The 419,760-nt window shown below is 55.3% G+C and carries 438 protein-coding genes, 5 tRNA genes, 9 pseudogenes, 1 riboswitch and 1 other annotated feature; of the genes and pseudogenes, 260 read left to right on the top strand and 192 right to left on the bottom strand.

The genetic code is table 11. The features are described from left to right. Positions 1-97: 97 nt before the first annotated feature. Entirely contained in the window at positions 98-1,189 is a 1,092-nt protein-coding gene (locus tag ABLV30_RS02260) for a tartrate dehydrogenase (protein ID WP_014838053.1), read from the bottom strand. Between the two features lie 82 nt (positions 1,190-1,271). On the opposite strand from ABLV30_RS02260, the gene ABLV30_RS02255 reads away from it, so the two are divergent. Continuing rightward, positions 1,272-2,219, top strand: coding sequence for a LysR substrate-binding domain-containing protein (locus ABLV30_RS02255; protein ID WP_162097164.1), 948 nt, complete (start codon positions 1,272-1,274; stop codon positions 2,217-2,219). Between the two features lie 29 nt (positions 2,220-2,248). Here ABLV30_RS02255 and ABLV30_RS02250 read toward each other — a convergent pair whose 3' ends face one another. From ABLV30_RS02250 to puuD, 4 genes are all read right to left on the bottom strand, one after another. Further along, positions 2,249-3,529 (bottom strand): FAD-binding oxidoreductase, encoded by a 1,281-nt coding sequence (locus tag ABLV30_RS02250; protein ID WP_014228788.1) that lies wholly within the window; start codon positions 3,527-3,529, stop codon positions 2,249-2,251. A 2-nt stretch (positions 3,530-3,531) separates the two neighbouring features. After that, positions 3,532-5,019, bottom strand: a complete 1,488-nt coding sequence (gene puuC / locus ABLV30_RS02245; RefSeq protein ID WP_032719712.1) for an aldehyde dehydrogenase PuuC — start codon at positions 5,017-5,019, stop codon at positions 3,532-3,534. Positions 5,020-5,262: 243 nt separating this feature from the next. Beyond that, entirely contained in the window at positions 5,263-5,820 is a 558-nt protein-coding gene (gene puuR / locus ABLV30_RS02240) for an HTH-type transcriptional regulator PuuR (RefSeq protein ID WP_265802120.1), read from the bottom strand. Between the two features lie 108 nt (positions 5,821-5,928). After that, positions 5,929-6,723: a gamma-glutamyl-gamma-aminobutyrate hydrolase gene (gene puuD / locus ABLV30_RS02235; protein ID WP_265802118.1), complete on the bottom strand. Its 795-nt coding sequence runs from the start codon at positions 6,721-6,723 to the stop codon at positions 5,929-5,931. A gap of 224 nt (positions 6,724-6,947) precedes the next feature. Between puuD and puuA the strand changes: the two genes are divergently transcribed. Both puuA and ABLV30_RS02225 read left to right on the top strand, forming a co-directional pair. Further along, positions 6,948-8,366, top strand: coding sequence for a glutamate-putrescine ligase (puuA, locus tag ABLV30_RS02230; RefSeq protein WP_004849770.1), 1,419 nt, complete (start codon positions 6,948-6,950; stop codon positions 8,364-8,366). A gap of 352 nt (positions 8,367-8,718) precedes the next feature. After that, positions 8,719-10,110 carry an APC family permease gene (locus ABLV30_RS02225; protein WP_014228791.1) on the top strand — a complete coding sequence of 464 codons (1,392 nt, stop codon included), beginning with the start codon at positions 8,719-8,721 and terminating at the stop codon, positions 10,108-10,110. Positions 10,111-10,231: 121 nt separating this feature from the next. Here the strand turns inward: ABLV30_RS02225 and ABLV30_RS02220 are convergent, their stop codons facing one another. Then, a complete protein-coding gene (locus ABLV30_RS02220; protein WP_004849777.1) occupies positions 10,232-10,354 on the bottom strand; it encodes a small membrane protein in 123 nt (40 codons plus the stop codon). Between the two features lie 271 nt (positions 10,355-10,625). Between ABLV30_RS02220 and ABLV30_RS02215 the strand changes: the two genes are divergently transcribed. Then, positions 10,626-10,850: a hypothetical protein gene (locus ABLV30_RS02215; RefSeq protein WP_009653459.1), complete on the top strand. Its 225-nt coding sequence runs from the start codon at positions 10,626-10,628 to the stop codon at positions 10,848-10,850. Between the two features lie 139 nt (positions 10,851-10,989). Next, positions 10,990-12,237 (top strand): bifunctional glucose-1-phosphatase/inositol phosphatase, encoded by a 1,248-nt coding sequence (gene agp, locus ABLV30_RS02210; RefSeq protein WP_046876531.1) that lies wholly within the window; start codon positions 10,990-10,992, stop codon positions 12,235-12,237. A 129-nt stretch (positions 12,238-12,366) separates the two neighbouring features. Here the strand turns inward: agp and ABLV30_RS02205 are convergent, their stop codons facing one another. Together ABLV30_RS02205 and wrbA are read right to left on the bottom strand one after the other, a co-directional pair. After that, complete coding sequence (locus tag ABLV30_RS02205) at positions 12,367-12,594, bottom strand: YccJ family protein (protein WP_004849783.1); 228 nt, start codon at positions 12,592-12,594, stop codon at positions 12,367-12,369. A gap of 20 nt (positions 12,595-12,614) precedes the next feature. Continuing rightward, a complete protein-coding gene (gene wrbA / locus ABLV30_RS02200) occupies positions 12,615-13,211 on the bottom strand; it encodes an NAD(P)H:quinone oxidoreductase (RefSeq protein WP_004100968.1) in 597 nt (198 codons plus the stop codon). A 374-nt stretch (positions 13,212-13,585) separates the two neighbouring features. Between wrbA and ABLV30_RS02195 the strand changes: the two genes are divergently transcribed. Further along, positions 13,586-13,759 (top strand): general stress protein, encoded by a 174-nt coding sequence (locus ABLV30_RS02195; RefSeq protein ID WP_004131287.1) that lies wholly within the window; start codon positions 13,586-13,588, stop codon positions 13,757-13,759. A 235-nt stretch (positions 13,760-13,994) separates the two neighbouring features. Here ABLV30_RS02195 and rutG read toward each other — a convergent pair whose 3' ends face one another. From rutG to rutA, 7 genes are read right to left on the bottom strand one after another with little or no spacing between them, the layout of a single operon-like run. Continuing rightward, positions 13,995-15,317, bottom strand: a complete 1,323-nt coding sequence (rutG, locus tag ABLV30_RS02190) for a pyrimidine utilization transport protein G (RefSeq protein WP_046876530.1) — start codon at positions 15,315-15,317, stop codon at positions 13,995-13,997. 21 nt (positions 15,318-15,338) lie between these two features. Beyond that, complete coding sequence (gene rutF / locus ABLV30_RS02185; RefSeq protein ID WP_004849801.1) at positions 15,339-15,833, bottom strand: NADH-dependent FMN reductase RutF; 495 nt, start codon at positions 15,831-15,833, stop codon at positions 15,339-15,341. 9 nt (positions 15,834-15,842) lie between these two features. Next, positions 15,843-16,433 carry a malonic semialdehyde reductase gene (locus ABLV30_RS02180; RefSeq protein WP_196545511.1) on the bottom strand — a complete coding sequence of 197 codons (591 nt, stop codon included), beginning with the start codon at positions 16,431-16,433 and terminating at the stop codon, positions 15,843-15,845. Continuing rightward, positions 16,430-17,233 carry a pyrimidine utilization protein D gene (gene rutD / locus ABLV30_RS02175; protein WP_025106249.1) on the bottom strand — a complete coding sequence of 268 codons (804 nt, stop codon included), beginning with the start codon at positions 17,231-17,233 and terminating at the stop codon, positions 16,430-16,432. The genes ABLV30_RS02180 and rutD overlap by 4 nt, the downstream gene beginning before the upstream one ends. After that, positions 17,230-17,622, bottom strand: a complete 393-nt coding sequence (gene rutC, locus ABLV30_RS02170; protein ID WP_004131297.1) for a pyrimidine utilization protein C — start codon at positions 17,620-17,622, stop codon at positions 17,230-17,232. The genes rutD and rutC overlap by 4 nt, the downstream gene beginning before the upstream one ends. Beyond that, a complete protein-coding gene (gene rutB / locus ABLV30_RS02165; protein ID WP_004849808.1) occupies positions 17,615-18,325 on the bottom strand; it encodes a pyrimidine utilization protein B in 711 nt (236 codons plus the stop codon). The genes rutC and rutB overlap by 8 nt, the downstream gene beginning before the upstream one ends. After that, a complete protein-coding gene (gene rutA, locus ABLV30_RS02160; protein WP_032749627.1) occupies positions 18,325-19,416 on the bottom strand; it encodes a pyrimidine utilization protein A in 1,092 nt (363 codons plus the stop codon). Before rutA ends, rutB begins: the two co-directional genes overlap by 1 nt. Positions 19,417-19,700: 284 nt before the next feature. On the opposite strand from rutA, the gene rutR reads away from it, so the two are divergent. After that, positions 19,701-20,339, top strand: a complete 639-nt coding sequence (rutR, locus tag ABLV30_RS02155) for an HTH-type transcriptional regulator RutR (protein WP_004849813.1) — start codon at positions 19,701-19,703, stop codon at positions 20,337-20,339. Here rutR and ABLV30_RS02150 read toward each other — a convergent pair. Together ABLV30_RS02150 and putA are read right to left on the bottom strand one after the other, a co-directional pair. Further along, positions 20,336-20,731, bottom strand: a complete 396-nt coding sequence (locus tag ABLV30_RS02150; RefSeq protein WP_014228800.1) for a lysozyme inhibitor LprI family protein — start codon at positions 20,729-20,731, stop codon at positions 20,336-20,338. The genes rutR and ABLV30_RS02150 overlap by 4 nt on opposite strands. 192 nt (positions 20,732-20,923) lie before the next feature. After that, positions 20,924-24,886 carry a trifunctional transcriptional regulator/proline dehydrogenase/L-glutamate gamma-semialdehyde dehydrogenase gene (gene putA, locus ABLV30_RS02145; RefSeq protein WP_348865509.1) on the bottom strand — a complete coding sequence of 1,321 codons (3,963 nt, stop codon included), beginning with the start codon at positions 24,884-24,886 and terminating at the stop codon, positions 20,924-20,926. A gap of 427 nt (positions 24,887-25,313) precedes the next feature. Between putA and putP the strand changes: the two genes are divergently transcribed. Beyond that, positions 25,314-26,822 (top strand): sodium/proline symporter PutP, encoded by a 1,509-nt coding sequence (gene putP, locus ABLV30_RS02140; RefSeq protein ID WP_047724109.1) that lies wholly within the window; start codon positions 25,314-25,316, stop codon positions 26,820-26,822. 112 nt (positions 26,823-26,934) lie between these two features. Beyond that, the gene (locus tag ABLV30_RS02135) at positions 26,935-27,369 is read left to right on the top strand and encodes a DUF3574 domain-containing protein (protein ID WP_025106253.1); all 435 of its coding nucleotides are present in this window, start codon (positions 26,935-26,937) and stop codon (positions 27,367-27,369) included. A gap of 101 nt (positions 27,370-27,470) precedes the next feature. Here the strand turns inward: ABLV30_RS02135 and ABLV30_RS02130 are convergent, their stop codons facing one another. Continuing rightward, positions 27,471-28,655: a nucleoside transporter C-terminal domain-containing protein gene (locus ABLV30_RS02130; RefSeq protein WP_232553390.1), complete on the bottom strand. Its 1,185-nt coding sequence runs from the start codon at positions 28,653-28,655 to the stop codon at positions 27,471-27,473. A gap of 272 nt (positions 28,656-28,927) precedes the next feature. Here ABLV30_RS02130 and efeU point away from each other — a divergent pair, with 272 nt between their 5' ends. From efeU to phoH, 4 genes are all read left to right on the top strand, one after another. Further along, the gene (efeU, locus tag ABLV30_RS02125; RefSeq protein ID WP_009653546.1) at positions 28,928-29,758 is read left to right on the top strand and encodes an iron uptake transporter permease EfeU; all 831 of its coding nucleotides are present in this window, start codon (positions 28,928-28,930) and stop codon (positions 29,756-29,758) included. A 52-nt stretch (positions 29,759-29,810) separates the two neighbouring features. Next, positions 29,811-30,938: an iron uptake system protein EfeO gene (efeO, locus tag ABLV30_RS02120; protein ID WP_025106254.1), complete on the top strand. Its 1,128-nt coding sequence runs from the start codon at positions 29,811-29,813 to the stop codon at positions 30,936-30,938. A gap of 4 nt (positions 30,939-30,942) precedes the next feature. Then, positions 30,943-32,223 (top strand): iron uptake transporter deferrochelatase/peroxidase subunit, encoded by a 1,281-nt coding sequence (gene efeB / locus ABLV30_RS02115; RefSeq protein WP_265802109.1) that lies wholly within the window; start codon positions 30,943-30,945, stop codon positions 32,221-32,223. A gap of 509 nt (positions 32,224-32,732) precedes the next feature. Beyond that, positions 32,733-33,521 (top strand): phosphate starvation-inducible protein PhoH, encoded by a 789-nt coding sequence (gene phoH / locus ABLV30_RS02110; RefSeq protein WP_014228807.1) that lies wholly within the window; start codon positions 32,733-32,735, stop codon positions 33,519-33,521. Positions 33,522-33,571: 50 nt separating this feature from the next. Here phoH and ABLV30_RS02105 read toward each other — a convergent pair whose 3' ends face one another. Then, positions 33,572-33,865: a YciI family protein gene (locus tag ABLV30_RS02105; protein ID WP_014838068.1), complete on the bottom strand. Its 294-nt coding sequence runs from the start codon at positions 33,863-33,865 to the stop codon at positions 33,572-33,574. A 115-nt stretch (positions 33,866-33,980) separates the two neighbouring features. After that, positions 33,981-34,769 carry a MipA/OmpV family protein gene (locus ABLV30_RS02100; RefSeq protein WP_049079878.1) on the bottom strand — a complete coding sequence of 263 codons (789 nt, stop codon included), beginning with the start codon at positions 34,767-34,769 and terminating at the stop codon, positions 33,981-33,983. Positions 34,770-34,891: 122 nt separating this feature from the next. Here ABLV30_RS02100 and ABLV30_RS02095 point away from each other — a divergent pair, with 122 nt between their 5' ends. The 4 genes from ABLV30_RS02095 (at position 34,892) to ABLV30_RS02080 (ending at position 41,079) form a co-directional block, all read left to right on the top strand. After that, positions 34,892-35,587: a response regulator gene (locus ABLV30_RS02095; protein WP_025106257.1), complete on the top strand. Its 696-nt coding sequence runs from the start codon at positions 34,892-34,894 to the stop codon at positions 35,585-35,587. Beyond that, the gene (locus ABLV30_RS02090; RefSeq protein ID WP_265802106.1) at positions 35,584-36,780 is read left to right on the top strand and encodes a HAMP domain-containing sensor histidine kinase; all 1,197 of its coding nucleotides are present in this window, start codon (positions 35,584-35,586) and stop codon (positions 36,778-36,780) included. The genes ABLV30_RS02095 and ABLV30_RS02090 overlap by 4 nt, the downstream gene beginning before the upstream one ends. Positions 36,781-36,859: 79 nt before the next feature. Then, complete coding sequence (locus ABLV30_RS02085) at positions 36,860-38,008, top strand: efflux RND transporter periplasmic adaptor subunit (RefSeq protein ID WP_049104150.1); 1,149 nt, start codon at positions 36,860-36,862, stop codon at positions 38,006-38,008. After that, the gene (locus tag ABLV30_RS02080) at positions 38,005-41,079 is read left to right on the top strand and encodes an efflux RND transporter permease subunit (RefSeq protein ID WP_348865508.1); all 3,075 of its coding nucleotides are present in this window, start codon (positions 38,005-38,007) and stop codon (positions 41,077-41,079) included. Before ABLV30_RS02085 ends, ABLV30_RS02080 begins: the two co-directional genes overlap by 4 nt. Positions 41,080-41,425: 346 nt before the next feature. Here the strand turns inward: ABLV30_RS02080 and ABLV30_RS02075 are convergent. The 3 genes from ABLV30_RS02075 to ABLV30_RS02065 all read right to left on the bottom strand — a co-directional run bounded on the left by ABLV30_RS02075 (position 41,426) and on the right by ABLV30_RS02065 (position 43,217). Next, positions 41,426-41,513 (bottom strand) — tRNA-Ser (locus tag ABLV30_RS02075). 145 nt (positions 41,514-41,658) lie between these two features. Continuing rightward, complete coding sequence (locus ABLV30_RS02070; protein ID WP_046876518.1) at positions 41,659-42,336, bottom strand: isochorismatase family protein; 678 nt, start codon at positions 42,334-42,336, stop codon at positions 41,659-41,661. A gap of 20 nt (positions 42,337-42,356) precedes the next feature. Continuing rightward, on the bottom strand, positions 42,357-43,217 hold the full coding sequence (locus ABLV30_RS02065; RefSeq protein ID WP_046876517.1) for a pirin family protein: 861 nt from the start codon (positions 43,215-43,217) through the stop codon (positions 42,357-42,359). Between the two features lie 114 nt (positions 43,218-43,331). On the opposite strand from ABLV30_RS02065, the gene ABLV30_RS02060 reads away from it, so the two are divergent. Next, positions 43,332-44,237, top strand: coding sequence for a LysR family transcriptional regulator (locus ABLV30_RS02060; protein ID WP_014228816.1), 906 nt, complete (start codon positions 43,332-43,334; stop codon positions 44,235-44,237). Between the two features lie 348 nt (positions 44,238-44,585). On the opposite strand, the gene ABLV30_RS02055 is transcribed toward ABLV30_RS02060, so the two are convergent. After that, positions 44,586-44,673 (bottom strand) — tRNA-Ser (locus ABLV30_RS02055). Positions 44,674-44,941: 268 nt separating this feature from the next. Between ABLV30_RS02055 and ghrA the strand changes: the two genes are divergently transcribed. From ghrA to ABLV30_RS02020, 7 genes are all read left to right on the top strand, one after another. Next, the gene (gene ghrA, locus ABLV30_RS02050) at positions 44,942-45,880 is read left to right on the top strand and encodes a glyoxylate/hydroxypyruvate reductase GhrA (RefSeq protein ID WP_014838073.1); all 939 of its coding nucleotides are present in this window, start codon (positions 44,942-44,944) and stop codon (positions 45,878-45,880) included. An 85-nt stretch (positions 45,881-45,965) separates the two neighbouring features. Continuing rightward, a complete protein-coding gene (locus ABLV30_RS02045) occupies positions 45,966-46,703 on the top strand; it encodes a phosphatase (protein WP_025106900.1) in 738 nt (245 codons plus the stop codon). A 22-nt stretch (positions 46,704-46,725) separates the two neighbouring features. Next, complete coding sequence (locus ABLV30_RS02040; protein WP_025106901.1) at positions 46,726-47,280, top strand: molecular chaperone; 555 nt, start codon at positions 46,726-46,728, stop codon at positions 47,278-47,280. 103 nt (positions 47,281-47,383) lie between these two features. Continuing rightward, the gene (locus ABLV30_RS02035; protein ID WP_014228820.1) at positions 47,384-47,875 is read left to right on the top strand and encodes a DUF1097 domain-containing protein; all 492 of its coding nucleotides are present in this window, start codon (positions 47,384-47,386) and stop codon (positions 47,873-47,875) included. Positions 47,876-48,164: 289 nt separating this feature from the next. After that, positions 48,165-48,470, top strand: coding sequence for a type 1 fimbrial protein (locus ABLV30_RS02030; RefSeq protein ID WP_014228821.1), 306 nt, complete (start codon positions 48,165-48,167; stop codon positions 48,468-48,470). 89 nt (positions 48,471-48,559) lie between these two features. After that, the gene (gene ymdB, locus ABLV30_RS02025; protein ID WP_014228822.1) at positions 48,560-49,114 is read left to right on the top strand and encodes an O-acetyl-ADP-ribose deacetylase; all 555 of its coding nucleotides are present in this window, start codon (positions 48,560-48,562) and stop codon (positions 49,112-49,114) included. 46 nt (positions 49,115-49,160) lie between these two features. Next, the gene (locus ABLV30_RS02020) at positions 49,161-49,751 is read left to right on the top strand and encodes a TetR/AcrR family transcriptional regulator (protein ID WP_004849849.1); all 591 of its coding nucleotides are present in this window, start codon (positions 49,161-49,163) and stop codon (positions 49,749-49,751) included. A 36-nt stretch (positions 49,752-49,787) separates the two neighbouring features. Here the strand turns inward: ABLV30_RS02020 and mdoC are convergent, their stop codons facing one another. Continuing rightward, positions 49,788-50,948 carry a glucans biosynthesis protein MdoC gene (mdoC, locus tag ABLV30_RS02015; RefSeq protein WP_186006651.1) on the bottom strand — a complete coding sequence of 387 codons (1,161 nt, stop codon included), beginning with the start codon at positions 50,946-50,948 and terminating at the stop codon, positions 49,788-49,790. Positions 50,949-51,199: 251 nt separating this feature from the next. On the opposite strand from mdoC, the gene mdoG reads away from it, so the two are divergent. The 3 genes from mdoG (at position 51,200) to ABLV30_RS02000 (ending at position 55,568) form a co-directional block, all read left to right on the top strand. After that, positions 51,200-52,753, top strand: coding sequence for a glucans biosynthesis protein MdoG (gene mdoG / locus ABLV30_RS02010; protein WP_348865507.1), 1,554 nt, complete (start codon positions 51,200-51,202; stop codon positions 52,751-52,753). Further along, complete coding sequence (mdoH, locus tag ABLV30_RS02005) at positions 52,746-55,274, top strand: glucans biosynthesis glucosyltransferase MdoH (protein ID WP_265802100.1); 2,529 nt, start codon at positions 52,746-52,748, stop codon at positions 55,272-55,274. The genes mdoG and mdoH overlap by 8 nt, the downstream gene beginning before the upstream one ends. A 66-nt stretch (positions 55,275-55,340) precedes the next feature. Then, entirely contained in the window at positions 55,341-55,568 is a 228-nt protein-coding gene (locus ABLV30_RS02000) for a YceK/YidQ family lipoprotein (protein ID WP_004849859.1), read from the top strand. On the opposite strand, the gene ABLV30_RS01995 is transcribed toward ABLV30_RS02000, so the two are convergent. From ABLV30_RS01995 to ABLV30_RS01985, 3 genes are all read right to left on the bottom strand, one after another. After that, a complete protein-coding gene (locus ABLV30_RS01995; RefSeq protein ID WP_004137236.1) occupies positions 55,569-55,955 on the bottom strand; it encodes a MysB family protein in 387 nt (128 codons plus the stop codon). 91 nt (positions 55,956-56,046) lie between these two features. After that, positions 56,047-57,297 (bottom strand): multidrug efflux MFS transporter MdtG, encoded by a 1,251-nt coding sequence (gene mdtG, locus ABLV30_RS01990; RefSeq protein ID WP_014228827.1) that lies wholly within the window; start codon positions 57,295-57,297, stop codon positions 56,047-56,049. 186 nt (positions 57,298-57,483) lie between these two features. Next, positions 57,484-58,404 (bottom strand): Kdo(2)-lipid IV(A) acyltransferase, encoded by a 921-nt coding sequence (locus ABLV30_RS01985; protein ID WP_047724098.1) that lies wholly within the window; start codon positions 58,402-58,404, stop codon positions 57,484-57,486. Between the two features lie 209 nt (positions 58,405-58,613). Between ABLV30_RS01985 and ABLV30_RS01980 the strand changes: the two genes are divergently transcribed. Then, positions 58,614-59,678: a rhodanese-related sulfurtransferase gene (locus tag ABLV30_RS01980; RefSeq protein ID WP_004849866.1), complete on the top strand. Its 1,065-nt coding sequence runs from the start codon at positions 58,614-58,616 to the stop codon at positions 59,676-59,678. On the opposite strand, the gene ABLV30_RS01975 is transcribed toward ABLV30_RS01980, so the two are convergent. The 8 genes from ABLV30_RS01975 to mdtH form a co-directional block, all read right to left on the bottom strand. Beyond that, a complete protein-coding gene (locus ABLV30_RS01975; protein WP_004101037.1) occupies positions 59,664-59,777 on the bottom strand; it encodes a YceO family protein in 114 nt (37 codons plus the stop codon). The genes ABLV30_RS01980 and ABLV30_RS01975 overlap by 15 nt on opposite strands. Positions 59,778-59,850: 73 nt before the next feature. Further along, positions 59,851-60,969, bottom strand: coding sequence for an N-methyl-L-tryptophan oxidase (solA, locus tag ABLV30_RS01970; protein ID WP_025106904.1), 1,119 nt, complete (start codon positions 60,967-60,969; stop codon positions 59,851-59,853). 124 nt (positions 60,970-61,093) lie between these two features. Next, positions 61,094-61,348, bottom strand: coding sequence for a biofilm formation regulator BssS (gene bssS, locus ABLV30_RS01965; RefSeq protein WP_004101039.1), 255 nt, complete (start codon positions 61,346-61,348; stop codon positions 61,094-61,096). Between the two features lie 286 nt (positions 61,349-61,634). Beyond that, positions 61,635-61,880, bottom strand: coding sequence for a DNA damage-inducible protein I (dinI, locus tag ABLV30_RS01960; RefSeq protein ID WP_004101040.1), 246 nt, complete (start codon positions 61,878-61,880; stop codon positions 61,635-61,637). Between the two features lie 72 nt (positions 61,881-61,952). Continuing rightward, positions 61,953-62,999: a dihydroorotase gene (gene pyrC, locus ABLV30_RS01955; RefSeq protein ID WP_102802836.1), complete on the bottom strand. Its 1,047-nt coding sequence runs from the start codon at positions 62,997-62,999 to the stop codon at positions 61,953-61,955. A 122-nt stretch (positions 63,000-63,121) separates the two neighbouring features. Beyond that, positions 63,122-63,682: a lipoprotein gene (locus ABLV30_RS01950; RefSeq protein ID WP_004849873.1), complete on the bottom strand. Its 561-nt coding sequence runs from the start codon at positions 63,680-63,682 to the stop codon at positions 63,122-63,124. A gap of 135 nt (positions 63,683-63,817) precedes the next feature. Further along, positions 63,818-64,465 (bottom strand): glutaredoxin 2, encoded by a 648-nt coding sequence (grxB, locus tag ABLV30_RS01945; protein WP_004849875.1) that lies wholly within the window; start codon positions 64,463-64,465, stop codon positions 63,818-63,820. Positions 64,466-64,530: 65 nt separating this feature from the next. Then, positions 64,531-65,739 (bottom strand): multidrug efflux MFS transporter MdtH, encoded by a 1,209-nt coding sequence (mdtH, locus tag ABLV30_RS01940; RefSeq protein ID WP_004849878.1) that lies wholly within the window; start codon positions 65,737-65,739, stop codon positions 64,531-64,533. Positions 65,740-65,968: 229 nt separating this feature from the next. Here mdtH and rimJ point away from each other — a divergent pair, with 229 nt between their 5' ends. From rimJ to murJ, 4 genes are all read left to right on the top strand, one after another. Continuing rightward, complete coding sequence (rimJ, locus tag ABLV30_RS01935; RefSeq protein WP_004131378.1) at positions 65,969-66,553, top strand: ribosomal protein S5-alanine N-acetyltransferase; 585 nt, start codon at positions 65,969-65,971, stop codon at positions 66,551-66,553. A 9-nt stretch (positions 66,554-66,562) separates the two neighbouring features. Continuing rightward, the gene (locus tag ABLV30_RS01930; protein WP_014228831.1) at positions 66,563-67,210 is read left to right on the top strand and encodes a YceH family protein; all 648 of its coding nucleotides are present in this window, start codon (positions 66,563-66,565) and stop codon (positions 67,208-67,210) included. Between the two features lie 2 nt (positions 67,211-67,212). Then, entirely contained in the window at positions 67,213-68,136 is a 924-nt protein-coding gene (locus ABLV30_RS01925; RefSeq protein ID WP_025106906.1) for a Gfo/Idh/MocA family oxidoreductase, read from the top strand. A 112-nt stretch (positions 68,137-68,248) separates the two neighbouring features. Beyond that, complete coding sequence (gene murJ, locus ABLV30_RS01920; RefSeq protein ID WP_004849883.1) at positions 68,249-69,784, top strand: murein biosynthesis integral membrane protein MurJ; 1,536 nt, start codon at positions 68,249-68,251, stop codon at positions 69,782-69,784. 71 nt (positions 69,785-69,855) lie between these two features. Here the strand turns inward: murJ and ABLV30_RS01915 are convergent, their stop codons facing one another. Next, positions 69,856-71,070 carry an MFS transporter gene (locus ABLV30_RS01915; RefSeq protein ID WP_014228834.1) on the bottom strand — a complete coding sequence of 405 codons (1,215 nt, stop codon included), beginning with the start codon at positions 71,068-71,070 and terminating at the stop codon, positions 69,856-69,858. A 109-nt stretch (positions 71,071-71,179) separates the two neighbouring features. On the opposite strand from ABLV30_RS01915, the gene ABLV30_RS01910 reads away from it, so the two are divergent. After that, positions 71,180-72,115: a LysR family transcriptional regulator gene (locus ABLV30_RS01910; RefSeq protein ID WP_004849886.1), complete on the top strand. Its 936-nt coding sequence runs from the start codon at positions 71,180-71,182 to the stop codon at positions 72,113-72,115. A gap of 40 nt (positions 72,116-72,155) precedes the next feature. Here the strand turns inward: ABLV30_RS01910 and rne are convergent, their stop codons facing one another. Then, positions 72,156-75,410, bottom strand: a complete 3,255-nt coding sequence (gene rne / locus ABLV30_RS01905) for a ribonuclease E (RefSeq protein WP_049103761.1) — start codon at positions 75,408-75,410, stop codon at positions 72,156-72,158. Between the two features lie 697 nt (positions 75,411-76,107). On the opposite strand from rne, the gene rluC reads away from it, so the two are divergent. Then, positions 76,108-77,061: a 23S rRNA pseudouridine(955/2504/2580) synthase RluC gene (gene rluC / locus ABLV30_RS01900; RefSeq protein ID WP_014228836.1), complete on the top strand. Its 954-nt coding sequence runs from the start codon at positions 76,108-76,110 to the stop codon at positions 77,059-77,061. A 12-nt stretch (positions 77,062-77,073) separates the two neighbouring features. On the opposite strand, the gene ABLV30_RS01895 is transcribed toward rluC, so the two are convergent. Beyond that, a complete protein-coding gene (locus tag ABLV30_RS01895) occupies positions 77,074-78,219 on the bottom strand; it encodes an alpha/beta fold hydrolase (RefSeq protein WP_048261578.1) in 1,146 nt (381 codons plus the stop codon). Between the two features lie 199 nt (positions 78,220-78,418). Beyond that, a complete protein-coding gene (locus ABLV30_RS01890; RefSeq protein ID WP_004849894.1) occupies positions 78,419-79,003 on the bottom strand; it encodes a nucleoside triphosphate pyrophosphatase in 585 nt (194 codons plus the stop codon). Between the two features lie 141 nt (positions 79,004-79,144). On the opposite strand from ABLV30_RS01890, the gene yceD reads away from it, so the two are divergent. From yceD to ptsG, 14 genes are all read left to right on the top strand, one after another. Further along, on the top strand, positions 79,145-79,666 hold the full coding sequence (gene yceD, locus ABLV30_RS01885) for a 23S rRNA accumulation protein YceD (RefSeq protein WP_004849895.1): 522 nt from the start codon (positions 79,145-79,147) through the stop codon (positions 79,664-79,666). A gap of 16 nt (positions 79,667-79,682) precedes the next feature. Further along, complete coding sequence (rpmF, locus tag ABLV30_RS01880; RefSeq protein WP_004101077.1) at positions 79,683-79,856, top strand: 50S ribosomal protein L32; 174 nt, start codon at positions 79,683-79,685, stop codon at positions 79,854-79,856. 202 nt (positions 79,857-80,058) lie between these two features. Continuing rightward, the gene (gene plsX / locus ABLV30_RS01875; RefSeq protein WP_348865506.1) at positions 80,059-81,156 is read left to right on the top strand and encodes a phosphate acyltransferase PlsX; all 1,098 of its coding nucleotides are present in this window, start codon (positions 80,059-80,061) and stop codon (positions 81,154-81,156) included. A gap of 53 nt (positions 81,157-81,209) precedes the next feature. Continuing rightward, entirely contained in the window at positions 81,210-82,163 is a 954-nt protein-coding gene (locus tag ABLV30_RS01870; protein WP_182158202.1) for a beta-ketoacyl-ACP synthase III, read from the top strand. A gap of 15 nt (positions 82,164-82,178) precedes the next feature. Beyond that, entirely contained in the window at positions 82,179-83,108 is a 930-nt protein-coding gene (gene fabD / locus ABLV30_RS01865; protein ID WP_025106909.1) for an ACP S-malonyltransferase, read from the top strand. Positions 83,109-83,120: 12 nt separating this feature from the next. Continuing rightward, positions 83,121-83,855, top strand: coding sequence for a 3-oxoacyl-ACP reductase FabG (gene fabG, locus ABLV30_RS01860; RefSeq protein WP_004131399.1), 735 nt, complete (start codon positions 83,121-83,123; stop codon positions 83,853-83,855). Between the two features lie 210 nt (positions 83,856-84,065). Then, positions 84,066-84,302, top strand: a complete 237-nt coding sequence (gene acpP, locus ABLV30_RS01855) for an acyl carrier protein (protein ID WP_000103754.1) — start codon at positions 84,066-84,068, stop codon at positions 84,300-84,302. Between the two features lie 89 nt (positions 84,303-84,391). Then, on the top strand, positions 84,392-85,633 hold the full coding sequence (gene fabF / locus ABLV30_RS01850; RefSeq protein WP_004849908.1) for a beta-ketoacyl-ACP synthase II: 1,242 nt from the start codon (positions 84,392-84,394) through the stop codon (positions 85,631-85,633). A gap of 145 nt (positions 85,634-85,778) precedes the next feature. After that, entirely contained in the window at positions 85,779-86,588 is an 810-nt protein-coding gene (gene pabC / locus ABLV30_RS01845; protein ID WP_025106910.1) for an aminodeoxychorismate lyase, read from the top strand. 2 nt (positions 86,589-86,590) lie between these two features. After that, a complete protein-coding gene (gene yceG / locus ABLV30_RS01840) occupies positions 86,591-87,613 on the top strand; it encodes a cell division protein YceG (protein WP_004849912.1) in 1,023 nt (340 codons plus the stop codon). Next, a complete protein-coding gene (tmk, locus tag ABLV30_RS01835) occupies positions 87,603-88,244 on the top strand; it encodes a dTMP kinase (protein WP_004849914.1) in 642 nt (213 codons plus the stop codon). The genes yceG and tmk overlap by 11 nt, the downstream gene beginning before the upstream one ends. Further along, on the top strand, positions 88,241-89,245 hold the full coding sequence (gene holB / locus ABLV30_RS01830; protein WP_049082389.1) for a DNA polymerase III subunit delta': 1,005 nt from the start codon (positions 88,241-88,243) through the stop codon (positions 89,243-89,245). Before tmk ends, holB begins: the two co-directional genes overlap by 4 nt. Before the next feature lie 10 nt (positions 89,246-89,255). Continuing rightward, a complete protein-coding gene (locus ABLV30_RS01825) occupies positions 89,256-90,050 on the top strand; it encodes a metal-dependent hydrolase (protein WP_004849918.1) in 795 nt (264 codons plus the stop codon). Positions 90,051-90,347: 297 nt separating this feature from the next. Continuing rightward, positions 90,348-91,781, top strand: a complete 1,434-nt coding sequence (gene ptsG / locus ABLV30_RS01820) for a PTS glucose transporter subunit IIBC (RefSeq protein WP_014228844.1) — start codon at positions 90,348-90,350, stop codon at positions 91,779-91,781. Positions 91,782-91,880: 99 nt separating this feature from the next. Here the strand turns inward: ptsG and fhuE are convergent, their stop codons facing one another. Beyond that, on the bottom strand, positions 91,881-94,064 hold the full coding sequence (fhuE, locus tag ABLV30_RS01815; RefSeq protein WP_348865511.1) for a ferric-rhodotorulic acid/ferric-coprogen receptor FhuE: 2,184 nt from the start codon (positions 94,062-94,064) through the stop codon (positions 91,881-91,883). A 353-nt stretch (positions 94,065-94,417) separates the two neighbouring features. Here fhuE and hinT point away from each other — a divergent pair, with 353 nt between their 5' ends. The 8 genes from hinT (at position 94,418) to ABLV30_RS01775 (ending at position 100,526) form a co-directional block, all read left to right on the top strand. Then, on the top strand, positions 94,418-94,774 hold the full coding sequence (gene hinT / locus ABLV30_RS01810) for a purine nucleoside phosphoramidase (protein ID WP_004849924.1): 357 nt from the start codon (positions 94,418-94,420) through the stop codon (positions 94,772-94,774). Between the two features lie 5 nt (positions 94,775-94,779). After that, positions 94,780-95,154: a YcfL family protein gene (locus ABLV30_RS01805; RefSeq protein ID WP_014228846.1), complete on the top strand. Its 375-nt coding sequence runs from the start codon at positions 94,780-94,782 to the stop codon at positions 95,152-95,154. 12 nt (positions 95,155-95,166) lie between these two features. After that, positions 95,167-95,802 carry a penicillin-binding protein activator LpoB gene (lpoB, locus tag ABLV30_RS01800; protein ID WP_014228847.1) on the top strand — a complete coding sequence of 212 codons (636 nt, stop codon included), beginning with the start codon at positions 95,167-95,169 and terminating at the stop codon, positions 95,800-95,802. Then, positions 95,783-96,601: a thiamine kinase gene (gene thiK / locus ABLV30_RS01795; RefSeq protein ID WP_348865505.1), complete on the top strand. Its 819-nt coding sequence runs from the start codon at positions 95,783-95,785 to the stop codon at positions 96,599-96,601. Before lpoB ends, thiK begins: the two co-directional genes overlap by 20 nt. A gap of 31 nt (positions 96,602-96,632) precedes the next feature. Continuing rightward, positions 96,633-97,643 carry a beta-N-acetylhexosaminidase gene (gene nagZ, locus ABLV30_RS01790; protein WP_029946910.1) on the top strand — a complete coding sequence of 337 codons (1,011 nt, stop codon included), beginning with the start codon at positions 96,633-96,635 and terminating at the stop codon, positions 97,641-97,643. A 36-nt stretch (positions 97,644-97,679) separates the two neighbouring features. Then, complete coding sequence (ycfP, locus tag ABLV30_RS01785) at positions 97,680-98,222, top strand: alpha/beta hydrolase YcfP (RefSeq protein ID WP_004849931.1); 543 nt, start codon at positions 97,680-97,682, stop codon at positions 98,220-98,222. A 234-nt stretch (positions 98,223-98,456) separates the two neighbouring features. Continuing rightward, positions 98,457-99,761, top strand: coding sequence for an NAD(P)/FAD-dependent oxidoreductase (locus tag ABLV30_RS01780; protein WP_004849932.1), 1,305 nt, complete (start codon positions 98,457-98,459; stop codon positions 99,759-99,761). Positions 99,762-99,986: 225 nt separating this feature from the next. Continuing rightward, positions 99,987-100,526 carry a glycine zipper 2TM domain-containing protein gene (locus tag ABLV30_RS01775; protein ID WP_004131424.1) on the top strand — a complete coding sequence of 180 codons (540 nt, stop codon included), beginning with the start codon at positions 99,987-99,989 and terminating at the stop codon, positions 100,524-100,526. 56 nt (positions 100,527-100,582) lie between these two features. On the opposite strand, the gene ABLV30_RS01770 is transcribed toward ABLV30_RS01775, so the two are convergent. Together ABLV30_RS01770 and ABLV30_RS01765 are read right to left on the bottom strand one after the other, a co-directional pair. Then, positions 100,583-102,760: a TonB-dependent siderophore receptor gene (locus ABLV30_RS01770; RefSeq protein WP_265800896.1), complete on the bottom strand. Its 2,178-nt coding sequence runs from the start codon at positions 102,758-102,760 to the stop codon at positions 100,583-100,585. Between the two features lie 370 nt (positions 102,761-103,130). Beyond that, positions 103,131-103,766, bottom strand: coding sequence for a TetR/AcrR family transcriptional regulator (locus ABLV30_RS01765; protein ID WP_004849937.1), 636 nt, complete (start codon positions 103,764-103,766; stop codon positions 103,131-103,133). Between the two features lie 249 nt (positions 103,767-104,015). Between ABLV30_RS01765 and bhsA the strand changes: the two genes are divergently transcribed. After that, on the top strand, positions 104,016-104,273 hold the full coding sequence (gene bhsA / locus ABLV30_RS01760; RefSeq protein ID WP_004131427.1) for a multiple stress resistance protein BhsA: 258 nt from the start codon (positions 104,016-104,018) through the stop codon (positions 104,271-104,273). Between the two features lie 220 nt (positions 104,274-104,493). Here bhsA and ABLV30_RS01755 read toward each other — a convergent pair whose 3' ends face one another. Both ABLV30_RS01755 and mfd read right to left on the bottom strand, forming a co-directional pair. Then, the gene (locus ABLV30_RS01755) at positions 104,494-105,453 is read right to left on the bottom strand and encodes a L,D-transpeptidase family protein (protein ID WP_029946911.1); all 960 of its coding nucleotides are present in this window, start codon (positions 105,451-105,453) and stop codon (positions 104,494-104,496) included. Positions 105,454-105,619: 166 nt separating this feature from the next. After that, positions 105,620-109,066, bottom strand: coding sequence for a transcription-repair coupling factor (mfd, locus tag ABLV30_RS01750; protein ID WP_014228854.1), 3,447 nt, complete (start codon positions 109,064-109,066; stop codon positions 105,620-105,622). A gap of 305 nt (positions 109,067-109,371) precedes the next feature. Between mfd and lolC the strand changes: the two genes are divergently transcribed. Genes lolC through cobB form a run of 5 tightly spaced genes read left to right on the top strand, consistent with a single transcriptional unit; the run spans position 109,372 to position 114,308 of the window. Beyond that, positions 109,372-110,571 (top strand): lipoprotein-releasing ABC transporter permease subunit LolC, encoded by a 1,200-nt coding sequence (gene lolC / locus ABLV30_RS01745; RefSeq protein ID WP_004849945.1) that lies wholly within the window; start codon positions 109,372-109,374, stop codon positions 110,569-110,571. Then, complete coding sequence (lolD, locus tag ABLV30_RS01740) at positions 110,564-111,265, top strand: lipoprotein-releasing ABC transporter ATP-binding protein LolD (RefSeq protein WP_014228855.1); 702 nt, start codon at positions 110,564-110,566, stop codon at positions 111,263-111,265. Before lolC ends, lolD begins: the two co-directional genes overlap by 8 nt. Further along, positions 111,265-112,509 (top strand): lipoprotein-releasing ABC transporter permease subunit LolE, encoded by a 1,245-nt coding sequence (gene lolE / locus ABLV30_RS01735; RefSeq protein ID WP_032721372.1) that lies wholly within the window; start codon positions 111,265-111,267, stop codon positions 112,507-112,509. Before lolD ends, lolE begins: the two co-directional genes overlap by 1 nt. Positions 112,510-112,557: 48 nt before the next feature. Beyond that, positions 112,558-113,469 carry an N-acetylglucosamine kinase gene (nagK, locus tag ABLV30_RS01730; protein ID WP_032693895.1) on the top strand — a complete coding sequence of 304 codons (912 nt, stop codon included), beginning with the start codon at positions 112,558-112,560 and terminating at the stop codon, positions 113,467-113,469. A 14-nt stretch (positions 113,470-113,483) separates the two neighbouring features. After that, the gene (gene cobB, locus ABLV30_RS01725; protein ID WP_047724090.1) at positions 113,484-114,308 is read left to right on the top strand and encodes a Sir2 family NAD+-dependent deacetylase; all 825 of its coding nucleotides are present in this window, start codon (positions 113,484-113,486) and stop codon (positions 114,306-114,308) included. Positions 114,309-114,312: 4 nt separating this feature from the next. On the opposite strand, the gene ABLV30_RS01720 is transcribed toward cobB, so the two are convergent. Then, entirely contained in the window at positions 114,313-115,371 is a 1,059-nt protein-coding gene (locus ABLV30_RS01720) for a LacI family DNA-binding transcriptional regulator (RefSeq protein WP_265800900.1), read from the bottom strand. A gap of 231 nt (positions 115,372-115,602) precedes the next feature. Here ABLV30_RS01720 and ABLV30_RS01715 point away from each other — a divergent pair, with 231 nt between their 5' ends. From ABLV30_RS01715 to ABLV30_RS01695, 5 genes and pseudogenes are all read left to right on the top strand, one after another. Further along, complete coding sequence (locus ABLV30_RS01715; RefSeq protein ID WP_025106923.1) at positions 115,603-116,043, top strand: PTS sugar transporter subunit IIA; 441 nt, start codon at positions 115,603-115,605, stop codon at positions 116,041-116,043. Positions 116,044-116,054: 11 nt separating this feature from the next. Then, on the top strand, positions 116,055-116,321 hold the full coding sequence (locus tag ABLV30_RS01710) for a PTS sugar transporter subunit IIB (RefSeq protein ID WP_025106924.1): 267 nt from the start codon (positions 116,055-116,057) through the stop codon (positions 116,319-116,321). A 31-nt stretch (positions 116,322-116,352) separates the two neighbouring features. After that, positions 116,353-117,615, top strand: coding sequence for a PTS ascorbate transporter subunit IIC (locus ABLV30_RS01705; RefSeq protein ID WP_265800904.1), 1,263 nt, complete (start codon positions 116,353-116,355; stop codon positions 117,613-117,615). A gap of 303 nt (positions 117,616-117,918) precedes the next feature. Next, positions 117,919-118,077: pseudogene (locus ABLV30_RS01700) on the top strand (hypothetical protein); the annotation flags it as partial. Between the two features lie 233 nt (positions 118,078-118,310). Further along, positions 118,311-118,592 (top strand): hypothetical protein, encoded by a 282-nt coding sequence (locus tag ABLV30_RS01695; protein ID WP_004131449.1) that lies wholly within the window; start codon positions 118,311-118,313, stop codon positions 118,590-118,592. A gap of 56 nt (positions 118,593-118,648) precedes the next feature. On the opposite strand, the gene potD is transcribed toward ABLV30_RS01695, so the two are convergent. Genes potD through potA form a run of 4 tightly spaced genes read right to left on the bottom strand, consistent with a single transcriptional unit; the run spans position 118,649 to position 122,451 of the window. Next, positions 118,649-119,695, bottom strand: coding sequence for a spermidine/putrescine ABC transporter substrate-binding protein PotD (potD, locus tag ABLV30_RS01690; protein ID WP_004849958.1), 1,047 nt, complete (start codon positions 119,693-119,695; stop codon positions 118,649-118,651). Beyond that, positions 119,692-120,477, bottom strand: coding sequence for a spermidine/putrescine ABC transporter permease PotC (potC, locus tag ABLV30_RS01685; protein ID WP_004849960.1), 786 nt, complete (start codon positions 120,475-120,477; stop codon positions 119,692-119,694). Before potC ends, potD begins: the two co-directional genes overlap by 4 nt. Beyond that, positions 120,474-121,331 (bottom strand): spermidine/putrescine ABC transporter permease PotB, encoded by an 858-nt coding sequence (gene potB, locus ABLV30_RS01680; RefSeq protein WP_004849963.1) that lies wholly within the window; start codon positions 121,329-121,331, stop codon positions 120,474-120,476. The genes potC and potB overlap by 4 nt, the downstream gene beginning before the upstream one ends. Beyond that, the gene (gene potA, locus ABLV30_RS01675; RefSeq protein WP_014228869.1) at positions 121,315-122,451 is read right to left on the bottom strand and encodes a spermidine/putrescine ABC transporter ATP-binding protein PotA; all 1,137 of its coding nucleotides are present in this window, start codon (positions 122,449-122,451) and stop codon (positions 121,315-121,317) included. The genes potB and potA overlap by 17 nt, the downstream gene beginning before the upstream one ends. A 257-nt stretch (positions 122,452-122,708) precedes the next feature. On the opposite strand from potA, the gene pepT reads away from it, so the two are divergent. Further along, positions 122,709-123,938 carry a peptidase T gene (gene pepT, locus ABLV30_RS01670; protein ID WP_224266647.1) on the top strand — a complete coding sequence of 410 codons (1,230 nt, stop codon included), beginning with the start codon at positions 122,709-122,711 and terminating at the stop codon, positions 123,936-123,938. A 55-nt stretch (positions 123,939-123,993) separates the two neighbouring features. On the opposite strand, the gene ABLV30_RS01665 is transcribed toward pepT, so the two are convergent. The 4 genes from ABLV30_RS01665 to ABLV30_RS01650 form a co-directional block, all read right to left on the bottom strand. Next, positions 123,994-125,115 carry a cupin domain-containing protein gene (locus tag ABLV30_RS01665; RefSeq protein WP_032749569.1) on the bottom strand — a complete coding sequence of 374 codons (1,122 nt, stop codon included), beginning with the start codon at positions 125,113-125,115 and terminating at the stop codon, positions 123,994-123,996. Positions 125,116-125,201: 86 nt separating this feature from the next. Next, positions 125,202-126,668 carry a two-component system sensor histidine kinase PhoQ gene (gene phoQ, locus ABLV30_RS01660; RefSeq protein WP_004849971.1) on the bottom strand — a complete coding sequence of 489 codons (1,467 nt, stop codon included), beginning with the start codon at positions 126,666-126,668 and terminating at the stop codon, positions 125,202-125,204. Next, a complete protein-coding gene (gene phoP, locus ABLV30_RS01655) occupies positions 126,665-127,339 on the bottom strand; it encodes a two-component system response regulator PhoP (protein WP_004101181.1) in 675 nt (224 codons plus the stop codon). The genes phoQ and phoP overlap by 4 nt, the downstream gene beginning before the upstream one ends. A gap of 85 nt (positions 127,340-127,424) precedes the next feature. Beyond that, positions 127,425-127,871 carry a helix-turn-helix domain-containing protein gene (locus ABLV30_RS01650; RefSeq protein WP_014228871.1) on the bottom strand — a complete coding sequence of 149 codons (447 nt, stop codon included), beginning with the start codon at positions 127,869-127,871 and terminating at the stop codon, positions 127,425-127,427. Between the two features lie 99 nt (positions 127,872-127,970). Here ABLV30_RS01650 and ABLV30_RS01645 point away from each other — a divergent pair, with 99 nt between their 5' ends. Next, positions 127,971-129,185: an MFS transporter gene (locus ABLV30_RS01645; protein ID WP_265800909.1), complete on the top strand. Its 1,215-nt coding sequence runs from the start codon at positions 127,971-127,973 to the stop codon at positions 129,183-129,185. 49 nt (positions 129,186-129,234) lie between these two features. On the opposite strand, the gene purB is transcribed toward ABLV30_RS01645, so the two are convergent. The 5 genes from purB to rluE are packed head-to-tail and all read right to left on the bottom strand — an operon-like array spanning position 129,235 to position 133,602. Continuing rightward, entirely contained in the window at positions 129,235-130,605 is a 1,371-nt protein-coding gene (purB, locus tag ABLV30_RS01640; RefSeq protein WP_004131470.1) for an adenylosuccinate lyase, read from the bottom strand. 3 nt (positions 130,606-130,608) lie between these two features. Beyond that, the gene (hflD, locus tag ABLV30_RS01635) at positions 130,609-131,250 is read right to left on the bottom strand and encodes a high frequency lysogenization protein HflD (RefSeq protein ID WP_004131471.1); all 642 of its coding nucleotides are present in this window, start codon (positions 131,248-131,250) and stop codon (positions 130,609-130,611) included. 59 nt (positions 131,251-131,309) lie between these two features. Then, a complete protein-coding gene (mnmA, locus tag ABLV30_RS01630) occupies positions 131,310-132,416 on the bottom strand; it encodes a tRNA 2-thiouridine(34) synthase MnmA (protein ID WP_004849976.1) in 1,107 nt (368 codons plus the stop codon). A gap of 38 nt (positions 132,417-132,454) precedes the next feature. Continuing rightward, complete coding sequence (locus tag ABLV30_RS01625) at positions 132,455-132,931, bottom strand: NUDIX hydrolase (protein ID WP_025106932.1); 477 nt, start codon at positions 132,929-132,931, stop codon at positions 132,455-132,457. Between the two features lie 20 nt (positions 132,932-132,951). Continuing rightward, positions 132,952-133,602: a 23S rRNA pseudouridine(2457) synthase RluE gene (gene rluE, locus ABLV30_RS01620; RefSeq protein WP_265800910.1), complete on the bottom strand. Its 651-nt coding sequence runs from the start codon at positions 133,600-133,602 to the stop codon at positions 132,952-132,954. Between the two features lie 236 nt (positions 133,603-133,838). Here rluE and icd point away from each other — a divergent pair, with 236 nt between their 5' ends. Further along, a complete protein-coding gene (gene icd, locus ABLV30_RS01615) occupies positions 133,839-135,089 on the top strand; it encodes an NADP-dependent isocitrate dehydrogenase (protein WP_004131480.1) in 1,251 nt (416 codons plus the stop codon). A 113-nt stretch (positions 135,090-135,202) separates the two neighbouring features. Here icd and ABLV30_RS01610 read toward each other — a convergent pair whose 3' ends face one another. From ABLV30_RS01610 to ABLV30_RS01525, 18 genes and pseudogenes are all read right to left on the bottom strand, one after another. Then, a complete protein-coding gene (locus ABLV30_RS01610; RefSeq protein WP_112150001.1) occupies positions 135,203-136,345 on the bottom strand; it encodes a site-specific integrase in 1,143 nt (380 codons plus the stop codon). After that, entirely contained in the window at positions 136,335-136,571 is a 237-nt protein-coding gene (locus ABLV30_RS01605) for an excisionase (RefSeq protein ID WP_064367892.1), read from the bottom strand. Before ABLV30_RS01605 ends, ABLV30_RS01610 begins: the two co-directional genes overlap by 11 nt. Positions 136,572-136,611: 40 nt before the next feature. Then, positions 136,612-137,184 (bottom strand): 3'-5' exonuclease, encoded by a 573-nt coding sequence (locus tag ABLV30_RS01600; RefSeq protein ID WP_112150000.1) that lies wholly within the window; start codon positions 137,182-137,184, stop codon positions 136,612-136,614. Between the two features lie 78 nt (positions 137,185-137,262). Further along, positions 137,263-137,475, bottom strand: coding sequence for a hypothetical protein (locus tag ABLV30_RS01595; RefSeq protein ID WP_112149999.1), 213 nt, complete (start codon positions 137,473-137,475; stop codon positions 137,263-137,265). After that, positions 137,468-138,298: a DUF550 domain-containing protein gene (locus ABLV30_RS01590; RefSeq protein ID WP_348865510.1), complete on the bottom strand. Its 831-nt coding sequence runs from the start codon at positions 138,296-138,298 to the stop codon at positions 137,468-137,470. The genes ABLV30_RS01595 and ABLV30_RS01590 overlap by 8 nt, the downstream gene beginning before the upstream one ends. Before the next feature lie 290 nt (positions 138,299-138,588). Continuing rightward, positions 138,589-138,957 carry a hypothetical protein gene (locus ABLV30_RS01585; RefSeq protein ID WP_348865504.1) on the bottom strand — a complete coding sequence of 123 codons (369 nt, stop codon included), beginning with the start codon at positions 138,955-138,957 and terminating at the stop codon, positions 138,589-138,591. Positions 138,958-139,013: 56 nt separating this feature from the next. Further along, entirely contained in the window at positions 139,014-139,574 is a 561-nt protein-coding gene (locus tag ABLV30_RS01580) for an ead/Ea22-like family protein (RefSeq protein ID WP_112149997.1), read from the bottom strand. Continuing rightward, on the bottom strand, positions 139,567-139,875 hold the full coding sequence (locus ABLV30_RS01575) for a hypothetical protein (RefSeq protein ID WP_112149996.1): 309 nt from the start codon (positions 139,873-139,875) through the stop codon (positions 139,567-139,569). The genes ABLV30_RS01580 and ABLV30_RS01575 overlap by 8 nt, the downstream gene beginning before the upstream one ends. After that, complete coding sequence (locus ABLV30_RS01570; protein WP_112149995.1) at positions 139,872-140,207, bottom strand: hypothetical protein; 336 nt, start codon at positions 140,205-140,207, stop codon at positions 139,872-139,874. The genes ABLV30_RS01575 and ABLV30_RS01570 overlap by 4 nt, the downstream gene beginning before the upstream one ends. After that, positions 140,204-140,647, bottom strand: coding sequence for a hypothetical protein (locus ABLV30_RS01565; RefSeq protein ID WP_112149994.1), 444 nt, complete (start codon positions 140,645-140,647; stop codon positions 140,204-140,206). Before ABLV30_RS01565 ends, ABLV30_RS01570 begins: the two co-directional genes overlap by 4 nt. Beyond that, entirely contained in the window at positions 140,644-140,778 is a 135-nt protein-coding gene (locus ABLV30_RS01560; RefSeq protein ID WP_265102581.1) for a hypothetical protein, read from the bottom strand. Before ABLV30_RS01560 ends, ABLV30_RS01565 begins: the two co-directional genes overlap by 4 nt. Then, the gene (locus ABLV30_RS01555; RefSeq protein WP_112149993.1) at positions 140,775-141,560 is read right to left on the bottom strand and encodes a ParB/RepB/Spo0J family partition protein; all 786 of its coding nucleotides are present in this window, start codon (positions 141,558-141,560) and stop codon (positions 140,775-140,777) included. The genes ABLV30_RS01560 and ABLV30_RS01555 overlap by 4 nt, the downstream gene beginning before the upstream one ends. A gap of 1 nt (position 141,561) precedes the next feature. Continuing rightward, the gene (locus tag ABLV30_RS01550) at positions 141,562-141,753 is read right to left on the bottom strand and encodes a hypothetical protein (protein WP_064155637.1); all 192 of its coding nucleotides are present in this window, start codon (positions 141,751-141,753) and stop codon (positions 141,562-141,564) included. Beyond that, complete coding sequence (locus ABLV30_RS01545) at positions 141,753-142,280, bottom strand: HD family hydrolase (RefSeq protein ID WP_112150676.1); 528 nt, start codon at positions 142,278-142,280, stop codon at positions 141,753-141,755. The genes ABLV30_RS01550 and ABLV30_RS01545 overlap by 1 nt, the downstream gene beginning before the upstream one ends. Positions 142,281-142,423: 143 nt before the next feature. After that, a complete protein-coding gene (locus ABLV30_RS01540) occupies positions 142,424-143,251 on the bottom strand; it encodes a DUF2303 family protein (protein WP_112149992.1) in 828 nt (275 codons plus the stop codon). 46 nt (positions 143,252-143,297) lie between these two features. Further along, on the bottom strand, positions 143,298-143,669 hold the full coding sequence (locus ABLV30_RS01535; RefSeq protein ID WP_041937773.1) for a hypothetical protein: 372 nt from the start codon (positions 143,667-143,669) through the stop codon (positions 143,298-143,300). A gap of 94 nt (positions 143,670-143,763) precedes the next feature. Continuing rightward, positions 143,764-143,866 (bottom strand): annotated as a pseudogene (locus ABLV30_RS01530) (hypothetical protein); the annotation flags it as partial. A gap of 260 nt (positions 143,867-144,126) precedes the next feature. Continuing rightward, positions 144,127-144,252, bottom strand: a tRNA-OTHER gene (locus ABLV30_RS01525). 446 nt (positions 144,253-144,698) lie between these two features. Here ABLV30_RS01525 and ABLV30_RS01520 point away from each other — a divergent pair. Next, positions 144,699-145,214 (top strand): hypothetical protein, encoded by a 516-nt coding sequence (locus ABLV30_RS01520; protein ID WP_094963474.1) that lies wholly within the window; start codon positions 144,699-144,701, stop codon positions 145,212-145,214. Between the two features lie 234 nt (positions 145,215-145,448). Here the strand turns inward: ABLV30_RS01520 and ABLV30_RS01515 are convergent, their stop codons facing one another. Beyond that, a complete protein-coding gene (locus tag ABLV30_RS01515) occupies positions 145,449-146,105 on the bottom strand; it encodes a S24 family peptidase (protein ID WP_094963475.1) in 657 nt (218 codons plus the stop codon). 99 nt (positions 146,106-146,204) lie between these two features. On the opposite strand from ABLV30_RS01515, the gene ABLV30_RS01510 reads away from it, so the two are divergent. The 24 genes from ABLV30_RS01510 to ABLV30_RS01395 all read left to right on the top strand — a co-directional run bounded on the left by ABLV30_RS01510 (position 146,205) and on the right by ABLV30_RS01395 (position 161,707). After that, positions 146,205-146,408 (top strand): Cro/CI family transcriptional regulator, encoded by a 204-nt coding sequence (locus tag ABLV30_RS01510; protein ID WP_094963476.1) that lies wholly within the window; start codon positions 146,205-146,207, stop codon positions 146,406-146,408. A 22-nt stretch (positions 146,409-146,430) separates the two neighbouring features. After that, on the top strand, positions 146,431-146,982 hold the full coding sequence (locus tag ABLV30_RS01505) for a YmfL family putative regulatory protein (RefSeq protein ID WP_094963477.1): 552 nt from the start codon (positions 146,431-146,433) through the stop codon (positions 146,980-146,982). 172 nt (positions 146,983-147,154) lie between these two features. After that, positions 147,155-147,334, top strand: coding sequence for a DUF4222 domain-containing protein (locus ABLV30_RS01500; protein WP_064155632.1), 180 nt, complete (start codon positions 147,155-147,157; stop codon positions 147,332-147,334). Further along, positions 147,324-148,235, top strand: a complete 912-nt coding sequence (locus ABLV30_RS01495; RefSeq protein ID WP_112149988.1) for a conserved phage C-terminal domain-containing protein — start codon at positions 147,324-147,326, stop codon at positions 148,233-148,235. The genes ABLV30_RS01500 and ABLV30_RS01495 overlap by 11 nt, the downstream gene beginning before the upstream one ends. Before the next feature lie 187 nt (positions 148,236-148,422). Next, a complete protein-coding gene (locus ABLV30_RS01490) occupies positions 148,423-149,790 on the top strand; it encodes a phage N-6-adenine-methyltransferase (RefSeq protein ID WP_112149986.1) in 1,368 nt (455 codons plus the stop codon). Continuing rightward, positions 149,783-151,765: a DNA cytosine methyltransferase gene (locus ABLV30_RS01485; RefSeq protein WP_112149985.1), complete on the top strand. Its 1,983-nt coding sequence runs from the start codon at positions 149,783-149,785 to the stop codon at positions 151,763-151,765. Before ABLV30_RS01490 ends, ABLV30_RS01485 begins: the two co-directional genes overlap by 8 nt. Then, positions 151,762-152,235: an SOS-response repressor and protease LexA gene (locus ABLV30_RS01480; protein WP_348865503.1), complete on the top strand. Its 474-nt coding sequence runs from the start codon at positions 151,762-151,764 to the stop codon at positions 152,233-152,235. Before ABLV30_RS01485 ends, ABLV30_RS01480 begins: the two co-directional genes overlap by 4 nt. After that, a complete protein-coding gene (locus ABLV30_RS01475; RefSeq protein ID WP_223412570.1) occupies positions 152,235-152,633 on the top strand; it encodes a RusA family crossover junction endodeoxyribonuclease in 399 nt (132 codons plus the stop codon). The genes ABLV30_RS01480 and ABLV30_RS01475 overlap by 1 nt, the downstream gene beginning before the upstream one ends. Positions 152,634-152,722: 89 nt before the next feature. Continuing rightward, positions 152,723-153,592, top strand: a complete 870-nt coding sequence (locus ABLV30_RS01470) for an antA/AntB antirepressor family protein (RefSeq protein WP_348865502.1) — start codon at positions 152,723-152,725, stop codon at positions 153,590-153,592. Next, positions 153,589-154,653 carry a DUF968 domain-containing protein gene (locus ABLV30_RS01465; RefSeq protein WP_348865501.1) on the top strand — a complete coding sequence of 355 codons (1,065 nt, stop codon included), beginning with the start codon at positions 153,589-153,591 and terminating at the stop codon, positions 154,651-154,653. Before ABLV30_RS01470 ends, ABLV30_RS01465 begins: the two co-directional genes overlap by 4 nt. 18 nt (positions 154,654-154,671) lie before the next feature. Continuing rightward, entirely contained in the window at positions 154,672-155,502 is an 831-nt protein-coding gene (locus ABLV30_RS01460; RefSeq protein ID WP_348865500.1) for an antitermination protein, read from the top strand. A 209-nt stretch (positions 155,503-155,711) separates the two neighbouring features. Then, a complete protein-coding gene (locus tag ABLV30_RS01455) occupies positions 155,712-155,903 on the top strand; it encodes a TrmB family transcriptional regulator (protein ID WP_110230578.1) in 192 nt (63 codons plus the stop codon). 148 nt (positions 155,904-156,051) lie between these two features. Beyond that, a complete protein-coding gene (locus ABLV30_RS01450; RefSeq protein WP_348865499.1) occupies positions 156,052-157,101 on the top strand; it encodes a site-specific DNA-methyltransferase in 1,050 nt (349 codons plus the stop codon). After that, positions 157,092-157,167: transfer RNA gene (locus ABLV30_RS01445), tRNA-Thr, on the top strand. The genes ABLV30_RS01450 and ABLV30_RS01445 overlap by 10 nt, the downstream gene beginning before the upstream one ends. A 310-nt stretch (positions 157,168-157,477) precedes the next feature. Beyond that, entirely contained in the window at positions 157,478-157,903 is a 426-nt protein-coding gene (locus tag ABLV30_RS01440; protein WP_335268039.1) for a tellurite/colicin resistance protein, read from the top strand. Continuing rightward, the gene (locus tag ABLV30_RS01435) at positions 157,900-158,055 is read left to right on the top strand and encodes a DUF3927 family protein (RefSeq protein ID WP_271098169.1); all 156 of its coding nucleotides are present in this window, start codon (positions 157,900-157,902) and stop codon (positions 158,053-158,055) included. Before ABLV30_RS01440 ends, ABLV30_RS01435 begins: the two co-directional genes overlap by 4 nt. Positions 158,056-158,367: 312 nt before the next feature. After that, positions 158,368-158,757, top strand: coding sequence for a phage holin family protein (locus ABLV30_RS01430; protein WP_064155618.1), 390 nt, complete (start codon positions 158,368-158,370; stop codon positions 158,755-158,757). Then, on the top strand, positions 158,747-159,025 hold the full coding sequence (locus ABLV30_RS01425) for a phage holin family protein (RefSeq protein ID WP_048323743.1): 279 nt from the start codon (positions 158,747-158,749) through the stop codon (positions 159,023-159,025). Before ABLV30_RS01430 ends, ABLV30_RS01425 begins: the two co-directional genes overlap by 11 nt. Continuing rightward, positions 159,025-159,654, top strand: a complete 630-nt coding sequence (locus ABLV30_RS01420) for a glycoside hydrolase family 19 protein (protein WP_168434788.1) — start codon at positions 159,025-159,027, stop codon at positions 159,652-159,654. Before ABLV30_RS01425 ends, ABLV30_RS01420 begins: the two co-directional genes overlap by 1 nt. A 1-nt stretch (position 159,655) precedes the next feature. After that, the gene (locus tag ABLV30_RS01415; protein WP_168434789.1) at positions 159,656-159,892 is read left to right on the top strand and encodes a hypothetical protein; all 237 of its coding nucleotides are present in this window, start codon (positions 159,656-159,658) and stop codon (positions 159,890-159,892) included. Next, positions 159,889-160,161 (top strand): hypothetical protein, encoded by a 273-nt coding sequence (locus ABLV30_RS01410; RefSeq protein ID WP_168434790.1) that lies wholly within the window; start codon positions 159,889-159,891, stop codon positions 160,159-160,161. The genes ABLV30_RS01415 and ABLV30_RS01410 overlap by 4 nt, the downstream gene beginning before the upstream one ends. After that, positions 160,118-160,315: a hypothetical protein gene (locus ABLV30_RS01405; protein WP_223367108.1), complete on the top strand. Its 198-nt coding sequence runs from the start codon at positions 160,118-160,120 to the stop codon at positions 160,313-160,315. The genes ABLV30_RS01410 and ABLV30_RS01405 overlap by 44 nt, the downstream gene beginning before the upstream one ends. Before the next feature lie 462 nt (positions 160,316-160,777). Further along, positions 160,778-161,332: a hypothetical protein gene (locus tag ABLV30_RS01400; RefSeq protein ID WP_348865498.1), complete on the top strand. Its 555-nt coding sequence runs from the start codon at positions 160,778-160,780 to the stop codon at positions 161,330-161,332. Positions 161,333-161,461: 129 nt separating this feature from the next. Further along, positions 161,462-161,707, top strand: coding sequence for a DUF2560 family protein (locus tag ABLV30_RS01395; RefSeq protein WP_048268042.1), 246 nt, complete (start codon positions 161,462-161,464; stop codon positions 161,705-161,707). Between the two features lie 74 nt (positions 161,708-161,781). On the opposite strand, the gene ABLV30_RS01390 is transcribed toward ABLV30_RS01395, so the two are convergent. Next, positions 161,782-162,243: a hypothetical protein gene (locus tag ABLV30_RS01390; protein WP_348865497.1), complete on the bottom strand. Its 462-nt coding sequence runs from the start codon at positions 162,241-162,243 to the stop codon at positions 161,782-161,784. Between the two features lie 198 nt (positions 162,244-162,441). Between ABLV30_RS01390 and ABLV30_RS01385 the strand changes: the two genes are divergently transcribed. From ABLV30_RS01385 to ABLV30_RS01265, 25 genes are all read left to right on the top strand, one after another. Continuing rightward, positions 162,442-162,798 (top strand): HNH endonuclease signature motif containing protein, encoded by a 357-nt coding sequence (locus ABLV30_RS01385; protein WP_135720353.1) that lies wholly within the window; start codon positions 162,442-162,444, stop codon positions 162,796-162,798. A 182-nt stretch (positions 162,799-162,980) separates the two neighbouring features. Further along, on the top strand, positions 162,981-163,445 hold the full coding sequence (locus ABLV30_RS01380; protein ID WP_014838137.1) for a phage terminase small subunit P27 family: 465 nt from the start codon (positions 162,981-162,983) through the stop codon (positions 163,443-163,445). Then, positions 163,399-165,135 carry a terminase TerL endonuclease subunit gene (locus ABLV30_RS01375; RefSeq protein WP_348865496.1) on the top strand — a complete coding sequence of 579 codons (1,737 nt, stop codon included), beginning with the start codon at positions 163,399-163,401 and terminating at the stop codon, positions 165,133-165,135. The genes ABLV30_RS01380 and ABLV30_RS01375 overlap by 47 nt, the downstream gene beginning before the upstream one ends. A gap of 6 nt (positions 165,136-165,141) precedes the next feature. Further along, the gene (locus tag ABLV30_RS01370; RefSeq protein WP_049131802.1) at positions 165,142-166,461 is read left to right on the top strand and encodes a phage portal protein; all 1,320 of its coding nucleotides are present in this window, start codon (positions 165,142-165,144) and stop codon (positions 166,459-166,461) included. Next, a complete protein-coding gene (locus tag ABLV30_RS01365; protein WP_014838140.1) occupies positions 166,437-167,144 on the top strand; it encodes an HK97 family phage prohead protease in 708 nt (235 codons plus the stop codon). The genes ABLV30_RS01370 and ABLV30_RS01365 overlap by 25 nt, the downstream gene beginning before the upstream one ends. 9 nt (positions 167,145-167,153) lie before the next feature. Then, positions 167,154-168,374, top strand: a complete 1,221-nt coding sequence (locus tag ABLV30_RS01360) for a phage major capsid protein (RefSeq protein WP_169542700.1) — start codon at positions 167,154-167,156, stop codon at positions 168,372-168,374. Between the two features lie 45 nt (positions 168,375-168,419). After that, a complete protein-coding gene (locus tag ABLV30_RS01355) occupies positions 168,420-168,674 on the top strand; it encodes a hypothetical protein (protein WP_169542699.1) in 255 nt (84 codons plus the stop codon). 5 nt (positions 168,675-168,679) lie between these two features. Further along, the gene (locus ABLV30_RS01350; RefSeq protein WP_032734570.1) at positions 168,680-169,012 is read left to right on the top strand and encodes a head-tail connector protein; all 333 of its coding nucleotides are present in this window, start codon (positions 168,680-168,682) and stop codon (positions 169,010-169,012) included. Positions 169,013-169,024: 12 nt separating this feature from the next. Beyond that, the gene (locus ABLV30_RS01345; RefSeq protein WP_169542717.1) at positions 169,025-169,363 is read left to right on the top strand and encodes a phage head closure protein; all 339 of its coding nucleotides are present in this window, start codon (positions 169,025-169,027) and stop codon (positions 169,361-169,363) included. Then, positions 169,360-169,809, top strand: a complete 450-nt coding sequence (locus tag ABLV30_RS01340; RefSeq protein ID WP_169542698.1) for an HK97-gp10 family putative phage morphogenesis protein — start codon at positions 169,360-169,362, stop codon at positions 169,807-169,809. Before ABLV30_RS01345 ends, ABLV30_RS01340 begins: the two co-directional genes overlap by 4 nt. Next, the gene (locus ABLV30_RS01335) at positions 169,806-170,153 is read left to right on the top strand and encodes a DUF3168 domain-containing protein (RefSeq protein ID WP_154926492.1); all 348 of its coding nucleotides are present in this window, start codon (positions 169,806-169,808) and stop codon (positions 170,151-170,153) included. Before ABLV30_RS01340 ends, ABLV30_RS01335 begins: the two co-directional genes overlap by 4 nt. 56 nt (positions 170,154-170,209) lie before the next feature. Further along, the gene (locus ABLV30_RS01330; protein ID WP_169542697.1) at positions 170,210-170,920 is read left to right on the top strand and encodes a phage tail protein; all 711 of its coding nucleotides are present in this window, start codon (positions 170,210-170,212) and stop codon (positions 170,918-170,920) included. Between the two features lie 30 nt (positions 170,921-170,950). Beyond that, the gene (locus ABLV30_RS01325; RefSeq protein WP_169542696.1) at positions 170,951-171,355 is read left to right on the top strand and encodes a phage tail assembly chaperone; all 405 of its coding nucleotides are present in this window, start codon (positions 170,951-170,953) and stop codon (positions 171,353-171,355) included. A 2-nt stretch (positions 171,356-171,357) separates the two neighbouring features. Continuing rightward, on the top strand, positions 171,358-171,663 hold the full coding sequence (locus ABLV30_RS01320) for a DUF4035 domain-containing protein (RefSeq protein ID WP_169542695.1): 306 nt from the start codon (positions 171,358-171,360) through the stop codon (positions 171,661-171,663). Between the two features lie 186 nt (positions 171,664-171,849). After that, positions 171,850-172,605, top strand: a complete 756-nt coding sequence (locus tag ABLV30_RS01315; RefSeq protein ID WP_148850108.1) for a KilA-N domain-containing protein — start codon at positions 171,850-171,852, stop codon at positions 172,603-172,605. 2 nt (positions 172,606-172,607) lie between these two features. Beyond that, positions 172,608-172,865 (top strand): hypothetical protein, encoded by a 258-nt coding sequence (locus ABLV30_RS01310; protein ID WP_048258037.1) that lies wholly within the window; start codon positions 172,608-172,610, stop codon positions 172,863-172,865. A 33-nt stretch (positions 172,866-172,898) separates the two neighbouring features. Continuing rightward, positions 172,899-173,207, top strand: a complete 309-nt coding sequence (locus ABLV30_RS01305) for a hypothetical protein (protein WP_348865495.1) — start codon at positions 172,899-172,901, stop codon at positions 173,205-173,207. Between the two features lie 84 nt (positions 173,208-173,291). After that, entirely contained in the window at positions 173,292-173,633 is a 342-nt protein-coding gene (locus tag ABLV30_RS01300) for a hypothetical protein (RefSeq protein WP_032409974.1), read from the top strand. Between the two features lie 59 nt (positions 173,634-173,692). Continuing rightward, positions 173,693-177,298: a phage tail tape measure protein gene (locus tag ABLV30_RS01295; protein ID WP_169542694.1), complete on the top strand. Its 3,606-nt coding sequence runs from the start codon at positions 173,693-173,695 to the stop codon at positions 177,296-177,298. A 20-nt stretch (positions 177,299-177,318) separates the two neighbouring features. Beyond that, a complete protein-coding gene (locus ABLV30_RS01290; protein WP_042934071.1) occupies positions 177,319-177,792 on the top strand; it encodes a hypothetical protein in 474 nt (157 codons plus the stop codon). After that, entirely contained in the window at positions 177,779-178,264 is a 486-nt protein-coding gene (locus ABLV30_RS01285; RefSeq protein WP_014838151.1) for a DUF1833 family protein, read from the top strand. The genes ABLV30_RS01290 and ABLV30_RS01285 overlap by 14 nt, the downstream gene beginning before the upstream one ends. Before the next feature lie 9 nt (positions 178,265-178,273). Next, positions 178,274-178,654 carry a hypothetical protein gene (locus ABLV30_RS01280; protein ID WP_032750767.1) on the top strand — a complete coding sequence of 127 codons (381 nt, stop codon included), beginning with the start codon at positions 178,274-178,276 and terminating at the stop codon, positions 178,652-178,654. Then, positions 178,651-181,734, top strand: coding sequence for a host specificity factor TipJ family phage tail protein (locus tag ABLV30_RS01275; protein WP_169542693.1), 3,084 nt, complete (start codon positions 178,651-178,653; stop codon positions 181,732-181,734). Before ABLV30_RS01280 ends, ABLV30_RS01275 begins: the two co-directional genes overlap by 4 nt. Positions 181,735-181,798: 64 nt before the next feature. Next, entirely contained in the window at positions 181,799-184,018 is a 2,220-nt protein-coding gene (locus tag ABLV30_RS01270; RefSeq protein ID WP_348865494.1) for a hypothetical protein, read from the top strand. Between the two features lie 9 nt (positions 184,019-184,027). Then, positions 184,028-184,285 (top strand): hypothetical protein, encoded by a 258-nt coding sequence (locus ABLV30_RS01265; RefSeq protein ID WP_122118002.1) that lies wholly within the window; start codon positions 184,028-184,030, stop codon positions 184,283-184,285. A gap of 27 nt (positions 184,286-184,312) precedes the next feature. On the opposite strand, the gene ABLV30_RS01260 is transcribed toward ABLV30_RS01265, so the two are convergent. Then, on the bottom strand, positions 184,313-184,576 hold the full coding sequence (locus tag ABLV30_RS01260) for a hypothetical protein (RefSeq protein ID WP_122118001.1): 264 nt from the start codon (positions 184,574-184,576) through the stop codon (positions 184,313-184,315). Between the two features lie 9 nt (positions 184,577-184,585). Further along, positions 184,586-186,253, bottom strand: coding sequence for a hypothetical protein (locus tag ABLV30_RS01255; protein ID WP_348865493.1), 1,668 nt, complete (start codon positions 186,251-186,253; stop codon positions 184,586-184,588). A gap of 90 nt (positions 186,254-186,343) precedes the next feature. Here ABLV30_RS01255 and ABLV30_RS01250 point away from each other — a divergent pair, with 90 nt between their 5' ends. The 3 genes from ABLV30_RS01250 (at position 186,344) to ABLV30_RS01240 (ending at position 189,069) form a co-directional block, all read left to right on the top strand. Continuing rightward, a complete protein-coding gene (locus ABLV30_RS01250; protein WP_004119105.1) occupies positions 186,344-186,895 on the top strand; it encodes a recombinase family protein in 552 nt (183 codons plus the stop codon). Between the two features lie 487 nt (positions 186,896-187,382). After that, positions 187,383-187,802 (top strand): translesion error-prone DNA polymerase V autoproteolytic subunit, encoded by a 420-nt coding sequence (locus tag ABLV30_RS01245; protein ID WP_049130654.1) that lies wholly within the window; start codon positions 187,383-187,385, stop codon positions 187,800-187,802. A gap of 1 nt (position 187,803) precedes the next feature. After that, entirely contained in the window at positions 187,804-189,069 is a 1,266-nt protein-coding gene (locus tag ABLV30_RS01240; protein ID WP_064343006.1) for a Y-family DNA polymerase, read from the top strand. Here the strand turns inward: ABLV30_RS01240 and ABLV30_RS01235 are convergent. Next, positions 189,030-189,512, bottom strand: coding sequence for a hypothetical protein (locus ABLV30_RS01235; protein ID WP_316548907.1), 483 nt, complete (start codon positions 189,510-189,512; stop codon positions 189,030-189,032). The two genes, ABLV30_RS01240 and ABLV30_RS01235, sit on opposite strands and share 40 nt — an antisense overlap. Before the next feature lie 13 nt (positions 189,513-189,525). Continuing rightward, positions 189,526-190,203 (bottom strand): SOS response-associated peptidase, encoded by a 678-nt coding sequence (locus tag ABLV30_RS01230; RefSeq protein ID WP_122117952.1) that lies wholly within the window; start codon positions 190,201-190,203, stop codon positions 189,526-189,528. A gap of 305 nt (positions 190,204-190,508) precedes the next feature. Here ABLV30_RS01230 and ABLV30_RS01225 point away from each other — a divergent pair, with 305 nt between their 5' ends. Then, positions 190,509-191,306: a hypothetical protein gene (locus ABLV30_RS01225; RefSeq protein WP_348865492.1), complete on the top strand. Its 798-nt coding sequence runs from the start codon at positions 190,509-190,511 to the stop codon at positions 191,304-191,306. A 149-nt stretch (positions 191,307-191,455) separates the two neighbouring features. Further along, positions 191,456-191,623 (top strand): annotated as a pseudogene (locus tag ABLV30_RS01220) (NADP-dependent isocitrate dehydrogenase); the annotation flags it as partial. An 85-nt stretch (positions 191,624-191,708) separates the two neighbouring features. Here ABLV30_RS01220 and ABLV30_RS01215 read toward each other — a convergent pair. The 3 genes from ABLV30_RS01215 to ABLV30_RS01205 form a co-directional block, all read right to left on the bottom strand. Next, a complete protein-coding gene (locus ABLV30_RS01215) occupies positions 191,709-191,939 on the bottom strand; it encodes a hypothetical protein (protein WP_224227263.1) in 231 nt (76 codons plus the stop codon). 305 nt (positions 191,940-192,244) lie between these two features. Further along, entirely contained in the window at positions 192,245-194,029 is a 1,785-nt protein-coding gene (locus ABLV30_RS01210; RefSeq protein WP_025106933.1) for a sensor domain-containing diguanylate cyclase, read from the bottom strand. 76 nt (positions 194,030-194,105) lie between these two features. Next, positions 194,106-195,296, bottom strand: a complete 1,191-nt coding sequence (locus ABLV30_RS01205; RefSeq protein WP_014228927.1) for an HD domain-containing phosphohydrolase — start codon at positions 195,294-195,296, stop codon at positions 194,106-194,108. A 279-nt stretch (positions 195,297-195,575) separates the two neighbouring features. On the opposite strand from ABLV30_RS01205, the gene fraE reads away from it, so the two are divergent. Next, positions 195,576-196,619: a fructose-asparagine asparaginase gene (gene fraE / locus ABLV30_RS01200; protein ID WP_265801021.1), complete on the top strand. Its 1,044-nt coding sequence runs from the start codon at positions 195,576-195,578 to the stop codon at positions 196,617-196,619. A gap of 36 nt (positions 196,620-196,655) precedes the next feature. Here the strand turns inward: fraE and fecE are convergent, their stop codons facing one another. The 7 genes from fecE to fecI form a co-directional block, all read right to left on the bottom strand. Continuing rightward, positions 196,656-197,423, bottom strand: coding sequence for a Fe(3+) dicitrate ABC transporter ATP-binding protein FecE (gene fecE, locus ABLV30_RS01195; protein WP_102802822.1), 768 nt, complete (start codon positions 197,421-197,423; stop codon positions 196,656-196,658). Continuing rightward, positions 197,424-198,377 carry a Fe(3+) dicitrate ABC transporter permease subunit FecD gene (gene fecD, locus ABLV30_RS01190; protein WP_025106936.1) on the bottom strand — a complete coding sequence of 318 codons (954 nt, stop codon included), beginning with the start codon at positions 198,375-198,377 and terminating at the stop codon, positions 197,424-197,426. After that, a complete protein-coding gene (fecC, locus tag ABLV30_RS01185; RefSeq protein WP_014228931.1) occupies positions 198,374-199,372 on the bottom strand; it encodes an iron-dicitrate ABC transporter permease FecC in 999 nt (332 codons plus the stop codon). Before fecC ends, fecD begins: the two co-directional genes overlap by 4 nt. Then, positions 199,369-200,271 (bottom strand): Fe(3+) dicitrate ABC transporter substrate-binding protein FecB, encoded by a 903-nt coding sequence (locus ABLV30_RS01180; RefSeq protein ID WP_014838166.1) that lies wholly within the window; start codon positions 200,269-200,271, stop codon positions 199,369-199,371. Before ABLV30_RS01180 ends, fecC begins: the two co-directional genes overlap by 4 nt. Positions 200,272-200,329: 58 nt before the next feature. Beyond that, positions 200,330-202,666, bottom strand: a complete 2,337-nt coding sequence (gene fecA, locus ABLV30_RS01175; protein WP_102802821.1) for a TonB-dependent Fe(3+) dicitrate receptor FecA — start codon at positions 202,664-202,666, stop codon at positions 200,330-200,332. 97 nt (positions 202,667-202,763) lie between these two features. Next, positions 202,764-203,711 carry a ferric citrate uptake sigma factor regulator FecR gene (gene fecR / locus ABLV30_RS01170; RefSeq protein ID WP_049082201.1) on the bottom strand — a complete coding sequence of 316 codons (948 nt, stop codon included), beginning with the start codon at positions 203,709-203,711 and terminating at the stop codon, positions 202,764-202,766. After that, positions 203,708-204,229, bottom strand: coding sequence for a ferric citrate uptake sigma factor FecI (fecI, locus tag ABLV30_RS01165; protein ID WP_014838169.1), 522 nt, complete (start codon positions 204,227-204,229; stop codon positions 203,708-203,710). The genes fecR and fecI overlap by 4 nt, the downstream gene beginning before the upstream one ends. A gap of 259 nt (positions 204,230-204,488) precedes the next feature. Here fecI and ABLV30_RS01160 point away from each other — a divergent pair, with 259 nt between their 5' ends. The 4 genes from ABLV30_RS01160 (at position 204,489) to ABLV30_RS01145 (ending at position 207,857) form a co-directional block, all read left to right on the top strand. Then, entirely contained in the window at positions 204,489-205,277 is a 789-nt protein-coding gene (locus ABLV30_RS01160) for a class I SAM-dependent methyltransferase (protein WP_348865491.1), read from the top strand. Positions 205,278-205,820: 543 nt separating this feature from the next. Beyond that, on the top strand, positions 205,821-206,735 hold the full coding sequence (lpxP, locus tag ABLV30_RS01155) for a kdo(2)-lipid IV(A) palmitoleoyltransferase (RefSeq protein WP_004138325.1): 915 nt from the start codon (positions 205,821-205,823) through the stop codon (positions 206,733-206,735). Positions 206,736-206,825: 90 nt separating this feature from the next. After that, the gene (leuE, locus tag ABLV30_RS01150) at positions 206,826-207,464 is read left to right on the top strand and encodes a leucine efflux protein LeuE (RefSeq protein ID WP_025106941.1); all 639 of its coding nucleotides are present in this window, start codon (positions 206,826-206,828) and stop codon (positions 207,462-207,464) included. Between the two features lie 129 nt (positions 207,465-207,593). Continuing rightward, a complete protein-coding gene (locus tag ABLV30_RS01145; RefSeq protein ID WP_004131510.1) occupies positions 207,594-207,857 on the top strand; it encodes a DUF2534 family protein in 264 nt (87 codons plus the stop codon). A gap of 48 nt (positions 207,858-207,905) precedes the next feature. On the opposite strand, the gene ABLV30_RS01140 is transcribed toward ABLV30_RS01145, so the two are convergent. The 3 genes from ABLV30_RS01140 to ABLV30_RS01130 form a co-directional block, all read right to left on the bottom strand. Continuing rightward, positions 207,906-208,031, bottom strand: a complete 126-nt coding sequence (locus ABLV30_RS01140) for a hypothetical protein (protein ID WP_106510570.1) — start codon at positions 208,029-208,031, stop codon at positions 207,906-207,908. A 214-nt stretch (positions 208,032-208,245) separates the two neighbouring features. Beyond that, entirely contained in the window at positions 208,246-208,347 is a 102-nt protein-coding gene (locus tag ABLV30_RS01135) for a YoaK family small membrane protein (protein WP_004101234.1), read from the bottom strand. 57 nt (positions 208,348-208,404) lie between these two features. Next, positions 208,405-209,418 (bottom strand): sensor domain-containing diguanylate cyclase, encoded by a 1,014-nt coding sequence (locus tag ABLV30_RS01130; protein ID WP_025106942.1) that lies wholly within the window; start codon positions 209,416-209,418, stop codon positions 208,405-208,407. A 296-nt stretch (positions 209,419-209,714) separates the two neighbouring features. Between ABLV30_RS01130 and ABLV30_RS01125 the strand changes: the two genes are divergently transcribed. Further along, on the top strand, positions 209,715-209,954 hold the full coding sequence (locus tag ABLV30_RS01125) for a DUF333 domain-containing protein (protein ID WP_048261679.1): 240 nt from the start codon (positions 209,715-209,717) through the stop codon (positions 209,952-209,954). Here the strand turns inward: ABLV30_RS01125 and ABLV30_RS01120 are convergent. Both ABLV30_RS01120 and ABLV30_RS01115 read right to left on the bottom strand, forming a co-directional pair. Continuing rightward, the gene (locus tag ABLV30_RS01120) at positions 209,949-210,293 is read right to left on the bottom strand and encodes a DUF488 domain-containing protein (RefSeq protein WP_014228940.1); all 345 of its coding nucleotides are present in this window, start codon (positions 210,291-210,293) and stop codon (positions 209,949-209,951) included. The genes ABLV30_RS01125 and ABLV30_RS01120 overlap by 6 nt on opposite strands. Beyond that, on the bottom strand, positions 210,280-210,789 hold the full coding sequence (locus ABLV30_RS01115; protein ID WP_048261682.1) for a DUF523 domain-containing protein: 510 nt from the start codon (positions 210,787-210,789) through the stop codon (positions 210,280-210,282). The genes ABLV30_RS01120 and ABLV30_RS01115 overlap by 14 nt, the downstream gene beginning before the upstream one ends. Positions 210,790-210,951: 162 nt before the next feature. Between ABLV30_RS01115 and ABLV30_RS01110 the strand changes: the two genes are divergently transcribed. Further along, the gene (locus ABLV30_RS01110) at positions 210,952-211,644 is read left to right on the top strand and encodes a CTP synthase (protein ID WP_025106945.1); all 693 of its coding nucleotides are present in this window, start codon (positions 210,952-210,954) and stop codon (positions 211,642-211,644) included. A 37-nt stretch (positions 211,645-211,681) separates the two neighbouring features. Here the strand turns inward: ABLV30_RS01110 and ABLV30_RS01105 are convergent, their stop codons facing one another. Further along, positions 211,682-212,866, bottom strand: a complete 1,185-nt coding sequence (locus ABLV30_RS01105) for a CynX/NimT family MFS transporter (protein ID WP_025106946.1) — start codon at positions 212,864-212,866, stop codon at positions 211,682-211,684. Positions 212,867-212,963: 97 nt separating this feature from the next. On the opposite strand from ABLV30_RS01105, the gene ABLV30_RS01100 reads away from it, so the two are divergent. Beyond that, positions 212,964-213,758, top strand: coding sequence for a helix-turn-helix transcriptional regulator (locus ABLV30_RS01100; RefSeq protein ID WP_162557342.1), 795 nt, complete (start codon positions 212,964-212,966; stop codon positions 213,756-213,758). On the opposite strand, the gene ABLV30_RS01095 is transcribed toward ABLV30_RS01100, so the two are convergent. The 3 genes from ABLV30_RS01095 to dgcJ form a co-directional block, all read right to left on the bottom strand. Beyond that, positions 213,742-214,188, bottom strand: a complete 447-nt coding sequence (locus ABLV30_RS01095) for a DUF441 domain-containing protein (protein WP_004138309.1) — start codon at positions 214,186-214,188, stop codon at positions 213,742-213,744. The genes ABLV30_RS01100 and ABLV30_RS01095 overlap by 17 nt on opposite strands. Before the next feature lie 163 nt (positions 214,189-214,351). Then, entirely contained in the window at positions 214,352-214,852 is a 501-nt protein-coding gene (locus tag ABLV30_RS01090) for a YbaK/prolyl-tRNA synthetase associated domain-containing protein (RefSeq protein WP_004850011.1), read from the bottom strand. Positions 214,853-214,885: 33 nt separating this feature from the next. After that, entirely contained in the window at positions 214,886-216,382 is a 1,497-nt protein-coding gene (gene dgcJ, locus ABLV30_RS01085; RefSeq protein ID WP_025106948.1) for a diguanylate cyclase DgcJ, read from the bottom strand. Between the two features lie 361 nt (positions 216,383-216,743). Between dgcJ and ABLV30_RS01080 the strand changes: the two genes are divergently transcribed. Beyond that, positions 216,744-217,901 carry a glycosyltransferase family 9 protein gene (locus tag ABLV30_RS01080; protein WP_004850015.1) on the top strand — a complete coding sequence of 386 codons (1,158 nt, stop codon included), beginning with the start codon at positions 216,744-216,746 and terminating at the stop codon, positions 217,899-217,901. Between the two features lie 48 nt (positions 217,902-217,949). Here the strand turns inward: ABLV30_RS01080 and ABLV30_RS01075 are convergent, their stop codons facing one another. Continuing rightward, the gene (locus ABLV30_RS01075; RefSeq protein ID WP_004138302.1) at positions 217,950-219,233 is read right to left on the bottom strand and encodes a YeaH/YhbH family protein; all 1,284 of its coding nucleotides are present in this window, start codon (positions 219,231-219,233) and stop codon (positions 217,950-217,952) included. 130 nt (positions 219,234-219,363) lie between these two features. Further along, positions 219,364-221,298 carry a protein kinase YeaG gene (gene yeaG / locus ABLV30_RS01070; protein WP_004121478.1) on the bottom strand — a complete coding sequence of 645 codons (1,935 nt, stop codon included), beginning with the start codon at positions 221,296-221,298 and terminating at the stop codon, positions 219,364-219,366. 427 nt (positions 221,299-221,725) lie between these two features. Here yeaG and ABLV30_RS01065 point away from each other — a divergent pair, with 427 nt between their 5' ends. After that, positions 221,726-222,472 (top strand): MipA/OmpV family protein, encoded by a 747-nt coding sequence (locus ABLV30_RS01065; protein WP_004850021.1) that lies wholly within the window; start codon positions 221,726-221,728, stop codon positions 222,470-222,472. 92 nt (positions 222,473-222,564) lie between these two features. Further along, positions 222,565-223,419 (top strand): aldo/keto reductase, encoded by an 855-nt coding sequence (locus ABLV30_RS01060; RefSeq protein WP_025106950.1) that lies wholly within the window; start codon positions 222,565-222,567, stop codon positions 223,417-223,419. 98 nt (positions 223,420-223,517) lie between these two features. Here the strand turns inward: ABLV30_RS01060 and ABLV30_RS01055 are convergent, their stop codons facing one another. Then, complete coding sequence (locus tag ABLV30_RS01055; RefSeq protein WP_014838178.1) at positions 223,518-224,402, bottom strand: D-hexose-6-phosphate mutarotase; 885 nt, start codon at positions 224,400-224,402, stop codon at positions 223,518-223,520. Positions 224,403-224,476: 74 nt separating this feature from the next. Then, a complete protein-coding gene (gapA, locus tag ABLV30_RS01050; RefSeq protein WP_004138295.1) occupies positions 224,477-225,472 on the bottom strand; it encodes a glyceraldehyde-3-phosphate dehydrogenase in 996 nt (331 codons plus the stop codon). Between the two features lie 338 nt (positions 225,473-225,810). Between gapA and msrB the strand changes: the two genes are divergently transcribed. Both msrB and ABLV30_RS01040 read left to right on the top strand, forming a co-directional pair. Then, complete coding sequence (gene msrB / locus ABLV30_RS01045) at positions 225,811-226,224, top strand: peptide-methionine (R)-S-oxide reductase MsrB (protein WP_004121465.1); 414 nt, start codon at positions 225,811-225,813, stop codon at positions 226,222-226,224. Between the two features lie 42 nt (positions 226,225-226,266). Then, positions 226,267-226,542, top strand: coding sequence for a YeaC family protein (locus tag ABLV30_RS01040; RefSeq protein WP_004850031.1), 276 nt, complete (start codon positions 226,267-226,269; stop codon positions 226,540-226,542). Positions 226,543-226,602: 60 nt separating this feature from the next. On the opposite strand, the gene yajD is transcribed toward ABLV30_RS01040, so the two are convergent. Together yajD and ABLV30_RS01030 are read right to left on the bottom strand one after the other, a co-directional pair. Continuing rightward, positions 226,603-226,947, bottom strand: a complete 345-nt coding sequence (gene yajD / locus ABLV30_RS01035; protein WP_004138290.1) for an HNH nuclease YajD — start codon at positions 226,945-226,947, stop codon at positions 226,603-226,605. A 100-nt stretch (positions 226,948-227,047) separates the two neighbouring features. Further along, entirely contained in the window at positions 227,048-228,301 is a 1,254-nt protein-coding gene (locus tag ABLV30_RS01030) for a glycoside hydrolase family 18 protein (RefSeq protein ID WP_009653439.1), read from the bottom strand. Positions 228,302-228,527: 226 nt separating this feature from the next. On the opposite strand from ABLV30_RS01030, the pseudogene ABLV30_RS01025 reads away from it, so the two are divergent. Continuing rightward, positions 228,528-228,631, top strand: a pseudogene (locus tag ABLV30_RS01025) (hypothetical protein); the annotation flags it as partial. Between the two features lie 37 nt (positions 228,632-228,668). Here ABLV30_RS01025 and pncA read toward each other — a convergent pair. From pncA to sppA, 3 genes are all read right to left on the bottom strand, one after another. Continuing rightward, positions 228,669-229,310: a bifunctional nicotinamidase/pyrazinamidase gene (gene pncA, locus ABLV30_RS01020; RefSeq protein WP_032749510.1), complete on the bottom strand. Its 642-nt coding sequence runs from the start codon at positions 229,308-229,310 to the stop codon at positions 228,669-228,671. A 10-nt stretch (positions 229,311-229,320) separates the two neighbouring features. Continuing rightward, positions 229,321-230,337, bottom strand: coding sequence for an asparaginase (ansA, locus tag ABLV30_RS01015; RefSeq protein WP_265800924.1), 1,017 nt, complete (start codon positions 230,335-230,337; stop codon positions 229,321-229,323). Between the two features lie 94 nt (positions 230,338-230,431). Continuing rightward, positions 230,432-232,285 carry a signal peptide peptidase SppA gene (gene sppA, locus ABLV30_RS01010; RefSeq protein WP_265800926.1) on the bottom strand — a complete coding sequence of 618 codons (1,854 nt, stop codon included), beginning with the start codon at positions 232,283-232,285 and terminating at the stop codon, positions 230,432-230,434. A gap of 166 nt (positions 232,286-232,451) precedes the next feature. Here sppA and ABLV30_RS01005 point away from each other — a divergent pair, with 166 nt between their 5' ends. Continuing rightward, entirely contained in the window at positions 232,452-233,003 is a 552-nt protein-coding gene (locus ABLV30_RS01005) for an NAD(P)H nitroreductase (RefSeq protein ID WP_265800928.1), read from the top strand. 231 nt (positions 233,004-233,234) lie between these two features. Here ABLV30_RS01005 and phoC read toward each other — a convergent pair whose 3' ends face one another. Beyond that, positions 233,235-233,981 carry an acid phosphatase PhoC gene (gene phoC, locus ABLV30_RS01000; RefSeq protein ID WP_032749502.1) on the bottom strand — a complete coding sequence of 249 codons (747 nt, stop codon included), beginning with the start codon at positions 233,979-233,981 and terminating at the stop codon, positions 233,235-233,237. Between the two features lie 227 nt (positions 233,982-234,208). On the opposite strand from phoC, the gene selD reads away from it, so the two are divergent. Together selD and ABLV30_RS00990 are read left to right on the top strand one after the other, a co-directional pair. Next, positions 234,209-235,252: a selenide, water dikinase SelD gene (gene selD / locus ABLV30_RS00995; protein ID WP_014228965.1), complete on the top strand. Its 1,044-nt coding sequence runs from the start codon at positions 234,209-234,211 to the stop codon at positions 235,250-235,252. A gap of 4 nt (positions 235,253-235,256) precedes the next feature. Next, positions 235,257-237,212, top strand: coding sequence for a DNA topoisomerase III (locus ABLV30_RS00990; protein ID WP_014228966.1), 1,956 nt, complete (start codon positions 235,257-235,259; stop codon positions 237,210-237,212). A gap of 72 nt (positions 237,213-237,284) precedes the next feature. On the opposite strand, the gene gdhA is transcribed toward ABLV30_RS00990, so the two are convergent. Continuing rightward, positions 237,285-238,628, bottom strand: coding sequence for an NADP-specific glutamate dehydrogenase (gene gdhA / locus ABLV30_RS00985; protein WP_014838187.1), 1,344 nt, complete (start codon positions 238,626-238,628; stop codon positions 237,285-237,287). A gap of 182 nt (positions 238,629-238,810) precedes the next feature. Beyond that, positions 238,811-239,221, bottom strand: a complete 411-nt coding sequence (locus ABLV30_RS00980; protein WP_009653472.1) for a pyrimidine (deoxy)nucleoside triphosphate diphosphatase — start codon at positions 239,219-239,221, stop codon at positions 238,811-238,813. 86 nt (positions 239,222-239,307) lie between these two features. On the opposite strand from ABLV30_RS00980, the gene ABLV30_RS00975 reads away from it, so the two are divergent. Beyond that, positions 239,308-239,925, top strand: coding sequence for a CDP-alcohol phosphatidyltransferase family protein (locus ABLV30_RS00975; protein ID WP_014228968.1), 618 nt, complete (start codon positions 239,308-239,310; stop codon positions 239,923-239,925). Positions 239,926-240,065: 140 nt separating this feature from the next. Here the strand turns inward: ABLV30_RS00975 and ABLV30_RS00970 are convergent, their stop codons facing one another. From ABLV30_RS00970 to xthA, 8 genes are all read right to left on the bottom strand, one after another. After that, positions 240,066-241,373 (bottom strand): rhodanese-like domain-containing protein, encoded by a 1,308-nt coding sequence (locus ABLV30_RS00970; protein ID WP_224293003.1) that lies wholly within the window; start codon positions 241,371-241,373, stop codon positions 240,066-240,068. A 78-nt stretch (positions 241,374-241,451) separates the two neighbouring features. After that, the gene (locus tag ABLV30_RS00965; protein ID WP_014228970.1) at positions 241,452-242,084 is read right to left on the bottom strand and encodes an ATP-binding cassette domain-containing protein; all 633 of its coding nucleotides are present in this window, start codon (positions 242,082-242,084) and stop codon (positions 241,452-241,454) included. After that, entirely contained in the window at positions 242,084-243,619 is a 1,536-nt protein-coding gene (locus ABLV30_RS00960; RefSeq protein ID WP_064358729.1) for an ABC transporter permease subunit, read from the bottom strand. The genes ABLV30_RS00965 and ABLV30_RS00960 overlap by 1 nt, the downstream gene beginning before the upstream one ends. Then, complete coding sequence (locus ABLV30_RS00955; RefSeq protein ID WP_265800933.1) at positions 243,592-244,752, bottom strand: ABC transporter substrate-binding protein; 1,161 nt, start codon at positions 244,750-244,752, stop codon at positions 243,592-243,594. The genes ABLV30_RS00960 and ABLV30_RS00955 overlap by 28 nt, the downstream gene beginning before the upstream one ends. Before the next feature lie 9 nt (positions 244,753-244,761). Continuing rightward, positions 244,762-245,313, bottom strand: coding sequence for a carboxymuconolactone decarboxylase family protein (locus ABLV30_RS00950; protein WP_042944930.1), 552 nt, complete (start codon positions 245,311-245,313; stop codon positions 244,762-244,764). Continuing rightward, entirely contained in the window at positions 245,310-246,008 is a 699-nt protein-coding gene (locus ABLV30_RS00945) for a TVP38/TMEM64 family protein (RefSeq protein WP_064358731.1), read from the bottom strand. The genes ABLV30_RS00950 and ABLV30_RS00945 overlap by 4 nt, the downstream gene beginning before the upstream one ends. Continuing rightward, entirely contained in the window at positions 245,998-246,660 is a 663-nt protein-coding gene (locus ABLV30_RS00940) for a TVP38/TMEM64 family protein (protein WP_064358732.1), read from the bottom strand. The genes ABLV30_RS00945 and ABLV30_RS00940 overlap by 11 nt, the downstream gene beginning before the upstream one ends. 183 nt (positions 246,661-246,843) lie before the next feature. Continuing rightward, the gene (gene xthA, locus ABLV30_RS00935) at positions 246,844-247,650 is read right to left on the bottom strand and encodes an exodeoxyribonuclease III (RefSeq protein WP_014228976.1); all 807 of its coding nucleotides are present in this window, start codon (positions 247,648-247,650) and stop codon (positions 246,844-246,846) included. Positions 247,651-248,094: 444 nt separating this feature from the next. On the opposite strand from xthA, the gene ABLV30_RS00930 reads away from it, so the two are divergent. From ABLV30_RS00930 to ABLV30_RS00895, 8 genes are all read left to right on the top strand, one after another. Continuing rightward, on the top strand, positions 248,095-249,315 hold the full coding sequence (locus tag ABLV30_RS00930; protein ID WP_064358733.1) for an aspartate aminotransferase family protein: 1,221 nt from the start codon (positions 248,095-248,097) through the stop codon (positions 249,313-249,315). Beyond that, a complete protein-coding gene (gene astA, locus ABLV30_RS00925; RefSeq protein WP_014228978.1) occupies positions 249,312-250,346 on the top strand; it encodes an arginine N-succinyltransferase in 1,035 nt (344 codons plus the stop codon). The genes ABLV30_RS00930 and astA overlap by 4 nt, the downstream gene beginning before the upstream one ends. Beyond that, positions 250,343-251,821 (top strand): succinylglutamate-semialdehyde dehydrogenase, encoded by a 1,479-nt coding sequence (astD, locus tag ABLV30_RS00920; RefSeq protein ID WP_047724036.1) that lies wholly within the window; start codon positions 250,343-250,345, stop codon positions 251,819-251,821. The genes astA and astD overlap by 4 nt, the downstream gene beginning before the upstream one ends. Further along, positions 251,818-253,143 carry an N-succinylarginine dihydrolase gene (gene astB / locus ABLV30_RS00915; protein ID WP_009653522.1) on the top strand — a complete coding sequence of 442 codons (1,326 nt, stop codon included), beginning with the start codon at positions 251,818-251,820 and terminating at the stop codon, positions 253,141-253,143. The genes astD and astB overlap by 4 nt, the downstream gene beginning before the upstream one ends. A 9-nt stretch (positions 253,144-253,152) precedes the next feature. Then, positions 253,153-254,118, top strand: a complete 966-nt coding sequence (gene astE, locus ABLV30_RS00910; RefSeq protein ID WP_047724034.1) for a succinylglutamate desuccinylase — start codon at positions 253,153-253,155, stop codon at positions 254,116-254,118. Positions 254,119-254,467: 349 nt separating this feature from the next. Further along, the gene (gene spy / locus ABLV30_RS00905; protein WP_014228981.1) at positions 254,468-254,950 is read left to right on the top strand and encodes an ATP-independent periplasmic protein-refolding chaperone Spy; all 483 of its coding nucleotides are present in this window, start codon (positions 254,468-254,470) and stop codon (positions 254,948-254,950) included. A gap of 191 nt (positions 254,951-255,141) precedes the next feature. Further along, positions 255,142-255,684, top strand: a complete 543-nt coding sequence (locus tag ABLV30_RS00900; protein ID WP_014228982.1) for a LemA family protein — start codon at positions 255,142-255,144, stop codon at positions 255,682-255,684. A 4-nt stretch (positions 255,685-255,688) separates the two neighbouring features. Beyond that, complete coding sequence (locus ABLV30_RS00895) at positions 255,689-257,731, top strand: DUF2207 domain-containing protein (protein WP_348865490.1); 2,043 nt, start codon at positions 255,689-255,691, stop codon at positions 257,729-257,731. 34 nt (positions 257,732-257,765) lie between these two features. Here ABLV30_RS00895 and cho read toward each other — a convergent pair whose 3' ends face one another. Continuing rightward, entirely contained in the window at positions 257,766-258,626 is an 861-nt protein-coding gene (gene cho, locus ABLV30_RS00890) for an excinuclease Cho (protein ID WP_032749480.1), read from the bottom strand. Between the two features lie 106 nt (positions 258,627-258,732). Next, positions 258,733-259,560, bottom strand: a complete 828-nt coding sequence (gene nadE, locus ABLV30_RS00885; protein WP_004850083.1) for an ammonia-dependent NAD(+) synthetase — start codon at positions 259,558-259,560, stop codon at positions 258,733-258,735. A 230-nt stretch (positions 259,561-259,790) separates the two neighbouring features. Here nadE and osmE point away from each other — a divergent pair, with 230 nt between their 5' ends. The 7 genes from osmE to chbG all read left to right on the top strand — a co-directional run bounded on the left by osmE (position 259,791) and on the right by chbG (position 265,733). Then, positions 259,791-260,129: an osmotically-inducible lipoprotein OsmE gene (gene osmE / locus ABLV30_RS00880; RefSeq protein ID WP_004850085.1), complete on the top strand. Its 339-nt coding sequence runs from the start codon at positions 259,791-259,793 to the stop codon at positions 260,127-260,129. 284 nt (positions 260,130-260,413) lie between these two features. Further along, complete coding sequence (chbB, locus tag ABLV30_RS00875) at positions 260,414-260,734, top strand: PTS N,N'-diacetylchitobiose transporter subunit IIB (protein ID WP_004101340.1); 321 nt, start codon at positions 260,414-260,416, stop codon at positions 260,732-260,734. A gap of 167 nt (positions 260,735-260,901) precedes the next feature. After that, positions 260,902-262,260, top strand: coding sequence for a PTS N,N'-diacetylchitobiose transporter subunit IIC (chbC, locus tag ABLV30_RS00870; RefSeq protein ID WP_004850089.1), 1,359 nt, complete (start codon positions 260,902-260,904; stop codon positions 262,258-262,260). A gap of 53 nt (positions 262,261-262,313) precedes the next feature. Then, on the top strand, positions 262,314-262,661 hold the full coding sequence (gene chbA, locus ABLV30_RS00865; protein ID WP_219558219.1) for a PTS N,N'-diacetylchitobiose transporter subunit IIA: 348 nt from the start codon (positions 262,314-262,316) through the stop codon (positions 262,659-262,661). Positions 262,662-262,673: 12 nt separating this feature from the next. After that, the gene (gene chbR, locus ABLV30_RS00860; protein WP_071532282.1) at positions 262,674-263,513 is read left to right on the top strand and encodes a transcriptional regulator ChbR; all 840 of its coding nucleotides are present in this window, start codon (positions 262,674-262,676) and stop codon (positions 263,511-263,513) included. 102 nt (positions 263,514-263,615) lie between these two features. Beyond that, positions 263,616-264,962, top strand: coding sequence for a 6-phospho-beta-glucosidase (locus ABLV30_RS00855; protein ID WP_009653470.1), 1,347 nt, complete (start codon positions 263,616-263,618; stop codon positions 264,960-264,962). 12 nt (positions 264,963-264,974) lie between these two features. Further along, on the top strand, positions 264,975-265,733 hold the full coding sequence (gene chbG, locus ABLV30_RS00850) for a chitin disaccharide deacetylase (RefSeq protein WP_014228984.1): 759 nt from the start codon (positions 264,975-264,977) through the stop codon (positions 265,731-265,733). 42 nt (positions 265,734-265,775) lie between these two features. Here chbG and katE read toward each other — a convergent pair whose 3' ends face one another. Beyond that, entirely contained in the window at positions 265,776-268,034 is a 2,259-nt protein-coding gene (gene katE / locus ABLV30_RS00845; RefSeq protein WP_064375385.1) for a catalase HPII, read from the bottom strand. Positions 268,035-268,215: 181 nt separating this feature from the next. Here katE and cedA point away from each other — a divergent pair, with 181 nt between their 5' ends. Further along, positions 268,216-268,470: a cell division activator CedA gene (cedA, locus tag ABLV30_RS00840; protein ID WP_224381791.1), complete on the top strand. Its 255-nt coding sequence runs from the start codon at positions 268,216-268,218 to the stop codon at positions 268,468-268,470. A gap of 75 nt (positions 268,471-268,545) precedes the next feature. Here the strand turns inward: cedA and ABLV30_RS00835 are convergent, their stop codons facing one another. The 4 genes from ABLV30_RS00835 to hxpB all read right to left on the bottom strand — a co-directional run bounded on the left by ABLV30_RS00835 (position 268,546) and on the right by hxpB (position 272,332). Further along, complete coding sequence (locus ABLV30_RS00835) at positions 268,546-269,937, bottom strand: L-cystine transporter (RefSeq protein ID WP_014228987.1); 1,392 nt, start codon at positions 269,935-269,937, stop codon at positions 268,546-268,548. Positions 269,938-270,071: 134 nt separating this feature from the next. Then, positions 270,072-270,662: a metal-dependent hydrolase gene (locus tag ABLV30_RS00830; RefSeq protein ID WP_004850102.1), complete on the bottom strand. Its 591-nt coding sequence runs from the start codon at positions 270,660-270,662 to the stop codon at positions 270,072-270,074. A gap of 91 nt (positions 270,663-270,753) precedes the next feature. Then, complete coding sequence (gene kduD, locus ABLV30_RS00825; RefSeq protein WP_014228989.1) at positions 270,754-271,515, bottom strand: 2-dehydro-3-deoxy-D-gluconate 5-dehydrogenase KduD; 762 nt, start codon at positions 271,513-271,515, stop codon at positions 270,754-270,756. Between the two features lie 148 nt (positions 271,516-271,663). After that, positions 271,664-272,332: a hexitol phosphatase HxpB gene (gene hxpB, locus ABLV30_RS00820; RefSeq protein ID WP_049082229.1), complete on the bottom strand. Its 669-nt coding sequence runs from the start codon at positions 272,330-272,332 to the stop codon at positions 271,664-271,666. A gap of 129 nt (positions 272,333-272,461) precedes the next feature. On the opposite strand from hxpB, the gene ABLV30_RS00815 reads away from it, so the two are divergent. Then, positions 272,462-272,998, top strand: coding sequence for a YniB family protein (locus tag ABLV30_RS00815; protein WP_049082228.1), 537 nt, complete (start codon positions 272,462-272,464; stop codon positions 272,996-272,998). 32 nt (positions 272,999-273,030) lie between these two features. Here the strand turns inward: ABLV30_RS00815 and yciA are convergent, their stop codons facing one another. The 5 genes from yciA to ABLV30_RS00790 all read right to left on the bottom strand — a co-directional run bounded on the left by yciA (position 273,031) and on the right by ABLV30_RS00790 (position 278,783). After that, a complete protein-coding gene (gene yciA, locus ABLV30_RS00810) occupies positions 273,031-273,429 on the bottom strand; it encodes an acyl-CoA thioester hydrolase YciA (protein WP_232553371.1) in 399 nt (132 codons plus the stop codon). Between the two features lie 98 nt (positions 273,430-273,527). Further along, positions 273,528-275,708 carry a TonB-dependent siderophore receptor gene (locus ABLV30_RS00805; RefSeq protein ID WP_348865489.1) on the bottom strand — a complete coding sequence of 727 codons (2,181 nt, stop codon included), beginning with the start codon at positions 275,706-275,708 and terminating at the stop codon, positions 273,528-273,530. Between the two features lie 182 nt (positions 275,709-275,890). Beyond that, entirely contained in the window at positions 275,891-277,207 is a 1,317-nt protein-coding gene (locus tag ABLV30_RS00800; RefSeq protein WP_032749470.1) for a voltage-gated chloride channel family protein, read from the bottom strand. A 79-nt stretch (positions 277,208-277,286) separates the two neighbouring features. Then, positions 277,287-277,348, bottom strand: a riboswitch (Fluoride riboswitch). Positions 277,349-277,447: 99 nt separating this feature from the next. After that, the gene (locus tag ABLV30_RS00795) at positions 277,448-277,987 is read right to left on the bottom strand and encodes a septation protein A (RefSeq protein ID WP_004101360.1); all 540 of its coding nucleotides are present in this window, start codon (positions 277,985-277,987) and stop codon (positions 277,448-277,450) included. 52 nt (positions 277,988-278,039) lie between these two features. After that, on the bottom strand, positions 278,040-278,783 hold the full coding sequence (locus ABLV30_RS00790; RefSeq protein ID WP_004850117.1) for a YciC family protein: 744 nt from the start codon (positions 278,781-278,783) through the stop codon (positions 278,040-278,042). Between the two features lie 313 nt (positions 278,784-279,096). On the opposite strand from ABLV30_RS00790, the gene ompW reads away from it, so the two are divergent. Beyond that, the gene (gene ompW / locus ABLV30_RS00785) at positions 279,097-279,735 is read left to right on the top strand and encodes an outer membrane protein OmpW (RefSeq protein ID WP_004121296.1); all 639 of its coding nucleotides are present in this window, start codon (positions 279,097-279,099) and stop codon (positions 279,733-279,735) included. A gap of 121 nt (positions 279,736-279,856) precedes the next feature. On the opposite strand, the gene ABLV30_RS00780 is transcribed toward ompW, so the two are convergent. Beyond that, a complete protein-coding gene (locus ABLV30_RS00780) occupies positions 279,857-280,102 on the bottom strand; it encodes a YmjA family protein (RefSeq protein ID WP_032692737.1) in 246 nt (81 codons plus the stop codon). A gap of 214 nt (positions 280,103-280,316) precedes the next feature. Next, a complete protein-coding gene (locus ABLV30_RS00775) occupies positions 280,317-281,021 on the bottom strand; it encodes an SDR family NAD(P)-dependent oxidoreductase (RefSeq protein ID WP_049082255.1) in 705 nt (234 codons plus the stop codon). A 121-nt stretch (positions 281,022-281,142) separates the two neighbouring features. Between ABLV30_RS00775 and ABLV30_RS00770 the strand changes: the two genes are divergently transcribed. Further along, positions 281,143-282,042 carry a LysR family transcriptional regulator gene (locus ABLV30_RS00770; RefSeq protein ID WP_049082254.1) on the top strand — a complete coding sequence of 300 codons (900 nt, stop codon included), beginning with the start codon at positions 281,143-281,145 and terminating at the stop codon, positions 282,040-282,042. 154 nt (positions 282,043-282,196) lie between these two features. Here the strand turns inward: ABLV30_RS00770 and ABLV30_RS00765 are convergent, their stop codons facing one another. Further along, on the bottom strand, positions 282,197-283,144 hold the full coding sequence (locus ABLV30_RS00765; protein WP_049082253.1) for a zinc-binding alcohol dehydrogenase family protein: 948 nt from the start codon (positions 283,142-283,144) through the stop codon (positions 282,197-282,199). A 77-nt stretch (positions 283,145-283,221) separates the two neighbouring features. On the opposite strand from ABLV30_RS00765, the gene ABLV30_RS00760 reads away from it, so the two are divergent. Beyond that, positions 283,222-283,677 carry a MarR family winged helix-turn-helix transcriptional regulator gene (locus tag ABLV30_RS00760; protein WP_014838208.1) on the top strand — a complete coding sequence of 152 codons (456 nt, stop codon included), beginning with the start codon at positions 283,222-283,224 and terminating at the stop codon, positions 283,675-283,677. 31 nt (positions 283,678-283,708) lie between these two features. On the opposite strand, the gene trpA is transcribed toward ABLV30_RS00760, so the two are convergent. From trpA to ABLV30_RS00735, 5 genes are read right to left on the bottom strand one after another with little or no spacing between them, the layout of a single operon-like run. Continuing rightward, the gene (gene trpA / locus ABLV30_RS00755) at positions 283,709-284,518 is read right to left on the bottom strand and encodes a tryptophan synthase subunit alpha (protein WP_032749463.1); all 810 of its coding nucleotides are present in this window, start codon (positions 284,516-284,518) and stop codon (positions 283,709-283,711) included. Then, on the bottom strand, positions 284,518-285,711 hold the full coding sequence (gene trpB / locus ABLV30_RS00750; protein WP_032749462.1) for a tryptophan synthase subunit beta: 1,194 nt from the start codon (positions 285,709-285,711) through the stop codon (positions 284,518-284,520). The genes trpA and trpB overlap by 1 nt, the downstream gene beginning before the upstream one ends. A gap of 9 nt (positions 285,712-285,720) precedes the next feature. After that, positions 285,721-287,079, bottom strand: a complete 1,359-nt coding sequence (trpCF, locus tag ABLV30_RS00745) for a bifunctional indole-3-glycerol-phosphate synthase TrpC/phosphoribosylanthranilate isomerase TrpF (RefSeq protein ID WP_025106981.1) — start codon at positions 287,077-287,079, stop codon at positions 285,721-285,723. A 3-nt stretch (positions 287,080-287,082) separates the two neighbouring features. Next, positions 287,083-288,678 (bottom strand): bifunctional anthranilate synthase glutamate amidotransferase component TrpG/anthranilate phosphoribosyltransferase TrpD, encoded by a 1,596-nt coding sequence (trpD, locus tag ABLV30_RS00740; protein WP_064375388.1) that lies wholly within the window; start codon positions 288,676-288,678, stop codon positions 287,083-287,085. Continuing rightward, on the bottom strand, positions 288,678-290,240 hold the full coding sequence (locus tag ABLV30_RS00735) for an anthranilate synthase component 1 (RefSeq protein ID WP_064375389.1): 1,563 nt from the start codon (positions 290,238-290,240) through the stop codon (positions 288,678-288,680). The genes trpD and ABLV30_RS00735 overlap by 1 nt, the downstream gene beginning before the upstream one ends. A 35-nt stretch (positions 290,241-290,275) precedes the next feature. Beyond that, positions 290,276-290,371, bottom strand: a sequence feature (Trp leader region). A 227-nt stretch (positions 290,372-290,598) separates the two neighbouring features. Between ABLV30_RS00735 and rnm the strand changes: the two genes are divergently transcribed. The 6 genes from rnm to ABLV30_RS00705 all read left to right on the top strand — a co-directional run bounded on the left by rnm (position 290,599) and on the right by ABLV30_RS00705 (position 298,293). Then, positions 290,599-291,468 (top strand): RNase AM, encoded by an 870-nt coding sequence (gene rnm, locus ABLV30_RS00730; protein ID WP_032749459.1) that lies wholly within the window; start codon positions 290,599-290,601, stop codon positions 291,466-291,468. Between the two features lie 9 nt (positions 291,469-291,477). Beyond that, entirely contained in the window at positions 291,478-292,098 is a 621-nt protein-coding gene (locus ABLV30_RS00725) for an L-threonylcarbamoyladenylate synthase (protein WP_004850139.1), read from the top strand. Between the two features lie 410 nt (positions 292,099-292,508). Then, entirely contained in the window at positions 292,509-293,396 is an 888-nt protein-coding gene (rluB, locus tag ABLV30_RS00720; RefSeq protein WP_004121268.1) for a 23S rRNA pseudouridine(2605) synthase RluB, read from the top strand. A 165-nt stretch (positions 293,397-293,561) separates the two neighbouring features. Beyond that, positions 293,562-294,926, top strand: a complete 1,365-nt coding sequence (locus ABLV30_RS00715; RefSeq protein ID WP_014229008.1) for a glycoside-pentoside-hexuronide (GPH):cation symporter — start codon at positions 293,562-293,564, stop codon at positions 294,924-294,926. An 18-nt stretch (positions 294,927-294,944) separates the two neighbouring features. Further along, positions 294,945-297,305: a glycoside hydrolase family 3 C-terminal domain-containing protein gene (locus ABLV30_RS00710; protein ID WP_154919799.1), complete on the top strand. Its 2,361-nt coding sequence runs from the start codon at positions 294,945-294,947 to the stop codon at positions 297,303-297,305. A gap of 13 nt (positions 297,306-297,318) precedes the next feature. After that, the gene (locus ABLV30_RS00705) at positions 297,319-298,293 is read left to right on the top strand and encodes an AraC family transcriptional regulator (RefSeq protein WP_154919801.1); all 975 of its coding nucleotides are present in this window, start codon (positions 297,319-297,321) and stop codon (positions 298,291-298,293) included. Here ABLV30_RS00705 and cobO read toward each other — a convergent pair. After that, positions 298,265-298,855, bottom strand: coding sequence for a cob(I)yrinic acid a,c-diamide adenosyltransferase (gene cobO / locus ABLV30_RS00700; RefSeq protein ID WP_004850148.1), 591 nt, complete (start codon positions 298,853-298,855; stop codon positions 298,265-298,267). The two genes, ABLV30_RS00705 and cobO, sit on opposite strands and share 29 nt — an antisense overlap. Further along, positions 298,852-299,613 (bottom strand): YciK family oxidoreductase, encoded by a 762-nt coding sequence (locus ABLV30_RS00695; protein WP_014229011.1) that lies wholly within the window; start codon positions 299,611-299,613, stop codon positions 298,852-298,854. Before ABLV30_RS00695 ends, cobO begins: the two co-directional genes overlap by 4 nt. Positions 299,614-299,867: 254 nt before the next feature. Between ABLV30_RS00695 and sohB the strand changes: the two genes are divergently transcribed. Further along, positions 299,868-300,914: a protease SohB gene (gene sohB / locus ABLV30_RS00690; RefSeq protein WP_004850151.1), complete on the top strand. Its 1,047-nt coding sequence runs from the start codon at positions 299,868-299,870 to the stop codon at positions 300,912-300,914. Between the two features lie 55 nt (positions 300,915-300,969). Here the strand turns inward: sohB and ABLV30_RS00685 are convergent, their stop codons facing one another. Beyond that, entirely contained in the window at positions 300,970-301,221 is a 252-nt protein-coding gene (locus ABLV30_RS00685) for a YciN family protein (protein WP_004101388.1), read from the bottom strand. A 410-nt stretch (positions 301,222-301,631) separates the two neighbouring features. On the opposite strand from ABLV30_RS00685, the gene topA reads away from it, so the two are divergent. The 4 genes from topA (at position 301,632) to acnA (ending at position 309,016) form a co-directional block, all read left to right on the top strand. Further along, a complete protein-coding gene (gene topA, locus ABLV30_RS00680) occupies positions 301,632-304,229 on the top strand; it encodes a type I DNA topoisomerase (RefSeq protein ID WP_014229012.1) in 2,598 nt (865 codons plus the stop codon). A gap of 331 nt (positions 304,230-304,560) precedes the next feature. Then, entirely contained in the window at positions 304,561-305,535 is a 975-nt protein-coding gene (gene cysB / locus ABLV30_RS00675; RefSeq protein WP_004121248.1) for an HTH-type transcriptional regulator CysB, read from the top strand. Between the two features lie 245 nt (positions 305,536-305,780). Beyond that, a complete protein-coding gene (locus ABLV30_RS00670) occupies positions 305,781-305,948 on the top strand; it encodes a YmiA family putative membrane protein (protein WP_004121247.1) in 168 nt (55 codons plus the stop codon). Between the two features lie 395 nt (positions 305,949-306,343). Continuing rightward, positions 306,344-309,016, top strand: a complete 2,673-nt coding sequence (gene acnA / locus ABLV30_RS00665) for an aconitate hydratase AcnA (RefSeq protein ID WP_148851397.1) — start codon at positions 306,344-306,346, stop codon at positions 309,014-309,016. A gap of 57 nt (positions 309,017-309,073) precedes the next feature. On the opposite strand, the gene ribA is transcribed toward acnA, so the two are convergent. Further along, entirely contained in the window at positions 309,074-309,664 is a 591-nt protein-coding gene (ribA, locus tag ABLV30_RS00660; protein WP_004121245.1) for a GTP cyclohydrolase II, read from the bottom strand. A gap of 162 nt (positions 309,665-309,826) precedes the next feature. Here ribA and pgpB point away from each other — a divergent pair, with 162 nt between their 5' ends. The 5 genes from pgpB to yciH all read left to right on the top strand — a co-directional run bounded on the left by pgpB (position 309,827) and on the right by yciH (position 313,470). Further along, positions 309,827-310,594, top strand: coding sequence for a phosphatidylglycerophosphatase B (pgpB, locus tag ABLV30_RS00655; RefSeq protein ID WP_004850159.1), 768 nt, complete (start codon positions 309,827-309,829; stop codon positions 310,592-310,594). A gap of 135 nt (positions 310,595-310,729) precedes the next feature. Then, positions 310,730-311,038, top strand: a complete 309-nt coding sequence (locus ABLV30_RS00650) for a LapA family protein (protein WP_014229014.1) — start codon at positions 310,730-310,732, stop codon at positions 311,036-311,038. Positions 311,039-311,044: 6 nt separating this feature from the next. After that, a complete protein-coding gene (lapB, locus tag ABLV30_RS00645) occupies positions 311,045-312,214 on the top strand; it encodes a lipopolysaccharide assembly protein LapB (protein ID WP_004850164.1) in 1,170 nt (389 codons plus the stop codon). 192 nt (positions 312,215-312,406) lie between these two features. Next, positions 312,407-313,144: an orotidine-5'-phosphate decarboxylase gene (pyrF, locus tag ABLV30_RS00640; protein WP_048261843.1), complete on the top strand. Its 738-nt coding sequence runs from the start codon at positions 312,407-312,409 to the stop codon at positions 313,142-313,144. After that, positions 313,144-313,470, top strand: coding sequence for a stress response translation initiation inhibitor YciH (gene yciH / locus ABLV30_RS00635; protein WP_048261845.1), 327 nt, complete (start codon positions 313,144-313,146; stop codon positions 313,468-313,470). The genes pyrF and yciH overlap by 1 nt, the downstream gene beginning before the upstream one ends. A 97-nt stretch (positions 313,471-313,567) precedes the next feature. Here the strand turns inward: yciH and osmB are convergent, their stop codons facing one another. From osmB to ABLV30_RS00570, 13 genes are all read right to left on the bottom strand, one after another. Further along, positions 313,568-313,786 carry an osmotically-inducible lipoprotein OsmB gene (gene osmB, locus ABLV30_RS00630; RefSeq protein WP_004139496.1) on the bottom strand — a complete coding sequence of 73 codons (219 nt, stop codon included), beginning with the start codon at positions 313,784-313,786 and terminating at the stop codon, positions 313,568-313,570. Positions 313,787-314,062: 276 nt separating this feature from the next. After that, positions 314,063-314,812, bottom strand: a complete 750-nt coding sequence (locus tag ABLV30_RS00625; protein WP_049079624.1) for a DNA-binding transcriptional regulator YciT — start codon at positions 314,810-314,812, stop codon at positions 314,063-314,065. 70 nt (positions 314,813-314,882) lie between these two features. After that, entirely contained in the window at positions 314,883-315,065 is a 183-nt protein-coding gene (locus ABLV30_RS00620) for a hypothetical protein (protein WP_004121231.1), read from the bottom strand. A gap of 176 nt (positions 315,066-315,241) precedes the next feature. Beyond that, a complete protein-coding gene (locus ABLV30_RS00615; protein WP_032749434.1) occupies positions 315,242-317,176 on the bottom strand; it encodes an exoribonuclease II in 1,935 nt (644 codons plus the stop codon). Positions 317,177-317,257: 81 nt separating this feature from the next. Further along, a complete protein-coding gene (locus tag ABLV30_RS00610) occupies positions 317,258-318,415 on the bottom strand; it encodes a carboxymuconolactone decarboxylase family protein (protein ID WP_182095154.1) in 1,158 nt (385 codons plus the stop codon). Between the two features lie 182 nt (positions 318,416-318,597). Continuing rightward, positions 318,598-319,386, bottom strand: a complete 789-nt coding sequence (fabI, locus tag ABLV30_RS00605; protein WP_004121225.1) for an enoyl-ACP reductase FabI — start codon at positions 319,384-319,386, stop codon at positions 318,598-318,600. Positions 319,387-319,623: 237 nt separating this feature from the next. Then, the gene (gene sapF, locus ABLV30_RS00600) at positions 319,624-320,433 is read right to left on the bottom strand and encodes a putrescine export ABC transporter ATP-binding protein SapF (protein WP_004850180.1); all 810 of its coding nucleotides are present in this window, start codon (positions 320,431-320,433) and stop codon (positions 319,624-319,626) included. 1 nt (position 320,434) lies between these two features. After that, on the bottom strand, positions 320,435-321,427 hold the full coding sequence (gene sapD, locus ABLV30_RS00595; protein ID WP_004850183.1) for a putrescine export ABC transporter ATP-binding protein SapD: 993 nt from the start codon (positions 321,425-321,427) through the stop codon (positions 320,435-320,437). Then, on the bottom strand, positions 321,427-322,317 hold the full coding sequence (gene sapC, locus ABLV30_RS00590; RefSeq protein WP_004139490.1) for a putrescine export ABC transporter permease SapC: 891 nt from the start codon (positions 322,315-322,317) through the stop codon (positions 321,427-321,429). The genes sapD and sapC overlap by 1 nt, the downstream gene beginning before the upstream one ends. Further along, positions 322,304-323,269 (bottom strand): putrescine export ABC transporter permease SapB, encoded by a 966-nt coding sequence (sapB, locus tag ABLV30_RS00585; RefSeq protein WP_004850191.1) that lies wholly within the window; start codon positions 323,267-323,269, stop codon positions 322,304-322,306. Before sapB ends, sapC begins: the two co-directional genes overlap by 14 nt. Then, positions 323,266-324,909 (bottom strand): ABC transporter substrate-binding protein SapA, encoded by a 1,644-nt coding sequence (gene sapA, locus ABLV30_RS00580; protein WP_048261852.1) that lies wholly within the window; start codon positions 324,907-324,909, stop codon positions 323,266-323,268. The genes sapB and sapA overlap by 4 nt, the downstream gene beginning before the upstream one ends. A 363-nt stretch (positions 324,910-325,272) precedes the next feature. Then, complete coding sequence (locus ABLV30_RS00575) at positions 325,273-325,557, bottom strand: hypothetical protein (RefSeq protein WP_004850195.1); 285 nt, start codon at positions 325,555-325,557, stop codon at positions 325,273-325,275. Positions 325,558-325,727: 170 nt separating this feature from the next. Then, a complete protein-coding gene (locus ABLV30_RS00570) occupies positions 325,728-328,034 on the bottom strand; it encodes a helix-turn-helix domain-containing protein (RefSeq protein ID WP_348865488.1) in 2,307 nt (768 codons plus the stop codon). 169 nt (positions 328,035-328,203) lie between these two features. Between ABLV30_RS00570 and ABLV30_RS00565 the strand changes: the two genes are divergently transcribed. After that, positions 328,204-329,373, top strand: coding sequence for a M20 aminoacylase family protein (locus ABLV30_RS00565; protein ID WP_032719778.1), 1,170 nt, complete (start codon positions 328,204-328,206; stop codon positions 329,371-329,373). A gap of 25 nt (positions 329,374-329,398) precedes the next feature. Beyond that, positions 329,399-330,790, top strand: coding sequence for an MFS transporter (locus ABLV30_RS00560; RefSeq protein ID WP_265800964.1), 1,392 nt, complete (start codon positions 329,399-329,401; stop codon positions 330,788-330,790). Here the strand turns inward: ABLV30_RS00560 and pspF are convergent. Beyond that, positions 330,781-331,770 (bottom strand): phage shock protein operon transcriptional activator, encoded by a 990-nt coding sequence (gene pspF, locus ABLV30_RS00555; RefSeq protein WP_265800966.1) that lies wholly within the window; start codon positions 331,768-331,770, stop codon positions 330,781-330,783. The two genes, ABLV30_RS00560 and pspF, sit on opposite strands and share 10 nt — an antisense overlap. Positions 331,771-331,922: 152 nt before the next feature. Here pspF and pspA point away from each other — a divergent pair, with 152 nt between their 5' ends. From pspA to ABLV30_RS00510, 9 genes are all read left to right on the top strand, one after another. Continuing rightward, the gene (gene pspA, locus ABLV30_RS00550) at positions 331,923-332,591 is read left to right on the top strand and encodes a phage shock protein PspA (protein ID WP_004121203.1); all 669 of its coding nucleotides are present in this window, start codon (positions 331,923-331,925) and stop codon (positions 332,589-332,591) included. A 50-nt stretch (positions 332,592-332,641) separates the two neighbouring features. Then, complete coding sequence (gene pspB, locus ABLV30_RS00545) at positions 332,642-332,866, top strand: envelope stress response membrane protein PspB (protein ID WP_004101459.1); 225 nt, start codon at positions 332,642-332,644, stop codon at positions 332,864-332,866. After that, positions 332,866-333,225 carry an envelope stress response membrane protein PspC gene (gene pspC / locus ABLV30_RS00540; protein WP_025106993.1) on the top strand — a complete coding sequence of 120 codons (360 nt, stop codon included), beginning with the start codon at positions 332,866-332,868 and terminating at the stop codon, positions 333,223-333,225. The genes pspB and pspC overlap by 1 nt, the downstream gene beginning before the upstream one ends. A 19-nt stretch (positions 333,226-333,244) precedes the next feature. Continuing rightward, positions 333,245-333,475, top strand: a complete 231-nt coding sequence (gene pspD / locus ABLV30_RS00535) for a phage shock protein PspD (RefSeq protein ID WP_265800969.1) — start codon at positions 333,245-333,247, stop codon at positions 333,473-333,475. A gap of 33 nt (positions 333,476-333,508) precedes the next feature. Further along, on the top strand, positions 333,509-333,823 hold the full coding sequence (pspE, locus tag ABLV30_RS00530; RefSeq protein WP_265800971.1) for a thiosulfate sulfurtransferase PspE: 315 nt from the start codon (positions 333,509-333,511) through the stop codon (positions 333,821-333,823). A gap of 88 nt (positions 333,824-333,911) precedes the next feature. Continuing rightward, entirely contained in the window at positions 333,912-335,309 is a 1,398-nt protein-coding gene (locus ABLV30_RS00525; RefSeq protein ID WP_014229029.1) for a YcjX family protein, read from the top strand. Continuing rightward, positions 335,306-336,367 (top strand): YcjF family protein, encoded by a 1,062-nt coding sequence (locus ABLV30_RS00520; RefSeq protein WP_038424365.1) that lies wholly within the window; start codon positions 335,306-335,308, stop codon positions 336,365-336,367. The genes ABLV30_RS00525 and ABLV30_RS00520 overlap by 4 nt, the downstream gene beginning before the upstream one ends. 285 nt (positions 336,368-336,652) lie before the next feature. After that, on the top strand, positions 336,653-338,194 hold the full coding sequence (tyrR, locus tag ABLV30_RS00515; protein WP_004850219.1) for a transcriptional regulator TyrR: 1,542 nt from the start codon (positions 336,653-336,655) through the stop codon (positions 338,192-338,194). 116 nt (positions 338,195-338,310) lie between these two features. After that, positions 338,311-339,366, top strand: a complete 1,056-nt coding sequence (locus tag ABLV30_RS00510) for an AbrB family transcriptional regulator (protein ID WP_265800973.1) — start codon at positions 338,311-338,313, stop codon at positions 339,364-339,366. 43 nt (positions 339,367-339,409) lie between these two features. Here the strand turns inward: ABLV30_RS00510 and tpx are convergent, their stop codons facing one another. After that, positions 339,410-339,916, bottom strand: coding sequence for a thiol peroxidase (gene tpx, locus ABLV30_RS00505; RefSeq protein WP_265800975.1), 507 nt, complete (start codon positions 339,914-339,916; stop codon positions 339,410-339,412). Between the two features lie 101 nt (positions 339,917-340,017). Here tpx and ycjG point away from each other — a divergent pair, with 101 nt between their 5' ends. Beyond that, positions 340,018-340,983, top strand: a complete 966-nt coding sequence (gene ycjG / locus ABLV30_RS00500; protein ID WP_004850227.1) for an L-Ala-D/L-Glu epimerase — start codon at positions 340,018-340,020, stop codon at positions 340,981-340,983. Here ycjG and mpaA read toward each other — a convergent pair. Beyond that, on the bottom strand, positions 340,974-341,687 hold the full coding sequence (mpaA, locus tag ABLV30_RS00495; RefSeq protein ID WP_004850230.1) for a murein tripeptide amidase MpaA: 714 nt from the start codon (positions 341,685-341,687) through the stop codon (positions 340,974-340,976). The genes ycjG and mpaA overlap by 10 nt on opposite strands. A 189-nt stretch (positions 341,688-341,876) precedes the next feature. On the opposite strand from mpaA, the gene ABLV30_RS00490 reads away from it, so the two are divergent. The 8 genes and pseudogenes from ABLV30_RS00490 (at position 341,877) to ABLV30_RS00455 (ending at position 351,109) form a co-directional block, all read left to right on the top strand. Continuing rightward, positions 341,877-343,493, top strand: coding sequence for a peptide ABC transporter substrate-binding protein (locus ABLV30_RS00490; protein WP_009653393.1), 1,617 nt, complete (start codon positions 341,877-341,879; stop codon positions 343,491-343,493). Between the two features lie 484 nt (positions 343,494-343,977). Continuing rightward, positions 343,978-344,139: pseudogene (locus ABLV30_RS00485) on the top strand (FAD-dependent oxidoreductase); the annotation flags it as partial. 146 nt (positions 344,140-344,285) lie between these two features. Continuing rightward, on the top strand, positions 344,286-345,692 hold the full coding sequence (locus ABLV30_RS00480; protein WP_143440442.1) for an LLM class flavin-dependent oxidoreductase: 1,407 nt from the start codon (positions 344,286-344,288) through the stop codon (positions 345,690-345,692). After that, complete coding sequence (locus tag ABLV30_RS00475; protein WP_265800979.1) at positions 345,689-346,708, top strand: methionine ABC transporter ATP-binding protein; 1,020 nt, start codon at positions 345,689-345,691, stop codon at positions 346,706-346,708. Before ABLV30_RS00480 ends, ABLV30_RS00475 begins: the two co-directional genes overlap by 4 nt. After that, the gene (locus ABLV30_RS00470) at positions 346,705-347,403 is read left to right on the top strand and encodes a methionine ABC transporter permease (RefSeq protein ID WP_049079945.1); all 699 of its coding nucleotides are present in this window, start codon (positions 346,705-346,707) and stop codon (positions 347,401-347,403) included. The genes ABLV30_RS00475 and ABLV30_RS00470 overlap by 4 nt, the downstream gene beginning before the upstream one ends. Next, complete coding sequence (locus tag ABLV30_RS00465) at positions 347,400-348,278, top strand: MetQ/NlpA family ABC transporter substrate-binding protein (protein ID WP_014229036.1); 879 nt, start codon at positions 347,400-347,402, stop codon at positions 348,276-348,278. The genes ABLV30_RS00470 and ABLV30_RS00465 overlap by 4 nt, the downstream gene beginning before the upstream one ends. Positions 348,279-348,453: 175 nt before the next feature. Next, on the top strand, positions 348,454-349,875 hold the full coding sequence (locus ABLV30_RS00460) for an MFS transporter (protein WP_047724003.1): 1,422 nt from the start codon (positions 348,454-348,456) through the stop codon (positions 349,873-349,875). Positions 349,876-349,885: 10 nt separating this feature from the next. Next, positions 349,886-351,109 (top strand): acyl-CoA dehydrogenase family protein, encoded by a 1,224-nt coding sequence (locus ABLV30_RS00455; protein ID WP_064406548.1) that lies wholly within the window; start codon positions 349,886-349,888, stop codon positions 351,107-351,109. A 329-nt stretch (positions 351,110-351,438) separates the two neighbouring features. On the opposite strand, the gene ABLV30_RS00450 is transcribed toward ABLV30_RS00455, so the two are convergent. Genes ABLV30_RS00450 through ABLV30_RS00435 form a run of 4 tightly spaced genes read right to left on the bottom strand, consistent with a single transcriptional unit; the run spans position 351,439 to position 356,369 of the window. After that, positions 351,439-353,802: a hypothetical protein gene (locus tag ABLV30_RS00450; protein WP_185219418.1), complete on the bottom strand. Its 2,364-nt coding sequence runs from the start codon at positions 353,800-353,802 to the stop codon at positions 351,439-351,441. 13 nt (positions 353,803-353,815) lie between these two features. Next, on the bottom strand, positions 353,816-354,562 hold the full coding sequence (locus ABLV30_RS00445) for an ABC transporter permease (protein WP_265800985.1): 747 nt from the start codon (positions 354,560-354,562) through the stop codon (positions 353,816-353,818). After that, positions 354,559-355,554, bottom strand: coding sequence for an ABC transporter substrate-binding protein (locus ABLV30_RS00440; protein ID WP_046877371.1), 996 nt, complete (start codon positions 355,552-355,554; stop codon positions 354,559-354,561). Before ABLV30_RS00440 ends, ABLV30_RS00445 begins: the two co-directional genes overlap by 4 nt. Before the next feature lie 20 nt (positions 355,555-355,574). Further along, complete coding sequence (locus tag ABLV30_RS00435; RefSeq protein WP_122117175.1) at positions 355,575-356,369, bottom strand: ABC transporter ATP-binding protein; 795 nt, start codon at positions 356,367-356,369, stop codon at positions 355,575-355,577. Between the two features lie 118 nt (positions 356,370-356,487). Between ABLV30_RS00435 and ABLV30_RS00430 the strand changes: the two genes are divergently transcribed. Then, positions 356,488-357,204 (top strand): GntR family transcriptional regulator, encoded by a 717-nt coding sequence (locus ABLV30_RS00430; protein WP_265800988.1) that lies wholly within the window; start codon positions 356,488-356,490, stop codon positions 357,202-357,204. 616 nt (positions 357,205-357,820) lie between these two features. On the opposite strand, the gene ABLV30_RS00425 is transcribed toward ABLV30_RS00430, so the two are convergent. From ABLV30_RS00425 to ABLV30_RS00405, 5 genes are all read right to left on the bottom strand, one after another. After that, entirely contained in the window at positions 357,821-358,366 is a 546-nt protein-coding gene (locus ABLV30_RS00425; protein WP_102962110.1) for a chorismate mutase, read from the bottom strand. 163 nt (positions 358,367-358,529) lie between these two features. Further along, the gene (locus ABLV30_RS00420; RefSeq protein WP_348865487.1) at positions 358,530-359,300 is read right to left on the bottom strand and encodes an amino acid ABC transporter substrate-binding protein; all 771 of its coding nucleotides are present in this window, start codon (positions 359,298-359,300) and stop codon (positions 358,530-358,532) included. A gap of 39 nt (positions 359,301-359,339) precedes the next feature. Further along, entirely contained in the window at positions 359,340-360,092 is a 753-nt protein-coding gene (locus ABLV30_RS00415; RefSeq protein WP_064358848.1) for an amino acid ABC transporter ATP-binding protein, read from the bottom strand. Further along, positions 360,070-360,765 carry an amino acid ABC transporter permease gene (locus ABLV30_RS00410; protein WP_014229048.1) on the bottom strand — a complete coding sequence of 232 codons (696 nt, stop codon included), beginning with the start codon at positions 360,763-360,765 and terminating at the stop codon, positions 360,070-360,072. Before ABLV30_RS00410 ends, ABLV30_RS00415 begins: the two co-directional genes overlap by 23 nt. A gap of 551 nt (positions 360,766-361,316) precedes the next feature. After that, complete coding sequence (locus tag ABLV30_RS00405) at positions 361,317-362,102, bottom strand: HAD-IIB family hydrolase (RefSeq protein WP_265800991.1); 786 nt, start codon at positions 362,100-362,102, stop codon at positions 361,317-361,319. Positions 362,103-362,480: 378 nt separating this feature from the next. Here ABLV30_RS00405 and epsC point away from each other — a divergent pair, with 378 nt between their 5' ends. The 7 genes from epsC to ABLV30_RS00370 all read left to right on the top strand — a co-directional run bounded on the left by epsC (position 362,481) and on the right by ABLV30_RS00370 (position 368,800). Then, positions 362,481-363,437 (top strand): serine O-acetyltransferase EpsC, encoded by a 957-nt coding sequence (epsC, locus tag ABLV30_RS00400; RefSeq protein WP_014229051.1) that lies wholly within the window; start codon positions 362,481-362,483, stop codon positions 363,435-363,437. A 67-nt stretch (positions 363,438-363,504) separates the two neighbouring features. Beyond that, on the top strand, positions 363,505-364,410 hold the full coding sequence (locus ABLV30_RS00395; RefSeq protein WP_014229052.1) for a PLP-dependent cysteine synthase family protein: 906 nt from the start codon (positions 363,505-363,507) through the stop codon (positions 364,408-364,410). After that, positions 364,403-364,831, top strand: a complete 429-nt coding sequence (locus ABLV30_RS00390; protein WP_025107022.1) for a M67 family metallopeptidase — start codon at positions 364,403-364,405, stop codon at positions 364,829-364,831. Before ABLV30_RS00395 ends, ABLV30_RS00390 begins: the two co-directional genes overlap by 8 nt. A gap of 59 nt (positions 364,832-364,890) precedes the next feature. Beyond that, positions 364,891-365,181: a MoaD/ThiS family protein gene (locus ABLV30_RS00385; protein WP_014229054.1), complete on the top strand. Its 291-nt coding sequence runs from the start codon at positions 364,891-364,893 to the stop codon at positions 365,179-365,181. Next, complete coding sequence (moeB, locus tag ABLV30_RS00380; RefSeq protein ID WP_025107023.1) at positions 365,178-366,353, top strand: molybdopterin-synthase adenylyltransferase MoeB; 1,176 nt, start codon at positions 365,178-365,180, stop codon at positions 366,351-366,353. The genes ABLV30_RS00385 and moeB overlap by 4 nt, the downstream gene beginning before the upstream one ends. A 37-nt stretch (positions 366,354-366,390) precedes the next feature. After that, positions 366,391-367,335, top strand: a complete 945-nt coding sequence (locus ABLV30_RS00375) for a family 2A encapsulin nanocompartment shell protein (protein ID WP_014229056.1) — start codon at positions 366,391-366,393, stop codon at positions 367,333-367,335. Then, a complete protein-coding gene (locus ABLV30_RS00370) occupies positions 367,322-368,800 on the top strand; it encodes a cysteine desulfurase (protein WP_348865486.1) in 1,479 nt (492 codons plus the stop codon). The genes ABLV30_RS00375 and ABLV30_RS00370 overlap by 14 nt, the downstream gene beginning before the upstream one ends. 191 nt (positions 368,801-368,991) lie before the next feature. Here ABLV30_RS00370 and ABLV30_RS00365 read toward each other — a convergent pair whose 3' ends face one another. From ABLV30_RS00365 to ABLV30_RS00355, 3 genes are read right to left on the bottom strand one after another with little or no spacing between them, the layout of a single operon-like run. After that, complete coding sequence (locus ABLV30_RS00365; RefSeq protein ID WP_014229058.1) at positions 368,992-369,858, bottom strand: ABC transporter permease; 867 nt, start codon at positions 369,856-369,858, stop codon at positions 368,992-368,994. Next, the gene (locus tag ABLV30_RS00360) at positions 369,830-370,672 is read right to left on the bottom strand and encodes an ABC transporter ATP-binding protein (RefSeq protein ID WP_048261885.1); all 843 of its coding nucleotides are present in this window, start codon (positions 370,670-370,672) and stop codon (positions 369,830-369,832) included. The genes ABLV30_RS00365 and ABLV30_RS00360 overlap by 29 nt, the downstream gene beginning before the upstream one ends. Positions 370,673-370,693: 21 nt before the next feature. Beyond that, positions 370,694-371,701, bottom strand: a complete 1,008-nt coding sequence (locus tag ABLV30_RS00355; RefSeq protein ID WP_014229060.1) for an ABC transporter substrate-binding protein — start codon at positions 371,699-371,701, stop codon at positions 370,694-370,696. 242 nt (positions 371,702-371,943) lie between these two features. Here ABLV30_RS00355 and ABLV30_RS00350 point away from each other — a divergent pair, with 242 nt between their 5' ends. The 6 genes from ABLV30_RS00350 to ABLV30_RS00325 all read left to right on the top strand — a co-directional run bounded on the left by ABLV30_RS00350 (position 371,944) and on the right by ABLV30_RS00325 (position 377,528). Further along, on the top strand, positions 371,944-372,966 hold the full coding sequence (locus ABLV30_RS00350; RefSeq protein WP_224225982.1) for a malate/lactate/ureidoglycolate dehydrogenase: 1,023 nt from the start codon (positions 371,944-371,946) through the stop codon (positions 372,964-372,966). Between the two features lie 253 nt (positions 372,967-373,219). After that, a complete protein-coding gene (locus tag ABLV30_RS00345; RefSeq protein ID WP_265800994.1) occupies positions 373,220-374,233 on the top strand; it encodes a D-cysteine desulfhydrase in 1,014 nt (337 codons plus the stop codon). Then, positions 374,230-374,949, top strand: a complete 720-nt coding sequence (locus ABLV30_RS00340; protein ID WP_224225981.1) for an aspartate/glutamate racemase family protein — start codon at positions 374,230-374,232, stop codon at positions 374,947-374,949. Before ABLV30_RS00345 ends, ABLV30_RS00340 begins: the two co-directional genes overlap by 4 nt. Positions 374,950-374,977: 28 nt before the next feature. Beyond that, the gene (locus ABLV30_RS00335; protein WP_014229064.1) at positions 374,978-375,985 is read left to right on the top strand and encodes a glycine betaine ABC transporter substrate-binding protein; all 1,008 of its coding nucleotides are present in this window, start codon (positions 374,978-374,980) and stop codon (positions 375,983-375,985) included. Beyond that, positions 375,982-376,752 (top strand): ABC transporter permease, encoded by a 771-nt coding sequence (locus tag ABLV30_RS00330; protein WP_014229065.1) that lies wholly within the window; start codon positions 375,982-375,984, stop codon positions 376,750-376,752. The genes ABLV30_RS00335 and ABLV30_RS00330 overlap by 4 nt, the downstream gene beginning before the upstream one ends. Continuing rightward, the gene (locus ABLV30_RS00325; protein ID WP_038424380.1) at positions 376,752-377,528 is read left to right on the top strand and encodes an ABC transporter ATP-binding protein; all 777 of its coding nucleotides are present in this window, start codon (positions 376,752-376,754) and stop codon (positions 377,526-377,528) included. The genes ABLV30_RS00330 and ABLV30_RS00325 overlap by 1 nt, the downstream gene beginning before the upstream one ends. Positions 377,529-377,805: 277 nt before the next feature. On the opposite strand, the gene ABLV30_RS00320 is transcribed toward ABLV30_RS00325, so the two are convergent. After that, entirely contained in the window at positions 377,806-378,360 is a 555-nt protein-coding gene (locus ABLV30_RS00320; protein ID WP_265801026.1) for a DJ-1/PfpI family protein, read from the bottom strand. A gap of 187 nt (positions 378,361-378,547) precedes the next feature. Here ABLV30_RS00320 and ABLV30_RS00315 point away from each other — a divergent pair, with 187 nt between their 5' ends. After that, positions 378,548-379,729 (top strand): site-specific integrase, encoded by a 1,182-nt coding sequence (locus ABLV30_RS00315; protein ID WP_032692707.1) that lies wholly within the window; start codon positions 378,548-378,550, stop codon positions 379,727-379,729. On the opposite strand, the gene ABLV30_RS00310 is transcribed toward ABLV30_RS00315, so the two are convergent. The 13 genes from ABLV30_RS00310 to ABLV30_RS00250 form a co-directional block, all read right to left on the bottom strand. Then, positions 379,710-379,901 (bottom strand): hypothetical protein, encoded by a 192-nt coding sequence (locus ABLV30_RS00310; protein WP_009309074.1) that lies wholly within the window; start codon positions 379,899-379,901, stop codon positions 379,710-379,712. The genes ABLV30_RS00315 and ABLV30_RS00310 overlap by 20 nt on opposite strands. Before the next feature lie 10 nt (positions 379,902-379,911). Then, positions 379,912-380,058, bottom strand: coding sequence for a hypothetical protein (locus tag ABLV30_RS00305; protein ID WP_032419897.1), 147 nt, complete (start codon positions 380,056-380,058; stop codon positions 379,912-379,914). After that, positions 380,055-380,279 (bottom strand): hypothetical protein, encoded by a 225-nt coding sequence (locus tag ABLV30_RS00300; RefSeq protein WP_032692705.1) that lies wholly within the window; start codon positions 380,277-380,279, stop codon positions 380,055-380,057. The genes ABLV30_RS00305 and ABLV30_RS00300 overlap by 4 nt, the downstream gene beginning before the upstream one ends. Next, complete coding sequence (locus ABLV30_RS00295) at positions 380,263-380,697, bottom strand: hypothetical protein (protein WP_032419898.1); 435 nt, start codon at positions 380,695-380,697, stop codon at positions 380,263-380,265. Before ABLV30_RS00295 ends, ABLV30_RS00300 begins: the two co-directional genes overlap by 17 nt. Next, positions 380,690-381,397, bottom strand: a complete 708-nt coding sequence (locus ABLV30_RS00290; protein ID WP_032419899.1) for a Rha family transcriptional regulator — start codon at positions 381,395-381,397, stop codon at positions 380,690-380,692. The genes ABLV30_RS00295 and ABLV30_RS00290 overlap by 8 nt, the downstream gene beginning before the upstream one ends. Positions 381,398-381,402: 5 nt before the next feature. Beyond that, positions 381,403-381,921 carry a hypothetical protein gene (locus ABLV30_RS00285; RefSeq protein WP_032420387.1) on the bottom strand — a complete coding sequence of 173 codons (519 nt, stop codon included), beginning with the start codon at positions 381,919-381,921 and terminating at the stop codon, positions 381,403-381,405. Positions 381,922-381,964: 43 nt separating this feature from the next. Continuing rightward, positions 381,965-382,396, bottom strand: a complete 432-nt coding sequence (locus ABLV30_RS00280; protein WP_032692703.1) for a hypothetical protein — start codon at positions 382,394-382,396, stop codon at positions 381,965-381,967. Further along, positions 382,393-382,611: a hypothetical protein gene (locus ABLV30_RS00275; RefSeq protein ID WP_064757943.1), complete on the bottom strand. Its 219-nt coding sequence runs from the start codon at positions 382,609-382,611 to the stop codon at positions 382,393-382,395. The genes ABLV30_RS00280 and ABLV30_RS00275 overlap by 4 nt, the downstream gene beginning before the upstream one ends. Further along, on the bottom strand, positions 382,583-382,798 hold the full coding sequence (locus ABLV30_RS00270) for a hypothetical protein (RefSeq protein ID WP_242530217.1): 216 nt from the start codon (positions 382,796-382,798) through the stop codon (positions 382,583-382,585). The genes ABLV30_RS00275 and ABLV30_RS00270 overlap by 29 nt, the downstream gene beginning before the upstream one ends. After that, on the bottom strand, positions 382,791-383,138 hold the full coding sequence (locus tag ABLV30_RS00265) for a hypothetical protein (RefSeq protein ID WP_227508434.1): 348 nt from the start codon (positions 383,136-383,138) through the stop codon (positions 382,791-382,793). Before ABLV30_RS00265 ends, ABLV30_RS00270 begins: the two co-directional genes overlap by 8 nt. Continuing rightward, positions 383,119-383,328 carry a hypothetical protein gene (locus ABLV30_RS00260; RefSeq protein WP_071993356.1) on the bottom strand — a complete coding sequence of 70 codons (210 nt, stop codon included), beginning with the start codon at positions 383,326-383,328 and terminating at the stop codon, positions 383,119-383,121. Before ABLV30_RS00260 ends, ABLV30_RS00265 begins: the two co-directional genes overlap by 20 nt. 179 nt (positions 383,329-383,507) lie before the next feature. Next, the gene (locus ABLV30_RS00255; protein WP_032692699.1) at positions 383,508-383,921 is read right to left on the bottom strand and encodes a hypothetical protein; all 414 of its coding nucleotides are present in this window, start codon (positions 383,919-383,921) and stop codon (positions 383,508-383,510) included. A 162-nt stretch (positions 383,922-384,083) separates the two neighbouring features. Next, on the bottom strand, positions 384,084-384,758 hold the full coding sequence (locus ABLV30_RS00250) for a LexA family transcriptional regulator (RefSeq protein ID WP_077253337.1): 675 nt from the start codon (positions 384,756-384,758) through the stop codon (positions 384,084-384,086). A gap of 145 nt (positions 384,759-384,903) precedes the next feature. Between ABLV30_RS00250 and ABLV30_RS00245 the strand changes: the two genes are divergently transcribed. The 42 genes and pseudogenes from ABLV30_RS00245 to ABLV30_RS00040 all read left to right on the top strand — a co-directional run bounded on the left by ABLV30_RS00245 (position 384,904) and on the right by ABLV30_RS00040 (position 415,215). Then, complete coding sequence (locus tag ABLV30_RS00245; RefSeq protein ID WP_071889436.1) at positions 384,904-385,137, top strand: YdaS family helix-turn-helix protein; 234 nt, start codon at positions 384,904-384,906, stop codon at positions 385,135-385,137. A gap of 1 nt (position 385,138) precedes the next feature. Continuing rightward, entirely contained in the window at positions 385,139-385,336 is a 198-nt protein-coding gene (locus tag ABLV30_RS00240; protein WP_032692765.1) for a DUF4222 domain-containing protein, read from the top strand. Then, positions 385,333-386,250 (top strand): helix-turn-helix domain-containing protein, encoded by a 918-nt coding sequence (locus tag ABLV30_RS00235; RefSeq protein ID WP_032692697.1) that lies wholly within the window; start codon positions 385,333-385,335, stop codon positions 386,248-386,250. Before ABLV30_RS00240 ends, ABLV30_RS00235 begins: the two co-directional genes overlap by 4 nt. 103 nt (positions 386,251-386,353) lie before the next feature. Beyond that, on the top strand, positions 386,354-388,225 hold the full coding sequence (locus tag ABLV30_RS00230; RefSeq protein ID WP_032692695.1) for a toprim domain-containing protein: 1,872 nt from the start codon (positions 386,354-386,356) through the stop codon (positions 388,223-388,225). Positions 388,226-388,227: 2 nt separating this feature from the next. After that, positions 388,228-388,545, top strand: a complete 318-nt coding sequence (locus tag ABLV30_RS00225; RefSeq protein WP_032692693.1) for a hypothetical protein — start codon at positions 388,228-388,230, stop codon at positions 388,543-388,545. After that, entirely contained in the window at positions 388,542-389,324 is a 783-nt protein-coding gene (locus ABLV30_RS00220) for an antitermination protein (RefSeq protein ID WP_032692692.1), read from the top strand. The genes ABLV30_RS00225 and ABLV30_RS00220 overlap by 4 nt, the downstream gene beginning before the upstream one ends. A gap of 144 nt (positions 389,325-389,468) precedes the next feature. Continuing rightward, positions 389,469-389,554: transfer RNA gene (locus ABLV30_RS00215), tRNA-Ser, on the top strand. A gap of 22 nt (positions 389,555-389,576) precedes the next feature. Continuing rightward, positions 389,577-390,212: a hypothetical protein gene (locus tag ABLV30_RS00210; RefSeq protein WP_313886335.1), complete on the top strand. Its 636-nt coding sequence runs from the start codon at positions 389,577-389,579 to the stop codon at positions 390,210-390,212. A gap of 399 nt (positions 390,213-390,611) precedes the next feature. Then, a complete protein-coding gene (locus ABLV30_RS00205) occupies positions 390,612-391,457 on the top strand; it encodes a TAXI family TRAP transporter solute-binding subunit (protein WP_181875750.1) in 846 nt (281 codons plus the stop codon). 2 nt (positions 391,458-391,459) lie between these two features. After that, positions 391,460-391,609, top strand: coding sequence for a hypothetical protein (locus ABLV30_RS00200; protein ID WP_032692691.1), 150 nt, complete (start codon positions 391,460-391,462; stop codon positions 391,607-391,609). Positions 391,610-392,476: 867 nt separating this feature from the next. Then, positions 392,477-392,746 carry an HP1 family phage holin gene (locus tag ABLV30_RS00195; protein WP_012542609.1) on the top strand — a complete coding sequence of 90 codons (270 nt, stop codon included), beginning with the start codon at positions 392,477-392,479 and terminating at the stop codon, positions 392,744-392,746. Then, entirely contained in the window at positions 392,724-393,221 is a 498-nt protein-coding gene (locus ABLV30_RS00190) for a lysozyme (protein WP_032692762.1), read from the top strand. Before ABLV30_RS00195 ends, ABLV30_RS00190 begins: the two co-directional genes overlap by 23 nt. Continuing rightward, positions 393,218-393,607 carry a DUF2570 domain-containing protein gene (locus tag ABLV30_RS00185; RefSeq protein ID WP_032692688.1) on the top strand — a complete coding sequence of 130 codons (390 nt, stop codon included), beginning with the start codon at positions 393,218-393,220 and terminating at the stop codon, positions 393,605-393,607. The genes ABLV30_RS00190 and ABLV30_RS00185 overlap by 4 nt, the downstream gene beginning before the upstream one ends. Continuing rightward, positions 393,492-393,743, top strand: coding sequence for an Rz1 lytic protein (locus tag ABLV30_RS00180; protein WP_134910894.1), 252 nt, complete (start codon positions 393,492-393,494; stop codon positions 393,741-393,743). The genes ABLV30_RS00185 and ABLV30_RS00180 overlap by 116 nt, the downstream gene beginning before the upstream one ends. 357 nt (positions 393,744-394,100) lie before the next feature. Further along, positions 394,101-394,589: a hypothetical protein gene (locus ABLV30_RS00175; protein WP_021441335.1), complete on the top strand. Its 489-nt coding sequence runs from the start codon at positions 394,101-394,103 to the stop codon at positions 394,587-394,589. Beyond that, positions 394,540-395,940 (top strand): PBSX family phage terminase large subunit, encoded by a 1,401-nt coding sequence (locus ABLV30_RS00170; RefSeq protein WP_032692684.1) that lies wholly within the window; start codon positions 394,540-394,542, stop codon positions 395,938-395,940. Before ABLV30_RS00175 ends, ABLV30_RS00170 begins: the two co-directional genes overlap by 50 nt. Positions 395,941-396,177: 237 nt before the next feature. Further along, positions 396,178-397,629 (top strand): DUF1073 domain-containing protein, encoded by a 1,452-nt coding sequence (locus ABLV30_RS00165; RefSeq protein ID WP_032692682.1) that lies wholly within the window; start codon positions 396,178-396,180, stop codon positions 397,627-397,629. A gap of 55 nt (positions 397,630-397,684) precedes the next feature. Beyond that, positions 397,685-398,233 carry a phage minor head protein gene (locus ABLV30_RS00160; protein ID WP_032692680.1) on the top strand — a complete coding sequence of 183 codons (549 nt, stop codon included), beginning with the start codon at positions 397,685-397,687 and terminating at the stop codon, positions 398,231-398,233. Between the two features lie 51 nt (positions 398,234-398,284). Beyond that, the gene (locus ABLV30_RS00155) at positions 398,285-399,487 is read left to right on the top strand and encodes a DUF2213 domain-containing protein (RefSeq protein ID WP_032692677.1); all 1,203 of its coding nucleotides are present in this window, start codon (positions 398,285-398,287) and stop codon (positions 399,485-399,487) included. Between the two features lie 3 nt (positions 399,488-399,490). Further along, positions 399,491-399,985, top strand: a complete 495-nt coding sequence (locus ABLV30_RS00150; RefSeq protein WP_049182550.1) for a bacteriophage protein — start codon at positions 399,491-399,493, stop codon at positions 399,983-399,985. A gap of 11 nt (positions 399,986-399,996) precedes the next feature. After that, on the top strand, positions 399,997-400,938 hold the full coding sequence (locus ABLV30_RS00145) for a DUF2184 domain-containing protein (RefSeq protein ID WP_049182551.1): 942 nt from the start codon (positions 399,997-399,999) through the stop codon (positions 400,936-400,938). 39 nt (positions 400,939-400,977) lie between these two features. Beyond that, positions 400,978-401,259 carry a hypothetical protein gene (locus ABLV30_RS00140; RefSeq protein ID WP_032692673.1) on the top strand — a complete coding sequence of 94 codons (282 nt, stop codon included), beginning with the start codon at positions 400,978-400,980 and terminating at the stop codon, positions 401,257-401,259. Continuing rightward, positions 401,228-401,647, top strand: coding sequence for a DUF4054 domain-containing protein (locus ABLV30_RS00135; RefSeq protein ID WP_032692671.1), 420 nt, complete (start codon positions 401,228-401,230; stop codon positions 401,645-401,647). The genes ABLV30_RS00140 and ABLV30_RS00135 overlap by 32 nt, the downstream gene beginning before the upstream one ends. Further along, positions 401,644-402,150: a hypothetical protein gene (locus ABLV30_RS00130; RefSeq protein ID WP_032692670.1), complete on the top strand. Its 507-nt coding sequence runs from the start codon at positions 401,644-401,646 to the stop codon at positions 402,148-402,150. Before ABLV30_RS00135 ends, ABLV30_RS00130 begins: the two co-directional genes overlap by 4 nt. Beyond that, positions 402,150-402,554, top strand: coding sequence for a hypothetical protein (locus ABLV30_RS00125; RefSeq protein ID WP_032692668.1), 405 nt, complete (start codon positions 402,150-402,152; stop codon positions 402,552-402,554). Before ABLV30_RS00130 ends, ABLV30_RS00125 begins: the two co-directional genes overlap by 1 nt. After that, positions 402,547-403,098 carry a hypothetical protein gene (locus tag ABLV30_RS00120; protein WP_032692666.1) on the top strand — a complete coding sequence of 184 codons (552 nt, stop codon included), beginning with the start codon at positions 402,547-402,549 and terminating at the stop codon, positions 403,096-403,098. The genes ABLV30_RS00125 and ABLV30_RS00120 overlap by 8 nt, the downstream gene beginning before the upstream one ends. Position 403,099: 1 nt before the next feature. After that, positions 403,100-404,251 carry a DUF3383 family protein gene (locus tag ABLV30_RS00115; RefSeq protein ID WP_025269950.1) on the top strand — a complete coding sequence of 384 codons (1,152 nt, stop codon included), beginning with the start codon at positions 403,100-403,102 and terminating at the stop codon, positions 404,249-404,251. 10 nt (positions 404,252-404,261) lie between these two features. Then, positions 404,262-404,702, top strand: coding sequence for a DUF3277 family protein (locus tag ABLV30_RS00110; RefSeq protein WP_032692661.1), 441 nt, complete (start codon positions 404,262-404,264; stop codon positions 404,700-404,702). Between the two features lie 3 nt (positions 404,703-404,705). Continuing rightward, positions 404,706-405,155 carry a phage tail assembly chaperone gene (locus ABLV30_RS00105; RefSeq protein WP_000393949.1) on the top strand — a complete coding sequence of 150 codons (450 nt, stop codon included), beginning with the start codon at positions 404,706-404,708 and terminating at the stop codon, positions 405,153-405,155. A gap of 41 nt (positions 405,156-405,196) precedes the next feature. After that, complete coding sequence (locus ABLV30_RS00100) at positions 405,197-405,349, top strand: hypothetical protein (RefSeq protein ID WP_032692658.1); 153 nt, start codon at positions 405,197-405,199, stop codon at positions 405,347-405,349. Further along, positions 405,339-407,261, top strand: coding sequence for a bacteriophage protein (locus tag ABLV30_RS00095; RefSeq protein ID WP_049182556.1), 1,923 nt, complete (start codon positions 405,339-405,341; stop codon positions 407,259-407,261). The genes ABLV30_RS00100 and ABLV30_RS00095 overlap by 11 nt, the downstream gene beginning before the upstream one ends. Further along, the gene (locus ABLV30_RS00090) at positions 407,261-407,836 is read left to right on the top strand and encodes a phage baseplate protein (protein ID WP_032419937.1); all 576 of its coding nucleotides are present in this window, start codon (positions 407,261-407,263) and stop codon (positions 407,834-407,836) included. Before ABLV30_RS00095 ends, ABLV30_RS00090 begins: the two co-directional genes overlap by 1 nt. 75 nt (positions 407,837-407,911) lie before the next feature. Then, positions 407,912-408,139, top strand: a complete 228-nt coding sequence (locus tag ABLV30_RS00085; RefSeq protein WP_075212099.1) for a hypothetical protein — start codon at positions 407,912-407,914, stop codon at positions 408,137-408,139. Positions 408,140-408,141: 2 nt separating this feature from the next. Further along, positions 408,142-409,206, top strand: a complete 1,065-nt coding sequence (locus ABLV30_RS00080) for a hypothetical protein (RefSeq protein WP_032692654.1) — start codon at positions 408,142-408,144, stop codon at positions 409,204-409,206. Next, positions 409,206-409,537: pseudogene (locus tag ABLV30_RS00075) on the top strand (hypothetical protein). The gene ABLV30_RS00080 and the pseudogene ABLV30_RS00075 overlap by 1 nt, the downstream one beginning before the upstream one ends. 87 nt (positions 409,538-409,624) lie before the next feature. Then, positions 409,625-410,854, top strand: a complete 1,230-nt coding sequence (locus ABLV30_RS00070) for a GIY-YIG nuclease family protein (RefSeq protein WP_032419941.1) — start codon at positions 409,625-409,627, stop codon at positions 410,852-410,854. 62 nt (positions 410,855-410,916) lie between these two features. Continuing rightward, positions 410,917-411,570, top strand: coding sequence for a Gp138 family membrane-puncturing spike protein (locus ABLV30_RS00065; protein ID WP_032419942.1), 654 nt, complete (start codon positions 410,917-410,919; stop codon positions 411,568-411,570). Between the two features lies 1 nt (position 411,571). Beyond that, positions 411,572-411,925, top strand: a complete 354-nt coding sequence (locus ABLV30_RS00060) for a hypothetical protein (RefSeq protein ID WP_004152573.1) — start codon at positions 411,572-411,574, stop codon at positions 411,923-411,925. Next, on the top strand, positions 411,925-413,124 hold the full coding sequence (locus ABLV30_RS00055) for a baseplate J/gp47 family protein (protein ID WP_032419943.1): 1,200 nt from the start codon (positions 411,925-411,927) through the stop codon (positions 413,122-413,124). The genes ABLV30_RS00060 and ABLV30_RS00055 overlap by 1 nt, the downstream gene beginning before the upstream one ends. Next, positions 413,121-413,897, top strand: a complete 777-nt coding sequence (locus ABLV30_RS00050) for a DUF2612 domain-containing protein (protein ID WP_032419944.1) — start codon at positions 413,121-413,123, stop codon at positions 413,895-413,897. The genes ABLV30_RS00055 and ABLV30_RS00050 overlap by 4 nt, the downstream gene beginning before the upstream one ends. Continuing rightward, positions 413,897-414,814 (top strand): hypothetical protein, encoded by a 918-nt coding sequence (locus ABLV30_RS00045; RefSeq protein WP_130944435.1) that lies wholly within the window; start codon positions 413,897-413,899, stop codon positions 414,812-414,814. Before ABLV30_RS00050 ends, ABLV30_RS00045 begins: the two co-directional genes overlap by 1 nt. Then, positions 414,814-415,215: a tail fiber assembly protein gene (locus ABLV30_RS00040; protein ID WP_032419945.1), complete on the top strand. Its 402-nt coding sequence runs from the start codon at positions 414,814-414,816 to the stop codon at positions 415,213-415,215. The genes ABLV30_RS00045 and ABLV30_RS00040 overlap by 1 nt, the downstream gene beginning before the upstream one ends. A gap of 29 nt (positions 415,216-415,244) precedes the next feature. Here ABLV30_RS00040 and ABLV30_RS00035 read toward each other — a convergent pair whose 3' ends face one another. Genes ABLV30_RS00035 through ABLV30_RS00025 form a run of 3 tightly spaced genes read right to left on the bottom strand, consistent with a single transcriptional unit; the run spans position 415,245 to position 417,998 of the window. Next, positions 415,245-416,717 (bottom strand): glucosyltransferase domain-containing protein, encoded by a 1,473-nt coding sequence (locus ABLV30_RS00035; protein WP_032419946.1) that lies wholly within the window; start codon positions 416,715-416,717, stop codon positions 415,245-415,247. Positions 416,718-416,724: 7 nt separating this feature from the next. Continuing rightward, entirely contained in the window at positions 416,725-417,642 is a 918-nt protein-coding gene (locus ABLV30_RS00030) for a glycosyltransferase family 2 protein (RefSeq protein ID WP_032419947.1), read from the bottom strand. Continuing rightward, on the bottom strand, positions 417,639-417,998 hold the full coding sequence (locus ABLV30_RS00025) for a GtrA family protein (RefSeq protein WP_077253336.1): 360 nt from the start codon (positions 417,996-417,998) through the stop codon (positions 417,639-417,641). The genes ABLV30_RS00030 and ABLV30_RS00025 overlap by 4 nt, the downstream gene beginning before the upstream one ends. Positions 417,999-418,335: 337 nt before the next feature. On the opposite strand from ABLV30_RS00025, the pseudogene ABLV30_RS00020 reads away from it, so the two are divergent. After that, a pseudogene (locus ABLV30_RS00020) lies at positions 418,336-418,470 on the top strand (ISL3 family transposase); the annotation flags it as partial. Next, positions 418,461-418,662: pseudogene (locus ABLV30_RS00015) on the top strand (hypothetical protein); the annotation flags it as partial. The pseudogenes ABLV30_RS00020 and ABLV30_RS00015, both read left to right, overlap by 10 nt. 323 nt (positions 418,663-418,985) lie before the next feature. Here the strand turns inward: ABLV30_RS00015 and ABLV30_RS00010 are convergent. Further along, positions 418,986-419,234 (bottom strand): DinI-like family protein, encoded by a 249-nt coding sequence (locus ABLV30_RS00010; RefSeq protein WP_019705237.1) that lies wholly within the window; start codon positions 419,232-419,234, stop codon positions 418,986-418,988. A 271-nt stretch (positions 419,235-419,505) separates the two neighbouring features. Here ABLV30_RS00010 and ABLV30_RS00005 point away from each other — a divergent pair. After that, a pseudogene (locus ABLV30_RS00005) lies at positions 419,506-419,661 on the top strand (NmrA/HSCARG family protein); the annotation flags it as partial. Positions 419,662-419,760: the final 99 nt, after the last annotated feature.

Here is a 419,760-nt window from a genome sequence, read left to right as displayed (position 1 = left end):
CCCGTTCACCTACCACGGTGAGACATTTTCTGCGGGATAATAGTGAACGGAACCCTTGCACACTTTCCCGGAGGCGGCGCTTACGCGCCTGTCCGGGCTACTTTTGTTCAACAATCGCCCGACAAATCGCTTCGCCCACCTGCTGGGTGGAGGCGCTGCCTTGCATATCCGGCGTCTTCGGTCCGCTGGCGATGGTCTGCTCAATCGCCGCCAGAATGCCGTCGTGGGCGGCCTGGTAGCGCGCGTCCCCGTTGCCGAGGAAGTCGAGCATCATCGCGCCGGCCCAGATGGTGGCAATCGGGTTGGCGATATTTTTGCCGTAAATATCCGGCGCCGAACCGTGTACCGCTTCAAACAGCGACGGAAAGGTGCGATCCGGATTGAGGTTTGCCGACGGGGCAATGCCGATGGTGCCGGTACAGGCCGGGCCGAGATCGGAGAGGATATCGCCGAACAAATTGGAGCCGACCACCACGTCAAAACGTTCCGGCTGCAGCACGAAGCGGGCGCACAGAATATCAATGTGCTGCTTATCCCATTTCACCTCCGGGTAGTGCTGCGCCATCGCTTCGACGCGCTGGTCCCAGAAGGGCATGCTGATGGCCAGACCGTTGGATTTGGTCGCCGAGGTCAGGGTTTTGCGCGGTCGGCTCTGCGCCAGCTCGAAGGCGTAGCGCAGGATCCGGTCAACGCCGCGACGGGTAAATACCGACTCCTGAATCACCACTTCATGTTCAGTCCCCGGATTCACATGGCCGCCGAGGGCGGAATATTCCCCTTCGGTGTTTTCACGCACCACGTAGAAATCGATATCGCCGGGCTGTTTACCCGCCAGCGGGCAGGGGACGCCGGGGAACAGGCGCACCGGACGCAGGTTGACGTACTGGTCGAACTCGCGGCGGAACTTCAGCAGCGAGCCCCACAGTGAAATGTGGTCCGGCACGATATCCGGCCAGCCGACCGCGCCGAAGTAGATCGCATCAAACGTTTGCAGCTGCGCGCGCCAGTCGTCGGGCATCATGGCGCCGTGCTGCGCGTAATAGTCGCAGCTGGCCCACTCAAAGTGCTCGAAGCTTAACGCCAGCCCCCAGCGTTCGGCGGCGGCCTGCAGTACGCGGACGCCTTCCGGCAGCACTTCTTTACCGATGCCATCGCCGGGGATGGCGGCAATACGTAAGGTTTTATTCATCGTTATTCTCAGTTTGAGGTAAGGAAAATTGACTTCACCGCTATCCTATAATTGACTGATTCATAATTAATCCCGTTAACTGGTGAAACATAAAACACGAATCATGAATAATCTGCCGCTGCTGAACGATTTACGCGTCTTTATGCTGGTTGCCCGCCGCGCCGGTTTTGCCGCCGCCGCGGAAGAGCTCGGCGTCTCGCCGGCTTTCGTCAGCAAGCGCGTGTCGCTGCTGGAGCAAACGCTCAACGTCCAGCTGCTGCACCGTACCACCCGGCGCGTGGCTATCACCGAAGAGGGCGAGCGCATCTACGAATGGGGACTACGCATTTTGCAGGATGTCGACCAGATGATGGATGAGCTCTCCGATGTGCGGCAGGTGCCGCAGGGGACGCTGCGGATTATCAGCAGCTTTGGCTTTGGCCGGCGGGTAGTCGCGCCGGCGCTCTCCGAGCTGGCCCGTCGCTACCCGCAGCTGGAGATCCGTTTTGACGTCGCCGACCGGCTGGTGGATTTGGCCAATGAAGGGGTCGATCTGGATATTCGCGTCGGCGACGATATCGCGCCCAATCTGATAGCCCGCCAGCTTGCCAGCAATCACCGCATCCTCTGCGCCTCGCCGGCGTTTGTCGCCCGCTATCCCCGGCCGAAACAGCTCAGCGATCTCGCCGCGCTGCCCTGTCTGGTGATCAAAGAGCGCGACCGGCCCTTTGGCGTCTGGCAGCTGCGCGATGATAAAGAGGGGGAGCACGCCATCAAGGTGACCGGACCGCTGTCGTCTAACCACGGTGAAATCGTCCATCAGTGGTGCCTGGAGGGGCAGGGGATTGCGCTGCGCTCGTGGTGGGACGTCAGGGAAAATATCGCCAGCGGCAATCTGGTGCAGCTGCTGCCGGAGTACTATCAGCCCGCCAATATCTGGGCGGTATACGTGTCGCGGCTGGCGACCTCGGCCAAAATTCGTACCACCGTGGAGTTTTTGCGCCACTACTTCCAGCAGCGATTTCCGCCGCGCAACGGCGAGAAAAAATAGCCGACGGCCGGCGCCGTCGGCCGAGGGGATTACACGCCGAGCCGATCGCGCAGGCTGTAGTAAGCCGCGCCCATGGCGGTAAACGGAATACGCAGGCTGCGCCCGCCGGGGAACGGATAGTGCGGCAGCCTGGCGAAGGCGTCGAAACGTTCGGCGTCCCCGCGCAGCAGCTCCGAAATCAGCCGTCCGGCGAGGTGGGTACAGGTGACCCCGTGGCCGCTGTAGCCCTGCATATAATAGATATTGTTATCGAGGCGGCCAAACTGCGGCATTCGCGAGAGGGTCAGCAGGAAGTTGCCGGTCCAGCGGTAGTCGATTTTCACCCCCTGTAGCTGCGGGAAGGTTTTCAGCAGCTTCGGCATAATCAGCCGCTCAACGTCGTCCGGATCCCGCGCGCCGTACACCACGCCACCGCCGTACAGCAGACGGTTGTCGGCGGTCAGGCGGTAGTAATCCAGCAGATAGTTACAATCTTCTACGCAGTAGTTTTTCGGGATCAGCGAGCGCGCCAGATCCTCAGACAGCGGCGCGGTGGTGACCACCTGGGTGCCGCACGGCATACTGCGTTTCGCCAGCTCCGGCTCGAGCTTATCACCGAGATAGGCGTTACCGGCGACGATCACGTAGCGGGCGGTGACCTGTCCGCGCGCGGTGGTCACCACCGCCGGGCTGCTGTGCTGAATGCCGGTGACCGGTGATTGTTCGTAAACCCGGCCGCCGTTGAGCCGAATGGCGTCCGCTTCGCCAATCGCCAGATTGAGCGGATGGATATGACCGCCGCTGTGGTCCAGCAGCGCGCCGGCGTAGCGATCGCTGTCCACTTCGCGACGAATGGCGCTGGCATCCAGCAGCTCCAGCTGGGTATTGCCGTAGCGCTCCCAGTTCGCTTTCTGCTCTTCCAGGGTCTCCAGCTGTTTATGATTCAGCGCGACAAACAGCCCGCCGGGGCGATAGTCGCAGGCAATCTGATAGCGCTGGATACGTTCGCGAATAATGTCGCCGCCTTCAAACATCATGCTGCCGAGCATTTTCGCGGCATCCGGGCCGTAGGTTTTTTCGATAACGTCGATATCGCGGCTATAGGAGTTGACTAGCTGGCCGCCGTTGCGTCCGCTGGCGCCGAAGCCGATGCGCGCGCCTTCCAGCAGCACCACATCGTAGCCCATTTCGGCCAGATGCAGCGCCGAAGAGAGGCCGGTATAGCCGCCGCCGACGACGCAGACGTCGCAGCCGATCGATTCGTCCAGCGTCGGGAACGGCTCATAGCGGTTGGCGCTGGCGGCGTAATAGCTGGTGGTATGTTCGCTCATGATTAAGACTCCAGGGCAATCCAGATAGTTTTCAGTTCAGTGAATTTTTCCAGCGCGTGCAGGGACTTATCGCGTCCGTTGCCGCTCTGCTTATAGCCGCCGAAGGGCACGGTCATATCGCCATCGTTGTAGTTGTTCACAAAGACGGAGCCGGCTTTCAGACGGCGGCTGACGCGGTGAGCGCGCGAGAGATCTCGGGTCCAGACCGCCGCGCCGAGGCCGTAGCGGCTGTCGTTGGCAAGCGCCAGCGCCTGCTCTTCGGTTTTAAAGCGGGTCACCACCAGCACCGGGCCGAAGATCTCCTCCTGGCTGAGGGCGGAGGCGGGGTCGACGTCGACGAAGATGGTCGGGCCGACCGCTGCGGGCCACGGATTTTTACGTCCATCCAGCAGCAGCGTGCTGTGCGCTTCGCCGGCGCGAATAAAGCTGTGGACGCTATCGGCGTGGCTGTTGTCGATCAGCATGCCCATGGTGGTATTCGGGTCGAGCGGATTGCCAGGCTGCCAGCCCTTTGCCTGCTCTTTTAGCAGGTCGAGAAAGCGGTCGGCGATGCTCTCCTCAAGCAGCAGACGGGTACCGGCGATACAGACCTGGCCCTGATTGTAGAAAATACCGCCGGCGGTGGCGTTAACCGCTTTTTGCAGGTCCGGGCAGTCGGCAAAGACGATATTGGCGCTTTTACCGCCCGCCTCCAGCCAGACGCGCTTCATATTGCTGTCGCCCGCGTCTTTCAGCAGCTGTTTACCGGTGCGGGTGGAGCCGGTAAAGGTGATGACTTCAACGTCATGATGCTGCGCCAGCGCCTGACCTGCTTCATGGCCGAAACCGCTCACCACGTTGAATACGCCGTCCGGCAGCCCGGCCTGTTTCGCCAGGCCCGCCAGGCGCAGAGCGGTAAGCGGGGATTTTTCCGACGGCTTAAGCACCACGCTGTTGCCGGACGCCAGCGCCGGGCCAAGCTTCCAGCAGGCCAGCAGCAGCGGAAAATTCCACGGCACCACCGCCGCAATCACGCCAATCGGTTCGCGGACGATCATAGCCAGTTCGTTGCCGCCGGTGGGGGCGACTTCGCCGTACACTTTATCGATGGCTTCGGCGTACCAGCGGATCGCGCGGGCGGCGCCGGGGACATCGTCGCGCAGGCTGTGGCGAATCGGTTTACCGGTGTCGAGGGTTTCCAGCAGCGCCAGCTCTTCGCGATGGGCTTCCATCAGGTCGGCGAATTTATGCAGCACCGCTTTGCGCTGGGCAGGGGAGGCCTGCGACCAGTCGCCGCGATCGAAGACGCCGCGGGCGGCCTGGACCGCGCGATCGACGTCGGCCTTTTTGCCGCGCGCGACCTCGGCAAGCGTCTGCTGGGCGGTAGGGTCGACGGTGGCGAACACGCTATTATCGGCGGCGGCGCTGTATTCGCCGTTAATAAATAGCCGCGTTTCAATCGCGATATTTTTTGCTTTTTCTTGCCAGTAAGCCAGGTTGTGAAAATCCATCATGACTCCTTAATGACATAATCGGAAAAATAAAAAAGTGGTGATTTCAGACCCTCAGGGCGCAGGGCGTCCCCGGGGTTGAGTACCGTTTAAATTGCCCATTAACAGGCGTTAATTATCCGGGGCCAGCGGAATAAGTCTTTCCGCATTGCGTAAGGTGAACTGCGTTATCTTCGCGCCGCCGGAGTTAGCCTCCGGCGGCGCAGGCCTGAAGAAAGCCTGAGAAAACCTCAGGCTAAAAAATCAGAATGTGGTGGGGGTATGGGCGCTGATAATTCGGCAGATACCCGCCGAGGTGTTGCTGAAGCTATGCGGTATGCCGGTGTTAATGGCATAGCTTTGCCCAGCCACCAGATGATACGCCTGACCGTTAATGGTCAGCACGACTTCACCTTCCAGTATGGTGCCTATCTCCTCACCCTGATGCTTGATCCTCTCCCCGGTTGTGGTTCCAGGCTGGTACGTTTCAAAAATCATCGCCAGCGTGCGGTTCGGATTACCATTATGAACCAGCTTCATCGACACCCCCTGACTGCCGATGTCAATCAGATCGTCCTGATTGATAACCACCTGCGGTTCAGCCGGTTTTTCTGGTTCAGAAAAGAATTCCGAGAGCGACAGCCCGTAGACTTTCAGCAGCTTTTGCAGCGTACTGATCGCAGGACTGACTTTGTCCTGCTCTATGGTGCTGATGGCACTATGTGTTAACCCAGACAGTTCGGCGGCACGACGCTGTGAGAGACCCAGCTGTTGGCGGATCTCTGACAGACGTTTCCCTGGCGCCAGTCCGTCATCGCTCATATTTGCATTTCCTTAACGGTAGTGGTCAGAGTCGCTGTTTTTCAGCAACATATACCCGTCATACTTCAAGTTGCTTGTGCGTTGGCTTTGCTCGCTCACCCCAGTCACTTACTCCAGTAAGCTCCTGGGGATTCCCTCACTTGCCGCCTTCCTGCAACTCGAATTATTTAGGCTATAGCTCTGACAGGCGGTGATAAAACCTTCAAACAACATTCGCGACAGGGCGTATTCGCTACTGTTCCATTCAGGATGCCACTGCACGCCGAGGGCGAAAGGGTGGTCGTTAACGCTGACCGCTTCCACCAGCCCGTCCGGAGAACGCGCCTCCACGCGCAGCCGTGGACCCGTCGTTTTTGCTCCCTGCCCGTGTAACGAGTTTACCCAAAACGTGTTGCAGCCCGGTATTAACTGAGAAAGTAATCCTCCTTGCTGAACCTGAACTTCATGCGAGGGCGCATATTGCTGCTCGACGGGAAGTTCGGGGTCTTCGCGGTGTTCAAGAAGCTCAGGCTGCTCGAACAGACGACGATACAGAGTCCCGCCGGTGGCGACAACCAGTTCCTGTAGTCCACGGCAGATGGCGAAAATGGGGATGCGCCTTTCGAGCGCGGCGTCGATCAGCGCCATGCTCAGAAGATCACGCCCGGGATCGGCGTCAGGCTCATCGCCGTTTTCACCATAGAGGTGCGGCTGTACGTTGCTCGGGCTGCCGGGCAGATAAATGCCGTCCAGTTTCGGCAGTAGCGCAGAAAGCAGTTCCGGCTCGGCCAGCGCGTGCGGCAGGGCAATCGGCACGCCGCCGGCGTTCACAATCGCGTTCAGGTACTTCTCTTGCAGAGTCTGGGTCTGGTGACCCTTAAGCCTGTTTCGACACATCACTACGCCAATAACTGGCTTGTACATTATATTTTCCATGATCGCCCTCACAAAGTGGACTAAATTATGACCGGGTTAGCGGGTAAAACGGCCATTTCGTTCAATATTTTCTCAATCTAGCAGTGGATATAGCCCTTTGCAAACTTAATTTAACATTTGACAAACAATTTGTTTGCATACACATTCGAAAGGTGGACATTATATTTAACAGTGCCATTCAGGGTCCGAAACTAAAACAACGGCGGTGAATCATGGAAACCAATATCGTAGAAGTTGAGAATTTTGTTCAGCAGTCGGAAGAGAGACGGGTCAGCGCATTCACCTGGGAAGTGAAGCGCTACCTCGAGCGTTACCCCAATACGCAATACGTTGATGTGCTGCTAACCGACCTGAACGGCTGCTTCCGCGGTAAGCGGATCCCGGTGTCCAGCCTGAGCAAGCTGGAGAAGGGGTGCTATTTCCCGGCTTCGGTGTTTGCGATGGATATTCTCGGCAACGTGGTGGAAGAGGCGGGGCTCGGCCAGGAGATGGGCGAACCGGACCGCACCTGCGTGCCGGTGCTGGGAACCTTAACCCCGTCGGCGGCGGACCCGGAATACATTGGTCAGGTTCTGCTGACCATGGTTGATGAAGATGGCGCTCCCTTTGACGTTGAGCCGCGGAACGTGCTGAACCGGCTCTGGCAGCAGCTGCGCCAGCGCGGGCTGTTCCCCGTGGTAGCGGTAGAGCTGGAGTTCTATTTACTTGACCGCAAGCGCGACGCGGAAGGTTACCTGCAGCCGCCGTGCGCGCCGGGAACCGGCGATCGCAATACCCAAAGCCAGGTTTACTCCGTCGACAACCTCAACCACTTTGCCGACGTACTTAACGAAATCGATGAGATCGCCCAGCTCCAGCTGATCCCCGCCGACGGCGCGGTGGCGGAAGCCTCTCCCGGCCAGTTTGAAATCAACCTCCACCATACCGATAACGTGCTCGACGCCTGCGATGATGCGCTGGCGTTAAAACGTCTCGTGCGTTTGATGGCGGAGAAGCATAAGATGCACGCCACTTTTATGGCGAAACCCTATGAAGAGCACGCCGGTAGCGGGATGCATATCCATATCAGCATGCAGAACAACAAAGGCGAGAACGTACTGGCGGACGCGGACGGCGAAGATTCCGCGATGTTAAAACGCGCGCTCGCCGGGATGATTGATCTGATGCCGGCGTCGATGGCGCTGCTGGCGCCAAACGTGAACTCGTATCGTCGTTTCCAGCCGGGAATGTACGTGCCGACCCAGGCGTCATGGGGACACAACAACCGGACGGTGGCGCTGCGCATTCCGTGCGGCGATCGGCACAATCACCGCGTCGAGTATCGCGTGGCCGGGGCGGACGCCAACCCGTATCTGGTGATGGCGGCGATTTTTGCCGGCATCCTCCACGGTCTGGATAATCCGCTGCCGTTACAGGAAGAGGTGGAGGGCAACGGCCTTGAGCAGGAGGGGCTGCCGTTCCCGATTCGCCAGAGCGATGCGCTGTGGGAGTTTATGCAAAACGATCATCTGCGCGAGCGGCTTGGCGAACGCTTCTGCCACGTTTATCACGCCTGTAAAAATGACGAATTACTGCAGTTTGAGCGTCTGATCACAGAAACTGAAATCGAGTGGATGTTGAAAAACGCCTGATTTTCGCCCCGCGAGGGGCGCTTTAGCATTATCACGAGTAGCATCATGCGGCCTGAGCGGAGCCTGGTCGGACGTTTTTGCTGGGAGCCCAGCCATTCCCGGATGTCGCGTTAAGGAGCGCAGGCGGCAACGGGGCTTCAGTTAACGACACAGTGTGTAACGAGGTAGGAAATGATGCAGATGTTTAAATATCCGCAGGGAGAAGGGGGCCGTCATGGCCGCATGGAATGCGTCGCCACCGCCGCTCGTCGGTTCTTTTTACCTTTTGATTTGCCATTAACCCCGTTGCGAAGCAGGTTGGTTTCCCGGTCTCTACGACCGCAAACCCAGGTGTGCAGCGGGGGAAATGGCTATGTCTATTAATCCCTCTCTCGATAACGCCTCCGGGGCGGAAAAACCGCGCCTTCGCAAGTCTCTCAAGCTGTGGCAGGTGGTGATGATGGGCCTCGCCTATCTGACGCCGATGACGGTTTTCGATACTTTCGGCATCGTCTCCGGCATCAGCAACGGCCACGTCCCGGCGTCCTATCTGCTGGCGCTGGCCGGGGTGCTGTTTACCGCCATCAGCTACGGCAAGCTGGTGCGCCAGTTTCCGCAGGCGGGCTCGGCCTATACCTATGCGCAGAAGTCGATCAGCCCGCACGTCGGTTTTATGGTGGGCTGGTCATCGCTGCTGGATTATCTATTCCTGCCGATGATCAACGTGCTGCTGGCGAAGATTTATCTTTCCGCGCTGTTTCCGGACGTGCCGCCCTGGGTGTGGGTGGTGACGTTTGTGGCTATTCTCACCGCGGCGAACCTGAAAAGCGTCAACCTGGTGGCGAACTTCAACACCCTGTTCGTGCTGGTGCAGATCTCGATTATGGTGGTCTTTATCGTGCTGGTGGTGCAGGGGTTGCATAAAGGAGAAGGGGTGGGCACCGTCTGGTCGCTCCAGCCGTTTATTAGCCAGAATGCGCACCTGATCCCGATCATTACCGGGGCGACGATAGTCTGCTTTTCGTTCCTCGGTTTTGATGCGGTGACCACGCTTTCCGAAGAGACGCCGGACGCCGCGCGGGTGATCCCGAAGGCCATTTTCCTTACTGCGGTCTACGGTGGGGTGATTTTTATCGCCGCCTCGTTCTTTATGCAGCTCTTTTTCCCCGATATTAGCCGTTTTAAAGACCCGGACGCGGCGCTGCCGGAGATCGCCCTCTACGTTGGCGGCAAGCTGTTCCAGTCGATTTTCCTGTGCACGACGTTTGTGAATACCCTGGCCTCAGGCCTGGCTTCGCACGCCAGCGTGTCACGACTGCTGTACGTTATGGGCCGCGATAACGTTTTCCCGGAGCGCATTTTCGGCTACGTCCATCCGAAATGGCGTACCCCGGCGCTGAACGTGATCATGGTGGGGATTGTCGCGCTGTCGGCGCTGTTCTTTGACCTGGTCACCGCCACGGCGCTGATTAACTTTGGCGCGCTGGTGGCGTTTACCTTCGTTAACCTGTCGGTATTTAACCACTTCTGGCGGCGTAAAGGTTTTAATAAAACCTGGAAAGATCGCTTTCACTATCTGCTTCTGCCGATGGTGGGCGCGCTAACGGTGGGCGTACTGTGGATTAACCTGGAGGCGACCTCGCTGACGCTGGGTCTGATATGGGCGGGCCTCGGGCTGCTGTATCTGACGTATCTGACCCGCCGCTTCCGCAAGCCGCCGCCGCAGTTTGACGGCGCCAAAGCGGAACAGGCCTGGGAATCGTAACGATTTTTTACGCAGACACAAAGGCAGGCGATTGAGCCTGCCTTCTTTTTTGTCATTCTCGTTTGAAATCAGGCGCTCGGGAGAGATAGCAGGGGCAGAAGGTAAGAATAGTGAGGACGTATTATTTCTTTTTCTTATGAGTTGGCAGCTGTGCAGAGCGCCGATCCTTCACATAGGAGACCAGGCTGAAGATGGCTACTCCCAGCAAAACCACCGCGACGATAAAGAGCAGGATACCTGACATAGATTAACCTAATGTTATGTTTAACATGAAGAAAAAATACCGTGATATCGAGATAATAGCATCGGGATATTTCTTAAAGATGACCCGATGAATCAGACGAGAATAGACTGCCAGCAATACACTGAAATTATTATTTACATGAATAAATGTGAAGAGTAAAGCAAAGGTGTGGTGAAAAAATGAACGGGTTACACTCGTTTAAGCGAATTTACAGACGAGAGCCCCCCAGGCTGCTACCCTTGGCCCGCTTAAATAGGGTTGAGAGTAATAAATGTTTAACAAGCATATCATCGGTCTTATTGGGCCGTTGTTGATTCTGACTTCATTCCATAGCCTGGCTGACGCCGGGCACCCGTCAATTCGTGAACGTATTGTCGAGCAGGTGTTAAAACCCTGCGAAGGAAAAAAAGCCGGCGATAAAGTGCTGATTGTCGACCATCGCGGCGGCAAGCATGCGGCTATCTGCACGCTGGCGGCGGTACCGCTACCGGAGTAACGCCCTCCCTCTCATTTCAGCCTCCCTTCGCTCTGGCGGAAAACGTATTTCTTTCCGCACTTTGCGAGCCATTGCCCGGAAAAATGTCATAAATTTGTCACAATTAAGGCGATGATAATCACTGACTGAGGATTAAGGGATGAGAAAAAGTCTACTCGCTGCCGCCGTGACCGGCGTTATTTTACTCTCCGCCGGCGTCCAGGCGCAGGAACAGGCGGCACCGGAAGGGTACCAGCTTCAGCAGGTGCTGATCATGAGCCGCCATAACCTGCGCGCGCCGCTGGCGAACAACGGCAGCGTGCTGGAGCAATCAACGCCGAAGTCCTGGCCTGAGTGGGATGTCCCCGGCGGCCAACTGACCACCAAGGGCGGGGTGCTGGAAGTGTATATGGGGCACTATATGCGCGAATGGCTGGCGCAGCAGGGGCTGGTGACCAGCGGCGAATGCCCGCCGGAGAACGCGGTCTACGCCTATGCCAATAGCCTGCAGCGCACCGTCGCCACCGCGCAGTTCTTTATCACCGGCGCGTTTCCCGGCTGCGGCGTGACCGTGCACCATCAGGAAAAAATGGGCACCATGGACCCGACGTTTAATCCGGTGATCACTGACGATTCCGCCGCGTTTAGCGAAAAGGCGGTGCAGGCGATGGAGAAAGAGCGGCAGGGGATGCAGCTGAGCGAAAGCTATAAGCTGCTGGAGGAGATGACCGACTACCGTAACTCCCCGTCCTGCAAAGAGAAGCAGCAGTGCTCGCTGAGCGACGCGAAAGATACCTTTAGCGCCAAATATCAGCAGGAGCCGGGCGTTTCCGGGCCGCTTAAAGTCGGCAACTCGCTGGTTGACGCCTTTACGCTGCAATATTACGAAGGTTTCCCGAAAGACCAGGTGGCGTGGGGCGAAATCAAAACCGATAAGCAGTGGCAGGTGCTGTCGAAGCTGAAAAACGGCTATCAGGATAGCCTGTTTACTTCCCCTGAAGTGGCGCGCAACGTGGCTAAGCCGCTGGTGAAATATATTGATAACGCGCTGGTGGGCGATGCGGCGAAGGCGGCGAAAGTCACGCTGCTGGTGGGGCACGATTCCAATATCGCCTCGCTGCTGACGGCGCTGGATTTTAAACCTTATCAGCTGCACAACCAGTACGAACGTACGCCCATCGGCGGCAAGCTGGTGTTCCAGCGCTGGCATGATAAGAGCGGCAATCGCGATTTGATGAAGATTGAGTACGTGTATCAAAGTACCGAACAGCTGCGCAATGCCGATGCGCTGACCCTGCAATCGCCGCCGCAGCGGGTGACGCTGGCGCTGAACGGTTGTCCGGTCGATGACAACGGCTTCTGCCCGATGGACACCTTTAAAAAGGCGATGGCCGAGGCCACGAAGTAGCAGAGTATAAAAAACCCGGAGCAATCCGGGTCTTGCTGCCGATGTTTAGCCTGGTCTTGTAGCCCGAACAGGCGCCTCCGGGAAGCTCATGTAAGAACTCCCGGAGGCGGTACTGCGTACCTGTCCTGGCTACACGTTCTTGCGTTCGATAGTTTGTTCGCCCCAGAACAGGGAGTCTTTGTCGGTTTTGGCGAAGGCGAGGGGCAGGACTTCATCGCTGCCTTCTTCCCAGATTTTCTCCGCCAGCTTTTCATCGTAATTGGCTAATTCAAAAATCGCCTCGGCAATTTCGGGAGACGTATTGCGCAGACTGGCCCATTCACCCACGCGGTGGGCCTTTGCTTCTTGATTCGGCATGCTTGTCCTCCTGCTGAAGATTAACCGTGTAATTTCACTGCCAGACCCGCAACGTGTTGCCCCTGATAGCGGGCAATGGCTAATTCTTCTTCACTTGGCTGGCGTGAGCCGTCGCCGCCGGCAATGGTGGTGGCGCCGTAAGGCGTGCCGCCGCGAACCTGCGAAACATCAAACAGCTCCTGGGCGCCGTAGCCAATCGGTACAATAATCATCCCGTGGTGGGCAAGCGTGGTCCAGGTCGAGGTGATGGTTTGCTCCTGACCGCCGCCGGTACCGGTTGAGCTGAATACGCTGGCCAGTTTGCCGTACAGCGCTCCGGACGCCCACAGGCCGCCGGTCTGATCGAGAAAGGTGCGCATCTGTCCGGACATATTGCCGAAACGGGTTGGGGTACCAAAGATGATGGCGTCGTACTCAGCCAGCTCCTGCGGCGTGGCGACGGGCGCGTTTTGCGTTTTCCCGCCTGCTTTGGCAAAAACCTCTGCCTGCATGGTTTCCGGCACGCGCTTCACGACCACTTCAACGCCATCTACCTTGTTTGCTCCTTCGGCGACGGCATGCGCCATGGTCTCAATGTGTCCGTACATGGAATAATAAAGCACCAGAATCTTAGCCATTTGCATCACTCCTCGGTTGCGTTATGAGCCAGCCAGTCGACTGGCTACCTTTAAAGATAAGACCTCTGGCGAAGAGTGCAAATGCAACAATCATTTATTTGATTTATAACAATATTGCTAACATTCAGGGCTGTTGCAAAAAGATACATCTTCAGCGGCGCTATTTTAGGCTGTCATAAGAGTCGCTTAGCGCGCGTCCGGCGCAATAGCGGCAGTTCTTATACAAAATCTATTTCAGAATGTGACGATATCCACCCGGCACGGCTTTCCTTCGCTAACCTTAAAAGCACGTGATACGCAACCCGTATCGCGGAGGCCAGAGCCTCGTGTTTCACCTAATGCAGCATGATGTCTAACCTAAATGGAGGTCAGTAATGGCAAACCATCGTGGCGGTGCCGGCAACTTTGCCGAAGACCGTGAAAGAGCATCAGAAGCAGGTCGTAAAGGTGGCCAGCATAGCGGGGGGAACTTTAAAAACGATCCTCAACGCGCTTCCGAAGCGGGCAAGAAAGGGGGCAAAAACAGTCATGGTAGCCGCGAAAGCTAGCGCGCCGGATTGTTGCTGATGGGGGTTAATCTCCCGGGCCCGACCCCATCACCCTCGCCGCCGACGTCACGTCGGCGGTTTTTTTTCCACTTTGCAGGTTCCGCTGAGCGGGAGGAACGCCCGGCTCGCGGCGTAAACGCCTTAACCGGGCTACGGGTTGACGCTGTTTTGTAGCCCCGGTAAGCGCAGCGCGACCGGGGATTTCCCGGTACGGGTCTTCTGGCGTCGCACGCTTTCATACCGGGGTGACGTTGGTTTGCCCGGCCTCACGCGGACGGCGGTTAAGCAGAGCGTGGAGCAGGATCGCGCCGAAGGTGGCCGTCCCGATGCCGCCGAGGGTAAAGCCGCCGAGCGAAAGCGCGAAGTCGCCCGCCCCCAGCACCAGCGTCACCGCCACCATAATCAGATTTGCGTTCTGGCTCAAATCCACGCGGTTCTGCACCCAAATTCGCGCGCCCGCGACGGCAATCAGGCCAAACACCACAATCGATGCGCCGCCGATCACCGGTCCCGGAATGGTATGGATCAGCGCGCCGAATTTCGGTGAAAACCCAAGCAGCATCGCAATCAGCGCCGCCGCGACGAACACCAGCGTCGAGTACACTTTGGTGACCGCCATCACGCCGATATTCTCCGCGTAGGTGGTCACTCCGCTGCCGCCAACCGAACCGGAGAGCATCGTTGCCAGTCCGTCGCCGACGAACGCGCGGCCCATATACGGGTCCATATTGCGCCCGGTCATCCCGGCAACCGCCTTCAGGTGGCCGAGGTTTTCCGCCACCAGAATCACCGCCACGGGAGCGATCAGCATCATTGCCTGGCCGTTAAAGGTCGGGGCGGTCACCTGCGGCAAACCGAACCACGCCGCCTGCTCAAGCAGGCTAAAATCCAGCGGCTTGCCCAGCCCGAGGCCGTTGGCCAACAGCGCGTACAGCGCGCAGGCGATAATCAGCCCGACGAGGATCAGCAGCCGCTGCAGCATCCCGCGGGTAAACACCGCGACCAGGCCGATGCACAGCACCGTCAGCACCGCCATCCAGCCGTCGAACGGCGTTGCTGATACGCTGCGTACCGCGATTGGCGCGAGGTTAAGGCCTATCGCCATGACCACCGCGCCGGTGACTACCGGCGGCATCAGCCGCTCAATCCAGCGGGTACCGATTTTCATCACCACCAGGCCAATCAGGGTATAAACCAGCCCGCAGAGGATAATGCCGCCCAGCGCGACGCTAAGGTGCGGGTTAAGCCCCTGGCCGTTGAAGCCGGTAACGGCGATGACCACGCCGACAAAGGCGGCGCTGGAGCCAAGGTAGCTCGGCACGCGCCCGCCGGTAACCAAAAAGAACAGCAGGGTGCCGATGCCGGACATCAGGATCGACAGATTGGGATCCAGCCCCATCAGGATTGGCATCAGGACGGTCGCGCCAAACATCGCCACCGCGTGCTGAACGCCCATCACCACGGTTTGCCCGACCGACAGCCGTTCATCGGGGGCCACGACGCCGGACGCGGCGGAGGGGGAGGTTAACTGCCAGCGAGGAAAATCGAAGAGAGCCATGATGAGATCCTGGGTTTAGGGTTAACAGGCTGGACGCATCAGCGTGTGGTAGCCGCGGTCGAACCACATCAGTCCGCGCGGTTCCGGATGGCGTACAATCGCCGCCACTTCGCAAAACAGGATGTCGTGAGTTCCGACGCTGACGATCTGGCTGATGCGGCAGTCGAAGCTGACCAGCGCCGCTTCCAGACGCGGACAGCCGGTCGCGCCGGTTTGCCAGTCGGCGGCGGCGAAGCGCTCCGCCATCGGCGTTTTACCGCCGAAAACGTTCGAGAGCTCTTCCTGGCCGGCCGCCAGGGTGTTGACGCACAGCGCCTGGTGCTGGCTGAAGATCGGCCACACCGAGGCGGAGCGATTCAGGCACACCAGCAGCGTGGGCGGCGCGTCGGTAACGCTGCAGACGGCGCTGGCGGTAAAGCCGGCGCGGCCTGCGGGACCATCGGTGGTGATGATGTTGACCGCCGCCCCGACGTGGGCCATGGCGTCGCGAAAGCTTTGTTTATCGGCAGTAGACATGCGGGCTCCTTATGCCAGCTGGCAGGCATCATCAAAAGGCAGACGCGGCAGGCGAGCGTACAGCTTGCCGGGATCGCCGTAGCCGATATTAATCAGCAGGTTGCTTTTCCAGGCGCCGTCGGCAAAAAACGCCGCATCGACTTTTTCGCGGTCAAAGCCCGACATGGGGCCGGTGTCGAGGCCCAGCGCGCGGCAGGCGAAAATCAGGTACGCCGCCTGCAATGAACCGTTGCGAAATGCGGTCTCTTCCACCATCTGCGGGCTGGAGGTAAACCAGCTGCGGGCGTCGCCGTGAGGGAACAGCTCCTGCAGCCGGTCATAGAACGCGCTGTCCCAGGCGACGATAGCGGTGACCGGCGCCTGCAGGGTCTTCGCAACGTTGCCGCTCGACAGAGCCGGGCGCAGCTTCTCTTTGCCTTCCGGTGTGCGGATGAAAACGAAGCGCGCCGGGGAACAGTTAGCGGAGGTCGGTCCCATTTTCAGCAAGGCGTAGATTTCACGCAGCTGCTCGTCGCTGACCGGCCTGTCCAGCCAGCCGTTGTGGGTTCGGGCCTCGGTAAACAGCGCGGCGCAGGCGGCCGGGCTAATGGCTTCGCTCATAGATTCTCCTGGGGGACAGGCAGCATCGCGGCCAGCCCGTCGCATAAAATAGGGTTAAAGGTGGCGGTATCGGTGACGTTGCAGGCGTGGCCGCCCCAGGCCATTTCCGCCAGCTGGCTGCCGGGGATTGCCGCCTGCAGCACGCGGGAGCAGGAGGCCGGGACCAGCAGATCGTCAGCGGCGCTGATAATCAGCGTCGGGCAGGTTATCGCTGCCGCCCGCCGCGAAAAGTCGGCCTGCTTGAGGGCGTTCAGCCTTTTCAGTAAATTCTCTTTGCCCTGGAAATGGCTGATGGCGAGCGCGTCTTCGGCCTCCAGCCGCGGCAGGCGAGAAGCCATCCACTCCGCCGGATAGAGGAACAGCGGCTGCGCTTCTACCCACGCCTGCGCGCCGCCCGCGTGCAGCAGGCGTTCGCGCACCAGAAAGCAGCGGCGGGTATGCGGGGAGAGCGTCAGCCAGCCGTTCACCAGCACCAGGGCGCTTATCGCTTCGGGATGGTCCAGCGCCAGCTGCAGACCGATCAGCGCGCCCAGGGCGTGACCGACCAGCGCAAAACGCACAATCCCCGCCGCCTGCAGCGCTGCGTTAAGCTCCTGCGCCATGGCCGCCATGCTGTAGCCGACGGGCAGCGGGCCGCCGTTTTCACCGGTGCCGTTATGGTCATAGCTCACCAGCTGATAGTGCGGTTCGAGCGCCGCCCGCTGCGGTAGCCAGTAGCCGCCCGCGCCGCCGAGCCCGGCGCTCAGAACCACCACCGGCGCGCCCGGATAAGGCGCCGGGGAGACGTTTAGCTTCATCATGCCGGCTTCCCAATATGCGCGACGGTGGCTATTTCCACCAGCGCATCGGGCTTCACCAGCCCGCACTGAATGCAGAAACGCGCCGGTTTGTCGCCGGGGAAGAACTCCGCGTAGACCTCATTAATCGCGGCGTAGTTTTTCCAGTCGGTGATAAAGATGCTGTTGAAGGTCACATCCGCCATACTGCCCCCCGCCGTCTCGATAACGCTCTTGATGGTTTCCAGCACGTGGCGGGTTTGCGCCTTTGGGTCGCCGATATAAACCACGTTGTTTTGCTTATCGAACGGCAGGGTGCCGGAGACGTAAACCACGCCGTCGGCCAGCGTGCCCGGGACAAACGGGGCGATAGGCGTAGTGGTGCCTGGCGGAATAATCACCTGTTTAGGCATAACGTTTCTCCTCGGAAAAGGCGCGCGGCGCGGCGGGCTCAAGGGCGGTACAGAAGCTGGCGACATCGCTGACCCAGCCAAAGAAGGTTTCGATATTGAACAGCGCCGCCTGCTGGGCGAACGCCGGACCGGCCTGATGGGTGGCGTCTTCCAGCACGATACCGAAATACTCGAGGAAGAAGCCGTCGCGCAGGGTCGATTCCACGCAGACGTTGGTGGCAATACCGGTAAAGATCAGATGGCGGATTCCGCGGCTGCGCAGAATGCTGTCGAGCGCGGTGTTAAAGAAGCCGCTGTAGCGCGGTTTCGGCAGCACGATATCGCCGGGCTGCGGCTTAAGCTGATCGACCAGCTGATAGTCCCAGCCGCCTTTCGCCAGCAGCTTGCCCTGCAGCTCCGGGTTCTTTCGCATGGTTTTCAGCGCGTTGGATTTATGAAAATTCGGCGAACCGGGGCCGCCGGCCTCCACGTACTGGTCGTCCCAGCCGTTCTGGAACCAGATAATCAGCATCCCGGCGGCGCGCGCGGCGGCCACGGCGACGTTGATATTGTCGATAACCGGGCGGGTGGCGGAAACGTCAAATCCGGCGAGGTCGAGATAGCCGCCCTGGCTGGCGTAGGCGTTCTGCATATCGACAACGATCAGCGCGCTCTGCTGCGGCGCAAAGGTCAGGGATTCCGGGCGAGCGGGCAGGGTAATCATCAGGCAACCTCTTGAGTCATGGTGGCGATATGGTCGCGGCAGCGCATCAGCGGCTGAATGCGCTGACCAAAGGCTTCGATACCGATAAGGAAATCATCAAACGTCAGCAGCACGCCGTCGGTGCCGGGGACCGCCGCCACTTCGTCGAGCATGCGGGCGACGCTGGCGTAAGAGCCGACAAGGGTGCCCATATTGATGTTGACCGCCGAGGTGGGATCGGCCATCTGGCGCACGTTGGTGTCGCTGCCGGAACGGGTGTCTTTCTGGCTCTGTTCGGTAAGCCACGCCAGCGCCTCGTCATCGGCGCCGGCTTTGTAATGTTCCCATTTGGCGCGGGCCGCCTCGTCGGTCTCGTCGGCGATCACCATAAACAGGACGTAGGAGCCGACGTCGCGGCCGGTTTTTTCCGCCGCCTGCATCATGCGCGCGGCGGTGGGGGCAAAGGCGGCAGGGGTGTTCACGCCTTTACCGAAGCAGAAGTTGTAGTCAGCGTGTTGGGCGGAGAACGCCATACCGGCGTCGCTTTGCCCGGCGCAGATCACTTTCATCGGCTGCGACGGCTGTGGGCTAACGCGGCAGTCGTTCATCGTGAAGTAGTCGCCTTTAAAGTCGCTGCGCCCGGTTCCCCACAGGTCGCGCAGGACCTGGACATATTCGGTGAGATAGTCGTAGCGGCTGGCGAAGTAGTCGTCGCCCGGCCAGATGCCCATCTGCTCGTATTCCGGCTTTTGCCAGCCGGTGACCAGATTGACGCCAAAGCGGCCGCCGGATATAGAGTCGATAGTCGAGGCCATGCGCGCGACGATCGCCGGGGGCAGCGTCAGCGTGGCGGCGGTGGCGTAGATCTGAATGCGCGAAGTGACGGCCGCCAGTCCGGCCATCAGGGTGAAGGACTCCAGATTATGATCCCAGAATTCGGTCTTGCCGCCGAAGCCGCGCAGTTTAATCATCGATAGCGCGAAATCGAAGCCGTAGTGTTCGGCTTTTTGCACGATGGCCTTATTGAGCTCAAACGTCGGCATGTACTGGGGAGCATGGGTGGAAATCAGCCAGCCGTTATTACCAATCGGAACGAAGACACCAATTTTCATACCTACCTCTCTGCATGTCGTTGAACAAGAAGGCGCGGCGCTGCATCCTGCATCTCCCTCAATCACCTCGCCTGAAAGATAAAGCAAAGGCGATGCCAGTTTTGCAAAGGCTAATGTTATTAAGGTGTTGCTGGATGGTTGCCGAAAATAGCAGCAATAAAAGTGGACTGAATGGTCAAAATCGGTGCACGAAAAAACCGCAGTCGTGCGCAATCAGGGTGCAGAGAGTCGTGTCGGCGCTGGGCTTTTGCTATGCTGATGGCGTGAAAAGAAGGAGATAACGAATGGCACAGGGCGGCGTGAAAAAGATCGGCAAACGCTCACAGGCGGTGAGCGCGAAAAAAGAGGCTATCCTGGCCGCCGCGCTGGACGCGTTCTCGCAGTTTGGTATCCACGGTACGCGGCTTGAGCAGGTCGCCGAACTGGCCGGGGTATCGAAAACGAACCTGCTCTACTACTACCCGTCGAAAGAGGCGCTGTATATTGCCGTTCTGCAGCAGATTCTGGCTATCTGGCTGGCGCCGCTAAAGGCCTTTCGCGAAGATATCAGCCCGCTGGTGGCCATCGGCGAATATATCCGCCTTAAGCTGGAGGTTTCCCGCGATCACCCGCAGGCGTCAAGGTTGTTCTGCCTGGAGATGCTGCAGGGCGCGCCGCTGCTGATGGGCGAGCTGACCGGCGATCTGAAAGCGCTGGTGGATGAAAAGTCGGCGATTATTTCCGGCTGGGTCGAGAGCGGCAGGCTGGCGCCGGTTGACCCGCAGCATCTGATCTTTATGATCTGGGCGACCACACAGCATTACGCCGATTTCGCCACTCAGGTTGAGGCGGTAACCGGCGCGACGCTGCGCGATGAGGCGTTTTTTCAGCAAACCGTCGATAACGTCCAGCGGATGATTATCGAAGGGATTCGCGTACGTTAATTGGCGGGCGGCAGCGGGCAGCTCTGATCGCCATCCTCGCACTGCAGCAGCGAGGCGAGGAACGATTCGCGCTCGACGGTTTTATCGGACATGCACTGGTTGATCAGCATCGGCTGTACGCTGCCGCCTTCAGCGCCGGAGGCGAGGAATTGACAGTCGGCGTCGCGCAGGGCAATCCACGACAGCTGCGCTTTTTTCAGCAACTCCTGCTGCTTGCCGGAGGCGCGCTTCAGCGCTTCCTGGTACGTTTCATTTAGTTTTTTGTCGTCAGCCTGGTACCGCTCGGCGGTGCACTGGTTCATTTCCGTTTGATTGCTGGCGTTGCTGCATTCGTCCGCCAGCGCATGGGTGCTTGCCAGCAGCGCGGCAAAAGCGAGTAAAGTGCGTTTCATTGGTCAACTCCCATAAAAAAAGCTCCCGTCCGGGAGCCTTAATTAACCACAGCCTGCGTCTGGTGTCATTAGCTGACGTTGTGCCGTCTGCTTTCCCGGGGGCGGCGCAAAGCGCCTTGCCCGGGCTACTGATAGTGCGGGCTGTGGTTGGGTAGCCCGGGTAAGGCATCAGCCGCAACCCGGGAAGCGGGCTTAGCCAATCGTCATCAGGCTGGCGTTGCCGCCGGCCGCGGCGGTATTGACGCTGAGCGAACGTTCAATATAGAGGCGCTCCAGCAGCAGATTGCTCTCGCCGCGGGCGAAGCCCTGCACCGACACGATCGCGCCATCGCGCGCCGCCACCTGTTCGCACAGCTCCCGCAGCTGATCGGAATCGCCGTGGTAGATAACCGCATCGAAAGGCTCGGTCGTCAGGGTTTCCGCTTTGGCGAAGTGGATCCGCGCGCTGACCTCACGCGGCAGCTTTTTCGCCAGCTCGCGCTGCAGAGGGGCGTCCGGCCACAGCACTTCGCAGCCAACGGCGGTCGCGCCCGCCAGCTGGGTGAGCGCATCCTGCTCATTATCGGCCACGCACAGCACGCAGTCGCGCGGCATAAAGGTCAGGGTGTTGCGCTCGCCGGTTGGCCCCGGCAGCAGACGCTGGGTTCCGGCCTGCGCCTGCTCGCTGAACTGCTGGCACAAAGCCTGCAGCTCCGGGCGATCCGCCGCCCACTGCTGTAAAGCGACCAGCGGTTTTTCCAGCAGCGTCTTCAGCTGCGCGTCCAGCGGATACTCCGCGTCCTGGCGGGCGAGGGTAATCCCGACGGCGTTCTGCGGGCGGCTGGAGAGCAGTCGATACAGATACAGCGGGCCGCCGGCTTTTGGACCCGTACCCGACAGGCCCTCGCCGCCGAACGGCTGCACGCCGACCACGGCGCCGACCATATTACGGTTGACGTACAGGTTGCCGACGTTGGCGCTGCCGGTGACCTGAGCGATGGTTTCGTCAATACGGGTATGCACGCCGAGGGTCAGACCGTAGCCGGAGGCGTTGATCTGTTTGACCAGCCCGTCCAGCTCGTTGCGGTTATAGCGCACAACGTGCAGCACCGGGCCGAAGACCTCTTTTTTCAGCTCATCGAAGCTGTCGAGCTCAATCAGCGTCGGCGGAACGAAAGTACCGCTGGTCCACTCGCGGGAATCTTCGCCGGTTTCGCGCACCGCCTGGAAGACTTTGCGCCCTTTGGCGCGCAGCGTCTGGATGTGGCGCTCAATATTCTCTTTGGCTTCGGCGTCAATCACCGGCCCGATATCGGTGGTCAGACGGCCCGGATTGCCCATCCGGCACTCGGCCATCGCGCCGCGCAGCATGGTCAGCGTATGATCGGCGATATCATCCTGCAGGCAGAGTACGCGCAGGGCGGAGCAGCGCTGCCCCGCGCTGTCGAACGCCGAGGCGAGCACATCGATCACCACCTGCTCGGTTAATGCTGAAGAGTCGACGATCATCGCGTTCATGCCGCCGGTTTCGGCGATCAGCGGCGTCGGACGACCCTGAGCATCCAGCCGGCTGGCGATATTGCGCTGCAGCAGGGTGGCGACTTCGGTTGAGCCGGTAAACATCACGCCGCGTACGCGTTCGTCGGAAGTCAGCGCGGCGCCGACGGTTTCCCCGCGGCCCGGCAGCAGCTGAATAACGCCCGGCGGTACGCCCGCTTCCAGCAGGATCGCCACGCCCTGAGCGGCGATGAGCGGCGTCTGCTCGGCCGGTTTTGCCAGCACGGTATTGCCTGCCGCCAGCGCGGCGGCAATTTGTCCGCTAAAGATCGCCAGCGGGAAGTTCCACGGGCTGATACAGACGACCGGGCCCAGCGGGCGATGGGTTTCGTTGTCAAAATCGTTGCGCACCTGACCGGCGTAGTAGTGGAGGAAGTCCACCGCTTCGCGCACTTCGGCAATCGCGTTGCTGAAGGTTTTCCCCGCTTCGCGCACCAGGATGCCCATCAGGGTCGGCATCTGGCCTTCCATCAGCACCGCGGCGCGTTCGAGGATCGCCGCGCGCTCCTGCGGCGGGGTGGCGAACCAGATTGGCGCGTTGTTAACCGCGCTGGTCAGCGCCTGCTGAACTTCGTCCTCGCTGGCTTCGCGCACGTAGCCGACGATATCTTTTGGCTCTGCCGGGTTCACGACCGGCTGCATTTCGCCTTCGGCCACCGGGTGCTCCAGCATCGGCAGCGCCTGCCATTTATGCAGCGCGCTGTTTAATAACGAGGAGGAGAGGGAGGCCAGACGATGCTCGTTGGCGAGATCCAGACCGGCTGAATTGCTGCGGTCTTTGCCGTAAAGGTCGCGCGGCAGCGGGATTTTCGGGTGCGGAAGACCCACCTGGCCCTCCTGCTGGGCCAGTTTTTCCACCGCGGCGACCGGGTCGGCAACCAGCTCATCCAGCGGCAGGGTGCTGTCGGCGATCCGGTTCACGAACGAGGTGTTGGCGCCGTTTTCCAGCAGACGACGCACAAGGTAGGCCAGCAGCGTTTCGTGGGTGCCGACCGGCGCGTAAATACGGCACGGGCGGTTGAGTTTGCCATCGGCGACTTTACCGGTCACCTGCTCGTACAGCGGCTCGCCCATGCCGTGCAGGCACTGGAATTCGTACTGTCCCGGGTAGTAGTTCTGCCCGGCCAGCTGATAAATTGCCGCCAGGGTGTGAGCGTTATGGGTCGCGAACTGCGGATAGATCAGGCTCGGCACCGCCAGCAGCTTTTTCGCACAGGCCAGATAGGAGACGTCGGTGTAGACCTTGCGGGTATAGACCGGATAGCCTTCGAGACCGTCCATCTGCGCGCGTTTGATTTCGCTGTCCCAGTAGGCGCCTTTGACCAGACGAATCATCAGGCGGCGACGGCTGCGGGTCGCGAGGTCGATCAGGTAGTCAATCACGAACGGGCAGCGTTTTTGATAGGCCTGGATCACAAAGCCAATCCCGTTCCAGCCCGCCAGCTCCGGTTCAAAGCAGAGTTTTTCCAGCAGATCGAGAGAGATCTCCAGGCGATCGGCCTCTTCGGCGTCAATGTTGATACCGATATCGTACTGGCGCGCCAGCAGGGTCAGCGATTTCAGGCGCGGGTATAGCTCTTCCATCGCGCGATCGTACTGGGCGCGGCTGTAGCGCGGGTGCAGCGCGGAGAGCTTAATCGAAATGCCCGGTCCTTCATAAATGCCCCGTCCGTTGGAGGCTTTGCCGATGGCGTGGATCGCCTGCTGGTAGGAGACCATATAAGCCTGGGCATCGTCGGCGGTCAGCGCCGCTTCGCCCAGCATATCGTAGGAGTAGCGGAAGCCTTTGTCTTCCAGCTTGCGGGCGTTGGCCAGCGCTTCGGCGATGGTTTCGCCGGTGACGAACTGCTCGCCCATCAGGCGCATCGCCATATCGACGCCTTTACGAATCAGCGGTTCGCCGCTTTTGCCGATAATACGGTTCAGCGAGCGCGACAGGCTGGTTTCGTTGTGGGTCGAGACCAGCTTGCCGGTAAACAGCAGCCCCCAGGTGGCGGCGTTGACGAACAGCGACGGGCTGCGGCCGATATGCGACTGCCAGTTGCCGTTGCTGATTTTGTCGCGGATCAGGGCATCGCGGGTGGCTTTGTCGGGAATGCGCAGCAGCGCTTCCGCCAGGCACATCAGGGCCACGCCTTCCTGCGAGGAGAGCGAGAACTCCTGCAGCAGGCTCTGCACCATTCCGGCGCGGCCGCTGGCGGTTTTCTGATTGCGCAGCTTCTCCGCCAGCTGATAGGCGAGCTTGTGCGCCTGTTCGCCGAGAGTCTGCGGCAGGCGAGCCTGCTCCAGCAGCATCGGCACGGCGTCGGTTTCGGCCCAGCGCCAGGCGGCGGTGATCGACGCGCGGGAAACGGACTGCGGCAGGATCTGCTCGGCGAAATCGAGGAAGGGCTGATAAGGTTCGTCAGCCGGATGACCGGCCTCATCGCTTTCGTTCGCCGCGCCGGACAGCAGCGCCGGCAGCTCCGGCAGCGTCTCGTCGTTTTCCAGCTTTTCCAGATAGTTGAAAATGGCCTGTTTAATCAGCCAGTGCGGCGTGCGGTCAATACGGCTCGCCGCGGATTTAATGCGTTCACGCGTCGCGTCGTCAAGTTTTACACCCATGGTGGTGGTGCCCATGTCAGGAACTCCTGTAATAGAACGTCTTCGTGCCAAGATGAGGTTGCGTAGAAATATCTACCATGTTGCAACTTTGTGCAACCTTGTTAATTGAGAATTGTGTGGCAGGTAGAAAAACGCCGGGAATGTTAAAAATGATGATGAAAATAGCAGGTATTTATCCCCTGTCTAATAAGGTATTTCTATGCGTCACTTAACACTTTTGCGTGGTGCAACCGCTAAAAACGTGAGAGAGTGCAACCTATAACAAAATGAAGTTTGGTCCCGGAAGCATTTCGTGTAAATGCTGTGTTAAATCGTTTGTGAAAAAACAAAGCTTCCGTCAGGATACGGTCGCCCAATACAACCAATAGGCCATTGCCCCGTTCCGGTAGTGGATAAAACGACAAATTTGGACGCTGTCGACAAAAATTCTGGAGATTTTTACATGGCTATTAGCACACCCATGTTGGTGACTTTTATTGTTTATATTTTTGGCATGGTACTCATCGGCTTTATTGCCTGGCGCTCGACAAAGAACTTTGATGATTATATTCTCGGCGGCCGCAGCCTTGGCCCATTCGTCACCGCGCTCTCCGCCGGAGCCTCCGATATGAGCGGCTGGCTGCTGATGGGGCTACCGGGGGCGATATTTATTTCCGGTATTTCCGAAAGCTGGATTGCCATTGGCCTGACGTTAGGCGCATGGATTAACTGGAAGCTGGTGGCGGGGCGTTTGCGGGTGCATACCGAGGCGAATAATAACGCCCTGACGCTGCCGGATTATTTCACCGGCCGTTTTGAAGATAAAAGCCGCGTGCTGCGAATTATCTCGGCGCTGGTCATTTTGTTATTTTTCACCATCTATTGCGCTTCCGGTATTGTGGCCGGCGCGCGTCTGTTTGAAAGCACCTTTGGCATGAGCTACGAAACCGCGCTGTGGGCCGGGGCGGCGGCAACCATTATTTATACCTTTGTCGGCGGCTTCCTCGCGGTAAGCTGGACCGATACCGTTCAGGCCAGCCTGATGATATTCGCCCTGATCCTGACGCCGGTGATGGTGGTGATTTCCGTCGGCGGGTTTGGCGATTCCCTGGAAGTGATTAAGCAAAAGAGCATTGAGAACGTTGATATGCTCAAGGGCCTGAACTTCGTGGCGATTATTTCGTTGATGGGCTGGGGCCTGGGCTATTTTGGTCAGCCGCATATTCTGGCGCGCTTTATGGCGGCGGATTCGCATCACAGCATCGTTCACGCCCGTCGCATTAGCATGACCTGGATGATCCTCTGCCTGGCGGGCGCCGTGGCCGTCGGCTTCTTCGGAATTGCCTACTTCAATAACAACCCGGCCGTTGCCGGTGCGGTTAATCAGAACGCCGAACGCGTCTTTATCGAACTGGCGCAGATTCTGTTCAACCCGTGGATTGCCGGGATCCTGCTGTCGGCGATTCTGGCGGCGGTGATGTCCACCCTGAGCTGCCAGCTGCTGGTGTGCTCAAGCGCGATTACTGAAGATCTGTATAAAGCGTTTTTACGTAAAAATGCCGGGCAGAAAGAGCTGGTATGGGTAGGACGCTTTATGGTGCTGCTCGTCGCGTTAATTGCGATCGCCCTGGCGGCCAACCCGGAAAACCGCGTGCTGGGTCTGGTGAGCTACGCATGGGCTGGCTTTGGCGCGGCGTTTGGCCCGGTGGTGCTGTTCTCGGTGATGTGGTCACGAATGACCCGTAACGGTGCACTGGCCGGGATGATCATCGGCGCCTTAACGGTCATTATCTGGAAGCAGTTCGGCTGGCTGGGCCTGTATGAAATCATCCCAGGCTTTATCTTTGGTAGCCTGGGGATTGTGGTCTTCAGCCTGCTGGGTAAAGCGCCCTCCGCCGAGATGCAGCGACGCTTCGCCGAAGCGGACGCCCATTATCACTCCGCACCGCCGGTGCGCGCGACCGCCGAGTAAGCCTCTGCAACCCCATCAAGCCCGCGTAATGCGGGCTTTGTTATTTATGTCTCTTGCTAATGGCTTGAAAATACGCTGATATCTCAGCACAAATAACGATGAGGGTAGCAAAATGAGTTTCAAACAGGGTGCAGTGGCGCTGGTACTGGCAGGGATATTAAGCGGCTGCGTAGCGCCCGCCGCGAAGAGGGCTCCGGCGGCGGACGCTAACGCCTGCCCGGCGGATAACGCCATGGTGCAAACCACGCTTTATTTCGGCTTAAGCCGTCCGGCCGGGAAGGATATTACCGCGCAGGAGTGGCAGCAGTTCGTTGACCGCGACGTGACGCCGCGCTTTCGCGATGGCCTGACGGTCTTTGACGCGCGCGGGCAGTGGCTGGGCAATGACGGTACCGTGGCGCGCGAGCAGAGCAAAGCGCTGATGCTGATTCACGGCAAAGATGAGAAGAGCGAAGAGGGGATTGAGGCGCTGCGCACGACCTATAAATCACGCTTTGCTCAGGAGTCGGTGATGCGCGTTGACCAGCCGGTCTGCGTACATTTTTAATTTGAATCAGGTGATATTCCCGGGTTGCGGCTAACGCCTTACCCGGGCTACATAGCTACGCGGGCCTGTTACCCCGGGGTAACAGGCCAAACGCGCTTCGGTTACAGTACCAGCCCCGCAAAGCTGGCGGAGAGCAGGCTGACCAGCGTTGCGCCATACACCAGGCGCAGGCCAAAGCGGGAAACGATATTCCCCTGCTGCTCGTTCAGGCCTTTAATCGCCCCGGCGATAATGCCGATAGAGGCAAAGTTGGCGAAGGAAACCAGGAACACGGATAAAATTCCCAGCCCGCGCGGCGTCATGCTGGCGGCTATTTTTTGCAGCTCAATCATGGCGACAAATTCATTGGCCACCAGTTTCGTCGCCATAATACTCCCGGCGTTCAGCGCATCGCTAAGCGGAATGCCAATCAGCCACGCCAGGGGATAAAAGACGTAGCCGAGGATCTGCTGGAAGCTCAGGCCAAATATCGTGGCGAACAGGGCATTTATGGCGCTAATTAAGGCGATAAAACCAATCAGCATCGCCAGAATAATCATCGCGACTTTAAAACCGGCCAGAATATATTCACCGAGCATTTCAAAGAAGCTCTGGGATTCATGCAGTTTTTCAAGCTTGATCTCCTCCTCGCTGCCCGGACGCGTCGGGTTAATGATCGACAGCACAATAAAGGTGCTGAACATATTCAGGATCAGCGCGGCGACGACGTATTTCGCGTCGAGCATACTCATATAAGCGCCGACGATGGAGAGCGACACCGTCGACATCGCGGTGGCCGACATGGTGAACAGGCGGCGGGAAGAGAGATCGCCGAGCACGCCTTTATAGGCAATAAAGTTCTCTGATTGACCGAGAATCAGCGAACTGACCGCGTTGAAGGACTCCAGCTTACCCATACCGTTAACCTTTGACAGCAGAGTGCCAATCAGGCGAATAAAAATTGGCAGAATACGCCAGTGCTGAAGAATACCGATGAGCGCGGAGATAAAGACAATGGGGCACAGCACGCCAAGGAAAATAAACGCCAGCCCTTTTTCACTCATGCCGCCAAATACAAAGTTGGTGCCTTCGGCGGCAAAGCCGAGCAGTGATTCAAAAAAGGATGCGATATTTTTCACTAGCCACAGGCCGCTTTCGGCGTGGAGAAAAAAGAAAGCCAGGGCAACTTCAATAATAATTAACTGGATAATATAGCGAATGCGGATTTTTTTACGGTCGTAGCTGGCAAGCAAGGCAAGGGCGAGGATAACCACCAGCGCCAGCAGGAAGTGCAAGAATTGAGTCATGTCGTTTATTTCGCAGGTCAATAAGGCCGCCATTTAGCCACAGCTGGGCAGCCGGGTAAATATCTGGCGCAAAAAATCCCGTCCTGCTGCCCGAGGGGCCTGGGCTGCGAGATAATCGCGCAAGTCATTATTTGTTCGCGACTGATTTACAAATCGTCATCATTCACTCCATATTTCACTTGTGTTTCTGATTATTGTAATGATAATCACTATCATAAATATTTACCTATCTTTGCATCAGTTGACTGCGGTTCACATTTAAGGGTGTTGGCATGTTTGTCCCATTTCTCATCATGTTACGTGAAGGCCTGGAAGCTGCGCTGATTGTCAGCCTGATTGCCAGCTATCTGAAACGCACCCAGCGCGGTAGCTGGATTGGCGTCATGTGGATTGGGGTGCTGCTTGCGGCGGCGCTGTGCCTGGGCCTCGGAATTTTTATCAACGAAACCACCGGCGAGTTTCCGCAGCGCGAGCAGGAGCTGTTCGAAGGCATCGTGGCGGTGGTGGCGGTGTGCATTCTGACCTGGATGGTGTTCTGGATGCGTAAGGTGTCGCGCAACGTCAAACAGCAGCTTGAGCAGGCGGTTGATAATGCCCTCCAGCGCGGAAATAACCACGGCTGGGCGCTGGTGATGATGGTCTTTTTCGCCGTCGCGCGTGAAGGCCTGGAATCGGTCTTTTTCCTGCTCGCCGCTTTCCAGCAGGATGTCGGAATCTGGCCGCCCATCGGCGCGATGCTCGGCCTCGCGACGGCCATCGTTTTAGGGTTCCTGATCTACTGGGGCGGCATCCGCATGAATCTCGCCGTCTTTTTCAAATGGACCAGCCTGTTTATTTTACTGGTGGCCGCAGGTCTCGCCGCGGGGGCTATCCGCGCCTTCCATGAGGCCGGACTGTGGAACCATTTCCAGGCGGTCGCCTTCGACCTGAGCAACGTCATTTCGACGCACACCCTATTCGGCACGCTGCTGGAAGGGATCTTCGGCTATCAGGAAACGCCGACCGTCAGCGAAGTGGCGGTCTACTTTATCTATTTGATCCCGGCGCTGGTGCTGTACGTCTCGCCGCCGGGTAAAAAAACCACCGCATCCCGGGCAGCGTAGTCGGGCATCGCGGATTGCAATAGTGACAACATACTTATCGAAAGGGATGGTCATGATGAATCATTTTCGTCGTAATGCGCTGCAGCTTACGCTTGCTGCGCTGTTCAGCTCGGCTTTTTACGCCCAGGCGGCCGATATTCCGCAGGTCAAAGTGACCGTCACCGACAAACAGTGCGAGCCGATGAACGTCACCGTGAAGGCGGGTAAAACCCAGTTCATCATTCAGAACCACAGCCAGAAAGCGCTGGAGTGGGAGATTCTGAAAGGGGTGATGGTGGTGGAAGAGCGGGAGAATATCGCCCCCGGCTTTACGCAAAAGCTGACGGCCAATTTGCAGCCGGGTGAATATGATATGACCTGCGGCCTGCTGACTAACCCGAAAGGCAAACTGACGGTGACCGGCGAGGCGACCAAAGATGCCGCCAAAGCCGATGCGCTGCTCAGCCTGGGTGAAGCTATTACCGCCTATAAAGCCTGGGTTAGCGCCGAGACCGCGGAGCTGGTTAGCGGCACGAAAGCCTTTACCGATGCGGTGAAAGCGGGCGATATCGAGAAGGCGAAAGCGCTGTACGCGCCGACGCGCCAGCACTATGAACGTATTGAACCGATCGCCGAACTGTTCTCCGATCTCGATGGCAGCATTGACGCCCGCGAGGATGACTACGAGAAAAAAGCCGAAGATCCGAAATTCACCGGCTTCCACCGGCTGGAAAAAGCGCTGTTTGGCGATAACAGCGTCAAGGGAATGGATAACTATGCCGATCAATTGAACGCTGACGTTCTCGAGCTGCAAAAACGCATTAGCGAACTGGCGTTTCCGCCGTCAAAAGTGGTCGGCGGCGCGGCCGGTCTGATTGAAGAAGTGGCCGCCAGCAAAATCAGCGGAGAAGAAGATCGCTACAGCCATACCGACCTGTGGGATTTCCAGGCCAACATTGACGGCGCGCAGAAAATCGTCGACCTGCTGCGTCCGCAGCTGCAAAAAGAGAACAGCGCGCTGCTGGCGAAGGTGGATGCCAACTTCAAAAAGGTGGACGCCATTCTCAGCAAATACCGCACCAAAGATGGCTTTGAGACCTATGACAAGCTGACGGATGCCGATCGTAACGCGCTGAAAGGCCCGATCACCACGCTGGCGGAAGATTTGGCCCAGCTGCGCGGGATCCTGGGTCTGGACTAAGGCGATGGCTGAGCAAAAATATGATGTTAATCAACCGTCCCGGCGGCGGTTGTTAAAAGGGATCGGCGCGCTTGGCGGCGCGCTGGCGATATCCGGCGGCTGCCCGGTGGTGCACGCGGCAAAAGACAATAGCTCTCCGGGCACGGTGTCGCCGGATGCGCGTCAGGAAGCGCAGCCGTTTTATGGTCCACATCAGGCAGGAGTGCTGACTCCGCAGCAGGCGTCGATGATGATTGTCGCCTTTGATGTGCTGGCCAGCGATAAAGCGGACCTTGAGCGGCTGTTTCGCCTGCTGACCCGGCGTATCGCCTTTCTGACCAAAGGCGGTCCCGCGCCGGAGACGCCGAACCCGCGGCTGCCGCCGATGGACTCAGGCATTCTCGGGCCGTGGATCGCCCCGGATAATTTGACGATCACCGTCTCGGTGGGGCATTCGCTGTTTGACGAGCGTTTCGGCCTGGCTAATCATGCGCCGAAGAGGCTGCAAAAGATGACGCGTTTTCCGAACGATTCGCTGGATGCGGCGCTGTGCCACGGCGATCTGCTGCTGCAAATTTGCGCCAACACCCAGGATACGGTGATTCACGCCCTGCGGGATGTGATTAAGCACACCCCGGATTTGCTCAGCGTGCGCTGGAAGCGGGAAGGGTTTATCTCCGACAGCGCCGCGCGCAGCAAGGGTAAAGAGACGCCGGTGAATCTGCTGGGCTTCAAAGACGGCACCGCGAATCCGGTGAGCACCGATAAGGCGCTAATGGATAAAGTGGTGTGGGTCACCGCCGACCAGGGAGAGCCTGCGTGGGCGACGGGCGGCAGCTATCAGGCGGCGAGGATTATTCAGTTCCACGTTGAGTTCTGGGATCGCACGCCGCTGAAAGAGCAGCAGACTATTTTTGGCCGCGATAAACTGAGCGGCGCGCCGCTTGGGATGCAGCACGAGCACGATGTCCCGGATTACAGCAAAGACCCTGACGGCGATACCATTGCGCTCGATAGCCATATCCGTCTGGCGAACCCGCGTACCCCGGAAACCGAATCCAGCCTGATGATGCGCCGGGGCTATAGCTATTCGCTGGGGGTGACCAATTCCGGTCAGCTGGACATGGGGCTGCTGTTTGTTTGCTACCAGCACGATCTGCAAAAAGGCTTCCTGACGGTGCAAAAGCGCCTGAATGGAGAAGCGCTGGAGGAGTACGTGAAGCCCATTGGCGGCGGCTATTTCTTTGTTCTGCCGGGGGTTATCGACGATCGGCATTATCTCGGGCAATCGCTGCTCGAAGCCTGACGTACCTGCCCGCAAGGGCAGGGCGTTTTCTGCTGTTTTTCCATTCATTTTTTGTATTTCCTGCCTTGTTTCATTTTTCTGTAATCTTATAGTCGGAAACTCTCCTCAGCTGCGATGAGAATTATTTGTTGTCTGTGTGTGAAAAATAAGTTGCGCTTAGAATTATTTCTGATGTACTTATTACAGGCGCGGTAGTTCTCGGCAGTAGTCTCGTTTCATTATGGAGATCGCGAATGCCCGATTGCTGTAACGGAAAACGTCAAACCCCAGACCGTACTTATCAGCACGGGAGCCCAACTTCCGGCCGCGATTTTCACACCGCAAAATCCTCCTCCTCTATCAAAGAAAACCAGAACCCAGGCAAGGTTACCGGTGCGCGTAGCCGTGACCCTCTGCCAATTCGTCAGGCAAGCAATGGCTTACAAGGAAGCCAAACCTCAATCGTTAGTGCGCATAATCGCGTCGATCGTGGCGCGTGTGATGTAAACCAACAACGCAAGGTGCTATCCATGGGAAGACAAAAAGCAGTGACCAGAGCTCGTCGTGAGGCCAAACGTGTGCTGAGACAGGATTCGCGAAGCCATAAGCAGCGCGAAGAAGAATCGGTCACATCGCTTGTGCAAATGAGTGGCGTAGAAGCCATTGGCATGGCGCGGGATAGCCGCGACGCATCGCCAATCGAAGCGCGCAATGACGCTCAGGCGCATTATTTGAATGCCATCGACAATAAACAGCTGATCTTCGCCACGGGCGAGGCCGGGTGCGGTAAGACCTGGATTAGCGCGGCAAAAGCAGCTGAAGCCCTGATCCATAAGGATGTGGACAGAATTATTGTTACCCGTCCCGTTCTGCAGGCCGACGAAGATCTCGGCTTCTTACCGGGAGATATCGCCGAGAAGTTTGCTCCCTATTTCCGACCGGTCTATGACGTGCTGGTGAGAAGGCTAGGGGCTTCCTTTATGCAGTACTGCCTGCGTCCGGAAATCGGCAAGGTGGAAATCGCGCCGTTCGCCTATATGCGCGGACGTACATTTGAAAATGCGGTGGTGATTCTGGACGAGGCCCAGAACGTGACCGCTGCGCAAATGAAGATGTTTTTGACCCGCCTCGGGGAGAACGTGACGGTTATCGTCAACGGCGACATTACCCAGTGCGATTTACCTTCAGGCGTACGGTCGGGTCTGACCGATGCGCTGGCGCGTTTTGAAGAGGATGAGATGGTGGGTATTGTGCGCTTTACAACCGATGATTGCGTGCGCTCAACGCTTTGCCAGCGCGCGCTGAAAGCCTACTACTGAGTTATTCTGCGTCTGCAAAGCCCGGGTGACCGGGCTTTGTTTTTGCTGCACTACAGAAGAGCCTGCAGTGAAGGAGCGGCCATCGTGGCTTCAAAAGGAACGATCTCGACTTTCGCTACGCCCGATTGCTGAAATGGATCCTGGCTCAGCCAGTTTTGCAGCCCATCCATATCATCGCCTTTAGCCAGAATCACGCCGCCGGACCTGGGGATTTTACGCCCCGAAGCGAGAAATATTCCGTCAGCATAGCCTTGCTTAAGCCATTCCACGTGCGCAGCAAGCTGGGCGTCTACCTGATCAAGCGGTTTAACGTAAGTCAGAACAACAACGGCAATGGTGCTCATTTTCCTTCCTTAACATTTAAATGTAACGCTGCAGAAGCTTATCATTCACGTGAACAGCGCTTCAGGCTTTTTTAATCAACTGACGCGGTGGGTGTCTGGACGAGCGCGGGATCGATTAAAATGTCCAGGTGATTGCCGCAGTTACGGAACCTTCATTGCGCCGTGAGACTATCGGGCTGTCAGCGGCGTGTTCTCCGAGCCAGGTATAGCCGGCGCTGAGCGTGGAACCCCAATGCTCGTCATATTGATGGCTCCAGGTCAGCGCGTTGTCGATGCCGTAAAATCCGCCGGGTGCGCGATAGGGGCGATAGCCGGAACGGGCGCTCTGCCGTTGGTCGACCCCGTAAAACGTATTGGCGTACCGGCCGTCGCCAAACAGCGCGGCGGACTGTAAGGCAACGGTGTCCTGCGAGTTCTGGAGCAGCAGCAGGGTTGCGGAGGTCTGATAATGCACGCCCTGGGCGTCGGTAAGCGGAAGCGTAGCCTTACCTTCAACGGTGAGCCACGGCGTGACCGACCAGCCGACGGCGAAGGCGGTATTCATGGTGGCTTTAATATTACCCATCCCCTTCAGCGTATTCGCCCCATCGCGCCAGCCTGAGTTTTTTTCCGCTCGCCCGAGGTCATAACCGAGCGTGTGCTCGAAGTAGAGACCGCTGTCGCCAGCCAGGTCATAGCCTATGCCTTTTTGGCTATCAATAAAGAAAGCGCCTTTCCGCCCCTGTAGTACGGGAACCACCTGCCAACTCTGCTTGTCAGAGCCGCTGTAACGAGGCGCGTATTTTCCGCCCACCCCGATAGTCAGCCCATCGGAAGGCGCGGCGGCTTCATCGGCACGCGCGCCGGGTGTTATCGCCATTAAAAACGGCACGACCATATACGGCGAAATTTTTCTGGCTATCATACTGTTCTCCACGTGGACGCGGGCGCCGTCGATAAGGACGCGCCGCAGAATGCCGGTGCAGTATGGTTTTGCTGAATCAATGAACGGTCGGGATAGTGTTAAGAAACGGTCAAGGTGAACAGATGTTGTCCAGAAGAGTGTTGATAATTGAAGATGACGCCGATGCGGCCGGGGTGCTTGAGGCCTATTTACGCCGGGAAAACTATGATGTGGCGGTCACCGTGGATGGCCTCGCCGGACTGGATATGGCGCAGCGCTGGAAACCCGATCTGATTCTGCTGGACGTGATGCTGCCCGGACTGAACGGGACCGAGGTGCTGGCCAGCCTGCGGCGGAAAAGCGATGTGCCGGTGATTATGGTTACCGCGATGGGGGATATGCCCGATCGTATTGGCGCGCTGCGCTATGGCGCCGACGATTATGTGGTGAAACCCTATCATCCCGGTGAAGTGGTGGCGCGAGTTCAGGCCGTGCTCCGGCGGAGCCGCAAAGCGGAGACGCAGGAAGACATTCTGCGCTGGCAGGGGCTGGAGGTGGACGTCGCTGCCATCGTCGCGACCGTCAGCAATCCGGGGGAACCTGCCCATGTTCTCGATCTTACCCCGACCGAGTTTTCGCTTCTGGCTACGCTGATGCGCGCCCCCGTCCGTCCCTTTTCGCGACAGTATCTGCTGGAGCGCTGCCTTCCTGAGAGCGAAGCGCTTGAGCGCGTGGTGGATACGCATATTTATAACCTGCGTAAAAAACTGGAGGGGGCGGGGGTATCCGGGGTGCTAGTCAACGTTCGCGGCGTGGGCTACAGGTTCAGACAGCCATGATGAAGACCCGTCACTCCTCTCTCTGGCGCTGGATTTGCGGGCGCATTCTGGCACTGGCCATCGGCAGCGTGATGGTTATCGCCACCTGTATGTGGCTGCGTTTCGCCGTGCAGAACTATTGGATCATGCACAAAATGCCGCCCGCTTTGCGGGAGGAATTCATTGCGCTCAGCCGCAATCCGGAGGCCAACCCGGCGCGTTTTCATCAGATTGTCGATACCTGGTGGGGATTGAGCTATTCCACGCCCTCTATCGCCTCGGCGGACTGGGTGACCGTGGCGGTGCTGGTGCTGGTCATGATCCCCTTCATTGTCGTTATGGGGCTCCGCTACGCCCGTCCACTCTCGCTGCAGTTCAGCCGTCTTCGTGATGCGGCGAAGGACGTCACCGGGGGGCAATTTGGCCGCCAGGCGGAGCTGATTGAGGACGCGCCAGCGGAAATGATCCGCTTTGCTGCCGACTTTAACAAAATGACCGGCCAGCTGGCCCGCTATGATAAAGAACTCCGCGCCTCGCATGTTGCGATGGCGCATGAGCTTCGCTCCCCGCTGACGGCGGCGATTGGCCGTCTGCAGGGCATGCTGGATGGCGTTTTTGATACCCAGCCGCAGCAGCTGGAGATGGTGATGAAACAACTCCAGCATCTGAATCGATTGACCGATGAGCTGCATCTGCTTTCCCTGGCGGATGCCGGCAATCTGGTGCTCGATGAGCGGCCATTTTGTCTGGATGAGCTCCTTCAGGAGCGAGCCGCATGGTTAACGCCGCAGGCGGACGCGCAGAGCGTGACGATCGCCATTCAGCCATCGCCGTCCTGTCCCTTCCGCGGCGATGCTTTTCGCATGGGCCAGGTATTTAGCGTACTGATGGAAAATGCCGTACGCTACGGGCGCAGGGGGGGACATCTGGCAATTACGTTGCGCCGCGGCGAGGGCGCTTACGCCATTGATTTTGTCGATGACGGGCCCGGCGTGGCGAGGCATTTTTTACCGGATATGTTTGAACGTTTTACCCGCGAGGAGGCGTCCCGCGCCAGACACTCCGGCGGCAGCGGCCTCGGATTATCCATTGCGCGCGCTATCTGCGTGGCGCACGGGGGGCGCATCAGCGCGTCGCTACCGGCGAGCGGCGGTCTGCAGATTCGCGTTGTTCTGCCGTACGCTCCCGCCACAGAAGAAAACAGCCTGCCTTGATAATCCCTTGACACAACATCGAGCCATTCTCGATGAATGTGTCATGTAATGGCGCCATTTCCCGAACGGAGTGGCGTTTATGTTATATGAGTTAGTTCTTTCCCTTCGTCAGTGCGTGTCCGCTTTGCTCGGCGCAGAACGGACGCTATCCTGGTTTGCGCTGTTGCCGCCGATCGTACTGGTCCTGATGATCGTACCGCTTGTGGGCTGCGGCGATAAAAGCGCCGAAAAGCCCGCGCCGGCCCGCCCGGTGCGCTACGTGGTGGTGGGTTCCCCGGCGACGCTTCCCGCTCTGGAAAGAACGGGCGAAATCCACGCGCATGATGAGACGGCCCTGAGCTTTCGTACGGCGGGCAGGATGCTGACGCGCGCGGTGGATGTCGGCGATCGGGTCAACTACGGGCAGCTGCTGGCGACGCTTGAAGAGACCAGCGCGCGAAATCAGCTGGACAGCGCGACGGCTGACGATGAGAGCGCCCGAGCGACCGCCCGGGTCGCCGCGCTGAACGTTAACCGCATGCAGAAGCTCATCGCCACGGGCGCAATCGCCCGCTCTCAGCTGGACAGCGCGCAGGCGGACTGGCTGGTCGCCAGCGCCCGGGTGAAGAGCAGCGAGGCCGCCTTGCGCAACGCCAGGGAAAGCCTGGGCTGGACGCGTCTTACTTCGCCGGGTGAGGGGGTTATCACGGCGGTCAGCGCCTCTCCCGGTCAGGTGGTCAGCGCCGGAGAGACGGTGGTGACGCTGGCGGCGGGTCAGGCGCGCGATGTGGTGTTTGATATCCCGGATCCCGCTAAGGTTGAGGCGCAAAGGGCGGAAGAATTTCAGGTTGCTTTGCTCAGCGATGCCGGGGTGAAGGCCTATGCTGTTTTGCGTGATATTAGCCCACAGGCCGATCCCCAGACCCGGACATGGCGCGTCAGGGCAACGCTCAAGAAACCGCCCGCCGCGATGGCGCTGGGCGCCAGCGTCACGGTAAGGCTGCCGTCATCAGGCTCGACGGGGTACGCCATACCGGCTTCTGCGCTGAGCCGCTGCGGAGATAAACCGGCCGTCTTTGTGATTACCCCGCAGATGCAGGCGCAGCTGCGCGTTGTCGTTCTCGCCAGCTACACGGCTTCTTCCGCGATCATCGCCTCCGGCCTTGTGCCCGGCGATCGGGTTATTACCGCCGGCGTTAGCAAACTGCGCCCGGGCGAAAAAGTCGTCGCCGGAGAGAGGCTGCCGTGAAAATAGCGCCGTCAAAAAATCGCTTTAACCTTTCTGCATGGGCGCTGGAAAACCCGCAAATGGTCAGTTTCTTTATGCTGCTGATTATGGTTATCGGTTCGCTCAGCTATACGCTGCTGCCGCGAAATGAAGATCCGGCTTTCACTATCAAAACGGCGGTAGTCTCGGCGCAGTGGCCGGGCGCGTCGGTAACGGATACCACGCATCTGGTGACGGATGTCCTGGAGAAAAAATTACAGGAAATGCCCTGGCTCGATTATATCGAAAGTGAAACCCGAGCCGGGCAAACGGTTATCTATATTAATCTCCGCGATGACACCCCGGCGCACAACGTCCCGGCGATCTGGTACCAGATCCGCAAAAAAATGCAGGATATTGCGCCATCGCTGCCGGAAGGCGCGCAGGGACCGAGCGTGAACGATGAGTTTGACGACACGTACGGCACCATTTACGGATTTATCCCTGACGGATATAGCCTTGAAGAGGTGCGACAGCGGGTGGAGACGATCCGCCGTGAACTGATGTCCGTGCCGGATATCGGCAAAACGGTCCTCCTTGGCGAGCCGCAGGAGCAGATAGTCATCGCTTTTTCGCCCGCCCGGCTGGCCGGTATGGGGCTTACCATTCAGCAGGTTGCGGACGCTCTGAAGGCCCAGAATGCCGTGGCGCCGGCAGGAACCCTGCGCACCGGGCAGGAGAATATCACGCTAAACGTCAGCGGGGCCCTCAGGAGCGAAGCGAGCCTGCGCGCCGTCATCCTGCACATCAACGATCGCTATCTTCCCGTGACCGATATTGCCACGATTGAAAGAAGCGCGGCCGAACCGCCTTCAGCGGCGTTTCGCGTTAACGGACGTCCTGCCGTTGGGCTGGCGATTTCCATGGCGCCGACGGGCAATATGCTGCGCTTTGGCGAGACGCTGAATAACAGAATGCGCGCCATCGGCGCCGGGCTACCGCACGGCATCGAGATAGTTAAAGTGGCTGACCAGTCGGCGGTGGTCAGCGGCGCCGTAAGCGGATTTGTCCGGGTACTGGTGGAAGCCGTGCTGATTGTGCTGGCGGTTTCTTTTGTCTCGCTGGGATTAAGGGCCGGGCTGGTGGTGGCCGCGGCGATCCCGCTGGTGCTGGCGATGACCTTTACCGGGATGATGCTGGCAGGCATTGGTCTACAGCGCATCTCTCTCGGGGCCCTGATCGTTGCGCTAGGGCTGCTGGTGGATGATGCCATGATCGCCGTGGAAACCATGGTATCCCGGCTTGAGGCCGGCGATACGCGACGGCAGGCGGCGACGTACGCTTTCCAAACCACGGCATTTCCGATGTTGACCGGTACGCTGGTCATGATTGCCGGATTTATTCCCGTCGGTTTTGCCTCATCCAGCGCGGGCGAATACTGCTTTTCGCTGTTTGCCGTGGTGCTGATGGCGCTTCTGAATTCATGGGTCGTGGCGATTCTGTTCTCCCCTTTGACCGGAACGTGGCTGCTGCCGGAAAAGCTGAAACATCGTGCCGCAGGCCCGGGCCGCATGGCGCGGGGATATGGACGACTTCTGCGTACGGTGCTGCGCCACCGGCTTGCCACCCTGGGGATTGCGCTGGCCGCGCTGGGGCTGTCGGTGTACGGGACCACGTTTATGCAGGGGGAGTTTTTCCCTTCATCTGATCGCCCGGAGCTGCTGGTCAGCCTGACGCTTCCGGCCAATGCTTCGCAGACGGAAACGGAGAAACAAACGGAGAGGCTGGAAAGGGCGCTCGCCGGGAATCGCAACATTGACCATTATTCGACCTATATTGGGGCGGGCGCCATCCGCTTTTATCTGCCGATGGATGTTCTGCTGGATAATGAAAATACGGCGCAGCTGGTGGTGGTGGCGAAAGACCTGGCCGCCCGCGACCGCCTGCGGGAACAGTTAAACACGCTGCTGACCACGCAATTCAGCGATCTGACTTCGCGCGTTTCTCCTCTGGAGCTAGGGCCTCCGGTGGGCTGGCCGATCAAATACCGGGTCAGCGGGCCGGATTATCTCAAGGTCAGAGAGTATGCCGGGCGTCTGGCCGAGGCGATAGGGCGCTCGCCGTTAACCCGGGAGGTAAACCAGACCGCCGGCGAGCCGGAGAGAACCATCGTCCTGCAGGTGAACCAGACTGCCGCGCGGGCGGCGGGCGTGTCATCGCAGAGCCTGGCGCAGACGCTTAATACCGTCTGGTCAGGCACGACGGTCACATCGCTGAGAGACAATGACCGGCTGGTTGATGTGGTGCTGCGGGCGAACGACAGCGAGCGATTGAATCTTGCCACCCTGTCATCGCTGACGGTTGAAGGGCCCGGTGGAGAAAAAGTTCCCCTCAGCGCGGTGGCCACGCCGACCTGGGGAGTGGACGATCCGGTGCTCTGGCGTCGGCAACGATTGCCGTTTATCACCGTACAAACCGACCTCGCGCCGGGAATGCGGGCAGAAGGCGTATCGAACGGTCTGCGCCCGACGGTGGATCAACTGCGCGCGGGTTTACCCACCGGTTACAGCATTGTCGAAGGCGGAGTGGTCGCGGAGTCCGAAAAAGGCAACAGCTCGGTATTGAATATTTTACCCGTCACCCTCGGCATTATGCTGTTATTGCTGATGCTTCAGCTGCGGCGCTATTCCCGTATGCTGCTGGCTCTGTTCATGGCCCCGTTCGGCTTGCCGGGGATTGTTATGGCTATGCTGCCGGGGGACACGCCAATGGGATTTGTGGCTCTGCTCGGCGTCATCGCGCTGGCGGGGATGATTATCCGCAATGCCGTGATACTTATCACTGAAGTCGACGGCAATCTGGCCCAGGGCATGGAAAGCGATGCCGCTATTATTGCCGCCGCAGAGCACCGGGCCAGGCCGATATTTCTGACCGCCTGCGCCGCGATACTGGGTATGGTCCCCATCTCTCATCAGGTATTCTGGGGACCGATGGCGTATGCCATCATTGGCGGGCTGATTGTCGCGACGCTCGTCACGTTAACCGTGCTGCCGGCGTCCTTTAGCCTGCTGCTGGAGAGGGGAGGATACCGGGAAAAACGTCCCGCCGCTTAATAACACTGGATGGCCGGGGGCGACCCCGGTCGGGGTGCAACAGGCGAAAAAAAAAGCCCGTACTTGCGTACGAGCTCTTCTTAAAATATGGCGGTGAGGGGGGGATTGACTCGCTGCGCTCGCCGTTACTCGGCCCGTCCCTGGGCCTCGCCCCTGCGGGGCCAGCGCAGGCGCTGTTCAAAATTGCTCCCGGCAATTTTGTCGGGGCAGATTCCTCGCAGGCTCGTCATCTGTCCAACTGGCTGGCGCCAGTTGTCGAACCCCGGTCGGGGCTTCTCATCCCCCCCGGCGGGGTGCTATATGCGAAAAAAAAGCCCGTACTTGCGTACGAGCTCTTCTTAAAATATGGCGGTGAGGGGGGGATTCGAACCCCCGATACGTTGCCGTATACACACTTTCCAGGCGTGCTCCTTCAGCCACTCGGACACCTCACCATATTGTTTTGTCGCTCACCTTGGGTGGGCAACGGGGCGCTACTATAGGGAGTTGCGCTAAAACGGTCAAGCAGTATTTATGCTTTCGCTATCGTTCGGTTAAGCAATGAACACTGCCCCGCCGTAGCACGGCGGGGCAGTCATTTTAACGCTGTGAATCAAGCTGTTCGTTATTCTTCACCACGTCCTGAGCTTTGGAGTAGCTCTCAATCAGCAGCTGGTATGCCGGGAAGACCTTGGTATACACCTCGGCCCACTCAGCGGCATCCGGGCGATTCCAGGTGCGCTGCAGTTCAGAAGCAACCGCTGCGGTATCCATCGGTACGACGCCAGCCTGGACGACGCGGGCGAGGGTGATTTCCTGCGCCATCTTGCTATAGGTACCGGAAGCATCAATGACGGCAAAAACCTTATAGCCATCGGCGACGGCGGCAATGGACGGGAACGCCATGCAGACGCTGGTAATGGTACCGGCGATAATCAGCGTTTTACGCCCGGTTGCTTTTACTGCGGCAACAAATTCCGGGTTATCCCACGCGTTAATCTCTCCTTTACGCGCAATATATTGCGCATGGGGCGCGTTCGCATGAATCTCAGGGATCAGCGGGCCGTTTGGTCCCTGCGGCACTGACGCCGTGGTGATCACCGGGATCCCGGCTAATGAAGCCATCTTCGCCAGCGCGGCGGCGCGCGCCCGCAGCTCCGGCATCGGCATATCACCCACGGTCTGGAACAGACCGCTCTGGTGGTCAATCAGCAGCATGGCGGTATCATTGACATCAATAACCGGACGAGAACCATTAAAGTTAGCTGGGGTAGACATATTATTCACCTCATTCAATATCAGATTTGGCCGAAGTGGCCGCTATTAAAATCACGAACCGCTTCCGCGATTTGTGCTTTGGTATTCATCACAAAGGGGCCGTAGCCCACGATCGGCTCCTGCAGCGGTTCACCGGCCATCAGCAGTACTTTTGCGTTGCTACTGGCCGAGAGGTGGAGCGCTTCTCCTTTCTGGCTGAGCACCACCAGCTGACCCTCGCGGGCGCTACCCTCGCCGTTCACCACCACTTCACCTTCCAGAACGACCAGCGCCGTACTCCAGCCGGCAGGCTGATGCAGCGTGATTTCCTGGCTCTGGTTAAGCTGCAGGTCCCAGACGTTAAGCGGAGAAAACGTGTGCGCAGGGCCGACAATATCTCCGTAGCGCCCGGCAATAACCCGCATATGGCCCGCATTATTCGGCAGCTCAACGTCAGGAATCACATCAGCAGTGATGCTCTGGTATCCCGGCTGCGTCATTTTGTCTTTCGCCGGGAGGTTGACCCAGAGCTGAATCATCTTCAGCTCGCCGCCGGTACGGGTAAATTCCGCCGAGTGGAACTCTTCATGCAGGATCCCGGCGCCTGCGGTCATCCACTGCACATCGCCCGGTCCAATGACGCCGCCTCTGCCGGTAGAGTCACGATGTTCAACTTCGCCGGAATAGACCACGGTGACGGTTTCAAATCCGCGATGCGGATGTTCGCCGACGCCGCGTTTGCCTGTCCCCGCCGGGAAGTGATGGGGGCCTGCGTAGTCGAGCAGCAGGAAGGGGCTTAGCTGTTCGCCATGCGTCTGGTAAGAGAACATTGAGCGAACCGGGAAACCATCGCCTACCCAGTGCTGTGAAGGTGCGGTGTAGATACCTGTAATTTGTTTCATGGCAGTCTCCTGAATAGCTGTTTCTGATGTGAATAAGCATATATTCGCCACTAATAGTCCGCTAGATAGCAAAAATGACCTATACTGTTCTAAAAATGGAACGATGGGGGAAGGATGCAGGATCTCAATGACTTAGCCTGGTTCGTACAGGTGATCGATCACGGTGGTTTTGCCGCGGCGGGCAGGGCGCTCGATCAACCCAAATCCAAGTTGAGCCGTCGTATCGCCCAGCTAGAAGAACGCCTCGGCGTCCGTTTGATTCAACGTACAACCCGGCAGTTTGCGGTAACGGAAGTTGGCCTGACCTTTTATCAGCACTGCAAAGCGATGCTGATCGAGGCGGAAGCGGCAGAACAGGCGGTGGAAACCCTGCGTTCCGAGCCGCGCGGGAGCGTAAAGCTGACCTGCCCGGTAACGCTATTGCATGCGCATATCGGGCCGATGCTGGCACGGTTTATGGTGCGCTATCCGGGCGTGAATCTGCAGCTGGAAGCGACTAACCGACGCGTTGATGTTGTTGGAGAGGGCGTCGACGTCGCGATTCGCGTACGTCCAAGGCCGATAGAAGATAGCGATCTGGTGATGCGTGTTCTGGCCGATCGCGGGCACCGTCTGGTCGCCAGCCCACGGTTGGTGGAGCGGCAGGGGCAGCCTCAGGTTCCTTCAGCGCTAAGCGATTGGCCGGGGTTAAGCCTGGGGGCGGGCAAGCATCAGCATAAGTGGCAGTTGACCGGCCCGGAGGGGGCAAGGGCGGAAATCTACTTTACTCCCCGGCTGGTCACCACGGATATGCTGGCGCTCCGTGAAGCGGCCATTGCCGGCGTTGGGGTGGTACAGCTTCCTTTATTAATGGTGCGCGATCAGTTGGCCGCCGGAGAGCTGGTGGTTGTCCTCGATGAGTGGCAACCGCGCAGGGAGGTGATCCATGCGGTGTTTGCCTCTCGTCGCGGATTACTCCCCTCGGTCAGGGCGCTGGTGGATTTTCTCAGCGAAGAGTATCAGCGGATGGAAGAGGATTAGCATTTGCCACAATCCCGGCGGCGGCGCGATGCGCCTGTCCGGGCTCGGATTACCGGCAATCTGCGGCCCGGTAGCCCGGCTAAGCGCAGCGCAAGCCGGGAAGAAGCCACAGCAATACCGCGTCACGGCATATTCCCCGGGTTGCGGCGTAAACGCCTTACCCGGGCTACGGGCTATCGGCAATCTGCGGTACTGTAGCCCGGGCACGCGCATCGCGCAGCCCCCGGGAGAAGAGCATGGAGTAGCAGAATTTCCCGGAGGCGATGCTGCGCATCTGTCCGGGCTACCGGACGGGGTGCTATATGCGAAAAAAAAGCCCGTACTTGCGTACGAGCTCTTCTTAAAATATGGCGGTGAGGGGGGGATTCGAACCCCCGATACGTTGCCGTATACACACTTTCCAGGCGTGCTCCTTCAGCCACTCGGACACCTCACCATATTGTCTTTCCCGTTGTTGCCGGGAACGGGCGCTAATTTAGGGAAATACGTATCTCCCGTCAATCAACTTTTTTAAAAAATCGCGCGTTTAGCCAAACTTCAAGCAACTTGCTCCCTAAATGGGCGAAAATCGATTTTTTTATCGCCATTCCCTTTTTCGCACGCTCGGCGAATGAAATTTGCTATGCTGGCAATCCAATAGAAAACAACGAGTAAAACGCGACGCTAACCTAACCTGCCAGCAGCGTCGGCTATCAGGAGCCTTTATGGATATCATCTTTTACCACCCCACGTTCGACACCCCTTTCTGGATTACGGAACTGGAAAAACAGCTGCCCGGCTCGCGCGTCCGCGAGTGGAAACCCGGAGATAATCAACCCGCTGACTATGCGCTGGTCTGGCATCCGCCGGTAGAAATGCTCCAGGGCCGCCAGCTTAAAGCCGTCTTTGCCCTTGGCGCCGGCGTCGATTCAATCCTCAGCAAACTGCGGGAACACCCGGAAATGCTGCCGCTGTCAACTCCGCTGTTCCGTCTGGAAGACACCGGCATGGGGCTGCAGATGCAAGAATACGCGGTGAGCCAGGTGTTGCACTGGTTCCGTCGTTTTGATGACTATCAGGCATTAAAACAAGAGGCGCGGTGGCAGCCGCTGGAGGAGTATCAGCGTGAAGATTTCACCATCGGCATTATGGGCGCGGGCGTGCTTGGCGCGAAAGTGGCCGAAGCCCTGCAAAGCTGGGGTTTTCCGTTACGCATCTGGAGCCGCAGCCGCAAATCCTGGCCGCAGGTCACCAGCTTTGCTGGAGAAGAGGAGCTGAATGCGTTCCTCAACGGAACACGAGTGCTGATAAACCTGCTGCCCAACACGGCGGAAACCGTTGGAATTATTAATAGCGCGCGCCTGGCGCAGCTGCCGGATAACAGCTACGTGCTGAATCTGGCTCGCGGTGTTCATGTGGTGGAAGACGATCTGCTGGACGCGCTGAATAGCGGCAAGTTGAAAGGCGCGATGCTGGATGTGTACAGCCGCGAACCGCTGCCTGAAGCGAGCCCGCTTTGGCGGCATCCGCGAGTGGCGATGACGCCGCATGTTGCCGCCGTCACCCGGCCTCTGGAAGCCATGGCTTATATCGCCAAAACCATCGGTCAGTTAGAACGAGGTGAAACGGTCAGCGGGCAGGTCGATCGCCAGCTGGGATACTAAGCGACAGCCCCGCGTGAGCGGGGTTTTTGCTGATCACAGGCGCAGATTCCTGCTATTCTTGCCACAAACAGAGAAGGAGATTGTGATGTATCCTGTTGACCTGCACATGCATACCGTCGCCAGCACCCACGCCTACAGTACCCTGCACGATTATATTGCAGAAGCAAAGCGCAAGGGGATCAAACTCTTTGCCATTACCGACCACGGGCCCGATATGGCCGATGCGCCTCACTACTGGCATTTTATTAATATGCGTATCTGGCCGCGGCTGGTGGAGGGCGTTGGTATTCTGCGCGGTATCGAAGCCAATATCAAAAATACCCAGGGCGAAATTGACTGTACCGGCCCGATGCTCAACTCGCTGGACCTGATCATTGCCGGTTTTCACGAGCCGGTGTTCCCTCCAAAGGATAAAGCAACGCATACCGAAGCGATGATCGCCACGATAGCGAGCGGCGCGGTGCATATCATTAGCCATCCGGGTAATCCTAAGTTTCCCGTTGATATCCCGGCCATTGCCGCGGCAGCGGCGAAGCACCACGTGGCGCTGGAAATCAATAACTCATCCTTTGTTTCGTCGCGCATTGGCAGCGAAGATAACTGCCGTGCCGTTGCCGCGGCCGTACGCGATGCCGGCGGCTGGGTTGCGCTGGGTTCGGATTCCCATACGGCATTCACGCTTGGTGAATTTAGCGAATGTCGCAAAATCCTCGATGCTGTTGATTTTCCGGAAGAGCGAATTCTTAACGTGACGCCGCGGCGTCTGCTTAATTTTCTTGAATCGCGTGGGATGCCTGCGATTCCTGAGTTTGCTGAACTTTAATTTGAATAACTGGAATAAATGAATGAACGAGTTTTCAATCCTCTGCCGCGTGCTGGGCTCTCTCTATTATCGTCAGCCGCAGGACCCGCTGCTGGTGCCGCTGTTTACCCTTATTCGCGAAGGGAAGCTGGCAGCGAGCTGGCCGCTGGAGCAGGATGAACTGCTGGAGCGTCTGCAAAAAAGCTGCGATATGCCGTCTCTGGCCGCCGAATACAACGCGCTGTTTGTCGGTGAAGAGTGCCGCGTGGCGCCTTACCGTAGCGCATGGGTAGAAGGCGCTACGGAAGCTGACGTTCGTACTTTCCTCAGCGCGCATGGTGTCCCCACGGGGGAGGGCGCGGCGGATCATTTAGGCTCCTTGCTGCTGGCCGCTTCGTGGCTGGAAGATCACGCGCCGGAAGATGAAAGCGACGTTCTGGAAACCCTTTTCGCTGAGTATATTCTGCCGTGGTGCGGCGAGTTCCTGGGCAAAGTTGAAGCCCATGCAACCACGCCGTTCTGGCGCGCCATGGCCCCGCTGACTCGTGAAGCCCTCTCCGCCATGTGGGATGAGCTGCAGGAAGAAAATGAGCAATAAATTGTGATTAAAGTCACAATTTAGTTGCAACAAAACATTCTGAATTTCATTTAGTGTGTTCTGTGTCGCATTTGACGGGCGCGTTTCTGCTATGATACGCGCCATGAACATACTCTTCGCAATCGCATTAACGACGGGCATTCTCTCCGGTATCTGGGGATGGGTGGCGGTCGCATTGGGTCTGCTGAGCTGGGCAGGTTTCCTCGGCTGTACGGCTTACTTTGCCTGTCCGCAAGGTGGGTTAAAAGGGCTGCTTATTTCGACCTGTACGGTCATGAGCGGCGTGGTGTGGGCGCTGGTGATTATTCACGGTAGCGCGCTGGCGCCGCAGCTGGAAGTGGTTAGCTATATCATGACCGGCGTCGTGGCGTTTTTGATGTGTATCCAGGCGCGTCAGCTGATTCTCTCTTTTGTGCCGGGTACTTTTATCGGCGCGTGTGCGACGTTTGCCGCCGGCGGCGACTGGCGTTTAGTTGTGCCTTCACTCGCGCTGGGCCTGGTATTTGGCTATGCCATGAAAAATAGCGGCCTGTGGCTGGCGACCCGGGCGGAGAAAAATAAATCTCTGGCTAATCAAAGTCGCGAATCTTTTTAACTTATCCCACTTTTCATCACCAAAGAGCCCGTCGGGCTCTTTGGCTGTTTTTGCTGCCAAGTATTACCTCATCATAAATCTTCCCGCCATTTTGTTTTTCCTTATATATCCGCAACTTTAACTGTACCGGGAGTTAGTGAATCGATTTTGTTAGCACATTTAAACAAATGATATTTTTTGTTTTTAAATTGTTAATATAATTAAATTGAAGTAAAAAAAATTAACTCGTCGCACTCATGGATGGCTGGTGCTCTTCAGTAGCTATACCGATATGCAGAGGAGTTTTATAATGAAAACAATTAGATATGCTTCGCTTGCAGCCCTGTTTATATTACCCTCGTTTATTAGCCCTGCGATCGCCGAACAGACCGTGGCTGGCGTCGTCCATTTTTACGGACGGGTGGTGGAAGCACCCTGCCAGCTCGATGCAATCAATAATCAGGTTATTATGGATTGCCCGCGGGCGGAGACGATTAAAATTTCCGCTCAGCAGCTTGAGAAAGGGAATATCCGCAACGAAAATATCCGTTCTGCGCAATTACGCTATATTAATCCGCAACGGACCCTCGCCATTCTGGATGTTGATTATCGGTAACCCTCTGCCCCCGGGCTTTCGCCCCGGGAGCTATCGTGCCATATTATCCTCCTGTATTCCTTTCAAGACGTATGCCGACAGGAGGAGAAATGGCTGTTCAACCTGAAGTGGTTCTCGGCGATATTACCAGGCTTGAGGTCGATGTTATCGTCAACGCGGCTAATCCGTCGCTGCTTGGCGGCGGCGGGGTGGACGGGGCGATTCACCGCGCGGCAGGGCCGGAACTGCTGGCTGCCTGTAAAGTTGTGCGGCAACAGCAGGGAGAGTGTCCGCCGGGCCATGCGGTGATTACGGCGGCAGGAAATCTGCCCGCCAGCGCGGTGATTCACGCCGTAGGGCCGGTCTGGCACGGCGGTGACAGGCAGGAGGCGGAATTACTGGCTGACGTTTACAAAAATAGCCTGCTGCTGGCCTCGGCAAATAATTACCGATCCATCGCATTTCCTGCTATCAGCACCGGCGTATATGGTTACCCTAAACAGGCCGCCGCGGAGATAGCCGTGCGGACGGTAACTGCCTTTCTCACTCGCTACAATCCGCTGGAGCGCGTTTATTTCGTTTGTTTTGATAGCGAAACCGCCGGCATCTATACCCAATTACTCGAGGCGAGTCGCGCGCAACTCGGCCATCAGAATAAGATATGATAGTTTCCTGCGAAGACGGGAAACTATCATAACGGGAGAGTCATCGGTGACTGAAGGGAAGGTTCTACAAAAACAACGGCTTCGCCGGATGGAAATTGTTGCCGCGGCACAAAAATGTTTCGCGGAAAAGGGCCTGCATGGCGCCTCCGTAGCGGATATTGCGCGTCAGGCTGGCCTTAGCGTAGGCCAGCTATATCGCGTTTTCGCCAGCAAAGAAGAGATCATCGAAGTTATCGTCAGCGAGATCGTGAATGCCAGAGTGGGCGAAATGGTTGCCGGGAATCATGATTTAGCCCGCATGGCTTCAGTTTTAGCCGGCGTGCTCCCCGCGACCGAGTCTACGAAAAACGATAATTATCTGCTGATGGAAATTAACGCCGAGGCGTCCCGAAATCCGCGCCTGCGTGAAATTATGATCCAGGCCGATCGTCGCCTGAAAGAGGAGGGCGGACGGCTTACCCGCCACTACCATCCTGAGATGACCGCGGAGCAAATTAGCGTCGCCTGCGAATTTATCGCGATATTAACGGAAGGGGCGGCATACCGTTGCGACCTGGCGACGGCTCCGACGGTAGATAAAGCGGCGATGGAGAGCCTGTACCGCGATGTCTTTCAGCTGTTGTTTGCGCAAAAATAGCGCTGCTATGTGCGTTCCACACAGCAGCTCCCTGTTTTAACTGGCGGAAATTTGCGGCTTAGCCGTCTTTTGCTGGAATTTTCCGGAAAAAAGAAAGCGCAACAGCGGTATCCGCAGATGAATTTCATACAGCACCAGTGCAATCCCGACAACAAAAACCAGCCCGGTGATAAATCCAAGGGTATTTGATTGAATGACCGGGGTTATCCATGCCCCGTAGAGCAGGGTCAGAGGGTGGTGCACCAGGTAGATAAATAGCGATGCGTTGACGAAGTAGGTCACCCGCGCGGACTGGAAATTCAACAAACGGTGGCCAAGCGAAAAGACCACGTTGACCATCCATAGCCCCAGCACCATCGTAATCACGTACTCCGTTTCGTACATCCAGCCATCGCCCGAGCCGTACTGCTGATTCAGTCGGTAGGCGATAAATCCCAGTAAAGCCGCCACAAAGCACCACGGCGAGGGGGTCGTGAACATCGTCTTCAGCCGCGCGTTAATAAACGTCTGGGCGCCCAGGATAAAGAAAGGCAGGTAGAACAGCGTCTGCATCACGATAAAGTTGAACAGACCGTTGCTGAGAATGGGCGGATAGAGGATAAAAATAGTGCGGCGGATGACCGCATACAGCACGCCCAGCGCGAGAAAAATCATCGACAGCTGGCCTAATGTGACGGTGTCACCAAAGGTGGGCGCAGCGGCAGAACGCGGTCGCGTCAGCCATTTGAACATCACCACGCCCAGCGACGTCAGGACCACCAGCACCAACAAAAACCACAGATGAGAGATCAGCTCCCAGGCGAGGGTGTTGAACTTGTCATAGCCTGACAGCGTATGCCAGTTATCCGCTTTACCGTTGATGTACTGCAGCATAATAAACTGCGGCAGGGTCAGGAGCGGGATCGCCGTTAACATGGGAATGCCGACGCGCTCAACGCGTACTTTCCACCATTTTTTCAGCGGATAGCGCAGAAAAAGCATGTAGGAAAAATAGCCGGAAATCACAAAGAAGACCTGCATGCGAAAGGCATGGATGAAGTCGTTAAATAACGTCAGCCACCACGAGGGCTCGGCGCTGTTAACATGCCAGCTGTGGCTGGAGTAAATGAGCGAAATGTGAAAAGGGATGCCCAATAGCATCAGCCAGGCGCGGATGCTATCGAAAAAATATTCACGCTGTACCGGAGTATTATTCATACAATATCACTACATTCTCAGACAATTCGTCTTATCACTCAACGTGATAACGTTTAAATTCTCTGCAACCCTACATGAACTCTGGTTAACTGTCTCCAGGATAAGCACGCAAAGTGCAAACGGGGCAGTAACTGTGTATTCCCTGTGCCGCGATGCCGAACAATGCAGGGATTATGTTGTCGGAATGCCTGAGTTTCCATTAAAATAGATCGGATCGATTTAAGCACACAAAGGGGGAAGTGCTTACTTATATGAAACATAAACCACAGATGATGAAAATGCGTTGGTTAAGCGCAGCCGTAATGTTGTCCCTGTGTACTTCATCTGCATGGGCATTCAGCATTGATGACGTCGCAAAAGAGGCACAAACGTTAGCCGGCAAAGGCTTTGAAGCGCCTAAAAGTAACCTGCCCTCTGCCTTCCGCGACATGAAGTATGCGGACTATCAGCAAATTCAGTTTAATCACGACAAAGCCTATTGGAATAATCTGAAAAGCCCGTTCAAGCTCGAGTTTTATCACCAGGGAATGTATTTCGATACGCCGGTCACCATTAATGAAGTGACGGCAACCAGCGTACGTAAAATTAAATATAGCCCGGACTATTTTAATTTTGGCAACGTTCAGCACGATAAAGACACGGTTAAAGACCTCGGTTTTGCGGGCTTTAAGGTTCTGTATCCGATCAACAGCAAAGACAAGAACGATGAGATCGTCAGCATGCTCGGAGCCAGCTATTTCCGCGTGCTCGGTCAGGGCCAGGTATATGGGCTTTCTGCCCGCGGACTGGCTATCGATACCGCGCTGCCGTCCGGAGAAGAGTTCCCGCGCTTCCGTGAGTTCTGGATTGAGCGCCCTAAAGCCACCGATAAACGCCTGACGATTTATGCGCTGCTTGATTCCCCGCGCGCAACCGGCGCCTATCGCTTTGTGATCATGCCCGGTCGCGATACCGTGGTGGACGTGCAGTCTAAGGTCTATCTGCGTGACAAAGTCGGTAAACTGGGCGTGGCGCCGTTAACCAGCATGTTCCTGTTCGGGCCGCATCAGCCGTCTCCGACCACCAACTACCGCCCGGCGCTGCACGACTCCAACGGGCTGTCCATTCTTGCCGGTAACGGTGAGTGGATCTGGCGTCCGCTCAATAACCCGAAACACCTGGCCGTCAGCAGCTACGCAATGGAAAACCCGCAGGGGTTTGGCCTGCTGCAGCGCGGCCGTCAGTTCTCGCGTTTTGAAGACCTCGACGACCGCTACGAGCTGCGCCCAAGCGCGTGGATTACGCCGAAAGGTGATTGGGGCAAAGGGAAAATCGAACTGGTCGAGATCCCAACCAACGATGAAACCAACGATAACATCGTCACCTACTGGACGCCGGATCAGCTGCCGGAACCCGGCAAAGAGATGAACTTCAAATACACCATCACTTTCAGCCGTGACGAAGACAAACTGCATGCGCCGGATAACGCTTACGTTATGCAGACCCGCCGTTCTACCGGCGACGTCAAGCAATCGAATCTGATCCGCCAGCCTGATGGCACCATTGCCTTTATTGTCGATTTCACCGGCGCCGAGATGAAAAAGCTGCCCGCAGATACGCCAGTAACTGCCCAGGCCAGCATCGGCGATAACGCTGAAATCGTCGAAAATACCGTGCGCTACAACCCAGTAACGAAAGGCTGGCGTATGATCCTGCGCGTCAAAGTGAAAGATCCTAAGAAAACCACGGATATGCGCGCAGCCCTGGTCAATACCGACCAGACGCTGAGCGAAACCTGGAGCTATCAGCTGCCTGCCAATGAATAAGATAACGAAGTACATCGACGCATTGCCGCTGTCGGATGCAGAAAAACGCGCGTTACCTGACGCAAGTCTGCAGGCCGTACATAAAGCACTGGACGCTGAACATCACGTTTACCACCGTGAAGACGACTCCCCGCTGGGGTCGGTAAAATCGCGGCTGGAGCACAGCTGGCCAGATTCACTGGCCGGTAACCAGCTGGTTAACGATGACGAAGGGCGCACTCAGCTCAACGCCATGCCGAAAGCAAAACGCTCCTCCATGTTTCCGGACCCCTGGCGGACTAACCCGGTCGGGCGCTTCTGGGATCGGCTGCGCGGACGCGACGTGACGCCGCGCTATCTTTCTCGCCTCAGCCAGGAAGAGCAGGAGAGCGAGCAGAAATGGCGTACCGTCGGCTCTATCCGCCGCTACATTCTTCTGCTGCTGACGCTGGCGCAGACCGTGGTGGCGACGTGGTATATGAAAACCATTTTGCCCTACCAGGGCTGGGCGCTGATTAACCCGGCGGATATGGTGGGGCAGAACCTGTGGATCTCCTTTATGCAGCTGCTGCCCTATGTGCTGCAGTCGGGGATCCTGATCCTGTTCGCCGTGCTTTTTTGCTGGGTCTCAGCGGGATTCTGGACCGCGCTGATGGGCTTCCTGCAGCTGCTCATCGGGCGTGATAAGTACAGTATCTCAGCCTCGACCGTCGGGAATGAGCCGTTGAACCCGGAGCATCGCACGGCGCTGATCATGCCGATCTGCAACGAAGACGTTGACCGCGTATTCGCCGGCCTGCGTGCGACCTGGGAGTCGGTAAAGGCCAGCGGCAACGCCGAGCACTTTGATGTCTATATCCTGAGCGATAGCTACAACCCGGATATCTGCGTGGCAGAGCAAAAGGCGTGGATGGAGCTCATTGCCGAAGTGCAGGGCGAAGGGCAGATCTTCTATCGCCGCCGCCGCCGCCGCGTGAAGCGCAAAAGCGGTAACATTGATGATTTCTGCCGCCGTTGGGGTAGCCAGTATAGTTACATGGTGGTGCTGGATGCCGACTCCGTCATGAGCGGTGAGTGCCTGAGCGGCCTGGTGCGCCTGATGGAAGCGAACCCGAATGCCGGTATCATCCAGTCATCGCCTCGCGCGTCGGGCATGGATACGCTGTATGCTCGCTGTCAGCAATTTGCCACCCGCGTCTACGGCCCGCTGTTTACCGCCGGGCTGCACTTCTGGCAGCTGGGTGAGTCGCACTACTGGGGACACAACGCCATTATCCGGGTGAAACCGTTTATTGAGCACTGTGCCCTCGCGCCGCTGCCGGGTGAGGGTAACTTCGCGGGTTCCATTCTGTCGCACGACTTCGTCGAAGCCGCATTGATGCGTCGCGCCGGATGGGGGGTCTGGATTGCTTACGATCTCCCCGGATCTTATGAAGAGCTGCCGCCGAACCTGCTGGACGAGCTGAAACGCGATCGCCGCTGGTGTCAGGGGAACCTGATGAACTTCCGCCTGTTCCTGGTTAAAGGGATGCACCCGGTTCACCGTGCGGTGTTCCTGACCGGCGTGATGTCATACCTGTCGGCGCCGCTGTGGTTTATGTTCCTTGCGCTCTCAACTGCCCTGCAGGTGGTGCATGCGTTGACCGAACCGCAGTACTTTCTGCAGCCGCGGCAGCTGTTCCCGGTCTGGCCGCAGTGGCGTCCGGAGCTGGCCATTGCCCTGTTTGCTTCCACCATGGTGCTGCTGTTTCTGCCGAAGCTGCTGAGTATTATCCTGGTGTGGTGTAAAGGGCCAAAAGAGTACGGCGGATTTATCCGCGTGACCCTTTCTCTGCTGCTGGAGGTGCTCTTTTCGGTGCTGCTGGCGCCGGTGCGTATGCTGTTCCATACCGTGTTTGTGGTCAGCGCGTTCCTCGGCTGGGAAGTGGTGTGGAACTCGCCGCAGCGTGATGACGACTCTACCCCGTGGGGCGAAGCCTTTATGCGTCACGGCTCGCAGATGCTGTTGGGTCTGGTCTGGGCGGTGGGCATGGCATGGCTGGATCTGCGCTTCCTGTTCTGGCTGGCGCCGATTGTGGTGTCGCTGATTCTGTCGCCGTTCGTGTCGGCTATTTCCAGCCGCGCCACCATCGGCCTGCGCACTAAACGCTGGAAGCTGTTCCTGATCCCGGAAGAGTACTCCCCGCCGCAGGTGCTTAAAGATACTGACGCTTACCTGACGCTTAACCGTCAGCGTTCGCTGGACGACGGCTTTATGCATGCGGTATTTAACCCGTCGTTTAACGCGCTGGCAACGGCGATGGCCACCGCGCGCCACCGTCACGGGCATATTCTGGATATCGCCCGCGAACGTCACGTTGAGCAGGCGCTGAACGAGACGCCGGATAAACTAAACCGCGATCGTCGTCTGGTATTGCTGAGCGACCCGGTCACGATGTCACGCTTGCACTATCGCGTGTGGGCCGCGCCGGAGAAATACTCTTCGTGGGTAGGCGCCTATCAGCAGCTGACGTTGAATCCGCTGGCGTTAAAAACGAAGTAAGCCGTACGTTAAGGAAAATACCGGCAATGGTGCCGGTATTTTTTTACCTGAAAATCGAGGTTGTTGATGAGAGTTTTACTGGTTATCGCAATGACGCTGTTTCTCAGCGGCTGCGGGAGTATTATCAGCCGCACAGTGCCTGGCCAGGGCCATGGAAACCAGTACTATCCCGGCGTTCAGTGGGATGTTCGTGATTCAGCATGGCGCTATATCACTATTCTCGATCTGCCCTTTTCGCTGGTGTTTGATACGCTACTGCTGCCGCTTGACGCCAGCCACGGCCCCTATAACTAATTAGCGTTCATCCCATTCATCGGCGGCAGCCTGGCCCTCCTCGGTATCGAGAGAGGGTTCAAGCTGAAACTCGCCTTCATCCCATTCATGCAGCGTGTTTTCTTCCAGCCACTCCTGGCGAAGCTCAATCTCATCATAATCGCCGTCAAAGACGCTCTGCGCAGCCTGACCGCTGAGGACCGGCAGACATTCGCCCTGTTCATCCTCGTCGGCGAAAAATTCGGCCTGCCAGGCAATATCACCGTCCTGGAGTACGTACTTCTGGATATTTAGCTGCTCAATGCTGGCGCTCTCTTCGTCGCTATCGGGATTATTAGCCAGAAACTCCTCGCGGGCTGCATCGATTGCTTCTTCAAGCGTGGCATAGAACATCGAATCCTTTGGCATGGCTAACCTCCTAAGATGAATAGAAATGAACACGATTCAATCTATAGAAGGCGGTTGGCAATGCGTCAAGGAGGTGAACGCCACACGGACATTAATTTACCGAATGCGTGCCGGAACCCGGATTGTCCGTTGCCCGGGGGCGGCGGGAGCGACCGAGGGTCAGGGTCGAGTAGACCGCATTGAACAGCACCACACCGGCGGTGACTAAAAAGACTGCCCGGAAGCCGTAGTTGGCGGAAACCGATGCGCCGATGAGCGGGCCCGTGACGTTGCCGATATCGCGGAACGACTGGTTATAGCTGAATATTCTGCCCGAGATTTGGCTGGTGGAGTTGTACACCAGCAGCGTTTGCACTGCCGGCAACAGCGCGCCGTCGGCGGCGCCTAACAGGAAGCGCAGGATCCCCAGCTGCAGCGGCGTCTGGACAAACGACATGGGAATCAGGAGCAGGACAGAAATCACCAGCGCAACGATCAGGATCTTTTCCGGACCGATACGGTCGCCGAGTTTACCGAGGCGAGGGGCGCTAAGCAGGGCGGCAATACCGGGGACTGAAGCTATCATGCCGCTGATAAACGCAATATTACTGACGTTGCCGGCGAGATCGCGCACGTAAAGCGTCAAAATCGGCGCGATAGAACCGGTAGCCACCTGGATAATCAGCGATGTCACAAACAGACTCAGCACCAGCTTCGGATTTTTAAGCGACGTGAAAACGTCTTTCGCGCTGAGCATCTCTTTTTTACTGACGGCGACAAAATTTTCGCGGATGAGAAAAAGGGTAAATAAGAAACAAATAAACAGCACGCCTGCCGTCATAAAGAAGACGGTACGCAATCCCCAGTGATCGGCCAGGAAACCGCCGGCCAGCGGCCCCAGCAGCGCGCCGCTGACCGCCCCGGTAGAGAGAGTCCCCAGCGCCCAGCCGCTCTTATGACGGGGAATTTGCGTCGCTATCAGCGCATTGGCGTTAGGAATAAATCCGCCGAGCAGACCTAACAGCGCGCGCAGGATCAGAAACTGCCAGATATTCTGCGCCAGGCCCATCAGCAGCATAACGATTGCCATACCGAGGGCCGAGCGCAGCAGCATAATTTTGCGCCCTTTGCGGTCCGCGAGACCGCCCCAGAAGGGGGAGGCCACGGCGGAAAATAAAAAGGTAATGCTGAAAACCAGCCCTGACCACATATTGAGGGCGCTATGGCCGGTTACGCCGAGTTGTTCGACGTAGAGCGGGAGGAACGGCATCACCAGGCTAAAGGCGGCGCCGGTTAAAAAGCAGCCGAGCCAGGTGACGGTGAGATTACGTTTCCAGTTAATGGGGGTATCAGCAGAGGGCATAGGATTCCACTGGCCTGCCGCGCAGGTCAAATAATTGAAAATATGAGCCTGCTAATTATGCGCCTGAGAAATGGTTGCCGCAATGGAGGAGAGCTTTTAAAGCTAAAGGAGGGCTCTGAACGGTGGGGCTTACTCCGCATCCGGATTCAGATGCGGAGCCATTGCGCGAGCGCGCGCCGGGAGGCGCTAGTAACGAGAAGGAATGCCTTCAGGACGCGTTTTAAAGCGGCGATGCATCCACATATACTGTTCCGGCGCCATCAATATGCACTTCTCTACCACTTTGTTCATCCAGACGGCGGTAGTCTCCGCATCGTCCAGCGGCGGATCGCACTCCGGCGGCAGGATAATCAGCTCATAGCCTTTACCGTCCGGTTTACGGCGCGGCACGAACGGCACAACGCAGGCTTTAGACATCTTTGCCAGCATCCAGGTGCCCGAAGTGGTCGCGGCCTGGTCAACGGCGAAAAACGGCACAAATACGCTGGCGGCCGGGCCATAGTCGTGATCCGGCGCATACCAGATCACTTCACCCTTTTTCAGCGCGCGGATCATGCCTTTCAGATCCTTACGATCGATCATGTCTTTGTTGGAGCGCAGGCGTCCCCATGTCTGCAGCCAGTCGATAACCGGGTTATCGTTTGGACGATAAACGCCAATGCCCGGCTCGTTGATACCGAACATGCGCGCGCCCATCTCCAGCGTGAGGAAATGAATGCCAATCAGCAAAATGCCGCGCTTTTGCGCCTGAACATCACGGATATGCTCGACGCCGATGGAGTCAGTCCAGCGCGCAATACGCTTCGTCGGCCAGAACCAGGCCATGCCGGTTTCCATTAACCCCATGCCAACGGATTCAAAGTTTGCCACGACCATGCGGTGACGCTCTTGTTCGCTCTTATCGGGAAAACAGAGCTCCAGATTCCGGTTGGCTATTTTGGCCCGGCGCTTCATTAGCCGCATGGCGAGGCGGCCAAGACCGGTTCCGAGGCGATAAATCAGCGGATAAGGCAGCTGAACAACCAACCAGAGCAGGCCGATCCCGAGCCAAAGCAACCAGTAACGCGGGTGCAGCAACGCTGCGGAAAATTTAGGTAAATGGGTCATCTCATACCTGTTTAATTAAGCAACGTGTTCTATTATCGCATTTTTTTATGCCTCAGCCAAAATACCGGCCGCAGATGGCATTTAATGTTAACGCAAGCAAATATGGGTGAGAAAAATGTAGCGCAAAATGTGGGGATGTAAATTAAGCGTGTTTGCTATATGATGCCCGCCGTTTATTTTACTCATTGACTATGCCGAGCAGGTACACCATGCCAGTGTTACATAACCGCATTTCAAATGAGACGTTAAAGGCGCAAATGTTGGCTGAGACCGAGCCGCGCACGACGATCTCGTTTTATAAATATTTCACTATTATCGACCCAAAAGCCACGCGCGATGCGCTGTGGATTGCGTTGACTAAGCTGAACGTTTTTGGCCGAATTTATCTGGCTCACGAAGGTATTAACGCGCAAATTAGCGTTCCGCAAAGCCGGGTCGATGCGCTGCGCGAATTCTTATACGCTTTTGATCCCGCCCTGAATGGCCTGCGCCTGAATATCGCCCTCGATGATGACGGTAAATCCTTCTGGGTTCTGCGTCTCAAGGTACGCGATCGGATCGTCGCGGATGGGATTGACGATCCGACGTTTGATGCATCGGACGTGGGCGATTATTTAAAGGCTGCGGAAGTCAACGCGATGCTGGACGACCCGGATGCGGTCTTTATTGATATGCGTAACCATTACGAATATGAGGTCGGCCATTTCGAGAACGCGCTGGAGATCCCGGCGGATACGTTTCGCGACCAGCTGCCGAAGGCCGTTGAGATGATGCAGGAACATAAAGATAAAAATATCGTGATGTACTGCACCGGCGGTATCCGCTGCGAAAAAGCCAGCGCGTGGATGAAGCACAATGGGTTCACTAAGGTCTCGCATATTGAGGGCGGGATTATCGAATACGCGCGACGCGCGCGCGAACAGGGGCTGCCGGTTCGCTTTGTCGGTAAGAACTTTGTATTCGATGAGCGGATGGGAGAGCGTATCTCAGATGATGTTATCGCCCATTGCCATCAGTGCGGCGCTCCCTGCGACAGCCATACCAACTGCCTGAACGATGGTTGCCACCTGCTGTTTATTCAGTGTCCTGCCTGCGCGGAGAAATTCGCCGGCTGCTGTAGCGAAGCCTGCATGGAAGAGCATAAGCTGCCGGAAGAGGAGCAGCGAAAACTGCGCGCTGGCCGCGAGAATGGCAATAAGATCTTTAATAAATCTCGCGGTCGGTTGAATACGAAGCTGGGGATCCCGGATCCTGAGCCTTCAGAAAAACCATAGCCAGATAAGATCGATAAACGCCAGCAGAAGCCACAGCGCCAGATAAATCATAAAATGTTCGCGGACGTTGTTAACCAGTAATTCGAACAGGCGACGCATCATCTCTCTCATCATTCACGGCCTCAAGCGAGGCCGTTTCTTTAGCGTGGTTGTCAGGTTGTACGGCGGGCGATTATTTCTTAAACCGCGCCAGTGAAAACGGGGATAGATCAAACCCAAAGGGTTCTTCAAGCGCGAAACGTGTGGCCAGTTCACCGAGTACCGGTGCGAACTTAAAGCCGTGTCCGCTCAGGCCGGTAATCAATAGCGTATCCGGCTGGCCGGGCAGCGTATCAATGATAAAGTCCTCGTCGGCGGTGTTGTCATAGGTACAGGATGCGCCATGCAGGCAGCCGCCGATACCGGGCAACACATTACGCAAGAAGCTAAAAGCTTCAGAGCCGTCCGTTGCAACGGCACCAAACGGCTTACGTTCTTCCGGCGTGGAAATAGGCTGCCCGCCGTTATGCTTGCCGATTTTCAATTCGTTATCTTCTGCCGGGAAACCGTAAAACTGATCGCCATTCGCTAACTCACCGGTAAACGCCGGGAAATTATTTTTGCTGCTGTAGCGGCCATCCGCCTGAAACCAGGCGAAAATTTTACGTACCGGCTGGACAGGGAGTTCTGGCATCAGCCGGGTAACCCAGGTACCGGCGCTAACCAGCAGTTTTTTGCCGCTGTACTCACCATCAAGCGTATCGACGGTTACGCCGTTCGGCGTGTGGTGAATGGCCGACACCGGGCAGTTGAAGAGCTGTGCGGCGCCCGCTTCGCGTGCCAGACGGATCCAGCTTTCAACGGCCAGTTCGCTGCGCAGTATGCCGGATGCGGGTTCAAATATCGCCCGATAATCATCAGGAATACGAATTTCCGGCCAGCGAGTCATCACCGTCTGCGCATCCATTTCTTCGATATTGAGCTGGAACTCGCGCGCGCTGCTGGCAACATTGCGCAGAAAGTCGGAACCGGCAGGCCCGAGGTTAATCACTCCTGTACGTTCAAAGACGGCTTCACCGCTGGCGGCGGCAAACTCATCCCATAGCTGTTGCGCGCGCAGTACCAGGGGGACATATCTTTCGCCTTCGCCGTAGGCGTGACGAATGAGGCGGGTGCTGCCGTGATGGCTGCCTTCCTGATGCGGCGGCTGATGGGCATCAATCATCAGTACATTGAGCCCTGCCTGCCGCGCATAATAGCCTGCGGCAGCGCCGACCGAGCCGCTACCGATAATGATAAGATCGTATTGCATGGTGAGTTCCAGGTTATTGCTTTATTAGCAGGGTAATTAACAACCTGCTGTTATACAAGCCCGAAAATAATTCAGGCACCCGAGGGTGCCTGTTAAGTGAATATTCTGACATTAGCGCTAAATTTTAATGCCTTCGATACTCATTTTCCTGGTATTCGCCAGATTCAATCTTCGCAATACCTGCTTCCAGAATCGAAATAAACTGACGTGCGACGTCCGTCGTTAGCCATAGCGTCTGGCCAATCTCTGCGTCTCTACTGCTTTCTTGAGCGGGGTTTTGGTAGTGCAGGCGCAACATCAGCGCATCGTAACTATCAACGGTGCTGATGTCCCATCCGACGAGGGGATGGGTCTGGATGACTTCATTATTCTTTTCCATCATAACCCCTTATTCATATGTTAAAAGACAACAGTTCTCGAGGTTTAATGCGTGTTTTTTGAAGCAAGTTAATTATATCAGTAGTCAAGAATAAACTCGAGAAATTAAATGAAATAGAGATACATACGCGCCCATTTGCTGATTTTTTAGGCAAATCAGGGAGGGTTAATTGTTATTTATGAAGGTGCTAAGGAAAAGCAATAGGGGAGAGTCTGACTATGAAAAAAATAAAAAAGCCGGGGCGACCCGGCAAAAAATTGCACAATGAGGGAGCAAATTTAATTGACTAGTCGCGGACAAACCAGTCGTCAGCGCTTTCCCAGGTTTCTTGCAGGATTTCGCTAATCCGGTCTTTGTCTTCTTTCAGGCCGCCGATAACCGACAGATTGTTATTAGCCGCGTACCGAACCGTTACCTGACTTGAGGTAGAGGGAAACTGCTGTTCGATACGACGCGAGAGTTCATTGTTCAGCGCATCTAAGGCGCCGTTGGGTAAGGCTGTTGATTTGGCGATAGAGACTTCAATACGCATAATTGCCCCCTGGATAATGTACTGTTTATTTATACAGTACACTCTGAAGATTTACAACAGGGGGCAGGCTATTTATTTTTTCATCGTCCAGCGCACGGTTTCCCCGGCAAGGAACGGCACCAGCGCGTCGCCTGGCAGGGCGATACTCTCGACCACCTGGCTCTCTTCGCGCACCAGCTCCACGTAGCCCTCATTGACCGGCAGGCCATAGAAGCGGGGGCCGTTAAGCGAACAGAAGGCTTCAAAGTGTTGCAGGGCGTTCATCTCCTCAAATACCGTGGCGTAGCTGCCCAGCGCGGTCGGCGCGTTAAAACAGCCTGCGCATCCGCAGCTGGCTTCCTTACGATGGCGGGCATGGGGAGCGGAATCCGTGCCGAGGAAAGCGCGGTCAAAACCGCTGGCAACCAGTTCGCGCAGCGCTTGCTGGTGAATATTGCGTTTCAGGATCGGCAGGCAATAAAGGTGGGGACGCACGCCGCCAACCAGCATATGGTTACGGTTGAACATCAGGTGCTGCGGGGTGATGGTGGCCGCCAGCAGCTCGTTACCGTCGCGTACGTATTCAGCGGCATCTTTGGTCGTGATGTGTTCGAAGACCACCTTCAGGCCGGGCAGGCGCTGACGCAGCGGCTCCATGACCGTTTCAATAAAGCGCGCTTCCCGGTCAAAAATATCGATATCAGCATGGGTGACCTCACCGTGAACCAGCAGAGGCATCCCCAGCTTTTCCATGCGTTCCAGCACCGGCATAATGGCATCCGTACTGGTGACGCCGTGGCTGGAGTTGGTGGTGGCGTTGGCCGGATAGAGCTTGGCGGCAGTGAATACGCCTTCGTTAAATCCGCGCTCCAGCTCAGCCCGGTCGAGCGTATCCGTCAGATAGCAGGTCATCAGCGGCGTAAAATCATGGCCCGCAGGGATCGCATCAACGATACGCTGGCGATAGGCGAGGGCGGCTTCGACGGTAGTGACAGGCGGTACCAGGTTTGGCATCACGATTGCCCGGCCATAAAATTCACTGGTATAAGGCACGACGGTTTTTAACATATCGTCATCGCGCAGATGGATATGCCAGTCATCAGGGCGGCGGATTTTCAATACCTGGGATTGTGCTGTCATGGAAGGCTCCGGCTAATAGGTTCAGTCATCAGGGCTGTTTTTGCCGGGCACTAAGGATAAGCGTAAACGTTTTCCTTTGCATCAACTTCCGTAAAAAATCGGGCGCTTCAGCGCCCGAGCCATCAGTTGGTGAACGGGATAATAATCTCGCCGGGCTTCACTTCAATCCCTTTAGCATACTTTTTCGCCAGCGCTTCACCGGTGCTGGCATCCTCGCGCAGGACGTAGGCAGGCTGCTGATTGAAGTAGCTACGCAGGGACTGATTCAGGTAAGGGATCAGCGTCTGTACGACAGACTGGAGCTTTTCCGGCTGAACTTTAGCATCGACGACTTCCATCTCCTGCAGGAAAATGGCCCCCTTTTCTTTATTGAAAGCCGGCAGCGCTTTGAGCTTCAGATCGATGGTCGCTTTCTGGTTCCCGAAAAGTGAATTCAGATCTAAATTGGCCACGCCGCTTAACGTGACTTTGTTTGGTTCTTCACGGCCAATAGCGCTGGTAAGATTTTGCAGTTCAATATGGGCATCCGCTACGCCTGGCAGGCCAATATCCTTAGCGAAGTGGTTACGTTTCTGCAGCGCCTGATTGATTTCCTGCTCGCTCACGGAATATTGCGTGAGCTGATTACAGGCGCTAAGCAGGCCGCTAACGATAAGCGCGGCCGCGATAAACATCTTTTTCATTGGATTCCTTAATGTCATGCCATGGGTTCATCCTGACACAAAGCAGCATGGCCCGCCAGCGCAGGAGGTGCTAGCGGAAAAGACTGAAAAAGAGGCGTTCGGCAGCGAAGGGCCAAACCATCCGCTGCCTTGAGGTTAAATAGCCATTGAAGAAAGCAGGTTGATCTGCGTCTGTTTGGCCATGTTGTCACGATAGGCGGCCACCCGACTCGGCCAGTTCACGCCGGCAACCAGCGTCAGATTCCTCAGCAGAGGAAAGAGCTGAATATCATCTTCAGAGAGTTCTCCGTTGACGGCGTTTGGCTGGACAATCAGTTTATCCAGCGCCCGCAGATCGTCGCTGATGTTCTTCACCAGACCGGGGGAATGGGCGAGATGGTCGGCAAAGCTGCCGATAGCCGCCTCTTTCTTTTTCACAAAATAGGCGCGCGCCTCTGGCGTGGCGAATTCATCAAACGCGGATTTGGCAAAGCGGGGGATCAGCAGGCGGTTCGCGTAGCCGTTGACCTTCCGCAGCCAGGTTTCCACCGCCGGATTACGCGGGCCGGTAAGCAGCGGTTTGCCGTCCAGCTTATCGACATAGTGCACGATATCCATGCTTTCCGGCATATAGCGGCTATCGTCTTTTTGCAGGATTGGCGCCATTTTCTGGCCGATCATTCGGGTGGGGGTTAATTCATCATCGTTCAGGAGCACAATCAGTTCGACGGGGATATTTTTCAGGCCGAAAATCATGCGGGCTTTAAGGCAGAACGGGCAGTGATCGTAGATATATAACTTCACGTTTCTCCTCCATTGTTGCTGAACATCCTCAATTCAGTATGGAGGAGAAACGAAGGCCCGGCAAATCAGGTTCGCGGCTCCAGCATTCCGGAGGCCGAACGTTTTGGACTGAACTGCCACCACAGCGCAATAAACGTCGCGAGGCCGATAATGCCCAGCATCAGCCACGGCAGCTCAGGCTGACCGACGGCCTTACCGGCATCGAACAGCCAGCCGCCGCCTGCGTAGCCGAAAGCGCCGCCGAAGGCCAGGCCTAACCGGCTAAAGCCCATATAGCTGCCGCGCGCTCTCGCATCCGCCAGCGACGCCCCCAGCGTTTCACGCGCGGGTTCAGCGATGATTGACCCCATATAAAATACGCAGATCAGCGTAAACAGCTGCTGCAAATTGCTGCTCAGGCCAATTGGCATCATCGCGAGCGTCATGATCAGCAGGCCGGCCATCAGGCGCTGCTCCAGGCGAAAACGCTTTTCGCTCCAGCGGGCAATCGGATACAGCAGCGTTAGCGAAATGGTGGCTTCAATGGCGTACATCCATTTGACCGCCGCCGGAGAACCCGCAATATCATTAACCATAATCGGCAGCATCAGCATCACCTGCACCGCCAGCATATAATACCCGGTCAGCGTCAGCACATAGGTGACAAAGCGTTTGTCGCGCAACACGCGCCCCAGTCCTTCACGAACCGGCGTTTTGACCGTCGACAGCTTCCAGGCGGGAAGATACCAGGCGTTGAATGCCGCGCAGGCGATAAACAGCGCCGCTCCGGCGCTGCACACCAGGCGAAAATCATATTGCAGCAGCCAGCTGCCCAGCAGCGCGCCGATCACCGCTCCTGCGCTGTCCTGCATCATCAGGATAGAGAAGAAACGTCCGCGCTGGTGCGGGCGTACCAGCTTGACCACCAGCGCCGCCCGCGGGGGATCGAATAGCGTGCCGCCGAGGCCAGAAAGAATACAGGAGAGCCACAGCACCCAGGGTTCATGGGCAACGGCCATCGCCGCGAAGCCGGCCGCGCGCATCAGCATACCGGTAACGATCATCGGTTTGGCGCCAAAACGGTCGGCAATGGCGCCGCCAAATATTCCTAAGCCTTGCTGCACCAGCTGACGCAGGCCGAGCGCAATCCCGACCATCAGCGCAGCCCATCCCATCTGGTCGACAAAGCGAATGGAGATAAGCGGAAACACAACGAAAAAGCCGAGTACGACCAGCATGTTATCGACTAACAGGAAATATTTACCCAGGCTCCTTGCCTGCGATACGCGGGACATTTCCCCTCCAGGGAAAAATAAGAATAAGCTCTGACATTTTGCGGGGTTAATGGCTATTTTCCCAGCGCGCTCGCGACAATATTTTTTTATCAAAATGCAAGAACGATAGAGGCTATTCATCGAAAAGCAGAGATGGTGCAGAAAATGGTATGTTGCTGTTTTCACACCGCCGTGCAGGACAGGTATAGTAAAGTCAGCAAGTATTGCGTCAGGGGAACAGGAGAGGGGAATGTTTGGCTATCGCAGTAACGTACCGAAGGTGCGTTTGACGACGGACCGGCTGGTGGTTCGGCTGGTGCACGATCGTGACGCCTGGCGTCTGGCCGATTATTACGCGGAAAATAAAGGGTTCTTAAAACCCTGGGAACCGGTGCGCGATGACAGCCACTGTTATCCTTCCGGCTGGCAGGCGCGTTTATCGATGATTTCTGAGTTTCATAAGCAGGGCTCGGCGTTCTATTTTGCTCTGCTTGACCCGGAAGAAAAAGAGATCATCGGCGTGGCGAATTTTTCGAACGTGGTGCGCGGATCGTTTCATGCCTGCTATCTCGGCTACTCCATCGGGGAGAAATGGCAAGGGCAGGGGCTGATGTATGAAGCGCTGACGTCGGCCATTCGCTATATGCAGCGCACGCAACATATCCATCGCATAATGGCAAACTATATGCCGCATAATCAGCGCAGCGGCGATTTGCTGGCGCGTCTGGGCTTTGAAAAAGAGGGTTACGCCAAAGATTACCTGCTCATTGATGGGCAGTGGCGCGATCACGTACTGACGGCGTTGACGACACCGGACTGGACCCCGGGTCGCTAAGGAGACATCATGAAATATCAGTTAACCGCGCATGAGGCGCGGGTCATTGGCTGCCTGCTGGAAAAGCAGGTCACCACGCCGGAGCAGTACCCCCTGTCGGTCAACGCGGTGGTCACCGCCTGTAACCAGAAAACAAACCGTGAACCGGTAATGTCGCTCAGCGAAAGTGAAGTTCAGGATCTGCTCGATACGCTAGTCAAACGCCATTATTTGCGTACGGTCAGCGGTTTCGGCAATCGGGTGACCAAGTATGAACAACGCTTCTGCAACTCTGAATTCGGCGATCTGAAATTCACGCCGGCGGAAGTCGCTATCGTGACCACACTGCTGCTGCGCGGGGCGCAGACGCCTGGCGAACTCCGCGGTCGCGCGCAGCGAATGCATGAATTCAGCGATATGGCCGAGGTTGAAAGCGTCCTCGAAAACCTGGCTTCGCGAGAAGATGGCCCCTATGTTGCGCGTCTGCCGCGGGAGCCTGGCAAGCGTGAAAGCCGCTATATGCATCTGTTCTGCGATGATATGGATTCACTGATTACCGTCGTGGAGGCCGTGTCGCCGCCCGGCGACGATCTTCAGATGCGCGTTGAGGCGCTGGAGGCGGAAGTTGCCGAGCTAAAAGCGCGTCTCGATTCACTGCTGGCTCACCTGGGAGATTAAGCATGTCGGCGAAACTACGTATAGGAGTGGTTGGCCTGGGCGGTATCGCGCAAAAGGCGTGGTTACCGGTGCTGGGGGCCGCAGATGACTGGACGCTGCAGGCGGCATGGTCGCCCGGGAAAGAGAAAGCGCTGCGTATCTGTGAAACCTGGCGTATTCCCTATGCGGATTCTCTGGAACAGCTGGCGGCGCAGTGTGATGCCGTATTCGTGCATACTTCAACGGCTTCACATTATGAAGTGGTTTCCCGCCTGCTCAATGCCGGAGTGCATGTCTGCGTTGATAAACCGCTGGCGGATAAACTCAGCGATGCGGAGGCGCTGGTTGAGCTGGCCGCTCGCCGTCATCTCACGCTAATGGTCGGGTTTAACCGCCGTTTTGCCCCCCTCTATCGCGAGCTGAAGGCCCAGCTCGGGAGCGCTGCGTCGCTGCGGATGGATAAGCACCGTAGCGACAGCGTGGGCCACGATCTGCGCTTCACGCTGTTGGATGACTATCTGCACGTCGTCGATACCGCGCTATGGCTGGCGGGCGATAAAGCGCGTTTAAGCGGCGGTGCGCTGCACACCACCGCTCAAGGGGAGATGCTGTATGCCGAACACCATTTCAGTTGCGGAATGATGCAGATAACCACCAGTATGCACCGGCGCGCCGGAAGCCAGCGGGAGTGGGTACAGGCGGTAACCGACGGCGGATTATATGAAGTCCGGGATATGCGGGAGTGGCAGGAGGAGCGGGGGCGCGGCGTGATCCAGCGCCCGATCCCTGGCTGGCAGACCACCCTTGAGCAGCGTGGATTTACCGGCTGCGCGCGGCATTTTATCGAATGCGTGCAAAATCAGACGGTTCCTGAAACGTCCGGCGAGCAGGCGCTGCTTGCTCAGCGCGTTATAGAGAAACTCTGGCGCGAAGCGATGAGCGAATAATCCGTTGTAACAACTGACAGTAGTAATTCATTATGAACCCGGTAGACTATCGCCACTTTCCAGCGCCCGCATTTGCGGGCGTTTTACTCCAGGGTTGTGGAATAACACGTTAATGAATCTTTTAAAATCACTGGCGGCCGTCAGTTCGATGACCATGTTCTCGCGCGTGCTGGGCTTTGCGCGCGATGCGATTGTGGCGCGTATTTTTGGCGCGGGGATGGCCACCGACGCCTTCTTCGTTGCTTTTAAACTCCCGAACCTTTTACGGCGTATTTTTGCTGAAGGCGCTTTCTCACAGGCTTTTGTGCCGATTCTGGCGGAGTATAAAAGCAAGCAGGGTGAAGATGCGACCCGGGTTTTCGTCGCCTATGTTTCGGGGCTGCTGACGCTGGTTCTGGCGCTGGTCACCGTCGCCGGTATGCTGGCGGCACCGTGGGTGATTACTATCACCGCGCCGGGATTTGCCAATACGCCCGAAAAGTTCGCCCTGACCACGCAGCTCTTGCGCATCACTTTTCCCTATATTCTGTTGATCTCCCTGGCTTCACTCGTGGGCGCCATCCTGAATACCTGGAACCGCTTTTCGGTGCCTGCTTTTGCCCCGACCTTCCTGAACGTCAGCATGATTGGTTTTGCGCTGTTTGCCGCGCCCTATTTTAATCCGCCGATGCTGGCAATGGCGTGGGCGGTAACGGTTGGCGGTATTTTGCAGCTCGCCTGGCAACTGCCGCATCTGAAAAAAATCGGCATGCTGGTGCTGCCGCGGGTCAACCTTAAAGATGCTGGCGCGGTGCGGGTGGTGAAACAGATGGGCCCGGCGATCCTCGGCGTCTCCGTCAGCCAAATCTCGCTGATCATTAACACGATTTTTGCCTCATTCCTCGTTTCCGGCTCCGTATCGTGGATGTACTACGCCGATCGTCTGATGGAGTTTCCGTCCGGCGTACTGGGCGTGGCGCTGGGGACCATTTTGCTGCCTTCGCTGTCTAAAAGCTTCGCCAGCGGCAATCACGATGAATATTGCCGTTTGATGGACTGGGGATTACGCCTGTGCTTCCTGCTCGCGCTACCGAGCGCGGTGGCGTTAGGGATCCTGGCCAAGCCGCTGACGGTCGCGTTATTCCAGTACGGGAAATTTACCGCTTTTGATGCCGCGATGACCCAGCGCGCGCTGGTGGCATATTCTGTCGGGCTTATGGGGCTCATCGTCGTGAAGGTGCTGGCTCCCGGATTCTATTCGCGGCAGGACATTAAAACGCCGGTGAAAATTGCCATCGTCACGCTGATCATGACGCAGGTGATGAACCTCGCCTTTATTGGCCCCCTGAAGCACGCTGGTCTGTCGTTGTCGATTGGTCTGGCGGCCTGCCTGAACGCCGCGCTGCTCTACTGGCAGCTGCGGAAACAGAAAATTTTTACGCCTCAGCCGGGCTGGTTCCTGTTCCTGCTGCGCCTGGTCATCGCGGTGATTATTATGTCAGCGGCGCTGCTGGGTGTGATGTACCTGATGCCGGAGTGGTCGCAGGGGACGATGCCGTTCCGCCTGCTGCGCTTGATGGTGGTCGTGGTGGCCGGCGTTGTCGCCTATTTCGCGACGCTGCTGCTGCTGGGCTTTCGCGTGAAAGAGTTTGCTCGCCGCACGGTTTGAGTTGTTCTGATGAAAGAAAAGCCGCTCTGCAGGAATTGCACAGCGGCTTTTTTTACCTGACGGTTCGCTCTTTATCTGGCGGTTCGCTGCGCCGATACGACCCTGGCGCTTTCCAGCAGGCGGATCCCAAGGGCAATCGCACCGGTTACGACGGCGAGGGTCACCACGCCGCTCCAGCCTGCGAGCACATACAGTTTGCTTCCCAGTACTGAACCCAGCGACATCCCAATAAACACGCCGGTGAACAGCAGCGCGTTGAGGCGTCCGCGCGCCTGCGGCTCCAGGCCATACACCAGGTTCTGGTGCGCTACGAGGCTGGATTGCAGCCCCAGGTCAAAACCGACGGCCGAGATGGCAATCAGGATTAGCTGACCATGCGGCGGTAGCGCAGGCAGCAAAAACATCAGGGCAAACGAAACCGTCACCAGCGCCGCGCCCATTTGCGTGACTTTTTCTGCGCCGAACTTGTCGGCCAGGCCGCCTGCCAGCGGGGCGGCAAGCGCCCCGGCAGCCCCTGCAATACCGAAGCCACCGGCTACCGCGCTGCCCATCTGATAGTGCGCCAACAGCATGACCGCAAGCGTAGACCAGAAGGCGCTAAAGGCGATAGAGAGGAATCCCTGGGCGAATGCGGCGCGACGGAGTGCCGGATAGCGTTTCCACAGATGCGCCATCGATTTCATCAGCTGCGGGTAGCTGAGGGTTGAGTGAATTTCGAAGCGCGGCAGCACGCGCCACATCACCACACCAATCATCGCGATGCTGACCGCAGCCGCCTGATACATTACCCGCCAGCCGAATAGCGCCCCCACCAGACCACTAACGGTTCGCGACAGCAGGATCCCCAGCAGCAGGCCGGTCATCACCGTACCCACCATTTTCCCCTGCTTGCCCGCGGGAGCCAGAATCGCGGCTGCCGGTACGATATCCTGTGCCATGGTCGCGGCCATACCGATAAGCAGGCTGACAATCAGCAGAGAGCTTAGCTGACCGGTAAGGCTGCAGAGCAGCAACAGGACGGCCAGCGCGGCGCTTTTCATCAGGATCAGCTTTCTGCGGTCGTGGCGGTCGCCAAGCGGGAGAAGGAAAAGTATGCCCAGCGCGTAGCCGGCCTGGGTCAGGGTCGGAACCAGACCCATACCCTCAACGCTCAAATGGAGGTTAGCCCCCATCAGCGGCAGCAGCGGTTGCGCGTAATAGATTGAGGCGACGCTGAAGCCTGCGCCCAGCGCAAGGATGAAAATGACCCACCCGGCGGCGCGGGAGGTGAGTGGAGTTGGTGTCATGGTGGATTCCTCTTAGAAGCGATGGCGCTATTTTTCCCGTAATCCGGCTGGCGCGGTAGATAGCCCGGTGGTAAAACGGTTATACGCTAAACGTATAGGCAAAATATAAATGAAGAAGCAAGAGCGTATAGATCGTATCGAACTGATGCGTACGTTCATTCGTATCGTGGAGGCCGGGTCTCTCTCCGCCGCCGCGGTACAGATGAATACGACCCAGGCGACGGTAAGTCGACGGCTTCAGTCTCTGGAGGGGCTGCTTGGCGCAAAGCTGATTCTGCGCACGACTCACGCGATGAAGCTGACCGATGACGGTGAGCGCTGTTATCAGCATGCCCGCCAGGTCGTCGATGCCTGGCTGGCGCTGGAGGACGACCTGCGGATCACCGATGACCGGCCGGTGGGGATTTTAAGGGTGCGGGCCCCGCATGCGTTTGGTCAGCAACAGCTGCTGGGACCGCTGGTGGATTTTTTGCAGCGCTATCCCCAGCTGGCGGTTGAATGGATGCTGAACGATAAGACGGTCGATTTTCTGAGCGATGGTATCGACTGCGCGATTCGCGTGGGGGCTGAGGTGGATCCGGCTACGGTATCGGTACTGCTGGCCGAGGTTCCCCGCAGCGTGGTGGCATCCCCATCGCTGCTGGCAAACTTGCCGCCGTTAAGCGCGCCGCAGGAGATGTCGTTGCTGCCGTGGATAGCCATCAGCACGTTCTATCAGCATGAGGTGAGGCTGCAGTCGCAGGTGGATGAGCAGCTTATTACCTTTGCCATCGCGCCGTGTCTGAGTACCGATAGCGTGCATGTGGCGCGTAATACCGCGCTGGCGGGGCTGGGCGCGGCGATTGTGTCGAGCTGGGCGGTAGCGGACGATATTGCCGCCGGGCGGCTGGTGGAGCTGTTCCCGCAGTGGCGAGCCTCACCGCTGCCGGTACACCTGGTGTATCCCTGGGCGCGCTACTATCCGACGCGGTTGCGTAAGTTTCTCGATCTGATGCGTGAGGTCATGCCGCAGATTGCGGGGATGCAGCGTCCGGAAGGGGAATAAAAAAAGACCGGCCGCGGGGGCCGGTCTTTTCGAGGTGACGTTACTCTACGGGCTGCGGACGGGTAGGTCCGGCAGCGGCTTTGTGCGTGGCGCTATGACCGCCAGCAGAACCTTTACCGTCAAAATCAAAGTTCGGGCGAACCCACTCGCTTTGACGAGGCGCTTCAGGTACGTAGTCTGGCGCTGGGGCGCGGGTCATCGGCGCCGTGGCGTGACGATTGGCGACCTTAACGACCGGCGCAGCCGTGACAACAGGTTGAGTCGCAACGACCGGCTCCGCCGCTGGTGCAGGTTCAACCACCGGTTCGGAAACAACAGGCGCTTCCTCAACAACCACCGCAGTCTCTTCAACCGCAACAGGTTCAGCGACCGCAGCTTCCGGTTCGACAGCCTCTTGCGCAACGACGTCAACGGCTTCTGCGACAACTTCTTCGGCCACGGCTTCATCGGCTTCGGCAATCAGCTGCGGCTGTTCATCAACCGGGGCGGCGATAGCCTCCGGATGCGTGGTTTCTACGACCGGAACTTCAGGTTCGTTAATCACCGCCACAGGCTCGGTAGTAGCCACTGGCTCGACTGCGCTTTCTGCGGCGACAGCCGGGGCAATGACGTCAGAGACAGCCGGCTCAGCGGCAGCCACTGGTGCGACGACGGGCTCAGCCGCAGTGGTTGAGAACTCCTGAACCTGCACGTCTTCCTGCTGCTGGTCCTGAGGGCGAACGACCGGGTAGCGGATCCACACTTTACCAGACGCCATTTCCGGCGATGCGCAGGCTACGGTCAGCGGCATCGGGGATTGCGTCGGGTAACGCTCATCACGGTAGCGACGACGGCGCTGGCCGCTGACGCGCAGGTGACGAGGGGAACGACGTGAACGACGCGGCATACCGTTGGATTCGCGGGCTTCACCGTTCTCATCATGTTCCGCAGCGGTTTCAACAACCGCCGGCAGGTCGACTTTCGCCAGTTCAGTGCGCGGCGCTGCGGCTTCCGGCTGGACGACCGGCGCTTCGGCGACCTGAGGCGCGGCTACCGGCTCGACAACCTGTTCAGCGGCGGCGGATTCAATACGCACCTTCTGCGCCAGCTGGCGAGGTTTACGACGCGGCATCGTCTGCACGCGCTCTTCCTGCTCGCTCTCCTGAACAACCGGCTCTTCGCGGGTTTGCGCTTTGGCTTCCTGCTGAACCTGACGTTTATCATCGTTACGACGGCGATTACGTTCGCGGCGCGGCTGCTGCTCGTCGCGCGCTTTGCCTTTTTCGCTATCTTCGACCGTTGTCTGGCGGATTTCGCGCGGCTCAGCGTTCTGCTGCTGCTTCTCACGACGGTTGCGGCGGTTTTCTTCACGAGACTCGCGGCCTTCGCTGTTCTCGGCACGACTATCGCGGTTCTCGCGGCTATCGCGATTATCCCGGTTGTCGCGGCGGTCATTGCGATCGCGGCGGTTGTTGGAGCGCGGTTTACGACGATCCTGCTGACGCTCGGATTTCTCTTCCGCTTTTTTCTCAACCTGAACTTCTGCCGGTTTAGTCTCTTCCTCGCTGGAGAACATATTTTTCAGCGCGCTGAAGAAGCGGGCAACCAGGCCAGGCTGCGCCGGCGCTGCCGCTTTCGGTGCGGATGCGGCAGGCGCAACGGTAGCCGCGGCTCTGGCCGGCTCTTCCTGGGCCGGAGCCGGAGGCGCGTCAGGCATGACAAAAGCAGCCAGCGCCGGTTGTTCCGGGAGTTTACGCTCGGCCGGCTCTTCATCAGAAGGCATGGCCATCTCTTCTTCGTGCAGTTTCGGCAGCAGATAGCTCAGCGTGGAGGTCTCTTCGCCCTTACGCACGCGCAGAACAGAGTAGTGCGGCGTTTCCATCTGGTCGTTTGGCACGATAATAACGCGCACATCGGCCTGACGGGTTTCAATCGCGCTTACCGCGGCACGTTTTTCGTTCAGCAGGTAAGAGGCAATCGGCACCGGTACGATAGCGTGAACTTCTTTGGTGTTCTCTTTCAGCGCTTCTTCTTCGATCAAACGCAGAATAGAAAGCGACAGCGATTCGTTATCGCGCACGGTACCCGTTCCGCTACAGCGCGGGCAGACGTGATGGCTGGACTCCCCGAGCGACGGGCTCAGGCGCTGACGCGACATCTCCAGCAGTCCAAAGCGGGAAATATGGCTGATCTGGATGCGCGCTCTGTCCTGACGGACGGCTTCGCGCAGGCGGTTTTCTACCGCACGCTGGTGGCGAACCGGGGTCATATCGATGAAGTCGATAACGATCAGGCCGCCAAGGTCGCGCAGACGCAGCTGACGAGCGATTTCATCGGCTGCTTCAAGGTTGGTATTAAACGCCGTTTCTTCGATGTCGCCGCCGCGGGTGGCGCGTGCGGAGTTGATATCGATAGCGGTCAGCGCTTCGGTGCTGTCGATAACGATAGAACCGCCGGAAGGCAGACGCACTTCACGCTGGAAAGCGGACTCAATCTGCGATTCGATTTGATAGTGGCTGAACAGCGGGATTTCCCCGGTGTACAGTTTGATTTTGCTGCTGAAATCCGGACGACCCAGCGCCGCAATGTGCTGGCGAGCCAGCTCAAGCACCTTCGGGTTGTCGATAAGGATTTCGCCGATATCCTGACGCAGATAGTCGCGGAAAGCGCGCACGATGACGTTGCTTTCCTGATGGATCAGGAACGGAGCAGGGCGGCTGTCTGCGGCTTTCTGGATGGCTTCCCAGTGCTTCAGGCGGAAGCTTAAGTCCCACTGCAGCGCTTCGGCGGATTTGCCGACGCCAGCGGTGCGGACGATAAGTCCCATGCCGTCCGGCAGCTCAAGGCTGGCCAGCGCTTCTTTGAGTTCGGTGCGATCGTCACCCTCGATGCGGCGTGAAATACCGCCAGCGCGTGGGTTATTCGGCATCAGCACCAGATAGCTACCCGCCAGGCTGATAAAGGTGGTCAGCGCGGCGCCTTTATTGCCACGCTCTTCTTTATCGATCTGGACAATCACTTCCTGGCCTTCACGCAGCACGTCCTTGATGTTTGGACGACCGTGAGAATTGTAGTTGGCAGGGAAGTATTCGCGGGCAATTTCTTTGAGAGGGAGGAAACCATGACGCTCGGCACCATAATCAACAAATGCGGCTTCGAGGCTAGGTTCAATACGAGTGATTTTGCCTTTGTAGATGTTCGCTTTTTTCTGTTCGTGCCCGGGGCTTTCGATATCCAGGTCGTACAGGCGCTGCCCATCAACAAGGGCGACGCGCAACTCTTCCTGCTGAGTTGCGTTGATTAACATTCTTTTCATCGTAACTTACTCATTATTCTTACATTGACGACTAAGCTACGGGCAGAGTAACGCCTTACCGGGGAAAACCGATGGCCTCGTGTCTGTTTCACGTCGCCAACCTCACGGCTGTCGCGCGCTTAAGAGGCGCAGAGTGTCGGTCGCCTGTATTTCAAACGGAAACACAGCGCACTTATCAGGGGAACTGCCTGGGATGTATCACCAGAGAAGATTCCATTTATACCCATCGTTTTTCATGCAGCAGGCGTGGCGGCTTAACCTGCTCATCTTAATCATTTGATCCAGATGAGCGCCGGGATATCCCAGTGTGAACGCCTTCCTGCGACGTGAAATCCATAGAGCCTGTACCGGTAAGGACTGCAACCCGCAGCCCGCTAACTGTCTGAAAGATCAATACGTCTTACGCCATTGCTGCGTTGATGATCGGTCAGACAAAATTGGTCATTCCGCTAATTTCTTGTTCTAACAAGTTTCAGCACGGAATACTGCATCATTATTCCATTGCTAAGCTCGTTATAGCAAGTTGACTTTCACCTTTTATCACCCGGTTACTCACAGTTTTTTCACCCGCGTATACAGATTGTTCTAATAACAAACAAAACGATGATGAAGCGTACTGTGAAATCCGGATGATGATAAATATAAGCATATAAAAATGAGTGGCGCTAATGCGTCGGGCTATTTAGAATCGCGCACCATGAAAACTGAGATCCCAAGCGTAAAAATGGTTGCCATTGCTGATGATGAAGCCGGGCAACGTATCGACAACTTTTTGCGTACGCAGCTGAAGGGCGTACCGAAGAGCATGATTTATCGCATCTTGCGTAAAGGCGAGGTGCGGGTTAACAAAAAGCGCGTGAAGCCGGAATATAAACTGGAAGCCGGCGACGAAGTGCGCATCCCGCCGGTTCGCGTCTCTGAGAAAGAAGAAGAGGCGGTCTCTCCACACCTGCAAAAAGTGGCCGCGCTGGCCGATGTGATTTTATATGAAGACGATCATATCCTGGTGCTTAACAAGCCTTCCGGAACGGCGGTACACGGCGGCAGCGGATTGAGCTTTGGCGTAATTGAAGGTCTGCGCGCGCTGCGTCCGGAAGCGCGTTTCCTGGAGCTGGTGCATCGCCTGGATCGCGACACCTCCGGCGTGCTGCTGGTCGCCAAAAAGCGCTCCGCGCTGCGTTCCCTGCACGAGCAGCTGCGCGACAAAGGAATGCAGAAGGATTACCTGGCGCTGGTGCGCGGGCAGTGGCAGTCGCATACTAAAGTGGTGCAGGCACCGCTGCTGAAAAATATTCTGCAGAGTGGTGAGCGCATTGTGCGGGTTAACCAGGAGGGGAAACCGTCGGAGACGCGCTTTAAAGTTGAAGAGCGTTATACCCATGCGACGCTGGTGCGCTGCAGCCCGGTGACCGGTCGTACGCATCAAATCCGCGTGCATACGCAATACGCCGGCCACCCTATTGCTTTTGACGACCGCTACGGCGACCGTGAATTTGATAAGCAGCTGGCGGGCACCGGCCTTAACCGGCTGTTTCTGCATGCGGCGGCGCTGAAGTTTACCCATCCGGGTAGCGGGGAGATTATGCGCATTGAAGCCCCCTTAGATAATCAGCTTAAGCGCTGCCTGCAGGTCTTGCGTAACGCGAAATAACCGCGCTCAGGCTCAGGGTTTGAGCCACCTGGCAAGCCAGGGGAAAACTTCTTCCTGCTGTTGTTGATTAAAAACGTGGCCCACTTCCGGCCACGTTTTTGTTTCCAGCTTATCCTGCGCGTTTTGCGACGCCCACACTTTATGTACTTTTGCGAAGGCCTCGTTAACGGCTTCCGCCGGGAAGAGCTTATCTTGTCCGCCGCTGTAAATAAGCATCGGTTTTGGCGCGGCAATGCTGGCGATATCGGGAATATCGAGGCGTCCGGATAAGCCAGGGTGAAGCATATAAAACGCCGACTGGCCGCGCAAAACGTTGTTGCCAGGCTGCATCAGGCCGTTCCAGGTTCCAAACCAGGATATAACCGCAGTCGCGGCGACTTTGTCAGACAGGGCTGCCAGCTGCCAGGCGCGAAAACCGCCCATTGAGAAACCCACGACCCCAATGCGTTGACTATCAACCGTTTTTAAAGTGCTGAGGAAATCGACGGTACGCAGATCTTCATAGGCGACTTCACCAGCCAGCGAGCGCCCCAGGTTAAAGTAGTTGCTGGCGAGGGCCTGCTGCTGCTCGTAGACCATCGGCCCTCGGTCCCCCCAACCCGGGCTATCAATGGCGATGACGACATAGCCGCGCTGCGCCAGTTCATCGCCGATAAACCGACCGCTGAAAAATTTATCCGCCCACGCCTCAGCGCTGGCCAGCCGTGCAGCGTCGTTCCACGGACGGATTAGCTTCTCCTTACCGATATCAAACTTTGAGCCATGGTCGTGCAGCAGAACAATTGCCGGGTGAGGGCCGGGGGAATTTGGCGTCAACATCAGCGCGGCAATCCTGTTATCGTCGGTTACGTTGAAGGCCAGCTTCTCGGCGGTATACGCGCCTCGATTTTCTCTCATCAGCGTTTGCGGCGCGAAGGGGAGTGTCGACGCCGGGGTTAGCAGAGACTGCCGAAGCAGCGTACGGGCCTGCTGTCGCCATTGCTCAAAATCACGGTAGTGGCCAGAGAGCCACGAGTCCGGGTAGGTCATCTGCGCTTTCAACTGCTGCCAGGAGGCGGGGAGATTGCCCTCTACGATGCCCTGGCGCTGCCAGTCATGGGCATTAACGCCGGCGGCGGCCAGCAGGGTGAGGGTCAAAAGCGTAGCGCGGGTTGGCATAGTGGCTCCATTTAAAAATAAAACAACGTTTCATAATGGATTCTAATGGCGCGGGTAAAATAAACTGTGACAGGCGATGCATTAATTAAGTTGGGGTAAACCTGCTCTGCTCCGTTGGGCAGCGGGTAAAACGCGTTGTAAAGTGGCGGCACGCGGCCTCAGGAAGAGACCGCGTGGGATCGGGAGGCCTTTATCATGTTTACGTGAGCAGGGGATTCAACGCTTCCCGGCGCAGCATCTGGCACAGGGCAATGAGCGGCAAACCGACCAGCGCGTTGGGATCGCGCCCCTCAAGCCGTTCGAATAGCGTGATGCCTAAACCTTCGCTTTTAAAGCTTCCGGCGCACTGCAGCGGGTTTTCCTTGCGGATATAGCTCTCAATTTCCTGGTCGCTTAAACGGCGGAAATGAACGTCGAAAGGTTCGCATTCCGTTTGTAGATGACCGTTGGCGGAATTGTACAGCGCCAGGCCGGTATAGAACGTGACGATGGTGCCGCTGGCCTTTCTCAGCTGGCGATGGGCGTTTTCTTCCGTATGCGGTTTGCCGGTAATTTCACCGTCCAGGACACAAACCTGATCGGAGCCTATAATGAGGTGCTGTGGGTAGCGTGCGGCAAGGGCCTGCGCCTTTGCCTGCGCCAGACGCATCACCAGCTGGCGGGCAGGTTCGCCGGGCAGCGGGGTTTCATCAACGTTCGGCGCAGCGCATTCAAAAGGCACCGACAGTTTTTCCAGCAGCATTCGCCGCCACGGCGAGGTTGACGCGAGGATTAGTTCAGACATATTTTTTCATCCACATATAGCGCTTCGCAGAGCATCATTTTAAACTATGCGCCGCAATGTGTGCGAATAAATGGCAAAAGGCAACCTGAGGCTGCCTTTTTCTTTGACTCTATGACGTTACAAAGTTAATATGCGCGCCCTATGCAAAAGGTAAAATTACCCCTGACTCTCGATCCGGTTCGCACGGCTCAAAAACGCTTAGATTACCAAGGTATCTATACCCGTGATCAGGCTGTGCGTGTCGCTGATTCTGTTGTCAGCGTGGACAGCGATGTGGAATGCAGCATGTCGTTCGCTATCGATAACCAGCGTCTTGCCGTTTTAAGCGGCGATGCGACGGTGTCGGTAACCCTCGAATGTCAGCGTTGCGGGAAACCGTTCCCCCATCATGTTCACACAACGTATTGTTTCAGCCCCGTCAGAAATGACGAACAGGCCGAAGCACTGCCGGAAGCGTATGAGCCGATTGAGGTTAACGAATTCGGTGAAATCGATCTGCTGGCGCTGGTTGAAGATGAAATCATCCTCGCCTTGCCCGTAGTTCCGGTGCATGATTCTGAACACTGTGAAGTGTCCGACGCGGACATGGTCTTTGGTGAACTGCCTGAAGAGGCACAAAAACCAAATCCATTTGCCGTATTAGCCAGCTTAAAGCATAAGTAATTGAGGAGTAAGGTCCATGGCCGTACAACAGAATAAACCAACCCGTTCCAAACGTGGCATGCGTCGTTCCCATGACGCGCTGACCGCAGTCACCAGCCTGTCTGTAGACAAAGCTTCTGGTGAAAAACACCTGCGTCACCACATCACTGCCGACGGTTTCTACCGCGGTCGCAAGGTTATCGCTAAGTAATCACGCATTACTCCATGGATTTCGCGTTGCAAGAAGACGCAAGCGAGAGAAGCACCAGGAGCATAGCTCACTATGTGACTGGTGTGAACGAGCGTAGTCAACGCACTTGCCGCGTGAAAGACGAAGAGTAAAAGCGTGATGAAGCTTAGTGAGGATCTCCCCGGGTAACTGGGGAATAACCGAACCGAGCAGCGACGATACCTTGACACGTCTAACCCTGGCGTTAGATGTCATGGGCGGGGATTTTGGCCCTTCCGTGACAGTGCCTGCAGCATTGCAGGCACTGAACTCTAATTCACAACTCACACTTCTTTTAGTCGGCGATCCCGACACTATCGCGCCATTACTTGCCAAAGCTGATTTTGAACAACGTTCACGTCTGCAGGTTATCCCTGCGCAGTCAGTTATTGCCAGTGATGCTCGACCCGCGCAAGCGATTCGCGCCAGTCGCGGTAGCTCAATGCGCATTGCGCTTGAGTTAGTGAAAGAAGGGCGGGCGGAGGCCTGCGTCAGTGCGGGTAATACCGGAGCGCTGATGGGGCTGGCGAAGCTGCTGCTTAAGCCCATTGAGGGGATCGAGCGCCCTGCGCTGGTTACTATGTTGCCGCATCAGCTGAAGGGCAAAACGGTGGTGCTGGATTTAGGCGCTAACGTGGATTGCGATAGCACAATGCTGGTGCAGTTTGCCATCATGGGGGCGGTTCTTGCCGAAGAAGCGATCGGTATTAAGGATCCCCGCGTTGCGCTTCTGAATATCGGCGAAGAAGAGATGAAAGGTCTCAGCAGCATTCGCGACGCGGCGGCGGTTTTGAAGACTCTGCCAACCCTCAACTATATTGGGTATCTGGAAGCCAACGAATTGTTGACGGGCAAGACGGATGTTTTGGTTTGTGATGGATTCACGGGCAACGTCACATTAAAAACGATGGAAGGTGTTGTCAGAATGTTCCTTTCACTGTTGAAATCACAGGGAGAGGCGAAAAAAAGGTCGTGGTGGCTGCTTTTATTAAAGCGTTGGTTACAAAAAAGCCTGTCGAGGCGATTCAGTCACCTCAACCCCGACCAGTATAATGGTGCCTGTCTGTTAGGATTACGCGGTTCCGTGATTAAAAGTCATGGGGCTGCCAATCAGCGCGCTTTTTGCGTCGCGATAGAGCAGGCAGTGCAGGCTGTGCAGCGGCAGGTTCCTCAGCGAATTGCCGCTCGCCTGGAATCTTTATACCCTGCAGGTTTCGAATTGCCTGAAGGCGGCAGAAGCGGAAATTCCAGGCCTCAAACCCGGATGACCGGCAACGACTGACGCCTCGCAGTTTGAGTTAACCCGGTATATTACCCAAGAGTGACTGAGCGTACATGTATACGAAGATTATTGGTACCGGCAGCTATCTGCCTGAGCACGTGCGTACGAACGCTGAACTGGAAAATATGGTCGATACGTCTGACGAGTGGATTGTTACTCGTACCGGTATCCGCGAGCGTCGTATTGCCGCACCGAATGAAACAGTTGCTACGATGGGCCTTGAAGCCGCTAAGAATGCGCTGGACATGGCGGGCGTCAAGCCGGAGCAAATTGGTCTGATTATTGTTGCGACCACCTCCGGTACCCATGCGTTTCCTAGCTCGGCATGCCAGATTCAATCAATGTTGGGTATTAAAGGCTGCCCGGCGTTTGACGTCGCTGCGGCCTGCGCGGGGTTCACCTACGCGCTCAGCGTTGCCGATCAATACGTGAAAAACGGTGCGGTGGATTACGCGCTGGTGATCGGCGCTGACGTGCTGGCGCGCACCTGCGATCCTGCCGATCGCGGAACCATTATTATTTTTGGCGATGGCGCCGGTGCCGTGGTGCTGGGCGCTTCTGAAGATCCGGGCATCATCTCCACCCATCTGCACGCGGATGGCAGCTACGGCGAGCTGCTGACGCTGCCGAACGCCGATCGCGTCGAACCGGAAAACCCCATCTATCTGACGATGGCGGGTAATGAAGTCTTTAAGGTGGCGGTAACCGAGCTGGCGCACATCGTGGACGAGACTTTAGCTGCGAACAACCTCGAGCGCTCTGCGCTTGACTGGCTGGTGCCGCATCAGGCCAACCTGCGTATTATCAGCGCCACGGCGAAGAAGCTGGGCATGTCGATGGACAACGTGGTCGTCACGCTCGACAGACACGGCAATACGTCGGCGGCATCTGTTCCCTGTGCGCTGGATGAAGCCGTTCGCGATGGCCGCATTCAACGTGGTCAGCTTATTCTGCTGGAAGCCTTCGGTGGTGGTTTCACCTGGGGTTCCGCGCTGGTTCGTTTTTAGGATAAGGATTTAAACATGACGCAATTTGCTTTTGTGTTCCCGGGACAGGGCTCTCAGAGTGTCGGGATGCTGTCAGACATGGCGGCCGCTTACCCGGTCATTGAAGAGACGTTCCGTGAAGCCTCTGCGGCGTTGGGTTACGATCTGTGGGCGCTTGCACAGCAGGGCCCGGCGGAAGAGTTGAACAAAACCTGGCAGACGCAGCCGGCTCTGCTGACCGCCTCCGTAGCGCTGTATCGCGTCTGGCAGCAGCAGGGCGGTAAAGCGCCCGCTTTGCTGGCGGGCCACAGCCTCGGCGAATACTCTGCGCTGGTATGCGCAGGCGTTATCGATTTTGCTGATGCCGTCCGCCTGGTTGAGATGCGCGGCAGGTTTATGCAGGAAGCGGTACCGGAAGGTACCGGTGCGATGTCCGCGATCATCGGGCTTGACGACGCTGCGATTGCCAAAGCCTGCGAAGAATCTGCTGAAGGGCAGGTGGTTTCTCCGGTAAACTTTAACTCGCCAGGACAGGTGGTTATTGCGGGTAACAAAGAGGCCGTCGAGCGCGCGGGAGCCGCCTGTAAGGCTGCGGGTGCGAAACGTGCCCTGCCGCTGCCGGTCAGCGTACCGTCCCACTGCGCGCTGATGAAGCCGGCGGCGGAAAAACTGGCGGTTGAGCTGCAGAAAATCACCTTTAACGCGCCGACGATTGCGGTGGTAAACAACGTCGACGTGAAAAGTGAAACGGCGCCTGATGCTATCCGTGATGCCCTGGTTCGCCAGCTGTATAGTCCGGTTCAGTGGACCAAAACCGTTGAGTTTATGGCATCACAGGGCGTAGAGCATCTGTATGAAGTTGGTCCGGGTAAAGTCCTCACCGGTCTGACTAAACGTATTGTTGACACCCTGACCGCTTCCGCGCTTAACGAGCCGGCGGCGATGTCTGCGGCGCTTGAGCAATAAAAGAGGAAAACCATGAGTTTTGAAGGAAAAATCGCGCTGGTTACCGGTGCAAGTCGCGGGATTGGCCGCGCAATCGCTGAAACGCTCGTTGCCCGTGGCGCGAAAGTTATCGGTACTGCGACCAGCGAGAGCGGCGCGCAGGCGATCAGCGATTATTTAGGTGCTAACGGTAAAGGTCTGCTGCTGAATGTGACCGATCCTGCATCTATCGAATCTGTTCTGGGAAATATTCGCGCAGAATTTGGTGAAGTTGATATCCTGGTGAACAATGCCGGGATTACTCGTGATAACCTGTTAATGCGCATGAAAGATGATGAGTGGAACGATATTATCGAAACCAACCTGTCATCTGTTTTCCGTCTGTCAAAAGCGGTAATGCGCGCTATGATGAAAAAGCGTCATGGACGTATTATCACTATCGGTTCTGTGGTTGGTACCATGGGAAATGCGGGTCAGGCCAACTACGCTGCGGCGAAAGCGGGTCTGATTGGCTTCAGTAAATCACTGGCTCGCGAAGTTGCGTCCCGCGGTATTACTGTAAACGTTGTTGCTCCGGGCTTTATTGAAACGGACATGACGCGTGCGCTGACCGATGAGCAGCGTGCGGGTACGCTGGCGGCAGTTCCTGCGGGGCGCTTAGGCTCTCCAAATGAAATCGCCAGCGCGGTGGCATTTTTAGCCTCTGACGAAGCGAGTTACATCACCGGTGAAACTCTGCACGTCAACGGCGGAATGTATATGGTCTGACCGAGATTTGTGCAAAACGCTCAGGAACCGCGCAGTCTGTGCGGTTCACCGTAATGTTTTGTACAAAATGATTTGCGTTATGAGGGCAAACAGCCGCAAAATAGCGTAAAATCGTGGTAAGACCTGCCGGGATTTAGTTGCAAATTTTTCAACATTTTATACACTACGAAAACCATCGCGAAAGCGAGTTTTGATAGGAAATTTAAGAGTATGAGCACTATCGAAGAACGCGTTAAGAAAATTATCGGCGAACAGCTGGGCGTTAAGCAGGAAGAAGTTACCAACAATGCTTCCTTCGTTGAAGACCTGGGCGCTGATTCTCTTGACACCGTTGAGCTGGTAATGGCTCTGGAAGAAGAGTTTGATACTGAGATTCCGGACGAAGAAGCTGAGAAAATCACTACTGTTCAGGCTGCCATTGATTACATCAACGGCCACCAGGCGTAAGTGAACATCTCCAGGCGGTCATTCGACCGCCTGAGTTTTATCTATATTTTGTCCCACAAGAATCTATTTTCCCTCCCTGGAGGACAACCGTGTCTAAGCGTCGTGTAGTTGTGACCGGACTGGGCATGTTGTCTCCTGTCGGCAATACCGTAGAGTCTACCTGGAAAGCTCTCCTTGCCGGTCAGAGTGGCATCAGCCTGATCGACCATTTCGATACTAGCGCCTATGCAACGAAATTTGCTGGCTTAGTAAAGGATTTTAACTGTGATGACTTCATCTCGCGCAAAGAACAGCGCAAGATGGACGCCTTCATTCAATATGGAATTGTCGCTGGCATTCAGGCCATGCAGGATTCTGGCCTTGAAGTGACGGAAGAGAATGCTACCCGCATCGGTGCCGCTATTGGTTCCGGTATTGGCGGGCTTGGCCTGATCGAAGAAAACCACAGTTCGCTGGTAAAAGGCGGACCGCGTAAGATCAGCCCGTTCTTTGTTCCTTCCACAATCGTTAACATGGTGGCCGGGCATCTGACCATCATGTTTGGTCTGCGTGGACCAAGCATTTCCATCGCAACCGCCTGCACGTCTGGCGTACACAACATTGGTCACGCCGCGCGCGTTATCGCCTATGGCGATGCTGACGCAATGGTTGCCGGTGGTGCGGAAAAAGCCAGTACCCCGCTGGGCGTAGGCGGCTTTGGTGCAGCGCGCGCGCTGTCCACGCGCAATGACAACCCGCAGGCGGCAAGCCGTCCATGGGATAAAGAGCGTGACGGTTTCGTGCTCGGCGACGGCGCCGGCATGGTCGTGCTGGAAGAGTATGAGCACGCGAAAAAACGCGGCGCGAAAATCTATGCGGAAATCGTCGGCTTTGGTATGAGCAGCGATGCCTACCATATGACTTCGCCACCGGAAGATGGTGCTGGAGCCGCGCTGGCGATGGTGAACGCCATTCGTGATGCTGGCATTGAAGCTAGCCAGATTGGCTACGTCAATGCCCACGGCACCTCTACGCCGGCAGGCGATAAAGCAGAAGCGCAGGCGGTGAAATCTGTCTTCGGTGACGCTGCCAGCCGCGTCATGGTCAGCTCGACTAAGTCAATGACCGGCCACCTGCTGGGCGCCGCGGGCGCAGTAGAGTCTATCTACTCCATCCTCGCGCTGCGCGATCGGGCGGTTCCGCCAACCATCAACCTGGATAACCCGGATGACGGTTGCGATCTGGACTTCGTTCCGCACGAAGCGCGTCAGGTTAGCGATCTGGAGTATACCCTGTGTAACTCCTTCGGCTTCGGCGGCACTAACGGCTCGCTAATCTTTAAAAGGGTGTGATGCGCGCCTGACGCCACGTCTTTGCTGACGTCAATGCTCATCGAAAAACTGGCCCGCTCGTCGGGCCTTTTTTTATTCAGTTTTCTCCGCTTGTTCAATGTATCTCCTCCTGCGAAACTAACCGGCCAGCGATAAGGAGACTTTTATGTATTTGATAAATGGCGCTGAAAGTGAAACGCTTGCGGTGAACGATCGCAGCGTTCAGTTCGGCGATGGCTGCTTTACCACGGCGCGCATCGTCAGAGGCCGGGTTCAGCTGCTGTCAGCCCATCTGGCCCGCCTGCAGAAGGCCTGTGAACAGCTCTTTATCCCCTACGACGACTGGGCGCTATTAGCGCAGGAGATGGCGCATCTGGCACAGCCCCATCAGGATGGCGTGCTGAAGGTCATCATCACGCGCGGGGCGGGGGGGCGCGGATACAGCGCTGCCGGCTGCGTGAATCCCGTGAGAATCCTCAGCGTATCGCCCTGGCCGGAGCACTATCTTCGCTGGCGCGAGGAGGGGATCTCCGTGACGTTGAGCCCTGTCAGGCTGGGACGCAATCCCTCGCTCGCCGGCCTCAAACACCTTAATCGGCTGGAGCAGGTGCTGATTCGTTCTCATCTTGAGCAGACGGACGCCGATGAAGCGCTGGTCCTTGACAGCGACGGGTGGCTTACGGAATGCTGTGCCGCGAACTTATTCTGGCGTAAAGGATCCGACGTCTTTACCCCGCGCCTCGATCAGGCGGGGGTCAACGGTATTATGCGCCAGTACATTCTCGCTAAGCTGGCACCATCGCCGTTTCGCGTTGTCGAAGCCACCATGCGCCCCGAGGCGTTACGCGAAGCCGACGAGGTCCTTGTCTGTAACGCATTAATGCCGCTGGTGCCTGTTCGCCGCTGGAACGATAAACGTTGGTCCACGCGCGAGCTTTACCATTTTTTAGCCCCCTTGTGTGAGCTGTCTGATTAGCCATGAAGAAAATGTTACGTTTCATTCTGCTGTTGGTGGTGGTGCTGGGCATCGCCGCGGGCATCGGTATGTGGAAAGTTCGCCAGCTGGCGGACAGTAAGTTACTGATTAAAGAAGAGACCATCTTTACCCTTGAGGCCGGAACGGGGCGCCTGGCGCTTGGGCAACAGCTGTATAGCGATAAAGTCATTAACCGCCCTCGGGTGTTCCAGTGGCTGCTGCGCATCAAGCCTGAGCTTTCCCACTTTAAAGCCGGGACCTATCGCTTCACGCCTGATATGACGGTACGCCAGATGCTGCAGCTGCTGGCCAGCGGTAAAGAGGCGCAGTTTCCGCTGCGCTTCGTTGAAGGTATGCGGGTGAGTGACTACCTGCGTCAGCTGCGCGATGCGCCTTACGTCAAGCATACGCTGGCGGATGACAGCTATGAAACCGTGGCGAAGGCCCTTGAACTGGAACATCCCGATTGGGTCGAAGGCTGGTTCTGGCCGGATACCTGGATGTATACCGCCAATACCAGCGATGTGGCGATCCTTAAGCGCGCGCATCAGAAGATGGTTGCCGCGGTCGATAAAGCCTGGGAAGGGCGGATGGAGAATCTGCCGTATCATGATAAGAATCAGCTGCTGACGATGGCCTCTATCATTGAAAAAGAGACGGCGCTGCCGGAAGAGCGCGACCGCGTCGCATCGGTATTTATCAATCGTTTACGTATCGGCATGCGTTTGCAAACCGATCCCACCGTGATTTACGGGATGGGGGAGAGTTATAATGGCAAATTGACGCGTAAAGACCTGGAAACGCCGACCGCTTACAATACCTATGCCATTAACGGTATGCCGCCCGGACCCATCGCCGCACCGGGCGAGGCCTCGCTGAACGCCGCCGCGCATCCGGCGAAAACGCCGTATCTTTATTTTGTCGCGGACGGCAAGGGCGGGCATACGTTTAACACCAACCTGGCCAGCCATAACCGCTCGGTTCAGGATTATTTGAAAGTACTTAAGGAAAAAAATGCGCAGTAACTATATCGTCATCGAGGGCCTGGAGGGCGCAGGGAAAACCACCGCGCGTGAATGTGTGGTAGAGACGCTAAAACAGCTGGGCGTTAGCGACATGGTGTTTACCCGCGAACCGGGCGGCACCATTCTGGCCGAGAAGCTGCGCAGCCTGGTGCTGGATATTCAGTCCACCGGCGATGAAGTGATTAATGATAAAGCGGAAGTGCTGATGTTTTACGCGGCGCGCGTACAGCTGGTAGAGACGGTGATTAAACCCGCTCTGGCGCGCGGTCAATGGGTCATTGGCGATCGTCACGATCTCTCTACCCAGGCCTATCAGGGCGGCGGTCGCGGTATCGACCAGACGATGCTGGCGACCCTGCGTGACGCGGTACTGGGAGACTTTCGTCCCCATCTGACGCTTTATCTTGATGTGACTCCGGAGGTGGGCCTGAAGCGCGCCCGCGCCCGCGGCGAACTTGACCGAATTGAGCAGGAGTCGCTGGATTTCTTTAATCGAACTCGCGCGCGCTACCTTGAACTGGCGGCGCAGGATCCCACCATCCGCACCGTTGACGCCACCCAGCCGCTGGAGGCCGTCGAGCGCGACATCCGTGCGGTGGTGAATCAGTGGGTTGCGGAGCAACTCCCATGAAATGGTATCCGTGGTTACGCCCGCCCTTTGAACAGCTGGTTGCCAGCTATCAGGCGGGACGGGGCCACCATGCGCTGATGGTCCAGGCGCTGCCGGGCATGGGGAGCGATGCGCTGATTTACGCGCTTTGTCGCTTTCTGATGTGCCGCCAGCCGGAAGGGCATAAAAGCTGCGGTCATTGCCACAGCTGTCAGCTGATGCAGGCCGGTACCCATCCTGATTATTATGCGTTGGCCCCGGAAAAGGGGAAGAGTTCGCTCGGGATCGATGCCGTGCGCGAGGTGAGCGAAAAGCTTTATGAGCACGCCCGGCTTGGCGGCGCGAAGGTGGTGTGGATCGGCGATGCCGCTATGCTGACGGATGCGGCGGCAAACGCGCTGCTGAAAACGCTGGAGGAGCCGCCGGAGAATACCTGGTTCTTCCTGGCCTGTCAGGAGCCAGCGCTCCTGCTGGCAACGCTGCGCAGCCGCTGTCGTTTGTATCACCTTGCTCCGCCTTCAGAACGCTACGCGCTGGCGTGGTTAGAGCGGGAAGTGACGATGTCACAAGACGCGCTGCTCGCGGCGCTGCGGCTGAGCGCCAACGCGCCAGCGGCAGCGCTGGATCTGCTGCAGGATGCTCACTGGGCACCGCGCCAGCAGCTTTGTCAGATCCTGGGTAATATTTTAACTCACGGCGACTGGCTGACGCTGTTGCCGATTTTGAACCATGAACAGGCCGCGATTCGCCTGCACTGGCTGGCATCGCTGCTGGTCGATGCGCAAAAAAGGCAGCAGGGGATTACGCTTATCAGCAATCCGGACGCCTGGCCACTGGTCAATCAGCTGGCCGCTGCGCTGCCGGCGGCGCGCCTGCAGGCGATTGCGCGTGACGTCAGCGCCTGCCGCGAACAGCTGTTGAGCGTTGTCGGCATTAATCGCGAACTGTTGCTAACCGAGCGCCTTCTGCGCTGGGAACATTACCTGCAACCCGGGGCGGTTCTTCCCGTATCCCACCTCTGAGAGAGACATTATGTTTTTAGTCGACTCCCATTGCCATCTCGATGGCCTGGATTATCAAACGCTGCATAAAGATGTGGACGATGTACTGGCAAAGGCTTCCGCGCGCGATGTGAAATTTTGCCTGGCGGTGGCGACGACGCTGCCGGGATACCGCGGTATGCGCGAGCTGGTGGGGCAGCGTCACGACGTCGTTTTTTCCTGCGGCGTCCATCCGTTAAACCAGGATGAAGAGTATGACGTTGAAGAGCTGCGCAAACTCGCAGCAGAGGACGGCGTCGTCGCGATGGGCGAGACCGGGCTCGATTATTTCTACACGCCGGAAACAAAAGCGCGTCAGCAGGCGTCGTTTCGCGATCATATCCGTATAGGCCGGGAGCTGAATAAGCCGGTTATTGTTCACACCCGCGATGCCCGCGCCGATACGCTGGAAATTTTACGCGAAGAAAAAGTGACGGATTGCGGTGGCGTACTACACTGTTTCACTGAGGATAGGGAGACAGCGGGTAAGCTGCTGGATATGGGGTTCTATATCTCGTTTTCCGGCATTGTGACGTTCCGTAATGCGGAGCAGCTTCGCGATGCTGCGCGCTATGTACCTCTCGATCGCCTGCTGGTGGAGACCGATTCGCCGTATCTGGCGCCGGTACCGCATCGCGGCAAAGAGAACCAGCCGGCGATGGTCCGGGACGTCGCCGAGTATATGGCGGTCCTCAAGGGCGTATCGCTGGAGCAGCTGGCACAACAGACGACTGAAAATTTCGCGACGCTTTTTCATATTGACCCCTCCCGGCTGCAACCTCTCTGATATTGCTTATTATTTTAAGGCTCGTAATTAATAGCTAAAGCGAGTAAAGTTCACCGCCACAAATGGGGCGGTGAAGGTTTTTTGGCAACATTCAGACACGAGTTATGTAAATCAATGTCAGTTTTTAATGGGTGTCTGATTGAAACGTGATAGCCGTCAAACAATCATCCCGGTAATTATTTTACTCTGTGTAATAAATAAAGGGCGCTTAGATGTCCTGTCCACGGCGCGGTTCTCCCCCCGGGCCAATGCGTGAAAACGTAAAAAAGCACCAAATACTCAGGAGCACTCTCAATTATGTTTAAGAATGCATTTGCTAACCTGCAGAAGGTCGGTAAATCGCTGATGCTGCCGGTATCCGTACTGCCTATCGCAGGTATCCTGCTGGGCGTCGGTTCCGCAAACTTCAGCTGGCTGCCAGCCGTAGTTTCCCACGTCATGGCGGAAGCGGGCGGTTCGGTCTTCGCTAACATGCCGCTGATTTTTGCTATCGGTGTCGCACTTGGCTTCACCAATAACGACGGCGTATCCGCTCTGGCATCGGTCGTCGCTTACGGCATCATGGTGAAAACCATGGCCGTGGTTGCACCTCTGGTTCTGCATTTACCTGCTGAAGAGATTGCGGCTAAACACCTGGCGGATACCGGCGTCCTCGGCGGTATCATCTCCGGTGCCATCGCAGCCTACATGTTCAACCGCTTCTATCGCATTAAGCTGCCTGAGTATCTGGGCTTCTTTGCGGGCAAGCGTTTTGTGCCAATTATCTCCGGCCTGGCAGCGATCTTCACTGGCGTGATCCTGTCCTTTATCTGGCCACCGATCGGTACCGCAATCCAGACTTTCTCCCAGTGGGCCGCTTACCAGAACCCGGTTGTCGCGTTCGGTATCTACGGCTTCATTGAGCGCTGCCTGGTGCCGTTTGGTCTGCACCACATCTGGAACGTTCCTTTCCAGATGCAGATTGGTGAATACACCAACGCAGCAGGTCAGGTCTTCCACGGTGATATTCCGCGCTATATGGCAGGCGACCCGACTGCGGGCAAACTGTCCGGCGGCTTCCTGTTCAAAATGTACGGTCTGCCGGCCGCCGCTATCGCTATCTGGCACTCTGCCAAACCAGAAAACCGCGCGAAAGTGGGCGGTATCATGATCTCCGCAGCGCTGACCTCGTTCCTGACCGGTATTACCGAGCCGATCGAGTTCTCGTTCATGTTCGTTGCGCCGATCCTGTACATCATCCACGCGATTCTGGCAGGTCTGGCCTTCCCGATCTGTATCCTGCTGGGTATGCGTGACGGTACGTCGTTCTCTCACGGCCTGATCGACTTCATCGTTCTGTCTGGCAACAGCAGCAAGCTGTGGCTGTTCCCGATCGTCGGTATCTGCTACGCGATTGTTTACTACGTGGTGTTCCGCGTGCTGATCAAAGCGCTGGATCTGAAAACCCCGGGTCGTGAAGACGCCACCGAAGACAGCAAAGCTGGCGCGACCAGCGAAATGGCTCCGGCTCTGATTGCCGCGTTCGGCGGTAAAGAGAACATTACTAACCTCGACGCATGTATCACTCGTCTGCGCGTGAGCGTGGCGGATGTGGCGAAAGTTGATCAGGCTGGCCTGAAAAAACTGGGTGCCGCAGGCGTGGTTGTTGCAGGTTCAGGCGTTCAGGCTATTTTCGGTACCAAATCCGATAACCTGAAAACTGAAATGGATGAATACATCCGCAACAGCTAAGTTGTGATATGGGGAGACTAAGGCAGCCTACGGGCTGCCTTTTTTAATGGCCGCAGGCGTTAAAAGCGCGCCCGCGGCTTTTGTCACGTTAAGCAGAGATCAGAACTGATAGCTGGCCGTAATGCTGACGTTGCGCGGTTCGCCGTAGACGATGGAACCATCGACGTTGGTGTCGTAGGTTTTGTCGAACAGGTTATTGACGTTACCCTGCACAGCAAAATTTTTAGTGACCTGGTAGCGAGTGAACACATCCACCAGCGCGTAGCTGCCTTGTTCCGCACGGAACGTCCCGTACGGCGTCGCGGTATCTTTATACACCCGGTTCTGCCAGTTAACGCCGCCGCCGACGGTCAGTTCAGGCATTACCGGCAGATGGTAGCGGGTGAACAGCTTGACGCTGGTACGCGGCAGGTTGGGATTCACCGCATTGCCTTCATTGTCTTCAGCGACAAAACGCGTCGCCCCAAAGGTCATCTGCCAGTTATCGGTAATCGCCCCGTTGATTTCGAACTCCACCCCTTTGCTGACGGTACCGTCGACGGTTTTATAGGCTGCTTCGCCGTTGCTGCCGGGGATTTGCCCGCCGGTCGCCTGGCCGAGGTTATCCTGCTCGATGCGGAATAGGGCGAGCGTCGTCGTTAACCGGCTGTCCATCCAGTCCGACTTCAGGCCCACTTCATAGTTGTTTCCGGTAACCGGGGTCAGGTATTTACCGGAACTATCGCGCTTATTCTGCGGCTGGAAGACCGAGGTATAGCTGGTGTAGGCCGACCAGCTGTCGTTGATGTCGTAAACCAGCCCGGCGTACGGGGTGGTATGGTTTTTCTCCATCGTGTAGGTCAGCGTCTCGATGCTCCAGTTGTTATAGCGGACGCCAAGAATCAGATGCAGCGGGTCAAGCAGGGAAAAACGCGTCGCCGCATACAGCGACTTCATTCGCGTGGTATCGTCCTGCGCCAGGCTCTGCGGGCCCCAGCTGGTTTCCGGGAATGTCGCGCTATTGAAGCTATAGAAGCTGCCAACCTCATCGGGAAAGACGTTTGCCCACGAACTGAAATAGCGGTTGTTTTGTTTACTGTAGCTGGTGCCGATCATCAGGTTGTGCTGGCGACCAAACAGGTCGTAGCCGCCGTCGGCGAACAGGTCAACGGCGTCGACTTTACGTTTGCCGCTATTCCAGCCGGTACCGCCGACGTAATCATAGCCCGGGCCGTAGCTGCTATAGGGGCCCACCAGCATTCCGGTCGCTTTGTTGACGTACGCGTCCACGTACATCATCTTGCTGTCGAACGTGATCTCAGAATGGGTGGCATTCAGCGTTGCCTGCCAGGTATCGGCAAAGCGCTGTTTCAGCGTGACGAAGACCTTGTTGATCTCTTTGTCGTTATAGGCCCAGTCGGGCGCGGTGCTGTGGGCGCGATTATAGTGGTTCTTGCTGCCATCGGTATTCCAGCGAGGCAGGCCACCCCATGTCGGGCTATTCACGTCGATACGCTGATACTCGTAGCCAGCGGATAAAGCGGACGACGTACCGAGATCGGCATCAAGAATGCCGGAGAAGAACGTTTTTTCGCTGTTATAGCGATCCAGCCACGAATCATTATTTTGATAACCGGCGATAATGCGCGCCCGTACGCTGCCATCGTCAGTCAGCGGGCTTTGCATATCAGCAACGTAGCGCTGCTTATTCCAGCTGCCGTACTCCGCAGAGACATTTCCCTTGAACTCCCGGCTGGTCGCGTGCTTGCGGATCATATTGACCGACGCGGCAGGGTTGCCGGTACCGGTCAGCAAGCCGTTGGCGCCGCGTACGACCTCAACCCGTTCGAAGAGGGCCATATCGGAAAGCGCGTCGCCCAGATTCCAGCGAGATTCAAACCAGGTCGGAATGCCATCGACCATATAATTGTCGATCTCAAAACCGCGGGAATAATAGCTGGTGCGGTCTGAGTCCGCCTGGCTGCTGCTGATCCCCATGGTATAGTCCATGACGTCGCCCAGCGTTTGCAGCTGCTGATCCCGCATCCGCTGTTCGGTAATGATACTGACCGATTGCGGGATATCGCGCTGGGCCATCTCCATTTTAGTCCCGGCTGAGGTGGTTCTGACGCTGTAGTCCTGCTCTTGTGTCTCCGAGGCGCTATCTGCGGAACCTTCTACAATAAGAGTGTCTTCGGACGTGCCGGCTGCCTGACTGAGGTTGGGAAAGATCGCCAGCGCGATACCCATAGCAAGCAGGGACGGCGCGTTACGCCCATCCCGAAAGTTGGTGGAGAGAGACATCATAAACCCTTGATCGTGTGATTGTTGTTATTTGCTGCGGCGCGATGGCCGCGGTAGATCGTCAGTGCACTGCATTTTATTTGAATACAAATGAGAAATATACGCATTAATATTTAATGTGTAAACAAGTGGGAAAACGGCTGTACCCGGGTCTTGTTGACCGGTACCGGGGGGCATACAGCGAAGAAACGCTTAATCCGTCAGCAGCTAAGCGCTTGGTCGCGTAAGAAAAAACGCATTCAGGTTGAAAGAGGGGGAGTAACTCGCTCATACTCTTAGGGGAATCCTGTGCATCCGCGTTTACCTGCAGAGGCAGGCCAGAGCACGGTATAAAAATTATTAAGGAATCAGTCATGGCAGAAGAAACGATTTTCAGCAAAATCATTCGCCGGGAGATCCCGTCGGATGTGGTTTATCAGGATGAGCTCGTGACCGCTTTTCGCGACATCTCTCCGCAGGCGCCAACCCATATTCTGATCGTTCCCAATATCCTGATTCCCACCGTCAACGATGTGACCGCAGAGCACGAGCTTGCCCTGGGACGCATGATGACCGTCGCGGCGAAAATCGCCCGCGATGAGGGGCTTGCCGACGATGGCTATCGCCTGATCGTCAACTGCAATCGCCACGGGGGCCAGGAGGTCTACCATGTCCATATGCACCTGCTGGGCGGCCGTCCGTTAGGCCCGATGCTGGCTCATAAAGGTTAACATTCATGCGCGCAGCCCACTTCGGCGCACTTCTGGCCGTGACGTTACTGGCCGGGTGCAGTTCGCATCCGGAAATTCCGGTCAGCGATCAGCAAAGTCTGGTGATGGAATCAAACGTACTGGCAGCGGGCATCAGTGCTGAAGTACCGACGGTGACCGCATCCGAGATTCAGGCGACGGCGACCACCCGATTGTTCAATGAACGCCAGGTACCGGTGACCGTGCATTATCGCTTTTTCTGGTATGACGCCAGAGGGCTGGAAATGCATCCGCTGGAGTCCGCGCGCAGCATAACGGTGCCTGCGCACTCTTCCGTTACGCTTTATGGCAGCGCCAATATTCTGGGGGCGCACAAGGCCCGACTTTATCTTTATCTGTAAGAGGTAATCGTAATGATTAAACTATGTCGCTATGCATTAGTTACCGCACTGGCGATATTCCTTGCCGGATGCGTGGGTCAACGTCAGGAACCCGCTCCCGTTGAGGAAGCGCAGCCGAAGCCGCAGCAGCCCGTTCAGCCGCAGCCGACTGTGCCGACTATTCCCGTGATACCTACGCAGCCGGGTCCGATTGAACACGGCGAGCAGCCAGCGCAGCCGGCGCCGCGCGTGCGTCATTTTGACTGGAATTCCGCGGTGCAGCCGATGATTGGGCAGATGCTGCAGGCCAGCGGCGTAAATGCGGGCAGCATTTTGCTGGTCGACAGCGTCAATAACCGCACCAACGGCACGTTGAATGCGGGAGAGGCCACCACGGCGCTGCGCAACGCGCTGGAAGGCAATGGAAAATTCACCCTGGTCTCGCAGCAGCAGCTGGGCGTAGCCAAACAGCAGCTTGGCCTGTCGCCGCAGGATAGCCTTGGCAGCCGCAGTAAAGCGATGGGCATTGCGCGTACCGTTGGCGCACAGTACGTGCTCTATTCCAACGCGACCGGCAACGTTAATTCCCCTGAGCTGAAAATGCAGCTAATGCTGGTCCAGACCGGCGAAATTATCTGGTCAGGCAAAGGTGCTGTTCAGCAACAATAAGCTCACGCGCGACGAAGTGCTGTCGCGCTTTTTCCCGCGCTATACGCCTGTCGCCGCGCCGCCCCAAAACGGGCTGAGCGGCGGCAGCTGCATTCTCAGCGATGGTCGGCAAAAGTGGGTGCTGCGCCAGCCGCACGATCCGCATGCGCCGGCCTGCGACTTTCGCCGTCTATATCACGTTCTGTCACGCCTTCCCGATTCGTTAGCGCCCGCGCCGGTGTTTTATTCTCCCGCCTGGATGGTGGTGGAATATTGCTCAGGCGATGTGGTTAACGCATTACCGGAGTGTCCGGCGCTCGCAGGGTTACTGTATCATCTGCACCGACAGCCGCGCTTTGGCTGGCGTATCGCGCTGCGGCCGCTGCTTGAGCGCTACTGGCAACAGTGCAGCCCCGCGCGGCGCACACCGCAGTGGCTACGTTGGCACAAACGGCTGCTGCGTCGCGGCGAGCCCCGGCCGCTGCGTCTCGCCCCGTTACATATGGATGTCCATGCGGGCAACATCGTTCACGGCGAGGCGGGGCTGCGGCTGATTGACTGGGAATATGCGGGCGATGGCGATGTTGCGCTGGAGCTGGCGGCGGTGTGGATCGAGCCCGCCGCGCATCGTCGGCTAGCCGCAGAATACGCGAGACGGGCGAGCATCGATGAGCTTCAGCTCTGGCGGCAAATTCAGCGCTGGCGTCCGTGGGTGCAGCTGCTGATGGCGGGCTGGTACGAGCGACGCTGGCAGCAAACCGGTGACCGACAGTTTATTGCGCTGGCGGATGAGGTATGGCGCCAGTTAGACAAAAAGTAAAAGGATAAGAGAGGTGGATGTGGGCCCGGTAATGTTGGATGTCGAAGGTTTTGAACTGGATGCGGAAGAGCGTGAGATTCTGGCGCATCCTTTGGTTGGCGGGCTGATCCTGTTTACCCGCAACTATCACGATCCGGCGCAGCTGCGTGAGCTGGTCCGCCAGATCCGCGAGGCCTCGCGCAACCATCTGGTGGTGGCGGTAGATCAGGAAGGCGGGCGCGTACAGCGTTTCCGCGAGGGCTTTACCCGCCTTCCCGCGGCGCAATCTTTCGCCGCGCTGCTCGGCATGGAGGAGGGCGGTAAGCTGGCCGCAGAGGCCGGCTGGCTGATGGCCAGCGAAATGATCGCCATGGATATTGATATCAGCTTTGCGCCGGTTCTGGACGTTGGGCATATCAGCGCCGCTATTGGCGAGCGATCCTATCACGACGATCCCGACAAAGCCCTGGCGATAGCTCGTCATTTTATTGACGGCATGCACGCCGCGGGAATGAAAACCACCGGTAAGCACTTTCCCGGACACGGCGCGGTGACGGCCGATTCCCATAAAGAGACGCCGCGCGATCCGCGCGCGGAAGCGGAAATTCGCGCCAGAGATATGGCCATCTTCCGTACGCTGATTGGCGAGCAGCGGCTTGATGCGATCATGCCCGCCCACGTCATCTACAGCGACGTTGACCCGCGTCCGGCCAGCGGATCTGCGCACTGGCTAAAAACGGTTCTGCGCGGTGAGCTGGGATTTGAAGGGGTGATTTTCTCTGACGATCTGTCGATGGAAGGGGCGGCGATTATGGGCAGCTACGCCGAGCGCGGCCAGGCATCGCTGGATGCGGGTTGCGATATGATCCTTGTCTGCAATAATCGTAAGGGTGCGGTCAGCGTGCTGGATAACCTGTCGCCGATCAAAGCAGAACGTGTTACGAAATTGTATCATAAAGGTTCCTTTAGCCGTCAGGCGTTAAGGGATTCCGCCCGCTGGAAGACGATCAGCGCGCAGCTTGAGCAGCTTCACGCGCGCTGGCAAGAGGCGAAATCCGCGTAATAAACCTGAAAGGCGTTGTTGTCTGGTGAGGATGCGATGATTATCTATTTACATGGTTTTGACTCAAACAGCCCCGGTAACCATGAGAAGGTGCTTCAGCTTCAGTTTATTGACCCCGATGTTCGGTTGATTAGCTACAGCACGCGGCATCCCAAACATGATATGCAGCACTTATTAAAAGAGGTCGATAAGATGCTGCAGCTGAGCGCCGACGATCGGCCGCTGATTTGCGGCGTGGGTCTCGGCGGCTTCTGGGCGGAGCGAATTGGCTTTCTTTGCGATATCCGCCAGGCCATTTTTAACCCGAACCTGTTTCCCAATGAAAACATGGAAGGGAAAATTGATCGGCCGGAAGAGTATGCGGATATTGCCACCAAATGCGTGAATAATTTCCGCGAAAAAAACCGCGATCGCTGCCTGGTGGTGCTATCTCGTCAGGACGAAGCGCTGAATAGCCAGCGTTCGGCGGACCTGCTGCACCATTACTATGAGATAATCTGGGATGAAGAACAGACCCACAAGTTCAAGAATATCTCCCCGCATCTCCAGCGCATAAAAGCCTTCAAAACCCTCGGCTAAACGCGCGCCGGCCCGCAATGTGAAAACATCGCGGGCTTTTTTTATTCATTTTTGCGATTCTGCGCTCAAAAAATATGCGGTAAAACTTGATGCATATCAATTTTGGTATGACCAATGCACCGTTCATGTTATTCTCGATCTCGCTGAATGGTTTCACTGCCGTAACCTGTTGTTAATTAAAGGTTATATGTATAACTTTTAGTTAACAATTGGTTAATAATTTTAGGGGGTCGCGTGACTACGCCATTGAAAAAAATAGTGATTGTGGGTGGTGGTGCCGGTGGGCTGGAGCTGGCTACCCAGTTGGGTAAAAAGCTGGGCCGTAATAAAAAGGCCAAAATCACGCTGGTTGATCGTAACCACAGCCACCTGTGGAAACCGCTGCTGCATGAAGTGGCGACCGGTTCACTTGATGAAGGTGTAGACGCGCTGAGCTACCTTGCTCACGCCCGTAACCACGACTTCCAGTTCCAGCTGGGATCGGTGGTGGATATTAACCGTGAAACCAAAACGATCACCCTCGCCGAGCTGCATAACGAGAAGGGCGAGCTGCTGGTGCCCGAGCGTAAGCTGCCGTACGACACGCTGGTCATGGCGCTGGGAAGTACGTCGAACGACTTCAACACGCCTGGCGTGAAAGAGAACTGCATCTTCCTCGATAATCCGCATCAGGCGCGTCGTTTCCATCAGGAAATGCTGGATCTGTTCCTCAAGTATTCGGCGAACCTCGGGGCGAACGGCAAGGTGAATATCGCCATCGTCGGCGGCGGCGCGACCGGCGTTGAGCTGTCGGCCGAGCTGCACAATGCGGTGAAACAGCTGCACAGCTACGGCTACAAAGGTCTGACTAACGAAGCTCTGAACGTGACGCTGGTTGAAGCTGGCGAGCGTATTCTGCCCGCGCTGCCGCCGCGCATTTCCGGCGCCGCGCACAGCGAGCTGACCAAGCTTGGCGTCCGCGTATTGACCAAAACCATGGTCACCAGCGCCGATGCAAACGGTCTGCACACGAAAGAAGGTGAATTTATCAACGCTGACCTGATGGTCTGGGCGGCCGGGATTAAGGCGCCGGACTTTATGAAAGAGATTGGCGGTCTGGAGACTAACCGTATTAACCAGCTGGTGGTCGAACCGACGCTGCAAACGACGCGCGATGCGGATATTTACGCCATCGGCGACTGCGCGTCCTGCGCCCGCCCGGAAGGCGGTTTTGTCCCGCCGCGCGCTCAGGCTGCGCACCAGATGGCGACCTGCGCCCTGCACAATATTCTGGCGCAGATGAAAGGTAAGCCGCTGAAAGCTTATACCTATAAAGATCACGGTTCGCTGGTGTCGCTCTCTAACTATTCCACCGTGGGCAGCCTGATGGGCAACCTGATGCGCGGTTCAATGATGATCGAAGGTCGCATTGCGCGCTTCGTCTATATCTCTCTGTATCGCATGCACCAGATTGCGCTGCACGGCTACTTTAAAACCGGCCTGATGATGCTGGTAGGACGTATCAACCGCATTATTCGTCCGCGCCTGAAGCTGCATTAATGTCTCTGGGCGGCAAAGCCAGAAGGTTTTGTCCGCCCGTTTGCTTTTCGCATTAAGAGACTCATAACCAGAATATCCTCCTTTCCTTGCCGGGAAACCCTCTCAGATTCCTCCGAATCCCGTTGATTTGCCACACGTTCACGCACTTTTCATCCGCTTTCTTATTTGCAAGCCTGATGCCTGGATTGCAAAATTACGGGCAATAGCAACGAAGGAGGAAGTCCCGTGAATAAATCAATGTTGGCGGGTATAGGAATTGGCGTGGCTGCCGCGCTGGGCGTCGCAGCCGTTGCCGGTCTTAACGTGTTAGATCGCGGCCCGCAGTATGCACAGGTAGTATCCAGTACGCCGATAAAAGAGAGCGTCAAAACCCCGCGTCAGGAGTGCCGGAACGTCACCGTGACCCATCGTCGACCGGTGCAGGATGAAAACCGCATCGCCGGATCCGTGCTGGGCGCGGTGGCCGGTGGGGTTATTGGCCATCAGTTCGGCGGCGGACGCGGCCGCGACGTTGCCACCGTTGTGGGCGCGCTGGGCGGCGGCTATGCCGGTAACCAGATTCAGGGCTCAATGCAGGAAGGGGATACCTACACCACGACGCAGCAGCGCTGCAAAACGGTGTACGATAAATCAGAAAAAATGCTCGGCTACGATGTCACTTACAAAATCGGCGACCAGCAGGGCAAAATCCGTATGGATCGCGACCCTGGTACGCAAATCCCGCTGGACAGCAATGGCCAACTGATTCTGACTAACAAAGCGTAAAAAAGATGTGTATCTTTATTCGCCCCTCAGGCTCTCTGGCTGAGGGGCTTTTTTTATCAGAAGCTCAAAGCGTAGTTCAGGCCGAAGGTGCGTCCGCGACCTTTATACTCGTAGAGAGAGCTGCTGCCGTAGGTCGGGCTATACAGCAGCGGCGCGCGCTGGCCCCAGAGGGTGACATAATCTTCATTGAGCAGGTTCTCAATGCTGAAGGTCAGCTTGCCGAGAGGGAGCGCGTAGCTGCCGATAAAGTCTACCGTATTGTAGCCGTCGAGCTTATTGCCGCTGGCATCGCTGATATCAAACACCTGCTGGCTCTGCACCCGCAGCGACCACGGCTCCGGCGCCCAGCCAACCCACGCGGTGGCTTTTGACGGCGAGGCGAGAGTGACGTCCCACTTCTGCCAGCTACCGTCACTTTTCACCTGCGATTTCAGCACGTTAAAGTTAGCTCCGGCGCTCCAGTCGCTGTTCGGCAAGTAGTAGTCCACCGCGCCCTCTACGCCATAAATACGGCGTTTATCGGACTGCACATCGATGGTCATATCGGTACGGTTAACGACGATCGTTTTATCGGAGGTCGAGTAGTAAGCCGCCAGCTGAGTGCGCAGATTATCGCCGGTGTAGCGCCAGCCCAGTTCGTACGAGTTAACTTTAATTCCCTGCAGCGGCGAATCGCCAACGTTCACGCTTGAGAGAAGCGGAAGATGGCCGTTGACCGCCGCGCCGTACTTACCGATGCCGTAGTATTTGCCCGGATCCGGCAGCTCAACGCCCTGAGAGAAGTTAAACCAGGTCTGCTGACGATCGGTGAGATGGGCGACAATCCCGGCGTTAAACAGGAAGTTGTCGTAATCGGTTTTTCCGCCCGGAATGGCATCCGCAGAGCTGACCTTGCCGCTGGCGACATCCTGCTGCTGGGCATAGCCGACAAAATCATCGACCCGGTTTTCCGTCCACTGATAACGTACGCCGCCGCTGATAGTGAAGATGTCGTTCAGGTCATAGCTGGACTGCAGGAACGGCGCCAGGTTGGTAATGCTGTAGCCGGGATAACGGCCGGTGGTGTAGATAGCCTGGTTATTCAGACCGCCGGAAGACATAGACTGGCCCAAATCGAAGAACATCTGATTGGCGTTGAAGGTTTCGTGGTCGGCGTCCACTCCCCAGGTCAGATCCCAGCCATCCAGCGGCTGGCTATTCAGGGTGATCTTCGCGCCGTACTGATCGGTATCCTGTTTTGAAGAGGAGAAGCTGCTGACCTGGCCTTTGCTGAGCGTAGGGAAAGGGTAAAAAGTCAGGGATTCATCACGATAATAGACCTGGCTGACCAGATTCTGGCCGAGGAAATCGGCATCGGAATACTGCAGGCTTATCAGGTGACGTTCGGTGCCGGGGACGCGGTCGGAGTTCAGGCCATCGGTGGTAAAGGCTTTGCCGTCGCCGGTCACCGCCGACATATTTTTCCCGAGGTACAGACCGTAATCGTCGCCCTGGCTTTTATAGTACTGGGTTACCAGCTGCAGCTGACGGTTCTCGTCAATCTCAATGGTTCCCGTTCCCATCACATCCAGGCGGTCGGAATGCTGAAGCCCGGTCTGGGTATTATCAAGGATCAGCGCATCGTTATTGCCATCATACCAGCCGCCAAAACGCTGATAGGCGACCGATAAACGGCCGGAAGCGTGGTCGGTACCGCCGCTGACCGCTGCCGCCACGCGTTCATCATGATCGTTGCTGTTGGCAAAACCGGTTTTGCTCCCCAGCTCCAGGTCAACCTGGCGCTCCTGCTGGCCCTTTTTGGTGACGATATTAATAAGGCCGCCGGTACTACCGCCGCCGTACAGCGATGTGGCGCCGGAGATCACCTCGATATGCTCAATGTTAAACGGATCGATAGAATCCAGCTGGCGGCTATCGGTACGGGAAGAGTTAAGGCGAACGCCGTCAATCAGCACGACAATCGCGCGGCCGCGCATATTCATGCCGTAGTTGGTGCGTCCCTGGCTGCTGACGTCGATGCCGGGGATCAGCTGCGCCAGCACGTCTTTAAATTCTTTTCCGCCCTGAACTTGCTGTTCAATTTCCTGGCCTTCGATAACCCAGGTGGTCTGGGCCATTTCAGCGACGGTGCGGTGCGTTCGGTTTGCGCTGACGATCATGCTGTCATCAGCGGCCCAGGCGGGCAGGGCGGTTGCCAGCAGCAGTGGGTTAAGCACCCAGAGACGCTTGTTCATGCTCATTCCTTTTATGAGTTTATGCCCGTCATTCTTCAAGTTGCAGGTGTGTTGACTGCGGATTACTCGGCCCATCCATGGGCCTCGCCCCTACGGGGCCAGCGCTAGCGCAGATCAAGGCACAAGCGCCATGTCCTGCAACTCGAATTATTTAGGGCTTACGATATCGTTGTTTTCGTTATTCGGTACGGGCGTACCGGTTGTTACATGGTGAAATATACAGAAACGTTTAAGACTGAATTTTGCCCGTATTGATTATTGTTATCAATATCATTCTCGCGAAATGAACAAAATAAATGACTGAAAACATTGCGTTATGTAGGGATAAAGGGGAGGGGAACCGGTGGGGAGCCCACCGGTAAGCGAGGTCTTAGCGCTGAAGAACCTGGGGCCACAGACGCAGCGTGGTCTCGGCGATTTGCATGATTTTAGTGAAGTCGGCGCCTTCGCGGGCGCTGATCGACATGCCTTGTAATATGCAGTTGAGGAACTGCGCCAGCTGACGTACGTCACCGTCTGGCGGCAGCTCGCCGCGCAGCTGCCGCTGCTGGAGAAACTGCGTTAGCGTCTGTTCCTGCATTGCGTGCCGGGACTTAACGGTATTGGCGATATCGGTGGACGCCGCCGCCAGCGCTGCGGAGGTATTAATCATAAAGCAGCCTGCCGGCGTTTCTTTGCTGGTAAAGCAAGTCGCGACGGCGGTGAAGTAGTCGCGTAACGCCCGATCGACGCTTTTCTCTTCGTCAAAGAGGAGCGCTTCGTGCCTGGCGGCAAAACGCGCGATGTAGCGATCCAGCACCGCGCGAAACAACCCCTCTTTATTCACAAATTCCGCGTAAAGCGTAGGCGCTTTTGCGCCCGTCGCCTCCACTAAATCGGCGAGAGAGGTCGCTTCATAGCCGTGCTGCCAGAAGAGTGTCATGGCCTTATCCAGCGCCGCTTCCCTGTCGAACACTTTAGGTCGGCCACGGCTTTTTTTCGTGCAACTTTGAACGTCAGTTGTCATGGTGCCGCTGTACCTGTGTTGGTTTGTTGAAAGGGCATTATAAAAATAAACCTTACGTGCTACCAGCGATGTTGCTCTAAAAATAAATAATTCATATATGTATGAATTTTAAGCTGTTTATAAATAGTTAAACGGTCGTTATAAAAATAGTTTGACGTGTGATGTGGATCACATTATCATTTCCATATCGATCGTTAATTAAATGCGTTCGCCCCTACAAAAACATTCATCTGCACAGGTATAACAATCATGAAAAATGTTAAAACACTCGCTATCGCCGCTGTTCTTAGCTCACTCTCTTTCGCCAGCTTCGCCGCTGTAGAAGTTCAGTCAACGCCGGCGGGTCAGCATAAAATCGGTACCGTTTCCGCCTCAGCCGGGACCAACCTGGGTTCGCTGGAAGATCAGCTGGCGCAAAAAGCGGAAGAGATGGGCGCAACCTCTTACCGTATTACGTCCGTAACCGGTCCTAACACCCTTCACGGGACTGCGGTTATCTACAAATAATTTTTTGAACTACCCCTGTTATGCCACTGACCACGCGCGGATCTGACCCCCTTCAGCAGTCCGCGTAAAGTAAGAAGTACGTTGTTCTCTGACGAGAGGCGGTGCCCACCCCTTATATGGCGCCGCAACCCGCAGAAAAGCAGGACCCTGTTTGATTATTGCCATAAAAAAACCGCCTCAGTGAACTGAAGGCGGTTTTTTTCGTCGGCAGTTTAGCGAACTAGAGCGACTGCTCCGTTACGCGATGGTGGCGGGTGACGTCAATCGGCATGCCCGAACGCAGCATCATCGCGCGTTCCATTACCTCGGTGTCGGTCAACTGTGCCTGCTTAAACGCCTGCATGCTGTCGGTAAGGGTAATGGGCAGCGTCTGCGGGTCGTCATCAATATGTTTTGACAGCGGCTGATGGACCTCCACCAGACGGGTGCCGTTCGGCTCCACGGACACCTTGATTGGCGTATTGATAATCGTCACCCTGGTGCCAGGGGTGATTTCGTTGTACAACGCTTTGATGTCGTCATCGCGCAGGCGAATACAGCCGGAGCTGACGCGCATGCCGATGCCGAAGTCGGCGTTGGTGCCGTGCAGCAGATACACGCCGCCGTACGCCGCCAGGCGAATAGCGTGGTGCCCCATGGGATTATCCGGGCCCGCGGGCATGACGGCAGGCAGGTCAATGCCCATTGCTTTATAGCGGGCGCGAATATTGGCCGTCGGCGTCCAGGTCGGGTTGGCGCGTTTGTCGGAGACGGTGGTGACCATTGTCGGCGTGATGGTATCGCCGCCGAGCTGACCAATGCCGATAGGATAAACGGTCACTTCACTTCTTCCTGGCGGATAGTAATAGAGGCGAAGTTCGGCCAGGTTAAGGACTAATCCTTCGCGCGGCGCGTCGGGTAGCAGGGTTTGCAGCGGAATCGTCAGCACGCTACCGGCTCGTGGAACATACGGATCCACCCCGGGGTTAGCCTGGAGCAGGGCCAGAAAACCGACGTTGTACTTTTTGGCGATCGCTTCGAGCGAGCCGCCGTTATTCTCAACGACATGAAACTGGTTTTGCCCGACCAGACGGCTGCCCGGAGGCGGCAGGGGCCAGGTATTGGCGCGAGCGGGCAGCGCCAGCGCGGCGGCGATAGCCATCATCCCCAGCCAGAGAGAAATTCGCGTAAAGCTTTTCATCACCCTAATTCCATAATAAGTAAGTGGTTATTTTTATACGAAAAGTCCCTGAAATTATGGCGAAGAGAGTGTCTGGAAGTTCAGAGGGATTGCAAAATGTTTGTAAATTTTGCCGAACAAGTGGGGAGGGGCGGGATACGACGCACAGGCCGTATCCCGCCTGCTATCAGGCGGCGGCGTTCTCTTCGAGCTGGCGCATAAACTGGCGCACCCACTCCATCCGCGTTTTACGCTCGGCAAGGTCCTGCGTAAACTTGAGGCGCGTTGGGCCATCCAGGCGATAGTGCTGAGGCTGCTTTTGCAACAGGCCAATCAGCCACATCGGATTCACGTTATTCTTCTCGTTAAACTCAATGGTGCCGCCCTTTTCGTTGCTCTCCAGCTTGCGGATCCCCAGCTTCTGCGCCTGCTGGCGCAGTCGGGCGATATCGAGCAGGTTTCTTGCCGGGTCGGGCAGCAGGCCAAAGCGATCGATAAGCTCGACTTTGATCTCCTCCAGCTCATTCTCGTTCTTCGCGCTGGCAATGCGTTTGTAGAACGACAGGCGCGTATTCACATCCGGGATAAAGTCATCCGGCAGCAGCGACGGCATCCGTAGCTCAACTTCGGTCTGCTGACTGGTAAGATCCTCCAGCGAGGGTTCGCGGCCTGCTTTCAGCGCGTCAACGGCATTTTCCAGCAGCTCCATATAGAGGGAGAAGCCGATGGTTTCCATGGAACCGCTCTGATCCTCGCCCAACAGTTCACCCGCGCCGCGAATTTCGAGGTCATGCGTTGCCAGAGCGAAGCCAGCTCCGAGATCTTCCAGCGATGCAATAGCCTCAAGGCGTTTTTGCGCATCGGTGGTCATCGCCTTCGGATGCGGCGTCAGCAGCCAGGCATAAGCCTGATGGTGCGAACGACCGACGCGACCGCGCAGCTGGTGCAGCTGTGCGAGACCGAAGTGATCGGCGCGCTCAATAATAATGGTGTTCGCCGTTGGAATGTCGATCCCGGTTTCGATAATGGTGGTGCACACCAGCACGTTAAAGCGCTGGTGATGGAAATCGTTCATCACCCGTTCGAGTTCGCGCTCGCGCATCTGGCCGTGACCGATGGTAATGCGCGCTTCCGGCACCAGCTCCGCCAGCCTCTCGGCGGCTTTCTGGATGTTTTCCACGTCATTATAGAGGTAGTAAACCTGGCCGCCGCGCAGTACCTCACGCAGGATCGCCTCGCGGACCACCAGCGCGTCATATTCGCGGACGAAGGTTTTGACCGCCAGACGGCGGGCGGGCGGGGTGGCGATGATCGACAGATCGCGCATACCGCTCATCGCCATATTCAGCGTACGCGGAATAGGCGTGGCGGTCAGGGTCAGGATATCGACGTCGGCGCGCATCGCCTTGATGCGCTCTTTATGGCGCACGCCAAAGCGGTGCTCTTCATCAACAATCAGCAGGCCGAGATCGCGCAGCTTAACGTCCGGCTGCAGCAGTTTATGGGTGCCGATAAGAATATCGACTTTCCCTTCCGCGACCTGCTCGAGGATCTGCGCCTGCTCTTTGGCGCTACGAAAGCGCGAGAGCATCTCGATGCGCACCGGCCAGTTGGCGAAGCGATCGCGAAAGTTATCGAAGTGCTGCTGGGCGAGCAGGGTGGTCGGCACCAGCACTGCCACCTGCTTATGGTTTTCAACCGCCAGAAACGCGGCGCGCATCGCCACTTCCGTTTTGCCGAAGCCGACATCGCCGCACACCAGACGGTCCATCGCCAGCGGCTGACACATATCGCTCAGTACGGCGTTAATAGCCTGCGCCTGATCGGGCGTGGTCTCGAACGGGAAGCCGTCGCAGAACAGCTGATATTGCTCTTTATCATGTTTAAACGCGTAGCCCGCTTTCGCCGCGCGCTGGGCGTAGATATCCAGCAGTTCGGCGGCCACGTCGCGCACTTTCTCGGCGGCTTTCTGCCGCGCCCGCGCCCAGACGTCGCCGCCCAGTTTATGCAGCGGCGCATTCTCTTCCGCGCCGCCCGCATAGCGGCTAATCAGATGCAGCGACGACACCGGCACGTACAGTTTGGCATCGTTGGCGTAGGTCAGCATCAGGTATTCGCCATTGATGCCGCCCGCTTCAAGGGTGGTCATTCCGGCGTAGCGCCCAACTCCATGCTCAAGATGCACCACCGGTTGGCCGATATGCAGCTCCGCCAGGTTACGAATCAACGTATCGGGATTGATGGTTCGGCGAGAGTCCTGACGACGGCGCGCGACGCGCTCGCCCAGCAGGTCGCTTTCGCAAATCAGCGCCAGATTACGCTGGCTATCGACGAAACCATGCTCGGCGGCGCCGATCATCAGATAGCGGCCATTACCCGTCGCCTCTTCAAGACGCAGGATATGCTTTGGCGCGATCTTAATACGCGCCAGCATTTCGCCAAGCGCCTCTCGACGCCCCTCGCTCTCGACCGAAAAAATCACCGGCCCGCTGAAGGACTCGAGGAATCGGCGCAGGTTATCCAGCGGCGCTTTGTTCTGCGCCTGGATCGCCAGCTCGGGTAATTTCTGATAACCGAGATTGGTGTTGGCGGCTTTTTCCGCCAGACGCTCGGTTTTGAGCTGGACGCGCGGCCATTTTTTGAGCTCGCTAAACAGCTCATCGCTGCGCAGCCACAGCTGTTCCGGCGGCAAAAGCGGGCGCATCGGGTCGACGCCGCGGTTTTCAAAGCGGGCGCGGGTTTCGTTCTGGAAGCGTTCGGCGCTGGCCTCCAGATCGCCGGTATTAACGATCAGCGTTTTCGCCGGGAAATAGCTGAACAGCGGCGGCAGCGGCTCGTTAAAGAACAGCGGCTGCCAGTATTCGATTCCCGCGGGCAGCGTGCCTTTACTGACCTGCTGATAGATATGCTCGGCGTCGCGTTTGACCTCAAAGCGGTCGCGCCACTGGCTGCGGAATAGCTCGATAGCGGCCTGATCCGTCGGGAATTCGTGCGCCGGAAGCAGGTTAATGCTGGCGACTTCCTCCAGCGTACGCTGGCTGTCGACGTCGAACAGACGCAGGCTGTCTATCTCATCATCAAAAAAATCGAGACGGTAGGGCTGCTCGCTGCCCATAGGAAAAAGGTCAAGCAATGCGCCGCGCGTGGCGTACTCGCCGTGCTCCATCACCTGGTCGACGTGACGATAGCCGGCGCTATCCAGCTGGGAGCGCAGCGCATCCCGCGACAGGCGCTGGCCTTTTTTCATCACCAGCGCGTGGCCGTGAAGGAAATTATGCGGACAGACGCGCTGCATCAGGGTGCTGACCGGGATAATCAGTACGCCGCGTTCCATGGTCGGGAGCTGGTACAGGGTGGCGAGGCGGGAAGAGATAATGTCCTGGTGCGGGGAAAAGCTATCGTAGGGGAGGGTTTCCCAATCCGCCAGGCCCGCCACCATGCTATCGGTAAACTGCCTGATTTCATCATTCAGACGCAGGGCGTTTTGCATATCGGGGGCAATCAGTACCACCGGTCCGCCGTGGCGCTCGGCCATTTCCGCCACCAGAGTGGCGCAGGCCGCGCCGGTCAGTTCGCCAATCTGGCGCTGATCGCCGGCTTTAACCGGCAGAGAGTATCGGTATTGTTCAGGCATAGACGGTATCATGATCTCTTGGGTATTCGCTCTGCCGATATGGAGGGCAACTCGCTGATATTCAATAGTGAGATTATCCGCGATCGACCCGGATTCGCCAACCCGTATCGCAAACATCCTGTCGTGGCCAAAAATGTAACGAACTCCGATAAGCGTAAAGTTAAATAATGACTTACCTGTCTATCTTGTTGTTTATATTGATGTTTTGCTGTTTTTGTCAATAAAATCTACAGGTATCAGTCATTTACGCTGCCCATAATCGCTTATATACTCGGGCATCGGCTATCAGCAATCAGATGGATTACATGTATCAACCTGCCGCACTCTTTATCGGCCTTCGCTATATGCGTGGGCGCGCAGCCGACCGCTTCGGTCGTTTCGTCTCCTGGCTTTCGACCATCGGCATTACGCTTGGCGTGATGGCGCTGGTGACCGTTCTTTCGGTGATGAACGGCTTTGAACGCGAGCTGCAAAACAACATCCTGGGGCTGATGCCGCAGGCCATTCTTAGCGCCAAGCAGGGGTCTGTAAACCCGCAACAGCTGCCGGAAAGCGCGGCCAGATTACAGGGGGTCACCCGCGTGGCGCCGCTGACCACCGGCGATGTGGTGCTGCAAAGCGCCCGCAGCGTGGCGGTCGGCGTGATGCTCGGCATCGACCCGGCGCAAAAAGATCCCCTGACGCCCTACCTGGTTAACGTCAAGCAGAGCGATCTGCAGGCCGGCAAGTATAACGTCATCCTGGGTGAACAGCTGGCAGGACAGCTGGGCGTCAATCGCGGCGATCAAATCCGCGTGATGGTGCCTTCCGCCAGCCAGTTTACCCCGATGGGGCGGCTTCCCAGCCAGCGCCTGTTTAACGTGATCGGTACCTTTGCGGCCAGCAGTGAAGTCGATGGTTATCAAATGTTGACCAACATCGACGACGCCTCGCGCCTGATGCGCTACCCGCAGGGAAATATTACCGGCTGGCGGCTGTGGCTGAATCAGCCTTTACAGGTGGATACCCTCAGCCAGCAGACGCTGCCGGAAGGGACCAAATGGCAGGACTGGCGCGAGCGTAAAGGCGAACTGTTCCAGGCCGTGCGGATGGAAAAAAATATGATGGGCCTGCTGCTGAGCCTGATCGTCGCCGTCGCCGCCTTTAACATCATTACCTCTCTGGGAATGATGGTGATGGAAAAGCAGGGCGAGGTGGCGATTCTCCAGACCCTCGGCCTGACGCCGCGGCAGATCATGCTGGTCTTTATGGTCCAGGGCGCGAGCGCCGGGATCGTCGGCGCGCTGCTTGGCGCCGGGCTGGGCGCGCTGCTGGCCAGCCAGCTGAATAATTTGATGCCGATTATCGGCGCGTTCCTCGACGGCGCCGCGCTGCCGGTGGCCATTGAGCCGCTGCAGGTCATTGTGATTGCCCTGGTGGCAATGGTGCTGGCATTACTCTCTACGTTGTATCCTTCATGGCGCGCTGCCGCCACTCAACCCGCTGAGGCTTTACGTTATGAATAAGATCCTGCTGCAATGCGACAACCTGTGCAAGCGCTATCAGGAAGGCACCGTGCAAACCGACGTGTTGCATGATGTCAGCTTCAGCATTGAGGAGGGCGAGATGATGGCGATTGTCGGTACCTCCGGTTCCGGCAAAAGTACGCTGCTGCATCTGCTTGGCGGGCTGGATACGCCGACCTCCGGCGACGTTATCTTTTCCGGCCAGCCGATGAGCCAGCTCTCCGCCGCCGCCCGCGCCGATCTGCGCAACCGCGAACTGGGCTTTATCTATCAGTTTCACCACCTCTTACCGGATTTCACCGCGCTGGAAAACGTGGCGATGCCGCTGCTGATTGGTAAGCAGAAGGCGGCGGATATCGAGCGGCAGGCGAAAGCGATGCTGCGCGCCGTCGGGCTTGAGCACCGCAGCGACCACCGTCCGTCGGAGCTCTCCGGCGGCGAGCGTCAGCGCGTTGCGATTGCCCGCGCGCTGGTGAATAAACCGCGCCTGGTGCTGGCGGACGAGCCCACAGGTAACCTTGACGCCCGCAACGCCGACAGCATTTTTCAGCTGCTTGGCGAGCTGAACGTGGCGCAGCGTACCGCCTTCCTGGTGGTGACCCACGACCTGCAGCTGGCAAAACGCATGAGCCGCCAGCTGGAGATGCGCGACGGGCGCCTGACAGCCGAACTCTCCCTGATGGGGGCTGAGTAATGGCTTCTCCGTTATCGTTATTGATTGCCCTGCGCTTCAGCCGTGGACGGCGGCGCGGTGGGATGGTGTCGCTGATTTCGGTTATTTCGACGATCGGTATCGCGCTGGGCGTGGCGGTGTTGATCGTTGGCCTGAGCGCGATGAACGGCTTCGAACGCGAGCTCAACAACCGCATTCTGGCGGTGGTCCCGCACGGTGAGATTGAACCGGTGAACCAGCCGTGGAACAACTGGAACGAGGCGCTGGCGAAGGTTGAGAAGGTCAAAGGCATCGTTGCCGCGGCGCCATATATTAACTTCACCGGGCTGGTGGAGAGCGGCAGCAATATGCGCGCCATCCAGGTGAAAGGCGTTGACCCGCAGCAGGAGAGCCGTCTCAGTTCTCTGCCCAACTTTGTGCAGAACAATGCGTGGGCCAGCTTTAAAGCCGGCGAACAGCAGGTGATCCTTGGTAAAGGCGTCGCCGATGCCCTGCACGTTAAGCAGGGGGACTGGGTGTCAATTATGATCCCTAACTCCGATGCCGAGCATCAGCTGCTGCAGCCAAAGCGCGTCAGGCTTCACGTTGCCGGTATTTTGCAGCTAAGCGGACAGCTCGATCATAGTTTTGCCATGATTCCCATGCAGGATGCGCAGCAGTACCTTGATATGGGCAGCAGCGTGACGGGGATCGCCATCAAAGTGACCGACGTGTTTCATGCCAACACCCTGGTACGCGATGCGGGCCAGGTGACCAATAGCTACGTTTATATCAAGAGCTGGATAGGCACCTACGGCTATATGTACCGGGACATTCAGATGATCCGCGCCATTATGTACCTGGCGATGGTGCTGGTGATTGGCGTGGCCTGCTTTAACATCGTCTCGACCCTGGTGATGGCGGTGAAAGATAAAAGCGGCGATATTGCGGTGCTGCGCACGCTTGGCGCAAAAGACGGGCTGATCCGCGCGATTTTCGTATGGTATGGTTTACTTGCCGGTTCGGTAGGAAGCCTGATTGGGGTGGCGATTGGCGTTATCTGCGCCTTTAAGCTGACCGCAATCATTAACGGTATTGAGAGCCTGATCGGGCATAAATTCCTCTCCGGCGACATCTATTTTATTGACTTCCTGCCGTCTGAACTGCACTGGCTGGACGTCGTTTACGTGCTGGTGACGGCACTGTTGCTGAGTTTGCTGGCCAGCTGGTATCCCGCCCGCCGCGCCAGCCGCATTGACCCGGCGAGGGTGCTGAGTGGCCAGTAATTTATCGTCATGGTCGGCTTTGCTGACCAGTAAAGAGGAATTGCTGAAATGTACTATGGATTTGACATTGGCGGCAGCAAGATAGCGCTGGGCGTATTTGATAAATCGCGGCGGCTGCAGTGGGAAAAACGCGTCGCCACGCCGAAAGAGAGCTACGAAGCATTTTTGCAGGCGGTAGAGGAGCTGGTTGAGGAAGCCGACCAGCGCTTCGGCTGCCAGGGCTCGGTGGGCATCGGTATTCCGGGCATGCCGGAGACGGAAGACGGCACGCTCTACGCCGCCAACGTGCCCGCCGCCAGCGGCAGGCGGCTGCGGGCCGATCTGAGCGAACGTCTGGGCCGCGATGTGCGGCTTGATAACGACGCCAACTGTTTTGCCCTCTCCGAAGCGTGGGATGACGAGTTCACCCAATATCCGCTGGTGATGGGGATGATCCTCGGCACCGGGGTTGGCGGGGGTCTGGTGCTCAACGGAAAATCGATTACCGGGCATCGCTATATTACCGGCGAATTTGGCCATATCCGCCTGCCGGTGGATGCGCTGGAGGTGGTGGGGCGCGATTTTCCGCTTACGCGCTGCGGCTGCGGCCAGCTGGGCTGCATTGAAAACTACCTTTCCGGACGCGGCTTCGCCTGGCTGTATGAACATTTTTACCAACACGCTTTAACCTCGCCCGAGATCGTCGCGCTATGGCAGCAGGGCGACGCGAAGGCGCGCGAGCACGTCGAGCGCTATCTCGATTTACTGGCGGTATGCCTGGGCAATATTTTAACGATTGTCGACCCGGATCTGCTGGTGCTTGGCGGTGGATTGTCTAACTTTACAGCAATAACCGAAGGGCTGGCGCAGCGCCTGCCGCGACATCTGCTTCCCGTTGCCAGCGTGCCGCGCATTGAGCGCGCGCGCCATGGCGATGCCGGAGGCATGCGCGGTGCGGCCTTCCTTCATCTGACTCAATAACGACAGAGGTAGCTATGCAGTCGCGCCGCTTACATCGATTAAGCCGATTTCGCCGCAATAAGCGTCGGTTACGAGACCGTCTGCGTCAGCGGATTTTCTTCGGCGAAGATAAGGAGACCCCTGAAACGATGGAAAAACCAAGAGTCGTGGTGCTAACCGGCGCGGGTATTTCGGCAGAGTCGGGAATTAAAACCTTCCGCGCCGCCGATGGCCTGTGGGAAGAGCATAGGGTGGAAGACGTGGCGACGCCGGAAGGCTTCGCCCGCGATCCGGCGCTGGTGCAGGCGTTTTACAATGACCGCCGCCGCCAGCTGCAAGGACCGGACATCGTGCCCAACGCGGCACATCAGGCGCTGGCGCGGCTGGAAGAGGCGCTGGGCGATCGTTTTCTGCTGGTCACCCAGAATATCGATAATCTGCACGAGCGCGCGGGCAATCGCCGGGTGATTCATATGCACGGCGAGCTGCTGAAGGTGCGCTGCTCGTGGAGCGGCCAGGTGCTGGCGTGGACCGGCGATGTGACGACGGAGGACAAATGCCACTGCTGCCAGTTCCCCGCGCCGCTGCGCCCGCACGTGGTGTGGTTCGGCGAGATGCCGCTGGATATGGATGAGATCTACCTTGCGCTGGCCGAGTGCGATATCTTTATCGCCATCGGCACTTCCGGGCACGTTTATCCGGCGGCAGGCTTTGTTCACGAAGCGCGGCTGCAGGGCGCCCATACGGTAGAACTCAACCTCGAGCCAAGTCAGGTGGGCAGCGAATTTGCCGAAAAACACTATGGCCTGGCAAGCGAAGTGGTGCCGGAGTTTATAGGCAAGCTACTGAAAGCGTTTTAACGTTTTAGCGCAGCGGCTTTCTGCTGCTGGCGCGGACCTTCAGGCTGGAGGGGAGCTCAATGGCGCTCTCCAGCGTATTTCCAGCCAGTAAATCCAGCAGCGTTTTACCAGCAACGGTTCCCGCCTCGTTCCATGGAAACTCTACCGCAGTTAACGCCGGCGAGCAGACCGCGGCAAGCGTACCGCCGCTTAGGCTGGCCAACGCCAGGGTATCCGGAACCTTAATTCCCGCGTTATGACAGGCCATAATACAGCCGCAGGCCAGCTCGTCCGAGGTACAGATCAGCGCATCCAGCTCTGGCCAGGTGATGCGAATATCATTCAGCAGATTGAAACCGGTGGTGATCCCTGAAGGTAAATGCGGCGTCACTACCCGGTGCGGAGAGTGGTTGATTGAGAGCATTGCACTATTCCAGCCGCTTAATACCTGCCTGAACATGATGTTGTTTGACGCCGTGCAGAGTAAACCAAGGTTTTTATAGCCCGCCTGTGCCAGCGATGAGACCAGTTTTTTTAGCGCGGCGGAGTAGTCTACCCCAATGCTAATACCGGCCGTTTCGTGGTTAATCGCGCCGATTTCTACCATCGGTATACCGGCATTCATCAGCATCTGCGAACAGCTGTCAACGTTATCGATGTTGAACTGAACGATTGCCGCCGGATTATAGGCCAGCATCTGCCGAAAAGCCTTCTCTTCACTTTGCCCGCCCTGACCAGATTCGATAAACATCATGGTATAGCCCTGCGGCGCGAGGACGGTTTGTAGCGTTTCCGAGGCGGCGATAAAACCGGGCGATGAAAAAGAGGGGACAACGCCCATAACCAGCGTTGAGTCTGCTGAAGCCAGGCTTCGGGCCTGCAAATTGGGCACATAGCCGAGTTCGCTGACCGCGGCTTCGATGCGCGTGCGTAGTTCTGGGTTGACCTTTTCAGGCATACGTAACGCGCGGGATACGGTCATAGTACTGACGCCCACCAGCTTTGCGACTTCTGCCAGCGTGATTTTGCCGGTGTTCTTTCTGCGTTTTTCTTTTGCGCCGTCATCCGTTTGTAACGTCTGCACTGATTTCCTCCTGTTTACCCAATCGCACCGGTCTATTGTAAATGATGGCGAGCGACCAGGGCACTACTAATGCTCATGCGTAAAGCTCACCAGGAGTATGGTTAATAAAGTTAGCGGTAACAAGTATTTTAACATTTTATCGTGTTAGCGCTAACTTTGCGATGCAGATCACGGTAAGTCCGGAAAGTATTCCACTATAGTAGGCCCACATTGAAATAGAGCGGGGGATTTATGATTTCCACCTGGTTAACAGAAAAGAAGATTCAAATCGTTGATAGCGTCAGCGACTGGAAACAGGCGATTACTATTTCTGCGCAGCCGTTGCTAGTCGATGAATCAATTAATGAAAACTATGTTGAAGCTATTTTTCGTAGCCATGAAGAATTAGGTCCGTATTATGTTTTAGCCCCCGGTCTGGCAATGCCTCACGCACGCCCGGAGCAGGGAGCTAAAAAAAATGGGTTATCCTTATTGCACATAAAGGAAGGCGTTTCTTTTGATGCTGATGAAAATGATCCCATCTTTGTCGTGATTATGCTATGCGCGGTTTCTGGCGATGAACATATCCGAATGATTACCGCGCTGGCGGAAATTTTCTGCGACGAAGCGTGTCTTGATGGCCTGCTTAAGGCATCGACGAAAGAAAAAATAAACAATATTATCAATGGTTAATGAGGTTTGTGATGAAGAAGATTTTGATTGTATGCGGTAATGGCTTAGGCAGCAGCTTCATTGTTGAAATGAACGTCAAAAAAATCATTACTGAGTTAGGTAAAGAGGCGGAAGTCTCGCATACCGATCTCACTTCGGCAAAAAGCGAATCTGCAGATATTATTTTAAGCGCTAAAGATATCGCTGAGCACCTGACCGGGCACAGCGCTCAGGTTTTTGGTTTAAATAACCTGTTGGATAATAATAAAATTAAAGAAATTCTTGTGGCTAACCTTTAATTAATTCCTTGTGGCCCTACGGAGTCATTCTATGCTGCAGTTTATTATTCATGATGTGCTTGGCACACCAGCAATACTGGTCGGCCTTTTTTCTTTAATTGGTTTGCTATTACAGAAAAAGGCTATCTCTGATGTTATTTCCGGGACCCTGAAAACGATTATGGGTTTCGTCATATTAACATCAGGGGCGGCGATTATTGCCACGACGTTAACAACATTTAGCCAGCTGTTTGAACATTCATTCCATATTCAGGGCGTGGTGCCCAACACCGATGCGATGGCCGCGCTGGCGCAAAAAAACTACGGTACGGCGACAGCGATGATCATGGTGCTGGGGATGCTGTTTAACATCGTTCTGGCGCGCATTACTCCGCTGAAATATATCTTTTTGACCGGTCACCATACGCTGTATATGTCGGCAATGCTGGCAGTGATCCTGTCCGTTGGCGGCCTGACGCCTTTCTGGGTTGTTGCTCTCGGCGCGGCGATCCTCGGCGCGATGATGGTAGTTTCCCCGGCAATCCTGCAGCCCTTTACCTGTAAAATTACCGGCACTGACGATCTGGCTCTGGGACACTTTGGTTCCACCGGCTATCTGCTGTCGGCGCTGGTCGGTAAAGCGATAGGTAAAGGCAGTCCGTCGATTGAAGAATTGAAGGTACCGAAATCGCTGAACTTTCTGCGTGATTCATCGGTGGCCATCTCGCTGACTATGATGATTCTGTTCCTGATTCTGGTACTGGTGGCGGGGAAAAACTTTGTTGAAACCAGCATTAGCGGCGGTCAGAACTTCATTATCTTCGCCATTATTCAGTCGCTAACCTTTGCCGCAGGGGTATGGATCATTCTTGCCGGCGTACGCATGGTGATTGCCGAAATCGTCCCGGCCTTTAAAGGTATTGCCGATAAGCTGGTCAAAGACGCTAAACCGGCGCTTGATTGCCCAACGGTATTCCCGTTCGCGCCGAATGCGGTCATCGTCGGCTTCTTGTCGAGTTTTGCCGCTGGTCTGGTGAGCATGTTCCTGTGTCCACTGTTTGGCCTCAGCGTGATTGTTCCCGGCCTGGTTCCGCACTTCTTCTGCGGCGCAACCGCGGGCGTATACGGCAATATCTGCGGCGGCCGCCGTGGCGCCATTGTTGGCGCGTTTGCACAAGGCTTACTGATTTCTTTCTTGCCCGCCATTCTGCTGCCGCTGATGGGCGACCTGGGCTTTGCATCCACCACTTTCGGTGATGCGGACTTTGGCGTGGTTGGCATCGTGCTCGGACACGTTGTGGCCTGGTTTAATTAATTGATTTTTTTGGCGGAGGGATACGGCTGCTCAGTTTTCACCCTCGTTGATGTGCATCTGATGGTTAACCACCCGGAAGAGATTATTCCGCTGCGGCGTGGTACTGAGCCCGGCTACGCCTGGGATAATAGGATGACTCTCTTCGAGGGTGAGGTTAACGCATAAAATTTACAGCGTCCTCAATCGGCACGTCAATACGGGTTTAAGCAGAGGTCTATTTAACCGGTCCGGCTTTCTGTTTTCCCGCATTGCCGCAGTTGCGTTGGGGACGCTGTAACCTTTCTGTCTGCCAGGAGCAGTATGATGTTCGCAAGATGTGAACTTGCTAACGCTATTCGTACGCTGAGCATGAACGCAGTACAGCAAGCCAAAACCGTTCACCCGGGTGCCCCGATGGGTATGGCTGGCATTGCCGAAGTCCTGTGGCGTGCTTTCCTGAATCGTAATTCGCAGAACCTGTCCTAGAGCGACCGCGATTGTTGGCATGACCAGCTTCGGTGAGTCTGCGCCGGCGGAGCCGCTGTTTGAAGAGTTTGGCTTCACCGTGCATGGCACCGTTGCCAAAGCGGCAGCGCTGGTATTAATTTGGCCGTTAATATATTTCACATATATGTAACACTGTGATTAACAAAACAGTATCAGACAGACATTTGTGGCATGTTTCTTCACTCGGACAACAGAGAAGGAATAACTCCATGGCCACTGAATATGTTGACTACCTGATCCTCGGCGACGAGCATCACGGCGAAATCCACAGGGATATTAAAAGCCACTCTCTCCGGGTCCGTTCGAAATACGCCGCCTGTTCCGTCCGGGGAGACGCCTCTGCCGAGCAGCCAAAAATGGTGAACTACAACGTCCATGAATATCCGGCGCAGGATGGGCGATTTTATCTGGTGGCGACCAACTATCCCCTGGCCGATTTTGACGTTGAAGACGCGCTGGTTAAATCAAGAATTCATCCGTTGAGAAGCTAGAAACGCACTTCCCGAAGCGGTCGGGTAAGCACCATGCTACCCGACCTGTGAGGTGATTAACGACCCGCCTTCAGCTTCTGATAATACTCTTCATAAAGCGTACTGGCGCTGCCGACATCGTTCTGCCATTCGCCTTTCTGAATCGTTGCGGCGTCCGGGTAGAGCGATTTATCGTTGGCGACTTCCGGGCTTAGCATCTTCCGTGCGGCAAGGTTTGGCGTCGGGTAGCCGATGGTTTCCGCGACCTGTTTGGCGACTTCCGGGCGCAGCAGGAAGTTGATCAGCTTCAGCGCGCCATCGACGTTTTTGGCATTGGCCGGAATCGACAGGCTATCCATCCAGAAGATGCCGCCTTCTTTCGGCCATACGACTTCCAGCGGCGTACCGGCCTGACGCGCAACCCACGCGGAGCCGTTCCACACCATGCCGAGGTTGACCTCGCCTTCCATATACGGGTTCGCCGGGTTATCGGAGTTGAACGCCGCGACGTTCGGCATCAGTTTTTTCAGCTCGTTATAGGCCGCTTCAATCTCTTTCGGATCGGTAGTATTACCGGAGTAGCCCAGTTTACGCAGTGCGACCTGGAACACTTCGCGCGCGTCGTCGGTCAGCAGCAGGCTGCTCTTATACTCGGGTTTCCACAGATCCGCCCAGCTGGTGACGGTCTTCGGATCGATCTCTTCGCTATTCACCCCAATGGCCGTCGCGCCCCAGATGTACGGAATGGAGTAGTCGTTGTTGGGGTCGAACGGTTTGTTGAGCATTTCAGGGTCAAGATTGCTGAAGTTGCTCAGTTTGCTCTTGTCGATCTTCTGCAGCATGCCCTCTTTACGCATTTTGTCGACGAAGTAGGTGGAAGGCACGACCAGATCGTAGGCGCCGTCTTTATAGGTTTTGAGCTTGGCGTACATGGTTTCGTTCGACTCGTAGGTCGAATAGATCACCTTGATGCCGGTTTCTTTGGTGAACTGTTCCAGCAGCCCCGGCGGGACATACTCGGTCCAGTTGTAGAAATAGAGCGTTTTGCTATCGTCCGCGTGCGCGGCGCTCATACCGACTGCCAGAGCGCCCGCAGCGAGCAGGTGGCGTGACCATTTTTTCATTTTAACGTCCCCTGAGTTTTATCACGTGCAATTATCTGGCTGGCAATAACCATCACCAGCGACAGAACCAACAGAATGGTCGCCAGCGCATTAACCTCCGGCGATACCCCAACTTTAACCATCGAATAGATCTTCAGCGGCAGGATCTCATAACCCGGCCCGGTGACGAATGAAGAGACCACCACATCATCCATCGACAGGGTAAAGCTCAGCAGCCACCCTGCGGCCACCGCGGGCAGCGCCAGCGGCAAAATGATCTTTCGCAGAATGGTCAGTTCGCTGGCGCCGAGATCTTTCGCTGCTTCCAGCATCCGCACGTCAAAACCTTTCAGGCGCGAAAATACCGTGACCACCACGAAGGGCAGGCAAAAGGTGATGTGGGAAAACAGCAGCGACCAGAATCCCAGCTGAATACCGATCAGCATAAACAGCACCAGCAGCGAAATCGCCATCACGATATCCGGCGACATCATCACCACAAACAGCATCCCGCTGACGAACGGCTTGCCGCGAAAGCGATAGCGGTACAGCGCCACGGCGGTCAGCGAGCCGATAAGCGTAGCGAAGGTCGCCGAGAGCACCGCCATGGTCAGCGAGTGCTGCGCCGCCTGCAGCAGGCTGTCGTTGTTCATCAGCAGGCTATACCAGTTGGTGGTAAAACCCTGCCAGTTAATGCCAAAGCGTGAACTGTTAAACGAGTTAACGATCAGAATAATAATGGGAATATAGAGATACGCGTAAATAGCGGTCATAAAGCCGCCGCGCAGCAGTCGACCGATCATTCCAGCTCCACCTTTTTATTCAGTAAACGCGCCGCGCGCCAGTAAATCAGCAGCATCAGACCCATCACCAGCGTAAGCGTGATGCTGGTCGCCGCGCCAAACGGCCAGTCGCGGATGTTGAGGAACTGGCTCTTAATCACGTTACCAATCAGCAGGTTCTTCGCGCCGCCCATCAGGTCGGAAACGTAGAACAGCCCCATGGCCGGAAGCATCACTAGCAGGCAGCCGGCGATAATCCCCGGCATGGTCAGCGGAATGATGATACGGATAAAGGTTTGTAGCTTACCGGCGCCAAGGTCTTTTGCCGCTTCCAGCAGCGGGCGGTCGAGCTTCTCGATGCTCGAGTAGAGCGGCATCACCATAAACGGCAGCAGAATATAGACCAGGCCGATAATCACCGCCGAAGGGGTGTACATGATGCGCAGCGGCGTATCGATGATACCCAGCCACAGCAAAAATTCATTAAGGTAGCCCTTGGTGCTGAGGAAAATCTTCAGGCCGTAGATACGAATCAGCGAATTGGTCCAGAACGGCACGATCAGCAGAAACAGCATCAGCGGGCGCACCTTCTCCGGTAGCCTGGCCAGGAACCAGGCGAAAGGGTAGCCGAGCGCCAGGCAGGCCAGCGTCGCCAGCAGCGCCATATTTAACGAATGCAGCAGCACGTCGTAGTAGAGCGGGTCGAGCAGGCGCGCGTAGTTGTCCAGCGTAAAGACCAGCTTGACGAAGTTGGTATCGTCGCGGGTCAGAAAGCTGGTGGCGATGATCATCAGGTTGGGCAGAAAGACAAACAGCACAAGCCAGCCCACGATGGTGGCGATCGCCACATTCTGGAATTTACTGGTGTTCTTCATCGGCCAGCACAACCTCCCAGCTTTCTACCCAGTTAATGGCCATTTTCTGGTCGAGAGAGTGGTCAAAATCAGGATCGTCTTCATTAAAGAATTCGCTGACCATCACCATTTTACCGTTTTCCAGTTCAACCACCGATTCCAGCGTCATGCCTTTATAGTTGCGTTCGCGGATATAGCCTATCAGGCCATCGGCGTCATTACTGTCGTGGATCTCGTCCACGCGCAGGTCTTCCGGGCGCAGCAGAACGTTAAGCCGCTGGCCTTTTTCAACGGCGAAGTTGACGTAGATATTGCACTCGCGGCCTTCGACGCTGGCGCGCACCCGCCGATCGTCAATCCGTTCAATGACCGTGGCGCTGAAAATGTTGATTTCGCCGATAAAGCTGGCGACGAACAGGTTTTTCGGTTCTTCGTAGATTTCGCGCGGCGTACCGTCCTGCTCGATTTTACCCTCGCGCATCACCACGATACGGTCGGACATGGTCAGCGCTTCTTCCTGATCGTGGGTCACGAAGACGAAGGTGATGCCGAGCTTACGCTGCAGCGCCTTCAGTTCGTTCTGCATCTGCTTGCGCAGTTTATAATCAAGGGCGGAGAGGGATTCATCAAGCAGCAGCAGGCGCGGTTTGTTCACCACCGCGCGGGCAATCGCCACGCGCTGCTGCTGGCCGCCGGACAGCTGATGCGGTTTACGTTGAGCAAACGCTTCAAGCTGCACCATGCGCAGGGCATCGTGCACGCGGGGAGCGATGTCCGCCGTCGGGGTTTTCTGCATACGCAGGCCGAAGGCGACGTTTTCAAACACCGTCATGTGCGGAAACAGCGCATAGCTTTGAAAGACGGTGTTCACGTGGCGGTTTTCCGCCGGGATATGGGTGATATCGTGATCTTCGAGATGGATTTGGCCGCTATCGACGCTTTCCAGTCCGGCGATAAGACGAAGAACGGTTGTTTTACCGCAGCCAGAGGGGCCAAGCAGGGTGAGAAACTCACCGTTGTTGATGGTCAGATTGAGGTCGGAGATAACCGTTTTACCATCAAAGCTTTTGCGAATTCCCGCCAGCTGAACCAGCGGAGAACGCGAACGCGGTTGTGTATTCAATTTTCGACTCTGTCCCATGTAGACGCAGCGGAAAGCTTACCGATGCGGGGTTTGTGGTTAACCACCTTTGGTTTTGCACATAAAATAATAAGGCCGAGCATTCTACGGCAAACGATTGTAATCGCCAATGATTGATGCGCCATGATGAACTACCTTTACAACATTATCGTGTGAAATGTATTAAATTCTCATTTGCCGGGCTAAAAATGACCTGACGCAATATTTGGTTTTTCCGGCTTATCAATAATGTTGTCACAAAAAAAGAGGGTGGCTACATGGATAAATTGCTTGAGCGTTTTTTGCAGTACGTTTCTTTAGACACGCAGTCGAAACCGGGCGTGCGTCAGGTACCGAGCACGGAAGGTCAGTGGAAGCTGCTACGTCTGCTTCAGGCGCAGCTGCAAGAAATGGGACTGGTGAATGTGACGCTGAGTGAGAAAGGGACGATCATGGGCACCCTGCCAGCTAACGTTGAGGGTGATATTCCGGCCATTGGCTTTATTTCTCATGTCGATACGTCGCCTGACTTCAGCGGCAAGCACGTGAATCCGCAGATCGTAGAAAACTATCGCGGCGGCGATATCGCGCTTGGTATTGGCGATGAGGTTCTCTCGCCGGTGATGTTCCCGATACTGCACCAGCTGCTCGGGCAGACGCTGATCACCACCGATGGTAAAACGCTCCTCGGCGCCGATGATAAAGCCGGTATCGCAGAGATCATGACCGCGCTGGCGACGCTAAAGGCGAAGAATATTCCTCACGGCGATATTCGCGTGGCCTTTACCCCGGATGAAGAGGTGGGCAAAGGGGCGAAGCATTTCGATGTTGCCGCGTTTGACGCCTGCTGGGCCTATACCGTCGACGGTGGCGGCGTGGGTGAGCTGGAGTTCGAGAACTTTAACGCCGCGTCGGTGACGATTAAGATCGTTGGCAACAATGTTCATCCCGGTACGGCGAAAGGGGTGATGGTCAACGCGCTGTCGCTGGCGGCGCGCATTCATGCCGAAGTCCCAGCGGACGAAGCGCCGGAAACCACCGAAGGCTATGAGGGCTTCTACCATCTGGCCAGCATCAAAGGCACGGTCGATCGGGCCGATATGCACTACATCATCCGCGATTTTGACCGCAAGCAGTTTGAGGCCCGCAAGCGCAAAATGATGGAGATCGCCAAAAAGGTCGGCAAGGGGCTGCATCCGGATTGCTATATTGAGCTGGTCATCGAAGACAGCTATTACAATATGCATGAAAAAGTGATGGCGCACCCGCACGTGGTGGAGATTGCCCGTCAGGCGATGGTGGATTGCCAGATCGATCCACAGATGAAGCCGATTCGCGGCGGTACCGACGGCGCGCAGCTCTCCTTTATGGGTCTGCCGTGTCCGAATCTGTTTACCGGCGGCTATAACTACCACGGCAAGCATGAGTTTGTGACGCTTGAAGGCATGGAGAAGGCGGTGCGGGTGATTGTACGTATTGCGGAGCTGACGGCGAAACGAGGCGCATGAAGGCTATAAGCTACGGGCCCGGTGTGGCGTCAGCCGTCACCGGGCAGTCGAAGACTCAGTCCTCAAAGAACCAGTAGCCGCTGTTGACCAGCGCGGCCAGCAGGGCGAGGAAGGAGGGATCTTCCAGCGCATCGCCGAGATGCTCAGCGTTTAGCGTCAGGTGGGTTGCCAGAGCATCCAGCGCCGGACGGTGCGGAGAGTTGATCTTCTCGCCGTTGACGAATACCTGGCCATCAATCCGCAGCACGCGCAGGCCCCCAAGACGCGTCAGCTTATCTCCCTGCTGCAGGGCATCGTAAATTTCATCCGGCTGATACGGTGGCTCCGGCGGCGCCACGTCCAGCTCGTGCCGGGACTGGGTGATAAACTCGCCGAACCACTGCTTAAAGTGCTCCGGCTGATTAATCAGCCCCAGCATCATATCGCGCAGGCGATCCAGCTCCGCGGGCAGAATATCCGCAGGGTGCTCGCGAGACGGTACGTCCGGGTCGGCGTAACGCTGGCTGCCCAGTTCACGCTGCAAAATATAATCAGCAAAGCCGCTGAACAGCTCACGCGCGTTAGGCGCGCGATAGCCAACTGAATAGTTGAGCGAGTTTTCCAGCGAGTAGCCTTCGTGCGGGAACCCCGGCGGAATATACAGAATATCGCCCGGCTCCATCTCTTCATCAATGATGGCTTCAAACGGGTCGACCTGCAGCAGGTCCGGGTGCGGGCAGTGCTGTTTCATCGGCACTTTTTCACCCACGCGCCAGCGGCGGCGGCCGGTACCCTGAATGATAAACACATCGTACTGGTCGAGATGCGGACCGACACCGCCGCCGGGGACGGAAAACGAGATCATCAGATCGTCGATGCGCCAGTCGGGCAGGGCGCGGAACGGATGCATGAGCGCCGCCGTTGGCTGATGCCAGTTATTGACTGCCTGTACCAGCAGCGACCAGTTATTCTCGCTCAGGTGATCGTAGCTCTCAAAGGGGCCGTGGCTAACCTGCCATTTACCGTCCTGATGACTGACCAGGCGACTGTCGACTTCGCTCTCCATCGCCAGTCCGGCCAGTTCGTCCGGGCTTAACGGATCGACGAAATTAGCAAAGCCCCGTTTCAGCACCACCGGGCGTTTTTGCCAGTAGCGTTCGATAAAGTCGGGCCAGTTAAGCGTTAATTGATAATCCATATTTATATTCCACAGCAGGTGTCTGTTAGGGATTATAACGGATGCGGCACCAGCATGATGCAGGCGCCGTTAAAAAACCGACTGTTTTAGCTCTCTTTATCTTCCAGTGCCTGGCGACCAAAAATAACTTCCATGCAGGCGCCGCCGAGCAGGCTCTCTTCGGCGAGGATGCGGCCATCGTACTGGGCTACGATATCGCGGGCAACCGAGAGACCGACGCCCTGTCCGGGGCGCAGCGTATCTGCGCGCTGGCCGCGGTCGAACACCGCGCTGCGCATCGCGGCAGGGATCCCCGGGCCATCATCTTCAACCAGAATATGCAGATGGTTGTCGTTGGTCTGCCGGACGGAGACTTCCACAAACTCAAGGCAGTATTTACAGGCGTTATCGAGCACATTGCCCATAACCTCCATAAAATCATTCTTTTCACCGACAAAACTGATTTCCGGGGAGATATCCAGGGTAATGTTCACACCTTTACGTTGATAGACCTTATTCAGCGCCGAGGTCAGACTGTCGAGGAGCGGAGCGATGGGATGCAGCTCGCGACTGAGCAGCGAACCGCCGCTGCGCATGCTGGCGCGATGCAGATAGTAGCCAATCTGCTGCGAGATGCGGCTAATCTGCTCCAGCATCACCGGCTCTGCTTCATTGACGCTCATTTTCTCACCGCGCATGGAACGCAGCGTGCTCTGCATCACCGCGAGCGGGGTTTTCAGACTGTGGGTGAGGTCGGTCAGCGTCGTGCGGTATTTATCATAGCGTTCGCGTTCGCTTTTCAGCAGGCGGTTGAGGTTGCTGACCAGCCGCGTCAGCTCGCGGGTGGTATTCGGATTGAGCATCTCGCGGTGATGCTCCTCCAGTTCGCGCACCTCTTTGGCCAGCGATTCGATAGGGCGCAAGCTCCACCATGCTGCGACCCACAGCAGCGGGATCACCAGCAGCAGGTTGGCCGCGAGGACATAGATAAACCAGCTCCACACCATGTAGGAGCGCTTAAGCTCTACCGGAATGGTGTCGACAACCACGATACTGAGCTGCGGCATGGTGCTGGTGGCCGGATAGATATTGATCGCCACCGAGTGGGTCATTTCGGAGCCATCGTCCTCTTGCCGAATGGCGTCCAGCTGTTGTTGAATCTCATGGTTGTTGTGCTGCAGCATACTGCTGCTGTCAACGTCGGCCTCAATTTCGTGAAAGCCGTTGTTTTTGAGCCAGTCCGGTTGAATACGTTTTACCAGCCAGGGTACGTCGCGCTGTGCCCACAGCAGCTGGCCGCGGGCGTCGTAAATGAGCGTCACCGTGGGGCTTTGCATATTCAGGTTTTCGGGGATATCAACATCGATGGTGTTGTTTTCCCATTTCGCCAGCATATAGAACAGATTGCTCTCGCCGCGCAGCAGGCGGAAGGTGGTTTTATCGAAACTGACGCTATACCCCACCAGCGCGACCATGCCATAGGAGAGTGACAGCACCAGCACCACGGCGGCCGTCGCCAGCAGAAAGCGAACGCGTAACGACAGCGGCAGAATATGCCGCAGCACCCCTTTCATCCGCGCAGTTCGAACAGATAGCCCTGACCGCGCACGGTGGTAATCACATCCTGCGGATACTCAGCCTGTATTTTTTTGCGCAATCGTCCCATCAGCACATCAATGGTATGGCTTTCGCGCAGCTCGGCGTCGGGATAGAGCTGCAGCATCAGCGAATCTTTGCTGACCACTTTGCCCCGGTTGCGGATCAGGGTTTCCATAATGGTGTATTCAAATGCCGTCAGCTTGATGGGCTGGTCGTTGACCGACAGCTCGCGACGCGACAGATCCACCTGGAAAGGCGGAATGGAGATAACCTGTGATGCCAGGCCGCTATTACGCCGCAGAAGCGCCTGCATGCGGGCGGCAACCTCTTCGATATGGAACGGCTTAGTGACGTAATCATCCGCTCCGGCGCTCAGGACCTCAACCTTATCCTGCCAGCCTTCGCGGGCGGTCAGCACCAGCACCGGCACCGACACGTCGTGGCTGCGCCAGCGACGAATCAGCGAAAGGCCGTCTTCATCCGGCAGGCCAAGATCGACGATGGCGATGTCCGGAACGTGCTCACCCAGATAGTAATCCGCTTCCTTTGCGTCTTCCGCCGCATCGACCTGATGTCCCAGCTCCTGCAGCTGAACTTTCAGGTGGTGGCGCAGCAGAGCGTTATCCTCAACCACGAGTACGCGCATGCCAGTTCTCCATTTTATTTATGATATTGAACAGTTTAGCGTTTATTATACACCTTTAATATAAACAGCTGTTAAATAAAGAATTTTATTCGATTTTTTGTACCTCGGTCTCTTGGGCGGTGAGGACAAGTCCATCTTCGGCCGCGGGCGACATCATCGGTATCGGGCGCAGCGTACGTTTATCGATCAGTACGGAATGGGGTTCCCCATGGGCAAACAGATGCAGCTCTCCCCACTGGCGTAGCGCAACGACAACGGGGAACAAACGCTCTCCTTTTGCCGTCAGTACGTATTCCTGATAAGCCGTGCCATCCGAGGCGGATTGCATAGTGAGAATACCTGAGTTTACCAATTTGTGCAGACGGTCAGAGAGAATATTACGCGCCATACCGAGGCTTCGCTGAAAATCGCTGAAGCGGCGTATGCCATCAAAGGCGTCGCGTACAATCAACAAGGACCAGCGATCGCCGATAATATCCACGCTTCGGGCGACGGGGCAGGTTTCGTTTTTCATTTTTTCACGCGTTGGCATGGGCTCTCCGAACGGCCTGGTAAGTAGTTGCATTTTAAAACTTGATGTTTTAGCCTTCAACTGGTTTTATTTTGAAACCAGACAACCAAGGTGGGCATCATGAAAGCGACACTGATATCTCCAGTGCTAAGCGATCCGCAAACGGTTATGCCTCGCAGCCTGGTCTGGCTGTTTGCTATCGCCAGCGGCCTGAGCGTGGCAAACGTGTATTACGCGCAACCGCTGCTCGACGCGCTAGCGCGAGATTTTGCGATCGGCGACGCCGCGATTGGCGGGGTGATTGCGGCGACCCAGATTGGCTGCGCATTGGCGTTGCTACTGCTGGTGCCGCTGGGCGACAGGGTGAATCGCCGCCGCCTGATGGCGACGCAGGTGATTTTACTGATCGCTGCCCTGGCGGCGGTGAGTATGGCTTCCACCGCCGTGATGCTATTGGGCTGTATGCTTGCCGTTGGCCTGCTGGGTACCGCGATGACCCAGGGGCTAATCGCGTATGCCGCCAGCGCCGCCGCGCCCCATGAACAGGGACGCGTGGTGGGCGCTGCGCAAAGCGGAGTATTTATCGGGCTGCTGCTGGCGCGGGTATTCTCCGGGTCGATTAGCGATCTCTTCGGCTGGCGCGGGGTGTACATCTTGGCCGCTTTACTGATGCTGGGCATTGCGCTTCCGCTGTGGCGTCGGCTGCCGGTATTGGCGGCTGCGCCGAACCCTCTGAGCTATCCGCGGCTGTTGATATCCATGCTGGCTCTGCTGCGCCAGGAAAAAGTGCTTCAGGTGCGCGGCGTGCTGGCATTACTGATGTTTGCCGCTTTCAGTATCTTCTGGAGTGCGCTGGTTTTGCCATTAAGCGCTCCGCCCTTTCGCTTTACCCATACTGAGATTGGCGCCCTGGGCCTGGTCGGGGTCATCGGCGCTCTGGCAGCGGGTCGTGCCGGTAAATGGGCCGATCGCGGATATGGGCAGCGCACCAGCGCCGCGGCCCTGGTGATGTTGCTGATAGCCTGGTGGCCGCTGTCGCTGATGGCATGGTCGCCCGCGGCGCTGTTGGTTGGCATTGTACTGCTGGATCTCGGCGGTCAGGCGCTGCATGTCACCAATCAAAGCATGATTTTCCGTACCCGTCCCGAAGCGCACAGCAGGCTGGTCGGTTTGTATATGCTGTTTTATGCGCTTGGCAGCGGTTTGGGCGCGGTCAGTACGACAGCGGTATATGCGCGCGCGGGATGGCAGGGCGTTTGCCTGCTGGGGGCTTCGGTCAGTCTGCTGGCGCTGCTGTTCTGGTTAATAACCCGGGGGATGACGACGAGCAGATGAGGGGGAGGAAAAATAACCCTCTTTCCCGGCGGAAAGAGGGTGGAAAGGTTTACTTCAGTTCGTCAACCATGGTGGTCGCACGGCCGATATAGTTAGCCGGGGTCATGGCCTTCAGGCGAACTTTTTCCGCTTCCGGCAGCGCCAGGCTGTCGATGAACTGCTGCATGCCTTCGGCATCAACGCGCTTGCCGCGGGTCAGCTCTTTCAGCTTCTCGTACGGCTTCTCGATGCCGTAGCGACGCATGACGGTCTGAATCGGCTCGGCCAGAACTTCCCAGTTGTGGTCCAGTTCATCCAGCAGGCGGTCCTGATTCAGCTCCAGCTTGCTCACGCCTTTCAGGGTGGATTGATACGCGATCAGCGCGTAGCCAATGCCCACGCCGAGGTTACGCAGGACGGTGGAGTCGGTCAGGTCGCGCTGCCAGCGGGAAACCGGCAGTTTGCTTGCCAGATGCTGCATCACCGCATTGGCCAGACCGAGGTTGCCTTCGGAATTCTCGAAGTCGATCGGGTTCACTTTATGCGGCATGGTGGAAGAGCCGATTTCGCCGGCAATGGTCTTCTGTTTGAAATGGTTGAGCGCGATATAGCCCCACACGTCACGATCGAAATCAATCAGGATGGTGTTGAAGCGGGCGACGCAGTCAAACAGTTCGGCGATATAGTCGTGCGGTTCAATCTGGGTGGTGTACGGGTTCCACTGGATACCCAGCGAGGTGACGAACTCTTCGCTGAACTGGTGCCAGTCAACTTCCGGGTAGGCGGCGATGTGGGCGTTATAGTTCCCCACCGCGCCGTTGATTTTGCCAAGAATTTCAATCTGATTCAGCTGACGATACTGGCGCTCCATACGGTAAGCGACGTTCGCCATCTCTTTACCCATGGTGGACGGCGTGGCCGGCTGGCCGTGGGTGCGGGAAAGCAGCGGGATATCGCGATACTGTACCGCCAGGTCCTTAACCGCGTCGATCAGCTTGCGCCAGTATGGCAGGATCACTTCGTCGCGGGCGGTTTTCAGCATCAGCGCGTGGGACAGATTGTTGATGTCCTCGGAGGTGCAGGCGAAGTGGATAAACTCGGAGACCGCGTGCAGTTCTGCCACGTCGGCGACTTTTTCCTTGAGGAAATACTCAACCGCTTTGACGTCGTGGTTGGTGGTGCGCTCGATCGTTTTGATGCGCTCTGCATCTTCTACGCTGAAATCGGCGACGATTTTATCAAGGTAACCGTTTGCGTCGGCAGCAAAAGCAGGAACTTCCTTGATCGCTGCGTGCGCGGCCAGTTTTTGCAACCAACGCACTTCTACCTGAACGCGGAATTTCAGCAAACCGAATTCGCTGAAGATACCGCGCAGCGCGCTGACTTTGTCGCCGTAGCGGCCGTCGACTGGGGAAACGGCGGTCAGTGAGGATAATTCCATAGATCACAACTCCGGGGTTAAATGAGCAAGAATTTGTTTTGCCTGGTTAACCAGACGATTACGGGAAAACATCAGCTGCAGACGTCCGCCGCCGACCTGGTGCCAGAGCACCGCGGAGCGAATACCTGCCAGCAGGGCAGAGCGAACCTTCGCCTGAACCTGAGGGCTTTGCAGCACGGCTGGAGAGCCGGTCACCTGAATCCGCGGGCCCAGCGGGCTAATGACATCAACATAGATGCCGGCCATTGCGCTGAGCAGGGTCTCGGATTGCAGATCGAAATGTTCAAGCTGACGACGCAGGCCACCGATACGGTTGCCGAGGGTATCCATGGCCCCTTTGCTGGCGGCAAGCTTACGCTCGAGCACCATCAGGCTTAGAGTATAGCGGGTGAGTTCGGCGTTCAGTCCCTGGCGACTGCTGGTATTCAGCACGCCAATGAGAGTTTCCAGCCCGAGACGAAGATTGGCTTCACTACCACCGAACACCGCCAGCGTTGAATCCGGGTCGAGGTCGATGATGCTGTTCAGCGACACATGCAGGGCGTCGCTATCGCAGTGCCCCTGGTGCGCCAGTTCCTGAACCAGACGCGCGGCCTGGCAAACGCCGGCCAGCGCCAGCGTAATGTCATAATAATTCTTCGCCACACATTCTCCTTGTAAACCGCCGAATACCCGGTTGAGGCATTCCGCGGCTAATATGTCTGTCAAGCCTGCAGCGGCAAGCGCTGTTCGATAATCCCACCGCCGAGGCAGACTTCGTCGCGGTAAAAGACCGCAGACTGGCCAGGCGTGACGGCGGCAACCGGCTCATCAAAGATCACTTCAATGCGGTCGTCATCCAGCGCTTTTACGCTGCAGGGGATATCGGTCTGGCGGTAGCGGGTTTTCACCGTGCAGCGCAGCGTGCCGGTCAGCGGCTCGCGGTCTACCCAGTGCAGCTGTTGAGCAATCAACCCCACGGACATCAGACGCGGATGGTCGTGGCCCTGGGCGACAATCAGAATATTGTTTTCGACGTCTTTGTCGACCACGTACCACGGGTCTTCGCCGCCGTCTTTGATGCCGCCGATGCCCAGGCCTTTACGCTGACCCAGCGTGTGGTACATCAGGCCCTGGTGCTCGCCAACTTCGTCGCCGTCAACGCTGATAATTTTACCCGGCTGGGCGGGCAGGTAGCGGCCAAGGAATTCACGGAATTTACGTTCGCCGATAAAACAGATACCGGTCGAGTCTTTTTTCTTCGCGGTGATGAGATCCAGCTCTTCGGCGATTTTACGCACCTGCGGCTTTTCCAGCTCTCCTACCGGGAACAGGCTTTGCGCGATCTGTTCGTGGCTGAGAGTATAAAGGAAGTAGCTCTGGTCTTTGTTACCGTCGAGGCCGCGCAGCAGCTGGCTCTTGCCGTTAACGTCGGCGCGGCGCACGTAGTGCCCGGTGGCGATGTAGTCAGCGCCGAGGTCTTCTGCGGCAAATTCGAGGAAGGCTTTAAATTTAATTTCTTTATTGCACAGAATATCCGGGTTCGGCGTGCGGCCGGCTTTATATTCTTCAAGGAACAATTCGAATACGTTGTCCCAGTATTCTGCGGCAAAGTTGACGGTGTGAAGTTCAATTCCCAGCTTATCGCAAACGGCCTGCGCGTCGGCAAGATCCGCCGCTGCGGTGCAGTATTCCTCGCCGTCGTCCTCTTCCCAGTTCTTCATGAACAGGCCTTCCACCTTATACCCTTGCTGGAGCAGCAGGTAAGCGGAAACTGAGGAATCAACCCCGCCGGACATGCCGACGATCACTTTTTTCTGGCTTTCTGACATTGGAATACTCACTACATTGAACTTCGAGGCGGCGTATTCTAGCACGCGTCATCCGTCGAGGCACCCCCTGTAAACGGCCAGTTAAATTCGCCGATGAGCGACAGCGGGTAGCGCGGATCCTGCTGATAGCTGCGAATGCTCTCGGCAACCAGTTGAGAACGCAGGTTTGTTGCGTTAAGAATTTCCTCAGCACTGAGCCACAGGCAGCGATCGATATCGCTATCATGGGGCTCGGTGACGCACGTATCGTTAAGCTCGATAGTAAAGAGGAAGCGCAAAAACGGGGTGCGATCCGGGGCTATCCACTGATGCAGGCGAAGAAAGTGCTGCGGCGTCGCGCGAATGCCGGTCTCTTCCCAGAGCTCGCGCTCTGCGGCCTGAACCAGGGTTTCGTCGGCTTCGAGGTGACCTGCAGGCTGGTTCCACAGCGCTTTTCCGTTGATCGTTTCTTCAACAACCAGGAATTTGCCTTTCGCGTGAACCACGCAGGCGACGGTGACGTGCGGCTTAAACATTGTTTTTCCTTAGGCTACGGTTAATCAATTTTGCGCCATTCGCCGTTGGCCAGGCCATCCAGCGTATAGCCGCCCATCGCATAGCGAATCAGGCGCAGCGTCGGAAAGCCGACGTGGGCGGTCATCCGCCGTACCTGGCGGTTGCGTCCCTCATAGAGGGTGATTTTCAGCCAGCTGGTGGGGATAGATTTGCGCTCGCGGATGGGCGGATTCCGCGGCCACAGCCACTCTGGTTCCGCAACCCGCTCCACGCCGGCGGGCAGAGTAGGGCCGTCATTAAGCGTGACGCCGTCGCGGAGCGCGGCCAGCGCGTCCGCCGTGGGTTCACCTTCCACCTGAACATAATAAATTTTACCGGTGCGCTTACCCGGTTGAGTGAGCGCCGCCTGCAGCGCGCCGTCGTTGGTCAGTACCAGCAGGCCTTCGCTATCGCGATCCAACCGACCGGCAGCGTAGACGCCGGCAACCGGAATAAAATCTTTTAGCGTGCTGCGTCCGGCTTCATCGGTAAATTGCGGCAATACATCGTATGGTTTATTGAACAAGATCACAGTTTTTGGCTGGCGTTCTTTGCGTTGTCTGGTGACTTGTTGCGTGCTGAATCGCTCAACGCGATGTTTTCTAAATGAAGTTTTTTGCATGGTATTTTCAGACTTAATCAATTGCCGCATTATAGCCTAATTACGAATGCCTTTCATGGATGCAAACATTCAGGTAGTATTGACATGCTCATTACAACTTATTAACAAAAAGGTTGCTCAAACCGATTCGCATTACAGGAAGGCGACACGGACGCGAAATCTCCGGTTAGCGGCATATTCCGATGACGGGAGTGGGCGAGTAAAGCCAACGCCCGGCTAGCGTGAAGAGGGAAGAGCAGAACCAGAAGCGCTCGAAGGAGAGGTTAATGGAAAGCAAAGTAGTAGTTCCGGCGGAAGGTCAAAAAATCACCCTGCAAAACGGCAAGCTGAACGTCCCTAATAACCCGATTATCCCGTTCATCGAAGGTGATGGTATCGGCGTTGACGTGACTCCGGCGATGCTGAAAGTGGTTGATGCTGCCGTTGAGAAAGCCTATAAGGGCGAGCGTAAAATTTCCTGGATGGAAGTTTACACCGGTGAAAAATCGACCCAGGTTTATGGCCAGGATGTCTGGCTGCCTGCCGAAACTCTTGATCTGATTCGTGAATATCGTGTTGCTATCAAAGGCCCTCTGACCACCCCAGTCGGTGGCGGCATCCGTTCTCTGAACGTTGCTCTGCGTCAGGAACTGGACCTCTACGTTTGCCTGCGCCCGGTTCGTTATTATCAGGGTACCCCGAGCCCGGTTAAGCATCCTGAACTGACCGATATGGTTATCTTCCGCGAAAACTCTGAAGACATCTACGCCGGTATCGAGTGGAAAGCCGATTCTGCTGAAGCAGATAAAGTGATCAAATTCCTGCGCGATGAAATGGGCGTGAAGAAAATTCGCTTCCCGGAACATTGCGGTATCGGCATCAAGCCGTGCTCTGAAGAAGGCACTAAACGCCTGGTTCGCGCCGCCATCGAATACGCTATCACCAACGATCGCGATTCTCTGACTCTGGTGCACAAAGGCAACATCATGAAATTCACCGAAGGCGCGTTCAAAGACTGGGGTTACCAGCTGGCACGCGAAGAGTTCGGCGGTGAGCTGATTGACGGCGGCCCGTGGCTGAAGATTAAAAACCCGAACACCGGGAAAGAGATCGTCGTTAAAGACGTTATCGCCGACGCCTTCCTGCAGCAGATCCTGCTGCGTCCGGCGGAATACGATGTTATCGCCTGTATGAACCTGAACGGTGACTATATCTCTGATGCCCTGGCGGCGCAGGTTGGCGGTATCGGTATTGCCCCTGGTGCGAACATCGGTGACGAGTGCGCGCTGTTTGAAGCCACCCACGGTACTGCGCCGAAATATGCCGGCCAGGACAAAGTGAACCCAGGTTCCATCATCCTGTCCGCTGAGATGATGCTGCGCCATATGCAGTGGTTCGAAGCCGCAGACCTGATCGTTAAAGGCACCGAAGGCGCTATCGCCGCTAAGACCGTGACCTATGACTTTGAACGTCTGATGGAAGGCGCTAAACTGCTGAAATGTAGCGAGTTTGGCGACGCAATTATCGCGAACATGTAATCAGCCATCGCTGATTAAAGACAGAAGGGAGCCTGGTGGCTCCCTTTTTTACGATCGTTCAAAACCTTTCCCCAAAACTTTCCCCAAAATCCTTCCCCAAAACTGGCTTAAAGTCATACTGCTTTTTGACCTACAACGAGCCAGTCTTTACCCCGGTCATCGTTGTATTTATCCGTCATTTTTTTCGATTTGTGGCCCAATAATTTCTGAGTATCTAAGCCTTGCTCCCGGTATAGTCGTTCTGAAAGTGATCTCTGCTCGTGGAAAGTTGGGGCGGTGCCTTCATTCCATGCAAGACAACTTTTGTCTCGAGCTTTTTTAAATGTAGAAGTCAGAGTTTTCGTAGACACTTGATCACCACGGTTAGCCTGAGAAGTGGTATGTCTGAAATGGACCAGATATTTACTAACTACAGCATCTCTACATTTTGAAACGACATCGCGTAATGAAATATCTAGTACTTCATTTCTTAGTGAGAGCGGAATGGCAAGGCGAGTACCTGTTTTCTCCTGCACAATATGTAACATGTCATCCCAGATATCGGAGAATTTCATATTACAAATATCACCTATGCGCTGACCGGTTACAATTGCGAGTAACATTCCGCACTGCAAATATGGCTGTTGATGCTCAGCGTATTCATAAATAGTCTTCCACTCCTCTAGTGATAAACGTTGCCTGGTAATTTTGTTTCGGGGTTGTTTGGTAGCAAGTGCAGGGTTATATCCAGGAGGTACATGCCCTGCGTGCTGCGCCTCTTTGAATATATCGATAATGACCATACGAACAATTTGAGCCATTCTGTTATGTCCTTCAGACTTAACAGCATCTGTAATTTCGGCAATATCGAGTGCCGAAATATCTTTTAGATATTGCATACCACAATGCTCACGAAACAAACGTATGGGCTTTGCTTTCTGCCGGTACGAATTTGGCTTGAGCTCGTTGTGTTGCAATCTTTCCTCCTGAACGGACTCGTACTTATCAAGCCAGGCTGAAACAGTAATGTCAGAACGTTGTCCTTTCATGCGCGACAGGCGTTCATTTACACTCAGGATTTGCCTGGTGCGCTGCTCAGCAATGATAGTGTTCGCTTCACTTGCCACCTGTTTTGCCTCAGCCTCATCTGTGCCGAGACTATGAAACCGGCCTGTGGTCGGGTGTTTATATTGCCAATAAATCCTCCCTGTCCGCTTATCAAGCTTACAGTAAAGGTTTGGAATTGATATTTTATGAGACCGCGGTCTAGCTGCCATCGTTAATAATCCGTCTTAATCTAGGGTTGGAGTTTTTCGGAATTTGAGGTTCGGCAATTATCCCTACAAAGCGAGCTTCCCGGTCAACCATCCAGCGACGACCGACTCGCATTGCTGGTGGCGCTATCATTTGACCTTTAGCATATTTCTTTAAAACTCGCTCACTTGGGGCTTCACTACCGAATTCATCTTTCGCCCATTCGAGTAAAGAGACCATACGAGACATTTTTTTCTCCATACAGCCCGGCTGCACCCGGGCATTAGATTTATTCTTCGGTGCTGGTGGCTGGCAAAAGCTTCTGCCAGATTGCAGACACGTATTTTGCTTGGTGCCGGGCATCGGCCAGTGCGTTGTGGGCTACGCCATCAAAAGGCATATTCCGTTTGGGGTCGAAACCAAGTTCTTTGCCGAGCAACACCATGGTGCGCACGTCGCTGTCGTTCCAGAATTGCCACGGGCAGGTTTGGTCGGCGCGGTCGTAGGCTGAACGCAAAATTACGTTGTCGAAATTGGCTCCATTACCCCAGACTTTCAAGTAACTCGGATTGTCAGCGTTGCGACTGATAAACGAACTGAATTCGGAGAGCACATCAGCGATATGCTTGGTATCGTCGGTGCAAATAGCGGCACGGGCCTCCGCTGATTGTTTCAGCCACCATAGGATGGTGTCCCCGTCAGGTGTAGCACCCTGTTCCATGGCGCTGGCGAGGTTAACGGCCATATAGAACTCTGCGCCAAGACCTCCTGTTTGTGGATCAAAGAATACCGCACCGATCGTGACGATTGGCGCAGTAGGCTTATTGCCCATAGTTTCGATGTCGATCATTAAATGGTTCATGCTAAATATCCTTCTTCGGTCTAGCTTGTGGGCAAATATTGCGTATGTGTGGCTTTACCTTCTGCTGAGATTTAGAAATCAGTCCTCATCCTCCTCATCATCGCAACTTGCCAGTAGAGGGTTCATTCGTCGCCCGACCTGGTGGGCGTAGCCGCAGCGACCGAGGTTATGCAGTACACCGTAGATTTCGAACATCTCGGTACGCTCATCGCCGATATCAAGCTCACAGGCCAGCTCGTGGCACTCAGTAGCGAGCGCCGATATCTTCTGAAGCAATTCGACCTTATTCACCTTGCACCTCCTGCGGGGCGGCTGCGAAATGCTCAACGCCTTTAGCCCAGATTTCTTTGATATTCGTCCAGCTAACAGGCACTGTGATTTCAATTCTCCCGCTGCCGTCGCATGTTTCGCACTCATCATCACCAAAACACTCAGAGCAGTTTACGAATTTAGTTTCTGAAAACTCACCGGCCAGAGCGCCCTTTGCGCCGTTCTCAGCGGTTAACCTCATAGGTACCATCACGTAACCATCCGGAATTACCGGAGAGTTGCCAGCATTTGGATGCAGAGCACGAATGCCATCGGCCAATTCTTCCAGGGTGGATGAATATTCACGCTGGGCATCATTGCCGAACTCAAAAGAACCAGTATCCAGGTCGTGTCGTCCGTGTTCGCTGTCGTATGCCTCACGCTGCTGATCTATCCATTTGGCAGCGGCTTCAATGCCATCGCGATAGAAAGTGACTACCGGCGCGGGCTGCTCTTTGATATGCAACCGCGGCTCACCGTCTTTCGGCTCAGGCCAATCACGCAGTTTGTTCACCGCCAGTTTCTCGATCATCGCCTGGGTAATCTGCTCGTCAGTGATACCGGCACGGCGTTGTGCATCCCACAGCAGAAACTGCATATCAGCCCACTCGCTGAGGTCGTCAGGCTCGGCAGCGGCTTCCAGAGCTTCTTTGCTGAGATGCTTCAGCGGGCCAACCGGGCCGACATTGCCGAAGGTGGTCTGTGACCACTCTGCATGCTCGCGGCGTACCTGGTCGCGGTCCGGCGCTGACTGCGCGTGGCGATAGAGCGGGATAACTACAGGATTAAGTGCGGTGTTAGGCACCCACTCTAATCCGCCATCACTCCGCTTTTCATAGTTGCCGCCCTTGCCGTAAGCCTCTGCTTTCTCTCTTGTGGCAAAAACTGTGTTTGTGTTGATGTGATTATTCAGAACGCCATCCATGTTTCTGAATATCAGACTGTACGCCACTGGCTCGTTGTCCATTGCGGCCAGCGCCATGCGGGCCAACGCGTTGAGCTCTTCCTGTGTTGGCGGGTAGTTATACAGGTCATCTTCTACGGCCAGTGCTTCTAGGCGCTCTCTGGTTATGGTTAATTTGCTGGTCATTGGTCTTAATCCTTCTGCTGGACAACTGGCACGGACAAATCAACGCACCATGAAGTTACGCCAAACTGTTCATCATTCTCGGTTTTGCCATAAACGTAATATTTGGCACCCGGACGCCCCATAACCGGATCGAAAACTTCAATGCCTCGGTCTGCCGTTAGCGACATGAGGATTTGATGTAGCCCGCCCTGAATGTTCAGTGATGGCACGGTAAGGAAGTAGATAAACCCGTACAGCAATTCGGCTTTGCGCTGGCTACCGTAGAAATACGGGATTTTGTAGTAGTCCAGGGCGTCATCGAGCCAATCGGTTTTATCGTGAAAAGACTGGTGCCAGCGCTGAACCACTTCATCTACCGGCTGGCCTGCCACCATTGCAACGCAAGCAGACATGCACGTATTGAAAGTGGGTTGTTGTTGGTGTTGAAGCATCACTCAGCCTCCCACTTGATGCCAGCGGCGGTTAGCGCTGCCTTTACGTCCTGGCTGTAGTTATAAACGCCATCAGACCAGACGTATCTATCCCCAGATACAATCTGCCGTAAGTCTGGCAGCTTCACGGTGCGGGACTCCACAGGAGCCGACCTGTGATAACCGGTCCCGCGCGGGTAATCTGCGCCACACGGTGAATACAATTCTTCGCCGTTCCGGATAACTCGGCACAGGTAGATATCGGGTTTCTTGGACTCCAGCTTGGCGATGCGCTCTTCATACCGAGCGCCAATCGATACCGCTTTGTGGTAGGCCTCAAGCCATTTTGATGATTGCGTCTGCGCCTTCTCCAGCGCCTCTACCAGCTCGAGGATGTTGACAGGATTGGCTTCTTTGTTGAATTCGTTAAGATCCGTGATATCGATATCAATCTGCTCACCTTCGTGCTGAGAAATATCGATAATCTCACCATATGGGTATGCTGCTAGTCGTTCATGAGCCCCAATGGCATTCTCTGCTGCCGCTTTCAGGCTCTGCGCCAGTTCGGTGATATCAGTCATCGCTTTCCTCCAGCACCAACTTGATGTCATCAGGAACCTGCAGCGTCAGAACAACGCTATAACCACGGTCATGCTGACTGAACGACGCCGGCCATGCTGGAAGCTGGGTTTCTTCATTGACCTGACCAACGCCAATAGCCCAGCATCCCTCGTCGGTATAGCAGGCAATAACCAGCATCTCGCCTTCAGAGGATTTGAGGTGGTAAACACCGGGGTTGCTGTACATGCAGATTTCTTCCCGGATGGTTCCTTCGCATTCGAAAAGATCATCACTGGCACCGTAAAATTTCAGTTCTTTCATACTGCGCCACCTTCGATATTGCGGAACCAGATGCACACAGGACCGTCTTCAGTGTCATGTATCGATCCGACAAACCAGCCGTCACCTTCCGGTTTCTCCGGATTCCATTTGGTGAAAGTACCTTCACCGCTTTCATATTCAGAGCGTGCCTCTTCGTTATCACTACATTCCAGAAATGACATGGAAGATTGCAGTCCATTGGCATCAACCCACTCCTTAAACTCTGCGATCGTGACTCCCTCGTTGTTGCCGCAAAGGTCATCAAAGCATGGATGAGTCCAGAACCCGTATGTGGTGTCGCGTGTTACCGGAAGTGCTGTAATTTTGCTCATTTCCCGGTCTCCTCACGCAGCATGACGCAGAATTCGTAAGCAGCATCTGGCAATGAGCGGTAGTAAGCTTTGGCCTCAACGAATACGGAGTTTTCGTCACCGCAGTAAGCTGCAAATTCTTCCACCCCATCAGCCTTTATACCGGCATAGATGCGATCGGTGGCGGGGAATGGGTTCTCTGCGTTTACGTCGCGAGAGACGTACATATTGATTTCAGATACGTAATCCAGAGGCACACCCGCGAACATGTAGCCTTCGCCTTCAGATAAGTATTCAACGTGGTTCTCGCTGATATCGGTCAGCAGGCGGAGCATCGTCAAGTTCTCCGTAGCCAACTGCTGCAGATGGTCCTGCAGGTCTACGCCAGCCGGGCAGCCAACAATCTCCCGGCACTTCTCGATAGTCGCCAGTGCTGCTGTTAATTCGTTTTCGTTTTTCATGATACCCACCACTTAATAATCATGCAGATGCCAACAGTGATAACGATAACCACCACCAGGCAGATCAAATCGGCAAACACAGCGAACCGGCGCATGGTGCGATCGCTGCAGTTCTCAGGATCAAAATTCATACTGCCTCCCCAAGTACCCAGCGCAGAGCGTCGGCATATTCGCCGCTTACACCTTCGAGGGCTTTGGTTATCTCTTTTCGGGATTTGAGTCGCGGCTTTGCTTCCCCAAGAACCTGGCGCTGACGACGTGCTTTTTCGTGGCCAGTAGTACCAGCGGTCGCTGATTCGATTTCTGCCACTTTTTCCCGCTGTTCTTCGGGCTTCAGTGATGCCAGTTGCCGTGCCTGGGTAACGGTAACAGTGCCGGACTCCACTGCATCCCGGACGGCTTGAGTGGCATCGAGCAAGGACAGCGTTGCGCGTACGGTCTGAACACTACAGCCAAACAGAACCGCAAGATCGTCCTCGTCGTGACCGCGGTCCATCGCGTCTGACATTTTCTTAGCCCGACCTAATGGCGTGTCAGGCCGGCGGATTTCGTTCTCACTGACCATGTATTTGGCCATTTGATATGCCGATCCGCGCTTAACGACGCCTGGAACAAGCAGTGGCGTTTTGCCTTCTTTCAGCAGGAGTTTATTGGCTTCCAGCGTATGGCGAACGCGCTGACGGCCTACAACTACACAGGAACGCCCATTTTCAGGGTCTTTCCAGACAATGATCGGCTCCAGAACACCCAGTTCCTTGATATTCAGTACCATCCCCTCGTCGATTGGCAGGTTGATGCGCTCGTCGTAAAGTGGATGCGTCTTATCTGTAACCAGGAACAGGTTTTCCGGTTCGAACATCAGAACGTTCGTTTTACCGCTGGCGCCATAGGCGTCGATCGAGTTTTTAGCCACTTCAATGCCCCCCTCTAAGCGGTTCTAACTCAGCTTTGAGCGCTTTGTTTTGGTCCAGTGCTTCAGTCAGGGCAACGAACGTCACGTCCAGTCTTGATGCAATGGCTCGCATTAACGAAGCTTCAGCTGGTGGCAGACCAGCTGCCGCAGTGTTAGCGGCAGACACGAGGTCTTTCACTTTCATCCGGCTCATCAGCGCCGCTCCATCAGCTGGTTAAAGCGGTTCATAAACATTCCGTAAGACTGGCCAGGCCGGACGGGGTTAATGACGAACTGATCGGTAGGGATGATGCCTTCAAGCATCGACCAGACTGTGCCGTCATCTATTTCAAAATCGCGGCGTTCGCTGGCCAGCATTACCAGGTCGGCATATTTCACGGTCTGGTGTTGCTCAGCTGGCAGACCGAATTTTTGACGAATAGCAGCATCAACCCGATCTTCTATGGCGCGGTAGTCAGGGAGCAGGCGTTTAAGTGGTGCAGGAATATCCTGCAAATAAGCCTCGGCGGCATCGTGCAGCAGAGCTTCAAGTGCAAACTCTTGGGGCACCAGTTGGCTGGTTAAAACACTGTGCTGCCCGACGCTATAGAACTCCGGCAGGTGGCCGGCAAAGCGGCAGATGTTCGAGAGTGCATTAGCAATATCTTCGATCTCGATGGCGTCTTGCTGGATGTCGAGATAGTTAAAATGTTTGCCTGAAAAGGTTTGAATAAAGCTCATTTTTATCTCCATACTTTACGCCTGCACAGCGCTGATTTTTGGGTGTAGAAATCCCTCGCCAGATGGCGATAAATAAAGGGATTACGCTTCAATAAATCCCCGCTACAGCGGAGATTTAAGGCTGAGTAATTCGGTTTTTAAAATTAGGCTTTAAAATTACCGATAAAGGTATCTACCGGCTTTTTATCGAACTGAGCGACCAACAAATCGCGGAATTCGTTAGCCATTTCTTCTTCCCGAGCTTCGAGTTGAACGATCCGCAGCACAAATACTGGTTCGCCACTTTTAAGCAGGCTGTTACGAAGACTAAAGCGGCGTTCGCCCAGGCCTTCGTAAGGGATGCACTGAAATTCGAACGCGACCGGCATTACTTCTTTGCTGCTTGCTTCAATACTTTGCATCAGAGATTTTTTACCGGCGAAATCACTATCTTCGTGATCGGCCTGATTAGTCTGCTGGATAGTCACCCGACGAACAGCCTGCGCCGCTTTGGAAAGCTCCATGGTTTCCCCTTCAGTATCGAAAGCGAGCAAGAAATCGCTCCAGTCTTCGAGCCATTCGGCAATTTGTTTCTGGCTCAGGCGCTCGCCATTGATTGTGAGCAACGCCCGGAAAGGTGCTGTTTTTTTGAGGCGGATAGACGCTACGTTGTCTGCATGTCCGGGTTCGTCCAGGGACCCGATGTTAAACACTGCACGGGCTGACATACTCTCTGCGTCGATGAAGCAACGGGCTGGGGTATCAGTAACGGCATAGCCAACTGAATAACGAACGAAATCGGCAATGCTGGTTGTTTCCAGGGCACCACGGAAGCGGAAGCGGTGGAAGTTAAAGCGCTCCAGGCTTTCGATACCGTACCCGGACGGCAACATAACCGTAGGGCATAGAGTAGTTTTCAGTTCCTGGGTGTGGACCGCAGCAAGAGTTAGCTCCTGAATTTTCTCGATAGCGTCGCCGTTTAATTGTGACATAGGTTTTCCTTAAAGATTTACGGTTAAAGAACAGGTCGGTCGCGGCTTATTTAGCCGCCCGTAGCTTTCCATCAGGATCGCCAGCGAGGTTAAACAGGTTGCCCTGATCTTCCTGCAGGATCGTGAGCTTCCCGCCTTTGTTGACCCACATTGGTGTTTCGGTGGTGTCCTCTTCGGACGCTTTGCCGCGTGGGGTAGGGGTGCTGTAATTCAGGCGATGCTTGATCTTGACGCGCTTCTCTTCGACAGAGTTGCCCATACGCTCAAAATCAAAGGTGAGAACTACCTTGCCTTTGTTGCCGTTGTTAAGAACACCGAGCGCGGTGGTATTGAGAGCCGCCGCAATCTTGTTCATGAATACGCCGGCGTCAAGTTCGCCCAGAAAATCGGGCACGACTGTCATGCGATCATTACTCATGGTTTTATCCTCAGAAAAGGCGGCTGCCACCGCCGGAGCTTTCTCCATACACAACACAGAAGAGCACCTGCGGCTGCAAATCCGCCCGGGTGGATTGGGTTATGAGCCCGTCGCCCGGTGATGCTCTTGTGTGTTGCGTAAAAAGGGCGGTACCAGAAAGGGAAACAAACTGGCACCGCCAAGACTACACACAGCATAATTAACGAGGTTGTGGCGGTGGTGCCTCCACCTGCCGGGTTAAGCCATAACCGGCGGCGTACACTTCCCGGAAACGCATTCATTGAACGGGTTGGCTCGCCGCGTGCGCATAGCCGCAATTACCACAACGAAGAGAGCACTGCCGGTGTCCGAATCGAACGGACCTTTTCCCTGCCCATCACCAGATATAGAACTATCCTGGCGTCTGGAATCGAACCAGACTCTGTGCCTTGCTCGTCAATGCCCTCATCGTTGTGAGCTGTGGTGACGGGATTTGAACCCGCATAACGTCCGGCCGGCCGCATGAGATAACCTGTGTTGCGAACATTGGTTAGTGCTCAACTCCCCACACAAGGGGCGCTCTATCCATTTGAGCTACACCACAACGGTAAGAGCACTGCCGCCACCCCTTGCGGGATAACCCGTCTGTCTGCCTGGCGGTAGGGCGTTTCCTGGCATCTTCAGTGCTCTTTCCTGTTGTGTCCCGGACTCTTCCCGGGTGTCACACCTTTTCGCCGCGCTGGTGGGGCGCACGTCGTGCCTGAAACACTTAGCTTGCACATTTCCGGTTGTCCTGTGAGCGCATGGATCAAGGGAACTCTCAGGCCGCTGACGCTGCATGTGCCATACAGCGGTTGCGAATGTTGCCGTTCACAACTGGAAGCGCACTCCTTCAGTTACAAACCGATCCCCACGACCGATGGAAGATGGAATGCGCTTTCATGTTGTGTGCCTGCTTTTACCCACATCAGGCGAGGTGGATCCTGGTTATTCCCCAACAACAAGGATTCGGTTAATCTGGATGACTCTGGCCTAAATGGTTGAAATAAAGTGGAACTACTTTCTTTAAGAAACATGCTGTTATCTTTGGCATTGATACTTCCGATGGCGTCAAACGCTTCCGATGCTTCAAACCAACCAAGCAGCAATCTAAGCGATGGAGTTGAAACCTTTTCAATTGCCTGCTTTGGTATGCCTCAACAGACAACTATCGATATGGATGCATGCTTAGGTGCTCAACTGGCTCAGATTGAATGGGTTAAGGACAAGTACCTGGTAACAGCCCAAAATCGATTAAAACAAGACAACAAAGATGATCCTCAGCTTCTACAGGAACTGACCACTGCTTTTCAGGCTGAAACTAAAGCTTGGACCGATCTAATCGAGAGAGCCTCAGCGTCAGTGAAAGCTGATTCTGCTGGCGGCACGATCGTTGGTTCAGCCGTTACAACACGCCAAATTGGTCTGTATGAATTACAAGCGCATGATATTTGGGAGCACTGGTTACGATTTGAGGATTCAACACCTCCACTTTTACCAGAACCCAAGTTCAAATCTGACCATTAGTCATCCAGATTGTTAAAGAGCTAAGCGTCCTACGGGGCGCTTTTTTCATGCCTGCGAATCATGCTGAACTTCGTATGTTCCTGGCCGCCGTTTCGGTGGCTTCCTGCCTATTCGCTGTCGATAGATTTAATGTAGGGTATCTTACCTTTTGGTGTCAACATTAAAAGTAGGAAAACTTACATTGAGGATTATAAAAAAACCGCAGAACGCGGTTTAGGTTGGCAGTGAGTAATACTAAAGGTCAGTTACTACTTGTTTTACTACCCCAACAATTCGGCAGTTTCCGTTAACCTCAAGCACCCTGTAATTAGGGTTTAACGGGACTAAATATTTCATTGGCCCATCAATAACAAATTTCTTGAGGGTTGCCTCAGTTGAACCATCGATCTGAGCCACAACGATTTTTCCGCTGACCTCGTAAGGACTTCCAAAATCAGGATCTACGATAACAAGTGAACCTTCCGGTATGCTTGGCGCCCCATTGGGATTTGTCATTGAATCGCCGCGAACGCGTAAAGCAAAACCTTCATCGGAAAGGTTTGCAGTTGTATAAATCCAGTCTGAAATATCATTGCGTGTCATTGGAGAGCCTGATTCGGTCCATTCTCCAGCCTGAACCCATGACAACACCGGAATTTCTTTCACACCAAATTTTTCAGTTGGGCGAAGAGCTGGTACCTCAGTATCCGGCTCACCGATTCCATCAATAAGCCATTGAGGGCTACATTTTAGAGCAGCAGAAAGCGCCTGAAGGTTAGAACCTCCCGGTGCGTAATCACCCGACTCCCATCCAGTGACGGTAACCCTGTTAACGCCGACAAGCTTGCCCAATACAGCTTGGGTAAGTTTAAGTTCTTTGCGTCGTGCGCGGATACGATCATTCATTTTCATGTAGGTAATCCTACCATTTATCAATGTAGGAGTCCTTGACCTATGTATGTAAGATATCCTACTATCCATGTGTTCCTATTAACTACCCTTGAGGCATTTATGAATAAAGATGAAGTTATTTCTTACTTTGGTGGGGTAAGCAATTTGGCCCGACTCTTGGGCATTTCTCACGCATCAGTTTCCGGTTGGGGCAGCGTGATACCTAAGGGAAGAGCATTTGAAATTCAAACCATTACTGACGGTGTATTGAAGGTAGATCCGGCTCTTTATGCCAAGCATAGCGATACGTCGTCGCGTGTTTAACCACAGAGATAGGGGATAAGCCGTGGGTATTGAACCTGAATGGAAAGTTGATAAGCAACCGGCCTGGCTGGTGGCCGCTATCAAAAAAACGATTACTGATTTGGACGGTGGTTACGTGGAAGCCGCAGAGTGGCTGGGCGTTACTGAAAACGCATTGTTTAACCGTTTACGTGCCGATGGTGATCAGATTTTCCCTCTCGGCTGGGCAATGGTTCTGCAGCGAGCTGGTGGGTCAAATCATATTGCCAACGCTATAGCGCGTCACTCGAACGGCGTCTTTGTTCCGTTGGCAGATATTGAAGACGTGGACAACGCAGATATTAACCAGCGTCTTATGGAGTCCATTGAGTGGATAGGAAAACACTCGCAGTACCTGCGTAAAGCTACAGCTGATGGGGTAATTGACCAGGCAGAACGCGAGCAAATTGAGGAGAACAGCTATCAGGTGATGGCGAAATGGCAGGAACATTTAACGTTACTGTTCCGTGTCTTTTGTCAGCCAGAAAAGAGTGACGCCCGCGAGTGTGCAGCTCCGGGCGTCGTGGCAGATAAATCAACGTGTATGGAGAAATGATCCGCATGAGCAATTTAATCGTAAATCTTCAATTACCGCAACTACGGATGTACCCGATCCCGGGCGTTTCGTCGTTTCGGTATGAGCGCATGGTATGCGGAAAGTGGGTCGCATGTAACCACAGTCGGGCACGTGGAGTTGTGGGGGTCTTTAACCGGAGGGCTAAAGCGTTATGCGAGAAGTTAACCGCAAGTTTAAAGACCACTACGGCAAACCTGTCAGAGTCATCCGCTGGGAACCTGAGACACGTCGTGTCATCTACCTGCGGGAAGGGTATCCCCACGAGTGCTTTAGTCCGCTCGATCAGTTTCAACGCAAGTTCAGGGAAGTAGAGGGCAGCCATGAGCAGTAAATTACACGGCCTGGTATGGGAAGCATGTGCCTTCAAGGGGCTGATAATATCTGAAATAGCGGTCATGGCCCGTCTGGCTGACTTCAGTAACGACGAAGGCGTGTCCTGGCCAGCGGTAACGACTATCCAGCGCCAGATCGGTGCTAAGAGTGAGAACACCGTACGCAGTGCTATTAAAAAACTACAGGCGAAAGGCTGGCTGAAGAAACAAGAGCGGCGAGTCGGCGGTAAGAACAATTCAAATGTCTACAAACTCAATGTGGACATGCTGGAGCGTGCGGCGGCAGAGGCCAAAGTGTTCTATTCGATCCCTAAGGAACAATCAAAATTTGATGCCTCAGAAATTGAGGGTTCAAAATTTGAAGGGTCAAAATCTGAGGCCTCAAATAATGGGTCTGCATCCCCTCAAATATTGCGGGGGGACCCCTCAATGGTTGAAGGCGATCCGTCATTAGATCCGTCATTAGATCCACCATCTAAAAAACCTTCTTGTCGGGCTCCTGCGGAACCCGACGATAAGTTGGATCCAGAGGTGGTTATTACCGAAAACGCGATCGAGGTTCTGGCCCACCTGAATCAGGTCAGCGGGTCTCGCTACCAGAAATCAAAATCCTCCCTGGAAAACATTCGCGCTCGACTGCGGGAAGGTCATGCCGTTTGCGACTTGAAGCTGGTCATTGATTTGAAGCATGAGCACTGGCGTCAGAATGATGAGCAGTATCAGTACATGCGCCCAGAGACGCTGTTCGGGCCGAGGAAATTCGAAGGATATCTGCAAAGCGCAATACGCTGGTCGCAAAAAGGGCGCCCACCTCGTGACTCATGGGATCAGAACCGGACCCGTGACGTTAACAGCATCGGATCCACGCAGACCACAATTCCGCCGGGGTTCAGAGGATGAATATTACTCAAACGAAGTTAAAGCGGTTAAAACAGCGCTGGTATCTGACTCGGTGGCGGAAATGGTGGAAAGAGGATTCGGTATTCAGGCGCCAACATGCAGGTTTTAACGATGAATATTTCAAGTTTGAAAAACGTTACAAGCTATTGAAACTTTTTATCAGGGCTGAGCAGAACAGGGGGAATGTATGATTCACGAAATCGAGCAAGTAGTCGAAGCAGACGAACTCCCTGTTACCAAGAGTTCATATTGCATGGCTCTGGATGCTATGCGGGCAGCGCCTTCCCACTACCTGAAGGAAGTTGGCGATCAATGGCGGACACCGGATCTGCTGTTCTGGGGCGTTAATGCAATGTATGGCCCGTTGGTTCTGGACCTGTTCGCCGATGACAGCAACGCAAAATGCCCTGCATGGTACACCGCTGAAGATAATGCGCTGACCCAGGACTGGTCTGGTCGCCTGGCCGAACTCGGCGGTGCGGCATTTGGTAATCCTCCGTACAGCCGGTCGCAGTACCATGAAAATCAGGCTATCACCGGTATGACTCATATTCTGAACTATGCCGCCGAGCAGCGTGAAAAGGGTGGTCGCTTTGTTTTTCTGCTGAAGTCAGCAACAAGCGAGACATGGTGGCCAGAAGATGCGGATCATGTCTGTTTTATCCGTGGCCGGATTGGCTTTGATCTCCCGACATGGTTTGTGCCGGCGGATGAGAAGCAGAAACCCACCAGTGCCTTTTTCGCTGGTGCAATTGTGATATTTGATAAGACCTGGCGCGGCGAGCGCTTCAGCTATATCGACCGCGCTGCTCTCGAAGCGAAAGGGCGTGCGAGCATGGCGCTGGCGCAGTTCGCCGCCGGTAAGCAGGCACAATCCATGGTTGTGAGTAGAGCAGAACAGCCACCCGTTGAAACCGAAATTCCTTTGAAGCAGGCCAATATCCTCAAACAAAGCGGTATTCAGGCGTGGGCCTGTGTAGTGGCGGCCTTTGGTGATAAATCCGAGTACACCTTTTCCGAATCGAAGTTTGGCCATACATGGGCAGCGGACTCATTGGAGAAGCCGGAAATTACACCGGTTCATCCTGATGTTATCGCCAAAGCACTGGCACTGATGAAACACCAGACAGCGCTTAACTCGCTGCTGGAATGGCTGAACGGCGAAGACTTTGTATCTGATGCTGCCCGGGAGGAAACTATCGAGCGCATGAGCTCTGTTTTCAGCGAGTTTTCTGATGATATGCCGGTGGCGGCATTCATCGAGATCGTCTGCAAGCTGGAAAAGTCGGGTTGGTTTAACCGCAGAGTCATTCGCTCACATGTACTTCAATGCCTTCCTCCTGCCGTAGCTGATTTGCCGGAATCCCGGATCTGGCCTCTGGAAGTTGGGCTGTTGTTTGAGAAGGTACAAGAAGTTGACAGGCTTAACGAATCTCAGCAAAACAAGCTGAAGGCCCATATCAATCAACTGTGGCTGGAACGCACATCCACCAACGAAATTATCGCTATTGCCAGTGGACTGGTCAGCAGCATGATGGGGGTGAGCCATGCGTGAAATTATCGTAGATAACTTTGCTGGTGGCGGTGGTGCTTCGACGGGCATTGAGATGGCGATCGGACGAAGTGTTGATATTGCCATAAACCACGATGAAAACGCCGTGGCCATGCACCGTACAAATCATCCAGACACGCTTCACTATTGTGAAAACGTGTTTGATGTTGATCCTGCTGCAGCGACAAGTGGTAAGCCTGTCGGGCTTGTGTGGTTTAGCCCGGACTGTCGCCACTTTTCCAAGGCAAAAGGGGCAAAACCAGTAGAGAAGGCTATTCGAGGGCTGGCTTGGATCGTTCTCCGCTGGTCGCTGGATGTGAGCCCACGCGTGATGATGCTGGAGAACGTTGAAGAGTTCAAAACATGGGGACCGCTTCTTGCTGGAGAATTGCGCCCGGATCCGGCACGCATCGGTGAGACGTTCCAGGCGTTTGTAGGCATGTTGACCACTGGTATACCGGCAGATCATCCCGCGCTGGTGGAGTGCTGTGAATTTCTGGAATTGCCGTTGGAAAGCGAGAAGGCCAAACGTCTGGTTTCCGGACTGGGTTATGACCTGGATTACCGTGAACTTCGAGCATCCGACCTGGGTACACCAACGATCCGGAAACGCTTCTTCATGGTGATGCGCCGTGATGAGCGTCCGATTGTATGGCCAGAGGCCACACATGGTGACCCTAAATCAGCTGCGGTGCTGACAGGAAAACTGGCGCCATGGCGCACAGCTGCAGAGTGTATTGACTGGGCGATCCCTGCTGCGTCGATATTCGCCCGTAAAAAGCCACTCGCGGAGAATACCCTCAAACGGATTGCCCGCGGCATTCAGCGGTTTGTTATCGATAGTGCTTCGCCGTTCATCGTGAAATGCAACCACACCACGACCAAAGGAAAATATGACTGTTTCCGTGGCCAGGCGATCACTGACCCTCTGCAGACGATAACGAAGACCCATGGTTACGCCATTGCTGTACCTCATCTGACAAAATTCCGCACCGGCGCCACCGGGCAGCCAGTCACTGAACCGGTACCGACGGTAACCGCCGGCACGTCAAAACGCCCGGGCGGTAATGGGCATGCGTTAGGTATCGTTGAGGCGGCGCTGGCTCCGTTCCTGGCTGGCAACGGCGGCAGTGAGTACCAGGCTAAACCCCGCCCGCTTGATAAACCTGCTCACACCATTCTGAAAGAGTCGCGCTCCTGTGTTGTCGCTCCGGTTATCGCTCGCCAGTTTGGTGCCAGCGTCGGCCATCGGGCGGATGAGCCTAGCGCAACAATCACCGCAGGCGGCGGAGGTAAATCGCAGCTGGTTGTGCCGACGCTCATTCAAATGGGATACGGAGAACGGCCCGGACAGGCACCTCGCGTGCCAGGACTGGATAAGCCGCTGGGAACCGTTGTGGCTGGTGGTGGGAAACATGCCGTAGTTGGTGCGTTCCTAGCAAAACACTACGGAGGGAATTATCAGGGCGCTGGCGTGGGGCTGGATGAGCCAGCGCATTCAGTAACGACTGTCGATCACCACGCATTAGTCGCTTCTCATCTGGTTAAGCTGCGCGGAACCTGCCGCGATGGCCAGCGTACTGACGAGCCTATGCCGACTATCACTGCCGGTGGCCAGCACGTAGGGGAGGTTAAAACGACTCTGGCGGTCGAGGACTATGACGAAGAGCGAGCGCAGCAGGTGATGGCGTTCCTGCAGGAATACTGCGGAGAGGAATGCACCGGGCTGGTGGAAATCAGCGGGGTGACTTACCGCATCGTCGACATCGGCATGCGCATGCTGCAGCCGCACGAGCTCTATCGGGCGCAGGGCTTTCCGGAGTGGTACATCATTGACCAGGACTACCGCGGCGTGAAATACGCCAAAGATAAGCAGGTGGCAAGATGTGGCAACGCCGTACCACCACCGTTCGCTGAAGCACTGGTCCGTGCCAACTTACCCGAAATGTGTGTAAACAGAGAGGAGCAGGCAGCATGATTTCCTTAACCTCAAGGCAACAGGAGGTTCTGGACCTCCTGATCAAATACCAGCGTAAGCATGGTTTCCCACCAACAACTTTCGAACTGACCGGCATGCTGGGGTGCCGGTCCCCTAATGCGGCGGCAACCCACCTCAAGGCGCTGGAGAGAAAAGGGGCGATAACAATCACCCGCGGCGTTTCTCGCGGCATCAGCATAAATTCCTCACTTATGCGCAGAGAAGTGACGGTCAATCTCAATAGCTTCGTGAAAGTGAAACTTAATGAAGTCGCGCTCAGGCATATGGAAAGCCAGCATGAAGAAAATCGCAGCCAGCATCCGGGTGTATTCGGGGAGTTTGTTCCGCCGGAGACAGACGAAAATGGCTATTCGTCAATGACCCTATGGAGACTCATGTCTGACCTGGGGCAGCTTTGCTATTGCGGCGGCGACGTACCTTTCGAGCTCAAAATGGTTCTGGAGGATTAATGAAATTTATTCTTCCATTCCCACCCAGCGTGAACGCCTACTGGCGGTCCCCAAATAAGGGGGCCGCAAAAGGTAAGCTGCTTGTCAGTGAGGCTGGTCGCAGGTTTAAGCATGCGGTGCGTGCTGCAATTATTGAGCAACTGAAGGCGATCCCCAGGCCATCAGCTGCCAATGCAGAAGTGGCTATAGTCCTTTATCCGCCGGATTACCGCCGTCGCGACCTCGATAACTACAACAAAGCGCTTTTTGACGCACTGACATTCGCTGGCATCTGGGAGGATGACAGCCAGGTAAAGCGCATGGCTATTGAGTGGGGTGAGAATATTAAGGGAGGACGGGTAGAAATCACCATAACGGCATACAAAAAAGTGGTGGATACATGTACAGCTGTGGGTTGAAAGATCGCCGAGATGGCAGTAATGTCAAAGAGTGCAAACGATATGGGCGTGCAGGCCCTTTCGTCACGTCAGAGTGTATGGAGATAAATATGGCTCACCATGTTATGGGCGTAGCTGCGCCTGTTGATCATCAATTACATCAAATCATTCCGGTAACCCAGGGCACTATTGGCGAACATTCAGCATCTCTCGTCAGCGCCAGGCGGTTGCATGAATTTCTTGCAGTCGGTCGTGATTTCACTAACTGGGTCAAGGGTCGGATAAGCCAGTACGGTTTTGTTGCTGGCGTTGATTTCGTCATAGTGGAAAATTTGAGCTCGCCAAAACCGGCGAGCGCAAAATCCCGGCAACAGCTTGAGCATGACTACCTGATCACCATTGATATGGGCAAAGAGCTGGCAATGGTTGAGCGCAATGAAAAAGGCCGCCAGGTAAGACGCTACTTCATCACTTGCGAACAGCAGGCAAAATCAGCAGTAACGCCGGCACACCCGGATTTCTCCAATCCCGCATTGGCAGCGAGAGCATGGGCAGACGAATATGAAGCGCGGCAGCGGGTTGAAGCGTTAAACCATCGACAGGCGCAGTATATCGATCACCTCGAAAATCTGTTTACTGACGGCTTGTCTCCCGTACAGTTTTGCAAACGTCTGAATGGGGTCAACGTTAGCAAGGTAAGTGCGTTCCTGCAGGGGGCAAACTGGCTCTACGATGACAACCCTCAGGGGAATCATGCGCAATGGCGAGTCAGGTCCCAGGTCAGGGATAAATATCTCACCGAGAAAAGCACGAAGGTTTCACCGAGCGCTGCTGCCAGTTTCACAACTTATCAGCCGATCCTTTTGCGCGATGGGGCAGTTTGGCTTTATCGCAAGTACCTCAAGGGGCAGCTTCCGATGAAACAGTCCTGGAATGGTCAATATACTCACGACAAAGAGCTCTCAGGGGGAATTCAGTGAGAGCATTGTTGACCCCTGAGATTGTATCACGCCTGGGGATTGTATTGTTTAAGCCTGGGCGCGAGCTAATGCATCTTTTTATCGGCGGGCGCGTTCTGATTGAGCGCCAGCCCGATAAGATGAAATCCCTGCCGACCGGACGGATCCCTGATGCGCGTCAACCGCTTGCCGAACTGGACATATTGCGCGTCTTTTTCAGTGATGAACGCGTATTGAATGCTGCTGGTGGTATTAACGCGCTTGAAGCATGGCTGATCCGGAGATTTAAAGAATGCCAGTACCCTCATTCGGATTACCATCATCATGAGGTTGTAACCATGCGCCATCCCCCTGGCGCGATAGTGGTATGTTGGCATTGCGACCGGACACTGGCAGAACAGACTACGGTTCAGCTGTCAGAACTGGCTTACCGGAACGTCGTGGATTGGGTTATCGACATTGTTCTAATCAGTCTCGGGTATAACAAGGAACGCGAGCTATCAATGGCGGAGCTCTGCTGGTGGGCGGTGAAGTCGGGTATTGGCGAAGCCGTTACTGAAACGATGGCACAGCACGCTTTAAGGCTTCCAAATGAGCCGTTTCTTTCCGTCTATAAAGAAAGCGACATTGTCCCGTCGGTACCCGCGGTCGATATTTTTCAGGAATTGGTGAAGGGACTAGGACTGCCAGAAAGCGGTGTTATTGACGAGTTAGCTGAAGAACCTCCGGAATACCATAAGCCAGTCCTGAAGCTGTCTATCGATCCCGAAAGCCCGGAATCATTTATGCTCCGGCCTAAGCGGCGTCGCTGGGTCAGTTCTGAATACACCCGATGGGTAAAAACGCAGCCATGTGAATGCTGCAGACAGCCGGCTGACGATCCACACCACATCATAGGCCATGGCCTGGGAGGAACCGCAACTAAAGCCCATGATCTCTTCGTGATCCCACTGTGCAGAGTGTGCCACGACGAATTACATGCCGATGCACCAGCATTCGAACAGAAATACGGTACACAGTTAGAACTGTGGGCGCGGTTTTTGGATCGGGTAATGGGTATTGGTGTCATTTTAAAAGCATGAGTGTATGGAGTGCTGAGCATGAATATTGAATCAATTACCAAATTTTTCGCGCCTAAAGGAATGCATATTTCCGACAGCGGCCGTGCAACCGCCAGCGAACAACTCACTGTGACAGATGTAATGGCTGCTCTGGGGATGACTCAGGCAGAAGCAGGAATAGGTCTGTCTATGTTTTTGGGTAAGGCGGGAATTAGTGAACATGACAGAAAGGCATCGGTCAGTTGGTTAGCTGAATACGCAAAAACAAAAGCCCCCAGGGCGATAAGAAAGGCAGCAGGGAAAAAGTTTCCGCTTTGCATGGTGATCATAGCTAGGTTTGCTTACAACGATTATGCATCGTCTGCAGCTGACAGCGTTGATTGCCGGAAATGTTCTGGTTCAGGCTTTATCAAAAAATCCACAATGGTGGAAAAAAGCCATTACACGATGAGATTGCCGCAATGGGCAAAAGACCTCCGCCAGTCACCTTCCGACTTTGAAGTAAAACGGCAGGTAGAAGATATCGATCATATTCTTTGCTTCAAATGCAGTGGGACCGGGAAAATCAGCAAGCGATGCCAGTGTGGTGGCACGGGAAAAACGCTGGACCGCAAAGAGTCAGAACTGCAGGGAGTGCCAGTCTACAAAGTATGCAAACGTTGTGAAGGGCGTGGTTATAGTCGCCCTAAGTCATCAAATGCCTACAGGGGCATGTTATCCGAGCTTCCTGGTTTGCCGGAGCGAACCTGGCGATATAGCTGGAAGCCTTTCTATGAAAGCCTGGTCACTAAATGCTTTGAGGAAGAGAGTTATACCGATTCACAGCTGAAGCGTGTGACAAGGGTGCCTGATCTGATAAATATCGCATAATTTAGCGACACGTTACTTGCAAAGTTGCCGATTTTGTGTAATTTTATCTATAACGATGGGCTTTGTATGTTCAACGTTGATGAACCCGCAAGTGAGCGGGTTTTTTTATGGGCGTAAATCAAGAAAATCGGCTTCTATTTCAATTGGTTCTTGCTGGATGCCGTCACCAGAGTTATCTGTATGTCACGCCACCTTTTGAGGTAAAAGACATGCTAAATCAGCAAGATATGACTGAAACAGCAAAAGCTGTTTTTAATGAGCTAAGCGATAAACCGGCTACGGCTGGGGAGATTGCGCAGAACACACACCTGACGCGCGAACGTTGCCAGTTAATACTGACGCAACTTGTGATGGCAGGTTTATCGGAATATCAGTTTGGATGTTATAAGCGCCTCCAGTAATGGGGGCTTTCTGCTGTGAAAATGGGCGGCTGGTGGGTGTTAGAGCACTCACCAGCCATTCGCTCATGTAGAAGGTCACAAGCGAACCAGGGCCCACTGCTTTAGCGCAAAAGCATAGTGAGCCTAACAGAGTTGCGCTTACTGATCTATGAAAAACACTGTAAAAATATCCAGTATCGAATTCATCAATGCTGATTGCCTGCGATACCTCCCAACGCTACCCGATAACTCCATTGATCTGATTGTTACCGATCCGCCTTACTTTAAGGTGAAGCCAAACGGCTGGGATAACCAATGGAAAGGGGACGAAGACTATTTACGTTGGCTGGATAGCTGTCTGGCACAGTTCTGGCGAGTGTTAAAACCTGCCGGCAGCATGTATCTGTTCTGTGGGCACCGCCTGGCAGCGGATATAGAACTGTTGGTGAGAGAGCGATTTAACCTGCTCAACCATATCATCTGGGCCAAACCTTCGGGACGCTGGAACGGATGCAACAAAGAGAGTCTCCGGTCATATTTCCCAGCGACGGAACGTATCATTTTTGCCGACCATTACCAGGGGCCGTTCAAGCCAAAAGATGATGGATTTGCCGCAAAGTGTAATGAGTTAAAACAGCATGTCATGGCGCCTCTGATTTCTTACTTTCGGGATGCCAGGGAATCTCTCGGCGTGACGTCAATGCAGATTGCAGAAGCCACAGGTAAGAAGAATATGGTATCCCACTGGTTTGGTCTGAGTCAGTGGCAGCTGCCGAACGAAGCTGATTACCTGAAGCTGCAGGCGCTGTTCCAGAAAATTGCTATGGATAAATACTCCCGCAGCGAACTGGGCAAGCCACACCACCAGCTTGTGGCGACATGGCAATCACTTAACCGTAAGTACTCTGAACTTCAGCAGGAGTATTACCGGTTACGGCGACCATTTAGCGTATCGGTCACGGTGCCATATACCGACGTTTGGACGCATAAGCCTGTTCAGTTCTACCCAGGTAAGCACCCATGCGAAAAACCTGCCGATATGCTCCAGCAGATCATTACTGCAAGCAGTCGGCCGGGGGAGGTCGTAGCTGATTTCTTTGCTGGTTCTGGTTCAACGCTAAAGCAAGCTGCTCTGCTCGGGCGGCGTGGGATAGGCGTTGAACTGAAAACCGAGCGGTTTGAACAGACGGTCAGTGAAATGCGCAATTTGCTGGTTTAGCTCAGTAGGTAGAGCGCCTGCCTTGTAAGCAGGATGTCGGCGGTTCGATTCCGTCAACCAGCACCAGAATGGTAGCGGGGCCAGCGTCTGAAGCGAATCCCGATCACGATGCGAAACTTACATGTCCCAGCTGACCGCAAAGTGACTCCAAAGCAGGGCCACAATTTGAATCTGCGGCAGCTGAGGCTGGCCGCTCCGTATCAGTGAGCGGATCCACCAGGCTCGCATTCGCGGGCCTTTTTCGTATCTACGCCACGCTCGGCGTTATTTAACCACAGAGCCTTTCAGGGGTGAGCCATAGGGAATAGTCAGTGTGACTGTCTCTGTGGGCTGATCATTCCTGAGCGCTGGCTCACCCGCTAAAAGGAAAGTCACTATGTTTGGTATCTTTAAAAAGAAAGCCCGTAAAGCTGTTGTTGAAGTGAAAAAAATGGAGAACCGCGATGCAGTAGAGGCAACGGTCTGGGGCGCATACTCGATTGCGTATGCGGATGGCACCTGTGACGCAAAAGAGATTGCAGTGCTGGAGAAGACCATTTCGGCACTCCCGGCGTTTGCACCATTTGCTGGTGAAATTGCCCAGATGAGTTCGAACATTCGCTCTCGTTACGAAGCTTCCCCGCGTTCCGCTAACGCCGAAGCTATTCGTCAACTGGCTGATGTTGCCGGTACCTCTGATGCAGTGGACGTTCTCTGCCTCTGTCTGGATATTGCAGATAACGACGGCATCGGGGAAGAAGAAGAGAAACAACTGAAGAAGATCGCCCAGGCTCTGCAACTTCCTCTGGACCAGTACCTGTGATCGGTAAACTTCGCTGGGCCGCCGCCGCGGTGCTTTTGTTCTTGGTGGTTGCTATCGACTTCACCAGCAAAATGATGTCCATCCTGGCAGATGGCGTGCTGGTGGCCGGAGTAATTGCTTTACTCTGGCCGTTAATTAAGTCCAGTGAATAACACTGTCAAAAGTGACTTTTAAAAAAAAATTCGCTGAAACAGCCGATCGGCCTTCTTAACGGAAATTTTTCGCCAGCGACCCTGAGATAATCACTGGGCCAGAGGGGCAAAAGTGACTTTTATCGTTAAGAGGAGATTGTATGTACTGGACGTGGATCTTGCTGGGGTTAGCCGTGATCGTTTTCTGGCAGCGCTGGATGTAGCAATAACAAAAGGCCCACTGATGTGGGCCTTTTCTTTACAGCCTGTGGAATAGGCAGGCTAATTTATTCCCCTCAACTGAGAGGAACTCACAGCAAAAGAGGGGGCTAAATGTCCGATCCAGTCTCTGGGACTACGATTGCGGCTGGTGGTCTGATGGGGGCCAGTATGTTTGGCCTGGCTACCGGGATTGATTACGGCGTTGTGTTTGGTGCGTTCGCCGGTGCAGTTTTCTACGTGGCCACAGCAGCGAATATTTCACGCGGAAAGCTGGTGGCGTATTTCATGACGTCATTCATTGTTGGCGTTCTAGGCGCCGGGCTGGTGGGCTCAAAGCTATCAAGCTGGACCGGCTACAGCGATCGCCCGCTTGACGCACTGGGCGCCGTGTTGCTTTCGGCGATGATCATTAAAGTGCTGACGTTCCTTAACAGCCAGGACCTGAATAGCTTGTTCAATATGCTTACCCGGTTCCGGGGAGGAGGTTCAAGTGGTAAATGATCCTTCAGCGCTGGCGAATGCAGTCATTTGCGCAGTAATTGTTCTGGCCCTGATGTTCTACCAGCGTGGTGGCTCCCGGCACAGACCGGGAATATCTGTTCTGGCTTATCTCATGGTGCTGGTTTATGCCAGTATCCCGTTCCGCTTCCTGTTTGGTCTATATGAGTCATCCCACTGGCTGGTGGTGCTGGCAAACATTCTTATCTGCGGTGCCGTTCTCTGGTTCAGAGGGAACGTCGCACGTCTGGTTGATGCACTGAGGCACTGATGAACCAATCACAATTTCAAAAGGCGGCTGGTATAAGCGCCGAGTTAGCTGCGCGCTGGTATCCGCATATTACAGCCGCGATGAAAGAATCCGGTATTACCACTCCCCTGGCTCAGGCGATGTTTATTGCTCAGTGCGGGCATGAAAGCACCGGGTTCAGCCGTCTGGTCGAGAGTTTTAACTACAGCATTGCAGGTCTGGCTAATTTTGTTAAAGCCAAACGCCTTACGCAGGATCAGGCCAATTCACTTGGGCGCCGGCAGAGCGAGCCTTCACTCCCATTACAGCGTCAGCGTGCAATTGCCAATCTGGTGTACAGCAAGCGGATGGGTAACAACGCCGCCGGTGATGGTTGGCTCTATCGCGGTCGCGGAATTATCCAGGTCACGGGGCTAAACAATTACAGAACCTGCGGTGAAGCCTTAAAGGTCGATTTAGTTGCTCAGCCAGAGATACTGGCTCAGGACAATTATGCCGCCCGCAGCGCAGCATGGTTCTTTGCGACGAATGGTTGCCTCAAATGGGACGGAGACCTTGATCGAGTGACCCAGATTATTAATGGCGGGCAAAATGGTATTGATGACCGCCGTGCCCGTTTCCTCAAAGCTAAATCTGTCCTGGTGGTGTGATATGCAATTAATCGAAAACTGGCAATCAGCCTGGAAGATGTGGTCTGTTCGCATTCTGGCTGTTCTGGCCATCGTCGCTACGTCGTGGGCCGCGGCACCGGATAGCGTGAAAGCGTTAATACCGGATCAGTATCTGGGTTATGTCGTTGGTTTTGTCTCTGTCTGCGCTGCTATCGCCCGCATTATTAAGCAGTTCAGCCTGGCAGGCAGTGGCATCAATACGGATCAGCAGCCATGACCACGATGGAAATCATTGTAGGGGCTATTGCTACGGTGCTGGCTCTGATATTCGGTGCATTTCACCTCGGTAAAAGCCAGGGAAAAGGCATCGCTACTGCTGAGGCCGAGACACAGAATGCAGAAAATATCGCCGCCGGTAATGCAGCCGTGGCAGAACGCCGTGTGGAGGTAACGAAAGGGGCCAGCGATGTACAGCAGACTGTTAGCCATATGCCTGATGACGATGTTGATCGGGAGCTGCGCGAAAGCTTTACCCGCAAAACCTGAAGTCATCGACACCGCCTGCGACTGGGTGCGGATCATCTACCTGACCGACCACGATATCGACGTGCTGGACAAGCAGACCAAGCGCGACATTCTGGCGCACAACAAATCAGTGTTGGCTAACTGCCCACAACCAACCGAAAAGGCTACGAAATGATTGCAACCATAGGAACCATTATCGTTTGGGCGCTCATTGTTGCGGGTGGCGCTGTAGGGTTGTTGTGCGCATTTATCGGGCTTATGTTCCTCATCAACTTCCCCATGCGCTAACCCCACTAAGGGATAATCCAATAGCTATCCCCACCCGAGGATACAGCCATGAAGAATTAAAGCGGATAGACCGCAACCGAAAGGCAGAGCAGCAGTCATGATGCTGCCCCGAGTCGCGTAATGGCGAGCCTGTGTAGTGATGGGCAAGTGTTCATAGATAACAATAAGCTCCGGTAAAGCAGCGCGAATGCTAAACGTGCACCGGTTATCAGCGGCGATGATGCGACAGCGACTCAAGGGCATGAGCGTGGCCACTCCGGGAAGTGGCAAAGCATTACAGGAGCTATTCACCAGGTGGCGGCCCTAATATATTTTGTTAGAATAACCTCATAACTAATGTGAGGTGGATATGGATGCTAGTTATATAGCTTATGAAACGCTCGTGGCTAATCGCAATGCAGCTGAGTGGGCGTTTTGGTCAATGATTGCTGCATTTATTAGTGGCACTGCAAGCGTAGTCACTTTGATTTTTGCTTATAGAGCCCTGACAACCTGGCGAGATCAAGAAAAAACAAAAGTAAAAATGGAGTTTAGACTTGCGATCAAACAATTAAGAGTCGCCTTGTTAAATATGCCACTAAACCTTGACCGAGATGAACTTGAGGAAGAGAGGGAGCAGGTTATTGTGAGGTGGCTTTTTAAAGATGTCGCTCTCATAAGTCAGCAGATAGATGCTGGAGAGCAGAAAGTGCAGAGATTTGATAACCTTCTTAGCATCTTTGACGCCTGCCAGTCGTCTTGGCTTGCTACTGAGCACTTATTTGATGGGACTCAACTTGCTAGAGACTGGATAATATTTGAAGACGACTTTGAACATTATATCAACGGCGAAGGGACTAAGGCACCATTAGTGCAGTTGCTTAATAAAATAACATCTTCACGATTTGTCTTTGATTCAAAATAACCACTACCTTGCAATTTATTTAGATATTAAAAAGGCCACCCACAGGTGGTTTTTTTAATGGCACTTCAGAAGCCATTCCGAATAGTGACTTTGATAATGCTCCCCACATCGCATAGAGGTAAGACAGACATGGCAGACATCACACCAGCAGAACAGATACGCCTGAACCTGCTTTCAATCCTGAACTACGATACAGCAGCTGCAGCTAAGGCTATTGCATTCGTACAGGACAGTCAGTTGAAGTATCAGATTTTCATCCAGCAGTACAACCGGGTTGTAACCGAATCTGAAGTGGTTGCGAAGACCATCAAAGCGATTCAGGAAGCCACCGAAGCGCTGGCGCTGTTTGATACAGCCTCAGAGCAGATTAGCTAGTAAAGCAGAATAGGCACTCTATGAGTGCCTATGATAATATTAATTCTGTTTTATTATCAAAGCTCTTGAATCTGTCATTGTTGTCCAGGTGTCAACGCTATATGTCCTTTATCAATAAGTGATGATATTATTTCTTCGAAAATTTTTTTCCCACGGTATTCGTTTTCGGTCTTACAAATGTAATCGCTTGAGAAAACATCTTTCACGATATAGCCGTCTTGCGTTATGAATATTTTTAACACAGAGTGAAATATATCTTCTTCTCTAAAAAAGAAATGCATTTCTATACACGAAGCAACAATCGGTGGGAAGTCATAAAGCTTTAGAGACTCTTTGCACTCAAGTTTTAAATTGAAATGTGAGAGGTCGATGGTGAGGTTGTTCTCTATAATAGAAGCGGATGCTGCTGCGCTTACTAAATCATTGTTGTTGATGTAAGATATTAATTTGTTTTTTAAGTTTAATGTTGAGCTTATCTCCGTGCAACATTCATTTTTTATATTTGAAAATACTTTGTAAACATTTTCAATTTCCATAATTGTCCTTATTGCTGTGCTTGGTTTTCATTAAACGTCTTGGGATAACATGTACGTTATACCAAAGACAAAAGCCATGTTTTATTTAATATAAGAGAATAGCCCAAGGTGACTATTAAGAGTAAACTTAATTATATAACCTTTTTAAATTAAAGTTAGAAACATAAGAAGTAACTTTTATAAGAGGTAAGCGAATTAATGTATTCCAATAAGAGTAGCGAACCTCGTATTTACGGCAGCAAATGGGGCCGTGAACGTCTTATCTTCCTTCGTGCGCACCCCTTGTGCGTCCTGTGCCAGGAGCAAGGCAGGGTAACACCGGCAACGGTGGTTGACCACATCATCCCGCATAAACTGAAAGAAGCCCTTCGCTCTGGTGACTGCCAGGCAATAGCGAAGGCGCAAAAACTTTTCTGGAGCCGAAAGAACTGGCAAGGGCTGTGTAAGCAGCACCACGACTCAACGAAGCAGCGAATGGAGAAGCGTGGCACCGTGATCGGCTGCGATGAAAACGGGATGCCACTGGACCCGGCTTCTCATTGGTTTAAGGGATAACCATTATCAATACAATTCAAAAATGATTGTCATTTAAAATAATTATCATTTGAATGATATCGACTCTCATCTGATGGGGGGGAGGGGCGGGTCAAAAGTTCAGAACCTTGAACCTAAATGACCGCCGCCCATCCTTTTTGTGCACAACCGCGAAATGAAAAGTTTTTTTCCGGGAGGTTCCGATGGCAGGAAGACGCCCGAAACCGACCCACCTCAAAGTGGTCTCCGGCAACCCGGGCAAACGTAAACTCAACGATAAAGAACCGACTCCGGCGCGAGAAATTCCAAGCCCGCCGGCGCACCTGACCGACTGGGGAAAGGTTGCCTGGGGAAGGTTGACTGTTCTCCTTGACGGGATGGGGGTGTTGACTGTTGCCGATACCTTAGCCCTTGAACGGCTATGCGATATTTACGCTGATATCCTTCAGTTGCGCGACACCATCGCAGTAGAGGGAAGAACCTATACCGTCCAGACCGAGGGTGGTTTTCTTATCAAAGCTAACCCGGCCGTTTCGATGCTGGCCGATGCCGACCGCCGTTTTAAAAGTTACCTGGTTGAATTCGGTCTGACGCCAGCGGCAAGGACGAAGGTGAAAGTGAATGGCGAAGACCCCGAAGAGGACACGCTCGACAAGTTCTTCGGTTGATCCAGCAACCCAATATGCGATGGATGTAACCTCGGGCAAAGAACTGGCTGGTCCTGACATACGTAACTCATGCCAGCGCCACCTCAACGATCTGCAGTCATGTCATGCCCGAGGTCTGCACTGGGATGTTGAGGCGGCGCAACGCTCGATTGACTATTTTGCTAAAGTTCTGAAGCTCAATGGTGGTGATTTCGAAGGCGAGCCTTTCGTGTTGCTGCCATGGCAGTGCTTCATCGTTGGATCTATTTTTGGCTGGAAAAACGCCAGAGGTTTTCGCCGGTTCCGAATGGTTTACGTGGAGTCCGGGAAGGGATCCGGGAAATCCCCTCTGTCTGCGGGTATAGGGCTTTACTGTCTCACTGCGGATAAAGAAGCACGCGCTGAAGTTTATGCCGCTGCCACGAAGAAAGACCAGGCCATGGTCCTTTTCCGTGATGCGGTTGCGATGGTGGATCAATCTCCAGCTCTTTCCGCACGTATTCAGAAATCAGGTGGTGCCGGGAAGGAATGGAACCTGGCTTTTCTTCAGTCTGGTTCTTTCTTTCGTCCAATCAGTTCAGATAACGGGCAGTCCGGCCCGCGACCACATTGCGCTCTTATTGATGAAGTTCACGAGCATAAAAGCAATCAGGTTGTTGAAATGATGCGTGCCGGTACCAAAGGTCGTCGGCAGGCGCTGATTTTCATGATCACCAACAGTGGGCACGATAAAACGAGCGTCTGCTATGACTATCACGAATACGGCCGAAAGGTTTCTGCCGGTTCGATAGAAGATGACAGCTTTTTTGCCTTCATTTGTTCTCTGGATGAAGGAGACGATCCTTTCAAGGATGAGTCCTGCTGGAAGAAAGCTAACCCTTCGCTGGGTCACACCTTTGAAGAAAGCTATCTTCGTGAGCAGGTGACTCAGGCCCGCGGGATGCCATCGAAAGAGAGCATCGTCAGACGTCTTAACTTCTGTCAGTGGGTTGACGCGGCTAATCCGTGGATGAGCAGTGATGTCTGGATGGGTTGTGAGGAGAGCTTTGATCCAGATGAACTGGAAGGTGAGGAATGCTATGGCGGTTTAGACCTGTCCGGATCGCGTGATTTGACGGCACTGGCGTTGTTTTTTCCAAAACAACGTAAGTTGCTGGTGGAGTTCTGGACCCCGAAAGATACGTTACTGGAACGGGCCAAAACGGACCGGGTACCTTATGACGCCTGGGAGCGCGATGGTCACATCCACACTACGCCAGGCAAAGCGGTGAAATACGGCTTTGTTGCCCAGCGTATTGCCGATCTGACGGAGAAGTTTGATATCAAGGCCATCGCCTTCGACCAGTATCGCATTAAATATCTTGAGCCGGAGCTTGAGGAAGCATCTGTTTCTGTTCCCTTAATTCCTCATGGGCAAGGGTATTACAAAGCGAAAGATTCCGGGCTGTGGATGCCTCACTCCATCGAATTGTTTGAAGAGTTGCTTGATGACAGCGTCATTATCATCAGGACGAACCCTTGTCTTCGCTGGAATGCGGCTTCAGCAGTGACGGAGGCTGATCAGAAAGAAAACCGAATTTTTGCCAAGAAAAAAAGTACCGGGCGTATCGACGGCATTGTAGCGGGCGCTATGGCAATCGGTGCCTCCGAAGGCTATGAGGATGATTCTGGCGATATCGACGACTTTTTCAGTAATCCCATCATTGTGTGAGTCACCATGAATAAAGAGAAGAAGCCAGGCCGGATAAAAAGCGCCGTTCGCCGGTGGCTCGGCGTACCCATCTCACTTACCGACGGTGAATTCTGGGCTGCTTATGCTGGTGGGCAGTCCGCAGCAGGCAAATCTGTTACGGTTGATAAAGCCCTGCAGTTATCGGCAGTGTGGTCATGCGTAAGGTTGTTATCCGAAACCATCGCGACTTTGCCTGTTGGTTTTTACGAAAAAACGGCTGATGGTCGCCAGAGTGCAAATGATCACCCGCTTTATGAGCTCCTCCATAATCAACCGAATGCTGACATGACCGCTGTGGAGTTCTGGGAAATGATCATGGCCAGCCTTCTTTTATGGGGGAATGCTTACGCGGAAATCGACCGTACCGGGAAGCGTATTACCTCGCTTGTACCGCTCAGGCCAGAAAGGATGAAGGTTGATTTAAGCAAGAGCGGAGATCCAATTTATACCTACCGTGACTGGCCTTCAGGTACATCCCGAAACATTGATGAACGGGACATCATGCACATCCGTGCGTTCAGCACCAATGGTGTCATGGGCCTGTCACCTGTCAGTTATGCCCGACAGACACTTGGTCTGGCAATGGCAACAGATGAAGCCAGCGCCAAAGTTTTTAAAAACGGTATGCGGCCCAGCGGCGTTCTCTCAATGGATCAGATCCTGAAAAAAGAGCAGCGCAATGAAGTACGTGAAAGCATGGTCGAACAATTTTCTGGATCCATGAATACCGGGAAAATGATGGTTCTTGAGGCGGGAATGAAGTTTCAGCCTGTTGACCTCAACCCGGAAGACGCCCAGATGCTGCAGTCCAGAGCATTCAATATCGAAGAGATTTGTCGGTGGTTCAGAGTATGGCCGGGATTGATTGGACATAGCGCCCAGGGGCAGACGATGTGGGGAAGTGGCGTCGAACAGATGCTGATTGGCTTTTTAACGTTTTCACTTCGTCCATGGCTGACCCGTATTGAGCAGGCGATTCGTAAAAGTCTCCTGGCGCCGGGAGAAAGAAATAAGTACTTCGCGGAGTTTTCTATCGAAGGTCTCTTACGTGCCGACAGCGCCGCCCGTGCCGCTTTTTACTCAACGATGACCCAGAACGGTCTGATGACCCGCAATGAAGCACGGCAAAAAGAAAACCTTCAGCCAAAACCTGGCGCTGACCAACTAACCGTTCAATCCAACCTGCTGCCGATAGATCAGCTTGGCAAGTCCGGCGACAGTGAATCGGCCAAAAACGCATTGCGGGAATGGCTTGGCATTAAATCAGAGGAGACGCCGGAATGTACCGGAAAAACGCAGCCATGAAAGTAAAGGCATTCGACTTCGACATTAAGGCCGTCAACGATGACGGCCTTTTTTCTGGGTACGGTTCTGTCTTCGATGTGGTGGATAGCTACAACGAAGTCGTGGCGCCGGGGGCTTTCCTCGAAAGCATCGAGGAAACACGGGCGAAGGGGAGAACGTTCCCGGTTCTCTGGCAGCATCGCACCGGCGAACCCATTGGCAACTGGGATATTTCGACCCTCAAAGAAGATAAGCATGGACTGTTTGGCGAGGGGGCTTTGTGGCTTGAAGACGCGGCCTACGCGAAAACCGCCTGGCGGGGCATGAAAACCCGTGCCATTACCGGCCTTTCCATTGGCTATTACGTCCGTGAGTCAAATTACGATGAGAAAACCCGGATCCGCACCTTAACGAAGCTCGACCTGGTTGAAATCTCCATTGTTACCGTGCCGGCCAATGATGATGCGCGTATTGACGTCATTAAGTCGAAGCTGTCACACGGTGATCTTCCTTCCTTACCTGAATTTGAGAAGTTCCTGCGAGAGGCAGGTTTCTCGAAAAGTCAGTCCGCCGCGGTCGCCTCCCGCGGACTGTCCTATCTGCTTGACCGGAGTGAGTCCGGGGGCGAAGACGGCGAAACCAAAGCGGCTATTGCGGCGATGCGCCAGCAACTGAGCCAGTTTTCTCTCCCAAAAATTCTCTAAGGGATTTATATGTACCAGAAAAAATCGGCTGACGATCAGCCACAAAGTATTGGCGAAATCTCCTCCCAGCTCACCATGGTGATTGATCAGGTCAAAAACTTCGGCGAAGACGTGAAGAGAAAAATGGAGGCAGGAGAAACCGTTTCGCTGGAACTGAAAAAAAGAACGGACGAAAGCCTTAATCAGATGAACGAGCTGAAAGAACGTCTCACTGAGCTGGAGCAAAAAGGTGCACGCCGCCCGAACGATGCACCTGCACAGCGAAAATCGCTCGGTGAGCTGGTGGTCGAAAGTGAAGAGTTCAAAGGCATGGACAGTTCGGCCCGTAAGAGCATCCGCGTCAAGCTGGAACAGAAAGATATTATGAACGTGCCGGCGACTACGGGCACTGGCGTGAGCGCAACAAACAGTCTGGTTGTATCCGATCGTGTTCAGGGCATTATCGCACCACCGGAACGCACTCTTACCATCCGTAACCTGCTGATCCCCGGTAATACTGCATCCAACGGTATTGAATTCGTTCAGGAAACGGGGTTTACCAATAATGCTGCAGCTGTGGCGGAAGGTGCCCTTAAGCCAAAATCAGACATTAAGTTTGAGCTGAAAAGTGCGCCGGTACGTACCATTGCGCATTATTTTAAAGCGTCCCGTCAGATCCTGGACGATGCGCCCGGTCTGGCCAGTTATATCGATGGCCGTGCTCAGTATGGTCTTCGCTTTAAAGAGGAGCAGCAGTTGCTGAGCGGCGATGGCACCGGCGCGAATATCCTCGGTATTCTGCCGCAGGCAACAGAATTTGCTCCAGCGCTTACCCTGTCCAACGCCACGCCGATCGACCGTCTTCGCCTGGCTGTTCTGCAGGCCGTTCTTGCAGAATATCCGGCGTCTGGTTTTGTACTGAACCCGATTGACTGGGCAGGCATCGAGTTGACCAAAGATAACGAAGGCCGCTACATCATTGCGCAGCCGGTCAATGGTGGTGTTCCACGTATCTGGGGTCTTCCTGTTGTGGAAACTCAGGCTATGGCGCAGAACAACTTCCTGACTGGAGCCTTCAACATGGCTGCGCAAATCTTCGATCGCATGGATATCGAAGTGCTGCTCTCCACTGAGAACGAAGATGACTTTATTAAAAACATGGTCACCATTCGTGCGGAAGAGCGTCTGGCGTTAGCAGTTTATCGTCCGGAAGCATTTGTCACCGGTAATGTAACCGCTTCTGGCGGCTGACAATTCAGGGCTGCTTAGCGGCCCTCTCTTTCTGAGGAGATTGTGATGGCCAGAAAAAATGTGGCTGAACCGTCTGTATCCGACGGTAAAAATGCGGCGCCAGAACCCACTGAGGCCGGGACTATTCAGGTTCAGCCTGTCCGGCGTTTTATGGATGGCGATATTTTCAGGGCGCCCGCCGATGATCCTTTTCATGTCTCTCGCTTACGTGCTGCTGAGCTCAAAGGTAACGGGCTGGTGACGATAGTTGGTGAAGTCCCTGATAACAAAATGAACCGCGCCCCCGAAACCAAAGGGTAATGGTTATGACGGTAATCAACACTGAAACAGCCATGGAACATCTCAGGCTGGATGATGAAATCGATAAAACGATGGTGGAGGGGTATCTTGCCGCTGCGGAGGATGCTGCTATGCAGTTTCTTAACCGACGCTTTTTTGCTGACCAGGCTGCTCTGGATAGTGCTGTTGAGAATGAAAGTGCCGGCGATCGTCCTCTTATCATCACGCCCTCCATTCAGAGCGCGGTTCTTCTTATAGTGGGCTGGCTGTATGAAAACCGCGGGGATGATCTGAGTCCTGATATCCCAGGACCCGCACGCTGGTTGCTGAATCCCTGGCGAATTCAAATGGGTGTTTAGCCGGAGGGGATGATGAAAATTGGACCAATGCGGCATCGGATCACCATCCGAAATTTTATTACTACGCGAACACCGAGTGGTCAGCCAACAGATGAGTGGTCTGACGGCGTCACTATCTGGGCAGAAGTAAAGGGAATCAGTGGACGAGAGAACCTGACAGCAGGAGCAGAAAGGGCAGATGCTACAGTTCGTGTCTGGGTTCGATATCGCAAAGATATTTCGGCATCATCGCGGCTTCTTGTCCTGAACGGCCCCTACAAAGGAGTGACATTGAATGTCACCGGGCCTCCGGTGCCAGATAGCAAAGGTACCCGGCTGGAAATTCTCTGCAAACAGGGGACCGAAAAATGATTGATGTGAATCTGGATTTTTCCGGCTTAGAGGATATCGCCCGAGACCTGCAAATCCTCAGCAAAGCCGAAAACAACAAAGTCCTCCGGGACTCTACTCGGGACGGGGCTGAAGTCCTCCGGCAGGAAGTGATTGATCGGGCTCCTGAGCAAAGTGGAAAACTGAAGACAAACGTTGTTGTCGTCACCCAGAAAAGCCGTCGCCGTGGGGAAATCGCGTCGGGGGTGCATATTCGTGGCGTTAATCCGCGAACGGGGAACAGCGACAACACCATGAAGGCCAGCAACAAGCGGAATGCTTTCTACTGGCGCTTCGTGGAGCTGGGAACATCTACGGCCCCGGCACATCCTTTTGTTCGCCCCGCTTTTGATACCCGACAGGAAGAGGCTGCAAAGGTAGCGATGGAGAGAATGAACAAGGCGATCGATGAGGTGCTGGCGAAATGACAGAGGATGATATCTATACCCTGCTGTCGCCGCTGGCAGACGGGCGGGTTTATCCGTATGTGGTGCCGCTTGGCAGCGACGATTTACCTGCAGTGGCCGCTCCTTACATTATTTTCTCGATACCGACTGATGTTGCCGGGGATGTTTTCTGTGGGCAGGCCGAATCGACGCTGCACATTCAGGTAGACGTGTGGGCAGAAACTAACGATGAGGCCAGGGCGTTGCGGCTTGAGGCCCTTGCCCGGCTTGAAGTGCTTTCTCCTACCGAGGTGACAAAAATCCCCGGCTACGACACCACAACTCACCTGCATCGGGCAACGCTCGAAATAACGGTCATTGCCTGACTGAAACCAATCCAACCTGACCGCCGCTGGCGGTTTTTTCATTTATGGAGGCTGCAATGTCAGCACTATTTGAACGCGCCCAAAAAACGGTAGTAATGATTACATCAGTGCCGGTCACTGCGGAAGAGTTGGCATCGGCGACCTGGCTCAACCTGAGTTGTACCATTAAACAGGCCAGCTTTACCGCTGGTCAGAAAAACGATATTGACGTGACAACGCTATGCTCCGAAGAAACGGAGAATATCAACGGACTCCCGGCACCGTCTGAGATGTCTCTCTCCGGTAACTTCTACCGCAACCCGGCGCAGGATACGCTGCGTACTGCTTACGATAATGACGGCGTATACGGCTTTAAGGTTGTGTTCCCTTCCGGGAATGGCTTCCTGTTCCGCGCCGAAGTTCGTCAGCATACCTGGGATTCACAGACCAACGGTGTTGTTGCTGCAACGTTCTCTCTGCGTCTGAAAGGTAAGCCCAGCAATATTGATTCGACAGGTATTCTGTCATTCATCAACGATCTTTCATCTTCGCTATCAGTAGCGGCAGGAAGCGCCCTGACAATGGGTGTGGTCATCCAGGGTGGCACTGCACCTTATACCTACGTCTGGAAAAAAGGTTCGTCAACCGTCAGCGGGCAGACCAGCGCAACGTTTAATAAGGCCAGTGCAGTTTCTGGTGATGCCGGTGTTTACTCCTGTGTAGTCACTGACTCTGCCACTCCGGCGAACGTTATCACCTCATCTGACTGCACCGTCACCATCAGTTAATGGAGCGCCGGGAAACCGGCGATAAACTTAATGTCAAAACAGAATCTTAAAGCGCTGGCGCTGGCCCCGATGGCGGGTTTTCGTAAAAAAGAAGTCACCGTTCCGGAATGGGAAAACGCCAAAATTATCATTCGTGAACCATCGGCTGAGGCCTGGATTCGCTGGCAGGGGATTGCCAGCCCGGAACAACCAAAACTACCGGAAGGGCAGGAAGCGCCAGAGGTGCCAGAACTGACCCCTTCAGAACGCGCGTTCCGCACGATGCGGGCAGATGTCACACTCTTCATTGATATTCTGCTGGATACCGACCTGCAGTACGTTTTCACCGTCGATGATACCGAACAGGTTGAAGCAATTTATGGCCCTGTTCATTCCCGGTTGCTGAAACAGGCGCTTGATCTCATTCGTGATGCGGATGATGCCAAAGCAAAGTAAAAATGCCTGGCATGCAGTTCCTGATGGTGCTGGCGCTCCGGATGGGCCGCACGCTGGGCGAACTGCGACAAACCATGACGGTTGGCGAATTCAGAATGTGGGCTGAATTCGACCGTATCAGCCCGATCGGTGATATCCGTGGCGATATTCTCAATGCCCAGCTGGTTTCAGCGATGTACGGGGCGCAGGGCGGTAAAGTCACCATCGAAGATGCTCAACTCAAGTGGAGCACAGAAGAGGATGAGGTAATCGACAGTGGCGATCCATTTGCCGGATTAGAGGCCGCTTTGCTCGCAGCATCGCATTAAAATCCAATTATCTTCAGCCTCGCATTAACGCGGGGCTTTTTTATACCCAAATTTCACCGCGCATCTCACGCGCACTTCACACAGAACCTTTCAGGATGAGCCTTGAGGATACCGGCTGGCTGTCGGTGCCTTTCTGTGGGCCGGATTCCTGTGAGACAAGGTTCATCACTAAAAGGTAATACCGATATGTCTAACATTGTCCCCATGAATTATGATGACCATTCATTCCCTTTTGCTTCTGATTGCTGGTTTAATGCCACAGTTGCTGCAAAGCATCACGGGAAGAGAGTGAAGAACTGGACAATTCTGGAGTCAACAAGGGATTACGTTGTCGAGTTGGCGCAAGAGCTTGATATTGAACCATTCAATTCTAAAGGGCAGATTTCTACCCTTTTAATTAGGATTGAGAAAGGCCGTTATGGCGGCACATGGATGCACCCAGAGTTGGCGGTTGAGTTCGCCCGTTGGTTGTCAGTCAAATTCGCCCGCGCCTGCGACCGCCACATTAAAAATTTGCTGCTGAGTAAAAATTTTCAGCTCACTGAAGATCAGATTGTCGGCCTCATGGTCTGCCAGCAACCCAGTTCCTGGGAAAAAAGGTTTAAAGACCCGTTCTACCAGGCACTGTCGAAAATGTCCGGCATTCCTTATTTTGGTCATGTCGGCGGATGTCCGGCGTTGTTCGGTCAGATCACCGCTCGCTGGGTCTACGGTGTAGCACTTCCTGATTATGTCTATCAGGCAGCTAAACAGGCAGCCGGCAACAGCAAGGAGAAGATTCATCAGCATCTTAAGCCGGATGCGCTGGAGAAGGTCGAGCAGCAACTGATCGTCGTCACAAACATTGCCAGTTGCAGCATTGACCAGAAGGACTTTGAGGCCCGTTGCATGGCTGCCTTTCCTGTCAAAGGGCAGATGAAGCTGCTGTATGCGGCGGCATAACCATGAATAACCGAATCGTTGAGTGCGCCTCCAGAGCGGGGCGCGACTTCTCGGAGTTCATGAAAGGCGAGAAGAATATGATGGAGGCGCTGCGGTCTGCGGAGGAATTCACCGAGCAGTTACGCATTCACGGCTGCGTTAATCACCACTTCGTTAATTTCATGATGATGAAAGCGATAATGAAGGTGTTCGACGATATGCAACGCGAGGAGCAGCGTGAAGAGCGCCGAAGAAAACGAGCAGAAAAGAAAGGCAAATAGCCCACCCGTGTGGGCTTTCATCTGGAGATGACAATGCTCTTACATATCACCCTGAACTCAGGCAGAACAATGCGCGGTGGTCTTACGCAGTCCATTATTGAAATTTGCTCTGTTTCATTTGGAGCTAAAACGCTATATCAAGAGGGGGAGATCAAAAGCCACCCCGCGGTTTCATGGCGTCCGGTTCATAACAAAGGCACCGAAGGGATCATTTTTCTTCATGAAACAGATATTGCCGTTGTTAAATCTAATGATGGAACGGTGCTTCATGAATGGTATGGTGCGGAAGGTGAGAAGCAAGAACACAAGGCGATCAAGAGCAGCGATCCTTTTGCAGGCTGAGAAGCCGCTTTGCTTGCGGCTTCTCAGTGACAATACATACGCGGCGGTTTAGGATCCCCTACTGTGAACCACAAAGGGGGTATTATGAAGAAAATACTAATTATGATTGTTTGCATTCCTTTAATTAATGCATGCAAGCCATCTGAAAAAGATTTTATTTCTATTGGGGAAACTGTTGTTAGAGAATCACTGAAAGATCCTGATAGCGCTAAGTTTGAATCTTTTTATCACAAGGTTGGCGACAATGATGGATACGTATGTGGGAATGTTAATGCAAAAAATTCTTATGGTGGATATACAGGAAGAAAAGAATACTTTGTATTTATAGAAACGGAAAGCGGTAAGCTTAAAAATAACGGGCCAGTAACCATCGTAAGTGATAGCGATAGTAACGCATTAGAAAAATATAAACTTTTCTGTCAATAAGTTAAATCCTCAAAAAGACCTCGCCTTAGCGAGGTCTTTTTATTTCAGGAGAAAAATAAATGGCAACCCTGCGTGAACTTATTATTAAGGTCTCAGCAAACTCTCAGTCATTTCAGACAGAGATCGCCCGCGCTTCACGCATGGGGCAGGATTATTATAAAACCATGCAGAATGGTGGTCGTCAGGCCGCAGTCGCAGCAAAGGAAAGCCAAAAGGCTCTTTCCGAATTAACGGATGGATTTGCTTCTGCTGGTCGGGCCGCCACGGCAGCAGCAGCTGCATTTGCTACTGGTAAATTAGTTCAAATTGCTGACCAGTGGAACTCCGTAAACGCAAGGCTTAAACAGGCCTCAGTTTCCTCAAACGATTTCACTCTATCTCAGACTCGTTTAATGGCGATCAGTCAAAGTACTGGTACGGCTTTTACCGATAACGCCAATCTATTTTCGCGTGCAGCTGCATCCATGCGTGAATTTGGCTACAGCTCAGATGAAGTAATCAAAATCACAGAAGCGGTATCAACAGGACTTAAACTATCCGGTGCTAGTTCTGAAGAGGCCGGCTCTGTTATTACCCAGTTTAGCCAGGCTCTTGCTCAAGGTGTTTTGCGTGGCGAGGAGTTTAATGCAGTTAACGAATCTGGGGATCGTGTTATCCGTGCCTTGGCTGCTGGTATGGGGGTTGCCCGAAAAGACCTTAAAGCAATGGCGGATCAGGGGCAACTCACGATAGATAAAGTCGTACCAGCTTTAATCAGTCAGTTAGGTGTGTTACAGGGGGAGTTTTCCTCGCTACCGCCGACAGTTTCCGGTTCAATGCAAAAAGTCACTAACTCCTTTATGGCATGGGTTGGTGGGGTGAACCAGGCGACTGGCGCGACAGATGCACTTTCTGGTGGCCTTGATGGGTTGGCAAAGACCCTGGATTCTCTTACATCATCCGCTGTCAGCGGGGCCCTCAGTGACGTAGCAGATAATATGTCACTGGTTACCACCGCAGCAGGTGGTCTGGTTGGGATTGGATTAGCACGGTATCTTGGCGGGATTGTTACCAGCGCAAGCAGTGCTACTGGCGCACTTATTTCAGCCGCAAAATCTGAGGTAGCTCTTGCAGTAGCCCAGGAAAAAGCCGCGCAATCTTCTGTTGCCGCCTCCCGCGCCGCAGTTTACCGGGCCCAACAGGCCCTTCAAAGTGCGAAAAGTGCAGATATTCAGGCGGCTCAACAGGAGAGGGTTGCGGCCGCAGAATCAAGGGTTACCGCGGCACAGGGGCGATTGACTGCAGCACTTGCCACCGGGACAGCTACAGAAAAAGTACGAGCACGAACCGCTCTGGAGCGAGCTCAGGCCGGGCTTGTAGCTGCGAAAAATGCCGATGCACAGGCTGTTGCAGAAAGAAAATTGGCTGCAGTTCAGTCCGCTCTTAGTCGTAATATTGCAGGCCGGGTTTCTGCTCAAAATAACCTTAACAGCGTTACCTCTGTCGGAACCCGCTTAATGAGCGGTGCACTTGGCCTGATCGGTGGTGTACCTGGGTTAGTTATGCTGGGTGCTGGAGCATGGTATGCAGTTTACCAAAGCCAGGAACAAGCAAGAAGATCAGCGCAGGAATACGCCAAAAATATTCAAGAGGTAAAAAATAATATCACATCAATGAGCTTGCCAGAATCATCTGATAATTTAGATAAAACACGCAAGTCACTTAATGAGCAAAATCGATTAGTATCAGAACAAATTAGTAAAATTAAATCATTAAAAGAAGAAATTTCCGGGTATCAGTATATTCTAGCAAATCCCGGCCCAACAACTAGCGGTGGTTTTATGATAAACCACTTAACTAGTATTGATGATGTAACAAAAGAATTATCTGCTTCAACTACTCAACTTTCTGTAGAGCAAGAAAGATTGAACGAGATGCAAAATCAGTCTAATTCCATACAGGATGTATTGGTTAGCCTAGAAAGGCGGCGAGCAGACCAACTTACAAGAATTTCTACTGCACAAGATCAAGCCTATCAATCTCTTTTAGTGATGAACGGTGAGCATAGTAGATTTAACCAATTGCTTGGATTAGGAAACCAGCTTTTAATGGAACGGCAGGGCTTAGTTAACGTTCCAATGCGGATGCCTCAGGCTGACTTAACATCACAACAAACGAATGCTCTTGAGAAAAGCCGTCAGGACCTTGAACTATCAAAGCTTAAAGGAGAGGCAAAGGAAAGAGCCCGGTTAGGTTATGCAGCTGATGAATTAGGTCTTAAGGATGAACCTCAGTTTAAAACTAACCGCGATCTGTATATTAATCAGGGTTTGGCGAAATGGCAAAATGATGAATCGAATAAACCTACCCGGAAAGCGCCAAAAAGCGAAGAGGTTAAAGCGGCTGAAAAGACAGAAGACGTTTACAAGCGCCTTATTAAACAGCAGGAAGAACAAATTGCTTTGGGAAGCCAGAATACCGAACTGGCTAAAGTTAAATACCAGGTCACGCAGGGTGAGTTAGCCTCTCTTGAGAAAGCTAAAAAAGAAACCATTTTGCACAATGCTGCGCTTATCGATCAGAAAAACATTGCTGAACAGTTAAAAACGTTCCGTGAAGGGCTCGCTGACAGCAACGCTGCTGCACGCGACCGGGGGAATATTGATTTTCTTGGTGCCGGGATGGGGGATAAGGCCCGCGACCGCATGAAGGAAATGGCAGATATTCGTACTGATTTTCTCAAACAGCAGCGCGACCTGCAGCGGGATTTCAGCAAAGGTCAGATTTCAGAAGACCTGTACAAACAGCAAACGGAAGCGCTACAGGCGGCGCTTACTGAACGGCTCCAGATTCAGGAGGACTACTACAAGAAAACCGATGAACAGCAGTCAGACTGGCGGGCGGGGATCAGCGATTCACTGATGAACTACGCCGATCAGGCTGCTGACCTCAGTTCAATGGCAGCATCAGCGACCAGCGAGATTCTCAATAACATCACGAACTCCATTTCCAACAACCTGACCAGTGTCCTGACTGGTGCGACTTCGTTCAAAGATGGGATGTCGAATATCTTCAGCTCTCTGGGTGAAACGGTGATTAAGACGCTGATCCAGATGGCAACACAGGCGTTAATCACCAAAGCGATTATGGCGTCGTTCGGCGGTGGTGCTGGTGGGATGTTCGGTAGTCTTTTTGGTGGAGCAAGTGGAGCTGCAAGTAGTGGAACTGCGCTGCAAAGCTTCGGATCGTCTTTTGCCTTTAATGCCCTCGGTGGTGTCTACGATTCGCCTTCACTTTCCGCATACAGCGGCGGTGTATACAGCACTCCGCAGTATTTTGCCTTTGCGAAAGGAGCGGGCGTGTTCGGTGAAGCGGGACCGGAAGCGATTATGCCCCTGACCCGTGGCGCTGATGGTTCGCTGGGGGTTCGTGCGGTTGGACGTGAGTCACCTGCAGTCCAGGATGCTGCAAGGCAGATTGAGGCGCAACCACGAATCGCGGTCAGTGTTGATGCCCGTAGCACGTTTAGCGGGCAACCTGACGACGCAACAATGCTGGCAGTAGATCGAAGGAATGCTGCACTGGAACGACGCATCATCAACACACTCACTGCTGAAGTAAATAACCCCCAGAAGAAATTCGGACGCGCCATCTACTCCAATCTACAGCCCAAAAAACCAAGATAGACTGCCCGGAGGGAAAGTTAATGGCGGATATTATCTATCCGGATGAGTACCTGCCCATGCCACTTATGGACGGGTACGGTTTTAAGCCCATATCACCTTTACTGCGAACGGAAATGACGTCCGGTCGCGCAAGGCAGCGGCGGCGATACACCTCAACACCCACTCAGGCATCAGTGAAATGGATTTTTCAGACTGATGCGCTGGCGCAGGTGTTTGAGGCCTTTTTCCGGGACGCACTGAAAGACGGACAGTCCTGGTTCTATCTGAGGCTCCAGACCCCGATCGGGGTAAAGCCCTACAAAGCCAGGTTCATTGATATTTACGAAGGTCCGACACTTGTCGCACCGAAATACTGGCAGTACAGCGCAACGCTGGAGTTATGGGAACGTCCGTTACCGCCTGCCGGGTGGGGCAATTATCCGGAATGGCTCGCTGGCCAGTCATTGCTCGATATTGCACTGAATAAGGAGTGGCCAAAGCATGACGATTCTTGAGCAACTTTATGCCAGTAGCGGCTCTGAAGTCATTCACGACACGTTGCAGATCACGGCAGGTGATCAGAACTACTGGCTTACCCGTGGGTGGGACAATATCACTGTCACATTAGAAGACGGGCAGCAGGCAACTTTTGAGGGATGCGCTATCGATATTGCGTTACCTGCAAGGAATGCTGACGGCACACAAGACCTGAAATTTGCCATCAGTAATGTTGACGGTGTGGTATCTGATGCGATTGACAGAATTCTGGACGAAATGAAATCGGCAACACTGACTTTTCGGCGGTATATCTCCTCTGATTTATCCGCACCTGCGGCATCGCCTTACACCCTTGATGTGAAATCCGGATCGTGGACGGCAACTGCGGTGCAGGTAACTGCCGGATATATGAACATCCTTAAAACGGCCTGGCCGCGTAATCGTTATAACCTGGCTGAACATCCCGGTCTTCGTTACATGTCTTCCTGAGGTATTCACATGTTCCATTCTGATAAATACCTTTCGGTCAAATGGCTGAAGGGCGGGCGCGTTTATCCTGAGCTCGACTGTTTCGGCATTATCAATGAAATCCGCGGCGATCTCCTTCTCCCGTTATGGCCGGATTTTTCCGGCGTGACGAAAGATGAGGGAGGGCTCGATCGTGAGGCCAGGAAGTTTATGAAATCCCTCACACGCTGTGAGCCTTGTGTCGGGGCCGGGGTAGCTTGTTATTCAGGATCAACCGTGACGCATGTTGGTATCGTCGTTTTACTGGATGGCCAGTTGCAGGTTGCCGAATGTAATCCGGGAACCAATGTCACTTTTCTACCTCTTCCGCGATTTGTCCGTCGGTTTAACCGTGTGGAGTTCTGGCAATGACGATAAGAATTTACCCTTCCCGGCTCCCCGGAGAACCGCTTGAAACTCATGAGCACGGCAATATTACGCTGCATCAATGGATGGTCAGAAATGTTCCAGGGTACAGCCAGGACAGATCGCACCCAGTTGCCGTTGAATTAAATGGTCGCACACTTCCTCCCGATGAGTGGCCGCTTTGCCAGTTGAGCCCGGACAGTGATGTCAGAATTTATCCTGTTCCCTATGGAACCGGGCTGGAAATTGCCGTCTGGGTTTCTGTTGCAATATCAGCTGCCAGTGCTGTCTTCTCGTTGTTCTTCGGGCCGAAAGTCGACCTTGGTGGTTATTCATCGGGTAGCGGTCGTTCGCTGGAGCTAAACCCGGCAAAAGCTAACACGGCGAAACTTGGAGACCCTATACGTGAGGTGTTTGGTCGATGCCGTATCTATCCTGATTATCTGGTGCAGCCGGTTACCCGTTTTGACCCAAATGATCCAACGCGAATGACGGTCGAAATGTTTCTTTGCGTCGGGCAGGGGAGGTTTTCGTTTACGGGAGGAGATAAACGGATTGGAGAAACCCCGGCAGCCTCGCTGGGTGATGGTTTCAGCGATAAGGTGTACCAGCCAGGAGAGGACGTATCTTCTGATCCGAGAAGCGAAAACTGGTTCAACTCGACAGAAGTCGGCGGAACATCAAGCGGAACAGGGCTGGATATGGCCCAGACCTCGCCTGATTCCGACGATATTATTGCTGACAGCATGACTGTATCTGGGGTATCAGTAACGTTCACAGGACTGGACGCGGATGATGATGACGATGACGACGAGGATGATAACTCTCTGCCTGCAAGCTGGGTCGCAGGAACTATCGTTGAAATTAAAGCCCCCACCAACTTCCTTATTTCCACCTCGTCAGGTTACAGCGTATTTGCCAGCAAGCTACTGACTGAAATCGCGCCGGTGGTTGGGATGCCAGTAACGTTGAGTTTTAACAGTGTTGATTACGATCTCTTTATTGCAACCTGTACGCCGGGACAGGATGCCATTCCGGGAGAGGGCGGCAGTGCGGCTAAAATTCAGTCCAGCGCGGCACCGACAACTTACGATTTCTCGCTGGGCAGCACAACGTTTACGGTGACCTGGCACGGAACAACTTATACCGTCTCTCTTGTTGCTGATTATGTGAATATGTCCGGCCTTCTGGCTGCAATTACTGAGGGACTGACCGGCTCCGGCCTGGTGGCGCAGGATAATGGCGGAACGGTACTAATCGCTGAAGAGACAAGCCCGTTTGCGGGTGGAGAAATCACTTCATCCTCGCTCCCGGTAGCGGTCTTTGGCGATGCGCCTGTTTATACCGCAGGCAGTGAATCAACCGGCGGTAGCGCAGCTATCACCGCAAACGTCACATTAGCGTATAACAGCGCGACCGGTACACCTTTTTCGGGGATGCCGGAAGGTACCCAGCGTCTTTCTCTCTCTCATCGGGGTAATGAGTACCAGATAATTTCAACTGATGGCACAACGGCTACCGTTGCGCGTCTGGTTAATGGTGCGGTTGATGCCTCCTGGCCAGGTTTTTCAGCGCGGACGATGATTGACTATGAAGCCACGGGGCTCAACGACACGCTGAGCTGGCTGGGACCGTTTCTTGCCTGTCCTGAAAATGAAGTTGTTGACGCCTTTGAGGTGAATTTCTCCTTTCCTAACGGCATCTGCGGTTTTGATAACAAGGGCAAGAAACGCATCCGGCATGTTGAGTGGGAGATTCAGTATCGGGTTTATGGCACCGGCTCCGGGTGGATCAGCAAGCAGGGCGAATACGCGCTCAAAAACATTAATGGGCTGGGGTACACAGAAAGATTTTCGCTCGACTCTCCTGGCCTGGTCGAAGTGCGGTGCCGTCGCCGGAACGAGCAGGGCAGCAATAACGCGCGCGACAATATGTACTGGCAGGCTTTAAGGGGGAGGCTTCTGGCAAGACCCGTATCCTACTCAGGTGTAACAACCTGGGCAATTACCGTTGAAACCGGGGGGAAGCTGGCGGCACAGTCTGACAGGCGCGTCAGCGTGGTCGCTACCCGCGAATATGACGGAGGGGGAAACAGAACCATTAGCGGCGCATTTCGTCATGTAGCAGGCAGTCTGGGTTTTAACGCGAACCAGATTGACACCTCTGCGATAAATGCTCTTGAAACTGCCTGGTGGACGCCAAGGGGAGAATATTTTGACTATGAGGCAAGTAGCGACAGTGCTTCAGCGAAAGATATTTTCGACAAAATCACCGAAGCAGGCATGAGCTACTTTTTGCTGTCAGACGGGCTCTTATCTGCCGGGCGAGAAGGTATCAAAAGCTGGACCGGGATCATTACCCCCCAGGATACGGTAGAGGAAATGAAGACCTCATTCAGGGCCCCTTCTGATGATGATTATGACGGTGTTGACGTCACATATATTAATCCGGTTACCTGGGCAGAAGAAATCGTTCAGTGCCGGACGACTGATAATCCTGTGCCTCGCAAAGTGGAGTCGTACTCACTGGGCATTGTAATGACAGCAGATCGTGCATACCGAATAGGCATGCGCAGGCTCATGAAATATCTGCATCAGCGCAGGACCTATGAATGCACAACTGAGCTTCTTGGCTGGTGTTACCAGTTTGGTGATCACATCATTCTTTCTGATGATATTCCGACGGGTAAAACAATCAGCTGTCTGATAGAAGGCGTGACATTCGATGATGAAGTTATCACGTTAACAGTTACTGAACTTCTTGACTGGAGCTATGTTAATCCGCGCTGCTGGATTCAGTTTCAGGGAGGACGGCCGTCGACTCGTTTGCTAACGCCGACACGTGTCGATGACTTCACCCTTACTATACCTTACAACGACGACCTACACCCGGAAGACTGGACAATGGATGACCCGGATGTTGAATTACCGCGCCTGTTATTTTGTGACAGTGAGAAGGGGGCCCGGCACGGTATCGTTCAGGAAATAGTCCCGTCTGATGACTGCACCTGTCAGGTCACCGCCCCGGAATACAAAGAAATTTTCTACAGCTACGACGACGCTACCTACCCCGGCGACGTCGCTTAACTTTTTAAAAAGCACCCATTCACCCGCCTCATTCGGCGGGTTTTTCATTTTTGGAGCACAATGTATGGCCGACAACGAAAAGCTTGGCTCGACATCACCACAGATATTGCTGAAGAACGCAACTAATCTGGATAAGTTAGTCAATGGCCGCGAATCAGAGTCATTGCCGGATCGTTTCGCTGTACTTCGCCGCACCTGGTACGGTATGGAGATGATCTTCAATCGCTTCATCACGTATATCACGGGACGTGGAGAACAGGCGGTAGGTGCCATTGGCTGGCAGGAGCTGGGAAACTGGGCGACTGGCCTCACGGTCGATAATCGCCAGCAAATCGTTTATTACAATGGCTCCTGGTACAAATACCTTGGAGAGCTTGAGCACGTCATTACCGGAGATTCTCCAGAGAATGATGGTGGAGTGTGGTCGGCTGAAAACCCAACGGGGAAATGGTCGAATATTGGTGATGCGGCTCTTCGCTCAAACCTGGGTTCAGGCGACGGCGCTAAACTCGTTGGTGGTATAGGATTTGTGTCGCCGGAAATGTTCGGCTACCTGCACGGTGTTTCTCCTGATGCCGTGCCTTACTATCAAAAGGCTGTCGATGAAGGACACGCCAGAGGGCTTCCCGTGCAACTGACGGGGAAATATTACGCCACAACCTATCCTCATAAAGTCACTTTACCAGGCGATGACGGGACCGCTTACCCAGGGTGGGTGGCTGCGGGGAATGATGCAAATATTGCTGCGGAATCTGAAAATCATATTTATGCGGCGATTCGACTTTATCCCGACTCCGTTATTATCGGCGACAGTATGCAGAACTGCGCGTTAATTGGAGACTGGAATTCTGATACGCCTGTGATTAACAATAACCAGCACATTGGTTATTTTATTTCCGGTGACTCATCAGACGGTTATATCCGCCCTCAGCTGGTTAATCACGGTGTGCGCAACTTCTTTATCGGTCGCTACGGGAATGGCGTTCTTGACCGGTCCACTGAAGATAATTTCCTCATCCGTGATTGCTGTCTGACGGGCTGGTTTATGGGGGCCGACTCCGTTTGCAACGGTTTCGTTGTCGCCCGTGATTGCTATACCGGCGACGCCTATGGCGGGGCGTGGACGCAACGAAATGCCGCGGTCACTATTCCGTATCTCCCTCCCTATCCGGCGGCAGAGATTTTCAAAGTAGGCTGGGTCGATGCGATCCGTTATACGAAATATCACTTTTACGGTAAGCCACGGCTGTTTGGCCCCATAGATAAGGCGATTGATACGTGGTTCGATACGTATATCTATAAATCCGCCAACTCTGCGCGAACCTCCGCAGGCGGCAGGCTGACAAACAATACTGCCAGCGGCTATTCAGCGCGTTCGTTTCCCGGCATTGCGGGCCGGGCATTCACCGTTCTCAGTCGTTACGGTCGTGCGGTGAACGGGGTCTGCCTTGACGATGTGAAGGTGCTGGGAACCCACCGCGTCCCGTTTTACACCGACGCAGGCAGTTACAACGTGATTCACACTTCCTACGTTGAAAAGACCTGTCTCGTTGATACAACGACGACAACTATTGCCGGTAATCAGTTCTATACCGACTATCAGGACCCGTGGAACCCATCGCTGACAAAAGCGCCAGCGATGGTTTGCGAGGGCGGTATCACCGTCGACAGGACTATCGTTTCTGCTGGCGTGGCTACACATCCGTTCAGCCAGAAACCAGCAACAATCAACGGCCCGCTCATCATCAATCCGTTCCGTGATGACACAGAGGACTACTCGGCCGCGCAGATTGCAGAGTGGAACAGCGCCGAAGGGAAAACGGTATACCTCTATGACTGGCGCCGTCAGTACAGCGTCCAGCGCCCGATACGGTTTTTTGATAACACACAGGAAGCATTCCAGTACTACAAGGGTGTCTGGACGCCGGTTGTCAAATGCGGCTCAGAAGTCGTGACGCTGAATACCACGGTGGGCACCTACCGCCGCTCCGGGCGGTTAGTGCATGCGACATTCAGAATCGAAACCACGTCAATGGCGCTGACGACAGGAGGCGCGGTAGTGATATCAGGGCTTCCGTTCACGGTTGCTGCACTGAGCGATGGGGGATTAACAGTTTCCCCGATAATTTGCAGTCGTGCTGGCTCGGCAATCATTATTGCGCAAACGAACCCGACAACGAGGGACATCTTGCTGCTAACAAATAGCTCGCCATCCGCTTTCTCAATAACCGGCGGAACCGGTTTAACTATTTACGGTTCAGTTCAGTACGTTCTGACAGAATAAGGATTTGCTATGTTTACAATAGAGAAAGAAGTTGAGGTTAATCAGGTAACTGTCGATGGTATTGCGGTTGGCACTGCGACGCTTAAAGTCATCCTTACATACACCATCGAGAGGATCGAGCTTGAAGGGGCGAACGGTATCGCTTTTTACACTGTTACATCTGACGCCGATGCTGAGGGTGCGAGGAATTACATCCCATTCACCTATTCAGGAAGTGGCGATCCGCTGTCTGAGGCCGAGGTAGCGCTAAAGTTAACAGTTGAATGAAATGCCCGCCAGCGATGGCGGGTCTGTTCAGCCGTTCATGGACAGACTCAGGGCGGTTTCTGCTTCGGTCAGCGGATTACCGCCTGCATAGTCAAAGGTAAACTGAGCGTAAGGCGATTTAACCCCGCCAGTCTCCACGACATAATTTACCGTGCAGGCCGACGCGGAGAGGGAATCGACGGAAACAACGGTGACGGTCAGCGCCACCTCTTCCGTACCATCATCAACCGCAATGCCGTAGTCCGGATAATATTTACTGCATGCAATGGATTTCGTAATGGTGAATGACATTATGGCTCCTTAATTGAACTGTACTTCTGCCCAGGATGAACTGACCGTTGTATTGTTGTTTGATACCACCACCACATCACCGGGCCTGACATCAAAGTTAGCCGCAAACTGACCGGCTGTTGAGGATAAAAACACGGTTTTTCCTGCCCTGACTACGCTGAAGCTTCCTCCTGTGGATATTGTTCCTACAATATAAACCCTTAACTTTTTGTTTCCTGTGTAGGTTGTAGTCCCTCCTCCGGTGTTAAGACCTGAGCTAACCTCAAGCACTTTTCCATTACCTGACGAATTGCCTGAAGAGAACTGAAGCTCTCCGGTAAAAGAAAGGCCGATGGATTTGATGAGCGAGGCGTAGTTATAGATATAGAACGGCAGCGTTGTGCCGGTGTAATCCACGGCAACACCGTCCAGGTAAACTTTAAAATTCGCACTCTGGGACAGAACGTTAACCAGCCTCGCGTAGTCTGATGTTCTCTGGTAGTTAAACCCGATGGCCTCGACGGACTGGAGTTCAAGTTTGCCGCTGGTGATAGTGGCGTCAACGTGGAACATGTCTTTCGAGGAAAGCACCAGACTGCTGTTACCCCTGAACAGACGCGCTGATTTTATTGTGACTGATGACGCCGTGGACGTGGAAAGCCCGTCATACGATGTGTTGTTGGTCAGGCTCACCGCCTGGTTAAGAATGTTGCCGTTGATATTATCAACAAACAACGAACCGCCATGACCGACGCGGTATCCGCAGCCCAGCTTTAAAAGCTGAGACGACCCGATGTGAACCACTGAGCCGGATATGTCCGCAGCATACGTATCCTCCGTATTGACGTCAGAGTTACCCAGCACGCTCAGATGCGTACCGATATCGACAGAAGGACAGTCGAAGATTTTAACCTGCGGAACACCCCATGCGCCGGTTAACAGTTTCCCGATATGCATACTGCCGCATGAGCGGAGCATTAACTGTCCCGCGCCAGCTGCCGGGATGAAGTTTTCAAAACTGGCTATCTGAACGTCATATGCCGTATCAATAAGGGAATAATGCGTCACCCCCTCTTCCCAGACCGAGGTGATATTACCGAATCCGGTTGTGCCCCTGACGTACAGAGCCGCGGCCCCACCAAATGCGGCGAGCGATGATTTATGGACGCACTGAACACCGGGAGCCGCTTCACCATTCCATTCCCCGGCAGAGCCAAATAAATACCCTCCGTACCCGTAGCCTGTAATATGGAACTCGGGCGCAATAACGCCGCTCTCCATGCGAACAGCAAAATCAGAATCTGATGGCGTGGCCGCATCGACAGAGTTTCCGCCACCGTCCGTCACGACAATATTAATGAACGGGGAATAACACGAAATAAAATCGAATCCGGCACCGGTCGCTAATTCAAATTCGCCCACGACTCCGCACAGATTCTCGTTATATTTCTCACCCAGTACGCTTGTTGATTCCACCGACTGAAACAGGAATCGTTCAGTCAGCTTAACAGGCCTCCCGGTGTCGTTGACAATCACCCGGCATGCGTAGCCGTCCGCGCCTTTCGCGCCCTCCAGCGCTGCCGCAAAAGCGCTGTTTTCAGTCGCAGACAGCAGAGAATAAGTCGACAGGCGGACAGCGTTCCCTTTGTTCAGAAGATAGTCCATTGCCTGCTGAACGGTCACCTTCTGACCGAGCATGACAATACCAGCACCAGGTATTTCGCCTGAACCCAGGTTTACGCGAACAATCCCGGCAATTTACAATCAGCTATTTCAAAGGGTTGCATAATGCTGATTGGCTACGCGCGGGTATCTACCGGCGATCAAAACCTCGATTTACAGAAAAACGCACTGGTTCGCGCAGAATGTGAACTAATTTTCGAAGATACCGCCAGCGGGAAAAATGCGAAGCGTCCCGGATTAAGGAAAGCTATTCGCCGTCTTCGACCTGGTGATTCGCTGGTGGTCTGGAAACTGGATCGTCTCGGTCGCAGCGTACGCGACCTCATTACGTTGGTATCTGAACTGCAGGAGCGGGGAATTCATTTTCGCAGCCTGACCGACAGCATTGATACCAGCACGCCAGCAGGCCGCTTCTTTTTCCACGTCATGAGCGCTCTGGCGGAGATGGAGAGGGAATTGATAGTGGAGCGCACCCGCGCCGGTTTAGCCGCGGCAAGGGAGCAGGGGCGTATCGGTGGCCGCCGCCGGGTAATGACAACCGAAGTGGTGGAACGCTGCCGGCGCATGCTGGAGAACGGAGCTTCACGCCAGCAGATAGCTGATGTGATCGGAGTAGGGGTGAAGACTATCTATAAATATTTGCCAGTAACGGGATGAGCTTTAAGCCTAATGGCTATCAAAACTTTTCGTGATTATTTGATATGCCTTCCCACAGTTGTAAAAGCCCAAACATCATGAGTCCTGAGACAGTAAAGAGTGTTGCGGCAACGAGTAAAGTAGTCATTTAAGAGCCTGTGTTTTATTGATTACATTTAAGACACCACGACATAAAAATAGTTGCTGAGCTTTACAAAACAATGAAGTATTGCTACCAGCACTTCAGTGCCCTACCTGGTAACCGTATGCAAGAGCCCGCAGATGAGCAATTTGCTATGGAGGCGGTGCCATAGCTGCAAAATTTTATCGTCGCACTGTTCGCAAAATCATCAAACAGTTAAGCACTGAAAACACTTTAAGACTTACCTTACTCATTACATCAATGCGTTACGGCAATGACGAAAATTGATAGCCAAAACCTATATTGATCTGTCTCGTGGTTAAATCTACTGTATATATAAACAGTATTTATGTGAGTGGATTTATTATGAAGTTTTATACACCAGCAGAATTACGTCAGATCGTATTGCTCCCCTTATTTAGTGACCTTGTCCAATGTGGGTTCCCAAGCCCCGCGCAGGATTACGTTGAGCAACGCATAGACCTGAACGAGCTGTTAATTAATCACCCCAGCGCGACGTATTTTGTCAAAGCTGCGGGCGATAGCATGAAAGATGCGGGCATTAGCGAGGGGGATCTTCTGGTCGTGGATAGCTCAAAAACCGCAGTTCATGGTGATATCGTGATTGCTGCGGTGGACGGGGAGTTTACCGTTAAGAAGCTGCAGTTGCATCCGCGGGTTCAGCTTAACCCAATGAATAGCGCGTATTCCCCGATAGTCGTCGGAAGCGAGGATACTCTCGACGTGTTCGGGGTCGTTACTTACATCATCAAGTCAGCGGGTTAAGATGTTTGCGCTTTGCGATGTGAATTCATTTTACGCATCGTGCGAGACGGTGTTTCGTCCTGACCTGAAAGGGCGGCCAGTTGTCGTCCTCTCAAATAACGATGGCTGTGTTATTGCTCGTTCTGCTGAGGCGAAGCCCTTCGTCAAAATGGGAGAGCCATATTTCAAGCAAAAAGATATGTTTCGCCGGCACGGCATTATCGCGTTTAGTAGCAACTATGAGCTTTACGCCGATATGTCTAACCGGGTAATGACAACGCTGGAGGAACTCTCTCCACGATGCGAAATATACAGTATCGATGAGGCATTTTGCGATCTGACAGGAGTTCGTAACTGTCGTGACCTTACCGACTTTGGCAGGGAAATTCGCGAGACGGTTCTGCGCCGGACGCACCTCACGGTCGGCGTCGGCATAGCTCAGACTAAAACCCTGGCTAAGCTGGCAAATCACGCAGCGAAACAGTGGCAGCGGCAGACCGGAGGCGTAGTTGATTTGTCGAATATTGAACGGCAGAGGAAGTTAATGGCGCTGTTGCCGGTTGATGAAGTATGGGGCGTTGGGCGCCGTATCAGTAAAAAACTGGAGTCTATGGGGATAGACACAGTGTTAAAACTTGCCGACACGGATATCCGTTTCATCAGGAAGCACTTTAATGTTGTGCTGGAAAGAACGGTGCGGGAGCTGCGCGGCGAGCCATGCCTCGGGCTGGAGGAATTCGCGCCGGTAAAGCAGGAAATCGTGTGCAGCCGTTCTTTTGGCGGCCGCATCACTGAATATCATGAAATGCGCCAGGCGATATGCAGCTACGCATCGCGCGCAGCCGAGAAACTTCGCGGCGAACATCAGTATTGCCGGTTTATCTCAGCGTTCGTTAAAACCAGTCCCTTTGCGCTCAATGAGCCATATTACGGAAACAGCGCATCCGTAAAGCTGCTTACGCCAAGCCAGGACAGCAGAGACATAATCACCGCGGCGACGAAATGCCTCGATGCAATCTGGCGAGACGGACATCGTTATCAGAAAGCAGGGGTAATGCTGGGGGATTTCTACAGTCAGGGCGTTGCACAGCTGAATCTGTTCGATGACAACGCGCCGCGTCAGAACAGCGAAAAGTTAATGGAAGTTCTCGACCATCTCAACGCAAAAGATGGCAGGGGGACGCTCTATTTTGCAGGGCAGGGAATCCAGACAGCATGGCAGATGAAGCGTGATATGCTCTCGCCGCGCTATACGACGCGGTTTTCTGATTTACTTAAGGTCAGATAGTAAGAAGAATCTTCCAAAGGCAGAATATTCATTTCCCTAACAGCAACCTGATTAACAATAAATGTTGTTTTATAACAAGGGTGTAGGATTGAAAAGTTATTACGTACACAAAAATCAAAAAGATGCGCATTGCCAACGTCTTCAATTACAACATCTTTCCATGGGTTAACGCTACAACAGAGATTTAGAAAGCTTTTAAACCATCCTTTCCTTTGGAGTTCTGAAGGAAGGGTTACTGTGCAAATGGATAAGCAATTTCCAGGATATCTATTAGTGTATGGCCTGAGTAGAACAACTATTTCATTATCTATAACCTCTAAACCCCGCATGAATTCATCAGACTTATCTCCTTTCTGTAAAATTTCTGCAAGCCAACGTTTAATCTGTGATTCAACGTTAGGTGACTCAGAATGAATCCATTTAAGGATATCTTGGCGCTTCATACTCTTCCCAGTTTTAGTTTTCATGCAATGGAGATATTAGATCAGAACCTTGATTTTTCACATTGCCTACCGCCCGGGATACCGGGTGCCAGGTGAAATGGTCTGCTGTAACCGAACCGTCAGTGGCAATCTCTCCCGCCTCTTTCCCACCTATATCTTGGCGCATCCATTCGCGCGCTGCTTCCGGTACCAAAACCAGCGGCCGGCGGTCATGAATATCGACCAGACCCTGGTCGGCAGCTGCAGTCACTATCAAAAATCCTTCAGCTTCATCGCCGCGTTCAAAAGGTACGCTGCCGATCGCTGCCATAAAAATGGGCTTACCATCTTTTCTGTGGATGAAATAGGGCTGCTTCTTGTCTCCTTCACGCTTCCACTCAAACCAGCCATCGGCAAAGCAGATCGCCCGGCCATGTTGCCACAGTGGTTTAAACATTCTGCTTGTCGCCGCGGTTTCTACGCGAGCGTTAATGAGCGCTGGCTTATCCCACCACCCTGGAGCGTAACCCCAGTGAACTGGATCGAGGTGCAGCTGTTCGTTACGTTCGCTCAGTAACAGAACTTTGGTACCTGGTGCGACGTTGTAACGGCCGATCGGTTCGGGGTCATAGGCGATATTTCGCTCGGCCTCATCTGCAAGATAAGCCAAGTATTCTTCGCGTGTCTGTGATTGGGCAAATCGTCCGCACATGGTTACCTCCAGTAGTCATACTGAAAGTATAGAAGACAGAAAATTGAGCATTTCTGAGGGAGGAAAATAACCCCGGAGAAGTTGTTATTGATGGGGTTTCTCCCCAGTTTCACCCTACTAACTCCCCGCACAAAAATAGGCATAAAAAAACCAGCCCTAAGAGGCTGGTTTCTGTGGAGTTTTTGGTCGGCACGAGAGGATTTGAACCTCCGACCCCCGACACCCCATGACGGAGTATTTTGAGCTTGGAATTCATCATAATAAAAGTTATATATATTGTTATCCCAAAGATCAAAGGATAGCATATGGACTATAATTTCAAAGAACACTTGGAAAAGGCTCGGCAGCTATATGAACAGGGAAGTGATGCGACTTTAAGATATTGCGCATTAGAATTAAGATTTGCTATAGAATGCCATGTTTATAACCAATTGCGAGCAGGATTGGGGAAAATACCCGAATCTGTCATCAATACATGGCAGCCTCCTCAGGCCATAAAGGCTTTATGTATGTTTGAAGAAACAGCAGATAAAGATTTAAAAGTAACAATTAGTGGGGGGAAGGGTGAAGATATAGAAGTAGAATATAAAAACATACAATATAAAGACTTAAGTAAATGGTATAATACATTGGGGAGCTATCTCCATCAACCGACTATAAAAAATAAAAACTTTGAAATTGATAGTGGTAAGTTGAAAGCGATTATATCAAAGCTTTCACATATAGCTGAATGCAATCTTATAACTTTCCATCGTGGTTACGAAAAAATAAAATGTGAAAAGTGCGGCAAGGAGATTTTATTCACAAGGAATTATGTTGAAAAACATAATAAATTGTCTTGCCAAAACCAAGGGTGTCGTAATTATGTGATTATTAGAGTGGTTCAAGATAATAACATTGAGTCATTTCAGACAGCTATAATACCATGTTTAAAATGTAATAATGAAATAGTCATGCCTCTATGTGATATAGAGGATGGAAGCCATGTTACATGTAAAAAATGCAAAAATGAGCATATGGTAAGGAAATTCATTCAATCAGAAGATAAAGTGATTCCTGTGCCAGAATATACTTTTGAACATACAAATGGTATTAGTGAATAATATTACGGTAAAAGCAAGGGATCATTCCCCAAAACTGAAAGTATAATCTATATAATCAATAAGTTATTGATTGCTATTTGGATTGGGCTTTATGAGTGAATTATGATAATTTTACAATTAAATCATATGGATAAGTGGTTTTACGTAATGTACTGCTGCGCCACATGCAGTGGTTCGAAGCGGCAGACCTGATCGTTAAAGGCACCGAAGGCGCTATCGCCGCCAAGACCGTGACCTATGACTTTGAACGTCTAATGGAAGGCGCTAAACTGCTGAAATGTTCAGAGTTTGGCGACGCGATTATCGCGAATATGTAATCCAGTCTCTGGGTTAAGCAAAAACGGGAGCCGATGTGTTCCCGTTTTTTTATTCTCCGGGGTGAATCGCGTCCGTTACGCGGGTCTAAAAGGAGGGGTATAGCGGTCTCTCGTCCAGTTTTATGCAGTGGTGAAGCGTCTCCTCGCCGCTGTAGAGATAGCTGAAAGCATCTTTTGAAGCGGAGTGGAAGAGAATGTCTCCGTTGGCAAAGGGGATCAGTTCCGTATCGCCAGAACGCTTGTGCCCCGCGCCGGTCTCAAAATTATTCTGCCATTTTTCCTGGGTATGATCGTAAACATGCAAAATGACTTCCACGAGGCCTCTCTGCGGGCAATTGAGTCTTAAAAAAGTTGAAGAGTAATTAAGCGCGAAAGTCTGCAAGGGGATAATAAGTAGGTAGAACAGCGTAAATCTTAAAAACATGAAAACGACATAGTCTTGTTCAAATCAGGCGATGAATTTTACTGAATTGCGGCATTTCGACTTTGCCCTGGATCAAGAGGCTTGATTTTCAATAGGATAGAAAAAGGATTGCGCTTAACGGTTGCCATTCTGTCCTGCTCACACCACCGCGTAAAAGGAGTGCAGCGCTCCTTTTACGCGGTGGTGTGACTGTCGACTCAATCCGCTTTTAACATCCCAAAGCTCACAATTCTCGACCGCCCCAGCTCTTTTGCCCGGTAGAGCGCAGCGTCAGCCGCGCGCAACAGGCTATCGCTTTGCGTATGCTGCGGGTAGCTGGCGATGCCGATGGACACATCGACCTGACCAATTTCAGCCAGGCCATAGCGTAGCGTCAGCAGTTGAACGCTGTGATAGATGTCGGTCGCGCAGGCCATTGCGGCCTCTTCATCGGTTCCGCCCAGCAATACCAGGAACTCTTCGCCGCCATAGCGGAAGGCCATCCCAATATCGCGCACCGCACGTTGAATAATCGCCGCGACGTTTTTAATGACCAGATCGCCCGCTTCGTGACCATAACTATCATTAATCGCCTTAAAGTGATCGATATCGATCATCAGGCAGCTCAGCGGCGTACCGTTGCGTACCGCCAGATTCATTTGAGTATGCAGAGCGTCATCCAGGTGGTGGCGGTTACGCAGGCCGGTTAATGAATCAAACAGCGCCTTTTCCAGCAGCGCGTTGCGTAAACGCTGGTTCGCCAGCGCCAGACCCAGGGCTTCGGCCATCAGTTCAAGATAGGCGCGGGACGGGGCGGTCGCGGAGGTGACGTTGCTGAAGGAGAGCAGACCAATCGCTTCTCCTTGCGCAATCAGCGGCACGCATAGCGACCGTTGAGCCTGCGATTCCGACAGGTGATAACAGGCGATATCCGGCTCACCGTTGACCGGCGGATGGCTCAGCCCGCGCCGCACGGCCCAGCAGTTATCCGGATGGAAGACGTCGGCTTCAAGCGGCGGAGAAAGCCACTGCGCCACGCAGCGCATCTGCCAGGGATCGGTATCGAGAATATACAGCCGGCCCGGGATCTCCGGGGCGATATTTGGCGCGAACAGTTCGGCAACCTTGATCACATCCTCGAACGATTCGCAGCCCTGCAAGCGCTGGGTCATCCTCGCCAGCAGCTCGCGGACCGCCCAGTCCGCATCGCGCTCTTGTTCCAGCCGCTGCCGCGCCAGCCCGTTCTCGCGAAAGATACGAATGGCCTGGGCCATATCGCCAATTTCATCAATCTGGGTAAACTGCGGCGTCTCAACCGCATAATCCTGCGATGCCAGCCGCTGCACCACGTCGCTCAGGCGAACGACGGGATAGAGCACCCGCCGCTTAAGAATAAACCCCAGCACAAACAGGAACATCAGCGCGGTGAGCCCAACCATGATCTCAGAAAGCGTACGCCAGATCCGTGACTTCTCCGTAGCCTCGGCAATGGTTTTATTCACCCGGCCTTCGAGCATCAGGCGAAAGTGATCGAGCTGCGTCTGGACCCGCTCAAGCTCCTGCTCATAGGCAGCGCCGTAAAGCAGGCTGACCGCCGCTTTTTCTTCTCCCCTGGCAACCTGCGCCAGCGCCGTTTGCTGCTCATCCTGAAGTTCATCGGCTATCTGTAAACCCTCGCGCAGCAGCGCCAGCTCTTCAGCGGTTGCGCCATTGTCTTTCAGCTTTTCCAGACGATGTTCAATGGCGGCGGTGGCCTGGGCTTGCTGCCGGTACTCCTGCAGCACATCCTGATTTTTTTGAATGATGTAAAGTCGCGCGAGATCGGAAAGCTCCCAGGCGCCGCTTTCTACTTCTTCGCTTAGCTGGTCAAACGCCTGGCGTTGTTCGACGGCGCGGCGTTCGGCATTATCCGCACTTGAGGCCATCAGCATGGCGATGCCTGAGGCGAGGGTCAGGGCGACGGTGATCCCGTAGGCCCAGTTAGTCATGGTGGCGATTCTCACCGGATATTCCTTGCGTGCAGATGAATTAATTATTTTTTATCGTCACACTCCGGCTTCACCGGAAAAAAAACGGTGATTACGGGTGTAGCGTGTGAGTAATAATAGCGTGCAGCGCTTCGGCATGGTGATGCAAAATGCGGTACACGTCTTTATCCAGCGCGCCATTTATAACATCACTCTCTATCAGCTGTAACGCTTGCTGACGGCTCATTCCAGGGCGATAGGGGCGGTCTTCGGTAAGCGCGGTGAAAATATCCGCGATGGCGATAATCCGATCCGGAAGCTGCAGGTAATGCTCATTGAGATGAAGCGGATAGCCGCTGCCATCCAGCTTTTCATGATGATTCGCGGCCCAGTTAATTATTTCGCCGAGTTCGCTGAAGGTGCTAAGAATTTCGCCGGTCATATAGCTATGTTCCCGCACCTGAAGCAGCTCTTCGTCATTCAGTTCGCCCTGTTTCTCCAGGATTTTCAGCGGAATGTGTACTTTGCCAATATCGTGTAAATAGCCGGCAATCTCAATTTTCTTACACTCCATCTCCGGCAGATTCATATAAGCGGCAAGGGTGCGCGAAATTCGCCCGACCTTCAGACTATGGCTGGCGGTGAAGCTGCTGTAGGTATCGACAATTTTGGCAATTAACAGGCAGATATCTTTCAGACCGTCGATATCGATATAAACATGGTTGATAGGGCCGATGATCTCCAGCATTCGCTGAATATGTCCGGGATTGAGGTGCAGCCAAAAATGCTCTTTTTGTGCGAGCTGGCACAAAGTCTGGCATAGCGGCGGATCTATCGCCTGGTAAAGCGCGCGAAATTTACCAATAATCATATCGGTTTGAAAGGTTGTCGCGTGCTTATCGCCAGCAAGCAGGCGTTCAAAAACGTCGGCGAAATAGACGATATGCTGTTCGAGGCTGCCTTTGTGGTGTGGGCTAAAATGGTGATCGCGGATAATCGGCAGGATGGGGGCCAGGGTCGCTAACCCGGCCAGCATTTCTGCTCCCCGGTGCTGATGCGGGTCGTTAAGGTTATCGATGGCGTTCAGCGAGGAGAACACTCGTTTATCGCCCAGAACGCCAATGTCGTGCAGCAGCGCGGCGCAAAAGATCGTCTGCTGCTGCTGACGCGAGAGCCCTGACGCCTGCGCAAGCTCCAGCGCGATCAGCGCCGTTCGTTGCATATGCAGGTGTAATTCAGGGTTAATAATTTGTATGACGCGGGTGGTAAGCATCAATGCTGATTTTAAGGCGATATTATGCATCGTTTTTCTCCATCGCATTACCCGCACCGTTTTGCTCTATTTCGTTGATAGCGATGCCGACATGACAAAATAGATTGAATAAGTCCATTCGGGTTTCGCATTTTTATCCTGCCCATTTTTAGCGCGTCCCTGCACCAAAGTAGCGCTCCGGGCGAAGTAAAAATCCTTTTTTGTCCGATAGTTAATCATTTTTACCGAGTAAAATACATTAAATCCTGGCAAGCTGTTTGCATTCTCTCTGCGCGAATTTATTTAATATCTATTTTGGGATGAGTCATGATGAATTTTAGAGCATTACTGGCAATTACGTTACTGGCGATAAGCGCTTTCGCTTCGAGTGAGGCGCGTCTGCCGCATATCGTAATCCTGGCGACCGGAGGGACGATTGCCGGTTCAGCGGCCAGCAATACCCAGACTACCGGGTACAAAGCCGGCGCGATTGGCGTACAGACGCTGATTAATGCCGTGCCTGAGATGAGCAAAGTCGCACGCGTTGACGGCGAGCAGGTCGCTAATATCGGCAGCGAAAATATGACCAGCGACATCATTCTCAAACTGTCAAAGCGCGTCAATGAACTGCTGGCACGCGATGATGTGGACGGCGTAGTGATTACCCATGGTACCGACACCCTGGACGAGACGCCTTATTTCCTCAACCTGACGGTAAAAAGCAATAAGCCGGTCGTTTTCACGGCGGCAATGCGTCCGGCCACGGCCATCAGCGCCGACGGTCCGATGAATCTGCTGGAAGCGGTGACCGTGGCGGCCGACCCGGAAGCGAAGGGCCGCGGCGTGATGGTGGTGCTTAATGACCGCATCGGCGCGGCGCGTTTTGTCACTAAGACCAACGCCACGACGCTGGATACCTTCAAGGCGCCGGAAGAGGGCTATCTGGGCGTTATCGTGAGCGGCAAACCGCAGTTCGAAACTCGCGTGGATAAAATTCACACCGTGCGTTCGGTTTTTGACGTCCGCAATCTTAACGCGCTACCGAAAGTGGTCATTATTTATGGCTATCAGGATGACCCTGAATATATGTATGACGCGGCGATCGCGCACCATGCTGACGGGATTATCTATGCGGGCACCGGCGCGGGGTCGGTCTCCGTACGCAGCGCGGCGGGGATCGAAAAGGCGGAAAAAGCCGGTATCGTGGTGGTTCGCGCCTCGCGTACCGGCAGCGGCGTCGTGCCGGTTGATGACGGCCAGCCTGGGCTGGTAGCCGATTCGCTCAACCCGGCAAAAGCGCGCATCCTGCTGATGACGGCGCTGACGCAAACGAAAAATCCGCAGGTGATCCAGCAGTACTTCCACACCTACTGATCAACTTCGGGTAGGGCGCAGCGCGCCTTACCCGGGTTATTTCACCACGCACATCGGGCGCTGCGACACCGGCTCCGGGTGAATCTCCGCCTCCAGGTTAAAAATCTCCCGCAGCATCTCCGGCGTCAGTACCGTTTCCGCCAGGCCCTGAGCCTGCACCCGGCCCCCTTCAAGCACCACCAGATGGTCGCAGTAGCGGCTGGCCTGGTTCAGGTCGTGCAGTACGGTGACCACGGTCTTGCCCATCGTCTGCAGCTCGCGCATCAGCGTCATCAGCGCCACCTGATGATGAATATCCAGCCAGGTCGTTGGCTCATCGAGCAGCACCAGCGGCGTATCCTGCGCCAGCAGCAGCGCCAGAAAAGCCCGCTGCCGCTGGCCGCCGGAAAGGGCGGTCAGCGGTTGTTCCGCCAGCGCAGCGATGCCGGTTCGTTGTAGCGCGCTGTCGACCTGCTGTCGATCCTGCGCGGAAAGCCGCCCCCACAGCGGTAGCCACGGACTTCGGCCGTAGCCGACCAGCTCGCGTACGGTGACGCCTTCCGGAACGTGATGCTGCTGCGGCAGCAGCGCCAGTCGCCGCGCCAGCTGACGGGCGGAGAGGCGGTTTAAGGGGACATCATTGAGCCAGACCTCGCCAGCGATGGGCGTCAGGAGGCGAGAGAAACACTTCAGCAGCGTTGATTTACCGCAGCCGTTTGGCCCCAGCAGCGCGGTAATTTTCCCGCCCGGTAGCGTCAGATCGAGATTGTTGATAACGCGCTTGCCGCCATAGCCAGCGGTTAGCTTTTCTATTCGCAGTTCCATTTAACGCATTCTCACAAGAAGCCAGATAAACCAGGGGGCGCCGATAATCGCCGTCAGCACGCCTGCCGGCAGTTCAAGCGGCGGATGCAGCGTTCGCGCCAGCAGATCGGCGAGCAGCAGAACCAGTCCGCCCGTGAGCGCAGAGAGCGGCAATAAACGGCGATGGCGGCCGCCGAAGAGGCGACGCACAAGATGCGGCACCACAAGGCTGATAAAGGCGACAGGACCGCAGACCGCGACGCCAATCGACGCGAGGGCCACCGCCAGCGTTAAGCCGTAGCCGTTAAGCCAGCGTACGTTGACGCCGAGCGTTCCCGCGCGCTCATGGCCTAGCGCCAGCAGGTCGAGATCGCGACTGAGGGCGAAGCTTAAGGGCAGCAAAATCGCCAGCAGGGGCAGGACGATGATGACGAATGCGCCGTCTCTGGCCCACAGGCTTCCGGTCAGCCACAGCAGCGCGTTATTGATCTCCTGCGGCCGCGACAGTAAGAGGTAGTCGGTCACGCTGGCCCAACAGGCCGACAGCGCGATTCCGGTCAGCGCCAGGCGCATTGGGCGAGAAAAACCGGCAAGGGCGAGCGGTATCACCATCGCCACCATTCCGCCGATAAAGGCCAGCAGCGGCAGCCACGGCAGGGGCAGGGACGGCAAAAACCACAGGGCCGCCACCGAGGTCAGGCTGGCCCCGTGGTTAATGCCCAGAATGTCCGGCGAGGCCAGCGGATTATGCACAATACCCTGAACCAGCGCCCCGGAAACCGCCAGCGCGGCGCCGATAATCAGCGCCAGCACCACGCGCGGCAGGCGATATTGCATAAGGACGTAGTGATACTCGCTGTCCGTATGCCATCCGCTGAGCAGCGCTCGCCACGGCAGCGGGATCGCCCCCATCCGCAGCGAGAACAGGGTTAACAGCGTGAGCGCGAGCCATAAAAACACGATGCGTTGTTTCACCCGCGTCTCCTGACCAGCCAGACAAAACAGGGCCCGCCCGCCAGCGCCAGCACCGCGCCCGCGGGCAGTTCACCCGGCCAGGCCAACGCTCTGGCGAGCATATCCGCCAGCAGCATAAACAGGGCGCCCAGCAGGGCGCTGACCGGCAAAAAAGTACGATGATCGTGACCCGCCCAAAAACGCGCCAGATGCGGGACCAGCAGGCCAACAAAGGCAATCGGTCCGGCGACGCTGACGCTGGCGCCGGTAAGCAGCAACACGGCCGCGTTGATAAGCAGGCGCAGGCGCGGCAAATTCACCCCCAGCGAATGGGCGGCGGTATCGCTGACGTTGAGCAGATTAAGCGCGTTGGCCAGCAGGAATACGCCGGGGGTAATCAGCGCGACAAAAGGGAAAAGCTGCCAGAACTCGGCCCAGCGCACGTGGGAAACGCCGCCCGCAAGCCAGGTAAGAATGCCCCAGGCGCGATCTTCCGCCAGCAGCAGGGTCATTCTGGTCAACGCCATGCATAGCGCCGAGAGAGCAATACCGGCGAGGATCAACCGTTGGCGATCCTGCTGTTGACGCCAGCCGCCGCCGGCGCTCATCACCAGCAGCCAGCTTATTCCGCCGCCGCAGGCGGCAATCAGCGCCAGCGAAAAGCCCGCCAGCGGTGCCGGACTGAATGCGCTGGTCAGCGCCATCGCCAGCGCCGCGCCGCTATTAATACCGAGCAGTGAAGGCGATGCCAGCGGGTTATGGGTAAGCGTTTGTAATAACGCCCCCGACATTGCCAGCGAGGCGCCGAGCATTACCGCCACCAGGCTGCGGGGCAGGCGCAGATTAAGCACCAGCGCCTCCGCAAGCGAAGGAGACTCAGGCGCCAGCAGGGCGTGAAGGGCGTTGAGCGGCGAAATCGGGATGGGCGAATAGCAGAACAGGCTCAGCCAGAACAGGCCGCTGAGGGCCAGCAGCGGCCATCCCCAGATAAAAAACGCGCGACGGAACGGTTTCATGGCGTGATATCAACCGCCCGGTGGTGGACAATTTTAACCATATCGCTGGCAATACGCTCGGCGGCGAAGATCCCGCGCATCCGCGCCCAGCTGTTGCTGTCGACGGCGGCGACCTGCCCTTTCTGCTCGGCCTGCAGCATTGGCCACAGGGAGTCCTGCTGCCATTTTTTCACGATACTTTCAGTACGGTAATGAGCGACCAGCAGCCATTGCGGATTCAGGGCCAGCAGCTGTTCGAAATTTATCGCCGCCATCGGCGCGCCGCCGATTGGCGGCGGAACCTTCAGGCCAAGCGCCGTCAGCACGCTGCCGGTATAAGTTTGCGTTGAGTGAAGATTAAACTGCTGTTCGCGGGAGGTGCCAAACAGCACGCTGGCGCCAGCCGGCAGCTGTCGGGAAAACGCCGCCATTTTTTGCCGATGCAGCGCCAGACGCTGCTGCATCTCCTTATCCTTACCCACTACTTTGCCGATAATCGCCGCTGACTGCAGGTTCTCCTCCCAGGTTTCATTGCGCGATTTCAACAGCAGCACCGGGGCAATTTGCCTCAGGGCGGCGTAAATTCCGGCATGGCGACTGCTATCGGCGACGATCAGATCGGGATGCAGCGCGCTGATGGCCTCCAGCGAGGGTTGGGCGCGGGTGCCCACCGACTGCCAGGGCTTCAGACGTGCGCGTACGTCCGCCAGAATACGCGACGGATCGTTGTCATCGGCCACGCCTGTCGGGCTAACGTCAACCGCCGCCAGCGCGTCGACAAAGGAGAGTTCAAGCACGACGATGCGCTGCGGCGTTTTATCAAGCGTAAAGCGACCGCGCTCATCCTGTACGGTGGCGGCAAAGAGCGGGCCCGCCAGAAACAGCAGGCTGAAAATACACAGACGAACAAGGCTAAACATTATTCACTCCAGCTTGCCGGACAGGGCGAGAATAGCGCTGTCCGGCAACGCTCTATCATCAGAACTTCATTGATCCTTGCAGGTACAGCGTGCGCGGCTGACCGGCGTAAAGCCCTTTGTTGTTATCGTCGTACGAGCGGGTGTAATACGCATGGTCGAAGATGTTTTTCACCCCCAGCGCGAGGTTGAGATTGGCCATCTGCGGGCCAAAGTCATAGGCCACGCGAGCGCCCCACAGCATATAGCCGGGAATGCGGCCGGTGCTGCCATCGGCGCTTTCGGCAACGGTATTGGCGTTATCGGCAAACTGGCTCGACTGGAAGTCGCCGTTGAAGTTAAACGTCCAGCTGCCGGGCTTGTAATCGACGCCAAAGGTGCCTTTGTGCTTCGGCGAGAAGGGAACCTGGTTACCGTAGGTATCGCCTTTCTCGCGAATTTCAGCATTGACGTACGCATAGCTGGCGTAGACAGAGAGATTATCAAGCGCGGGTGAAAGCTCGCCGAGGGCGTAACGGGTTTGCGCTTCCAGGCCGCTATGACGGGTTTTACCGCGGGCGGTGACCGTGTCATTGGTCTGGTTGGAATCGTACTGATTGTTGAAGTTAATCAGGAACAGCCCCATCTCTGCGGTCAGCGCGCCGTCATCGTAGCGGGTGCCGACTTCCCAGGTTCGCGCTTTTTCCGGTTCCACATTGCCGCTTTGCACAGCCTTGCCAATCTGGCTGTACTGTACGGTGCCGAATGAGCCTTCTGTGTTGGCATAAAGATTCCAGCTGTCGGTGAGGTGATAAAGAACATTCAGCGCCGGGAGCGGGGCGTTATAGCTGACCCGTTCGCGGGTGCCCAGCAGATTATTGTCCTGATAAGACTCAATGTGCTCAAAGCGCATACCTGGCGTAATCGTCCAGTTGCCGATATCCACGCGATCGTCGATATACCAGGCGTGGGCTTCGGTGCCGGAACGGGTATCGCGATCGTACGGACTGGCGGTGCTGGGCAGCTCGCCGCTGGTGGTCGCGGTGTAGTAACGCATCTCGTGGGTCGATTCGTTGACGTAGCGATAGCCGACGCCGACTTCGTGGGCGGATGGGCCGATCATAAAGCTTTGGCTGTAGCGCGGCTCGATGCCGCGGACCCAATATTCGCGCGGGGAGAGGGTAATGCGCTTACCCTGTTCCAGGTAGCCGCTGCGCAGGGTATGGGTATAGAACCCCTGAATATTAAATTTATGCTGCGCATCCGGCTGGTACTGGTAGCCGAGGCTGGCGAGCTGGCGGCGCCCCCAAAAGCGGTCATAAGGACGCGTGGACTGCCAGCGGTCGGCGTTGTAGTCGGCGCGGGAGAGGCCGCCGGGCATATCGGCTTCGCCGTCATAGTATTGCAGCAGGCTGTTAAAGGTATGGACTTCGTTGGGCGCGTATTTGCTTTTCAGCATCACATCATCAATCCGCGTGGCGCTGTGTTCGCGCCAGTCGCTGCCCCGGGTGCCGGAGTAAAGCAGGGCGGATCCGAAACCGTTGTCCGCCGTGCCGCCGATCGCGAGGTTATGCGTCTCTTTCGGGTTGTTTTGCGAAGAGGTGGGGCTGAGCTGCCCTTCAATGCCGCCCTGAATGCCAAAATCCTCGGGGATGGCGCGGGTGACGAAGTTCACCACGCCGCCGACGCTCTGCGGCCCGTAGCGCACCGCGCCGCCGCCGCGCACGACATCGATGGCGTCCATATTGCCGAGCGAGACCGGCGCCAGCGAAAGCTGCGGCTGGCCGTAGGGGGCAAAGGGAACCGGGATACCGTCCATCAGCACCGTGGAACGGCTGGCAAGCCGCGGGTTGAGGCCACGAATACCGAAGTTCATCGCCAGGTCGTGACTGCCGGTGCCGGTATTTTCCGGCGCGTTGACGCCGGGGATCCGGTTCAGCACTTCGCGCATCGTGGCGGCGCCGGTTTTGGCGAAATCCTCCCGACGGATCACGTCGCGGGCGCCGGCGTGCTCAAAGACATCGTTTTCGCGCGCGTCGCCAAGCCAGTCCCCGACGACGGTGAGGGTGGATTCTGCGCTGACGGACGCGGGCTCCAGCTCCAGGGTCCAGACGTTCTTGCCCAGCGGCTTGAGCCGTAATCCGCTGCCGTTCAGCAGCCTGCGTAAACCCTCTTCGGTTTCAAAGCTGCCGTGCAGGCCCGGACTATGCTTGCCGCGCGTCAGGCTGGCGTCGGCGGAAAGCGTGATACCGCTGCGGGCGGCATATTGGTTCAGGGCGTGATCTAACTCCCCGGCGGCAATATCATACTGCGCGGCGGCGAATACCGGCGCGGCAGCCAGCCCCGCTAGCGGCAGCAGGCTTAAACGGATTGCCATCACCAGAGGCATCGGTTTGCGTAAAACGCGTAAAGGCGTCATCTCTTCTCCACCATCGTTTTTGGTTATATTCATCAGATAAGTCGAACGAGCAGGGGAAAAGGGACAATAGAGAATGAGAATTTTTTCGATTTTTTTCTCAGGCCGGAACGAGCGTGACCCAGTAGCGGGTGACAGACCGCAATGTAATCGGCAGCGTTTGCGCGATAACCTGCAGAATGGCATCAGGGTCGCCCAGCGGAAAGGTGCCGCTCAGGCGTAAATCGGCCACGGCGGGATCGCAGCGCAGCACCCCGGAGCGATAGCGGGCGAGGGTTTCGACCACTTCGCTCAGCGGGGCGTCGTGGAAGGTCAGCACGCCCCGGATCCAGCTATCCTCGCCGCCGTTGAGCTTAACCAGGGCGGCGAAGCGATCGCGGGTAAACCACAGGCTTTCCCCGGCGTTAACGCGTTGGGCGCTGCCGGACGGTAAAACCACTTCTACGGCATGCTGCTGTACCGCCAGCCGGGTGCCGCCGGCAAACTGACGGACGGTGAATGCGGTCCCGAGCGCGGTGAGAGTGCCTTCCCGCGTTTGCACCCGAAAAGGCCGCTGCCGGCTGTCGTGAGCGGTCCTGATGGCGATTTCGCCGTAGCGTAAATGAACCATGCGCTGCCGCGCGTCAAAACGGACGTCCGCGGCACTTTCGCTATTCAGCGTCAGCAGCGAACCGTCGGCAAGCCGCTGCGGGCGCGGTATCCCTTTCGCCGTCCGGTAGTCGGCGCCCAGGCCCTCCGCCAGCTCGGACTCCCAGAGCCGCCAGCTACCTCCGGCCGCCAGCAAAAGCATCAGCCCTTTCAGCACGTGGCGACGCGCCAGACGGCTATCGTGAAGAGCACGGCTGGCCAGCCCGCCCGGCAGTTGCCCCATCTGCTGACGCAGGTTTTCTACCTGCTGCCACGCCCACTGATTTTCGTTGTTTTGCTCATACCACTGCTGCCAGCGGGCCTCCTGCTGCGGACTGACGCGCCCATCGCTGAGGACCGCGTACCAGTGCGAGGCGGAACGCAGCGCCTGACGACGGGATTCGCTTAGCGTCGGTTTCACAGGCCGTTCTCCAGACGGAACAGCAGGCAGTGCTCGGTAGCTTTCGCGATATATTTCTTAACCGAACTGACGGAAACCGCCAGGCGGCTGGCGATATCGGCGTAGGTCAGCCCTTCAAGCTGCGAGAGCAAAAACGCTTCCCGGGCTTTTGCGTTAAGCCCGTCCAGCATGGCATCAATCTGCTGTAACAGTTCGAGCTGGCTCTGCCGTAGCTCCGGTGAGGGAGAGAGCTCTGGCGGTAGCTGAGAGAGCATGTCGAGCCAGGCGCGCTCCAGGGCGTTGCGGCGGAACAGGTCGATCATCACCCGTTTAGCAATCGTGCAGAGAAAAGATTTTGGATCGCGAATCGTCAACAGCGACTCGCCGGCCATAATTCGGACAAAGGTGTCCTGCGCTACGTCGTCGGCGTCATAAGCGGATTGCAACTTATGGGTAAGCCATTTTTTCAGCCAGCCATGATGGTCGCTATAGAGCGAGGCAAGCGTCAGCGGAGAGGCGATGGCGGAAGAAGGTGACATAGCCAGGTTCAGGAGAGTTAATCAATACGGCATATGTTAATATGAGAATGGTTATCATTTCAATAAAGCGCGGCAGGGATAAGGGCCATACAGCCCCATAGTAACGGTAAGTGATTGTTAAATATTGAATAGATTTTTCCCCTCATTGCATCATTTCTTTCCCTTTCTTCTTAATGAAAATAAAATTCATTATCATTATTCCCTCCTTAACCTTAATGTTGTATTTATAATGCATCTTATAGGGAGTGAGGAGAGACAAATGAACGCAAGCGAAAAAGCCGGACATACGTTTTTGGCAAGCCAGGGGAAAACCCGCTTACGCCCCGGCGGCATTGAAGCCACAGAGTGGCTATTTCAGCAGGCGGGTTTTACCGCCGACAGTAAAGTTCTGGAGGTAGCCTGTAATATGGGGACAACCTCTATTGAGCTGGCGCAGCGTTTTCGCTGCAGCGTTTACGCCATCGATATGGATAAAGACGCGCTGGCGAAAGCCCGGCAAAATATCGTTCGCGAAGGTGTGGATCATCGGGTGATAGTGATGGAGGCGAATGCCGCTCGGCTGCCATTTGCCGATGCAACGTTTGATATGGTGATAAATGAAGCGATGCTCACCATGTATGCGGATAAAGCCAAAGAGAAACTGGTGGCGGAATATTTTCGCGTTCTTAAGCCCGGCGGTCGTTTGCTGACGCACGATATCATGTATACGCAGGATGCGCTGGGAGAGGACGCCCGGCGGCAGCTGCAGGGGGGGGTGAAATCCCACGTCAGCCCGCTGAGCGCCGCCGCCTGGCAGACGCTTTTCCAACGGACCGGCTTTGACGCCGTAAGCATTCATCATGGACCGATGTCGCTGATGTCGCCGCGAGGGTTGATGAAAGATGAAGGTTTTAAACAGGCGCTAAAAATTGTCGGCAATGGTTTGTTGAAGCGCGAGAATCGTCCGAGATTTTTATCTATGTTGCATTTTTTTCAACGTCATAAAAGGCATTTGAACTTTATTGCCTGCTGTTCTGTTAAAGCAACGGAGGTAAAAAGTCTGAAATAACCCACCGGCGATATGGATAATTGTCGATAAATATTAATTATTGTCAGGAAAGTAAAATAAGCTGATTCTTATTTTAGTCATTTCTCTGACACTCATTTTTAATATTGCTATTTTATGTCAGTGAGGCTTATGGAAGATAAAGGAATAGCCTGTCCGCAAACGTTGTGAAAAGGATAACAGAAAGCAGAGGCTACCCCGACCTCATCTGGATGCAGCCGTACCTCGACGCGGCTTCAGCTGCGGCCTGCGGGTTACCACAGCGACGTTCTGGTTGGAAAAGACGCATACTTTATGTTGAATGATTAGCGCGTTAATCATTCTTGCGGTGGATATTTGAGGTTTATTATTCACTTTTTTATTTACATTTTGTTACAGGTGTGCTGGTATTGTGTTTTTTTCTATTGGCCTCTTTTTTTACTTGCCGGAGTGAATTTACCAGGATTATTATTGTCTGAACTGCTACACGTACCGCCTAATGACAGATGAAGGGACTCGTTTTTTCCTTAAGCGTTACCTCATGTTCTAATGTTTACAGGAAAAAACATGTCTTACGCTTTTAATAAAAAACTTCTTCATCCCCGTAATTGGGGGACCTGGTTTGGCCTGGGCGTGCTCTGGCTCATCGTCCAGCTTCCTTATCCCGTCTTGCATCTTATCGGTACCAGCGCCGGTCGCGCATCCCGGCGCTTCCTGAAACGCCGTGAGCATATCGCCAGACGCAATCTCGAACTTTGCTTTCCCACCATGTCGCCCGCGGCGCGCGAAAAGCTTATCGAACAGAACTTCATGTCGCTAGGGATGGGCCTGATTGAAACAGGGATGGCATGGTTCTGGAGCGATGAGCGCGTTAAGAAATGGTTTGACGTGGAAGGTATGGTCAATCTCAATAATGCTCTGAGCGAACAAAAAGGCGTGATGGTCGTTGGCGTCCACTTTATGTCGCTTGAACTGGGTGGCCGTACGATGGGGCTGTGTCGTCCGATGATGGCGACCTACCGTCCGCATAATAGCCCGTTAATGGAGTGGGTGCAGACGCGCGGTCGTTTGCGCTCGAACAAGGCGATGATTGACCGTCGTAATTTATCCGGTCTGGTACATGCCTTAAAGTCGGGTGAAGCGGTGTGGTTTGCGCCGGATCAGGACTACGGCCCGAAGGGGAGCGTATTTGCCCCGTTCTTCTCGGTACAGCAGGCAGCAACGACCAACGGTACCTACGTACTCTCTCGTTTGTCGGGCGCGAAAATGCTCACCATCAGCATGGTGCGTAAAGCGGACCGCAGAGGTTATAGCCTGCACATCAGCGACGTCATGAGCGACTATCCTGGCGAAGATAAACAGGATGCGGCAAGCTATATCAACAAGGTTATTGAGAAAGAGATCCTGCGCGCGCCGGAGCAATACCTGTGGGTTCACCGCCGCTTTAAAACCCGTCCGCTGGGCGAAACTTCGCTCTATTAAGCCCTCCGCACTCGCGGCGCTTTCAAAATGGTCCCGGTTGCGTTAACGTGCGCGGGATCATATTTTTTGTTGTAAGCGAAGGAGTGCGTTGTGTTCGCTGAGTTTGGTGTATTGAATTACCTGACCTATCTGGTCGGCGCTATCTTTATCATCCTGGTTCCCGGCCCGAATACCTTTTTTGTCCTCAAGACCGGCATCGCCCACGGCGTTAAAAAAGGGTATCTGGCGGCGGCAGGCGTGTTTATTGGCGATGCGGTGCTGATGTTTCTGGCTTTTGCCGGCGTCGCGACGCTCATCAAGACTACGCCGGTGCTGTTCAATATCGTGCGTTACCTGGGGGCGATTTATCTGCTGTGGATGGGCGGCAAGATGCTCTACGCGGTGTTAACCCAGCGTGATGGTCATTCGTCTGCTGATTCCGAGCCGGGCAGCGCGATTCTCAAACGTTCGCTGACCCTTAGCCTGACGAATCCAAAAGCGATTCTTTTTTATGTCTCATTCTTCGTGCAGTTTATTGACGTCAGCGCCAAAACGCCCGGGCTGGCGTTCTTTATTCTGGCGCTGACCCTGGAGATAATCAGCTTCATCTATATGAGCTTTTTGATCCTCTCCGGCTCTTTCGTTACGCGTTACGTGAAGACGAAAAAGAAGCTGGCGAAAATCGGCAACAGCCTGATAGGCCTTGTGTTTGTCGGTTTTGCCGCCCGTCTGGCGACGCTCCAGTCGTAATCGTTGGGGGCCGGTACGCGGGACCGGCCTCATAGTGACTGTCACTGCCTCGTAACAAAATCCCTTCAATTTTGATTGCATTGGTGTTACATATACAGCCGATTATCGCTCAGAAAAAAGGGAACCCGGATGATTCTGCAGAAACTCACCAGCAATAAAAACAGCAAGAAGTTCTTTTTGTCGATCGCGGCGATCTTTGCCATCGCGCTTATCGTGGTTGGGCGCGCCACCTTTGGCGGCGTGGTGAGTGAATACAATATGCCGTATTCAGAATGGACGACGTCAATGTTCTTCCTGCAGGGGGCGATGGTCACGGTTTACAGCATTGTGTTTACGCTGCTGTTTTCCATCCCGCTGGGTTTCCTCTTTTTAGGTTCCGACCGCCGGGACTAATTTCATGCAATAAGGCGAACCGAAGTTCGCCTTATTATGTTTCCACGGCTATCGCCAGTCTCTGTCGTCATGATGATGGTGGCGGTGTTGATGGTGATAGCCTGGGTCGACAATACATCCCGATAACAGCGTGCAAAGCGCGAGAATCAACGGCAACACGATCGTTTTTTTCATTTCTCACTTCTCCAGTTAAATCCGTGCGCAAAAACGGGCATGCGCCATCGGCTGATGAGGTGAGTGTATGCTTTTAACTTATTGAGTAGATGAGATAATTCTGCAATCCTTGCCGGAAAGACGCGCGAATAATCCTGGATTTACCACCAGCCCAATTGCGTACCCGCCACGGCGACGATGGCGACAATAAGCATAATTATGGTGCTTTTTTTCATTACGCTCCGCCTGGTGCCGCATAGCCGCCGACAAAAAACCAGCCCAGAAAAACCACGGCAACGATAAAAATAGCCACCGGAAATAGAATACCCAGTCTCATTATTGAGCCCCTGTAAGTGCGAGTCGTGTCGACTATGATACGGGATTTCACCGTAGATTAGTCAATATGAAAAAAACGCCCCTGACGGCGAGACTGCTTATCCTGATACATCGCCTCATCGGCGGCGCGCAGCGCCAGTTCTACGTCGATCTGCCAGGGGTCGGCTTCAATCACCCCAAAACTGGCGCCGGGGTAGTTAATCCGGTGTTCGCCAAGGAAATAGATCCCCGCCAGCGCTTGACGTAACGCGGCGATATACTCCTGCTGGTCGGCTGAATCGGGACCCGGACCGACAATTAAAAACTCATCGCCGCCGAGACGACCTACAATATCGCCGCTGCGCACGCGTGCGGCCAGGCGTTCTCCGATCTGAATCAAAAAGCTGTCGCCGCACGGGTGGCCGAATCGATCGTTGATTGCTTTGAAATCATCGAGATCGATAAAAATCAGCAGCACGCTGCGCTGCTGTTCCCGGGCCTGCGAAAACTGTGCGGCAAGATGCTTAAACAGCGAGCGGCGATTCGGCAAACCCGTAAGCTCGTCGGTATACGAATGCATCTCCAGCGCGACGTTAGCCGCCCGAAGCTGCTGTACCAGCGTCTCTTTCTCAACGTAATGGGAGATGAGGTTGGCAAACAGATTCATCACCTGCTCACCCTCAATGTTATAGGGCTGTCTTGCCCGGCTGGTGGCGCACAGCGTGCCGAATAATGAGCCGTCGGTCAGGCGCACGGGAATGCTGAAAAAGGTGGCGATCCCCAAATCCTGGGCGGCGAGACACGAACGCCAGCGCTCGGCAACATCGTTGCTAAAAATGCAGCGGTCGTCCAGCGCGCGTTTGCACAGCGAGTCGTTCCACGGGACGGAGAACCCTTCGGGGATCTGCATTTCGCTGCTGTTGTGCGCGTACATAATATGCTGGCGCTGCGCGTCGAAGTCGATACGAGTCAGGTAGGTAGATTCCATTCGGGTAACCAGCTCCAGCATCTCAAGCAGCTGTCGCACCAGGGTTTCGAGGGAGTGTTCATTAGCGAGCGTTTGCGACACGCGAGCGAGAATAAAATCGGACATGAGAAATACGGCTCCCGAATGCTAATCGTCACTACCAGCAAATGATGCTAAAAAACAATCAGCGCAGAATTAACAGAGATACACAAAATTTAACACATCTGGGGGGAGAATACCTGCATCCGCGGCGGGAAAAAAAGCCCCGTCGGGGGCGACGGGGAAAACTCATTGATTATGGAATGATCTGTTCTCTGGTCAATTCGAGAACAGGGCTACTCTACGATGCAAAAGTGCAGCTAAAATGGAGAAACCGTGGAGATTCAGGGTGAAAGACCGTTTTAATCGATTAAGGAGGGGAAATGAAGGGGATGATAGTCATGCTGCCTCTGGCGCTTGCCGGATGCGCGCAGACTCAGCCGGCGCCGCAAGCACACCCGATCGGGATGGCTAACCCGGCTTCGGTATACTGCCAGCAGCTGGGAGGGAAACAGGTTCCTGTCCAAAGCCCGCAGGGCGTGCGCACCGAGTGCAAGCTACCCAGTGGTGAAACGTTAGATGAATGGGCGCTCTGGCGGCGCGATCATCCGGCTAAGTCATAGCGCTTTCAGCCAGTCAGCCAGCACCTGGGCATGGTTTTGCCGGGTGTTTTTCGCCGCGTAGAGCAGCGTCAGCGGCTGCTGCCTGGCAAGCGCGGCCAGGCGCTCGCCTTCATCGCGGTGGGCTTCCAGCTCCTGACGATAGCGCTGGCTAAAGTGGGCAAAATCAAGCGTCTCGCCGTGAAAAGCCTTACGCAAATCAGTCGATGGCGCCAGGATTTTGCACCACTCATCGTAATTCAGCGCCTCTTTTTTTATTCCGCGCGGCCACAGGCGGTCTACCAGTATCCGGTAGCCGTCGCTCGCTTCCTGCGGGTCATAAACCCGTTTACATTGAATCATCGTCACTCTCCCTCTGTTCCATCCAGGCAAGCAGCTGCGGCAACTGCTGCTCGGAAAATACCGTTATCCCGTATTCGCGAAGCAGGGCGGCGGCAACGCCGGCACCGGGTTTGCGCTGTCCGTTAAAGGTACCATCATAGATAAACTGACTGCCGCAGGTTGGGCTGCCGTCGGTGAGCAATGCTGCGGTACAGCCTTCCTCCTGCGCTGCTTTTAGCGCCAGCCAGGCGGCCAGCTGATAGCGCGCAGTGACGTCCTGGCCGTCACTTTCAATAATTTTCGCACGGTTTTTCATGACATCCGCTCCCTGCGCGCCAAGGATTTCCGCCGGTAGCCTGGGGATGGGCAATCCGGCAGCCAGCTCCGGGCAGTGGGTGACCAGCCGCCCCTCGCTCTGCCAGCGAGACAGCGCGTTAGCCAGCCGGGCTTTGTGGCTGCCGTTATAGCGAACCTGAAAGCCCATCAGGCAGGCGCTAACCAAAATTTTGTCCTTCATCATTCATCCATAGCGATTTGTCTGCCCTATACCATAGCGCCAGTCAGACTAAATTACCCGCGTTCAGAAGCAGACAAAATAAGGATTGTGTTCTGCCGTTGAGATCGCTAACCTGAGGCTCCTTGTGTTGCCTGATATTCGCTCTGACATAAGGATCCTGCTATGAACTCCCCCCTGCGTATTGCCCTGGTTGGTGATTACAACCCTGATGTAGTTGCCCATAAAGCGATTCCCCTGGCAATTGATGATGCCGCCGCCGTACTGGAGCTGCCGCTGCGTTATGACTGGCTGGCCACCAGCGAAATAAAGTCCGCTGACGATCTCGCTGATTACGATGCTATCTGGGTGGTTCCCGCCAGCCCCTATAAAAACGCCGAAGGCGCGTTTATCGCTATACGCCACGCGCGGGAAAACAGCATTCCGTTCCTTGGCACCTGCGGAGGATTCCAGCACGCGATTATCGAATACGCGCGCAACGTTATGGGCTGGCGGGATGCCGCACATGCGGAAACCGATACCGAAGGCCGGATGGTTATCGCGCCGCTTAGCTGCTCGCTGGTAGAAAAGTCGGACAACATTGAACTGCGGGCCAATACGCTGATCTCTCGCGCCTATGGCCGCGACAGTATTGAAGAGGGTTACCACTGCAGCTACGGGATTGCCAGCGATTTTGCCCGCGAGCTGGAGCAGGGCGACCTGCGGGTTACGGGCTGGGATGATGACGGTGAGATTCGGGCGGTAGAACTGGTGACGCATCCGTTCTTTGTCGCCACGCTATTTCAGCACGAGCGCAATGCGCTGGAAGGCAGACCTGCGCCGCTGGTTCACGCGTTTTTACGCGCGGCAAGTCAGTGAGCGAACGCCCGGCGGCGGTTGCCGGGCGTCGATATCGCTAGCCGTTGATCTCCCGATCGCGACCGGCCAGCGCGCCAAATACCGCCATCGCAACGGAAATCAGCGCCACGGCGATCAGCGGGATATGCCAGTCGCCGTTGGCATCATGAATTTTTCCCATCACCGGCGGCCCGCAGGCGGCCAGCAGATAGCCCACCGCCTGCGCCATTCCCGACAGCGCGGCGGCCTGGTGCGCCGAGCTGGCGCGCAGCCCGATAAAGGTCAATCCCAGAATCATGGTCGCGCCGGAACCGAAGCCAAAGATAAGCGTCCACAGCACCGCCTGAGCGGGTAAAAACCATAAACCGAGCGCGCTGACTGCACACATCAGGGCGACCAGCACCGCAATGCCGCGCTGATCTTTCAGCCGATGCAGTATTAACGGGATCGCCAGCCCCGGCGCCGCGGTGGCGAGCTGGAGCAGCCCGTGCAGGGAGCCCGCCTGCGCTTCGCTGTAGCCTATGCTTTGCAAAATGGCGGGCAGCCAGCCGATGATGACGTAGTAGACCAGCGAGTTAATCCCGAGAAACAGCGTCACCTGCCAGGCCAGCGCCGAGCGCCAGATCCCGCGGTTGTGGATGGCGCCCGACCCCGTCAGCGGCGCGGTGACTTGCCTGCGCGCCTGCGGTAGCCAGATAAACAGCGCCAGCAGCGGAAATGCCATCAGCATCAACAGCGCGCCGCGCCAGCCCAGTCCGGCGAGCGCCAGCGGAACGACCATTGCCGAACCCAGCGCCGCCGCGCCCCCCATGGTGAGAGAGTAAGCGCCGGTCATTTTGGCGACGTGCTGAGAGAAGTCACGTTTGATCAGTCCGGGCAGCAGAACGTTTCCCAGGGCGATGCCGCAGCCGATAATCGCGGTTCCGATAAACAGCAGCGAGACGAAGGGCAGGGAGCGCAGACCCACGCCGAGGCAAATCAGGATCATCGCCAGCAGCAGGCTACGTTCAATGCCGAATCGGCGGGCGACACCCGCCGCCAGCGGCGAGACCAGGCCAAAGGCCAGCAGCGGCAGGGTGGTTAACAGACCGGTTTGCGCGGTGGTGAGGCCATATTCGCTGCGAATGGCATCAAGCAGCGGCGCGGCGCCAGTAAAGGTGACCCGCAAGGTGGTGGCGATAAGCAGAATACCGGTAATCAATAGCAGATTACGGCGGCCGGCAGAAGGTGAAACAGAATTCATGGCTATCTCAAACAAGAATACGTGGCGCTTACCATAGCCTGTTTGCCGCCTGTTTAAATCAAGCTAAAATGACAGATTATCGCTAAAATCGGACAATATCATGATCGGACTCGGCCTGGACGGCTACGACCCGGACAGCGGCCACGAAGCGGCGGCGGCTTTTCGTATTCAGGTGGTCGCGGACGAGCAGTACATTCCGCGCCATCATCACCGTAAAGGTCAGCTCATCCTGGCGCTACACGGGGCGCTGACCTGCGAAGTGGAGAACGCGATGTGGATGGTGCCCCCGCAGTACGCGGTGTGGGTACCGGGACAGGTGCCGCACAGCAATCGCGCGACGCCGGAGGCGCAGGTCTGCTTTTTATTTATTGAACCCCACGCGGCGCCGATGCCGGATTTCTGCTGCACGCTAAAGATTTCGCCGCTGGTGCGCGAGCTTATCCTCGTTATGGCCGAGCGCGGCAGGGCCGAACTCGCTAAACCGGCAATGAACCGCCTGGTGCAGGTGCTGTTCGATGAACTCCCGCAGCAGCCGCAGGAGCACCTGCAGCTCCCGGTCTCCGGGCATCCAAAAATTCGTCAGATGGTGGACATGATGGCCGTCGACCCGGCCCGCTGGCAAACGCTGGCGCAGTGGGCGGCGGAGTTTGCCATGAGCGAACGCAATCTGGCGCGGCTGGTGGTGCGTGAGACGGGCTTAAGCTTTCGCCGCTGGCGACATCAGCTGCAGCTGATCCTCTCCCTGCAGATGCTGATCCGCGGGCAGACGGTACAGCAGACGGCGCAGAGCCTGGGCTATGACTCGACCACCGCCTTTATTACTATGTTTAAAAAGGGCCTCGGGCAAACCCCGGGGCGCTATCTTGCCAGCCTGGCTACGACTTCCCAATAAACAGCGAAATGATCCCGGCGGCGATCAGCGGGCCGACCGGGACGCCGCGGAAGAGGGCGACGCCGAGCACGGTGCCGACCAGCAGTCCGGCTACCAGCTGCGGCTGCGAGCCCATCAGCGCCACGCCGCGCCCGCCGAGCCAGGAAACAAAAACCCCCACGGCAATCGCCAGCAACGATTTCCAGTTCACGAAGGAGTGCAGCAGCGTAGAGGGCGGTAGCGTGCCGCTGGCAATGGGCGCCATCACGCCGATGGTGAGAATAATAATACCGATGGTCAGCCCTTGCTTTTCAATCCACGGAAAGAAGGCGTTGAGCGGGGTGACACGGACGATAATTAATACCAGGATTGAAATAGCTACGGTGGTGTTATGGCTAATAAAGCCGAGCGCCGCCAGGCCCAGCAGTATTAACAGGGTGGTGTCGAGCATGTGCAGAGGTCCTTGCCAGAATATAAAAAAGAACAGCCCGTTTACTCTACGCATAATCGCGTAAGTAAACAGGTTTTTTATCGCAGACTCGCGATTTGAGGCATCTGCACGATCGATTTTCCCCCGCGGCACAATGCGCGCCCTGGCGCAGGAGAGGGAACAATCAGGCTTCGCGATGAAACGCGATCAGTTCCGGACGGGCAATACGCAGATAGTCGGCGGTATCAAGGATGATGGACTTATCAAGCTGCCCGGCGTTGAAGGCGATTTCCGGGAAGCGCTCAAACAGCAGCGGGTCGGCGACCAGGCGTAAAGAGGGGTGGAAGCTGAAAGGGGGAATGGCGCCAAAGACGCAGGCGGTCAGGGCGTCAACTTCCGCCGGACTGGCCAGAGAGGCTTTGCTGCCGCCGACGTATTCGGCCAGCCGGGCTAAATCCGCCTGCAGATCGGCGGCAAGGATAGCCAGAACGTGCTGATTAACCCCATGTCCTTTAATTTTACATACCAGCGCTTTTGCTCCCTGACCCAGCGCGGTGCCGCGGATCTTCGACACGGCTTCACACTTTCCGACGGCTTCATGTTCCACGACCCGGTAACGGGCGTGGTCGCGGTTAAGCAGCGCCAACAGCTGCTGATGAATACTCACTTTTACCGGCGCGTTCATGTCGTTTTTTTCCTTAAAAATAAAACCTCAAGATTAATCCTCTCGCCCCGGGTAAGCGTGTTTTTTTTGCTTTTTATTTTCGTACAGCCGGGCATCCGCGATTTTCATGACGTCGGCCAGGCTATCCCCCGGCGCCATGCTGCAGGCCCCCCATGAGAAATTAACGCGCTGGTTAATGTCAATTTCCTTCAGGTGCTGGCGAATACGCTCGGGTATATTTTTCGCCTCCTGTTCCTCATAATCGATCAGTATCAGGAAGAACTCATCGCCGCCCAGCCGGATGCCGTAATCGCTTTTACGTATGGCGGCGGAAATGGACTGGGCGAGCAGCACGATGGCGCGGTCGCCTTCATCGTGTCCCCAGGTGTCATTAAGGTATTTTAGCCGGTCGCAGTCCAGCGCCATAAACACGATATTCACGCCTTGCTCGGTGAGCTTTTGCATACGCGATTCCAGCAGCGAGGAGAGAATTTTTCGGTTGTACAGACCGGTTAAAGAATCACTAATGTTTTCTTTAAAAACGTCGGTATACAGGCGAAAGTGCATGCGTACCAGGTGCAGCAGAACGCCGGTAGATATCAGGTAAAACAAAAATAGCTTCCAGGAGCTAAGCAGAAAATAGGACATATCCAGCGACAGCGAAATGTGCAGGTTTTCCGCCACCTGCTGGCTATGGTGGGCGTAGCTGAAAAAATGCGTGTTGCTGCGGTGAACGCGGATTTCAGACGTTGAGTCCGAGTCCGTTAAGGTGATGTCGAGATAGCGCCAGACCAGGGGGCGGTCGGTGGTATAGAGCAGCTTCTCAATATCGTGACGAGTGACGTCCACCATCACAATGCCCTTCAGCCGATCCCGATGATAGACCGGGGTTAAGAACGACAAAATATTCTGTCCGGTTAGCGCGTCAGCATAGATACTGGAAATTAGCGTACGCCCGCGAAGTAAACCGTTAAGACTGAACTGAGTGATGCCCAGTTTACTGTCGTGAAGAAAGTTCCAGTTATCAACGGGGCTGCTATTTATCTCAATCGGCGAATAGAAATACGCGTATTTATTGTCTAAATCGAGGTAATAGCGGAAGCGTTTATCGGATTTGAAGGTTGCCGAATTCAGCGCGGCGATAATATCGCTTTGGGCTATCGCGGCATCAAAAGCCTGCAGCGCCGGGAGATCGTTAATCCACGGCTCGCACGAAGGCTGGGTGGTACTGAGCGTACCGTGAAGCCCGGGGAAGGTATGCCCGGCGATATTGAGCCCGTATACGTTGCCATTGGTCTGCACGCCAGCGCAGGCCTGTTGGGCCTTTTCGGCAGTGGGGTGCGTATCCAGCTTTCGCGCGACCTGGGAGATAACCAGCTGATTTTGATATTTATCGTACAGAAAGGCGGATTCGCCCTTCTCGACGATGTAGCGCATGTATTCCGACATATCCCGATGGCTGGCGACTAATTCATACACCAGAAATGAAGATGTCAGGACAACCACCCCCGCAGAAATGAAATGTCGGAGTAATTTATTCTGTAATTTCATGATGATAATTTCGCCAGCACAATTAAGACAATTCTACCATGTGCGGCGCAGGGACGCCACGTTCGGTGGCAGGCAGACTGTTTATCTATCCAGTGCCGGAATCGGGCACCACCGCGCGGCAATGAAAATAAATAGTTTATTAAATATGAGGGCGCTAATGAATATTGCTGTCGTAAATATCCTGCAAAATCCATTTTTCACTCATTTTATCCTCAATGAAATATGCTGCAATGATGCTGCTATGGCTATCCTGGTGCAGCTAAAAATGAAATAATGTTAATTATCAAGCGAACTTTTCTTATTTTTACCAGTCCTTAGCAGGGTTACAGGCAGTACTATTGAAAGCGGCAATGAGGTTATCATGATGGAAAACGCAGCGGTGCAGGGAACCCCTCGAAAGTTTAAAAAAATAAGGGCGCTAAACAGGCGTCGAAATTATTTTTTTAAGAAAATACGCAATGACCTGCGAGTCTATATCGCTAAAGCGTTCTGGGATAGTCGCGCGCGCCGCGAAGCTGATTTAACCTCCGCGAAAACGGTGCTGTTAATGCGTAATGAAGGTGCGATCGGCGATGTAGTTGTTGATTCAGCGCTGGTTAAATGCCTTCACGAGGCGGGAATGACCGTTGACTTTCTGTTGACCAAATCCAATAGTCAGGTCATGCGCTATAATCCTCGCATTCGCCATATCTATGAGGCCGAGAATGTTGACTCGGCGGATTATTTGCACAAATTTACCCATAACGTTCCTCAGTCAGTTATTACTGAGCTTGCGAATAATAAGTACGATATTGTAATCGACCCGTCGTTGTTTGATATTCCGGTACACAGGATGCTGTTGTTACGACAGATAAAGCCCAGAGCGGTACTGGGTTTCAATAAGTGGCCTTCTATTAAACACTACAGCAAGTCTTTTGATTTTGACTGTGAAAACTGGCACGTCAGTAAGACATTTTCTTTTATCGCTGATTATCTGCAGCTGGATAAAAAATCTCTGCAATCTTATGATCTGCATATACCACAGGATATCTGCCAGCAGGTTCGTGATTATCTGGCGGCGCTCAACGGGCGTAACGTGGTGATTAATATTTTTGCCGGGCATCAGGACCGCAGCATGTCGCAGGCGCAGCTGGCAACGCTTCTGGCCAGGCTGTGTGAGGATTATCCGGACGTCAATATCATATTGCTCGATCATCGCAATGAAATCCGGATCCCCCTGCCGGAGAAGGTCTGCGTGAATCCGTTTAAAACGCTGCACCACTGCATGGCGCTTATCGCCGAGGCCGACTTAGTTATCTCGCCGGATACCTCGGTGGTCCATATGGCGGCGGCGTGGAAAAAACCGCTTATCGCGGTCTACAAAGATGTGCGGATGAATAATCGACTCTGGGCTCCGGGGTACGACAACGCGCGGCAGATTATCGTTAAATGCGGCAAGGTATACCAGCTGGAGAGCTTGCCCGACCTGATAATGTCGGAGATTGATCCCGTCACCCTGCAACAGGCGCGAGCCGGGTAAGGTGGGGTAAAAAAACAGCCAGCGTCTGTGCTGGCTGTCCGGAAAGGCTTAACCGTCCGCTTTTGAGGTTTGCTTATGAAACAGTTCACGGAACACCGGATAAATATCTTCCGGGTCGCGAATATGCTGCATAGCAAAGTTTTCGAAGGTTGACTGCAGGTGTTCATATTCCCGCCACAGCGTCTGATGCGCGCGCCGGGTTATCTCAATATAGCTATAGTAGCGCACCACGGGCAGGATTTTCTTCGCCAGCAGTTCGTGACACAGCGGTGAATCGTCCGCCCAGTTATCGCCATCCGAAGCCTGCGCGGCGTAGATATTCCACTGCGCCGGGTCATAGCGCTCTTTGACCACTTCATCCATCAGCTTCAGGGCGCTGGAGACAATGGTGCCGCCGGTTTCCTGCGAATAAAAGAATTCGTGTTCGTCGACCTCTTTCGCCTGCGTATGGTGGCGGATATAAACCACATCAACGTTTTTATAGGTCCGGCTGAGGAACAGATACAGCAGGATGTAAAAGCGTTTTGCCATGTCCTTTGTCGCCTGGTCCATGGAGCCGGAAACGTCCATCAGGCAGAACATCACCGCCTGACTTGACGGTTCTGGCCGTTTTTCGTAGTTCTTGTAACGCAGATCGAAAGTGTCAATGAACGGCACGCGGTCAATTTTCGCCCGCAGTTCGGCTATCTCTTTACGCAGCCGCTCCTCTTCCAGCAGCTGCGCCGGTTCGCTTTTGCTAATGGTGTCCAGGTCTTCTTCCAGCGCGTGCAGTTCCCGGCGTTTACCGGCGGTCATCGCCGTGCGGCGCGCCAGCGAGTTTTGCAGCGAGCGAACGACGCTGATGTTAGCGGGCACACCGTTAGCGGTATAGCCCGCGCGATGGGTTTTATATTCCGTCAGCTGACGCTGCTGGTTTTTCTTCAGGTTCGGCAGGGCGAGATCTTCAAAGAGCAGATCGAGATATTCGTCTTTCGAAATCTGAAAAACAAACTCATCCTGGCCTTCGCCGTCGGCGCTGGCCTGGCCCTGACCGCTGCCTCCACCGCCTCCGCCGCCCTGAGGGCGCTCAATGCGGTCATTCTGTACGAAGTGATCGTTACCCGGGTGTACGCGATTGCGCAGGCCGCCGCGCCCCTGATGAAACATCGGTTCGTTAATATCGTCCGTTGGGATGGAGACGGACTCTCCGCTCTGAATATCGGTCACCGAGCGCTTGTTTATGGCCTCGGAGATCGACTGTTTTATCTGCGCTTTATAGCGGCGCAGAAAGCGCTGCCGGTTGACGGCGCTTTTATTTTTCCCGTTCAGGCGTCGGTCTATGAACCAGGTCATATGCCCTCCTGTACTGCATTTGCCAACTTATGCCCCGGCCATTCAGGCGCCGAAATATGCTGGCGCTGAATGTCATTGGGTCTTCGCAGTTATTATTAGCCCGGCAGCCGCTGCCAGCCGGGCTGGTCTATCAGGATGATTTACGTACCCGCAGATACCATTCGCACAGCAGGCGAACCTGCTTGCGGGTATAGCCTTTCTCCATCATGCGGTCGACAAAGTCATCGTGTTTTTTCTGCTCATCGGTTGACGTTTTGGTGTTGAAGGAAATCACCGGCAACAGCTCTTCGGTATTGGAGAACATTTTCTTCTCGATAACCGTGCGCAGTTTCTCGTAGCTGGTCCAGTTTGGATTACGCCCGCTGTTGTGCGCTCTGGCGCGCAGCACGAAGTTGACTATTTCGTTACGGAAGTCTTTCGGGTTGCTGATCCCGGCGGGCTTCTCGATTTTCTCCAGTTCCGCATTCAGCGACTCGCGGTCAAACAGCTGGCCGGTATCCGGGTCGCGATACTCCTGATCCTGAATCCAGAAGTCAGCGTAGGTGACATAACGGTCAAAAATGTTCTGCCCGTACTCCGAGTAGGATTCAAGGTAGGCGGTCTGGATCTCTTTCCCGATAAACTCTGCATATTTCGGGATCAGATAGCCTTTGAGGAACTCAAGGTAACGCTCTGACTGCTCCTGCGGGAACTGCTCGCGCTCGATCTGCTGCTCGAGGACGTAGAACAGATGCACCGGGTTGGCGGCGACCTCGGCATGGTCAAAGTTAAATACCCGCGACAGGATTTTGAACGCGAAGCGGGTAGACAGGCCGTTCATCCCTTCATCAACGCCGGCATAATCGCGATACTCCTGATAGGATTTCGCTTTTGGGTCGGTGTCTTTCAGGCTTTCGCCGTCATAGACGCGCATTTTTGAATAAATGCTTGAGTTTTCAGGCTCTTTCAGGCGCGACAGAATGGAGAAGCGCGACAGCGTTTCCAGCGTGCCCGGCGCGCACGGCGCATGGGTCAGCTCGCTGTTGTTAAGCAGTTTTTCATAGATACGGATCTCTTCCGAGATACGCAGGCAATAAGGCACCTTGACGATATACACGCGGTCGAGGAAGGCCTCATTGTTTTTGTTATTACGGAAGGTCACCCATTCCGATTCGTTGGAGTGGGCGAGGATAATCCCGTTGAACGGCAGGGCGGAGATCCCTTCGGTACCGTTATAGTTGCCTTCCTGCGTCGCGGTCAGCAGCGGATGCAGCACCTTGATAGGCGCTTTAAACATCTCGACGAACTCCATCAGCCCCTGGTTGGCACGGCACAGAGCGCCGGAGTAGCCGTAGGCATCCGGGTCATTCTGCGCGTAGTGTTCCAGTTTACGGATATCGACTTTACCGACCAGCGCCGAGATGTCCTGGTTGTTTTCGTCACCGGGCTCGGTTTTGGCGATGGCAATCTGCGCCAGGATTGACGGCCACACTTTCACCACGCGGAATTTCGTGATGTCGCCGCCGAATTCATGCAGACGCTTGGCCGCCCACGGCGACATAATCGTCCCCAGATAGCGGTTTGGAATGCCGTACTCTTTTTCGAGGATTTGCGCATCCTCCTGCGGGTTAAACAGACACAGCGGATGGTCGTTGACCGGGCTGCGCTCACCGTTTGCGCTGAGCACATAGATAGGGACGCGCTGCATCAAGGACTTCAGGCGTTCGGCAAGCGATGATTTACCGCCGCCCACGGGGCCCAGCAGATACAGAATCTGTTTCTTCTCTTCCAGCCCCTGAGCGGCGTGTTTTAAGTAAGAAACAATTTGCTCGATGGCATCTTCCATACCGTAAAACTCTTCAAAGGCCGGGTAGCGCGCGACGACCCGGTTTGAAAAGAGACGGGATAGCCTGGGTTCGAGGGCCGTATCGACCATGACCGGCTCACCGATGGCCATCAGCAATCTTTCTGCTGCGTTAGCATAAGCACTGCGATCTTGCCGACAGATGGTAAGAAACTCCTGCAGTGTGAACTCTTCGTCCTTGGCAGCTTCATAGCGCTGGCGATAGTGATCGAATATATTCATGGCATGCCGTCCTTTCGTTTTTAGCACAGGTTGAGAGCCGTTCATATGAATAGTGGGAGCCCCCGGAAGAGGTAAGCTGCACAGCGCTCTCTGAATCTCCAGCAACCCTTATGCCAGGTTGGCGAAGTCTCGGGATAACGTGCTCCGCATTTACTTCTTCTAAATTAAAGCGTAGATGCATTTGGAAAACTTGCATGGCGCAGAAAATCAATTTCAATGACTTATCAACAACTCATCCGGAAAAGCAGCGTCTCATTCGCACTTCGGGTTTCGCCGCGTCATGACGCTGTCATTCAGCTGTCAGCGGGTGGTCATCTGATGATGAGAATCTGGTGAATTCAGTGTAATGACTGGTAAAGAATTTGAGGCATGACGTATACAACGTTAAACTGCCTGCGCTAATAATTTGACAACAGGAATATGGATCGTGACTAAAATCAAACTTCTGGCACTTGGTGTGTTGATTGCGACTTCAGCATCCGCCGTACACGCTGAAGGGAAGTTCACTTTAGGGGCGGGTGTAGGCGTCGTTGAACATCCGTACAAGCAATATGATGCTGATGTTTACCCGGTGCCGGTGATTAATTACGAGAGCGATAACTTCTGGTTCCGCGGCCTGGGCGGTGGCCTCTACCTGTGGAATGATACCAACGATAAGCTCTCCGTGACCGCCTACTGGTCGCCGATGTACTTTAAGCCAGGCGACAGCGATAGCGAGCAGATGCGCCGTCTGGATAAACGTAAGTCCACGGTGATGGCAGGGCTTTCCTACGAACACTATACGCAGTACGGTTTCCTGCGCACCGCGCTGTCGGGGGACACCCTCGATAACAGCAACGGTATCGTGTGGGATCTGGCCTGGCTGTATCGCTATACCAACGGCAACCTGACGCTTACGCCGGGTATTGGCGTGGAGTGGAACAGCGACAACCAGAACGAGTACTACTACGGTGTTTCGAAGCATGAATCGAATCGCAGCGGCATGCGCAGCTACGATCCGGACAGCAGCTGGAACCCGTACCTCGAGCTGTCGGCTAACTATCGTTTCCTCGGCGACTGGAGCGTATACGGCGTGGCGCGCTATACCCGCCTGTCTGACGAAATTACCGATAGCCCGATGGTGGACAAATCCTGGAGCGGGCTGATTTCAACCGGGATCACTTACTCCTTCTGATAGTGCATTATTACAGTGCAATTTGTGCATCAAAACAGGGCGTAAAGCCCTGTTTTGCATTACGGTGGTGCAATCAAACACAGGAGCATGTCATGGCAGAAAGGACAATCCGTTTTGGCGAGCATTCAGCGGTTCCGCTCATAGGGCAGGGGACCTGGTTCATGGGCGAAAACCCGGCTCTGCGCGCGCAGGAGTCTGCTGCACTACGCGCGGGCATCGATCTTGGCCTGACGGTGATCGATACGGCGGAAATGTACGCCGACGGCGGCGCCGAAGAGGTTGTCGGCGAGGCCATTCGCGGGCAGCGCGAGCGCGTGGTGCTGGTGTCTAAAGTCTATCCGTGGAACGCTGGCGGTCGCAAAATAGCCAGCGCCTGCGAGGAGAGCCTGCGTCGCCTCAATACCGACTATCTGGATCTCTACCTGCTGCACTGGCGCGGGGACTATTCATTGCAGGAGACGGTTGCGGGCATGGACGCGCTCGTTGCGCAGGGAAAAATTCGCCGCTGGGGCGTATCAAACCTCGATTACGATGATATGCAGGAACTCTGGCAGGCGGACGGCGGCGAACAGTGCGCGACCAATCAGGTGCTCTACCATCTGGCCTCCCGCGGTATTGAACATGACCTGCTGCCGTGGTGCCAGCAGCAGCGGCTGCCGGTGATGGCATATTGTCCGCTGGCTCAGGCCGGTCGACTGCGCAATGGACTTTTAAATCATACCGTTGTGAAAAATATTGCGCAGGCGCGGGGCGTAACCGCGGCGCAGATTCTGCTGGCGTGGGTGATTAGCCACCGGGGCGTAATGGCGATCCCGAAAGCGTCAAGCATTGAGCATGTCAGGCAAAATGCCGCGGTGCTGGATATTGTGCTGAACGGTGAGGAGCTTGCGCTTCTGGATAACGCCTACCCGGCGCCGGCCAGAAAAACGCCGCTGGATATGGTCTGAACAAGCGTTAAAGAAAAGCCCCGACTTCACGGGGCTTCAGCCGTCATCCGGCAGATATGGCGCACACGCGGTTAACCCGTGGGCCAAGCTTCCTGGCGTTAGCGTTTCACCACGCGAAGGGTTTGCGTCAGGCGCGAAGGTTTCTCTTCGCTGGCCTTCTGCGTTTCGGTCACGCAGCAGGTTTCTACACAAACGAAGGTCTTGTAACCATCATCCGGCATGTCGCCCATGCTGACGGAAAGCGCCGGGCCCGGGTTCCAGGCCACTACGTTGCTGTTGTGATGATGCGTAACGTCGATGTTGCGGTTCAGCGCATCGTCATGAATCACGCTGCAGGTTTCGGCATTCAGATAGACGCGGTCGGTACGATCGGGAAAAGTCTCTGTGCCGTTGCTTAATACGCCTTCTTCCGCGTTTTTCACTTTATCAATATAACGGTCGCCCAGACCGCTGACCTTCACTGCCGCAATGTCGCCGACGTTGAAATAGGTATGCAGGGCTGACGTGGTTTCAAATTCGCCGTGCGCCTCCAGCTCAATTTCGCAGGTTTTGCCCAGCTTAAAGCGCGCCAGCAGGGTGAACTCGTGCGGCCAGTACTGGCGGGTGGCGTCGCTGCTTTTCAGTGCAAAGGTCAGCACCACGCCGTTGTCGTCTTCATCGTGCCCTTTCAGGGCCCACGGCAGGTTGCGGGCGAAGCCGTGGGAGGGCAGGCCCTGCTGAGCAGAAGGACCAAACCACGGCCAGCAAATCGGCACGCCGCCGCGCAGGGCAACGCCGTTTTTAAATGGGGTGTTGCCGCTGAGCCACAGGACTTCTTCTTCGCCAGCGGGCTTCCAGGAGAGCAGGTGAGCGCCCTGGAAAGCCACGGACGCTTTCACCTGCGGATGGTCAACGACGATCAGCTCCAGGTCATCAAGCTGGCGGCGGGAAAGTACAGGGGTAAGCTGTTCGATAACCGGGAGGGCAAAAATTTTATTAATCATTACGCAATCCTTTATCTTCAGACAAAAAAAAGAGCGACCGAAGTCGCTCTTACAGATTACTGTCTCATCTCAACTTATTTGGAGATGTGAGCAATCAGGTCCAGAACCTTGTTGGAGTAACCAGTTTCGTTATCGTACCAGGAAACCAGTTTCACAAAGTTGTCGTTCAGAGCGATACCCGCTTTGGCGTCGAATACGGAAGTGCAGATTTCACCGTTGAAATCGGTGGATACTACGTCGTCTTCGGTGTAGCCCAGAACGCCTTTCATTGCGCCTTCGGAAGCAGCTTTGATTGCTTTCTTAATTTCTTCATAAGAAGCAGCTTTTTCCAGACGAACGGTCAGGTCAACAACGGATACGTTCGGAGTCGGAACGCGGAACGCCATACCGGTCAGTTTGCCATTCAGTTCTGGCAGAACTTTACCTACAGCTTTAGCAGCGCCGGTAGAGGACGGGATGATGTTCTGAGCTGCGCCGCGGCCGCCGCGCCAGTCTTTGTGAGACGGGCCATCAACGGTTTTCTGAGTCGCGGTGGTTGCGTGAACGGTAGTCATCAGACCTTCGATGATGCCGAAGTTGTCGTTGATAACTTTTGCCAGCGGAGCCAGGCAGTTGGTGGTGCAGGATGCGTTGGAAACGATGTCCTGGCCTTCGTATTTGTCAAAGTTAGCGCCTTTAACAAACATCGGAGTGTTGTCTTTGGACGGGCCAGTCAGTACGACTTTTTTCGCGCCAGCGGTGATGTGTTTACGAGCGGTTTCGTCGGTCAGGAAGATACCGGTTGCTTCAGCAACAACGTCAACACCCACTTCGTCCCACTTCAGGTTAGCCGGGTCACGCTCAGCGGTAACACGGATTTTTTTACCGTTAACGATCAGATGACCGTCTTTCACTTCAACGGTACCGTTGAAACGGCCGTGAGTGGAGTCATACTTCAGCATGTAAGCCATGTAGTCAGCGTCTAACAGGTCGTTGATTGCAACGATCTCGATGTCAGAACGTTCCTGAGCAGCACGGAAAACAATGCGACCGATACGGCCAAAACCGTTGATACCTACTTTGATAGTCATATATTCCACCAGCTATTTGTTAGTGAATAAAAGGTTGCCTGTAAAATTACAAAAACCTTACGCAGCGTCAAGCGGAATCGTGTCAATCATTGCGACAAATCAATCCAGAGCATGCCTTTGCGCGGTCGATTTATCCCACTTTCCCTTTGAGCCCAATTCCATATGGGGGCTGCGCCCGGAATTTTAAAGGTCACTGAAGATAAAAATGTGATATTCATCACAATTGTGTGGCTGCCTTTTGGCGTCGCCTAAGTTCAGAACAAAAGTGCACGCTTCATTGTTAATATTTTGTTAGAATTGACATGAAAAGTTGTCCTTTCACAGCGAGAAGCAAGCCAATGTCGAATAAACCCTCTTCGGACGAGCTCAAAAAAAATTTGAGCGAGATGCAGTTTTACGTGACGCAGAATCACGGTACTGAACCGCCGTTCACCGGGCGGTTGCTCCACAACAAACGCGATGGCGTCTACCACTGCCTGGTGTGCGATGCCGCGCTGTTTCACTCGCAAACCAAGTATGATTCCGGCTGCGGCTGGCCAAGCTTTTATGAGCCCGTCAGCGATGACGCTATCCGCTACCTTAATGATTACTCCCACGGTATGCAGCGCACGGAAATTCGCTGCGGAAACTGCGATGCTCACCTTGGGCACGTATTCCCGGATGGTCCACAGCCTACCGGAGAGCGTTTTTGTGTTAATTCGGCCTCATTAAGCTTCACCAATGATGAAAACGGTGAGCAAATTAAGGGTTGAAAAAACGATTCAGCAAATTATTCCAAACGGGGTTGGCGGAAGATGGAAATTGAGCGGATTATTGACGGTATGACGCCGGAAGTTTATCAGCGCCTGGCGACGGCGGTTGAGCTGGGTAAATGGCCGGACGGCGTGGCGTTGACTGACGAACAGAAAGAGAACTGTCTGCAGCTGGTGATGCTCTGGCAGGCGCGATACAACGTTGACGCGCAGCATATGACCATCGATACCAACGGGCAGATGGTGATGAAGAGTAAACAGCAGCTGAAAGTTGACTTCGGCATTACGCCGCAGCCTATCGCGACCTTTAAATCCTGAGGCTGAAAAGGCCTGCGTCAGCCCGGCTAACTCCGCGCCGGGCTCTGAGGCATCACAACGTTACTTCTTGTTCATCATCGCTTTAAGATCGGCGAAGGGGTTATATTTCGCTTCGCCGACGCTTTTCTGCGCATCTTCGCCAGCAACCACCGTCGAGCCATACAGATCGGCTTCGGTGTATTTTGAGTGCTCATGATCGTGACAGTACAGGCACAGCATCTCCCAGTTGCTACCATCTTCCGGGTTATTGGAGTGGTCGTGGTCAATATGGTGTACCGTCAGTTCACGCAGGTTTGAATAGACAAACTCTCGCGAGCAGCGTCCGCAGACCCAGGGGAAGAGCTTCAGCGCTTTTTCGCGGTAACCGACTTCCAGACGGGCGTAGTTTTTCGGGATATAAGCCATAATACCCATGCCTTTTGTTGCAAATGAAAAGCTGCGCCGGAGCCGGCGCAGCGGAATGGGGTTATCATAACCTATTGTGCTAGCGCTGACACCGCGCAGATCAGCGTTTGATCCCCAATGACTCGGCCAGCTGTTTCGCTAACTGATTCTGGTCATCGGCGCCGTACTCCCAGAACATCGCGCCACCCAGCCCCTTGCTCTTGATGTAGTCAGCTTTGATGGCCACCGAGCGCGGGTTCTCATACGAAAGCGCAAAGAGGGCTTGACCGTCGGCGGACTGCACTGACAGCCACGGTACCTTCGCTTCATCATCCCAATGCTGAGTAAAGCGCTTCTGCGGATCGTTGATTAACTTCGCCACGATATCGTTATATTTCACATAGGTGTCTTTGGTCAGATCGACGCCCAGCGATTCGAACAGCTCAATCTGTTGAGCCGCAAAGTAGGGGCGGGTGGCCGGGTTTTTCTGCGCGTCCGGCTTGCTCCAGTCAATACCCGGCTCGACGGCGCGTTTGGGTATCCGGCCATAGAAACCAATCCCCAGGTTCATCTGGCTCGGCTTTAGACCGGCGGCAAGGTAGTTGTTCACTATAAAGTCCGCGCTGTACTTATCCGCTTCGGCGACCGTCGGCCAGCGGGTTGAATCATACAGGTTGGAATTGAAGTACTGGGTACCGTAGGCCAGGTCGTAGGTCATCAGGTTGATGTAGTCGAGCGATGGCGCAATGGCTTTGACGTCCACCCAGCTTTTTGGGCTCTCCGCGTTGGCGCCTACGGCGATGGTCACCAGTTTTTTATTACCGACCGCCGCGCGCAGCTCTTTCAGCAGGGCGGTAAAATTATCGCGATCGGCCGGTTGGCTGGCGACCAGTCCCCACGCGCCGTTGACCGGATACTCCCAGTCCAGATCGATCCCATCGAGACCGTATTTTTCAATAATCGCCTGCGCCGACTGAATAAACACCGCCCGGGTTTCCTTCGTCGCCGCCGCGCCGGAGAATCCGCGCGCTCCCCAGCCGCCGACGGAAAGCAAGACTTTCAGGTTCGGGTTCTGCTGGCGCAAGCTGGGGATTTTCTGTAAATCAGCCTGCACTTTCGGCGACAGCCAAATTTGATGCAGCTTGCTCGGATCTTTCAGGGCGGCGTTGGTTTCGTCTTTTTCATCGTTGTAAACCAGACCAAACGAGTAGTTGAGATGGGTAATCTGGCGTACGTCCAGTTTATCAATATCGCCGCCTGGACCGGCAGTGACGTCGCCGCCGCCGTTAAAGTAGCCGACGGACATCAGTGAGTTAGCGGAAACAACGCTCGCGCAGAGCAGGGGTAAAGCTGCCAGTAAAGGCAAAAGTTTCATAGCGGATCCTCTTTGACTTAAAAGTGACATTGAAAAGCAAACACGCCACGGAAATGGCGTGGCGAAAAAAACAGCTCGTGCAGCCTAGCATCTTCCGCTGCGCAAAAATGCGAAGCGGTTCACGGCTGCATTAGCGAAGCGGTAGTGCGATGAGGTTCACTTCGGAGTAAACGCCAGGATGCAGAACATGACGCAAAATGAGACTAACAATGACCCGATTAGGGGCTTTATCATCCCAGGCGTGATGTGGCGCTTTGCGCGCTGATTCTGTTTTGTTTTGGCATCGAAACGCGCAACGCGTCGCTGGAAGAGATTTCCGCTCTGGCCTGAGATAACGCGCCGACAGGACAATGCCTGTCGGCGTATTTTATGCGTGGGTTTCCAGCCAGTCGTCAAGGGTATAGAGAGTTGCGCCCGCGGCGGCCATCTCCATAAACGCCAGATTGCTATCCTGCGGCTGAATATTCACCCCGCGGCAGCCGTCGGTAATCACGTTGACGGTGTAGCCCAGATTGAGGGCGTCAAGCACGGTAAACTTGACGCAGTAGTCGGTGGCGAGACCCAGCACCGTTAGCTCGCTGATGCCGCGCTCGCGCAGCCATGCATCGAGCTGCGTTTTCTGCCGGTGGCCGTTGTCGAAAAAGGCGCTGTAGCTGTCAATGGCCGGATTTTCCCCTTTGTGGAACACGGCGGCAATAGCCTGCTGTTTGAGCAGCGGATGCAGCGACGCGCCTTCGCTATTCTGCACGCAGTGATCCGGCCAGAACGTCTGCGCCAGGCCATCAAGCTCGCCCTGGGTATAGGGTTCGACCTGATGCTGACTGGCAAAGCTGCCGTGGTTCGCCGGGTGCCAGTCCTGGCTGGCAACCACCGTTTCGCCCCGCGCCGTGCTCCAGGCGATAAGCTGGTTGGCGACGTCCACCGTGCTGTCGCCCTGCGGGACGGCTAGCGCGCCGCCGGCGCAGAAATCATTTTGTAAATCGACCAGTAGCAGCGCGCGCTGGGTCATGTGCTTCTCCTTACTCATCGGGTGTCAGTTCGCCGCGCAGATTCTCCTGCATGGCGTGACGGATAACCGCCACGTCCAGATCCTGGCTCAGCAAATAGTGTAGCTTGGTCAGCGTGGCCTCGACGGTCATATCAAATCCGCTAATCACGCCAGCCTGCGCCAGCGCGTTGCCGGTGGCGTAGCCGCCCATGTTGACCTTGCCGGACATACACTGGGTCAAATTAATCACCACGATACCGCGCTGGCTGGCTTCGGCCAGGACCTGAATAAACTCGCCGTTCTGCGGCGCGTTACCGACGCCATAGGAGCGCAGGATCAGCGCTTTGACCGGCTGGCGCAGGAAGTTGCGCACCACGTCGGCGGAAATGCCGGGATAAATCGTCACCACGCCAATCGGCTGCGGCGTGATAGGGTGAACCACCAGCTCGCCGCTGCCGTGCGGCGCGGGAGGCGTGCCGAGCCGGCGAATATGGATACCGGCTTCCAGCAGCGGCGCCAGGTTGGGAGAGGCGAAGGCGTTAAAGCCGTCGGCATGGGCCTTCGTCGTGCGGTTGCCGCGGTAGAGGCGATTATTGAAGAACAGCGACACTTCGTTAATCGGATAGTTGGCGGCGACGTACAGCGCGTTGAGCAGGTTAATCTGGCCATCAGAGCGCAGTTCGGCAAGCGGGATTTGTGACCCTGTCACAATGACCGGTTTTCCCAGATTCTCCAGCATGAAGGAGAGCGCCGAGGCGGTAAACGCCATGGTGTCCGTGCCGTGGAGGATCACGAAACCATCGTACTGGTCATAATGGTCGCGAATATCGTCGGCGATATGCTGCCAGTCTTCCGGCGTCATATCGGAAGAGTCCATTAACGGGGCGTATTCATGAATGGTGAAGTCCGGCATCTCCGGGCGGTGAAACTCGGGCATCAACGCCAGCTGGCGCTGTAAATGGCCGGAAACGGGGATATAGCCGTGTTCAGAACGCTGCATACCAATGGTGCCGCCGGTATAGGCAACGTAAATAGATTTCTTCTGCATAGCATCGCTTAGGTTAAACGTAGACAGGCGCAGTATAGAGGGGCGGAAGAAAAAATAAAGTAAATGCCGCCCCACGGGATGGGGCGGCAGAGGATTAACGAATATTGGCGCAGGTTAAGCAGAACGCGTAGCGGTTCTGCGGATCGTTGAATGCCGCCAGCTTATCGCTCTCGGTTTTCACCGCATTGGCCGCCGCGGCGACCGGTGCGGGCAGATACGCCTGGACCGCTGCCGGCAGCGCCGCGCGAACGGAACCCGTCAGGCTATCCACCACCATCGAAAAGAAGGTCGGTTCTTCCTGATAGTAGTTGATATGCCACTGTTTCAGCTTCGCCAGCTCGGCGGCTTTTGCCACCGCGTCGTCAAAGTCGCCAAGGCTATCGACCAGGCCGTTCGCTTTTGCATCTTCACCGGTCCAGACGTGGCCCTGAGCGATTTGGTCAATTTTCTCCGGCGTGCTCTTACGCGCGTTCGCCACCAGGGTGATAAAACGCTTGTAGCCGTTTTCGATGCTGAGCTGCATCAGCTGTTGCACTTCCGGAGGCAGCGCTTTGGTGGTTGAGACATCAGCCAGCGGCGAGGTGGCCACGCCGTCGGTATGGACGCCAATTGAGCCGAGGGTATCTTCGACGGTATTGATCACCCCAAAGATACCGATAGAGCCGGTAAGGGTGCTGGGGTTGGCGACGATATAATCCGCCGGGGTGGAGATCCAGTAGCCGCCGGAGGCTGCCATGCCGCCCATTGAGACCACCACCGGTTTACCGGCCGCTTTTGCCGCCGCCAGATCTTCGCGAATCATCTCGGAGGCGCTGACGCTGCCGCCCGGGCTGTTAACCCGCAGCACGATCGCTTTCACTTTCGGATCGAGGCGCGCGTCGCGGATCTGCGCGGCGGTGGTGTCGCCGCCGACGTTACCCGGCGTTTCTTCGCCATCCATAATCGCGCCGTTAGCAAAGATAACCGCTATTGCGGAACCCTGGTCGGCAGGCGTTTTCAGCGTGTAATCGTAGTAGCTGATTGCGCTGTAGTTGTTGTCCTCTTTACTCCAGCCAAACTGTTTAGTCAGCGCTTTTTCCACCTCGGTAGAGGTGCCCAGCGCATCAACCAGCTTGTTATCCAGCGCGTATTTTGCCGTATCGCCATCGACTTTACGCAGGCCGTCAATCACGCCCTGAGCGCCGGGGAACAGCTGCTGAGCGGTGATCTGGCGGTTGGCGGCAATGGTATTGAGGTAGTTTTGCCACAGCTCGCCAATCCAGCGGCTGTCCGCCTCGCGCGCTGCCGGGGACATATCATCGCGGATAAACGGCTCTACCGCTGACTTATAGGTGCCGACGCGGAAAACGTGGGTCGACACTTTGAGCTTGTCGAGCAGCGATTTGTAGTACAGGCCGTTGGTCGCGAAGCCGTGCAGGTCCACTTCGCCCTGCGGCGAGAGCCAGATCTTATTGGCGAAGCTGGCCAGATAGTACTGACCCTGGCTGTAGCTGCTGCCGATGGCATATACCGGCTTGCCGCTATCGCGGAATTCGCGCAGCGCTTTACCGATATACTGCATCGACGGCTGATCGCCGCCGGCAAAGTCCTTCAGATCCAGCACGATACCGGTGATATTGCGGTCGTCTTTCGCCTGGCGAATTGTCTGCACAATGTCGAACAGCGAGTTTTCCTGCAGGCGATCGGAACTGGCGCCAAACAGCTGGCGGCCAATCACGCCAAGCTTGCTGCTGGCCGAGGGTTTATCGACCACCACGCCGGTGATATCCAGCAGCAGCGCGCCGCGGGTAGCGTGCTCTGTCGTTGTACTGCTGAACTGGGCCCAGATGCCGACGCAGGCCAGCACCAGCACCAGGAAAACCACGTTCAGTGCGAGCTGGCGAATGAAATTGAGCACGCGCCATGTCCATTTAAAAAATCCGGCGAGCAGTCGCCAAAGAGTTCGCATGTATTCTCCCTAACCATAATCAAAAATGGGCGAGCCGCAGGGGCTGCCGCGTCTGGCTATCCTAATGAGAGTGCCGTCGGTTGTCAGCAGGAATCACCCGTTGGGCTGTAACAAAATCCTTGCGCATGTTAATTTTATGAAAAATCACATCACAGGAGTTATACAGATGGATGCTCTCGAACTACTGGTTAATCGCCGCAGCGCTTCACGTCTGACCGACCCGGCTCCGGCGGGCGAACAGCTGGAAAACATCCTTCGCGCTGGCCTGCGCGCGCCGGACCACGGGACGCTGCAGCCGTGGCGCTTCTTCATTATTGCCGATGAAGGGCGCGAGCGCTTCAGCCAGCTGCTGGAAAAAGGCGCGGTGGCGGCAGGGGGAGATGAAAAAGCGATTGAAAAAGCGCGCAGCGCGCCGTTTCGCGCGCCGCTGATCATTGCGGTGGTGGCGCGCTGTGAAGATCATCCGAAGGTGCCAAAGTGGGAGCAAGAGATGTCGGCGGGCTGTGCGGTGATGGCCATGCAAATGGCGGCCGTGGCGCAGGGGTTTAACGGCATCTGGCGCAGCGGCGCGTTAACCGAAAGCCCGGTTGTACGCGAAGGGTTTGCCTGCCGCGAGCAGGATAAGATCGTGGGCTTTCTCTATCTGGGGACCCCGCAGCTCAAAGCGTCAACCACCATCGCTTTGCCGGATATCGCGCCGTTCGTGACGCGCTTCTGAGTCCGTTCTCGTTATGCCGGGCGGGCCCGGCTCACCGGCTCCTCCGGGGGAGTAGCCCGGCTAAGCGCAGCGCGAGCCGGGTGGAAGCAGGGGCAGTCTATCAGACTTGACACCTTTCCCGGAGGCGGTGCTGGCGCACCTGTCCGGGCTATCAAACCGCGGACGGCTGGGAACCCTTCGCCCAGACAAGGCGTTTCAGACGCCACCTCCGGGCATTCAACGGCGACGATGTTACTTCTGTCGCTTCGCGAATTCGTCTTTCGCTTTCTGAAGCTGCTGCTGGAAGGCCGGATTGGTATGCAGCGTGGCGACGACCGCCGAACCGACGATACGCGCCGCGTCTACGTCGCTCTGCCAGTGATAGCCGCAGATCACCCGGCTCTCGCCGAGCTCAAAGCCGCGCTTAAGGATTTCATTTTGCCGCTGGGGATTAATCTCAGCCAGTACCAGCGCGGTGGCCCAGCCGATAGAGGTGTGGCCGGAGGGGTAGGAGCCGTTTTTCGACAGCGTATCCTGTTCCTTGGTGTTACAGGTGGCGACGCCATAAAACGCAAATGGGCGAATGCGCATGTACTTCTCCTTCGCTCCTCGCGTCGCCAGGTCGCCGGCATCTTCAATCATGTTGGTGAGCAGCTTGTGCAGCTCCGGCGCATCTTTGGCGGTAATGGGCGAGCCGAAGGCGCCGGAGAAGGCGTTGGCGACGCCGCCGCCGCTCAGGTTGGCGTCTTCAACCGCCAGCTTACCGCGCTCGGTGCCGCGCAGCAGACGGCCTTTCTCATACATCGCCTGATCGTTTAAAAACGCGATACTGCCCACTTCCGGCGGCGGCGGCAGCAGCGTCAGGCTGTCGATGGCCTGGGCGTTGGTCAGGTAGTAGAGATCGGGTTTTGTGGTGACGTCGTTACCGGCGGGAACCAGGGCGAAAGCGTTAAGGGAGAAGAGACTGGCCAGGCAAACGGCGAGAACACGCTTTTTCATGAAAACTTCCTTACGTTGTTATATGTCCAGAGAAAACAGAATTTATGCTTGTCATATTTCTGTCATTTTTTAGTAAAGGGTAAAATCACGTTGAAAAAGCGGGGCCGCATCGCAAAATCGGTTTTTTGTCTGCTTAATGAGCAACCATACGCGATTTCGGACTGTCGCACTTACCACTCCGCCATTTGGGCGCTACCATATCGGGATTGCAATGACAGGAGATGTCCATGAGCGAGCAAGCCATTCGTTTAACGCAATACAGCCACGGAGCCGGTTGCGGGTGTAAAATTTCCCCTAAGGTGCTGGAAACTATCCTGCAAAGCGACCAGGCCAAATTTATCGACCCGAATCTGCTGGTGGGCAACGAAACCAGCGATGATGCCGCGGTCTACGATCTCGGTAACGGCACGTCGATCGTCAGCACTACCGATTTTTTTATGCCGATCGTCGACAACCCGTTCGACTTTGGGCGCATTGCGGCGACCAACGCCATCAGCGATATTTTCGCCATGGGCGGTAAGCCGATTATGGCGATCGCTATTCTCGGCTGGCCCATCAATACCCTGGCGCCGGAAATTGCCCGTCAGGTGGTTGAGGGCGGGCGCTTTGCCTGCCAGCAGGCGGGGATCGCGCTTGCCGGCGGCCACTCCATTGACGCTCCGGAACCCATTTTCGGGCTTGCCGTGACCGGCGTCGTCCCGACCGAGCGGGTGAAGAAAAACAGCACCGCGCAGGCCGGCTGCAAGCTGTATCTCACTAAACCGCTGGGTATTGGCGTGCTGACCACCGCGGAGAAAAAGTCGCTGCTGAAGCCTGAGCACCAGGGGCTGGCGACGGAAACCATGTGCCAGATGAACCTCGTCGGCTCGGCGTTCGCCAACATTGACGGCGTGAAGGCGATGACCGACGTCACCGGCTTCGGGCTTCTGGGCCACCTGAGCGAAGTGTGCCGCGGCGCGGGCGTACAGGCGCAGCTTACCTATGCGGATATCCCGAAATTGCCCGGCGTCGAAGCCTACATCGCGGCGGGCGCGGTGCCGGGCGGTACCGGGCGTAACTTTGCCAGCTACGGCCATTTGATGGGCGACATGCCGCCAGCGTGGCGCGATCTGCTGTGCGATCCGCAAACCTCCGGCGGTCTGCTGCTGGCGGTAACGCCGGAAGCCGAGGCTGAGGTGCAGGCTGCCGCCGCTGAGTTTGGTATCACGCTTACCGCTATCGGCGAGCTGGTTACCGCCCGCGGCGGACGCCCCATGATCGAGATCCGTTGATTTCATGCGGCTGTTTATTGCAGAAAAACCGAGTCTCGGCCGCGCCATCGCCGATGTGCTGCCAAAACCGCATCGCAAAGGCGACGGCTACATTGAGTGCGGTAACGGGCAGGTGGTCACGTGGTGCATCGGCCACCTGCTGGAGCAGGCCCAGCCCGACGTCTACGATGCTCGCTATGCGCGCTGGAACCTGCTCGACTTGCCTATCGTGCCGGAAAAGTGGCAGCTCCAGCCTAAACCGTCGGTGACCAAACAGCTTAACGTGATTAAGCGTCTGCTCGGCGATGCGCAGGAAGTCATTCATGCGGGTGACCCGGACAGAGAGGGGCAGCTGCTGGTGGATGAGGTACTTGACTACCTGCAGCTGGCGCCGGAAAAGCGTCAGCAGGTGCAGCGCTGCCTGATTAACGATCTCAACCCGCAGGCGGTGGAGCGGGCGATTAACCGCCTGCGCGCCAACAGCGAATTTGTTCCGCTGTGCGTCTCCGCGCTGGCCCGCGCCCGCGCCGACTGGCTATACGGGATCAATATGACCCGCGCGTACACCATCCTTGGCCGTAACGCGGGTTACCAGGGGGTACTCTCGGTCGGGCGCGTGCAAACGCCGGTGCTTGGCCTGGTGGTACGCCGCGATGAAGAGATTGAAAACTTCGTCGCTAAAGACTTCTTCGACGTCAAGGCGCATATCGTTACCCCCAAGGATGAGCGTTTTGTCGCCACCTGGGTGCCCAGCGAGGCCTGTGAACCGTACCAGGATGAAGAGGGGCGACTGCTGCATCGCTCGCTTGCCGAGCACGTCGTCAAGCGCATTGAGGGGCAGCCGGCGACGGTCACCGCTTATAACGATAAGCGGGACTCTGAGCCAGCGCCGCTGCCGTTCTCCCTCTCGGCGCTGCAGATTGAAGCCGCGAAGCGCTTCGGCTTTAGCGCGCAGAACGTGCTGGATATCTGCCAGAAGCTGTACGAAACCCATAAGCTGATTACCTATCCGCGTTCGGATAGCCGCTACCTGCCGGAGGAGCATTTTGCCGGGCGCCATGCGGTGCTGAACGCGATCGGCGTGCACGCGGCGGATCTGCTGCCGCAGCCGGTGGTGGATCCGGAGATCCGTAACCGCTGCTGGGACGATAAAAAGGTCGATGCCCACCACGCGATTATTCCGACCGCCCGCAGTTCGCAGGTAAAACTCAGCGACAACGAAGAAAAGGTTTACGGCCTGATTGCCCGCCAGTATCTGATGCAGTTCTGCCCGGATGCGGTGTTCCGCAAATGCCAGATCGATCTCGATATCGCCAACGGCAAGTTCGTTGCCAAAGCGCGTTTTCTGGCGGAAGCGGGCTGGCGAACCCTGCTGGGCAATAAAGAGCGCGATGAAGAGAACGACGGCATGCCGCTGCCGGTGGTGGCAAAGGATGACGAGCTGCTGTGCGAAAAAGGCGAAGTGGTGGAGCGTCAGACCCAGCCGCCGCGTCATTTTACCGATGCGACGCTGCTATCGGCGATGACCGGTATTGCCCGCTTTGTGCAGGATAAAGACCTGAAGAAAATCCTGCGCGCAACGGATGGCCTCGGTACGGAGGCAACCCGCGCCGGGATTATCGAACTGTTGTTCAAACGCGGCTTCTTAACCAAGAAAGGGCGCTATATCCACTCCACCGACGCCGGAAAGGCGCTGTTCCACTCTCTGCCTGAAATGGCGACGCGTCCGGATATGACCGCCCACTGGGAATCGATTCTGACGCAAATCAGCGAGAAACAGTGCCGCTATCAGGACTTTATGCAGCCGCTGGTCGGTACCCTGTTCCAGCTTATCGACCAGGCCAGGAGCACGCCGGTACGCCGCTTCCGCGGAATTGTGGCCCCGGGCGACGGCAAGAAGAGCTTTAGCAAGGGGAAAGGCAGAGCCAAAGCGAAAGATAAAAAAAGCGCCGCCGGCCCTGCGGCGGAAAGTCCGCAATAAAAAACCCCGGGAAACCGGGGTTGTTCAATTATGCTCCGAACCCATATACAGGGGTTCATTCAGCGAGTGGACTTAAATAACACCCTGCGCCAGCATAGCGTCGGCAACCTTCACGAAACCGGCGATATTCGCGCCGCGTACGTAGTTGGTCTGCTTCGCTTCACCGCCGTATTCAACGCAGGCGTGGTGGATATCCAGCATGATATGGTGCAGACGAGCGTCCACTTTCTCCGCTTTCCAGCCCATACGCGCGGCGTTCTGCGCCATTTCCAGTCCTGAAGTGGCGACGCCGCCGGCGTTGGCCGCTTTACCCGGCGCGAACAGCACGCCCGCTTCGAGGAACAGATCGGTCGCCGCGATAGTGGTTGGCATGTTGGCGCCTTCCGCGACGGCCTTCACGCCGTTGGCAATCAGCTGGCGGGCAGCGTCGACGTCCAGCTCGTTCTGCGTGGCGCACGGCAGAGCGATATCCACCGGCACGGACCACGGCTGCTTACCTTCAAGGTAGGTCAGGCCGAACTCGCGCGCGTAATCCGCCACGCGGCCGTGGCTGCGCTCTTTAATGTCGATCAGGCGCGCCAGTTTTTCTTTGGTGAAGCCAGATTCGTCAACCACGGTACCGTTGGAGTCGGAAGCCGTAATCACCCGTGCGCCGAGCTCCATGGCTTTCTCAATCGCGTACTGCGCCACGTTGCCCGACCCGGACACCGCGACGCGAGCCCCTTCAAAGCCCAAACCGTGGCGTTTAAGCATCGCTTCGGTGAAGTAAATCAGTCCGTAACCGGTGGCTTCCGGACGAATCAGGCTGCCGCCGAAGGAGAGGCCTTTACCGGTGAAGACGCAGGCGCTGTTGTTGGAGAGCTTACGCATCATTCCGGCCATAAAGCCCACTTCACGACCGCCCACGCCGATATCACCGGCCGGCACGTCGGTATCCGGACCGAGGTGGCGATAGAGCTCAGTCATCAGCGACTGGCAGAAACGCATCACTTCGCCATCGCTTTTTCCTTTAGGATCGAAGTCGCTGCCGCCTTTACCGCCGCCCATAGGCAGGGTGGTGAGGGCGTTTTTGAAGGTTTGTTCAAAGCCGAGGAATTTCAGAATCGACAGGTTTACAGAGGGATGGAAACGCATACCGCCCTTATACGGGCCGATGGCGGAGTTGAACTGCACGCGCCAGGCGCGGTTAACCTGAACCTGATTGCGGTCATCAACCCAAACGACGCGGAACTGGATAGCACGCTCCGGTTCAACCAGACGTTCCAGCAAATTCATCTGACGATAGCGCGGATTTTCCTCAAGGAATGGCCACAGGGTGGTCATCACCTCGCGGACCGCCTGAGCAAATTCAGTTTGATTTGGATCGCGCTGTTGAACGCGGGCGAGAAAACCTTCCAGAGTGCACGTCTGATCCATAGATATAAGTTCCCCTTATGGTTGTGGTTGCGTCTATTTATTATGATTCGGCCCTTGAAAAAGCCGATTTTCCGACTATACCATCGGAAATCGTTAGTTAAGCAAGGAAAAATTGTTCAGAAAGCAAAATTTATAATCAGGCGGTGGTCATAATCAAAAACGATGACAACCACCCGATAAAATTAGCGGGAATGGAGAGCGGCGCGCTGGGCGATAAAGGCTTCGAGCAGGGGAATATCGGCTGGCGCAAGAGGGAAGGTTAACGCCTCCTGCGGTGAACACCAGCGCAGCTGGCTGTGGTAGCGGGCGATGGGTTCGCCGTTAAAATGCGGAACCCACCAGGCGTGAAGATGTATCAGGCGAGCGGACACTTCGCGCTGGTGGCTGGCGATGTAGCATTCCGGCCGGGCGTCGATCGCCAGCTCCTCCTGGAGCTCGCGCGCCAGCGCCTGGGCCTGGGTTTCGCCGGGTTCGACTTTACCGCCGGCCAGTTCCCACATTCCCGGCTGATCCGCGTGGGGCGGCCGCTGCGCCAGCAGAATTTGCCCGTTGCGTTCGATAATGGCGGCAACAACATCAAGGGTTTTTAGCATGTGAATCATCGTTCTGTACGGGATAATGGCCTATTATCACCGTCCTTGTCCCCGTCAAACAACCCTGAATTCACTGGAGAGACTTTGTGCTTGACCGTCATTTGCATCCCCGCCTGAAACCTGTCCTCAACGCCGCCGCCGCCCTGCTGGATCGTCCGGCTATCTCTCCCGATGGCCTGACGCTCTTTGGCTTTGCGATTGGCGTGCTGGCGCTGCCGTTTTTAGCCCTGGGCTGGTATCCGGCGGCGCTGGCGGCGATCGTGCTCAACCGACTGCTGGATGGCCTGGACGGCGCGCTGGCCCGGCGACGCGGATTAACCGATGCGGGCGGTTTTCTCGATATTTCGCTCGATTTCCTGTTTTACGCCCTGGTGCCGTTTGGCTTTATTCTTGCCGATCCGGCGCACAACGCGCTGGCGGGCGGCTGGCTGCTGTTCGCGTTTATCGGTACCGGCAGCAGCTTTCTCGCCTTTGCCGCGCTGGCGGCTAAGCATCAAATCGATAATCCGGGCTACGCCCACAAATCGTTTTATTATCTCGGCGGGCTGACGGAAGGGACGGAAACAATCGCGCTATTTGTGCTGAGCTGCCTGTTTCCGGCGTGGTTTGCGTGGCTGGCGTGGATGTTTGGCGCACTGTGCTGGCTGACGACCTTTACGCGGGTGTGGAGCGGATACCTTACCCTGAAGCAGGTAAGAGATTGATGGGCGGGTTTTTCCCGGCTCGGGCTGCGCTTAGCCGGGCTACGGGGCCGCAGTCGTCAGCGGTCCGGTGCGCCAGCGCCGTCTTCGGGAAATGCGCCGGGAAGGATGCTTCCCGGCGGTGCATATGGCCAACAGGCGAATTACATACTGCTTTCCGGGCCGCGTTCCCCGCGCGAGACCGGGTTTTTCGGGTTGCTGCTCCACTCGTACCAGCCGCCGTCGTAGACCGAGACGTTGTTCCAGCCCATCGCCCGGGCGTACATAAAGGTTTCTGAGGCGCGCCAGCCGGTACCGCAGTAAAAAGAGACCTGCTGGTTCGGCAGAATATTCCATGATTTCCACATCGCGGCGATATCATCTGCGCTACGCATGGTGCCGTCCGGATTATGGAAATCCTCCATATGGGTGGAGTCGCTTCCGGCATGACCCCAGCGGGCCCCGGCAATCTCCCCCATCGGCTTGATATAGCTGTAGCCGCTGGTGGTGCCGATAAACTCCGGCCAGGAACGAATGCTCACCAGCGAGGCGTCCTGACGGTGCAGCAGGGCGCGAGCCTGCTCGGTATTGAGCATCAGCTGCGGCTGACCCGGGATCGGCGCGCCGAACTCCGGCTCGGGCTTCTGCTTCGGCGGCGTTCCGCGCTCGACCGGCAGCCCGGCGTCGGACCAGGTTTTCCAGCCGCCGTCGAGCAGGCGCACATCCTTCACCCCGGCGTAGAGCATGATCTGCGCCACGCGGGCGGCGGCATACACGTCGCGACCGTACAAAATCACCGTGGTGTCATGGCGAATACCGTGTTTTGCCAGCATCGCTTTAAGCTGCGCGTCGGAGACTTTGTTCCATAGCGGCTCGCTCTCCACCTCGTTGGTATCGATATACCCGGCGCCCGGAATATGGCTCAGCAGATAAAACTTCGGCGCGCCCCAGGCGGCCTCGAACACCTTCCATTGCCCGGCAGGCGCGGCGGTGACCGGTTTACCCTGCTGGAGGTCGTGCAGCCACTGCGGATACACCAGCTGTTCAAAATGCGGCAGCTTCTGCAGGCGGTCCGCCTGGCTCAGGGCGTCGCCGAGCGAGCTGAGGTGAGTGAAACCAGCCGCCTTAAGGCGCGCCGCGACTTTCGCGTTGTCGTCGGCGTTGCCGTACAGCGCAATCGGCGTAGAGGCCTGCAGATTGTGCAGCTTAGCCCAGGCGCTCAGCTGTTCATCGTTCAGCGAGCCAAGCCAGCTGGCGGCGAGGTTGAGCGCCTGCGGTTCATGGCCCTGAGGGCCGTCGGCGCCTTGCGGCCAACCGTTATAGAAAGCGCTAAGGCGCGTGTCAATAGCGACGCCGTTGTGCTGTTGCAGCGTGGAAAGCGTTAGCGTTGGCATGGTGTCAGCGGCGGAGGTGGAAGCAGCAGCAAGCCCCATCAGCAGGGCGAGTGCGGTCAATTGAGAAACACGTTTCATCGAAATGCCCGGCAGTAGAAAATTGAGCGGCAATTCTCCGCGAACAACGCGGAGAATTCTTTGCGATAGCGCAGGCTTTCATTGCCAGAGCCCCATATGCAAACAGCGTCCGCCGGCGGGCGTATCCTGGTCATCATGCGTGACCAGCACCGCGGGGATCGCCTGCCGCGCCAGTTCGTTGAACACCCAGCGGCGAAAATCGGCGCGCAGCGCAACGTCGAGGCGGTTAAACGGCTCATCCAGCAGCAGCGCCCGCGGTCGGGCCAGCAGGGCGCGCAGCAGGCTGACCCGCGCCCGCTGGCCGCCGGAAAGGGTGGCCGGATCGCGCGTATAAAACCCCGCCAGACCGGCGCGCTCCAGCGCCTGTTCGACCTGGGCTTTGCGCTGGGGGCCGCGGACGTCAGCGGCAAGCGCCAGCAGTAAATTTTGCCCGACGCTGAAGTGGTCGAACAGCAGCGCGTCCTGGAACAGGATGCCGATGCGCCGTCGCTCGGTGGGTAAACTGTCGCAGCGCTGGTTATCCAGCCACAGCTCGCCGGCGGCGCGAAAATTCTCCGCCAGCGCGCCGACCATCCAGGCGAACAGAGTTGATTTACCGCTGCCCGAGGGGCCCATCAGGGTCAGTATCTCGCCGGGAGCAACGGAAAAGTCGACGTTGCGCAGCAGCGGCTCTCCGTTGAGGCTGAGAGTCAGGTTTTTGACGATCAACATTAGCGTAATCCTTGTCGATAGCGGCCGGTCAGCCAGGCCAGCAGCGCGGTGGCGGCAAAAAACAGCGCCGGCAGCAGTAGCTGCCATAGCGCCTGCGCGGCCAGAGTGGACGTCTCGCCGCCGCTGCTCAGCGCGACGGCTTCGCTGGTGAGCGTCGGGAACCGTCCGCCCCCCAGCCATAACGTCGGCAGATATTGCGCGATGCTTACCGAAAAGCCCACCGCCAGCGCGGTCAGCAGAGGACGCGTCAGGGCGGGTAAGGTAACCAGCCAGAAGATGCGGCCTCGTTGCCAGCCGAGGGTGCGGGCGAGCAGCTCCATGCGCGGGTCGCGAGCGCGCCAGGCGGGACGCAGAATAAACAGCATCCACGGCACGACCCACAGCAGGTGCCCCCATAAAACGGCGACCCACTCGCCGTCCAGCCACGTATACAGCGCCAGCTGATATTGGCCGTCTACCAGCGGCAGCGCCGGTAAAATCAGCGGCAGCCAGATCCATCCGTCGAAACGGGAAGGGCCAGACGCCAGCCACAGCAGGCAGATAACCGCGCCGAGCGACGCTGAGCAGAGTCCAAGCCACAGGCTGTTGCTGACGCTATCGCTGACCGGCTGGCTATTCTGCGCCGCCGCGGCAAGCAGCAGGGCGCAGGCCACGCCGCACAGCGGCAGAAGAAGGGCGAAGCTTTTCCCGGCGAGCGCCCGCGGCTGCGGGCGGCGGATCCCCTGAACCTGCGGGATCCGCCGTCGCCAGAGACGCCAGACTCCCCACGCCGCCAGCGCCATGATGGCGAGCGTCAGCAGCAGTACCAGGCTGGCGAGGGCGCCTTTCGCCTGCTGGATCTCATCGCCCTGGCTTAACCATTGCCAGGCCAGCACCGCCAGCGTCGGCGGGTTACCCGGGCCAATCACCAGCGCGACGTCGACCGCCGAAAGGCTCCAGGCGGCGGTGGCCAGCAGCGCTATCGACAGCGCCGGAAGCAGCGTGGGCAAGACTAACCATTTCAGGCACTGCCAGCGTCCGTAGCCGAGGCTTTTTAATACCGTCGCCTGTCCGGCCAGGCGTTTCTCGCCTAACAGGCCATAAACCACCCACAGCAGAAACGCGCTCTCTTTGAGCGCCATCGTCAGGCCCAGTCCAATGCCGTAGCGGTCAACCGGCGGGGTAAAAAAGGGCAACAGGCGCGGGAGCCAGCCGCCATCGGCGAAGAGCAGCAGGGCTGCGGTGGCGAAGGCCACGTGAGGTACCGCCAGCAGCAGAGGGAGCCTTGCGGCCAGCCGCCGCCAGCCGCCCGACGGCCAGAGTGCGGCCACGACGGTGAGCGTGATGATCAGCGCGCCGCCAACCGATAGCAGGGTTGAGACGAGAGTCGCCGCCAGCGCCTGGCTGAATTGCGGGTCGGCAAACAGCGACAGCCAGCGCGCGCGGCGGAGCGCCGGAAGCGCCATCAGCGCAGCGGCCGGCAGCAGCGGCAGATAGATCAGCGCGACGGCGGCCCAGGCCAGCAGCCTTAGTGCGTGCCGTAGCGGCGCAGCCATTCCTGCTCCAGCGCGTCAACCCAGGCCGCGTGCGGTTCACCCAGCATCGGCGGCATATTCTGCGGCACAACGGCGTTAAAGGCCTGCCGCTCAGTCTCGGTTAATTTCGCCGGATCCAGCACGCTGGGGTCGCCCCACACAGTCGGGTCGGCCTTGCGCAGCTGGGCCTGCGGCGAGAGCAGGAAATTCGCGACCACTTTCGCCCCCGCCGTCGTCCGGGCATTGGCCGGGATCGCCACAAAGTGGACGTTGCCAAGCATCCCCTCGCGGAAGCCGAAACCGTAGCTGTCTTTCGGCAGCTCGCCGCTGACCGCTTTTTGCTGCGCGTGCAGCGGGTTAAAGGTGATGGACAGCCTGAGGGTCCCATTTTTAAGCATGGCATCCATGCGGGCGGGCGAAGCCGGGAAGTCGCGGCCCTGGCGCCACAGCAGAGGGTGAAGCCGATCAAGATAGTGCCACAGCGGCGCGGTCACGGCGGCGAAGGTGGCCTCCTCAGGCGGCTGGCGTAGCGCGTCGGGCCGCGGAGTCAGCGTCAGCAGCAGCTGTTCAAGAAACGCGGTACCGGTAAAATCCGGCGGACGCGGGTAGGTGACGCTGCCGGGATGCGCGGCGGCGAAAGCCAGCAGCGCCTGCGGAGTGGTGGGCCCGTCGGGCGTTTGTGAGCGGCGGGCGATAAAAGTGAGCTGCGCGCCGCCCCACGGCGACTCGGCGCCGTCGGTGGGGATGGAGAAATCCTCGCGCACCGGCTTTTGCGTATCGACAAAGCGCCAGTTGGGCAGGGTTTCCGCCCACCGGGTTTGCAGCAGCCTGGCGTTTTTCAGGGTGCGGAAGTTTTCGCCGTTGACCCAAAGCAGATCGATGGAACCGCCTTTACTGCGTCCGGCGCGGGCTTCGGTCTGGATGCGCTTTACCGCGTCGGCGGCATCCGCAATATGCACGATGCGCAGGTCGATAGCGTAGTCGCGCTTTACCTCACCGCTGACCCAGTCGAGATAGCGGTTCACCGCCGGATCGCCGCCCCAGGCGTTAAACCACACCGTCTGGCCGCGGGCTTCTTGTTGTAGGGATTGCCAGCCGGCGCTGGCGGCCAGCGGGGAGAGCAACAGCAAAGCGAAGACCAGCACACTGCGCATAACCACTCCTTATGGTTTTGAATCGGTTGGGATCCGGCACAATCCCTGGGCGGGGATCGCCATGGCCGAATTAAAGCGCGCCGACAGGTTTTGTAAACCGATCAGCGCCGTGAGTTCGGTGAGCGCGCGGGCGTCAAACTGGCCTGCCAGCCTGTCGCGCAGCGCATCGTCGACCACCGGCGGCGTCATGCTGGCCGCCTCGGCATACTCCAGCGCCAGCCGCTCGCGGTCGCTGAACAGCGCGCTGTTCCGCCATTCGGCGACCGCCAGCAGCTTAGCGCTGCCGCCGCTGCGTTCCGCCAGCTTCATATTGGTGATATCAATGCAAAACTCGCACAGGCACAGCTGCGCGACGCGGGCGCTGACCAGCGATCTCAGCACCGGATCGAGGGGCGAACGCTTGCGTTCCAGATAGCCGACGAACATCGACACCAGGTAAAACACCAGCGGAATACGGCCCCACCAGCGGATAGGGCTGAGCACCTCGCCGTAGTGGCGACGATGCAGCCAGGCCTGCGGGCGAAGAATCAGCGGAATAGACTTCAGAGGGGGTAAGCTCATCGTGAACGCCTCTTTTGTTGTTCAAGATAGAGCGCTTTCGCGACGACCACCACAATCGCCAGCGCAAACAGGATCGATAAACCGGTCACCAGCCAGAATGTGCCGCCGGTCAGCAGGCTGCCGGTCCACGAATAGACTATCGTCGCGGGCAGCTGGCCGAGACCGGTGGCCAGCATAAAGTGGCGAAAGCGCATTGACGTCAGCCCGGCGGCGTAGCTCACCGGGTCGAAGGGAACGAAAGGGAGCAGACGGCAGATTAATATGGTGTGTTTGCCGTAGCGGGTAAAAAAGCCATCCATACTCTGCAGTACGCTCTTGCCGGTGAGCTTTTCCACCGCGTCGCGGCCGAGCGCTCTGGCGATAAAAAAGCACAGCGCCGCGCCGGCCATCGCGCTCACCCACGACAGCGCGCCGCCCCAGAAGGCGCCGAACAGGGAAGCGTTAGCGAAGGTGATCAGGAAGGCGGGAAGCGGGGCGATAATCGCCTGCAAAATCATCAGGGCGAAGGAGACCAGCGCCGCCTGCGGGCCCCAGGAGTCGATAAAGCGTTCAATAGCCTGCTGATCGAGCGTGGCAAAAGCGGCGAGGCTGCGCTGCATAAACTCATTGACGCCGGGTATCAGCCACCATGCCAGCAGAAGCGCAAACAGCGTCATGCCGATGGCTAGCCGGTAGCGCGCGTTGCTATTTTTCATCGTGAGCCTGTATCCGTGATGTCTCGATTCGCCGATAGCGGGCATATCTTTTCGCCGCCTGAATCAGGACAAATAAAGCCAGCCCCGCGAGGGTCAGCTTCAGTATAAACAGGGGGGTGATACCCTCGCGGATAAGCTCGCTGGCCATCAGCGTATAGATAAATATGCCGGGCAAGGTGGTGAGGGCGGAAATAAAGGTAAACGACCAGAATGGAATCGCCGTCAGGCCATAGGCGTAGTTCTGTACATTATAGGGAAACAGCGGGATGAGCCGGGTCAGAATTAAAAAATCGGTGCCGCTACGGGCGATGCCTTTTTCAATGGCCTGAAAAATCGCCGTCTGCCCGACGTATTTAAGCAGCAGCTCGCGGCCCAGCCAGCGGGCGAACAGAAACGACGCGGAGGAGGCGAGCGTCGCCGCCAGCAGCGATAGCAAGGTTCCCGCCAGCGGACCGAAAATCACCCCGCCGGCAATCACTAAAAGAGTGCCCGGTAGCAAAAAAAGGGTGGCGACGATAAACAGCAGAATATAGAGCGTATAGCCGAAGGCGCCGCTCTGGCGGATCATTTCGCGCAGACGATCAAAATGGGTAACCAGCCCGGCAAAACCCGATTGCTGAATAATACAGGCGACAATGCTCAATATCACCACAACAAAAAGCAGCTTATATTCTGCTTTATGACGGCTTCTTTTGCATTGGGTTCTCCTGTATGGCGCGGGCGGTCTGAAGTGCGCGCGACAGTATAATAGTTTGCCGCCGTTCACAATCTCTGACGGCGGCTTTTTTGATATGGCTCAGGCTCTCCGGACGGGAGAGCCTGACGGAGGGAATATTTAGACTTTAAAGGTCGCCCATACCGGCGCGTGGTCGGACGGCTTTTCCATTGCGCGAATTTCGTAGTCGATGCCGGTTTCGATGCAGCGCTGCGCCAGCGGGGTGCTTGCCAGCAGCAGATCGATACGCAGCCCGCGGTTATCGTCAAAGCCCTTAGAGCGATAGTCGAACCACGAGAAGTGTTCGTTATCCTGCGGATTCGCATGGCGGTAAGTATCCACCAGGCCCCAGCTCAGCAGGCGCTCCATCCATTCGCGCTCTTCCGGCAGGAAGGAACACTTGCCGGTACGCAGCCAGCGCTTGCGGTTCTCTTCACCGATGCCGATATCGAGATCGGTCGGGCTGATATTCATGTCGCCCATGATCAGTACCGGATTCTCTTTATTCAGTTCGGTATCAAGGTAGTTTTGCAGGTTCTGATAAAACGCCGCCTTCGCCGGGAATTTGGTTTCATGATCGCGACTTTCGCCCTGCGGGAAATAGCCGTTAATCACCGTCACGTTGCCAAACGGGGAAGGGATTTCCGCCATGATGATGCGGCGCTGGGCCTCTTCACCATCGTTTGGGAAACCGCGACGCACGGAGATCGGCGTCTCTTTGGTCAGCAGCGCGACGCCGTAATGGCCTTTCTGCCCGTGATAAAAGACGTTATAGCCCAGCTTTGCCACCTCTTCGAGAGGAAACATATCGTCGTGAACTTTGGTTTCCTGTAGGCCGATGACGTCGGGCTGGTGTTTATCGATGATGGCGGCCAGCTGATGCGGGCGGGCACGCAGGCCGTTGATATTAAAAGAGACAAATTTCATAGTCGCTGCCACTGTGCAAGGTGAATAGTGCAGGGATGGTAGCAGAAATTCGCCGGGCTGGCTGCGCAAAGGCGATTTATTCTGCCGATTGCAGCGGTTGGTAGCCTGTTTGCACAAACTGTGCACCATTCTGGGACGCGCTGCGCCAAAAAAGGGCGATTATTGCCGATAAATTTCGTCAAGGATCACAATTACAGAATTATATCTTACCCCTGCATAATCTTTCTTTTTATTCCACTGTAAAAGCCTCTTTTAGTATTTTTATTCACTTTTTATGCATTTTATGTGAATAACGGTCTTTCGTAACTTATTGATATTTCGTTGACGACCTCGATTTATGCATTTTTACCTCTGGCTGGCACGAACCGTGCAATCTACATTTACAGCGTAATAACCATATTCATTAACATTATTTAAACTTTTTATTTACCGGAAGAGGTCGATATGTCTCAGTCAATTACGCGTAGCAACTTTGATGAATGGATGATGCCTGTATACGCGCCAGCGGCTTTTATTCCGGTACGCGGCGAGGGGTCACGCCTGTGGGATCAGCAGGGAAAAGAGTATATCGATTTTGCCGGCGGCATTGCGGTGAACGCCCTCGGTCACGCTCATCCTCGGCTGGTTAAAGCGCTGACCGCGCAGGCGGAAAAGTTCTGGCATACCGGTAACGGCTATACCAATGAGCCGGTATTGCGTCTGGCTAAGCAGCTGATTGACGCCACTTTTGCCGACCGGGTCTTTTTCTGTAACTCCGGGGCCGAAGCCAACGAAGCGGCGCTAAAACTGGCGCGCAAATATGCCCACGATCGTTTCGGCAGTGAGAAAAGCGGCATCGTGGCGTTCAAGAATGCCTTCCACGGCCGCACGCTGTTTACCGTTTCCGCTGGCGGCCAGCCGGCCTATTCGCAGGATTTTGCGCCGCTGCCGCCGCAGATTCAGCACGCCATCTATAACGACCTCGACTCGGCAAAGGCGCTGATCGACGACAATACCTGCGCGGTGATCGTTGAACCGATGCAGGGTGAAGGCGGCGTCGTGCCTGCGGATGCGGACTTCCTGCGCGGCCTGCGTGAACTGTGCGATGCGCACAACGCGCTGCTGATTTTCGACGAAGTCCAGACCGGCGTCGGCCGTACCGGGGAGCTGTACGCCTATATGCACTACGGCGTGACGCCGGACGTGCTTTCCACCGCGAAAGCGCTGGGCGGCGGTTTCCCGATCGGCGCGCTGCTGGCATCGGAGCGCTGCGCCAGCGTGATGACCGTCGGCACCCACGGCACGACCTACGGCGGCAACCCGCTGGCCTGCGCGGTGGCGGGAGAAGTGTTTGCCATCGTCAACACCCGCGAAGTGCTCAGCGGCGTTAAGCAGCGCCATCAATGGTTCTGCGAACGGCTCAACGCGATTAACGCGCGTTACGGCCTGTTTAAAGAGATTCGCGGCCTGGGGCTGCTTATCGGCTGCGTGCTGAAGGATGAATATGCCGGCAAGGCGAAGACCATCAGTAATGAGGCGGCGGAAGAGGGGCTGATGATGCTGATCGCCGGCGCCAACGTGGTGCGTTTCGCTCCGGCGCTGATTATCAGCGAAGAAGAGATCAACGCCGGGCTGGATCGCTTCGAACTGGCCTGCAAACGCTTTCTCGCGGGGGTCTCATCATGATGGTGATCCGTCCTGTAGAAAAAGGCGATCTGCCGGGGCTAATGACCCTGGCGGGCGAGACCGGCGGCGGCCTGACGTCGCTGCCGGCCGATGAGGCCACGCTGGCCGCGCGCATTGAACGTTCGCAGATGACCTGGCGCGGCGAGCTGCCGAAAAGCGAGCAGGGTTATGTGTTCGTTCTTGAGGACTGCGCCAGCGGCGCGGTAGCGGGAATTTGCGCCATTGAGGTGGCCGTGGGGCTTAACGACCCCTGGTACAACTATCGCGTCGGTACCCAGGTGCACGCATCGAAAGAGCTTAACGTCTACAACGCCCTGCCGACGCTGTTTCTCAGTAACGACCATACCGGCAGCAGCGAACTGTGTACGCTGTTCCTGGATCCAAAATGGCGTAAAGAGGGCAACGGCTATCTGCTGTCGAAATCGCGTTTTCTGTTTATGGCCGCCTTTCGCGAACGTTTCAACGATAAGGTCGTGGCGGAAATGCGCGGCGTCATTGACGAACACGGCTACTCGCCGTTCTGGGAGAGTCTCGGGAAACGCTTCTTCGCGATGGAGTTCTCCCGCGCCGACTACCTGTGCGGCACCGGGCAGAAGGCGTTCATCGCCGCGCTGATGCCGAAGCACCCGCTGTATATCGACTTTTTAAGCGACGAAGCGCGAGCGGTCATCGGCGAGGTCCATCCGCAAACCGCGCCGGCACGCGCGGTGCTGGAGAAAGAGGGATTTCGCTATCTCAACTACGTCGATATCTTCGACGGCGGCCCGACGCTGGAGTGCGAAATTGACCGGGTGCGGGCCATTCGCAAAAGCCGGCTGGTCACCGTCGTCGAAGGCCAGCCCGCGCCGGGCGAGTGGCCGGCCTGTCTGGTTGCTAATGAGCAGTACCAGCAGTTTCGCGCCATGCTCGTTCACGCCGACCCGGAGAGCGACCGCCTGGTGCTAAGCGCGCGCGAGCTGGATGCCCTGAAATGCCACCCCGGCGACCAGATTCGCCTGGTTCGTCTGTGCCCTGAGGAGAAAAAATCATGAGTTTATGGATTAACGGCGACTGGCAAAGCGGTCGCGGCCCGGCCCGTAGTAAACATAACCCGGTAAGCCAGGCGCTGCTGTGGCAGGGCAACGATGCCGATGCCGGGCAGGTGGCGCTGGCGGTCACCGCGGCGCGCGCGGCGTTTCCCGCGTGGGCGCGTCAGCCGTTTGCCGCCCGGAAAGCGATAGCGGAAAAGTTTGCTTCGTTACTGGAAGCGAACAAAGGTGAATTAACCAGGATTATCGCCCAGGAGACCGGCAAACCGCGCTGGGAAGCGGCAACGGAAATTACCGCGATGATCAACAAAATCGCCATTTCGGTGAACGCGTATCATAGCCGTACGGGGGAAGCGCAGACCGCGATGGCGGACGGAGAGGCGACGCTTCGCCATCGGCCGCACGGCGTGCTGGCGGTCTTTGGCCCCTACAATTTTCCCGGACATTTGCCTAACGGGCATATCGTTCCGGCGCTGCTGGCGGGAAATACCGTGGTATTCAAACCCAGCGAGCTGACGCCTCAAAGCGGAGAGGCGGTGGTGAAGCTATGGGCCGAAGCCGGCCTGCCGCCGGGCGTGCTTAACCTGCTCCAGGGCGGGCGGGAAACCGGCGAAGCGCTGAGCGGCCAGGCGGACATCGACGGCCTGCTATTTACCGGCAGCTCTGCGACGGGTTTTCAACTTCATCGCCAGCTTGCCGGGCAGCCGGAAAAAATTCTCGCTCTTGAGATGGGCGGCAACAACCCGCTGATCGTCGATGACCCACAGGATATCGACGCCGCGGTCCATCTGACCATTCAGTCGGCGTTTATTACTGCCGGACAGCGCTGTACCTGCGCGCGCCGGCTGCTGGTAAAACGCGGCGAGGCCGGCGATGCGTTTCTTCAGCGGCTTGTGACGGTGTCACAAACGCTGATTCCCGACGCGTGGGACGCTGAACCTCAGCCGTTCCTCGGCGGGTTAATTTCAGCGCAGGCCGCGCAAAAGGTACATCAGGCCTGGCTGGCCCACGTGGCCAGCGGCGGAAAAACCCTGTTGGAGCCGCGCCTGCTGCAGGCCGGAACCTCGCTGCTGACGCCGGGTATTATCGAGATGAGCGCGGTGGCGCAGGTGGCCGACGAAGAGGTCTTCGGGCCGCTGCTCTGCGTCTGGCGCTATGACCATTTCGATGAGGCGATTGCCCTCGCTAACGCGACCCGTTTCGGGCTTTCCTGCGGGCTGATCTCCGCCGAACGCGACAAATTCGACCAGCTGCTGCTGGAGGCGCGGGCCGGGATCGTTAACTGGAACAAACCCTTAACCGGCGCCGCCAGCACCGCGCCGTTCGGCGGTACCGGCGCTTCCGGTAACCACCGGCCGGGGGCGTGGTACGCCGCAGACTATTGCGCCTGGCCGATGGCCAGTCTCGAATCACCGGAGCTGGCGCTGCCGGCAACCCTCAGCCCCGGGCTGAATTTCCGTAAGGAGACATCACAATGAAAGCCCGGGAAGTGAACTTTGACGGGCTGCCGGGCCTGACCCACCACTATGCGGGTTTATCTTTCGGCAACGAAGCCTCGACGAAGCACCGCTATCGGGTGTCGAACCCGCAGCTGGCGGCAAAGCAGGGGCTGAAAAAAATGAAAGCGCTGGCGGATGCTGGCTATCCGCAGGCGCTGATCCCGCCGCAGGAGCGGCCAAACATTCCGCTGTTGCGGCAGATCGGTTTTAGCGGTAGCGATGAGCAGGTGCTGGAAAAGGCGGCGCGCCAGGCGCCGGAACTGCTCTCGGCGGTCAGCTCCGCGTCATCGATGTGGGTGGCTAACGCCGCCACGGTCTCCCCCTCGGCCGATTCGCTGGATGGCCGGGTGCATCTGACCGTCGCCAACCTGAACGATAAATTCCATCGCGCCAGCGAAGCGCCGACCACCGAAGCGCTGCTGCGGGCGATTTTCCCCGATGAGCAGCGGTTTGCCGTACACGGCGCGCTGCCCCAGGTATCGCTGTTCGGCGATGAAGGGGCGGCAAACCACAACCGCCTCGGCGGCGACTACGGCGCGCCCGGCGTGCAGCTGTTTATTTACGGCCGCCAGCAGGGGGGCGAAGATAATCCGCTGCGCTACCCGGCGCGGCAGACGCTCGAGGCCAGCCAGGCCGTCGCCCGCCTGAATCAGGTCAATCCCCGGCAGGTGATTTTCGCCCGACAAAATCCGGCGGTGATTGATAAGGGCGTGTTTCATAACGATGTGATTGCGGTAAGCAATCAGCAGGTGCTGTTTTGCCACGAGCAGGCGTTTGTTGACCAGCCGCAGCTCCTGCAGCAGCTGGCGCAGCAGGTCTCCGGCTTTACGCCGCTGGTGGTGCCGGCGAGTCAGGTTTCGGTGGAAGAGGCGGTGGCGACCTATCTGTTCAACAGCCAGCTGCTGAGCAAAGAAGAAGGCGGGATGCGGCTGATTTTGCCGCTGGAAGCGCAGGAACACCCAGGCGTCTGGCGCTACCTGAACCGGCTGGTGGAGGGCGATAACCCCATCGATGAGCTACAGGTTTACGATCTGCGCGAAAGCATGGCCAACGGCGGCGGCCCTGCCTGCCTGAGGCTGCGGGTGGTGCTGACGGAGGACGAGCGACAGGCGGTGAATCCGGCGGTCATGATGAACGATACGCTGTTCGCCACCCTTAATGACTGGGTAGACCGCTACTATCGCGATCGCCTGACCCAGGTCGATCTCGCGGATCCGCAGCTGCTGCGCGAAGGCCGCGAGGCGCTCGACCGCTTAACGCAAATCCTGCGCCTGGGCTCAGTGTATCCGTTTCAGCAATAAGGAGGCGTCGTGGACGACTTTCTGGCACTTACTCTGGCGGGGCGTCTGCCCCACCATTTCCATGGTCAAACCGCGCATTTTCGCTGGCACTGGATTGACTGCGGTATTCTGCAGCTCATTCCTCATGAACCCTGCGATCGGTCATTGGTTTTGTCATCCGGGCTTCACGGCAATGAAACCGCGCCGGTCGAAATCACCGATTTACTGCTGCGGCAGCTGTTTCGTGGGGAAATACCGCTCCGCTGGCGGCTGCTGGCGATCTTTGGTAACCCTCCGGCGCTGCGGGCCAACAAGCGCTATATGCACAGCGATATCAACCGGATGTTCGGCGAGCGATGGCGCGCTTTTAGCGCCAGCGATGAAACCGTTCGCGCCCGGCAGCTGGAGCATGCGCTGGCGCGATTTTATGCCGGGACGCCCGGCGAGCGCTGGCACCTGGATTTACATACCGCCATACGCGGTTCGCTGCATACCCGCTTTGGTGTCCTGCCGGCGCGGGATACGCCGTGGGATGAAGCGTTTTTGCGCTGGTTAGGGGCGGCAGGGCTGGAGGCGCTGGTGTTTCATCAGCAGCCTGGCGGGACTTTTACCCATTTCAGCTGCGAACGCTTCGGCGCGCGCTCCTGCACGCTGGAGCTCGGCAAGGCGCTACCTTTTGGCGAAAACGATCTGCGCTTGTTCGCGGCGACTCAACGCGCGCTGTCGCTGCTGCTGGCGGGAGAAGTGGCGGCGGAAGAGGCGCACGCGCCGCTGCGCTACAGGGTGGTACAGCAAATTACCCGCAGCAGCGACAGTTTCCGGCTGCATATGTCGGCGCAGACGCTGAACTTTACGCCGTTTGCCGCCGGGACGCTGCTTGCTGAGGATGGCGATACCCGCTACATAGTGGAAAGGGAGCAAGAGTACGTTTTGTTTCCCAATCCCAGCGTCGCCTTCGGCCAGCGCGCCGGGCTCATGCTGGAGCGCTTCCGGTGAATCCGTCGCCCGTCCGGGCGGCGGCATTTATTTCAGCGTTTATTTTTCCGCAGCCATCTTATTTTTTCGTGCTCTGTCCATTGATTGCAGATTATTCCTGGTTAAATGCTTTGTTTTTAATCTCTGCTGATTTATAATCTTCATAATTTCCCAATAAAACAGTTGCTTATTTATTTTTTATTGCATTTATTCCCTCATTTTCCTTATTTTCTCCATAATTGGCGAGAAAATGTTTTTTACACTTTCAATGTTTTACGCTTGCTCTGATTAATTGACGATAAACGTCGTAAAGTTAATCTCGTCAACACGGCAACGCGCCGTAAGAATAACGCAAAGTAAGGATTGAACTATGAAGAAGATTACTGCACTGTTTGTTGCCTCTACTCTGGCTCTGGGCGCGGCTAACCTGGCCCACGCGGCTGACGCTACTGCAACCCCAACCGATAACGCGCCGATGATGCATCATAAGCGCGGACCTGCGGGCCCACATGAAATGATGTTTAAAGGGCTGAACCTGACCGATGCGCAGAAAACGCAAATCCGCGACATTATGAAGAGCCAGCGCGACAACATGAAGCGTCCGTCCCTGGATGAGCGCCGCGCGATGCATGAGCTGGTAGCCAGCGATACCTTCGATAAGGCAAAAGCGGAAGCGCAGATTGATAAGATGGAAGCCCAGCATAAAGAGATGGCGCTGGCTCGTCTGGAAACCCAGAATAAGATTTACAACATTCTGACGCCGGAACAGAAAAAGCAGTTCAATGCCAATTTTGAGAAGCATCTGACAGATCGTAAAGCGCCGGAAGGTAAAATGCCTGCACCTGCTGAATAACTCAGCGCGCTGACTTAAGACCGCCGGTCTTGCCCAATAACGCCAACAGGCTTTGGGCAGGACCGGCGGTTTTTCTTTATCTGTAGCGACAAGCTGATTTACCCGGCAGGGACGAATGTGCCAGTATGAGTGCCATCGCCACGGACTCTGGTGTCCTGGTCTAAAGCCTACTCTGCTCATGGATCTTGCATATGGAAATGTATATCGGCCTTGCCGTCCTCGTTGTCGTCCTCATCTGGGTCGTGATGACCTATAACCGCTTTATCTCCCTGCGACGTTTCAAGGACGAAGCCTGGAGCGGCATTGCCGTACAGCTTAAGCGCCGCCACGACCTGGCGCCGAATCTACTGAGCCTGGTGAAACGCTATGCGCAGCATGAAAAAGAACTGCTGGAAGAGATCTCCCGCCAGCGCGGCGAACTGGTCGGCAGCACCCGACAGATCGCCGACAGCGAACGCCAGTACTCTGGTACGCTAGGGCGCGTTTTCGCGCTTGGCGAAGCGTACCCGGAACTTAAAGCCAGCGAAAACTACCTTGCCTTACAGCAATCTCTCAGCGAAATAGAAGAGCAGCTGCAGATGGCTCGCCGCTACTTCAACGGTACGGTGCGCGATTTCAATATCCTGGTCGAGTCTTTCCCCAGCCTGCTGCTGGCGCGACTGTTTAATTTTCAAACGGAAGTTTTCTTCGAGCTGGACTCACCAGAAGAAGCTAAATCACCGCGGATGGCGTGATTAAATGGTGAATTTGCTTTTTCGGGGGCTGCGCACCCTCGTCCTGCTGCTGCTTCTGAACATCAGCGCGGCTTTTGCCGCCGGCGACATGATCATCATCAAGGATGCTTCCCAGCTTCCCGTTGGCGCTATTCCAGCGTATGAACATATCCTCTCTTTCGATGCCCGGGCGCGCTTTAACCCGGACGGTAGCATGGAGATGCGGGAAAATATCAAAGTACTTTCTCTGGGCAGGCAGATTCGGCGGGGGATTTTCCGTACGCTGCCCCTGACCTGGAACCGCCAGGACGGCAAGATCTTTCGCGTGTATTACGCGATTGAGTCGGTGTTGCGCGATGGCGTGCCTGAGCCGTTTAGCCTTGATGAAGCGGAAAAAAACCTGACGGTACGCATAGGCAGCGGCGAACGGGTCCTGAAACCAGGGATCTATAACTACGAGATTCGCTATCAAATCAGCAACCATTTCAGCCGCTTCCCCGAATGGGATGAGCTTTACTGGAACGTGACGGGCAATGACTGGGCGTGGCCTATCAGCAAGGCCAGCTTTCGTCTTGAACTGCCGGACGCCGCCGGAAATCTCAACGCCGACGCTAAGGACGCCAGAGTGCGATCGCTTGATGTTTATACCGGCGTCGCAGGGGCGAAAGAACACAACGCGCAGGTGCTTCCTGACGGTAGCGTACGCACCCTGCGGCCTCTGGCGCGGGGGGAGGGGCTGACCGTTGTCTATACCTGGCCTCGGTCGATCCTTGCCGACGCTCCGGCGCCGGAGGCCGCTTTGCCGCTGGTGCATCTCCTTATCCCCACCCTAAAAACCAGCGTGGTCTGGCTACCTCTGCTGCTGATGGCCGCTTATTACCTGATGTGGTGGCGAAAAAACGTCACCAAAGCCGGACTAAAAATGCCGCCGGTCGTTGCGCTTTATTCGCCGCCTCCCGGCATGTCTCCCGGCTACCTGCGTTTTATCACCCGGCGTAAATATGATGATGTGGCTTTTAGTAGCGATTTATTAGCGCTGGTGGTTAAACGCGGAATGGCGGTCAGCGGGGACAGTCAACACACCCCTAACCCGTGGCTTGCGAACGCCGGCGTAAAACAGCGGCTGACCCGTTTGCCCGTCGAGGGAAACCGGCAATTAAACTATGATGACAGGCAGCTATTAAGTACGCTCTTTAAAGGTAAACAAAAAAATATCGATCTCAGCAAGGCCCATCAGCGATCGATGCAGACAGCGCGTGAAGAGCAGGAAAAGCGTTGTGAAGCGCAGCGGGATAAATTATTTCGCAAATGGGGGCAGCCGCTGCGGCGCTGCATCTACATTGCGCTGTTGGTGCCGGTGGCCTGCGGTCTTTGGGTTAATACGGAGGCCGCGCTGCTGACGATACCGGCCGCGGTTTTTATGCTGATTGGCGGAGCGATGCTCGCCTGTTTGCTGCGCTTTATATGCCGCCCGCGGGAAATGTGGCGTGCCTGGGGGCCGGTGCCGCTCTTTTTTTTGGCGATCTTCGGCCCCTTCGCGACGCTGGGAGGCGGGATTTTTCTCTTTGGTATACTGCCCATCACCCAGCTTCCGTCAGGATACATTGGCGCGCTTATTGCCGCGCTGGTGCTGTGCGTTTTCGTTGCCTGGAAAACGCCTCGCTATACGCAGCGCGGGCTTGATGAACTGGCTATCGCGAAAGGATTGATGCGCTATCTGGGCACCGCCGAAAAGCATCGTTATCAGATTATCTATCCGCCCGAGCAGATGATTTCCCATTTTGAAGCGCTGCTGCCGGTTGCCCTGGCGCTTGGCGTAGGGAAAACATGGGCAAATACCTTTGCCCACTACCTGAGTAGTACAGGCGCCGTGTCGCATGCGTTTGCCGGCGCCGACTGGGGAAGCGTCCACCACTTCAGCGAAGCCTGCCGAACCGCCTCTATGTCAACGCCGGATAGCGGTTCAGGGAGCGGTTCATCATCAGGTTCAGGTTACAGCGGCTCCGGTTCCTCCGGAGGCGGTTCATCCGGAGGCGGCTCGGGCGGCGGCGGCGGGGGCGGCTGGTAATTGCCCCGATAGCGCATCGGGGCTGACATTCGCCTCACAGAGGATGGAGCTTATAGCGGCCGCTGAGCAACGGCTTACACAATATTTTATAACCGTCATGGTCAAATTTGGCCGACAGGCGCGTGAGTGATGACGCCTGCGACAGAGACTCTACCGCGCCAAGCCAAAGCCAGTTTTGAATAATGTGGTATTGGGTCATATCCTCGCTGCTCTCTTCCAGCGCGATCGCCCCGGCCCAGGGCCAGCATACCAGCTGCATCTTTTGCATATTGTCGACCAGACGCTGCTGGTGTGTTTCAACGCTCTCTTTTCCGCAACAGGCGCCCGCGCAGCGGCCGAGCGCCGAACGAAAGCAGGCCCGCCCGCGGTTGAGCGGCTCGAGGCCCATTAATCCGTAGCACAGGCGATGCTCGTCGGCAATTTTTTGCAGCGCCTGCAGCGCCGCGCGGCGGTTGGCAAAAAGACCATAGAGATCGCTTTGCAGGGAAAAATCCAGCTCGCTGGCGTACACCACCTGCGGACGGGCGTCAGCCAGGCGTAATGAACATAGCTGTCGGTTTTGCCGCAGACGCTTATTGAATAGCGGCTGCTGTTCTTTAATGAGCTGTGCCTCTAATAAGAGTGCGCCCAGCTCTCCCGCCGTTCGTTGCCAGGTAATGCGCCGGGACTGGCGCAGCATCGCCGCTTCGTCGGGCGTGCGCAGATGCGACAACACCCGGCTGCGGATATTCACGCTTTTCCCGATATAGAGCGGTAGGGTATCGCTTTCGCCGTGGAACAGATACACCCCCGGCTGCCTGGGCAAAGCCTCAAGCCACGGTCGCAGATGTTCGGGATACTCATAAATTGCCGCCGCTTCAAATTCGAGACGCGGGGCGGATTGCCTTCTTGCCACTTTTGTTCCTGGTGCTGGTTATTTATCCAGTATAGCAGTCGAAGGAAGAGGCGAAAAGGATAAAAAATCGCCCCGAACCGGGTCGGGGCGGAGGGGGAGAGGCGAATTACTTTTTCCAGAAGTCGTCGAAGACCGTAATCGGCGGTCGGCGTTTATGCTCGGTTTTCAAATACCAGCCTTCAATCGTTTTCGCAATTTTCTCATCCAGCGCTTTGCCTTCCAGATAATCATCGATATTTTCGTAGGTCACGCCCAGCGCCACTTCGTCCGGCAGGGAGGGGCGGTCGTCCTCAAGATCGGCGGTCGGCAGCTTTTTATACAGATGCTCCGGGCAGCCTAGCTGGGCCAGCAGCTGTTTGCCCTGGCGTTTGTTAAGGCGAAAGATAGGGTTAATATCCGTACCGCCATCACCGTATTTGGTGAAGAATCCGGTAATGGCTTCCGCCGCATGGTCGGTACCCACCACGACGCCGTGGGTCATTCCGGCGATGCTGTACTGCGCCTTCATGCGTTCGCGGGCTTTTTCGTTACCGCGAACAAAGTCGCTAAGTTCAATCCCGGCCTCGCGCAGCGCCTGTTCGCTGGCCAGCACGGCGCCTTTGATATTGACCGTTAATACGCGATCCGGCTGAATAAAAGCGATAGCGTCCTGGCAGTCCTGCTCATCCGCCTGCACGCCGTAGGGCAGGCGCACGGCAATAAACTGCAGGCTGCTGTCACCGGTTTCGGCACGCAGCTCGTTGATGGCTAACTGACACAATTTACCGGTCAGCGTTGAATCCTGGCCGCCGCTGATGCCGAGGACCAGTGATTTAATAAAAGGGTATCTCTGAAGATAGGCCTTCAAAAAGTCTACGCTGCGGCGTATCTCGGCTTCGACATCGATCTGGGGTTTTGCGCCCAGCGCCTGAATAATCTCTTGTTGTAGCGTCATTGCGCCCTCCGGGAAGTGAATCTGTTTGCCAATCAGCAGTGGTTTAACCTACCTCTTTGCCGGTAAAACGACAAGGATCACAATTTTGAGTGAAGCAAAAGCAGGCAACCTCAACAAGAGGGGATTTATTATTGGAAAGCTCTTAATTTCGCTTCATTTCCACCTTCGGCTTGAAAAATAACGATATTTATTCCAGGCTTATTAACACGCCAAAAAAAAGAGGATGGTATATGAACAAGCATTTTGCAGGATTTCTGGGCGCAGCAGCAGTATTGACCCTGCTGGCAGGGTGTACGGCCTACGACCGTACGAAAGATCAGTTTACTCAACCCGTGGTTAAAGACGTTAAGAAAGGCATGACCCGCGCGCAGGTTGCGCAAATTGCCGGTAAGCCTTCATCAGAAGTCACCATGATCCACGCGCGCGGTACCTGCCAGACATATATCCTGGGTCAACGCGATGGTAAAATTGAAACCTACTTCGTTGCGCTGGATGAAACTGGCCGCGTGATGAATTCTGGTTATCAGACCTGTGCCGAGTATGATACCGACCCGCGCAACAGTAAGTAACGCCCCGCCATAGTGCTGATTCCTACGAAAGCCCGACCATTGGTCGGGTTTTTTTATGAGTTCTGATGCTTATTTAATTGCGCGAATTATTTGAGGGAAATGTGAAGGCAGTCAAAACGCGAGGTCAATGAGAGACAATTCTGTTCAAGGAGGAATTATCCTGCTGTCGATCGATGCCGTATACTCAATGCATAAACAATACTAATTCAAAGAAACATCTCTTACCGCCTCTCAGGCATCAATGATGCAGAGAGGACCGGGTCACACAAATTGAGGAAGCGTTCATGGAAAAGAAACATATCTACCTGTTCTGTTCTGCTGGGATGTCGACATCACTGCTGGTATCGAAAATGCGTGCCCAGGCCGAGAAGTATGAAGTGCCGGTGATTATTGAAGCATTTCCGGAGACCTTAGCCGGTGAAAAAGGACCTGATGCGGATGTCGTATTATTAGGCCCACAAATTTCCTATATGCTGCCGGACATTCAGCGTTTACTGCCAAATAAACCCGTAGAAGTCATTGATTCTGTTCTGTACGGTAAGATCGATGGTTTAGGTGTTCTGAAAGCGGCCGTTGCGGCCATTAAGAAAGCTGCTGCACAATAATTTTATTTTAAAACTCGACATATTTCGGATAGCAGCGGTTAGAATTTCGTGAGGGTGTGTTTTAGCTGCTCGCTGTCCGAAATACCCAGAGTTTATTTTCCCGTCAAAGAGTAATTTCATCTATCATTGCCGCAGTGACTATATTGCGGCCTTAAAGGGTATTTATTATGAGTAAAGTGATTGACTCGCTTGAAAAGGTACTCCTGCCTTTTGCCGTCAAAATAGGAAGACAGCCCCACGTCAATGCAATTAAAAACGGCTTTATTAAGTTAATGCCATTGACGCTAGCCGGGGCGATGTTTGTTTTAATTAACAACGTATTTTTGAGCTTTGGCGACGGCTCATTCTTTTATTCAATGGGCATCCGTCTGGATGCGTCTACAATAGAAACGCTTAACGGTTTTAAAGCTATCGGCGGTAACGTTTATAACGGTACGCTTGGCATTATGTCGCTCATGGCGCCTTTCTTTATTGGCTCCGCTTTAGCTGAGGAGCGGAGAGTAGACCCGATGGCCGCCGGTTTACTGGCCGTTGCGGCATTTATGACCGTCACGCCTTATAGCGTCGGTGAAGCCTACGCCGTGGGTGCGAACTGGTTAGGCGGCGCCAATATCATTTCTGGTATTGTCATCGGGCTGGTCGTTGCCGAGATGTTCACCTTTATCGTGCATCGCAACTGGGTGATTACGCTGCCGTCCAGCGTGCCGGCTTCGGTTTCCCGTTCATTCTCTGCGGTCATCCCGGCCTTTATCATCCTCTCGATTATGGGGATTATCTCCTGGGCGTTGACCCACTGGGGGACTAACTTCCACCAGATCATCATGGACACTATCTCCACGCCGCTGGCTTCAATGGGCGCCGTCGTAGGCTGGGCATACGTCATTTTCACCTCGCTGCTGTGGTTCTTCGGCGTACACGGGTCGCTGGCGCTGTCAGCGCTGGATAGCGGAATCATGACGCCGTGGGCGCTGGAAAACATTGCAACCTACCAGCAGTACGGTTCCGTCGAGGCCGCGCTGGCCGCGGGTAAGAGCTTCCATATGTGGGCCAAGCCGATGCTGGATTCCTACATCTTCCTTGGCGGTACCGGCGCGACTCTGGGCTTAATCATCGCCATCTTTATCGCTTCACGTCGTGAGGATCATCGTCAGGTGGCGAAACTGGCGCTGCCGTCAGGCATCTTCCAGATTAACGAGCCAATCCTGTTCGGTCTGCCGATCATTATGAACCCGGTGATGTTTATCCCCTTCATTCTGATTCAGCCTCTGCTGGCGGCTATCACCATGACGGCTTATACCCTGGGCATCATCCCGCCGATTACCAATATCGCGCCGTGGACCATGCCGACCGGTTTAGGCGCCTTCTTTAACACCAACGGTAGCGTAGCCGCTCTGCTGCTGGCCCTGTTCAACCTTGCCGTGTCCACCCTGGTCTACCTGCCGTTTGTGGTGATTTCCAACAAAGCGCAGGGCGTCATTGAGCAGGAAGAGAGCGAAGAAGATATCGCTAACGCACTGAAATTCTAACATTGAGCGGTACGGGAGATTTCCCGTACCGTCCTGGAAATAAGGGAGTCATTATGTTTGATCTGGATAACATCGCAGCAGAAGAGACCGTGGTAAACGACCTCGAAGAGGTGGTGATGGGGCTGATTATCAACTCCGGTCAAGCGCGCAGCCTGGCTTATGCCGCGCTGAAGCAGGCAAAGCAGGGAGATTTCGAGGCGGCGAAAACGATGATGGAACAGTCGCGCATGGCGCTGAGCGAAGCGCACCTTGTGCAGACGCAGCTGATTGAGAGCGATGAGGGTGAAGGCAAAATGAAGGTGAGCCTGGTGCTGGTTCATGCGCAGGATCATCTGATGACCTCAATGCTGGCTCGTGAGCTGGTTGCCGAATTGATTGAGCTGCACGAGAAGGTACAATAGGTCATCGACACGATGAGGCAGCCAAAGATGATGACCACTGAAATCAGTACCGCCCGGGAGCAACAACTCTTTAACGGCAAGAACTTTCATGTGGTCATCTATAACAAAACGGAGAGCGTAAGCGGGCTTCACCAGCATGATTACTACGAGTACACCATCGTTTTAACCGGGCGCTATTATCAGGTTATTAATGGCAAGCGGGTGCTGCTGGAGCGCGGGGATTTTGTCTTCATCCCAATGGGGTCGCATCACCAGAGTTTTTATGAATTTGGTGCGACGCGCATTCTTAACGTTGGCATCAGCAAAAGTTTCTTTGAGAAACACTATCTGCCGCTGCTGCCGTTTGGTCTGGTCGCCTCACAGGTCTATGCCGTTAAAAGTACTTTTCTCAGTTATATTGAGTCGGTTATTGCATCACTGAATTTTCGCGAAACTGAATTCGACGAATTTATCGAGCTGGTGTCTTTTTACACCCTGAATCGTTTGCGGCATTATCGTGAAGAACCTACGGAAGACGTTATTCCGCAATGGTTAAAAAATACCGTTGAGGGTATGCACGATAAGCTTAAATTTGGCGAGGGGGCGCTGGAAAATATGGTCGAGCTTTCCGGGAAAACTCAGGAATACTTAACCCGGGCCACCCAGCGTTATTATGCCAAAACGCCGATGCAGATGATTAACGATATTCGCATCAACTTCGCCAAAAAACAGCTGGAGATAACCAACTACTCGGTGACCGATATCGCCTATGAGTCGGGGTACAGTAGCCCAAGTCTGTTTATTAAAACATTCAAGAAGCTGACTTCTTTTACCCCCAGCAGCTATCGGAAACACCTCACCAGTATTAATTAACCGGGCGCGGAATAGTCCGCGCGGTCTAAATATTCAAATTAACTGTCCGTATTTAAACGGAGAGCGGGTGCCGCATACGCGCTATCCGCAAGGGAGAAAAAGATGAGCCAGAAATTGAAGGTAGTGACTATCGGCGGCGGCAGCAGCTATACCCCGGAATTACTGGAAGGCTTCCTGAAGCGTTACCATGAACTGCCGATTAGCGAACTGTGGCTGGTGGACGTCGCGGAAGGGCAGGAAAAGCTCGATATAATCCACGCGCTGTGCCAGCGCATGGTGGAAAAAGCCGGCGTCCCGATGAAAGTCTACAAGACTCTCGATCGCCGCGCGGCGCTGGAAGGCGCAGATTTCGTCACTACTCAGCTGCGCGTCGGCCAGCTTAAGGCGCGCGAAAAGGATGAGCGTATTCCGCTGAGCCACGGCTATTTAGGCCAGGAAACCAACGGCGCGGGTGGACTGTTTAAAGGTCTGCGCACCATTCCGGTCATTTTTGACATTGTGAAAGATGTGCAGGAAGTCTGTCCGAACGCCTGGGTGATTAACTTTACCAACCCGGCGGGCATGGTGACCGAAGCGGTTTATCGTCATACCGGCTTTAAGCGCTTTATCGGCGTATGCAATATTCCTATCGGCATGAAGATGTTTATCACCGATGTGCTGAAGCTGAGCCCGAGCGATGAGCTCAATATCGATCTGTTTGGTCTGAATCATCTGGTGTTCGTGCGGGATGTGCTGGTCAACGGCGTTTCGCGCTTTGACGAGCTGCTTGACGGCGTGGCGTCGGGTCGATTGAGCGCAAACTCGGTGAAAAATATCTTTGATTTGCCGTTTAGCGAAGGGCTGCTCCGTTCGCTGCGCCTGATCCCTTGTTCCTATCTGCTCTACTACTTTAAGCCAAAAGAGATGCTGGCGATTGAAATGGGCGAGTACTACAAAGGCGGCGCCCGCGCGCAGGTGGTGCAGAAGGTTGAGAAACAGCTGTTTGAGCTGTACAAAGATCCGGATCTGAACGTTAAACCAAAAGAGCTGGAACAGCGCGGCGGGGCGTATTACTCCGACGCGGCCTGTGAAGTAATTAACGCCATTTATAATGATAAACAGGCCGAACATTACGTGAACGTGCCGCACCATGGCCACGTGGATAACATCCCGGCCGACTGGGCGGTCGAGATGACCTGTACGCTGGGGCGCGACGGTGCGAAACCGACGCCGCGCATCACGCATTTCGACGAAAAAGTGCTGGGGCTGATTTACACCATTAAAGGCTTTGAAGTCGCGGCCAGCGAAGCGGCAATCAGCGGTAAACTGGATGACGTGCTGCTGGCGCTTAACCTGAGCCCGCTGATCCACTCCGATCGTGACGCCGAACAGCTGGCGCGTGAGATGATCCTTGCGCACGAGCAGTGGCTGCCAAACTTTGCGGCGACTATCGAAAAACTGAAACAGTAACGGGAGCGGCTTATGGAACGCGTGTTAATCGTCAATGCCGATGACTTTGGCCTCAGCAAAGGGCAAAACTACGGCATTATCGAAGCCTGCAAGAACGGTCTGGTCACCTCCACGACGGCGCTGGTCAACGGCGCGGCGATCGGCCACGCTGCCCAGCTTAGCCGCTGCGTCCCTGAGCTGGCGGTGGGGATGCACTTTGTCCTGACGCTGGGCGAACCGCTGTCGGCGATGCCGGGCTTAACCCGCGAAGGTCGTCTCGGTAAGTGGATTTGGCAGATGGCGGAAGAGGATAGCCTGCCGCTGGATGAGATCGCGCACGAGCTGGAGTGCCAGTACCGGCGCTTTGTCGAACTGTTTGGCCATGAGCCGACGCATATCGACAGCCATCACCATGTGCATATGATTGCGCAGATTTACCCCATCGTCGCGGCCTTTGCGCGCGAGAAGGGGGTGGCGCTGCGGATCGATCGGCAGCTGGCGACGCTGTCAGGTTTAGCGCAGGATGCGGCGCGCAGCAGCGACGGGTTTACCAGCGAGTTTTACGGGGAAGGGGTTTCGGAAGCGCTGTTTCTGCAAACCCTGGATGCCTCTATCCAGCGTGATGAGCGATCGCTGGAGGTGATGTGCCACCCGGCGTTCGTTGATAACACGATTATGGGTAGCGCCTATTGCTATCCGCGCCTGACCGAACTGGACGTGCTCACCGCCGAGTCGCTGAAGTATGCGATTGCCGAGCGCGGCTACCGGCTCGGCACCTATCGCGATGTGTAAGTAAAGAGAAGTGAGAAGCCCGGCAGAAATGCCGGGCTTTTTTTACGCCGGGATCGCGGAGATTTTGGCGCTTCTCGACCACACCCGATGCGCCGCCATCAGGGTAATCAGCGCATCCACCGACGAATTATCGATGGCGTCCGTCTCAACGATGCCTTCTTCCCCCTGACTGGCAACCTGCAGCGGCGCTTTGCACTGCCGGGCATCGCCTGCCAGCAGAATCGGCTTCAGGTGTTTATAGGCTTCCAGCAGGTAGTAGTGGAAATCACCATTGTTGCTCAGGCTTTGCAGATCGCCGCCGGGAACAATGACCGCGTCCACGGTAAGCGATGGCGACCCGGCAAAGGTCCCGGCCACCGGCAGCTCGGTACCGTCATCGGCCTGCACTTTTCCCATTCGGGAATAGAGTAATTTGGCATGCACCCCGTGCGCTTTGAGCGCCTTGAGCAGCGTCAGGAGCTCTTTGGCGACCGGACGATCGTTAAGCAGTACCGCTACCACCCGGCCTTTTACGTCACCGCTGGGAATGGCGTACAGGCTTAACGTAGGATCCTTTTTCAGACCGTTAACATCCGGCGGCGGCGTGATGCTGCGCTGTTCGTCGGTGAGCTCAATACCCAGATTTTTACCCACCGCCTGAGCCAGCTGCAGGTCGATATGCGCCAGCTGATCGACCACCCGCTCGCGGATCCACTCCCTGACGACCTTGCTCAGCTCGAAGCTGAATCCGTCGATAATATGCTGCTGCTCAATAGGCGTCTGGCTACGCCAGAACAGCAGGGGCTGCGAGTAATATTCGCCAAACGACGGACTGCGCTGGCGAATTTTTTCCCCGTCAACCCGCTCGGCATAGGATTCAAAGCCGCCGCGTTTCGCGGCCGGCGGCGTCTCCCGCGGCCAGTTATCGTTGATGGAGTTAGGTTCATAGTTTGCCGGGTTGGTATCAATATCCATCCGGTGCATGCCGTCGCGCTGAAAATTATGGTACGGGCAGGTGGGTTTATTGATCGGGATTTCATGGAAATTCGGCCCGCCGAGGCGGCTGATCTGCGTATCGGTATAGGAGAAGAGTCGGCCCTGCAGCAGCGGATCGTTGCTGAAGTCTATCCCCGGAACGATATGCCCTGGATGGAAGGCCGCCTGTTCGTTTTCGGCAAAGAAGTTGTCCGGGTTGCGATTGAGGACCATCTTACCGACGCGCTGCACCGGGACCAGCGCTTCCGGAATCAGCTTGGTGGGATCCAGCAGATCGAAATCAAAAGCAAACTCGTCCTCTTCCGGGATCAGCTGTAAGCCCAGCTCGTACTCAGGATAATCGCCGGCTTCAATCGCTTCCCATAAATCACGGCGGTGGAAATCGGGATCGCGACCGGTCAGCTTTTGCGACTCGTCCCATACCAGGGAGGCTTTGCCCGCGACCGGCTTCCAGTGAAAACGTACGAAGGTGGCTTTACCTTCCGCGTTAATCAGGCGGAAGGTGTGGATGCCGAACCCTTCCATCGTGCGGTAGCTGCGGGGCAGTCCGCGGTCGGACATCGCCCACATCACGTTATGCAGCGTTTCGGGCTGCAGTGAGACGTAATCCCAGAACGTGTCGTGCGCGCTTTGCCCCTGCGGGACGGCCCAGTGCGGCTCGGGTTTGACCGCGTGGACGAAATCAGGGAACTTGATCGCGTCCTGAATAAAAAAGATCGGCGTGTTGTTGCCGACCAGGTCAAAGATGCCCTCGTCGGTATAAAACTTGGTGGCAAAGCCGCGGATGTCGCGCACCGTATCGGCGGAGCCTGCGCCGCCCTGAACGGTGGAAAACCGGACGAAGACCGGCGTTTTTTTCTGCGGATCGCAGAGGAAAGCCGCTTTGGTGATATCGCTTAAGTCGCTGTACGCCTGGAAATAGCCGTGCGCAGCGGAGCCGCGGGCATGGACGATCCTCTCAGGAATGCGCTCGTGGTCAAAATGGGTGATTTTTTCGCGCAGGATAAAATCTTCCAGCAGCGTGGGGCCGCGTTTGCCCGCGCGCAGCGAGTTCTGGTCGTCTGCGATGCGTACGCCCTGATTGGTGGTAAGCGCAAAATCCTCGCCGCCTTTACGCTGTTTTTCAAGGGCATCGAGCTTTTCGCTGTGCGTATCCGGGGCTTTCATACTGCCCGGGGCGGTCGGCTCTTCACCTGGGGCGGTGGGATGCGGCGTGGGCCGCCAGTTCTGGTCTTCGGGGGCTAAGGCATCCAGACCTGGTTTTGCTTCCCGGTCGTCGTGAACCGGTGATTGATGGGTTTGCGGGTTATGGTGTTTATCAGACATTGCTCGCTCCTGCTTTCATTGCTGAAAATGGTCGTTGCTAAACCAAAACCCTTCTAATTGTAGAACATCATTTCAAGAATATATTTTTATAAGAGTTTTACTACTAAAGGGCCGCAAGCTGGGGGCGACGAAAGGGGGCTTTTTCGGCTATGATAGGGGTTTCTGTTTCCCGCTGTGTTTAGTGAATCTATTTGTGATGAAACCACTTCGCCAACAAAATCGTCAGGTCATTAGCTACGTGCCGCGAGTCGAGCCTGCGCCGCCGGAACACGCCGTCAAAATGGATGGTTTTCGCGACGTCTGGGTTTTGCGGGGTAAATACGTTGCTTTTGTGCTAATAGACGAACATTTTCGTCGCTCCCCGCCGTTTAACGTGCCGGAAGCGGCGCAGCGCTGGGCGAGGCAAATGAGGCGGGAAGGTGAAATCGACGCCTGAATGTGCCGGGCACAATAAAAAAACCGCTGAAAATCAGCGGTTTTTTGTTTTTAATAACCTGAAGTGCGGGCCCGCTTAGCGGTGCGCGAGCTCCGCGTCTTCTTCGCTATCGAGAATAGCTTTATCGGTTTGACGCAGCCACTGGCTGGTCAGGGTACCGGCGGTCATGGAACCGCTTACGTTCAGCGCGGTACGGCCCATATCAATCAGCGGCTCAACCGAGATCAGCAGCGCCACCAGCGTGACCGGCAGGCCCATCGCCGGCAGGACGATCAGGGCGGCAAAGGTCGCGCCGCCGCCCACGCCAGCGACCCCGGCGGAACTGACGGTCACGATGCCCACCAGCGTCGCAATCCACAGCGGATCGAGCGGGTTAATACCGACGGTAGGGGCGACCATCACGGCGAGCATCGCCGGATAGAGGCCCGCGCAGCCGTTCTGCCCGATCGTGGCGCCGAACGATGCGGAGAAGCTGGCGATAGACTCCGGCACGCCCAGGCGACGCGTTTGCGCTTCCACGTTCAGCGGAATAGACGCCGCGCTGGAGCGGCTGGTAAAGGCGAAGGTCAATACCGGCCAGACTTTACGGAAATACTTCAGAGGACTCACGCCGTTGACCGCCAGCAGCAGACCGTGCACCACGAACATGATGCCCAGACCAATATAGGAGGCGATAACGAAGCTGCCGAGCTTGATGATGTCCTGCAGGTTAGAGCCCGCGACCACCTTTGTCATCAGCGCCAGCACGCCGTACGGCGTTAACTGCATCACCAGGCGCACCAGCTTCATTACCCAACTCTGCAGCGTGTCGATGGCGGTGAGTACGCGCTGGCCTTTGGCGACGTCATCTTTCAGCAATTTCAGCGCCGCGACGCCGAGGAACGCGGCGAAGATAACCACGCTGATAATCGACGTTGGGTTCGCGCCGGTCAGATCGGCAAACGGGTTTTTCGGTACGAAAGAGAGGATCAGCTGCGGGACGCTCAGGTCCGCGACTTTACCGGCGTAATTGCTCTGAATGGCGTTGAGGCGGGCGGTCTCCGCGCTGCCCTGAACCAGCCCTTCGGCGGTCAGGCCAAACATATTAGTGACCAGCACCCCGACCAGCGCCGCAATCAGCGTGGTGAACAGCAGGGTTCCAATACTGAGGAAGCTGATTTTACCCAGCTGCGAGGCATTATGCAGACGGGCGACCGCGCTCAGAATGGAGGCGAAAACCAGCGGCATGACGATCATTTGCAGCAGTTGAACATAGCCGTTACCGACGATATTGAACCACTGGATAGAATCCTTCAGCACCGGGCTGTCGGAACCATAGATAAGCTGTAGCGCCAGGCCGAAGACAACGCCGATCGCCAGACCGACCAGCACTTTTTTAGCGAGGCTCCACTGTTTATGGCGGGTTTGGGCCAGCGCCAACAGTAAAACCGCGAACACGACTACGTTCGCTATTAATGGAAAGTTCATCCCCGTTCTCCTGATATCTTTTATTACCGGGCTGGTCAATAACCAGCTCTTATGACGGCAAGGGTAGCAGAAGGCGTTATTCGTTACTTATATTCAAATGGAATTGATTATAACCAATTGAATAATTCGCTGGTTTATCGTCCAGCCTGGTGGCTAATTAAGCGATTAAAGGTGGTTTGCAAAGAATTAATCATGTCCGATGACCAGCGAATGGCGCTGTTTTCGGCAACGTTTTGCGGCATCCATACGGCATAGATAAACAGCGCCATACACAGCGCGCGCTCCAGCTGGTTACCCTTGCGCGGTGCAAGCAGGGGCAGGCGAAAACGCCAGCGGCAGGGCCAGAGCAGCGGAACGCCTGCCGGGGTGAGCATGTCGGCGAGAATATGGCTGAGGTAGCCAAGAACCAGGCCCTGAACCGCATCTGCCGGCACTATCCAACTTTCCGGTACTTTCAATGAGAAAATCGCGACCGCGCCAAAGACCACCAGCAGGCTATGGGTGAAGCCGCGATGGCCAAAGGCGCGAGCTATCGGTTTTGATATCCAGCTTAATCGCTGACCGAGAAACGACTTAGGGTGATCGATATCCGGCAGCAGACAGGTCAGGATGGCGGAAGGAACGATGTGCCACCAGTCGCCCTGAGCCAGCACGGGAGTCAATTCCGCGTTTTTCGCAAATACCGCACAGGCGATAGAGAAAAGGAGGTGGCCTTCCGCCGTCATGATAAAAACCCTAAACTGTCAATTCATACAGTATAGGGTTTTTATACAGTGTGCGGAAGAGGTGACGGTGTAACTCTTTGTCACAAAAACATCAGCGTGCCAGCCAGCCGCCATCTACCGCCAGCGTAAAGCCGCTAATGTAATCCGCCGCCCGGGAGGCGAGAAAAACGACCGGCCCCTGCAGGTCATCCGGCACGCCCCAGCGCCCGGCCGGAATACGATCGAGAATCGCTTTGCTGCGCTCGGCGTCTTCACGCAGCTGCTGAGTATTGTTGGTAGCCATGTATCCCGGGGCAATGGCGTTAACGTTGATGCGATGCCCCGCCCATTCGTTGGCCATCAGGCGGGTAATGCCCAGTACGCCGCTTTTTGACGCGGTGTAGGAGGGTACCCGAATCCCCCCCTGAAAGGAGAGCATTGAGGCAATGTTAACGATTTTCCCGCCGTCACCCTGCTGAATAAACTGCCTGGCGACCGCCTGTGAAAGAAAGAACACCGACTTCAGATTCAGGTTAATCACCTCGTCCCAGTCTTTTTCGCTAAAGGAGAGCGCATCGGCGCGGCGGATGGTTCCCGCATTGTTGACCAGAATATCTACCCGGCCCATGGCGGCCACGGCCCGATCGACAATGGTTTCAATCTCATCCTGCCGGCTCAGATCGGCCTGAATAGCGGTAAAGCGTCGGCCCAGCGCCTGAACCTTCTCTGCGGTTTCATGGGGGATCCGGCGATTCACGCCGACGATATCGCACCCGGCCTGCGCAAGGCCCAGCGTCATTCCCTGGCCCAGCCCGGTATCACAACCCGTCACGATAGCGACCTTGCCCGTAAGGTCAAAGGCGTTCAGTACCATATGCACCTCTGTATGCTGATTTCACGCGTTAAATAACGCCGTTGAGACAAGCATAGAGGGCGGGAGAAGAAAAAACAAATAAAAATGAAACGCTGTTTTAATTTTGTGATGATGAGACGGTGCCGCTATCTCATCATCAGCGGCAGGATTAACCGAGCAGGTCGCTCAGGGTGAGGGATTCAAGGGTGGCAAGCTTCACGTCCGCCAGCACGAAGCGCGGATCGCGGCTATTTTCCGCTTCCGGTACGACGATAGATCGCATTCGGGCCGCTTTGCTGGCAATCATGCCGTTAACCGAGTCTTCCAGCGCCACGCAGTGCATCGGGCTGACGCCGAGTCTGGCGGCGCAGTCCAGATAGACCTGCGGGTGCGGTTTGCTGAACGGCAGCCCTTCGGCGGAAGCGAGGGCGTCAAATTGATCGCGCAGTTCAAACATGGTGAGGACTTTTTCCAGCATCCGCTGCGGCGAAGCCGACGCCAGGCCGATTTTCAACCCCTGGGCTTTGCACATCGCCACCGCTTCCCGCGCACCGGGGAGGAGCGGACGCGCTTCTTCCACCAGCTGGATGGCGCGGTTGATGATCCGCGCGGTGACTTCGGCACGATCCGGGCCTTTCCACGGCTGCTGGGCAAACCACAGATCGACGACTAAATCGATGCGCAGCCCCAGGATATCGGGCATTTCATGGCGGCGGCTGATATCCACCCCGAGGCTTGCCATCACCTCCAGCTCCGCTTTATCCCACAGCGGCTCAGAATCAATCAGTAAACCATCCATATCAAAAATCGCGGCGTGAATCTGGCGCCTGGCTGACATAAGTCCCTCTCCTGTAGCGTAAGTAGATAACGAATCGGCACTCATGGTATATCATACCGCGCATTATTGGGCGAAATTCGCCGACGAAGGTAGACTTAGGGTAGACAGGCGTCTTAACAAGGGGAACCCATGACGTATCAACAAGCTGGACGCGTTGCAGTACTTAAACGTATTTTGGGGTGGGTGGTATTTATCCCGGCGGTTATCTCGACGCTGATCTCCGTGCTGAAGTTTATGTACGAGCACAGTGAGAAAAAACCGGGCATTGACGCGGTGATGATGGACTTTGCTCATGTGATGATTGAGATGATGCGTTTCAATACGCCGTTCCTGAATTTCTTCTGGTACAACTCGCCGCTGCCGGACTTTAAGCACGCTATGAATATCGGCTTCTGGGTTATCTATATTCTGGTGTTCGTCGGCATGGCGCTACAGGCCTCCGGAGCGCGGATGGGGCGCCAGGCGAAGTTTCTGCGCGAGGGCGTTGAGGATCAGCTGATTCTGGAGCAGGCGAAAGGGGCCGAAGGGCTGACGCGCGAACAAATCTCTGAACGCGTTGTGGTGCCACGCCATACCATCCTGGTGCAGTATTTTCCGCTATACGTCCTGCCGGTAATTATTATTGTGCTGGGCTACTTCTTCTTCTCTTTACTCGGCTTTCTGTAAAAGACCGGCCCGGAAGCGCCGGGCCGGCAGAATCACTGGGTGGGAAGGGCGCGCGGTTTACCCTCATTATCTACCGCAACGTAGATAAACAGCGCTTCGGTTGCTTTGTAGCGCTGGCCGATGGGTTCAGACGACACCTTCTTGACCCACACTTCCATATTGATGGTTATCGACGTATTGCCGCGCTTCACGCAGTTGGCGTAGCAGCACACCACGTCGCCGACCGCGACCGGGCGTAAAAAAGTCATGCCGTCGACGCGCACGGTCACGACGCGACCGTGGGCAATCTCTTTGGCCATAATCGCCCCGCCAATATCCATCTGCGACATCAGCCAGCCGCCGAAAATATCGCCGTTAGCGTTGGTGTCCGCCGGCATCGCCAGGGTGCGTAATACCAATTCGCCCTTCGGCGTAAGATCTGTTGTTGTCATTCTATACTCTGTACTAGTCAAAGATGATCAGGCGGATGCTACTATGAAAATGACGCTGAGAGAATAGGGAATACGCCCGCGATAGCGGGCGTGAGGGGTTAGAAGGAGATCGTGACGCCAGCGTAATAGGCGCGACCCGGTTCGTTATAGGTCGAAGCCCCTTCGTTTTCACGATAAATTTGCTTATCGAACAGGTTACTGATCCCGGCGTTCAGGCGCAGGTCTTTCATTAGCTGATAGTTGCCGCCGATACCAACCACGGAATAGGAGCCCACTTCATTGGTGGCCAGTACGCCGTTTTCAGTACGAATTTCCGCATATTCCCGCGGTTTCTGCCGACCGTACAGAGTCCAGTTGACGTTCGCCGAAAACTTGCTGGTCACCTGCCAGTCGAGCAGGGTATTGATGGTGTATTTCGGAATAACGGACAGCGGGTTTCCGGTATCTTTGTTTTCCGATTTGATCATATAAGTGGCATTGGTGCGCCAGCTGAGCGTATCGGCAATGACCGGAACCAGCAGCGTGCCTTCAAGGCCTTCGACGACCGCTTTCCCGCCGTTCTCCCACTGCAGGATATTCGCTCCGGTAGCGGTATTACCCAGTATCTCGGTGCCGGAGACGATCTTGTTTTTGTAGTCGTTGCGGAACCAGGTGACGCCGGCGTTATAACCGTTCAGGTTAAACTCAAGGCCAATCTCCTTATTGATGCTGATTTCCGGATCGAGGTCCGGGTTACCCAACAGATAGCAGTTGCCATCGGCAATACTTATCGGGCAGCCGTTACCCCGCGTAGAAAGCAGATAGCCTTCGCTCGACTGATACAGGTTCGGCGCTTTAAATACCCGGGCGATGCCCGCTTTGACCTTAAACATATCGCCCAGATCCTGTGACAGGTTCAGGCTCGGGCTCCAGTTGCTGCCGAAGTCGTTATGATAGTCGAAGCGCAGACCCGGGATAATATTGGTGCCCGGCGTCGCTTCGATATTGTCTTCCAGATAGATACCGGTCAGGGTAGCGCTGTTTTTAGGGCTGCGTTGTGAAGGATCGCCCGAAATCCCGGGGAGAGCATCCGTGGTGGTGGTGGCCTGCATGGACGCCGGATCGTTTAGCTCATCGCGATTCCACTCCATGCCCAGAGTCAGGGTCTGTTCAGTGAGCCAGTTGAAGGGGAGATTCACCTCTGCGGTTGAGCGCCACGACTCCAGGCGGCTGGTGTCATAGACATCGCTATTGATCATCCCTTCAACGCGGCCGGTGGTGCCCTCCTGCAGGCGGGTATTGTTGGTTTTTTCGTAGTAGACGCCCGCCTTCGACTGGCCCCAGTCCCAGATCCCGTTGTCGGTCAGGCCCCAGGTCTGCCGATATAGCCGGTTGGTTTCCTGACCGTACAGCGTATCCACCAGGCCATTTGGGCTCATATTGCTGTTGCTGTACTGCGTATCGCCGGCATAAATATTGCCCTGGCGGCTATAGGCGTAGCTAAAATCCAGGATCTGCTGCGGCGTAACTTTCCACGACAGCAGGGCGTTAATATCTTTGTTGCGTACCCCTTCGCGGCCCGCCGCGTAAGAGCCATTTTGCGCGCGGTTAATATCCCAGGCATCGGGCTCCGTTTTGTTAATGTTGCCGTACAAACGCATGGTCAGGGCATCTCCCGCCAGCGGTCCGTTGAGGCTGAAGTTAGCCCGGTTGGTGGCGCCTTCTTTATTATTTTCCGGCTGATTGGTATAGAGCGAAAGCGAGCCGTGCCAGTCGTTGGTGGGGCGTTTGGTGATGATATTGACAACGCCGCCCGCGGCGCCTGAGCCGTAGCGCGCTGCGGCAGGGCCGCGCAGAACTTCAATGCGTTCCACCATTTCCGGCGGTACCCAGTTGCTGTCGCCGCGGGTATCGCGCTCGCCGCGCCAGCTATAGCGCACTGAATTGCGGGAGGTGACGGGCACGCCGTCGATAAGAATCAGCGTGTTTTCCGGTCCCATTCCGCGAATGTCGATCTGACGGTTGTTGCCGCGGCTGCCGCTGGCGCTGTTGCCGGTCAGGTTGACGCTGGGCATTTTACGGATGATTTCTGAGAGATCGTTAACCGGGGGATCTTTAGCAATATCTTCCGCAGTGATGATCGAGACGCCCGGCTGCTGCTTCAACGCCTCTTCGGCGGTGCCATGAACCACCATGGTCTCCGTATCCTGTTCCACCTCTTCGGCGAAGACCCCTGGGCTGAGTAAGCCTGCAATGGCCAGGGCCAGGGGCGTTGCTATGTGATTTTTCTGCGTTCTCATTATAAATATCCATATCAAATCATGAAAAATTGAGATCGAGAATATCAATGATAATCATTATCGTTTCAATAAAGAGACGCTAATCTCCATTAAATCCTCACAATTGCCGCAACTTTCCGGCATGTGGTAGATATCATGAAGAAACCGGCGAGCCTGAACCCTCCGGTTTCCGGGCGCGTTCGTCAGGAGGTGGGGGTTTCGTTGTCGGTTTTTTGACGGCGTGTTTGCGATTGGTACCACGCCGGGAGCTCAGCCAGTCTGATGCCGGTCGGGACATAGCTTTGTTTCAGGCAGGCTATGCGCTGGGAACGATAAATACCGGTATAGCCCGAGACCAGCCATGCCACCACGCAGGCCAGCGCCGCGTAAACACCGATTTCCGCGCCAAATAGCTCAATCGCCATCAGCGTCGAGGCGATGGGGGTATTCGCCGCGCCGGCAAAGACGGCGACAAAACCTATCCCGGCCAGAAAACCTGGCGGCATATGCAGCAGCGGCGCCAGAGCATTGCCCAGCGTCGCGCCGACGTAAAACAGCGGGGTGACTTCGCCACCTTTAAATCCGCTGCCTAAAGAGACAACGGTGAAGATCAGTTTGCCGAAGCAATCCCACGGCGCCAGCGGATGCTGGAAAGCGTCCACTATCACCGGTATGCCCAGGCCAATATAGCGCTCTCCGTGCAGCAGCCAGACGGCGCCGGCAATCGCCAGTCCGCCAATAAACGGCCGCAGCGGCGCGTAGTGAATCCGTTTTTTCATCAAGGCGCCGACCGCATGCGTGCTGTCGGCGAAAATGCGCGCCGCGAGGCCAAAGCAGCAGCCGGCGATAATGATGGCCAGCAGCGTCCAGAGCGTCAGCGTGGGAAAGCCGGTAATAAAGTAGTGCGTATGCTGCACGCCCCACATGATGCCGACCCGATCGGCGATAATCGCGGCAAACAGACAGGGAAGAATGGCGCTGTAGTCCATCCGTCCGATAGCCAGGACCTCGAGCCCGAATAGCGCTCCCGCGAGTGGGGTACCGAAAACCGAAGAGAAACCGGCGCTGATCCCGGCCATCAGTATCATTCGCCGGGCATCGTCGTTAAGGCGGAAAAGGGCCGTAAAACGGTCGGCAATCGAGGCCCCCATCTGCACCGCCGTGCCTTCACGCCCGACGGAGGCGCCAAACAGATGAGAAACAACGGTGCCGAAAAAAACCAGCGGCGCCATGCGCAAGGGAATGACGCGCTGAGGGTCGTGAATCTCTTCCAGAATCAGGTTATTGCCGGCCTCCACGCGGGTGCCGTAGCGCAGGTAGATCCAGCCGACGGCAAAACCGGCCAACGGCAGGAGCCCGATAAGCCAGAGGTGAGCTTCACGCGTTGCCGTGGCCCACTGCAGTGAGAAAAGAAAAAACGCCGATGCCGTACCCGCCAGCACCGCGATGATAAAGGCGAGGAGCAGCCATTTTCCGAGGAAGAAAAGTAGAGAGAGTGATGAAAAGCGGTTTGCATGCATCGTCAGTTCCTTAGAAGATTAACCTTCCCGGACGCGGTGCCTGCAATTCAGATATGCCTGCCCATTCCCGGTCCGGGAATAAAAAGCAGGCATCATTAGCCACATGGCGGTTCAAGGAGGAATGCCATCTCCTGTGAGAAATAGCTTACATTACGAATCGTTTCAGCTGAAGCGATTTATGCGGAGAGGGGAAAAGCGAAGAATGCGGCACGCCGTCCGGCGTGCCGTGGGAAAGCCAGCTTAGTGGTTGTCGTCCTGCGGCATATGGCGATAGATATACACGCCGCTCAGCAGGGTGAATACCAGCGTCAGGGCGGTCAAACCAAAGACCTTGAAGTTGACCCAGATATTCTGCGGCAGCCAGAAAGCGATATAGATATTCGCCAGTCCGCAAAGGATGAAAAACACCGCCCAGGCCAGATTCAGACGCGACCACACCTGCTGCGGCAGCGTCAGCTCTTTACCCAGCATGCGCTGGATCAGCGGCTTCTTCATCACCCACTGGCTAAACAGCAGCGCGCTGGCAAACAGCACGTAGATAACCGTCACCTTCCATTTAATAAACTCATCGTTATGGAAGAAGATGGTTAAGCCGCCAAATACGGCCACCAGCACAAAGGTAATCAGCGCCATTTTCTCGACTTTACGATAGCGCACCCAGCTGTAAATCAGCACGATGGCGGTAGCGATAATCAGCGCGGTCGTCGCGGCGTAGATATCATAAAGCTTGTAGAATGCGAAGAAGACTACCAGCGGTAAAAAATCCAGAAACTGCTTCATACATCGATTCCGTCGTTCAGGTTGGGGCAGGGAGCACCCGCCCCGGATTAGGTTAGTTACGAATGAGCATATACAAGCGAAATAAATAGATCAGCAACAATGCGGAGATAAGATTGCTGAGGGTATTTATTACCACCGCGCCAACGTTTGGCGTCAGGACCGCGAAGCTGGAGGCAAACAGCAGCAGCAGCGTTTTCGCCAGCAGCCAGCCGATAATGGCCGGCGCCACCAGACGTACGTTGGCCCAGGCCAGACGCATACTGCTACGCATGGCGCTGAAAATCCCCATTTTATCCTGCACCAGCATAACCGGTGCGAAAGAGAGCACGATAGCCAGCAGGACGCCCGGCACCACCACCAGCATCATTCCCATCTGCACGATAAACGTCGTCAGCAGGATCAGCAGCAGCAGCTTTGGCAGCACCGGCGCAGAAGCGCCGATCGCACGCAGGGCGCTGACTCGCTGGCCGGCGGAGACCATCTGAATCATGAGCAGAACGCCGCCGGCAAGAATGGCGTTACCTACCAGCCCTGAGAAGGTAGAGGCCGCAGACGCGCGCAGCAGGATTTGCTGCTGCTCCGGCGTCATGCTCTGGACCAGTTCAAACAGCCCGCCGCTACCCGCCAGGCTATCGCCCTGGCTCAGTATTGACAGCTGCTCTTCACTGGGTGAAAAGGCATGGCCAAGTACTACCGTAATGAACGCGCATAGCAGCGCAATCAGCAGGATAGTAACGAACTGATTGCGGAAAAAGTTCCCGGTGTCACGGTAGACGGACTTCGCCGTGATAGACATGCATTCTCCTTGAGTATTGCAGGTGTTAACTAGCCGGCGATTGTACCGCAAATCGCGGCTGGGTAGCAGTCTCTGCTCCTGCAGGCTAAGTATATCTTTGTAAATAGAAGAGGAAATCAGCGACGCGCTGCTTTGAGTGTCATAAAGGAAGAAATTTGATACGACACGCTTCTCACTGATTGTATTGAGAAAGTGAAAATTAATCTGGATCAATAAATGTTAAATTTGCCCACTTAATGTGATCTATGTTGGATCAAACATACTTCAATGTAGGTATATTCTGGCGCTGAATAACCATAATGAGGAAGTGGGTATGAAAAAGTTAGCAGCGGCGGTTGTTATTCTGAGCAGTCTTTCCGGCAGCAGCGTCTGGGCGCATGAAGCCGGTGAATTTTTTATTCGCGCGGGTTCGGCAACGGTCAGACCGACCGAAGGCGCGGGCGGCACGTTAGGCAGCCTGGGGGGCTTTAACGTCAGCAATAATACGCAACTGGGTTTGACGTTCACCTATATGGCAACGGATAACATCGGCGTTGAACTGCTGGCCGCCACGCCGTTCCGCCATAAAGTCGGGACCGCGGCAACCGGCAATATTGCGACCGTTCACCATTTACCGCCGACGCTAATGGCGCAGTGGTATTTTGGCGACTCCAGCAGCAAGCTGCGTCCATACATTGGCGCGGGTATCAACTACACGACCTTCTTCGATGAGAGCGTGAACGATACGGGTAAAAAGACCGGCATATCCGATCTGAGCCTGAAAGACTCCTGGGGGGCGGCGGGACAGGTGGGGATGGACTATCTGATTAACCGCGACTGGCTGATTAACATGTCGGTGTGGTACATGGATATCGACACCACCGCCAACTATAAGCTGGCGGGCGCGCAGCAGCACGACAGCATCCGTCTGGATCCGTGGGTGTTTATGTTCTCTGCCGGATACCGGTTCTAAAGTCTCAGGTAAAGCTGGTCGCAATGACCAGCTTTATTGCACGTCCCGACGCGAAGTCCGCTGCCGCGATTGCCGATGCGTCATTTGCCGCAAGCACTCCGCGGAACGTCCGCGTCAACCGCTACTCATTACCCCATTTATTCAGGAATTCCGCGATATCATCGATGCGCTGCCGATCGATGCCCGCTTGTATGGCCATCTCTCCCTGCGCCTCCTCGCTGATTTCTTCGTTATTCATCAGCCGCGTAATCAGCAGTTGAAAATAGCGCGCCAGGGGCTCACGTTCTGACTCGCTGACGGGCTCGGCGGACTCCGTCGAATACTCATCCGCAATGTCGTAATATTTCAGTGGTACTTCCTCGTGCATAAATCGCTCCCGGTTGACGTTGTGCCTGTATTTTCTGGCTTGAATAATATCACCCCTGCCTGGCTTTAGCTCAGGAACGCCCAGAAAAACGTATGACTAGCCCACGCCATGCGCAACGGGTCCAGAAACTCTCCATCATCGGGGTGTAATAGCATAGAAAACGAAAATTGACTGCCATGAACCCGTCTGCAGGCCATTCATACGCATAGACTTATCACCACGGCACGCGATATCCGCGATAATCCAGATACTCTAATCCGGGACGATTTTGTTTTTCCAGCAGCACGTTCACCAGCGAGGGGATGGTCTCCGCCATGGTGAGCGGGGCGCTCTCGCCGCCAAGAGCCGTGCGGATCCACCCCGGCGCCATGACCACCATCGGATGCGATACGCTGGCAGGGCGGGCGGCAAAGCTGCGCATAAACATATTCAGCGCGGCTTTGCTCCCGCGATACAGCTCGCGCTGCCCGCCGGTATTATTGCTCAAACTGCCTTGTCCTGAAGACATAACGCCAATCAGCCCCTGTGGCAGCACCAGCGCCTGCAGACTTTCTATTACCCGCATTGGCGCGAGCGCGTTGGTCAGCATGACGTGAATAAACTCTTCCGTCGCGATCTCGCCGATGGTTTGTGTGGGATCGCGGTTGGTGGTGCCCGCGTTGACGAACAGCATATCCAGCGCGCTATCGGCAAGCGCATTGCGCAGCGCCGCGATCCCGTCGCTATCACAAATATCCAGCGCCTCAATGCGCACCCGTCCAGGATAAGCCTCGGCCAGGTGGTGCAGCGGCGTCGTTTGTGAGAGATCGCGTACGGTGCCGATGACCTGCCAGCCATGCAGCAGAAACTGTTCAGCCATGGCGTGCCCAAGCCCGCGTGACGCGCCTGCGATCAATACTGTTTTAGGGGAAGTGACCATGGGCATAACTCCTGAGCAAATACATGATGGGGTAAATATAGGCTGGTGCTGTAGCAGGCGGAAGGCGCAGCATTTGCAATAATAAAGTGCATCAGATGCCTTATCCTGGAGTGGAGAAAAGATGACCGATCCTGATTTCAATTTACTGGCGGCGCTGGATGTACTGTTGAGCGAGAAAAGCGTTGCCGGGGCGGCTAAACGGCTTAAGCTCAGCGCTTCGGCGATGAGCCGCACGCTGACGCGCCTACGGCAGGTCACCGGCGACCCGCTACTGGTCAGAGCCGGGCGAAACATGGTGCTGACTCCGCACGCAGAAAGTCTGCAGGCGCGGGCAAAAAACGTTGTCTCCGAGATGCGCGCGGTGCTCAACGCTTCGCCTGCGCCGCTGAGTTTATCGACCCTCGAGAAGCGATTTACTTTGCGTACCAATGAGGGATTTATAGACGCTTTTGGCCCGGCGCTGGTGAACGCCGCCGCGCGGGAAGCACCGGGCGTGACGCTGGAATTTGTCGCTAAGCCGGAGAAAGATGCCCGATTTTTACGCGAGGGGCGGGTGGACCTGGAAATTGGCGTACTGAAAAATATGGGGCCGGAGATCCGCCTGCAGGCGCTGTTTCGCGATCGTTTTGTCGTCGCGCTGGCCAAAAACCATCCGCTGGCCGCCTTTGCCGACATGTCGCGGGAACAATTTGTTTCCGTGGGGCACGTCATTACCTCCCGTCACGGGTTGATACGCGGGCCGGTTGATGACGCGCTGGCGGCGTGTGGCATGCGCCGCAGGATTGCCGCGGTGGTGCCTGGTTTTTCCGCCGCGCTGGCCGTGGCCCGGGATTCTCAGCTCATCGCCGTTGTCCCGGCCTCCTGCCTGCAGAGCGCGGCGGGAAAAGAGATGGTCGCTTTTCCTCTCCCGGTGAGTACGCCGGAGATAACGGTGTCACAAATGTGGCATCCTCGCCACGAGCATGAATTAGCACATCGCTGGCTAAGGCAGTTGGTGCGCAGAGTGTGTCGACAACCATAAAAAAAGCCCGCACAAGTGCGGGCAAAAATACTGGAAGCAATGTGAGCAATGTCGTACCGAATACCTGAGCTGTTTGCTCAACTATTCAGTAATGAGAAAGATAATATTTCTCATTTAAGATATCAACCCCAACTTTTGTGCAGAAGCGATTTTTTTAATCGACGAGAAAGACGGTGCGTTTCTGGCTGTCGTCCTGCGGCCACGCCGTGGCGACCTCGCGAAGCGGCCGGGGAGTCGTGGCGATAGTCAATCCGCCGGCGACGGCGGCCTGCAGCATCTCCCCGGTGGCGGCCAGCAGCTGGGGCACAGAAAGGCTGCCAATTCCGCTGCCCATCAGCTGCAGCGGCGAGGAGCGTAGCACCGCGCCATTGAGAGAGATATCGGCGGCGGAAAGGGAACCGACCTGAATAAAACGTACCGGCGCATTTCCTGGGCTGTGTTTTGCCAGCGCTGGCAGCAAAAGTTCGGCGCTACGTCCCCACAGATAATCGACGACGACATCAATCTGCTGCGCCGCCAGCCCGGCAAACTGCGTCCGTAAGTCCGCCTCATCCTGACTTAAGTTAACGGTTTCATCAGCGCCGAGGGCGGCCAGCTTCTCCACGTTTCGCCCGCAGGCGATCACTTTTCTGGCGCCGAGAAAACGGGCGATTTGTACCGCCAGCTGCCCGGCGCTGCCGGTGGCGCCGTTGATCAGTACCGTTTCCCCGGCTTTCATCCCGGCGCGTTTGACCAGCGCCGCCCAGGCCGACATCCCCGGATTAGCCATTGCCGCGGCGGTGATATCGTCCAGCGCATCCGGCAGCGGCAGACAGTGGTTTAAGGCGACGGGAGCCCGTTGCGCCATGCTGCCCCAGGGCGCGACGGGGAAGGCGAAATAGACGCGCTCTCCGCCGGGTAAGATACCGGTGCCGTCGATACCCGGGACAAAAGGCAGGCGGCCATCGAAACTATAATGCTTACCGGAGGCCCTGCCTTTCACTACATGACTGATGGCGGCGGCCCGAACCTCGACTAACGCCTGATGCTCACCGGGCTGCGGATCGCGAAAATCGGACCACACCGGACCCTGCTGCAGGTCAAAAACCACGGCTGCTTTCATTGTCTTCTCCCCCTGTGGGATAGTTATGTGTAAAATGCACCTATCTGATAACGGCACTATACCCGGTTAACTAATACATGCAAGATGCACATAATAATTACGACATCACCGGCTTTCACGGCGCGCTGCTCGATATCATCAGCGTGATGAACCAGCCAATGCGCGACGAGCAGATACTGCAGGCGGCTGGGGTCCAGCTCGATCGGATCCTCTTCCCGCTGCTGGTGGCAATAGGGCGCAGGGGACCCGTTGGGGTCGTTGAACTGGCGGATAGCCTCGGTCGCGATTACACCACCGTCAGCAGGCAGGTGAAGAAGCTGGAAGCGCAGCAGCTGGTACTCAAGCAGCCCAATGCAAAAGATCGCCGGATTAGCGAGGTGACGCTCAGCGAAGCGGGGCAGGCGATGATCGATCGTATCGCGGGAGCAAGAACGCGGCTGATGAATGAGGTGCTGGCCGGATGGACGCAAGAAGAGGTGATGGCGCTGTTTCGCCTGACGCGTAAATACGCCGACAGCTTACAGCTGAAATAACCGCCCGGCCCGGGGCCGGACGGCAGGTACGTTAAGCCGCTTTAGTGGCGGCTTTCAGGCTTCGGGCGAAAGCCTTGAGTTCCGCCAGCATGGCCTGCGGGTCGTTCACGTTCCGCTCGATGATTTTGACGATGGCTGAGCCGGAAATCGCGCCGGCCGCGCCGGCCTCAATCGCGGCGGTAACCTGCTCCGGCGCCGAGATGCCAAAGCCCTGCAGCGGCGGCGCGGCGTGGTACTCGGCCAGCTTTTCAATCAGATGATGCAGCGGCAGCGCGGCGCGGTTTTCCGCGCCGGTCACGCCCGCCCGCGACAGCAGGTAGGTATAACCGCGACCGTAAGAGGCTATCTGGCGCAGCAGATCGTCATCGGCATTGGGCGGGCAGATGAAAATCGGCGCGATATTGTGGCGCAGCGCGGCCTGGCGGAACGGCGCGGACTCTTCCACGGGGACATCGGCAACCAGCACGGAATCGACGCCCGCGCGTTCGCACGCGGCGTAGAATTCATCGATGCCGGGGCTGAACACCAGATTGGCGTACATCAGCAGGCCGATAGGAATGGTAGGGTGTTTCTGGCGAATCGCCGTCAGCATTTCGAAGCACTGCGCGGGGGTCACCCCGGCGGCAAAAGCGCGCAGGGTGGCGTCCTGAATGGTCGGGCCATCCGCCAGCGGGTCGGAGAAAGGAATACCCAGCTCCAGCGCGTCGGCACCGGCTTCAATCAGCGTATCGATAATTTTCAGCGACTGTTCCGGATTCGGATCGCCGAGGGTGACGAAGGGAACAAACGCGCCTTCCCGGCGATCTTTCAGTTGTGCAAACAGCGTCTCATAACGTTCCATCAGATTTCCCCTCGCGCTTTTAAAATATCATGTACGGTGAAGATGTCTTTATCGCCGCGGCCGGAGAGGTTAACCACCAGCAGCTGCTCTTTTTCCGGGTTTTCACGCATCATTTTCAGCGCGTGCGCCAGGGCGTGGGAGGATTCCAGCGCCGGGATAATCCCTTCATGGCGTGATAGCTCTTTAAAGGCATCCAGCGCTTCGTCATCGGTAATCGACACGTAATCGGCGCGGCCAATGCTGTTTAAATAAGCATGCTGCGGGCCCACTGACGGGAAATCCAACCCGGCGGAGATGGAGTAGGACTCCTCAATCTGGCCTTCTTCGGTTTGCATCATCGGCGATTTCATACCGAAATAGATGCCCACACGACCGTGCTTAAGCGGCGCGCCGTGCTCGCCGGACTCAATACCGTGACCTGCCGGCTCCACGCCAATCAGGCCAACAGCGGTTTCGTCGATAAAATCGGCGAACATGCCGATGGCGTTCGATCCGCCGCCGACGCAGGCGATAACCGCATCAGGCAGGCGACCTTCTTTCTCGAGGATCTGCGCTTTGGTCTCTTCGCCAATCATGCGCTGGAATTCACGCACGATGGTCGGGAACGGGTGCGGGCCCGCGGCGGTGCCGAGCATATAGTGGGCTTTTTCGTAGCTGCCGGACCAGTCGCGCAGGGCCTCGTTGCAGGCATCTTTCAGCGTAGAAGAGCCGCTATGAACCGGGATCACTTCCGCTCCCATCAGGCGCATGCGGAAAACGTTCGGCGACTGGCGTTCGATATCCTTCGCGCCCATGTAGATGCGGCACTTCAGGCCGAGCAGGGCGCTGGCGAGGGCTGAGGCCACGCCGTGCTGACCGGCGCCGGTTTCGGCGATAATTTCCGTTTTGCCCATCCGTTTCGCCAGCAGAGCCTGGCCGAGCACCTGGTTAGTTTTATGCGCGCCGCCGTGCAGCAGGTCTTCACGTTTCAGATACAGCGTCGTGCGGGTGCCTTCAGTGAGGTTGCGGCATTTGGTCAGCGCCGTCGGACGACCGGCGTAGTTTTTCAGCAGGTCGGTAAATTCGGCCTGGAATGCCGGATCTTTTTGCGCGCTGACGAACGCGTCTTCCAGCTGGCGCAGGGCGGGCATCAGGATCTGCGGAACGTACATTCCGCCGAATTCGCCAAAGTAGGGGTTCAGTAAAGTACTCATTATTGCTCCTTAATATGCGCGCAGCGTTTGAAACACAGAGGACAGCTTGTCGGCATCTTTAATACCCGGCTGCGACTCTACGCCTGAATTAAAATCGAGTCCGGCACAGCCGCTTTTGGCGGCTTCTACGCAGTTATCGGCGCCGAGGCCGCCTGCCAGCATGACGTTATGCAGGTCCTGGCCCTGCAGCAGGGACCAGTCGAAACGCTGGCCGGTGCCGCCCTGACCGTTGTCGAGAACGTATTTATCGACATGGCGCAGATCGCGCGGCGGTAGCGTTTCACCTACGCTGAGGGCTTTCCAGATTTGCACCTTCGGCGGAAGTTCGGCGCGCAGGGTATCAATATAGGTCTGGTCTTCGCTGCCGTGCAGCTGTACGGCGGCTAAGTCGAGGTTTTCCGCCCGGGCGATCACTTCCGCCACCGGGGTATTGCGGAATACGCCGACATAGCTCAGAGGCGCGCTGGCGATCACCGCTTGCGCCTGCGCCTCGTTCACCGCGCGCGGCGACGTCGGGACAAAAATCAGGCCGCCGTAGACCGCGCCGGATTCATACGCCACCTGGGCATCCTGGGGGCGGGTCAGGCCGCAGACCTTATTCTCGCCGAGCAGCACGCGCTTCACGGCGGCGTTGAGATCGGCGTGCTCCATCAGCGCTGAGCCAATCAGGAAACCGTTGGCGAAGTGGCTCAGTTCGCGCACTTCCGCGTAGGTATGGATGCCGGACTCGCTGATCACCGTGACATCGTGACCGAGCTTAGGCGCCAGGGTACGGGTACGGTTGAGATCAATCGACATATCGCGCAGATCGCGGTTGTTGATGCCGACCACTTTCGCCTTCAGCGCAATCGCGCGCTCCAGCTCCTCTTCATTACTCACCTCGGTCAGCACGCCCATGTTCAGGCTGTGCGCGACGGCGGAGAGCTGGCGATACTGCTCATCATCCAGCACTGAAAGCATCAGCAGACAGGCGTCGGCCTGGTAGTAGCGCGCCAGGTAAATCTGGTAAGGATCGATGGTGAAGTCCTTACAGAGAATCGGCTGCGGCGCGACCTTACTGACCATCGGCAGGAAATCGAAGCTGCCCTGGAAATATTTCTCATCGCACAGCACCGAGATAGCCGAGGCGTAGTGCTTGTAGACGCCGGCGATGGCCGCCGGGTCAAAATCTTCGCGAATCAGGCCTTTTGATGGCGAGGCCTTTTTGCACTCGAGAATAAACGCGGTGCGGGTTCCGGCGAGGGCATCGTAAAAATTGCGCTGCGTCGGTACCACTTCATTTTGAAAACTGGCTAACGGTTGTTGTTGTTTGCGGGCTTCTACCCAAATCGCTTTGTCGGCCACGATTTTTGCTAAAACGGTCTGCATTTTTTACCCTCTTGCCGCTAATGCGGTCACTCTGTCATAGGCCGCTCCGCTATGCAGCACATCGATGACTTGCTGCGCGTTGGCCTTCAGGTCTTCGTGTCCATGTAAACGCATCAACATGGCGACGTTGGCGGCAACGGCGGCTTCGTGAGCGGCTTCACCTTTACCTTGTAGCAAGCGCGTAAGAATGTCACGGTTTTCTTCCGGCGTGCCGCCTGCCAGCTGCTCCTGATGGTAAGGCGTCAGGCCAAAGTCGGCGGCGGTGAGCTGGTAGCTCTTGATTTCGCTATGGTTCAGTTCCGCGACCACCGTCGGCGCGTGCAGCGACACTTCATCCATACCGCCGCTATGCACCACCGCAGCGCGCTGGTAGCCCAGCACGCGCAGGGTTTCCGCAATCGGCAGCACCAGTTCTGGGCTATAGACGCCAATCAGCGCCAGCGGCGGATGAGCCGGGTTGATCAGCGGCCCAAGCACGTTAAACAGGGTGCGGGTTTTAAGCTGCTGACGGACCGGCATCGCGTGGCGGAAACCGGTGTGGTACTTCGGTGCGAACAGGAAGCAAACGCCCAGTTCATCCAGCGCCTGGCGAGATTTATCGGCATTCATATCCAGGTTGATACCGAACGCCGCCAACAGGTCGGAAGAACCGGATTTACTCGACACGCTGCGGTTGCCGTGTTTGGCGACCTTCAGGCCGCAGGCGGCGGCTACAAACGCGCTGGCGGTCGAAATATTGATACTGTTGCTGCCGTCGCCGCCGGTACCGACGATATCGGCAAACGGATAATCCGGACGCGGGAACGGCGCGGCGTTTTCCAGCAGCGCGGTGGCGGCGCCGGCGATTTCCTGCGGATGCTCACCGCGTACTTTCATACTCACCAGCGCGGCGGCCAGCTGCTCGGGTTTGACTTCACCGCGCACCACCGCAGAGAACAGCTGATGGCTCTCCTGCTGGCTCAGGGTTTCGGCCTGGTACAGTTTTTCCAGAATCGGCTGGAGGGTGTTGGTCTGCTCCAGCTTCTGCAGCGCCCAGGCCAGGGTTTGCTCCAGCAGGCGTGCCCCCTGGGTGGTCAGAATTGACTCAGGGTGGAACTGGAAGCCGCAAACGCGATCCGCGTCGTGACGCACCGCCATCACCATACCGTTGAAGTGGGCGTTGATGGTGAGTCCGGCCGGGATATTGCTGCCCACCAGCGAGTGATAGCGGGCGACAGGCAGCGGATTGCTCAGTCCGGCAAACATCGCCTGGCCATCGTGCTCAATGCTTGATGCCTTCCCGTGAAGAATTTCACCGGCCTGACCGACGTAGCCGCCGTAGGCTTCGACAATCGCCTGATGGCCGAGGCAGATACCGATAATCGGCAGCTTGCCGCGCATGCGGGTCAGCAGCTCTGGCATGCAGCCCGCTTCGCTCGGCGTCCCCGGCCCCGGAGAAAGCATCAGTACCGGGTTTTTCATGGTGCCGATGCGCTCAATCAGCGCCTGCGCCGGGACGGAGTTGCGGTAAATCACCACGTTATGGCCGTTCGAACGCAGCTGGTCTGCCAGGTTATAGGTAAAAGAGTCGATATTATCGAGCAGCAGGATGTCGGCCATTAGAAAATCTCCTTCGCGTGGTGGGCCTGGGCGATAGCGCGCAGCACCGCGCGAGCTTTATTACGGGTTTCATCCGCTTCTGACTGGGGAACGGAGTCGAGCACGATACCGGCGCCGGCCTGCACCGTGGCGACGCCATCCTGCACGTAGGCGGAACGGATCACGATGCAGGTATCGAGGTCGCCGTGGGCGGTAAAGTAGCCCACCGCGCCGCCGTAGCTGCCGCGGCGTTTGCCTTCAGCGGCGGCGATTAGCTGCATGGCGCGCACTTTCGGCGCCCCGCTGAGGGTGCCCATATTCATACAGGCACGGTAGGCATGCAGCACGTCAAGATCGCGGCGCAGCTCGCCAACCACGCGGGAGACGAGGTGCATCACAAAGGAGTAGCGGTCGACTTTGGTCAGGTCGGCGACGTAGCGGCTACCCGGCGTACAGATGCGCGCGAGGTCGTTACGCGCAAGGTCGACCAGCATCAGATGCTCGGAGAGCTCTTTATGGTCGGTGCGCATCTCCAGCTCAATGCGGCTGTCGAGATCGCGATCCAGCGAACCATCCGCGCGGCGGCCGCGCGGGCGGGTACCGGCAATGGGATAGATTTCAATCTGGCGATTGGTGGCATCGTACTTGAGAGAACTCTCCGGCGACGCGCCGAAGAGAGTGAAATCGTTGTCCTGCATAAAGAACATGTACGGGCTCGGGTTGCTCTTCTTCAGCACATCATAAGCGGCCAGCGGCGACGGGCAGGGCAGCGAGAAGCGGCGTGACGGCACGACCTGAAAAATCTCGCCCGCGCGGATGGCGCGCTGCATTTTACGCACGACGGCGCCGTACTCTTCGTCGCTCTGATCGCAGTCGCAGCTCATTTCGGCAACCGTGGTCACCGGCAGCGGCGCCGGCGGCTCGTTTAGCTGCTGACGAAGCTGAGCGAGCCGCTGTAGCAGACGCTGTTTTTCGCTTTCCAGCGGCGTGAACAGGCTCGCCTGGATACGGGTATTTTTGGTCTGATGGTCGATAACCAGCAGCGTTTCCGCCAGATAGAAGCAGTAATCCGGGCAGGCGGTGTCGCTCTCCAGCGGCGGCAGGTCTTCAAAGCCAGCGACAAGGTCATAGGCGAACAGGCCGCCGAAGAACATCGCTTCGCGCTCCTCCTGCGGGACGGTAATCAGATCCTGCAGCAGGCGAAAAGCGTCGAATACCGAGAGTGAACACAGGCGGGCATCTTCATCCAACAGCGCGCTGACCGGCGGGAAGGTTAATACCCGGCTATTTGGCTGACGCTGGTTATCGATGCCGGATGGCAGCGCGCTATCCAGCAGTTCGAGTAACGCCGTACCGTTGGCGGAAAATGCGTGAATAGTGACAGTGTCACCTAGCGCGGTAATGCGCAGCGCGCTATCCACCAGCAGCAGGCTTTTTAAATCATCCTTACTGTCGATATCCGCGGATTCCAGCAGCAGGGTGGCTGGACGCGCGCCGCATAGCTGGTGGAACAGCGCCGTGGGGTTTTCCCGATAGATGGCGTCGCTGGTGAGAAGCTCGAGTGCCGGTTTTGATGTATGCATTATTGTTGTCGCCTGTTCGCTATAATAATTTGTCCAATAAAAAGCCCGCTCATTGGCGGGCCGGGTATCTGTATGCTGAGTGCAAAACGCGATCACGCCGCCCGATAACAGGAGGTGCGCCACCAGCCGTGCAGAGTGATGAATTGCGTTTTCATTGTTGATACCCCTTCATGTGAACTTGCGTACTAGTTAACTAGTCCGAGGGATTAAAGTCAACCCCTGTTTGCAGATTTTCTCTATCAGTCGGTATGATGATGCGCTTATTACTATCCTTAATCACTTAAGCTGCAGAACCACAGTCAATCTGCCTGTGACTTAAAGTATGACGGGTACCGGTTCATGTCCAGCAGGAGTCATCTTGAGCAACACCAATTACGCAGTGATTTACGACCTGCACAGCCATACCATCGCCTCTGACGGGCGTCTGACTCCAGAAGAACTTGTCCATCGCGCCCACCAGATGCGCGTCGGCACCCTGGCGATTACCGACCACGATACCGTGGCGGCAATTCCCGCGGCTCAGCGTGAAATTGAACGTGCCGGTTTACCGTTGGCGCTGATAACCGGGGTGGAAATTTCCACGCTGTGGGAAAATCATGAAATTCATATTGTCGGGCTGAATATCGATATCGACCATCCGGCGATGACCGCTCTGCTCGATGAACAGAAAGCGCGTCGCCAGATGCGGGGTCAGCAGATCGCCGAGCGGCTGGAAAAAGCGCGGATCCCGGGCGCCTGGGAAGGGGCGCTGAAGCTGGCGGACGGCGGTGCGGTGACGCGCGGCCATTTTGCCCGTTTTCTGGTGGAGGCCGGCTATGCCAACAATATGGCTGACGTATTTAAGAAGTATCTGGCGCGCGGGAAAACCGGTTACGTTCCGCCTCAGTGGTGTACAATAAAACAAGCGATTGATGTCATTCATCATTCTGGCGGTAAAGCGGTCATTGCCCATCCCGGGCGCTACGATCTCTCCGCCAAGTGGTTAAAACGGCTGTTGGCCCATTTTAGCGAGCAGGGGGGCGATGCGATGGAGGTGGCGCAGTGTCAGCAGGCGCCTCACGAGCGCGCACAGCTTGCCGCTTACGCCGTGCAGTATGGTCTGGATGCCTCGCAGGGGTCTGATTTTCATCAGCCCTGCCCGTGGATCGAACTGGGCCGCAAACTTTGGCTACCCGCGGGCGTGGAAGGGATCTGGCGCAGTTGGGAAGTGGCCGTAGAACAAAATTGAGAGGGAAGTATGAGCCAGTTTTTTTATATCCATCCGGAAAATCCACAGGCGCGGTTAATTAACCAGGCGGTGGACATTGTGCGTAAAGGCGGGGTCATCGTCTATCCGACCGACTCCGGCTACGCGTTAGGCTGCAAAATTGAAGATAAAGGTGCGATGGAGCGGATTTGCCGGATCCGTAATCTGCCAAACGGCCACAACTTCACCCTGATGTGCCGCGATTTGTCCGAACTGTCGACCTATTCATTCGTTGATAACGTGGCCTTTCGTCTGATTAAAAACAATACCCCGGGTAACTACACGTTTATCCTCAAGGGCACCAAAGAAGTTCCGCGCCGTCTGCTGCAGGATAAGCGTAAGACCATCGGTATGCGCGTGCCGTCCAACCCGATTGCGCAAATGCTGCTGGAAACGTTGGGCGAGCCGATGCTCTCCACTTCGTTGATGCTGCCGGGAAGCGACTTTACCGAATCCGACCCGGAAGAGATCAAAGATCGTCTGGAGAAGCAGGTTGACCTGATTATTCACGGCGGCTATCTGGGCCAGCAGCCGACCACGGTTATCGACCTCACTGAAGATGCGCCGGTTGTGGTGCGTGAAGGCGTGGGGGACGTAACGCCGTTCCTGTAATGACGCCTGTTTCCATGGAAGGAATCGTCATGTAATGAATACCCGCTCGCCGCTTTTATTTGCCGCCGTTCAACGCGGCGCAATGCCGCGCGCCTTTTGATGGTTCATCCTCTGCAAAAGACCCTATTGTGCTACCTGGCTTCCATCAGCGCGCCATGCGCCCGGACGGAGGTGCGCGGTAAGTTGTGCTATGCTCGTAACGCAAAGAAGCATTCATCTTAAAGTTCGTGTACCATGTTCGCCCACGCGAGAAGGCGTGTCTCTGTTATGACTGCTGTAGCAACATAGATAACGGCACGCGCTGATGCAAAAAAATTTTACAGAACAGGGTGTTAGGTTTCATTTTGCCTCGCGCCCTGTTTTTCGAAGTATACCAGACGCCTGGGAAGGCGACACCTTAAGGAAGCTCAATGAGCGAGAAATTACAAAAAGTGCTGGCCCGCGCTGGCCACGGCTCCCGCCGTGAAATCGAAGCCAAAATCGAAGCTGGCCGCGTCAGCGTCGATGGCAAAATCGCCACGCTTGGCGATCGCGTTGAAATTGTCCCGGGTTTAAAAATTCGCATCGACGGTCATCTGATTTCGGTGAAAGAGTCTGCGGAACAGATTTGTCGCGTGCTGGCTTACTACAAGCCGGAAGGCGAACTCTGTACCCGTAACGACCCGGAAGGGCGACCGACGGTGTTCGATCGTCTGCCAAAGCTGCGCGGCGCGCGCTGGATTGCCGTCGGTCGTCTTGACGTCAACACCTGCGGCCTGCTGCTGTTTACCACCGACGGTGAACTGGCGAACCGCCTGATGCACCCGAGCCGCGAAGTGGAACGTGAATACGCGGTGCGCGTATTTGGCCAGATAGATGATGACAAGCTGCGCCAGCTCTCGCGCGGCGTCCAGCTGGAAGACGGCCCGGCGGCGTTCAAAACCATCAAGTTTACCGGTGGCGAAGGGATTAACCAGTGGTACAACGTCACGCTGACCGAAGGCCGTAACCGCGAAGTTCGCCGCCTGTGGGAAGCCGTTGGCGTACAGGTCAGCCGCCTGATCCGCGTGCGCTACGGCGATATTCTGCTGCCGAAAGGCCTGCCGCGCGGCGGCTACACCGAGCTGGACCTGGCGCAAACCAACTACCTGCGCGAACTGGTTGAGCTTACGCCGGAAACCACCTCTAAGGTCGCCGTCGAAAAGGATCGCCGTCGCATGAAGGCGAATCAGATTCGCCGCGCGGTTAAGCGCCACAGCCAGGTGAGCAATAATAATAACAACCGTCGTTCCAGCAGCCGTAATAACGGTAACGGTTAATTATTCCAGTTCCGGCGGTCACCGCCGGAATTCTCCCTCCTGTGACTCCTTTCACACTTCTGCATAAAGACAAAAAACAGGAAATGCCCGGACAAATAACGCAAAGCGGTGCGCCAGGCGACGCCATATACTGAGGCCACTGATTACATTAACAGGTAGCCTAAAATGGAAACAGCAGGAAAACTTTCGGCAAGCTATGTGGTTATCGGCGTTAAAGAAAAAATAGGGTATGGTTTTGGCGATTTCGCCTCTAATTTATCCTTCGGCTTCGTTTCTCTGTTTTTACTTTTTTTCTATACCAATATTTACGGCATTAGCGCCGTACAGGCGAGCCTGATCTTTGTTATTGCCCGCGTGGTTGATGCGGCATTTAATATTCTGATTGGTTTTGCCATCGATAAAACCCACAGCCGCTACGGTAAGCTTCGACCCTGGTTGTTGTATGGTTCAATTCCGCTCGGCTTCTTAACGGTGCTCTGCTTTGTGCCTTTCGGCGGTGAGGCGAAATTCTACTTCGCACTGATTTCCTATACTATTTATTGCCTGGCCTATACGGCGGTAAATACGCCTTATTCGGCGCTGACCAACCGTTTAACCCAGCATGAAGCCTCCCGCTCATCGCTGTCGGTATACCGATTTGTCCTGGCGATTGTTGGCTATCTGATTGTGTCCACTACCGCGGACAGGCTGATTTCCCCGTTTAGCGATAAACAGCTGGGGTACGTCTTCGCCGTCTCTTGCTTTGCGCTGCTGGCGACGTTTTTGTTCCTTGCCTGCTTCGGGATGACCAAAGAGCGCGTTGGTGAAGAAGAGGAAGAGACTCCGGCGCCAACGCTGCGGGAAATGTTGAAGGCGGTGGCAGGCAACGCGCCGCTAATTAACCTTTCCATGTTCACCGTCTTTTTTTATATTGCCTATACCGTGTGGATGGCGATCGCTATTTACTTTATCAAATATATAATTGGTAGCGAAGGCTTTACCTCCACCTTCTTTATGATTCAGTCGGCGGCTTATATTGTCGGTACCGTTATTTCGGAAAAAATCATTGCGTTGATAGGTAAAAAGAAAATGACGCTGGTGGCGCTGTTGATCGGCATTGCGGGCGTACTGATGCAATATTTTATCGCTGGCGACAATATCTGGCTGATCATGACCGGCGTGTGTCTGTACAGTATTACGCTGGGGATGGGTTTTGTTTCAATGTGGTCAATGATTGCCGATACCGTGGAATATGCCGAGTGGCACCATGGGGTGCGCACCGAAGGCGCAATTTACGGTTTCTTTAATTTCATCACCAAAATAGCGATGGCCATCGGCGGCGGCTGCGCGGGCTGGATGCTGGACTATTACCACTATGACGCGGGCAACATTACCGCCAGCGCGATTAACGGCATTAACGTACTGATGACGCTATTTCCCGGCGCGATGTTTGCGCTCAGCGCACTGTTTGTCGCCTGCTATTCGCTGGATGAAAAAACCTATCGCGATATTGTGCAAAAAATCAGCCTGCGCAAACAGAACGCGCTTTAACCTCAGGGAGCCAGAGAGATGAATAACGATTTTAACACCACCCTCGCCGCGATGAGCGCGGAAGAAAAAGTGGCGCTGCTGACCGGCAGCGGCCTGTGGCGGACGGCCTCGCTGCCGCAGCACGGTATCGAAGATATCATTATGACCGACGGCACCTACGGCGTGCGCTACAGCAGCGCGCAGATTGATGGCCGGGAAAAGTGGAGCATGGATGATTTTATCTCGGTCATCACCCAAACCGCAGATCAGGCCAGCGCGGAAGAGCCCGCCGCGAAAGGGGGGAGTGAAGCGCTATTCAGCACTTCGCTACCGGCGACCTGCTTTCCTAATGGTTCCAGCCTGGCCTGCAGCTGGGACGTGGAGCTGGTGCATCAGATGGGGGAAGCGCTGGGGCGGGAGTGTCAGCAAATGGGCGTCGGGATCCTGCTCGGGCCGGGAATTAACATTCGCCGTACGCCGCTGGCCGGGCGAGGCTATGAATATTACGCCGAAGACCCGGTGGTCAGCGGCGATATTGCCGCTGCGCTGATCAACGGCCTGCAGCAGGAGGGGGTTGGCGCCAGCCTGAAACACTTTGCGGCGAACAACTCGGAGTACCGCCGCACGGAAATGGATTCGATTATTGAAGAACGGGCGCTGCGGGAAATCTATCTGGCGGGTTTCCAGCGCGCGATTGCGAAATCCCGGCCGTGGACGGTGATGTCTTCCTACAATCGTCTTAACGGCGTGCAAACCTCCCAGGATCCGTTTTTGCTCACTCAGGTTTTGCGCGATGAGTGGGGATATGAAGGGCTGGTGATGTCCGACTGGTACGGTATTAAAGATCGTCCCGCATCGCTGATGGCGGGTAACGATCTGGCGATGCCCGAAACCCGCCGCGATAAACAAACCCTGCTGGCGGCGATTGAAGCCGGAGAGGTGCCGATGGCGGTGGTGGACCGTGCCTGTCTCCGCATGCTGGAACTGCTCGACAAGGTCCAGCGCCATCGCCGCCCGCAAACGCGAGCCGATTTTACGGCGCACCACGCGCTGGCGCAGCGGCTTGCCGGTGAATCCATTGTCTTGCTGAAAAATGAAGATAATCTGCTGCCGCTGCGTCCGGAGAGAACGCCGCGCGTTGCGGTGCTGGGTAAACCGGCTCAGGAGCCGGTGATCCAGGGGTCCGGATGCGCGACCACGGTGCCGTATCTGCTCGATCGGCCGCTGGATGAAATTTTCGACCTCGCCGGCGACGACTTCAGCGTCTCCTGGGCCGTGGGCGCGCCGGACGATCTGCGCTGCGATGAACAGGCGCTGGCGCAGGCCTGCCGCGTCGCGCAGGAGGCCGACGTGGCGGTGATCTTCGTCAGCACCGCCGTAGGCGAAGATGGCGAAAACGGCGATCGTCAGGATCTGCATATTCTGCCGGTGCACGAACGGTTAATTCGTGAAGTGGCGACGGTCCAGCCGAATATCGTGGTGGTGCTGGCGAATAGCGATGCGGTGGTGATGCCGTGGCTCGGCGAGTGCAAAGCGCTGCTGGAAACGTTCTTTGCCGGGCAAGGGATGGGGCGCGCGGTGGCGGAAATCCTCTTCGGCCAGCGTAACCCCTGCGGCAAACTGACGGTAACGGTACCTAATTCCCTGGAGGAAACGCCGGCCTGGCTGCACTATCCGGGCGAAAATCTGCGTCATCATTACGGAGAAGGGCTTTTTGTCGGCTATCGCTATTATGATAAACGTCGTATGACGCCGCAGTTTCCGTTTGGCTTTGGCTTAAGCTATACCCGGTTTGCGTACGATAATATCGCGCTGTCAGCCCGCCGTGCAGGCGCAGGCGAGACGCTTACCGTGTCGTTCGACCTGACCAACTGCGGAGAGTATGCGGGCAAAGAGATCGTCCAGCTGTACGTTAGCGCGCCGAAGGGGGAGCTGATTCGCGAAGTGCAGTCATTAAAAGCGTTCAGCAAAGTGGCGCTGGCCGCCGGAGAGACCCGTCGCGTGAGCCTGCAGCTGCCCATTGGCGAGCTGGCCTGTTATCATCCGGGCCTGGGTGATTGGGTCGTGACGCCGGGCATCTGGCAGGTTCGCGTCGGCGCCTCATCACGGGATCTGCCGTTGATCGCGGAGATTGAGGTAGATTGTCCGCAGCGGTACGTCCCGCTGCGCGATGATAACTCTCTACAACAGCTGATCCAGCAGCCGGAGGCCTTTGCCCGCGTAGTGAAGCTGATTGCCGATAAGAGCCAGATGCCGGCGGAGCAGGTGCGTGAAAAACTGATTCGCCTGGCGCCGGATCTGTTCTGCGGGCTGCTGATTGCGCTGACCGAATTCCTGGCGCTGGATATCGAACGCGACGAGCTTAACGCCGTGCTGGCCGGCGCTAATCATTGCCAATGACAGGAGAGTGCGCATGTTTCCTTTTTCAGTGACTCACCCTCGCTCGGTCACCCAGAGCGGACGACAAACGGCGAACAGCGGCTACGAGCTGATTGCCTTTGACGCGGAGAAGCTGAACGTGTTTGCCGCGGAGGTTCGCTACTGCGAGCCTCACTGGCATCCGGCTCCGGAGCTGATTACCGTGCTGACGGGGCGATTTACCCTCGTCGTCGGCCAGCAAAGCCTGGAGCTGGCGCAGGGAGACATGCTGTATATCAATGCCGAAGAGGTCCATTCGCTGAGCGCCGAGGAGGCGGGCAGCCAGCTGCTCACCGTACAGTTTTCCCCCGGCCTGTTTGATGAACTTCATCCCTCGCCGCAGCTGGACTGGAGTACCTGCGGACGACCTTACTCTCCGGCGGACAGCGAGGTACGCCAGCGGCTGGCGAGGCTACTGGAACAGCTGATCGATAACCACGCGCCATTTCAGCGTATCGCGGCGATTTATCTGCTGCTGGATGCGGTCGTCTCCGCCGGAAAGCCGACGCGGCGCGCCGAAAGCTCGCTGCGCGACGAGGCGATGATCAAAAAAGGCATTGATTTTATCAATCAACACTTTGATCAGCCGCTGACGCTGAGCGAGGTCGCCTGCCATAGCGGGATGAGCTACTCCTGGTTCTCGCGGCTGTTCAAAAAGGTGAGCCGGTATAATTTTAAAGAGTATCTGACGCTGGTGCGGCTAAATAAAGCCCGCACCCTGCTGCGCGATACCCGCACCCCGATCACGGAGATTAGCCACAGCTGCGGCTTTCAGGAACACAAGTATCTGATCGCCGCCTTTAATAAATACTGCGGCGTCACGCCAACCGAATACCGCAAGCGCTTCGTCTCGCGGCAAAATATGCGCGAAAGCGAACTGGCGCTGGGGGAGGATTGCCTGTGCCTGCCGCTGAATCATGCGCTGCTCAAGCGGCTGGCGGCTAGTAGTCGATCCCCATCTGCGCTTTGATTCCGGCGTCAAAGGCGTGCTTCACCGGGCGCAGCTCGCTGACGGTATCGGCCAGTTCGGTAATCTCACGGTGGCAGCCGCGGCCGGTAATAATCACCGTCTGGTGCGCCGGGCGGTTGCGCAGCGCGGTAAGCACCTCTTCCAGCGGCAGGTAATCATAAGCCACCATGTAGGTTAGCTCGTCCAGCAAAACGAGGTCGAGGCTTTCATCAGCCAGCATGCGGCGCCCGTGCTCCCAGACCGCGAGGCAGGCGGCGGTGTCACTTTCGCGATCCTGCGTATTCCAGGTAAAACCGGTCGCCATCACCTGAAACTCAACGCCGTGCGGCTCAAGCAGGTTGCGCTCGCCGTTTGGCCAGGTACCTTTAATAAACTGCACGACGGCGGCTTTTTTACCGTGCCCGACGGCGCGGGTGACGGTGCCAAAAGCGGCGGTGGTTTTGCCTTTACCGTTGCCGGTAAAGACGATCACGATGCCGCGCTCTTCCTGCGCGGCGGCGACGCGAGCGTCAACTTTATCTTTTACCCGCTGCTGGCGTTCGCGGTGGCGTTCATCACTCATTGTGCGATTCCTGGTTTGCGGCCCGGCTGGGCGTCAAAGGTCATTCCCGTTTTGCGACGACTGTCGTCGCCCATCAGCCACAGGTAAACCGGCATGATATCAGCGGGGGTTTTCAATTTTTGCGGATCTTCCGTCGGGAACGCATTGGCGCGCATTTTGGTGCGGGTGCCGCCTGGGTTAATGCAGTTGACCCGCAGATGACGGTTCTGATACTCCTCGGCCAGCACCTGCATCATGCCCTCGGTGGCGAATTTCGACGCGGCGTACGCGCCCCAGTTCGCGCGTCCCTGGCGGCCGACGCTGGAAGAGGTAAAGACCAGCGAACCCGATTCGGATTTAAGTAATAAAGGAAGCAGCGCCTGGGTGAGCATAAAGGTGCCGTTCACGTTCACCTGCATCACCTGCTGCCATACTTCCGGCTTTTGTTGATCCATCGGGCACACGTCGCCCAACAGACCCGCGTTGTGCAGCACCCCGTCGAGGCGCGGGTAGTGGATGGCTATTTTCTGCGCCAGCTGCTGGCACTCCTGCGGCGTGCAGGTTAACAGGTCGAGAGTAAACCAGCGGGCGGGAATGCCGCCCGCCTGCTGAATTTCGTGCGCGACGCTGCGCAGCTTTTCTTCGTTGCGGCCGACCAGGATAACGCTGGCGCTATAGCGGGAATAGGTCAGGGCGGCTTCACGGCCAATGCCGTCGCTGGCGCCGGTAACCAGGATGATGCGGTCCTGTAACAGGTGACGTTGCGGTTGATAGTGCACGGCGACTCCTCGGGCGATCTGCTGACGATCGCGCTTGCTGTTCGGTATCTCACTTTTGCGCTTTATGCCTGAAAGCGCCCGCTATTGCAATCGGCGAAGCGGAAACTCTTCGCGGAATTAATATCTTGCAACGATTTCATCGTCGCTGAAAAAAACAGGAAGGCGCCTCGCGTGCGACACAAAGCACAAAGACTTCTCGCCGACGGCTGATGTACACTGTGCGCCAACGTCAGCGGTTTACACAAGGTGAAAACGTGGAATTACTTGCTCAATATGGCCTGTTTTTGGCCAAAATCGCGACCATCGTTGTCGCAATTGCGGTTATCGTCGCCATTATTGTTAACCTGACTCAGCGCAAAAAACAGCGCGGCGAGCTGCGGGTCACCAATCTTAGCGAGCAATATAAGGAGATGAAGGAAGAGCTGGCGGTTTCGTTGCTCGATGGGCCGCAGCAGAAGCTGTGGCATAAAGCGCAAAAGAAAAAGCTCAAGCAGGAAGCAAAGGCGTCAAAGGCGCGGGCGAAGCTCGGCACACCGGAGCCGGACGTCAAGCCGCGCGTTTGGGTGCTGGATTTTAAAGGCAGTATGGATGCCCATGAAGTCAGCAGCCTGCGCGAAGAAATCACCGCCGTTCTGGCGGCGGCAAAAGCGCGCGACCAGGTCGTCATTCGCCTTGAAAGCCCAGGCGGCGTGGTTCACGGTTACGGCCTGGCGGCTTCACAGCTGCAGCGCCTGCGCGACAAGCAGATCCCGCTAACGGTCGCGGTCGATAAAGTCGCGGCCAGCGGCGGCTATATGATGGCCTGCGTGGCGAACAGAATCGTCAGTGCACCCTTTGCTATCCTGGGCTCTATTGGCGTTGTGGCGCAAATTCCCAACATCAATCGCTTCCTGAAAAATAAAGATATCGACATTGAGCTGCATACGGCCGGGCAGTACAAACGCACCCTGACGATGCTGGGTGAAAATACCGAAGAAGGGCGGCAGAAATTTCGCGAAGACCTCAACGATACTCATCGGCTATTCAAAGATTTTGTCCACCAGATGCGCCCCGGGCTGGATATCGAGCAGGTAGCGACGGGTGAACACTGGTACGGCGTTCAGGCGCTGGAAAAAGGCCTTGTGGACGCGGTGGAAACCAGCGATGAACTTCTGCTGGGGCTGATGGATAAGCACGAGGTTATCAGCGTGCGCTATCAGCAGCGTAAGAAAATGCTCGAGCGGTTTACCGGCAGCGCGGCGGAAAGCGCCGATAAACTTCTGCTGCGCTGGTGGCAGCGCGGGCAAAAGCCGCTGATGTAAACAAACAACGCGAGGCTTCGGCCTCGCGTTGTTGTCATGGCCCTGCAGGCAGCGGTTAATCCGCCAGGTGGTACTTATCAGACAGCTCGTGTGCGAGGTATTTAAACATATTAAATACCGCCGTACTCTTCGCCGTTGGCAGACCCTGCTCGTCAAGATAGAACTCGCCGCTGAACACCAGCACGCCGTTACGCTGAACGACGTCGGTGGCCTCGATCCCGGCTAACGTATCTTCATGTTCGCGAATGAGTTTGTTGGCTTTTTCCAGAAGCGTCTGGCGATCGATGGGTTGGGTTGTACCTTGCATAAATGCCTCCTGTGTTTCTTCGCGGCTAGTCTACGCCGCGCGGCGGCGAGGGGCAAATTTTCCATTGATCTTGCAGGGGTAATCGCAGAAGCCTAATAAACATCAGTTTAGTGGCGGGATTTGCTTTTGCATGCTAATAAAGTTGCGTAACGAATTTTATCAGGTACAGTGTGACGCTTTCAGCGATCTGGCAACAGATTTGCTTGACATTCGGCCAAAAATTATTCGTGCTATGTCGCCTGGCGAGAAAAAGCCAGCAAACTCAGCTATCTGGTTTTATGGATGCGAAACCGGTGCAAGGGGTTGATATCCATCGATAACGACGCAACATAGGTTGTGACGTGTCGCCAGTGGATGGTGAATCAATGTGCGATGTATTCCTGGATGAATCAAATTAGGTAAAGGTGAATATGGGTAAAGCTCTCGTTATCGTTGAGTCCCCGGCAAAAGCCAAAACGATCAATAAGTATCTGGGTAATGACTACGTGGTTAAGTCCAGCGTCGGTCATATCCGCGATTTGCCGACCAGTGGCTCAGCTTCCAAAAAGAGCGCCGACTCTACCTCCACCAAAGGGGCTAAAAAGCCTAAGAAGGATGAACGCGGCGCTCTGGTCAACCGTATGGGCGTGGACCCGTGGCATGACTGGAATGCGCACTATGAAATACTCCCGGGTAAAGAAAAGGTCGTTTCTGAACTCAAACAGTTGGCGGAAAAAGCTGACCACATCTATCTCGCAACCGACCTTGACCGCGAAGGGGAAGCCATCGCATGGCACCTGCGGGAAGTTATCGGCGGTGATGAACAGCGCTATAGCCGCGTGGTGTTCAACGAGATCACGAAGAATGCGATTCGTCAGGCTTTCGAAAAGCCGGGCGAACTGAATATTGACCGTGTCAACGCTCAGCAGGCGCGCCGTTTTATGGATCGCGTGGTGGGCTACATGGTCTCTCCACTGCTGTGGAAAAAAATTGCCCGCGGTCTGTCAGCAGGTCGCGTCCAGTCGGTTGCGGTGCGCTTGGTGGTCGAGCGCGAGCGCGAAATTAAAGCGTTCGTTCCGGAAGAGTACTGGGAAGTTGACGCCAGCACCACGACCCCTGGCGGTGATGCGTTACCGCTGCAGGTCACGCATAACGGCGATAAGCCGTTCCGTCCGGTAAACCGTGATGAAACCATGGCGGCGGTCGCGCTGCTTGAGAAAGCCAGCTACAGCGTGCTGGAGCGTGAAGATAAGCCGACCAGCAGCAAGCCGGGCGCGCCGTTTATCACCTCCACGCTGCAGCAGGCCGCCAGCACGCGTCTTGGCTTCGGCGTGAAGAAAACCATGATGATGGCGCAGCGTCTCTACGAAGCGGGCCACATTACCTATATGCGTACCGACTCGACGAACCTGAGCCAGGACGCGCTGAGCATGGTGCGCGGCTACATTGGCGACAACTTCGGTAAGAAATATCTGCCGGAGAGCGCGAATCAGTACGCCAGCAAAGAAAACTCGCAGGAAGCGCACGAGGCGATTCGTCCATCCGACGTCAACGTGCTGGCCGAAACGTTAAAAGATATGGAATCTGATGCGCAGAAACTGTATCAGCTGATCTGGCGCCAGTTTGTCGCCTGTCAGATGACGCCTGCGCAGTACGACTCCACCACGCTGACGGTGAAAGCCGGCGATTTCAAACTGAAAGCCCGCGGCCGTACGCTGCGCTTTGACGGCTGGACCAAAGTAATGCCAGCCCTGCGTAAAGGCGATGAAGACCGTACGTTACCGATGGTCAATAAGGGCGACAGCCTGAGCCTGGTCGAACTGACCCCTGCGCAGCACTTTACCAAGCCGCCGGCGCGTTTTAGCGAAGCTTCGCTGGTTAAAGAGCTGGAAAAACGCGGCATCGGTCGTCCGTCCACCTATGCGTCGATCATTTCGACCATTCAGGATCGCGGCTACGTGCGGGTGGAAAACCGCCGCTTCTATGCGGAAAAGATGGGCGAAATCGTCACCGATCGTCTGGAAGAGAACTTCCGCGATCTGATGAACTATGATTTCACCGCGCAGATGGAAGACCGCCTCGACCAGGTGGCTAACCATCAGGCCGAGTGGAAGCAGGTCCTCGACAGCTTCTTCGGAGACTTTACCTCGCAGCTGCAGACGGCAGAGAAAGATCCGGAAGAGGGCGGCATGCAGCCGAACCCAATGGTGCTGACCACCATCGACTGCCCAACCTGCGGGCGCAAGATGGGGATCCGTACCGCCAGCACCGGCGTATTCCTCGGCTGCTCGGGCTACGCGCTGTCGCCAAAAGAGCGCTGTAAAACCACCATTAACCTGGTGCCGGAAAACGAAGTGCTCAACGTGCTGGAAGGCGATGACGCTGAAACCAACGCGCTGCGCGCTAAACGCCGCTGTAAAAAATGCGGCACGGCGATGGACAGCTACCTCATCGATCCGAAGCGCAAGCTGCACGTCTGCGGTAATAACCCGACCTGCGATGGCTACGAGATCGAAGAGGGCGAGTTCCGCATCAAGGGCTATGACGGCCCGATCGTTGAGTGTGAAAAATGTGGCTCCGAAATGCACCTGAAGATGGGGCGTTTTGGTAAGTATATGGCCTGCACCAACGACGAGTGTAAAAACACCCGTAAGATCCTGCGTAACGGGGAAGTGGCGCCGCCGAAAGAAGATCCGGTGCCGCTGCCGGAGCTGCCGTGCGAGAAATCGGACGCTTACTTTGTTCTGCGCGATGGCGCGGCGGGCGTCTTCCTGGCCGCCAACACCTTCCCGAAATCGCGCGAAACCCGCGCGCCGCTCGTGGAAGAGCTGTACCGCTTCCGCGACCGTCTGGCAGAGAAGCTGCGCTATCTGGCCGATGCGCCGCAGCAGGATCCGGAAGGCAACAAAACGATGGTGCGTTTTAGCCGTAAAACTAAGCAGCAGTACGTTGCCTCAGAGAAAGATGGCAAAGCCACCGGCTGGTCAGCTTTCTATATAGATGGCAAATGGACTGAAGCAAAGAAGTAACTGCTATCATCTGATAAAAGGGCCGCGTCGCGGCCCTTTTTTGACATCACATGTTGTTGATATCCAAGATATTACTCTGTTCCTCCTCTCTCCTTATAACCGCCTTATTATTTTTTGTTAGTATCTATACACTGTAGATATAAATGATATAGTGGTTATAGCTAATCCCTTTTTTATTATCTTATCGTCTTATACATCACCGTCATCAGGATACGTTGGGGCGCCAACACGGCGAGTCGCAGGGAGGTTCGGGCTAGCCCGTCCACCGCCAAGTGACCTGAGCGTAAAATGTATTAAGCGGGTTTATTTTACGTGCTATCGGATATCAGCCATGAAACTACAGCAGCTCCGCTATATCGTTGAGGTTGTTAACCATAATCTGAACGTCTCCTCCACGGCCGAAGGCCTGTACACCTCACAGCCGGGCATCAGCAAGCAGGTTCGCATGCTGGAGGATGAGCTGGGAATTCAGATTTTCGCCCGCAGCGGCAAACATTTGACCCAGGTCACGCCCGCAGGCCAGGAGATCATACGCATCGCTCGCGAGGTCCTGTCGAAGGTCGATGCGATCAAATCGGTAGCGGGTGAGCATACCTGGCCTGATAAGGGGTCGCTGTATGTAGCAACTACCCACACCCAGGCCCGCTACGCGCTACCGGGCGTTATCAAAGGCTTTATCGAACGCTATCCCCGCGTCTCCTTGCACATGCATCAGGGGTCGCCAACGCAAATCGCCGAGGCGGTGTCGAAAGGCAATGCTGACTTCGCTATCGCGACCGAAGCGCTTCATCTTTATGATGATTTGGTGATGCTGCCGTGCTACCACTGGAACCGCTCCGTGGTCGTCACGCCAGAGCATCCGCTGGCGTCGCGAGAGTCGGTATCGATTGAGGAGCTGGCGCAGTATCCGCTGGTGACTTATACCTTCGGCTTCACCGGCCGCTCCGAGCTGGATACCGCCTTTAATCGCGCCGGCTTAACGCCGCGCATCGTTTTCACCGCCACCGACGCCGATGTGATTAAAACCTACGTGCGTCTGGGCCTTGGGGTAGGGGTAATTGCCAGTATGGCGGTGGATCCGGTTTCCGACCCGGACCTGGTGAAGCTGGACGCCAATGGTATTTTCAGCCACAGCACCACGAAAATAGGTTTCCGTCGCAGTACCTTCTTGCGAAGCTATATGTATGATTTTATTCAGCGATTTGCGCCGCATCTGACCCGGGATGTGGTCGATACTGCCGTTGCTTTGCGCTCAAATGAAGATATTGAAGCGATGTTCAAAGATATTAAATTACCGGAAAAATAACCACAGAAAAAATAATGGCATCCTCTCGGGGATGCCAAAGCCTATAATGGCCTGAAATGGAATATCTAAACCTCGTCTGAATCACAATTTTCGTTAACTCCTCGTACCACATTTGCAAATATACCTGCCGCGATCAAATTAATGATGAAAGATATCTGCTGAAAAGCGAATTCACTGGATTAATAGTCAATCCATAATTAAGATTTATCTGTGGTTAGTAATTCTTAGCGATTGGTGGTGAAAAAATGATTAGTGATATCGATTATATGAAGTTTGCGATGTCACAGGAACGTGACAAGACTGAGATAGATCCAGTTTTGAGAAGTAAGGCCTGGAGCGCCGTTATCCTTGGGCTTGCGATGTTCTGGAGCGTCATTGCTCTGGTTGTCTGCAACGTTTGGTTACTAAGCTAGAGCACCTTCCAGTCACAGCGGTTATGTCAGTTTTATGACAAGTGAATTATTGAGAATTATTTCTATCTGATAAAATAGCGGTAATAAGGAGGATATAATTTTTCCCTTTTTAGACTCGCTCGATAAATTTTCTCTATTGGACTAATCGCCAGAATAATGGCGATTAGTCTTTCTTTGTACTCGTGTACTAATACGACGCGCTCGCCGACGCAAACCTGACTTCTTCAATCCCTCTCAATATATCCGCCCTCATTATTCAAATTTCCTGTCTTAATGCGTTACGCCTATTTTAGCAATTTGGGTTGTTATCAAAATGTTACATCAAAGATGTGTTATCTTTAATAATGACCCTGAGGAGGATCAGGGGATGCTATCCCTAAGGTAAAGGAGGAGCTATGTCGTCAACCCTACGAGCAGCCAGTAAGGATACGCTCCAGGTTAAAGATAAAACCTGGCATTACTACAGCTTACCGCTGGCCGCTAAACAACTGGGCGATCTCTCGCGCTTGCCCAAATCGCTCAAAGTGCTACTGGAAAACCTGCTGCGCTGGCAGGACGGCGATTCCGTGACCGCCGAAGATATTCATGCCCTGGCCGGATGGCTGAAGCATGCCCATGCCGACAGGGAGATTGCCTACCGTCCGGCGCGCGTCCTGATGCAGGACTTTACCGGGGTTCCTGCCGTGGTGGACCTGGCGGCGATGCGCGAAGCGGTCAAACGCCTGGGCGGCGATACCGCCAAAGTGAACCCGCTTTCGCCCGTCGACCTGGTGATTGACCACTCGGTCACCGTAGACCGTTTTGGTGACGATGATGCTTTTGAAGAGAACGTCCGGCTTGAGATGGAGCGCAACCATGAGCGCTACGTCTTTTTGCGCTGGGGGCAGCAGGCATTCAGCCGCTTCAGCGTAGTACCGCCGGGTACCGGTATTTGCCACCAGGTAAACCTCGAATACCTTGGCCGGGCGGTGTGGAGCGAACAGCAAAACGGCGAGTGGGTGGCTTTCCCCGACACCCTGGTCGGCACCGATTCCCATACCACGATGATTAACGGTTTAGGCGTTCTGGGCTGGGGCGTCGGCGGTATCGAAGCGGAAGCCGCCATGCTCGGTCAGCCGGTTTCCATGCTGATCCCGGACGTTGTTGGCTTCAAGCTGAGCGGCAAGCTGCGTGAAGGCATTACCGCGACGGACCTGGTCCTGACGGTCACCCAAATGCTGCGTAAACACGGCGTTGTGGGTAAGTTTGTTGAATTCTACGGCGATGGCCTCGATTCTCTGCCGCTGGCGGACCGCGCGACGATTGCCAATATGTCCCCGGAGTATGGCGCGACCTGCGGCTTTTTCCCGATCGATGCGGTAACGCTTGACTATATGCGCCTGACCGGCCGCAGCGAAGAGCAGGTGGCGCTGGTAGAAGCCTATGCGAAAGCGCAGGGTATGTGGCGTCAGCCCGGAGATGAACCGGTATTCACCAGCACGCTGGCGCTGGATATGGGAACCGTTGAAGCCAGCCTGGCCGGGCCGAAACGCCCGCAGGACCGCGTAGCGCTCGGCGATGTGCCCCAGGCCTTTGCCGCCAGCACCGAGCTGGAAGTTAATCACGCGCAGAAAGATAAACGGCCAATTGACTACACGCTGAACGGACAGCAGTATTCGCTGCCTGACGGCGCGGTGGTGATTGCCGCCATTACCTCCTGTACTAACACGTCGAACCCCAGCGTCCTGATGGCCGCCGGCTTGCTGGCCAAAAAAGCCGTTGAGCGAGGGCTGAAGCCGCAGCCGTGGGTTAAAGCGTCGCTGGCTCCCGGGTCGAAGGTCGTTTCCGACTATCTGGCCCACGCAAAGCTGACGCCGTATCTTGATGAACTGGGCTTCAACCTGGTCGGCTATGGCTGTACCACCTGTATCGGTAACTCCGGACCGCTGCCGGACCCGATCGAGCGCGCAATCAAGCAGGGCGATCTGACCGTCGGGGCTGTGCTCTCCGGCAACCGCAACTTTGAAGGACGTATTCATCCGCTAGTAAAAACCAACTGGCTGGCGTCGCCGCCGCTGGTGGTTGCCTACGCCCTGGCGGGGAATATGAATCTCGATCTGACCCGTGAGCCGTTAGGGACGGGTAAAGATGGTCAGCCGGTATATCTGAAGGATATCTGGCCGAGCGGAATCGAAGTCGCGCAGGCGGTTGAGCAAGTCTCAACGGAGATGTTCCGTAAAGAGTACGCCGAAGTGTTTGAAGGGACAGCCGAGTGGAAGGCGATTAAAGTGGATCGCTCTGATACCTTCGACTGGCAGGATGATTCCACCTACATTCGCCTGTCGCCGTTCTTTGATGAGATGGGCGTTGAGCCTAAACCGGTAGAGGATATTCACGGCGCGCGCATTCTGGCCATGTTGGGCGACTCGGTTACCACCGACCATATCTCCCCGGCGGGCAGCATTAAAGCCGACAGCCCCGCGGGCCGTTATCTGCAAAATCACGGCGTCGAACGCATCGATTTTAACTCCTACGGCTCCCGTCGCGGCAACCATGAGGTGATGATGCGCGGGACGTTTGCCAATATTCGTATTCGTAACGAAATGGTCCCCGGCGTGGAAGGGGGGATGACCCGTCATCTTCCTGATAGCCAACCCATCGCTATTTACGATGCCGCTATGCTCTACAAAGCGGAGGGCACGCCGCTGGCGGTGATCGCAGGCAAAGAGTACGGTTCCGGCTCCAGCCGCGACTGGGCGGCTAAAGGACCGCGTTTGCTCGGCGTCAGGGTGGTGATTGCCGAGTCTTTCGAGCGCATCCACCGCTCCAACCTGATTGGGATGGGGATTTTACCGCTGGAATTCCCGCAGGGGGTGACGCGTAAAACGCTGGGACTGAGCGGCGAGGAGCGGATAGATATCAGCAACCTGCAGGCTCTGCAGCCCGGTATGACGGTGCCGGTCACGCTGACGCGCGCTGATGGCCGGCAGGAAGTGATTGATTGCCGCTGCCGCATCGATACCGCGACTGAGCTGACCTACTATCAGAACGACGGTATTTTGCACTATGTGATCCGCAATATGCTGTAAACCCGCGTCTGATATAAAAAGGGCCAGCACAGGCTGGCCCTTCATTTTTCAACGGAATTACTTGCTCAGCAGGTGCCCCATTTTGGCAGCCTTAGTATCCAGATAGTGGGCATTTTTCGGGTTTCGCCCCACAATCAGCGGCACGCGTTCCACAATGTTAATTCCCGCTTCAGTCAGAATTTCGACCTTCTTCGGGTTGTTGGTCAACAGGCGTACCTGGTCGACGTTGAGCAGCTTAAACATATCTGCGCACAGCGTGAAGTCGCGTTCATCGGCGGCAAAACCCAGCTGATGGTTGGCTTCCACGGTGTCATAGCCTTGATCCTGTAACGCGTAGGCGCGGATTTTGTTCAGCAGACCGATATTGCGCCCTTCCTGGCGGTGATACAGCAGAATGCCGCGCCCCTCTTCGGCAATATGCGACAACGCCGCTTCCAGTTGAAATCCGCAATCACAGCGCAGGCTAAAAAGGGCGTCGCCCGTTAAACACTCAGAGTGTACGCGAGCCAGAACCGGGGATTGCCCCGAAATATCGCCAAATACCAGCGCGACGTGATCCTGCCCGGTTGCCAGTTCTTCAAAACCCACCATGAGAAAATCGCCCCATGGGGTTGGCAGTTTGGCTTCTGCCACACGTTTAAGCTGCATGTGATTCTCCAGATTCTATCAGCACCTGACTGTGCTTCTGTTTTCCGCTATTTTGCCACAATGGCGCGACGTTCTCCTAATTGCGTAGGGTTAGCTGCGCGCAAAGCGCACAAACGAACTACTTTCCGTTATGATATTGAGGTTAATGAATAAGGAGACGAGATGCTGTTGATTGCCAGACGAACCGCCGTTGGCGCGGCCCTGTTATTAATCATGCCTGCTGCGATCTGGATTTCGGGCTGGAAATGGCATCCCGGGCTGTCGGCAGGGACGATGAAGCTGCTGTACTGGGTGACCGAAACGGTGACGCAGCCATGGGGCATCATTACGCACGTTATCTTATGCGCCTGGTTTCTGTGGTGCCTGCGTTTTCGTCTGCGAGCGGCGATAATGCTGTTTCTCATTCTGGCCGCAGCGATACTGGTTGGGCAGGGAATGAAGACGTGGATTAAAAGCCGCGTCCAGGAGCCTCGTCCCTTTGTCATCTGGCTGGAGCAGACGCAGCAGGTGCCGGTCACGCAATTCTACGCGTTGAAACGCAAAGAACGCGCTAAACTGGTGCATGAGCAGCTGGCGCAAGAGCAGCAAATCCCCGGATTTTTGCGCAAGCACTGGCAAAAAGAGACCGGCTTCGCTTTCCCATCTGGCCATACGATGTTCGCTGCCAGCTGGGCGCTGCTCGGCGTTGGTTTGCTGTGGCCGCGGCGTCGCTGGGTCACCCTGGCGCTGCTGCTAACGTGGGCGACGGCGGTGATGGGCAGCCGCCTGGCGCTGGGCATGCACTGGCCGCAGGATCTGATCGTCGCAACGCTGATTTCCTGGCTACTGGTGACCCTGGCGACCTGGCTTGCCCAGCGGTTCTGCGGCCCGCTATCGCCGCCGGGAGAAGAGGCGCAGGATATTAAAAAAAGGGCGGCAGCGCCGGAATAATGTTGATATTACCCCTGTCAGGCCGCATATCCTGTACTGGTGTCATGCATTTCCATTTCACCGCTGCGGCGAAAATGGTACTTTATAGGGCTGAACGCGGGATTTTTTCGCGCAACCCACAGAACGGGAAGTCATGTGAAATATTTTCTTATTTTCTTACTGGTGTTAGCCATCTTCGTCATTTCAGTGACGCTGGGCGCGCAGAATGACCAGGTGGTCACGTTCAACTATCTCCTCGCGCAGGGTGAGTTCCGTATTTCGACGCTGCTGGCCGTGCTTTTTGCTGCCGGTTTTGCTATCGGCTGGCTGATCTGCGGTCTTTTCTGGCTGCGCGTTCGCGTCTCTTTGGCGCGCGCTGAGCGTAAAATTAAGCGTCTGGAGCATCAGATCGCGCCAGCCAGCGCTACGCCTGCGGAAGCCGGTGTTCCTGCGGTGAAGGAATAATCATTTATGCTGGAGTTGTTGTTTCTGCTTTTGCCCGTTGCCGCAGCGTATGGCTGGTACATGGGGCGCAGAAGTGCACAACAGTCCAAACAGGACGATGCGAGCCGTCTGTCGCGTGACTACGTTACAGGGGTCAACTTCCTGCTGAGCAATCAGCAGGATAAAGCCGTCGATCTGTTCCTCGATATGCTGAAAGAGGATACCGGTACCGTCGAAGCCCATCTGACGCTGGGCAACTTGTTCCGCTCGCGCGGTGAAGTTGACCGCGCTATCCGCATCCACCAGAGCTTAATGGAAAGCGCCTCGCTGACTTACGACCAGCGCCTGCTGGCGGTTCAGCAGCTGGGGCGCGATTATATGGCCGCCGGGCTCTACGATCGGGCGGAGGGGATGTTCAAACAGCTGGTGGATGAAACGGATTTTCGCCTGAGCGCCCTGCAGCAGCTGCTGCAAATTTATCAGGCAACCAGCGACTGGCAGTCGGCGATAGAAGTGGCCGAGCGTCTGGTTAAGCTGGGGAAAGAGAAACATCGCGGCGAAATCGCCAATTTCTGGTGTGAATTGGCGCTGCAGCAAATGGCGGGCAACGATCTGGATAAGGCGATGGCGCTGCTGAAAAAAGGCGCCGCGGCAGATCGCAACAGCGCTCGCGTCTCCATCATGATGGGTCGGGTATGGATGGAGAAGGGCGACTATGCCAAGGCGGTAGAGAGCCTGGAGCGGGTGATTGAGCAGGATAAAGAACTGGTGGGTGAAACCCTGGAGATGCTGCAAACCTGTTACCAGCAGTTAGGGAAAACCGACGAGTGGGAAGCATTTTTGCGCCGCTGCGCGGAGGAAAATACCGGCGCGACGGCCGATCTGATGCTGGCGCAGATCCTCGAACAGCGGGAAGGGGTTGACGCCGCGCAAAACTACGTGACTCGCCAGCTGGAGCGCCATCCGACGATGCGCGTTTTCCATAAGCTAATTGATTACCACATCAATGAAGCCGAAGAGGGGCGCGCGAAGGAGAGCCTGGGGGTGCTGCGCCACATGGTGGGCGAGCAGGTCCGCAGCAAGCCGCGCTACCGCTGCCAGAAATGCGGCTTTACCGCCCATACGCTGTACTGGCACTGTCCATCCTGCCGGTCGTGGTCAACCATTAAGCCCATTCGCGGACTCGACGGGCAGTAATTTTAAAAAAAAGCCGCACTTTAGTTACAACATACTTATGGATTATTATGTCCGTCTCCTCCGGCTACGGCTATTAAGGCGTCCGGCAGGGAGGGAAATGCAGCCTGTTATTTTCGGCTTATCGCAGGTAGAATGCTGCCCGTTTACCTTTTTTGCGCCGAACCGGCGCTCATCAACAATTAAGGTCCGGTCATGACGTCTACTGCAACATCTTCTTCCCGCGTTGTCACATCCTCTCCCATCGTCGTTGCTCTCGATTATGATAACCGTGATAAAGCGCTGGCGTTTGTCGACCGTATCGACCCGCGCGACTGCCGGCTCAAGGTTGGTAAAGAGATGTTCACCCTGCTGGGGCCGCAGTTTGTTCGCGACCTGCACCAGCGCGGTTTTGAGATTTTCCTCGATCTAAAGTTTCACGATATCCCGAATACCACGGCGCGTGCGGTCGCCGCAGCGGCAGAGCTTGGCGTCTGGATGGTTAACGTTCATGCCTCCGGCGGCGCGCGTATGATGACCGCCGCACGTGAGGCCCTGCTGCCCTTCGGAAAAGATGCGCCGCTATTAATTGCGGTAACGGTGTTAACCAGCATGGAAGCCAGCGATCTGCATGATCTGGGCATTACGCTATCTCCGGCGGACCACGCCGCGAAGCTGGCGGCGCTGACCCAGCGCTGCGGGCTGGATGGCGTTGTCTGTTCGGCGCAGGAGGCGGTTCGCTTTAAACAAGAGCTGGGCCAGGCGTTCAAGCTGGTGACGCCTGGCATTCGTCCGCAAGGTAGCGACGCGGGTGACCAGCGGCGCATTATGACGCCGGAACAGGCGCAGGCGGCGGGGGTAGATTACATGGTGATCGGTCGTCCGGTAACGCAGTCTGCCGATCCGGCCGCCACCCTGCGCGGTATCAACGCATCGTTGAATAAGGGGGTATGATGAGCGATTCCAACAGTCGTCTGGTTTATTCAACGGACAGCGGTCGTATTGATGAGCCCAAAGCGGTACAGGCGCGTCCGAAAGGGGACGGTATCGTACGTATCCAGCGCCAGACCAACGGGCGCAAGGGGAAGGGCGTGTGTCTGATTAGCGGAATAGATGAAAGTGACGACGCGCTGGCTAAGCTGGCTGCCGAGCTGAAAAAGAAATGCGGCTGCGGCGGGGCGGTAAAGGATGGCGTGATTGAGATTCAGGGCGATAAGCGTGACTTGCTCAAATCGCTTCTGGAAGCCAAAGGCATGAAGGTTAAGCTGGCTGGCGGTTGATTAATAATAAGGCCACGATAAATATCGTGGCCTTTATTTTTGTGCTGGTGTACTGGTCAGCAAATATAAACTTTCATTTTATTGTTCGTGGTTAATATTATTTACCCACCTGGTGGCCGATAATCCCGCCGACTGCCGCGCCGCCGAGGGTACCCAGGGTGCTGCCGTCCGTTAATACCGCACCGCCCAGTGCACCGGCACCTGCGCCGATAGCGGTGTTACGGTCGCGTTTAGACCAGTTAGAACAAGCGCTCAGAGACATTGCAACAGTGACGGCCAGAACCACAGCGGCCATTTTTTTGTTCATTGAAGTCATCATTTTTTTCTCCTGAATAATCTATTCATGGATACAACTTCCCTTAAGCATAGCTTGTTACGCCAGCCCGGGGAGTATTCCATGAAGCTTTAGTTGCGCAGGTGTTGCTCTATTCACGCAGGTGATAGTTACTTCCTGTTATATCGCTAACATTAATTCTACTTTCTATAAATTTTTCAGGCAGGTAAAAAGTCTGAATTCAGGTGTCAGAAAAGTCTCAGACCAGGGCGATGCCGGGGAGAGCCCGGCAAAGCGGCGGTAAGGCAGAAATAAGGATCAGGGATGGTTAACGATATCGACGGCTAAACCGCACTGGGTTAACTGGTTGCGCACTGCATCATTGAGATTATCATCGGTGATAATGCGATTGAAGCGCCCTATCGGGCCGAGCGGATAGGGATGAACCACGTTGAATTTCGAGCTATCGCTGAGCACAATCGCTTCACAGCCCTTTTCAAGCACCGCGTTGACCACGTCAGCACGCATCATATCCCGTCCGGTAAATCCGGTTTCAGCCTGCCAGCCGTCAATGCCAATAAAGGCCTTGCTGAAGTGGACCTGCTGAATAAACTGGCGGGTTAGCGGACCCACCATGCTTTCACTGCGCTTTTGATAGATCCCGCCCAGCAGGATGACTTCTCCGGGCGTCTCTTTCAGCAGATGCGCAATATAGCTGCTGACGGTGATGATAGTGATATCGCCGCGCTCGGCAAGCGTACGGGCGAGCAGGGCGTTGCAGCTCCCGTTTTCGATAAACACCGTTTCCCCGGACGAAACGAGCGTAGCGGCCCGCGCAGCCAGCTCTCGCTTAATCGCGAAGTTGGTCATCATGCGGGTTTCCACATCTTCACTATCCAGCGGAACGGCGAAGCCGTGGGTACGCCGCAGGTAGCTCTGTTTCTCGAGTGAATTCAGATCCTGGCGAATGGTGACTTCAGAGACACCGGTCATCTTCGCGAGATCGGACACGCTCATACGGCCTTTATCGATGACCATTTGCAAAATACTTTGTTGTCGGGCGTTCATAGCAACTTCGCAGTTAAGGGCTATTTGGGCGCGATCGGCCCTGGATGGCCGATGGCGACGATGAAGATTATCAAATTTCCCACGGCGCTTTAGGCTGACCGGGTTTATTTTCCTGCTCGTCGCTGGAAAGCGCCTGCAGTTCAGCTTTCAGAATTTCCAGATTATGGATTGCGGAGTGATAATCCCCGGCAACCAGAATATCCAGCACGGTATCGATTCGTTGGGCGAGCAGGCGGGCATTCAGATCTGACATGGCGTTATCCTGGTTACAAATGTGAATAAAATCAATGATGCTAAAAACGGATGAAAAAGAGAAGCGAAAAAAACGCACAAACTAACTCATCTACAATGATTCGTGGGCAACGCGCAGAAAAACAACGGGAAGGGCTAAAATGCGGCTCCATATAAGGGAGCCGCACAGGTGAACTATCAGGCGGCTGGACGCGCAATCACGCTACGGGTTTCCATGCGCACTTCGGCAATCGTGACGTCGATAACATCCGTGACTTTGTAGACGACTTCGCCTTTGATCTGCACGGTGCCGTTTTCCTGGCTGCACACCAGTTCATCGCGCACGGCGTGAAGGAACGGCGCCGGGATAAAGGCAACCGCGCCGTTATCAACCAGACGCACGCGCATGCCGCCGCGGCTGACATCGATAATCTCAGCTGCAAACCGGGTAGTGGTGCCGGCCTGCGGATTCAGATAGCGGGCGTACAGCCAGTCTCCAACATCGCGCTCCGCCATGCGGTTGAGGCGACGGCGTTCAGCCATTTGGATCGCAACGTCATCCTGCGGACGGGAGATCGCTTCCCCTTTGATAATTGCTTTCAGCAGACGATGGTTAATCATATCGCCGTACTTACGGATCGGGGAAGTCCAGGTCGCATAGGCCTCAAGACCCAGGCCGAAGTGCGGACCCGGCTCGGTGCTGATTTCCGCAAACGACTGGAAGCGACGAATACGGCTATCGAGGAAACCAGACGGCTGCGCGTCCAGCTCGCGACGCAGCTTGCAGAAGCCTTCCAGCGTCAGCACTTCCACCGGGTCAACGTGCACATCGTGAGTCTTCAGTAAGGCCGCGAGCTGCTCGGTGTTGGCCGGATCGAAACCGGTGTGGACGTTATAAACGCCGAAACCGAGTTTGTCGCGCAGCACGCGGGCGGCACAGATGTTGGCGGCAATCATTGACTCTTCAACGATGCGATTGGCGATACGACGCGGTTCGGCGACGATATCCAGCACTTCGCCCTTGTCGCCAAGCACAAAGCGGTAATCCGGGCGGTCCTTGAATACCAACGCGTGGTTTTTACGCCATTCGCTACGACGCAGGCAGGCCTCCTGCAGCAGCTTAATTTGCTGGGCGATAGTCTCGCTTCCCGGCTGCCAGCCACCGTTATTTTCCAGCCAGTCGGAAACATCATCGTAGGCCAGCTTCGCTTTCGACTCGATGGTCGCCGCGAAGAACTGAATATCATCTTCGATGGTGCCGTCATCCGCGAGGATCATGCGGCAGGCCAGAACCGGGCGAACCTCGTTGGGGCGCAGAGAGCAGAGGTCGTCCGAGAGCTCGCGCGGCAGCATCGGAATGTTGAAGCCCGGCAGATAGTTGGTAAAGGCGCGAATTTTCGCCGTGTTGTCCAGCTTGCTGCCTTCGGCAATCCACGCGGTCGGATCGGCGATAGCGACGGTCAGATGCAGCTTGCCGTCAGCGGTTTGCTCAACGTACAGCGCATCGTCCATATCTTCGGTGCTGGCGCTGTCGATGGTCACGAAAGCCAGGGCCGTTAAATCACGGCGTTCCAGACCTTCATCAAGCATCTCGGTCGCCACGCCGTCCGGCGCTTCTTTTTCCAGATTATGACGCGCCAGGGTGACCCACCATGGAACGAAATGATCGTCGCCGTAGGTAATGTACTGGGTGAGCTCAGCGTAGAAACCGCGGTCGCCTTTCAGCGGATGACGGCGCATTTCGGCAACGGCCCAGTCACCCTCTTTAAAATCATGCTCTACGCCGCGCGCGGCGCGGCAAGGAATGGCATCTTTCAGCAGCGGATGGTCAGGAACGATGGAAAGACGATCGTCTTTCTTATGAACTTTGCCGACAAAACGCGTCAGGAACGGCTCAACCAGTTCTTCAGGCTCAGCGCTTTCGCGTTCCTTTTCAGTATTGACCACGGCGATAATACGATCGCCATGCATCACTTTTTTCATTTGCGGCGGCGGAATGAAATAGCTTTTCTGCGAGTCGACTTCGAGGAAGCCAAATCCTTTTTCCGTCCCCTTAACGACCCCTTCAACGCGCGGAGTCTGGGAATGCAGTTGCTGTTTAAGCTGCGCTAGCAGCGGGTTGTCCTGAAACATAATTTCGTATTTTCGTGGCTAAAAGAGCGGCTGACATTTTTACGCGAATATGCCTGCCGCAGCAAGCGCTGTTTCAGCATTTTACGTCTCCTGACGTACATTCCCGAGGGCGATTTTCAGCCGATTCATCCAACCGCACAGCCCGCACCAGGCGAGTAGATCGATAGCCGCGCTACGGGAAAGCCCGTAATCAGTGAGGGGAGTTAGCTGGGCGGCGCTGAAGCGGTCGGGCGCGCGGGTCAAAAGCTGTACGGATTGTAGAAGCTGGCGTTCCATTGACGGGTTGTCTCCCCATGGCTGGACGCCGGATTCATTACCACGCAAAGCGTCCGTGAGATCGGCTAAATCTGGACATCGCGAGGCCCACGCGTTAAAGCAGCTGATGCTGCCATTAATCCGCGCAGCGATCAGCGCCACCTGCGCGGCGAACGGTTGCCGATCGCTGAGGTGGGTCAGAAGCTGTTCCTGCAGAGCCAGAGGAGGTTCCTGAGCCGCCAGCAGCGGGGCAAGTTCAAACAGGCCCGGATGTTTTCGCCAGTTCGCTAAAAGAGACTGGCGCTCATCGTCGGCATAGCGTAAGTCCGCGTCGTCAAGTCCTGGCTGCCAGTCACTCTCCCTCGTGACGAAAAGCGCTTCCGGGGCATCTTCCTGCTGCGGCATGCCGGGGATCCAGCGCACCGGGTAACCCAGCGCGGCATGGAAGGCGGCGATAGCGCGGGCCTGGAAGCTGATAAAGCCAATAATCTGATTGATAAGGATAATATCGCGACTGGTCAGGCCGACTTCGTCCAGCTGGCTGCGGGCGAGCGCGTTGATCAGCGAAGGAGAGCTCGCGAGCTGACGCGCGTACTGGGTAATTTGCGCCAGACGACGGTTGCTCTCACGCGAGGAGTCCGGGCCGGGAAGCGGCGCCAGGCGAGCGGCGTAGTGATTACACAGGCGCTGTACGCCATAAACCTGGGCGACGGTCAGCGCCGTACTTAGCCGGTCATAGGCGCTAAATGTCTGTAGACGGTTAACCGTCACTGACGCGGGAAAGAGGGCATCTGCCAGCCGACGGGCCGGCGTAAGCCAGCGCGCATGCGCCTCGAGCAGCTCCCGGGGGAGAGTCAGATCGAGTAGAAAACGATCTTCGACATGGGCGGCTTCAGGGACGAGCGGCAATACATCCACCGGGCAGATTGTTGACTGGGTCTCATGATACCAGTGGTTTTTGCCGTTAACGCGGCGTTGCTCCATGGGCGTTCCTTGTTCGGTATGTGGCGAACCGCCGTTTCGCGGTCATGCTATGCGGAACTATCCTGGCTTAACCCTGGAGCGGGAGAAAATATTGATCCGTGCTAACAAATAGCGGATTGGAATAACAGAAGGAAAGCGCGGGGGAAATACCCCTCCTCGCGGGCGCGAGGAGGGAAACGAACTTATTTCAGTTCCAGCTCGTTCATGGCGGCGATGCTGAAGCCGCCGTCAACGTGAACGACTTCGCCGGAGATGCCGGCAGACAGGTCGGAGCACAGGAATGCTGCGCTGTTGCCCACGTCTTCAGTGGTGACGGTGCGACGGATCGGGGTGACCGCTTCGCAGTGCGCCAGCATCTTACGGAAATCTTTAATACCGGAAGCCGCCAGGGTACGGATCGGACCGGCAGAGATGGCGTTAACGCGAACGCCTTCCGGGCCCATGGCGTTCGCCATGTAGCGCACGTTAGCTTCAAGAGAGGCTTTCGCCAGACCCATCACGTTGTAGTTCGGGATGGCGCGCTCTGCGCCCAGGTAGGAGAGCGTCAGCAGGGCGGAGCCCGGGTTCAGCATACCGCGGCAGGCTTTCGCCATCGCCACAAAGCTGTAGGCGCTGATATCGTGAGCGATTTTGAAACCTTCACGAGTCACCGCGTTAACGTAGTCGCCGTCCAGCTGGTCTGCCGGCGCAAAGCCGATAGAGTGGACGAAACCGTCGAACTTCGGCCACACTTTTGCCAGCTCGGTGAACAGAGACTCGATGCTCTCATCTTCCGCGACATCGCACGGCAGGACGATATTAGAGCCCAGCGCGGCGGCAAATTCTTCCACACGACCTTTCAGTTTTTCGTTCTGATAGGTGAACGCCAGTTCAGCCCCTTCACGGTGCATGGCTTGCGCGATGCCGTAGGCGATGGACAGTTTGCTGGCAAGGCCAGTCAACAGAATGCGCTTACCGGAAAGAAAACCCATAGCTTTTAATCCTTATCGTTATTGCGTATTTTTACTTTAACAATCATTTGGTTAGCATTGTTATTTCAAAATAACTCAAATTTAGCCGGGAATTATATCCCACTGACGACCCCTTGTGTCACGATATTTTTCTGCCATTCGCCACGTCATATCGCGCTTTGGCTACCGCGTATACAAGAGTATACCATCGGATATGACGGCGACCTGGCGCTAGCGCCGTGCAATTTACGCCTCGGTTTATTTACCGTCTTTACGCCAGGCATCGGCAGTCAGCGCCTCGCCGAAATGACCGGCAATCAGGCGTTTTGTCAGCTCGTGCAGCGGAGACGCCAGAACGTCGGCGGTGCTGCCGCGTTCGACCACTTCGCCCTGATGCATCACCAGCACCTGATCGCTGATGTGCTTCATCATGCCCAGATGCTGAGTCACGTAAATGTAGGAGATACCCTGTTTTTCCTGCAGCTCCAGCATCAGGTTTATCAGCTGCGAGCGCATTGACATATCCAGCGACGCCAGCGCTTCATCGCAGACGATGACCTTCGGACGCAGGATCAGCGCGCGCGCCAGGCCCAGACGCTGTTTCTGTCCCGGCGCCAGCATATGCGGGTAGTAGCTGACGTGGTCCGGCAGCAGGCCAACCATTCGCAACGTTTCGATAATCTGCTTCTGCCGCGCCTCGGGTTCAAGGTCAGTGTTCAGACGCAGCGGAAAATCGAGGATTTGCGAAATACGCTGCCGCGGATTGAGCGAGGTCGACGGATCCTGAAAGATCATGCGAATCTTCTGGCTGCGGAAAGAGTAATCGCCAAACGCCAGCGGGCGATCGTCAATCAGCAGTTCGCCGGTGCTGGGTTCGACCATTCCGGCGAGCATTTTTGCCAGCGTTGACTTGCCGGAGCCGTTCTCGCCGATAATCGCCAGCGTCTGGCGCTCGCGCAGGGTAAAGCTTAACGGCTTAACCGCCTCCACCGTTTGCCGATGAAACCAGCCGGTGCGGTAGCGAAAGGTCTTACTCAGATTGCGCACTTCAAGCAATGTTTCGACCATTTCACTCTTTCTCCATGTTCAGCGGGAAATGACAGGCATAGAGGTGGTTACGGGCGCCCACCAGCCGGGGCGTTTCGATACATTCGCGCTGGGCATAGGGGCAGCGCGGCCCGAGCCGGCAGCCGATGGGCAGCTGTTCGAGCAAGGGGATCGCCCCCGGCAAGGTGTTGAGCCGACTCTTGTGCGGCATGGCGCTGCCGAAATCGGGAATCGCCCGAATCAGCGCCTGGGTATAGGGATGGTGCGGAATTGTCACCAGCTCTTCGCTCGGCGCGGTTTCCACCGTCTGCCCGCAGTACATCACGTTGATTTTGTCCGCCCATTTACTGAGCATCTGCATATCGTGACTGATCAGCAAAATGGTGGTGTTATTGTTTTGGTTTAACCGCGTCAGCAGGCGGATGATTTGCGCCTGCGTCGTGGCCTCCATGGCGTTGGTCGGCTCATCGGCGATCAGCAGCCGCGGCTGGTTAGCCAGCGCGATGGCGATCATGACCTTCTGGCACTCTCCGTCAGTCAGCTCGTAGGGGAAGCTGCGCATCGCATCTTTATGGTCTTTGATCCCCACGCGGTGCAGGAGCTCAATGGCGCGCCGCTTGCGCCAGCCCAGGCGCTGCCACCAGCGGCCTTTAAAGGTCCAGCCGGGAATATTCTGCGTTAATTGCTGGCCGATCCGTTCGGAAGGGTCGAGACAGGATTGCGGCTCCTGAAAAATCATTGAGACGTTGTGGCCCACCAGCTTACGCCGCTCGCGCACCGAGAGACGCAGCAGATCGATGTCGTCGAAGCGCATGCGGTCGGCGGTTACCCGCCAGTTGTCCTTGGTGACGCCGCATATCGCTTTAGCTATTAAGCTTTTGCCGGAGCCGGACTCCCCGACGAGGCCGCGTATTTCCCCCTCGGCGAGAGTCAGGCTGACGCGATCGACGGCTTTCACCCAGCCTTCGTTGGTCTTGAATTCAATGGTTAAATTACGGATGTCGAGTAACGGCATTATTCCACCCCGGCGATGATGGCGCGGCGGATCCCGTCGCCCAGCAGATTAACCAGCAGGACGCTTATCATGATTGCCGCACCCGGCAGCATCACCGTCCACGGCGCCACGTAAATCAGCTCCAGCGCGTCGCCGAGCATCGCTCCCCATTCGGGGGAAGGCAGTTGAGCGCCGAGATCGAGGAAGCCCAGCGCAGCGATATCCAGGATCGCCATCGACAGCGCGCGGGTGATCTCGGTGACCAGGCCTGAGGTAATATTCGGCAGCACCGCGAACCATAAAATATTCAGCGTCGAGGCCCCGTCAAGGCGGGCGGCGATAACGTACTCTTTTTCCAGTTCGTCATGCACCATGCTGTAGACCGAACGCACCATCCGCGGCAGAAGCGCCAGCCAGACGGCGAACATCGCGTGGCTGAGGTGCGGCCCGGCGAAGGCGACCACGATAATGGCCAGCAGCAGGGACGGGATCGACAGCAGCGTGTCAAGAATATGGTTCATCACCGCCGACCGCAGGCCGTGGGTAGAACCGGCAATCACGCCAAGCACCAGTCCCAGCAGGGCGGCGCCCAGCGTCACCACAAACGCGCCGCCGACCGTCGGCGCCGCGCCGCTCAGCAGGCGGCTCAGGACGTCGCGACCGAGATCGTCGGTACCGAGAAAGAACGACACTTCGCCGTACCGCGACCAGGACGGCGGCAGCAGCTGGTAGCCGAGAAACTGCTGGTCGATGCCGTAAGGAGCGAACCAGCCGCCGAAAACGCACAGCAGCGCCAGCGCCGCACAGCCGTACAGGCCGATCATGGCGGTCGTATCGCCGTAGAATTTTCGCCATACGGTGCGCAGCGCACCCGGCGGGCGCTTCTCCAGATAGACGCTATCGTAGGGCATACCATTCCTTATGTTTCAGTGGGTTAGCCATAGCACCCAGAATATCGGATATCACGTTCACAATAATCACCAGCGCGCCGATGACCATCACGCCCGCTGAGATCGCGGCGTAGTCCTGTTGGCGAATCGCGTTAATCAGCCAGCGGCCCAGCCCCGGCCAGCTAAAGACCATTTCGGTAATCATCGCCAGCGTTAGCATGGTGGAAAACTGCAGTCCCAGGCGCGGGATCACCGGCGGCAGGGCGTTGTGCAGGACGTGGCGGTGTAAAATCGTCCGCCGCGATACGCCGCGGGTGGCGGCGGCTTTGACATAGTTGGTGTCGTATACTTCGCTGGTGCTGATACGCATCAAACGGATCACTTCCGTCGTCGGCGCTACCGCCAGGGTTAGCACCGGCAGCACCATGTGGCGCGCCGCGCTGACGATCATTTCATGGCGCCACGGAGAGTCGGATAGCCATGCGTCGATCAGCGCAAAGCCGGTGACCGATTTCACTTCATACAGCAGATCGAAGCGCCCGGAGACCGGAAACCAGCCCAGGGTAAGGGAGAAAAACAGGGTCAGCAGCAGCGCCAGCCAGAAGACGGGAATCGAAAAGCCCAGCAGCGCCAGGGCGCTGATCAGGGTATCTTGCCATTTGTTGCGCATAATGCCCGCCAGCATACCGACGGGGATCCCGACCACCAGCGCGAAGCCGAAGGCGAGGATACAGAGCTCCATGGTGGCGGGAAAGACCTCTTTAAGCTGCTCGGAAATCAGCTGACCGTTGATGCTGGAAACGCCGAAATCCCAGTGCAGCACGCCCTCAAACCAGAATAGCCAGGCGTTCCACAGCGAGGCGCCCTGCAGCGGCGCGTGGGGCGTAAAATAGCTCAGGCTAAAACCGACAAAGGTCAGCAGGAAGAGGGTAATCAGCAACAGCAGCAGGCGACGCAGAGTAAAAATAATCATGGTTTTTTCACCTCGTCTTCTTTTTCCCGCGAGACGCCTGCGAAAGAGGCGTTGCCAAACGGGCTCAGCACCAGGCCTTTCATGTCGTAACGATAGGCCTGCAAACGCAGGGAGGAGGCCAGCGGCAGCACCGGCAGTTCATTGGCAAGAATGCGCTGCGCCTCTTTATAGGCCTCAATGCGCGAGGCTAGCTGCTGCGAAGTGAGCGCCTTTTGCAGCACCTCGTCGAATTCGCGATGACACCAGTGAGCATAGTTGGTTTGTGAGGTAATCGCCGCGCAGCTCAAAAGCGGACGGAAAAAGCTGTCCGGATCGTTACTGTCCGTTGCCCAGCCGGACAGCGTCAGGTCATGACTCATATCCATTAATCTGGCCTCCTGGAAGCGACCTTCTACCGGCACAATAATCACCTTCACGCCAATTTGCGCCATATCCGCCTGAATAAGCTCGGCGGTTTTCAGCGGGCTGGGGTTCCAGGCCTGCGAGCTGGTTGGCACCCACAGCTTAAGCGTTAGATTTTCCAGCCCCAGGGCTTTCAGCCGGGCTCGGGCTTCCGCGGGGTTATATTCGGTGATCCTGGCGTCGTTATCGTAGGCCCAGGAGGCGCGAGGCAGCATAGACGCGGCGGTTTCCGCGGTGCCGTAGTAGATCGACTGCATCAGGCGCTGATTATTGATGGCCAGCGCCAGCGCATGGCGCACCTCAGGATTATCGAGCGGCGGCTTAGCGGTGTTAAACGCCAGCCAGGCGATGTTCATTCCCGGGCGCAGGGTCAGGCGCAGACGCGGGTCGTCACGCAAAATAGAGAGCTGGCTTGCGGCGGGCCAGGCCAGCACGTCGCACTCGCCGGTCAGCAGTTTTGACAAGCGGCCGGTGCCGCCGGAGCCGAGGTCGACCACCACCTGCGGCATCAGCGGTTTACCGCGCCAGTAGGCCGGATGGCGCTGCAGGCGAATGTACTGACCGCTGCGATACTCCTCCAGCTGGAACGGACCGGTGCCGACCGGTTGCCGGTCGATCAGTTCCTGGCGATCGTTCTGCGCCAGCTTCGCGGCATACTCTGCCGACATCACCGAGGCGTAGTGGGTGGCCAGATGCCACAGGAACGAGGCGTCCGGGCGTTTGAGGCGAAACTCGACGGTATGACTATCCAGCTTACGCACGCTTTCCACGCTGTCGGCAAACTGTAAGCTATCGAAATAGGGAAAGCTGCTGCCGTTAACGTTGTGCCACGGGTGGTCGCGATTAAAAATGCGGCCAAAGGTGAAAATGACGTCATCGGCATTAAAATTACGGGTCGGTTTGAACCAGGCGGTGGTCTGAAAAGGCACGTTGTTGCGCAGGTGGAAGCGGTAGGTTGCGCCGTTGTCCAGCACCTCCCAGCTTTCTGCCAGTTCGGGAACCAGGCGATAAGTATAGGGGTCGACGTCAAGCAACCGGTCGTAGAGCTGGGCGGCCAGGGTATCGACAATCAGGCCGCTGCTGACCTTTTGCGGGTTGAAGGTGTTGACCTGACCGCTCACGCAATAAACGAAGCCGCTATCGCGAATATCCGCGTGCGCAGGCAGCGCTGGCGCGGCAAAAGCTTGCCCGTACAGCATACATACCGCTGCCAGGAGAGAAGACAATTTCAGGCGCATAGTTTCTTTTTGATTATAGAGCAAGGCTCTATCTTATTAATATTAAATAACATTTACCACCACCTTATTGCTCATGGAGATAATATAAGCGAGGGCTGCGTCGGTTATTTGACCAACTGATTCAAATTCATACTGCTTATTAACTTCGAGTATACCTCGTAAATCATCCGACGTTTGTCATCAGGCAAGCGAGGGGTTGAGCAAAGCGTATTTTCGATTCATCTGCCGCACGGCTTGAGGAAGCTATGGGTATTGAGCATGGCGCTTATTTGCGTCGAAGTCCCGATATCCGCCACATGGTATCTTTTTATTGGCGGTTTCTCCAGCCAGCCGTGGCTGTACGGCTGGCTGGCGGTCGAGGCGCTACAGGGGAAGGAGTCGGTTATAGCGGGCGATGTAATCTTTGGGATTAATTTCCAGCTTTTCGCCATCGTGATGGTGGGCAACATAAGTACGCAGTACCAGGCCGCTGTTTTGCGGCGTAATTGTCCAGCCCTGTTGACGATATGCATCTTCGGTTGAGCGGATAAGCAGGTCCGAAAAGATCATCATGACCGAGAGCGCCGGCGCGCGGTGGCTTTTCATGGTATGGACCAGGCTGACGTGCGCCGCATAGCGGCCGAGCGTTGAAGGATTAACCGGAATCATCTTTATTTTCAGTCCATTGAGTCATGATGCGCTGATGATAGTTCACATGAGGATATCTTGCTAGTTACAATTTTTTAACCCCATGCGAACGGGCTGCCGCGCAAGCAAAAGCTATTTTTCACGGCACAGGCCGCTTGCAGAAAGAAGCAGGGTAGTGACGCTGTCACTTTTCAATCGCCGAGCGGCGTGAATTCATAAAGCGCCAGCGCATTGCTCTCCAGCGAATCGACAAGCTGCCAGCGGTCGCTATCCGGCGTCTCTTCACTGACGCGCAGCGCTGGACGCGCTCTGTGCATCAGCCAGCGATAGTCCTCATCGTCAGGCCCGCTTTGGCTGCGAAAGGCCTCAAACAGCGGGAAGAGCGCGCCATGGTGCCGATCGAACAGATGATGTTTGATTCGCCAGCGTCCTTCAAGGCCGAGCAGGCGCACGCTCCAGGGCTGACTAAAGCGCTGGATAAACGCCTCCTCGCTGGAAAGCCAGGGATTGAAAACCACCGTATTGCGCAGCAGTAGCTGATAATGGCCTTTATGGCGCAGCAGCAGCAAGTTCTTGTCGTTGATCACCACCTCGCCCCGCAGCCTGCGCCACAGCCATAGCACCCAGTAGACCGGTCGCGGTAGACCGTGGAGATAGTGCAGCGCCAGGCTGGAAGTATCCAGCTTGCCGTTGGCGCGGGCTTCCCCCTGCAGCCCTGAATTCAGCCAGAACCCCGCGAGCCAAACCTGATCCGCCAGTCCCAGCAGATTATCCATCAGCAGCGCGCCGCGAAAGAAACGGCCGTTGGTATCGCGGGTATCGCCGGTGAGGGTATTCCACGAGAGCAGCCAAAGCGGCAGCAGGAGCTGCCGCTGGCGCAGCGCGCTATGAAGTTTGCGCAATTTGTGTACCGGATAGTTTTCGCTGGCGGCCAGTTTCTGGCTATCCACCTGCGCGAGATCCAGCAGTTCATTAGCATCGGCCTGGCAGGCCAGAAAATCCGCCTCGACCAGCAGCGGTGAACGCAGAAGGGGATCGTCCTCCACCTGTTGAGGAAAACGGTGCCAGATCCCCAGCGCCGACTGCGGCGATAGCCTCTGCAGGATCGCCTTTTGTTGCCGCCAGGCGTGCTGGCGGGCCTCGTCGCTGGCCTGAGGGGACCAGTGCCATACGAAGTGCCAGCTGGCGAGGGTTGCCGGCGGAAAATGGTTAGCGGACAGAGAGAGGAAACGTTGCAGCAGATCGCCGCGGGTGGTGAGCCCGGTATGCAGTATCACCGCCAAGCCCTGGGTCGCCAGCCAGCTAAAAATGCGCTGCAGGTTATACCAGCAGGCATACCCGGCCATTTGCGGATCGTCCCAGCCGGTGCCGAACAGGCGGCTGCTGAGAAACGGATCGTGAATATCGATGGCGAATATCGGCAGCGCGTCGTGCAGCTGTTCCAGTTCGCGGCGGACATCCTCGCGCAGCAGATCGTCCAGTTCACGAACGGTAATCACCATTCGGGTGTGACGCAGCGGCGCGCCGCGCGCCGGGAGTTCGCGAACATCGAGATGGCGGGTTTGTTGGGGGCTGAGCCGCAGCGGCGGGCTATCCAGACCGTAGGTTTGCGGCGCGTTGAGCCGGGCGTACAGCCGATCGATTGACACCGGCTGCCATCGCTCGGTCTGCTGTAGGTGCGGGCGGAGAGATTCGACCGCCGTCTGCGGGTGCTGCTGGCGGAACTGGCGCGGCGTTAGGCCGTGCTCGCGTTTAAACAGGTCGCTCATCACCCGGCTGCTGGCAAAGCCCTGCTGCTGAGCGATCTGCTGTATCGATTGACGCGTCGTCGTCAGCTGCTCCGCGGCTTTGCGCAGGCGCAGCCCGGTGATGTACTGCATAAAGCTGACGCCCACCTCTTTGCGGAACAGATGCGAGAGCCAGGCCTCAGAAACAAACTCCGCGGCGGCTATCTCCTGCAGCGACAGGCGCCGTTGATAGTTGGCGTCGATTCGCGCCACCACTCTGTTAATTCGCTGGCTCCAGCGTTCGGCTCCGCGAGACGCCTGGGCGGTGAGGGGACGGCTGAAGCGTGACGCCAGCAGGAGAGCAATTTCGCTAAGCCAGCGGTTGGCCTCCAGCCGGTAGTGGGCCTGCGGATTGACCAGACCGAGGACCAGCAGCTGGCGCATCAGGTAGCGCAGGGTGTCTTCGGCATCGCGGGTTTCGCTGCTGCTCTGGTAGGCGGAGGCAAAAAAATCGCCGTCGAGGCGGGTCAGCCATCCGGCGTTCAGCGACAGCGCCATCACGACGTTCGCCGTCTTGCTGTGCAGGCTCCAGCGGCGATGACGATTCACTATCGCCAGTTCATCGGCCTGCAGGTACCGACCCGTCTCGCCATCGCGGAGTTCGACGCTGCCCTCAAGCAGCCATAGCAGCGTCAGAGCATCGTTTTCCTGCTGGCTCAGCTGCCGGATATCGCGAACCACAACCTGAAAGTCGCCTGAATGATGCTCCACCGTCGCCTCCTGAAGACAAAAAACAGCACCTCATTTTTTGTCATAACCGTTTTGTATGAAAAACACTCATTAATAATCCGTCACTATAAAACAAAAAAGCGCATTTTAAAGCCAACAGGGATGCATAAACTCGAAAGTGTCGTGCAAACACAACACAGGAATAATAAAAATGACACACCCGATTATTGAGGCATTACAGGTTAACGAGGCGCAGTTTGTCGCGCTTCGCCGCCGTTTCCATCAGCAGCCGGAAATTGGTTTTGAAGAGCATAAAACCAGCGAAGAGGTTGCCCGCCTGCTCGGCGAATGGGGCTATCAGGTTCACCGCGGTCTGGCGGGCACCGGCGTGGTCGGTACTTTACGCGTCGGCGAGGGTAAAAAACGGTTGGGGCTACGGGCGGATATGGACGCGCTGCCGATGCAGGAGATGAGCGGCAAAGCGTGGGCCAGCCGGGTCGACGGTCGTTTTCACGGCTGCGGCCACGATGGCCATACCACCACGCTATTGTACGCCGCGGAATATCTGGCGCGCACCCGGCAGTTTAACGGCACCCTGCAGCTTATTTTTCAGCCTGCTGAGGAATTACTCTACGGCGGTCGGGTCATGCTGGAAGACGGCCTGTTTGACCAGTTTCCCTGCGATGCCATTTTTGGCCTGCATAATATGCCGGGGCAGCCGTTAGGCAGAATCGGCCTGCGCGATGGGGCGATGATGGCCTCCTCGGATACTCTCCATATTGAAGTCAAAGGGGTGGGCGGACACGGCGCGGTACCGGAGCATACCGTCGACGCCACGCTGGTTGCCTGTCATATCACCCTGGCGCTGCAATCCATTGTTTCCCGAAACATCACGCCGTTTGAACCAGCGGTCGTGACCGTGGGCAGCATTCAGGCCGGGCACGCCCCGAACATTATCAACGACAAGGTGTTAATGAAGCTCACGGTGCGCACCTTAAACGAACAGGTTCGCGAGACCGTCCTGCAGCGCATTCACGATATCGCCGTTGCTCAGGCCGAGAGCTTTAACGCCAGCGCCGCCTTAACCCACGTTAACGGCAGCCCGGTTTTAAGGAACGATCCGGCTGCCAATGAGATGGTCCGCACGGTGGCGACCGCGCTGTTTGGCGAGGCGCAGGTCGGCGAGGTGAAGCCGTTTATGGGCAGCGAAGATTTTGCTTTTATGCTCGAGCGCAATCCGAACGGCTGCTATTTCACCATCGGGGCCGGGGACGAAGCGGATCGCTGCATGGTGCATAACCCGGGATACGACTTCAACGATGCGCTGTTGCTGAAAGGCGCCGCGCTGTGGTGCGCCCTGACGGAACACTATTTGCGTTAATGTCCGCAACGAAGAGGACCCTGCTATGAGTTCTGTATCGCTAAGCGAAGCGCAGTTCGTCGGCACCGATCGTCTGCTGGCGGGTATTGTATTGAGCGTTCTGACCTTCTGGCTGTTTGCCCAGTCGGTGATTAACGTGGTTCCGGCGATGAAGAGCAGCCTCGATATTTCGCTGGAAACCCTGACCCTGGCGGTGAGCCTGAGCGCGTTATTCAGCGGCTGCTTCGTGGTCGCCAGCGGCGGGCTGGCGGATAAATTCGGCCGCATGCGCATGACTACCCTGGGCCTGATCCTCAGCATTGTCGGTAGCGCAATGCTGGTGCTCTCTCAGGGACCCGCGCTGTTCCTGGCCGGGCTCGTTTTACAGGGGCTGTCGGCCGCCTGCATCATGCCGGCGACGCTGGCGTTAATTAAAACCTGGTATGAAGGCAAAGCGCGCCAGCGGGCGGTCAGCTTCTGGGTCATCGGCTCGTGGGGCGGCAGCGGTCTGTGTTCGTTTGTCGGCGGGGCGATCGCCACCGGTCTGGGCTGGCGCTGGATCTTTGTTTTCTCCATCGCGGTAGCGCTGGCGGCGCTGTTTTTGCTGCGCGGTACGCCGGAAAGCCGCAGCGCCAGCGCGCAGCAGCATAAGCTGGACATCAGCGGCCTGCTCAGCCTGATCCTTGCGCTGGTGCTGCTAAATCTGTTTATCAGCAAAGGCCACGGCTGGGGCTGGACCAGCGCAACCTCGCTGGCGATGCTGGCCGGCGCGCTGGCATCGGGGCTGTTTTTTATCCGCAGCGGCCAGCGTAAGGGCGACGCGGCGCTGATTGATTTCGCGCTGTTTCGCAACCGGGCCTACAGCGCCGCGGTGTTGTCGAACTTTATGCTCAACGGCGCCATCGGTACGATGATGATTGCCAGCATCTGGCTCCAGCAGGGGCATCATCTGAGCCCGCTGGAGAGCGGAATGATGACGCTCGGCTATCTGGTTACCGTGCTGGCGATGATTCGGGTGGGCGAGAAGCTGCTGCAACGCTACGGCGCGCGTTTGCCGATGATGAGCGGCCCGGTCTTTACCGCGGTCGGTATTCTTCTTATCTCCTGCACCTTCCTCGATAAATCGACCTATATCGTCACGGTCTTTTTCAGCAACGTGCTGTTTGGCTTCGGCCTGGGCTGCTACGCCACCCCGTCAACGGACACCGCGGTGGTTAACGCTCCTGAGAATAAGGTAGGCGTGGCCTCGGGGATCTATAAGATGGGCAGTTCGCTCGGCGGAGCGATGGGCATTGCGGTGACAGCGTCACTTTTTGCGCTGTTTTTACCGCTCGGCATGGCCAGCGCGGCGCAGTATGCGCTGTGGTTTAACGCCGCGCTCTGCCTGGGTTCAATGGCGGTGAGCGCGCTGCTGCTTCCGCGTACAGGTCAAAGCTGATGTTTTTTCAGCAGCGCCCGCAGCTGGTGGTAGGTTAGCCCCAGCAGTTCGGCCGCCTGCTTTTGATTGTACTTCGCCTGTTCGAGGCTTCTCTCGAGCAGGCTTTTTTCTTGCTCCTGCTGGAAAGCGCGCAAATCGAGCGGCAGCGTGGTGCCAGGCGTCTTCTCCACTTCGACAGGCGTCGCCGCGTGCTGCTGGCGGAAGGGGTTAATAATAATATTATCCAGCTCGCGCTCGCTGCTGCCGTGGCGGTAGACCGAGCGTTCAACCACGTTTTTTAATTCACGGATATTCCCCGGCCAGCGGTAGTTCTGCAGCGTCACGGCGGCGCGTTCGCTAAAGCCGGGAAACAGCGGCAGTCCGAGCTCGCGGCACATCTGGATAGCAAACTGGGTGGCGAGCAGCATGATGTCGCTCTGGCGCTCGCGCAGCGGCGGCAGCTGCACCACATCAAAGGCCAGACGGTCGAGAAGGTCGGCGCGAAAAAGTCCGTCTTCCACCATTTGCGGCAGGTCGGCGTTGGTCGCGCACACCAGGCGGACGTTAACCTGCAGCGGCTGGCTGCCGCCGACGCGCTCCAGTTCGCCATACTCAATCACGCGCAGCAGTTTTTCCTGTACCAGCATCGGCGCGGTGGCCAGCTCATCGAGAAACAGGGTACCGCCGTCGGCGCGCTCGAAGCGCCCCGGGTGACGTTTACTGGCCCCCGTAAAGGCGCCGGCCTCATGCCCGAACAGCTCCGAATCGAGCAGATTTTCATTGAGCGCCGCGCAGTTCAGGGAGATAAACGGCCCCTGCCAGCGGGAAGAGAGGAAGTGCAGACGGCTGGCAATCAGCTCCTTGCCGGTTCCGCGCTCGCCAATAACCAGCACCGGTTTATCGAGCGGCGCCAGTCTTGAGACCTGCTCCAGCACCTCAAGAAAGCTATTGGCCTCGCCGAGCAGGTTGTCCTTGTAATCCGCCATGATGAATTTCGCCATTTAGTAGTGTGATTCACCAGGTCACTTTAGCAATGCGCTGGCCGGATAACAACCACTTCCATTAAAATCAATAAGATAAAAACTTGGCACGGCATTTGTATTAGTCATGGCACAGGCCGGTGCCTGATACCAGAACTATGAGGATTGAAATTATGGGTATTTTTTCTCGTTTTGCCGACATCGTGAACGCCAACATTAACTCTCTGCTGGAGAAAGCGGAAGATCCGCAGAAGCTGGTTCGGCTGATGATCCAGGAGATGGAAGACACGCTGGTTGAAGTCCGTTCGACCTCGGCGCGGGCGTTGGCTGAAAAGAAACAGCTGAGCCGTCGTATTGAACAGGCCGTTGCCCAGCAGGCGGAATGGCAGGAAAAAGCCGAACTGGCGCTGCGTAAAGAGAAAGAGGATCTGGCCCGTGCGGCGCTGATCGAAAAGCAGAAGCTGACCGACCTTATCGGCAGCCTGGAAAACGAAGCGCAGCTGGTTGATGAAACGCTGGCGCGGATGAAAAAAGAGATTGGCGAGCTGGAAAACAAACTCAGCGAAACCCGCGCCCGTCAGCAGGCGCTGATGCTGCGTCATCAGGCCGCAAGCTCCTCCCGCGACGTTCGCCGTCAGCTGGACAGCGGTAAGATTGACGAGGCGATGGCGCGTTTTGAATCGTTTGAACGCCGCATCGATCATATGGAAGCCGAAGCCGAAAGCCACCGCTTCGGTAAAGATAAATCGCTGGATCAGCAGTTCGCCGATCTGAAAGCGGACGATGAAATCAGCGAGCAGCTGGCGGCGTTGAAAGCCAAAATGAATCAAAATAACCAGTAATATCTTCGGGCGGCACCAAGACGTGCCGCCGCCATCAGCAAGGAGTTCACATGAGCATGCTTTTTCTCGCCATCCCTTTGACGTTGTTTGTGCTGTTTGTTTTGCCGGTCTGGCTCTGGCTGCATTACAACAACCGCACCGCCAGCGGCAGCCTATCGCAGAACGAACAGCAGCGCCTGCTGCAGCTGACCGATGACGCGAAGCGTATGCGCGAGCGTATTCAGGCGCTGGAGGCGATTCTTGACGCTGAGCATCCGAACTGGAGAGAGAAATAATGAGCGGACTGGATCTGAGTAAAAAACTGTGGCGCATTCCGCAGCAGGGCATGGTGAAAGGGGTTTGCGCCGGCATCGCGCAGTATCTGGACGTGCCGGTTAAGCTGGTGCGCCTGATTACCGTACTGGCAATGATTTTTGGCCTGTTCCTGTTTGTGGTGGTGGCCTACATCATTCTCTCGTTTGCGCTGGATCCTATGCCGGAAAGCGAGCTGTATGGTGAAAAAACGCCGAGCAGCGGAGAGCTATTGGCCGCCGCGGATAAGGAGCTGGCAACAGGGGAGCGTCGTCTGCGTGAAATGGAACGCTACGTCACTTCCGACACCTTTTCGCTACGCAGTCGTTTTCGCCAGCTATAACTGAAAGTTGAGGTTAATAATGAACATGAAATGGCAGCAGGCCGGGCAAAAAGTCAAACCGGGTCTGAAAATCGCAGGCAAGCTGGTGCTGCTCACCGCGCTGCGCTACGGCCCGGCGGGCGTCGCAGGCTGGGCGGTAAAATCCGTCGCGTGTCGGCCGCTGAAAATGCTGCTGATGCTTGTTCTGGAACCGATGCTCAGCCGGGCGGCGCAGCGGTTTTCTAAACGTCGCGGATGGCGTATGTTATGAGTGCCTAAAAACTCACTCTATCAGGATGATAAAATGCGAAAACTGCTTCTGGGTTTAGCGCTGGCCATGGCCTTACCCGTCTTCGCGGCGGAGCACTGGATTGACGTCCGCGTTCCGCAGCAGTATCAAAAAGAACATGTCGACGGGGCGGTGAATATCCCGCTGGCGGATTTAAAAACGCGGATTGCGGCTGAAGTACCGAATAAAAACGATACCATTCACGTCTATTGCAACGTTGGCCGGCAATCTGGCCAGGCTCAGCAGATGCTGAGCGAAATGGGCTACACGCAGGTGGTGAATGCCGGCGGCCTCAGTCAGATCGCCAGGCCGAAAAGCGCCAGCGAATAATCTTCAGCCCCGTCGCAGCGGGGCTATTGCACTTTATGATTAGCCCTCATGTCTATTTCTCTCGTTCTTCAGGCTCAACAGGATGGCGATGAAGCGACTCAAAACAGAATTTAATGCGCTGGTGAATCGTGGGGTTGACCGGCATCTTCGCCTGGCCGTCACCGGCCTTAGCCGCAGCGGCAAGACCGCCTTTATCACCGCGCTGGTAAATCAACTGCTCAATATTCACGCCGGGGCGCGGCTGCCGCTGCTCAGCGCAGCGCGTGAAGAACGCCTGCTGGGCGTCAAGCGCGTCCCGCAGCGGGATTTCGGCATTCCGCGTTTTACCTATGACGAAGGGCTGGCCCAGCTGTACGGTCAGCCGCCGGTCTGGCCAACGCCCACCCGCGGCGTCAGCGAAATCCGCCTCGCTCTGCGCTATCGCTCCAACGATTCGCTGCTGCGCCATTTTAAAGAGACCTCGACCCTCTACCTGGAGATTGTCGACTATCCCGGCGAGTGGCTGCTGGATCTGCCGATGCTGGCCCAGGACTATCTGACCTGGTCACGGCAGATGACCGGATTACTGCAGGGGCAGAGGGCGGAGTGGTCAGCGCGCTGGCGGCAGCTATGCGAAGGACTGGATCCGCTGGCGCCCGCCGATGAAACCCGTCTGGCGGAGATCGCCGCGGCGTGGACCGACTATCTGCATACCTGTAAGCGCGAAGGGATGCACTTCATTCAGCCGGGGCGCTTTGTGCTGCCCGGCGAAATGGCCGGCGCGCCGGCGCTGCAGTTCTTCCCCTGGCCGGACGTTGATGCCGCCGGTGAAGCTAAGCTGGCGCAGGCGGACAAACAGACCAATGCCGGAATGCTGCGCGAGCGTTTTAAATACTATTGCGAGAAAGTGGTTAAGGGCTTCTACAAAGATCATTTCCTGCGCTTCGATCGGCAGATCGTGCTGGTGGATTGCCTGCAGCCGCTTAATAGCGGGCCGCAGGCGTTTAACGACATGCGTCTCGCGCTGACGCAGCTGATGCAAAGCTTCCACTACGGGCAGCGCACGCTGTTTCGTCGCCTGTTCTCACCGGTTATCGATAAGCTGCTGTTCGCCGCGACCAAAGCCGATCACGTCACCGTCGATCAGCACAGCAATATGGTGTCGCTGCTGCAGCAGCTGATTCAGGATGCCTGGCAGAACGCGGCGTTTGAAGGCATCAGCATGGATTGTCTGGGGCTGGCGTCGATTCAGGCGACGCAGAGCGGCCTTATCGAGGTGAACGGCGAGAAGATCCCTGCGCTGCGGGGGCATCGGCTAAGCGACGGACAGCCGCTGACCGTCTATCCCGGCGAAGTGCCCGCGCGCCTGCCGGGTCAGGCCTTCTGGGAGCAGCAGGGCTTTCAGTTTGAAAACTTTCGCCCGCAGGTAATGGACGTTGATAAACCGCTGCCGCATATTCGCCTTGACGCGGCGCTGGAATTTTTGATCGGAGATAAATTGCGATGACCGAACCTTTAAAACCGCGTATCGATTTCGATGGCCCGCTGGAGGTGGAAAAGGCGCAAATTCTGAAATCCGCGCGCGCTTTTGACGGTGCCGATGCGGAGAAGTTCGCTCCTGCGCGGCTCGACGCGCCGGAAGAAGAAGAGGGCGCGGCGGAAGCGGTGGTGGAATCGGTGCTGCGACCTAAGCGCAGCCTGTGGCGAAAGATGGTCAGCGCCGGGCTGGCTATTTTTGGCGTCAGCGTCGTGGCGCAGGGCGTGCAGTGGACGATGACCGCCTGGCAAACGCAGGACTGGATCGCCCTCGGCGGCTGCGCTGCCGGCGCGCTGATCGTCGGGGCGGGCGTCGGTTCGGTGGCGACCGAATGGCGCCGGCTGTGGCGGCTACGCCAGCGCGCCCACGAGCGCGATGAGGCGCGGGATCTGATGCACAGCCATGCGGTCGGCAAAGGGCGCGCCTTTTGCGAAAAGCTGGCCCAGCAGGCGGGGCTGGATCACTCGCACCCGGCGCTGCAGCGCTGGTATGCGGCGATCCATGAAACGCAGAACGATCGTGAAGTGGTGAGCCTGTACGCGCAGATCGTGCAGCCGATACTGGATGCGCAGGCGCGGCGTGAGATTAGCCGTTCGGCGGCGGAATCGACGCTGATGATTGCCGTCAGCCCGCTGGCGCTGGTGGATATGGCGTTTATCGCCTGGCGTAATTTACGTCTGATCAACCGCATCGCCACTCTGTACGGTATTGAACTGGGCTACTACAGCCGCCTGCGCCTGTTCCGCCTGGTGCTGCTGAATATCGCTTTTGCCGGCGCCAGCGAGCTGGTGCGGGAAGTCGGGATGGACTGGATGTCGCAGGATCTCGCGGCCAGGCTATCGGCGCGCGCGGCGCAGGGAATTGGCGCCGGTCTGCTGACGGCGCGGCTGGGTATTAAGGCGATGGAGCTGTGCCGTCCGCTGCCGTGGATCGCCGACGATAAACCGAGGCTGGGGGATTTTCGCCGCGAGCTGATCGGCCAGCTAAAAGAGACGTTGCAGAAGAGCAAAAGCGGCGCGGAAAAATAAGTCGCTTAAGCATTCCCGGCTTGCGGCGTGAACGCCTTAGCCGGGCTACCGTTTCACAGAAGGCTGTAACCTGTAGCCCGGCTACGCGCAGCGCAAGCCGGGGAGAAAAGCAGAAGCGATGATAGCCGCTTATCTCATCGTCATTTTTCCTCTGAGCGCATAACTTTACGGCAGAAAGGCCATTTTTCCGCCATACTGTCAATAATTGTTGACAGCTATCTTCACGCCAGCAAATAACTGTCCTATTATTCATCGGTTATTGGCCTCTTTAGGGTGAAAACGCCTATGCGTCTTGAAGTCTTTTGTGAAGACCGTCTTGGTCTGACTCGTGAATTGCTCGATTTACTGGTGCTGCGCGGTATCGACCTGCGGGGCATCGATATTGACCCTATTGGCCGAATTTATCTCAACTTCGCCGAGCTGGATTTCGCCAGCTTCAGCAGCCTGATGGCGGAAATTCGTCGTATCGCCGGCGTCACCGACGTGCGCACCGTGGCGTGGATGCCGTCAGAGCGCGAACATCTGGCGCTCAGCGCGCTGCTGGTGGCGATGCCTGAGCCGGTGCTGTCTCTCGACACCAAAGGAAAAGTCGAACTGGCTAACCCGGCCAGCTGCCAGCTGTTTGGCCAGAGTCAGGAGAAGCTGCGCAGCCACCCGGTCGCGCAGCTGATTACCGATTTTAACGTCCAGCGCTGGCTGGAAAACAGTCCGCAGGAGTCCCACGCCGAGCACGTGGTGGTCAACGGGCAGAACTTCCTGCTGGAGATCACCCCGGTTTATCTCGAAGGCGAACACGGCGAGAAGGTACTGACCGGCGCGGTAGCGATGCTGCGTTCAACGGTCCGTATGGGGCGCCAGCTGCAAACGATGACCATTCAGGACACCAGCGCCTTTAGCCAGATCCTCGCCGTAGGCCCGAAAATGCGCCACGTTGTCGAGCAGGCCCGTAAGCTGGCCATGCTCAGCGCGCCGCTGCTGATCGTCGGTGATACCGGCACAGGGAAAGATTTGCTGGCCCACGCCTGCCATCTGGCCAGCCCGCGCGCGGGGAAACCTTATCTGGCGCTGAACTGCGGCTCCATCCCGGAAGACGCGGTGGAGAGCGAGCTGTTCGGCGACGCCGTTCAGGGCAAGAAAGGCTTCTTCGAGCAGGCTAACGGCGGCTCGGTTTTGCTGGATGAAATTGGCGAAATGTCGCCGCGCATGCAGACCAAGCTGCTGCGCTTCCTCAACGATGGAACTTTCCGCCGCGTTGGTGAAGATCATGAAGTCCACGTTGATGTCCGGGTGATCTGCGCTACCCAGAAAAACCTGGTGGAGCTGGTGCAAAAAGGGCTGTTCCGCGAGGACCTCTACTATCGTCTTAACGTCCTGACCCTGTATCTGCCGCCGCTGCGCGATTGCCCGCAGGACATCATGCCGCTGACCGAGCTGTTCGTGGCGCGTTTTGCCGATGAGCAGGGCATCCCGCGGCCGAAACTCTCCGCTGATTTGAACAGCGTTTTGATGCGCTACAGCTGGCCGGGCAACGTGCGCCAGCTCAAAAATGCGATCTATCGCGCGCTGACGCAGCTGGACGGTTTCGAGCTGCGCCCTCAGGATATTCTGCTGCCGGATCACGACGTCTCCTCGCTGGCGGTAGGCGAAGAAGCGATGGAAGGCTCGCTGGATGATATTACCCGCCGTTTCGAACGTTCGGTGCTCACCCAGCTTTATCGCAGCTTCCCCAGCACGCGTAAGCTGGCCAAGCGTCTTGGCGTCTCGCATACCGCTATCGCCAACAAGCTGCGTGAATATGGTCTGAGCCAGAAAAAGGGCGATGAGTAATGCCCGTCGGCCGGCTGCCTGCGCCGCCGGCCGGCATTTCCAGAAAAGGGAGGGGGGCTGGCGTCAAATGAATCGGTATATACTGCGTTTTTACCCTCTTTATGGCAGGCATACGCATGCGGATCTGGCGTAGTCATTTTTTTCAATGGATGAAACTGCTGGCGCTCTCCATCGCGATCTCTTTTGTGCTGTTCTGGTTTCACCTTCCCGCCGCGCTGCTGCTGGGGCCGATGATTGCCGGCATCACCCTGAGCCTGCGCGGTGCGGCAATTCGCGTACCCCGTCCCTTTTTTATTGCCGCCCAGGCGATTATCGGCTGCATGATTGCCCGCAGCCTGACGCCCTCCATTTTCGGCGTTCTGCTGGCAAACTGGGCGCTGGTGCTGCTGATTCTCTTTTCCACGCTCGCTATCAGCGCGCTGGCGGGATGGCTGCTGGTGCGCTACAGCGACCTGCCCGGCGCCACCGGGGCGTGGGGGAGTTCGCCGGGCGGCGCCTCGGCGATGGTGATTATGGCCCAGGAGTACGGCGCCGATGTCCGGCTGGTCGCGCTGATGCAGTATCTGCGGGTGCTGTTTGTTGCCGGCGCCGCGGCGCTGGTGGTGCGCGTCGCGCTCGGCGGTGAAGCGCAGGAGATGACTCAGCAGGTCGCCTGGTTTCCGCCGATCAGCCGGCAGCTGCCGCTTACGCTGCTGTTGACGGCGGCGGCGGGGTGGCTTGGGCTGCGGCTGCGCTTTCCTTCCGGGGCGATGCTCTTCCCGATGCTGATTGGCGCGCTGGTGCAGGGAGAAGGCTGGCTGCTGCTCGAACTTCCCGAATGGCTGCTGGCGCTGGCCTATGCCGCCGTCGGCTGGAGCGTTGGTCTAAAGTTTAATAAACAGATTTTCCTGCTGGCGCTGAAAACCCTGCCGCAGATCCTGGCATCGATTATCGGCCTGATCCTGCTGTGCGCGCTGATGGCTTATGGGCTGACGCAGATTTTGCCGCTGGACTTTATGACCGCCTATCTGGCAACCAGTCCGGGCGGACTGGACACGGTGGCGATTATCGCCGCCGGTACGCGGGCGGATATGTCGTTTATTATGGCAATGCAGACGCTGCGCCTGTTCACTATCTTATTGACCGGCCCGGCGATTGCGCGCTTCATCTCCCGCTATGCGGCGCGGGAATAAAAAAAGCCCCCGTTTAACGAGGGCTTATAACCTGGCGGGGATATTATGCTTTCAGCGCGGCCAGGGCTGCGTCGTAGTCCGGCTCTTCGGTGATTTCATTCACCAGCTGGCTGTAAACAACCTGGTCATTTTCATCAATGACGACCACAGCACGCGCCGCCAGACCGGCCAGCGGGCCCGCAGAGATAGCGACGCCGTAGTCGGCCAGGAACTGCGCGCCGCGCAGGGTAGACAGAGTGACAACGTTGTTCAGGCCTTCTGCGCCGCAGAAGCGAGACTGCGCGAACGGCAGGTCAGCGGAAATGCACAGCACGATGGTGTTGTCCAGTTCAGACGCCAGCTGGTTAAATTTACGTACCGATGCCGCGCAAACGCCGGTATCGATGCTTGGGAAAATGTTCAGCACTTTACGGGAGCCGGCGAACTGGCTCAGCGCGACGTCAGAGAGATCTTTGGCCACCAGCGTAAACGGCTGCGCTTTAGCGCCTGCCTGCGGAATGGTGCCTTGAACAGAAACGGGGTTGCCCTGGAAATGCACGGTTTGTGACATGGTTATCTTCCTGTTTACATATAGTTAACGTCGCGGCTAGTGTATGACATCCGTCATCAGCACGGCAAATCCTTTTAATACTTACCTGCGAGGTTCAGGGAATGCGAAATCTGCGAGTCTATGAAGAAGCCTGGCCGTTACATACTCCGTTTGTGATCGCCCGCGGCAGCCGCAGCGAGGCAAAAGTCGTGGTGGTGGAGATTGAAGAGAATGGCGTCAAGGGGACAGGTGAGTGCACGCCCTATCCTCGTTACGGAGAGAGTATAGCTTCGGTGATGGCGCAGATTATGGCGATTGGCGAACAGATTGAACGCGGCGTCTCTCGTGAGCAGATTCAGCACCTGCTGCCCCCCGGGGCCGCGCGTAACGCCGTGGACTGCGCGCTCTGGGACTGTCAGGCGCGCAGCGCGGGTAAGAGCATCGCGCAGCTGTTGGGCGTGACGCTGCCCAACCGGGTGGTTACGGCGCAAACGGTGGTTATCGGCACGCCGGACCAGATGGCGGCGAGCGCGGCGGCGCTGTGGGAAAAAGGGGCCACGTTGCTGAAAGTGAAGCTCGACGATCATCTGATTAGCGAGCGGTTGATTGCCATTCGTGAAGCGGTTCCGCAGGCAACGCTCATCGTGGATGCCAACGAAGCCTGGCGCAGCGATGGCCTGGCCGAGCGCTGTCAGCTGCTGGCGGATATTGGCGTGGCGATGCTGGAACAGCCGCTTCCGGCTGGGGCCGATGAAGCGCTGGAGAATTTTATCCACCCGCTGCCCATTTGCGCCGATGAGAGCTGTCATACGCGCGACAGCCTGGCGGCGCTGCGCGGCCGCTATGAGATGGTCAATATCAAACTGGATAAGACCGGCGGTCTGACCGAAGCGCTGCTATTGGCTGAGGAGGCGGAGCGCCTGGGATTTGCGCGGATGCTGGGCTGCATGCTGTGTACCTCAAGAGCCATCAGCGCGGCGCTGCCGCTGGCGCCGCTGGCCCGATTTGCCGACCTCGATGGCCCGACCTGGCTGGCGGTGGACGTTGAGCCGGCGCTGCATTTCAGCACCGGCGTGCTTCATCTTTGAGGATGCCAGTGCAGCAGGTCCGTCATCGCCTGAAGGTATTTATCCGTCGCCTCGTCGGCGGATATCGGCGGGAATTCGGCGGTGATGCAGGGCAGGCCGATATCCGCGCACCAGCTGCCAAAGGAGCCGGGCGTTTCATAGCCGACGCTGCCCACCAGCGGCAGGCTGAACGCCCCGGCAAGCCACTGCCCCAGCGCGCTGTGGCCGGGGTCTTCAATACAGGCCAGCGGATCGTGAAACGAAACCACCCATGCGGGATGGATCTGGTGGATCAGCTGGCACAGCGCCTGGGTTTCCGGTTCTGAACCGGGTTTTTCGCCGGTGAGCAGAACCACATCGCGCTGTTCCGCCGCGCTGTTCCAGCGATAAACCGTTTCGCCTTCTTTCCAGTTTGCCGCCGGAAAATTCCGGTTCAGGTCGATGCCGCGCGCGTTGGCGCGCAGCCCCAGCTGGCAACCGTCCGGGTTGACCGCCAGCACGACATGATGGCGGCGCAGCTCGGGTTTGAGCGTACGTAGCGCGCAGGAGAGGGTGACAATCGATGCGTTTTCATCGCCGTGGGTACCGGCAAGGATCAGGCCGCTGCGGCTATCGGCCAGCGGTGCAGGGAACCACAGCAGCGGCGCGCCGAGGTGAGACTGGCCATAGCGTTGTGTGCCGGGCGGAAAATCACCGCGCTGAGGGCGAGGACGAGAAACGGGCATAGGGCATCCTGTTGTCAGGTTATTTTTCAGCAGTGTTGTGTAAAACCGTCCCGGAATCAAATAGTTTCCAGCGAGGACGAAATCAGCATATATGTCAACTTTCTTTCACAAGCCGTTTGCAATTTCAGGTGATGAAACAAATAATTATCGCACTGCCAGCTCTGGTTTTTTTATTTTAAAGGGGATCTTATGAAGTATCCTGTCACATTGACATGCGGCGCGCTGTGGTTAGCCAGCGTCTCTTCTCTTGCCTGGGCGGCCGATGTCCCGCCGGGCACCGTATTAGCCGAAAAACAGGTGCTGGTGCGGCACATTAAAGATGAACCCGCCTCCTTAGATCCCGCCAAAGCCGTCGGTCTGCCTGAAATTCAGGTTATCCGCGATCTTTTTGAAGGTTTAGTCAATCAGGACGAGAAAGGCAATCTGATTCCAGGCGTGGCGACTCGCTGGCAGAGCAATGATAATCGCGTCTGGACATTTACCCTGCGCGATAACGCCCGCTGGTCCGACGGAACGCCGGTAACGGCGGAGGATTTCGTCTATAGCTGGCGGCGGCTGGTTGATCCTAAAACCACCTCCCCGTTTGCCTGGTTTGCTGCGCTGGCCGGAATCGCCAATGCGCAAAATATTATTGATGGTAAAGCCGCGCCGGATACCCTCGGCGTCACCGCCGTGGACGCGCGTACCTTGCGCGTGCAGCTGGATAAACCGCTGCCGTGGTTCAGCAATCTGACGGCGAGCTTTGCTTTCTATCCGGTGCAGAAGGCTAACGTGGAGAGCGGCGACAACTGGACGCGTCCGGGAAGCCTGATTGGCAACGGCGCGTATGTCTTAAAAGATCGCGTGGTGAATGAAAAGCTGGTGGTGGTTCCCAATACGCACTACTGGGATAACGGCAAAACGGTGATCCAGCAGGTCACATTTACGCCCATTAACCAGGAATCGGCGGCCACCAAACGCTATCTGGCCGGCGATATCGATATCACCGAGTCGTTCCCGAAAAATCTGTACCAGAAGCTGCTGAAGGATATTCCGGGGCAGGTCTATACCCCGCCGCAGCTGGGTACTTATTATTACGCGTTTAACACGCAGAAAGGGCCAACCGCCGATGAGCGCGTCCGCCTGGCGCTCAGCATGACTATCGATCGCCGTCTGATGGCGGAGAAAATTCTGGGTACCGGCGAGAAACCGGCCTGGCGCTTCACCCCGGACGTGACCGCAGGTTTTACCCCGCAGCCGACGCAAATCGAGAGCATGAGCCAGGCCGAGCTGAATGCCCAGGCCAAAGCGCTGCTGCAGGCGGCGGGCTACGGTCCGAACCGTCCGCTGAAGCTGACGCTGCTGTACAACACCTCGGAGAACCACCAGAAAATCGCGATTGCGGTGGCTTCCATGTGGAAGAAAAATCTGGGCGTCGACGTGAAGCTGCAAAATCAGGAGTGGAAAACCTATATCGACAGCCGCAATACCGGCAACTTCGATGTGATTCGCGCCTCATGGGTCGGGGATTACAACGAGCCGTCGACGTTCCTGTCGCTGCTCACCTCGACCCACAGCGGTAATATCTCCCGTTTCAACGATCCGGCCTACGACAAAATTCTGACCCAGGCGGCGCTGGAAACGTCGGAAAAGGCGCGCAATGACGATTACAACGCGGCGGAAAAAATCATTATGGCGAAAGCGCCCATCGCGCCGATTTATCAGTACACCAACGGGCGTCTGATTAAACCGTGGCTGAAAGGGTATCCGATAGCCAATCCGGAGGACGTGGCCTATAGCCGCACAATGTATATCGTGAAGCACTGATGCGTACTGACCTCCTGCTAACATCAGACAACCATCGCTAAACCCACAACTGGCGCGGCTTACAGCGCCAGTGTCTCCTTTCGCATTCTGAGTATCTTCATCCAGGTCGTTTCAGCCCCAAACTCCCACTTTCCGATGCTGTTATTCGTTCAGGATTAAAGCAGTGCCGTCAACTCAGTGAACAACTTTAGCTCGCACGCGTTGCAGGCGTCGCAACGTAATAGTACTGGCACCAGCAACCAGAGGCACGCCTTGCCCGGCTGTTGCTAATACAACAGGCTGTGTGCATCAGTTGGCGCATTCGCAACAGCTCTTGCGCAAGCCTATTTTTTAAAACCATTGATTAACATGAATTAAATAATGCGCAGCCTTTGGCATGATTATCGCTAACACCCATATAACAAAATTAAAATAACTCTTCGATAAATATCGAATATGGTTATATAGGAAATGGATAATGACGCAGAAAGCTGACGATAATATCAACATATTGGCGTTCTCTCACCGTAGGTTGCTCTCGCAGAGCAACCTTAGCGGAGAAAGCGAGGAATGGCCTGGCGACTATCGGCAGGGAACGCTGCGCCAGCGCTTCCTGCATCATCTGCGTAGCTACTGGGATGTGCATCGTTATCAGAAAGCGCCGCAGCAGGTGGCCGATCGTGCTGCCGCCATTGCCGGAGAAACGCTGGGTTTCAGCCTGTCCGCCCGATGTCCCGAGTCCTGATTTTTTCCCCTTTTATCCTTTTCATTAATAAGCGTGTGCCAGTACCTGGACACACCGTGGAGAGCGCTATGCCATCGCAACGAGAGATTCGCCTTAACGCGTTTGATATGAACTGTGTCGGTCACCAGTCGCCGGGCCTGTGGGCCCATCCGCGCGACCGCTCCTGGCAATATAAAGATCTGGAATATTGGGTCGATCTGGCGCGCCTTCTGGAGCGCGGCAAATTTGACGGCTTGTTTATTGCCGATGTGCTTGGCGTTTACGATGTATTTAACGGCAACGGCGATGCGGCGATTCGTCAGGCGACGCAGGTGCCGGTAAACGATCCGCTGGCGCTGATAACCCCGATGGCGCTGGTGACGGAACACCTTGGCTTTGGTCTGACCGCATCGCTGTCATTTGAGCATCCCTATCCATTTGCCCGTCGGCTGTCGACGCTCGATCATCTGACCAAAGGACGCGTGGGCTGGAATATTGTTACCTCGTATCTGGAAAGCGGCGCCCGCAATATTGGGTATCAGGCGCAGACCGACCATGATGCGCGCTACGACTACGCCGATGAATACCTCGACGTCGTGTATAAACTGCTGGAAGGCAGTTGGGAAGACGGCGCGGTTTTGCGCGATCGCGAACGGGGAATTTTTAGCGATCCGCAGAAAATCCATCCGATTAACCATCAGGGCAACTTTTTCTCCGTTCCGGGCATCCATCTGTGCGAGCCGTCGCCGCAGCGCACACCGGTTCTCTATCAGGCGGGGGCCTCCAGCCGCGGAAAACAGTTTGCCGCCACGCATGCCGAGTGCGTTTTTGTCGCTGCGCCGTCGAAAGTTCTGTTGAAGAAGACGGTCGCGGATATTCGTCGTCGCGCCGCGGAAGCCGGGCGCGATCCGCGCAGCATTCTGATTTTCAATCTGCAAACGGCGATCGTGGGCGAAACCGATCGCGAGGCGCAGGCCAAATGGCAGGAATACAAATCATACGTTAGCTATGAGGGCGCGCTGGCGCTGATCTCCGGCTGGACCGGCATTGACTTCAGTCAGTATCGGCCGGACCAGGTGCTGAAATACCTGCATACCAATGCCATTCAGTCGGCGGTTGAGGCGTTTTCCACCGCCGACCCGAATCGTCAATGGACGGTGGAAGCGCTGGCGGACTGGGTGGGCATCGGCGGCTTTGGCCCGCTGCTCGTCGGCAGTGCGGAAACGGTGGCCGATGAACTGCAATCCTGGGTCGAGGAAACCGATGTCGATGGCTTCAATCTGGCCTACGCCGTGACGCATGAAACCTTCCGCGACGTGGTGGAGCTATTAATACCAGAGCTGCAAAAACGCGGCGTCTTTAAGCAGGATTACCGGCAAGGCACGCTGCGCGAAAAACTGTTCGGCGCCGGGTCGCGCCTGACCGCGCCGCATCCGGGGGCATACTACCGTCGCGGCGTGCGAAACGATGTCGGGGCGAAGGAGACGGCGGCATGATTGATATCGATAATCTGCATAAACGCTACCGCACGGCGGATGGCCGCGTCAGCGAGGTTCTGAAGGGATTATCGCTCAGGGTGCCCGCCAGCTCCATCACTGCGGTGGTAGGGCCGAGCGGTGCGGGGAAATCGACCCTGGCGCGCTGCATCAGCCTGCTGGAACGCCCCGATAGCGGCAGTATCAAGGTTAACGGCAAAGACTTGTCATTACTGTCAGGGGAGGCGCTGCGGCGTGAACGGCGCGCGATCGGCACCGTTTTTCAATCCTCAGCGCTGCTGAATCGCAAAACGGCGTGGCAAAACATCGCGGTGCCGCTGGAGTATCTGGGCGTGGTGGAACGCGACATTAAGGCGCGGGTCGGTGAACTACTGGAGAGCGTAGGGCTGAGTCACAAAGCGGAGGCCTATCCGTCCCAGCTTTCCGGCGGACAGCGTCAGCGCATTGGTATCGCTCGCGCGCTGGCATTACGTCCGTCGGTACTGCTGGCGGACGAGGCCACGTCTGGGCTGGATCCCCAGGCGACCGCCACGGTGCTGGGTTTGCTCCGACAGCTACGTGATGAGTACCGGCTGGCGATAGTCCTGATTACTCATGAAATGGATGCGGTACGCGCCGCGGCGGATGCGGTGGCGGAAATCCGCGATGGCGCGATAGTCCAGTACGGGCAGGTGAAAGAGCTGCTGGCCCGTCCGGATTCCCTGCTTGGTCAGCAGCTATTGCCGCTGTCGCCCATCGCTGTTAACTGCGATCTGCTGCTGCGCCTGAGTTATCGCTGGGATGTGCCGGTGGCGACTGACTGGATCAGCCGTCTGAGCCACCAGCATACGCTACAGATAGATTTGCTCGGCGGCCATGTGGAAGTGATCAACGGTCAACTGGCGGGGCGTTTACAGGTCGGCGTCCGATTTCAGGGACAACGACTGTCAGCGGATCGAACGATCGCGCTTTTAGCGCAGCTGGGCATTGCGGCGGAAATCCTTGCACACGCCCCCGAGCTACAGGAGGCGGTATGAAACCGACAGTGATAAGCCAGGATACGCCGTGGCATGAAATCCATACATTGCTGCTGCCTGCTTATGGTGAAACCTGGCTGATGGTTGCCATTGTGATGCTGTTTGTGGTGACCCTTGGCGGCGCGGTGGGCGTGGTGTTATTCAACGCCTCGCCGCGAGGATTATTTCCGCATCCCGCGCTTTACCAGGTGCTTAACTGGGGCGTCAACATGGGGCGCTCTCTGCCCTTTCTGGTGTTAATGGCGGCGATTATCCCGTTTACGTTCTGGCTTACGGGTACCACTATCGGCATTCCTGCCGCGGTGGTGCCGATGATTGCTGCTGGCGTGCCATTTTTTGGCCGTCTGGTGGAAAACGCCCTGCGCGAACTCCCGGCGGAGGTTACCGCGGTGGGGCTGGTGTGCGGCGGTTCGCGCTGGCAGATAATCCGCCACGCGCAGCTCAGCGAGGCGCTGCCTGCGCTGGTGGCGGCGGTCACGCTTAACCTGGTGTCGATGATCGAATATTCGGCGATTGCCGGCACTATCGGTGCGGGCGGAATCGGCTATCTGGCGGTCGTGTACGGCTATCAGCGTTTCGACAATCACATCATGATCGCCACCATTGTCGTGCTGATCGCCACGATTCAGATCATTCAATTCTTTGGCGACCGTCTGGTCAATAAGCTTCGCCACACTCAGGGGATTTCTTCATGACAACAGAACAGTTTGAACTCCGTAAAGCCCGCCGCTGGCCATGGCTGGCGGCGCTGGCAGCGATCGCGGCGCTGGCCGTCGCGTTCTGGTGGTGGCGCGGATACGCGCAGGCGCCGCAGGTCGTTTTCGGTACGACGTTAAAAATTCACTACGAACCGGCGATGGCGGGCGAGCAGCGAATTATTGAGTACATCAGTCAGCATATTGCGCCCGATTATGGCCTGAAGCTGGAGGCGGTGGGCGTACAGGATCCGGTACAGGCGGACAGAGCCGTGGCGGAGGGGCAGTATGCCGGCACTATCTATCAACATCAGTGGTGGCTTAAGCAGGTGGTGGACGCCAACGGCTTTGCGCTTTCGACGACCGTGCCGGTTTTTCAGTGGGCCTTCGGGATCTATTCCGACCGCTATAAATCGGTACAGGATTTGCCCGTCGGGGCGACCCTCGTCGTGCCGGATGATGGCGCTAACCAGGGGCAGGCATTATGGTTGCTGCAAAGGATAGGGTTAATCTCACTCGATCCGGCGGTTGAGCCGCGCACGGCGAAACTGAAAAATATTGTCGGCAACCCGCACAAGTTCAATTTTAAAGAGCTGGATTTATTAACCATGCCGCGTGCGCTGAATTCGGTGGATGCCGCTATTGGTTATGTCTCACAATTTGATGCCGGAAAAGTCCCGCGAGAAAAAGGCATATTATTCCCGCCTGCGCCTAAAACGTTTGCCTCGCAATTAGTCATCGGTACACCGTATTTATCGCAGGAGAATATTGTCAAATTAAAACAGGCTTTTTCCGATCCGCGTATTCAGACGTGGTTAAAGACCACTGACGATCCGCTGGTCAAAGACGTACTGGTTCCGGTCTCAGCAAACTAAGACATCATTGATGAAACGATAATAACCGGACGGGCGTTTGCTCTCCCGGTTACTGGCGTCATTATTTATTAACTTATTGAATATATTTATAATTATATGATTATTTGTTGTTTTTAATATGCTAAAGCCCGGCTTATAACCAGAGTCACCTGCACAATTATATAAGGTAAATAATATGAGTACTCTGTCTGTTGATAATGCTGGCGCCGTTTCGGCGCCGGTGAGTAGCGTAGGGGATGTGGCGCGATTAATTAATTCCGGCAGGGAGCAGAGTAAATATGCGCGGATGATTGTATTCCTCGCGCTCGGCGGTGTATTCCTCGACGCTTATGATTTAACCACGCTCTCTTACGGTATTGATGATGTGGTGCGGGAATTCCAGCTCTCGCCGCTTTTAACCGGCATTGTCACCTCGTCAATAATGGTCGGCACGATTATCGGTAATTTAATCGGCGGCTGGCTGACGGATAAATATGGCCGTTATTCGGTGTTTATGGCCGATATGCTATTTTTTGTGGTATCGGCGGTTGCGGCGGGACTGGCGCCGAATGTCTGGGTATTAATCGGCGCGCGGTTCCTGATGGGGATTGGCGTCGGGATCGATCTCCCGGTCGCCATGTCTTATCTGGCCGAGTTTTCCCGCTTTAGCGGGAAGGGTAATAAGGCCGCGCGGCTCGCGGCCTGGTGTCCGATGTGGTACGCCGCCTCGACGGTCTGTTTTTTAATCATCTTTGGGCTCTATTTCCTGTTGCCAAAAGAACATCTGGACTGGCTGTGGCGCGCATCGCTGCTGTTCGGCGCGGTTCCGGCGCTGCTGATTATTGCCGTGCGCAGCAAATTCATGAATGAATCGCCGTTATGGGCGGCCAACCAGGGCGATCTGACCTCGGCTGTGCGTATTCTGCGCGACTCTTACGGGATCAACGCTCACGAAGCACCGCCAGAACGTCCTGCTCCGCCGCCCAAAGTGAGCTTTCGCGTGCTATTTGCAAAACCGTACCGCGAACGCACTATTGTCGCCGGGGTGATGAACGTCTGTATCTCATTTGAGTATACGGCGATCGCCTTTTTCCTGCCGTCCATTCTCGCCCAATTCCTTGGCGCTGGCGTGTTCGAAACCATCTCCGCCTCGCTGGGACTCAATGCGCTGTTCGCCTTTACCGGTGGGCTGCTGGGGATGCACCTGGCATGGAAATACCCGTCGCGACACGTCGCGATCGCCGGGTTCGCACTGCAGTTTATCGCCCTGATCGTCCTCGCGCTGGTGGGGCAACCGCAGGCCGCGCTGGGTGTGGCGCTGGCGATTGCGATGCTGGGGCTGTGGCTGTTTGCCGAGGGCTTTGGTCCCGGCGCGCAGTTGATGATCTATCCGGCGCTTTCATACCCAACCGCTATTCGCGCCACCGGGGTCGGCTTCAGCCGCGCGCTTTCCGGTATTGGCAGCGCGCTGGCGCTGTTTGTGCTGCCGCTGCTGCAGGCATCGCTCGGTACGCAAATGTTCTGGGTCGTATCGCTGGCCGCCATTATCCCGATTTTCTTCCTGCTCGCGGTACGCCATGAGCCTACCCAATATGACATTGACGACAGCCACCATTGAGGAACAGAAAATGACTTTACTCTCTACCGGCACCGACTATGAACAGCTGGCGGCGACCTTCCGACCGATTTTTGCCCGTATCGCGCAGGGAGCGGCAGGGCGCGAACAAAACCGCATCCTGCCCGATGAGCAGATCCGCTGGTTGAAAGAGGCCGGATTTGGCACGGTACGCATTCCGCGGGAAAAGGGCGGCTGGGGCGCGTCGTTGCCGCAATTAATTGCGCTGCTTATTGAGCTGGCTCAGGCCGACTCCAACCTGCCGCAGGCGCTGCGGGCGCATTTCGCCTTCGTTGAAGACCGCCTCAATCAACCTGACTCGCCGGCGCGCGATCGCTGGTTCCGTCGCTTCCTCGACGGCGAGATGGTGGGCAGCGGCTGGACCGAAATCGGCGCGGTCAGGCTGGGGGAGGTTTTCACCCGCGTAACGCCCGTTGAAGGCGGCTGGCGGCTGGACGGTGAGAAATTCTATAGCACAGGTACGCTGTTTGCCGACTGGATAGATGTTTTCGCCCGGCGCAGCGACAACCAGGGCGATGTGATTGCGCTGGTCAGCACGAGCCAGGCCGGCGTTGAACGCGAGGATGACTGGGATGGCTTCGGTCAGCGTCTGACCGGCAGCGGCACGACCCGCTTCAAACAGGCACAGGTGGAGCAGGATCACGTCTACGACTTTGCGCAGCGCTTTCGTTATCAGACCGCGTTTTATCAGCATATCCTGCTGGCGACGCTGGCGGGAATTGGCCTGGCAGTTGAGCGTGACGTCGCCGAAGGCGTGAAAAAGCGGACCCGGATGTACAGCCACGGCAATGCCGCCGTGCCGCGCGACGATGCGCAGGTACTCCAGGTTGTGGGACAAATCAGTAGCTGGAGTTGGGCGACGCGGGCGGCGGTATTGCAGGCGGCGGAATCGTTGCATCAGGCCTACCTTGCGCATGCCAGCGGCGACGAAGCGCTCATTGAACAGCGCAATCGTCTGGCTGAAGTCGAAGCGGCGCAGGCGCAGGTGATTGCCAGCGACTGGATCCCGCGTGCGGCCACCGAGCTGTTCAACGCCCTCGGCGCGTCGGATACGCGAGTGAGTAAGGCCCTTGATCGGCACTGGCGCAACGCGCGCACCGTGGCATCGCACAATCCGGTGATTTATAAGGCGCGAAATATCGGTAACTGGTTGGTTAACGGCGAAGCGCCAACCTTTATCTGGCAGATTGGCGACGGCGAGAAATCGCAGGGCTGAGAAACACGGCGAAGGAGCCTCTCCGTAAGGATCGTTGGCACCCCCATCACGATTGAGCGGGGGAGCATCCCCCGGATCATGGACGACTGGGGGCAGCGATCGTGCCGGGTCTGGCTGGCTAACACCCCAGTATATTGGGTACGGATAAAGTAACGGGGCTACACTTCCTTCATCAACATTGTACGCAAGGGAAAACGACATCAGGGCAGCGGTGGGCTGGAGACGCTGGTGCAGGACGGCGACCTTTTCGCAGATCTTGCAATACGGTCTGACTCTTAAACAACAAATAGCTACCGAAAATGCGGCAAGAAACTGCCGCATGCCACTCTTTAACGTGTTAAGAAGATGGCTGAGGTCCAAATCCGGGACTGGTCCTTTTGCCTGGCACTGATGAAGAACGGATGTTCCCGTTTTTCTGACAGGATAAGTTCAGAAAGTGGAATTTCGCCGCTGATATCACGTGGAAGCGGCTGTTCGGTAACCAGTTCAATATCTACCTGAAGTTCGGTGCCTGGAAGCGTAAAAGTCTCTTTGCCTGCAATCAGAAGCGTTTGACCATCAATATCCGTTTCAAAAACCGGCGCCCAGGCATGTGGTTGTGGCAAAAGCGGATCGCCCACTTTGATATAGCTACTGATGTCCAGATGAACGTGTATTTTTGCTCCGGCCAGCCCACCGGTACTGACAGTAACTGTGTCGCTGTCACCATTGGTGTCGGTCCGCAAGCCAATCTGTGTATGACTTTTACGCCAGACGGTCTGCTCCGGGTGATCTGCGCCCGAGAGGGAAAACGCATTGATTGGTGTCCCTGTGACCTCAATATGTCCCGTCCAGTAAGCACCCCGATAGCGGTCCTTAATGCGTGCCCCCCCCAGACGCACCCGGAACTGATATTTAGAGCGCCCAAATTCCGCGTGCAAATCGCGATGCCATACCTCTCTTTCTCCATCGTAAAGCGTTACCGCTTCCCAGCCCGCATCGCCTAACAGACGATAACGCAGTACATCTGCTGAACTGAATTCCGCTACATCTCCCATCAGCGCATCGCCCGCACGCAACTCGGCATAGCTTCGTTCACCTGTTGTGGCATAGGTGTGGCGGGCACGAAGCGCTGCAGCCACACCTTTTCTGTCGAATTGTTCAGCAAGTACGCCAGTCAGGCCTCCACGGGATCCGAAGACGGCTGTCGCAGGCACGCCACCACCACATCGCCCCTGATGTTCATCGCTGTTGGCGGTCGCGCCCAGACGATAGCCCCGTTCGAGCGCCTCGGCATAGACCCAGTGAAACTGCCCCCAGGCGGAACCGACTTCTATCAAGCGCTCCAGCTCCGGGTGATGCCAGTCCAGGTTGCAGCGGCGCCCGCCAACATGCGGGATTAACAGATGTTTGTGCGGTTCGCGTGCGTAGGCCGCATAAAGTTCATCAAGTGGCCATGCACCCGGTTTGATGGTTCCGGCAGTGAACTCATTCCACTCGAATGAACGCACCAGCCGCCCCTGATTATCAAACGGGAACTGAGGTTCATCATCTTCAAGGAACACCACATTATGATCGCCACCGGCGCAGGTATTACCGCACCACTCGGTACCGGAATAGCAGACAAAACTGTCTGGCTGGTTCAGCGCATTAATCAGCTTTACCGCCTGCTTCCAGCGCGCTTCAGTCACATTAAAATCGTTGGCGGTATAGCCAAGAATATCGAGACCGGCGACATCACGCCCGTAGCTGAGGTTATACAGCGTGTCGTTGGTACCAACCGTGTCATCAGAATGCACATGAAGATCGGCATAGAGCGGGCGCAGACCTGTGGCGGTTTCCTCCACCGTTATCCATCCTTTGCCTTCCAGCAAGGGCAGCGTGCCCAGTGCGGCGCTGAACGACCATTCTCCTGCGCAGAGATGCAAATCGCTGATACGCGCAATCGCCCAGCCCTCTTCGGCCAGCCGGAAATCATGATGCTCTGTTTCACCTCCCGATGAGGTCAGCGTCAGGCGTCCTGCCAGCGGCAGGCTCCGGCAGGTATTCCCCCAGCGGTCATCCAGCCGGACGATAACGGAGAAAGGCGTTTCAGGTGCCAGTAACCTTGGCGCGATCGCGGCAAGAGAAGCGGGCTCACCGGGCACGATATCCAGCAGCGTATCGCCGGGTACCTCAGCAAATTTTGAGCTCCCCAGCGGATCAACAAACAGGCGGAAGCGGAAATCTTTCTCAACGAAACTCTGTACACGCGTACCGCCCCCGCCATGGCGCCGATCGCCCAGGCGGATAATGATTTTGTCTCCCGGATTGATGTAGCCATCAATAATGTCGATCAGAATGGCTTTCTGGAACGGACGCTCGTGCCCCTTCTGATCAAAACGCACCTTCAAATGCTGGACCGTGGCAGGGCTCTGTCCTGGCACTAGCGGGCCTGCCTGATACTCGGCGCTGACATAGTTGGCTGCCGAGGGATCGCTGGTCTGAAACAGCGCCCAGTCCGAGTAAAATTTAAAGGCGAGCTTCAGCCATGCGCCGTCAGCCAGCCCGCTGGCGCCCACGGTATATACCAGTTGGATCTCTTCCCACGCACCGGCAGTCAACTGAGTATGCGAGCAGGCCACACTGCCCAGAAACGGTCGGGCTTTATTCTGCTCATACAAGCCCTTCGGAGCGATGTAATCGCCTGCATCACGGATATCGAACTGACTCACATTAACCTCACAATTATTGGGCGCGCCAGCGCTGATAGCGCTGTTCAATGCGGCGAAAAACAAGATTTTCCATTAACCAGGCGATAAGCCCGATAAGGCAAATTCCCAGTAGTACCTGACTGCTGTTACCCGTCTGTCCGCCCATGGCAACCATCCAGCCTATGCCCTGAGAGGCGCCGAGCATTTCCGCTGCCACCAGCGCACGCCATGCCTGGCTGAATCCGATGCGCAGTGCGGCGGTGATAAATGGCAGGGAGCTGGGCAGATAGACATGAAGAAGCAGTTGAAACGGTCGAGCTCCCAGCGTGCGTGCTGCACGCACTTCACCGCCACGGATGCCGCGGATCCCCTCCTGAATGGTCAGACACATCGGGAACAGCGCAGCGATGACAATCACCACCACGATGGAAACGAATCCCAGGCCGAAGATCAGCAGCATCAGCGGTGCCCATGCGATGGGCGGGATAGCCATAAACAGGCTGTTCAGTGGCGTAAGGAACTCCCTGACGCGATCGGAAAGTCCGGCGCTGACGCCAAGAATCAGTGCCAGCAGCACGGCAGTCATAAAGCCGGTGAATTCTTCCAGCAGGCTGGCCTGTAGCTGACCCCAGATGGAACCATCACTGAACCAGCGTATGGCTTCCCGCCATACGTCCCAGGGTTGCGGCAACACATAAGAGGGATAGTGACTCGCAACGATAACCCAGACCATGAGTAACGCGGGCAGGGAAGCCCAGCCCCAGTTTGGTTTGAACTTCACTGCGTTATCCCTGCTTTTGTCAGCCACTGCGTATCAACAAATTCATTCAGCTCTGGCGCCTTTTGCATGTAGCCCAGCGTCTGTGAGTCCTTCATCAGCTGCTCAAAAAAGGCGCCATCTTTCTTCGTCAGTGACACAGACCACTCAATACGTTTACGGGCTTCCTGAACCAGCGCCTCCGGCGGCAGCGTTTTACCGTCAGCGGTTTTAATGGCCCGCAGCTTAAACGCATCGGCCATGATCCGATCGGCTTCTGCAGGATGCTGATTGATAAAATCCACTGCTTTCTGATGCGCACGGATAAGCTTCACTACATCGTCCGGGCGGTCCTTCAGGGTCTCCGGTAACGCCATCAGTACATACCACGGATAACCCGGTTGGACTTTGTTTACATCGAGCAGCAGTCTGGCGTCGCCGCGCAGCAGTGCTTCGCTGACAAAGGGCTCCCAGGTGAAGGCTGCATCCACAACGCCCTGCTGCAGCGCAGCGGGCATGTTACCGGCGGGCATACTCAGGATCTGAGCATCTTTGTCAGCAACCAGACCTGCCTGCTGTTGCAGCACCACACCGCGCAGCAGAACATCCATTCCGCTCCCTTTTTTGACGCCAGCGATGCGTTTGCCTTTTAGGTCAGCCAACCGGGAAATAGCACTCTGTGCGGGAACGATCAGCGCGGCCTGTCCGCTGTTCACCTTAGCGATAATTTGCCCCTTGAGCCCGCGCGAAAACCACTGGAATACCGGTGTCGCACCCATATATGCTGCATCAAGTTCATGCGCCGCCAGCGCCTGACTGATGACGGGACCATCACCAAAGGATTTAAGCTCGACGGTCAGCCCTTCCTGGTGATAAAAACCCTCTTTCTCGGCGATAAGTGCAGGCGCGTTGGCCAGCGCATAGACCCAGCCAATACGCAGCGGCTGGGAATCCGCAGCGTCAGCAGCATTGAATAAAACCCCTGATATCAGCACAGCAAGAAATGATTTACCCATTTGATTGATGTTCCGTTTTGTTAGAGTGAGTGGTTGTCGGACTGCTGCATCACATCGGTAATGCGCTTCAGTAATTCATTACGATACATGGCAAAAGCCGGAAGCTGTCGCGTCTCCAGATTGCTTCGCGGGCGCGGTAAGGCGATGGGCAATTCGCTGTGTACGCCGCCGGGTGCACGATTCAGAACGATGACGCGGTCAGCAAGAAACACAGCCTCTTCAATATCGTGGGTGATGAAGACCGTTGTCTGCCCAATGGCGGACCAGAGACGTAGTGTCTCCTCGTTCATGTCCCCACGGGTGATGGCATCGAGCGCAGCAAATGGTTCGTCCATTAACAGAACATCCGGCTCCAGCGCCAGCGCGCGAGCCAGTGACACGCGCTGCTGCATGCCCCCGGACATCTGGTGCGGCAACTGATGTGCGGCATGTACCAGGCCCACACGTTGCAGATATGTCATAGCGCGTCGGCGCTGAGAGGCCACGTCCTCGCGCCTTTGCATCCTCAATCCGAACCGGACATTCTCCAGCGCGGTCAGCCAGCCAAAGAGCTGTGGCTGCTGAAAAACATAGCCAAGCCGATGGTTTTCCGGCGTGGTACGCTCACCGCCAATCCGCACGGCTCCCCGCTCTGGCTCTGTGAAACCGGCCAGCAGATTGAGTAACGTGCTCTTACCGCACCCCGAGGGGCCCAGCAACACCACAAACTCTCCCTGGCGGGCATGAAAACTGAAATGGCTGAATACCGGCGCGCCGCCGGGATAGCGAAAAGTGATATTGTCTACCGCCAGTGCGTATGGTTGAGAATTGGTCATGCTGAGCGTCACGTATAAGAAATAATGAGATGTAGTTATAATACGTATTAATACAAGTTGATCTAAGATCGCTTCTGACTAAACTAGATCCGAACGGAATACGAGAGACGGAACCTGAATGACACTGGTGCGTGAAAACATCACATCGCTCTACCGGCAGATTGCCGATACCCTGCGGCAGGAAATTGCCGCCGGACATTTTCAACCTGGCGGAAAACTGCCCTCTGAAGCTGCGCTTGAACAGCGCTTTGCGGTCAGCAGGGTGACGGTACGGCTCGCGCTGAAGCATCTGACAGAGCAGGGGATTGTCGAGCGCAAGCAGGGAAAGGGAACCTACATATCGGGCAAGAAGGTTGCACATGGCATCAACGTCATGCGTAGCTTTCATGAGTCGCTAAAGCAGCAGGGGCTGAATGCCACAATGCGTTTGCTGGTCAAAGAGGAGGTGCCAACGCCAGAGTCGCTGCAATCGCTGTTTCAAATGTCCCGGTCGCTGACGTTTATTTCACGGCTGCATCTGGTGGATAATGATTCCATTGCGGTGGGTTACAGTCATTTCCCGGCATTTCCTCATGAGCTGAGCTGGGAAGAGACCGAGAAGGAACCGACCTGGGTCCTGTTAGAAAAAGCCACGCAACATCACATCAGTCGCTCCGATATTGCCATCCGGCTGGCCTTCGCGGATAAGGGACTCTTTGACGTGCTGGGAACCGATAAAAACGCGCCGCTTTTTCTACTGGAGCGAACATCCTGGTTTGAAAACGGGCAGTGCGCTGAGAACTCTCGCTTTTTCATTCGTCCGGAACGCTACGAGTTTATTTTGAGCAACAGCTGAAGTAGGGGCTCTGATTCTCACCGGTGATTTAATTTGACTGGGTATTCAGAGTATTGGCAATCCGGTCATGAACCTCGCGATCTGGATGATGTTCATCATTCTGTTATCAGTATATGCGGTGAATGTCATTAGCCCTTAATCTTCTTCGTAAATCATCGTAGCTACTATTGAATGAGCGCTGACAGGGGGATACATGGATTCTGCATACGCGTTTAAGAATTTGGTTTCAGGAACGTCCCCCCGGAAAGTGAAGGCATGTTTCTTGTCAGGCCCACATGCGAGTCAACAGGGCACTGTTAACATATTGTCCGTCAGGCTGTTCCAGAGCATCTCACTTCGGCAATCCGCGCGGCCGATACTGCGCCCACCGGCGCAATACTCAGTGGAAAGTCTGCGCAACGGGCTGAACAGTGTTAGCGTGTGATGCTGCCAGGTTGAAGGGGAGGAGTGCTGCGCTATAGCTGAATCAGGCTGGGCTCTCTTCCCCCTGATACTGCAAGCATAGGGGTGATCTCATTGAATTGGTTGCACAATCAGTAGATCACAAAACGCTATGCTTGTCTTTTTCACCCGCCCATGAATGGGAATTCCTCAGTGCTTCAGCGGGGCTTTTTACTTAATCTTTCAACGAAATCCCTTTCATTGTTTCCCAGATTCTATGCTTATCCTGCTCGTGTAAATTCTTCTGCTGCACGGCGTGCATAAATGCCTCCTGGCCCTGTTCCGTCAGAGGTTGCCCGGACTTTAATCGTGCCGCCACACTTTGCAGAATACGATGGCTAAGTTGGCCGATTTGCGTCCGGACATCCTGAAGCGGGCGAGGCCGCCAGTCAGTTTCCGGCGCCGCCAACCAGTCGGCGCGATAGCGGTACTGAATCGCCTTGGCGGCGTCCATCTGCGCCTGAATAAATGGCCTTACGCTCTCGCCTTTTAATCCCAGCGAATCAGCATCAGCAGTGGCGCTCTCCAGAACCTTCTTCTCTTGCTGTAGATCTTCAATCGCCTGGTGATGTTGCGCTTTATATCCGGCAACATCTTTCATCAAGGACAAACGTTCATTGATCAAATTGCCAATCGAAGGGGGTGAAGCAGAAATTGCCGTTGCAGAGAAACTTGCGGCAGCGAGAAGCAACACGGCTGTATAGAGCTTGTACGGCATCATAAATCTCCGACGTCGATAAACAGGAAGTCTGTAAAGGCGTTCCCGGTCAGTTGAAGAAACATTTCGCAGAAAGCGTAGCTAGCGCATTTTACAGTCTTGTGATGATAAAAAAACCGTAAACCCGATCCGGGCTTACGGTTCTCTTTTACAGCGGGGTTAAAAATTACTTCGACACGTCCGCACCGAAGTATTTCTGGGAAATACGTTCGTAGGTGCCGTCGGCCTTGATCTCTTCCAGCGCTTTATCAATCGCCGCTTTCAGCTGCGGGTTGTTTTTGCGCAGCAACACGCCGGATTTCTCCGCGTCAGACTGGGTTGCGACAATTTTCACTGGCGCATCCGGTTTATGTTTTTTGAAGTCGAGGAACGACAGGTTGTCGTTGATGGTCGCATCGGCACGGCCCTGCACCACTAAATCCACAGATTGGTTAAAGCCATCGGTCGGCACAATATCCGCCCCGTATTTACGAGCGATCTGCGCATAGTTACTGGTCAGCGTGTGGGCTGATTTTTTGCCTTTCAGATCTTCAAAACTTTTAATGCTGCTTTTGTCATTGACGATCAGCACCGCTTTAGACGCGATATACGGCTCGGAGAAGTCGAATTTCTTCTGGCGTTCTGGCGTAATGCCGACCTGGTTAATCACCACATCGTAACGGCTCGCATCGACACCGGCGATCAGGCCGTCCCATTTCCCTTCTACGAACTGCGGGCTCACTTTCAGGCGTTTGGCGATTTCACGGCCAATCTCTACGTCAAAACCCTCCAGCGTGCCGGAAGCATTGTGGAAAGTGAACGGCGGATAGGTGCCTTCAGTACCGATTTTCAGTACGCCAGCGGACTGAATCTTTGCCAAATCATCCTGCGCCAGCGCTGCGTGGGCAAAACTAAGCTGCATAATCCCGGCGACGACTAATGTTGCGAGTGCTTTCATCTGCATTACCCTATGTTGTTTTTATTAACTCGCCCCGGATTACGGGAGCGCGGTGCTTAAAGAGGCGATAAACTCCGCAGTTCGGGGTCTCTTCGCGTGTAAAAACAAATCGTTAGCGGAGCCGGACTCAACAATTTCCCCGGCTTCCAGAAACACCACCTGGCTGGCGATATTCGCCGCCAGACGTAAATCATGGGTCGCCATGATCATGGTTGTTCCTTCCAGCGCCAGCTGGCGCAGCACGGCCACCACTTCGCCGGAGAGCTCAGGATCGAGTGCGGAAGTCGGTTCATCGCACAGCAGCACCGCCGGTGACGGCGCCAGCGCGCGGGCAATCGCCACGCGCTGCTGCTGGCCGCCAGAGAGCGTATTCGGCAGGGCGTTGCATTTGTGCAGCATGCCGACTTTATCCAGCAGTTCTTCACCACGGCGGCGGGCGCGTTCGCGATCCCATTTATGCACCGTAATCAGCCCTTCGGTGATGTTGTCGAGGGCGGTCATATGCGGAAACAGCGCGAAGTTCTGAAATACCATGCCGGTCTGGCGGCTGATGCGACGAATATCCTGGCCTTTTATCCGCGTGTCCGGCGCGAATGCGATGCGCTCTTTGCCGATGGTCAGCTCCCCGGACTGAGGAATTTCCAGCAAATTAATGCAGCGCAATAAGGTGCTTTTCCCGCTGCCTGAAGGGCCAATCAGCGTGGTTACCGTGCCTTCTTCAATCGTTAAATTGATGTTCTTCAGCACCCGGCTGCCGTCGAAACTTTTTTCAATGCTGGAGAGCGTTATCATTGACCTGACCTTTTACTGTCGTACCCGCTAATTTCCGCTCCAGCTTCTCTTGCAAATGCGATAACACCGAACTGAAGAACAGATAAATAATCGCCGCTTCGCTGTACAGAATCAGCGGTTCATAGGTCACTGCCGCAATTTGCTGCGCGGCAAGAAACATCTCCGGTACGGTGATCACCGACGCCAGCGAAGTGTCTTTTACCAGCGAAATAAAGGTGTTAGAGAGCGGCGGCACGGCGATGCGCGCGGCCTGCGGCAGAATAATACGACGCAGCGACTGCGCCCATGTCATGCTGATGGAATGGGCGGCTTCCCATTGCCCTTTCGGCACGGCCAGCAGCGTTGCCCTGATCACTTCTGAGGTATACGCACCAATATTGACGGTAAAGCCAATCACCGCCGCAGGGAAGGCATCAATGGTTAGCCCAGCGCTCGGCAACGCGTAGAAAATCAAAAATAGCTGCACCAGCAGCGGTGTACCGCGAATCAGCCAGACGTAAAACCGTATCACCGGCTTTAAAAAGGCCGGGCCGTACAGACGCAAAAGTGCCACCGCAAACCCGAGCGACAGCCCAAGAATAAAAGAGATCAGCGTTAAGGGAATGGTGAATTTCAGCCCCGCGGAAAGCATTGGCCAGAAAGAATCAATCGCTAAGGGTAACCATGTTGGCACTGCACACCTTCCGGACATAGCATCTTGCCAGAAATTGCTGGCGGAATATTTTATTAGCCCGGCTTAATTATTTGGGGGCCGGATTAGTGAGAATTATATTCTTTGCGCCGTGTGCGAAAACAAATATATACGAATAACGTTATATAGAAAAAAGCTAAGCCATTCTTTTTTGATGCAAACCCGCCGTCGTTACCTGCCGTTTTATGGCATCATTTGCGTGAAATTTCGCCATTAATGCACCATTTTTAATCGATTTGTCCGGAAATGGAAACCTCCAGACGCTATTTATATGAACAATAGTGTTTCGTTGGAAACGTCGGGAGATCACCAAACGGAAAACTTTTTTGCATACGGTAAAAATGACGGTATTGGTTTTTATCAGTAAGAAAAAACTAATATAAGACATGGTGTTATGGGATGTGTACATAACGAAGCACTGATGGGAACCGGCTGCCTGCGAACGTCAGGCAACCGCTGCAACATTTTCTGAAAGCCAGAGAGAAAAACCAGGGCGCCGGGGAATCGTTAAGCTGGTGGGTAAATTGCTGCTTTCAGCGGAATTTTGGGCCGAATACCGCCTGCGCCATCTCCACGAACCCCGCGCCGCCGGGGCCGAGCGTTACCCAGCGGGGGGCTACGGGGAGTTGATCCAGATACTGCCGGACGGTGCTGACGCCTACCGTGTGTTTGAAAAAAGCGAACATCGGCGCGTCGTTGGTTGAATCGCCGCTGTAGAGAATAGCTTCCCGCTCCCGATCGATATCGACGCCGTAGTGCTGAGCCAGAGTACGGCGCGTCATGGTCAGCTTGTCGTAGCCACCCAGCCAGCCCAGCACCCACAAGTTGTTGACGGTAGCGTCGGCACCCGCCTGCCGCAGCGTGTTGACGATGCGGCGCTCCAGTACCGGGTCGGCAGGCCGCGCGAAGGCCAGGCTGGTCAGGCGGAAGGGCTGATCGTCCGCCAGACGGGCTTCCGGTAGCGCTGCCAGGACCCGGTCGGCGATGGTCCGCAGTCGGGCGGCGACGGATGCCGTGGCGTCGTCCGCGTGCCAGTAATGATGCTCGATGCCATGCCCGTCCGCGGTGCGGCGGAAAAAAAGCCCGCCGTTTTCGCCAATGACGCCGTCAACAGGCCACATCCGCGCCATCTGATCGCACCAGCCCGCCGGCGCGGCGGTGACCGGGATCACCCGTATCCCGGCGGACTGCAATTGTTCAAGCGAGGTATAGGCGGCGGCCGACAAACGGCCCTGCCAGGTGAGCGTTTCATCCATATCGGTGAGGACAAAACGTACTGGCTCGAATTCATTAGCGGGAGCATCGGATAAAGCGCGCATAGGGAACCTTAAACATCATGATTTAATAACGGAAATGTTACGTTAATTCCTCATAATCAATAGCTAAAAATCAGTTATGCTTTGCAATAAATTCGCTATAAATTTTCCCTCATTGTCCAACTGAACGGTGGCGTTAATGACTCCATTTTTCACCCCGCCACATTTTCGTACCATCGCGAACGAGTCGCTCTGGCGAAGGAGGGACGCATCGATCGTATTCGCCGGGTACGGTTGATTGTCGAATGTGTTGATTTAAAAGTATTTACTCTTTTTAGCTATTCAAAGTCTATATGGTTATTTGTTTTTAATGTGGGTAATGCATAAAAGTGAGGTGACGCAAAAAAGATTTATCGATGCGATTTTAAGAAGGATATTATTATGCCGGAAGCGGGTGAATTGTATCTCATGCCGAAAAGAGAAAATAACTGGCATTTAAATAATGTCGTCGATGAACTCCGTCGCGTTCGTCAGGCGTGGCGCGATGAACATGCGAAAAATAATTATCGTAATAAACGTAGTTTACCTTCCCGGGAAAGCGTTAATTCAGTCACCGATACCTTGATAAAAGTGCTTTATCCGATGCGATTAGGTGATATTGAATTACGCAAAGAGGGCGAAGATTATTACGTCGGTCATTTGCTAGGCACCTCGCTAGACCGATTGACCGAAGAAGCGGTCCTGGAACTTTATTATCAGTCAGATGAGCAGGATGCGAGTCACACGCTGTCGCAGGAGGCGGTCAGGCGGGTTCAGCAGTTTGCCAACCGTTTGCCGGTCATCCGCCAGCGTCTCGATCGCGATATCCTCGCGGCGTATCAGGGAGATCCTTCCGCGCGCAGCATGGATGAGGTGCTGCTCTGCTATCCGGGAATTCACGCCGTTATGCACTATCGTCTTGCCCACGAGCTGCATCAGCTCGGTCTGCCTCTGCTGGCGCGAATGATATCTGAAAAAGCGCACAGCCAGACCGGAATAGATATTCATCCCGGCGCGCAGATTGATGACGGATTCTTTATCGATCACGGAACCGGCGTGGTGATTGGTGAAACGGCCATCGTCGGTAAACGCGTGCGTATTTACCAGGCGGTTACCCTTGGGGCCAAACGATTTATTGCCGGCGATGACGGGCAGTTGCAAAAAAACTATCCTCGCCATCCAATCATTGAAGATGATGTCGTTATTTACGCCGGCGCAACAATATTAGGGCGAATTACTATCGGCGCGCGTTCCAGCATTGGCGGAAATATATGGCTGACCCGTGATGTTCCGCCGGATAGTCATGTGCAGCAGGCCCGGGTACAGCAAAAACATTTCAGCGACGGTGACGGAATTTAATTCCGCCGATAATAAAATGAAATGACCAGCGCATCGGAATAAATAAAATAACAGCGTGATAATCATTATGAATTTACTTGAAACGATCGGCGCTACGCCGTTAATCACGTTACCCTCTTTTGCCGCCGAGCTACCTGGCGTAACGCTGCTGGCAAAAGCAGAGTTTATGAACCCCAGTGGCTCGGTGAAAGACCGCGCGGCGAAAGCGATGGTGCTGGACGGGATTGCTCGAGGGTTATTAACGCCGGGTAAAACGATTATTGATGCGACCAGCGGTAATACCGGCATTGCCTACGCGATGATTGGCGCGGCGCTGGGATATCACGTCCGGCTATATCTGCCGCAGAATACCAGCCCGGAGCGCAAACGTATTATTCGTCATTATGGCGCCACGATTGTGGAGACCGATCCGCTGGAAGGTTCTGACGGCGCCTATATTGAAGTTCAGGCACAAGTTGCTGCGCATCCGGAACGTTATTTTTATCCGGACCAATATAACAACCCCGTCAATCCGAATACGCATTTCGCAACGACCGGAAAAGAGATTTGGGAGCAGAGCGGGCAACAGATCACCCATTTTGTTGCCGGTATGGGCACCTCCGGCAGCTTCGTCGGCACCGCGCGGCGGCTTAAATATGAAAATCCGCGCGTGAAAACGCTCGCCGTACAGCCCGCTTCGCCATTCCACGGCATTGAAGGGACCAAGCATATGGGGAGCAGCATTAAACCTGGCATTCTCGACGAAACCCTGTTCGACGACGTTATTCCCGTCACCACCGAGGAGGCTTATGCGAGCACGCGGCGCCTCGCTCGGCGGGACGGCATTTTTGTCGGCATTTCCTCTGGCGCTAATGTCGCCGCCGCCGCGCGGCTGGCCCGCACGCTGCCGGCGGGATCGGTGGTGGTCACGCTGCTGTGTGATGTTGGCTCGCGTTATCTGACTGACGCTTTCTGGAATGAAACCCATGATTGAATTGACTCAAGAAATCACCAGGCTGATTGGCGCTGAAGGGGAAAAGGCCTATCCCAACGAATGCTGCGGTGCGCTCTTTGGCCACTTTTCCGCGCAGGGCGATGCCCGCGTGACGGCGATTTTCCCCATTGTTAATGCTCGCGAGTCGGAGGAGCAGTACCACCGTTTTGTCATCACCGCCGACGACTCCCTGCGGGCGGAACGCGCTGCGCTGGCTCAGGATGTGGACGTGATCGGCTATTACCATTCGCACCCCGATCACCCGGCCATTCCATCTGAATTTGATCGCGAACATGCGCTGCCGTTTTACGCCTATATCATCGTGGCGGTCGCGCAGCGCGAGGCGGGGGCGCTGACCAGCTGGCGGCTGACCCAGGACCGCCAGCGCTTTTTGCAGGAGGATGTGCAGATCGTTTTATGACGTGAATAACGGGCACAACGTTGCCGGAAACCAGAACAAAACACGGAGAGATTACCACTATGGCATCGACATTACTGATTCCCACTGCGCTACGCGCCTTCACCGACGGTCAGGGGAAAGTGATCCTCGAAGGCCACACCGTTGGGCAGCTGGTCGCAGCGCTGGCGGAGCGATTTCCTGACATTCAGCCGCATCTGTATGACGATACGGGCGCGCTGCGCAGTTTCATCAATCTGTACGTGGGAGAGAACAACATTAAAACCACCGGCGGGCTGGAGACTCCGGTTAGCGATGGGGCGGAAGTGCTGCTGGTTCCCGCCATTGCCGGCGGCGTCGGGAAGGCGATATGAGCAGACCGAGCATTATCCCGGATGACCGTCTGACGGAGCTGACGCATGCGGAAATTGCCCGCTATAGCCGCCATCTGCTGCTGCCGGAAGTCGGGCTTGAGGGGCAAAAGCGGCTGAAGGCTGCCCGCGTATTGCTTATCGGCACCGGCGGGTTGGGGGCGCCAGTGGCGCTTTATCTGGCTGCGGCGGGGGTCGGTAAGCTGGGGATTGTCGATTTTGATTTTGTCGACGTCTCCAACCTGCAAAGGCAGATCATTCACAGCACCAAAGATATCAACCGACCCAAAGTGGCTTCGGCGAAAGACAAGATTAAAGCCATCAACCCCGAGATACAGGTGGTGACCTATAACACCACCCTGAGCAGCAAAAACGCGCTCGAAATTATTGGGGAATATGACCTCGTCGTCGACGGTACGGATAATTATCCCACCCGTTATCTGATCAACGACGCCTGCGTTTTGCTGGGTAAACCGCTGGTCTATGGCTCCATTTTTCAGTTCGAAGGGCAGGCCAGCGTCTTTTATGCCGGGGAAGGACCGTGCTACCGGTGTCTTTATCCCGAGCCCCCGCCGCCGGGGTTGGTACCTTCCTGTGCCGAAGGCGGCGTTGTCGGCGTGCTGCCGGGGATTATCGGCACCATTCAGGCGGCGGAAGCGATCAAACTTATCGTCGGCGGCAGCGAGAGCCTGATTGGCCGCCTGTTGCTCTTCGATGTGTGGCAGATGAAGCAACGCGAGCTGCGGCTGGAGAGGGCTCCCGACTGCCCGGTATGCGGTGAGCATCCCTCGATTCATGCGCTCATCGACTACGAGGAGTTTTGCGGGCTGAAACCTGATGAAGCAGAAGTTCCGGTTGAAAGCGTCACGGCGCTTGAGCTTCACGCCTGGATAGAGGAGGGAAGACCCCTGCAGCTGATCGACATTCGTGAACCCCACGAAAGGGCGATTGCAAAATTTCCGCAGGCAAAGGTGATACCGCTGGGCCAGATAGTCAGACGTATCGGTGAATTCGACCCGACGGTCGATGCGGTATTTCTGTGCAAGATAGGGCAGCGCAGTATTTTCGCCATTCGGGCACTCCAGCGCGCAGGTTATCAGGGGCGCGTGATGAATTTAAAAGATGGCCTAAACGCCTGGGCACGGGATGTCGATACCCGTTTGCCGCAGTACTAACCTTCAGCTCCACTCTTTCAAACACTAAGGAATCATTATGGCAGAACAAAAAGGCATTAATGCACTGGGGCGTGAAGCCGCGTATCAGTTAGCGAACGTGACCAAAACGGCACCGCAATTTGCGGCAATCACCCCGCGCTGGGTCAGCCGTTTTCTCGATTATAAGGGCCTGGAATCGGGAATTTACCGGGTGAACAAGGTCGTGGAGGGAGAGACGCCGCTGGATGTATTATGCAGTCAGGATCCGTCGCGCGTTGAAATACCCCAGGGCTATATCGAGTATCAGACCACGCCGCGTGAATACCAGCTGGATTCGATTACGACCATTATAAACGTCGATACCAAAATCGCCGATCTCTACAGCTCGCCCTACGACCAGGCCTCAGAGCAAATCGCGCTGGCGATTGAAAGCCTGCGCGAGCGCCAGGAAAGTCAGCTGATCAATAACGATGAATATGGATTGCTGAAAAATATCGACGACTCGCAGCGTATTCAGACCCGCAATGGCCGTCCAACGCCGGATGACCTGGATGAGCTGTTGTCCAAAGTCTGGAAGGAGCCCTCCTTCTTTCTGGCCCATCCGCGCGCGATTGCCGCATTTCAGCGTGAGGCCACGCGACGCGGCGTGCCGCCGGTCACCGTGAATTTGCATGGGGGCACGTTTATCCTGTGGCGCGGTATTCCGCTGATCCCTTCCGACAAGCTGTTTGTCGATGGTCTGAAAAACCCGAAAGGCCAGGGCGGAAAAACCAATATCCTGTTGATTCGTTCCGGTGAAAGCAAACGCGGCGTGCTGGGACTTTATCAGGAAGGGCTGCCAAACGAACAGTCTCGCGGTTTGTCGGTGCGCTTCCGGGGGATCGACGATAACGGCGTGGCTTCCTATTTACTCTCACTTTATTGCTCCGCTGCGATCCTGGCCGATGACGCCATTGCCGTGCTGGAGGATGTTGAAGTGGGTGAATATTATGACTACGAGTAATTTATTCACGCTTCCCTATGCGCCCGGCGGATGGGCGGGCGACGCGCCCTCCGCGCGTGATTATGGTCTGCCCGACGCGCGCGATCTGCAGGGGCTGCCTGACGACGCGCCCGCACGCCCGCGTGCGACCGAAGCGGCTTACGCGCCGCGGGTGCTGCCATTGGGCCAGGAGAGCAGGGCGGATATCGCGCCTCGCGGATTCGCGCCGTTACCCCCTTCCAGCGTAAAAACGGCGCCGCCGGCGCGGGTTGGACAGATCCCGGTAGAACGCATCCGCGCTGATTTCCCGATCCTTAGCGAACAGGTGGACGGACATCCGCTGGTGTGGCTGGATAATGCCGCGACGACCCAGCGCCCGAAGCAGGTTATCGATCGTATCAGCCACTATTATTTACATGAGAATTCGAACGTTTATCGGGCGGCGCATACGCTTGCCGCTCGTTCCACCGATGCTTATGAAGCCGCGCGTGAGAAAGTGTCGCGCTTTATCGGCGCCCGCGGCCCGGAAAATATCATCTTCGTGCGCGGTACCACGGAAGGGCTCAATCTGATAGCGCACAGCTACGTGAAGCCGCTATTACGACCGGGGGATGAAATTATCCTGACGTTGCTTGAGCATCACGCCAATATTGTACCGTGGCAGCTTATTGCCCAGGAAACGGGCGCGACGATCCGCGTTGCGCCGGTTGATGAGCACGGTCAGCTGATCGTTGAGGAATATATCCGGTTGTTCAACGATAAAACCCGCTTTGTCTCCGCGACCCACGTTTCTAACGCGCTGGGTACCGTCACGCCGGTTCAGGAGCTGGTGCAGATCGCCCATCGTTTTGGGGTGCGCATTGCCATCGACGGCGCGCAGTCTATTTCGCATATCCCGACCAACGTGACGGCGCTGGATGCCGATTTCTTCGTCTTCTCCGGGCATAAAATTTTTGGGCCGACCGGGATCGGCGTGGTCTATGGCAAGCAGGAGGTGCTGGAAGAGGCGCGCCCTTATCAGGGCGGCGGGAATATGATTGCCGACGTGACCTTTGAACTGACGCGCTATCAGCCCTCGCCGAATAAGTTTGAGGCGGGGACGGGCAATATTGCTGATGCCGTCGGGCTGGGGGCGGCTATCGATTATGTCACCTCGCTGGGGATAGAAAACATTGCGCAGTACGAGCACGCCTTACTGGAGTATGGCATCGAGAAGCTGTCGGCTATTCCGGGTCTGACGCTGGTCGGCACCGCGGCGAACAAAACCAGCGTCTTATCTTTCGTGCTGGCGGGTCATGAAAATGCAGCCGTGGGGCGCTATCTCAGTCAGGTCGGCATTGCCGTGCGATCCGGACATCACTGCGCGCAACCGATCCTGCGCCATTTTGGTTATGAGAGTACCGTCCGGCCTTCGCTGGCTTTTTATAATACGCCGCAGGAAATTGATTTTCTCGCAGAGCATGTTGCAAGGTTTGCTTCGCGGTAGCGGTGTCAAGCACGCCAGGGATGGACCATGACGACAATCCCACAAGCCCGCTGATTTCCCCGCGGGCTTTTATCATATCGTGGTAAGGATAAGGCGTGTTGCCGCGACTTCGGCAACACGGCGAGCCAGCCTGAAAGGCGCCGGCGGACGTTTTAATGGGGGGCGCAGTAGCTGCCTGAATGAATGTGGGGTTAACGCTGCATCCCCCAGCGCTTAATTGTGATCTTTTCCAGACTGGCGAATACGATGCCTTCCACCAGCAGACCAATCGCGATGACCGTTAACAGCCCTGCAAATACCCGGTCGGTGAACAGTTCATTGCGATTCTGGAATATATACCAGCCCAGCCCCCCTTCGCCGCTGGAGGCGCCGAATACCAGTTCGGCGGCAATCAGCGTTCGCCAGGCGAAAGCCCAGCCTATTTTCAAACCGGAAAGGATGGCGGGCAACGATGCCGGAATAAGAATCGTGATCACATAGCGTGGCCCACGGAGGCCATAGTTGCGCCCGGCCATGCGCAGCGTTTCCGGCACGCTGCTAAATCCGGACCAGGTATTCAGAGCGATGGGCCACATGACGGAATGTATCAGTACAAATATCAGGCTGGCATTTCCCAGACCAAACCACAGCAGAGCCAGCGGCAGCAGCGCAATTGCCGGCAGTGGATTGAGCATCGCGGTTAATGTGCTGAGCAGATCGCGACCAAACTGCGTGGTCACTGCCAGGGCGCTGGCAATCAGCGCCAGCGCGCTGCCGGCCAGATATCCTTTCAGCAGGGTACTGAGTGAATTGACGATTTTTTCCGGCAGTTCGCCATTGCGCAGGTCTTCACTGAACGCCTGCAGCGTCTGAAATACCCCGGGCAGCATCAGATCGTTTTGCTGTATTCGCGCGGCGATCTCCCATAGCGCCAGCACCAGGGCGACAATCACAGACTTACGCAGCCATGCCTGATTCCACAGGCGCTGGCTTAAGGGTAGCGGCGTTTCTACCGGCAGATTACGTAGCGGCGGTAATTCGCGTTCGAATTCAGGACGAATGTACGGTGGCTGGGACATACGCTGGCTCCTCGCCGGATGAGTGAGACGGACCGTTGCCGGTCGTCGGGAATAACAGATGGTGAATATGACGAGCCGCGTGTTGAAACGCCTCGCTGCCGAAATCATTAAGCGTGAACTGATGACAATTAAGCTCTGCCCGGACGCGTCCTGGATGCGGCGAAAGCACCAGAATACGGCTGCCCACGACCAGCGCCTCTTCAATCGAGTGGGTGACGAAAAGCAGCGTAAAGCGCTCTTCTTCCCAGAGCGTCAGCAACTCTTCCTGCATCGTGCGCCGCGTCAGCGCATCCAGGGCGGCGAAGGGTTCGTCCATCAGCAGGATGCGCGGTTTCATCGCCAGCGCACGGGCGATGGCGACGCGCTGCTTCATGCCGCCGGAGAGCGTATGGGGCATCGCGTCAGCAAATTCCGCCAGACCGACTTTGTGAAGGAAATGCAGCGCCGTCTCTTTTGCCTGTGAACGGCTGGCTTTGCGGCTGGCGAGCAGAGGAAACATGACGTTTTCCAGCACCGTTTTCCACGGCGGCAGTTGGTCGAACTCCTGGAATACCATCATACGGTCCGGGGCGGGGGCGCTAACTGGCGTCCCTGCAAGCGAAATTTGACCGCTGCGCGGGGCAATAAAACCGCCTGCGGCTTTCAACAGGCTCGATTTTCCGCAGCCTGAGGGGCCAAGCAGAATAAAGCGGTCCCCAGGCCAGACATCAAAACTGACATCGTGCGTCGCGCGTACCCGGCGTTCACGCGTGCGGTATTCAATATCGACATGGCTGACCTGCAGCAGCGGGCCATCAATTTGCTGATTGACCATCATAGCCTCCAGTATCGCGGTTTAGCTGCCGGGGTTTTCCCATGCTTCGTTAAAAAAATAATCTTTCCACGAGCCGGCCTTATTTTTCAGTATCCCAAGCTCATGGAGTTTTTCGGCATATACGCCAGTACGTTCAGGGGAAACCGTAAAGCTTATTTCGGGATCGTTAACAATTTTTTGTACCAGCGGTAAAGGCAGCCGCGATTTCTCAACGCGAATGTAAGTTTCGGCAGCGGCATTTTTGTCACGGTTAATAATACTTGCGGCTTCGCTGAGCGCGCGATAAAACGCTTTATAGGTTCTGGGGTTTTCATCATGGAATTTCTGGGTGGTATAGAGAACATTAAAGGTTGCCTGTCCCCCCAGTACGTCATAGGAGCTGAGCACTTTATGCACGTTTTTATGTTCCAGCGCCTGATACTGGAAGGGCGGGCTGGAGAAATGGGTGGTAATCTCCGAGCCGCCGGCAATTAATGCCGCGCTGGCGTCCGGATGCGGTAAACTGACGCTAATTTTATCGAAGCGTTTGAAGTCCCCGTCACCATATAATTTCGCGGTCTCGATTTGTAATGTACGAGACTGAAAACCGACGCCTGCTGCCGGTACGGCAATCCGATCTTTTGCGGACAGATCTTTAATGCTTTTTACCGCCGGATTATTACTCAACAAATAATTGGGCATCGACCCCAGCGAGGCAATCGCTTTCACATTTTGCTTACCTTTGGTGCGATCCCATAGGGTGAGTACGGGGGGAACCCCCGCTGACGCAACGTCCAGAGCGCCAGAGAGCAGGGCCTCATTCATCCCGGTTACTCCGGAAATGGTGCGCCACTCTACTTTTATATCCAGCCCCTCTTTCTGACCCTCTTTTTCGATAAGCCGTTGGTCACGTACCACATCAAGAATTAAATAGCCGATGCCAAATTGCTGCGCGATACTAATGTTTCCTTCCGCTAATGCCGGCTGGCTTATCCCGCCCAGGGCGGAAAGCGCCAGCGTACAGGCGAGTATTCTGCTTGTTTTATTCATTTCAGTTTCCCAGAAAGGTGTTTCTCAGCCAAAAATCATGGGCAGAGGCGAGCGGGAAAGGAAGTGATTTAAATGAAAATGAATATCAGAGAAATGAATAACGATATTTGTGGCTTGTTATTTACCAGGCGGAAAAGCTTAGTCATTATTCATGTTTAGGTCATAAATATATTCTCAGTATAGTCGGGTTCATCTTTTAAATAGCCCTTATCAATGTAGGGGCAGTCATTGCGAGCCTCATCATGCCTTTATTTTCGGATCATCACTTACGTTCGCTTTTGCAGCGCCATCTGGTAAGGGTTGGCACCGGACCTGATATCGCTCAAAAGGTCGCGGATAACCTGGTCGAAGCCTCACTAAAAGGCCACGACTCTCATGGCGTGACCCTGTTACCGCGCTATATTCGGGCCATTCTGGCAGGGGATTTGAACCCTGGCGCCACGCTCACCATGTTGTCTGATGCCGGACCGATCGTCTCTTTTGATGGGGGGCACGGCTTTGGCCAGGCGTTGGGCGAACAGGCCATGGCCGTGGGTATTGAGCGTGCGCGCGAGTTTGGGGTGGCAATAATCGGATTGTCTAATACCCACCATCTTGGACGAATCGGCGCATGGGCGGAACAGGCGGCTGACGCCGGACTGGTCTCGCTCCATTTTGCCAACGTGGCAGCGCCGTCGGTCGTACTGCCTTTCGCTGGACTCGGTGCCCGACTCGGCACAAATCCTTTTTGTGTCGGGATACCGCTCGCGAACCGGCCCCCGGTTATCCTTGACTTCGCAACCAGCGCCATAGCAGGCAATAAAGCGCGCATCGCATGGAATGAAGGGCGAGCCATCCCTGAAGGATGTGCGGTAGATGCGAACGGACAACCCACCACCGACCCTGCGGTATTAATGACGGAACCGTTCGGTGCCTTGCTGCCTTTTGGCGGGCATAAAGGCGCAGGATTGTCGCTGATTTGTAGTCTACTCGGCGCTGCGCTGACCGGCGGCGAAACCGAAAGCCAGCAAATTCCGCCACGTGCCGGAATCATCAACAATATGCTATCGATTTTATTTGATCCTGCGCGGCTGGGGGCACAGGAGAGTTACCAGCAGGCGCTATTAGCGCAGGTGGACTGGGTGCGTAGCGGGCAGGAAGGGCGCAATGTGCAGATCCCCGGAGAGCCGGAATTGCGCGCGTATACCCGCCGTCGGCAAGAGGGTATCTGGATCGATGAGGTGAGCTGGCAGGCGTTTGTCGCCCTGGAAGCATTAAATACCTGAGGTTGTCTGCCTGGTTAAATACGTCTTTGGGTTATCTGTTCGAAAGCGTTGGTATTATGTCCGGTTAATTAGTGCTGATGAACAAAATAAATAAAAGCACTATTTTTTATCTTTTTTCCTCATAACCATAGCTGAAAAACTTGGTAAGTCATCAGTGAGAAAATAAATATAGTCATACTTAATATTGTATGAACCTTTTATCCTCGCGGCCAAATTTTAATTTGCTGCGTAGTCATTTTTTACAGGAGTTATTATGCATCTGGCGCGTTTCCCCCGGCTTCATTTTGGCCACTTCCCGACCCCTCTGGAGCCTCTCACGCAGCTTTCACGCTTGCTGGAGGGGCCAAATATCTGGATAAAACGAGACGATTGCACAGGCCTCGCCACTGGCGGCAATAAAACCCGCAAACTTGAGTTTTTGCTGGGCGATGCCCAGGCAAAACAGGCGGATATTATCATTACCCAGGGCGCCACGCAGTCTAACCATGTGCGTCAGACCGTCGCGGCGGCAGCCAGACTGGGTCTGGAAACGCATATTTTTCTCGAACAACGCGTCACGACGCTGGGTGATGAGTATCAGCAATCCGGCAATGTGCTGCTGGACGGTTTGCTCGGGGGCAAAATTATCGCTCATCTTCCCGGCGGTACGGATATGCAGCAGGCAATGGAACAACACGCGGAAAGCCTGCGAGCCAGGGGCCACACCCCTTATGTCATCCCCGGTGGAGGCTCGAACGCTATCGGCGCGCTGGGCTACGTCTCCTGCGCGGAAGAACTGCTTTGGCAGTCCAGCCAGCTACGGCTGCGCATCGATCATATCGTTCATGCCACCGGTAGCGCAGGTACACAGGCTGGCCTGATTGCGGGCTTAACTGCCACGCACAGCGGTATTCCTCTCCTCGGGATTAGCGTCCGCGCTCCGCGCGAAAAACAGGAACACAACGTCTGGCGTCTGGCGCAGCAGACGCGGGAACTGCTCGGTGTACCGGGTGAATTGCCGCATGAGGCGGTGGTGGCGAACAGTGATTATGTCGGCGAAGGCTATGGCTTGCCCACCGAAGGGATGCTTGAGGCGCTGCAGTTGCTGGCGCAGCACGAGGGGATTCTGCTCGACCCCGTCTATTCCGGAAAAGGCATGGCCGGATTGATTGATCTGATCCGTAAAGGTCATTTCCGCAGGGATGAGAATGTGGTGTTTATCCATACGGGGGGAAGTGCAGGTCTGTTTGGCTACCGTCAGGTCATCGCCGATTCTTTGCCATCATGAGTACACCATTTCTGCTGGGAATTCTTGGCGGCATGGGGCCGCTGGCGACGCTGGATCTGATGCATAAATTGCTGCGGGCAACGCCCGCCAGCAGCGACCAACAGCAAATTCCCCATGTGGTATGGAATGTGCCGCAAATTGCGGATCGCCAGCGGGCGCTGGCGGGAACGGGGCCATCCCCGCTGCCGCAGTTGTTGTACGGTGTGGAACAGCTGAACCGCGTGGGCGTCAGTCATATTGCCATTGCTTGTAATACGGCGCACCACTGGTATGAGGCGCTGGCGCAGCATAGCGACGCACCGTTGCTGCATATTGTGGACGCCACGCTGGCGGTATTCGACGGGAAAGAGAAACCCCGGCGGGTCGGGATTATTGCTACCCAGGGCACGCTGGATGCCGGTTGGTTTCAGCACGGATTTACCGCGATGGGGATCGAAAGCGTACAGCCGACGCAAGAAGAACTGCGGCAGTGGTTTGTGCCGGGATGCTATGCGGTAAAACGCGGCGAACTGCGTACCGGCGGAGAACTGCTGAGTCTACAGGCCCAGGCATTGCGCGATCGTGGCGCAGAGCGGCTGGTGCTGGCCTGTACAGAAGTGCCGGTTGCGCTGGCTGAGGTGACCTCACCGCATCTGGCCGTGTCAATTGATCCCGCAGAAGCGCTCGCCCGGCAGTGTGCCCGGCTATGGCTGGTGCAACGCGAGACATGGCATTAAAAACGTTGTTATTTAAAGGATAAATTAAATGAATAAAAGTCTCTGTGTCTTACTTGCAGCGGGTGGCCTGTGGGTTAATAGCAGCTTTGCCGAAACGCCAGCGGAAGTTCGGGTGGCATATAGCGGCGGTTCTCAGGTGCTGATGCTGGCTAAGGCCGATGGTTCTTTGGATAAGGCACTCAACAGCAAGGTGAAATGGGTGCAATTTGCGTCCGGTGCTGATGCGTTAAATTACTTTGCCAGCAATGCGATTGATATTGCTAATTTTGGCTCCAGCCCGGCAACGGCAGGCATTGTCAGAAAACTGCCGGTGGAAATTATCGGCGTCTCTGGCGTGATTGCCAGCTACGAGCGTTTAATTGGTAAAGACGGTATTGCCAGCATTAAAGATATTGAGGGTAAACGAGTAGCCTATCCGCCAAACTCGACGGCGCAATATGCGCTTGAGGCCGCTATCAGCGTTAACCATCTCGACCGCAGTAAAATAACGTTATTGCCGCTGCGTCCGGCGGAAATGGTCGCAGCCTGGAAACGCGGTGATATCGACGCGGGCTATGTCTGGGCGCCGTTTGCTCAGGAACTGGAGACTTCTGGCGGGCATCAGGTGTTCGCAACCAAAGATCTGCAAAAAGATGGCTACCTGATTTATAACAACTACGTTGTGCGTAAAGCTTTTGCTGAGCAGTATCCGCAAACCGTCAGCGCGTTCCTGCGTGTTCATCAGCAAAAAGTCGATGAGTTTAAGAAAGACCCGGAGCGCGCGGCGGCCATTGTTGCGAAAGAGGTGGGCGCGCCGGTGACGACCGCCGTCAATACGTTGGGTGGGCTGGAATATCCCACGCTGAGCCAGCAGGGTACGGCGCAATGGTTGGGGAACGGTACGCAAACCACCGACAGCGGGATTGGGAAAGCGCTGACCAAAACCTCTCACTTCCTTGCTGATATCGGTGAGATTCGCCAACGTGATATCCCGGCCAGCTGGGACAGCGCCATTAACTCCCGTTATATCCGTGATGCAGCGGTAGCCGCGCAATGAGATTGAGTTATCACATTGCCATCAGCGTCGTTTCGGTCACTGTTTTCTTTATCGTCTGGCAGGTGGCGGCCTCGCGGCAATGGGTTGATCCGCTGCTGCTGCCATCGCTAACGGATATAGGCCTGACGACCGAAGAGTTGCTGGCGGATGGTTATCGTCAGGTGCCGCTGTGGGAGCATGTTGCCGTCAGCCTGGCACGTGCGTTAAGCGCTTTTTCTGTGGCAATCATCATCGGTATTCCTCTGGGATTATTGATGGGGCTGTCGGAAGGTCTGGCGGCGGTGCTGAATCCGTTTGTGCAGTTTTTGCGCCCGCTGCCCAAAATTGCCCTTATTCCGCTGGCGGTCGTCTGGCTGGGGATTGGCGAGGCCTCGAAGTTCTTTCTCATCTTTATTGCCACTTTCCTTAGCGTGGTGGTGGGGGCATCTGCTGCGGTAGAGCGTATTGGTCGTTCGCGCATTCGTGTGGCGCAAACGCTTGGTGCTTCACGCAAACAGATCTTTCTGCGCGTGGTGTTACCGGATACGTTACCGGAACTGTTCACCACCGTCAGGCTGTCGATTGGCATTGGCTGGACGTCGCTTATCGCGGCGGAGATGGTCGCTGCCAGTTCGGGGCTGGGTTGGATGGTCATTAACGCCAGCTCCTATTTACGCACCGATATCGTCATGCTTGGCATTTTGCTACTGGGTGGCATTGGCTACGCGCTGGATTTACTGCTGCTGGGGCTGCAGCGCCTGTTTGTACCTTGGGCGGGGAAAGAATAATGAGTGCTATCACGCTGGAAAACGTATCGCTCGCCTTTGCGGCGAAGCCACAGCCGTTCACGGTGCTGGAAGATATCAGCCTGTCGCTCCACAAAGGGGAATTTGTGGTGTTACTGGGGCCTTCCGGCTGCGGTAAGTCCACTATTCTTAACCTGGTCGCCGGGTTTAACAAACCGGATCGGGGGCGCGTGGTGGCGGGGGGGAAACCGGTCCGCCAGCCGGGGCCGGATCGCGGAATGATCTTCCAGCAGCCTAACCTTTTTCCGTGGCTATCGGTACTGGAAAACGTCACCTTTGGTCCTCGGCTGGGTAAGCATCGCAAAGATGAAATTAACGCCCGTGCGATGGAATGGCTTGGACTCGTTGGCCTACAAGGCTTTGAGCACCATTCGCCCTGGCAGCTTTCAGGCGGCATGAAACAGCGGGTAGCGTTGGCGCGCGCCTGGCTACCCGGCCCGGATGTGCTGTTACTGGATGAACCCTTCGGCGCGCTCGATGCGCAAACCCGTCTGATGATGCAGGAACTGTTGCGTGAGGCCTGGCTTAATACCGGCACCACTCTGCTTTTTGTCACTCACGACGTGGAAGAGGCGCTATTCCTCGCCGATCGCATTCTGATTATGTCAGCAAACCCAGGAAAAATTGTTGAGGAGATCGCCCTGCCTTTTGGCCGGGAACGTGATATCGAGAATCTGTCTGAACACCCGGATTACAGTGGGATCAAACATCATGTACTGCACCGGGTGCGTAAGGAGGCTAAACGCCATTTAGGTTGAAAACGGCTGCAGCAGCAAAGGGGTTATTTCCGAACTTATCATATCGTGGTTCCCGGTTGTTCTGGTCATATCGAATGACCAGACAGGCAGCGATCGCGTCTGGCCCTGCTTCGGCGAAAGTCTGCACCGTCTACCCCAAAAGCTGAGCTTACAGCATTGCCGATAATCTTTTGTAACTGCCATTAAAACCGATGCTGACGCGATTTTTAGCGCCAGCATCGCCTTCAGACGGTAGTCCCCGATGATCCGTTCCGGCCTTTTATATTTGTCAGGTTTGCTACTGCAACAATTCGGCAAATTTCGCCAGCCATTGCGGATGAGCGGGCCAGGCGGGGGCGGTCACCAGATTGCCATCCACATGCGCCTGATCGATACCGATGTCGGCAAAATGTCCGCCGCTGAGCCGCACTTCCGGCGCGCAGGCCGGATAGGCGCTGCAGGTACGGCCTTTTAATACCCCCGCAGCTGCCAACAGCTGAGGGCCGTGGCAAACGGCGGCAATCGGTTTACGCGCTGCGTCAAATGCCTGCACCAGTTTAAGCACTTCCGCATTCAGGCGCAGATATTCTGGCGACCGGCCGCCGGGGATTAATAGTGCGTCGTAATCCTGTTCTTTCACCGTTGTAAAATCGGCGTTGAGAACAAAGCGGTGCCCGGGTTTCTCGCTGTAGGTCTGGGCGCCGTCAAAATCATGGATCGCGGTCATAATGAAGTCGCCTTTTGTTTTATCTGGACAGACCGCATCAACCTGATGACCGATCATTTGTAATGCCTGAAACGGCACCATAGTTTCGTAATCTTCGGCAAGGTGTGTGCTTTGTACATTGTTGATACTGTACGGCCAAAGATGAACATGGTTAGCTATTTATGCATATGATTTATAACTATTATTTATTTTTTTCTGTCAAGTTATGAACATGGTTGTACATGATTTGATATTGTTGTTTATGTTCGTTCATGCGATATTGAGTACAGAATAAGTACATAAAATACCAAAATGGTGAGTACAGAAAACTAACATGGCAATCAGTGACACAAAGCTCCGCTCTATCTATGGTAAACCATATTCCGGGCCTGCTGAAATTACGGATTCAGACGGGCTTGGAATTCGCATAACCCCCAAAGGCGTGATCAGCTTTCAGTTTAGGTTCCGATGGGAAGGGAAGCAGAACCGAATGGGGCTCGGGCGTTACCCAGCGCTGACCCTGCGCGATGCCCGCAATATCGTTGCAGACCTGAGGGAGTCGGCAGACAAAGGCATTGACCCCCGAACGCTGGCTGGTGGCAACAAATCCAAGAGTAAGCCAACGGTAAAGGATTGCCTGGATTACTGGAAAGAAAATTACGTGGACGTAACGCTAAGAGCTAAGACGATAGCGCTTTATAAATCAACGGTTATAAAGCATATGCGCGACGCTTTTCCCGGCATTCCGGTTGAGGATATCCCTGTCCGCTTGTGGGTAGAGAGGTTTACCGAAGAGGAGAAAATCAACCCTCGCCGAGCCCGGCATTTATTGATACAGCTCAGGTCTGCCATTGGTTGGTGTACGCGCCGACAATTCATTAGCACAACCGAACTCATGCTTTTGCAGCCGAAAGATATCGGTGTTAAACCGGTGATTGGGGAGACCACGCTCAGCTATAACCAGCTTGCCAAAATCTGGATGGCTATAGAAAGAAGTCGTGGGTCAACTTCTAACCGATTGCTTCATCAACTGCTAATGCTGTACGGCGCCAGGAATAGCGAACTTCGGCTGGCTATAAGGGGGGAGTTTGACCGAGAGGAGGGGTTATGGGTTGTGCCGGCAGAGAAAAGTAAAACCAACAAAATTATCAGGCGCCCCATTTTCTCCGCCGCAGATGATTTGCTGAAAAAAGCTGAAATGACGTATGGGGATATACTTTTCCCTGGCGAGGACCTGAAAAGCCCCATTACTATTTCTGGTGCAAATAAATTTCTCAGAAGAATCAAGGACTCGTTGGGGTTTGGTAAGTTTACTTCACATGATTTTCGGCGCACATTGGCAACCCGGCTATCCGAAGATGGTGTTGCTCCGCACGTCATCGAAAAGATGCTGGGGCATGAACTTGGCGGCGTGCTTTCTGTCTATAACAAGCATGACTGGATTGCCGAACAGAAAGACGCCTATGATCTGTATGCTGAAAAGATATTCTGGCATATCAGGAGGATTTCTGGTTGATACCCCCGTTTAAGATCCACTCCACAATAGCAGAGCGCAGATATTGCTTAGGATAGGTCCGGACCGGTTTGGGGAAATTATAGCGCTCGGTGTATTTGCGGATGGTCACGCGTGAAGATACTCGGATCATCCGCATTGCCTCTTCCTCGTCAATCATTTCAATGTCTACCATATAACCCACCTCATACCACTTTCAGGCCACGACAGTGGCACCACGTCTCATACATCCGCTTAACCACTTCCCGGCAATAGTAGCCGTGACCGTCTCGCGTCAGGTCATACCGGCCGCCGTAGCGCAGCCGGACCCATATCTCAAATTCTCTGTTCATCGTTTCATCTCGCGCAGCGCGGTTTTATAGGCCCGCAGCGCATCCCTGGTTTTGCCTGAAATATGCGTCTTCATGAAGAAGCTGCCGCGTCGTTCGCTGATGACGTCCGGGGTGCAGAGCAGGGTGGCATCAACAACCCGGTTATGTTTGCGAAACTCGAAAATGGTGCTGGTAATAGTCACCGCGGCCACAGCGCCATAATCTTTAAAGTCGATTTTCATCTTTCTGATCCTCCTCAACTGCTGCGATATATCCTTTCCATCCGCCATAGCTGTTAACCATTTCACCCAGGCGAGAGAGGCAGGCGTTCATCCAGCGGATCCCCCGAGGCGTAAGCGCCGGCACTGTTCCCCAGTCGATAAATCCCGAATTGCTGCGGTGCAAATATTTGATGAGGTCCAGAATGTTGATGTAATGCGCACGGCGGCGCTCTATGTCCCACCCTTTATCTTTGAGGTAGGAGTCAATGAAGCCCTGCAGCGCTGGCTGGTTAAGCGAAATATCGCCGTACTGGTGGCGATACACCGGGCGGCGGTGCAGGCTGACCAGATAAAACAGATATGCATCGCAAACCCAGGTTAAGGCCCGCTGGTGGGCCACCTCGATAGAACCGGCCGGCAGCCAGATAACGTTATTCACCGTGGCCGCCCTCCCACCCAATAGCCTGAAACAGGCCCATCTTCGGGTGATACCAGCGGGTGCCGCGGGGTTCTGCCTCGGACATCATCTGGCGGAATGCTTTCATGAACGGTTCAAACTCCACGATAGCCCGGCGGGAAAGCAGGCCATCGGGTGTCATGAATTCGTGCGTATCAGTCGGGATTCGGTAGGCGTTAACCAGGTTCCGGCATTTCGCATCAGTCATACCGCTCTTGGCGACAACCTGACGATAACCAACGTACCCGGCCCGCATGGTACCGCGCTTAATGTTCTCGACCGCTTCCGCTACCGTTTCTACCTGCTCTTCGACCTGGTAGAGGCGGCGCTCCTGCTCAACATTCAGCAGGGCCATTTCTGCGATCAGTTCTGCCTGTGATTTGGGGCGGGAGCGCTCTTCTTCCAGCTCTTTCCAGCGGTCCACCAGGCGGGCGGTAAACTCAGGGCTAAGCTGGGCGACGACGATGATGCTGTCGCGCTTACCTTCTTCACTTTCAAAAACGTAAACTGCTGTAGGGCGCCCGGCGGTAGGCTTTTCCTCAATTTGAGGAGAAGTGATTACACCGCGCACAATCAGCATCTCAATGGTGCGCTTCACGTTGTCGTGACGCTTCTCTACCAGCTCGGCAATTTCCAGGCTGGTCATTGATGGCTTGCTGGTGATCAAGTTATTCATCATCATTTCCCTCAGTGCATAACCGGCATGCCAGGCATGCCTTCGGTATGAATTTGTTCGATAAAGCCGTCATGCAGAAGGTTGAAACCTTCCCGGCCCATAGCTGACAGCCTGAAGCCGTATTCGTTGTCACAGACAACCATGTCCTGATACATGCGCAGCGCCAGCGGCAACCCTTCCTTTTGCCCGTATTTCTCAATGGCGCCGGCCTCAATGTGATTAGCGAGTGCAAAGCGTTCCGGCCCTGGGTAGACGCTGATTGCACCGTGCTCCCCGGAATAGATAACGGCTGTATCAACGCCGCCTTCGTCGTTCGGAACGTCGACAGTCCCGTTCTTCTCCAGCTCCTCGGTAATGAATACCGCGGCGAGCAACCAGCGCCAGACGATGATTTGCTGCTCGATAGTGAGCGTGAGCCAGCTGCTTTCTACCGCCTCCATGATGCAGGCCAGAATATTCATGCCGTCGGCAAGGCGTTTGTCGTAGTGACCGTTATCCAGTTCACGAATAGCGGCGGAGTAACCAATAATCCTGCTTCCAGATAACCGGATGCCGGCAGACGTTGGTTCCGGGTTAAATGCTGTGTGATCCATTGCGTACCTCTGCTGGTTTGCTGGCTTTGAGCTCTTCGCGCTCCTTCACGTAGCGGTCGTGCATGGCATCCCACTTTTCACACCACTTCTGCATTTCACGTTTGCGGGCGAGGATTCGACGCAGCCGGCGAACGGTGCGCTGGTGGGCGCGGTGGTATTCGTCGGTAGTTTCGCCACGGCGCCACATTTCGTTTCCTTCATGCTCCACAAGGTAATCAGGGTGGCGCTGCTTAAACCCGGACAGAGCAAAGGCATGCGACGTCAAAAAGTGAGCCAGCCAGCTAATGGCAGTGCCGCGGCTAAAACAACGCTTCATGCGTCCGTGACGAATAGCGGCGTAAAGGTCGCCAACGGGCGTGTGGTGCTTCTGTAATGCCAGGTCAATGGCGCTGGCGGTGCGGTTATCGTTCATCGTTTAATTTCTCCTGAGTAACGTTCATGGCTCATTACTTCCCAGTTCCGGCCATCGTCTTTCGATAACAGCCGCCAGCGTGGGTTAACCTTCAGGCTGAGATAGCCGGTGCGGTGCGTACGGCGTGCATAGATGCGCTTCCGGCGGTACCGCAGCAGGACCTGCAGCGCCTGCAGGTGTACCCGCTCAGGAATTCGTATTGCTGTTAGTGCCACTTGCTTCCTCCTGATTAGGGGCGATTACCTGATACCCGGCTTTCTTTGCCATCCAGAAGAAGGTATCCATGCTGGCAATCAACTCGTTATCGCGAACTTTGCGGGTATCTATTACCTGGCCGTTTTCAATCGTCATAACGACCTGCACTTTTTCGTGTGTAATAGGGGGGGGGGGGAAATTAGCCATTAGTTAATTTCTCCGCTTTTAATGACTGCTCAGCCAGTGTTGCAATAAATGCATTCATAAAGTCCACACCATCCGGTGTTAACTTATTAACGCCCATGCAATTCGAATAATGCTCAGCAATTAAATGCTCCGCCTGTTCGCGCTTGTGGTTGTCATAAATCATTGCTTCAAACAGCTTGATTAATGCTTTTGTTAAAATGTCCTCATCAAGCTCTACAGGTAATTTCGTACCGTCTTCCAGTTTGACTATCTGGAAATAACTTCCGGTTCTACGCATCATTGAATCTAACTTTGCCCGAACGAGGTGACGGCGACGAGTTTCAATCAGATTTGTTTTCACGGCGCTTTTCCTCCTCCTTTAACCAAATAGCAACTTCGGCTGATAAATTAAGAGCAAGACCCAGCAATGCCTCGCATTGAAGAGAATTCATTCTTTCAAAACTCATGTGCATCAGATCTAATAATTCATTAAGGTTATTTGCTGATAACGCTGCATCTTCAATGCAGGTATCTGTTGCAGGGGCCCACATAATTACCTCCCGTACGCTTTACGAAGATAAAGACCCGCAATCAATTCCTGTCCGCATGATGCATAGAGCAGGGCGGTTTTATATGCATTGTGGGCGATGATGAAACTCATAATGAGCCCATTGCTAATTTTAGGATGAATGATTCCACACCGATTAAGGTGTTAATAAACTCTTTGTGGTTAATTTAACTTTTCTTCGATACTTTTTAAGTCACTACAAAGTTTATGTGCGTAGTCACAAATCACAGCAGACATATGGCACGAAGGATTGTCATTATCATAACTAGTAAAATAAGACTCACTATAAGTTTGTGTAACTGTCTCAAGTTTTTTAGCAGTAAGAACCGCATCGAATATATCATCGGCAAGATCATTTTTGATCTCAGCTCGCTTGTGGTGAATGGTCTCGTTGCTGTAAGTTTTAATATATTCATTCATATTATCTACAGTCTTTTGCATCGAACGAATGAGGCTATTTAAGGAGCAATCTGTTTCGTAATTTTCGTTACTTTTTTTATAAATATTTTCAAGTAGCACGGTGTTTTCGATTATGTCTGATACGAACACTTCAAGCATTTGGACTGGAGTTTTCATTGATCACCTCACGTAAGTATTGATTGCTTACTTAATCAAGTTAAACTTGATGCAAAGAGGTTAGCTTTATAGGTTTTTATAGTCAAGTTAAACTTGATTATTTTTTCATTGAGGGTAGTTACTTAAAAGGAGAACGGGCGAATGCCCGTTATAAATCAATAATTAACCGAATCTGTTAATGTTAAATGGAACCGATGAGATAACTTTTGACTGGATGTAGAGCATATCTAAAGCATCTTTCTCAATGCTCCAGGATTGATAATTAGTGTTATCAGATAGCACTACAATTTTGCTGCCTATTTTTTGCAGTCTCTTTACATAACATTCACCTTCGAAACAAAAGGCGTAAATCCCGTCACCATCAAAGTAAGTTATTGTTTTATCTAAAAATAACAAATCACCCGGAGCTATCGTCGGTGACATACTGTCACCTCTGGCATTACCTATTTCAATATTCTTAAAAGGTCTATTACCTACAACTTGACGGGCATACTCTGGATCTAACTCTATGGAACGCACTACATCAATGAAGTCGCCCCTCACACTGGCACCATCACCGCAACTAAATTCGATATCTAATACTTTAAATTTTACGCTATCCGTGTCTTCTTTTTGAACGGATGAAGGGAAGGACGCGGGTTGCCCCTCCCCTAGAAACCATGATTGCGAATAACCACTGATTTCAGAAAGTTGGGCTAATCTCTTACCCCTTGGGACGGTGGTCCCTTTTGTCCAGTAAACAACCGTCTGCGTGCTAACCCCTAACTGGCGGGCTAACTCAGCTTTACTCCATCCTTTTTCCTTCAGAAGTTCTTGAATCATGTTTGCCGTGGCCACGCTATCTCTCCAAAGTTTCATCCAGCCTGAAAGCTAACACCTAAAGCAATGCTTGATTTCAAGTTTAACGCATGTTTTTGCTTCTTGCATGTTAATTAAATCTTGATATAGACTTCTTAAATAAAGTTTAACTTGATGGTGGGGTATGAAAGAAGACATTCGCATGAAATTGTGTGCCATTACTTCCCAAAGAGCCATTGCAAAAGGCTTGGGTGTAACGCCTCAGGCGGTGAATCAATGGTTTGCTAAATCTGTAATCCCTGCTCGATTTGTATTGAAACTTTGCGAATTTGTAGGTTGGTCCATTACTCCCCACGAGGTTCGTCCTGACTTGTACCCAAGCAAGCTGGATGGAATGCCACGTGTGGAAGAGGTGTGACATGTCACGCGCTAACACGTCACTAGATCCGATTAAGGCACTCGATATCGATTATCGCGATCCGCGAGGTGTTGTCGTGCACGTCACTGGGTGGAACCGGGAGAAGCAACAGGTGTATTTCACCAGGCAGGGATACCCGCATGAGTGCATGCAACCTGTCTGGAAGTTTCAACAGTACTTCACGAGGCTAACATCATGAGCAGCAAAATTCAGGGATATGTATGGGATGCCTGTGCTGTCTCTGGCATCAAAGGAACACGTCTTATGGTCATGGTGCGTTTGGCGGATTATTCCAGCGATGAAGGCACGTGCTATCCCGGCGTCAAAACAATATCACGTCAGATAGGCGCCGGCGAAAGCACAATCCGAACGGCATTGTCTGAACTTGAAGCGGAGGGGTGGCTGCGACGAGAGAATCGCCGAAACGGTAACCGTAACACTTCAAACATGTATCACCTCAACGTTGAGAAGTTGGAAGAAATCGCACTCCAGCAAAGAACGTTAATTCGACTGGAACGTATCAAAAACAACCGTTTTGACCCTCCAGAATCTGACGCTTCGGATTTTGAACAGTCAGAATCTGACGCGTCAAAAATGAGAGGCTCAAGTGCGCTTGACCCTTCAGAATCTGGGAAAAACAACCGTTTTGACCCTCCAGAATCTGGAGGACATGATCCACAAGGTTTAAAACCTGATCCACAAGTAAAAGATCATGAACCACAAGAAGCGGTCGCAAAGCGTCAGAAAAAAACATCATTCGACCCTGCAAGGCTAAAACCTGAAAACGTCAGTGATGAAGTCTGGCAGGACTGGGCTAAGTTCCGGCGGGAAACCCGGAAACCCCTGACCGAAACAACTTGCGCATACCAGGCTAAGCAGCTCGCTGGCCACCAGAACGCCGATGAGGTGATCCGTCGCTCGATTGCAGGTGGGTGGCAAGGGCTCTTTCCTGAACGCGTACCCAATCAACCGCCAGCGCCAGAGGTTACTTCGGCCAGCGCGGGAAATGGCGCAGGAAGCACCTGGTACACCCCGTCTAACGACGGCTCCGCCGAGGTGTTTATCAATCAGGCCGCCATTGATCGTCTCAAGCGTGGTGCCAACCGCCCATGAAAATCATCCTGAAACGCATGCTGGTTGCCGGTTTTAACCGCGGCTTTCTGCGCGAGGGATTCGTTGTGTGGTGTTTTATCAAATTTGATTTACGGAGTGTGTAATGGGTCCGGCTGAACTATCCGAAAAACTGTGGGACAACGCAGAGAGCGTGGCGAAATATTTGCTGCCTCGCGGACATCTGGAAGGCAAAGAGTGGTGCGCAGGTAACACCAATGGCGATTCTGGCAAGAGCCTGAAAATTAATCTGGGCGGGAAAAAGGCATGGTCAGATTTTGCCAGCGGTGACAGCGGCGATCTGCTCGATTTATGGGTGCTGGTGCGCAACTGCCAGCTGCATGACGCCATGCGGGAAGCCAAAGAGTTCCTGGGCCTGAAAGATGACGATCATCACTTCGAGGCAAAGAAAAAAACATTCTCCCGGCCGACGAAAAAGGGCGTAAAAAAAGCGAACCATTGCTACGACTATCTGGCCTCGCGCGGAATCACTCGCGAGACTGCTGACCAGTTTCGCGTTTCTGATGCTGTGGTCTGGTACCACGATGAAAACCGAGAAGTGGCGGCGGTGGCGTATCCATACATCCGCAACGGCGAACTACTGCAGGTGAAGCGGATCAGTACCGAACGTCCGGGCGGTAAAAAGCTCATCATGGCTGAGGCCGACTGTGAACCTAGTTTATTCGGCTGGCAGGCTATGGATGCCAAAGCCCGCGCTGTCGTGTTGTGCGAAGGGGAAATCGACTGTATGACCTACTCGCAACTGGGCATCAGTGCGCTGTCGGTGCCGTTCGGTGGCGGGAAGGGCGCCAAGCAGCAGTGGATTGAGTACGAGTATCACAACCTGGACCGCTTCGACGAAATCTGGCTCAGTCTGGACAATGACGAAGTTGGACGCGAAGCCGCGAAAGAAATCGCCCGGCGTCTGGGCGAGCATCGCTGTCGTCTGGTGGAGCTGCCGTATAAAGATATCAACGAGTGCCTGATGGCCGGGGTGAGCGAAGATGATATCTGGCAATGCCTGGGGACGGCGAAATTCTTCGACCCCGATGAACTGTGCTCAGCAGGTGATCTCCTCCAGGAAACAATTGATGCGTTCGAGCATCGCGATGTCGGCCTGTTCACCAGCCCATGGGAATCACTGAACAGCAATTTCAAGTTCCGCGCCGGGGAGCTGACGCTGGTTAATGGGGTGAATGGTCATGGCAAAACCGAGCTGGTGGGCCATATCGCTATCGCCGCCATGAACCAGAAAGTCCGCACGTGCATCGCTTCTCTGGAGCTGAAGCCCGGAAAAATGCTGGCCCGTCTGACACGCCAGACCATTTGCACCGCCTCGCCAAAGCGCGAAGAAATCATCATGACAAACGAATGGTTTTCTGATCGCCTGTGGGTATTCAAGCTTACCGGAACCGCGAAGGCCGGACGCCTGCTGGAGATTTTTGCCTACGCCCGCCGCCGGTATGGGATTGACCTGTTTGTGATCGACAACCTGGCGAAATGCGGACTCGACGAAGAAGACTACGGTGGACAGAAAGAATTCATCGACACCCTGTGCGACTTCAAAAACGAGCATAACTGCCATGTCCTGCTAGTCACCCATGCCCGCAAAACCAACGAAGCGGCGCCCACGGGGAAAATGGACGTCAAAGGTACTGGCGCATTAACCGACATGCCCGACAACGTTATGGCCGTATGGCGGAATATCCCGCGTGAGCTGGCGCAGCGCAAGGCTGAACGCATGGGTTATGAGAGTCTGGACAAGGACGAACAAACCGCTATCCAGATGCCAGCCTCAATGATTCGCCTGCTGAAACAGCGAGAGGGAGAGGGGTGGATTGGTGACATCGGCGCCACCTTTGACGCCCGGTCACATCAGTTTCTTGAAGGTGATAAGGGGCCGTTTAACTACCTGGTCGGTAAACAACAAAGCGAACTCGATATTGAGTGGGACACTGATAACGTTACGAGGTACTGAGTATGAAAAACGAGGTTTTAAAAGAAGCAATCGAGAACTATCAGTGCCTGAAAGCACAGGTCAGCCAGCAGGAGTCTGATGATCCCTTATCGTTCGGTGGTGTTGATGTGGCTCTGTTCGAAGAATTTATCTTTGCAAAAAGCCAGCATCAGGAATTGATTAGTCCCGATGAATATTTGGAGTTAAAGCGGAAAGTATCTCATCTCAACAATGAGGTTGGTGCGTTGATACTTGAAAATATCATTCTTAAAAATGAGGTAGCCAAGTTAGGCGGTGATCCTGATTTTTTGGGTAACGTGGACGCTGAGGGGAAAGCATGAAACTGGAATCCGCCCTCAAACACTTCAGCCCTCAGGGCATGCATATCAGCGACGACGTGAAAAGCACATCGCCAAATCGACTGACCGGAACAGATGTTATGGCGGCCATCGGTACCACCAGCAGTCGTGCGCGCTTCGGCCTTGCCGCTTTCCTCGGAAAGGCTGGTATCAGCAAAACGGACGAACAGCTTGCAATTCAGGCGCTGGCGCAGTTTGCCATCAAAAACGCTCCTAAAAATGTCCGCAAAGCCGCTGGTGACAAGCTCGGCGCCTGCATGTTGACGCTGGCGCAATTTGCCTTTGCGGAATACTCACGTTCGGCGGCCACCAGAGCAACGTGTCAAAGCTGCAGCGGTACCGGCTTTATTTCCCGCCATGAAGATGTAATTAAGCACCCCGGTATTTTCGATGCTGACGGTGTCGAAGTGAAGGCCCCAAAGATTAGAAATGAACTGGTGAAAAGGGTCTGTGGAGTGTGCGGAGGAAAGAAAGTGATCCATGCGCGATGCAGGTGTGGTGGTAAAGGGGAGGTGTTAGATCGCAAAGCGACCAAAGAACTTGGCGCACCGGTTTTCAAAACATGTGAACGCTGCTCTGGTAATGGCTTCTCTGTTGTACCCTCTGCGACGGTACACCGCGCCATTCTGAAGCGTCTCCCGGATCTCCATCAGTCTTCGTGGTCACGCAACTGGAAACCGTTCTATGAGGGGCTGGTGGATATGCTTCACAAAGGAGAGAGACAAGCCGCAGCAGAATTTGAGAAGGCTACCAGTTATTAATGTGATCGAAACAGATGGCTGCAATTTTTTGAACGTTAGTGTTGACTTTGCATAAAGTTGTCCTGTATGCTTTCAATCGTGGCATATAGCGCCTGAACGAAACCAATCATCAAAACCCTGCTTCGGCGGGGTTTTTTCGTTTCTGGAAGATGCCGCTCAGTGGTGGGCGAACCGGTTTGAACCCGGTGGTGCTGGTAACGGTAGGGGTTCGACTCCTCCATCTTCCGCCATATCCCTCCATCTAGGGGCCTGATGTATCTCATTAGCGGGCCTTCAGGTAAAATCAAAAAAAAATCTCAGGATGCGAGTGAGGTCGAAATGTCAGATTTGCCCGATGACTATTTTCTGGATGCTGATGATGAGCTCGTGGATTTTCTGGAAAAGCAGGGAGAGGATTGTATTCGTGAGATCACGCAGTCGAATTCCCTGAACAAAGAAAATGGCTATAAACTGCTTAGCATCCTCATTGTTGGCATTGGCTCCTCGTTTCTCCTTCTGACGCAAAAAGATCATCCTGATTTTTTAAATGCTGGCGTGGCTATTTTTACTCTGTACTGGACGTTATGCGCCGTTTATTTGGTTTTAAGGGTGTTATCCGTTCAGACGCGGGCATTAATTTCAACCTCTCCTGACGTAATCTATACCAGGGTGTACAAGACCATAACCGGGAGTGACTATGAGACTCTGCGAGCCAATGGTTATATCGGTGGAGATAGTGCTTTATCGGTGATGAGACGCTATAGATTGAAAAATCTTTGTCAGACGGCAAGCGAACTTCAGGAAGCAAATATACAACTCAGAACCAGACTAACCAGAGTAAGGCTGGCATCAATCCTTACTCCGGCTTTATCCATTACCGTTTCGGCACTGGTGTATTTTTTCTTGTGAGATTCTGGAGAAAATCACCAATTGTCGGGGCAGAATCACCAGTTATTGTCCGTCCCATCGAAAAATCCCTTGGTGGAGGTGGAGGCGCTTTGGTATCCGACTTATTTTGGGTTGTTGGCTGAGGCTTATTTTCACTGATTGGTTTATTAGACTCACTCATGTAATTCTCCATGTTTGATGTGGTTACTTCTGGCGATCTGACCATACCAAATGTAGAGATATGCTGCTATAGGGCTGCAACCATTCACAGGCTGCGAACTTGCGTGGCCTTTTTTTATCCGCGCCACGCCCGGCGCATAAAACCTGCAGAGCTTTTCGGGGTGAGCCTTTGGAATGGTCGTGTGACTGTTCTGCAGGGCGACCACTCCGGGCGAAGGCTCACCTCAAAAGGATAGTCACATGAAAAAAGTCATCATGGCCGCTATTGCGGTCGCTTCGCTGTGCCTGAGTAACGCCGCTTCGGCTGCGGATGTCGTTATCACTACGGGTCAACAGGGCCTGACCTATAACGCGGTGTACGGCGTTAATCTCGCCAGCGCACTCAGCGAGTATGGTTACAGCTCGACGGTGATCCCCAGTAAAGGCTCTCTGGACAATCTCGACAAGGTCGCCAGCGGTACCGCCCAGATCGGTTTCACTCAGGCTGATGCTTTCCAGTTCTGGCGCAGCCGCCACAGCAACGAAGCGCAGAAGGTGGACATCATCGGCGAGCTGGCTGATGAATGCGTTTTTGTCGCGGTGAAGAAGGGCGGCAAGGTCAGCGATGAAGGTGATTTAAAGGCAGGTGTGAAAATCGCGGTCGGTGAGCCCTCCAGCGGATCGTATGCATCCTGGCAATATCTGCAGGGGCTGGAAAAGGATTACGCCAAAGTAGAGACCTATGCCAAAGGCGGTGTGCGCTCGCTGGCGAAAGTCACCACTGGCGAGTATGACGCCTTCCTTTGGGTATCTGCGCCGGACCGGTCGAATAAGTTTCTGGAGTCGGTTAATCAGGAAGGCAGCGGCCTGACGATGATCGATATGAACGGCTGGCACGTTGACGATAAATTGCCGAACGGGAAGCCGGTGTACGAGATGAAAAAGGCGGTTACCGAATCCGGCTGGCTGAGTGATTCGAAGGTGAAGGTTCCCTGCACTAAGACGCTGGTGGTCGCCAATACCGATGCCGGTGATGACATGCTGGAAACGGCCTCGACTGTCCTGCTGAAAAACCTGAGCCGGGTACTCGGCACCAACGGTAAGTAATCATGCTGCGCAGGCTGTGTTTCTGGGCGCTGTTTGTCGTTCTACTGTTCGTAGCCTGGCGGGTGGCTGGCATGCTGATGGATCTGGTTCTGCTGGTGGTTATCGTCGGGGCGCTGGCGGTGTGCTGGCCAATCAGAATAAAAAGAGGCTGACGGGCTCAGCCTCTTTAAGATAAAGATCAGCGCATGATCAATACCGCTTCTTAAAAGTATTTTTAAGCTTTTTCCTGTCCTTGGTGTAAGAAACGAAAGAAAGTACAGCGACTATAAAAAGAACTACCGCCAGTGCTAAAATGAGTAAATTTGCCATGCAGGTATAATCCCTTGAAATGTATGTGGACAATTTTGTTTTTTGTGGGGAGGATTCTATGGTGAGGGTAAGAAAAATCCTAATCAATAGTTTTGGTAAATTTATAATTTTAGATGATTTTTTATTGTTGTTATTGAAATTATATTTCATGCATTGATTATGCATAATCCGACTGATTATTGAATCTTAAGGAAGAAGTTAGCGCACTGGTATCGCAGCATGTTGACTAAGTGAATGTTGCATAGCTAATGCATGCGCGTGGTGAATCCCCCTATGCGGAGGGGCGTAACCTCAGCTACCGGAGATAAGCTTCCACCCTTTTCTGATTAGCATGGTTAATGCGAGTTAAGGTGTTTAACCAAAGACTCACCGGGAGGCACCCGGCACCACAGCCAATATAAAAATGATGATAGCCGGAAGGCCCACTCGGTGGGCCTTTTCTTTGGGCGAAAAAAAGCCCGCTTAGAGATGGTTAAATCAGCGGGCGCATTAAGGTGACATGCAAAAGTTGGACACCTGATGGTTCAGCTCAGGTAGCGCGATAATATCACTGCTTTTAAAGAAGTAAATCCGAATCACAGGGCTGCCAACAGGCGGCTCTTTCTGTTTTGGTCGCCAGAACGTCACTCACTTTGTGCTTTGTCGTAAATTCATCTGGTGGCCATTCCCCACTTCACACAGCGCCATCCGTCATCAACGGAGGTGAGGTTATGACAAAAATGAGCACCATTTACAGCAGACTTTCATACGGCACCGGGACCGCACTGACGGGCTGCGGTGTCTCAGCAAAGGCGTATGCCGGGGCAGTTAAGGCAGAGGTATGGATTTTGGCCGACAAAATAGCGGGGATGACCCTGAGTGACTGGGCAATTATTGTCGGTATCGCCTGCACCATTACCACCTGTGGGGTGAACTGGTACTACAGGCGGAAAGAACGCGAGGATCGGCTCAATGGCTATGACACCAAAACTGAGGAATAGCGTTATCGCTGCCGTCGGCGGTGGCGCCATAGCCATTGCTTCTGCGCTCATCACCGGCCGAACCGGGAACGATGGTCTTGAAGGTGTGCGTTATGACCCCTATCAGGATGTGGTAGGCGTCTGGACTGTCTGTTATGGCCACACTGGCAAAGACATCATGCTCGGCAAGAAGTACACCGAGGCTGAATGCCGTGCGCTGCTCAATAAAGACCTGAACGCCGTAGCCCGCCAGATTAACCCATACATCCAGAAGCCGATCCCCGAGACAATGCGCGGGGCTCTGTACTCGTTCGCTTATAACGTCGGCGCTGGCAACTTCCAGACCTCCACGCTGCTGCGCAAAATCAACCAGGGCGACCAGAAGGGGGCGTGTGACCAGTTGCGCCGCTGGACTTATGCCAAGGGAAAGCAGTGGAAAGGTCTGGTAACTCGCCGCGAGATTGAGCGTGAAGTTTGTTTGTGGGGCCAGAAATGAGCCGATTAACCGCAATCATCAGCGCCGTTGTGATCTGCCTGGTTGTTTGCCTTGGGTGGCTGGCAATGCATTACCACAACGCTGCTGCTGAGCAGAAAGCCCGTGCCGATGGCGCCGAGCAACAGGCAAACGCAGCCCAGACCATCACCTCCAACGTTCTGACCACCATGACCATCTTCAACACCATCGTCGAGGCCAATCAGCATGCAAAAGAGCAGATCGCACTGGACGCATCGGGAACCTCGGCTGATATCCGGGTTGCTGTTGCGAATGATGATTGCACTAATCGCCCTGTGCCTGCTGGCGCAGTTAAGCGGTTGCAACAATTCGCGAACGGTCTACGTCAAAGTGCCGGTGGTCCCGTTACCGGCCAGCCTGACGGCTGACACCCCGCAACCGGAAATCCCCGACAATCTGACGTGGGGCCAGAGCCTTGATTTAAACGTCAGTCTGCTATCAGCGCTGGGGCAGTGCAACCGTGATAAGGCTGACATCAGGCAAGCAGAATCAAAACGTGAGTAGGGCATTACAGAGCCACTTCAAGAGGTGGCTCGATAATGTCAAGGCGAGGACAATATTATGGCAACACCGGACTGGGAGGCCATCGAATCGGCATACCGGGCCGGAGTCCTTAGTCTCCGTGATATAGGCGATAAATACGGCGTTACTGAAGGGGCTATCAGGAAGAGGGCTAAAAAGTTTGATTGGGTACGCAAGGCCAGTACGCAGGTACGCAAAAATGGTACGCAAAGTGGTACGCAAAAGAGTAAGGCGCGTACCAGCGAAAAGCCTGCCAGCGCTGGCCGTACGCAAAAAAGTACGCAAAAAAGTACGCAACCAAAAGCCGAACCTCCACCAGATACGAAACCGATACGCGGGGTGCGTACCGATCCGCCGACCAACCCTTTCCAACCCGGTAACCAGCAGGCGTTAAAGCATGGTGGTTACGCCCGCCGCCTTCTGCTTAAAGATGAGGTCATTGAAGACGCGAAAGCGTTGACACTCGAAGACGAATTATTTCGCCTTCGGGCTAACAACCTTGTCGCCGCAGAGAATATTGGCCGGTGGTTGACCAAGCTGGAAGATGCTGAAGGGGACCAGGAAAGAAAGGTGCTGATGGAAAATATCAGCGCCGCCGAGAAGGCGATGATGCGCAATACCGTTCGTATTGAGTCCATCGTTGGGACGCTTGCGACGGTAGGCAAAATATTTGCTGATACAGACTATCGCAAGGCTGCTACTGATAAGGTGTCGCTGGAGGCCGATCGTCTTCGCCGTGATGCAGGTATTGATGATGGCAACGGAGAGCGTGACCTCAATGACTTCTACTCTGACATCCAAACCGACGCTGAATCCGGCCCTGCGTAGCTTCTGGACGACGCAGGCGCGTAACAAAGTGCTTTATGGTGGCCGGTCATCGTCAAAATCATGGGATGCCGCTGGCATCGCCATATTTCTGTCGAATAAATACAGCCTTCGCTTTTGTTGTGCGCGTCAGATCCAGAACAAAATTGAAGAGTCGGTGTATACCCTGCTCAAAATTCAGATTGACCGCTTTGGCCTGCGGCATCGTTTCCGCATTCTGAACAACAAAATAATTAACCGGGTGACCGGGTCTGAATTCGTGTTTTATGGGCTTTGGCGGAACATTGAAGAGATTAAGTCTCTGGAAGGTATCAGCGTTCTGTGGCTTGAAGAGGCCCACGCGCTGACGGAGTACCAGTGGAAGATACTGGAGCCTACAATCCGTAAAGAGGGCTCAGAGTGCTGGTTTATCTTTAACCCCGGACTGGTGACTGATTTCGTTTGGCGTAACTTTGTGGTCGACCCGCCAGAAGATACGCTGATACGCAAAATCAACTACGATGAAAATCCCTTTTTGTCCGACACCATGCTGAAGGTTATCGAAGCCGCTAAGCGCCGGGATCCGGATGGGTTTAAGCACGTCTACGAAGGCGTGCCAGAGTCGGATGATGATGCGGCCATTATCAAGCTGTCATGGATTGAGGCGGCCGTTGATGCCCACAAAGTCCTGAATTTCGAGCCAAGCGGGCGCAAGCGTATTGGCTTCGACGTCGCCGATAGCGGCGCCGATAAGTGCGCTAACGTCTATCGTCACGGCTCCATCGTGTACTGGGCGGATGAGTGGAAGGCGAAAGAAGACGAATTGCTGAAGAGCTGCCAGCGTACGTATCAGGCGGCACTGGAGCGCGATGCTGATATCGTCTACGACTCAATCGGCGTTGGGGCATCAGCTGGCGCTAAATTCTCAGAAATTAATGAGGATCGTAAGCGCGAAAACATGAACGCATCCCGCATCAACTATCAGCGATTTAATGCAGGCGCTGGTGTGAATGAGCCGGACTACGAATATATTGGCATCCCGAACAAAGATTTTTTCGCCAACCTCAAAGCGCAAGCCTGGTGGCTGGTAGCGGATCGTTTCCGTAATACCTTCAACGCGGTTAAGAACGGTGAGCAGTACCCGGTAGATGAGCTGATAAGCATCGACTCATCCTGCCCGCTGCTGGAAAAGCTCAAGCTGGAACTTACCACCCCTCACCGTGATTTTGACAAAAACGGTCGCGTGATGGTGGAAAGCAAGAAAGACCTCGCCAAGCGTGACGTACCATCGCCGAACGTGGCCGACGCCTTCATCATGGCGTTTGCTCCAACCGATACGGCAATGGATATCTGGGAAGCGCTGGGAAACAGCTAAATACCTGAAAATAACCGTTTCACGCAAAATTAACGCTATTCATTTTTCGCCCCTGTTTATGCATGTTTTATTCACGCGCTTTTAGCCACTTAACCCAGATAAATAAGCCTTTGGCGGACATTTCATCATGGGAGGGATCCGGCTGGTGCGGGTAACAGTCATTATGTTAAATCGGGTCATTTTTTAACAAATTATCCTATCCGCCACGAGTACCGAAAAAGCCGGAGAATAGTCACCATGGCGAAGAAAACAGGACGAGTCGCCACGGCGGATTCGTACGATAACTTTGTTGCCCGTGTCGGTATGCAGCAGCCTAACCAGCATGCCGCATCGACCTACAGGGCGAACTATACCAGCCGCAACCGCCTGCTCATCGAGTGGGCTTATCGTTCCTCCTGGATTATTGGCGCCGCAGTCGATTCTAAAGCGGACGATATGACCAAAAAGGGCGTGCGGATCACCAGTGAGATTGAGCCGAAACGTCGTGGCATTCTGGAATCGCGGTTCGATGAGCTTCAGCTTTGGGATTGCATCAACGAGACGCTGAAATGGTCCCGGCTGTATGGCGGGGCGGTGGCGCTGATTCTGATTGAAGGTCAGGCACCGCTGACCCCGCTGGTGCTGGATAAGGTTGGCAAGGGCAGTTTTAAAGGTCTGGCTGTACTTGACCGCTGGATGATTAACCCGCAGCTCACCAGGCGCATTAAGGCACTTGGCCCTAACCTCGGCAAGCCTGAATTCTATGACATCGTGACAACGGCGCAGGGGCTTCCTGCGTGGACTGTTCACCACAGCCGCCTGATCCGTATGGATGGTGTGAAACTGCCGTACCAGCAGAAAATCACCGAAAACGAATGGGGGATGTCCATTGTCGAGCGCATCTTCGATCGCCTGACTTCCTACGATAGCACCAGTGTCGGCGCCGCCCAGCTTGCCTACAAGGCGCATTTGCGAACGGCAAAGATTAAAAAGCTGCGTGAAATTATCGCCGTGGGCGGTAAACCATTCGAAGCGCTGGTTAAACAAATGGAATTAGTTCGCCAGTACCAGACAAATGAGGGAATGTCGCTTTTTGATGCCGATGACACCTTTGAAACCCACTCCTATTCTTTCGCGGGCCTGTCTGACCTGCTTAGCGAGTTTAAAGAGGATATCGCGGGCGCTGTTGGCATTCCTCTTGTCCGCCTGTTCCGCCAGTCACCGAAGGGTTTTTCAACCGGTGACGCTGACCTCGCGAACTACTACGACGACGTGGGAACGCTTCAGGAGCGAGATTTACGGCCTCACATCCGCCTGTTATTCGATGTACTGCATCGCTCAGAGTTTGGCGAGCCGTTGCCGCAAGATTTCACCTTTGAGTTTAACCCCCTGTGGCAGATGAGCGACACCGATCGCTCTACGGTGGCGACCAACACGACTACCGCTCTGGCAACCGCGGTTCGTGATTTGGGAATGTCCCCGGCTGCTGCGCTGACCGATTTGCGCGAGCTGTCTGACGTTACGGGCATCGGTGCTTCAATTAGCGATGAGGATATCCAGAATGCGGCGAAACAGTGGCAGGAGACTGAATCTGAAACCAGCCCTCCGCCGCCGATCGGAGGCCCAGTATCAGAAAAGCCTACTGGCGATAGTCGACCAGATAAATCAAATCGTCACGGGTTCCTACGATGGTTCACAGGCAAGCGCTGAGAGCATTGCTAAATCGCTTGTTGACTACTCCGGGGTGATCGACGACTGGGCCGAAATGGTCGGTCGAAAGATGTTTGCCCAGGTGGAGCGAGAAGAGTGGAATCAGTGGCGCTCTGTTTCGGAAGAAATATCCGCTGGTCTGCGTGACGTGATTAGTAACACTCCTGTCGGCACGGTGGCACAAGACATCGTTTACCGACAGATTCGCTACATGAAGTCTCTGCCATTAGAGGCGGCCGGACGTGTCAGGGAAATTCAGGAGCGTGCGATACAGGCTGTCATCCATGGTGAGCGCCCCGATCAGCTTTACGAGATGATCATGCAATCCGGTGACGTGGCGGCCAGCAGGGCACGGATGATAGCCCGCACTGAGATAGGCCGCGCCACTACCGCATTAACTCAGGCTCGGGCACTGTCCGTTGGTTCTGAGGGGTACTGGTGGCGCATCAAGGGGGCTGGTACCAGGACATCGCACCGAGGAATGAAAGATAAATTTGTGCGCTGGGATAACCCGCCGACGCTTGATGGTATGACCGGCCACGCCGGATGCCTGCCGAACTGCGACTGCTGGCCAGAAGTGCAGATCCCAGAACCAAAAAAATAACAGGCCGCCAATGAGCGGCCTTTTCAATACCCGCAATTCAGCAGGTAACCCATGAAATATTTCTTTAAAACCCGCCTGGGTAATACCCGCTTTCAACTTGCTGATGGGTCAGTCCTGTTTAAGGACGTCCCGATCGCAAGGACTGGTGAGCAGGAGTACGACGCCACAGAGCGGCCTGAGCTTGTCCCAAACGACAGGGGGAAGGTCATCGTACGCCGGGCACCAGAAGAGGTGTTCAGCGAGCGAGCCATGGCGTCATTCGAAGGCATGGCAGTCACTATCGGCCATCCGCGAGATTTTGACGGGCAGATCATCTTTGTTACCCCTGATAACTGGCGCCAACTGGCTCACGGCCACATCCAGAACGTACGGCGCGGCACGGACGAAAAGACCGATCTGCTGCTGGCTGATGTCATCGTCAAAACCCCGGAAGCCCTGCAAGCCATTGATGATGGTGATGACGAGGTCAGCTGCGGGTACGACGCCGATTACGAACAGATTTCACCTGGTCTCGCAAAGCAATCTGCGATTACCGCTAACCATCTGGCCCTTGTCCCTAACGGGCGGGCCGGTTTCCGTTGTGCAATAGGGGATTCTATGCCAAGCACTACTAAAAACTGGTTTACCCGGCTCCTGAAGGCCCGTAAAACCGGGGACGCTGCCGAAATGGCAAGTCTCATTGATAACCCGCCTGATGATGTCACGGGCGATAACGATGTATCGACCTCTATGACACCCGGCGGAGTGATCATTAACCTTGCGCCGCAAAATCCGCTTCCCGGCCCGGCATTGCCTGGTACCGGCGATGGCGAGGAAGAGATTCCTGCATGGGGTAAGGCGCTGATTGAGGCGGTTTCCAAGCTTACGCCTGCGGCAACCGCTCCTGGCACCGGCGATGCCGAGGACGAAGAGGAGAAAAAGGAAGAAGAGGGTAAGCTTACCGGCGATGCCGCTTACCGCGCCGATCTGATTCAGCCTGGTATCCAGTTGCCAGAAAAGGCGAAGCCGACAGCATTCAAGCGTCAGGTGCTCGCCTCTGCCGATCAATCTCTGGTGCGCTCTATTGTCGGTGATGCCGATATCAGCAAGCTGAAAAAAGCCACGGTGGATATGGCTTTCACAGCTGTTTCTGAGCTGGCTAAAAACCGCAATACCAAAACCGTCGACAGCCTGCAAACGCAGACTGCCACCACTGTTAAAACCATTGCCGGTATGAATCAGGCCGCGCAGGAATTCTGGTCTAAACGAGGCTAACCAATGGGTAATACATTTCTTTACCGGATGCCAGCGGGCATCGCCGGGGCAATTTCTCGTCCGCAGGATCTGACGGTTGAACCTCAACTGCTGGACTCCTCCAACCTTTTCCCCGCTTACGGCCTTGGCGGCAAGATTTCCTCCGGGAAATTTGTGCCAATCGCTGCGAGCGATACAGCGTCGGTGCTGGTGGGCATTTACGTTCGTCCGTATCCGACCGCCAGCCAGCCGGATAAAGTCCAGCAGGTAGGCAGCGGTAAAAACTTCTCCGGCGATTGCCTGGTCCGTGGTTACGTCACGGTAAACATCGGCGCGGATGCATCCAGCGTTGCGCTGCATGGCCCGGTCTACATGCGAGTGGCCACACCATCCGCCTCAAGCCCTCTCGGCGCGTTCCTTGCCGCCGCTGATGGCTCGAATACCGTCCAGATCACTAACGCTTACTTCAATGGCCCTGGCGACACCAGCGGCAACATTGAGCTGGCCTTCAATATTTAAGGAAATCGCAAATGCCAATGACATTTGACCAGGCGACAGTCGACGGCACTGGTGCCTTTCTTGTCCATGAGCTGGAGCGTCTCGATCAGACACTGAATCTGCCGCTGGTGAATTTCACCTGGTCGCGCGATATCCAGTTGCGTGAAGACGTGTCTATTGCTGATGAGATCAGCTCGTTCACTAACACCACTTTTGCTGCTGCCGGTACGCCGAATGCCAACGGCAAAAACTGGCTTAGCAAAGCCGCGACCGCGATGGCTGGACTTAACGTCGACATCGCAAAAAATGGCTTCCCGCTCACACTGTGGGGTATGGAGCTTGGCTGGACCGTTCCTGAATTGCAGGCAGCTGCGCAGGTTGGTCGCCCGATCGACACGCAGAAGTACGACGGCATGCAGCTGAAGTGGAACATGGACACGGACGAGCAGGTTTATATCGGCGATTCCGGTCTGAACGTTAAAGGCCTGATGAACCTGACGCAGGTAACGCCGACCAACGCAGCGAAGACCTGGGCGACCTCCACCGCTGACGAAATCCGGGCGAGCATTAATGCCGGGCTGAGTGCAGCGTGGGCCAACTCGGCTTACTCCATGGTACCGACGGACCTGCTGATCCCGCCGGAGCAGTTCTCTCTGCTGGCAAGCACCATCGTATCCAGCGCTGGTAACCAGTCCCTGCTGACCTATCTGGAAACCAACACCATCGCATACCACCAGAACGGGCGTCCTCTGAACATCCGTCCGGTGAAATGGGCGAAAGGTCGTGGCGTGTCGAACTCTGATCGCATGATGTTCTACACCAACGACAAGAAATACGTTCGCTTCCCGATGGTTCCGCTGATGAGCGTGCCGATCCAGTATCGTGGCCTGTATCAGCTCGTAACCTATTACGGCAAGCTCGGTGCAGTAGAGCCGGTTTATCCGGAAACTCTGGCCTACGTCGACGGCATCTAACCTGCGGCGGCCCGAAAGGGCCGCTCATGAGGACTTGCAATGAAAAAGATTTACGTACTCTCCCCGTTTAACTTCAACGACGGCAAAGAGCAAAAGCATTTCCCGGTTGGCTTCCACGACGTTGATGACACGTTTGCTGATCACTGGTTCGTAAAAGCGCACTGTTCTCCGGATGGCGAAGCGCCAGCGGTCGCAGAAGACCCGCGCATTGCTGAGCTGGAAGCAAAAATCGCCGAGAAAGAAGCGCGTATTGCTGAACTCGAAGCGCAATTGCCGGAGACTACCGATAATGGCAAGAAATCAAAGTCTGCCGACGCCTGAGCAGTTCAGGTTAACCTTTCCGCAGTTCGCTGACGAAACAAAGTACCCCACGCCAATGATCCAGACTCGACTGAATCTTGCTGATGCCATGTTGAGTGAGTCGCGCTTTGGCGTAGATATCTTTCCCTACATCGTCGGGCTGTATGTTGCGCACTACATGTACCTTTACGCCGCCGATATGCGTGGTGTAGCTGTGGGTACTGCTGGTGGCGTAAATAGCGGCATACAGACCGCGAAATCAGTGGATAAGGTTTCAGCCAGTTATGACGCAAGCGCAACCCTGGACCCTAATGCCGGTTTCTGGAACAACTCCCGTTACGGATCGGAGTTCTGGGAATACCTGATGATGTTTGGTGCCGGTGCGGTTCAACTGGGGACGCCGGAATGAAAAGCGGGCTCACAATTCGGGAAGACAATTACAACGTCGTTCTGGATGCGCTGAAGCAGCTGTCAGGCGCTGATGTGCTGGTTGGTATCCCGGCAGGCCCTCCGCGCGATGATGCGCCGCTGAGCAACGCTGAGCTGGGGTATCTCCAGTCCACCGGGGCAACCGTAGAGATAGACGGTGAGACCGTTACTCTGCCGCCAAGGCCATTTCTGGACATGGGTATTGAGGATTCCCGGGATAAAACGACCGAGCGTTTAAAGCTGGCCGCTCAGTCTGCGCTTGAAGGTAAGGCAGATGTGGCGTCGATGCATCTTGAAGCCGCAGGCCAGATTGCGCGTGATGCCTCAAAGGCTGTCATTGAGGCAGGCGATCGGCTGACCCCACTATCTGAAAAGACCATCAAGAAGCGCAGAGAAATGAAACCGCCTATCCCTGGCGATAAGCCGTTGCGTGCCCGCGGATTCCTTTTCAGAGCGATACAGTACGTCGTGAGGAAAAAATAATGCCTTTTCTCGATGTGACAGATGTCCTGCTTGATCCGGACTTTGTCGACCAGTCTCTGGTGTGTTATCGCCAGGTGCAGACGGTGGACGAAGATAATTTTCCGACTAATACCGCGCAGGCTATTCCGTTCTCTGGTGTCGTAACCGTCGATCGCTCGCTTGAGGCTAAGCGAATGGCCGCCGGGCAAAACATCAATGGCGCCATCCTCATTGTTACCCAGTTCAGGCTAACTCAGGGGATGCCTGCCAGTGACTCAACGCCAGAACTCGACGCTGATATCGTTTTATACAGCGGCAGACGGTACCGCGTGACCTTTGTCGATCCGTACACCCGATACGGTGCCGGGTTTGTGCAGGCACATTGCGAACTGCTGGAGTTTAACGGAGGGATTCCCGTTGAGTAACGACAGCACAGAGCCTGGGTATCTAACCCCCGCTGGGGATGCTCCTGATTACGATAAGGAGCTGGAAAAGCAACTGAGTCGCTGGGTAAGAGGCGTGACGGGGATTGCGGTTAACCTGGTGTTGCCCCGGTTTACCGATCCCCAGTCCAAAATACCGCCGAACGGTGAGACGTGGTGCGGGTTTAACTTCTCCACGCTCTTACGTCCCGGCACTCCTGCAAATGTCCAGGTAAGCGAAGAGCAGAGCGAACAATGGTCATGGGAGAGTATCCAGGTGCTTTTCGGTTTCTATGGCCCCGGCGGTTCCGGGATGGCCACGCGGTTTCGCGACGGAATGTTTGTAGATCAAAACGCAGATACGTTGCGACGAATCTCAGGTTTGTCGCTGGTGAGCGCTGATGATATACGAAACCTCCCCGAATTGATCAACAACCAGTGGGTGCGCCGGTATGACCTTGCCGTGACCCTTTCCCGCAAAAACACCCGTACCTACAACGTTAAATCTGTCGTTGACCCTAACGTCACGATAGTTACCGGAGACTAACATGGAAAAAGGGCTTCCCCTTAACCGTATCGCTAATGTGACGGTGACGCTTTCTGCTCGGGCCGCGCAGGGGCGCAATTTTGGCTCAATGCTCATCCTGGGCGACTCAACTGTTATTCCGATTTCTGAGCGGCTGCGCCTTTACTCCAGCGCTGATGATATCGGCGATGACTTTGGTGTAGACAGTCAGGAGTATGCGGCGGCTGTTATCTGGTTCTCCCAGCAACCGCAGCCGACTCTGGTGTATGTCGGTCGCTGGGCGAAAACGCTGGCAACGGGCGAAACAGGCAGCGCAGAAAGTCTCCTGCAGGCCGTTAACGCTTTGCTGGACTGGAATTCATGGTATGGCCTTCATCTTGCCGTGCCGGTTGCTGATTACCCTTCCGACACCGACATTATCAGTGTTGCGGCGGCTATCGAAGCCGCGAGTGTATCCCGCATCTTTGGCGTTACCTCGGCTGATTCAACGATTCTTGACGCGGCTACCACGACGGATCTGGCTTCCAAACTGAAAGCAGCGAAATACAGCCGTACCTTTATCCAGTACTCGACCAGCAGCCGCTATGCTGCGCTGTCCTCGTTTGCGCGTGCGTTTACTGTTGACTTCACTGGAAGCAACACGACGATCACCCTCAAGTTTAAACAGTTGCCGGGCGTTACCTACGAAACCCTGGGCACCTCGCAGGCTAACAACCTGGAAGCGAAGAACTGCAACGTTTACGTGTACTACGAAAACGATACAGCGATTCTTGAACAAGGCGTTATGGCAAACGGCGATTTCTTCGACGAGCGCCATGGCCTCGACTGGTTGCAGAACGCCGTGCAGACGGCTGACTACAACACGCTCTATACGAGCACAACCAAAATCCCCCAGACCGACGCCGGTACCACAACCCGTATCGCCAACATTGAGCTGGTGCTCGATAAGGCTGTGCAAAACGGTCTCTTTGCGCCGGGTAAATGGACTGGTGGCCCGATTGGCCAGCTCAATACCGGTGACATGCTGACGAAGGGCTATTACACCTGGGCAGAAAACGTTGATGACCAGCTTCAGGTCGATCGCGAAGCGCGGAAAGGTGTGCCAATTCAGGTTGCCGGGAAACTGGCCGGAGCCGTTCATTACGGTACCGTCGCAATCACGGTCGTGCGCTAAGGAGCCATAGATGTCTACGTATTCGTTTCTTGATGTTTCGGCCTCTCTCGCAGGGCCTACCGGGCTAGTTGAGCTTGGCTACGGCTCAGCCAATGCCGAAGAGGGCATTACTGTCACAATGACAGAGGCCAAAAACACCATGACCATCGGCGCCGATGGCGAGGTGATGCACAGCCTGCACGCCGGAAAGAGCGGCACCATCACGGTAACTTTGCTGAAAACCTCCCCGGTAAACAAAAAGCTCTCGCTGATGTACAACGCACAGAGCCTGTCCTCGGCGACGTGGGGCAATAACGTCATCGTCATTCGCAACAAAGTATCAGGTGACACCGCTACAGCGCGTTCGTGTGCTTTCCAGAAACAGCCTGACTGGAATAACCCGAAAGTCGCCGGAACAGTCGCATGGGTATTTGATTGCGGCAAGATTGATCAGCTGCTTGGGGAGTTTTAACAGATGGAATTTGAAATCAAAGGCGTTAAATACCGCACCGCAAAGCTCGATGTTTTCCAGCAGTTGAAGGTTAGCCGCAAACTGCTGCCGGTGCTGGCCGGGCTGGTTTCTGACTTTGGCACGCTGAAATCCATGATGGTCAGAGACAGCGAGGGCAAACTGGTTTTCGGTGAGAAAAGGGCGTTCGACGCTCTGGATATCGTCCTGCCGAAGATTGCCGATACGCTGGCAGCTCTGCCTGAAGAGGACGTTAACGCGGTGATTCATCCATGCCTGGGCGTTGTTATGCGCCAGCATGAAAAAGGGTGGGTGAAAATTTTCGATCAGGGCGCGCTGATGTTCGACGATATCGACCTGTTCACGATGCTGCAGCTGGTGGCGCGGGTGGTCGCCGACAGCCTGGGAAATTTTTTGAAAGAACTCCCCGGCAGCGGGACGCCTACCCAGCCATAGGTCCTGTCCTCGAATCCATGCCAGAGGGTGAGGATTTCCTGATGCGCCCGGTGGATGCCGGGCTCATCCATTACACCGACCTGAAAGATGGGTCAGTAGACCTGGCTGATATTGCCCGTATGAATGACTGGATTGACCTGAAAGCCGATAACGAAAACCGCATAGCGAAATGGAGAGAGGATAATGAACGCTGAAACGCTCAAGGACTTTCTGATCTCGCTTGGGTTCAAAGTTGATGAGGCTGGCGCCAGAAAATTCGATGCCGTCGTTGCCGGGATAACGCTTAAAGCGATTGAGCTGGGCGTCAAAGTTGAGGCAGCGGCGCTTTCCGTCGTTGCATTCGCCGCGAAAATTGCCAGCGGTCTCGACGACCTGTACTGGGCCTCTCAGCGCACAGGCGCGACGGTGGAGGGCATTAAGCAGATTGGGTATGCGGTTAGTCAGGTTGGCGGCAGTGTCGACGGGGCCCGCGGCTCTCTCGAAAATCTTGCCAGGTTCATGCGTAATAATCCCGGCGCTGAGGGTTTCCTGAACCGGCTGGGGGTTCAAACGCGTGATGCCAGCGGCAACATGCGGGATATGGCGACGATCTTTACCGGCGTCGGCCAGCGTCTTAGCAGTATGCCGTATTACCGCGCGAACCAGTACGCTCAAATGCTGGGGCTGGATGAAAACACCCTGATGGCAATGCGTCGCGGTATCGGCCAGTTTAGTGGCGAATACACCGCGATGGCGAAGGCGATCGGTTATAACGCCGATGTGGCCGCCGTCAGCTCCAATAAATTCATGACCTCGCTGCGCTCTTTTGGGCTGATGGCAGGCATGGCGCGGGATAAAATAGGCTCCAGCCTCGCTGATGGCCTTACTGGCTCTCTCGACAGGCTGCGTCGCCAGATCCTGGAAAACTTCCCGAAAATTGAAGGCGCAATAACCGGTACCGTGAAAGGAATTCTCTGGGCTGGCGAGATGGTAGGCCGGGTAATTTACCGCCTCATCCAGTTGGGTCAGGGTATCAGCGACTGGTGGGACTCTCTTGATAAACAGTCGCAGCAGCTGATCGAACTTATTGGAGCGCTAACCGCAGCGTGGTGGATGCTCAACCGCGCTATGCTCGCATCGCCGATTACGTGGGTTCTCGGTCTTGCCGCTGCCATTGCTTTGCTATGGGAGGATTACCAGACCTGGAAGGAGGGCGGTAAGAGCCTCGTTGACTGGGGGAAATGGAAGCCTGAAGTAGACGCAGCACTGAAAATGATCGGTGACCTGAAACAGACTGTCCTCGATCTCGGAAAAGCGCTGGCAAAGCTGCTCAATATCGACCCTAAATCCTGGTCTTTAAAATGGGATTTCAGCAACTTCATTACCCAGATGGGTGAGTTTAGCAAGATGCTGAGTATGATCGGCGACCTGCTTAACGCTATCAAGGACGGTCGCTGGTCGGATGCTGCAAATATTGGCAAGGCTCTTCTCAAACAAGGCAGCGATCAACCTGACGCCCTTCCTGGTGTTACCAGTAGCGCAGTCAATGCGCGAGGTAAAGTTCTGGGATTTTGGGAGGAGGTTAAATCCCGTTTCAGTGATGGCGGCTGGTATCAGCATGAGCAGAACACGCTTGCCGATCGCAACAATAACCCCGGCAATATTCGGCCCGTAGGCGGTGGTGGCTTTCGTGCGTTTGGTTCTGCGCTGGAAGGCTGGGAGGCCATGAAAAACCAGCTCATGCGGTACTTTACTGGTAAAACGACCGGGCGCCGCCTGCAGACTATCATGGATATCGCCAGCACCTGGGCACCTGCGGCCGATAACAACGATCCTGCCAAATATGCCCGTGATGTTGCTGGCTGGATGGGTGTATCGCCGACGGCAGCATTAAACCTGTCCGACCCCAATACGATGGCTATGCTCATGCAGTCTATGGCCCGCAAAGAGGGGTATTCGAACTGGAATAGCCCGCTTGCCCATCAGGCTGCTGGAGCGCAGGTGAATCAGCAAAACACCTACAACATCTATGGCGGGAATGCTCAGGAAATTGGGCAGGAAGTCAGTCGCCGCCAGCTTGATGCTAATGCCAGGGTGCTGAGAAATAACCAAACTGGAGCAGGATGATGGATATTCTTTCTACTCTCTTTCAGCAGCAGAGCAGGCGGATCGGGCTGATAGTCCCCAGTGTTGTTATTTCGGAAAAGCACGATGACTCGCTTGAAATAACCGAGCATCCCGTAGAGGTTGGCGCAGCAATTTCCGACCATGCCTATCGCCGACCTTCTGAAGTTGTAATGCAGGTTGGTTTTGCTGGTGGCGGCTCATTGCTGGATTTGCTGGACACAACTTCCTTTGGGCTAAGTGCTGGATTAAGCCCGAGGGAGGTTTACCAGAATCTACTGGATCTCCAGAACAGCCGGGTGCCGTTCGATGTGGTAACAGGCAAGCGGCTTTACAGCAACATGCTGATCCGGGCGATTGAAGTCACAACCGAACGCTCCACGGAAAATGTTCTTTCGGCTGTGTTGACGTTACGTGAAGTCATTATTACCAGCACCACCAACTCTAAGGTTGCAGCGAAAACAGATATGAAGGAGGGGGCTAATACGTCAGCAATGCAGAACTCTGGGGTGAAAACGCCAGTGCAAAAAAATGAATCAATACTGAGCCGATTAAGCGGTGTAGTGTCAGGAGGGTAAATGGCAATCAGCGAAATTCCTCTCTCTCCGGAAAATCAGCAATTTTCTATATCGCTGGCGGGCCAGAGCTTGCAGATGGCGGTAACGTGGCGGGCTGTATTCTGGTGCCTGGATGTCATGGATAGCAGCGGCGCAGATCTGATAAAAGGCATCCCGTTAATCACTGGCGCTGACCTGCTGGCGCAGTATCGCTATCTCGGTTTGGGATTCTCGCTTTATGTTGATTGCGACGATCCGGCAAATGATAACCCTACCGAAACAGACCTCGGCATTAAGAGCCACCTTTACGCAGTAACGGAGTGATTATGTCTCAGAACTGGATGCGGCACTTTGAGCTACAGCTTGTCGACTCAAAAGGCAATGCAACTGATTTTGGTAGCTTCAAGGTCACGTTTAATATCGACTGGTTTAACCTGAGCAGCGAAACGCGTGTAGGCACTTTCAAAATCTACAACCTTGCAGCTGATACCGTAAACCGGATCGTCGGTGAGGAATTCTCCCGGATTAGGGTTATCGCTGGTTACGATGGCATTGCAGCTGACGTTCCCGCCAGCCAGGTAGGCGTCGCCAGGACAGTAAATCCCGATGAAGTCGGGCAGATGGACGGTCGAAATTATGGACTGATTTTCGACGGGGAAATCCGGTACACCATCACAGGGAAAGATAACCCCGTTGATAGCTTTGTCCTCATTCAGGCGGCTGATTCTGACCGGGCATTCGCTACCTCGATCACTGCGCAGACGCTGGCGGCTGGCTATACGGTCTCTGACGTCAATGCAGTGCTCATGAAGGACTTCAACGCTAACGGGGCCACGGAAGGGAATACCCCTGCAATGCCTGCAACGGTGTTTCCTCGCGGCAGGGTGCTTTTTGGCATGACCCGCAACCTGATGGATAACGTTGCCGACCAATGCCAGGCTGACTGGATGTTTGTTGATGGCAAACGGGAAATGGTCGCAAGAAATGAAGTGGTTCACGATGCCATTAAACTGAATAGCGCCACCGGGCTTATCGGCATGCCACAGCAAACCATCGGCAGCGGTGTTAACGTTCGCTGCCTGATTAACCCCAACATCCGGGTTAACGGGCTGATAGAGTTGAATCAGGCATCTGTCTATCGCACTGTGCTGGGCAATAACGATATCGCCATGACGCAAGGGCGCATCACCGACCAGAACAACAACGGAAACATCACCATTGAAGGCACCACTGCGCAGCCTGCCAGTATTGCGACTGACGGCGTTTATATTGTCCGTGGCATTATGTACACTGGCGACACAAGGGGCCAGGCGTGGTACATGGATATGATGTGTGAGGCGCGTGGCGCGATGGATCTTGTTTCCTCATCGGCGAGGGAAAGAGGGCTTTAATGAAAATTTTCTGTTTGGCGTTGTTCTCGGTGATTTCAACCCCAGTAATGGCTGCAATTCAGTGTGGAAATTATGTGATGACAGGTGATGGAATGACCGTTATCAACGGAGAAACAGTCACATCTCAGAAAATAAAGTTTTGGGTAAGAGTGGCGACTACGCGAACATGAAAATGGACATGGGCCTTATGCCTGCGCGTGATGGTAACAACTATGGCTTTGAGTTTGTAAAGCGCGACGGAAAGGCATTCCTCAACGTCCAGCTACTGCAAAACAGCATGGATGCCCCGAAGATCATAGGTTCCTTCCCCTGCAAAAAGGTCTCTGGCTAAGCTATAAGGCCGCCTTGGTATGGCGCTCTAAAGGTTAGATCCTGTATATTCCAGATGATTCTAATTGTTAATCTGGGGTAACTGTAAATGGAAGCGCTGTATCCAATATTGATAGTCTTAGGAGTGGGGGCTGCTATAGGTGCTTATATAACTTATAGGTATTTGATAAGCAAACATAAAAAGGTTGTTGAGTATCTTGAGCTAAGGAATCAAAAATCACTGGCGGCTGAAATTGAAGAAAAAGAAGAAGTAATTGAAAAGTATAAGAATAAAGATATTGCTCGTGAAGTTGAGCATAACAATCTGAAAAACGAGCTCAGGCAGATTATCGAGATAAATAGGATAAAAAGTAAGGAAATCCTCGGTAAGGCTGTCGATTTTGCGTTTGATTTTGAAACCATATTCCGTGAACAGCACCACTCAGCACAAGAAGAGATACAGAAGGTTCTTGATGATACCTACCGATACAAACGTAAGACCCTTCTCGCTTCTGTCACTCTGAGAAACTTCGAGAAAAAACTAGAAGATATCAGAAGAGAAAAAGCAATTTACCAGACGTTAATTGCTAAATATGATTTCTTCCAACTACGCGACCATTCTGACTGGAAGGTGGTAGAAAAAGAATTTAGGGATAAGGTCCTGGAACTGCAGGCTGCACAGGATGAGCGTGACGCCCAGAATGAAATTAAACGTCAAATGCGAGAGGAAAGGCAGCGTGCTGAAGAGTTGGAAAGGCAGCAACAAGAAGCTGAAGCCAAAGAGCAAGAGCTTGAAGCACGGCGCAAAGCAGTAGAAGAAGCGCTATTGGCTGCTGATGAAGAACACCGCCAGGAACTAGAAGAAACCCGCCGTCAGTTGGAGCAAGAGATTGAGGACGTTCACAAGCAGTATGAGCGAGCGAAATCAATGGCTCAGATGACTAAACAGGGCCATGTTTATATCATTTCAAATATCGGTTCATTTGGTGAAAATGTATTCAAAATAGGCATGACGCGCCGCCTTGAGCCACTCGACCGAGTAAGTGAGCTAAGCGGAGCAAGCGTGCCATTCGAATTCGATGTGCACGCAATGATTAGCTGTGACGATGCGCCAGCCCTTGAGTATGCATTGCATAACAAACTAAGCAGTGAGCGAATGAATAAGGTTAACCTTCGCAAAGAGTTCTTTAAAACGGACTTAAACAAAATAATTCAGTGCGTTGAGGAGCATCACGGTAAAGTTGAATACGTTGCAGATCCCGCTGCATTGCAATACTACCGCTCTCTTGAGATAGCAGAAGAAGCCCAAAATAATAAAGAACTATTAGTTGCGTCTTAGATTTTACTAATACATAAAACAGACCCGCTTCGGCGGGTTTTTTAATGCCCGGAGTAAAGCAAATGGCCGTATCCGATAAAACCCGTAGTGGTGCGCTGGCGGAGGTTCTGGCGTCTGAACGGAAGACACTAAACGAACAGTTGCGCGTTGCGCTACCTGGTATCATCCAGTCATTCGACCCCGCATCAATTACGGCTGTTGTTCAGCCGGCGATCCGCTACATCGAGCGTGACAACGACGGCAACAAAAGCACAAAGGACTATCCGCTGCTGGTGGATGTTCCCGTCGTCTTTCCTCGTGGCGGCGGCTGTACGCTGACTTTCCCGATCAAAGAAGGTGATGAGTGCCTGGTTATCTTTGCCGACCGCTGCATTGATTTCTGGTGGCAAAGTGGAGGTATTCAGGAGCCAGTAGACGAGCGCATGCATGATTTATCTGATGCCTTCTGCATTGTCGGCCCGCAGTCTCAGGCGAAGAAAATCGGCGGTATCAGCACCAGTGCGGTAGAGCTGCGCAGTGATGACGGGGAAACAAAGTTGAGCCTCAATCCTGCCAGTGGAGCTATCAACGGCACGGCGCCGGGAGGTTTTAACCTGAACGGGCTTAAAATTCTTTCGGACGGCCGCCTGCAGCTGGTGGATGGCTCAATCGTTGATAAGCATACGCATGGTGGCGTTGAGTCTGGTGGCAGCAGTACAGCACCACTCGGAGGGTGATATGCGATACCGTCGAGAAGATGACGATGGGGATTACACCTTCGGTCAGGGTGATGATACCTGGCTGGTTAACTCCCCCGAGGCTGTCGCGCAGGCCATTAAAACGCGCTTTCTGCTTTGGTATGGGCAGTGGTTCCTCGATACCACGGAGGGAACCCCGTGGATTCAGTCCGTTTTGGGTAAGCAAAAGCCGGATACCTACAACCTCGCTATCCGTAAGCGGATCCTCGAAACGCAGGGGGTTAGCTCAATCACTGCATTTAATACCACCGTTGACGGCACCACGCGCCGTGTAACGTTCACAGCAACGGTGGAAACCATCTACGGGACAACCACAGTAACTTCGGAGGCGTAATGTCTTTGGACCTCGACACACTCGGCTTATCGGCAACGGTAACCGCTGAGGGGATAAGTGCGCCCGACTATCAGACCGTTCTGGACACCATCACCGGCTATTTTCAGCAGATTTATGGCAGTGATGCCTATCTCGACCCGGACAGCAAAGACGGCCAGATGGTCGCTCTGGTGGCTCTGGCCATTCACGATGCCAACAACACGGCCATTTCTGTTTACCGGTCATTTTCTCCGTCGACGGCGCTGGACGATGCATTAACCAGTAACGTCAAAATTAACGGCATCGCTCGCCGGGCTGCGACAAACTCTACGGTCGATGAGCTGATCGAAGGTGAGGCCGGAACGTTAATCACAAACGGCTCTGTGAAAGATGCCAACGGCATCATCTGGAATCTTCCTGCTCAGGTGACAATTGGTATTGATGGGACGGTTATTGCTACAGCGACGTGTTCTGTTGCTGGCGCTGTGGCGGCCCCTGCCGGGTCAGTCAATAAGATAAACACCCCGACACGTGGCTGGGTATCAGTAACTAACCCGCAAGCGGCCACGGTAGGTGTTGCTGCCGAAACAAATGATGAATTGCGTGTCCGGCAATCACAGAGCGTTGCTTTACCGTCTCTGACGCCGTTTGAGGCGGTAGATGGTGCGATAGCAAATATCAGCGGCGTAACGCGACACAAGCTGTATGAGAACGATACAGATACCACTGATGCAAATGGCCTGCCTCCGCGCTCGATCGCGGCCATTGTCGAAGGTGGTGATGCTACGGTCATTGCAAACAGCATTCGTGGTGTGAAAGGGCAGGGCGTAACACCCTACGGTAGTACGGTGATTGTTGTGCCTGATAAGTACGGAAACCCTCACCCGGTAGGTTTTTCAAGGCCGGTCGATGTGCCCATTTACGTGAAAATCACTATCGAGCCTCTTACGGGCTACACATCCCACGTCGGCGAAGAGATAAAGGCGGCTGTATCTGCCTACATTAACTCTCTGGCAATCGGCGCCAGCGTTCTTCTCAGTCGCGTTTACTCACCGGCTAACCTGGGCGTCGTTAGTGGAGGCAATGCCCGGTATTACGACATTACCGAATTGCTGATTGGGACATCTTCGGCAGGAGTGGCTGCGACCAATATCGTAATAGCTTTCGATCACTCCGCATCCTGCAGGGTTGCGGACATTAATCTGGAAGTGTCTGTATGAGTAAATACACTGACAGGATAACGAACTATCACGCAGGGAAACCTAAGTTTTTTGCACACATTGACCTCTCAACGCGACCGTTAATCGACGTTTCAGCCGCAATGACAGGCATGATTCAGGATTTCGACATTGATACCGCCATCGGCCAGCAGCTGGATATTCTGGGTGAATGGATAGGCCGCAAGCGCAGGGTCAGGGCGCCTATCTCTGGCGTGTATTTCTCGTGGGATACAGAGAAACTTGGCTGGGACCAGGGCGTCTGGCAGGGACCTTTCGATCCTGATGATGGGTTTCTTGACCTGAGTGACGAAGTTTATCGACTGGTGCTAAAAGTCAAAATTGCTATAAATAACTGGAACGGGCAGAACGACACATTGCCTGAGATTCTCGACAATGCCCTGACAGGATCGGGTATTCGTATGGCAATTGTCGATAATCAGGATATGTCCATTTCTATATGGATACTTCCTGACCCTACGGTTGTTATCAGTGAAATTGACAGGATGATTCTCGATAGCGCAGTTAATAAGGGGCCATTCATCGCATTACCTCCCGGTTACGTTCCATCTCGTTATGACCTGAATCCCATCGATCAGGTTAATGCTGAATTATGGTGGGCTATACAAAACGGATATATGACCGTTAAAGCTGCGGGTGTAAAGGTGAGGGAAATACAGATGCCGTCAAATGGTGGCGATTCTTTTTTTGGTTTTGATGTGGATAACGAATATATATCCGGATTTGACTCTGGTAACTGGGGAGAAGATTTATAATGCCTACCAATGATTTTAAAGCTTTTGCAACTGGAAACAGCGCAAACGTAATTTCTCAGGCTGATTATTTAGCCCTTGCTGCGTTAGTAAGCGGATTTTCATCTGGTAAAGCTTCTTCCGCGCAGATAAATAAAGCCCTACGCCAGAGCACGGTTATGGCGTCGGTCCTTGCGCAATTCATCTCAGATTCTGCAGGTGTGGATGTTCTTGATAATGGAAATACGGCTTCCATTCTTGCGAACCTTAAATCAGGTATGACGGCTCTTACGCCGGGGCGGCTTTTAAACGTTCAGGTATTCACCGCTAACGGATCTGTCACCAAAACAGCCGGCGCAAAAAAATGGAAGATCAGGGTTCTTGGTGGAGGTGGCGGGAGTTCAGCGGCTCCCGCTACAGGTACCGGTCAGGTTTCTGTAAGCAATGGCGGCGGCGCAGGTGCATATGCTGAGGGTATCTACGACGTATCAGCATTATCATCGGCCACGGTGACGATTGGTAGCGGCGGCGTGGGGGGCACAGCAATTTCACCATACGGAGGGGATGGCGGGACAACATCCGTAGGTACTCTTATCTCAGCACCTGGCGGCAAGGCGGGATTGCCAGCAGGACCGGCTACCCCTCCATTCCAGCCCGTGGCAAATACAAACTCAAATAGCCCAACCAACTGGAATATAGTTGGCTCATCTGGCCCCGGAGCCGAAGCTGCTGTTGCGGTGTCAACCAATTACGCTGCGGGATCGCGCGGTGCGAACAGCCAGTTAGGTGTGGGTGGGTCGATACCTGCTATTAACAATAACGCCAATACAGGAGGCGGATTCGGTTCCGGCGCATCTGGCTGTGCAAACGGACCGTCTCAGCCCGTAAATGCTGGCGCTGCGGGCAGGTCGGGAATTGCAATTATTGAGGAGTACGCATAATGGCCGTAGAAGTGTATGCAGTGATCGACTCTGAAGGGAATGTGGTCAGCACAAGTTTGTGGGACGGAGAGGCGGAATGGGCGCCACCAGAGGGAATGGAAGCTGTTAAAACCGGGGATAGTGGCGCAGGTATCGGGTGGACCTATAAAAAAGGCAAGTTCACACCGCCACCGCCACCTGAGGTGCCAAAAGAAGATTTGATTTCTCAGGCTGAGCAGCAAAAGGCTAACCTTATAGCTGAAGCAAGCCAGACGATCTCCATACTTCAGGATGCGGTAGACCTAGACATGGCGACAGATGAAGAAAGAACACAGTTAACTACACTGAAAAAATATCGCGTGCTTTTAAGCCGGGTTGATACTTCCAAGGCGCCTGATATTGACTGGCCGACAGCCATATAAATTTCACCCCGGCTTAAGCCGGGGCATCCTCAGCACTTAGTTCTTAGAAAATCAATGATCAGAATATCATTGAATGAGTAAAGTGAGTAAATGCTTCCCTTGGTGATCAGGGTGCTTTTACATATCATATTTTTCTTTTCACTTCCTAATACTTTGAACTCTAAATTCATTCCATAGTGATTTAGAAGTTCCGCTCCCCAAACCCAGTCATAACTCAAGTAAACAGGAACGAGCTTTGACATAAGCGGTAGTTTATTTTCCGCCATGAGCAATTGCCTTGACTTAGGCATTTCTCCATTAACAGTAACGTATTTGAGGCTAAATTCATGGTGAGATGTTTCCTGAAATACGGAGGTGGCTATTATCTCATCAGTTATGGACTGGCTCTTGGACGCATTGGAAAAAGAGTAACTGTAAACAAAGCTAATCCAAACTAACGGAGCGAAAATAAAAGTCAAAATTACAGGGCTTTTTATATTTCGCAGCATCAGGAAAGCATAAAACATAGCTGCACCAGAAAAAGAGAGAAGAACCCTTGGTGCAAAAACTGGGCTTTTAAGTATTGCCATAGGTGCTATTGAAAATACCAGAACTAAAAAGGGTGATAATATCAGGATTAAAAGAGCTATAGCATTATCTTTTGAGCCTATCTTATAGATTTCATAAGCCATTTTAATTGTTGAATATGCAATTGCTGAGGGGATTAAAACCCTTAATGCGACAGGCATGCTATGAAAATAGCTATTCAAAAACCATAGGAAGCTTTTGATGTTCTCAATAAGCACCGATAAGGATTCATGGCTTAACTTAATAACTTCAGAGTGAGTTATGTTATAGTAATCCTTAACGAAGTAAGAAGATATGAATGTCTTATATATCAGGAAGGCTATAAACAGCTGCATTACCCTTCTTGCTATCATTGAAGCAATATGTTTGTTGCCTTTGTTCGAAGCCGTAATAGATTCAATCAAAGCCAGAATAGCAAACAGACCTATTGATGCCTGATAAAGAGAAAGAGATCCTATAATCATAAGAATAGAAAATAGGTCGCTTATGTATCGCCTGCTGGCAACTGAGTATGGAATTAGCAGTAACACCATGCTCAAAGCCATTGTTAAAGAGTCAAATCTGTATGAAAGGTTCTCAATGTAGAATGGATTTGCTATGAACAGAAAGCATATAACAAGCGATCCTATAAAGCTAATTTCGCCAAAAAATTTTGCAGCATAATAATACAGGGCAATGCAAAGTATCAAAACACTTAATATTTGATTGAGTGGTGACAAGTCTAGCAGTTCACCGCCTAAGCTCATAGACTGCATTATTGCATCACTTAACGGCCTGCCGTTTAACCCCCATCCGGAATATCCATACAGAGTCCGACCCAAGTCATCAATGTAGAGCCTGCCCGTTAAGATTATAGGCATCACATAAAGTGCAATCAAAGCACAGAAAAACATGAAAGAGAATGTGCGCGGTTGCTTTTTAAAAATTGAAATCATATAGATGTCATTCCTTTGACTTAGTAATGTATCTTGGTCTGTTCTTGGTTTCGATGTAAATGCGGCCAATGTATTCGCCGAGCACTCCAATACCTATCAGCTGAACGCCGCCAAGGAATAGCATCGATACCATTATCGATGTATATCCCTTCACCGGATTGCCAAAACAAAGGGTATCCACAATCATGTATGCCCCATAAAAAAATGAGCAACCGGCTACGAAGAGTCCGATATACGTCCACATTCTCAGCGGGAAAGTGGAGAAGCTCGTTATCCCTTCAAGCGCCAGATTCCAAAGCTTCCAGCCATTAAACTTACTTTTTCCTGCGGCTCTTTCGGCTCTTACGTATTCAACCACATCTGTCTTACCACCTACCCAGGATAGTATCCCCTTCATAAAAAGGTTTCTCTCAGGCAGCAGCTTGATGTGTTCGACAACTTCTCGGGATATAAGACGAAAATCGCCTACGTTCTCTTCAATTTGAGGATTACTGATTAAGTTGTGAAGATGGTAGAACCATTCAGCGCTTTTTCTCTTGAGGTAGCTATCGCAAGACCTATCCATGCGCTTTGCCAGAACAACATCAGCCCCTTCTCGCCATTTCTCAATCATGCGCGGAATGACTTCCAGCGGGTCCTGAAGGTCCACGTCTATAGGTATTACCACCTCGCCGCTGGCCTCTGCTAGCCCAGCAAATAACGCAGCTTCTTTACCAAAGTTGCGAGTAAAGAATATGTTTTTGACCAGACTATCTTCCTGCGCCATCTCTTTCATCAGAACAGCAGTGAAGTCAGTGCTACCGTCATCTACAAAGACAATTTCAACCTCTTCCCCCTGGAAGGGCTGAAAATGACGGATTTCCCTATAGAAAATGGTTATGGCGTCTTCTTCATTAAATACCGGAACGACAAGGGATATTTTCATCCTCTATCCTTGAAAACAATGTACTTTGAATAAATGAATCCACACACCATGCTGATGGCAGAAAAAGCAATAAGCGTAATAACAGGGCTGGAGTGCGACCTGTCCGCATACATTCCAACTGTAGATGCCATGCCGCCCATAAAGAAAAGATAAATTATGTAGCGAAACGTGGTGGTCTCAGCGTCAAATGTCCACTTGGCATTTGCGAAAAATGAAAAGGTTACCGCGCAACAGAAGGCCGCAAAGTTTGACATCGACTGGTTGAAGCCCTGTGAGTAAAGAGCAGCAAAAATTATCCAGTGAATGAGAGTGTTAACCGCCCCAACTGAAGCGTAGCGAGCGAACAGCTTTAACATCAGTATATTCCTATAATCGCAACGTGCGGATCTTGCCACTACGTCTGGTTTTTGGCAAGAATTAGTAAAGCGGGGTTAATGAAAAAAGCCCGGCGACCGGGCAATGACTCAACCGCGCCTCTCTGAGCTGGCTACGGGGTGGGTAATTTGAGGTTAGTCACCCATAAACGAAGCCGCCAGATTAAAATTTCAGCGCCAACAGTGGCTTTACAAAACTGTGAGCCGTTTCGCCTTGATCAAATCTACCGATCGATATTACTGTTTATCCATGGGTCTTCCCTTGTTGTGGTGGCTGAAGGCATGATAATGGCGTATTAAATCGCCAGAGGTCACCACCATGGACGAAAAGTCCCTCTATGCACATATCCTCAACTTGTCAGCTCTGTGGCAGGTAAAGTCTCTTTCTCTCGATGAAAATGCCGCTTCTGTTACCGTTACTGTCGGAATCGCTGAAAATACTCAGTTGACCTGTCGTTAAAAGTGACGCAAGGAAGCGTCCTGCTTATCCGCCTGGCTGGCGAACTGCAGTTTGCAAAATTGATGGGCAGCTCTTTTATCACAGCCGAAGGCGAGAGCATTGAAGGTGAGGCGCTGGAAGATGTGGAAGTTCTCGGCGTAGCCACACACGATTAACGATTTGAGGCAGGATGCCAGTCCTGTTTGATAAAAAAATCCCCGGAGCAGGCACACTCAGGGGAAAAAACTTCATGACATTATTGCTGTGTGCGTCTTTGCGCTCGTCTATCTTCCAAGAATATGCCTAAAGCTTCCAGATATTTCTGGTCTGAGCAGTTAAAACATTGTGTCTGTGGCCTATGTGCTCGGAGGGGGTGAAGACGATTTATAAAGATTTCCCGGATAGCATACTGCATGAGGCTGGGTGAGGATTTGATGTAAAAACCCACCCGGCAGCCGTATACAAGACCTGCCGAGTAGGGTAACTGCAGGTGTTCATGCCGTACAGTCGGGGCGCACTATACCCATAACTCAACACACAAACCAGTCGTCAGCCGTCTCCCAAGCGTCTTTTAGAGTGGTCTCTACAAATTCTTTGGCGATTTCTTTATCAGTCGCCCACAAAACGCTCAGTCCATCATTACTGGCCGTTTTCACGATCACTTCAACGTCGTCATATTGCTTGCTGATTCGACGGGTCATTTCGTCTTTCAAGGCCTCCATTGACCCCTTTGGCATTTTCGCGGCTTTCTCTTTGGCAATGCTGATTTCTACACGCATGATAATCACCTTTGTGCTGGTTGAATATACAGTATTCAGCGAGAGATGATTACTAGTCAAATGGATTGTTTAGGTTTGTGAGTACATAATTAAGTACATATTTTAGGTAATTATTAATTAATTTTATTTTAAATCAGTTAGTTATAAATTTGTTCAAGTAATCTTCGGCGTAATCGCCCACCAGCATCAGAATCTTTTTGCCCATCTTATTCACTCCTGTATGAAGAAAGGTGTCTAAGATATAGCCTGGCGGGAGAGGGAATGCGAACCTGTAGATGACGGACGGCTGGTGGGACGTGCCGATCTGGCGGCGATGCGGCAAATGACTCCGCCGCTGCAATCCATTGAGTCCTGGCCGGCGGGAACAGGGCGCGTCGCTTTCGAACGGGCGCTGGCAATCTCTGCCGGCCGGGCCTTTAAGCGGTAAACCCGCTTTACCCGGCTCCAGGCAGGAATTAATGAGCGAGAGGTATTATTGTAAGTTGTGTTTTAATATATCCGCTGAATGAAATGCCGCTATTTCTTT

This window comes from Klebsiella sp. CN_Kp113 (assembly GCF_040064585.1).
GTDB lineage: Bacteria > Pseudomonadota > Gammaproteobacteria > Enterobacterales > Enterobacteriaceae > Klebsiella > Klebsiella michiganensis.
The sequence above is the reverse complement of the archived record's forward strand: the minus strand, read 5'-3'. Positions and strand labels throughout refer to the sequence as shown.

Coding starts and splice junctions, on each gene's coding strand:
- ABLV30_RS02260 (WP_014838053.1), bottom strand. CDS start 1,189: ATGAATAAAACCTTACGTATTGCCGCCATCCCCGGCGATGGCATCGGT.
- ABLV30_RS02250 (WP_014228788.1), bottom strand. CDS start 3,529: ATGAGCGAACATACCACCAGCTATTACGCCGCCAGCGCCAACCGCTAT.
- puuC (WP_032719712.1), bottom strand. CDS start 5,019: ATGGATTTTCACAACCTGGCTTACTGGCAAGAAAAAGCAAAAAATATC.
- puuR (WP_265802120.1), bottom strand. CDS start 5,820: ATGAGCGATGACGGACTGGCGCCAGGGAAACGTCTGTCAGAGATCCGC.
- puuD (WP_265802118.1), bottom strand. CDS start 6,723: ATGTACAAGCCAGTTATTGGCGTAGTGATGTGTCGAAACAGGCTTAAG.
- puuA (WP_004849770.1), top strand. CDS start 6,948: ATGGAAACCAATATCGTAGAAGTTGAGAATTTTGTTCAGCAGTCGGAA.
- ABLV30_RS02225 (WP_014228791.1), top strand. CDS start 8,719: ATGTCTATTAATCCCTCTCTCGATAACGCCTCCGGGGCGGAAAAACCG.
- ABLV30_RS02220 (WP_004849777.1), bottom strand. CDS start 10,354: ATGTCAGGTATCCTGCTCTTTATCGTCGCGGTGGTTTTGCTGGGAGTA.
- ABLV30_RS02215 (WP_009653459.1), top strand. CDS start 10,626: ATGTTTAACAAGCATATCATCGGTCTTATTGGGCCGTTGTTGATTCTG.
- agp (WP_046876531.1), top strand. CDS start 10,990: ATGAGAAAAAGTCTACTCGCTGCCGCCGTGACCGGCGTTATTTTACTC.
- ABLV30_RS02205 (WP_004849783.1), bottom strand. CDS start 12,594: ATGCCGAATCAAGAAGCAAAGGCCCACCGCGTGGGTGAATGGGCCAGT.
- wrbA (WP_004100968.1), bottom strand. CDS start 13,211: ATGGCTAAGATTCTGGTGCTTTATTATTCCATGTACGGACACATTGAG.
- ABLV30_RS02195 (WP_004131287.1), top strand. CDS start 13,586: ATGGCAAACCATCGTGGCGGTGCCGGCAACTTTGCCGAAGACCGTGAA.
- rutG (WP_046876530.1), bottom strand. CDS start 15,317: ATGGCTCTCTTCGATTTTCCTCGCTGGCAGTTAACCTCCCCCTCCGCC.
- rutF (WP_004849801.1), bottom strand. CDS start 15,833: ATGTCTACTGCCGATAAACAAAGCTTTCGCGACGCCATGGCCCACGTC.
- ABLV30_RS02180 (WP_196545511.1), bottom strand. CDS start 16,433: ATGAGCGAAGCCATTAGCCCGGCCGCCTGCGCCGCGCTGTTTACCGAG.
- rutD (WP_025106249.1), bottom strand. CDS start 17,233: ATGATGAAGCTAAACGTCTCCCCGGCGCCTTATCCGGGCGCGCCGGTG.
- rutC (WP_004131297.1), bottom strand. CDS start 17,622: ATGCCTAAACAGGTGATTATTCCGCCAGGCACCACTACGCCTATCGCC.
- rutB (WP_004849808.1), bottom strand. CDS start 18,325: ATGATTACCCTGCCCGCTCGCCCGGAATCCCTGACCTTTGCGCCGCAG.
- rutA (WP_032749627.1), bottom strand. CDS start 19,416: ATGAAAATTGGTGTCTTCGTTCCGATTGGTAATAACGGCTGGCTGATT.
- rutR (WP_004849813.1), top strand. CDS start 19,701: ATGGCACAGGGCGGCGTGAAAAAGATCGGCAAACGCTCACAGGCGGTG.
- ABLV30_RS02150 (WP_014228800.1), bottom strand. CDS start 20,731: ATGAAACGCACTTTACTCGCTTTTGCCGCGCTGCTGGCAAGCACCCAT.
- putA (WP_348865509.1), bottom strand. CDS start 24,886: ATGGGCACCACCACCATGGGTGTAAAACTTGACGACGCGACGCGTGAA.
- putP (WP_047724109.1), top strand. CDS start 25,314: ATGGCTATTAGCACACCCATGTTGGTGACTTTTATTGTTTATATTTTT.
- ABLV30_RS02135 (WP_025106253.1), top strand. CDS start 26,935: ATGAGTTTCAAACAGGGTGCAGTGGCGCTGGTACTGGCAGGGATATTA.
- ABLV30_RS02130 (WP_232553390.1), bottom strand. CDS start 28,655: ATGACTCAATTCTTGCACTTCCTGCTGGCGCTGGTGGTTATCCTCGCC.
- efeU (WP_009653546.1), top strand. CDS start 28,928: ATGTTTGTCCCATTTCTCATCATGTTACGTGAAGGCCTGGAAGCTGCG.
- efeO (WP_025106254.1), top strand. CDS start 29,811: ATGATGAATCATTTTCGTCGTAATGCGCTGCAGCTTACGCTTGCTGCG.
- efeB (WP_265802109.1), top strand. CDS start 30,943: ATGGCTGAGCAAAAATATGATGTTAATCAACCGTCCCGGCGGCGGTTG.
- phoH (WP_014228807.1), top strand. CDS start 32,733: ATGGGAAGACAAAAAGCAGTGACCAGAGCTCGTCGTGAGGCCAAACGT.
- ABLV30_RS02105 (WP_014838068.1), bottom strand. CDS start 33,865: ATGAGCACCATTGCCGTTGTTGTTCTGACTTACGTTAAACCGCTTGAT.
- ABLV30_RS02100 (WP_049079878.1), bottom strand. CDS start 34,769: ATGATAGCCAGAAAAATTTCGCCGTATATGGTCGTGCCGTTTTTAATG.
- ABLV30_RS02095 (WP_025106257.1), top strand. CDS start 34,892: ATGTTGTCCAGAAGAGTGTTGATAATTGAAGATGACGCCGATGCGGCC.
- ABLV30_RS02090 (WP_265802106.1), top strand. CDS start 35,584: ATGATGAAGACCCGTCACTCCTCTCTCTGGCGCTGGATTTGCGGGCGC.
- ABLV30_RS02085 (WP_049104150.1), top strand. CDS start 36,860: ATGTTATATGAGTTAGTTCTTTCCCTTCGTCAGTGCGTGTCCGCTTTG.
- ABLV30_RS02070 (WP_046876518.1), bottom strand. CDS start 42,336: ATGTCTACCCCAGCTAACTTTAATGGTTCTCGTCCGGTTATTGATGTC.
- ABLV30_RS02065 (WP_046876517.1), bottom strand. CDS start 43,217: ATGAAACAAATTACAGGTATCTACACCGCACCTTCACAGCACTGGGTA.
- ABLV30_RS02060 (WP_014228816.1), top strand. CDS start 43,332: ATGCAGGATCTCAATGACTTAGCCTGGTTCGTACAGGTGATCGATCAC.
- ghrA (WP_014838073.1), top strand. CDS start 44,942: ATGGATATCATCTTTTACCACCCCACGTTCGACACCCCTTTCTGGATT.
- ABLV30_RS02045 (WP_025106900.1), top strand. CDS start 45,966: ATGTATCCTGTTGACCTGCACATGCATACCGTCGCCAGCACCCACGCC.
- ABLV30_RS02040 (WP_025106901.1), top strand. CDS start 46,726: ATGAACGAGTTTTCAATCCTCTGCCGCGTGCTGGGCTCTCTCTATTAT.
- ABLV30_RS02035 (WP_014228820.1), top strand. CDS start 47,384: ATGAACATACTCTTCGCAATCGCATTAACGACGGGCATTCTCTCCGGT.
- ABLV30_RS02030 (WP_014228821.1), top strand. CDS start 48,165: ATGAAAACAATTAGATATGCTTCGCTTGCAGCCCTGTTTATATTACCC.
- ymdB (WP_014228822.1), top strand. CDS start 48,560: ATGGCTGTTCAACCTGAAGTGGTTCTCGGCGATATTACCAGGCTTGAG.
- mdoC (WP_186006651.1), bottom strand. CDS start 50,948: ATGAATAATACTCCGGTACAGCGTGAATATTTTTTCGATAGCATCCGC.
- mdoG (WP_348865507.1), top strand. CDS start 51,200: ATGAAACATAAACCACAGATGATGAAAATGCGTTGGTTAAGCGCAGCC.
- mdoH (WP_265802100.1), top strand. CDS start 52,746: ATGAATAAGATAACGAAGTACATCGACGCATTGCCGCTGTCGGATGCA.
- ABLV30_RS02000 (WP_004849859.1), top strand. CDS start 55,341: ATGAGAGTTTTACTGGTTATCGCAATGACGCTGTTTCTCAGCGGCTGC.
- ABLV30_RS01995 (WP_004137236.1), bottom strand. CDS start 55,955: ATGCCAAAGGATTCGATGTTCTATGCCACGCTTGAAGAAGCAATCGAT.
- mdtG (WP_014228827.1), bottom strand. CDS start 57,297: ATGCCCTCTGCTGATACCCCCATTAACTGGAAACGTAATCTCACCGTC.
- ABLV30_RS01985 (WP_047724098.1), bottom strand. CDS start 58,404: ATGACCCATTTACCTAAATTTTCCGCAGCGTTGCTGCACCCGCGTTAC.
- ABLV30_RS01980 (WP_004849866.1), top strand. CDS start 58,614: ATGCCAGTGTTACATAACCGCATTTCAAATGAGACGTTAAAGGCGCAA.
- ABLV30_RS01975 (WP_004101037.1), bottom strand. CDS start 59,777: ATGCGTCGCCTGTTCGAATTACTGGTTAACAACGTCCGCGAACATTTT.
- solA (WP_025106904.1), bottom strand. CDS start 60,969: ATGCAATACGATCTTATCATTATCGGTAGCGGCTCGGTCGGCGCTGCC.
- bssS (WP_004101039.1), bottom strand. CDS start 61,348: ATGGAAAAGAATAATGAAGTCATCCAGACCCATCCCCTCGTCGGATGG.
- dinI (WP_004101040.1), bottom strand. CDS start 61,880: ATGCGTATTGAAGTCTCTATCGCCAAATCAACAGCCTTACCCAACGGC.
- pyrC (WP_102802836.1), bottom strand. CDS start 62,999: ATGACAGCACAATCCCAGGTATTGAAAATCCGCCGCCCTGATGACTGG.
- ABLV30_RS01950 (WP_004849873.1), bottom strand. CDS start 63,682: ATGAAAAAGATGTTTATCGCGGCCGCGCTTATCGTTAGCGGCCTGCTT.
- mdtH (WP_004849878.1), bottom strand. CDS start 65,739: ATGTCCCGCGTATCGCAGGCAAGGAGCCTGGGTAAATATTTCCTGTTA.
- rimJ (WP_004131378.1), top strand. CDS start 65,969: ATGTTTGGCTATCGCAGTAACGTACCGAAGGTGCGTTTGACGACGGAC.
- ABLV30_RS01930 (WP_014228831.1), top strand. CDS start 66,563: ATGAAATATCAGTTAACCGCGCATGAGGCGCGGGTCATTGGCTGCCTG.
- ABLV30_RS01925 (WP_025106906.1), top strand. CDS start 67,213: ATGTCGGCGAAACTACGTATAGGAGTGGTTGGCCTGGGCGGTATCGCG.
- murJ (WP_004849883.1), top strand. CDS start 68,249: ATGAATCTTTTAAAATCACTGGCGGCCGTCAGTTCGATGACCATGTTC.
- ABLV30_RS01915 (WP_014228834.1), bottom strand. CDS start 71,070: ATGACACCAACTCCACTCACCTCCCGCGCCGCCGGGTGGGTCATTTTC.
- ABLV30_RS01910 (WP_004849886.1), top strand. CDS start 71,180: ATGAAGAAGCAAGAGCGTATAGATCGTATCGAACTGATGCGTACGTTC.
- rne (WP_049103761.1), bottom strand. CDS start 75,410: ATGAAAAGAATGTTAATCAACGCAACTCAGCAGGAAGAGTTGCGCGTC.
- rluC (WP_014228836.1), top strand. CDS start 76,108: ATGAAAACTGAGATCCCAAGCGTAAAAATGGTTGCCATTGCTGATGAT.
- ABLV30_RS01895 (WP_048261578.1), bottom strand. CDS start 78,219: ATGCCAACCCGCGCTACGCTTTTGACCCTCACCCTGCTGGCCGCCGCC.
- ABLV30_RS01890 (WP_004849894.1), bottom strand. CDS start 79,003: ATGTCTGAACTAATCCTCGCGTCAACCTCGCCGTGGCGGCGAATGCTG.
- yceD (WP_004849895.1), top strand. CDS start 79,145: ATGCAAAAGGTAAAATTACCCCTGACTCTCGATCCGGTTCGCACGGCT.
- rpmF (WP_004101077.1), top strand. CDS start 79,683: ATGGCCGTACAACAGAATAAACCAACCCGTTCCAAACGTGGCATGCGT.
- ABLV30_RS01870 (WP_182158202.1), top strand. CDS start 81,210: ATGTATACGAAGATTATTGGTACCGGCAGCTATCTGCCTGAGCACGTG.
- fabD (WP_025106909.1), top strand. CDS start 82,179: ATGACGCAATTTGCTTTTGTGTTCCCGGGACAGGGCTCTCAGAGTGTC.
- fabG (WP_004131399.1), top strand. CDS start 83,121: ATGAGTTTTGAAGGAAAAATCGCGCTGGTTACCGGTGCAAGTCGCGGG.
- acpP (WP_000103754.1), top strand. CDS start 84,066: ATGAGCACTATCGAAGAACGCGTTAAGAAAATTATCGGCGAACAGCTG.
- pabC (WP_025106910.1), top strand. CDS start 85,779: ATGTATTTGATAAATGGCGCTGAAAGTGAAACGCTTGCGGTGAACGAT.
- yceG (WP_004849912.1), top strand. CDS start 86,591: ATGAAGAAAATGTTACGTTTCATTCTGCTGTTGGTGGTGGTGCTGGGC.
- tmk (WP_004849914.1), top strand. CDS start 87,603: ATGCGCAGTAACTATATCGTCATCGAGGGCCTGGAGGGCGCAGGGAAA.
- holB (WP_049082389.1), top strand. CDS start 88,241: ATGAAATGGTATCCGTGGTTACGCCCGCCCTTTGAACAGCTGGTTGCC.
- ABLV30_RS01825 (WP_004849918.1), top strand. CDS start 89,256: ATGTTTTTAGTCGACTCCCATTGCCATCTCGATGGCCTGGATTATCAA.
- ptsG (WP_014228844.1), top strand. CDS start 90,348: ATGTTTAAGAATGCATTTGCTAACCTGCAGAAGGTCGGTAAATCGCTG.
- fhuE (WP_348865511.1), bottom strand. CDS start 94,064: ATGTCTCTCTCCACCAACTTTCGGGATGGGCGTAACGCGCCGTCCCTG.
- hinT (WP_004849924.1), top strand. CDS start 94,418: ATGGCAGAAGAAACGATTTTCAGCAAAATCATTCGCCGGGAGATCCCG.
- ABLV30_RS01805 (WP_014228846.1), top strand. CDS start 94,780: ATGCGCGCAGCCCACTTCGGCGCACTTCTGGCCGTGACGTTACTGGCC.
- lpoB (WP_014228847.1), top strand. CDS start 95,167: ATGATTAAACTATGTCGCTATGCATTAGTTACCGCACTGGCGATATTC.
- nagZ (WP_029946910.1), top strand. CDS start 96,633: ATGTTGGATGTCGAAGGTTTTGAACTGGATGCGGAAGAGCGTGAGATT.
- ycfP (WP_004849931.1), top strand. CDS start 97,680: ATGATTATCTATTTACATGGTTTTGACTCAAACAGCCCCGGTAACCAT.
- ABLV30_RS01770 (WP_265800896.1), bottom strand. CDS start 102,760: ATGAACAAGCGTCTCTGGGTGCTTAACCCACTGCTGCTGGCAACCGCC.
- ABLV30_RS01765 (WP_004849937.1), bottom strand. CDS start 103,766: ATGACAACTGACGTTCAAAGTTGCACGAAAAAAAGCCGTGGCCGACCT.
- bhsA (WP_004131427.1), top strand. CDS start 104,016: ATGAAAAATGTTAAAACACTCGCTATCGCCGCTGTTCTTAGCTCACTC.
- ABLV30_RS01755 (WP_029946911.1), bottom strand. CDS start 105,453: ATGAAAAGCTTTACGCGAATTTCTCTCTGGCTGGGGATGATGGCTATC.
- mfd (WP_014228854.1), bottom strand. CDS start 109,066: ATGCCTGAACAATACCGATACTCTCTGCCGGTTAAAGCCGGCGATCAG.
- lolC (WP_004849945.1), top strand. CDS start 109,372: ATGTATCAACCTGCCGCACTCTTTATCGGCCTTCGCTATATGCGTGGG.
- lolD (WP_014228855.1), top strand. CDS start 110,564: ATGAATAAGATCCTGCTGCAATGCGACAACCTGTGCAAGCGCTATCAG.
- lolE (WP_032721372.1), top strand. CDS start 111,265: ATGGCTTCTCCGTTATCGTTATTGATTGCCCTGCGCTTCAGCCGTGGA.
- nagK (WP_032693895.1), top strand. CDS start 112,558: ATGTACTATGGATTTGACATTGGCGGCAGCAAGATAGCGCTGGGCGTA.
- cobB (WP_047724090.1), top strand. CDS start 113,484: ATGCAGTCGCGCCGCTTACATCGATTAAGCCGATTTCGCCGCAATAAG.
- ABLV30_RS01715 (WP_025106923.1), top strand. CDS start 115,603: ATGATTTCCACCTGGTTAACAGAAAAGAAGATTCAAATCGTTGATAGC.
- ABLV30_RS01710 (WP_025106924.1), top strand. CDS start 116,055: ATGAAGAAGATTTTGATTGTATGCGGTAATGGCTTAGGCAGCAGCTTC.
- ABLV30_RS01705 (WP_265800904.1), top strand. CDS start 116,353: ATGCTGCAGTTTATTATTCATGATGTGCTTGGCACACCAGCAATACTG.
- ABLV30_RS01695 (WP_004131449.1), top strand. CDS start 118,311: ATGGCCACTGAATATGTTGACTACCTGATCCTCGGCGACGAGCATCAC.
- potD (WP_004849958.1), bottom strand. CDS start 119,695: ATGAAAAAATGGTCACGCCACCTGCTCGCTGCGGGCGCTCTGGCAGTC.
- potC (WP_004849960.1), bottom strand. CDS start 120,477: ATGATCGGTCGACTGCTGCGCGGCGGCTTTATGACCGCTATTTACGCG.
- potB (WP_004849963.1), bottom strand. CDS start 121,331: ATGAAGAACACCAGTAAATTCCAGAATGTGGCGATCGCCACCATCGTG.
- potA (WP_014228869.1), bottom strand. CDS start 122,451: ATGGGACAGAGTCGAAAATTGAATACACAACCGCGTTCGCGTTCTCCG.
- pepT (WP_224266647.1), top strand. CDS start 122,709: ATGGATAAATTGCTTGAGCGTTTTTTGCAGTACGTTTCTTTAGACACG.
- ABLV30_RS01665 (WP_032749569.1), bottom strand. CDS start 125,115: ATGGATTATCAATTAACGCTTAACTGGCCCGACTTTATCGAACGCTAC.
- phoQ (WP_004849971.1), bottom strand. CDS start 126,668: ATGAAAGGGGTGCTGCGGCATATTCTGCCGCTGTCGTTACGCGTTCGC.
- phoP (WP_004101181.1), bottom strand. CDS start 127,339: ATGCGCGTACTCGTGGTTGAGGATAACGCTCTGCTGCGCCACCACCTG.
- ABLV30_RS01650 (WP_014228871.1), bottom strand. CDS start 127,871: ATGCCAACGCGTGAAAAAATGAAAAACGAAACCTGCCCCGTCGCCCGA.
- ABLV30_RS01645 (WP_265800909.1), top strand. CDS start 127,971: ATGAAAGCGACACTGATATCTCCAGTGCTAAGCGATCCGCAAACGGTT.
- purB (WP_004131470.1), bottom strand. CDS start 130,605: ATGGAATTATCCTCACTGACCGCCGTTTCCCCAGTCGACGGCCGCTAC.
- mnmA (WP_004849976.1), bottom strand. CDS start 132,416: ATGTCAGAAAGCCAGAAAAAAGTGATCGTCGGCATGTCCGGCGGGGTT.
- ABLV30_RS01625 (WP_025106932.1), bottom strand. CDS start 132,931: ATGTTTAAGCCGCACGTCACCGTCGCCTGCGTGGTTCACGCGAAAGGC.
- rluE (WP_265800910.1), bottom strand. CDS start 133,602: ATGCGGCAATTGATTAAGTCTGAAAATACCATGCAAAAAACTTCATTT.
- icd (WP_004131480.1), top strand. CDS start 133,839: ATGGAAAGCAAAGTAGTAGTTCCGGCGGAAGGTCAAAAAATCACCCTG.
- ABLV30_RS01610 (WP_112150001.1), bottom strand. CDS start 136,345: ATGGCAGCTAGACCGCGGTCTCATAAAATATCAATTCCAAACCTTTAC.
- ABLV30_RS01605 (WP_064367892.1), bottom strand. CDS start 136,571: ATGTCTCGTATGGTCTCTTTACTCGAATGGGCGAAAGATGAATTCGGT.
- ABLV30_RS01600 (WP_112150000.1), bottom strand. CDS start 137,184: ATGAACCATTTAATGATCGACATCGAAACTATGGGCAATAAGCCTACT.
- ABLV30_RS01585 (WP_348865504.1), bottom strand. CDS start 138,957: ATGGTGGCAGGCCAGCCGGTAGATGAAGTGGTTCAGCGCTGGCACCAG.
- ABLV30_RS01580 (WP_112149997.1), bottom strand. CDS start 139,574: ATGACTGATATCACCGAACTGGCGCAGAGCCTGAAAGCGGCAGCAGAG.
- ABLV30_RS01575 (WP_112149996.1), bottom strand. CDS start 139,875: ATGAAAGAACTGAAATTTTACGGTGCCAGTGATGATCTTTTCGAATGC.
- ABLV30_RS01570 (WP_112149995.1), bottom strand. CDS start 140,207: ATGAGCAAAATTACAGCACTTCCGGTAACACGCGACACCACATACGGG.
- ABLV30_RS01565 (WP_112149994.1), bottom strand. CDS start 140,647: ATGAAAAACGAAAACGAATTAACAGCAGCACTGGCGACTATCGAGAAG.
- ABLV30_RS01560 (WP_265102581.1), bottom strand. CDS start 140,778: ATGAATTTTGATCCTGAGAACTGCAGCGATCGCACCATGCGCCGGTTC.
- ABLV30_RS01550 (WP_064155637.1), bottom strand. CDS start 141,753: ATGAGCCGGATGAAAGTGAAAGACCTCGTGTCTGCCGCTAACACTGCG.
- ABLV30_RS01545 (WP_112150676.1), bottom strand. CDS start 142,280: ATGAGCTTTATTCAAACCTTTTCAGGCAAACATTTTAACTATCTCGAC.
- ABLV30_RS01540 (WP_112149992.1), bottom strand. CDS start 143,251: ATGTCACAATTAAACGGCGACGCTATCGAGAAAATTCAGGAGCTAACT.
- ABLV30_RS01535 (WP_041937773.1), bottom strand. CDS start 143,669: ATGAGTAATGATCGCATGACAGTCGTGCCCGATTTTCTGGGCGAACTT.
- ABLV30_RS01515 (WP_094963475.1), bottom strand. CDS start 146,105: ATGAAAATGAATGATCGTATCCGCGCACGACGCAAAGAACTTAAACTT.
- ABLV30_RS01510 (WP_094963476.1), top strand. CDS start 146,205: ATGAATAAAGATGAAGTTATTTCTTACTTTGGTGGGGTAAGCAATTTG.
- ABLV30_RS01500 (WP_064155632.1), top strand. CDS start 147,155: ATGCGAGAAGTTAACCGCAAGTTTAAAGACCACTACGGCAAACCTGTC.
- ABLV30_RS01495 (WP_112149988.1), top strand. CDS start 147,324: ATGAGCAGTAAATTACACGGCCTGGTATGGGAAGCATGTGCCTTCAAG.
- ABLV30_RS01490 (WP_112149986.1), top strand. CDS start 148,423: ATGATTCACGAAATCGAGCAAGTAGTCGAAGCAGACGAACTCCCTGTT.
- ABLV30_RS01485 (WP_112149985.1), top strand. CDS start 149,783: ATGCGTGAAATTATCGTAGATAACTTTGCTGGTGGCGGTGGTGCTTCG.
- ABLV30_RS01480 (WP_348865503.1), top strand. CDS start 151,762: ATGATTTCCTTAACCTCAAGGCAACAGGAGGTTCTGGACCTCCTGATC.
- ABLV30_RS01475 (WP_223412570.1), top strand. CDS start 152,235: ATGAAATTTATTCTTCCATTCCCACCCAGCGTGAACGCCTACTGGCGG.
- ABLV30_RS01470 (WP_348865502.1), top strand. CDS start 152,723: ATGGCTCACCATGTTATGGGCGTAGCTGCGCCTGTTGATCATCAATTA.
- ABLV30_RS01460 (WP_348865500.1), top strand. CDS start 154,672: ATGAATATTGAATCAATTACCAAATTTTTCGCGCCTAAAGGAATGCAT.
- ABLV30_RS01455 (WP_110230578.1), top strand. CDS start 155,712: ATGCTAAATCAGCAAGATATGACTGAAACAGCAAAAGCTGTTTTTAAT.
- ABLV30_RS01450 (WP_348865499.1), top strand. CDS start 156,052: ATGAAAAACACTGTAAAAATATCCAGTATCGAATTCATCAATGCTGAT.
- ABLV30_RS01440 (WP_335268039.1), top strand. CDS start 157,478: ATGTTTGGTATCTTTAAAAAGAAAGCCCGTAAAGCTGTTGTTGAAGTG.
- ABLV30_RS01430 (WP_064155618.1), top strand. CDS start 158,368: ATGTCCGATCCAGTCTCTGGGACTACGATTGCGGCTGGTGGTCTGATG.
- ABLV30_RS01420 (WP_168434788.1), top strand. CDS start 159,025: ATGAACCAATCACAATTTCAAAAGGCGGCTGGTATAAGCGCCGAGTTA.
- ABLV30_RS01415 (WP_168434789.1), top strand. CDS start 159,656: ATGCAATTAATCGAAAACTGGCAATCAGCCTGGAAGATGTGGTCTGTT.
- ABLV30_RS01410 (WP_168434790.1), top strand. CDS start 159,889: ATGACCACGATGGAAATCATTGTAGGGGCTATTGCTACGGTGCTGGCT.
- ABLV30_RS01405 (WP_223367108.1), top strand. CDS start 160,118: ATGTTGATCGGGAGCTGCGCGAAAGCTTTACCCGCAAAACCTGAAGTC.
- ABLV30_RS01400 (WP_348865498.1), top strand. CDS start 160,778: ATGGATGCTAGTTATATAGCTTATGAAACGCTCGTGGCTAATCGCAAT.
- ABLV30_RS01395 (WP_048268042.1), top strand. CDS start 161,462: ATGGCAGACATCACACCAGCAGAACAGATACGCCTGAACCTGCTTTCA.
- ABLV30_RS01390 (WP_348865497.1), bottom strand. CDS start 162,243: ATGGAAATTGAAAATGTTTACAAAGTATTTTCAAATATAAAAAATGAA.
- ABLV30_RS01385 (WP_135720353.1), top strand. CDS start 162,442: ATGTATTCCAATAAGAGTAGCGAACCTCGTATTTACGGCAGCAAATGG.
- ABLV30_RS01380 (WP_014838137.1), top strand. CDS start 162,981: ATGGCAGGAAGACGCCCGAAACCGACCCACCTCAAAGTGGTCTCCGGC.
- ABLV30_RS01375 (WP_348865496.1), top strand. CDS start 163,399: ATGGCGAAGACCCCGAAGAGGACACGCTCGACAAGTTCTTCGGTTGAT.
- ABLV30_RS01370 (WP_049131802.1), top strand. CDS start 165,142: ATGAATAAAGAGAAGAAGCCAGGCCGGATAAAAAGCGCCGTTCGCCGG.
- ABLV30_RS01365 (WP_014838140.1), top strand. CDS start 166,437: ATGTACCGGAAAAACGCAGCCATGAAAGTAAAGGCATTCGACTTCGAC.
- ABLV30_RS01360 (WP_169542700.1), top strand. CDS start 167,154: ATGTACCAGAAAAAATCGGCTGACGATCAGCCACAAAGTATTGGCGAA.
- ABLV30_RS01355 (WP_169542699.1), top strand. CDS start 168,420: ATGGCCAGAAAAAATGTGGCTGAACCGTCTGTATCCGACGGTAAAAAT.
- ABLV30_RS01350 (WP_032734570.1), top strand. CDS start 168,680: ATGACGGTAATCAACACTGAAACAGCCATGGAACATCTCAGGCTGGAT.
- ABLV30_RS01345 (WP_169542717.1), top strand. CDS start 169,025: ATGAAAATTGGACCAATGCGGCATCGGATCACCATCCGAAATTTTATT.
- ABLV30_RS01340 (WP_169542698.1), top strand. CDS start 169,360: ATGATTGATGTGAATCTGGATTTTTCCGGCTTAGAGGATATCGCCCGA.
- ABLV30_RS01335 (WP_154926492.1), top strand. CDS start 169,806: ATGACAGAGGATGATATCTATACCCTGCTGTCGCCGCTGGCAGACGGG.
- ABLV30_RS01330 (WP_169542697.1), top strand. CDS start 170,210: ATGTCAGCACTATTTGAACGCGCCCAAAAAACGGTAGTAATGATTACA.
- ABLV30_RS01325 (WP_169542696.1), top strand. CDS start 170,951: ATGTCAAAACAGAATCTTAAAGCGCTGGCGCTGGCCCCGATGGCGGGT.
- ABLV30_RS01320 (WP_169542695.1), top strand. CDS start 171,358: ATGCCTGGCATGCAGTTCCTGATGGTGCTGGCGCTCCGGATGGGCCGC.
- ABLV30_RS01315 (WP_148850108.1), top strand. CDS start 171,850: ATGTCTAACATTGTCCCCATGAATTATGATGACCATTCATTCCCTTTT.
- ABLV30_RS01310 (WP_048258037.1), top strand. CDS start 172,608: ATGAATAACCGAATCGTTGAGTGCGCCTCCAGAGCGGGGCGCGACTTC.
- ABLV30_RS01305 (WP_348865495.1), top strand. CDS start 172,899: ATGCTCTTACATATCACCCTGAACTCAGGCAGAACAATGCGCGGTGGT.
- ABLV30_RS01300 (WP_032409974.1), top strand. CDS start 173,292: ATGAAGAAAATACTAATTATGATTGTTTGCATTCCTTTAATTAATGCA.
- ABLV30_RS01295 (WP_169542694.1), top strand. CDS start 173,693: ATGGCAACCCTGCGTGAACTTATTATTAAGGTCTCAGCAAACTCTCAG.
- ABLV30_RS01290 (WP_042934071.1), top strand. CDS start 177,319: ATGGCGGATATTATCTATCCGGATGAGTACCTGCCCATGCCACTTATG.
- ABLV30_RS01285 (WP_014838151.1), top strand. CDS start 177,779: ATGACGATTCTTGAGCAACTTTATGCCAGTAGCGGCTCTGAAGTCATT.
- ABLV30_RS01280 (WP_032750767.1), top strand. CDS start 178,274: ATGTTCCATTCTGATAAATACCTTTCGGTCAAATGGCTGAAGGGCGGG.
- ABLV30_RS01275 (WP_169542693.1), top strand. CDS start 178,651: ATGACGATAAGAATTTACCCTTCCCGGCTCCCCGGAGAACCGCTTGAA.
- ABLV30_RS01270 (WP_348865494.1), top strand. CDS start 181,799: ATGGCCGACAACGAAAAGCTTGGCTCGACATCACCACAGATATTGCTG.
- ABLV30_RS01265 (WP_122118002.1), top strand. CDS start 184,028: ATGTTTACAATAGAGAAAGAAGTTGAGGTTAATCAGGTAACTGTCGAT.
- ABLV30_RS01260 (WP_122118001.1), bottom strand. CDS start 184,576: ATGTCATTCACCATTACGAAATCCATTGCATGCAGTAAATATTATCCG.
- ABLV30_RS01255 (WP_348865493.1), bottom strand. CDS start 186,253: ATGCTCGGTCAGAAGGTGACCGTTCAGCAGGCAATGGACTATCTTCTG.
- ABLV30_RS01250 (WP_004119105.1), top strand. CDS start 186,344: ATGCTGATTGGCTACGCGCGGGTATCTACCGGCGATCAAAACCTCGAT.
- ABLV30_RS01245 (WP_049130654.1), top strand. CDS start 187,383: ATGAAGTTTTATACACCAGCAGAATTACGTCAGATCGTATTGCTCCCC.
- ABLV30_RS01240 (WP_064343006.1), top strand. CDS start 187,804: ATGTTTGCGCTTTGCGATGTGAATTCATTTTACGCATCGTGCGAGACG.
- ABLV30_RS01235 (WP_316548907.1), bottom strand. CDS start 189,512: ATGAAGCGCCAAGATATCCTTAAATGGATTCATTCTGAGTCACCTAAC.
- ABLV30_RS01230 (WP_122117952.1), bottom strand. CDS start 190,203: ATGTGCGGACGATTTGCCCAATCACAGACACGCGAAGAATACTTGGCT.
- ABLV30_RS01225 (WP_348865492.1), top strand. CDS start 190,509: ATGGACTATAATTTCAAAGAACACTTGGAAAAGGCTCGGCAGCTATAT.
- ABLV30_RS01205 (WP_014228927.1), bottom strand. CDS start 195,296: ATGCATAATATCGCCTTAAAATCAGCATTGATGCTTACCACCCGCGTC.
- fraE (WP_265801021.1), top strand. CDS start 195,576: ATGAATTTTAGAGCATTACTGGCAATTACGTTACTGGCGATAAGCGCT.
- fecE (WP_102802822.1), bottom strand. CDS start 197,423: ATGGAACTGCGAATAGAAAAGCTAACCGCTGGCTATGGCGGCAAGCGC.
- fecC (WP_014228931.1), bottom strand. CDS start 199,372: ATGAAACCGTTCCGTCGCGCGTTTTTTATCTGGGGATGGCCGCTGCTG.
- ABLV30_RS01180 (WP_014838166.1), bottom strand. CDS start 200,271: ATGTTTAGCCTTGTTCGTCTGTGTATTTTCAGCCTGCTGTTTCTGGCG.
- fecA (WP_102802821.1), bottom strand. CDS start 202,666: ATGACGCCTTTACGCGTTTTACGCAAACCGATGCCTCTGGTGATGGCA.
- fecI (WP_014838169.1), bottom strand. CDS start 204,229: ATGTCACCTTCTTCCGCCATCGCCTCTCCGCTGACGCTTGCCTCGCTC.
- ABLV30_RS01160 (WP_348865491.1), top strand. CDS start 204,489: ATGAACGCAAGCGAAAAAGCCGGACATACGTTTTTGGCAAGCCAGGGG.
- lpxP (WP_004138325.1), top strand. CDS start 205,821: ATGTCTTACGCTTTTAATAAAAAACTTCTTCATCCCCGTAATTGGGGG.
- ABLV30_RS01145 (WP_004131510.1), top strand. CDS start 207,594: ATGATTCTGCAGAAACTCACCAGCAATAAAAACAGCAAGAAGTTCTTT.
- ABLV30_RS01140 (WP_106510570.1), bottom strand. CDS start 208,031: ATGAAAAAAACGATCGTGTTGCCGTTGATTCTCGCGCTTTGCACGCTG.
- ABLV30_RS01135 (WP_004101234.1), bottom strand. CDS start 208,347: ATGAGACTGGGTATTCTATTTCCGGTGGCTATTTTTATCGTTGCCGTG.
- ABLV30_RS01130 (WP_025106942.1), bottom strand. CDS start 209,418: ATGTCCGATTTTATTCTCGCTCGCGTGTCGCAAACGCTCGCTAATGAA.
- ABLV30_RS01125 (WP_048261679.1), top strand. CDS start 209,715: ATGAAGGGGATGATAGTCATGCTGCCTCTGGCGCTTGCCGGATGCGCG.
- ABLV30_RS01120 (WP_014228940.1), bottom strand. CDS start 210,293: ATGATTCAATGTAAACGGGTTTATGACCCGCAGGAAGCGAGCGACGGC.
- ABLV30_RS01115 (WP_048261682.1), bottom strand. CDS start 210,789: ATGAAGGACAAAATTTTGGTTAGCGCCTGCCTGATGGGCTTTCAGGTT.
- ABLV30_RS01110 (WP_025106945.1), top strand. CDS start 210,952: ATGAACTCCCCCCTGCGTATTGCCCTGGTTGGTGATTACAACCCTGAT.
- ABLV30_RS01105 (WP_025106946.1), bottom strand. CDS start 212,866: ATGAATTCTGTTTCACCTTCTGCCGGCCGCCGTAATCTGCTATTGATT.
- ABLV30_RS01095 (WP_004138309.1), bottom strand. CDS start 214,188: ATGCTCGACACCACCCTGTTAATACTGCTGGGCCTGGCGGCGCTCGGC.
- ABLV30_RS01090 (WP_004850011.1), bottom strand. CDS start 214,852: ATGAACGCGCCGGTAAAAGTGAGTATTCATCAGCAGCTGTTGGCGCTG.
- dgcJ (WP_025106948.1), bottom strand. CDS start 216,382: ATGAAATTACAGAATAAATTACTCCGACATTTCATTTCTGCGGGGGTG.
- ABLV30_RS01080 (WP_004850015.1), top strand. CDS start 216,744: ATGATGGAAAACGCAGCGGTGCAGGGAACCCCTCGAAAGTTTAAAAAA.
- ABLV30_RS01075 (WP_004138302.1), bottom strand. CDS start 219,233: ATGACCTGGTTCATAGACCGACGCCTGAACGGGAAAAATAAAAGCGCC.
- yeaG (WP_004121478.1), bottom strand. CDS start 221,298: ATGAATATATTCGATCACTATCGCCAGCGCTATGAAGCTGCCAAGGAC.
- ABLV30_RS01060 (WP_025106950.1), top strand. CDS start 222,565: ATGGCAGAAAGGACAATCCGTTTTGGCGAGCATTCAGCGGTTCCGCTC.
- ABLV30_RS01055 (WP_014838178.1), bottom strand. CDS start 224,402: ATGATTAATAAAATTTTTGCCCTCCCGGTTATCGAACAGCTTACCCCT.
- gapA (WP_004138295.1), bottom strand. CDS start 225,472: ATGACTATCAAAGTAGGTATCAACGGTTTTGGCCGTATCGGTCGCATT.
- msrB (WP_004121465.1), top strand. CDS start 225,811: ATGTCGAATAAACCCTCTTCGGACGAGCTCAAAAAAAATTTGAGCGAG.
- ABLV30_RS01040 (WP_004850031.1), top strand. CDS start 226,267: ATGGAAATTGAGCGGATTATTGACGGTATGACGCCGGAAGTTTATCAG.
- yajD (WP_004138290.1), bottom strand. CDS start 226,947: ATGGCTTATATCCCGAAAAACTACGCCCGTCTGGAAGTCGGTTACCGC.
- ABLV30_RS01030 (WP_009653439.1), bottom strand. CDS start 228,301: ATGAAACTTTTGCCTTTACTGGCAGCTTTACCCCTGCTCTGCGCGAGC.
- pncA (WP_032749510.1), bottom strand. CDS start 229,310: ATGACCCAGCGCGCGCTGCTACTGGTCGATTTACAAAATGATTTCTGC.
- ansA (WP_265800924.1), bottom strand. CDS start 230,337: ATGCAGAAGAAATCTATTTACGTTGCCTATACCGGCGGCACCATTGGT.
- sppA (WP_265800926.1), bottom strand. CDS start 232,285: ATGCGAACTCTTTGGCGACTGCTCGCCGGATTTTTTAAATGGACATGG.
- ABLV30_RS01005 (WP_265800928.1), top strand. CDS start 232,452: ATGGATGCTCTCGAACTACTGGTTAATCGCCGCAGCGCTTCACGTCTG.
- phoC (WP_032749502.1), bottom strand. CDS start 233,981: ATGAAAAAGCGTGTTCTCGCCGTTTGCCTGGCCAGTCTCTTCTCCCTT.
- selD (WP_014228965.1), top strand. CDS start 234,209: ATGAGCGAGCAAGCCATTCGTTTAACGCAATACAGCCACGGAGCCGGT.
- ABLV30_RS00990 (WP_014228966.1), top strand. CDS start 235,257: ATGCGGCTGTTTATTGCAGAAAAACCGAGTCTCGGCCGCGCCATCGCC.
- gdhA (WP_014838187.1), bottom strand. CDS start 238,628: ATGGATCAGACGTGCACTCTGGAAGGTTTTCTCGCCCGCGTTCAACAG.
- ABLV30_RS00980 (WP_009653472.1), bottom strand. CDS start 239,221: ATGCTAAAAACCCTTGATGTTGTTGCCGCCATTATCGAACGCAACGGG.
- ABLV30_RS00970 (WP_224293003.1), bottom strand. CDS start 241,373: ATGAAACGTGTTTCTCAATTGACCGCACTCGCCCTGCTGATGGGGCTT.
- ABLV30_RS00965 (WP_014228970.1), bottom strand. CDS start 242,084: ATGTTGATCGTCAAAAACCTGACTCTCAGCCTCAACGGAGAGCCGCTG.
- ABLV30_RS00960 (WP_064358729.1), bottom strand. CDS start 243,619: ATGGCTGCGCCGCTACGGCACGCACTAAGGCTGCTGGCCTGGGCCGCC.
- ABLV30_RS00955 (WP_265800933.1), bottom strand. CDS start 244,752: ATGCGCAGTGTGCTGGTCTTCGCTTTGCTGTTGCTCTCCCCGCTGGCC.
- ABLV30_RS00950 (WP_042944930.1), bottom strand. CDS start 245,313: ATGAGCTTACCCCCTCTGAAGTCTATTCCGCTGATTCTTCGCCCGCAG.
- ABLV30_RS00945 (WP_064358731.1), bottom strand. CDS start 246,008: ATGAAAAATAGCAACGCGCGCTACCGGCTAGCCATCGGCATGACGCTG.
- xthA (WP_014228976.1), bottom strand. CDS start 247,650: ATGAAATTTGTCTCTTTTAATATCAACGGCCTGCGTGCCCGCCCGCAT.
- ABLV30_RS00930 (WP_064358733.1), top strand. CDS start 248,095: ATGTCTCAGTCAATTACGCGTAGCAACTTTGATGAATGGATGATGCCT.
- astA (WP_014228978.1), top strand. CDS start 249,312: ATGATGGTGATCCGTCCTGTAGAAAAAGGCGATCTGCCGGGGCTAATG.
- astD (WP_047724036.1), top strand. CDS start 250,343: ATGAGTTTATGGATTAACGGCGACTGGCAAAGCGGTCGCGGCCCGGCC.
- astB (WP_009653522.1), top strand. CDS start 251,818: ATGAAAGCCCGGGAAGTGAACTTTGACGGGCTGCCGGGCCTGACCCAC.
- spy (WP_014228981.1), top strand. CDS start 254,468: ATGAAGAAGATTACTGCACTGTTTGTTGCCTCTACTCTGGCTCTGGGC.
- ABLV30_RS00900 (WP_014228982.1), top strand. CDS start 255,142: ATGGAAATGTATATCGGCCTTGCCGTCCTCGTTGTCGTCCTCATCTGG.
- ABLV30_RS00895 (WP_348865490.1), top strand. CDS start 255,689: ATGGTGAATTTGCTTTTTCGGGGGCTGCGCACCCTCGTCCTGCTGCTG.
- nadE (WP_004850083.1), bottom strand. CDS start 259,560: ATGACGCTACAACAAGAGATTATTCAGGCGCTGGGCGCAAAACCCCAG.
- osmE (WP_004850085.1), top strand. CDS start 259,791: ATGAACAAGCATTTTGCAGGATTTCTGGGCGCAGCAGCAGTATTGACC.
- chbB (WP_004101340.1), top strand. CDS start 260,414: ATGGAAAAGAAACATATCTACCTGTTCTGTTCTGCTGGGATGTCGACA.
- chbC (WP_004850089.1), top strand. CDS start 260,902: ATGAGTAAAGTGATTGACTCGCTTGAAAAGGTACTCCTGCCTTTTGCC.
- chbA (WP_219558219.1), top strand. CDS start 262,314: ATGTTTGATCTGGATAACATCGCAGCAGAAGAGACCGTGGTAAACGAC.
- chbR (WP_071532282.1), top strand. CDS start 262,674: ATGAGGCAGCCAAAGATGATGACCACTGAAATCAGTACCGCCCGGGAG.
- ABLV30_RS00855 (WP_009653470.1), top strand. CDS start 263,616: ATGAGCCAGAAATTGAAGGTAGTGACTATCGGCGGCGGCAGCAGCTAT.
- chbG (WP_014228984.1), top strand. CDS start 264,975: ATGGAACGCGTGTTAATCGTCAATGCCGATGACTTTGGCCTCAGCAAA.
- katE (WP_064375385.1), bottom strand. CDS start 268,034: ATGTCTGATAAACACCATAACCCGCAAACCCATCAATCACCGGTTCAC.
- ABLV30_RS00835 (WP_014228987.1), bottom strand. CDS start 269,937: ATGAACTTTCCATTAATAGCGAACGTAGTCGTGTTCGCGGTTTTACTG.
- ABLV30_RS00830 (WP_004850102.1), bottom strand. CDS start 270,662: ATGACGGCGGAAGGCCACCTCCTTTTCTCTATCGCCTGTGCGGTATTT.
- kduD (WP_014228989.1), bottom strand. CDS start 271,515: ATGGTACTGAACGCCTTTGACCTTACGGGCAAGGTCGCTATCGTGACG.
- hxpB (WP_049082229.1), bottom strand. CDS start 272,332: ATGTCAGCCAGGCGCCAGATTCACGCCGCGATTTTTGATATGGATGGT.
- ABLV30_RS00815 (WP_049082228.1), top strand. CDS start 272,462: ATGACGTATCAACAAGCTGGACGCGTTGCAGTACTTAAACGTATTTTG.
- yciA (WP_232553371.1), bottom strand. CDS start 273,429: ATGACAACAACAGATCTTACGCCGAAGGGCGAATTGGTATTACGCACC.
- ABLV30_RS00805 (WP_348865489.1), bottom strand. CDS start 275,708: ATGAGAACGCAGAAAAATCACATAGCAACGCCCCTGGCCCTGGCCATT.
- ABLV30_RS00800 (WP_032749470.1), bottom strand. CDS start 277,207: ATGCATGCAAACCGCTTTTCATCACTCTCTCTACTTTTCTTCCTCGGA.
- ABLV30_RS00795 (WP_004101360.1), bottom strand. CDS start 277,987: ATGAAGCAGTTTCTGGATTTTTTACCGCTGGTAGTCTTCTTCGCATTC.
- ABLV30_RS00790 (WP_004850117.1), bottom strand. CDS start 278,783: ATGTCTATCACGGCGAAGTCCGTCTACCGTGACACCGGGAACTTTTTC.
- ompW (WP_004121296.1), top strand. CDS start 279,097: ATGAAAAAGTTAGCAGCGGCGGTTGTTATTCTGAGCAGTCTTTCCGGC.
- ABLV30_RS00780 (WP_032692737.1), bottom strand. CDS start 280,102: ATGCACGAGGAAGTACCACTGAAATATTACGACATTGCGGATGAGTAT.
- ABLV30_RS00775 (WP_049082255.1), bottom strand. CDS start 281,021: ATGGTCACTTCCCCTAAAACAGTATTGATCGCAGGCGCGTCACGCGGG.
- ABLV30_RS00770 (WP_049082254.1), top strand. CDS start 281,143: ATGACCGATCCTGATTTCAATTTACTGGCGGCGCTGGATGTACTGTTG.
- ABLV30_RS00765 (WP_049082253.1), bottom strand. CDS start 283,144: ATGAAAGCAGCCGTGGTTTTTGACCTGCAGCAGGGTCCGGTGTGGTCC.
- ABLV30_RS00760 (WP_014838208.1), top strand. CDS start 283,222: ATGCAAGATGCACATAATAATTACGACATCACCGGCTTTCACGGCGCG.
- trpA (WP_032749463.1), bottom strand. CDS start 284,518: ATGGAACGTTATGAGACGCTGTTTGCACAACTGAAAGATCGCCGGGAA.
- trpB (WP_032749462.1), bottom strand. CDS start 285,711: ATGAGTACTTTACTGAACCCCTACTTTGGCGAATTCGGCGGAATGTAC.
- trpCF (WP_025106981.1), bottom strand. CDS start 287,079: ATGCAGACCGTTTTAGCAAAAATCGTGGCCGACAAAGCGATTTGGGTA.
- trpD (WP_064375388.1), bottom strand. CDS start 288,678: ATGGCCGACATCCTGCTGCTCGATAATATCGACTCTTTTACCTATAAC.
- ABLV30_RS00735 (WP_064375389.1), bottom strand. CDS start 290,240: ATGCATACATCAAAACCGGCACTCGAGCTTCTCACCAGCGACGCCATC.
- ABLV30_RS00725 (WP_004850139.1), top strand. CDS start 291,478: ATGAGCCAGTTTTTTTATATCCATCCGGAAAATCCACAGGCGCGGTTA.
- rluB (WP_004121268.1), top strand. CDS start 292,509: ATGAGCGAGAAATTACAAAAAGTGCTGGCCCGCGCTGGCCACGGCTCC.
- ABLV30_RS00715 (WP_014229008.1), top strand. CDS start 293,562: ATGGAAACAGCAGGAAAACTTTCGGCAAGCTATGTGGTTATCGGCGTT.
- ABLV30_RS00710 (WP_154919799.1), top strand. CDS start 294,945: ATGAATAACGATTTTAACACCACCCTCGCCGCGATGAGCGCGGAAGAA.
- ABLV30_RS00705 (WP_154919801.1), top strand. CDS start 297,319: ATGTTTCCTTTTTCAGTGACTCACCCTCGCTCGGTCACCCAGAGCGGA.
- cobO (WP_004850148.1), bottom strand. CDS start 298,855: ATGAGTGATGAACGCCACCGCGAACGCCAGCAGCGGGTAAAAGATAAA.
- ABLV30_RS00685 (WP_004101388.1), bottom strand. CDS start 301,221: ATGCAAGGTACAACCCAACCCATCGATCGCCAGACGCTTCTGGAAAAA.
- topA (WP_014229012.1), top strand. CDS start 301,632: ATGGGTAAAGCTCTCGTTATCGTTGAGTCCCCGGCAAAAGCCAAAACG.
- cysB (WP_004121248.1), top strand. CDS start 304,561: ATGAAACTACAGCAGCTCCGCTATATCGTTGAGGTTGTTAACCATAAT.
- ABLV30_RS00670 (WP_004121247.1), top strand. CDS start 305,781: ATGATTAGTGATATCGATTATATGAAGTTTGCGATGTCACAGGAACGT.
- acnA (WP_148851397.1), top strand. CDS start 306,344: ATGTCGTCAACCCTACGAGCAGCCAGTAAGGATACGCTCCAGGTTAAA.
- ribA (WP_004121245.1), bottom strand. CDS start 309,664: ATGCAGCTTAAACGTGTGGCAGAAGCCAAACTGCCAACCCCATGGGGC.
- pgpB (WP_004850159.1), top strand. CDS start 309,827: ATGCTGTTGATTGCCAGACGAACCGCCGTTGGCGCGGCCCTGTTATTA.
- lapB (WP_004850164.1), top strand. CDS start 311,045: ATGCTGGAGTTGTTGTTTCTGCTTTTGCCCGTTGCCGCAGCGTATGGC.
- pyrF (WP_048261843.1), top strand. CDS start 312,407: ATGACGTCTACTGCAACATCTTCTTCCCGCGTTGTCACATCCTCTCCC.
- yciH (WP_048261845.1), top strand. CDS start 313,144: ATGAGCGATTCCAACAGTCGTCTGGTTTATTCAACGGACAGCGGTCGT.
- osmB (WP_004139496.1), bottom strand. CDS start 313,786: ATGACTTCAATGAACAAAAAAATGGCCGCTGTGGTTCTGGCCGTCACT.
- ABLV30_RS00625 (WP_049079624.1), bottom strand. CDS start 314,812: ATGAACGCCCGACAACAAAGTATTTTGCAAATGGTCATCGATAAAGGC.
- ABLV30_RS00620 (WP_004121231.1), bottom strand. CDS start 315,065: ATGTCAGATCTGAATGCCCGCCTGCTCGCCCAACGAATCGATACCGTG.
- ABLV30_RS00615 (WP_032749434.1), bottom strand. CDS start 317,176: ATGTTTCAGGACAACCCGCTGCTAGCGCAGCTTAAACAGCAACTGCAT.
- ABLV30_RS00610 (WP_182095154.1), bottom strand. CDS start 318,415: ATGGAGCAACGCCGCGTTAACGGCAAAAACCACTGGTATCATGAGACC.
- fabI (WP_004121225.1), bottom strand. CDS start 319,386: ATGGGTTTTCTTTCCGGTAAGCGCATTCTGTTGACTGGCCTTGCCAGC.
- sapF (WP_004850180.1), bottom strand. CDS start 320,433: ATGGTCGAAACATTGCTTGAAGTGCGCAATCTGAGTAAGACCTTTCGC.
- sapD (WP_004850183.1), bottom strand. CDS start 321,427: ATGCCGTTACTCGACATCCGTAATTTAACCATTGAATTCAAGACCAAC.
- sapC (WP_004139490.1), bottom strand. CDS start 322,317: ATGCCCTACGATAGCGTCTATCTGGAGAAGCGCCCGCCGGGTGCGCTG.
- sapB (WP_004850191.1), bottom strand. CDS start 323,269: ATGATTATTTTTACTCTGCGTCGCCTGCTGCTGTTGCTGATTACCCTC.
- sapA (WP_048261852.1), bottom strand. CDS start 324,909: ATGCGCCTGAAATTGTCTTCTCTCCTGGCAGCGGTATGTATGCTGTAC.
- ABLV30_RS00575 (WP_004850195.1), bottom strand. CDS start 325,557: ATGATTCCGGTTAATCCTTCAACGCTCGGCCGCTATGCGGCGCACGTC.
- ABLV30_RS00565 (WP_032719778.1), top strand. CDS start 328,204: ATGACACACCCGATTATTGAGGCATTACAGGTTAACGAGGCGCAGTTT.
- ABLV30_RS00560 (WP_265800964.1), top strand. CDS start 329,399: ATGAGTTCTGTATCGCTAAGCGAAGCGCAGTTCGTCGGCACCGATCGT.
- pspF (WP_265800966.1), bottom strand. CDS start 331,770: ATGGCGAAATTCATCATGGCGGATTACAAGGACAACCTGCTCGGCGAG.
- pspA (WP_004121203.1), top strand. CDS start 331,923: ATGGGTATTTTTTCTCGTTTTGCCGACATCGTGAACGCCAACATTAAC.
- pspB (WP_004101459.1), top strand. CDS start 332,642: ATGAGCATGCTTTTTCTCGCCATCCCTTTGACGTTGTTTGTGCTGTTT.
- pspC (WP_025106993.1), top strand. CDS start 332,866: ATGAGCGGACTGGATCTGAGTAAAAAACTGTGGCGCATTCCGCAGCAG.
- pspD (WP_265800969.1), top strand. CDS start 333,245: ATGAACATGAAATGGCAGCAGGCCGGGCAAAAAGTCAAACCGGGTCTG.
- pspE (WP_265800971.1), top strand. CDS start 333,509: ATGCGAAAACTGCTTCTGGGTTTAGCGCTGGCCATGGCCTTACCCGTC.
- ABLV30_RS00525 (WP_014229029.1), top strand. CDS start 333,912: ATGAAGCGACTCAAAACAGAATTTAATGCGCTGGTGAATCGTGGGGTT.
- ABLV30_RS00520 (WP_038424365.1), top strand. CDS start 335,306: ATGACCGAACCTTTAAAACCGCGTATCGATTTCGATGGCCCGCTGGAG.
- tyrR (WP_004850219.1), top strand. CDS start 336,653: ATGCGTCTTGAAGTCTTTTGTGAAGACCGTCTTGGTCTGACTCGTGAA.
- ABLV30_RS00510 (WP_265800973.1), top strand. CDS start 338,311: ATGCGGATCTGGCGTAGTCATTTTTTTCAATGGATGAAACTGCTGGCG.
- tpx (WP_265800975.1), bottom strand. CDS start 339,916: ATGTCACAAACCGTGCATTTCCAGGGCAACCCCGTTTCTGTTCAAGGC.
- ycjG (WP_004850227.1), top strand. CDS start 340,018: ATGCGAAATCTGCGAGTCTATGAAGAAGCCTGGCCGTTACATACTCCG.
- mpaA (WP_004850230.1), bottom strand. CDS start 341,687: ATGCCCGTTTCTCGTCCTCGCCCTCAGCGCGGTGATTTTCCGCCCGGC.
- ABLV30_RS00490 (WP_009653393.1), top strand. CDS start 341,877: ATGAAGTATCCTGTCACATTGACATGCGGCGCGCTGTGGTTAGCCAGC.
- ABLV30_RS00480 (WP_143440442.1), top strand. CDS start 344,286: ATGCCATCGCAACGAGAGATTCGCCTTAACGCGTTTGATATGAACTGT.
- ABLV30_RS00475 (WP_265800979.1), top strand. CDS start 345,689: ATGATTGATATCGATAATCTGCATAAACGCTACCGCACGGCGGATGGC.
- ABLV30_RS00470 (WP_049079945.1), top strand. CDS start 346,705: ATGAAACCGACAGTGATAAGCCAGGATACGCCGTGGCATGAAATCCAT.
- ABLV30_RS00465 (WP_014229036.1), top strand. CDS start 347,400: ATGACAACAGAACAGTTTGAACTCCGTAAAGCCCGCCGCTGGCCATGG.
- ABLV30_RS00460 (WP_047724003.1), top strand. CDS start 348,454: ATGAGTACTCTGTCTGTTGATAATGCTGGCGCCGTTTCGGCGCCGGTG.
- ABLV30_RS00455 (WP_064406548.1), top strand. CDS start 349,886: ATGACTTTACTCTCTACCGGCACCGACTATGAACAGCTGGCGGCGACC.
- ABLV30_RS00440 (WP_046877371.1), bottom strand. CDS start 355,554: ATGGGTAAATCATTTCTTGCTGTGCTGATATCAGGGGTTTTATTCAAT.
- ABLV30_RS00435 (WP_122117175.1), bottom strand. CDS start 356,369: ATGACCAATTCTCAACCATACGCACTGGCGGTAGACAATATCACTTTT.
- ABLV30_RS00430 (WP_265800988.1), top strand. CDS start 356,488: ATGACACTGGTGCGTGAAAACATCACATCGCTCTACCGGCAGATTGCC.
- ABLV30_RS00425 (WP_102962110.1), bottom strand. CDS start 358,366: ATGATGCCGTACAAGCTCTATACAGCCGTGTTGCTTCTCGCTGCCGCA.
- ABLV30_RS00420 (WP_348865487.1), bottom strand. CDS start 359,300: ATGAAAGCACTCGCAACATTAGTCGTCGCCGGGATTATGCAGCTTAGT.
- ABLV30_RS00415 (WP_064358848.1), bottom strand. CDS start 360,092: ATGATAACGCTCTCCAGCATTGAAAAAAGTTTCGACGGCAGCCGGGTG.
- ABLV30_RS00405 (WP_265800991.1), bottom strand. CDS start 362,102: ATGCGCGCTTTATCCGATGCTCCCGCTAATGAATTCGAGCCAGTACGT.
- epsC (WP_014229051.1), top strand. CDS start 362,481: ATGCCGGAAGCGGGTGAATTGTATCTCATGCCGAAAAGAGAAAATAAC.
- ABLV30_RS00395 (WP_014229052.1), top strand. CDS start 363,505: ATGAATTTACTTGAAACGATCGGCGCTACGCCGTTAATCACGTTACCC.
- ABLV30_RS00390 (WP_025107022.1), top strand. CDS start 364,403: ATGATTGAATTGACTCAAGAAATCACCAGGCTGATTGGCGCTGAAGGG.
- ABLV30_RS00385 (WP_014229054.1), top strand. CDS start 364,891: ATGGCATCGACATTACTGATTCCCACTGCGCTACGCGCCTTCACCGAC.
- moeB (WP_025107023.1), top strand. CDS start 365,178: ATGAGCAGACCGAGCATTATCCCGGATGACCGTCTGACGGAGCTGACG.
- ABLV30_RS00375 (WP_014229056.1), top strand. CDS start 366,391: ATGGCAGAACAAAAAGGCATTAATGCACTGGGGCGTGAAGCCGCGTAT.
- ABLV30_RS00370 (WP_348865486.1), top strand. CDS start 367,322: ATGACTACGAGTAATTTATTCACGCTTCCCTATGCGCCCGGCGGATGG.
- ABLV30_RS00365 (WP_014229058.1), bottom strand. CDS start 369,858: ATGTCCCAGCCACCGTACATTCGTCCTGAATTCGAACGCGAATTACCG.
- ABLV30_RS00360 (WP_048261885.1), bottom strand. CDS start 370,672: ATGGTCAATCAGCAAATTGATGGCCCGCTGCTGCAGGTCAGCCATGTC.
- ABLV30_RS00355 (WP_014229060.1), bottom strand. CDS start 371,701: ATGAATAAAACAAGCAGAATACTCGCCTGTACGCTGGCGCTTTCCGCC.
- ABLV30_RS00350 (WP_224225982.1), top strand. CDS start 371,944: ATGCCTTTATTTTCGGATCATCACTTACGTTCGCTTTTGCAGCGCCAT.
- ABLV30_RS00345 (WP_265800994.1), top strand. CDS start 373,220: ATGCATCTGGCGCGTTTCCCCCGGCTTCATTTTGGCCACTTCCCGACC.
- ABLV30_RS00340 (WP_224225981.1), top strand. CDS start 374,230: ATGAGTACACCATTTCTGCTGGGAATTCTTGGCGGCATGGGGCCGCTG.
- ABLV30_RS00335 (WP_014229064.1), top strand. CDS start 374,978: ATGAATAAAAGTCTCTGTGTCTTACTTGCAGCGGGTGGCCTGTGGGTT.
- ABLV30_RS00330 (WP_014229065.1), top strand. CDS start 375,982: ATGAGATTGAGTTATCACATTGCCATCAGCGTCGTTTCGGTCACTGTT.
- ABLV30_RS00325 (WP_038424380.1), top strand. CDS start 376,752: ATGAGTGCTATCACGCTGGAAAACGTATCGCTCGCCTTTGCGGCGAAG.
- ABLV30_RS00315 (WP_032692707.1), top strand. CDS start 378,548: ATGGCAATCAGTGACACAAAGCTCCGCTCTATCTATGGTAAACCATAT.
- ABLV30_RS00310 (WP_009309074.1), bottom strand. CDS start 379,901: ATGGTAGACATTGAAATGATTGACGAGGAAGAGGCAATGCGGATGATC.
- ABLV30_RS00305 (WP_032419897.1), bottom strand. CDS start 380,058: ATGAACAGAGAATTTGAGATATGGGTCCGGCTGCGCTACGGCGGCCGG.
- ABLV30_RS00300 (WP_032692705.1), bottom strand. CDS start 380,279: ATGAAAATCGACTTTAAAGATTATGGCGCTGTGGCCGCGGTGACTATT.
- ABLV30_RS00290 (WP_032419899.1), bottom strand. CDS start 381,397: ATGATGATGAATAACTTGATCACCAGCAAGCCATCAATGACCAGCCTG.
- ABLV30_RS00280 (WP_032692703.1), bottom strand. CDS start 382,396: ATGAACGATAACCGCACCGCCAGCGCCATTGACCTGGCATTACAGAAG.
- ABLV30_RS00270 (WP_242530217.1), bottom strand. CDS start 382,798: ATGGCTAATTTCCCCCCCCCCCCTATTACACACGAAAAAGTGCAGGTC.
- ABLV30_RS00260 (WP_071993356.1), bottom strand. CDS start 383,328: ATGTGGGCCCCTGCAACAGATACCTGCATTGAAGATGCAGCGTTATCA.
- ABLV30_RS00255 (WP_032692699.1), bottom strand. CDS start 383,921: ATGAAAACTCCAGTCCAAATGCTTGAAGTGTTCGTATCAGACATAATC.
- ABLV30_RS00245 (WP_071889436.1), top strand. CDS start 384,904: ATGAAAGAAGACATTCGCATGAAATTGTGTGCCATTACTTCCCAAAGA.
- ABLV30_RS00240 (WP_032692765.1), top strand. CDS start 385,139: ATGTCACGCGCTAACACGTCACTAGATCCGATTAAGGCACTCGATATC.
- ABLV30_RS00235 (WP_032692697.1), top strand. CDS start 385,333: ATGAGCAGCAAAATTCAGGGATATGTATGGGATGCCTGTGCTGTCTCT.
- ABLV30_RS00230 (WP_032692695.1), top strand. CDS start 386,354: ATGGGTCCGGCTGAACTATCCGAAAAACTGTGGGACAACGCAGAGAGC.
- ABLV30_RS00225 (WP_032692693.1), top strand. CDS start 388,228: ATGAAAAACGAGGTTTTAAAAGAAGCAATCGAGAACTATCAGTGCCTG.
- ABLV30_RS00220 (WP_032692692.1), top strand. CDS start 388,542: ATGAAACTGGAATCCGCCCTCAAACACTTCAGCCCTCAGGGCATGCAT.
- ABLV30_RS00210 (WP_313886335.1), top strand. CDS start 389,577: ATGTATCTCATTAGCGGGCCTTCAGGTAAAATCAAAAAAAAATCTCAG.
- ABLV30_RS00205 (WP_181875750.1), top strand. CDS start 390,612: ATGAAAAAAGTCATCATGGCCGCTATTGCGGTCGCTTCGCTGTGCCTG.
- ABLV30_RS00200 (WP_032692691.1), top strand. CDS start 391,460: ATGCTGCGCAGGCTGTGTTTCTGGGCGCTGTTTGTCGTTCTACTGTTC.
- ABLV30_RS00195 (WP_012542609.1), top strand. CDS start 392,477: ATGACAAAAATGAGCACCATTTACAGCAGACTTTCATACGGCACCGGG.
- ABLV30_RS00190 (WP_032692762.1), top strand. CDS start 392,724: ATGACACCAAAACTGAGGAATAGCGTTATCGCTGCCGTCGGCGGTGGC.
- ABLV30_RS00185 (WP_032692688.1), top strand. CDS start 393,218: ATGAGCCGATTAACCGCAATCATCAGCGCCGTTGTGATCTGCCTGGTT.
- ABLV30_RS00180 (WP_134910894.1), top strand. CDS start 393,492: ATGATGATTGCACTAATCGCCCTGTGCCTGCTGGCGCAGTTAAGCGGT.
- ABLV30_RS00170 (WP_032692684.1), top strand. CDS start 394,540: ATGACTTCTACTCTGACATCCAAACCGACGCTGAATCCGGCCCTGCGT.
- ABLV30_RS00165 (WP_032692682.1), top strand. CDS start 396,178: ATGGCGAAGAAAACAGGACGAGTCGCCACGGCGGATTCGTACGATAAC.
- ABLV30_RS00160 (WP_032692680.1), top strand. CDS start 397,685: ATGGTCGGTCGAAAGATGTTTGCCCAGGTGGAGCGAGAAGAGTGGAAT.
- ABLV30_RS00155 (WP_032692677.1), top strand. CDS start 398,285: ATGAAATATTTCTTTAAAACCCGCCTGGGTAATACCCGCTTTCAACTT.
- ABLV30_RS00150 (WP_049182550.1), top strand. CDS start 399,491: ATGGGTAATACATTTCTTTACCGGATGCCAGCGGGCATCGCCGGGGCA.
- ABLV30_RS00145 (WP_049182551.1), top strand. CDS start 399,997: ATGCCAATGACATTTGACCAGGCGACAGTCGACGGCACTGGTGCCTTT.
- ABLV30_RS00140 (WP_032692673.1), top strand. CDS start 400,978: ATGAAAAAGATTTACGTACTCTCCCCGTTTAACTTCAACGACGGCAAA.
- ABLV30_RS00135 (WP_032692671.1), top strand. CDS start 401,228: ATGGCAAGAAATCAAAGTCTGCCGACGCCTGAGCAGTTCAGGTTAACC.
- ABLV30_RS00130 (WP_032692670.1), top strand. CDS start 401,644: ATGAAAAGCGGGCTCACAATTCGGGAAGACAATTACAACGTCGTTCTG.
- ABLV30_RS00125 (WP_032692668.1), top strand. CDS start 402,150: ATGCCTTTTCTCGATGTGACAGATGTCCTGCTTGATCCGGACTTTGTC.
- ABLV30_RS00115 (WP_025269950.1), top strand. CDS start 403,100: ATGGAAAAAGGGCTTCCCCTTAACCGTATCGCTAATGTGACGGTGACG.
- ABLV30_RS00110 (WP_032692661.1), top strand. CDS start 404,262: ATGTCTACGTATTCGTTTCTTGATGTTTCGGCCTCTCTCGCAGGGCCT.
- ABLV30_RS00105 (WP_000393949.1), top strand. CDS start 404,706: ATGGAATTTGAAATCAAAGGCGTTAAATACCGCACCGCAAAGCTCGAT.
- ABLV30_RS00100 (WP_032692658.1), top strand. CDS start 405,197: ATGCGCCCGGTGGATGCCGGGCTCATCCATTACACCGACCTGAAAGAT.
- ABLV30_RS00095 (WP_049182556.1), top strand. CDS start 405,339: ATGAACGCTGAAACGCTCAAGGACTTTCTGATCTCGCTTGGGTTCAAA.
- ABLV30_RS00090 (WP_032419937.1), top strand. CDS start 407,261: ATGGATATTCTTTCTACTCTCTTTCAGCAGCAGAGCAGGCGGATCGGG.
- ABLV30_RS00085 (WP_075212099.1), top strand. CDS start 407,912: ATGGCGGTAACGTGGCGGGCTGTATTCTGGTGCCTGGATGTCATGGAT.
- ABLV30_RS00080 (WP_032692654.1), top strand. CDS start 408,142: ATGTCTCAGAACTGGATGCGGCACTTTGAGCTACAGCTTGTCGACTCA.
- ABLV30_RS00070 (WP_032419941.1), top strand. CDS start 409,625: ATGGAAGCGCTGTATCCAATATTGATAGTCTTAGGAGTGGGGGCTGCT.
- ABLV30_RS00065 (WP_032419942.1), top strand. CDS start 410,917: ATGGCCGTATCCGATAAAACCCGTAGTGGTGCGCTGGCGGAGGTTCTG.
- ABLV30_RS00060 (WP_004152573.1), top strand. CDS start 411,572: ATGCGATACCGTCGAGAAGATGACGATGGGGATTACACCTTCGGTCAG.
- ABLV30_RS00055 (WP_032419943.1), top strand. CDS start 411,925: ATGTCTTTGGACCTCGACACACTCGGCTTATCGGCAACGGTAACCGCT.
- ABLV30_RS00050 (WP_032419944.1), top strand. CDS start 413,121: ATGAGTAAATACACTGACAGGATAACGAACTATCACGCAGGGAAACCT.
- ABLV30_RS00045 (WP_130944435.1), top strand. CDS start 413,897: ATGCCTACCAATGATTTTAAAGCTTTTGCAACTGGAAACAGCGCAAAC.
- ABLV30_RS00040 (WP_032419945.1), top strand. CDS start 414,814: ATGGCCGTAGAAGTGTATGCAGTGATCGACTCTGAAGGGAATGTGGTC.
- ABLV30_RS00035 (WP_032419946.1), bottom strand. CDS start 416,717: ATGATTTCAATTTTTAAAAAGCAACCGCGCACATTCTCTTTCATGTTT.
- ABLV30_RS00030 (WP_032419947.1), bottom strand. CDS start 417,642: ATGAAAATATCCCTTGTCGTTCCGGTATTTAATGAAGAAGACGCCATA.
- ABLV30_RS00025 (WP_077253336.1), bottom strand. CDS start 417,998: ATGTTAAAGCTGTTCGCTCGCTACGCTTCAGTTGGGGCGGTTAACACT.
- ABLV30_RS00010 (WP_019705237.1), bottom strand. CDS start 419,234: ATGCGTGTAGAAATCAGCATTGCCAAAGAGAAAGCCGCGAAAATGCCA.